405 protein-coding genes, 37 pseudogenes and 4 other annotated features (2 of these 446 only partly in view) are annotated in these 461373 nt (G+C 36.7%); of the genes and pseudogenes, 331 read left to right on the top strand and 111 right to left on the bottom strand.

Features of this window, described 5'->3' with window-relative positions:
• The 4 genes and pseudogenes from dhaK to V192_RS0107475 all read left to right on the top strand — a co-directional run.
• Nucleotides 1-317, top strand: the 3' end of a protein-coding gene (dhaK, locus tag V192_RS0107490) for a dihydroxyacetone kinase subunit DhaK (protein ID WP_025870464.1). The gene continues 667 nt to the left of window position 1, outside the view; the window shows 317 of its 984 coding nt (coding positions 668-984); its start codon lies beyond the left edge, outside the window; it ends in the stop codon at nt 315-317.
• Nucleotides 318-372: 55 nt separating this feature from the next.
• Complete coding sequence (gene dhaL / locus V192_RS0107485) at nt 373-960, top strand: dihydroxyacetone kinase subunit DhaL (RefSeq protein WP_025870462.1); 588 nt, start codon at nt 373-375, stop codon at nt 958-960.
• Nucleotides 953-1320 (top strand): annotated as a pseudogene (gene dhaM, locus V192_RS19635) (dihydroxyacetone kinase phosphoryl donor subunit DhaM). Before dhaL ends, dhaM begins: the two are co-directional and overlap by 8 nt.
• Nucleotides 1321-1344: 24 nt before the next feature.
• Nucleotides 1345-2472 (top strand): glycerol dehydrogenase, encoded by a 1128-nt coding sequence (locus tag V192_RS0107475; protein ID WP_025870460.1) that lies wholly within the window; start codon nt 1345-1347, stop codon nt 2470-2472.
• Nucleotides 2473-2554: 82 nt separating this feature from the next.
• Here V192_RS0107475 and V192_RS0107470 read toward each other — a convergent pair whose 3' ends face one another.
• Together V192_RS0107470 and V192_RS0107465 are read right to left on the bottom strand one after the other, a co-directional pair.
• Nucleotides 2555-3208, bottom strand: coding sequence for a CPBP family intramembrane glutamic endopeptidase (locus tag V192_RS0107470; RefSeq protein ID WP_025870458.1), 654 nt, complete (start codon nt 3206-3208; stop codon nt 2555-2557).
• A complete protein-coding gene (locus tag V192_RS0107465; protein WP_025870456.1) occupies nt 3201-3575 on the bottom strand; it encodes a helix-turn-helix domain-containing protein in 375 nt (124 codons plus the stop codon). The genes V192_RS0107470 and V192_RS0107465 overlap by 8 nt, the downstream gene beginning before the upstream one ends.
• A 292-nt stretch (nt 3576-3867) precedes the next feature.
• Between V192_RS0107465 and mprF the strand changes: the two are divergent.
• From mprF to rihC, 3 genes and pseudogenes are all read left to right on the top strand, one after another.
• A pseudogene (gene mprF / locus V192_RS19630) lies at nt 3868-6458 on the top strand (bifunctional lysylphosphatidylglycerol flippase/synthetase MprF).
• A gap of 128 nt (nt 6459-6586) precedes the next feature.
• Entirely contained in the window at nt 6587-6919 is a 333-nt protein-coding gene (locus V192_RS0107455) for a hypothetical protein (protein WP_025870454.1), read from the top strand.
• Nucleotides 6920-7060: 141 nt separating this feature from the next.
• Complete coding sequence (gene rihC / locus V192_RS0107450; RefSeq protein WP_025870452.1) at nt 7061-7984, top strand: ribonucleoside hydrolase RihC; 924 nt, start codon at nt 7061-7063, stop codon at nt 7982-7984.
• 470 nt (nt 7985-8454) lie between these two features.
• Here the strand turns inward: rihC and V192_RS0107440 are convergent, their stop codons facing one another.
• From V192_RS0107440 to V192_RS19625, 3 genes and pseudogenes are all read right to left on the bottom strand, one after another.
• Nucleotides 8455-8766 carry a heavy metal-binding domain-containing protein gene (locus V192_RS0107440; RefSeq protein WP_025870448.1) on the bottom strand — a complete coding sequence of 104 codons (312 nt, stop codon included), beginning with the start codon at nt 8764-8766 and terminating at the stop codon, nt 8455-8457.
• 31 nt (nt 8767-8797) lie between these two features.
• Nucleotides 8798-9085 carry a hypothetical protein gene (locus tag V192_RS0107435; protein WP_025870446.1) on the bottom strand — a complete coding sequence of 96 codons (288 nt, stop codon included), beginning with the start codon at nt 9083-9085 and terminating at the stop codon, nt 8798-8800.
• A 319-nt stretch (nt 9086-9404) separates the two neighbouring features.
• Nucleotides 9405-12039: pseudogene (locus tag V192_RS19625) on the bottom strand (YfhO family protein).
• 220 nt (nt 12040-12259) lie between these two features.
• Between V192_RS19625 and V192_RS0107420 the strand changes: the two are divergent.
• On the top strand, nt 12260-13270 hold the full coding sequence (locus V192_RS0107420; protein WP_025870444.1) for a choloylglycine hydrolase family protein: 1011 nt from the start codon (nt 12260-12262) through the stop codon (nt 13268-13270).
• Nucleotides 13271-13322: 52 nt separating this feature from the next.
• On the opposite strand, the gene hisJ is transcribed toward V192_RS0107420, so the two are convergent.
• On the bottom strand, nt 13323-14150 hold the full coding sequence (hisJ, locus tag V192_RS0107415) for a histidinol-phosphatase HisJ (RefSeq protein ID WP_025870442.1): 828 nt from the start codon (nt 14148-14150) through the stop codon (nt 13323-13325).
• A gap of 245 nt (nt 14151-14395) precedes the next feature.
• Between hisJ and V192_RS0107410 the strand changes: the two genes are divergently transcribed.
• Nucleotides 14396-15076 carry a helix-turn-helix domain-containing protein gene (locus V192_RS0107410; RefSeq protein ID WP_025870440.1) on the top strand — a complete coding sequence of 227 codons (681 nt, stop codon included), beginning with the start codon at nt 14396-14398 and terminating at the stop codon, nt 15074-15076.
• Between the two features lie 84 nt (nt 15077-15160).
• On the opposite strand, the gene V192_RS0107405 is transcribed toward V192_RS0107410, so the two are convergent.
• The 6 genes and pseudogenes from V192_RS0107405 to V192_RS0107380 form a co-directional block, all read right to left on the bottom strand.
• On the bottom strand, nt 15161-16408 hold the full coding sequence (locus V192_RS0107405) for a glutamate-5-semialdehyde dehydrogenase (protein WP_025870438.1): 1248 nt from the start codon (nt 16406-16408) through the stop codon (nt 15161-15163).
• Nucleotides 16409-16430: 22 nt separating this feature from the next.
• A pseudogene (gene proB, locus V192_RS19620) lies at nt 16431-17224 on the bottom strand (glutamate 5-kinase).
• 141 nt (nt 17225-17365) lie between these two features.
• A complete protein-coding gene (locus V192_RS0107395) occupies nt 17366-18610 on the bottom strand; it encodes a DUF1015 domain-containing protein (RefSeq protein ID WP_025870437.1) in 1245 nt (414 codons plus the stop codon).
• The gene (locus V192_RS0107390; RefSeq protein WP_025870435.1) at nt 18610-19797 is read right to left on the bottom strand and encodes a phosphoglycerate dehydrogenase; all 1188 of its coding nucleotides are present in this window, start codon (nt 19795-19797) and stop codon (nt 18610-18612) included. Before V192_RS0107390 ends, V192_RS0107395 begins: the two co-directional genes overlap by 1 nt.
• Entirely contained in the window at nt 19798-20889 is a 1092-nt protein-coding gene (gene serC / locus V192_RS0107385; protein ID WP_025870433.1) for a 3-phosphoserine/phosphohydroxythreonine transaminase, read from the bottom strand.
• Between the two features lie 259 nt (nt 20890-21148).
• On the bottom strand, nt 21149-21844 hold the full coding sequence (locus V192_RS0107380; protein ID WP_025870430.1) for a MurR/RpiR family transcriptional regulator: 696 nt from the start codon (nt 21842-21844) through the stop codon (nt 21149-21151).
• Between the two features lie 42 nt (nt 21845-21886).
• Here V192_RS0107380 and V192_RS0107375 point away from each other — a divergent pair, with 42 nt between their 5' ends.
• The 16 genes from V192_RS0107375 (at nt 21887) to V192_RS0107295 (ending at nt 36734) form a co-directional block, all read left to right on the top strand.
• Entirely contained in the window at nt 21887-22504 is a 618-nt protein-coding gene (locus V192_RS0107375) for an AAA family ATPase (RefSeq protein WP_010770350.1), read from the top strand.
• Nucleotides 22505-22517: 13 nt separating this feature from the next.
• Nucleotides 22518-23834 carry a PTS sugar transporter subunit IIC gene (locus V192_RS0107370; RefSeq protein ID WP_025870425.1) on the top strand — a complete coding sequence of 439 codons (1317 nt, stop codon included), beginning with the start codon at nt 22518-22520 and terminating at the stop codon, nt 23832-23834.
• A gap of 138 nt (nt 23835-23972) precedes the next feature.
• Complete coding sequence (locus V192_RS0107365; protein WP_029948171.1) at nt 23973-25340, top strand: hypothetical protein; 1368 nt, start codon at nt 23973-23975, stop codon at nt 25338-25340.
• A 111-nt stretch (nt 25341-25451) separates the two neighbouring features.
• Nucleotides 25452-25931 carry a dCTP deaminase/dUTPase family protein gene (locus V192_RS0107360; RefSeq protein WP_025870420.1) on the top strand — a complete coding sequence of 160 codons (480 nt, stop codon included), beginning with the start codon at nt 25452-25454 and terminating at the stop codon, nt 25929-25931.
• A 103-nt stretch (nt 25932-26034) separates the two neighbouring features.
• Entirely contained in the window at nt 26035-27405 is a 1371-nt protein-coding gene (radA, locus tag V192_RS0107355) for a DNA repair protein RadA (RefSeq protein ID WP_025870418.1), read from the top strand.
• An 86-nt stretch (nt 27406-27491) separates the two neighbouring features.
• Nucleotides 27492-28634, top strand: coding sequence for a PIN/TRAM domain-containing protein (locus tag V192_RS0107350; protein ID WP_025870415.1), 1143 nt, complete (start codon nt 27492-27494; stop codon nt 28632-28634).
• Entirely contained in the window at nt 28621-29346 is a 726-nt protein-coding gene (ispD, locus tag V192_RS0107345; protein ID WP_025870414.1) for a 2-C-methyl-D-erythritol 4-phosphate cytidylyltransferase, read from the top strand. The genes V192_RS0107350 and ispD overlap by 14 nt, the downstream gene beginning before the upstream one ends.
• Before the next feature lie 8 nt (nt 29347-29354).
• On the top strand, nt 29355-29846 hold the full coding sequence (gene ispF / locus V192_RS0107340) for a 2-C-methyl-D-erythritol 2,4-cyclodiphosphate synthase (protein WP_025870413.1): 492 nt from the start codon (nt 29355-29357) through the stop codon (nt 29844-29846).
• Complete coding sequence (gene gltX, locus V192_RS0107335) at nt 29843-31300, top strand: glutamate--tRNA ligase (protein WP_025870412.1); 1458 nt, start codon at nt 29843-29845, stop codon at nt 31298-31300. The genes ispF and gltX overlap by 4 nt, the downstream gene beginning before the upstream one ends.
• 1 nt (nt 31301) lies before the next feature.
• Nucleotides 31302-31502: a binding site (T-box leader), on the top strand.
• Between the two features lie 377 nt (nt 31503-31879).
• Nucleotides 31880-32428, top strand: coding sequence for a serine O-acetyltransferase EpsC (epsC, locus tag V192_RS0107325; protein WP_025870410.1), 549 nt, complete (start codon nt 31880-31882; stop codon nt 32426-32428).
• On the top strand, nt 32412-33824 hold the full coding sequence (cysS, locus tag V192_RS0107320; protein ID WP_025870408.1) for a cysteine--tRNA ligase: 1413 nt from the start codon (nt 32412-32414) through the stop codon (nt 33822-33824). The genes epsC and cysS overlap by 17 nt, the downstream gene beginning before the upstream one ends.
• Nucleotides 33821-34219, top strand: coding sequence for a Mini-ribonuclease 3 (locus V192_RS0107315; RefSeq protein ID WP_025870406.1), 399 nt, complete (start codon nt 33821-33823; stop codon nt 34217-34219). Before cysS ends, V192_RS0107315 begins: the two co-directional genes overlap by 4 nt.
• Entirely contained in the window at nt 34209-35048 is an 840-nt protein-coding gene (gene rlmB / locus V192_RS0107310; protein WP_029948170.1) for a 23S rRNA (guanosine(2251)-2'-O)-methyltransferase RlmB, read from the top strand. Before V192_RS0107315 ends, rlmB begins: the two co-directional genes overlap by 11 nt.
• Before the next feature lie 129 nt (nt 35049-35177).
• Entirely contained in the window at nt 35178-35708 is a 531-nt protein-coding gene (locus tag V192_RS0107305; protein WP_025870402.1) for an NYN domain-containing protein, read from the top strand.
• A 161-nt stretch (nt 35709-35869) separates the two neighbouring features.
• Nucleotides 35870-36355: a sigma-70 family RNA polymerase sigma factor gene (locus tag V192_RS0107300; protein WP_239644600.1), complete on the top strand. Its 486-nt coding sequence runs from the start codon at nt 35870-35872 to the stop codon at nt 36353-36355.
• Nucleotides 36356-36488: 133 nt separating this feature from the next.
• Nucleotides 36489-36734 (top strand): Veg family protein, encoded by a 246-nt coding sequence (locus V192_RS0107295; protein WP_035011021.1) that lies wholly within the window; start codon nt 36489-36491, stop codon nt 36732-36734.
• A gap of 74 nt (nt 36735-36808) precedes the next feature.
• Here V192_RS0107295 and V192_RS0107290 read toward each other — a convergent pair whose 3' ends face one another.
• Nucleotides 36809-37510, bottom strand: a complete 702-nt coding sequence (locus V192_RS0107290; protein ID WP_025870398.1) for an ArsR/SmtB family transcription factor — start codon at nt 37508-37510, stop codon at nt 36809-36811.
• Nucleotides 37511-37607: 97 nt separating this feature from the next.
• Between V192_RS0107290 and V192_RS0107285 the strand changes: the two genes are divergently transcribed.
• On the top strand, nt 37608-38207 hold the full coding sequence (locus tag V192_RS0107285) for a flavin reductase (protein WP_025870396.1): 600 nt from the start codon (nt 37608-37610) through the stop codon (nt 38205-38207).
• Nucleotides 38208-38429: 222 nt separating this feature from the next.
• Here the strand turns inward: V192_RS0107285 and rarD are convergent, their stop codons facing one another.
• Nucleotides 38430-39299 (bottom strand): EamA family transporter RarD, encoded by an 870-nt coding sequence (gene rarD, locus V192_RS0107280; protein ID WP_025870395.1) that lies wholly within the window; start codon nt 39297-39299, stop codon nt 38430-38432.
• Between the two features lie 41 nt (nt 39300-39340).
• Here rarD and V192_RS0107275 point away from each other — a divergent pair, with 41 nt between their 5' ends.
• Both V192_RS0107275 and ispE read left to right on the top strand, forming a co-directional pair.
• Nucleotides 39341-39727 (top strand): ATP-dependent Clp protease proteolytic subunit, encoded by a 387-nt coding sequence (locus V192_RS0107275; RefSeq protein ID WP_025870393.1) that lies wholly within the window; start codon nt 39341-39343, stop codon nt 39725-39727.
• A 175-nt stretch (nt 39728-39902) separates the two neighbouring features.
• A pseudogene (ispE, locus tag V192_RS19615) lies at nt 39903-40753 on the top strand (4-(cytidine 5'-diphospho)-2-C-methyl-D-erythritol kinase).
• 397 nt (nt 40754-41150) lie between these two features.
• Here ispE and V192_RS0107260 read toward each other — a convergent pair.
• Entirely contained in the window at nt 41151-41402 is a 252-nt protein-coding gene (locus V192_RS0107260) for an AbrB/MazE/SpoVT family DNA-binding domain-containing protein (protein WP_025870391.1), read from the bottom strand.
• A gap of 227 nt (nt 41403-41629) precedes the next feature.
• Between V192_RS0107260 and V192_RS0107255 the strand changes: the two genes are divergently transcribed.
• The 4 genes from V192_RS0107255 to purR all read left to right on the top strand — a co-directional run bounded on the left by V192_RS0107255 (nt 41630) and on the right by purR (nt 45259).
• Entirely contained in the window at nt 41630-42598 is a 969-nt protein-coding gene (locus tag V192_RS0107255) for a metal ABC transporter substrate-binding protein (protein ID WP_025870389.1), read from the top strand.
• Between the two features lie 76 nt (nt 42599-42674).
• On the top strand, nt 42675-43355 hold the full coding sequence (locus V192_RS0107250; protein WP_025870387.1) for a metal ABC transporter ATP-binding protein: 681 nt from the start codon (nt 42675-42677) through the stop codon (nt 43353-43355).
• Nucleotides 43328-44170 (top strand): metal ABC transporter permease, encoded by an 843-nt coding sequence (locus V192_RS0107245; protein WP_025870385.1) that lies wholly within the window; start codon nt 43328-43330, stop codon nt 44168-44170. The genes V192_RS0107250 and V192_RS0107245 overlap by 28 nt, the downstream gene beginning before the upstream one ends.
• Before the next feature lie 261 nt (nt 44171-44431).
• Nucleotides 44432-45259 carry a pur operon repressor gene (purR, locus tag V192_RS0107240; RefSeq protein WP_082265986.1) on the top strand — a complete coding sequence of 276 codons (828 nt, stop codon included), beginning with the start codon at nt 44432-44434 and terminating at the stop codon, nt 45257-45259.
• A gap of 56 nt (nt 45260-45315) precedes the next feature.
• Here purR and V192_RS20870 read toward each other — a convergent pair whose 3' ends face one another.
• Nucleotides 45316-46665, bottom strand: a complete 1350-nt coding sequence (locus V192_RS20870) for a MucBP domain-containing protein (RefSeq protein ID WP_025870380.1) — start codon at nt 46663-46665, stop codon at nt 45316-45318.
• 228 nt (nt 46666-46893) lie between these two features.
• Between V192_RS20870 and V192_RS0107230 the strand changes: the two genes are divergently transcribed.
• Nucleotides 46894-48039 (top strand): ArgE/DapE family deacylase, encoded by a 1146-nt coding sequence (locus tag V192_RS0107230; protein ID WP_025870378.1) that lies wholly within the window; start codon nt 46894-46896, stop codon nt 48037-48039.
• A 101-nt stretch (nt 48040-48140) separates the two neighbouring features.
• On the opposite strand, the gene V192_RS0107225 is transcribed toward V192_RS0107230, so the two are convergent.
• Genes V192_RS0107225 through V192_RS0107215 form a run of 3 tightly spaced genes read right to left on the bottom strand, consistent with a single transcriptional unit; the run spans nt 48141 to nt 50077 of the window.
• On the bottom strand, nt 48141-49055 hold the full coding sequence (locus V192_RS0107225) for an NAD-dependent epimerase/dehydratase family protein (protein ID WP_025870375.1): 915 nt from the start codon (nt 49053-49055) through the stop codon (nt 48141-48143).
• Entirely contained in the window at nt 49033-49746 is a 714-nt protein-coding gene (locus V192_RS0107220) for a type 1 glutamine amidotransferase domain-containing protein (protein WP_025870374.1), read from the bottom strand. The genes V192_RS0107225 and V192_RS0107220 overlap by 23 nt, the downstream gene beginning before the upstream one ends.
• 1 nt (nt 49747) lies before the next feature.
• A complete protein-coding gene (locus V192_RS0107215; protein ID WP_025870372.1) occupies nt 49748-50077 on the bottom strand; it encodes an ArsR/SmtB family transcription factor in 330 nt (109 codons plus the stop codon).
• A gap of 268 nt (nt 50078-50345) precedes the next feature.
• Between V192_RS0107215 and V192_RS21190 the strand changes: the two genes are divergently transcribed.
• The gene (locus tag V192_RS21190) at nt 50346-50519 is read left to right on the top strand and encodes a helix-turn-helix transcriptional regulator (RefSeq protein WP_082265985.1); all 174 of its coding nucleotides are present in this window, start codon (nt 50346-50348) and stop codon (nt 50517-50519) included.
• 1222 nt (nt 50520-51741) lie between these two features.
• Nucleotides 51742-51837 carry a putative holin-like toxin gene (locus V192_RS22830; protein ID WP_420834553.1) on the top strand — a complete coding sequence of 32 codons (96 nt, stop codon included), beginning with the start codon at nt 51742-51744 and terminating at the stop codon, nt 51835-51837.
• A gap of 236 nt (nt 51838-52073) precedes the next feature.
• Here the strand turns inward: V192_RS22830 and V192_RS0107200 are convergent, their stop codons facing one another.
• The 3 genes and pseudogenes from V192_RS0107200 to V192_RS0107190 all read right to left on the bottom strand — a co-directional run bounded on the left by V192_RS0107200 (nt 52074) and on the right by V192_RS0107190 (nt 53593).
• Nucleotides 52074-52460: a type II toxin-antitoxin system HicB family antitoxin gene (locus V192_RS0107200; protein WP_025870370.1), complete on the bottom strand. Its 387-nt coding sequence runs from the start codon at nt 52458-52460 to the stop codon at nt 52074-52076.
• Between the two features lie 31 nt (nt 52461-52491).
• A pseudogene (locus V192_RS19605) lies at nt 52492-52673 on the bottom strand (type II toxin-antitoxin system HicA family toxin).
• A gap of 272 nt (nt 52674-52945) precedes the next feature.
• Entirely contained in the window at nt 52946-53593 is a 648-nt protein-coding gene (locus tag V192_RS0107190; protein ID WP_025870369.1) for a FusB/FusC family EF-G-binding protein, read from the bottom strand.
• 389 nt (nt 53594-53982) lie between these two features.
• Here V192_RS0107190 and glmU point away from each other — a divergent pair, with 389 nt between their 5' ends.
• Both glmU and V192_RS0107180 read left to right on the top strand, forming a co-directional pair.
• Nucleotides 53983-55365 (top strand): bifunctional UDP-N-acetylglucosamine diphosphorylase/glucosamine-1-phosphate N-acetyltransferase GlmU, encoded by a 1383-nt coding sequence (glmU, locus tag V192_RS0107185; protein WP_029948166.1) that lies wholly within the window; start codon nt 53983-53985, stop codon nt 55363-55365.
• Between the two features lie 299 nt (nt 55366-55664).
• A complete protein-coding gene (locus V192_RS0107180; RefSeq protein WP_025870364.1) occupies nt 55665-55886 on the top strand; it encodes a hypothetical protein in 222 nt (73 codons plus the stop codon).
• A gap of 102 nt (nt 55887-55988) precedes the next feature.
• Here the strand turns inward: V192_RS0107180 and V192_RS19600 are convergent.
• Nucleotides 55989-59752: pseudogene (locus V192_RS19600) on the bottom strand (5'-nucleotidase C-terminal domain-containing protein).
• 335 nt (nt 59753-60087) lie between these two features.
• On the opposite strand from V192_RS19600, the gene V192_RS0107170 reads away from it, so the two are divergent.
• Entirely contained in the window at nt 60088-61059 is a 972-nt protein-coding gene (locus V192_RS0107170) for a ribose-phosphate diphosphokinase (protein ID WP_025870362.1), read from the top strand.
• Nucleotides 61060-61338: 279 nt separating this feature from the next.
• On the opposite strand, the gene V192_RS0107165 is transcribed toward V192_RS0107170, so the two are convergent.
• On the bottom strand, nt 61339-62253 hold the full coding sequence (locus V192_RS0107165) for a helix-turn-helix transcriptional regulator (RefSeq protein WP_025870360.1): 915 nt from the start codon (nt 62251-62253) through the stop codon (nt 61339-61341).
• 203 nt (nt 62254-62456) lie between these two features.
• Here V192_RS0107165 and V192_RS0107160 point away from each other — a divergent pair, with 203 nt between their 5' ends.
• Both V192_RS0107160 and V192_RS0107155 read left to right on the top strand, forming a co-directional pair.
• Nucleotides 62457-63716 carry an MFS transporter gene (locus V192_RS0107160; protein WP_025870358.1) on the top strand — a complete coding sequence of 420 codons (1260 nt, stop codon included), beginning with the start codon at nt 62457-62459 and terminating at the stop codon, nt 63714-63716.
• Nucleotides 63700-64221, top strand: a complete 522-nt coding sequence (locus V192_RS0107155) for a GNAT family N-acetyltransferase (RefSeq protein WP_025870356.1) — start codon at nt 63700-63702, stop codon at nt 64219-64221. Before V192_RS0107160 ends, V192_RS0107155 begins: the two co-directional genes overlap by 17 nt.
• Nucleotides 64222-64565: 344 nt before the next feature.
• Here the strand turns inward: V192_RS0107155 and celB are convergent, their stop codons facing one another.
• From celB to V192_RS0107140, 3 genes are all read right to left on the bottom strand, one after another.
• On the bottom strand, nt 64566-65912 hold the full coding sequence (gene celB, locus V192_RS0107150; protein WP_025870354.1) for a PTS cellobiose transporter subunit IIC: 1347 nt from the start codon (nt 65910-65912) through the stop codon (nt 64566-64568).
• A gap of 15 nt (nt 65913-65927) precedes the next feature.
• Nucleotides 65928-67319, bottom strand: a complete 1392-nt coding sequence (locus tag V192_RS0107145; RefSeq protein ID WP_025870352.1) for a glycoside hydrolase family 1 protein — start codon at nt 67317-67319, stop codon at nt 65928-65930.
• Nucleotides 67320-67489: 170 nt separating this feature from the next.
• On the bottom strand, nt 67490-68263 hold the full coding sequence (locus V192_RS0107140; RefSeq protein ID WP_025870349.1) for a DeoR family transcriptional regulator: 774 nt from the start codon (nt 68261-68263) through the stop codon (nt 67490-67492).
• Nucleotides 68264-68520: 257 nt separating this feature from the next.
• Between V192_RS0107140 and V192_RS0107135 the strand changes: the two genes are divergently transcribed.
• The 17 genes from V192_RS0107135 to nagA all read left to right on the top strand — a co-directional run bounded on the left by V192_RS0107135 (nt 68521) and on the right by nagA (nt 85706).
• Complete coding sequence (locus V192_RS0107135; protein WP_025870346.1) at nt 68521-70875, top strand: helix-turn-helix domain-containing protein; 2355 nt, start codon at nt 68521-68523, stop codon at nt 70873-70875.
• A 232-nt stretch (nt 70876-71107) separates the two neighbouring features.
• Nucleotides 71108-71821, top strand: coding sequence for a GntR family transcriptional regulator (locus V192_RS0107130; RefSeq protein WP_025870344.1), 714 nt, complete (start codon nt 71108-71110; stop codon nt 71819-71821).
• Between the two features lie 89 nt (nt 71822-71910).
• Entirely contained in the window at nt 71911-72411 is a 501-nt protein-coding gene (locus tag V192_RS0107125) for a PTS sugar transporter subunit IIB (RefSeq protein ID WP_025870342.1), read from the top strand.
• Nucleotides 72412-72413: 2 nt separating this feature from the next.
• Nucleotides 72414-73226, top strand: coding sequence for a PTS mannose/fructose/sorbose/N-acetylgalactosamine transporter subunit IIC (locus V192_RS0107120; protein ID WP_029948164.1), 813 nt, complete (start codon nt 72414-72416; stop codon nt 73224-73226).
• 2 nt (nt 73227-73228) lie between these two features.
• Entirely contained in the window at nt 73229-74047 is an 819-nt protein-coding gene (locus tag V192_RS0107115; RefSeq protein WP_025870338.1) for a PTS system mannose/fructose/sorbose family transporter subunit IID, read from the top strand.
• Nucleotides 74048-74106: 59 nt separating this feature from the next.
• Nucleotides 74107-74523: a PTS sugar transporter subunit IIA gene (locus V192_RS0107110; protein ID WP_025870336.1), complete on the top strand. Its 417-nt coding sequence runs from the start codon at nt 74107-74109 to the stop codon at nt 74521-74523.
• Nucleotides 74513-75289: a glucose-6-phosphate isomerase family protein gene (locus tag V192_RS0107105; RefSeq protein ID WP_025870334.1), complete on the top strand. Its 777-nt coding sequence runs from the start codon at nt 74513-74515 to the stop codon at nt 75287-75289. Before V192_RS0107110 ends, V192_RS0107105 begins: the two co-directional genes overlap by 11 nt.
• A 14-nt stretch (nt 75290-75303) precedes the next feature.
• On the top strand, nt 75304-75855 hold the full coding sequence (locus V192_RS19595) for a glucose-6-phosphate isomerase family protein (RefSeq protein WP_025870332.1): 552 nt from the start codon (nt 75304-75306) through the stop codon (nt 75853-75855).
• Nucleotides 75830-77572 (top strand): class I mannose-6-phosphate isomerase, encoded by a 1743-nt coding sequence (locus V192_RS0107095; RefSeq protein ID WP_025870330.1) that lies wholly within the window; start codon nt 75830-75832, stop codon nt 77570-77572. Before V192_RS19595 ends, V192_RS0107095 begins: the two co-directional genes overlap by 26 nt.
• Before the next feature lie 311 nt (nt 77573-77883).
• Complete coding sequence (locus tag V192_RS0107090; RefSeq protein ID WP_025870329.1) at nt 77884-79086, top strand: MFS transporter; 1203 nt, start codon at nt 77884-77886, stop codon at nt 79084-79086.
• Nucleotides 79086-79748, top strand: coding sequence for an L-serine ammonia-lyase, iron-sulfur-dependent subunit beta (sdaAB, locus tag V192_RS0107085; protein ID WP_025870327.1), 663 nt, complete (start codon nt 79086-79088; stop codon nt 79746-79748). Before V192_RS0107090 ends, sdaAB begins: the two co-directional genes overlap by 1 nt.
• Before the next feature lie 19 nt (nt 79749-79767).
• Nucleotides 79768-80643 (top strand): L-serine ammonia-lyase, iron-sulfur-dependent, subunit alpha, encoded by an 876-nt coding sequence (gene sdaAA, locus V192_RS0107080; RefSeq protein WP_025870326.1) that lies wholly within the window; start codon nt 79768-79770, stop codon nt 80641-80643.
• Nucleotides 80644-80694: 51 nt separating this feature from the next.
• Entirely contained in the window at nt 80695-82125 is a 1431-nt protein-coding gene (locus V192_RS0107075; RefSeq protein ID WP_025870323.1) for an amidohydrolase, read from the top strand.
• A gap of 188 nt (nt 82126-82313) precedes the next feature.
• Nucleotides 82314-83582 carry a hypothetical protein gene (locus V192_RS0107070; protein ID WP_025870322.1) on the top strand — a complete coding sequence of 423 codons (1269 nt, stop codon included), beginning with the start codon at nt 82314-82316 and terminating at the stop codon, nt 83580-83582.
• 212 nt (nt 83583-83794) lie between these two features.
• Nucleotides 83795-84565, top strand: a complete 771-nt coding sequence (locus V192_RS0107065) for a DeoR/GlpR family DNA-binding transcription regulator (protein WP_025870320.1) — start codon at nt 83795-83797, stop codon at nt 84563-84565.
• Complete coding sequence (locus V192_RS22065) at nt 84562-84969, top strand: amidohydrolase family protein (RefSeq protein WP_239644599.1); 408 nt, start codon at nt 84562-84564, stop codon at nt 84967-84969. Before V192_RS0107065 ends, V192_RS22065 begins: the two co-directional genes overlap by 4 nt.
• 2 nt (nt 84970-84971) lie before the next feature.
• Nucleotides 84972-85706 (top strand): N-acetylglucosamine-6-phosphate deacetylase, encoded by a 735-nt coding sequence (nagA, locus tag V192_RS22060; RefSeq protein ID WP_239644598.1) that lies wholly within the window; start codon nt 84972-84974, stop codon nt 85704-85706.
• A 474-nt stretch (nt 85707-86180) separates the two neighbouring features.
• Here nagA and V192_RS22055 read toward each other — a convergent pair whose 3' ends face one another.
• Together V192_RS22055 and V192_RS22050 are read right to left on the bottom strand one after the other, a co-directional pair.
• Nucleotides 86181-86609 (bottom strand): GyrI-like domain-containing protein, encoded by a 429-nt coding sequence (locus V192_RS22055; protein ID WP_239644597.1) that lies wholly within the window; start codon nt 86607-86609, stop codon nt 86181-86183.
• A 23-nt stretch (nt 86610-86632) separates the two neighbouring features.
• Complete coding sequence (locus V192_RS22050; protein WP_239644596.1) at nt 86633-86977, bottom strand: MerR family transcriptional regulator; 345 nt, start codon at nt 86975-86977, stop codon at nt 86633-86635.
• Between the two features lie 148 nt (nt 86978-87125).
• Here V192_RS22050 and V192_RS21745 point away from each other — a divergent pair, with 148 nt between their 5' ends.
• The 3 genes from V192_RS21745 to V192_RS0107045 are packed head-to-tail and all read left to right on the top strand — an operon-like array spanning nt 87126 to nt 88566.
• Complete coding sequence (locus tag V192_RS21745; RefSeq protein WP_204367682.1) at nt 87126-87611, top strand: SPL family radical SAM protein; 486 nt, start codon at nt 87126-87128, stop codon at nt 87609-87611.
• A 50-nt stretch (nt 87612-87661) separates the two neighbouring features.
• Nucleotides 87662-88009 (top strand): hypothetical protein, encoded by a 348-nt coding sequence (locus V192_RS21740; RefSeq protein ID WP_204367681.1) that lies wholly within the window; start codon nt 87662-87664, stop codon nt 88007-88009.
• 41 nt (nt 88010-88050) lie between these two features.
• Nucleotides 88051-88566, top strand: coding sequence for a ClbS/DfsB family four-helix bundle protein (locus V192_RS0107045; RefSeq protein ID WP_025870318.1), 516 nt, complete (start codon nt 88051-88053; stop codon nt 88564-88566).
• A 104-nt stretch (nt 88567-88670) separates the two neighbouring features.
• On the opposite strand, the gene pgmB (V192_RS0107040) is transcribed toward V192_RS0107045, so the two are convergent.
• The gene (pgmB, locus tag V192_RS0107040) at nt 88671-89321 is read right to left on the bottom strand and encodes a beta-phosphoglucomutase (RefSeq protein ID WP_025870316.1); all 651 of its coding nucleotides are present in this window, start codon (nt 89319-89321) and stop codon (nt 88671-88673) included.
• Between the two features lie 21 nt (nt 89322-89342).
• A pseudogene (locus V192_RS22715) lies at nt 89343-92093 on the bottom strand (glycoside hydrolase family 65 protein).
• Nucleotides 92094-92250: 157 nt separating this feature from the next.
• Between V192_RS22715 and treR the strand changes: the two are divergent.
• The 3 genes and pseudogenes from treR (at nt 92251) to V192_RS0107020 (ending at nt 94268) form a co-directional block, all read left to right on the top strand.
• Nucleotides 92251-92964 (top strand): trehalose operon repressor, encoded by a 714-nt coding sequence (gene treR, locus V192_RS0107030; RefSeq protein ID WP_025870314.1) that lies wholly within the window; start codon nt 92251-92253, stop codon nt 92962-92964.
• 34 nt (nt 92965-92998) lie between these two features.
• Nucleotides 92999-93783, top strand: a pseudogene (locus V192_RS19570) (sulfite exporter TauE/SafE family protein).
• 50 nt (nt 93784-93833) lie between these two features.
• A complete protein-coding gene (locus V192_RS0107020) occupies nt 93834-94268 on the top strand; it encodes a GNAT family N-acetyltransferase (RefSeq protein ID WP_025870312.1) in 435 nt (144 codons plus the stop codon).
• 542 nt (nt 94269-94810) lie between these two features.
• Here the strand turns inward: V192_RS0107020 and mscL are convergent.
• The gene (gene mscL / locus V192_RS0107010) at nt 94811-95260 is read right to left on the bottom strand and encodes a large conductance mechanosensitive channel protein MscL (RefSeq protein ID WP_025870308.1); all 450 of its coding nucleotides are present in this window, start codon (nt 95258-95260) and stop codon (nt 94811-94813) included.
• Nucleotides 95261-95464: 204 nt separating this feature from the next.
• Between mscL and yfmF the strand changes: the two genes are divergently transcribed.
• The 6 genes from yfmF to V192_RS0106985 all read left to right on the top strand — a co-directional run bounded on the left by yfmF (nt 95465) and on the right by V192_RS0106985 (nt 101447).
• Nucleotides 95465-96733: an EF-P 5-aminopentanol modification-associated protein YfmF gene (yfmF, locus tag V192_RS0107005; protein WP_025870306.1), complete on the top strand. Its 1269-nt coding sequence runs from the start codon at nt 95465-95467 to the stop codon at nt 96731-96733.
• Nucleotides 96726-98018, top strand: coding sequence for an EF-P 5-aminopentanol modification-associated protein YfmH (gene yfmH / locus V192_RS0107000; RefSeq protein WP_025870304.1), 1293 nt, complete (start codon nt 96726-96728; stop codon nt 98016-98018). Before yfmF ends, yfmH begins: the two co-directional genes overlap by 8 nt.
• A 473-nt stretch (nt 98019-98491) precedes the next feature.
• Nucleotides 98492-98917, top strand: a complete 426-nt coding sequence (locus tag V192_RS22570) for a helix-turn-helix domain-containing protein (RefSeq protein WP_275574529.1) — start codon at nt 98492-98494, stop codon at nt 98915-98917.
• Between the two features lie 170 nt (nt 98918-99087).
• A complete protein-coding gene (locus V192_RS22025) occupies nt 99088-99435 on the top strand; it encodes a DUF4115 domain-containing protein (protein WP_239644594.1) in 348 nt (115 codons plus the stop codon).
• A 279-nt stretch (nt 99436-99714) separates the two neighbouring features.
• Complete coding sequence (pgsA, locus tag V192_RS0106990; protein WP_025870302.1) at nt 99715-100293, top strand: CDP-diacylglycerol--glycerol-3-phosphate 3-phosphatidyltransferase; 579 nt, start codon at nt 99715-99717, stop codon at nt 100291-100293.
• 287 nt (nt 100294-100580) lie between these two features.
• Entirely contained in the window at nt 100581-101447 is an 867-nt protein-coding gene (locus tag V192_RS0106985; protein WP_025870300.1) for a hypothetical protein, read from the top strand.
• Nucleotides 101448-101650: 203 nt separating this feature from the next.
• Here V192_RS0106985 and V192_RS0106980 read toward each other — a convergent pair whose 3' ends face one another.
• The 3 genes from V192_RS0106980 to V192_RS0106970 all read right to left on the bottom strand — a co-directional run bounded on the left by V192_RS0106980 (nt 101651) and on the right by V192_RS0106970 (nt 106927).
• Nucleotides 101651-103084: a DUF1958 domain-containing protein gene (locus V192_RS0106980; protein ID WP_025870298.1), complete on the bottom strand. Its 1434-nt coding sequence runs from the start codon at nt 103082-103084 to the stop codon at nt 101651-101653.
• Nucleotides 103085-103157: 73 nt separating this feature from the next.
• Complete coding sequence (locus V192_RS0106975; protein WP_025870296.1) at nt 103158-105242, bottom strand: J domain-containing protein; 2085 nt, start codon at nt 105240-105242, stop codon at nt 103158-103160.
• Nucleotides 105239-106927: a molecular chaperone HscC gene (locus tag V192_RS0106970; protein WP_025870294.1), complete on the bottom strand. Its 1689-nt coding sequence runs from the start codon at nt 106925-106927 to the stop codon at nt 105239-105241. Before V192_RS0106970 ends, V192_RS0106975 begins: the two co-directional genes overlap by 4 nt.
• A 160-nt stretch (nt 106928-107087) precedes the next feature.
• On the opposite strand from V192_RS0106970, the gene V192_RS0106965 reads away from it, so the two are divergent.
• From V192_RS0106965 to V192_RS0106950, 4 genes are all read left to right on the top strand, one after another.
• Entirely contained in the window at nt 107088-108701 is a 1614-nt protein-coding gene (locus V192_RS0106965; RefSeq protein WP_239644593.1) for a patatin-like phospholipase family protein, read from the top strand.
• A gap of 79 nt (nt 108702-108780) precedes the next feature.
• Nucleotides 108781-108999, top strand: coding sequence for a YdbC family protein (locus tag V192_RS0106960; RefSeq protein ID WP_025870292.1), 219 nt, complete (start codon nt 108781-108783; stop codon nt 108997-108999).
• 16 nt (nt 109000-109015) lie between these two features.
• Nucleotides 109016-109900 carry a YicC/YloC family endoribonuclease gene (locus V192_RS0106955; RefSeq protein ID WP_025870290.1) on the top strand — a complete coding sequence of 295 codons (885 nt, stop codon included), beginning with the start codon at nt 109016-109018 and terminating at the stop codon, nt 109898-109900.
• A 70-nt stretch (nt 109901-109970) separates the two neighbouring features.
• Nucleotides 109971-110258: a hypothetical protein gene (locus tag V192_RS0106950; protein ID WP_025870289.1), complete on the top strand. Its 288-nt coding sequence runs from the start codon at nt 109971-109973 to the stop codon at nt 110256-110258.
• A 198-nt stretch (nt 110259-110456) separates the two neighbouring features.
• Here V192_RS0106950 and V192_RS19560 read toward each other — a convergent pair.
• Nucleotides 110457-111895: pseudogene (locus V192_RS19560) on the bottom strand (DUF1958 domain-containing protein).
• Between the two features lie 339 nt (nt 111896-112234).
• Here V192_RS19560 and gmk point away from each other — a divergent pair.
• The 11 genes and pseudogenes from gmk (at nt 112235) to V192_RS0106890 (ending at nt 124099) form a co-directional block, all read left to right on the top strand.
• A complete protein-coding gene (gene gmk / locus V192_RS0106940; protein WP_025870287.1) occupies nt 112235-112849 on the top strand; it encodes a guanylate kinase in 615 nt (204 codons plus the stop codon).
• Between the two features lie 4 nt (nt 112850-112853).
• Nucleotides 112854-113159 (top strand): DNA-directed RNA polymerase subunit omega, encoded by a 306-nt coding sequence (rpoZ, locus tag V192_RS0106935; RefSeq protein ID WP_025870285.1) that lies wholly within the window; start codon nt 112854-112856, stop codon nt 113157-113159.
• A gap of 256 nt (nt 113160-113415) precedes the next feature.
• Nucleotides 113416-115848 (top strand): primosomal protein N', encoded by a 2433-nt coding sequence (gene priA / locus V192_RS0106930; protein ID WP_025870283.1) that lies wholly within the window; start codon nt 113416-113418, stop codon nt 115846-115848.
• A 71-nt stretch (nt 115849-115919) separates the two neighbouring features.
• A complete protein-coding gene (gene def / locus V192_RS0106925; RefSeq protein ID WP_025870281.1) occupies nt 115920-116414 on the top strand; it encodes a peptide deformylase in 495 nt (164 codons plus the stop codon).
• Entirely contained in the window at nt 116407-117348 is a 942-nt protein-coding gene (gene fmt / locus V192_RS0106920) for a methionyl-tRNA formyltransferase (protein WP_025870279.1), read from the top strand. Before def (V192_RS0106925) ends, fmt begins: the two co-directional genes overlap by 8 nt.
• A 6-nt stretch (nt 117349-117354) precedes the next feature.
• Entirely contained in the window at nt 117355-118719 is a 1365-nt protein-coding gene (rsmB, locus tag V192_RS0106915; protein ID WP_025870277.1) for a 16S rRNA (cytosine(967)-C(5))-methyltransferase RsmB, read from the top strand.
• 15 nt (nt 118720-118734) lie between these two features.
• Nucleotides 118735-119482, top strand: a pseudogene (locus V192_RS19555) (Stp1/IreP family PP2C-type Ser/Thr phosphatase).
• A pseudogene (pknB, locus tag V192_RS19550) lies at nt 119479-121666 on the top strand (Stk1 family PASTA domain-containing Ser/Thr kinase). The pseudogenes V192_RS19555 and pknB overlap by 4 nt, the downstream one beginning before the upstream one ends.
• Nucleotides 121667-121796: 130 nt before the next feature.
• On the top strand, nt 121797-122699 hold the full coding sequence (gene rsgA / locus V192_RS0106900) for a ribosome small subunit-dependent GTPase A (protein ID WP_025870274.1): 903 nt from the start codon (nt 121797-121799) through the stop codon (nt 122697-122699).
• A gap of 105 nt (nt 122700-122804) precedes the next feature.
• Nucleotides 122805-123455 carry a ribulose-phosphate 3-epimerase gene (gene rpe / locus V192_RS0106895; RefSeq protein WP_025870272.1) on the top strand — a complete coding sequence of 217 codons (651 nt, stop codon included), beginning with the start codon at nt 122805-122807 and terminating at the stop codon, nt 123453-123455.
• A complete protein-coding gene (locus V192_RS0106890; RefSeq protein ID WP_025870270.1) occupies nt 123455-124099 on the top strand; it encodes a thiamine diphosphokinase in 645 nt (214 codons plus the stop codon). The genes rpe and V192_RS0106890 overlap by 1 nt, the downstream gene beginning before the upstream one ends.
• A 49-nt stretch (nt 124100-124148) precedes the next feature.
• On the opposite strand, the gene rpmB is transcribed toward V192_RS0106890, so the two are convergent.
• A complete protein-coding gene (rpmB, locus tag V192_RS0106885) occupies nt 124149-124337 on the bottom strand; it encodes a 50S ribosomal protein L28 (RefSeq protein WP_025870268.1) in 189 nt (62 codons plus the stop codon).
• A 1221-nt stretch (nt 124338-125558) separates the two neighbouring features.
• On the opposite strand from rpmB, the gene V192_RS0106870 reads away from it, so the two are divergent.
• The 25 genes and pseudogenes from V192_RS0106870 to ftsY all read left to right on the top strand — a co-directional run bounded on the left by V192_RS0106870 (nt 125559) and on the right by ftsY (nt 155132).
• Complete coding sequence (locus tag V192_RS0106870) at nt 125559-126470, top strand: ATP-binding cassette domain-containing protein (protein ID WP_025870264.1); 912 nt, start codon at nt 125559-125561, stop codon at nt 126468-126470.
• On the top strand, nt 126463-127188 hold the full coding sequence (locus tag V192_RS0106865; RefSeq protein WP_025870262.1) for an ABC transporter permease: 726 nt from the start codon (nt 126463-126465) through the stop codon (nt 127186-127188). Before V192_RS0106870 ends, V192_RS0106865 begins: the two co-directional genes overlap by 8 nt.
• A 15-nt stretch (nt 127189-127203) precedes the next feature.
• Nucleotides 127204-127767 (top strand): hypothetical protein, encoded by a 564-nt coding sequence (locus V192_RS0106860; RefSeq protein ID WP_025870259.1) that lies wholly within the window; start codon nt 127204-127206, stop codon nt 127765-127767.
• Nucleotides 127768-127782: 15 nt separating this feature from the next.
• Nucleotides 127783-129915, top strand: coding sequence for an ATP-binding cassette domain-containing protein (locus V192_RS0106855; RefSeq protein ID WP_025870257.1), 2133 nt, complete (start codon nt 127783-127785; stop codon nt 129913-129915).
• 13 nt (nt 129916-129928) lie between these two features.
• Complete coding sequence (locus tag V192_RS0106850; protein ID WP_158001094.1) at nt 129929-130303, top strand: thioredoxin family protein; 375 nt, start codon at nt 129929-129931, stop codon at nt 130301-130303.
• 14 nt (nt 130304-130317) lie between these two features.
• A complete protein-coding gene (locus V192_RS20865) occupies nt 130318-130587 on the top strand; it encodes a hypothetical protein (RefSeq protein WP_051581932.1) in 270 nt (89 codons plus the stop codon).
• Nucleotides 130524-130829: a DUF6568 family protein gene (locus tag V192_RS20860; protein WP_082265982.1), complete on the top strand. Its 306-nt coding sequence runs from the start codon at nt 130524-130526 to the stop codon at nt 130827-130829. The genes V192_RS20865 and V192_RS20860 overlap by 64 nt, the downstream gene beginning before the upstream one ends.
• A 1521-nt stretch (nt 130830-132350) precedes the next feature.
• Complete coding sequence (locus V192_RS0106800; protein WP_025870254.1) at nt 132351-132947, top strand: accessory gene regulator B family protein; 597 nt, start codon at nt 132351-132353, stop codon at nt 132945-132947.
• Nucleotides 132948-133209: 262 nt separating this feature from the next.
• The gene (locus tag V192_RS21515; RefSeq protein ID WP_029948160.1) at nt 133210-134520 is read left to right on the top strand and encodes a GHKL domain-containing protein; all 1311 of its coding nucleotides are present in this window, start codon (nt 133210-133212) and stop codon (nt 134518-134520) included.
• A gap of 15 nt (nt 134521-134535) precedes the next feature.
• Complete coding sequence (locus tag V192_RS0106785; protein ID WP_025870249.1) at nt 134536-135255, top strand: LytR/AlgR family response regulator transcription factor; 720 nt, start codon at nt 134536-134538, stop codon at nt 135253-135255.
• 220 nt (nt 135256-135475) lie between these two features.
• Nucleotides 135476-135838: an Asp23/Gls24 family envelope stress response protein gene (locus tag V192_RS0106780; protein ID WP_010761897.1), complete on the top strand. Its 363-nt coding sequence runs from the start codon at nt 135476-135478 to the stop codon at nt 135836-135838.
• A gap of 252 nt (nt 135839-136090) precedes the next feature.
• Nucleotides 136091-137764, top strand: coding sequence for a DAK2 domain-containing protein (locus V192_RS0106775; RefSeq protein ID WP_025870246.1), 1674 nt, complete (start codon nt 136091-136093; stop codon nt 137762-137764).
• 474 nt (nt 137765-138238) lie between these two features.
• A complete protein-coding gene (gene recG / locus V192_RS0106770; protein ID WP_025870244.1) occupies nt 138239-140275 on the top strand; it encodes an ATP-dependent DNA helicase RecG in 2037 nt (678 codons plus the stop codon).
• Nucleotides 140276-140458: 183 nt separating this feature from the next.
• Nucleotides 140459-141457: a phosphate acyltransferase PlsX gene (gene plsX, locus V192_RS0106765; RefSeq protein ID WP_025870242.1), complete on the top strand. Its 999-nt coding sequence runs from the start codon at nt 140459-140461 to the stop codon at nt 141455-141457.
• A gap of 143 nt (nt 141458-141600) precedes the next feature.
• Nucleotides 141601-141840 (top strand): acyl carrier protein, encoded by a 240-nt coding sequence (acpP, locus tag V192_RS0106760; protein WP_010761893.1) that lies wholly within the window; start codon nt 141601-141603, stop codon nt 141838-141840.
• 310 nt (nt 141841-142150) lie between these two features.
• The gene (locus tag V192_RS0106755; RefSeq protein WP_025870239.1) at nt 142151-143158 is read left to right on the top strand and encodes an ABC transporter ATP-binding protein; all 1008 of its coding nucleotides are present in this window, start codon (nt 142151-142153) and stop codon (nt 143156-143158) included.
• Nucleotides 143158-144102 carry an ABC transporter ATP-binding protein gene (locus V192_RS0106750; RefSeq protein WP_025870237.1) on the top strand — a complete coding sequence of 315 codons (945 nt, stop codon included), beginning with the start codon at nt 143158-143160 and terminating at the stop codon, nt 144100-144102. Before V192_RS0106755 ends, V192_RS0106750 begins: the two co-directional genes overlap by 1 nt.
• Nucleotides 144102-145063 (top strand): annotated as a pseudogene (gene opp4B / locus V192_RS19540) (oligopeptide ABC transporter permease). The gene V192_RS0106750 and the pseudogene opp4B overlap by 1 nt, the downstream one beginning before the upstream one ends.
• A 31-nt stretch (nt 145064-145094) precedes the next feature.
• The gene (locus V192_RS0106740) at nt 145095-146000 is read left to right on the top strand and encodes an ABC transporter permease (protein WP_025870235.1); all 906 of its coding nucleotides are present in this window, start codon (nt 145095-145097) and stop codon (nt 145998-146000) included.
• 16 nt (nt 146001-146016) lie between these two features.
• Nucleotides 146017-147795: an oligopeptide ABC transporter substrate-binding protein gene (locus V192_RS0106735; RefSeq protein WP_025870233.1), complete on the top strand. Its 1779-nt coding sequence runs from the start codon at nt 146017-146019 to the stop codon at nt 147793-147795.
• A 298-nt stretch (nt 147796-148093) separates the two neighbouring features.
• A complete protein-coding gene (gene ndk / locus V192_RS0106730; protein WP_025870231.1) occupies nt 148094-148501 on the top strand; it encodes a nucleoside-diphosphate kinase in 408 nt (135 codons plus the stop codon).
• 246 nt (nt 148502-148747) lie between these two features.
• Entirely contained in the window at nt 148748-149440 is a 693-nt protein-coding gene (gene rnc, locus V192_RS0106725) for a ribonuclease III (RefSeq protein WP_025870229.1), read from the top strand.
• A gap of 23 nt (nt 149441-149463) precedes the next feature.
• A pseudogene (smc, locus tag V192_RS19535) lies at nt 149464-153041 on the top strand (chromosome segregation protein SMC).
• A gap of 27 nt (nt 153042-153068) precedes the next feature.
• Entirely contained in the window at nt 153069-153896 is an 828-nt protein-coding gene (locus tag V192_RS0106715; RefSeq protein ID WP_025870227.1) for a Cof-type HAD-IIB family hydrolase, read from the top strand.
• Nucleotides 153897-155132 carry a signal recognition particle-docking protein FtsY gene (gene ftsY, locus V192_RS0106710; protein ID WP_025870225.1) on the top strand — a complete coding sequence of 412 codons (1236 nt, stop codon included), beginning with the start codon at nt 153897-153899 and terminating at the stop codon, nt 155130-155132.
• Nucleotides 155133-155450: 318 nt separating this feature from the next.
• On the opposite strand, the gene V192_RS0106705 is transcribed toward ftsY, so the two are convergent.
• Both V192_RS0106705 and V192_RS0106700 read right to left on the bottom strand, forming a co-directional pair.
• The gene (locus V192_RS0106705; protein ID WP_025870223.1) at nt 155451-156329 is read right to left on the bottom strand and encodes a YitT family protein; all 879 of its coding nucleotides are present in this window, start codon (nt 156327-156329) and stop codon (nt 155451-155453) included.
• Between the two features lie 184 nt (nt 156330-156513).
• Nucleotides 156514-157008: a cysteine hydrolase family protein gene (locus tag V192_RS0106700; RefSeq protein ID WP_025870221.1), complete on the bottom strand. Its 495-nt coding sequence runs from the start codon at nt 157006-157008 to the stop codon at nt 156514-156516.
• A 231-nt stretch (nt 157009-157239) separates the two neighbouring features.
• Here V192_RS0106700 and gshAB point away from each other — a divergent pair, with 231 nt between their 5' ends.
• The 5 genes and pseudogenes from gshAB (at nt 157240) to V192_RS0106675 (ending at nt 164281) form a co-directional block, all read left to right on the top strand.
• Nucleotides 157240-159510, top strand: a complete 2271-nt coding sequence (gene gshAB, locus V192_RS0106695; RefSeq protein WP_025870219.1) for a bifunctional glutamate--cysteine ligase/glutathione synthetase — start codon at nt 157240-157242, stop codon at nt 159508-159510.
• Between the two features lie 213 nt (nt 159511-159723).
• Complete coding sequence (locus V192_RS0106690) at nt 159724-160401, top strand: response regulator transcription factor (RefSeq protein ID WP_025870217.1); 678 nt, start codon at nt 159724-159726, stop codon at nt 160399-160401.
• Nucleotides 160402-160405: 4 nt separating this feature from the next.
• Entirely contained in the window at nt 160406-161398 is a 993-nt protein-coding gene (locus tag V192_RS0106685; RefSeq protein ID WP_025870215.1) for a sensor histidine kinase, read from the top strand.
• A gap of 121 nt (nt 161399-161519) precedes the next feature.
• Nucleotides 161520-162277: pseudogene (locus tag V192_RS19530) on the top strand (ABC transporter ATP-binding protein).
• Between the two features lie 3 nt (nt 162278-162280).
• A complete protein-coding gene (locus V192_RS0106675) occupies nt 162281-164281 on the top strand; it encodes an ABC transporter permease (protein ID WP_025870213.1) in 2001 nt (666 codons plus the stop codon).
• Nucleotides 164282-164344: 63 nt separating this feature from the next.
• On the opposite strand, the gene V192_RS0106670 is transcribed toward V192_RS0106675, so the two are convergent.
• Both V192_RS0106670 and V192_RS0106665 read right to left on the bottom strand, forming a co-directional pair.
• Nucleotides 164345-164752, bottom strand: coding sequence for a hypothetical protein (locus V192_RS0106670; RefSeq protein WP_025870211.1), 408 nt, complete (start codon nt 164750-164752; stop codon nt 164345-164347).
• 15 nt (nt 164753-164767) lie between these two features.
• Nucleotides 164768-165214, bottom strand: a complete 447-nt coding sequence (locus V192_RS0106665) for a YueI family protein (protein WP_025870209.1) — start codon at nt 165212-165214, stop codon at nt 164768-164770.
• A 469-nt stretch (nt 165215-165683) separates the two neighbouring features.
• Between V192_RS0106665 and fitA the strand changes: the two genes are divergently transcribed.
• The 16 genes from fitA to V192_RS0106585 all read left to right on the top strand — a co-directional run bounded on the left by fitA (nt 165684) and on the right by V192_RS0106585 (nt 182151).
• The gene (fitA, locus tag V192_RS0106660) at nt 165684-166652 is read left to right on the top strand and encodes an iron chelate ABC transporter permease FitA (protein WP_029948158.1); all 969 of its coding nucleotides are present in this window, start codon (nt 165684-165686) and stop codon (nt 166650-166652) included.
• On the top strand, nt 166649-167617 hold the full coding sequence (gene fitB / locus V192_RS0106655) for an iron chelate uptake ABC transporter family permease subunit FitB (protein ID WP_025870205.1): 969 nt from the start codon (nt 166649-166651) through the stop codon (nt 167615-167617). The genes fitA and fitB overlap by 4 nt, the downstream gene beginning before the upstream one ends.
• Nucleotides 167614-168372, top strand: coding sequence for an iron chelate ABC transporter ATP-binding protein FitD (fitC, locus tag V192_RS0106650; protein ID WP_025870202.1), 759 nt, complete (start codon nt 167614-167616; stop codon nt 168370-168372). The genes fitB and fitC overlap by 4 nt, the downstream gene beginning before the upstream one ends.
• A 111-nt stretch (nt 168373-168483) precedes the next feature.
• Nucleotides 168484-169449, top strand: a complete 966-nt coding sequence (gene fitD / locus V192_RS0106645) for an iron chelate ABC transporter substrate-binding protein FitD (RefSeq protein ID WP_025870199.1) — start codon at nt 168484-168486, stop codon at nt 169447-169449.
• Nucleotides 169450-169643: 194 nt separating this feature from the next.
• Nucleotides 169644-169879, top strand: a binding site (T-box leader).
• 471 nt (nt 169880-170350) lie between these two features.
• Entirely contained in the window at nt 170351-171997 is a 1647-nt protein-coding gene (locus tag V192_RS0106640) for a peptide ABC transporter substrate-binding protein (protein ID WP_025870197.1), read from the top strand.
• Nucleotides 171998-172035: 38 nt separating this feature from the next.
• Complete coding sequence (gene pepT / locus V192_RS0106635; RefSeq protein WP_025870195.1) at nt 172036-173271, top strand: peptidase T; 1236 nt, start codon at nt 172036-172038, stop codon at nt 173269-173271.
• Nucleotides 173272-173341: 70 nt separating this feature from the next.
• Nucleotides 173342-173569, top strand: a binding site (T-box leader).
• A 376-nt stretch (nt 173570-173945) separates the two neighbouring features.
• The gene (locus tag V192_RS0106630; protein ID WP_025870193.1) at nt 173946-174164 is read left to right on the top strand and encodes a hypothetical protein; all 219 of its coding nucleotides are present in this window, start codon (nt 173946-173948) and stop codon (nt 174162-174164) included.
• 182 nt (nt 174165-174346) lie between these two features.
• Nucleotides 174347-175711 (top strand): anthranilate synthase component I, encoded by a 1365-nt coding sequence (gene trpE / locus V192_RS0106625; RefSeq protein ID WP_025870191.1) that lies wholly within the window; start codon nt 174347-174349, stop codon nt 175709-175711.
• Nucleotides 175708-176301 (top strand): anthranilate synthase component II, encoded by a 594-nt coding sequence (locus tag V192_RS0106620; RefSeq protein WP_025870190.1) that lies wholly within the window; start codon nt 175708-175710, stop codon nt 176299-176301. Before trpE ends, V192_RS0106620 begins: the two co-directional genes overlap by 4 nt.
• Nucleotides 176285-177298, top strand: a complete 1014-nt coding sequence (gene trpD / locus V192_RS0106615) for an anthranilate phosphoribosyltransferase (RefSeq protein ID WP_025870188.1) — start codon at nt 176285-176287, stop codon at nt 177296-177298. The genes V192_RS0106620 and trpD overlap by 17 nt, the downstream gene beginning before the upstream one ends.
• Complete coding sequence (gene trpC, locus V192_RS0106610; RefSeq protein WP_025870185.1) at nt 177299-178057, top strand: indole-3-glycerol phosphate synthase TrpC; 759 nt, start codon at nt 177299-177301, stop codon at nt 178055-178057.
• Nucleotides 178054-178644: a phosphoribosylanthranilate isomerase gene (locus tag V192_RS0106605; RefSeq protein ID WP_025870183.1), complete on the top strand. Its 591-nt coding sequence runs from the start codon at nt 178054-178056 to the stop codon at nt 178642-178644. Before trpC ends, V192_RS0106605 begins: the two co-directional genes overlap by 4 nt.
• Before the next feature lie 247 nt (nt 178645-178891).
• Nucleotides 178892-180085, top strand: coding sequence for a tryptophan synthase subunit beta (gene trpB, locus V192_RS0106600; RefSeq protein ID WP_029948157.1), 1194 nt, complete (start codon nt 178892-178894; stop codon nt 180083-180085).
• On the top strand, nt 180082-180849 hold the full coding sequence (gene trpA, locus V192_RS0106595; RefSeq protein ID WP_025870179.1) for a tryptophan synthase subunit alpha: 768 nt from the start codon (nt 180082-180084) through the stop codon (nt 180847-180849). Before trpB ends, trpA begins: the two co-directional genes overlap by 4 nt.
• An 82-nt stretch (nt 180850-180931) precedes the next feature.
• Nucleotides 180932-181501, top strand: a complete 570-nt coding sequence (locus tag V192_RS0106590) for a GNAT family N-acetyltransferase (protein WP_035010984.1) — start codon at nt 180932-180934, stop codon at nt 181499-181501.
• Nucleotides 181502-181533: 32 nt separating this feature from the next.
• Nucleotides 181534-182151 carry a DUF1054 domain-containing protein gene (locus V192_RS0106585; RefSeq protein WP_025870176.1) on the top strand — a complete coding sequence of 206 codons (618 nt, stop codon included), beginning with the start codon at nt 181534-181536 and terminating at the stop codon, nt 182149-182151.
• 67 nt (nt 182152-182218) lie between these two features.
• Here V192_RS0106585 and V192_RS0106580 read toward each other — a convergent pair whose 3' ends face one another.
• Both V192_RS0106580 and lepB (V192_RS19525) read right to left on the bottom strand, forming a co-directional pair.
• Entirely contained in the window at nt 182219-182662 is a 444-nt protein-coding gene (locus V192_RS0106580) for a hypothetical protein (RefSeq protein WP_025870174.1), read from the bottom strand.
• Nucleotides 182663-182817: 155 nt separating this feature from the next.
• Entirely contained in the window at nt 182818-183363 is a 546-nt protein-coding gene (lepB, locus tag V192_RS19525) for a signal peptidase I (RefSeq protein WP_035010980.1), read from the bottom strand.
• Nucleotides 183364-183547: 184 nt separating this feature from the next.
• Between lepB (V192_RS19525) and V192_RS0106570 the strand changes: the two genes are divergently transcribed.
• Complete coding sequence (locus V192_RS0106570; RefSeq protein WP_025870169.1) at nt 183548-184633, top strand: ABC transporter permease; 1086 nt, start codon at nt 183548-183550, stop codon at nt 184631-184633.
• A 16-nt stretch (nt 184634-184649) separates the two neighbouring features.
• On the top strand, nt 184650-185318 hold the full coding sequence (locus V192_RS0106565; protein WP_025870167.1) for an ABC transporter ATP-binding protein: 669 nt from the start codon (nt 184650-184652) through the stop codon (nt 185316-185318).
• 124 nt (nt 185319-185442) lie between these two features.
• Here V192_RS0106565 and rpsD read toward each other — a convergent pair whose 3' ends face one another.
• On the bottom strand, nt 185443-186054 hold the full coding sequence (rpsD, locus tag V192_RS0106560) for a 30S ribosomal protein S4 (protein WP_025870165.1): 612 nt from the start codon (nt 186052-186054) through the stop codon (nt 185443-185445).
• 253 nt (nt 186055-186307) lie between these two features.
• Nucleotides 186308-187636, bottom strand: coding sequence for a TPM domain-containing protein (locus tag V192_RS0106555; RefSeq protein ID WP_025870163.1), 1329 nt, complete (start codon nt 187634-187636; stop codon nt 186308-186310).
• A gap of 423 nt (nt 187637-188059) precedes the next feature.
• On the opposite strand from V192_RS0106555, the gene V192_RS0106545 reads away from it, so the two are divergent.
• From V192_RS0106545 to V192_RS0106535, 3 genes and pseudogenes are all read left to right on the top strand, one after another.
• Entirely contained in the window at nt 188060-188857 is a 798-nt protein-coding gene (locus V192_RS0106545) for a formate/nitrite transporter family protein (protein WP_025870161.1), read from the top strand.
• Nucleotides 188858-188987: 130 nt separating this feature from the next.
• A pseudogene (locus tag V192_RS19520) lies at nt 188988-189634 on the top strand (DNA alkylation repair protein).
• Between the two features lie 22 nt (nt 189635-189656).
• Nucleotides 189657-190433 (top strand): Cof-type HAD-IIB family hydrolase, encoded by a 777-nt coding sequence (locus V192_RS0106535; RefSeq protein WP_025870158.1) that lies wholly within the window; start codon nt 189657-189659, stop codon nt 190431-190433.
• Nucleotides 190434-190489: 56 nt separating this feature from the next.
• On the opposite strand, the pseudogene def (V192_RS19515) reads toward V192_RS0106535, so the two are convergent.
• Nucleotides 190490-191052: pseudogene (def, locus tag V192_RS19515) on the bottom strand (peptide deformylase).
• 283 nt (nt 191053-191335) lie between these two features.
• On the opposite strand from def (V192_RS19515), the gene rpsO reads away from it, so the two are divergent.
• Together rpsO and pnp are read left to right on the top strand one after the other, a co-directional pair.
• The gene (gene rpsO, locus V192_RS0106525) at nt 191336-191605 is read left to right on the top strand and encodes a 30S ribosomal protein S15 (protein WP_010761818.1); all 270 of its coding nucleotides are present in this window, start codon (nt 191336-191338) and stop codon (nt 191603-191605) included.
• 211 nt (nt 191606-191816) lie between these two features.
• Complete coding sequence (gene pnp, locus V192_RS0106520; RefSeq protein WP_025870155.1) at nt 191817-193931, top strand: polyribonucleotide nucleotidyltransferase; 2115 nt, start codon at nt 191817-191819, stop codon at nt 193929-193931.
• A gap of 61 nt (nt 193932-193992) precedes the next feature.
• Here pnp and V192_RS21175 read toward each other — a convergent pair whose 3' ends face one another.
• Nucleotides 193993-194292 carry a hypothetical protein gene (locus V192_RS21175; protein ID WP_082265980.1) on the bottom strand — a complete coding sequence of 100 codons (300 nt, stop codon included), beginning with the start codon at nt 194290-194292 and terminating at the stop codon, nt 193993-193995.
• On the opposite strand from V192_RS21175, the gene V192_RS20855 reads away from it, so the two are divergent.
• The 6 genes from V192_RS20855 (at nt 194270) to V192_RS0106490 (ending at nt 200789) form a co-directional block, all read left to right on the top strand.
• On the top strand, nt 194270-195139 hold the full coding sequence (locus V192_RS20855) for a hypothetical protein (protein WP_025870153.1): 870 nt from the start codon (nt 194270-194272) through the stop codon (nt 195137-195139). The genes V192_RS21175 and V192_RS20855 overlap by 23 nt on opposite strands.
• Entirely contained in the window at nt 195139-195666 is a 528-nt protein-coding gene (locus V192_RS0106510; RefSeq protein WP_025870151.1) for a DUF2247 family protein, read from the top strand. The genes V192_RS20855 and V192_RS0106510 overlap by 1 nt, the downstream gene beginning before the upstream one ends.
• A 570-nt stretch (nt 195667-196236) precedes the next feature.
• Nucleotides 196237-197097 carry a rod shape-determining protein MreC gene (gene mreC, locus V192_RS0106505; RefSeq protein WP_025870149.1) on the top strand — a complete coding sequence of 287 codons (861 nt, stop codon included), beginning with the start codon at nt 196237-196239 and terminating at the stop codon, nt 197095-197097.
• 7 nt (nt 197098-197104) lie between these two features.
• Complete coding sequence (gene mreD / locus V192_RS0106500; RefSeq protein WP_025870147.1) at nt 197105-197614, top strand: rod shape-determining protein MreD; 510 nt, start codon at nt 197105-197107, stop codon at nt 197612-197614.
• 234 nt (nt 197615-197848) lie between these two features.
• A complete protein-coding gene (locus V192_RS0106495) occupies nt 197849-199174 on the top strand; it encodes a coiled-coil domain-containing protein (RefSeq protein WP_035010972.1) in 1326 nt (441 codons plus the stop codon).
• Nucleotides 199175-199472: 298 nt separating this feature from the next.
• On the top strand, nt 199473-200789 hold the full coding sequence (locus V192_RS0106490) for a coiled-coil domain-containing protein (protein WP_025870143.1): 1317 nt from the start codon (nt 199473-199475) through the stop codon (nt 200787-200789).
• A gap of 101 nt (nt 200790-200890) precedes the next feature.
• On the opposite strand, the gene V192_RS0106485 is transcribed toward V192_RS0106490, so the two are convergent.
• The gene (locus V192_RS0106485) at nt 200891-202696 is read right to left on the bottom strand and encodes a M3 family oligoendopeptidase (protein ID WP_025870141.1); all 1806 of its coding nucleotides are present in this window, start codon (nt 202694-202696) and stop codon (nt 200891-200893) included.
• A 115-nt stretch (nt 202697-202811) separates the two neighbouring features.
• Between V192_RS0106485 and V192_RS0106480 the strand changes: the two genes are divergently transcribed.
• The 6 genes from V192_RS0106480 (at nt 202812) to V192_RS0106455 (ending at nt 206267) form a co-directional block, all read left to right on the top strand.
• On the top strand, nt 202812-203315 hold the full coding sequence (locus tag V192_RS0106480) for a VanZ family protein (RefSeq protein WP_025870139.1): 504 nt from the start codon (nt 202812-202814) through the stop codon (nt 203313-203315).
• Nucleotides 203316-203496: 181 nt separating this feature from the next.
• Nucleotides 203497-203892, top strand: coding sequence for a YxeA family protein (locus V192_RS0106475; protein ID WP_025870137.1), 396 nt, complete (start codon nt 203497-203499; stop codon nt 203890-203892).
• 81 nt (nt 203893-203973) lie between these two features.
• Nucleotides 203974-204183 (top strand): hypothetical protein, encoded by a 210-nt coding sequence (locus V192_RS0106470; protein ID WP_025870135.1) that lies wholly within the window; start codon nt 203974-203976, stop codon nt 204181-204183.
• Nucleotides 204184-204508: 325 nt separating this feature from the next.
• Entirely contained in the window at nt 204509-205234 is a 726-nt protein-coding gene (locus V192_RS0106465) for a YebC/PmpR family DNA-binding transcriptional regulator (RefSeq protein WP_025870133.1), read from the top strand.
• Nucleotides 205235-205317: 83 nt separating this feature from the next.
• Entirely contained in the window at nt 205318-205836 is a 519-nt protein-coding gene (locus V192_RS19505; RefSeq protein ID WP_239644592.1) for a GyrI-like domain-containing protein, read from the top strand.
• A gap of 29 nt (nt 205837-205865) precedes the next feature.
• Entirely contained in the window at nt 205866-206267 is a 402-nt protein-coding gene (locus V192_RS0106455) for a DUF1801 domain-containing protein (RefSeq protein ID WP_025870129.1), read from the top strand.
• A 62-nt stretch (nt 206268-206329) separates the two neighbouring features.
• On the opposite strand, the gene V192_RS0106450 is transcribed toward V192_RS0106455, so the two are convergent.
• From V192_RS0106450 to V192_RS0106440, 3 genes are all read right to left on the bottom strand, one after another.
• Nucleotides 206330-207256 carry a LacI family DNA-binding transcriptional regulator gene (locus V192_RS0106450; protein WP_025870128.1) on the bottom strand — a complete coding sequence of 309 codons (927 nt, stop codon included), beginning with the start codon at nt 207254-207256 and terminating at the stop codon, nt 206330-206332.
• Between the two features lie 18 nt (nt 207257-207274).
• Nucleotides 207275-207565, bottom strand: coding sequence for a hypothetical protein (locus tag V192_RS0106445; protein ID WP_025870126.1), 291 nt, complete (start codon nt 207563-207565; stop codon nt 207275-207277).
• 80 nt (nt 207566-207645) lie between these two features.
• Complete coding sequence (locus tag V192_RS0106440) at nt 207646-208584, bottom strand: 1-phosphofructokinase family hexose kinase (protein WP_025870124.1); 939 nt, start codon at nt 208582-208584, stop codon at nt 207646-207648.
• Nucleotides 208585-208655: 71 nt separating this feature from the next.
• Here V192_RS0106440 and V192_RS22825 point away from each other — a divergent pair.
• From V192_RS22825 to lacD (V192_RS0106410), 6 genes and pseudogenes are all read left to right on the top strand, one after another.
• Nucleotides 208656-209542 (top strand): annotated as a pseudogene (locus V192_RS22825) (DeoR/GlpR family DNA-binding transcription regulator).
• A 15-nt stretch (nt 209543-209557) separates the two neighbouring features.
• Nucleotides 209558-210001, top strand: a complete 444-nt coding sequence (locus tag V192_RS0106430) for a PTS sugar transporter subunit IIA (RefSeq protein WP_025870122.1) — start codon at nt 209558-209560, stop codon at nt 209999-210001.
• A gap of 19 nt (nt 210002-210020) precedes the next feature.
• Nucleotides 210021-210299, top strand: coding sequence for a PTS galactitol transporter subunit IIB (gene gatB, locus V192_RS0106425; RefSeq protein WP_025870120.1), 279 nt, complete (start codon nt 210021-210023; stop codon nt 210297-210299).
• Nucleotides 210300-210314: 15 nt separating this feature from the next.
• Nucleotides 210315-211670 (top strand): PTS galactitol transporter subunit IIC, encoded by a 1356-nt coding sequence (locus V192_RS0106420; RefSeq protein ID WP_025870118.1) that lies wholly within the window; start codon nt 210315-210317, stop codon nt 211668-211670.
• A 1-nt stretch (nt 211671) separates the two neighbouring features.
• Nucleotides 211672-212712 (top strand): galactitol-1-phosphate 5-dehydrogenase, encoded by a 1041-nt coding sequence (locus V192_RS0106415; protein WP_025870111.1) that lies wholly within the window; start codon nt 211672-211674, stop codon nt 212710-212712.
• 10 nt (nt 212713-212722) lie between these two features.
• Nucleotides 212723-213724 (top strand): tagatose-bisphosphate aldolase, encoded by a 1002-nt coding sequence (gene lacD / locus V192_RS0106410; RefSeq protein ID WP_025870109.1) that lies wholly within the window; start codon nt 212723-212725, stop codon nt 213722-213724.
• Nucleotides 213725-214043: 319 nt separating this feature from the next.
• On the opposite strand, the gene V192_RS0106405 is transcribed toward lacD (V192_RS0106410), so the two are convergent.
• Both V192_RS0106405 and V192_RS0106400 read right to left on the bottom strand, forming a co-directional pair.
• On the bottom strand, nt 214044-214298 hold the full coding sequence (locus V192_RS0106405; protein WP_128080800.1) for a beta C-S lyase family protein: 255 nt from the start codon (nt 214296-214298) through the stop codon (nt 214044-214046).
• A 42-nt stretch (nt 214299-214340) separates the two neighbouring features.
• Entirely contained in the window at nt 214341-215774 is a 1434-nt protein-coding gene (locus V192_RS0106400; RefSeq protein WP_025870107.1) for a helix-turn-helix domain-containing protein, read from the bottom strand.
• Between the two features lie 566 nt (nt 215775-216340).
• Between V192_RS0106400 and V192_RS0106390 the strand changes: the two genes are divergently transcribed.
• The 17 genes and pseudogenes from V192_RS0106390 (at nt 216341) to V192_RS22710 (ending at nt 237109) form a co-directional block, all read left to right on the top strand.
• The gene (locus V192_RS0106390; RefSeq protein WP_025870106.1) at nt 216341-217459 is read left to right on the top strand and encodes a tyrosine-type recombinase/integrase; all 1119 of its coding nucleotides are present in this window, start codon (nt 216341-216343) and stop codon (nt 217457-217459) included.
• A gap of 310 nt (nt 217460-217769) precedes the next feature.
• Entirely contained in the window at nt 217770-218471 is a 702-nt protein-coding gene (locus V192_RS0106385; protein ID WP_025870105.1) for a response regulator transcription factor, read from the top strand.
• A 54-nt stretch (nt 218472-218525) separates the two neighbouring features.
• Nucleotides 218526-222104, top strand: a complete 3579-nt coding sequence (locus tag V192_RS0106380) for a MucBP domain-containing protein (protein ID WP_025870104.1) — start codon at nt 218526-218528, stop codon at nt 222102-222104.
• 16 nt (nt 222105-222120) lie between these two features.
• A complete protein-coding gene (locus V192_RS0106375) occupies nt 222121-222465 on the top strand; it encodes an LPXTG cell wall anchor domain-containing protein (protein WP_025870103.1) in 345 nt (114 codons plus the stop codon).
• Between the two features lie 3 nt (nt 222466-222468).
• Nucleotides 222469-223281, top strand: coding sequence for a WxL domain-containing protein (locus V192_RS0106370; RefSeq protein ID WP_025870101.1), 813 nt, complete (start codon nt 222469-222471; stop codon nt 223279-223281).
• A 32-nt stretch (nt 223282-223313) separates the two neighbouring features.
• Complete coding sequence (locus V192_RS0106365) at nt 223314-224069, top strand: WxL domain-containing protein (RefSeq protein ID WP_025870099.1); 756 nt, start codon at nt 223314-223316, stop codon at nt 224067-224069.
• 87 nt (nt 224070-224156) lie between these two features.
• The gene (locus tag V192_RS0106360; RefSeq protein ID WP_025870097.1) at nt 224157-225197 is read left to right on the top strand and encodes a WxLIP family cell surface protein; all 1041 of its coding nucleotides are present in this window, start codon (nt 224157-224159) and stop codon (nt 225195-225197) included.
• Nucleotides 225198-225218: 21 nt separating this feature from the next.
• A complete protein-coding gene (locus tag V192_RS0106355) occupies nt 225219-225887 on the top strand; it encodes a hypothetical protein (RefSeq protein ID WP_025870095.1) in 669 nt (222 codons plus the stop codon).
• A gap of 20 nt (nt 225888-225907) precedes the next feature.
• On the top strand, nt 225908-226567 hold the full coding sequence (gene lepB, locus V192_RS0106350) for a signal peptidase I (protein ID WP_025870094.1): 660 nt from the start codon (nt 225908-225910) through the stop codon (nt 226565-226567).
• 19 nt (nt 226568-226586) lie between these two features.
• The gene (gene lepB / locus V192_RS0106345) at nt 226587-227264 is read left to right on the top strand and encodes a signal peptidase I (RefSeq protein ID WP_025870093.1); all 678 of its coding nucleotides are present in this window, start codon (nt 226587-226589) and stop codon (nt 227262-227264) included.
• 25 nt (nt 227265-227289) lie between these two features.
• A complete protein-coding gene (locus V192_RS0106340) occupies nt 227290-229917 on the top strand; it encodes a YfhO family protein (RefSeq protein ID WP_025870092.1) in 2628 nt (875 codons plus the stop codon).
• Complete coding sequence (locus V192_RS0106335; RefSeq protein WP_025870091.1) at nt 229914-230855, top strand: DUF5067 domain-containing protein; 942 nt, start codon at nt 229914-229916, stop codon at nt 230853-230855. The genes V192_RS0106340 and V192_RS0106335 overlap by 4 nt, the downstream gene beginning before the upstream one ends.
• A 76-nt stretch (nt 230856-230931) precedes the next feature.
• On the top strand, nt 230932-231603 hold the full coding sequence (locus V192_RS0106330) for a hypothetical protein (RefSeq protein WP_128080799.1): 672 nt from the start codon (nt 230932-230934) through the stop codon (nt 231601-231603).
• Between the two features lie 440 nt (nt 231604-232043).
• The gene (gene lacD / locus V192_RS0106325) at nt 232044-233033 is read left to right on the top strand and encodes a tagatose-bisphosphate aldolase (RefSeq protein ID WP_025870087.1); all 990 of its coding nucleotides are present in this window, start codon (nt 232044-232046) and stop codon (nt 233031-233033) included.
• Nucleotides 233034-233224: 191 nt separating this feature from the next.
• Entirely contained in the window at nt 233225-234337 is a 1113-nt protein-coding gene (gene ald, locus V192_RS0106320) for an alanine dehydrogenase (protein ID WP_025870085.1), read from the top strand.
• A gap of 33 nt (nt 234338-234370) precedes the next feature.
• A complete protein-coding gene (locus V192_RS0106315) occupies nt 234371-235447 on the top strand; it encodes a M42 family metallopeptidase (protein ID WP_025870083.1) in 1077 nt (358 codons plus the stop codon).
• A gap of 31 nt (nt 235448-235478) precedes the next feature.
• Nucleotides 235479-237109: pseudogene (locus V192_RS22710) on the top strand (peptide ABC transporter substrate-binding protein).
• A gap of 395 nt (nt 237110-237504) precedes the next feature.
• Here the strand turns inward: V192_RS22710 and V192_RS22010 are convergent.
• Nucleotides 237505-237732 (bottom strand): annotated as a pseudogene (locus V192_RS22010) (transposase); the annotation flags it as partial.
• 23 nt (nt 237733-237755) lie between these two features.
• On the opposite strand from V192_RS22010, the pseudogene V192_RS21165 reads away from it, so the two are divergent.
• From V192_RS21165 to V192_RS0106295, 3 genes and pseudogenes are all read left to right on the top strand, one after another.
• Nucleotides 237756-237938, top strand: a pseudogene (locus V192_RS21165) (VOC family protein); the annotation flags it as partial.
• 112 nt (nt 237939-238050) lie between these two features.
• Entirely contained in the window at nt 238051-238545 is a 495-nt protein-coding gene (locus V192_RS0106300; RefSeq protein ID WP_025870078.1) for a YehS family protein, read from the top strand.
• 89 nt (nt 238546-238634) lie between these two features.
• Nucleotides 238635-239552, top strand: a complete 918-nt coding sequence (locus tag V192_RS0106295; RefSeq protein WP_025870076.1) for a helix-turn-helix transcriptional regulator — start codon at nt 238635-238637, stop codon at nt 239550-239552.
• Nucleotides 239553-239746: 194 nt separating this feature from the next.
• Here the strand turns inward: V192_RS0106295 and V192_RS21510 are convergent, their stop codons facing one another.
• Nucleotides 239747-239884 carry a hypothetical protein gene (locus tag V192_RS21510; RefSeq protein WP_158001093.1) on the bottom strand — a complete coding sequence of 46 codons (138 nt, stop codon included), beginning with the start codon at nt 239882-239884 and terminating at the stop codon, nt 239747-239749.
• 626 nt (nt 239885-240510) lie between these two features.
• Here V192_RS21510 and V192_RS0106290 point away from each other — a divergent pair.
• Complete coding sequence (locus V192_RS0106290; protein ID WP_025870073.1) at nt 240511-241989, top strand: helix-turn-helix domain-containing protein; 1479 nt, start codon at nt 240511-240513, stop codon at nt 241987-241989.
• 42 nt (nt 241990-242031) lie between these two features.
• Here the strand turns inward: V192_RS0106290 and V192_RS0106285 are convergent, their stop codons facing one another.
• The gene (locus tag V192_RS0106285) at nt 242032-243522 is read right to left on the bottom strand and encodes a helix-turn-helix domain-containing protein (RefSeq protein ID WP_025870071.1); all 1491 of its coding nucleotides are present in this window, start codon (nt 243520-243522) and stop codon (nt 242032-242034) included.
• Nucleotides 243523-243777: 255 nt separating this feature from the next.
• Between V192_RS0106285 and V192_RS0106280 the strand changes: the two genes are divergently transcribed.
• The 17 genes and pseudogenes from V192_RS0106280 to V192_RS19465 all read left to right on the top strand — a co-directional run bounded on the left by V192_RS0106280 (nt 243778) and on the right by V192_RS19465 (nt 261793).
• The gene (locus tag V192_RS0106280) at nt 243778-244467 is read left to right on the top strand and encodes a DNA-binding response regulator (RefSeq protein WP_025870069.1); all 690 of its coding nucleotides are present in this window, start codon (nt 243778-243780) and stop codon (nt 244465-244467) included.
• A 591-nt stretch (nt 244468-245058) separates the two neighbouring features.
• Nucleotides 245059-248220, top strand: coding sequence for a MucBP domain-containing protein (locus V192_RS0106275; RefSeq protein WP_025870066.1), 3162 nt, complete (start codon nt 245059-245061; stop codon nt 248218-248220).
• Nucleotides 248221-248243: 23 nt separating this feature from the next.
• On the top strand, nt 248244-248591 hold the full coding sequence (locus tag V192_RS0106270) for an LPXTG cell wall anchor domain-containing protein (RefSeq protein ID WP_025870064.1): 348 nt from the start codon (nt 248244-248246) through the stop codon (nt 248589-248591).
• 4 nt (nt 248592-248595) lie between these two features.
• Nucleotides 248596-249408, top strand: coding sequence for a WxL domain-containing protein (locus tag V192_RS0106265; RefSeq protein ID WP_025870061.1), 813 nt, complete (start codon nt 248596-248598; stop codon nt 249406-249408).
• 29 nt (nt 249409-249437) lie between these two features.
• Nucleotides 249438-250217, top strand: coding sequence for a WxL domain-containing protein (locus V192_RS0106260; RefSeq protein ID WP_025870058.1), 780 nt, complete (start codon nt 249438-249440; stop codon nt 250215-250217).
• 96 nt (nt 250218-250313) lie between these two features.
• Complete coding sequence (locus tag V192_RS0106255; RefSeq protein WP_025870055.1) at nt 250314-251381, top strand: WxLIP family cell surface protein; 1068 nt, start codon at nt 250314-250316, stop codon at nt 251379-251381.
• Nucleotides 251382-251435: 54 nt separating this feature from the next.
• Nucleotides 251436-252101 (top strand): hypothetical protein, encoded by a 666-nt coding sequence (locus V192_RS0106250; RefSeq protein ID WP_025870052.1) that lies wholly within the window; start codon nt 251436-251438, stop codon nt 252099-252101.
• 21 nt (nt 252102-252122) lie between these two features.
• Nucleotides 252123-252845: a signal peptidase I gene (lepB, locus tag V192_RS0106245; protein ID WP_025870050.1), complete on the top strand. Its 723-nt coding sequence runs from the start codon at nt 252123-252125 to the stop codon at nt 252843-252845.
• Nucleotides 252846-252862: 17 nt separating this feature from the next.
• The gene (gene lepB, locus V192_RS19490; protein ID WP_025870048.1) at nt 252863-253399 is read left to right on the top strand and encodes a signal peptidase I; all 537 of its coding nucleotides are present in this window, start codon (nt 252863-252865) and stop codon (nt 253397-253399) included.
• A gap of 35 nt (nt 253400-253434) precedes the next feature.
• Nucleotides 253435-254129: pseudogene (locus V192_RS22565) on the top strand (YfhO family protein).
• 29 nt (nt 254130-254158) lie between these two features.
• A pseudogene (locus V192_RS19485) lies at nt 254159-256044 on the top strand (YfhO family protein).
• Entirely contained in the window at nt 256041-257015 is a 975-nt protein-coding gene (locus V192_RS0106230; protein WP_025870045.1) for a DUF5067 domain-containing protein, read from the top strand. Before V192_RS19485 ends, V192_RS0106230 begins: the two are co-directional and overlap by 4 nt.
• 41 nt (nt 257016-257056) lie before the next feature.
• A complete protein-coding gene (locus V192_RS20850; RefSeq protein ID WP_025870043.1) occupies nt 257057-257791 on the top strand; it encodes a hypothetical protein in 735 nt (244 codons plus the stop codon).
• Nucleotides 257792-257854: 63 nt separating this feature from the next.
• Nucleotides 257855-259567 carry a glycosyltransferase family protein gene (locus V192_RS0106220; protein ID WP_025870041.1) on the top strand — a complete coding sequence of 571 codons (1713 nt, stop codon included), beginning with the start codon at nt 257855-257857 and terminating at the stop codon, nt 259565-259567.
• A gap of 280 nt (nt 259568-259847) precedes the next feature.
• Nucleotides 259848-260422 (top strand): annotated as a pseudogene (locus V192_RS19475) (histidine phosphatase family protein).
• Nucleotides 260423-260447: 25 nt separating this feature from the next.
• Nucleotides 260448-260866 (top strand): annotated as a pseudogene (locus V192_RS19470) (MerR family transcriptional regulator).
• Nucleotides 260867-260942: 76 nt separating this feature from the next.
• Nucleotides 260943-261793 (top strand): annotated as a pseudogene (locus V192_RS19465) (aldo/keto reductase).
• Between the two features lie 378 nt (nt 261794-262171).
• On the opposite strand, the gene V192_RS0106200 reads toward V192_RS19465, so the two are convergent.
• The 3 genes from V192_RS0106200 to V192_RS0106190 form a co-directional block, all read right to left on the bottom strand.
• Complete coding sequence (locus V192_RS0106200; RefSeq protein WP_025870039.1) at nt 262172-262567, bottom strand: YxeA family protein; 396 nt, start codon at nt 262565-262567, stop codon at nt 262172-262174.
• Nucleotides 262568-262779: 212 nt separating this feature from the next.
• Entirely contained in the window at nt 262780-263775 is a 996-nt protein-coding gene (locus tag V192_RS0106195; protein ID WP_025870037.1) for a linear amide C-N hydrolase, read from the bottom strand.
• A 376-nt stretch (nt 263776-264151) separates the two neighbouring features.
• Nucleotides 264152-264868 (bottom strand): SDR family NAD(P)-dependent oxidoreductase, encoded by a 717-nt coding sequence (locus V192_RS0106190; RefSeq protein WP_025870034.1) that lies wholly within the window; start codon nt 264866-264868, stop codon nt 264152-264154.
• A gap of 260 nt (nt 264869-265128) precedes the next feature.
• Here V192_RS0106190 and V192_RS0106185 point away from each other — a divergent pair, with 260 nt between their 5' ends.
• The 5 genes from V192_RS0106185 to V192_RS0106165 all read left to right on the top strand — a co-directional run bounded on the left by V192_RS0106185 (nt 265129) and on the right by V192_RS0106165 (nt 273147).
• On the top strand, nt 265129-265803 hold the full coding sequence (locus tag V192_RS0106185; protein ID WP_025870032.1) for a replication initiation protein: 675 nt from the start codon (nt 265129-265131) through the stop codon (nt 265801-265803).
• Between the two features lie 356 nt (nt 265804-266159).
• Nucleotides 266160-268910 (top strand): BspA family leucine-rich repeat surface protein, encoded by a 2751-nt coding sequence (locus V192_RS0106180; RefSeq protein WP_025870029.1) that lies wholly within the window; start codon nt 266160-266162, stop codon nt 268908-268910.
• A 555-nt stretch (nt 268911-269465) separates the two neighbouring features.
• Nucleotides 269466-271376: a collagen binding domain-containing protein gene (locus V192_RS19460; protein ID WP_025870027.1), complete on the top strand. Its 1911-nt coding sequence runs from the start codon at nt 269466-269468 to the stop codon at nt 271374-271376.
• A 191-nt stretch (nt 271377-271567) separates the two neighbouring features.
• A complete protein-coding gene (locus V192_RS0106170; RefSeq protein WP_025870024.1) occupies nt 271568-272086 on the top strand; it encodes a sigma-70 family RNA polymerase sigma factor in 519 nt (172 codons plus the stop codon).
• A complete protein-coding gene (locus V192_RS0106165; RefSeq protein ID WP_025870022.1) occupies nt 272083-273147 on the top strand; it encodes a DUF4179 domain-containing protein in 1065 nt (354 codons plus the stop codon). The genes V192_RS0106170 and V192_RS0106165 overlap by 4 nt, the downstream gene beginning before the upstream one ends.
• Nucleotides 273148-273249: 102 nt before the next feature.
• On the opposite strand, the gene V192_RS0106160 is transcribed toward V192_RS0106165, so the two are convergent.
• On the bottom strand, nt 273250-273636 hold the full coding sequence (locus V192_RS0106160) for a VOC family protein (RefSeq protein WP_025870019.1): 387 nt from the start codon (nt 273634-273636) through the stop codon (nt 273250-273252).
• A gap of 321 nt (nt 273637-273957) precedes the next feature.
• On the opposite strand from V192_RS0106160, the gene V192_RS0106155 reads away from it, so the two are divergent.
• Complete coding sequence (locus V192_RS0106155) at nt 273958-274188, top strand: hypothetical protein (protein WP_025870016.1); 231 nt, start codon at nt 273958-273960, stop codon at nt 274186-274188.
• Nucleotides 274189-274511: 323 nt separating this feature from the next.
• Nucleotides 274512-277004 (top strand): hypothetical protein, encoded by a 2493-nt coding sequence (locus tag V192_RS0106150; protein WP_029948148.1) that lies wholly within the window; start codon nt 274512-274514, stop codon nt 277002-277004.
• Between the two features lie 127 nt (nt 277005-277131).
• On the opposite strand, the pseudogene V192_RS19455 reads toward V192_RS0106150, so the two are convergent.
• From V192_RS19455 to licT (V192_RS0106135), 3 genes and pseudogenes are all read right to left on the bottom strand, one after another.
• Nucleotides 277132-278555 (bottom strand): annotated as a pseudogene (locus V192_RS19455) (glycoside hydrolase family 1 protein).
• A gap of 44 nt (nt 278556-278599) precedes the next feature.
• Nucleotides 278600-280498: a beta-glucoside-specific PTS transporter subunit IIABC gene (locus V192_RS0106140; RefSeq protein ID WP_025870011.1), complete on the bottom strand. Its 1899-nt coding sequence runs from the start codon at nt 280496-280498 to the stop codon at nt 278600-278602.
• A 141-nt stretch (nt 280499-280639) separates the two neighbouring features.
• Nucleotides 280640-281488 (bottom strand): BglG family transcription antiterminator LicT, encoded by an 849-nt coding sequence (gene licT, locus V192_RS0106135; protein ID WP_025870009.1) that lies wholly within the window; start codon nt 281486-281488, stop codon nt 280640-280642.
• A 515-nt stretch (nt 281489-282003) separates the two neighbouring features.
• Between licT (V192_RS0106135) and V192_RS0106130 the strand changes: the two genes are divergently transcribed.
• Entirely contained in the window at nt 282004-282711 is a 708-nt protein-coding gene (locus tag V192_RS0106130) for a GntR family transcriptional regulator (protein WP_025870007.1), read from the top strand.
• Between the two features lie 73 nt (nt 282712-282784).
• Here the strand turns inward: V192_RS0106130 and V192_RS0106125 are convergent, their stop codons facing one another.
• Nucleotides 282785-283984, bottom strand: a complete 1200-nt coding sequence (locus V192_RS0106125) for an enolase C-terminal domain-like protein (protein WP_025870005.1) — start codon at nt 283982-283984, stop codon at nt 282785-282787.
• Nucleotides 283985-284278: 294 nt separating this feature from the next.
• Between V192_RS0106125 and V192_RS0106120 the strand changes: the two genes are divergently transcribed.
• Genes V192_RS0106120 through V192_RS0106110 form a run of 3 tightly spaced genes read left to right on the top strand, consistent with a single transcriptional unit; the run spans nt 284279 to nt 287774 of the window.
• Nucleotides 284279-286105: a glucose PTS transporter subunit IIA gene (locus tag V192_RS0106120; RefSeq protein ID WP_025870002.1), complete on the top strand. Its 1827-nt coding sequence runs from the start codon at nt 284279-284281 to the stop codon at nt 286103-286105.
• Between the two features lie 21 nt (nt 286106-286126).
• Entirely contained in the window at nt 286127-286780 is a 654-nt protein-coding gene (locus V192_RS0106115) for a bifunctional 2-keto-4-hydroxyglutarate aldolase/2-keto-3-deoxy-6-phosphogluconate aldolase (protein ID WP_025870000.1), read from the top strand.
• Complete coding sequence (locus V192_RS0106110; protein WP_025869998.1) at nt 286773-287774, top strand: sugar kinase; 1002 nt, start codon at nt 286773-286775, stop codon at nt 287772-287774. The genes V192_RS0106115 and V192_RS0106110 overlap by 8 nt, the downstream gene beginning before the upstream one ends.
• A gap of 84 nt (nt 287775-287858) precedes the next feature.
• Here V192_RS0106110 and V192_RS0106105 read toward each other — a convergent pair whose 3' ends face one another.
• Nucleotides 287859-288467 carry a hypothetical protein gene (locus V192_RS0106105; RefSeq protein WP_025869996.1) on the bottom strand — a complete coding sequence of 203 codons (609 nt, stop codon included), beginning with the start codon at nt 288465-288467 and terminating at the stop codon, nt 287859-287861.
• A gap of 93 nt (nt 288468-288560) precedes the next feature.
• Entirely contained in the window at nt 288561-288887 is a 327-nt protein-coding gene (locus V192_RS0106100) for a winged helix-turn-helix transcriptional regulator (RefSeq protein ID WP_025869994.1), read from the bottom strand.
• Between the two features lie 359 nt (nt 288888-289246).
• Between V192_RS0106100 and V192_RS0106095 the strand changes: the two genes are divergently transcribed.
• The 12 genes from V192_RS0106095 to V192_RS0106045 all read left to right on the top strand — a co-directional run bounded on the left by V192_RS0106095 (nt 289247) and on the right by V192_RS0106045 (nt 304577).
• On the top strand, nt 289247-290515 hold the full coding sequence (locus tag V192_RS0106095; RefSeq protein WP_025869992.1) for a RidA family protein: 1269 nt from the start codon (nt 289247-289249) through the stop codon (nt 290513-290515).
• A gap of 334 nt (nt 290516-290849) precedes the next feature.
• Nucleotides 290850-292238 carry an extracellular solute-binding protein gene (locus V192_RS0106090; protein ID WP_025869989.1) on the top strand — a complete coding sequence of 463 codons (1389 nt, stop codon included), beginning with the start codon at nt 290850-290852 and terminating at the stop codon, nt 292236-292238.
• 66 nt (nt 292239-292304) lie between these two features.
• Nucleotides 292305-293183: a carbohydrate ABC transporter permease gene (locus V192_RS0106085; RefSeq protein WP_025869987.1), complete on the top strand. Its 879-nt coding sequence runs from the start codon at nt 292305-292307 to the stop codon at nt 293181-293183.
• A complete protein-coding gene (locus V192_RS0106080; RefSeq protein ID WP_029948146.1) occupies nt 293180-293995 on the top strand; it encodes a carbohydrate ABC transporter permease in 816 nt (271 codons plus the stop codon). The genes V192_RS0106085 and V192_RS0106080 overlap by 4 nt, the downstream gene beginning before the upstream one ends.
• A gap of 69 nt (nt 293996-294064) precedes the next feature.
• The gene (locus V192_RS0106075; RefSeq protein ID WP_025869983.1) at nt 294065-295087 is read left to right on the top strand and encodes a substrate-binding domain-containing protein; all 1023 of its coding nucleotides are present in this window, start codon (nt 294065-294067) and stop codon (nt 295085-295087) included.
• A 20-nt stretch (nt 295088-295107) separates the two neighbouring features.
• Nucleotides 295108-295866, top strand: a complete 759-nt coding sequence (locus V192_RS22005) for a hypothetical protein (protein WP_239644590.1) — start codon at nt 295108-295110, stop codon at nt 295864-295866.
• Nucleotides 295863-297392: a glycosyl hydrolase family 65 domain-containing protein gene (locus V192_RS19450; RefSeq protein WP_239644589.1), complete on the top strand. Its 1530-nt coding sequence runs from the start codon at nt 295863-295865 to the stop codon at nt 297390-297392. Before V192_RS22005 ends, V192_RS19450 begins: the two co-directional genes overlap by 4 nt.
• A gap of 16 nt (nt 297393-297408) precedes the next feature.
• Nucleotides 297409-299595 (top strand): glycosyl hydrolase family 65 domain-containing protein, encoded by a 2187-nt coding sequence (locus V192_RS0106065; protein ID WP_025869980.1) that lies wholly within the window; start codon nt 297409-297411, stop codon nt 299593-299595.
• A complete protein-coding gene (pgmB, locus tag V192_RS0106060) occupies nt 299583-300233 on the top strand; it encodes a beta-phosphoglucomutase (protein WP_025869978.1) in 651 nt (216 codons plus the stop codon). The genes V192_RS0106065 and pgmB (V192_RS0106060) overlap by 13 nt, the downstream gene beginning before the upstream one ends.
• 586 nt (nt 300234-300819) lie before the next feature.
• Entirely contained in the window at nt 300820-301737 is a 918-nt protein-coding gene (locus tag V192_RS0106055) for a PLP-dependent cysteine synthase family protein (protein WP_025869976.1), read from the top strand.
• Nucleotides 301738-301760: 23 nt separating this feature from the next.
• Nucleotides 301761-302906, top strand: coding sequence for a cystathionine gamma-synthase (locus tag V192_RS0106050; RefSeq protein ID WP_025869974.1), 1146 nt, complete (start codon nt 301761-301763; stop codon nt 302904-302906).
• 162 nt (nt 302907-303068) lie between these two features.
• The gene (locus V192_RS0106045) at nt 303069-304577 is read left to right on the top strand and encodes a DUF1846 domain-containing protein (protein ID WP_025869972.1); all 1509 of its coding nucleotides are present in this window, start codon (nt 303069-303071) and stop codon (nt 304575-304577) included.
• 134 nt (nt 304578-304711) lie between these two features.
• On the opposite strand, the gene V192_RS0106040 is transcribed toward V192_RS0106045, so the two are convergent.
• Nucleotides 304712-305293 (bottom strand): helix-turn-helix domain-containing protein, encoded by a 582-nt coding sequence (locus tag V192_RS0106040; RefSeq protein ID WP_025869970.1) that lies wholly within the window; start codon nt 305291-305293, stop codon nt 304712-304714.
• Nucleotides 305294-305834: 541 nt separating this feature from the next.
• On the opposite strand from V192_RS0106040, the gene licT (V192_RS0106035) reads away from it, so the two are divergent.
• The 6 genes from licT (V192_RS0106035) (at nt 305835) to V192_RS0106020 (ending at nt 312444) form a co-directional block, all read left to right on the top strand.
• Nucleotides 305835-306689, top strand: a complete 855-nt coding sequence (gene licT / locus V192_RS0106035) for a BglG family transcription antiterminator LicT (protein ID WP_025869968.1) — start codon at nt 305835-305837, stop codon at nt 306687-306689.
• 236 nt (nt 306690-306925) lie between these two features.
• Nucleotides 306926-308365 (top strand): PTS transporter subunit EIIC, encoded by a 1440-nt coding sequence (locus tag V192_RS19445; protein ID WP_239644588.1) that lies wholly within the window; start codon nt 306926-306928, stop codon nt 308363-308365.
• Between the two features lie 11 nt (nt 308366-308376).
• Nucleotides 308377-308790, top strand: a complete 414-nt coding sequence (locus V192_RS22000; RefSeq protein WP_239644587.1) for a PTS sugar transporter subunit IIA — start codon at nt 308377-308379, stop codon at nt 308788-308790.
• Nucleotides 308791-308805: 15 nt separating this feature from the next.
• Nucleotides 308806-310278 carry a glycoside hydrolase family 1 protein gene (locus V192_RS0106025; protein WP_025869966.1) on the top strand — a complete coding sequence of 491 codons (1473 nt, stop codon included), beginning with the start codon at nt 308806-308808 and terminating at the stop codon, nt 310276-310278.
• A 523-nt stretch (nt 310279-310801) separates the two neighbouring features.
• Nucleotides 310802-311065, top strand: coding sequence for an SPASM domain-containing protein (locus V192_RS22820; protein WP_420834555.1), 264 nt, complete (start codon nt 310802-310804; stop codon nt 311063-311065).
• A 182-nt stretch (nt 311066-311247) separates the two neighbouring features.
• Nucleotides 311248-312444 (top strand): MFS transporter, encoded by a 1197-nt coding sequence (locus V192_RS0106020; RefSeq protein WP_025869964.1) that lies wholly within the window; start codon nt 311248-311250, stop codon nt 312442-312444.
• A gap of 268 nt (nt 312445-312712) precedes the next feature.
• Here the strand turns inward: V192_RS0106020 and V192_RS21995 are convergent, their stop codons facing one another.
• From V192_RS21995 to V192_RS0106010, 3 genes are all read right to left on the bottom strand, one after another.
• The gene (locus V192_RS21995; RefSeq protein WP_239644586.1) at nt 312713-312901 is read right to left on the bottom strand and encodes a VOC family protein; all 189 of its coding nucleotides are present in this window, start codon (nt 312899-312901) and stop codon (nt 312713-312715) included.
• Nucleotides 312898-313068 (bottom strand): hypothetical protein, encoded by a 171-nt coding sequence (locus V192_RS21990; protein ID WP_239644585.1) that lies wholly within the window; start codon nt 313066-313068, stop codon nt 312898-312900. Before V192_RS21990 ends, V192_RS21995 begins: the two co-directional genes overlap by 4 nt.
• A gap of 64 nt (nt 313069-313132) precedes the next feature.
• Nucleotides 313133-313906, bottom strand: a complete 774-nt coding sequence (locus tag V192_RS0106010; RefSeq protein WP_025869961.1) for a helix-turn-helix domain-containing protein — start codon at nt 313904-313906, stop codon at nt 313133-313135.
• 291 nt (nt 313907-314197) lie between these two features.
• Here V192_RS0106010 and V192_RS0106005 point away from each other — a divergent pair, with 291 nt between their 5' ends.
• From V192_RS0106005 to V192_RS0105940, 13 genes are all read left to right on the top strand, one after another.
• Nucleotides 314198-314464: a DUF3130 family protein gene (locus tag V192_RS0106005; protein WP_025869959.1), complete on the top strand. Its 267-nt coding sequence runs from the start codon at nt 314198-314200 to the stop codon at nt 314462-314464.
• A gap of 7 nt (nt 314465-314471) precedes the next feature.
• Nucleotides 314472-314834: a hypothetical protein gene (locus tag V192_RS0106000; protein ID WP_025869957.1), complete on the top strand. Its 363-nt coding sequence runs from the start codon at nt 314472-314474 to the stop codon at nt 314832-314834.
• Complete coding sequence (locus tag V192_RS0105995) at nt 314827-315033, top strand: hypothetical protein (protein WP_025869955.1); 207 nt, start codon at nt 314827-314829, stop codon at nt 315031-315033. Before V192_RS0106000 ends, V192_RS0105995 begins: the two co-directional genes overlap by 8 nt.
• 29 nt (nt 315034-315062) lie before the next feature.
• Nucleotides 315063-316361, top strand: coding sequence for a CdiA family toxin C-terminal domain-containing protein (locus tag V192_RS21735; RefSeq protein ID WP_025869953.1), 1299 nt, complete (start codon nt 315063-315065; stop codon nt 316359-316361).
• A gap of 11 nt (nt 316362-316372) precedes the next feature.
• Nucleotides 316373-316759, top strand: a complete 387-nt coding sequence (locus V192_RS0105985; RefSeq protein WP_025869951.1) for a hypothetical protein — start codon at nt 316373-316375, stop codon at nt 316757-316759.
• Nucleotides 316760-316818: 59 nt separating this feature from the next.
• On the top strand, nt 316819-317115 hold the full coding sequence (locus V192_RS0105980; protein ID WP_239644584.1) for a DUF1871 family protein: 297 nt from the start codon (nt 316819-316821) through the stop codon (nt 317113-317115).
• 124 nt (nt 317116-317239) lie between these two features.
• On the top strand, nt 317240-317785 hold the full coding sequence (locus V192_RS21155) for a hypothetical protein (RefSeq protein WP_239644583.1): 546 nt from the start codon (nt 317240-317242) through the stop codon (nt 317783-317785).
• Between the two features lie 370 nt (nt 317786-318155).
• On the top strand, nt 318156-318677 hold the full coding sequence (locus tag V192_RS0105970; protein ID WP_025869942.1) for a hypothetical protein: 522 nt from the start codon (nt 318156-318158) through the stop codon (nt 318675-318677).
• Nucleotides 318678-318690: 13 nt separating this feature from the next.
• Nucleotides 318691-319053: a hypothetical protein gene (locus tag V192_RS0105965; protein ID WP_025869940.1), complete on the top strand. Its 363-nt coding sequence runs from the start codon at nt 318691-318693 to the stop codon at nt 319051-319053.
• A gap of 256 nt (nt 319054-319309) precedes the next feature.
• Nucleotides 319310-319591, top strand: coding sequence for a hypothetical protein (locus V192_RS0105960; RefSeq protein ID WP_025869938.1), 282 nt, complete (start codon nt 319310-319312; stop codon nt 319589-319591).
• Between the two features lie 542 nt (nt 319592-320133).
• Nucleotides 320134-320361, top strand: coding sequence for a helix-turn-helix domain-containing protein (locus V192_RS0105950; RefSeq protein WP_025869933.1), 228 nt, complete (start codon nt 320134-320136; stop codon nt 320359-320361).
• 100 nt (nt 320362-320461) lie between these two features.
• Nucleotides 320462-320695 carry a helix-turn-helix domain-containing protein gene (locus V192_RS0105945; protein ID WP_025869931.1) on the top strand — a complete coding sequence of 78 codons (234 nt, stop codon included), beginning with the start codon at nt 320462-320464 and terminating at the stop codon, nt 320693-320695.
• A 363-nt stretch (nt 320696-321058) separates the two neighbouring features.
• A complete protein-coding gene (locus tag V192_RS0105940) occupies nt 321059-321628 on the top strand; it encodes an antirestriction protein ArdA (RefSeq protein ID WP_025869929.1) in 570 nt (189 codons plus the stop codon).
• Between the two features lie 30 nt (nt 321629-321658).
• On the opposite strand, the gene V192_RS0105935 is transcribed toward V192_RS0105940, so the two are convergent.
• The 4 genes from V192_RS0105935 to V192_RS0105920 all read right to left on the bottom strand — a co-directional run bounded on the left by V192_RS0105935 (nt 321659) and on the right by V192_RS0105920 (nt 325858).
• Entirely contained in the window at nt 321659-322480 is an 822-nt protein-coding gene (locus tag V192_RS0105935; RefSeq protein WP_025869927.1) for an S-4TM family putative pore-forming effector, read from the bottom strand.
• A 2-nt stretch (nt 322481-322482) separates the two neighbouring features.
• Entirely contained in the window at nt 322483-323130 is a 648-nt protein-coding gene (locus tag V192_RS0105930) for an SEC-C metal-binding domain-containing protein (protein ID WP_025869924.1), read from the bottom strand.
• Nucleotides 323127-324302 carry a nucleotidyltransferase domain-containing protein gene (locus V192_RS0105925; protein ID WP_025869922.1) on the bottom strand — a complete coding sequence of 392 codons (1176 nt, stop codon included), beginning with the start codon at nt 324300-324302 and terminating at the stop codon, nt 323127-323129. The genes V192_RS0105930 and V192_RS0105925 overlap by 4 nt, the downstream gene beginning before the upstream one ends.
• 266 nt (nt 324303-324568) lie before the next feature.
• On the bottom strand, nt 324569-325858 hold the full coding sequence (locus tag V192_RS0105920) for a hypothetical protein (RefSeq protein ID WP_025869920.1): 1290 nt from the start codon (nt 325856-325858) through the stop codon (nt 324569-324571).
• Between the two features lie 229 nt (nt 325859-326087).
• Here V192_RS0105920 and V192_RS21985 point away from each other — a divergent pair, with 229 nt between their 5' ends.
• Nucleotides 326088-326477, top strand: coding sequence for a hypothetical protein (locus V192_RS21985; RefSeq protein ID WP_025869918.1), 390 nt, complete (start codon nt 326088-326090; stop codon nt 326475-326477).
• Nucleotides 326478-326666: 189 nt separating this feature from the next.
• On the opposite strand, the gene guaA is transcribed toward V192_RS21985, so the two are convergent.
• From guaA to V192_RS0105900, 3 genes are all read right to left on the bottom strand, one after another.
• Nucleotides 326667-328223 (bottom strand): glutamine-hydrolyzing GMP synthase, encoded by a 1557-nt coding sequence (gene guaA, locus V192_RS0105910; protein ID WP_025869914.1) that lies wholly within the window; start codon nt 328221-328223, stop codon nt 326667-326669.
• Between the two features lie 210 nt (nt 328224-328433).
• Nucleotides 328434-329357 (bottom strand): type I pantothenate kinase, encoded by a 924-nt coding sequence (gene coaA / locus V192_RS0105905; RefSeq protein ID WP_025869911.1) that lies wholly within the window; start codon nt 329355-329357, stop codon nt 328434-328436.
• Between the two features lie 106 nt (nt 329358-329463).
• Nucleotides 329464-330549: a hypothetical protein gene (locus V192_RS0105900; RefSeq protein WP_025869908.1), complete on the bottom strand. Its 1086-nt coding sequence runs from the start codon at nt 330547-330549 to the stop codon at nt 329464-329466.
• A 237-nt stretch (nt 330550-330786) separates the two neighbouring features.
• Here V192_RS0105900 and V192_RS0105895 point away from each other — a divergent pair, with 237 nt between their 5' ends.
• The 8 genes from V192_RS0105895 to V192_RS0105860 all read left to right on the top strand — a co-directional run bounded on the left by V192_RS0105895 (nt 330787) and on the right by V192_RS0105860 (nt 337838).
• Nucleotides 330787-331377, top strand: a complete 591-nt coding sequence (locus V192_RS0105895) for a GDSL-type esterase/lipase family protein (RefSeq protein WP_025869906.1) — start codon at nt 330787-330789, stop codon at nt 331375-331377.
• Between the two features lie 10 nt (nt 331378-331387).
• Nucleotides 331388-331990: a class I SAM-dependent methyltransferase gene (locus V192_RS0105890; protein ID WP_025869904.1), complete on the top strand. Its 603-nt coding sequence runs from the start codon at nt 331388-331390 to the stop codon at nt 331988-331990.
• Nucleotides 331991-332127: 137 nt separating this feature from the next.
• A complete protein-coding gene (locus V192_RS0105885) occupies nt 332128-333087 on the top strand; it encodes a LacI family DNA-binding transcriptional regulator (protein ID WP_029948143.1) in 960 nt (319 codons plus the stop codon).
• A gap of 79 nt (nt 333088-333166) precedes the next feature.
• The gene (gene rbsK, locus V192_RS0105880; protein ID WP_025869902.1) at nt 333167-334048 is read left to right on the top strand and encodes a ribokinase; all 882 of its coding nucleotides are present in this window, start codon (nt 333167-333169) and stop codon (nt 334046-334048) included.
• Entirely contained in the window at nt 334045-334434 is a 390-nt protein-coding gene (rbsD, locus tag V192_RS0105875) for a D-ribose pyranase (RefSeq protein ID WP_025869900.1), read from the top strand. The genes rbsK and rbsD overlap by 4 nt, the downstream gene beginning before the upstream one ends.
• A 20-nt stretch (nt 334435-334454) precedes the next feature.
• Entirely contained in the window at nt 334455-335936 is a 1482-nt protein-coding gene (locus V192_RS0105870; protein WP_025869897.1) for a sugar ABC transporter ATP-binding protein, read from the top strand.
• Between the two features lie 2 nt (nt 335937-335938).
• Entirely contained in the window at nt 335939-336883 is a 945-nt protein-coding gene (locus V192_RS0105865) for an ABC transporter permease (protein ID WP_025869895.1), read from the top strand.
• 22 nt (nt 336884-336905) lie between these two features.
• On the top strand, nt 336906-337838 hold the full coding sequence (locus tag V192_RS0105860) for a D-ribose ABC transporter substrate-binding protein (RefSeq protein ID WP_025869892.1): 933 nt from the start codon (nt 336906-336908) through the stop codon (nt 337836-337838).
• A gap of 69 nt (nt 337839-337907) precedes the next feature.
• Here the strand turns inward: V192_RS0105860 and V192_RS0105855 are convergent, their stop codons facing one another.
• Nucleotides 337908-338243 (bottom strand): RidA family protein, encoded by a 336-nt coding sequence (locus V192_RS0105855; protein WP_025869890.1) that lies wholly within the window; start codon nt 338241-338243, stop codon nt 337908-337910.
• Nucleotides 338244-338436: 193 nt separating this feature from the next.
• Here V192_RS0105855 and V192_RS19435 point away from each other — a divergent pair.
• The 7 genes and pseudogenes from V192_RS19435 (at nt 338437) to V192_RS21980 (ending at nt 346022) form a co-directional block, all read left to right on the top strand.
• Nucleotides 338437-339383, top strand: a pseudogene (locus tag V192_RS19435) (ABC transporter permease).
• 15 nt (nt 339384-339398) lie between these two features.
• Entirely contained in the window at nt 339399-340319 is a 921-nt protein-coding gene (locus V192_RS0105845) for a carbohydrate ABC transporter permease (RefSeq protein ID WP_025869888.1), read from the top strand.
• 128 nt (nt 340320-340447) lie between these two features.
• Nucleotides 340448-341913, top strand: a pseudogene (locus V192_RS19430) (ABC transporter substrate-binding protein).
• Nucleotides 341914-342087: 174 nt separating this feature from the next.
• Nucleotides 342088-342702 (top strand): YesL family protein, encoded by a 615-nt coding sequence (locus V192_RS0105835; RefSeq protein WP_025869886.1) that lies wholly within the window; start codon nt 342088-342090, stop codon nt 342700-342702.
• A complete protein-coding gene (locus tag V192_RS0105830; RefSeq protein ID WP_025869884.1) occupies nt 342695-344419 on the top strand; it encodes a sensor histidine kinase in 1725 nt (574 codons plus the stop codon). The genes V192_RS0105835 and V192_RS0105830 overlap by 8 nt, the downstream gene beginning before the upstream one ends.
• Nucleotides 344420-344526: 107 nt before the next feature.
• Nucleotides 344527-345555 carry a response regulator gene (locus V192_RS19425; RefSeq protein WP_239644582.1) on the top strand — a complete coding sequence of 343 codons (1029 nt, stop codon included), beginning with the start codon at nt 344527-344529 and terminating at the stop codon, nt 345553-345555.
• A complete protein-coding gene (locus V192_RS21980) occupies nt 345525-346022 on the top strand; it encodes a helix-turn-helix domain-containing protein (protein WP_239644581.1) in 498 nt (165 codons plus the stop codon). Before V192_RS19425 ends, V192_RS21980 begins: the two co-directional genes overlap by 31 nt.
• A gap of 198 nt (nt 346023-346220) precedes the next feature.
• Here the strand turns inward: V192_RS21980 and V192_RS0105820 are convergent, their stop codons facing one another.
• Both V192_RS0105820 and V192_RS0105815 read right to left on the bottom strand, forming a co-directional pair.
• Nucleotides 346221-348362 (bottom strand): GH92 family glycosyl hydrolase, encoded by a 2142-nt coding sequence (locus tag V192_RS0105820; RefSeq protein ID WP_025869882.1) that lies wholly within the window; start codon nt 348360-348362, stop codon nt 346221-346223.
• A 3-nt stretch (nt 348363-348365) separates the two neighbouring features.
• Entirely contained in the window at nt 348366-349400 is a 1035-nt protein-coding gene (locus V192_RS0105815) for a GntR family transcriptional regulator (protein ID WP_025869880.1), read from the bottom strand.
• A 160-nt stretch (nt 349401-349560) separates the two neighbouring features.
• On the opposite strand from V192_RS0105815, the gene V192_RS0105810 reads away from it, so the two are divergent.
• The 5 genes and pseudogenes from V192_RS0105810 (at nt 349561) to V192_RS0105790 (ending at nt 358686) form a co-directional block, all read left to right on the top strand.
• A complete protein-coding gene (locus tag V192_RS0105810; RefSeq protein ID WP_025869878.1) occupies nt 349561-350850 on the top strand; it encodes a glycoside hydrolase family 125 protein in 1290 nt (429 codons plus the stop codon).
• A 24-nt stretch (nt 350851-350874) separates the two neighbouring features.
• A pseudogene (locus V192_RS19420) lies at nt 350875-353564 on the top strand (alpha-mannosidase).
• Nucleotides 353565-353582: 18 nt separating this feature from the next.
• Nucleotides 353583-354452 (top strand): ROK family protein, encoded by an 870-nt coding sequence (locus V192_RS0105800; protein WP_025869877.1) that lies wholly within the window; start codon nt 353583-353585, stop codon nt 354450-354452.
• A complete protein-coding gene (locus tag V192_RS0105795) occupies nt 354449-355747 on the top strand; it encodes a family 20 glycosylhydrolase (RefSeq protein WP_035010941.1) in 1299 nt (432 codons plus the stop codon). The genes V192_RS0105800 and V192_RS0105795 overlap by 4 nt, the downstream gene beginning before the upstream one ends.
• 191 nt (nt 355748-355938) lie before the next feature.
• A complete protein-coding gene (locus V192_RS0105790) occupies nt 355939-358686 on the top strand; it encodes an endo-beta-N-acetylglucosaminidase (protein WP_025869875.1) in 2748 nt (915 codons plus the stop codon).
• A gap of 89 nt (nt 358687-358775) precedes the next feature.
• Here V192_RS0105790 and add read toward each other — a convergent pair whose 3' ends face one another.
• A complete protein-coding gene (gene add, locus V192_RS0105785) occupies nt 358776-359789 on the bottom strand; it encodes an adenosine deaminase (RefSeq protein ID WP_025869874.1) in 1014 nt (337 codons plus the stop codon).
• A gap of 192 nt (nt 359790-359981) precedes the next feature.
• Here add and V192_RS0105780 point away from each other — a divergent pair, with 192 nt between their 5' ends.
• From V192_RS0105780 to V192_RS0105715, 14 genes and pseudogenes are all read left to right on the top strand, one after another.
• Nucleotides 359982-360467: an AmiS/UreI family transporter gene (locus V192_RS0105780; RefSeq protein WP_025869873.1), complete on the top strand. Its 486-nt coding sequence runs from the start codon at nt 359982-359984 to the stop codon at nt 360465-360467.
• 174 nt (nt 360468-360641) lie between these two features.
• Nucleotides 360642-361669, top strand: a pseudogene (locus tag V192_RS19415) (LacI family DNA-binding transcriptional regulator).
• A 123-nt stretch (nt 361670-361792) separates the two neighbouring features.
• Complete coding sequence (locus V192_RS0105770; RefSeq protein WP_025869872.1) at nt 361793-363094, top strand: pyrimidine-nucleoside phosphorylase; 1302 nt, start codon at nt 361793-361795, stop codon at nt 363092-363094.
• A gap of 17 nt (nt 363095-363111) precedes the next feature.
• Complete coding sequence (gene deoC / locus V192_RS0105765) at nt 363112-363774, top strand: deoxyribose-phosphate aldolase (protein WP_025869871.1); 663 nt, start codon at nt 363112-363114, stop codon at nt 363772-363774.
• 4 nt (nt 363775-363778) lie between these two features.
• Complete coding sequence (locus V192_RS0105760; RefSeq protein ID WP_476729614.1) at nt 363779-364195, top strand: cytidine deaminase; 417 nt, start codon at nt 363779-363781, stop codon at nt 364193-364195.
• Nucleotides 364196-364539: 344 nt separating this feature from the next.
• Entirely contained in the window at nt 364540-365637 is a 1098-nt protein-coding gene (locus tag V192_RS0105755) for a BMP family lipoprotein (protein WP_025869869.1), read from the top strand.
• 187 nt (nt 365638-365824) lie between these two features.
• Nucleotides 365825-367390: an ABC transporter ATP-binding protein gene (locus V192_RS0105750; RefSeq protein ID WP_025869868.1), complete on the top strand. Its 1566-nt coding sequence runs from the start codon at nt 365825-365827 to the stop codon at nt 367388-367390.
• Nucleotides 367383-368516 carry an ABC transporter permease gene (locus tag V192_RS0105745; protein ID WP_025869867.1) on the top strand — a complete coding sequence of 378 codons (1134 nt, stop codon included), beginning with the start codon at nt 367383-367385 and terminating at the stop codon, nt 368514-368516. Before V192_RS0105750 ends, V192_RS0105745 begins: the two co-directional genes overlap by 8 nt.
• Entirely contained in the window at nt 368516-369478 is a 963-nt protein-coding gene (locus tag V192_RS0105740) for an ABC transporter permease (RefSeq protein ID WP_029948141.1), read from the top strand. The genes V192_RS0105745 and V192_RS0105740 overlap by 1 nt, the downstream gene beginning before the upstream one ends.
• Nucleotides 369479-369608: 130 nt before the next feature.
• A complete protein-coding gene (gene deoB / locus V192_RS0105735) occupies nt 369609-370775 on the top strand; it encodes a phosphopentomutase (RefSeq protein WP_025869865.1) in 1167 nt (388 codons plus the stop codon).
• Between the two features lie 10 nt (nt 370776-370785).
• A pseudogene (locus V192_RS19410) lies at nt 370786-371603 on the top strand (purine-nucleoside phosphorylase).
• A 26-nt stretch (nt 371604-371629) separates the two neighbouring features.
• On the top strand, nt 371630-372337 hold the full coding sequence (gene deoD, locus V192_RS0105725; RefSeq protein ID WP_010766242.1) for a purine-nucleoside phosphorylase: 708 nt from the start codon (nt 371630-371632) through the stop codon (nt 372335-372337).
• Between the two features lie 152 nt (nt 372338-372489).
• Nucleotides 372490-373680 (top strand): iron-containing alcohol dehydrogenase, encoded by a 1191-nt coding sequence (locus V192_RS0105720; protein ID WP_025869864.1) that lies wholly within the window; start codon nt 372490-372492, stop codon nt 373678-373680.
• 33 nt (nt 373681-373713) lie between these two features.
• Nucleotides 373714-374049: a hypothetical protein gene (locus V192_RS0105715; RefSeq protein ID WP_025869863.1), complete on the top strand. Its 336-nt coding sequence runs from the start codon at nt 373714-373716 to the stop codon at nt 374047-374049.
• Nucleotides 374050-374381: 332 nt separating this feature from the next.
• Here the strand turns inward: V192_RS0105715 and gpmA are convergent, their stop codons facing one another.
• The 3 genes and pseudogenes from gpmA to rpiA form a co-directional block, all read right to left on the bottom strand.
• Nucleotides 374382-375068, bottom strand: a complete 687-nt coding sequence (gene gpmA, locus V192_RS0105710; protein ID WP_025869861.1) for a 2,3-diphosphoglycerate-dependent phosphoglycerate mutase — start codon at nt 375066-375068, stop codon at nt 374382-374384.
• 221 nt (nt 375069-375289) lie between these two features.
• Nucleotides 375290-375877, bottom strand: a complete 588-nt coding sequence (locus tag V192_RS0105705; RefSeq protein WP_025869858.1) for a recombinase family protein — start codon at nt 375875-375877, stop codon at nt 375290-375292.
• A 121-nt stretch (nt 375878-375998) separates the two neighbouring features.
• A pseudogene (rpiA, locus tag V192_RS19405) lies at nt 375999-376675 on the bottom strand (ribose-5-phosphate isomerase RpiA).
• Nucleotides 376676-377017: 342 nt separating this feature from the next.
• Between rpiA and rpsL the strand changes: the two are divergent.
• From rpsL to V192_RS0105670, 6 genes are all read left to right on the top strand, one after another.
• The gene (rpsL, locus tag V192_RS0105695) at nt 377018-377437 is read left to right on the top strand and encodes a 30S ribosomal protein S12 (RefSeq protein ID WP_010761696.1); all 420 of its coding nucleotides are present in this window, start codon (nt 377018-377020) and stop codon (nt 377435-377437) included.
• Nucleotides 377438-377493: 56 nt separating this feature from the next.
• Nucleotides 377494-377964 (top strand): 30S ribosomal protein S7, encoded by a 471-nt coding sequence (rpsG, locus tag V192_RS0105690; protein WP_010761695.1) that lies wholly within the window; start codon nt 377494-377496, stop codon nt 377962-377964.
• An 82-nt stretch (nt 377965-378046) separates the two neighbouring features.
• The gene (gene fusA, locus V192_RS0105685; RefSeq protein WP_025869855.1) at nt 378047-380134 is read left to right on the top strand and encodes an elongation factor G; all 2088 of its coding nucleotides are present in this window, start codon (nt 378047-378049) and stop codon (nt 380132-380134) included.
• Nucleotides 380135-380275: 141 nt separating this feature from the next.
• The gene (gene tuf / locus V192_RS0105680) at nt 380276-381463 is read left to right on the top strand and encodes an elongation factor Tu (RefSeq protein WP_010761693.1); all 1188 of its coding nucleotides are present in this window, start codon (nt 380276-380278) and stop codon (nt 381461-381463) included.
• A gap of 231 nt (nt 381464-381694) precedes the next feature.
• Nucleotides 381695-382021, top strand: a complete 327-nt coding sequence (locus tag V192_RS0105675) for a PadR family transcriptional regulator (protein ID WP_025869853.1) — start codon at nt 381695-381697, stop codon at nt 382019-382021.
• Nucleotides 382011-382565 carry a DUF2812 domain-containing protein gene (locus tag V192_RS0105670; RefSeq protein ID WP_025869851.1) on the top strand — a complete coding sequence of 185 codons (555 nt, stop codon included), beginning with the start codon at nt 382011-382013 and terminating at the stop codon, nt 382563-382565. The genes V192_RS0105675 and V192_RS0105670 overlap by 11 nt, the downstream gene beginning before the upstream one ends.
• A 114-nt stretch (nt 382566-382679) precedes the next feature.
• Here V192_RS0105670 and V192_RS0105665 read toward each other — a convergent pair whose 3' ends face one another.
• A complete protein-coding gene (locus V192_RS0105665; RefSeq protein ID WP_025869848.1) occupies nt 382680-383072 on the bottom strand; it encodes a tautomerase family protein in 393 nt (130 codons plus the stop codon).
• A 24-nt stretch (nt 383073-383096) separates the two neighbouring features.
• Complete coding sequence (locus V192_RS0105660) at nt 383097-383852, bottom strand: DeoR/GlpR family DNA-binding transcription regulator (RefSeq protein WP_025869846.1); 756 nt, start codon at nt 383850-383852, stop codon at nt 383097-383099.
• A 284-nt stretch (nt 383853-384136) separates the two neighbouring features.
• Here V192_RS0105660 and iolA point away from each other — a divergent pair.
• The 45 genes and pseudogenes from iolA (at nt 384137) to truA (ending at nt 415404) form a co-directional block, all read left to right on the top strand.
• Nucleotides 384137-385596 (top strand): annotated as a pseudogene (gene iolA, locus V192_RS19400) (methylmalonate-semialdehyde dehydrogenase).
• 19 nt (nt 385597-385615) lie between these two features.
• On the top strand, nt 385616-386434 hold the full coding sequence (gene iolB / locus V192_RS0105650; protein WP_025869844.1) for a 5-deoxy-glucuronate isomerase: 819 nt from the start codon (nt 385616-385618) through the stop codon (nt 386432-386434).
• Nucleotides 386435-386448: 14 nt separating this feature from the next.
• Nucleotides 386449-387408, top strand: a complete 960-nt coding sequence (iolC, locus tag V192_RS0105645) for a 5-dehydro-2-deoxygluconokinase (RefSeq protein WP_025869842.1) — start codon at nt 386449-386451, stop codon at nt 387406-387408.
• 21 nt (nt 387409-387429) lie between these two features.
• Nucleotides 387430-389343, top strand: a complete 1914-nt coding sequence (gene iolD / locus V192_RS0105640; RefSeq protein WP_025869840.1) for a 3D-(3,5/4)-trihydroxycyclohexane-1,2-dione acylhydrolase (decyclizing) — start codon at nt 387430-387432, stop codon at nt 389341-389343.
• Nucleotides 389344-389483: 140 nt separating this feature from the next.
• Nucleotides 389484-389660 (top strand): Gfo/Idh/MocA family oxidoreductase, encoded by a 177-nt coding sequence (locus V192_RS22555; protein WP_275574526.1) that lies wholly within the window; start codon nt 389484-389486, stop codon nt 389658-389660.
• A 26-nt stretch (nt 389661-389686) separates the two neighbouring features.
• Nucleotides 389687-390487: a Gfo/Idh/MocA family protein gene (locus V192_RS19395; RefSeq protein WP_275574525.1), complete on the top strand. Its 801-nt coding sequence runs from the start codon at nt 389687-389689 to the stop codon at nt 390485-390487.
• A gap of 38 nt (nt 390488-390525) precedes the next feature.
• Nucleotides 390526-391554, top strand: a complete 1029-nt coding sequence (gene iolG, locus V192_RS0105630; protein WP_025869838.1) for an inositol 2-dehydrogenase — start codon at nt 390526-390528, stop codon at nt 391552-391554.
• A gap of 32 nt (nt 391555-391586) precedes the next feature.
• Nucleotides 391587-392479, top strand: a pseudogene (gene iolE / locus V192_RS19390) (myo-inosose-2 dehydratase).
• Nucleotides 392480-392503: 24 nt separating this feature from the next.
• Entirely contained in the window at nt 392504-394105 is a 1602-nt protein-coding gene (locus V192_RS0105620; RefSeq protein WP_082265972.1) for a solute:sodium symporter family transporter, read from the top strand.
• 62 nt (nt 394106-394167) lie between these two features.
• Nucleotides 394168-394476 carry a PTS sugar transporter subunit IIB gene (locus V192_RS0105615; RefSeq protein WP_025869834.1) on the top strand — a complete coding sequence of 103 codons (309 nt, stop codon included), beginning with the start codon at nt 394168-394170 and terminating at the stop codon, nt 394474-394476.
• 495 nt (nt 394477-394971) lie between these two features.
• Nucleotides 394972-395280 carry a 30S ribosomal protein S10 gene (gene rpsJ, locus V192_RS0105610; protein ID WP_002389727.1) on the top strand — a complete coding sequence of 103 codons (309 nt, stop codon included), beginning with the start codon at nt 394972-394974 and terminating at the stop codon, nt 395278-395280.
• Nucleotides 395281-395304: 24 nt separating this feature from the next.
• Entirely contained in the window at nt 395305-395934 is a 630-nt protein-coding gene (rplC, locus tag V192_RS0105605; protein ID WP_025869828.1) for a 50S ribosomal protein L3, read from the top strand.
• Between the two features lie 25 nt (nt 395935-395959).
• A complete protein-coding gene (rplD, locus tag V192_RS0105600; RefSeq protein ID WP_025869826.1) occupies nt 395960-396583 on the top strand; it encodes a 50S ribosomal protein L4 in 624 nt (207 codons plus the stop codon).
• Entirely contained in the window at nt 396583-396873 is a 291-nt protein-coding gene (gene rplW / locus V192_RS0105595; protein WP_010761688.1) for a 50S ribosomal protein L23, read from the top strand. The genes rplD and rplW overlap by 1 nt, the downstream gene beginning before the upstream one ends.
• 38 nt (nt 396874-396911) lie before the next feature.
• Nucleotides 396912-397742 (top strand): 50S ribosomal protein L2, encoded by an 831-nt coding sequence (gene rplB, locus V192_RS0105590; protein WP_025869823.1) that lies wholly within the window; start codon nt 396912-396914, stop codon nt 397740-397742.
• A gap of 42 nt (nt 397743-397784) precedes the next feature.
• Nucleotides 397785-397972, top strand: a pseudogene (locus tag V192_RS0105585) (ribosomal protein S19 family protein); the annotation flags it as partial.
• Nucleotides 397973-398083: 111 nt separating this feature from the next.
• On the top strand, nt 398084-398431 hold the full coding sequence (rplV, locus tag V192_RS0105580) for a 50S ribosomal protein L22 (RefSeq protein WP_010761685.1): 348 nt from the start codon (nt 398084-398086) through the stop codon (nt 398429-398431).
• Nucleotides 398432-398541: 110 nt separating this feature from the next.
• On the top strand, nt 398542-399198 hold the full coding sequence (gene rpsC, locus V192_RS0105575; RefSeq protein WP_010766221.1) for a 30S ribosomal protein S3: 657 nt from the start codon (nt 398542-398544) through the stop codon (nt 399196-399198).
• Between the two features lie 2 nt (nt 399199-399200).
• Nucleotides 399201-399635 (top strand): 50S ribosomal protein L16, encoded by a 435-nt coding sequence (rplP, locus tag V192_RS0105570; protein ID WP_002356208.1) that lies wholly within the window; start codon nt 399201-399203, stop codon nt 399633-399635.
• Nucleotides 399625-399813, top strand: coding sequence for a 50S ribosomal protein L29 (gene rpmC / locus V192_RS0105565; RefSeq protein ID WP_010761682.1), 189 nt, complete (start codon nt 399625-399627; stop codon nt 399811-399813). The genes rplP and rpmC overlap by 11 nt, the downstream gene beginning before the upstream one ends.
• Before the next feature lie 23 nt (nt 399814-399836).
• Nucleotides 399837-400103 carry a 30S ribosomal protein S17 gene (rpsQ, locus tag V192_RS0105560; protein ID WP_010761681.1) on the top strand — a complete coding sequence of 89 codons (267 nt, stop codon included), beginning with the start codon at nt 399837-399839 and terminating at the stop codon, nt 400101-400103.
• Nucleotides 400104-400162: 59 nt separating this feature from the next.
• Entirely contained in the window at nt 400163-400531 is a 369-nt protein-coding gene (rplN, locus tag V192_RS0105555) for a 50S ribosomal protein L14 (RefSeq protein ID WP_010761680.1), read from the top strand.
• A 34-nt stretch (nt 400532-400565) separates the two neighbouring features.
• On the top strand, nt 400566-400874 hold the full coding sequence (rplX, locus tag V192_RS0105550) for a 50S ribosomal protein L24 (RefSeq protein WP_010761679.1): 309 nt from the start codon (nt 400566-400568) through the stop codon (nt 400872-400874).
• Nucleotides 400875-400900: 26 nt separating this feature from the next.
• Entirely contained in the window at nt 400901-401440 is a 540-nt protein-coding gene (gene rplE / locus V192_RS0105545) for a 50S ribosomal protein L5 (RefSeq protein WP_025869812.1), read from the top strand.
• 18 nt (nt 401441-401458) lie between these two features.
• Nucleotides 401459-401644 carry a type Z 30S ribosomal protein S14 gene (locus V192_RS0105540; RefSeq protein ID WP_002356214.1) on the top strand — a complete coding sequence of 62 codons (186 nt, stop codon included), beginning with the start codon at nt 401459-401461 and terminating at the stop codon, nt 401642-401644.
• A gap of 35 nt (nt 401645-401679) precedes the next feature.
• A complete protein-coding gene (gene rpsH / locus V192_RS0105535; RefSeq protein WP_010761677.1) occupies nt 401680-402078 on the top strand; it encodes a 30S ribosomal protein S8 in 399 nt (132 codons plus the stop codon).
• A 31-nt stretch (nt 402079-402109) separates the two neighbouring features.
• Entirely contained in the window at nt 402110-402646 is a 537-nt protein-coding gene (gene rplF / locus V192_RS0105530) for a 50S ribosomal protein L6 (protein WP_025869795.1), read from the top strand.
• A gap of 96 nt (nt 402647-402742) precedes the next feature.
• Entirely contained in the window at nt 402743-403099 is a 357-nt protein-coding gene (gene rplR / locus V192_RS0105525) for a 50S ribosomal protein L18 (RefSeq protein ID WP_010761675.1), read from the top strand.
• Nucleotides 403100-403119: 20 nt separating this feature from the next.
• On the top strand, nt 403120-403620 hold the full coding sequence (gene rpsE, locus V192_RS0105520) for a 30S ribosomal protein S5 (protein WP_010761674.1): 501 nt from the start codon (nt 403120-403122) through the stop codon (nt 403618-403620).
• Nucleotides 403621-403633: 13 nt separating this feature from the next.
• Nucleotides 403634-403813, top strand: coding sequence for a 50S ribosomal protein L30 (rpmD, locus tag V192_RS0105515; protein WP_010761673.1), 180 nt, complete (start codon nt 403634-403636; stop codon nt 403811-403813).
• 36 nt (nt 403814-403849) lie between these two features.
• Entirely contained in the window at nt 403850-404293 is a 444-nt protein-coding gene (rplO, locus tag V192_RS0105510; protein ID WP_025869791.1) for a 50S ribosomal protein L15, read from the top strand.
• Complete coding sequence (gene secY, locus V192_RS0105505; protein WP_025869790.1) at nt 404293-405591, top strand: preprotein translocase subunit SecY; 1299 nt, start codon at nt 404293-404295, stop codon at nt 405589-405591. Before rplO ends, secY begins: the two co-directional genes overlap by 1 nt.
• An 84-nt stretch (nt 405592-405675) precedes the next feature.
• A complete protein-coding gene (locus tag V192_RS0105500; protein WP_025869788.1) occupies nt 405676-406326 on the top strand; it encodes an adenylate kinase in 651 nt (216 codons plus the stop codon).
• 194 nt (nt 406327-406520) lie between these two features.
• Nucleotides 406521-406739, top strand: a complete 219-nt coding sequence (gene infA / locus V192_RS0105495) for a translation initiation factor IF-1 (RefSeq protein ID WP_002356224.1) — start codon at nt 406521-406523, stop codon at nt 406737-406739.
• 32 nt (nt 406740-406771) lie between these two features.
• Nucleotides 406772-406888, top strand: coding sequence for a 50S ribosomal protein L36 (rpmJ, locus tag V192_RS0105490; RefSeq protein ID WP_002288710.1), 117 nt, complete (start codon nt 406772-406774; stop codon nt 406886-406888).
• Between the two features lie 18 nt (nt 406889-406906).
• Nucleotides 406907-407272, top strand: a complete 366-nt coding sequence (gene rpsM / locus V192_RS0105485; protein WP_010766211.1) for a 30S ribosomal protein S13 — start codon at nt 406907-406909, stop codon at nt 407270-407272.
• A gap of 27 nt (nt 407273-407299) precedes the next feature.
• Nucleotides 407300-407689 carry a 30S ribosomal protein S11 gene (rpsK, locus tag V192_RS0105480; RefSeq protein WP_010761668.1) on the top strand — a complete coding sequence of 130 codons (390 nt, stop codon included), beginning with the start codon at nt 407300-407302 and terminating at the stop codon, nt 407687-407689.
• 80 nt (nt 407690-407769) lie between these two features.
• On the top strand, nt 407770-408708 hold the full coding sequence (locus V192_RS0105475) for a DNA-directed RNA polymerase subunit alpha (protein WP_010761667.1): 939 nt from the start codon (nt 407770-407772) through the stop codon (nt 408706-408708).
• An 87-nt stretch (nt 408709-408795) separates the two neighbouring features.
• On the top strand, nt 408796-409179 hold the full coding sequence (gene rplQ, locus V192_RS0105470) for a 50S ribosomal protein L17 (RefSeq protein WP_025869346.1): 384 nt from the start codon (nt 408796-408798) through the stop codon (nt 409177-409179).
• Between the two features lie 289 nt (nt 409180-409468).
• Entirely contained in the window at nt 409469-410671 is a 1203-nt protein-coding gene (locus V192_RS0105465) for a hypothetical protein (RefSeq protein ID WP_025869344.1), read from the top strand.
• Nucleotides 410672-410686: 15 nt separating this feature from the next.
• Nucleotides 410687-411859 carry a M20 family metallopeptidase gene (locus V192_RS0105460; protein ID WP_025869342.1) on the top strand — a complete coding sequence of 391 codons (1173 nt, stop codon included), beginning with the start codon at nt 410687-410689 and terminating at the stop codon, nt 411857-411859.
• Between the two features lie 300 nt (nt 411860-412159).
• A complete protein-coding gene (locus V192_RS0105455) occupies nt 412160-412999 on the top strand; it encodes an energy-coupling factor ABC transporter ATP-binding protein (RefSeq protein ID WP_025869340.1) in 840 nt (279 codons plus the stop codon).
• A complete protein-coding gene (locus V192_RS0105450; RefSeq protein ID WP_025869338.1) occupies nt 412975-413844 on the top strand; it encodes an energy-coupling factor ABC transporter ATP-binding protein in 870 nt (289 codons plus the stop codon). Before V192_RS0105455 ends, V192_RS0105450 begins: the two co-directional genes overlap by 25 nt.
• A complete protein-coding gene (locus tag V192_RS0105445; RefSeq protein WP_025869335.1) occupies nt 413841-414638 on the top strand; it encodes an energy-coupling factor transporter transmembrane component T family protein in 798 nt (265 codons plus the stop codon). The genes V192_RS0105450 and V192_RS0105445 overlap by 4 nt, the downstream gene beginning before the upstream one ends.
• A 19-nt stretch (nt 414639-414657) precedes the next feature.
• On the top strand, nt 414658-415404 hold the full coding sequence (gene truA, locus V192_RS0105440) for a tRNA pseudouridine(38-40) synthase TruA (protein ID WP_025869333.1): 747 nt from the start codon (nt 414658-414660) through the stop codon (nt 415402-415404).
• Between the two features lie 118 nt (nt 415405-415522).
• On the opposite strand, the gene V192_RS0105435 is transcribed toward truA, so the two are convergent.
• Nucleotides 415523-417031 (bottom strand): helix-turn-helix domain-containing protein, encoded by a 1509-nt coding sequence (locus V192_RS0105435; RefSeq protein WP_025869331.1) that lies wholly within the window; start codon nt 417029-417031, stop codon nt 415523-415525.
• Between the two features lie 646 nt (nt 417032-417677).
• Between V192_RS0105435 and V192_RS0105430 the strand changes: the two genes are divergently transcribed.
• Together V192_RS0105430 and citG are read left to right on the top strand one after the other, a co-directional pair.
• Nucleotides 417678-418382, top strand: a complete 705-nt coding sequence (locus V192_RS0105430) for a GntR family transcriptional regulator (RefSeq protein ID WP_025869329.1) — start codon at nt 417678-417680, stop codon at nt 418380-418382.
• Nucleotides 418366-419253 (top strand): triphosphoribosyl-dephospho-CoA synthase CitG, encoded by an 888-nt coding sequence (gene citG / locus V192_RS0105425; protein WP_025869326.1) that lies wholly within the window; start codon nt 418366-418368, stop codon nt 419251-419253. Before V192_RS0105430 ends, citG begins: the two co-directional genes overlap by 17 nt.
• An 87-nt stretch (nt 419254-419340) precedes the next feature.
• Here citG and V192_RS0105420 read toward each other — a convergent pair whose 3' ends face one another.
• Nucleotides 419341-420057 carry a response regulator transcription factor gene (locus V192_RS0105420; RefSeq protein WP_029948140.1) on the bottom strand — a complete coding sequence of 239 codons (717 nt, stop codon included), beginning with the start codon at nt 420055-420057 and terminating at the stop codon, nt 419341-419343.
• A 110-nt stretch (nt 420058-420167) separates the two neighbouring features.
• Here V192_RS0105420 and V192_RS0105415 point away from each other — a divergent pair, with 110 nt between their 5' ends.
• Together V192_RS0105415 and V192_RS0105410 are read left to right on the top strand one after the other, a co-directional pair.
• Nucleotides 420168-422018 carry a sensor histidine kinase gene (locus tag V192_RS0105415; protein WP_025869324.1) on the top strand — a complete coding sequence of 617 codons (1851 nt, stop codon included), beginning with the start codon at nt 420168-420170 and terminating at the stop codon, nt 422016-422018.
• Nucleotides 422019-422168: 150 nt separating this feature from the next.
• Nucleotides 422169-423383 (top strand): YdcF family protein, encoded by a 1215-nt coding sequence (locus tag V192_RS0105410; RefSeq protein ID WP_025869322.1) that lies wholly within the window; start codon nt 422169-422171, stop codon nt 423381-423383.
• Between the two features lie 54 nt (nt 423384-423437).
• On the opposite strand, the gene V192_RS0105405 is transcribed toward V192_RS0105410, so the two are convergent.
• The 13 genes from V192_RS0105405 to V192_RS0105350 form a co-directional block, all read right to left on the bottom strand.
• A complete protein-coding gene (locus tag V192_RS0105405; RefSeq protein ID WP_025869321.1) occupies nt 423438-423779 on the bottom strand; it encodes a hypothetical protein in 342 nt (113 codons plus the stop codon).
• Nucleotides 423776-425074, bottom strand: coding sequence for a Y-family DNA polymerase (locus V192_RS0105400; RefSeq protein ID WP_025869320.1), 1299 nt, complete (start codon nt 425072-425074; stop codon nt 423776-423778). Before V192_RS0105400 ends, V192_RS0105405 begins: the two co-directional genes overlap by 4 nt.
• 343 nt (nt 425075-425417) lie before the next feature.
• Entirely contained in the window at nt 425418-425972 is a 555-nt protein-coding gene (locus V192_RS19385; RefSeq protein ID WP_239644580.1) for a hypothetical protein, read from the bottom strand.
• Nucleotides 425973-426659: 687 nt separating this feature from the next.
• Nucleotides 426660-426869 (bottom strand): hypothetical protein, encoded by a 210-nt coding sequence (locus tag V192_RS0105390; protein ID WP_025869319.1) that lies wholly within the window; start codon nt 426867-426869, stop codon nt 426660-426662.
• A gap of 41 nt (nt 426870-426910) precedes the next feature.
• Nucleotides 426911-427399, bottom strand: a complete 489-nt coding sequence (locus tag V192_RS0105385; RefSeq protein WP_025869317.1) for a hypothetical protein — start codon at nt 427397-427399, stop codon at nt 426911-426913.
• Between the two features lie 38 nt (nt 427400-427437).
• Nucleotides 427438-427977, bottom strand: a complete 540-nt coding sequence (locus V192_RS0105380; protein ID WP_025869315.1) for a hypothetical protein — start codon at nt 427975-427977, stop codon at nt 427438-427440.
• 253 nt (nt 427978-428230) lie between these two features.
• A complete protein-coding gene (locus V192_RS21975) occupies nt 428231-428413 on the bottom strand; it encodes a hypothetical protein (RefSeq protein WP_239644579.1) in 183 nt (60 codons plus the stop codon).
• A 131-nt stretch (nt 428414-428544) separates the two neighbouring features.
• Nucleotides 428545-428982 carry a hypothetical protein gene (locus V192_RS21970; RefSeq protein ID WP_239644578.1) on the bottom strand — a complete coding sequence of 146 codons (438 nt, stop codon included), beginning with the start codon at nt 428980-428982 and terminating at the stop codon, nt 428545-428547.
• Nucleotides 428983-429129: 147 nt separating this feature from the next.
• Nucleotides 429130-429597, bottom strand: coding sequence for a hypothetical protein (locus V192_RS0105370; protein WP_025869313.1), 468 nt, complete (start codon nt 429595-429597; stop codon nt 429130-429132).
• Between the two features lie 21 nt (nt 429598-429618).
• Nucleotides 429619-430293 carry a hypothetical protein gene (locus V192_RS20845; RefSeq protein WP_025869310.1) on the bottom strand — a complete coding sequence of 225 codons (675 nt, stop codon included), beginning with the start codon at nt 430291-430293 and terminating at the stop codon, nt 429619-429621.
• A 239-nt stretch (nt 430294-430532) separates the two neighbouring features.
• Nucleotides 430533-431168 carry a hypothetical protein gene (locus tag V192_RS0105360; protein ID WP_025869308.1) on the bottom strand — a complete coding sequence of 212 codons (636 nt, stop codon included), beginning with the start codon at nt 431166-431168 and terminating at the stop codon, nt 430533-430535.
• 29 nt (nt 431169-431197) lie between these two features.
• Nucleotides 431198-440200 (bottom strand): RHS repeat-associated core domain-containing protein, encoded by a 9003-nt coding sequence (locus V192_RS0105355; RefSeq protein ID WP_025869305.1) that lies wholly within the window; start codon nt 440198-440200, stop codon nt 431198-431200.
• Between the two features lie 4 nt (nt 440201-440204).
• Entirely contained in the window at nt 440205-440624 is a 420-nt protein-coding gene (locus V192_RS0105350) for a hypothetical protein (protein ID WP_025869303.1), read from the bottom strand.
• A gap of 303 nt (nt 440625-440927) precedes the next feature.
• On the opposite strand from V192_RS0105350, the gene V192_RS0105345 reads away from it, so the two are divergent.
• Entirely contained in the window at nt 440928-441968 is a 1041-nt protein-coding gene (locus V192_RS0105345; RefSeq protein WP_025869301.1) for an AI-2E family transporter, read from the top strand.
• A 281-nt stretch (nt 441969-442249) separates the two neighbouring features.
• Here the strand turns inward: V192_RS0105345 and V192_RS0105340 are convergent, their stop codons facing one another.
• Together V192_RS0105340 and V192_RS0105335 are read right to left on the bottom strand one after the other, a co-directional pair.
• Nucleotides 442250-442798, bottom strand: coding sequence for a DUF5067 domain-containing protein (locus V192_RS0105340; RefSeq protein WP_025869299.1), 549 nt, complete (start codon nt 442796-442798; stop codon nt 442250-442252).
• A 106-nt stretch (nt 442799-442904) separates the two neighbouring features.
• Nucleotides 442905-444050: a protein kinase domain-containing protein gene (locus V192_RS0105335; protein WP_025869296.1), complete on the bottom strand. Its 1146-nt coding sequence runs from the start codon at nt 444048-444050 to the stop codon at nt 442905-442907.
• 123 nt (nt 444051-444173) lie between these two features.
• Between V192_RS0105335 and V192_RS21965 the strand changes: the two genes are divergently transcribed.
• Together V192_RS21965 and V192_RS21960 are read left to right on the top strand one after the other, a co-directional pair.
• A complete protein-coding gene (locus V192_RS21965) occupies nt 444174-444413 on the top strand; it encodes a hypothetical protein (RefSeq protein WP_239644577.1) in 240 nt (79 codons plus the stop codon).
• Nucleotides 444414-444415: 2 nt separating this feature from the next.
• A complete protein-coding gene (locus V192_RS21960) occupies nt 444416-444601 on the top strand; it encodes a hypothetical protein (RefSeq protein WP_239644576.1) in 186 nt (61 codons plus the stop codon).
• A gap of 213 nt (nt 444602-444814) precedes the next feature.
• Here the strand turns inward: V192_RS21960 and nhaC are convergent, their stop codons facing one another.
• From nhaC to tyrP, 3 genes are all read right to left on the bottom strand, one after another.
• Complete coding sequence (nhaC, locus tag V192_RS0105325; RefSeq protein WP_025869294.1) at nt 444815-446185, bottom strand: Na+/H+ antiporter NhaC; 1371 nt, start codon at nt 446183-446185, stop codon at nt 444815-444817.
• A 228-nt stretch (nt 446186-446413) separates the two neighbouring features.
• Nucleotides 446414-448267 (bottom strand): tyrosine decarboxylase, encoded by a 1854-nt coding sequence (gene tdc / locus V192_RS0105320; protein WP_025869292.1) that lies wholly within the window; start codon nt 448265-448267, stop codon nt 446414-446416.
• Between the two features lie 63 nt (nt 448268-448330).
• Nucleotides 448331-449737 carry a tyrosine-tyramine antiporter gene (gene tyrP, locus V192_RS0105315; protein ID WP_025869290.1) on the bottom strand — a complete coding sequence of 469 codons (1407 nt, stop codon included), beginning with the start codon at nt 449735-449737 and terminating at the stop codon, nt 448331-448333.
• A 382-nt stretch (nt 449738-450119) separates the two neighbouring features.
• Nucleotides 450120-450322: a binding site (T-box leader), on the top strand.
• 52 nt (nt 450323-450374) lie between these two features.
• Here tyrP and tyrS point away from each other — a divergent pair.
• The 3 genes from tyrS (at nt 450375) to V192_RS0105300 (ending at nt 453971) form a co-directional block, all read left to right on the top strand.
• Entirely contained in the window at nt 450375-451643 is a 1269-nt protein-coding gene (gene tyrS / locus V192_RS0105310) for a tyrosine--tRNA ligase (RefSeq protein WP_025869288.1), read from the top strand.
• Between the two features lie 311 nt (nt 451644-451954).
• Nucleotides 451955-452269, top strand: a complete 315-nt coding sequence (locus V192_RS0105305) for a YerC/YecD family TrpR-related protein (RefSeq protein WP_010760824.1) — start codon at nt 451955-451957, stop codon at nt 452267-452269.
• Between the two features lie 169 nt (nt 452270-452438).
• Entirely contained in the window at nt 452439-453971 is a 1533-nt protein-coding gene (locus V192_RS0105300) for a glycosyltransferase family 39 protein (protein WP_025869285.1), read from the top strand.
• A 115-nt stretch (nt 453972-454086) separates the two neighbouring features.
• Here the strand turns inward: V192_RS0105300 and lpdA are convergent, their stop codons facing one another.
• The 5 genes and pseudogenes from lpdA to mgtA all read right to left on the bottom strand — a co-directional run.
• A complete protein-coding gene (lpdA, locus tag V192_RS0105295; RefSeq protein WP_010760823.1) occupies nt 454087-455493 on the bottom strand; it encodes a dihydrolipoyl dehydrogenase in 1407 nt (468 codons plus the stop codon).
• Nucleotides 455494-455500: 7 nt separating this feature from the next.
• A pseudogene (locus V192_RS19370) lies at nt 455501-457146 on the bottom strand (dihydrolipoyllysine-residue acetyltransferase).
• Between the two features lie 135 nt (nt 457147-457281).
• Nucleotides 457282-458259 (bottom strand): alpha-ketoacid dehydrogenase subunit beta, encoded by a 978-nt coding sequence (locus tag V192_RS0105285; RefSeq protein ID WP_025869282.1) that lies wholly within the window; start codon nt 458257-458259, stop codon nt 457282-457284.
• 2 nt (nt 458260-458261) lie between these two features.
• The gene (pdhA, locus tag V192_RS0105280; protein ID WP_025869280.1) at nt 458262-459377 is read right to left on the bottom strand and encodes a pyruvate dehydrogenase (acetyl-transferring) E1 component subunit alpha; all 1116 of its coding nucleotides are present in this window, start codon (nt 459375-459377) and stop codon (nt 458262-458264) included.
• A 569-nt stretch (nt 459378-459946) separates the two neighbouring features.
• Nucleotides 459947-461373 carry the 3' portion of a magnesium-translocating P-type ATPase gene (gene mgtA, locus V192_RS0105275; protein ID WP_082265971.1) on the bottom strand. 1210 nt of this gene lie beyond the right edge of the window, so only the last 1427 of its 2637 coding nucleotides appear in the window; the start codon falls outside the window, past its right edge — the gene reads right to left on this strand; its stop codon occupies nt 459947-459949.

The following is a 461373-nucleotide window of genomic DNA, read 5'->3' as shown; positions in this document are numbered from 1 at the left end:
AGCGAGAAAAAATCAAAACGTCTAAGGAGATGGCCGAAGAATTAGTTTCAAAACTAAAAGCGGCATTCCAATGGAGTAAAGGCGATAAGTTCGCTATTTTGATCAATGGATTAGGCGGCACACCATTGATGGAACAATATATTTTTTATGATGATGCAATGAAGTTATTGGATATAGAGGGTGTAGAGGTTTCTTTTTCTAAAGTCGGTAATTATATGACTTCTTTAGAAATGGCTGGGCTTTCTATAACATTGTTGAAGGTGGAAGATGATTGGGTAGAGGCTTTGAATGAAGAGGTAGGTACGGTGGCTTGGTAAAGGCTGATATAGATCGAGCATTGATAAGTATAGTTTGGAAAATGGAGGAATTTAAATGTTTACTGTAGATAATTTAAAGAAAACACTACAATTATTCAAAGACAAAATCGATAAGAATAAAGACTATTTAAGTGAACTGGATACGCCGATCGGTGATGGCGATCATGGTAATAATATGGCCCGAGGAATGGAAGCTGTAAGTGAAAGTTTACAGAGCAAAGAGCCGGAAACGGTGCAAGATATTTTCAAAGTGACTGCGATGGCTTTGATCAGCAAAGTGGGCGGCGCTTCAGGTCCGCTTTATGGAACAGCGATGATGGAGATGGCAAAAGCTTCTGCAACAACATCTGATGCACTACCTATTTTAGAAGCTGGATTGGCAGGAATCGAAAAACGTGGGAACAGTCAGCCAGGCGAAAAAACAATGTTGGATGAATGGGCACCTGCAATTGAAGCAATCAAAAAAGGCACGTTAACAGATGCCGCACTAGAAACAGCAGTAGAAGCAACAAAAGATATTGCTGCGACAAAAGGACGTGCTTCATATGTTGGCGAGCGTTCTATCGGTCATATCGATCCAGGTGCGATGTCTAGTATGTATTTCTTTCAATCTTTAGTGGAAGCAGGTGTGTTTGATGAGTAAAGGTGTCGTGATCGTATCTCATGTGAAGGAAATCGGCGAAGGTGTGGATCGTTTGATCAAAGAAGTCGCAAAAGATGTGCCGATCACTGTTGCAGCAGGCTTAGACCAAGGAGCAGTGGCACATCATTTGAAAAAATTATGGAGGCGTTTGAAACGAATTCTGCGCAAACATTACTCGCCTTTTATGACTTAGGTAGCGCTAAAATGAATTTAGAAATGGCCATCGATATGACGGAAAAAGAAGTGCTGCTATTTGATACAGCCTTAGTAGAAAGCGCTTATACAGCGGCCGCTTTGTTACAAGTAGATACACCAATCGAAACTATAAAGGAGCAATTAGCGCCTTTAAAAATAAAATAAAGATAAGAATGGGAGTTTTCAAACATGAGAAAAGCGTTTATTAGTCCAACGAAATACGTTCAAGGTGAAGATGAGTTATTGAATTTAGGTTATTTTGTCACGACATTTGGGAAAAAAGCTTTACTGATCGCCCATGCAGATGATGTGAATCGGGTAAAAGATAAACTGGATAAGACGGCTGAAAAATTTGATATTTCCTTTGTAGAAAGTAACTTTCATGGAGAAGCATCACGTATCGAAGTGGCTCGTCTGCAAAAAGTGGCTGAAGAGAATGAGTGTGATTGTGTCATTGGTCTTGGCGGTGGTAAAGCGATCGATACGGCAAAATGTGTGGCAGAAGGTCATAACTTGATTATTGTACCAACCATCGTTGCTACAGATGCACCAACAAGTCATTCGGCAGTTCTTTATACAGAAGATGGTCAATTTGACGATTATGCTTACTTTGTTCAAAGTCCAAGTGTCGTTTTGATTGATACGGTCGTTATTGCAAATGCACCCACACGTTTCTTAGTATCTGGTATGGGAGATGCCTTATCCACTTATTTTGAAGCAAGAGCCACGCATAATTCTTATTCTAATGTAAATGCGGGCTTGCCTTGTGGTGCGCGTGAAGGTGTCTGCCCACCAGCTAAGGGAACGAATACAGCACTAGCATTAGCCAAATTATGTTACGAAACGATTTTAGAAGATGGGTTAAAAGCGAAAGAAGCGTCAGATAATAACGTAGTGACACCAGCATTGGAAAACATTATTGAAGCGAATATTTTACTGTCAGGTTTAGGATTTGAAAGTGCAGGACTTGCTGCAATTCACGCGATCCATGATGGTTTGACCGTTTTACATGATGCTCATGGCGCAACACATGGTGAAAAAGTAGCCTTCAGTACGATTTGTCAGCTAGTGTTAGAAAATGCGCCAAAAGCTGAATTATATGAAGTATTAGACTTTGCTTTATCGATCGGTTTACCCGTTTGTTTAGCAGATTTAGGAGTGAAAGAAATTTCGGATGCTGAGTTAACAGAAGTTGCTGAAAAATCATGTATTCCAGAAGAATCGATTCATTCAATGCCATTTCCAATTACAGTGGATCAAGTAAAAGCAGCGATTATTGTAGCTGACCAAATTGGAAAAGAGTACAAGAAACACTAAAAAAGTTAGTAGTTAGGAAAAAACTAAGCGATAAATCCAGCCAACATTGGATTTATCGCTCAGTTTTTTTATCAAAAATCGTCTAATTCATTAATAACGGGATCAGTCCTGTTATATTGAAAAACACATGCAGAATGATTGTAAAAAGTATATTATCTGTTTTTTTATAGAGAACACCAAAAATGATTCCTGAGAAAAAATAAGGTAGTACAAGTAGCCCTTCATTCATTGTAATAATATCCATGTGTAAAAAGGCGAAGAACAGGCTAGAAATAATGATCGCAACCCATGAAGGAATATATGTAGATAAGCTAGAGATTAGCATTTGCCGATAGAATAGTTCTTCCACAATCGGTCCGATTATTCCTAAGATGAAAATCGTCGTTAATGGTGAAAGTAACTGGCTAACTGTGATAATGTCTGAATCATTCGTGAGTGTTGCGGTAATACCAAGGGAATGAATTAAGAAAAAACCTGGAAGAAGAGCAAGGTTATCTCCTACATAACCAAGAATTAAAATGAGCAATGATTTGAGTTTATTATGAGCGATCCAGCTTAAATTCTTTATAAGAGTCGTATGATACAAGACAATACCGATAACGAAGAGAAGTATATATGCCGCTATATTTACATTTGTTAAAGCTGTTTTTTCTAACAGTAAACTCGGAATATTAAAAAGAAAAACAGCTACATAAATAACTAGATATAAAATAATTCCTTTTTTTTGTTTAGTCAAAAGCACCCTCCTGTGTAAAGATAGTTAGTAAATCGTTTGGTGCCATAGCTTTTTCTGAAACGTTAAAACTACTTATTAAAAGGATTAATAAGAGAATTGCGATAACAATCCCAAGAATGACGACCCATTTTTTATATTGTTGGTCTTTTTTAAATTCTTTGATGATTTCTTCGTCTTCTTTTAATAGTTGGTCAAGAGATAGATCGTATAATTTGCTTAATTCAACGAGCAATTCAATTGAAGGGTAGGTTCTACCAATCTCCCAACTTGAAATGGTTGAACGAGAAACATGGAGTATTTCAGAAACCTCCTGTTGAGAGTAGTTGTTAGCAGTTCTGGCTTCTTTTAGCCGTTGTCCAATCTTCAAAGTGATCATCCTTTCGTGATTTATGTTGAAAATGATAATATACATAGTGGCGAAAAGAAAGTGCAGATATGTCACAATCCGCTGATTCACAACGATGTGTAACTATGTAACGTTAAAAAAACGAAAAATTGATGGTAGATGATGCGTGGATCGATCAATTTAAAGGAGACGATGCTGGTTGCGCAAAAATAAGCAAAAAATCAATAGTGGAAAAATAATCAGTTATAAGCTAACATATAAAAGAAAATAGCTGTAATTTTTTTAGTGAGTGGTTAAAGAAGGCGGTGAACAAATGAAAAATAAAATAAGCCAATTGTTCCATTGGATGAAAGCCCATAGTTTATTATTGAAATTGATTTTTCTGGGTTCTGTTTTGATTTTTGTTGCGAATCAGGTGACGCATATTGTGCAAGGAATGACATGGCAGGATGTTTTTCATACGATGGGACAACAAAATCGCTTTCGAATTATTGGGATGATTCTGGTCGGATTGATCGGTGTTTTGCCAATGCTATTATATGATTTGGTCGTAGTGAAGGTATTAGAAGAGCAAGGAAAGCCGAAAATGAATCGCTGGGAGTGGTTTGTTTCTGCTTGGGTCACAAATACGATCAACAATCTAGCAGGTTTTGGCGGTGTGGTTGGCGCAACATTGCGGGCTAATTTTTATGGCAAGGACGCACCGCGTAAAAAAGTGGTCGCAACGGTTTCTAAGGTTGCTCTATTTATGATTTCTGGTTTATCCATTTTAGCATTTATTGCGTTTATCGATGTTTTTTTTATTCGTCCGGAGAGTTTGTTTAGAGAGTATTGGGTCTGGTTATTAGCTGGCAGTTTGATTGCGCCAGCACTGTTGCTGTTTACTCAAATTAAAAAATATACACTGTTCAAAGATTTTTTCCCAAAGGGCATTTTTCTTTTATTTGGGGCTTCATTAGGGCAGTGGTTAGGTGCGATGCTCGCCTTTTTAAGTGTGGGTGCGTTGATGGATGTTAAGGTCTCATTGGTTTCTGTTTATCCAATGTTTGTGATTGCGACATTGATTGGCATGTTGACAATGGTGCCGGGCGGTATGGGAACTTTTGATGTTTTGATGATTTTAGGCTTAGCGCAATTAGGAGTAGGACAATCGACAGCAGTTGTTTGGTTGATTTATTATCGATTATTTTATTATGTTTTACCTTTTATTACAGGAATTATTCTATTTATTCATCAAACAGGTATTAAAATCAATCGCTTTTTTGATGATTTACCTCGAATTTTTTCGCAGAAAGTCGCTCATTTTATCCTAGTGGCAGCACTTTATTTTGCTGGGATTATGATGGTTTTGCTGTCGACGATCACAAATTTATCCAATGTTAGTCGATTGTTCAAGTTTTTATTACCTTTTTCTTTTGATTTTTTAGATCAAACATTCAACATGCTGATTGGTTTTTTGCTGTTGGGTCTAGCAAGAGGGATTTCGATGAAAGTTCGGAAAGCTTACTGGCCAACAATCAGTCTATTGATTTTTGGAATTGTTAATACCATCTCCAGAACAGCTTCATGGCAGTTGATTTTAGTGTATCTGGTGATCCTTTCAGCGGTGTTTTTAGCGAGAAAAGAGTTTTACCGGGAAAATTTGTTTACTCCTGGGGTGCTCTTGCAGTTGATGGTGTCTTGTTTAGCTTCTTATTTATTATTTATGCAGTTGCAGGGTATTATAGCTCCCATCCTGACAAAACAGGGCCGCTTCCTCATATGTTTTTACTATTTCCATCTGATGATGTCTGGTTTTCTGGTTTGATTGGGCTAGGAATCTCGATGCTTGGTTTGATTACACTTTATCAATATCTAGCAGATACTTCAAAAAGTTTAGGTGAATCCTATCAGGAAGAACGTTTAACGGCATTGATCGATCAATATGGCGGAACACCAGGTAGTCATTTACTTTATTTAAAAAATTATACCTATTATTACTATCAGGAACATGGAGAAGATCAGGTCTTGTTCGCATACCAAATCAAAGGAAATAAATGTTTTATCTTGACTGACCCGATCGGGAATAAAGAAAAATGGGCGCAAGCCACACTGGCATTTATGGATGCTGCTGATTTGCTAGGCTATCAAGCAGCATTTTATCGAATCAGTGAAAAGTATACAATGCTTCTGCATGATTTAGGTTTTGACTTTATGAAAGTTGGAGAGGAAGGGATCGTTGATTTTTCCAGTATCGACAAGGCGCATGTCTCTTTGGCAACCAACAGCATGGAATTGCAGCATTTAACTAATTTAGGTTATCGATTTACGTTGTATCATGATCCTGTGTCAGATGAGCTATTTCGGGAATTGGCTCGTGTATCTGAAGAATGGTTAGGAACTCAAAGGGAACGGAATTTTGTGGGTGGTCATTTTAATAAAGAGTATCTTGAATTAAGTGATATCGGTATTGTGCGGAATGACCAGCATGAAGTGATTGCGTTTATTACCGCTAAGCCGATCGTCCAAAATCGTGAAATGTCGTATGACTTACTACGTTATTGTGAAACAGCACCTCAGCATATTACGGATTTCTTGTTGACTCATTTCATTGAAGCGTACCAAAAACAAGGATATCATTCTGTTGATTTAGGCATGGCTCCGTTATCAAATGTGGGGGAAACAAAGTATTCGTTTTTAAATGAACGTTTGATTAATATTTTTTATAAGTATGGTGATCAGGTCTATAGGTTCAAAGATGCAAGAAAAGAGAAAGAGCCTTATGTAACAAACTGGGAAGCTAGATATTTTGCTTATTCAAAACAAAGTAATGTACTATTTGCTTTTATTCAGCTTACTTTGTTGATTGAACGTAGTAAGGGCAAAGCAGTCTCTATAGTCGAAGAAGTAATATTTGAATCGTAGAAATAAAAGGATGGGAAGTGGCCAAGAAAATGGGTTCTTTTCATCCTTTTTGTCTACGTCTTAAGTACCTCTAGTAAAAAAATCGGAATAGCGTATAATAATTAACAAGGGACAAAGGAGGTTTTTGAATGAGTTTGGAGCAAGTAACTGTACAAACGAAAGCAGAACTAGCAGCCGCCTTAGATAAAAAGGTAGATGAAATTATCGTTGAAGGCGATTTCAGTCAAATTATCGCAGAAATCAAAAAGGGCCAATTAAACGATACTGAAATGATGGGTTTTACAGTTGGTAGTGGCGGCGTAGGTATTTTGGTAGAATACGGAGTTAGCAAGTTGCTGGATATTTTTGATTCAACAAGTAAAGAAGACAAAAAAATCCACAGACAAATTGAGCGCTTATATAAGATCCAACGCTTGACATCAGAGTCATTTCTATTACATTTAAAACAGTTAGATTATTAAAAATAGAAGAAGGCGGAGAGCAGTTACTTTTTCTGTTTTCCGCTTTTTTATATAAAAAAAGGAGAGGCTTTGGTGGCGTATAATGAGCATGGGAGAATCGCTATTTTACAAGGCTAAAGTCTAAAGGAAGGAAAAAAGAAAGTGAAAAAATCAAGAAAAGTCATCATTGATACAGATCCAGGGATCGATGATGCAGTTGCAATTGCCGCAGCATTGTTTGATGAACGGTTGGATATCAAACTTTTTACCACAGTTGCGGGGAATGTTAGTGTGGATAAAGTAACAAAAAACCTCCTTAAGTTGCTGGCCTTTTGGGATAAAGAGATTCCTGTAGCGATTGGTTCTGATCGCCCTTTGCTGCGTGAAGCGATCAATGCTAGCGACATTCACGGAAGTACAGGGATGGATGGCTATGAATTTCCAGAATCCAAGTATGAATTACTAACAAAAAATCATGCAGTGATTGAGATGTATAAAGTATTGATGGAGTCAAAAGAAAAAACTACTCTCGTTGGGATCGGGCCATTAACGAACATCGCTCTTTTGCTGAGAATGTATCCTGAATGTGTAGAAAGAGTCGAAGAACTGATCATTATGGGCGGCTCGTTAGCTAGAGGAAATTATGGGGTATTATCAGAGTTTAACATCGCTGCTGACCCAGAAGCGGCAAAAATCGTTTTTGAAAGTAAAATGCCTTTAACAGTGGTTGGATTAGATGTAGGAGAAAAAGCACTGGTTCTACCTAAAGAACGTGAACAAATCCAAAAGATGAATAAAACGGGGGATATGATCGATCATTTGTTTAGCACATATCGTGGTGGTAGTTTAAATACTGGACTGAAGATGTATGATGGTTGTGCAATTGCATATCTGCTAGAGCCTGAAATGTTTGAAGTAAGAGAGTCTTATGTTGCAGTTGAAACACAAGGGGCGTTGACTGCTGGAGCGACGTTAGTCGATTTAGACGGATACCTGGGACAAGAGGCGAACTGTCGGGTTTGTGTGGATATTGATGAAGAACAATTTAAACAATGGTTTTTAGCAGCGATTAAGAAGTGTGATTGATCGAATTATAATGAACAGCCATTCTCAATTTTCAAATCATTGATCAAGCTATGTAGAATCATTTTTCCATTTCTTTCCATAACAAAGTGAGTGAGACATAACTCTTCGAGTCATATCCCACTCATGTGGAATCCGGATAAACGGTGGGAGCAGAAGCAATCCCTTCTTATTTCTCGGGATTAAACACTTCTGTCCCATCCTCTTCTTTGCATGGTGCTAAGATGTCTTCAATGTTTTTAAGTATCGTTTGCTGTCGTGTTGGTGGACTGGAGACAATCTTTCAAACACAGTCGTTAACAGGATTTGGTGAAACTTTAAAGTAGAATAGTTTATCATGTCCTTCAAATCTTGACAGGATACATTACCCCAAGTGACTACTCGTTTTTGCTTTAAAAATAATGATAGCAAGCCCACACCTACAACTATAATTCCTACTAAAATTATATAATCCATTGAAGTAGCTCTTGTAATTAAATGTATTTGACCGCTGTTCCATATGCAACAACTGATTGCATATCTTGACCAATTGTACCTGAATCAAAACGCATCATCACAACTGCATCCGCATTTAAATGGCTTGCTTCAATTTTCAAGCGCTCGATTGCTTGGTCACGCGCTTCTCGTTGCATTTCTGTGTAAGATTTGATTTCACCACCAACGACAGATTTTAACCCTGCACCAAGATCTTTAAACATATTTTTTGAACGTGTAGTTAAACCAAAAACTTCTCCAATAATTTCGTATTCTTGGTTGGGAATCTTTTCTGTTGTTGTAACTAGCATAATATCTAGCCTGCTTTTATCCATTTACTCACTATATAAATTCAAGCATCATAAAATAAAACGGTGTAGCTAGTAAAAATAAAATATATGCGCCTGTAACCATCCTACTTAAATTTACACTAGGCCATTTATTAGCATAGGTTTTTTGAAAAGTAATGAATAGCATCATTAGCGTAATAATAGTTACACAAATACTTCTGAAATTGAAAAACATATTCCAATAAGGAGACAGTGTTGTAATGTGCATTCGGGGTAAAAAGTAATAAATAAGTATAGCTAAGTTAGTCCCAAAAATAGAGATATGTTTTGTTTCATTCATGTTTATTCCCTCCATTCATATCAGTCAAGACCGTCCATCCCACGATAGCGTTTTCAATTTTGAGCATATTGGGTTCGCATTGATTGACTAAACTCAGACCTTTTTGCCTAGTTGAGCAATCTTTCTTTTTTATGCTAATCATACTGGATACACTTTTTCTAGTCAACTGGTTATAAATATTTAATACTTCATTAAATGAGAGGCAAAAATACATCAAGAGGCAAATGTGGCTTATTTTATCGACAATAAATCCCTACAACAAAAAATAAGAGACGTAGACAAAACTAAAGATCAGTTTTGTCTACGTCTCTTAACGAATTTAACGTTTTTTCCGGTTACGTTTTTTCGGTGGTACTAATGCAAGTCTAGGTTTATTGATTACTTTGACATAGACTACAAACCCGCCAATACAAATAATAAACAGCATCACACCAAGTACAAAACCTTCTGGTAAATAAACAAATTCAATCGTATGTTCACCTTGTGTGACTGGAATGCTAACAAAGGCTTTTTTAAACGGTTCGATCGGTACTTTTTTCCCATCGACATAAGCTTTCCAACCTTTATCATAAGGAATCGTTGTTAAGAGGACTTGATCATTCTCTGCATTCACAGTTCCAACCGCTTTGCGTCCCTTAGCCGTTAGATCAGCCCCTTTATTTTGAATCGCTTGGACGGATGTTTCAAAAGCTGTTGTATCTAACCCGACTACTTTAGGCTCCATAAAGCTGACAGCAGTTGTACCATAAAAGCTGACAGTAAAGGTAACACTTGTAGGTTTATCATAATAACCGATATTGTAATATTGCCCAGTGATATTGATTTGCGATTTTTGACTCGTCCCATTCACTGACATTGTAGCAGTCGAACTTTCTAATTGCCCAAAGTCTGTTGGGAACAAGCTAAGATAAGCTTGAGTATTCGCAGGCACGTCCACTGTCCATGTAATATCTTTCGCTACGTTGCTTTGAACTTCGCGATAGGTCACAGAACTCGCATTTTGTTCGATTTTGACATTATTTTTATTGATGATAGTAGGTTGATAGAATTTAAAATAATTTTGTTTTTGATCCGCTAGTGCATTGAATAATTCGCTTTGGCTGCTCAAATTATCGTTGGCTGGCTGTTTGACTTTGTAGATATCTTTATCTGCTAAAAAGCCTAACGGTAGTGCATTACTGTTTTCATACAATGAAATTTTCCAGCTTTGTCAGTCGGGAAAAAGCCAAATTTCAACGGATCACTTTCAGAAATATTATATTTGATCCCAACTAGAGAATCCATCAACAATGTATTGTTTGGATAACGAATATTCAAACCAGTTCCTCTAGCTCGGAAGCCCAAGTCATTTAAATAAGAAGATGAATGACGATTTCTGATAGAAGAGAACAAGCTGACGCCACTATAGCCATAATTGATACTATCATTGGAAGAAACTGGATTTAAATTTTCTAACCGATAAAATGTGTCATTGTCTTTTTTTGTCTTATCGACAAGCTTTTTGATAGATGGATAAGGTTCAGAGTAAAGACTGCGAGAAGCGTAGTTCCAATCATCTAAAATACCTTGTAACATTGTATTTGTATTGATAAATGCTTCAGTCGAAACCAGTAATACCAATAGTATGATCAAATAATGCATAGGAATTTTTTTTAATTGATAAAAGACGATCCCAGCTAGATACAGCAGTAAAAATAAAACTGTGATAACAAAGGCTGAAAGCGGAATATAGTCATAACTTTTTGCATCTTTTGTTCCTTCAGCTAAAGCAAAAAGTGCAATCAGCATGATCGTGGAGCCGGCTAGTAAGCCTAAATCATCTGTTTTAAATTTTTCAAATCCGTAACCTGCTAACAGAACAACTAAGAAAGAAAATAAAAAGCTGTAGCGAAACAAAAACATATTTGGCGCATGCATCCCATGCCAAAATAGATTTAGTGGTGTGATATAAAAACTAGCAATCAAAATAAGAAATAGGCTCCCAAACAGGAGTTTATTTTTCTTTGGAACGTCTCTTGTGACAAAATAAAAGATACAGAAAATCAAAGGTAATAGACCCACATAGATAAAAGGAATCGAACCATATTTTGTTGTATCATAGACACCGATCATATTTTTCATCACGATGTCCCAAAAAGCAGTTGCTTCAGTCTTAAACCGGGTGACTTGAGATAAGGTCTCCCCATTTGCTCGTAAATCAAGGACCGCTGGCAATACTAAGATCATTGAAGCCCCGCCAGCTAAAAGAGAGGTGATTCCATAAGAAAGGATACGCGTTTTATAAACTTTCCAATTCGTCAACATTCGGGCAATAAAGTATAGGAAAGAGAAGACACCGATCATAAAGCCCATGTAAAAATTCGAGATAAATAATAGCAGATAGCTTACAAATAACAGCGTTGGTTTTCGTTCATCCATCAGACGATGTATACCTAAAATAACCAAAGGAAGGTAAGTAAAAGCGTCTAACCACATGATGATTTCTGAATGTGCCGTAGCAAATGACATCAACGCATATGGAACACTAAGCATGACATGGCCCCATTTGGGTATCTTATAGGTGTTCCGAGCAAACACCCAAAAAGATAAGCCGGCTGAACCAATTTTTAATAAAGTGATCAAATACAGCGCATCAGGAATATTCTGGTTTTTAAAAAAGATAACGAGCGGCGTAAATAGCCACCAAGATAATAGGAAATCAGTGAAAGATAGTTTAAGCCCAGCGATGCATTCCACGTATAAAAAATGCTTTGCTTACCATGCAATACATTGTTAAAACTAGCGTGGAAATTGGAGAATTGTGAAAAGGAATCGCTCGCCATCACACTACGGCTACTCCCAGGATAAATACCTAAACTTAAATAAACAATGACCATCACAAAAAATGGTATGAAAAAACTAGCGGTCATATAAGGCCAGTTTTCTTTAATAAATGCCTGTATTTTTTTCTTCATAATCAACCTCACAACGTAATAAATAGAATATATATAGTTTAGCATATCCTTAGAAAAATTGATTGCTAGAAAGGAAAAATTAAAGAAAATCGAAAAATTTGTTAGGGGCTAAATTGAAAAAATAGTTTAACTAGTTGTTTTGATATTTTATTGTGTAAAAAATCAAAACCCGAGTATAATTAATCTATATAACTATCAATATAGAAAGTCAGGGATATTCATGTGTACAGGTATTCATTTGAGCTCAATAGAAAGAAATCATTATCTTGGAAGAACCCAAGAATACAATATCAATTTTGATTATATTGGTGTGCAAATTCCTAGAAAGCTGAAAATTACGGAGGGGATTGAACAATGGCAAACTCTGTATTCAGTATTAGGAATGGGAATCAAAGAAAATCAACAGACTGGCGCTCAGAGTGTGGTTGATGGCGTCAATGAACATGGACTTGGAGGAATCACGCAATACTTTGCGGAGTTTAACCGATATTCGACCATTGAAGAAATTAAACATGCCGGTAAATTACCGCTACTAGCAGAGCAATTTGTTTTTTGGGTATTAGCAAATTGTAAGGATACACAGGAAGTAGAAGAAAAGATTTCAACAGTGGCGATTGCTGATCTTTCAACAAATGGTAAAGCACCAGGGTTGCCACAGCACTTTATGTTTACAGATGCTGCTGGTCGTACAATTGTTGTTGAACCTTCACTAAAACTAGGCTTTGATGTATATGAAAACCCAATTGGTGTGATGACTAACAGCCCCAAGTTTGATTGGCATATGACTAATTTGGAAAACTATACAGGATTATCTGATGTAAATGCAAAAGAGGCAATGTTCCACGAACATCACGTTTTATCGGCAGGTAAGGGGTCTGGTATGCATGGTATTCCAGGAGATTACACGGCTACCTCTCGCTTTGTTCGAGCGGCATATTTATTGAAATTTAGTGATCCAGTTGGGGATAAAGAGAGCATCAACAAAGCATTTCATATTTTATCCACATCTGATATCGTCAAAGGTGTAGTCAAGCTGGATGAACCAGCCGGACAAGATCGTCAATATACGCAATATACGTCTATTTATGATTTAAGTGAAAAACAATTATATGTTAAAATGTACGATAATTTTACGATCCAAACCATCCATTTCGATGAAGCAGCTAGAGATGGTGAACAGATCAAGACCTATGATTTAGTGAAAACACCGCAGTATAAAGCCTTGAATTAAAATAAAAATACTAAGATTCGCGAGCAACACTTCTGCGAATCTTAGTATTTTTTTAAAGCCATTGTTTGATTTTTTCATACCCTTGACCGACCTCAGTTAATGAATGGGTATCCGATCCATAAATAAAAGGGATTCCTAATTCAATCGCTTTTTTAGTTATCCACACCTGTGGATAACTCTGTTGATAACCCTGTTTATAAAATCCAGCAGTGTTTAAATCTAAGCTGTATTTTTCTTGCTGCACACGTGTTAAAAGGGTGTGGACAAGTTCTTGATTTTCGGAAGAATAGTCAGTGGATTCATCAAAGAAACGTTCGAATTTTTGGCACAAAGAAATATGTCCTAAACGGGTGGGTTTCCACGGACCTAAATCTGCTTCTAAAGATGCTAAAACCTTTTGATAGTAACGTTTTTGAGCTTTTTCAAAGCTAGCTAAATAGTCAACGACTCCAGTTTGATATTCTTCAAAAGAATAGTCGATTCCACGTAAGCCATCTTTTCCTTCAAGAAAATGTACGGATAAAATTCCGTCATCTGTCTGCGGTCCATATTCGGCCAAAAAGTCCTTCGTCCATCCTTCAAATTCTGAAAAGTAATCCAGCTCAAAACCAATGTGGATTATAATGTCAGAAGCGTACTTTTTCCGCAAATAGTCCATTCTTTTAAAATAGTTATCCACATCATTCAAAGCCATCGAAGCAGTTGTCCACACCTTTGGATCTCCAGCTGCACATTTTTCTATGCCTGTAGGTAAAGGCGCATGCTCTGTAATGCTGTATTCTTTAAAACCGAGACTGATTGCACGTTTGATCAGTAATTCTGTATCATCGACTTTTCCATGGGGACAAAATTCTGTATGAGTATGACCATCACGTTTCATGAAGTATCCTCCTTTTGTTGTGTATAAGTTTTGCATTTATTTATAGACAGTGTAGCAAAATGTGTTTTAAAAGTAAAAACAGCAATGTTTGAGTTGGATGCGTTTGGTATAATAAACCAATATACAAACATTGATTTATAGGCATTCTACAAACTATAGATTTTCTTATATTCCTCATTCTACACATACAAGGTAGCGTAGGGACTTCTCTCATTTTATATTGTGATTAGAAAGGAGCTTAATTAATGGAGCTAAGAACTCAATTGAAAAAATATCGAATTGCGAACGAATGGACTCAAAAAGAATTAGCAGAAAAAGTTAATGTTTCAGATAAAACAATTTCTAGCTGGGAAACAGGTCGTACATATCCAGATGTTGCGATGTTGATTACTCTCAGTGAATTATTTGGCATTACTTTAGATGAATTTATGAGAGGGGACGTCAAAATGATAAAAAGGATCGATGCGGATTTAAAATTAAAAAAAGTCTATAGGTATGCACTGATAGCTACTGTAACTATTTTTTTAGGAACAGTTATTTTTTTTAATACGTACCAATATAAGAATCAGTGGGTAGATAGATTCAATCCTTTTATGGACATGAAAATAGGATATGCTACATTACCGACTGAAGTTACTTATAATGAAGGAAACGAGTATGAAGAAAATAGTAAAGAGCTGCAAATTCCAGATCCTTACAAAAATATTTGGGTTACGGATGATCCATTTGGTGAAGGAACGAGATTGGATTTTAAAGGAGGGCAATCTCCAAAAGGCAAAAATTATGCATTAATACAACATAAAGGACTATACGTACGGCGTATATCTTTTGTGTCTTGGGATTCAATTCCAGGAATGTACAGAGATATCATGCATAAAGAATATGAAGAAGTTCCACAAGATGAGGATGAGCCGATTCACCATTAATACCATAAAATAAGTGACCAATAAAATTTTTTCAAGATAATTGACTATCTGAGTCATTTTATTGGTCATTTATTTATCAGTTGTTTACTTTCGATATTGCCCGTCACCATAAACAATATATTTCGTAGAAGTAAGTTCCGCTAAGCCCATCGGACCACGTGCATGTAGTTTTTGCGTACTGATCCCGATTTCAGCTCCAAAGCCAAACACAAACCCATCTGTAAAGCGTGTAGATGCATTAGCATAAACCGCTGCTGCATCAACCTGTTGCAAAAATTGTTGTGTAGCAAAATAATTATCACTAATGATACTTTCCGAATGCTTGGTGTTGTAGCGATTGATATGCTGAATGGCTTCTTCTAAAGAATCCACGACCTTCACCGCTAAAATATAATCATTGAATTCCGTTTCCCAATCTTCTTCAGTGGCTGGGATCGATTGTTCAAAAATAGCTAGTGCTCGCTCATCTGCTCGTAATTCTACATTATATTCATTCAGCGCTTTTTCGATAATAGGTAGGAAATCAGCTGCCACGTCTTGGTGGATCAATAATGTTTCTGCTGAGTTACAAACAGAAGGACGTTGGCATTTTGCGTTGACGATGATATTTGTTGCCATCTCTAGTTGCGCGTCTTTATCGATATACACATGACAATTCCCAGTTCCCGTTTCGATCACTGGAACAGTTGCTGTTGTTAAAACTGTTTTGATCAAATTTGCCCCACCACGAGGAATCAAAACATCTAGATAATCATTTAATTTCATCAATTTTTGCGCTGTTTCCCGAGAAGTGTCGTCGACAAACTGGATCGCAAAAGGGGAAGCACCTTTTTGTTCTAACGCTTGTTGTAAAACAGTGACTAAAACTTTGTTTGAATGGAAGGCTTCTTTTCCACCACGTAAAATCACCGCATTTCCTGTTTTGAAACAAAGACTTGCAGCATCGGTCGTTACATTTGGTCGAGATTCATAGATAATGCCGATCACGCCTAGTGGTACACGTTGTTTACCGATCATCAAGCCGTCTTCATTTTTCCACATTTTATCGACTTCACCGATTGGATCAGGTAAAGTTGCAACTTGTCGGATGCCATCCGCCATTTCTTTGATCCGCTCATCTGTTAAACGCAAACGATCTAACATCGCATCTGTAATGCCGTTTTCCTTGGCTGTATCTAAATCTTTTTGATTTTCTAGTAAGATTTTAGCAGAGTTTTTTTCCAGTTCATCTGCCATATGCAGTAATAAATCATTTTTCACTTTTGTGTCCATCAAACCTAGTTGATAAGCTGTTTCTTTGGCTTGCTTACCTAGTTGGATTAAATCAGTCATGGAATGTTCCTCCTTCTTTGAATTAAATAAATAATGTACCAATCATTTCACCGTCTAAAATATCAAAGATAATCTTTGGTTGCCGTCCATTCGCTAAAATCATGGCGCATGATGCTCTAATACACGTTCTGCTGCTTTTAATTTACTGTACATACCACCAGTTCCAAAGCGACTGCCTTTGCCACCAGCTAACTGTAAAAGCTCTTCATTGATTTCGTTGATTTCAGAAAAGAGGGTGGCTTCTTTATTTGTATTCGGATTATCCGAGAAAAATCCATCGATATCAGATAACATGATCAACGCATCTGCTTGGATCAGTTGGGCTACGATTGCAGATAATTGATCGTTATCGCCGAATTTTGTTAAATGATCTAGTTCATCGATAGCTACCGTATCATTTTCATTGATAACAGGAATGATGCCCATCTTTAGGAGTTGTTCTATTGTGTTTGTGACGTTTTTACGGCTTTCAGGGTATTCGATCACGTCTCTAGTCAATAATAATTGAGCGATTTGCTGGCTGTAAGTCAAAAATCGTTGATTGTAAATATTCATCAACTCCGCTTGCCCAACCGCTGCTACTGCTTGTTGTTCTGGAATGGTCGGTGGGCGTTTGTCCATGTTTAACTTATTCAAGCCGACACCGATTGCACCAGATGATACTAAGATGATCTCTTTGCCTTGGTTACGCAAATCGGATAAGGTAAAGGCCAATTGATCGATGGCGCTTAAATTGATATTACCATTGGGATAAATCAACGTACTTGTCCCAACTTTGATGACGATTCGTTTTGCTGCTTTTAATTGTTTTCGCATGGTTGACCTCGCTATTTCCTAACTTTTCCAGATTATTTTAGATAAAACTATTATCTAGTCTTTTCAGTTTATTTGCAAGAAAGCTTGGACAAAAATTTGGCTTTTGTCCAAGCTTAGCTTTTATTCTTCTATTTTACAGTTTTATGTGTTATTTGTCTCTAAATCGTGAACAAATAGTCCACTTAACAATTTAGGTTCAAACCAAGTTGATTTTGGCGGCATGATTTTACCAGCATCCGCTACATTTAGTAAATCATCCATCGTTGTTGGATAAACGGCAAAAGCTGCGGTCCATTGTCCACTATCCACTAGTTGCTCTAATTCGTTCATGCCACGAATCCCGCCAACAAAATCGATTCGTTTATCTGTACGTACATCTTGAATATCAAAAATAGTAGCAAATACATGAGTTTGCAGTATAGAAACATCCAAACGATCAACTGGGTCGTCTGATAGAATTGCCTTTTTAGCAGTAAGTGTGTACCACTGGCCATCCAAATACATACCAAACGTTTTCGGTTGAGTGGGTTTTCCTGTGTCTGTTTTTGTAACCGTAAAACTCTTTTCTAAACGATCGAAGAAATCAGTATCGATCGGAACATTCACAACACGGTTATAATCTAAAATTTCCAATTCTTCTTTTGGAAAAATCACGGATAAAAAGTAATTGAATTCCGCTGTTTCAGCAGCTTCAGGATGAGCAGCTTTTTTCTTTTGTCCAACTTTGACCGCTGATTCTGTCCGGTGATGGCCGTCTGCAATATATAAAGCGGGCACATCTTGAGCAAAAGTTGTAACTAGTTGTTCGATCACGGTTGGTTTATCTACAAGCCAAACACGGTGAGTGACTTCATGAAAACTAGTGAAGTCATAGACTGGATCGTGTGATTTTTTCCATTCATCTGTCAGTGTTTGAATCTGTTCATTTTTTCGGTAAGTTAGAAAAATCGGGCTAGTATTAGCATCGCATGCTTCAATATGACGGATACGATCGACTTCTTTTTCTGGACGGGTAAATTCATGTTTTTTGATTTTCCCATCTGAATAGTCAGTAATCGAAGTACAGGTTACAAGGCCCGTTTGAGCGCGTCCATCCATTGTTAATTCGTAAAGGTATAAAAGTGGTTGCTCATCTTGGATCAGCCATTGTTTTTGTAAAAATGTTTGTAAATTGCTAGCCGCTTTTTCGTAGACTTGATCATCATAAGGCGAAAGTGTTTCAGGTAAATCGATTTCTGCCTTGTCGATATGCAAGTATGAATAAGGATTATTTTCGCCTAGTTCACGCGCTTCAGCAGAACTTAAAACATCATAAGGTAATGTAGCAATCTTGTCACTAAACTCAATTGCTGGTCGAATACTTTTAAATGGATGGATCATAACCATTAGTAGCTCACCGCCTCGGCGTTTTTAATTGTCCGGACGCGAATAATGTTTTCAGCTGCTTGGATTTTCTCCGCTGCGGCATTGATTTTTGCTTCGTCTGTTTCTGCAATATCAACGATCGTATAGGCGTAATCGTCACGACTGCGGTTGATCATCGTATCGATATTGATATCTAAATTCGCAATACCAGTTGAGATTTGTCCTAACATATTTGGCACATTTCTGTGTACGATGGTGAAACGGAATGGAGAATTGAAGGCCATTTCAACTGTTGGGAAATTGACAGAACGTTTGATATTCCCTGTTTCTAAGAATTTTTTCAGGGTCCGAGCAGCCATTTTTGCACAATTGACTTCTGCTTCCTCTGTTGATGCGCCTAAGTGAGGAAGGACTAAGATTTTTTCATTGTGCAAAAGACGTTCATCGGCAAAATCAGTAACAAAATTGCTGATTTCTCCTTGAGCTAGGGCTTCGATCACGGCTTCTGTTTCGACTAATTCACCACGAGCAAAGTTAAGCAAAACAGCATTGTTTTTCATTTGCGCTAATTGTTCTTTGCCAATCAAATGATGAGTATTTTCAGATAAAGGAACGTGAACAGTGATAAAGTCACAAGTTTTTAAGACTTCCTCCATGCTTTGTGCTCGTTTGACACGTCGTGAAATACTCCAAGCGGTGTCAACAGAAACAAAAGGATCAAATCCTGTGACTTCCATCCCTAAACGATAGGCATCGTTGGCAACCATCGCTCCGATGGCACCAAGGCCGATCACACCTAACTTTTTACCTTCTAATTCAGTACCAGCAAATTGTTTTTTTTGCGCTTCGGCCTGTTCTTCAGTATCTGTTCCGGTCAGAGTTTGTACCCAGTTAGAGCCTTTTAAAATTGGACGGACAGATAAAAGTAGACAAGCAATGACTAATTCTTTGACCGCGTTAGCATTGGCACCTGGTGTATTAAACACAACGATACCGTCTTCGGTACATTGTTTAACTGGAACATTATTCGTTCCAGCGCCCGCACGAGCAACGGCTAAAACAGAAGCAGGAAAAGCATAGTCATGGAGTTTTTCACTGCGTAAAATGATGCCAGCAGGTGTTTCCGTTTTATTGATCGTAAAATTTTCTTCGTTAAAACGAGCTAAACCAACTGGTGCAATTGCATTGAATGTTTTAATATCATACATCTATTTTGTTCCTCCATTTTCTGCTTCGAATTTTTTCATCAAATCAACCAAAGCTACAACACCAGCTTTCGGGAATGCGTTGTACAAACTTGCACGCATACCACCTACAGAACGGTGTCCTTTTAAGTTCTCAAAGCTTGCAGCTAAAGCATCTTGATTGAATTTTTTATCTAGTTCATCACTTCCAGTAATAAAAGGAATATTGTTGATCGAACGGTCTTTTGGATTTACTGGTGAAGAAAATAGGTCAGATGAGTCGATCTCATCATATAAAATAGCTGCTTTTTCTTTATTTTGTTTTTCCATTTGACGAACTCCGCCTTGTTCTTTGATCCATTCAAAGACAAGTTTAGCCATGTAAATGCTGTAGGTCGGCGGTGTGTTGTACATTGAGCCGTTTTTCGCATGGATATCATAATCTAGCATAGCGCTAAGAACATCTGCTTGACCGATTAGATCATCACGAACGATGACAACCGTCAGTCCTGCGGGGCCAATGTTTTTTTGTGCTCCGGCATAGATCAAGCCAAAATCAGCGACATTATAATCGATCGATAAGATATTAGAAGACATATCCGCAACAATCGGTACGTCACCTGTATCAGGTAGATCATAAATGGTTGTGCCTTCTATCGTATTATTGGTCGTAATGTGGACATAGGCTGCATCTTGCGGGATATCTTCTTTATGGATTTCAGGAATATACGTGAAATTTTTGTCTTCACTTGAAGCAATCACTTGAACATCAACATTATCGATTTTTTTCGCTTCACTGATGGCTTTTTTTGCCCAAGACCCAGTGTTGACATATAAGGCTGTTTTATTTTGCGCCAAATTCAATGGAACCATGGTAAATTGCATACTAGCGCCACCTTGTAAAAAGAGCACTTTATAGTTATCAGGTATATTCATCAATTCTCTGAGTAAGGTTTCGGCATTTTCAATGATCGTTTCAAAAAGGGAGGAACGATGACTCAACTCCATCACGGACATGCCGCTGTTCTCGTAATTCACCAATTCGGATTGTGCTTTTTCCAATACACTTTTAGGTAAAACGGCGGGACCAGCTGAAAAATTGTAAACAGTTTTCATACATCTATCTCTCCTTCGATATGATCATTCATCTACTTTTTTATAGTAAATGTGAAAACCATTATAACAGAAAGCTTAGATTAAAAAAAGATTAAAAGTAAGTTTCGTAATTATTTTCACAGATTTTTTCATCTCTGTAAGCTTAAAGCAAACATGTTTATAAATCGGTAAACATGTTTATATATGGCTGAAAGCGCTTCTTATCGCCGATGTTTTCCACTATAATACGTCATGAAGAAACATCGGCCGAATCGTTCTTCTACTGTAGATTTTGAAGTGTATAACTCATTAATAATTCAAATTGGATCAAAACAGTACCAAAAAATAATTGAGGATAAAAATCTTGATGGGAGCTTGGAGAGTAGGTATTTGTACTAATGGAAAGTGTAGAAAGTTTACTAATCGCTGACTGATCACTGCCAACAAAGCAGATGCTTTCTAACTCATTCGTCTGAGCAATTTCTGCTAGTTCAAACATCCTGCCAGTATTACCGGAATTACTGATGAAAATCAGCAGTACATCATCTTTATGACTTTCTCTTAAAAATTCTAAATGACTGTTAGAAGTAGCTCTAAATCCATAAAGATTCAGGTATTCAGAAAAATAGTTGGCTAAATTTTGCGAAAATCCAGAACCTAAGATCATGATGTTTTTATCCTGATATTTTTTCAAAAGTGTCAAAAAATTATCGCCGTAAGCTTTAATCACATCATGTTTTTCCAGACGTTCTTGGCTGAGATTGAATTCACTGATGTAAAAAACGAGCTCACTATAGCCTGTAAAATTCATTTTTTTCGCCATATTGATGATCGTTGCAGTTGAAACAAAGCTTTGTTTAGCAATTTCTCGGATACCTAAATTTTTTAATTCCAGACGATGGTCGGTCATATACCGTAAAATTTGGATTTCGGTTTTATTCAATTGGTATTTTTCAGCAAGACTATCGATATTCACTTGAATCACCCTTAAAATCAATTTAGTTAGGAGTATTATAACATGACAGAACAAGAATATATCAATGATCCCTGGGCAAGAGTTAAAACTAGAAATAATTTAAATGGCGATGAGGTCGTTTCTGCTCTGCAAAAGTCTATCCGTCGCGGTAATGAACGTGCAGCTTGTGATTTCGCTTATGAAATGTATATCACATCTCCACAGTTTGAGGAAAAATTATGGCGTAGATTACTTGCGATCTCAGTAGAAGATATCGGGATGGGCAACGATCAAGCTGCAATCATGGTCAACAATTTAAATCAAATGCGCAAAGAATTTCAATACAATGAATCTGATCGTGCGATGTTCTTTTTCCATGCGATTCGTTATTTATGTCAATCTGAAAAAGATCGTTCTTCCGATTTATTGAAAAATATCGTGATCAAAAGTTTTGCAATGGGACATGTACCTGAGATTCCAGATATCGCTTTAGATAAACATACAACACGTGGCAAAGAAATGGGTAGAGATTCAAAACATTTCTTGAATGAAGCGAGTCTTGTTATTCCGCAAGCTGAAGTAACCAATAACTACAAAGAAGAATATGCAAAAATCATTGATCGCTATGACCCGAATGAAGTCGTTGAATCGGCTTTTGAATTTAACTCTTGGCAAGTTTAAGGAGGAGCTTCTGATGAATAAATCAGCGAGTGCTAAAGGATCTATTGTAAATCGATTGAACGACATTTTAAGTCCATTTGCGAATAAAATTGGCAATCAGCGCCATCTTAAGGCTGTATCTACCGGAATGATGTTTGGTTTACCATTTATTGTGATTGGTTCTTTCTTCCTGATCTTTGCCAATCCCCCCATCAATATAGATCAGTATGATCCAGCGAAGGCTGGAGTATTTATGAAGTTTTTAGCTGCGTGGAAAGAATTCGCTGTTGCCAATTATGATGTGATTACGGCGCCTTATAATTTGACGATGGGGATTATTGGGTTGATCAGTGTTTTTGGGATCACCTATTCATTATCGAATGAGTATAAGCTGAATGCTGCTATGAATGGAATGGTCAGCATGGTGACATACTTGCTTGTATGTACGCCAGTTAAGGACGGTACGATTTCTCTAGCTTATTTAGGAACAAACGGCCTATTCGTGGCAATTATTTTAGGTCTGTTAGTTGTTGAAGTCAGTCGTTTCTTTGAAGTGAAAAATATTAAGATTTCGCTACCGGATACCGTGCCACCGATGGTTGTGACGTTCATTAATACGTTGATTCCTTTGCTGACGAATATTGTTTTATTTTATGGATTGAACTTGGTTTTTCTAGGATTGATCAATCAGTCTTTCCCTGATGCAGTTATGTCTGTGTTAACGCCCGCTGTGAATATTGCAGGGAGCTTGGGCGGTTTGTTATTGATCGTGACATTAGGAAATGTTCTCTGGTTATTTGGTATCAACGGTTCATCGATTATTTTTCCAATCGTCTTTACGTTAGGTGTGGCTCAAACAGGACTGAATGCAGAACAAGCTGCCGCAGGAGAAGCGATGACACATTTGATGAACTTACAGATGTTTCGGATTTCTGTTTTAGGTGGCGCAGGGAATACGTTAGGATTAGTTATTTTGATGATGTTCAGTAAAGTACCACAATATCGTACAATCGGTAAATTGTCATTTGTCCCAGGCATTTGTTCCATCAATGAGCCTGTGATTTTCGGGTTACCGATCGTCTTTAATCCGATATTAGGAATTCCATTTTTGATCATGCCGATCATTTCACTGTTTCTAACGTATTTTGCACAAAAAATCGGCTTGATTTCACTAGGGTTTATCGTTGATCCATCTTTCACACCGTTTTTTGCTCAAGCATATTTGGCGACGATGGACTGGCGTAATATTGTTTTCTACATTTTCTTAGTAGTTTTGAGTATTTTTGTTTATTATCCATTTTTTAAAGTCTTTGAAAAGAATCAAACGAAATTAGTGGATGAAGTGTTGTAGGAGTTGAAGCATAAATCTAAAAAGAGTTCGATTGCATAATTTTATGTAATCGGCTTTTTTAATTGGGTGATTTATTTCACTTTCTCCATGAACGTGGTAGACTACAACAGAACAAACCGTTTCAAAGGAGGTCAAGTGATGTCTAAACTAAAAGAAATAGCCCGCAATTGTCTGCAAGTTGCACCGTTTATTTTATCCAATACAATTATTTTTATCCCCTACTTTTTGTTTTTGAGTCTAAGTGATGGTACGACTTTGGAGAGAGTTTTGCCTTTTGTTCTTTTTTACACGTTTCGAATGACTGGGATATTCTTGCTAAAAAGCTTCAAATTAGCGTTGACGAGCTTTAACGTGTTGATCATCTCGATTTTGCTTGGAGGTGCTGGCTGTTTGATCGGGATGCTGGGGCAATTTTATTTTCCGGCGTATCTATTTGCAGCTATTTTACTCGGTCTAAGTGCCTCATGGCTGCCAGCAGCCAATACTACCGTCAATTATCATGAAAAACAGCAAGGGTATTCTGCGTTGACTGGCAGAAAATATCTTTTTATCTTACTGATATTTGGTGGTGTGATCGCATCGTTGTTGTTGACAAATGGTATGAGGATTCCGCTAGTTTTAGGGGAGTATACGTTGTTGTATATAGCAGCCTATCATACAGTCACACACTATCCTGACTATGAAATTGATTTTAATGAAGTTGATCAACAAGTGATATCGGTCAAAGAGTTCTTTTTATTCTTATTTTTCTTTGTTTTGTTGTTATTTATCCGTTCTGCTCGTTTGCTATTTGACACACAACTTCTGGATGTTGCTATTATCGGATTTTCTCTTTTGTTTTTAATAGCTGGCTGGTATTTGAATAGTCAAAGAAAAACATGGAAACTCCCATTATGGCTGAATTTAATGACGTTTGCTAATGGCATGTGCATGAACTTTCTACTGCTTTTTGGAACATTCTATGTTTCGTTACGTTTAGGGTTAAATCGTCTTACTGCAAATTTATATGTTCCTTATATTTTAGGAATAATCGGCTCAGCTATCGTTATTAAATTTTTATATCGTCTATTGCCTAAGGTAGATCCTAAAATCATTCATCTGTGTGGCTTTATGTTGTCACTATTCTTATTATTGTTTCGACCAATTTTTCCAGTTGGAATCTTTCTGCTCAGCTGTTTCATAAGTGCTACAGGAAATTTCTTGAACCAGCAGTATTATCAAGAAGAAATCTTACCTCAAGATCAACGAATCATTACGAAATATAGCACCCAAACAAAGGGGAGTGTGACCCATCAGTTGTTATTGATGAGCGTTTTATGGTTGTTAGCGAAACAAGCACAGTTACCAGTCAAAACTGTTTTACAGATCACAGCGCATCAGACCCATAATCCAGCTGCTCTTCAGTTGGTGGAGCATATTCATATAATTAGTATAGTCGGCTTGATGTTATTTTTTGCTTTTATTCTTTACGAAGTAGTAAAACCTGAACAAAATGAGTCCAAATGATGTGAAAACATTAAAAAAGCACAAGAGAATATTAAAGATACTGTAAAAGTAAACTGGGGATCGGTGTAATATGTTAAAATAGAAATAGTTTACAAGTAGAGGAGATTTTTGATGAAACAACGAGGATTTGAAATTATCACTGATTATATAGACCAAGGAATCGCAATCCCGCAACGTGCCACAAAAGGCGCTGCTGGTTACGACTTTGAAGCAGCTGAAACGGTAGTTGTTCCAAGTATTTGGCAATTACAAGCACAAGGTATCGCACCAAAACCCGTTTTGGTAAAGACAGGGATCAAAGCTTACATGGCTGAAAATGAGTATTTAGAATTAGTGAGCCGTTCATCAAACCCTTTGAAACGCTTCTTGATGTTAGCAAATGGTGTTGGTGTGATCGACCGCGATTATTATAATAACGAAGGCAATGAAGGACATATCATGTTTCAGTTTCTTAACTTCGGTTATGATGAGATGGTCATCGAAAAAGGCGAACGAATCGGACAAGGAATCTTTAAACCGTTTCTTTTAGCAGATATTGATGATGTAGAAAACGAACGGACAGGTGGATTTGGCTCTTCAGGTAAAAACTAAGATAAAATCCCTAGAAAACTGCGTATATTACAGTGGGTAGTCTTAGTCTAAGAGGCCACAACTATGGTAAAATAAAGAATACATCAAAACGAGGGGATAGCATATGGCAAAAAAAGCAAAAGTTCAATTTGAGTGTCAAACGTGCGGGTATATCTCCCCTAAATATTTAGGACGCTGTCCAAATTGCGGGCAGTGGAACACAATGACAGAAGAAATCATTCAAGATACGACAGATCGTCGTGCTAGAGTTAGTTTAACAGGTAAAAAGACTCAACCGCAGCGCTTAGCTGAAGTCGTTCCAAAGAAAGAGCCAAGAGTTAAGACGAAGCTAGTGGAGCTGAACCGGGTACTAGGCGGCGGGGTTGTTCCTGGGTCACTTGTTTTGATCGGCGGAGATCCTGGAATTGGGAAATCAACCCTTCTTTTACAAGTATCGCAGCAACTTGCTGAAATTGGCGGCAAAGTGCTCTATGTTTCCGGAGAAGAAAGTGCCGAGCAAATCAAAATGCGTGCGGAGCGTTTAAGCTCGATCGATACGGAGTTTTATTTATATGCTGAAACGGATATGAACGAAATTTCTCGAGCAATCGAAAAATTAGAACCTGATTACGTGATCATAGACTCTATTCAAACGATGACACAACCGGACGTGACTAGTGTTGCTGGTAGTGTCAGTCAAGTGAGAGAGACAACGGCTGAATTGCTGAAAATCGCTAAAACCAATGGGATTGCGATTTTTATCGTAGGTCACGTGACCAAAGAAGGTTCGATTGCAGGACCCCGTATGCTTGAGCATATGGTTGATACCGTTTTGTATTTTGAAGGCGACAAACATCATACATTCAGAATCTTGAGAGCAGTAAAAAACCGTTTTGGGTCCACTAATGAGATTGGAATTTTTGAAATGCGGGAGCATGGATTGGAAGAAGTAGCAAATCCTTCTCAAGTATTTTTGGAAGAGCGATTGGCTGACGCTACTGGTTCAGCAATTGTTGTGGCAATGGAAGGAACACGGCCGATTTTAGTTGAAGTACAAGCATTGATTACGCCAACAATGTTTGGTAATGCCAAACGAACGACGACTGGACTGGACTTCAATAGAGTGTCTCTAATTATGGCAGTTTTAGAAAAACGCGCGGGGTTACTACTACAAAATCAAGATGCCTATCTAAAAGCCGCAGGTGGTGTGAAAATCAACGAACCAGCCATCGATTTAGCTGTGGCGGTCAGTATTGCTTCCAGCTACAAAGAAAACGGTACAAAACCAACAGAATGTTTTATTGGTGAGATTGGTTTGACAGGTGAGATTCGTCGTGTGAACAGCATTGAGCAACGCGTGCGGGAAGCACAAAAGCTTGGATTTACTAAGATTTATTTGCCAAAGAACAATTTAGGCGGCTGGACGCCGCCAGAAGGAATCGAGATCGTTGGTGTTGCGACGATTGGTGAAACCTTGAGAAAAGTATTCAAATAAAAAGGGTCTAGAGGCTGCAGTAAATAGTTAGTCAGCCTCGCCTCTTTTTCTTTAAATTAAGTATGACTATATTGGAGGATGAATCTATGCAAAAACGTGTCATCACACTGCTGATGGTCGTCGCTGGCGCAAGTCTAGGTATCTCAGTGCTACCACTGGCTTGGGATATGGCGAAACAGGCAGATAATACATGGCTGAACAATAACTTTACTAACAGTTTGATTGGTGCACTTATTTTCTTTATTTTATCGTTAGGGTTAGCAAAGTATATTGTTTCAGTTGTGAAAAAAGTAGAAGCAACATTAAACGAAATGAGTTTGACGTATCTATTATTCGGGAGCGTCGGTGTGATTATCGGTCTGATCATCGGAGCCATTATCTCAATTCCGATGTACAATTTGAATATCCCATTCGTAAATAGCGTATTACCAATTTTGGTCATGATCGTTTTTGGTTATCTAGGGTTCCGTATGGGGACAACTCGGATTGATGAGTGGCGTAAAATTTTTACTCCTAAACAAAAGAAAGCGCAAGTTGAAACAGAAGGAGAAGTTCTTGATCGCAGAATAGAAGATCACTTTCATAAATACAAAATTTTGGATACAAGTGTAATTATCGATGGTAGAATCTACGATATTGCTAAAACTGGCTTTTTAGAAGGTGTTATTTTGATTCCTAATTTTGTATTGTACGAGCTACAATATATTGCAGATTCTGGAGATAGCCTAAAACGTGTTCGCGGGCGCCGGGGATTGGATATTTTAAATGCATTGCAAAAAGAACCTGGTATTTCGGTTGAAATGTATGAAGGAGATTTTGAAGATATTTCAGAAGTTGACAGTAAGTTGATTAAATTAGCAAAACTGTTGGATGGCGTAGTAGTAACGAATGACTACAACTTAAACAAAGTTTCTGAATTTCAAAATGTTCCTGTGTTGAATATCAATGCTTTAGCAAATGCTGTAAAACCCGTAGTGATCCCAGGTGAAACAATGAATGTGATGGTTGTAAAAGCTGGAACAGAACGTCAGCAAGGCGTAGCCTATTTAGATGACGGCACGATGGTTGTGGTTGAAGATGGACAGCATTATATGAATGAACATATTCAAGTAGTTGTTACGAGTGCATTACAAACGGCAGCTGGTCGAATGATTTTTGCTAAACCAGCTCACTCAGGTCGTGGGATCGACGACAGTAAAGAAGAACATAGAGCCAATGAGAAAAGCTGAAAATAGAAATAGAGCGCTGGATTATGAGGTCATTTTATTAGCGGCAGGTCAAGGGAAGAGAATGGGTGCCAGCCGGAATAAAATTTTATTGCACTTGATCGGTAAACCAGTTATTTCTTATTCTTTAAACACCTTTTTCAATGATCCAGCATGCAAACATATTATCTTGGTCACGCAAGAAGATGAACAGGATTTATTAGCAGCAATGGTCAAGAAAGAAGCAAAGAAAAAAAGTTGCACAGTAACGCTTGTATCCGGTGGTAGTGAACGTCAGTATAGTGTTTTTAATGGGTTAAATGCGTTGATCGATCCAGAAAATATCGTAATGGTTCATGATGGAGCAAGACCTTTTGTCAGCTTAGCTCAATTGAAATCTTTGCATAGAAAAGTACAAGAAACAAGAGCTGCTATTTTAGGCGTTCCGGTCAAAGATACGATCAAGCGTGTCTTTGATGGAATCGTTGAAGAGACAGTTCCACGTGAAACATTGTGGCAAATCCAAACGCCTCAAGCTTTTTATGGCACGGATCTAATGGCAGTCCATAGGCTCGCGCAACAGGAAAACTATTTAGGAACAGATGATGCTTCGCTTATTGAAAAATATGGTAATTTACCTGTATCAATGGTGTTGGGCAGCTATGAAAATATCAAATTAACGACACCTGAAGACATGCTGATCGGCGAAGCAATCGTGAAACGAAAAAGAAGTTAGGTGAAAAAATGATACGAATTGGACAGGGTTTTGATGTTCATCAATTAGTAGAAGGACGTAAATTGATCATCGGAGGCGTTGAGCTTCCTTTTACAAAAGGATTGCTGGGACACTCGGATGCAGATGTATTGTTACATGCGATTACAGATGCACTGTTGGGTGCCGCAGGACTTGGAGACATTGGTCATTTATTTCCAGATACTGATCCCGAATTTAAAGATGCGGATTCTATGAAATTATTATACGAAGCAAATCAAAAAATTTTGGCTAGTGGCTTTACTATTGGCAATATTGATTGTACAATTTTAGCAGAACAACCAAAAATGAAACCCTATTTAGAACAAATGAAAACGAACATCGCTAAAGCCTGTCAAATTGAAACAAATCAAATCAATTTAAAAGCAACAACGATGGAAAAAATGGGCTTCATTGGTCAAGAAGAAGGTATGGGAGCGATTGCGGTCGCTTTACTTGAAAATAGAAAGAGGAATGCACAATGACAAAAGTACGTGTACGTTATGCACCAAGTCCAACTGGACATTTGCACATTGGAAATGCAAGAACAGCTTTATTCAATTATTTATTTGCCCGCCACAATGATGGTGAATTTATTATCCGAATTGAAGATACCGATCAAAAAAGAAATATCGAGAACGGTGAAAAAAGCCAGCTGGAAAATTTAGCTTGGTTGGGCATGGATTGGGATGAATCTCCTGAAAAACCAGGTGAATATGGTCCTTACCGTCAGTCAGAACGTGGCGAAATTTATCAACCTTTGATCGATCAACTGTTGGTAAGCAATCGTGCTTATAAATGTTATTGTACTGAAGAAGAGTTAGAAGCTGAAAGAGAAGCACAACGCTCTCGCAGTGAAATGCCTCATTATTCTGGGAAATGTGCAGAATTGACACCTTCTGAACAAGCAGAAAAAGAAGCACAAGGACTTACTCCTGTGATTCGTTTCCGCGTACCGAGAAATACTTCTTATACATTTGAAGATATCGTTAAAGGCGAAATTGTTTTTGAATCAGATAATATTGGCGGGGACTTCGTTATTCAAAAACGTGATGGTATGCCAACGTATAATTTTGCTGTAGCAGTGGATGATCATATGATGAAAATCACTCATGTTTTACGTGGGGACGATCATATTGCGAATACACCAAAACAATTGATGGTTTATGAAGCATTTGGCTGGAAAGCGCCGCAATTTGGACATATGACATTGATCATCAACTCTGAAACGGGTAAAAAATTAAGTAAACGTGATGAATCGATTTTACAATTTATCGAACAATACCGTGAACTTGGCTATTTACCAGAAGCAATGTTTAACTTCACAGCGTTATTAGGCTGGTCACCAGTTGGGGAAGAAGAAATCTTCTCACAAGAAGAATTGATCAAAATCTTTGATCCAGAACGTTTAAGCAAATCACCAGCAGCCTTTGATGGGAAAAAACTCGAATGGGTCAATAACCAATACATGAAACAATTAGACTTAGATGTTTTAACAGATATGTGTCTTCCTTATTTAGTTGCAGAAGGCAAAATCGAAGCGCAACCAAGCGGAGAAAAATTAGAATGGTTGAAAAAAGTTGTCAGCTTGTACCAACCACAAATGAGTTATGCGGCTGAAATCGTCAATGTATCTGAGTTGTTCTTCAACGAACATCCAGTCTTAGATGATGCAGCCAAAGAAGTCTTAGCTGGAGAAACAGTTCCAGAAGTTCTAACAGCCTTCAAAGCACAATTGGAAGCGATGGACGTTGTAGATGTTCCAAGTATCAAAGCAGGGATCAAAGCAGTTCAAAAAGAAACTGGCGTGAAGGGCAAAAACCTATTCATGCCGATTCGTGTAGCTGTTTCAGGACAAATGCATGGACCAGAATTAGGCGATACGATCGAGCTTTTAGGGAAAGAAAAAGCGTTAGATCATTTAAATAACGTTTTATAATAGAAATATGTAGAGAAGAAGAAGTAAAAAAGCGCGTGTCTTTAGAGAGACTGTGGATGGTGAAAACAGTTGTCAGCCCTTTTTGAAATGCATCTTTGAATAGTTTCAGTGATACGTAGCTGAAAACGGCCAACAACCGTTATCTGTTTTGAGGCAGGGAGACCTGTGAAAAAAAGTGGAACCACGCAGAAGCGTCTTTTAAACGGAGTTATTTCGTTTAAAAGATGCTTCTTTATTTTGAAACGCATCACTAGGACGTTTTCGATTGATGTGATAAACAAAAAAATTTGTAAGAGGTGGGAAATATGAAAAAAATAAAAAATGAAGTTATCCAAACTAAAACGAGTTTTTTTCTTTTTGTGTTTTTTATTTGTACGATAATAAACTTTGTATTAAGAAGCTCGCTAACAGTCCGTGATTTATTTGCAATTCTAGTGGAAACGATAGTCATAGCTTTCTTTTTATGGCAACTGATTAAATCGCAAAAACACAATAAATAAAATTTCTCGAGAACTATTAGCAAGAAGGTATACCAGGGGAATAAAAATGGTTTTGACAATGAACGAAAGGAGTACGAATATGAGTTGGTTAAAAAGAGCCGTTAGGGCAGTCAAAAACAATGATCCAGCAGCACGTTCGACGTTGGAAGCATTGCTTACATATCCAGGATTACATGCGTTGTTTTGGCATCGTTTTTCCCATTTTTTATATAGACACCGCTTGTTTCTTTTAGCGAAGATCCATGCGCAGTTTTGGCGATTTATAACAGGGATTGAGATCCATCCTGGCGCGACAATTGCACCGGGCGTTTTTATTGATCATGGTATGGGAATTGTGATTGGTCAAACGGCAGAAATCGAAGAGGATGTTGTATTGTTCCATGGGGTAACGTTAGGCGGGACAGGTAAGGATACAGGAAAACGTCATCCGACTGTCAAAAAGGGAGCTATGGTCCATGCACATGCTCAGATATTAGGACCTGTTACAATTGGTGAACGGGCCAAAATTGGTGCTTCTGCTGTTGTATTAACAGATATTCCTGATGATGCAACGGCTGTAGGAATACCAGCAAAAGTTGTTAGAGTAAAAGGAGAAAAATTGGAGGTAACGTATGATTCAAATTTATAATACATTAACGAGAGAAAAAGAAGTGTTTCAACCAATAGAGGAAGGAAAAGTCCGGATGTATGTCTGCGGACCGACTGTCTATAATTATATTCACATCGGCAATGCCCGTAGTTCAATGGCTTTTGACACGATCAGACGTTACTTAGAGTATCGCGGATATGAAGTGAATTATGTGTCAAACTTTACCGATGTCGATGATAAAATCATCCGAGCAGCTAAAGATCTAGGTATCACAGCGCCAGAAGTTGCAGAACGTTTTATCCATGCTTTTGAAGAGGATACGAATAGCTTAAATGTTAAACCAGCAACGCTGCACCCTCGTGTCATGGATCATATGCCGGATATTTTGACGTTTATTCAAGCGCTGATTGATAAAGGCTATGCGTACGAATCACAAGGCGATGTCTATTACCGAACACGCAAATTTGAAAACTACGGGAAACTTAGCCATCAATCAATCGACGAATTAGAAGTCGGTGCGAGCCAACGAACTGGTGTAGAAAAAGAATTGAAAGAAGATCCGCTAGATTTTGCCTTATGGAAAGGGGCTAAAGAAGGTGAGATCTCATGGGATTCTCCGTGGGGAGCTGGACGTCCTGGCTGGCACATCGAGTGTTCTGTTATGGCAACCAAACATTTAGGTGATACAATTGATATTCATGGTGGCGGTCAAGACTTAGAATTTCCCCATCACGAAAATGAAATTGCTCAAAGTGAAGCGAAAACAGGCAAAACATTTGCTAATTACTGGATGCATAATGGGTTTGTAACAATTGGCGAAGACGATGAAAAAATGAGTAAATCGTTAGGTAACTTTGTAACCGTTCATGAGTTAGTGAAACAAGTCGATCCTCAAGTACTGCGTTTCTTCATGGCAACTACACAATACCGTCGCCCGATTCGTTATAGTGAAACGACATTGAAAGAAGCCAGCGTCAATTTACAGAAATTAAAAAATGCGTTTGAGAATGTATCCTTTAGAAAATCTGATGCAGCAGTCGAATTGGAAGCAGATAATCAAATGTTACAAGAATTAGCAGACCTAGAAACACGTTTTACGACTGAAATGGATGATGATTTTAATGCGGCAAATGGCATCACCGTAGTCTATGAAATGGCGAAATGGTTAAACCAATATAGCGAGCAAGAAGCGGTATCAGCCTTGGTGATTGAAAAAGCTCTGGAACAATTTACACAATGGTTAAGTATTTTTGGGCTCTTCTTTTTATCAGAAGAGCTGCTAGATGATGATATCGACCAATTGATCGAAGAGCGCAATCAAGCACGTGCCAATCGTGATTTTGCCCGCAGTGATGAAATCCGTGACTTGTTAAAAGATAAAGGAATAACCTTGGAAGATACAGCGCAAGGAACTAGATGGAGAAGAAGTGAATGAGAGATTATACACAATTAAACGGTTTAGCATTGGCTTATGTGGGCGATGCGATCTATGAAATTTATATCCGTGACTATTTGGTTGAATTAGGCCAGACTAAGCCGAATATTCTACACCGTATGGCGACACATTATGTTTCAGCTAAAGCGCAGGCTTTTTTGATTCAGGGAATGCTTGATGAGCAGTTATTGACAGAAAATGAAGAGCTGATGTATAAACGCGGCCGTAATGCTAAAAGCCATACCTCAGCTAAAAATGCTGATATCACAACTTATCGAATCGCGACAGGCTTTGAATCATTGATGGGGTATTTACATCTAACGAAACAAACAGAACGTTTAGAAGAATTGATCGATTGGTGTATAAAAAAAGTAGGTGAAGAAAATGAGAAATGATAAAAAACGTTCTTTCAAAGGGAATAAATCACAAAAAAAAGAACCGTTCAAAAAAGAAAACGTAAAAAGAGAACGGGAAATCACCCAAGAAACAATTGAAGAGAATTTTGTTTTCGGTAATCATGCGTCAGTTGAAGCGATTCAACAAGGGCGCGGCAATAAATTATTTCTACAAGAAGACAGTAAAAGTGAAAAAGTCGAACAATTAAAATTACTGGCAAAAGAAAATGCAGTGCCTGTCAAATGGGTGCCAAAACAAAAATTAGATACTATGACCAATCATGGTGTGCATCAAGGCGTTGTACTAGCGATCACAGCGTATGAATACTTAACGCTGGATGAATTGCTTGATCGTACGAAAGAAAAGACAGAGACCCCTTTTTTCTTGATTCTAGACAGCTTAGAAGATCCTCACAATTTTGGTTCTATATTAAGAACGGCAGATGCAACAGGAGTTGATGGTATCATTATTCCTAAACATCGAGCAGTAGGAATTACACCAGTTGTTGCGAAAGCTTCGACTGGAGCTGTGGAATATATTCCTGTTGCCCGAGTAACGAATTTAACGCAAAGTATTGCTACACTGAAAGAAAATAGTTTTTGGATTTTTGGAACAGATATGAACGGGACTGATTATCGTCAATGGAATACTCAAGGAGCAATTGCTTTGATCATCGGTAATGAGGGCCGTGGGATGAGTCAAGGACTGCATAAAGAAGTCGACGAGTTATTGACGATTCCAATGAGCGGACATGTTCAGAGCTTGAATGCAGGTGTTGCAGCTGGGTTGCTGATGTATGAAGCTTATCGCGGACGAAATCCCCTTTAATCATTCTGGTAAACGGCGGGAAAAGAGTGAACAATATGCTACATAAGTTTTGAAGCTATGAACAACTATGCTTGAAACTGCGGAATGCTTTTTTCTCGACTTTTTATATAAAGAAGGTGACAAAGAAAAATGAAAAAACAGTTACTGATCGTGGATGGTTATAATATGATCGGTTCTTGGCCTGAATTGGTTCAGCTCAAGAATCAGAATAAGCTTGAAGATGCTAGAGAAGTTTTACTACAGCGTTTATCAAATTATGCAAAATATGAGGATTTAGAAATCATCGTTGTTTTTGATGCACAGCTAGTTCCAGGCATTCAGCAAACGTATAAAAAGTACCAGTTAACAGTCGTTTTCACCAAGGAAGAAGAAACCGCTGATAGCTATATTGAACGTATCGCAGGAGAGAAGAATGATCGATTGACCCAAGTAACTGTAGCGACGAGCGATCTGGCAGAACAATGGCTTGTTTTTTCAAAAGGGGCGTTACGAGCGTCGGCAAATGAGTTGTATAAAAATGTTCAAAAAACGGAACGTACGATTGCAGTTCATGCAACAGATATCCATTTTCAAGATTTTCGACGAAATTCTCCTTGGAATATCGATCAATTGTCAAAATTGTCAGAAAAAATGGATGAATTGTCTAAAAACAAAGATTAATATCCTGTTTTATTCTACTTTTTAAAAATAAAATGTTACGCTTTTTTTAAGCATTTTGGTAGAATGCTTGAAAGGAGAAGGTTGGTAATGAATAAGTATCAAGACATTTTAAAAGGGGACACAGTAAGTTTGATCGTTTGTATCAGAAATATCATCCAGTAGTGTATAAGTTTCAAAAAAAGTATTATCTGAAAGATTTTGATCGAGAAGATTGGTTGCAGGAAGGCCGAATTATTTTTCATCGTTCGTTAGAAAAATATGAAGAAGTGCACGATGTATCAATTGGGAAGTTTTTTAAGTCAAACTTTGAAAATCATATTCGTAGTTTAGTCAGAAAACAATGTGCACTCAAGCGAACGATCGATACACAGTCGGTCTCTTTAGATCAAAAAATGGAGAATCAGGGAGAGTCGTTTTTCGATTACATAGGGATAGAAGAGACTGATGTGTTAGAGCAAATGATCATTCGGGAGAAGCTAGAGCAGTTGCCGACCATGCTATCGCCATTTGAACGAACTACGTTTCAAGAATACATGAATGGTAAAGAATTAGAAGAGATCGCTAAAGATACAGATAGCCGTGAAATCACGGTTAGAAGCGCATATGATCGGGCAAAAAGGAAACTAAAAGCAATAATTTATGATTAGATGAGAATTTTGCCATTTTTCACATCAAATAATTATCCATTTATAAATTATAATTAGTTGCATTTAATTTTCTGCTATGGTAAACTTGTTATTTTTATTAATATGTGGTATACTGACATTTGAGGTGAATGCAATGCCAACAACTTTAGCTTCCATTAAAAAAGATCTAGAATGTCGTATCGGCAGCAAAATCACATTAGTTGCTCAGACCGGCAGAAAGCGTCAAACAGAACGTAATGGTATTTTGACAGAAACGTATCCATCTGTCTTCGTAGTAGATTTAGATCCAGATGAAAACTCATTTGAACGAGTTTCTTATAGTTATTCAGATGTGTTAACACGCACAGTAGAGATTGAATTTATCAGTGAAGCAGTCTGAAATTTATTGATTTTAAAGAGTAGAGCTAAAGCGTTTTCGCTTTGGCTCTACTCTTTTCGATAGATGAGACTTATCTACTCTAGCAAAATTTTATTTTCTAAGGCAATGAATGAGTGAAACCATTTCGAGCCATGCTTGCTTAAAACGATACTACGATTTTGCGGATGTTTAATTATCCACTCATGGGCAATACATTCATTGAAAAAAGCTGTTCCTAGATTCCCAGCCAAATGAAATTTTCGTTCAGTCCAATCAAGACAAGGTTTTGCGAATATACCTGGTTTCTTTTTTAAATCTGGTATGTTAATAGCCAAGTCCGAAAAAAATTTTTCTCCTGAATGAGTAAGAAATAACTGATCATTCTCTAAAATCAGAAACTGCATCAGACATAACTGATCAAAAAACTGTACACCCAATTCACCAGCTAGATGGCAATAACAACTTCGGCCCGCTTTTAGCTGTTTATACTCTGTACTTTTATTATATGAAGTAATAGGTTTTAGTGGGCTAAGGTGCATTAATTTTTCCATTAATTCTGCAATCTCATCATTGGATAGACAGTAATAGACATGTCGTCCTTGTTTATGAAACGTAAGCCAACCCAGTTCAGCCATTTTTTTCAAATGGTAAGAGGCTGTATGATCTTTGATATGTACTAACTTAGCAAGCTCGTGAACGGTATGATACCGTTTGTCCATTAGAATCGTTATGATTTGAATCCGTGATTCATCGCTCAATACTTTCGTTATTTGACCAATATCAGGAAATCCCTGCATCTATATCCCCTCCCTTTCAATTCCATTGAATAACTCAATCTGCATCGAGATATCCTTATTATATACTATTTACATCTTATAAGAAGAGGTGATAAATATGTATAAACAACTCAATAAAAATTCTTTCTACTACGGCTTTCCAGTTGTTTTAATGACAACTAGAAATAAAGAGACTGGTTCTGATGATTTAACTCCGATCAGTTCAACATGGACACTTGATCAATCAGTGGTTTTAGGTATAGGATTGGATAATCAAGGATTTCACAACTTAAAAATTGGTAGTGATCTAACGCTGAATATGGCTGATCAAAGCATATGGAAGCAGATTGAAAAAATTGCAAAAAAAACTGGAAACCCTACGGTACCTGACTATAAAAAGCAATTAGGGTACGATTATTGCGAGAATAAGTTTCGATTGGCAAAATTTTCCAAATTAGCTGGTATTTCAGTTTCTACTGTACGTATAGCAGAATGCCTTATTCAAATAGAAGCGTGTGTTACCGATATTAACGTACGAAAAAATTATGCTATAGTTGAAACAAAAGTGAAAGCAATTCATGTCTCAGAAGAAATTTTAGCAGATGAAACTCATATTAATGTGGAAAAATGGCATCCGTTGATTTATAAATTTAGGGAATATGCCACCACTGATAAACATTTAGGTAAGAATTTTCGATTCCAAGAATTTCTTGAATAATACCGATGGAAAATAATCGATGAGGCCGAGACAAAAGTGTTTAGCTCCGAGAAATAAGAGGGAATTTACGAAGGAGCTACTTTTGTCTCGCCGTTTATTCGGTTTTGAGCGTACATCAAAACTGATTTTTAGCTTTGTCCCACACCTTATTTGTTTACTGAATTTCATCGAGTTTGGGACAGAAATGTCTATTTCCTAAAACGTCACTTCTTTTTCTACCACTTATTCCTCTTTTTTTGTAAACCATAGATAAATGCCAATACCAGTCCAAATAAGGACAAAGCCTAACAATTGAATAGTTGAAAAATGCTCGCCAAAAATGAATATTGCTAGAAATAGCATGATTGAAGGACCAATGTATTGAATAAAACCTAGTGTGACATAGTCGCTATTTTTGTTTGCAATCGAAAAAAGAAATAGTGGAATCACAGTCAGGATACCAGATACTAACAATAAAAATTGCTCAGAAACAGGATAAGTAAAATAACTTGTCTCTGCGTAGAAGTGCAAGTAATACCAAGCGATGGGGCTGAGTAGCAACGTTTCCCAGAATAAACTAGTTAGAGATGAAATCGTTGTTTTTTTCTTTGTTAGCCCATAAAAGCCAAATGTTCCAGCAATTAATAACGCATTAAGCGGAATATGGCCAGTATATATAGATAATAAAATAACGCCTGCCATACCAAATCCAGCAGCGACTAAAATAAAATGGCTCGCTTTTTCCTTTAATAGATAGATTCCTAAAATAACACTAAGGATAGGGTTGATATAGTAGCCTAAACTTGCATCGAGGGTATTGCCAGCATTTACAGTAGTAATAAATAATAACCAATTAGCTGAAATTAGAGTAACTCCTAACAGAAGATAAGCAAGTTTGCTTTTACTTTTAAATAGGATTTTGGTTTCTTGAATGACTTCTTTGGTTTTTCCAAGTAACAATACTGCTCCAATAAGGACGATACAGGAGAAGATGATTCGATAGGCGAGTAAGTCCCTTGAATCAATATTTTTTACCGTTTTCCAATATAAGGGAAGTACTCCCCAGATAATATAAGCTAGAATACCGCTTAGAACACCTTTATTTCTTTTCATATTTTCCTCCTTCGGGTTTATCTAATATAGAGTTAACTATAATGGATAAATATCTCCATATTCATCGAGATATGATTAATTTTATCAAACCAAAAGTGAACATTATTGGTTCAGGTTGGATGGTTAGTGCTGGAGCGCTTATCTACTTATCCAGTAAGAAAGAACGGCGTTATTGTTTACCAAATAATCGTTTTATGATTCATGAGCTCTCAGGTGGAACACAAGGACAATCTAGCGATATGGAGATCACTGCTAAAGAAATCATCCGCACAAGAGAGAAAATCAACCAGCTTATAGCTAAAGAGACTGGTAAAGATATTGAGCAAGTCAAAAATGACACAGCTAGAGACTACTGGTTAAATGCTGAAGAAGCTCTTGAGTACGGAATTGTTAGCAAAATTATCACACATAGAAGCGAGTTTGCTTAATCACTAAAAAGGCAGCCGAATTTCCTTCAGCTATGAAGCCATATACGGTTCTTTTTGTGTTGGATTTGAAAAGCGTCTCAATTTTTTATCTAATATATACTTCTCTAACAACATATGGTAGAATTTAAAAGATTGTGAAGATGGTTAGGTAATGGATTAGAATAGGTGAAAAAGAATGGAAATCATAGAAAAAGCGCCCGCAAAAATCAACTTGGGGTTGGATGCTCTCTATAAAAGACAAGATGGTTATCATGAATTAGAGATGATCATGGCTAGCGTAGATTTGGCTGATCGGCTGACCTTTGAGCTGTTGCCAAAAAATGAAATAGTGATTGAAACAAATAGCTCCTTTTTACCAGTGGATAAAAGAAATCACGTGTATCAAGCAGCAGAATTGTTGAAGAACACGTTTGATCTTAATCAAGGAGTTAAAATTTACATAGAAAAAAGAATACCCGTAGCGGCAGGCTTAGCTGGAGGTAGCAGTGATTGTGCTGCGACTCTTCGAGGATTGAATCGGTTATGGAACTTAGGATTGTCATTAGAAGAGCTTGCTGAATTGGGGAGTAAGATCGGTTCTGATGTTCCTTATTGTATTCATGGCGGGACAGCCTTTGTTACAGGACGCGGGGAAAAATCGAGTTTTTACCATCGATGCCGCAGTGCTGGGTCGTTTTAGTAAAACCCAAGATGAGTGTTTCTACTAGCTCGATTTTTAGTAGTTTATCGTTTAACAGTATTCAACATCCTGATATTACCGGGTTGAAGCGAGCAGTTGAAACGGATGATTATCAGTTGATGACTACAAAGATCGGTAATGCTTTAGAAGGTGTGACAATCAAACGTCATCCAGTGATTCAACAAATCAAAGATCGCATGATGAAATATGGCGCAGACGCATCGCTAATGAGCGGCAGTGGCCCAACTGTTTTTGCTCTATGTGAGAAGAAGACACGAGCACAACGGATTTATAATGGTTTAAAGGGCTTTTGTGATGAAGTCTATATTGTGCGGACGTTGAAGTAAACGAAAAAGAAAATATTGGAACTGTGATCCTAAAGAAAAACCGCTCAATTGAGTGGTTCTTTAGGTATAAGAGGGTTAAAAGGAAAGATGCATCTGTTTTTGATGGTACATATTCCCAATCTTAATTGTTCTTTCTGATTCATTGATACGATAGAATAGTGCATAATTTTTTCCAATTAATATTCTATAAGCGGGGTTGTCGAAATTGTAAATTTCGGATATTTCTTCATGCATTTCAGGAAATAGTTTTGTTAGTTCAATAGATTTATAGATGGACTGAACAAATGTTGTTATTTTTTTCATCAGTAAATAAATAGTCTTCAGACCATTCTCGAATATTTTCTCTAAGGCTAAGGCGAAAGCTTTCAGTGTACTCAACGGAAAAAGTAACCATAACTTATTTTCCCCAACCATATTTTTTGAATTCTTCCATCATTTCAGCTTCCGTTACAATATTACCTTTTTCAAAGTCTGCGAAGCTTTCTTCAATTAGATTTCTATCATAATTTTTTTGTGCTTCAGACAAATCTAACTGAATAATATCCCCTATTTTTTGATAAACCAAAGATTCGCCTTCAACGATTCCACTGTCTTTAGGTAAAATTACACCTAGGGAATTTCCTATTTTTCTAACTTTGATTTTATGCATAAAAATCACTCCGTTTCTACAAATGGTATAACGTGGCTATAACTATATTTGAAGAAGAAGTATTTTGGATCAACGTTATCGAACAATTGGAAATGTTTTTTTATAGGAATAAAATATTTTTTCTGTTTTCTCTTGACGTTCTCTTTTCCTTCTGGTAAATTAGTTCTTGCTAATAAATCGTAAATATTACGATTTGAATAAGACAAATCGAAATGAGGATAAGAGAGATGAGAAAAAATAGCTGGAAATATATTGTAGGATTCTTTTTAACAGCAATGATGCTGACATTAACTGCTTGCGGGCAAACAAAAGAGCAAGACAATTCTGGAAAAAGTGATACAATAAAAGTCGTGACAACCTTTTACCCAATGTATGATTTTGCTAAAAATGTTGTCGGTGATGCTGGGGATGTTCAGTTATTGATCCCAGCTGGAACAGAGCCTCATGATTATGAACCAAGTGCCAAAGATATTGCTAAAATCACAGATGCAGATGTGTTTGTATACAACAGTCATGAATTAGAGACATGGGTCAAAGATGTTTTAGAAAACGTTGACGAGAAAAAAGTTGCTGTTGTGGAAGCTGCAGGTTCGATCGATTTAATGGAAGGTGCGGCTCATGAGCACGATCATGATGGTGAAGAAGCTGACCATGACGAACATGATCATGATCACGAATTAGATCCTCATGTTTGGTTAGATCCAGTTTTAGCACAAAAAGAAGTTGAAGCAATTCGTGATGCCTTAGTTAAAAAATACCCAGATAAAAAAGAAACCTTTGAGAAAAATGCTACAGCTTATATTGAAAAATTAAAAGAGTTAGATACGGAATATAAAGAAGCATTTACGAATGCTAAAAACAAAACATTTGTCACGCAACATGCAGCGTTCGGCTACTTAGCGAAACAATACGGTCTGACACAAGAGTCAATTGCAGGAATTTCGCCCGATCAAGAGCCTTCACCAAGTCGTTTAGCTGAGCTGAAAAAATACATCAAAGAACACAATGTCTCAGTGATTTATTTTGAAACGTCAGCTTCATCAAAAGTTGCAGAAACATTAGCACGTGAAACAAATGTAGAATTAGCGGTCCTTAATCCGTTAGAAAGCATTACCCAAAAAGAACAAGATCAAGGGGAAGATTATATTTCAGTGATGAAAGCTAATCTTGAAGCGTTGAAAAAAAGTATTAAGTAAAGAGAATCGGGACAAAAGACGGACAGTTTTTTCTCCCGATTTAAGCAGTTTATACGGTTGAAGAAGGAGTAGAGTCATGCATTATCTAGAAGTCAAAGACCTCACGTTTTATTATGATGATGAGCCAGTCTTAGAAGATGTTTCCTATTATGTCGATCCCGGAGAATTTGTGATTCTAACAGGGGAAAATGGTGCAGCAAAATCAACATTGATCAAAAGTACTTTGGGTTTGTTGAAACCAACGAAAGGGACAATCACGATTGCCAAAGAAAATACTGAAGGTAAAAAACTGAGTATTGGTTATATCCCTCAGCAAGTGGCCTCATTTAATGCTGGTTTTCCAAGTACAGTGATCGAGCTGGTTCGTTCAGGACGTTTTCCGCGTAATCGTTGGTTTAAACCACTAACAAAAAGAGATCATCAACACGTAGAAAAAGCGTTAAAAGCAGTTGGCATGTGGGACATGCGCCATAAACGGATCGGAGAACTTTCCGGTGGACAAAAACAACGGATCAGTTTAGCTCGTATTTTTGCGACAGACCCAGATTTATTTATTTTAGATGAACCAACAACAGGGATGGATGAAACGTCTAGAAACGAATTTTATCGCCTGTTAAAGCACAATGCACATGATCATGGTAAAGCAATTTTGATGATCACCCACGATCACGAAGATATCAAATCTTATGCAGATCGACAAATTCGTTTAGTTCGGAAGGAGGATTCACAATGGAGATGCTTTCATATGAGTTCATGAGAAAAGCTTTTTTGGCGGCAACGTTTATTTCAGTAATTGCGCCGATGTTAGGCGTGTTTCTTGTGATTAGAAGACAATCTTTAATGGCGGATACTCTTTCCCATGTATCGCTCGCCGGAGTTGCTTTGGGATTCTTCTTAAATTGGAATCCAGATATCATGACATTGGTTGTCGTGATCATTGCTGCAATTATTTTAGAATATCTGCGAATGATTTATAGTACGTACTCGGAAATCTCGATTGCGATTTTAATGTCTGGAGGACTTGCCTTAGCTCTGGTATTGATGAACCTTAGCGGAGGGAATTCAGCGGCCAGTATCCAGTCGTATCTATTTGGTTCGATCGTGACGATCACATGGCAGCAGGTCATTATTTTAGCGGTTTTGTTTGTGGTATTAGTGATTTTGTTTGTCTTATTCAAACGTCCAATGTATGTGTTGACCTTTGATGAAGATACGGCCCATGTGGATGGCTTGCCGATCCACTGGATGTCGATGTTATTCAATGTGATCACAGGTGTGGCAATTGCGGTGATGATTCCGATTGCGGGAGCCTTATTGATATCAGCGATCATGGTCTTACCAGCTGCGATCGGGATGCGGATCGGTAAAGGATTTAACACGGTGATTATTATTAGTGTGATCATGGGATTGATCGGCATGCTAACAGGATTGACGGGATCTTATTATTTAGAAACACCGCCAAGTGCCAGCATCACTTTGATTTTTATCGCTTTATTTATCCTTGTAAGTATTGTCCGTAAAGTCGTTGTAACGATGCAACGAAATAGAAAAATGAGTGAAAGAAAAGCATAAATAAGTTAGCTGAAGGTAAGGGAAAAACGAAAGATTTTTTCCTTATCTTCTTTTTTGTTTCTTAAATTGCGAACTATTTTTCGTTTTTTTCAAAAAATGCTCGATTTTTTTTGTAAAACACCCTATAATAGGGAACGATAGATCATGAGGAAGTATCATTTATTTTACTTGTTGAAAAATAATGTATAACGAACCTATAAAAAAATAAGGGATAGCAATTATTCAAATGAATAACAACCCTTAAAGGAAAGAGGAGAAGAAGTGACAGATTCTAAAATTCGGAGAAGCGAACGATTGATTGATATGACACAGTACTTGTTGGATCATCCCCATACATTGGTTTCTTTGACCCATTTTGCCCAGCGCTATAAATCTGCTAAATCATCGATCAGTGAAGATTTAGCGATCATCAAAAAAACATTCAAACAACGAGGTACAGGAATTCTTGAAACCATTCCAGGAGCAGCCGGCGGTGTTCGGTTTATCCCTGAAATTCCTTATGAGGAATCAAAAGAATTAGTATTGGCTTTGTGTGAACGTTTATCAGAGCAAGATCGTCTGTTGCCGGGAGGATATGTCTATCTTTCTGATTTATTAGGACAGCCGGAATTGTTGCGCCAAGTTGGGAGAATCATTGCTTCTAAATATTTAGGTGAACAAATCGATGCGGTTATGACAGTAGCGACAAAAGGTGTACCGATCGCGCAAGCTGTTTCGTATTATTTGAATGTTCCATTTGTGATCGTTCGTCGTGATTCAAAAATCACAGAAGGCTCAACAGTTAGTGTGAATTACGTTTCTGGATCATCTGAACGGATCGAAAAAATGGAACTATCAAAGCGTAGCTTAAAGCGTGGTTCTAGAGTGTTGGTCGTGGATGACTTCATGAAAGGCGGCGGAACCGTTAACGGAATGAAGAGCCTTATCGAAGAATTTGAGGCAGAGCTTGTTGGGATCACTGTGTTTGCGGAGTCTAAATTTAAGGGACAGCGTGCGATTGAAGATTACACATCATTGCTTTATGTGGAAGATGTAGACACACGTACGAAAACGATCAATGTCGTTCCTGGGAATTATTTTGACGAATAGAATTGAAACCAGCTATCAGAAATGATGAGCTGGTTTTTTTGTTTTTTTCAATCATATTATTGTGACTTAGTTGTTTTATTTTTTCTTAGGTAAGCAAGTCCGCTTAAGAGAATCAATGATCCACCAAGGTATAAAATAGATTGTGTGGCAGTTTCCCCTGTTTTAGGAAAGCTCTTGCTGTTCTTTAAAGAGGTTGTTTTTTGTGTCGTTGGTTTTCCAGAGTTTGCTTGGTTTATATTCATCGGTGGATCTGATTTTTTATTAGAAACATAGTAGTAAGTAACGGTTTGCTTCTCACCAGTTAGAGTACCGATAGTATTTGTGGGTAATTTCGTTTCATCCAAAGTATAGCCATCGATGATCAATTTGTAAGTAGCCGTTGAGACATCGTAAGGTGTACCGATCAAGCCGCTAATGGTTTGTGATGCTGCGAGTTCTTTACCGCTTTCATCAAGATATCGAACGGTCAGGTCTTGTGCTTTGACTAGATTTTTTTGGTACGTATAAGTAACGATTTGATCTAGGGCACTTAGTGTTCCTATCGCATTTGTAGGCAGTTTTGTTTCATCCAAGGTATAGCCGTCAATGATTGGTTTGTAGGCATCTGTTGAGGCATCATAAGGTTCGCCAAGCGACCCGCTGATCGTTTTTGAATCAGCTAGTTGATCGCCTTTTTCATCAACATAGCGCACAGTGACATCATGAGCTTTGACTAGATTTTTTTGGTACGTGTAGGTAACGATTTGACTTACTTGGCTTATGGTTCCAGTCGCATTTGTAGGTAATTTTGTTTCGTCTAAGGTGTAACCGTCAATAGTCAGTTTGTACTCGGCAGTTGTAGCATCGTAAAGATCGCCTACCATGCCACTGATTGGTTTTTTAGGTGCAATTTCAGTGCCTTGTTCATCTAGGTATGTAACCAAGACATCTTCACCGGGGAGTGGATCAGCTTTCTTTTGAACGATGTACTCTCCAGAAAATTTGTGAGACAGTTGAGGGTAATTTGAAGGATTTTCTACAGTTGCTGGAATCACAAAAGTACTTATCTTGTCCCCTTCTTTTAAAATGATATTGTCTGGAAGGTTGAACGTAAAAGCATATTTTTCGTCATCAATTTTTGTAACGGTATAATCAAACATCTGATTTCCAGCAGTTGTTCCATTATACGTTTTACCATTGATCGTGATCCAAGCTGCACCATCAAATTTACTTACAGGAACCTTTTCACCAGACGGTAAGGTTCCGAATGCTACAAGGTACCCAGAAATTTGAGTTTGACCTGCATAGGGAGTATCTAATGTTGGTCCTTCAAAAACCAGTTGATCTACTGCGTATGAAGTTTTGGGAAAACAGGTTACAATCAGCAAAATAGCAAAAAAACTTATGAAACTAGCAATTTTTTTCATTTGTAATCTTCTTTCTTTTATTTATTTATTATTATCTATTAATTATATATTAAACAAATGAAAATGAAGTTTTTTGTGAATCTTTTCATAAATAAGGGCAGAATAAAATAAACCTCTTTTATTTAACGAAATCCCAAATTAGGTGTATAGTTAATCTGTAAGCAAATTTATCCAGTTTTTCACACACGATCAAAAGCTGAATGAATCAAATGAAAGAAGGCCAACATAATGGAAAAACAAGAAAAAATCCAAATCCTAAAAGACATCGTTGCAATCAAATCAGTCAACGGCAATGAAAAAGAAGTCGCTGAGTATTTAAGCAAGCTATTCAAAAAACATGGCATCGACTCAAGCTTTTTAGAATATGACGAAGACCGTGACAACCTAATTGTTGAAATAGGTAATAAAAATAGCGAAAAAGTCTTAGCTTTTTCTGGACATATGGATGTCGTTTCAGCAGGGAATGAAGCTGATTGGACATCGGATCCGTTTAAACCTGAAATTCGTGATGGGAAAATGTATGGTCGCGGCACTTGTGATATGAAGAGTGGTTTAGCTGCAATGGCTATTGCAATGATTGAATTAAAAGAGGAACAAGCAACGTTCAACGGTCGTCTGCGTTTGATCGCTACAGTTGGTGAAGAAGTTGGTGAATTAGGTGCAGAACAATTAACCAAAGAAGGCTATGTGGATGACGTGACCTCAATGGTAATTGGTGAACCTTCCGGCTACGCTGGTATCGTTTATGCGCATAAAGGATCGATCAATTTTAAAGTGGAGTCTCAAGGTAAGAACGCTCATAGCTCAATGCCCCAACTAGGAGTAAATGCAATCGATCATTTAAATGACTTTTACACAAGAGCCAACGAATTATTCCGTAGTGAAATTCACACAGACGAAGTGCTGGGTGATTTTATCTATAATGTAACCATGATTTCTGGTGGAGAACAAATCAATAGTATCCCAAGTGAAGCAAGTCTTCAAGGAAATATCAGAACGATCCCTAATTATGATAATGACCTTGTTATCAAAAAAATGAATGAACTGATCGATGAGTTAAACCAAAAAGATACGTATCATTTAACATTGAGCATTGAAGCCAATAAAATTTCAGTGAAAAGCGAAAAAGATTCCGATATCGCAAAAATTGCCCAACAAGTAGCGAAAAAACAAGTCAATGTGGATATTCCAATGGTTGGCGTATCTGGAACGACGGATGCCGCTGAATTTACAAAAGGCAAACAAACATTTCCAGTGATTATTTTTGGTCCAGGAAATGAAACACCGCATCAAGTGGATGAATATGTGGATGTTGATAACTATTTGGAAATGGTGGATATTTATAAAGAAATGGCAACGACTTATCTAGCTTAATGAACATCTGATAAAAGACAAAAGATCTAGAATGGGAACGTCCGATTCTAGATCTTTTCTTATATAATTTAAGTTCATTTAATTTAGAAAAAAACAAACAACTATAAAACGATTTGCCGGATTCCTTCTTCCATTGTTGTGATCTTAAATTCAGGAAACCGTTGTTTAAATTTATCTGAAACGAAGATATTATCCTCTTGATAGCGCGGAAGCAGCTCTTTTAATTCTTTCAATTGAGGACTAAACAGACGTCCTAAGTTAAATTGCCACATTTTTAGAACAGTATATGGAAGTTTTTTATTTAAAATTTGTTCGGATAAATTGATTATTTCAGAATAACTTTTGCTACCATCACAAGGTAAGTGCCATGTCTGACCGTAAGCATCTTCGGTGTTTCCGATCAAAGCCATTGCTCGACTGGCATCTGGTGTCCAAATCAGTGTTCGTAAGCTTGAATCGCTGAGAGGAACTCGAAGCTTTTTCCCTTGATTTATGTTCTCAAAAATCATGGTATTCGTGATACTTTGTGTTTTACCAGGGCCATAAAATTCAGGTGCGCGACAAATAACTGCATCTATTTCTTTAGCGTTCATCTTATCAAGTAACATTTGCGCCATATTTGCTCGTACAACTGCTTTTCTGCCTACTGGTTGAAAGGGGCTGTCTTCTGTTTGAGGGGTACTATTTTTGGCGTACATATACGTATTATCGAAAAAAACTAATTTCGTTTGATTTTCGATACAAGATTTCATCACATTTGCCATCATTATGAGGAATTGTTCTTCCCACATGTGACTATCCATTGGAAGTCCAGCGGTAAAATAGACAATCTCACTTCCAGCGATTGCTTGATTCGTTTCTTCATAATTAAGCAGATTGGCTGGGAAAAGTTGATCGCTTTCGTTGACCTTTTTAGGACTACGACTCACTAAGCGAAGATCTGTAGTAAAATTTTTGTGCAACTCCTTGGCGAGTTCTTGCCCGATTTGTCCATTACTTCCTAAGATTGTTTGCATGGTCATTTCCTCCTAAATCTACTTGATTCAATAGTAATTTTGCGACAGAACGAACAGAGAACGGGTTTTGTCCAGTGATGATTCGTCCATCTTTTATAGCATAATCTTTATAAAAACGTTTCTTTTTAAAAGTTGCACCATTTTTTTCAGCAATCTCTTTATTTAAGAAAGGGACAACAGATTTTTTTCCAGCAATTATTTCTTCAGTCGTTGTAAAACCTGTAATGGCTTTATTTGCGATAAGATAGTTTCCATTATCGTCCTTAATATTTAATAAACCTGCGATGCCATGACAAACGGAAACTAAATAGCCATTGTCTGTATAAATTTCTTTAGCGATCGTTTGTAGTTCCTGATTATCTGGAAAATCCCACATCACACCATGTCCGCCAGTATAATATATCGCAAAATAGTCGTTGGCATTTACTTCAGCTGGTTTTAGGGTATTCGTTAATCCTCGATAAACAAAATTTGGATCTTCGTACACGCTTAAGATCGATTCATCCGTGTATTTCATACTTCTAGGGTCTAATGGGATAAAACCGCCCTTTGGACTGACAAAATCATAGGCGATACCAGCTTTGTTTAACTCATCTACAAACTCAGCAGATTCACCTAACCATAAGCCTGTAGGTTCTTTGGTTCCTTGGTATCTAGTGACGTTTGTTTCTACGATCAATACTTTCTTCAATTTATTTCCTCTTTTCTGTAAAATCAATGATTTGTTCTATTAGCTGTTTCAATTGATTGATTTCTCCTAATTCATGGGTTAAATAGTAGAAATTTTTCGTGCCTTCTCGTCGATAATCAACAATATTGGCATTTTTTAATACTTTTAAGTGATGAGAAACAGCAGGTCTTGATAAGCCGGACGCTTCAATTAAATCTGGAACTTGCAATCCTTGGCAAGCTTGATCTTCCATCAGTCGAAGGATGATTTTTTGGCGTTTTTCGTCACCTAAAGCGGTTAAAAAGGGACTAAGTGCGGCGAAGCTTTCTTTTAATTCGGTCATTTTATTCATAGGTAAACTCCTAGTTTTTTTATTTTTATCGTTCGTTGGTTTAAACTATTAAACCAAAAGGACGAAGCTTTGTCAAACAATCCGCATCCCTTCAGAATGAAGTTATTTTTCTAAGGGGGGAGTCGTTAATATATATGTCTTGTCCATTGATCTTCATTCATCCTATTAACTATCAAAAAATGAATTGTATCGATTCAAAATTGCTATTGTTTTTTATAAAAAAAAAGCTCTATAATGACTGTATAGTATGACAAGTAGGGAGAAGACGATGGTTACAGAAGTAAAAAAGAAACGGGAACAATTGCATTTAACACAGCAAGAATTAGCAGATATATTATATGTAACGAGACAAAGTATTTCGAATTGGGAAAATGGAAAAAGTCATCCGAATAGCGATATTCTAAAGCAGTTAAACAATATTCAGGTGAGTCACGATGAGTAATAAAACAAACAGCTGTTTATCTTGTGATAGTAAAAAAATGGTTGGGTGTTTCTGAAGGAATAAACAGCTATTTGAAATGCGCAGGTTCCGCAGGCCTGCGATTTTTTACTTAACGACCCATCTTCCGCCAGACGGATCGTTAAGACTACAGATGAACTAGAAATCAATCGTTACGTTGCGCCATTCAATCGGGTAAACGAAAGAACTGTTTATTTATCTGTTTCTGATTTTTATCCATTTGTATGCGCATTGACTTGGCTGCCTTTTTAGATCAAATGGTGAAACGTATGGTAGTGATCGATTCTAGTAAATATGTTTGCAAGCACCAATTGGTAGAATGCCAATACGAAAATACCGTATTGAAAAAGGAGAGAGGTACTTGCTATTTATAAAAAGAGCGAAAAAATACGGCATTAGCACCAACTAATACCGTGCAAAAGTGCAACAAATAACCACCAACTGCTTCAAAATAACAATATCTGTAAAAAACACTAGTATTTCTTACAAAAATTGAGTAAAATGAAAGAGTCGATATGCAAATATTGACTAGGGCAACTTATATTATTAGTTTCGGCTGATAATATGAGGCTCTGTATGTGGGTGACCGCCCTTGTACAGAGTGCCTTTTTATTTTGTTTTTTCGCTCTAATTACCTGATTTTAAACACAAAAAAATGATATTAGTCAGCTACTAATACCATGAAGCGTTCGTTAAATAACCATTCACTAACAGTATTGAGCAAGAAAAAAGAATGGAAATTTGTTCTTACTTTTAGTACAATAAGGTTAGTCAATAAGAAATTATTGGCGAGGCAACTTGTATTATTAGTTTCGGCTGATAATACAGGGCTCTGTTTAGAAGATGACCGTCTTCTGACAGAGCGCCTTTTTTATTTTATGTTGTAAATTTATTCTAACCTAAAGCTGTTATAGGAGTCAATAGAATAGTGGGAAAGAATTTTAATAGCCAAATTCTGGTCGAAAAAATGGACAAGTTTGATAAAAGAGGTGGAAATTTTTAAGTTTTACTTGCGTTGGTGGTTGTCTGATTTATCGCCTAATAATAGGGTATTTTGCTACGAAAAATTGCAAGTAAGAGTTATAAATAATTGCTATTATGATATAATAACTAGTGTAGAAAAGTGAAAAGATGGTTGGCTAAATCTCTTGAAAAAGGGGTGATGCCTGATGATTAATGGCTGTGTCCATGGAGAGGAATAGAGTTGTCAGTATACGAAGCATTAACACTTGCGATTAGTTTTGCAATGTTAGTGGTTGCCATATTGAAATTTAATCAAAAAAATAAACCATTTTTTTAACTTTAGTAGGTTAAAATGGTTTATTTTTACCGTTTAATCTATAGCCGCCAGCTTTTTACTGGTACTATCTACACTAGAGAGGTATGTTAGCGCATATCTCTCTTTTCATTGTCATTATAACACGATTTTTTTAAATACGCTAACGAAGTTAGGGGATGAATTACTTCATTTAAAATAGTTTAGAAGCTAGAATAAAGTCAGTTCTCACTATAACTTTAAATAGCATGCAGACATTTTCAAACATTCAACTTATTTTTAAGTGCCTCAGTCAAAGTCTGAGAAAAATTTATATTTTCTTTTTCGGCTAAGTCATTGATCCATTCTGGAATCGATGTATTTTTTCTTACAGATTTTGAATGGAATTTCCTTCTATACTCATTTAGATCCAAAGTAACCATTAAAACAAAATCAGTTTCATTGTCTAATGTTATTTTTCTTGGATCAGATGTGGTAGGCAATTCTGTTTTATTATAGATCGCCAAACCTAATGCTTCTTGAGCCATTTCTACGGCATGATCGATACCGTCCCCAAATGTAATTATTTCTGGGATGTCAGGGAATGTAACGTTATAGCTATTTCTTTCTTGATTAAAAATAGCTGGATATACAACTAGGCTACTCATTATAGTATTCCTCCTTATAGTCAAATTAAGACTATTTAAGTCCTGCTTGTTTCCATATAGCTATCGTATCGGTACATCGCCTGTGTGCATAGGCACTATTGTTGTGTGATGAGTGATTGGATTATACATTTTTACGTGGCTACCATTTTGATCAGTTTTTACAAATCCATTTTTTTTAAGAATTTTTACTATTTCTCTGGCTGACTTGGGCACACTGTTATTCTCCTTTATAGATAGTATGATACGTAATAATGCGTATTTGTTCAACTGTTAGCTTAGTTTTTTTAAAATCTTTTTGATAGAGTAAATCATTTTAGTTAAAAGAGAAATAGCTGGTCAGTTTAATAATGTCAAATAGTCAAATAATTCGAAAAAGTAGGAAGGATTTGATGGAAACGTCAAGTTCTCTCAATTTTTCTTGCCAATAGCAAAATTTGGGAGATCAAAAAATAAAAACCTAGAGGCGATTTCCTCTAGGTAATATTTTACTTCATAAACTTCACATTCTGAACGAACGCTTCTAATTCTTCCCTACGCTCGATATTATGGTTACATTTCTCACTGTCATAGCAAATATAATTCCCACGCTTCGTGTACATCCCATCACCGGATTCTTTCACCTTAGACAGAAACATCGCAACTTCTGACGTTTCATGACAAATCGGGCAGATCCCTTTTTGAGTCGTAGGAGAAATCGTTCCTGAAACACCGACGAACTGTCCGTCAATTGAAGCAATAATAAATTTTTGCTGTTTCCCGCTATCATTCCAGCTGTAAAAAGTATAATCTCTCAAGTCCATTGTTTCCCAATCTGGGATTTTCAATTTCTTCGTCTTTTTAAAGAGCTTTGTCAGTTGTTGTTTTGAAGGCGGATCAAATGGAATAACCGCTTCTTTTAACCCTTCCAAATATTGTTCCAGTCTAGGCTTAGAAGTTGCAGCTTCTAAAAAACCATCTAATAACGGCTGTAACTGTTCTTTATCTGTACCAAACTGCTCATTGATTTTCTCAAGAACGATTGCTTGTAGTGTTTTGATTGTATTTTTATCATTTACAGATAAATGAGCTTGTAGCAAAATATTGGCTTGTTTTCTAATAAAATTAAATTGATATGGTTGTATTTTTGTATTCATAATGGATTTCCTCTCTATCATTCAAGTGATAAAATTAAAAGCGCAGTGGGCTCGTTCAGTCTCGACAGAAAAATAGGGAAAATTGAATGGGACGCTTTTTGTCACATGCCATTTTTATCTTTTTTCCGAGAGACTAGCCCGCGTAGCTAGATAGCACATGGCACAACGCACTCTGACAGAAAGATTGGTTCTATAAGTTACTGGCTGTTAATTGTACTAACATAATTTTCCTTTATTATAACGCAAACACGTAAAATTATAAATTGGTATAGCAAAAAAGCAATTGGTTCAGTTGAAAAACCATAAAGAGTAAGCTAAACTAAAACATGGTGCTATTTTAAAATGAAAATAAACGATTGAAAATAAAACAAATCTTAGGAGTGAAGCAATTGGAAAACAGATATGTCATCATCCTGGCTGCTGGTAAAGGAACACGCATGAAATCAAAACTTTATAAAGTGTTACACCCTGTCGCTGGCAAACCAATGGTGGAACACATCATGGATCAAGTAGAAAAAACGAATCCAAGTGAAGTTGTGACGATTGTAGGTCATGGAGCTGAGGCAATCAAAAGCCATTTAGGTGAGCGTAGCCAATATGCTTTACAAGCAGAACAATTAGGAACAGGACATGCGGTGTTACAAGCTGAAGCCCACTTAGCAGGCAAAAAAGGCACAACCCTTGTTATTACAGGTGACACGCCGTTATTAACTGCTGAAACATTAGCGAATCTGTTTGACTATCATCAAGGGAAAAACGCCAGTGCAACGATTTTAACAGCTCATGCCGAAGATCCAACTGGATATGGTCGAATCATTCGTGATCATGTAGGCATCGTTGAAAAAATCGTGGAGCAAAAAGATGCTTCCGAACAAGAAGCTCGTGTGCAGGAAATCAATACTGGGACTTTTTGCTTTGATAATGAAGCCTTGTTTAATGCTTTATCTAAAATCAATACCGACAATGCACAAGGGGAATACTATTTAACAGATATTATTGAAATCCTAAAAAAAGAAGGCAAGACCGTTGCGGCCTACCAAATGGCTGACTTTGAAGAAGCAATGGGAATCAATGATCGTGTAGCTTTAGCTGAGGCGAATAAAATCATGCACCGCCGTTTGAATACAATGCATATGAGAAATGGTGTCTCATTCGTTGATTCTGATTCAACGTATATTGACGAAGGTGTTGTGATCGGTTCAGATACGGTGATTGAAGCTGGTGTGCATTTAAAAGGGAAAACAGTGATCGGTGAAGATTGTTTTATCGGCGCACATTCTGAAATTGTGGATAGTGTAATCGAAGATAACGTAAAAATCACGCAATCTGTGATTGAAGAAAGTATCATTCGCAAAAATGCAGATGTCGGTCCATTTGCTCATATCCGTCCGAAAGCTGAAATCGGTGAGCGTGTTCATGTTGGAAACTTTGTAGAAATCAAAAATGCGACAGTGGCAGAGGATACTAAAGTCGGTCATTTGACGTATGTTGGTGATGCAGACTTAGGGAAAAATATCAATGTTGGTTGTGGTGTGGTTTTCGTTAACTATGACGGGAAAGATAAACACCGCACAACAGTCGGGGATCACGCGTTTATTGGCTCGTCAACAAGTTTGATCGCACCTGTGAACGTTGCAGCGAACTCAGTGATCGCTGCAGGTTCTACGATTACAGATGATGTGGCAGAATTTGACTTGGCGATTGCTCGTGCAAGACAGGTGAATAAAGAAGGTTATGGGAAGAACATGCCTTATATGAATAACGAGAAGTAAGGGATAATAATAAGAAGATGACTGCGAAATTTTGACAGTCATCTTCTTTTAGTTTTCTGTAAAAGCAATGGAGTTATTATGATGATATATATTTTAGATTAATCATGTAGTTGCTATGGTTATAGCCTTCCTTGAAATTATTGTTCTCCGTAGCATTCAGTTTGTTTTTATGTCATAATAAAATGTAATGACGACATTAGGGAGGTAATTATTTTCTTGAGGGGGAGACTAATAATTTTGGCTCCGAATATATTAATTTATTGTATAAAATAATATTTTTGATAAGAAGGAGTGATCATGTGGCATACCATACCTACGAATTTTTAAAAAATCGACGGAACGATCCTAAATGGCGCGCATCCTATATTTCTGCTAGAAATAAGCGTATCATTTCATTTTTAGTAATGGGGAATTTGTTTTTTTGGGGTGCTATTCTTTGGAGATATATTGATCGTCATGATATAGACGTTATGATTTATATTAATGAGATCAAACAAACAATTGTAGATCGTTTAAACTAACCTCTGTGTATGCATATAAAATGTTGGTTTATTAGAGTAACGTGGACATATGATAAAGGAAAATAAAAGAAGAGAGCTAAAAAATCGTAGCTCTCTTTTTGTTTATCCTATTTTCCTTTTACGATTATATTCATAAAAACCATAACCAGAAAATCCAATAACAATTAATCCTAAACTGCCATAAGCAACAATTGTTTCACCCATTTTCGGGTAATTCACTGTTTTATCACTAGGTTTTGCTGGTTTTAGTTCATTCGGTTTTGTTTTATCAGGATCTTTTGGATCAGGATTTGGTACAGGTTCGGGTTTGTTTTTCTTATTAAATTCAGCTTCTGAAATAGAAATGATTCGTTCTCCTGGAAAAGCATCTTTGTATTGAGACAGGTCAATATTTGTAGCAGCATCATACAAACGAAGAGTTGCTCCTTGTTTTAAATGATTAATCAAGACAGTATCTAAAGAAGGTCCTTCTTCACGCTCGCCGCCTAACATATCGTAGCCGTCACCGCCAGCTGCTAAGAAGTCATTCGTTGCCATATGATAGGTTGCCTTTTCATCGATCGGTGCAAATTTTCCAGTTGTACGATCCTGGATTTCTACTTGCAGAACCCGTTCTCCAACAATCGTTTTGTCCGTTCCGTTGCCTTCGTCTGCGGGTAGTAATGAGCCCTTTTTCGTTGAATCATAGTGGACTCGGATGGTGCTGGAGACATGTAGGAAGCCACCATTTGCCCCAAGTTTTGGTTGATTAAAGTCGTCTAAAATGATTGCACCGTTTTCGTCTTTTTGTGCCATTGAACGAAGTGAAAGCTCAAACATTTCTTTGACCTCTGCACCTGTCACTTTGATTTGGGAGATGCTGTTACCGAAAGGCATTACAGCTATAATATCTCCTAGCGTCACTTTTCCAGGTTCGATATTTGCTCGAATACCGCCACCATTTGTTACTGCAAAATCAGCTTGATTTTTAAAACCGTGCTGTCCGTAAGCGAACATGGCATCGCCAATCAGATTCCCTAAATTTGTTTCTCTTGTTCGTACATTGTCGCGTTCACCATTAAACTGGTAAGGGTTATTTTCAATGACAACTTCTGAACCCCATGCTTCAAAATTCGCTCTGGCCTTTTCAACTAAGGCTTTAACGGCAGGATCTTCTTCTAAATCTGCTAAGGTTTCTGCAGGAGTTAATGAAGCTGTTTTTTTGCTAAGGTCTGTCAAATCCACATTTACTAAACCGACATTATTCAAATAATTCCCTGTTTGGGTGTACATCACATTTCCAAATTGTTTTCCGCCATCAACGGCTGTATGAGAATGCCCATCTAAAACAGTAATATTCAAATCGGGAAAATCTTTGCTTAGTGTCTCTGCCAAAGTATCACCACGCCATTCATGTGGAGTCGTTTCGTCGATACCTAAGTGTCCAGTAACGACATAGGCAGTGATTGTTTCCCCTGAACCTTTGATTGTTTGGATGGCTTTTTTTGTTTCAGCGATTGGATCAGCAAAAGTCACACCAACTACATTGTTTGGATGTGTTTTTGTCGCTGTTTCAGGTGTGGTTACGCCGATAATGGCGTATTTATTGCCGCCTTTTTCAACGATTGTAGAAGGTTCAAAGACTAATTTTCCATCTTTAAAAGTATTATTTGATAAGATTGGGAAATTTAATTCGTCTTTATACTCTAGTGCCGTTTCCAAGCCAAAATCAAATTCATGATTTCCAACAGCCATGGCATCGTATCCCACTTCATTCATCACTTTGACCATGTCTTTGCCTTTAGAGAAATTGGAAATCGGCAAGCCTTGAAATGAATCTCCTGCATCGATTAAGAGATCTGGATTGATCACGTTTTTATAGGTTTTCAAACGTGCCGAACCTAAAACATCTTTGCCGTTGCCTTCTAATCGTCCATGAACATCGTTGGTATGCATGATCGTAAATGATTCTGAGTCTGGAGCGTAACCAGCATTGCGTACATCTTGTTTCGTGATTGGTTTGACATTTGGTGTGCGACCATCTGCTGCAGGTTGTGTCTGTAAGGTACCATCATTCACTAGTTTAACAGCTAAATCACGCCAGTTTTTATTGAAATGATAACCAATCACTTCCCAGTTGTTTTCAATTTCAACTGCGGGGTCAAGAGTTTGTTTCTCACGGATATAATCTGCAATCAATCCACGCAATGTTTCAGGATCAGTAGACTTGATCGGCTCACCTGTCACAAGACCTTGTGTTAATAGGCCTTCGTAGCGATAATTGTTCATAGCAATCGTATAGTTTGCCGCAAGATCAACGGGTTTTCCATCGATTGTTGGATTGATGATACGCTCACCTTGTGGTTTAGAAATATCGATCTTATAAGAAATACCAGAAAAAATATCATAGTTATACACACGAATTTTTTCATTAAACTGATCGTTAAATCATCTGGACCAGGTGTATTGTAGTAATCCGCTTGATGTTCCATGTATTTCAGTAGATTTTCACCAGTGATATTGACGCTAACTAAAGTGTTAGGGTATTTGTAAATATCAAATATATTGGAATAAGAAATATCTCCTGCATTTAATTTACTGTCAGCTTTAAAGAGCGCAGAAGCAGCAAGTTGTGCACCGGTTGCTTTTCGTTGCACATTGTTGATCAGAGAAATCATTGCAGTCGGACGCAGTTGTGCTTCTGGAATTCCTTTTACTTCTTCAGCAGGTAAAAAATCCCCAGTTGCTGTTCCGATTTTCTCTGAGATAAATTCTCTTGTTTTGTCATGATATTCTTTTGTTTCGGCTTTTAATGCTTCATCTGCTGGGACAGTCTTGGTATTTACGATGGCAGCATCGCTGTTTTTGACTTGCCATTTGTCTCCTGCTTTTTCGACATCAAGCTCGATTTTGATCATTTCGGTTCCGGTATCTTTAGGACCGGCTACTGGAACAAGTCCATTTGGCCCTTGGATTTTTTCTGCGAAAGAGCGGTGATCATGACCTAAAATATAAGCATCGATACCAGCAACCTTATTGATTACTTGATCGGCACTTGCAGCAAGATCAGAGTTTTGACGACCAGCATGGATCGAAGCAACAATGATATCAGTGTCGTCTTTTAGTTCAGCAACGGCTTTTTCAGCTTCTTCTTTCAACGGAGTGAAAGAAAGACTTTCGACTTTAGCGCCGTCCCATAGCTGTATCTGTGGTGTGGTTAAACCGATGATACCAACGGTTAAATCAGTCTTACCATCATTATCTAGGTCAATTGCTTTTTTCATAGTTCCGCCAACAAAGCGGTTGCCCGAGTCTTTTACATATGTGTTTGCAGATAAGATTGGAAAGGCTGCTTCATTATCAAGTTTTTTGATTAAATCCAAGCCAAAATTGAATTCGTGATTCCCCAACACCATGGCATCATATTTCATGTAGTTCATGGCTTTGATCATAGGATTTGGTTTTTCGATTAAAGGTGTTTTGTTGTACAAATCGTCCGTCAAAATCGTTCCTTGGTTCATATCACCATTATCGATCAAAATTGTACCGTTAGGATTTTCTGAACGAATAGTTTGTACGACAGAACTGACTTGAGACAAGCCGACAGGTGTTTGTTTATCATCTTCGTACGACCAATCCCATAGTTGGCCGTGGACATCTGAGGTACCTAAAATGGTAAGTCGCTGTGTTGTCGCTACTTTATTCGTTGGAGAAGTGGTATCTTGTTCATCCGATGTTGTACTTGAAACAGTAGCTTCTGGTTGCGTTGTTTCTGAGGTTTGTTGCTCGATTGCTAATGCAGTTGCGGCGCCAGTACTTGCTAATAAAGTTGAAACCATCAATACTTGTAACCCAAGTTGTACTTTTTTCAAAACAGACTTTTTCACAAAATTCCTCCTCAAATTAGAAACTGGATAATACGTACTATCATTTACATGATGGATCATAAAAATAAAATAATGCGCTTTCATTTTTATCAACCTTCTAAATAGTAATATATATTTTTAACCTTGTCATTAGAAAATACGCTATTTTTTTAAAAGAAAATGACAAAATCACCATATTTTAATGTTACTCGTTTTTTTTCTGTTCGGAGTTGTCTATTTTTATTAGAAAATTGTATTATTTTGGAGGAATGCCTCAAAATCACTTGATTTATTTTGAAAAAGTGACTACTATTTATAAGGAAACTATTGTTCAGTAAAAGAAAGCGGAGGTCCTCATGTCTAAACATTATTTTGATCCTAGATTGAAAATCTTTTCTCTTAATTCGAATCGTCCATTAGCGGAAAAAATTGCTGCAGCTGTCGGTGTAGAATTAGGAAAATCTTCTGTCACTCAATTCAGTGATGGTGAAATTCAAGTAAATATTGAAGAAAGTATTCGTGGCTCTCACGTTTATATCATCCAATCAACAAGCAGTCCTGTTAATGATAATTTGATGGAATTGTTGATCATGATCGATGCGTTAAAACGTGCTAGTGCAAAAACAATCAACGTGGTGATGCCTTATTACGGTTATGCACGTCAAGATCGTAAAGCGCGTGCCCGTGAACCGATCACAGCGAAACTTGTAGCAAATATGCTTGAAAAAGCAGGAGCAACTAGAATGTTGACATTAGATTTACATGCTGTTCAAATTCAAGGATTCTTCGATATTCCAGTGGATCACTTGATGGGTGCGCCATTAATCGCGGATTACTTTATGGAACACGGCATTCAAGGCGATGATGTTGTGGTTGTATCTCCTGACCATGGTGGTGTGACTCGTGCCCGTAAACTTGCGGAATACTTGAAATCACCGATTGCAATCATCGACAAACGCCGTCCAAAAGCGAATGTTGCTGAAGTGATGAATATTATTGGACATGTAGAAGGTAAAATCTGTGTCTTGATCGATGATATGATCGACACAGCTGGAACAATTTCATTAGCTGCCAATGCTTTACAAGAAGCGGGTGCTAAAGAAGTATATGCTTCTTGTACACATCCTGTTTTATCAGGACCTGCGTTACAACGTATTGAAGATTCTGCGATCAAACGTTTAGTTGTAACTGATTCTATCTATCTTTCAGATGATCGTAAAATCGATAAAATCGATGAAATCAGTGTTGGTGAATTAATTGGGGATGCAATCAAACGTATCCACGAAAACAAACCAGTTAGCCCGCTGTTTGAAACAAAACGCCGTTAAAAAAGAAAATAATAAATCAAAAAAGTCGATAGGCATTGCCTTCTGTTTAAAAAATTGCAGAAGACAATGCTTGGCGACTTTTTTATCTGCCAAAAATAGTAAGGCAGGGTTATCTTGTTTGTAAGAAATGGGTTTAATTTTTATATTAGCAAAAGCTTGTCTGATTGATTAGTCTAAATAGTAAATTTGGATTCGGACAATTGAAATAGTTGATTTTCTTGGAGCAATAATAAATTATACTTTAGAAAAATATCGTGAGAAGAAATGTGGAAAAGTTGATTAATCAAGTGATTTGTAATCATTATTATGCAAGATCAGGAGCTGTTTTTCATTCGCTTCATCACCATGTATTCTTTTAATCTGCTTACCAATAGCTTTAATTAATGTTTCGTTTTTTGTTAATTTAATAGCTTTGAAATAATCAACAGCAGTGATATAAAATTCAAAGTTACCATTCACGCTGTATAACACGAGATTTTCTAAAATTTTAATCCAAAATGAATATTCAAAATTATTGTAGAACTGGGGCAATGTATTAAATTGCTTTACTAACTGTAAAGCTTTTCTCAAATTATTTTCTTCCAAGCATTTATCAATATAATTCCCATAAATAACTAGAAGTGCAGTGTATACTTCACTACTGGGCATTTCATTACTCTTATATGGGATAAAAAGATGTTCTAATTTTTCAGTTGTTTGAATAGTAACTGCAGGAATCAAGTTACCAAATGCTTCATAATCGCTTGAATATAACCATCTCCCTCTTTTTTCTGTATAGTAATCGATTATATTATTGATATCTTTTGGGCTTATCGTTAGAGAATTTGGTTGCTCTGAATGTCTATGAGTGATAGTTTTAAGCCCAATAAAGCGACTTAAAATCTTAGGGTTATAGAATTTTTTGTTACTGATCGATTTGATTGAATAGGCTAGGTTTCTGATATTTTCTGAATGAATATTACTTATCGTTAGATCTTCAATAGATTCGCTGTTTTCTTCTAAATTGTAATAATGTAGTAACTCTTGGAGAGATATGCCTATGCGATGGCATATTGCTAATAGGACCTCTAGTTTTCCTGATGCTATATCGTTTTCAATTTTGATATATGTTCTTCTATCACATATATCAGAGTAAACATCTTTAGAAGTTAAATGAAGTGATTCTCTAAACTTTTTTAAAATGTTTTTATTCAATTGACACCCTCCTTTTAGTTACAAGTTCATCTAAAAAAATTATTAGGCGTAAAAAATACTGCTATTATTATTGTTGAAAGGTCATTTCATTCATTTTATTATCTTTTTGTATCTTTTTAAGGACATTATATGTCTTTTTTTGTCTAAACTCAAGAAGTATCAGGTATAATCGTTTTTAAATATAAGTAGAAGGATGTTGCTATATGATCAGAAACAGAAATTTTAATATACTCTTAATTGGTAGATTAATAGCAAATTTTGGAGATAGTTTATACGCGATAGCTACAGCTTTGTTAGTATACGAACTTTCACAATCTACATTTTATTCAGGCTTTGCTTTATTTTTAACTTCTTCTACAGGTATAGTTCAAATATTGATCGGTCCATTCTTGGATAGAATGAACATTAAAAGAGGACTTGTTTTATCACAATTTATTCAATCAATATTATTATTGTTAATACCATATTTTTATTATAGTGATAGCTTAACTTTAGGGAAGGTATTGGTTCTAATGCCGACAATTACATTGATTAATCAATTTATATACCCAAGCCAATTGTCACTGTTGCCTAAAATCTTAAAAGAGGAAGATATGCTAAAAGGAAACACTTTGTTTACTTTAGCCTATCAGGGAAGCGATGCAATTTACAATGCAATAGCGGGGACATTGATAGCCTCAGTTGGACTTTATACAGTTTATAGTTTAAGCAGTATAACATTTTTTATAAACTCGATTATCTTTATGTTTCTAACACACACAATAGCCCTATCTAAGGTCCAAAAGCAATTAGATATTTCTGAGCCAATTAAACAGTACAAATCGGATATCATTAGTTCCTTTGGAATATTGAAAAATAAATTCCTATTTTCCATATTATCAGGCTTTATATTGATGAATTTCTTTACTACAGGTATTTATGCAAATCTGCCGGCATTTTCCAATTCAGAATTACAGTATAGCTTTTATATGGCTGCATCAGGTTTAGGAATAATATTTGGCTCAATACTTTTAAATGCAGAAAGTGTAAAAAAAATATCTGTAAAAAAAATTTATGTCTGCTCAGCATTTATTACAGGTTTATCATGGACTATTACTACATTGCTAGATCATTTTACCAATACACCAACAATGCTTCCCGTTCTGTTTTTCTTTATTGGATGGATACCTATAGGAATGATCAATATTCTTTCACAGACAATTGCACAGTCAATAATCCCTAAAGAAAAAGTCGGTGCAGTGATGGCCACAATAATAGGTGTATCTACATGTATGTCTCCATTTGGAGCATTACTAGGAGGACTGGTTGGAGATGTAACTAACCCTGCTGTTACAATTAGTATTAGTTCGCTATTAATTATTTGTATAGGAATATACTGGATATGTAGCAATGGTATTAAGGGACATCTGAGGTTAAAAAATATATCTGAAGAAAGGATTGTTTTTAATGATTATTCGTATTAACAAACATTTAAAGTTAGAAGAAGCTTCAAATAAAGATTTTGTTTTTTTGAAAAATCTTTATCAAGATAAAGATATCCAAACTTTAGCCTTATCCGAAGATAATTTTGATATACAAGATAGTAATATTAAGAATACTATAGAGTTTTTCTCGAACTCCGATGATATGTTGTTCATTATAAAGTTGGATGATCATTCTATAGGAATAGTTACATTATATGATTTTTCATTTTCGGCTAAGGAAACAAAATTTGGAATTATTTTAATGGAGAAATATCAAAATTTTAGTATAGGAATTAAAGTCTTTAAATCAATTGAAGAGTATATATTTTCCAAACTTCACTTTAACAGAATTGTTAGTGAAGTAATAGATTATAATTTGAAAGTCATATCTATTCTAAAAAGGCTGGGCTTTGAATTTATTGAATCTAAAAAAGATATAGTTAGAAAAGGATCAAGTAAGTATGATCTCCAAGTATACGAGCGAAAAAATAATGTTTGTATCTAATTCTTATACGAGTGCAATTAACTTCTTTTGTTCTGCAACTGGAAGATATTTTTCAGAAAGTGGCTAAATATGGAGAAAGAAATTATTGTAATTAAATAAGAGTAAAGATAAATATGGATTTGAATATGAATAATTGGGAGGAGATAATTATGAAAAAAGAAATCGTAGTAATCAAGTAATATACACTTAATGATGGGAAAGTAGGAATTACTTGACCAAACAAAAAGCACATGGGCTATCCATGTGCTTTTTGAGTACTATCTGATTATTTTTTAAGTCCTTGCATACATATTCTTAGATGCAGAATATTAAGTATTAGTAGTTTATTAGATGAAATCTTTTGATTAGTTCTTTTCAGTAGCTGCCATCTGTTCTCCATACAATTTCCCATCATACATCTTGAAAAATGGATAATAACAAACAATCGACACCGCTAAATTAATAAAAGCAATCAATACTGCTCGAAAATCGCCGCCAGTTCCAAGAAACGCGCCGATCCCCACAGGAGAAATCCAAGGAATCCCAGTAATTACCTTATTCACTAACCCGAGAGAAGAAGCAAAATAGGCAATTGTCACATTGATCAAAGGCGTTACAATAAACGGAATGATCAAATAAGGATTATAAACGATCGGTGCACCAAAAATCACCGGTTCATTGATATTAAACAATCCAGGCAACACAGCTGCTTTACCAAGTACTTTTAATTGATCTGATTTTGCCGCAAAAATCATCAATAGAACCAACCCAAGCGTACTACCTGCACCACCAATAAAGATATACATATTTACAAAATCACCAGCGAAAATGTTTGATCCGCCATCAATATTTTCTGTCAAGGCGACCAATAAAATGGGGTTGATAAAACTATTTTTGATCACAGCTGTTCCATGAACTCCGACAGCCCAAAGCAGATGGATCAACAGCATGATCACGATGATCCCCAACCAAGAGCCTGTCAAATCCTTAACAAACTCAAACGGTTTGGACAACAACCCATGTAAATCAGTATGGAAGACAGCTAAAATCGTATTGATAAATAACATTACAAACGCAATAAAAATAGCAGGAATCAATGAAGCAAATGCCTTACTTACCCCATCAGGAACGCCTTCTGGCATCCGAATCGTAATATTCTTTTTCACACACCAACGATAAATTTGAGTCGAAATCACAGCAGTGATGATCCCAATAAAAATCCCAACACCACTAAAACGAGTGACCCAACCGCCAAGTGCGATCCCATTATAAATGATCGATGTTTCACTTTCTGATTGAATCAGCTGAGCACCACCATCAACGATATCTGTTTGTACAATGGTCATCAAAAAGGCAAACAACCCTAAAATAGCTCCAACAAAACTACTTAGTCCATCACTTTCTTCTTTCCGGTAAATGTCCGTTAAATAATAAGCAGTCGCCAAACAATAAAAAATGGCGATCGACCCAATCGACATAGTGGTCGCTACACTATAAATCGGTGCGAATTTCAAGATTGTATTCTCAAAAAATGGTGCCAGTGGCGGAATGATTTGCGGTAAATTATTAATGATCAGAAAAATAGAACCAACGATCGTAAATGGCACCGTAATGATCCCCGCTTGCATGATCGCTCGAATAAAGCGCAAGTTGGCAACTTTATTCAAAGGAGGCATCAATTTTGTTTCTAAAAACGTAAATACTGTATTCATTTTTTTCTCCTTTCTTTAAGAGGGCAGTTGATTTGTCTCAATCAATGTTTGATACCAATAAAAACTGTCTTTTTTGTATCGAGCCAGTTCTTTTTCATCCTGTTCTGTTCGATCGACATAAATAAAACCGTAACGTTTGCTGATGCCTTCATGAACACTGATCAAGTCGATTGCTGACCAGGGACTGTACCCAATCAAATCAACGCCAGCTTCAATAGCCTGTAGGCACTGGTCAATATGTTGCTCTAAGTAGTTGATACGGTAAGGATCGTGTACTTTGCCGTCTGCTGTTAATTCATCTTTTGCTCCTAAACCATTTTCGGTAATAATGATTGGCAAGTGATAGCGATCATAAAGAGTTTGTAAAGTCGTTTTCAAGCCATCTGGATCGATCGTCCAATTGAATTCATTTTTCTTTAAATATGGATTGGTAAAGCCTTTATAAAAGCCCCATTCCATGATATCTTCACTTTGCTGATCACTGATGCCGTTTGCCATATCGTCTTTTTCAGTTGGTTTTTCTACCGTCACGGTGGTATAAAAATTCATGGCAACGAAATCCGGAAAGTTACTTTCCATTAACTCCTGATCTTCAGCGGCAAATTCAATCGTGACATTATTGCGATTTAAATAGTCTTTGAAAACCGCGTTATAGCGACCAAAACAAGAAAAATCCAGATAAGCCCAGTTTCGAACGCTATTAAAATAAAGAGCAGCTTGATTGTCCATTGGTTTACTAGTTGCAGGATATACAAGTGAAATATTTGGTACGGGACCGATTTGACCGCCTTCGATCAATTCATGGCAACGTTTGAATGCATATTTTTCAGCAATCATTAGGTGGTGGAATTGTTGATATTTTTCTTGCAGTGGAATTTCTTTTCCTAGAATTTTTTTATCCACTAAAAGCATGATGTTCGGTTCGTTGATCGTTAGCCAATGCTTTACACGGTCACCATAAGTTTCAAACAAGGTTTCAGCATATATTTTAAAGGCATCTACAGTACTGCGGACGCTCCAACCGCCTTCATCTTCTAACGCTTGAGGTAAGTCAAAGTGATTTAAAGTGATATAAGGCTGGATGTCGTATTTTAGCAATTCATCAATGACATCGCTATAATGCTGCAGGCCTTTTTGGTTTATTTCACCTCGTCCTTTAGGGAAAATTCTGGTCCATGCAATGGAGAAACGGAAGACTTTGATGCCCATTTCAGCTAATAAACGAATATCCTCTTTGTAGTGATGGTAATGATCCACAGCGACTGTAAAATCAGCGATTTCATGATTATCTCTTGGACGTGTATCTTGAACGCTTAAGCCTTTACCATCCGTTTGGTAAGCTCCTTCTGTTTGATGGGCGGAAATGGATGCGCCCCATAGGAAATTTTCTGGAAATGTATGTGTCATATAAATTTTCTCCGATCAATATTTTTTAGTGAAGCGTTTTCTTGGTCTTAGAATAAGGGATTGTTTGGATAAATTCAATACAATCAAAAGAACTGTTCATGAAAGAATTTTTATGAACAGTTCAAAAGGTGGCGATACAAGAAAAAAAGAACTCTCTTAGTATACCTTTTTTATTCAGTTAAGACTTCGACGGAGATTCCTTGTGATCGATAGCTGCTTAAAATAGTTGATGAGATCGATGAATCCGTATATAACGTATCGAATAAAGACGTTTTATCGATCATGAATGAGCTGACTGACTCTAAATAAGCAGAGGGTGTGTAGACAATTTTCAGCCCGTTGGTGTGTTGGATCATCGTTCGATAAATAAAGGATTCATTCAACGTTTTTGTGGTCACTTCATGAGTGTTAAAACCTGCAGCTTCAATTATGCAAAGGTTTGCTTCAACTTTATTAAAAGAATGGGTAGCAAAATCTCCGACAAGGGCATGGGTATTTTTTTCCAATTCGCCACCACTGATCGAAATCAATGCTTTTTTTGCACTGTGATCGATAGAAATCGCTGAGATATCGTTGGTCAAAATTGTCAGATCAAAAAAAGATAATGCATAAATCAGTTCATTGGAGAAATGCCCAGAACCAATGAATAGTTGCGCGCCAGGCACTAAAAGTGGTCGGATTTTTTCAATAAACGCAGACATTGGAAAGACCGTCTCTTCCTGTTTAGCGGAATGTTTCAACTCATGATCAGGAAGTAATCGTACGCCACCGTAGAATCGTTCAATCATCTTTTTCTTTTCTAAAAAGAGTAAATCTCGTCTAATCGTTACAGCAGAAACATTAAAAAAAAGTGCAAGTTCATTTACAGTTAAACTCTCGCTATGCTTTAAGTACTCAATCAGATTTTCCCTTCGTCTAAAAACATCTCCTTGACTGGTTTTCATGTTTTCCTCCTAATTTAAACGCGTGGTAGGCTCGTTCCACTATGACAGAAAAATGGGAAAACCTAAATGGAGCGTTCTATGCCACAATTAGATTTTATTTGTCCGAGGAGCAAGCCTGTAAATCAAGATAAAATGCTATCGTTTTTTAATTATTCATAGTATAGACAATTTTCTAGCAAAAAGACAGCTTGTTTCAATAGAGATTTGATGCTATATTTTGTTAAATAAGGCACAAACAAGTCAGGAGGAAAATGTTGATGGGAGAGTCCAAGCAATTTCCATTTCATCTATCATTGATGAAAGTGAACTATGCACCACCGCAAATCAGTGATTATTTAACTCTTTTTCTGATGCTTAGCGGTAGTATGCTCGTTAGGGTCGGGGAAAAGGAATATCAATTAAATTCAGATGACATATTAGTGATTAATCCGCGCCAACAATACCAGGTGAGAAGCTCAGATAAAAACTTATTCTTATCTTTGCGTATTTCAAGAACGCCGCTTACGCCACATTTTAAAGAGAACTGGTTGCCGTATATTGATTGCTCATCCTCAGATGCCAAAGCGTCTGAGGGAGAAAAATTTCAGCAACTGCGTGAAGCATTAGTCCATTTAATGGCCGCTTATTTTAAACAAAACGATGAGACAGAATTGGAAATGTATCAGCATTTATTTACTGTGTTAAAACAATTAGTCAAGGAGTTCAAAAAAGAACTGGTTCCGATGCCCCTTGTTGCGACCGAACTTGCGGATGATCGGATGAATCAATTACTAGAAGACATTCAAAAGAACTACGATCAGCCGATTTCATTAGAGGCACTGGCTGAAAAAAGCGGCATTTCCTATTATCATTTATCACGTTCTTTTAAAAAACAGGTGGGTATCAATTTTACGGAGTATCTAAATCAAATCCGCTTAATGCATGCAGCGGAAAGTTTGGTGGTAACATCACAATCTGTGATCAAAGTCGCTTTGAATAGTGGTTTTTCGACAGCAAAAAGTTTTCATCAAGTGTTTAAAAAACAATACGGACTAACGCCAGCAAGTTTTCGAAAAAAATATTCTGTGGCAACAAATCAGCTGAAACAGACAGCAGAAAACGCCGATTATCAAGAAATCACCGGAGCTGCAGCACTACAAGAACTCGCCAAGTATTTAGTGGAAAAAGATATTGATGACGAAAATGCGGCAATCGAACAGCGCCTAGAGCTTATTTTACCTAAAGAGCAGCAAGCTGCTTATCCTAGTAGTAAAAAAATTATAAAAATCGGTCCAGCTGGTGAAGGATTGGCCAACGGAGTCCAACGTGAATTATGTATTTTGCAAAAAGATTTGAGCTTTGATTTAGTTCAATTTGAAGGGTTTTGTGAAGAGACGAATTTTGATAATGATGTTTTATTAGTATCAGAGTACATTTTGAACAATCAATGGTTCGATTTTTTAGTGAAGGTTCAGTTAAAACCGATGATCCAGCTTTATTTGCCGGAAGACTACACAGAAAAAGTGGATGTACAATTATGGTGCGATAAGCAGTTGAAAATCATTCGGCATTTTTTAAATCGTTATGGTCAAAACGAAGTGAATCAGTGGTATATTCAATGGTCACTACCTAAAATAAGTGGTGTTTGGAATGAAAGCAGCCGCTGGGGCTATCATTATTTTTATCGTAAGTTAAAGCAAATGGTTTCAGCGTGCAAACTAGGTTTGATGTCATTGCGTTCCTTGGATGAACGTGAGTACCAACAGTATCAAGCCTTTATTCATGAACAAGGAGCTCAGCGCTGTTTACCAGATTTTATCAGCTTTCATGCAGATCCTTATGCATCATCTTCAATCAAAGATGAGCATGCCTTGCGTTTTAAAAATTATCAGCAAGAAATTTTAGCCAGAGTAAAATCCGTTATTGCAACGAGTCCAGCGAGAGAGAATACGGCATTTTCGGAGTGGACACCAGAATTATTTTTGACGGACTGGAATACATTGGTCGGTGAAGGAAATACCTTTTCTGGAACGTTTTTCCGTTCAGCACTGATCTTGGAGTCAATCGTGGAATTGTCAAAAGAAGTTGCTGGAATAGCTTTTTGGCTGAATATCAAAGTGAAGGAACGACAGACGCACACTAGGGAAGACAGTAGTTTATCTGTTTTTCTTTATGAGGAGTTAAGACGGCCACTCTTTTTTTCATTGCGATTTTTGAACCATCTAAAAGGAGAATTAGTTGCTAGTGGAGACGGCTATATTTTGACGCGGAACCAAGGTCAGTTTCAACTGTTACTTTATAATTCTAGTTATCTTGATCCGTTGTATTCGGTCGATACTTTTCAAGTGCAGTATCAGACAAAGAAAGTGAAGATTCAATTGAAAGAATTGCCTGTAGGAGATTATTTAATCCGGGAATATGTTTTAGATAAGGACCATGGTGGAATTTATAATGATTGGATTAGAGTGGGTGGTCAAGCGGAGCTGGATCATGAGTTGCAAAAGTACTTGGAGCAGAAGATTGTTCCTAAGTTCGAACTGAAAAAAGAGAGAATAGATTCTTTTGGTTATGAGTTGGAAGCGACACTGACCTTGAATGCTTGTCAGTTGTATCTGCTTCAGCCATTGTGTTGAAAAAAGGGGGTGTTTGGAAAGTCTGGGTGGAAAGAAAAAAGCCATTATAGACAGAACAAATCACTCTTTTTTTGTAGTAAATAATACAATTAATAGTTAATGATAGATGTTTTTTTTACGATATTTTAAAGAAGAATCGCTTTAATACAGATATTTTTTCAAAGAAATTCTTGTAAAAAATAAATCCATGTGCTATTGTTATGACAATGAGATGTAAATGGAAGGTGAAAAAATGAATGACAACAGATTACCCTTGTATATTCAGATTGCCAGTGATTTGAAGTTTAAAATCAATTCTGGTGAGTGGGGAATCGAGGATCAAATCCCTACAGAATTTGAATTGTGTAATATCTATGATGTCAGCCGAATTACAATCCGTAAGGCTATCGATCAATTAGTGAATGAGGGTCTTTTATATCGTAAACGAGCAGTCGGGACATTCGTTCAATCGAAAGAACCAGAGGGGAAAGAAACAATTGTAAAAAGTTTTACCCAGGAAATGAACAATCTCGGTAGAAAAGTCCACACATTAAAAGCAAAAATAGAGAAAACGCCTGCTTCTGCAAAAATAGCTAATTTTTTAAATATCAAGGAAGGCGATCCAGTTTTAAACTTAAAACGAGTTTTTGGTACGGATGATTTAGCCTTTGCTTTTTTTGATACCTATTTTACCTTTGATCAAAACTTTTCAACGGATAGCCAAGATTATTATGGTTCTTTTTATGAATATTTGAAGACGTTTGATATTGTGGTAGATTCAATCAAAGAGTATGTTGAAGCGATCGAACCGAGTGAACAATTATTAAAAGCGTTAGAAATCAATGAACATACCCCAATTTTAAAACGCGTGAGAATTACTCAACAATTAGGGAAAGACTTTCATGAATACTCAGAATGCTTTTACATAGGCAGTGAGTATCGTTATTACGTGGAAGGTTTTGCATAAATGAATGAGGATATATTTCTGAAAGCAGAAGTATATTTTCTTTATAATATAATGTAATGACAATATGTCAATATGAGGAGGAAAAGATTGTGGCAATTTCATTTATTAGGATCGATGACCGAATCATTCACGGTCAAGTAGTTACTCGTTGGATGAGTGAAAGAAAATGTGATGGGGTAGTAGCTGTGGATGATCCATCGGCAAATAATCCAGTACTGGCAAAAATGTTAAAATCTGCCGTTCCATCCCCGCTGAAAGGTTTTGTTTTGACGGAAGCAGAAATAATAGAAAAATGGCCAAAGATAGTTGCAAGCAAACGTCAATACTTTCTGATTGTTCGGTCACCAGAAACACTCGTTAGAATTTTTGAAAGCGGTGTCGATTTTATTTTAGAGAACAAAGAACTGAATGTAGGACCAATGAGTGTGAGGGAAGGAGCAAAAAAATATGGGAAAAATCTAAGTATGATTCCGACAGAAGAAGCCGCATTTAACACATTACAAAAAAATGGAATGACTATTTCATTTCAATTAGTTCCTGATTCTAAAAAGAAAACGTGGACTGAATTGAAACTCGAAGGAGGAGAATGACGATGAATGGAACCTTATTATTTCAAGCCATTGCTATTTCACTTATTTGTTATTTAGGAGCTTTATCGACCCCCTGGTTATTAGGCTTGACTGGTGGTTGGTATACGATTACTAGACCTTTGGTATCTGGCATGATCGTTGGACTTATTTTAGGAGATATGAAACAAGGAATTTTGATTGGTGTTGCGATTCAAACGGTTTATATTGCAATGGTTACTCCCGGCGGGCAAATGCCTGCAGATTTAAATTTTGTTGCTTTCCCTGCGATTGCTTTAGCAATGCTTTCAAACGCTAGCACTGAAGTAGCGGTAACTTTAGCCACCACGATCGGTGTTCTTGGAACGATTGTCTTTAATTTATACCAAGTGGTCAATTCGTTTTGGAATCATCGAGCAGTGGCTGCTATTCAAGAAGGTGATTATAAGAAATTTCGGTTGAATGCTATTGCAGGACCACAAGCAACTAACTTTATTTCGCGTTTCGTACCTTCGTTTTTAGTTGTTTATTTTGGATCTGGCTTTGCTAAATCGATGTTGGATTCTATGCCGCAATATTTGATCGATGTTATGAGCTACTTAGGCGGTGTCTTACCAGCAATTGGGATCGCGATGTTACTTACAGCTGTTGTTAAAGAAAATTCGCTGTTTCTTTTTTTCCTTTTAGGATTTGTCTGTATCGTCTTTTTGAATTTGAATATGATTGCGCTAACAATTGTGGCTGCGGTTATTGCGTATCTATTCTACACAGGCTCAAGTAAAAAAAGTATTGTTACTCCAAATGGTGTGATCGATGAAGAAGAGGAGGAGGAGTTTTAACGATGACTGAAAAACGATTAGATAAAAAGACCTTAAAAAAATCGTATCATAGATGGATGATGTACAACTTAGTGGCGATGAGTTTTGAATTTTTAGAAGCAATGGGCTTTGCTCTTTCAATGGAACCAATAGCAGATAAGTTATACAGTGATGAGCCGGAAAAGAAAAAAGAAATGATGGAACGACACACCGTCTTTTACAATACGGAGCCGCAAGTCGGTGCTTTGATCAATGGTATTTCTGCAGGACTTGAAGAGCAAAAAGCAATGGGAAATAGTGGTATTACAGGAGATTTGATCAATAGTTTGAAAATAGGCTTAATGGGTCCGATCGCTGGGATCGGCGATTCAATGGTGCCAGGGATGCTGATCCCGATTTTACTTTCGATCGGGATGGGGCTTTCTTCAAACGGGAGTATTTTAGGTGTTCTGTTTTATATTGTGGCGTTCAATAGCATTATGTATTTTGGTTCTCGTTACTTATTCTTTAAAGGCTATGAGCTTGGTGCAGAATCAGTTGAGGTATTCACTGGAGAGAAAGCGCAACAAATTACAAAAGCGATCACAGTGCTAGGTATGACAGTGATTGGCGGTGTAGCAGCTTCTTATGTGAATCTTGAGATACCGGCAAAATTTGCTCTAACGGGAACAGAAATCGATGTACAGGCTATTTTAGATGGTATTTTCCCAAAACTTGCGCCACTTATCGTGATTTTCTTATCTTGGTATTTAATGGCGAAAAAGAGTGTTTCACCCGTTAAACTGATTTTGATCTATTTTGTTGTTGCATTCGCAGGTGTTGGTGCTGCCTATCTATTTTAAATACCTAACTTACTCAGTCTTGTAGAAAAATGAACGAATCATAAAAGGGAGTGTAGAGCATGCATAATCGCATTATCTTAGTAAGCCATCTTGGTTTAGCCACTGGAATGAAAAAGGCGCTTGAATTTATTGTAGGACAACAACCACAAATTTCTGCGGTAGAACTTGATGAGCGGGGAATTGAACAATTTAAAGAAAACTTGCGTGCATTACAAAGTGAACAAAACACAGGGACGACGATTATTGTGAGTGATATTCCAGCTGGTTCACCAGGAGCTACAGCGTACAGCATATTTTCTGAAATAGGAGAGACTCGCCTTTTAAGTGGGATGAACCTACCCTTGATCCTAGATTTAGTCTTATCGGGCCCAACGAAACCGTTGGAAAAATTAATACCAGAGGCAATTGATTCTGCGAAAGAAACCATTCAAGAATATACGATAGAATCGATTAGCGAGGTTGACGATGACTTTTAATCAGGCATTGGCTATTACTTTAGATGAGGCTAATTTGGAGTTGCTGTTTGGAAAAGATATTTTTCACCCTACAAAAACGGAGAAAAGATATTTGAAAGACATTCGCAACAGCTTACTGGATAAACAAGCTGTTGGACCAGAACTTTTATATACCATAGCGATGGATGTTGGAAAAAAAGAGCATCAGGAAGATCTAATAAAGCGCAATTTATTATATGGCGTTGTGGGCTATAACAATGGGGTCATCGGTAATGAGCTTGTTCGCAGTCAAGGACATATCCACGCTATTTCGGCTTCATGTCATTCTTCCACTCCTGAAGTCTATGAAATTTGGCAGGGCAAAGCCTATATTTACATGCAGGAATTTGTTGACGATCAGCCGGGACGATGTATTGTCGTTTTTGCTAAACCGGGAGATATTGTCATTGTACCACCGAACTGGGCTCATTATACAGTGAATGCCAGCCAGGACAAAAAGATGCTTTTTGGCGCTTGGTGTATCCGCGACTACGCTTTTGAGTATAAAGAAATTAGACAACGTCAAGGCTTAGCCTATTATCCAGTAATTGAAAATAGTCATATAAAGTGGCGGAAAAACACCCATTATGCAGCAAATCTACTGGAAATAAAAACGGCGAGAGCTTATCCGGAGTTTAAGCTATCTCAAAATAATTTATATACACAATATGAAGAGGACTCAGAACGCTTTGATTTTGTAACGAATCCTTTAAAGTATCAAAGCGTTTGGACGGATTTTCAGCCGTAGAAAGGATGATCAAGGTGCAAGCAGCAATAACTCGATTTAATTGTCAGGGGCCAAATTTTGAAGGAACAGACATTAAACATAATCAAACGAAGCTTGAAAATTGTATCCAAAGCTATCAGCAAACAAGTCATGATTTGGACCTTTCTCAAGTGATTTATGAAGTGGAATATCATGAAAATGGATTGCAAGAAGGACATGAAGGGGGCTTATTCTTAGGCATCTCTCATGTGATGCCTGGAACTGTTGGTCAGGAATTTTACATGACCAAGGGGCATTTACATCAAGAAAAAGATACAGGAGAATATTATTGGGGATTAGCTGGACAAGGGCTATTGCTTTTAGTTTTTGAAGATGATCGTTACGAGCTGCAAGAAGTTACAGCAGGTTCTGTCCACTATATTCCAGGCAAAACCAGCCACCGTTTAATTAATATCGGAAGTGAAAAACTGTCAGTTGGTGCATGCTGGTTGACTGTATCGGGGCACGACTACGATAATTGTCATTTTCCGATTAGAGTGTTTAAAAAAGGAGAGGGAAAATTTGAAGTCATCAATTGTACGTCCTGAAATCAAAATCAAGAACCCGGCAACGATTATTACATCCTATGAGGAAATCGTCCAAACATTGTTAAAACAAAAAGTTGAAAAGAAAGCCTTGACGATTGCAATTGAGTGTTACCCAGTTTCTAATGAGGTGCTTTTGTTAGAGAAAGTCATTCGTCCATTAAATCCAGCCTTGATTATTCATGCGAACGATATGTTCATTGAGCCGGCTGAACTAAATCTGAAAATTCAAGAGAATTTGACGAATGACCGAATTTTTGGATTGATGAGTCATCATGAACTAGAAGACTTTATCGATACAAAAAGATTTACCCTGATGAAGGATAAACTAAACGCGATTCGAGCTCAAAGTGGTCTTTCTGTTGTTTATGGTGTTGGTGCATCGCTAGTTGACCATGTGGATCTAGTGATTTATGTTGATTTAGCTCGCTGGGAAATTCAAAAAAGATATCGTTCAGGGGAGTATAGTAACTGGCAAGGCAACAATGCAGGGGAAGATTCATTAAGAATGATCAAACGCGGCTACTTTTTTGAATGGCCGCTGGCGGATCGCTACAAACGAAAAATAGCCCAAAAAATTGATTATTTGCTAGATATTCATGATGAACAACACCCTAAATTAGTCAGGTATGATGAATACGAGAATGCTCTGAAGGAAATTGTTAGACAACCTTTTTCACTTGTTCCTTTTTTTGATCCTGGTATCTGGGGTGGAAATTGGATGCAGGAAACATTTGATATTGGTCATGATGAAAAAAATTTAGCTTGGAGCTTTAATGGTGTGCCAGAAGAAAATAGTTTGTTATTAAATTTTTCTGGAGTTACTGTCGAAATTCCCGCAAACAACTTGATTTTTAATTTTGGAAAAGAGCTATTAGGTGCAAGAGCTTTTGGTCGTTTTGGTCATGAGTTTCCCATCCGTTTTAATTTATTAGATACGATGGATGGTCAAAACCTAAGCTTACAGGTTCATCCTAAAGTGGATTATGCACAGGAACACTTTGGTGTACACTATACTCAAGATGAAAGCTACTATGTATTAGATGCTAAAAATGATGCGGTTGTTTACTTAGGCGTGAATCAAGGAATAGAAAAAGCGGAATTGATACAAGCCTTGAAAGAAGCTGAGAAGGGACAGGCCAGTTTTGATGATGAGAAATATATTTACCGTCATACCATGACGAAGCATGATCATTATTCCATTCCTTCAGGTACGATCCATTCAAGTGGAAAAGATTCGGTCATTTTAGAAATCAGTGCAACGCCGAATCGTTTTACATTTAAGTTATGGGATTGGGATCGAGTGGATTTTGATGGCTTGCCTAGACCGGTCAATATTGAGCATGGCGAACCTAATATCGATATCTACAAAGATCAAGAGTGGGTAGAGAGAGAATTGGTTAATCCTTTCATTATAATCGATCAAGGGGAAGGGTGGATGGAAGAGAAGACTGGGCTTCATGAAACAGAATTCATTGAAACTAGACGTCACACCTTTGATCGAAAGGTACATCACAAGAATCATGGAAGTGTAAATGTATTGAGTTTGGTCGAAGGAGAGGAAGCCTTAGTAACAAGTCCTAAAGGAGATTTTGAGCCGTACGTTGTTCAATATGCACAGACGTTTATTATTCCAGCAACTATTGATGTGTATGTTATAGAGCCATATGGAGCGAGTCTTGGCAAGACTATCAAAACAATGAAAGCCTTTGTACGTTAGTACGAATAAACGGTGGGAACAAAAGCAATCCCTTCTTATTTCTCGGGATCAAATATGTCTGTCCCATCCTCAAATAACAAATAAGATAAACGAGGTAAGTGATAACTTTGTATTTAGAAAAGTTGCTTACCTCTTTTTTTAAATGTTTTAGCAAAAATGACTATATTTTTTTTGCTTTCTCATTTTATTTTTCTTTGTATTTAAAATATTAAGACTATATACCGCAATTAAAGTGATTTTTATTCGTGAGTTGTTTTGTATAATAAGTTCATAGAAAACGTTTTCTTATATTTGAACTATGGAGGAAAAAAATGGAGACACAAGTTGAAAAAACGGTAGCAAACAAAAGTAGTGCTGGGTTGATTTTTGCCTTAATGGCTGGTTATTCGATGATTTACATGGATAAGAGTATGATCTCTACCGCAGTTTTACCAATGGCTAAAGAGTTTAATCTGGATGCTGGCCAAACGGGGATGATCATGTCCTTCTTTTTCCTAGGTTATTCATTGATGCAGATTCCTGGTGGGTGGTTAGCGGATAAGATCGGCGCAAAAAAAGTGTTAATGCTGTCACTAGCAATTATTTCAATTTTTTCATTCGCATTTGGTGCAGTTAGCAGTTTGATGTTATTTATGGTTATCCGCTTTTTTGCGGGTTTAGGTCATGGTGGGTATCCGCCAAGCTGTTCAAAATCGATTGCTGATAATTTTCCGCAAGAACGTAGAACCTTTATCCAATCATTGATTTTATCAACATCTGGCATCGGTGGTATTTTAGCCTTTACCTTGGGCACCAACTTGATCAATGCAAATTGGCGCTATGGTTACTTAGCGTTAGGCACATTATTTGCGGTTGCCTTTATACTTGTAGGTATTTTTGTTCCCAAACAAGCAACTAGCGCAAAAACAGGTACAGGGAATAAACCCGCAATAAAATTCAGTCAGGTGATCACGAATCGCAATGTATTAGTATTATTTGTAGCAATGTTATTGTTGAATTTCCTGCTATATGGAAATATGTCTTGGTTACCAAGCTTTTTAGCGCAAAAATTTGCGATCGATATTAAAACAATTGGCTATTTATTAGCGGTGAATGCAGTCTTTCAAACGGCAGCGACGATGTTTGCAGGTGCCTTATTATCAAAACTATTTTTAGGGAAAGAGCGCATATTTATCCTTAGTGCCACTGTGTTAGCCGCAATTTTAGTGGTTGCTTTTGTAGCATCAAATAATTTAGTCGTATCAATGATTTGTTTGATTGCAGTAAGTATGGTTTCAGTGAGTGCCTTTACGGCAATTTTCACATGGCCGCATAAAATCATGGATCCATCGATCATTGGGTCTTCAATTGGAATCATAAATACAGGTGGAACCTTGGGCGGCTTTTTAGCACCAATGATTCTAGGGCAATTGATCAAATCTGCTGGCGGTTCGTTTACACTAGCATTTGGTTTTATGGCAGCAGCTAGCCTTCTTTGCGGCCTATGTGCCTTAGGAGTGAAAAAAGAAGCGTAATGTCAGAGAAGAAATTTAAGTATAAAAGTGCTTTTGATATCATTGGTCCAATCATGGTCGGCCCATCTAGCTCACATACAGCTGGAGCGGTTAGAATTGGTAATATGGCAAGAGCTCTTTATAAACATACACCTAAAAAGTTAGTCGTTACTTTTTACGGCTCATTTGCTGAAACGTACAAAGGACACGGCACAGCAGTCGCGATCGTTGCAGGAGTTTTAGGCTTTGAAACACATGACGAACGGATTCCGGAAGCGATTGAAATTGCTGAAAAGGCAGGTGTAGTGATTGAATTCCTAGTTAGTGCTAAGGAAACAGAACATGCCAATACGGTTAATCTGGAGCTGATCGACGACCAAGAAAAGCTAAATATAACAGCTATTTCGATTGGCGGTGGCAGTATTCAACTAACAGAGATCAATCACCACTCAACACTTTTAGATCAGGAAAAGGGAAATGGATTAGTTTTCACATCAGATCAGCCTAAATTAGCAGTGCCAAGTGTTGAAGATGCACTGGAAAGTCCGGCTATTATACAGGTTCAACAATTAAATCAAGAGACGATCTTCTTTGTTGAAACACTCAGTGATATTAGTCAGAAATTAGTAGCGAAAATGAAAGAAATACCGGGGATAACAGCGGTCATATCGACGACCGGTTAAATTAGAGGATGTGAATAGTTTGTTTGGATCAATTGAAGAACTCATAAAACGAGCGAAACAGAACCAGTGTACTATAGCAGAAATCATGATCAGACAGGAAATAGAAACCTCTGGGCGCAGTAGATCAGAGATCATGAATCAAATGACACTGAACTTAGAAACAATGGAAGCAGCTGCCGCTAAAGGGATTCAAGGCGTTCGCTCACATTCTGGTTTAACTGGATATGATGCTAAAAAACTGCAGGCATATTTAGAGAAAAAAACTATTTTAACGGACACCACATTTGTAAAGGCGTTGTGCTACGCAGTGGCTACTAACGAAGTCAATGCAGCAATGGGGATGATCTGTGCCACGCCAACTGCGGGGTCAGCTGGCGTAGTTCCAGGTGTTTTACTGGCTTTTAGCCAAAAATTTGAATCTACACGAGAAGAAATGTTGAACTTTTTATTCACAGCTGCTGCGTTTGGTTTTGTCACAGCTAATAATGCAATGATTTCAGGTGCGGAAGGTGGCTGTCAGGCTGAAATCGGTTCAGCCTCTGGAATGGCAGCGGCGGCCTTAGTCGAAATGGCTGGAGGAACACCAGAACAAGCGAGTCAAGCATTTGCGATAGCATTGAATAATTTGATTGGACTAGCTTGTGATCCTGTGGCAGGGTTAGTAGAAATCCCTTGCATCAAACGAAATGCAGGTGGGACATCTAATGCAATCAGTGCTGCAGAAATGGCTTTAGCAGGAATCGTAAGTGAAATTCCAGCAGATGAAGTGGTAGAAACCATGTATCGTGTGGGTCGGAGCATGCCAGCTGACATTCGTGAAACTGGGATCGGTGGATTAGCTGGTACAAAAACTGGAAAACGGATCGCGAAAGAGCTGTTTGGAATCGATCGATAACTTAAATAAAAATAGAAAAATTGGATGCGACTCAGAAAGGAAGAATTAAGAATGGATGCAAAACAACAAATCTCAGCATTAATCGATGCAAAAAAAGACCTATTTATCACTGCAGCAGATCGTATTTGGGGAACCCCCGAAACCAGATTTGCAACTAATGAATCAGTTAAACCATTTCTTGAAATTTTAGAAAAAGAAGGTTTTTCAATCGAAAAAGGTGTAGCCAATATGGAACATTCTTTTGTAGCAACATATGGTAGCGGCAGTCCTGTGATTGGAATTTTGGCTGAGTATGATGCTCTAGGAAACCTGAGTCAAGTGGCTGATTTAGGGGAACAAAAGGCAGAGTACGAGGGCGGCAATGGTCATGGCTGCGGTCATAATCTATTGGGAACTGGGGCTTTAGCAGGAGCAGTCGGCGTTAAAGATCTAATGGAAAAAGAAAAGTTGTCAGGAACGATCAAATTATTTGGCTGTCCGGCGGAAGAAAGTGGTTATGGCAAAGCCTTTATGGCAAGAGATGGTGTGTTTGACTGTCTTGATGTTGCTCTTTCATGGCACCCAATGGATACTAGTATGGCTTGGGGACTTAGCAGTTTAGCGGTTTATCAAATCTATTACAATTTCAAAGGTGTATCCGCTCACGCAGCAGCAGCGCCAGAACAAGGGCGCAGTGCACTTGATGCAGCCGAGCTAATGAACATCGGGGTACAATTTTTACGTGAACATATCATTGATGAAGGACGCGTCCACTATGCCTTTATGGATGCAGGCGGCGAATCAGCGAATGTGGTGCAACCAACGTCTAGCTTATATTACTTTATTCGTGCACCAAAAATAGAACAAGCAGAAGAAATCTACAAACGTGTCAACAAGATAGCAGAAGGTGCAGCATTGATGACAGAAACAGAACTTGAGATCGTGTTTGATTCAGCTTGTGCCAACTATTTACCAAATCAAGCGGTAACAACAGCGATGTATGAAAACTTAAAAGAATTCGGGAACATGAATTTGACACCAGAAGATCAGGCATACAGCCAAAGATATTACGATAGCTTAAATGAAGTCACAAAAGCAGGCTTGGTCAACAGAGCCAGACAAAGCAACCCAACAGCGAGCGAAGAAGAGATAAAACGCCTTGGAACTATGCCGGTCTTAGATCAAATTGCTCCGTTGTTCTTTACAGACGCAACTTCTGGTTCTACAGATGTCGGTGACGTTAGCTGGGTTTGTCCGACAGCTCAAGTATTGATTGGCTGTGAACCGCAAGGCACACCACCTCATTCATGGCAGTGGGTCGCTAATGGTAAATCTTCTGTAGCTCATAAAGGATTGCTGGCAGCGGGTAAAACAATTGCTGTTACAGCCTATGACTTATTAACTAAACCTGAACTAGTCGCACAAGCGAAAGCAGAACACCAAGTAAGAGTTGGTGGCAAAAAATACCAATCTGCTATTCCAGCAGATGTAATGCCTAAATAATAATAAATGCTGCCAAAAATTGTATGTTCAACTACAATACTTGGCAGTATTTTTTTGTCCGATAGCTTAAAACTGAATCATGTGCTTAATCAAAGGATAATGCACATAAAATAAAAGAGTGTTGTTATAATGATTAGAATTTGATAAGATTAAATAGTAGCAATAGAATAAAAGTAGAGGAGAAAAAAATGAAAACAATAAAAGGTATGATGTTGGGAATTTTGTTTAGTGCTATATGCTTATCCTATTCGACTGTGTCGTTTGCAGAAGAAATAAATTCTGGTATGGATAGAGCCGCGACTGAGACATCAGAAACAAGAATCTCTGAGGCGCAAAAAGAAATTGACACTACACCACATTTTAAAATCAAAGAGCTTAAAGCAGTTGTAGGCGATAAAGGAATGTTAGAGGTTGAACAAATCGAAGGACTGAAAGATCTCAAAGGAACCTTTAAAGCTACTGTAGCAGATCAAAAAATCCTTTCAATCAACGCTCAAGGTGAATGGCAGGCATTAAGTGCTGGAAATACGAAAGCAACATTGGATTTTGAATGGGATAAAGCATCACTGGAAAAGATTCAGGAAAAATATCCTGAGTATAAACTGATCAAAAAAGACCTAGCTCAAGAAATCTCTGTAGAGGTGACAGCCGTGACTGAAGTTGATATTACACCTGAATATAATGTGGGAACGATCAGCGCCAAACTAGGCGAAACTGGGCAATTTTCAGTAGCTCCTATGGGTGGAGTAACGACACCAAAAGGAACCTTTACAGCTTATATTCCTGATGGAAAAGCAAAAGATATCATTTCAGTTGATGCGACTGGTAAATGGACAGCCTTAAAAGCTGGTACCACAGAATTTATCTTAGACTTCAAACTTTCTGATGAATCCTACAAAGAGATTCAAGATAAAAATCCTGGCAGTACCTTGATGTCACGAGATATTGCAAGATCGATCAATGTAGAAGTAAAACCTGCTGGTGTATTAGATATCACCCCGATCATTGACAGTGACTCGATCACTGGAAAAGTTGATGATACCGGACAGCTAAAAGTAAAACCAATCGAAGGAATCGAAGATACTGAAGGTTCTTTTGTTACATCTATAGCCGATCCTTCTATCATTGAAATTGATGCAGCTGGTAAGTGGACAGCATTGAAAGCTGGAACAACAGACGTCACGATTACGTACAATTGGTCTGATGAAACAATGAAGAAACTAGCTGAAAAGTATCCAGGATACGAGTTTTCTACAAAAGAAACAGCACAAGTAATTAAGGTGACCATTACTGAAAATACCACTGGTTCAACTAAGCCAGTCGGAACAACTAAACCTGTAGGAAAGCAGTTACCGGCAACGAATGATGCAAGTAGTAACAGTACTTGGATGGTGGGGGTACTGATGTTGGTTTTAGTTGCATTAGGATGGTCAAAAAGAGAAGCGTTAACTAAGTAAATGAATGGCTGAACAATCAAAAATAATTGGTTGTTCAGCTTTTTTTATATGCTATATAGCCTAACTATAACTAAGCAGAAACAGAAATCAGTATCATGTTCGAAAAAAAATGCAAAAAAACTTATGAAAACTTATTTAAAGTTGATTAAAAACTTATTATTATGCAAAACGGGAGTTATCTGCTATACTCAAAATAAATCAGGAGGTAGCCTATGGATCAAACTGAACGCATTGCTAAAATTTTAGAGTTGCTACAAGAAAAGGAAAAATTAGATGCAGCCGAGCTAGCAACGTATTTTCACGTTTCTAAAGACAGCATCCGTCGCGATATTTTATTGATCGTAAATGATGGTTTAGCTGAAAGATACCGTGGTGGAATCAGACTGCCAATTATCAAAACCAAAATCGAAAATTATTCCAAACGACTAGTCGCAAACAGTCAAGAAAAAATTCAAATAGCTCGTAAAGCAGTAAAAGAAATCTCAGCGAATCAAACGATTTGGCTGGACGTTTCGACCACGGCTCAATTTATCGCTAAAGAACTCACACAAGAAAATGTCTTAATCGTGACCAACTCGATCGACAATGCTTTATCCGCAACAGAAAAAAATAATGAGCAAGCCGTTTTTCTTCTAGGAGGGTACTTCAATTCACGCTCTCATTTGCTGCATGGGACGTCAATAATCACTCAATTAGCTAATTATTACTTTGACGTTGCATTTATCGGTGCATCCGGTATCAATGAAGCAGGTCTCTTTTATTCTGAACTGGAAGATATTGAATTAAAGCAAACGATCATTAAAAATGCTAAACGCACTTGTGTTGTGATGGACAGCTCGAAAGTTAGAAATACGACAAATTTTAAACTAGACTTCTCAGAGATAGATATGTTGATTACAGACAAACCATTACCCAAGACGCTCATCGCACAATTGAAAAAAGCGGAAGTACAAATTATTTTTGCAGAGGATGGGATTAAATGAAACTATTACTTCAAAATGTGTCCATAAGTGAGCCAACAGGCATAGATTCAGTAGATATTCTAATTGAAAATGAAACAATTACAACAATAGCAAACACAAAAGAACAAGCTTTTGTGAATGAAACAGTGGATAGTAAGATTAATGGACGCGGACAATTACTGATTCCAGGGATGCTTGATGTCCATATTCATGGAGCAAATAATTTTGATATGATGGACGGCACCACAAAAAGTATTCAAGAAGTGTCCAAAAAATGTTTGGAAACAGGCTGTACCGGATTTTTAGTCACATCAGTCACTTCTTCTTTAGATGCTTTACTAACAATGATCGATCGAACGAAAGATGTGATCGGACATGAAGAAGGAGCAAAAATCTTAGGAATTCACTTAGAGGTCCATATTTAAATGTGAAAAGAAAAGGCATGCAGGATCCTAACTATTTGAGAAATCCTGATTTAAATGAAATGGCGGCAATTTTTGAACGAGCCGGTGATTTGATCAAGATGGTTACCGTAGCACCAGAATTACCAGGCTGTTTAGAATTGATTGCCTATTTAAAAGAAAAAAACGTGGTCGTAGCAATTGCACATTCTGATGCAACTTATGAAGAAGCGCAAGAGGCTTTCAAGAAAGGGGCAACGCATATCACCCACTGCTTCAACGCCATGCCGCCAATTCATCATCGAGCACCAGGCTTGGTTACTGCCGCTCTCGAAAACGATCATGTTAGTGTTCAGGCGATCGTCGATGGAATTCATTTACATCCAGGAATTGTCCGTTTATTACACAAAATAAAAGGAGCGGATGGTATGGTATTGATCACAGACGCTTTACAGGCCATGGGAGTGGGCGATGGTGCTTACGAATTTGGTGGACATCATGTCACTGTTGAAAATGGAGTAGCTCGTTTAAAAGATGGCACATTAGCATCCAGCACAGTGACGATGAACGAAGCGCTTAAATTGAGCGTGGAAATGGGTATTCCGTTAAATGATGCAATTAAAATGGGGGCAACGACACCAGCCGTTATTTTAGGAGAGCAGAAAATTGGTAAGATTGCAGTCGGATATGATGCTGATTTGATTCTTTTAGATGAAGACTTTCGAGTAGTAAAAACAGTCTTAAAAGGACGAGTAAAATAAAAGTTGATTTGTATAGTAGAAGGGTGTGGGACAAAACTAAAAATCAGTTTTGATGTGCGCTCTATAACCGAATAATCGGCGAAAAAAAGCAGCTCCTTCGGAAATAAACACTTTTGTCTCGGGCTTTTAAGTCAGTCGTTATGTACCTGATTTAATTGATTATTTAATCTAGCTACTTCTTTTTTTAAGCGATTGATTGAAAGGACACAATAAAAAACGAGGCCTGCTAAAAGTGGATCGAGTAGTATATAAAGAATATCCATAACTATCTGATTCACGAGTCGAATCTGCTCGATCATATTTTATCTGCCCCGCAAATAATAGAAAGCACCATCATACCAACGATCCACTTTTTATTGATTTTTTTCATACTTATTTTCCTCCCATTAGTTTAAAAAAATATATCAAAATACGATATGAACTTAATTGTAAATCATATAGAGATAATTATAAACTAAAAGTATGAAAAATATTCTATTTACTTTTTATTGGGTAACAAATCTCAGTAATATAAAATTCTTCCTGTTCCTCAGTAGCTGGGCTAGAATGATAAATGTTAAAAGTGCTTCCAGTAATTACGTACTCATTCACTTCCAACCAGTCAGCCATATCGGCATGAATAGTTGGTATAGCATTGTAGGCACCGTTTGTTACAACTGAAGCGATTAAACCTGGTGAGAAGGTTTTGGTCTGTGGATACAAGGGTTTTAGCGATTCTGGAATACTGATCATGACTTCGATATCTAAGCTATCAGAAGCCGTGTTATGAAAAACTGCGATAGAATGACCCAATTTAGCTTGGTCTTCAGTTCGTATAGTAGAAAAAAGTTGTTGCCAAAGTTGCTCTTCTTCATAGTAAGAGGCTACTTTTTGATGATAAGTAAGAACGAATAGATCATTCATGATTTTTGTTTCGATCGGATAATTTACCGCTTCGGTTTTCGAAGTGGTATTTTTTCTTCTAACAGAGCTAAATAGGCAAGCTGTAGTTTCTTTTCAGCAAGTTCTGTTTCTAATAATGTTCGATGCTTTGCTAAATAATCAGCTAAATCGACATCGCCATCTAAAAAAGTTTTGATTTCTTTTAGTGGAATGCCAATATTTTTGAGTGAAAGAATTTGGTTCACCTGAGTAATCTGCTCAGGTGTATAGTAGCGGTAGTTATTATCTGTTTGAATGATCTTGGGTTTTAATAAATTTAATTTGTCGTAGTGCCTAAGCATACGTGGGCTGATGTTAGTCAATTTAGAAAATTCACTGATTTTAAACATAATTACTCCTTAAATGAATCTAGAATCACACTACTTCTATTATACGTTAAAACAAGTTGACTTTCACACTGTGTCAAGGTTTAAAATACAGGTAGGATAATCAAAGGAGGTGCTAGCAACTGTTTCTTGTTTTATACAGTTAAAAATAATGGACTATATTTCAGCAAAATCGATTTTATCAAAAAGCAGAACAAATGAATGGTTTGGAACAGATTACACGATGAATCTTTACAAAGGATGCCATCATGGATGTGTCTATTGTGATTCAAGGAGTGAGTGCTATCAGATCGATCAGTTTGATAAGGTACGCGCTAAGAAACAAGCAATTGAATTATTAAGCGAAGAGCTGTCTGGTAAAAAGAAAAAAGGCGTTGTCGGAACAGGATCGATGTCAGATCCATACAATTTTTTTGAACGTAGCCAAGAGTTGACATTACGATCATTGAAATTATTTCATCATTTTGGCTACGGTGTTTCAATTGCGACTAAAAGTAGTTTAGTTACACGTGATCAGCGAATTTTAAAAGAAATTGCCCAGCACTCGCCTGTCAATGTTAGTCTATCGGTCAGCACAATGGATGATGAGTTGGCCAAAAAATCGAGCGCTCAGTTAGTCCGCCATCTCAACGCTTAGAAGCTATTCGCCAATTAGCAGCTAGCGGGGTTTATGCGGGTGTTATCCTGATGCCGATGTTACCATTTCTCACCGATGATTGGTCAACGATTGAACTGATTGTTTTAAAAGCGGCAGAAGCTGGAGCGAAATATGTTTATCCTTTTTTTGGGATGACCTTGAGAGATCGGCAAAAAGAACATTACTTTAGATTTTTGGCGCACTATTTTCCTGAGATCTTAATCAAGTATAAAAAAAGCTATGGTCATGGTTATTACTGTGAAATTCAGAATCAAGCTCAAATTGCGAGTAAATTTCATGCACTTTGTGATAAATTAGGGATGGAATATCAAATGGAAAAAATCATATATAATTATCAAGCTTCTTATGTTTCAAGTCAGGGAACGTTGTTCGACTAAAATTTATTAGAAAGAGCTTTAAATAGTAAAGGAGTTTAAATATGCGCACATATGCAAATAAAGAAGAGTTGATTGCAGAAATAAAGAAAAGATATGAGAAATACGATGAAGAATTTATCGATGTGCCTGAAGAGCAGAAAGACATACGGATTGAAGAAGTGGACAAAACGCCTTCTGAAAATTTATCTTATCAGCTTGGTTGGGTAAATTTGATTCTTCAATGGGAACAAGAGGAGCAGGCGGGAAAAGTCGTTCAGACCCCTGCTGAGGGGTACAAATGGAATAATTTAGGTGGGTTATATCAATCTTTTTATGAAAAATATGGGAAATATAGTCTTGCTGAGCAAAGAGTCATGCTAAGAAATTCTGTTAATGAAGTATGTGACTGGCTGGAGACTCTTTCAGAGAAAGAGGTATTTGAAGCAGGCCAGAGAGAGTATGCAACCACCAAAGCGATGTGGCCGTTATACAAGTGGGTGCATATCAATACTGTGGCACCATTTACGAATTTCCGAACAAAAATCCGTAAATGGAAAAAACTTACTATGCTTAAGTAACAAAAGGGGAATAAAAAGGAATTCATCTCAAGTATTTAAATAAATAGAGAAGGCTGGAATGTAACTCGTAGAGTTATGTCCCAGCCTCCTCTGTTTGGCTATTTTTAATTAGTTATTAAACGTTCAACGATTAATTCAGTCATGGAAGTAACCTGCAAGTCTGCTCCTTTTAACGTTTCTGTAGCGGAAATTCCTACAGCATACATGCCGGCAGCTTTGATTCCCTCAATGCCAGCCTGAGCATCTTCAAAGCCAATGGCATCTTCTGGTTTAATATTGATACTTTCAGCGGCTTTTATGAAAATTTCGGGATCAGGTTTACCTTTTTTTAAGGTTTCTGGATCAACGATGTGTCCGAAGAAATCAAGAACCCCTAATTTTTCTAAAATCATGGGCGCATTTTTGGAAGCTGAAGCAATTGAACAAGGAATATTGTGCTCTTTTGCTTGAGTTAAAAAAGCGTGAACACCTGGCAATAAATCTGTTTCCGAAAGATCTGCTAAAAGCTTAACATATTCATCATTTTTGCTTTGTGCTAATGCTTCTTTTTCTGTTAAAGTAAAATCATTTTCTCGTTGACCGTAAGCTAAAATTTTATCTAAAGAATCCATGCGGCTGATTCCTTTTAAGGTTTCATTGAATGTCTCATCGATGGTGATGCCTAAATTTTTTGCGAGCTCTTTCCAAGCAATATAGTGAAACTTGGCTGTATCGGTAATAACGCCGTCTAAATCGAAAACAAAGCCTTTTTTCATGTGTATTCTCCTATCTGACAATTAGTAATTGATGGTTATTTCTTCATGAGCAATCAATGGATACTGCTGATCATTGACCAGTATGGTTGTATCTTGTGAGGGATAAACTCGAACGCAATGCTTTGAAACGGTTATTTCATAGTGAATCCCTTTGTGGTCGATGTTAAACGTCAGATCAGCCCAAGTTTCTGGTAAATTAGGTTTGATTGTCAAGTGTTTCTTTTTGATATCGATGCCAGCATAAGTGGTTAGGGTAACATAAATTGTTGCAGCCATAACACCAGTGTGGATGCCTTCTGCGGTCGTACCGCCCTGGATATCCTGATAATCTGAATGTAAGGCTTCTTGGTATAACTTCCAAGACAAATCGTGAAATGCTACCTCTTCGGCTAGTTGAGCATGAACGATTCTTGAAAGTGTAGAACCATGAGACGTTCTATTTAAATAGTATAAAAGGTTTTTTCAAGGTAATCAGTAGGTAGGTCATAGCCAAGTTCCTCTAAGATTTCATCGATTTTTTCTTTATTTAAATTATAGAACAACATTAAGGTATCTGCTTGTTTGGACACTTTATAATCATCTGGTGACTGTCCTTCGGCTTTTAAAATGCGGTCCATGCGGTAAATATTACCATACTTTTCTTTTGCTTGTTCCCAATCGACCTCTTTTAATGCAAAATAGCCTTCATATTGGGCGATGATCCCGTCTTCATTGATCTCCAGCGCTAAGCGTTTGCGGATATCTTTCATTTTTGCTAGATTTTCTTGTGTAATGTGTGTTTTATTAAATAATTCTGTCTGTTCTTGCGTATTTAATAGTGAAAGGATATTTTCTAATTCCTCAAATAACCAAACGACCATGATATTTGTATAAGCATTGTTTTTCAAGCCGCTTTCTGTGCTATTAGGGTATGCTTCGTGAAATTCATCTGGTCCCATAACTTTATCGATATAATAGCGGTCAGTTTTTTCATCGAAGGTTGCCGCACTGCGCCAGAAGTTCGCGATTTCCATTAACATCTCGGCACCATGTGCTTTGATGAATTGATCGTCACCGGAATTGTTCCAGTACATCCAGATATTGTACGCGATTGCTAGTGACACATGTCTTTGTAAGATACTGTGATCTTCGCCCCATTCGCCGTTCAATGGATTCAAATGAAGTTTTTGTGTATCTTCGCTGCCGTCAAGACCAGATTGCCACGGATACATAGCGCCGTCATAGCCACTATCATGAGCATTCTCTTTTGCTTTACCTAAGCGATTATATCGATACATCAACAACTGTTTCGCTGTTTCAGGGAAATGTAGAATATAAAAAGGCAAGATAAAAATCTCATCCCAGAAAATATGTCCGCGATAGGCCTCACCGTGTAAGCCGCGAGCAGTTACAGAAACATCCAACTCATTATTACTAAATGGAGAAGCTGAAACAAGTAGGTGGTAGGTATGGATCCGTAATAATTTTTGAGACATTAGATCGCCTGTAACTTGAATATCTGCTTTTTCCCATAAGGATTCCCAAGCCTGCTTACTTTCAGCAAATTCTGAATCAAAAGAAGTGGCAGGAGCCACAGGCTTTTTCCAGGTTGTTTCGGCTATGGAAGCTTGGACTTGGACGTGTTTTTCAAGTGTATATGTTTTGTTTTGTTCAGCATAAAACGAAACCTCCTGTTCGATCTTTTGCTCGCTTATCGAATGACTGACTTTATCAGGTTCAAAAAATCACCAATGATTTTGGCTGATTGAAGAATGTTAATGTTTGAGTGATTGGTCTGAACTTCGATCATTGTCCTGTTTTTCTCTGCTTCCAAGTGAGTGATATGAAAGTGTTTAGCCGTTAGATTACGATATCTTTCGACATTGAAATTATAGACCGAGCCGTCAGTTTCAGTTTTGACTGTCATCTGTTTAGAAAAGTTTAATGGCGTAAAGGAGTATTTGATACTATAGTTATTCATTTTCGCCATATTTACAATTTTATGAGCGGTGATTTTTACTTGATGTTGCTGTGGATCTTCAATGACCATATGAGAAGTGAACAAGCCGCTTTTTAAGTCTAGATTTCGGTGCAAGTAATGTAATGTCGCATTTTCAAGTGTCAACCATTCATCGGTTCCAGCAACTTTGATGCTGATATATTGGTTGTTTGGCGTGTTGACAAAGTCTTCATTTTCAACAATTTGACCAGCGATTTCTGATTTCTCTTCATTGTAGAGCCCGGCGATATAAGTGGCAGGATAATGATCTTTTGTAAGGGACATTTCAGGTGTCGTACCGCGCAGTCCCATAAAACCATTGCCTGTCGTCAGTAAGGACTCAACTGAATATTCTTCTTTTCCAGGTGTATAGCCGAAATAATCTAAATGCCAAGTGGAATCTTCTGCTTTTTCTTTAAACGCTGTTGCTAAATCTACAGCAGCAACCTGTTCAGAAGTTGTAAGTATTGGGCAATTTAATAATTCTGAAAAATGTTTGATAAGATTCTCTATTCCTGCATTTAAAAGTGTTACGTGGGTATTTTTAAGATAAAATTCGGGTGGAATTGTATCTAAAACAGCGCCATTGATAGTTGGGTATTGTTCGTTAATTTTCATTGCCAAGCATTCAATTGTGCTTGGAAATTCAAAATCAGAGAATGAAAACTCCTGTTGGGATACTAGCAACTGTTGTTTTTTCTCTTGAACATATAAAGTATCTTGCGTAAATGAGAGGAACAAATAGTTCATAGTGGCGACTCCTGACTAAGATTTTTTTGAACTTGTATAGACATGTCGTTTTCGTTTTTATTATAGTATGAATCGTTTATAAATACAAGTGAAGGCCTAAAGAAATGTTTTCGTTTAGGTAGTTAGTTGTTGAGAATGCTATATTTTTAGGGGAGAATGTGCTATCATTTTCTTTGAGTATCCTAGGGTGGAGGGATGGACATGAATAAATTTCATGATATATTTTTAGAGCTTGAAAAAGGTATTCTAGAAGGCGATTATCAGCCAGGGACATTGCTGCCAAGTGAAAATCAATTGGTCGAGCAATACTCTGTTTCAAGAGAGACGATTCGCAAAGCACTGAATTTACTGATCAACGCAGGTTATATCCAAAAAAAGCAAGGTAAAGGCTCGATCGTTTTAAATGTTAGAAAATTTGATTTGCCGATTTCAGGAGTGATCAGTTATAAAGAATTGCAGAATGCTCAGCAAATACATAGCATCACCAGAGTTGTGGAACTGGAAGAAGAGACCGTCAGTGAATCGCTAGCGCGTTTGACTGGTTGGAAGAAAGATGCGGCGGTCTGGCGACTTGTGCGTCAAAGAGAGATCGATGGGGAAGTGGTGATCGTTGATATCGATTACTTATTAAAAGAGATTATTCAAGAGCTGCCTAAAGAGCGGGCAGCGGACTCTATTTACGATTATTTTGAAAACGATTTAGGACTAGCTATCAGCTATGCACAAAAAGAGATCACTGTCGAAGCGGTAACAGAAGCTGATCGAAAGTTAATGAGTATCAATGAAGATACTCATGTTGTGGTCGTTCGCAGTGTTGTGAGCTTAGAAGATACACGTTGTTTTGAGTACACGGAATCGAGACATAGATTAGACAAATTTAAGTTTGTCGATTTTGCCAGAAGAAGAAAAGCATAAAAAATTTGGTTGTTTCTAGGAGATGAAAGTACTAATGTATATAGGGATAATCTATTTCATTGTCATTATTTTAGCAAATACGGTCGGTGCTATTTCGGGCATGGGGGGTGGCGTGATCATCAAACCTGTACTGGATACCTTGCATTTTCATCCGTTGGCAGCTATTTCATTTTATTCTAGTGTAGCAGTTTTTACGATGTCGATCGTTTCTACATTGAGGCAGATGAAAAATGGTCTGAAGTTACAAATTCCAATTGCGGCATTGGTATCTTTGGGTTCTGTAGTAGGTGGGATTTCTGGGAATGGGGTCTTTGAAACTCTGTTACGGTTCTTTTCTGATGAGAAATATGTTCAATTGATTCAGATCTGTTTGACGATCGTAACGTTGTTATTTGCTTTTTTCTATACAAAAATGGGTAATGAGCGTTCCTTTAAGTTATCTCATCCTGTTTGGTATGTGATTGTAGGCTTGTTTTTAGGGTTTATTTCTACTTTATTGGGAATTGGCGGCGGACCAATTAATGTGGCGTTATTGATGCTATGTTTTGGAATACCGATCAAAGAAGCAACTGTTTATTCGATCATCACGATTTTCTTTTCACAGGCAGCAAAATTAGTTACGATTGCACAAACAACTGGTTTTGGCCGATTTGACTTGGCTATCTTATGGTATGTGATTCCAGCTGCTGTTTTGGGTGGCTTTATTGGAGCTTGATTAGTGGAAAAATTTCTTCTGAAAGAGTGACACAAGTATTTCAGGTTGTCATTATTTTAGTCTTGCTGTTGAATTTATGGAATGGGGTACAATTGTTTATTTAATCAAGAGAATGATTATTTTTACACTACACGAGGTGTTGAGGGGGCGTATAATGGAGTATCATGTAAAGCAGTTTTCACAATTGACGACGAAGGAATTTCTAGAACTTGTAAAACTTAGAATCGCTGTATTTGTAGTTGAGCAAAACTGTCCTTATCAAGAGGTGGACGATGCTGATGAGTTGGCGTATCATACTTGGTTGCAAGAAGGAACAGATATTGTGGGCTATACCCGAATCATTGATAAAGGAGATACAGTGACTTTTGGCAGAGTAATAGTGAATCCTGATTATCGTGGAAAAAAATTGGGGAACAAACTTGTAGAAGAAACGTTGAAAGTAGTAGAAGATAAATATCCAACCCGTCCGATCATCATTGGTGCACAAGCTCATTTGACAGAGTTTTATGGAGCGTTTGGGTTTGAAGTGATTTCTGATGTGTATTTAGAAGATGATATTCCTCATGTTGAGATGAGAAAAATTAAATGAGATGGATGCAAAAGGCATCTAGCGTAATGTAGTAGTTGTTTTTGCTCCAACCGTTTATTTGGATACCTTGAGGCTGAGACATAACTCGAAGAGTTATGTCTCAGTCTTATTTTGGATCAGGGCTAGAAATCAAAAATGGGGATTATTGAACCCAGTTACATAATATAAAAATAAATATACTAGCCAAAGTACACCCAATAACAAAATAATGCGGGCGAACCAATTTGTTTTTATGTTCAATTGCCAGCCAACGACTATAAAGGCGAGACCTACAACACAATTTATAACAAATGTTCCTAGGCGAGGTTGGATTAATAGTGTAAAAATCCCTAAAAAGATAAGTGTGGAAATCGGTAAGCTAATGTTAGTCAAGTTTTTTTTCATGCTAATTTACCTCCTTTAGTATAAAGTATACAGGAATTATTAGAGTAATGTATACGTTTTAAGGAAATGGTACTATAAACAAAAAACTTTCCTAACAAACATAAGCATACCTATGTTTGTTAGGAAAGTTAAGTTATGGCTATAAGGCTACTCGATAATTATTTTTTGATGTTTTCAGAGCTAACCTTTGTATCATTGTTTAGCGTTGCAGTATTTTGCGCCGCAAGTAAATCACGGATTTGTTCTAATAAGTCATCCGTTGTAGGTCCAGTAACTTCTTCTTCCTCAGCTTGAGGTTTTTTCTTCATTTTGTTAACGGCTTTTACAATTAGGAATAAAACAAAAGCAGTGATTAAAAATGTAATAAGAGCACTGATCACATCACCAATGTTGAATGCTACACCTTTGACATGGAAAACAAGAGCTCCTAAAGCATCATCCGCACTTTTTTCTCCAGTAGTCAATACGAAAACTAAACTAACTAACGGCGTAATCAATCCATTAACGATTTGTGTAACAATAGCAGTAAAAGCAGAACCAATAACGACCCCAACAGCTAAATCAAGGACATTACCACGCATAATAAATTCTTTAAATTCTTTAATCATCAGTTCATCCATCCTTTCTCAAGTTCAGTATACAAAAGAAATAAAAAAATTTGAAATGAAAGACTCTTACATCGATGAAAGACCATTGAGCTGTGCTATAATTAAATAGATATAGAAAATCTTAAAAAAACGTTTAAAAACGTCCAGATGATTGTATTTCATGCTGGGCTTTATTATGATGAAAAACAAAGAGGAGCTGACAAGATGCCGATTGCATTAGCACAAGGGGTCAACTTACATGTTGTTCCAACCGAAAAATACAAAACAGTGCGTATTTTGGTTCGTTTCAATACGCGTTTGAATAAAGAAACAATCACAAAACGGACACTTTTATCCAGTTTGATGGAAACAAATAGTTTGAATTATCCAGATCAGGTGAAGTTGAGTGGGAAACTGGCAGAGCTATATGGAGCTAGTTTCGGAATTAACGTGAATAAAAAGGGTAATTTACATTGGTTGAACCTTTCATTGAACTTAGTTAACGATAAATATTTGGAAAATAGTCATGTACTAGTAGATGCTGTTGCATTTTTAAAAGAAATTTTGTTTTACCCAAACATCATTGATGGGAAATTTGAAGCTGAAACATTCCAACGTGAAAAAGAAAACCTGAATGCTTATTACGAAAGCATCTCAGAAGATAAGCAAGTCTATTCTTCTTTAGCATTACAAAATTTATATTTCAGCCAATCAGAAGATCAAAAAATTCCAAGTTTTGGGACCATTGAAGACTTGGAAAAGGAAACAGCGGCTAGTATTGCGGCGTATCATCAACAAATGATCCGTGAAGACCAAGTGGATATTTTTGTCTTGGGAGACGTGGACGAGTCTGAGATGGAGGCATTGTTTAGTCAGCTGCCATTTGAAGACCGAGCAGCGGGGATCGCTGATATCTTTTACACGCAACCATCTAGAAACGTGATCGAAGAACGCTCGGAACAAGAATCACTAGCACAATCAAAACTAAATCTAGGGTATCATACAGATGTTTATTATGGTGATGAAAACTATTTTGCGCTACAAATCTTTAATGGTGTGTTTGGCGGCTATCCGCATTCTAAATTATTCATGAATGTCCGTGAAAAAGAAAACTTAGCCTACTATGCATCTAGCAGTATTGACACATTCCGCGGCTTATTAAGTGTTCAGACTGGGATCGATGGTCAAAACCGGAATCAGGTTCTGCATTTGATTGCGGCTGAGCTAGAAAATATTCGTCAAGGAAATGTGACAGACTTAGAAATCGAACAGACTAAAGCAATGCTGAAAAATCAATATCTACTTGCTTTAGATAATGCAGGTGCTGTCTTGGAAAATGAGTATTTAAATGATTTGATTCCTCACCTTCGTCTAAAAGATGACGAGTGGATTCGCCGAATGGAGGCAGTCACGTTGGCTGATGTTCAGCGTGTGGCCAAATTGGTGCAATTACAAGCGATTTTCTTTTTGGAAGGAGAAAAAGTCGATGAATAAAAAAGAATATTCTCAAATCAACGAAGTCCTTTATACAGAAGTATTGGATAATGGACTGACCGTTTATTTGTTGCCTAAAAAAGATTACAACAAGACTTATGGTTTGTTTACGACAAATTATGGTTCGATCGACAATGAATTTGTTCCAATCGGGGAAAAAGATTTTGTGAAAGTACCAGATGGAATCGCTCATTTTCTGGAACATAAAATGTTTGAAAAAGAAGATGGGGATATTTTCCAACAATTTGGACGTCAAGGAGCTTCTGCTAACGCCTTTACCAGCTTTACCAAAACCAGCTACTTGTTTTCAACAACGGATCAGGTGGAGAAAAATTTAGAAACGTTGTTAGATTTTGTTCAAGATCCTTACTTTACGAAAGAAACAGTGGAGAAAGAAAAAGGGATCATTGGGCAAGAAATCCAAATGTACTTGGATGATTCGAACTGGCGCTTATTTTTTGGTACATTAGGCAATCTTTACCCTAAACATCCATTGCACATTGATATTGCGGGAACAGTGGAGAGTATTGATGAAATTACTGCAGAGGATCTATATACCTGTTACAACACATTTTATCATCCAAGCAACATGACATTATTTGTTGTAGGTAAAATGGAGCCCGAAGAAATGATGGCGTTTATCCGCAACAATCAGTCTGCTAAAGAATTTGCCAAAGCGGCACCGATCAGGCGACACTTTCCCAAAGAGACAGCAGCGGATATCATTAAGGAAAGCTCGATCGAAATGGCCATTAGCCGTTCAAAAGTTATTGTCGGATTGAAAGGCTTAGATGAAGTGCCAGAAGATGGCAAAGAGCTGCTTAAATACAAGACAACAGCAAACTTATTATTCCAATTATTGTTTGGTAATACCTCTCAAAATTATTTGAGTTTGTATAATGAAGGATTGTTAGATGATAGTTTCGGTTATGAATTTAGTTTAGACCGTAGCTTCCATTTTGCTGATTTCGGCGGAGATAGTGATCAGCCTGAGCAATTAGCCGAACGAATTGAAGAAATTCTTTTAACTGTATCGGAAAGTTCAGAGTTAACGGATGAAAATCTAGCTTTATTGAAGAAAAAAATGATCGGAAAGTACTTCCAATCATTAAACTCATTAGAATATATTGCCAATCAATTTTCACAATCGCTTTATGATGAGACAACATTATTTGATACACCAGAAGTAATCGAAAGTATTCAATTGGCTGATGTGAAAGAACTAGCACAGCGTTTTATCAATAAGGATGGTTTGAGCCGTTTTTATATGCATCCTAAAAAATAAAGAACGTTTTATTAGAAATCTAGCTTAGTTTTTATTCTGATGATTTTCCTGTTTTGCGAGAAAATCATCAGAATTTATAGCAAAGAAACAAGGCGTAATACGAATAATAACTAATGCACCAACGAACATAGTAAAGACCCATTAGAAATCCTTTTGTGTTAAATAAAAAAAGTCCGATATTTAGTGGAAAACTTTCAAAAATGTTATGCTCATCAGTATTTTTTTATGGTATCCTTAGAATACTGGGTGAATGGAATATTTAATTTTTTTAATCAGCCGATTTTAGAAAATAACTCAGTTCACCACAAGTGTAGTACATAAAGTAGATACCAATTTTAATGTATGATAAAAGCAGTCGGATGCATGTCTATTCAGAGACATTTATGACACATTTAAACTACGAGATTAAAGATTTACCTAATAAATTAGGTAAATAAAACTGAGAAATTAGAGAGACTGGAGAAGATGGACGAGTGGCCAGCGTAAATATAGGGAAAAAATTAAGAGATGCACGACTGCAGCAAAATATGTCTTTGGACGAACTGCAGCAAATTACCAAAACACAAAAGCGCTATTTAATAGCTATTGAAGAAAATGATTTTGATTCTATGCCAGGCACTTTTTACGTGCGTGCCTTTATTCGTCAGTATGCGAGTGCAGTAGGCTTGGATGGCAATGAATTAGTAGAGATTTATGATGGAATCGATGAACCAGAAGACGTAGAATCAGCGATTCAGTATGAAACTTTAGAAGAATCAAGAACTCAAATGTACGATGAAAACAGCCAAACAAAACGTTTTATGCGGAGTTTACCTGCAGTTATTTTTTCTTTGATTGGTTTAGCAATCGCAATTGTGGTGTTTTATATCACGTGGCAAGATCAGCAGACTAGCCTATAATTCAGCCACCAGCTTCTGAAATCATCAGAGAATCTGATTCAACACCAGACTCTGAATCAAGTCAGGCACCTGTTTCGAGCAGTACAGAATCATCAACATCAAGTTCGTCATCTGAACCTAAGGCACCAACCGAAGTGAATTTTATTAGTGAATCAGGAGCGAATATAAATATGAGTGCGACCAATGTTGCGACTCCAGCTAAACTTGAGTTTAGTGCGGTGACAGGACCTTGTTGGGTCGGTGTCTATATTGCTACAGCAGCTAATAATGATAATGGTTATTTTTATCAAGAGACAATCCAACCTGGTCAGCCAAAATCTGTTGAAATCCCAGCAGGCACAACGCAAATAGTTGTGAGTCTAGGCGCATCAGAGTATATGGAGTTTAAACTAGATGGTCAAAAAGCGGAATTTAATCCGAACAATACTGGTATTGGACCAAGAGATATCAATATGACTCTTGCCTATGCACAAACTGGGCAGTCAGAGCAATCCGAACAATCTCAGCAACCACAATAAATAATAGGCGGCTTTATTAAGTAAGTTGTAGAACAAAAAACTTCAACTTTTAGCGTGCTAGCGCTTAAAGAGTAAAGGTGAGGCAGCGCAACGGCGAAGCACAGTCGTTGTAATTAATTCTCTTGTGACTAGGACATAACTCGAAGAGTTATGTCCTAGTCACAAGTTTTTTCACCTATTTTAATTTATTTAGTTTTTAGAATTAGAAAAATGTCTTTTTTAGTGACATGATCTATAAGATAACGTAAAATAAGTAAAAGAAGAGAGGGGTAAAAGGCATTGAACTTACCAAATAAATTAACAGTTATCAGAATATTTATGATTCCCATTTTTATTGCTGTCGTCAGTATACCGATGGATTGGGGTACTATTACAATAGCAGGAACATCTTTAGCAGTCACACAATTAGTCGGAGCCATCATTTTTGCAGTGGCAAGTATTACCGATTGGTTAGATGGAAAAATCGCTCGAGCACGAGGCTTAGTAACAAACTTTGGTAAATTTGCTGACCCGTTAGCAGATAAAATGTTAGTAATGACGGCTTTTATTGTTTTAGTAGGGCAGCAAAAAGCACCTACTTGGGTAGTTGCAATCATTGTATGTAGAGAATTGGCAGTCACAGGATTGCGTTTGTTATTAGTTGAAGGCGGTGAAGTGATGGCTGCTGCTTGGCCGGGGAAAGTCAAAACGGCAACACAGATGGTTGCGATCATTCTATTGTTTATCAATAATATTCCGTTTGCGGCTATTGGTTTTCCAGTAGATCAAATCATGTTATATATCTGTCTGATCTTTACAATTTATTCAGGAGTCGATTATTTTGTGAAAAATGCAGACGTATTTAAGGGCTCAATGTAATTATCATTTAATCGAATTAATAGCAAAAAACTAACTTTTCTACTGATTTTGTAGTAAGAAAGTTAGTTTTTTTCGTTTTTATAAATATTTTTTCGTAAAAAATCAGCGTTCAAACCCTTGGCAAATCAATGTTTTTCAAAAAAATCGAGATTTTCACAAATATTTGATGCTACTATTTATAAAATAATAGTTTACTTTTTAGAGAAGTGTGGTTATAATTTGTGTATCGGAACTATTATTATATGAACAGTAGTATTCGAACAAAAAAATAATTGGAGGAATTTATAATGAACAAATTTGTAAAAGGTGCAGTAGTTGCTGGTTTAGCTTTATCAATCGGAGGAACAGGATTTTTAGCAACAGCTACTCAAGTACATGCTAACTCAGCACAACTTGTAGATAACACAGCTAAAATCAATGCCTTAATCCAAGAAAAACAAGAAGCAATCAACAAGAAAAAAGTTAGTCGTGACCCACAAGAGCAAAAAGCATTAGGAATCCGCATCGGCGAAATCGAACGTGAAATCCAAGCATTGAAAAAAGGCGGTTCAACAGGTGGTTCAACTGGAAACACAACAACACCAACAACGCCAGGTGAAGATACAGCATCAAAAATCCAAGCCTTGATCCAAGAAAAACAAGAATTGATCAACAAGAAAAAAGTGAGCACTAACTGGCAAGAGCAACAAGCATTAGGCATTCGTATTGGTGAGATCGAACGTGAAATCCAAGCATTGAAAAACGGTAGCTCAACAGGTGGTTCAACTGGGAACACAACAACACCAACAACGCCAGGTGAAGATACAGCATCAAAAATCCAAGCCTTGATCCAAGAAAAACAAGAAGCAATCAACAAGAAAAAAGTTAGCCGCGACCCACAAGAACAAAAAGCATTAGGCATCCGTATTGGTGAAATCGAACGTGAAATCCAAGCGTTGAAAAACGGTAGCTCAACAGGTGGTTCAACTGGAAACACAACAGCACCATCTACACCAGTTGAAGACAATGCTGCTAAAATCCAAGCATTGATCCAAGAAAAACAAGAATTGGTTAACAAGAAAAAAGCATCACGTGATAAAAACGAACAAAAAGCATTAGGCAAACAAATCGATCAAATCGAAAAAGAAATCAAACAACTAAAGAAAAACAAATAATTCCCTAATAACTAACTAATTATTAATTCTCAACTTTCTTACCCAAATTTGTGTGAATCTTATAAATTATTTTTGCTAACCTATATTGGCAGGGATAGATAGAAATAGTGAAGGAGAAATCCTTCACTATTTTTTATACTATGAGATGAACAAAACAAAGAAGACAGCTGCCGCCAAGGAGCTGTCTTCTTTGTTTTATTCAATTAAATCCATGGCCCAACGACCACTGTATAAATACTTAGACCAATTCCTACAAGGATCAAAAGAATCCCGATGATCAATAAAGGACTGAATTTTTTAGTATTTACAGTTTCTGTAGTTTCCTTTTTAAATAACTTGGATAAAGCTGCAAGCAGCAGACCTAAAATAATCAGTAAACCGTTAATGAAAAAGGTTGATAGACCATTCTTTTTAGCGCTATTTTTTAAAAGTGTTGAATTTTGTAGAGCTTTCAATTTCTTAGCATATTTAAAACTGACATTAGGTGCTTTGATCATAGGCGAAACCTGAGCAAGAGCTGTCTCCAACATCACTTTATCAGCAACTAGCTTAAACGTTGGCTCAGTATTTCGCTGGATCACGCCATACAAGTCTTGATCTAAAATGACTTCTTCTTGGCTGACTGTGTTGTCTCCTTTAGATAGTAGTTTCTTATACTCATAGGTAGCAAATGCTCGATCAAAAATCGCATTACCAAAAGCGTGACGTTGTAGCTCACCTTCTTGGTCTTCCCAATCACCTACGCCCAGTACGACTTCAATCAAGCGTGTATCTTCCCGTTTAGCCGTTGCTGCGTAGTTAAAGCCGCCAGTTGGACTAGAACCGGTTTTTAAACCGTCCGCGCCCTCATAGCCATATGCTAGACCTGGCAAAGAATAGTTGTGATTCTCTAAAACTTCAGCATAAGGTGTATTTTCCATGATCGTGATTTGAGTTGGACTAGTATAGTTCACTGTATCTGGATAATTTTTAAGTAAATGATAAGATAAAATAGCTAAATCTCGAGCTGTAGTCACATTATCGGCATTTTGGTCGATTCCTTCTGGTTTGTAATAGCCATTGAAAGAGCCTGTTTCAGCACCGCTGCAGTTGTAAAAAGTAGAGTTGGTCATACCTAATTCTTTGGCTTTATCGTTCATCATATGGATGAATTTTGCTTCATCATTGGCTGTTACAAGGTTTGCTAACATTACAGTCGCCACATTTGATGATTGAACCAGTGTGGCATAAAGCAAGTCTTTGACGGGATAGTCTACACCGGAAACAATGGCATTGTTACTTAACTCATAAATCTGTGAAATAGCTTGATCGCTATCTGTTGCTTTGACTGTTGTATCCAAGGTGAATTTTCCTTGGTCGATCGCTTCGAAAACGAGATATACAGACATTAATTTAGCTATACTGGCAGGGTTCCATTTTAAATCGGGATTGTCTTCCCAAAGGACCTGTCCAGTTTGAGCTTCGATTACGATCGAGGCTTTTGGCTTATACATTTCATTTGTTTGATAGCCCGCATTTTGGGTGATTGTCAGAATATCTTCTTGGGCATAGGCGTTAGTAGCCGTAAAAATACCTGAAAAGTAGCCTATAGCTAATACGAGTGAGCAGATTTTCAGTAATACGTTTCTTTTCTTCATATAAACATCCTTTGTAATTAATCGAGGCTAAAATAGAAGCACGTAGCTTATTTTTAAAGAGTAGCTTCTAGTCTCATTGTTCAGGTTCTTCTAATAAAGTAGGAATATTTTTAAATGCATCTCTATTAGGATAATGAATCATCTCTTCATCAACTTCTTCCCAATGTGGGCCAAAAACATGATCTAATCTTCCTTGATCATCGAATGTAAGGATCAGTTTTTCTTCTTTTTCTTGATTTTGATCAGAGACAATAAACTTTAGTTGGGGCTCTTTTACTACGTAGAGAAATCCTCTTTTCAACTTCTCAGAGATAGGTTCATTCAGTTTGTTTTCTATGACTTTTTTCATGTTTTCTGAAAGGTAGTCAGTGTATTCTAACAGATTTTGCTGCTTTTTGTCAGAAAACAAGAATTTTTTTAAGAAAATAGTTGTGCTACTTTCTGGATTTATTTTGATTGATTGAAGCATAGTCTGAAATTCGCTCTCTGAAAGTGGGTGCCATTGATTGCCATAAACATTCGTAAGGTTAAAAAGAGATTCATCAGTTTCTAAGATACACAACAGTTCTTCATCATAATAGACTGCAATTTTGCGGCTTTTTGGATCGCTGACGAAATTCTCTTCAAACGTAAAGGCAGAACGGTCACTGTGCGTAGATGTATCTCGGTTTACATAATCGTCCAAAAGTTTTTTCAACGCTTGATCATAGACATTTCTATCAATAAATAGCTGTTTTCCTTCAGGATCGTTTGACGCATAAAAATAATGGATAAACTGTTCTTCCAATGTATCATCGTAAAGCTTGGTCTCAGCTTCGATTTCTTCATTGGATTCTTGTTCGTATAAGCTTTCCTTTTCTACTAGAACATCCATAAGCTGTTCTGGGGTTCGATTAGAATTATCTGTACTAGCGTCGTGGAAAAAAAACAAAAGCACTATAACTATTAACGGAATAGCAAAAAATTCCATAAGAGCTTTTAATACAGGTGACTTTTTCTTTTGTGCGCATTTGATTTCCTTTTCGATTAGGTGGTATGCTTTTTTTTCATTTTTAGATAAATACGGAAGTAGTCTTTTAAACTGTTCCTGTAGAGCAATTTTTCTTGAAAGATCCAACTGCTTCCAAAGATTGAAAGCTGGAATGTATCGATTTGTATGAAAGAAAATAGAGCCCAGCAACAGCATGAATAATTCGTCTGGTATGGTCAGTAGTTCCTTGTGCCAAGTAAAACGTGTATTATCTGTATGCGTTCCATTTAATAACGCAAAATAGCTAGTCAAAAAATCTGTGGTTGGATTATTGTTCATTGTTTTTGTTCGCTCTAATAATGAAGCAAATACTATTTTATCTTCAGCGTTATCCAACAATCCATTTGACTGATTTAATAGATGGATCATCTGAAGATTCCAAAGCTCACTATCATACGCAAAAATAGTCGCACATTCAGAGATGGTTTCTTCAATGGAATCTGGCGAATCAACAATCATCTGATAAATATCGTAGCGCAGATGAAAATAGTCTTCCCGTTGATTTTTAGGGATTTCATCTGCTATTTTAAAAGAAAAAGGCGGAACATTGTAAATTACTTTTTTTAAACGCATAAATTCAGTTGAGACAAACCGCTCTTGACCAATATGATCGGTTAATTCGGTTAAATCAAATAGTTTAAATAGAAAGCGGATGACCTCTTTAGCTAAGCAGGGATAGTTCTTCACTAAAAGCAATTGGATCGTGTAAGTATTGTGCATATATTCATCAATAGACCAATGATCGATCGAGGCGGTTACTTCTTTCCAGACAGATAAGTCATAAAAGTAATCTTCCTCCTCAATTATCCGCTGTAGAATATCGTAAAAAGATTCCACCGGTTCCCAAGCGGAAAAGCTTGGATGATCGGAATATAACGCATCTTTATCTGCTAGTTGCTCAAAGTCAATAGTTGCGTCAGTAGGTCCAGTTGGCAGAGTAACATGCTTGCTTTCTATTAAACTATCGTTTTTTGCTAAAGTCAACGCTGAATCAAAAGCGGTTTTTAGCCGTTGGAATTCCTCTGGTTGTTCATCTGGATTGATCAATTTTAGTTTAGCCGCATAAGCGCGCTTAATCTCTCTTTTGTCAATTGTCGGAGCGATTCCTAAAATGGACCAGATACTCATAACCAGAGTCCTTTTTCAAGTTCGTTTAGTTGTTGTGTTAATTCGGCAGCAGTTCTTTTTGTTAGAATTTCTTCTTGCTTTTCTAGGACATCTCTAAAATGAAATAATAATGCTTGGACTTGTTCTCGCTGCATACCAGTTGTTTCAGCGTAAAGTCTTTCCAAACGGGCAAGTAACAACCGATTTTCAGCACGATCTCGTGGATGGACCTTTAACGCATTTAACTTCGCTAAACTTTCCTTCATTTGCTGTGACGTTAACTTTCCAGGAGCACTTTCAATGATCAACTGCTCTGATCGGCCACTTGTATGGGTAAGAATAACTTCTAAAAGGCCGTTAGAGTCATAAGTAAAGCGACAGTCGATCGGCGTGTTCTCAGGTCCTTTTGGAATTTTTATTTCTAATTCACCAATTTTTAGATTATCTTTTGCCATTGGATTTTCGCCTTGGTAGATAGAAAAAGCCACATATTCTTGATTGTCTCTTAGTGTATAGAATGTCTTCATTTTACTGACAGGGATGGTGGTATTTCGCTCAATAATCGGAGAAAAAACGCCCTCGATATAGCCAGTACTTGTTTGACTCACTGAATCGACACCTAATGTATGACCGCAAACATCTGTTAAAATCATTTCACTGACCATTGAGCGATCTTGTTTTAAAGCGGCTTGAATGCCTGCACCGCGTCCAACAGCCTCGTCTGGATTGATTTGTGTATAGGGTATTGTTTTTAGTAAACGGGCAAAATAGTTTCGCACGATTGGATTTTTCGTTGCACCGCCAATCAAAATCACCTGATCAATTTCTTGAATAGTGATACGTCCATCATTTAACACACGACCGATCGGCTGTCGCATTCTAGTTAACAAAGGTTCACATAGCTCTTTGTAACGCTCTTGCGTAAGCTTATAAGAATACGTATGATCATCCCATTCAAAATCAAACGAACCAAAATCCTGTGTAGTCAGTGCATGTTTCAATAATTCGGCTTTTTGGTATAAAACAGATTGTGTTGTTGCTGCTAACACAGTACCAGTCAATTTATACTCACGCAGACAGTCTTGAACGATCACGTAAGTGAAATCTTCTCCGCCTAAGTGATTATCCCCAGAAATAGCTTCTACCTGCATGACACCGTCAAACATTTCTAATAAAGATACGTCAAAAGTCCCACCACCCAAGTCAACGACTAAGATGGATTGATCTGCTTCTTTGTGAAAGCCATACGCCATTGCCGCTGCGGTAGGTTCACTGATCAAGTTTTGAACGGTCAGTCCTGCTAGCTTTGCCGCTTCAACAGTGGCTTCTCGCTGGATATTGTTAAAGTAGGCAGGTACGCTGATCACAACTTCATCACAGGGCTGCTTCAAAAATGCTTCAGCATCTTCTTTTAAACTACGTAAGACTAAAGAAGACAATTCAACTGGTGTAAATGAATGTCCACCTAAATCATATTTTTTATCGGTTCCCATAAACCGTTTAAAAGTTGCTGCTGTTAATTGTGGATGACTGATGAGGCGTTCTTTAGCAATTGCGCCGATTAAAATGTCCCCATTATCATCGACACCTACAACAGACGGTGTTAAGGCTTGATCAAATTGATTATTGATCAACTGAACTTTTTCTCCGTCCCAAAATGATACCAAACTATTCGATGTTCCTAAATCAATCCCAATGATCCCCATATTATTCTCCTTTTTTACCAACTTTTATGTAATTCTATAAAAATTATAATATATTCATTTTACGTGAAAATCGAACAGAAATGTACGTTTTTTGTATATTTTTAATAAAAAGTAATTTTTGAAGAATTTTGGTATACTTTAATAGATGGAGGTGCTTGTAATGAGAAGTGAACGAATGGTTGCTTCAGAGTGGGAAATATTCTCTAAGTATTTTTCTGGAAGTATTCAGTTACTGCCTTTTTATGAAACTCATACCTTAGCAAGGCAGGTTTTTAGTAGTAAGGTTCGAGAAAATAGTGATGCATCTTACGTTATTTATAGGGGAAAAATTCCTAGTCTTTTTATAACAATAACAGCAGGTCAAGTTACGAATATACTGGCTCAAGAAACGGTTCAATTGAGTTGGGGAACTATTTTTTTAGTTGTGGACAAATTGTTTAAGCAAAGCTTTCAACAAACAATCTCATTTACATTCCCAAAAGCGCTTACCATGCACTTACAAGAAGTTTTTTTGAAACATGGCTATATAGTGGTGGATAATACATCTGTATCCAAAGAGCTAGTGTATCAGACTGGATTGGTTCTAGGTGGAGGCGGGGCTAGGGGCGCTTATCAGATCGGCGTTTGGCAAGCGTTGAAAGAGTTGAATATTTCAATTGAAATCATTACTGGAACATCGGTCGGTGCGCTGAATGGTGCCTTGATTTTACAAGATGATTTTGAAGCGGCGAAAAATATGTGGGAAAAAATCGATACACAAAAAATTCTTTCATTTCCAATAACGGATGTTTCCACCCAAACCTTAAGCGGTATGATGAGTCAAATCGGCTCGTTCACTCGGAGTGCGATCCAATCAAAGGGCGTTTCTACTCAGCCGTTGAAATCTCTGATCCAAGAGACCTTTTCACAAGAAAAAATGCAGCAAGCGACCACCGATTTTTATTTAGTTACAACGGAATTACCAAATATGCAGGAAAAAGAAATTCGTTTCAAAAGCTGTCACAGTGAGCAATGGCAAAATTGGCTGTTAGCTTCGGCATCGTTTTTTCCAGCAATGGCTGCAACAAAAATTGCAGATAAATATTACGTAGACGGTGGCTATCGCAACAATATTCCCGTTGATTTAGCGTTGAATGCAGGTGCAACAGAATGTATCATCGTAGACGTAAAAGGACCAGGAATCACGAAACCGGTAAAAATACCAGCAGTTGTCAGCTGCTTGAGCTTGCAAACGCCTTGGACGATGGGGGCTGTTCTATTATTTGATGGGATGCGCTCAACACGAAATATTCAATTGGGCTACCTAGAAACAATGAAGAAGATCAGCGGGAAATATTTAGGTTATTGGTATACATTTGCTGAAACCTTAAGTGATCTAACCGCATTTCAGCAGACATTTTTTGTTTATATAAAAGAAACATATCAAATAAAATTATGGAATTCTATGGAACAAAAAAATAGAATCTGTAAAAAATTGCGTAGAATTTATAAAGACAGGGTGTATACAGAAAATATCGGATTAGTTTTAATCGAACTTTTAGCAAAAAATCAGGAAATATCTGCTTCTAAGCTATACACAGTCAAAGAGTTAGCAGGCATCATACTGAAAAGTGAGCATGAGAAAACGGACCTAGTGGAGAGCATCGGGATGATTTCTGTACAGGAATGGTTGAAAAGATACTATGAAGATTACTTTTTACTTTCCGATAAACAACAGGTATCATTAGTGAACGAGCTGTTAAATGGCGATAAACAAGAGAAGCTCAGCGGATAGCTTTCTTATTAGAGAAATTACCTGCACAAGTATTACAAATTTTAATGAAAGAATTTATACAACAAGGAGTGAAGGAATAATGAAACAAGAATTTTCATATGAAATCGTAGAAGAAATTGCTGTTTTATCAGAAAACACACAGGGATGGCGGAAAGAATTCAATTTAGTTAGTTGGAACGGACGTCCACCGAAATTTGATTTAAGAGATTGGTCGGCAGATCACGAAAAAATGGGTAAAGGCATTACACTTACAAACGAGGAATTTGAAATTTTATCTAAAGCAATAAAATCCATGTAGAGAGGACACCCTGTCAATGAAAAGTATGACTGGTTTTGGGAAAGAATCATTTTTAAATGATACCTATCAAATCGATGTAGAAATCAAAAGTGTTAACCAACGCTTTTTAGATATTCAATTACGCATGCCTAAAGAGGTCAATCCTTATGAAATGGCCATTCGTCAGATGATGAAAGAAACGGTGCAGCGTGGACGGATCGAAGCCTATATCAATATTAACAATACAGGCAGCGGCAATCAAGAAGTGTTGGTTCATTGGGAACTGATCCATCAATTGTTAGGAGACATTCAACAAGAATTAACAGTCAATTATCCACAAGCAACATTTGATCCTGCGAAAAATATCAATCAACTGCTGAACAATTCAGATTACGTCGAAGTGACAGAAAAACAGGAAATAGATGAAACATTTGGTCAATTAGTTTTAGATGTGGTGGGAAAAGCTGTTGAACGAATCGATGCAAGCCGTCTGCAAGAAGGTCAAAAAATCCAACAGATTTTGACTACGTATAGCCAAGATTTCATCGAATTAGTTCAAACTTTATCTGGATTTGTGGCAATTTATGAAAAAGATTACCGCGAAAAATTTGAAGCGCGGTTGAATGATTGGCTAGGCAGTCAAGTCGACGAAACACGTTTATTGACTGAACTGGCGATTTTACTTGAAAAAGGGGATATCCATGAAGAGCTAGATCGTTTGACAATTCATGTGGATAAATTGCAGGAATTATTGATTCAATCAGAACCAGTCGGACGAGAACTGGATTTTCTGATTCAAGAGATGAATCGTGAAGTCAATACGATCGGTTCTAAATCAAGTCCGATCGAGATCAAAAATATCGTCGTTCAAATGAAGACGATCCTCGAAAAAATTCGTGAACAAATCCAAAATGTCGAATAATAGAAAATAGTTTGTGATTCTATTGTTTAAAGCTATAATTAAAGAGAAGAAAGCAAAGAGGTGAATAATTATGTCAAAGTATTATGATGTAACGTTCCATGAATTAAGCGGAAAATCCGTAGTAAAAAGAGAAATTATTTCGGATAAAGAACCGTTTAATGTTTGGGAAGATGCTTGTGTGTCATTTACAGAGGATAGTTTAAATATTCGAGTAAATGAAGATGCGTATATAACGTTGAATCGTCGTTTCGTCGTCCGAGTGGATGTTGAAGAAGTAGAAGGTCCTGTGGATAAAAAAATCAAACGCCATGATGAGATCATGGGTGTTGTGAATACCTTATCAAATATGGGATTTTAGAATACGTTAAACATAAAAAGAGGCCGATACAAAAGTGTTTAGCTCCGAGAAATAAGAGGGAATTTACGAAAATTGCTCTTCAAATTTTTGTGAATTCCAGCTTATTTCCGAAGGAGCTGCTTTTTTCTCGCCGTTTATTCGGTTTTAGAGTGCACGCCAAAACTGATTTTTAGTTTTGTCTCACACTCTTTTTTATTATTATAAAAAGACAAAAACACTGATCGCTGATAAAATCAAGAGAACACCCACTGCAAATAACAAATGAGTGGTTGGTGTAGCTGTTTTGCGGCTACGTCGTCTGACTCCTGCAACTCGTTTTCTAAAGACTCGAGAAAAAATCAGGAACAAGATACCGCAGAGCGCCAGAATACTACTAACTAAATAGTTGTACTTAGCATGTTCTTTTGATGAAGTCTGACTCGTCTTCTTTTTTACTGAAGGGGCATCTACAGCTTTTGACGCAGTTTCCTGATAGGTAACAGTTTGCGCAGGAATCTCTGGTGATACTTGCCCATAATCGCTTTTTAATGATAATTGTCCGTCGTTCATCGTAAAACTAGGTTCAGTATTTTTTTTAATGAATCCATAAAAATCTTGTTCGAGGTCGATTTTTTTTGATCGATCGTATTTGGTCCTTTGGAAAGTAATTTTTTGTATTCATACGTAGAAAATGCGTGATCTAAAATGGCATTACCTGCTAGATGCCGCTCATATTCTCCCTCTTGATCAGACCAATCGCCGACGCCTAAAATAACTTCTATAAGTCGAACATTCCCTTTTTTGGCTGTGGCGATATAGTTAAAGGCACCAGTGGGACTTGAACCAGTTTTTAGTCCATCCACACCGTCATAGCCATATTTTGCACCAGGTAATGAGTAATTATAGGTTTCAAAAGTTTCCTCGTAAGGCGTATTTTCCATAGTTTTAACAACAGGTTTGCTGGTGAACTGTAATACATCAGGATATTTTTTGATTAGATTATAGGTCAACGTAGCTAGATCTCGAGCTGTTGATTTGTTTTCTCCATTGGGATCGATTCCTGGCGCTTGATACAAGCCATCAAAGGCGCTGATTTGTGCGCCGCTACAGTTAAAGTAAGTAGTATTGGTCATGCCTAATTCTGCCGCTTTATCATTCATTTTACGAATAAAACCAGCTTCATCATTATCAGAAACTAGATTTGCCAGCATTAGTGTGGCAACGTTTGAAGAAGGAACGGCAACCATAGAGAATAGGTCGCGAACAGGATAGTCGACACCTAAAGAGATTTTATTGTTGCTTAATGCGTAAATTTGCGAAATATTAACATATTGTTCCGTCGCTGTGACTGTTGTATCTAAAGTGAATTTTTCTTGTTCCATCGCTTCAAAAGCTAAGTACATGGTCATGACTTTTGCAATACTCGCAGGACTCCATGACAAATCAGGTTGCTCTTCCCATAAAATTTGCCCAGAATCAGCATCAATAACGATCGAAGCTTTTGGACGATAGGCTTCTTTGACGGGGAAACCCGTTTTTTCTGCAAAGTCCAGCAAATCTTCTTCAGCATAATTTATCTGTGGGAAACCTCCGAGTAAAATACAGGCAATTAGTAAGAAGCAACTGGTTGTTTTCAAAAGTGTTTTTCTTGTGAACATAGAGTTAAATCCCTTCATTTTTAGTACTTTCACTTAATTAAACAGCTTAGTTATTTTATTGTGAAAATGAGTAATAACTTTATTCTACTTGAAAAGCAGGGGTGCTGTATACGTTTTTTGAGAATTTGTGACAAGATATTTAAAAATTGTAGGTTCAAGCTATACATAAGATCAAATGACTAGATGCTAGAATTAAAGAGAAATGTATTTTTTTGAAAAGAATATATAGTAAAACCTTGAAAATTACCGAAAAAAAGTGCATTATAGAACTAATACTTTATTAACTTATAGTTGTGCAGACAAGCAACTCTGTTCAGCTTTTAATGAAAGGAAGTCATCATGTCAGAGCGTGGGTTATTAATTGTACTATCGGGTCCTTCTGGAGTTGGTAAGGGAACAGTGCGAAAAGCAATTTTTGATAGTGAAGAGAATGATTTTCAGTACTCGATTTCTATGACTACCCGTAAAATGCGGGAAGGAGAAGTAGAAGGAGTGGATTACTACTTCCGCACAAAAGAAGAATTTGAAGCAATGATCGAAGCTGGTGAGATGCTGGAATATGCACAGTATGTAGGTAATTACTACGGAACACCGCTAACTTATGTCAACCAAACGCTTGATAAAGGAAAAGATGTCTTTTTAGAAATCGAAGTTCAAGGTGCTGAACAAGTCAAAGAACAAGTGCCGGACGGCGTATTTATTTTTTTAACACCGCCAGATTTAGCTGAGTTGAAATCACGAATCGTTGGTCGCGGAACGGATGACCATGATGTGATCGAGGAACGAATGCGTGTGGCTCGGGAAGAAATCGAAATGATGGCCCTATATGATTATGCTGTTGTCAACGATGAAGTGCCATTAGCTGTAAAACGAATCAAAGAAATTATCGCGAGTGAACATTTTCGCGTTGATCGAGTAATTGGTAAATATATTAAAATGTTGAAGGAGATGTAGCCTTATGATGCTAAAACCATCTATTGACTCATTATTAAAAGAAGTACCATCAAAATATTCACTTGTGATCCTAGCAAGCAAACGTGCCCATGAATTAGACGAAGGAGCACAACCAACACTAGAAAGTTTTGAATCTGTAAAAAGTGTAGGCCAAGCATTAGAAGAAATCGATGCTGCAACAGTGATCAATGATCCTCGCCCAGAAGAAAAACGTGAAAGAATGCGTATGGCGAAAGAAGAACAAAAAATGAGACACGAACAAGAACAAAAAGAACTTGAAAATCGTATTCGCGACGAGAAAAGTTTATAAAATTATAAGCAACTGAGATGAGACTATTTAGAGTTTTCATCTCAGTTTTTATATGTGTTAAAAGCAATCAGCAAACAAGTGCTTTAATTTTTTGTAACAGAAATCAGAGGAACAAGACAAATGTCGGATTCTTTAGTACAATAAGCAAAGAAAAGCAGAACGAATCGGTCACGTCACGAGAAAATTAGGAATCTGAATGTGGTATCTGTTTAGCTCTAAAAAGTCAGTACTATAATTATAGAATGGAGGAATGTTTATGAGAAAAGCGGCACAAGTAATCGTTGATGTACCAACGATGCAGACTGATCAACCGTTTACTTATTTGATTCCTTTTAACTTAGAACAACAATTGGCCATCGGTATGAGGGTAGAAGTTCCGTTTGGTAATGGTAATCGGCATCTTCAAGGCTTCGTTTTAGCAATAGATGAAGTGTCAGACGAGGTGATTGCAGCACAAAAATTTGAATGGAAAGAAATTCTTTCTGTATTAGATTTAAAACCAGTTCTGAATACGGAATTGTTGGAACTCGCAGATTATATGAAGGAAAAAACATTTGCCTTTAAAATCACCTGCCTACAAACGATGCTGCCAAGTGTAATGCGTGCAGATTATAGCAAATACATATATTTAACAGACGAATTAGAAGAAAACATGCAAGATGAGCTGTTCTATGGGCTAGATGAAATTGCATGGGAAGATGCTTTGGCCCGCAATATTTTACCGCAATTGATGCAACTTAGAAAACAGCAAAAAGTGGATATTCGCTACGAAGTAAATACGCGAAATAAAGTAAAGACGATTCGTTATATCCAAGCACTGAAAGATTTTGAACAGTTGGAAGAAGCACGGATGGAACTTAGAAAAGGTTCACAAAAGAAAGAGCAATTGATCAGCTATTTACAGCAATTAGGCTTAGAAAAAATGACGACGGTCAAAGAGATGAAAGAACTAGGTTTTAGTACCGCTGTTTTAAATGATGGAGCGAATAGACAATGGCTGACGTTTATCGAAGCGGAGGCTTATCGTGACCCTTTTGCTGACCATACATTTGAAAAGACCACAGCATTAGCTTTAAACGATGAACAGCAAATAGCAGTGGATAAAATACTAGGATCTGTAAATCAAAAAGCCAGCACAACTTACCTATTAGAAGGAATTACTGGTAGTGGGAAAACAGAAGTCTACCTGCAAGTCATAGCTGAAGTCTTGAATCAGGGCAAAACGGCCATGATGCTAGTTCCAGAAATTTCATTGACACCTCAGATGGTCCATCGATTTAAAAGCCGTTTTGGTGAACAAGTAGCTGTGATGCATAGTGCTTTATCTCAAGGTGAAAAATATGATGAGTGGCGTAAGATCGAGCGCGGTGAAGCTCAGGTCGTAGTGGGGGTCCGCTCGGCTATTTTTGCACCATTGGAAAATCTTGGTGTGGTGATCATCGATGAAGAACATGAAGCAAGCTACAAGCAAGAAGAAACGCCCCGTTATCATGCGCGGGATCTAGCAATTTGGCGAGGCGCTTATCATCATTGCCCTGTTATTTTGGGCAGTGCAACGCCTTCGTTAGAATCACGAGCTAGAGCGCAAAAAAATGTGTATGAACGGCTATTATTGACTAAAAGAGCCAATCAGACGGCGACATTACCGACAATCGACGTTGTAGATATGCGGGAAGAAATCCAAAATAAAAATACTTCATCTTTTTCATTGGCGCTTCAAGAAAAAATTCGAGATCGTCTAGTTAAAAAGGAACAAAGTGTGCTACTACTGAATCGTCGCGGCTATTCTTCTTTTGTGATGTGCCGAGATTGCGGATATGTTTTACCTTGTCCAAACTGCGATATTTCTTTAACGCTGCATATGGATACAAAAACGATGAAATGTCATTATTGCGGTCATGAAGAACGAATTCCCTACCATTGTCCAAATTGTGGTGGAGATAAAATTCGTTATTATGGGACAGGGACACAGAAGGTTGAAGAAGAGTTAAAAGGACTGTTCCCTGAAAGTCGTGTTTTACGGATGGATGTAGATACTACCAGACGAAAAGGCGCGCATGAGAAGATTTTGACAGCATTTGGCAACCATGAAGCAGATATTCTACTTGGAACGCAAATGATCGCTAAAGGATTGGATTTTCCTAATGTGACGTTAGTTGGTGTGTTGAACGCTGATACGGCACTTAATTTGCCGGATTTTCGTTCAAGTGAGCGCACATTCCAGTTATTGACTCAAGTCAGTGGGCGAGCAGGAAGAGCAGAAAAGCCTGGGGAAGTGATCATTCAATCATTTAATCCAGAGCATTATGCCATTCAGTTAGCTAAAGCCCAAGATTATGAAGACTTTTATCAAAAAGAAATGCACGTCCGCCATCGGGGCGACTACCCGCCGTTTTATTTTACAGTCCAAATTACGGCAAGTCATCCTGAAGAAAATCAAGCAGCTAAACAGATGTTTGAAATAGTGAAAGAACTGAAAACAGGTCTGTCTGACCAAAGTATTTTGCTTGGACCAACACCTAACGCAATTATGAGAGTCAATAATCGTTACTTTTATCAAGTGATCATTAAATACAAAAATGAACCAAATCTCCAAAATATCTTGAAAAAAATACTGACTGATACCCAAAGAGCAACAGCACACGGATTGAAATTATCGATCGATGCTGAGCCGATGAATTTTATCTAAGCTCTTAGTTTTATCAAATATCAAAGTGTGATAATAGACTGATGATACTTGATCCAAAGAAAGGAAACCTTATGCGCTACCCTATAGTGATACACCCTAATGAACGTCTAAAACAAAAAGCAAAGCCTGTGACTATGATCACGGATGAAACAATTACACTTTTAGAAGATATGTACGAAACAATGGTTGCTCATGATGGAATTGGTCTGGCTGCTCCTCAAATCGGTAAAAATTTGCAACTTGCCGTGATTGAAGTGGATGAAGAAACAGGATTGTTTGAACTGATCAACCCTGAAATTATCGAACGAAAAGGTACGGATATCGATGTGGAAGGTTGCTTAAGTATTCCAGAAACTTATGGAACCGTGGAACGTGCAGATGAAGTAACCGTGCGTTATTTTGACCGTGAAGGGGATGAAATCGAAGTAACGGCATATGGTTATCTTGCCAGAGCATTTCAACATGAAATCGATCATCTCAATGGTGAGTTGTTTATCGATAAAATCATTGACCCAATCAAACCAGAAGATTTAGATGCATATATGGAGGAACATTTAGATGACTAAACTAATTTTTATGGGAACACCAGCATTTTCAGTTCCTATTTTAGAAGGATTGATTGAACATGGCTATGAAATCCTAGCCGTAGTCACTCAGCCAGATCGCCCAGTTGGACGAAAAAAAATAATCACAGCGACACCTGTGAAAGAAGCTGCAGTAAAGCATGGTTTACTTGTTTTACAACCAGAAAAAATCTCTGGTTCACCTGAAATGGAAAAAATAATCGAACTTGCACCTGATCTTATTGTGACAGCTGCTTTCGGTCAATTTTTACCAGAGAAAATTTTAAACGCACCCAAATTTGGTGCAATCAATGTTCACGCATCCTTATTACCGAAATATCGCGGCGGAGCACCTGTTCATTATTCGATCATCGAAGGCGAAAAAGAAACAGGCGTTACGATCATGGAAATGGTGAAAAAAATGGATGCTGGAGATATTCTTTCTCAAAAGGCGATCCCAATCACTAAAGCGGATGATGTAGGTACAATGTTTGATAAGTTAAGTATTGTCGGAAAAGAATTATTACTAGAGACATTACCTAAAATTTTAGCCAATGAAATCACGCCGATTCCACAAGATGAGAATCAAGTAACCTTTTCACCAAATATTACGAGAGAACAAGAACGAATTGATTGGACTAAAACAGCGGAACAAATCGATAATCAAGTTCGTGGGATGCGTCCGTGGCCGACAGCCTTTACGACTTACAAAGAAACAAACTGGAAACTCTGGGAAGTAACGCCATTAGAAGAAACAACAAAGGACGCGCCTGGAACAATCATCAAGCGTGGCAAAAAAGAGTTATGGATCGCGTGCGGCCAAGGAACGGTTATTTCTGTAGACACAGTTCAGCCCTCCGGTAAAGGAAAATTATTCATCCAGGATTTCTTAAACGGAGTCGGTAAAACAGTTGCAGAATCAGATAAGGTGGGCTAGTCAAAAATGGGAAAAAAAATACCAGCACGAGTAAAAAACTCAGTTCGTTACGTCGCATTAAGAACAATCGAACGTGTAGATAACGGCGGAGCCTACTCTAATTTATTATTAAATGAAATGATCAATAAATCGGCTTTAGGAGAAAAAGACAGCCGCTTATTCACAGAGCTTGTCTATGGAACGATCAGCCGGAAGTTGTTACTAGAATATTATTTAACACCATTCATTACAAATCCTAAAAAAGTGGATAGTTGGGTGAAAAATTTACTGAGCTTGTCGATCTATCAATTAGTGTTTTTAGATAAAATTCCTGATCATGCGATCATCAATGAAGCGGTAGAAATCGGAAAACACAGAGGCAATGTCGGAATCGGTAAATTTGTTAACGGCGTACTTCGTGCATTTCAGCGTGAAGGTGCACCAAGTTTAGAAGACATCAAAGATCCTGTAGAGCGTCTATCGATTGAAATCAGTATGCCTAAATGGTTGACAGAAAAACTGATCAAGCAAATGGGCATGGACGAAACAAGAAAATTAGGCGTATCACTTTTTGAAAAAAGTCATGTCAGCGGTCGAGTTGATACTCGCGAAATCAGTATTGTAGATGCCTTAGAAGAATTACACAAAGATCATATCGAAGCATCAGCTAGCCAAGTTTCGCCTTATGGTGTAGTGGCAGATAAAGGCTTTTTAGCAGGTAGTTATTTATTTACAGCAGGTAAACTAACAATTCAAGATGAAAGTTCGATGCTAGTTGCACCAGCGATGCAAATCGAAAAAAATCACGTTGTTTTAGACGCTTGTGCGGCTCCTGGTGGTAAAACGACCCATATCGCAACATTTCTTGATTCGGCTCAAGGTGGACGTGTGAAATCGTTAGATATCCATGATCACAAAATCAAGCTGATCAAACAAAATGCTGAACGTTTGCATGTAAAAGATGTTGTTGATACTGAAAAATTAGATGCACGCAAGGTCGGAGAAGAATTTCCAGCAAATTACTTTGATCGAATCTTAGTTGATGCACCTTGTTCGGGATTAGGTTTAATGCGCCGTAAACCAGATGTTAAATACAATAAATCAGCTCAGGATTTTGAGCAATTGCCTAAAATTCAACTAGAAATTCTAGAAAGTGTCGCCCCAACGTTGAAAGAATGCGGTATAATGGTCTATAGTACATGTACAATTGCTGAAGAAGAAAATCAGGAAGTTGTTGCAGCATTTTTACAAAAGCATCCAGAATTTAAAAAAATCGATGTGAATGTCAGTGAAGCTGTTCAGTCTGCTGTGCATGATCAAATGCTTACGTTATACCCACATCAATTAGGAACGGATGGATTTTTTATTTGCTGTATGCAGAAAGTTTGTTAAACGAGGTGAAGCATAGTGGAAATCAATTTTCAAACAGATGTCGGACGAAAACGCAATACAAATCAAGATTATGCTGGTCTATTTGAAAATCAGGCAGGCGTTTCTTTAGCTATTTTAGCTGATGGGATGGGCGGTCATCAGGCTGGGGATGTTGCTAGTCAGATGGCAGTCAATAATCTAGGTGAGCGCTGGCAGGAAAGTCTTATCGATACATCGGAAAAAGCAGCACAATGGCTGATCAAAGAAATCCAGGACGAAAATGAAATGATTTATCAAAAGGGTCAGTCTCAACCTGAATATTTAGGAATGGGGACGACGATCGTCAGTGCAGTATTGCTGGATCAATCCTTCATATTGGCCAATATTGGCGATAGCGAGCTTATTTGGTGCGTAATAATCAATTACGTCAGTTGACAGAAGACCATTCTCTAGTTAACGAATTAGTAAAATCTGGTGAGATCACCCGCGAAATGGCGGCCAATCACCCGCGCAAAAATGTTTTGACTCGCTCGTTAGGCATGCGAGAATGGTAGAAGTCGATGTAGCCAATCACCTTTGGGTTCCTGATGATTATATTTTACTATGCTCAGATGGGTTGACAAATATGGTCTCAGAAGAGGATATTTTGTCAGTTTTAGTCTCAGAAAAACCATTAAATGAAAAAGTTGAAACATTGATCAAGACAGCCAATGAAGCAGGCGGAGCAGACAATATCACTGTTTTAGTGATCCATTTTGATGAACAGAAGGAGGAAAACCAATGATCGAAATCGGCAGAAAATTGAATGGTCGATATCATATTATTGGCAATATTGGCAACGGTGGTATGGCAAATGTCTTCTTAGCTCATGATTTGATTTTGGATCGTGATGTTGCTGTTAAAGTGCTTCGTTTTGACTTTCAAAATGATCAAGCAGCAATCCGCCGTTTCCAAAGAGAAGCCTTAGCTGCGACTGAGTTGGTTCATCCAAATATCGTCAGTGTCTATGATGTAGGTGAAGAAGACGGGTTGCAATACTTAGTAATGGAATACGTAAAAGGAATGGATCTGAAACGATTTATTCAAACACAATATCCCATTCCATATGCAAAAATTGTTGATATCATGGAACAAATTTTATCAGCAGTTTCACTAGCGCATGAACATAGAATCATTCATAGAGATTTGAAACCGCAAAATATTTTGATGGATGAAAGCGGCGTTGTTAAAATCACCGATTTTGGGATCGCCATTGCGTTAACAGAAACATCGATCACACAAACCAACACAATGCTGGGATCGGTCCATTACCTTTCTCCTGAACAAGCCAGAGGTAGTATGGCGACCAATCAATCAGATGTTTATGCAGTGGGGATTATTTTATATGAGATGCTGACAGGAAATGTACCCTTCGATGGAGAGTCAGCTGTAACCATTGCTTTAAAGCATTTCCAAGAAGAGATGCCTTCAGTTAAAAGTTTTGACCCGAATATTCCTCAATCGTTGGAAAATGTAGTGCTGCATGCGACGGCTAAAGATCCAGCAGACCGCTATAAAACGGCTGAAGAAATGTCACGTGACTTATATACGGTACTGGCGGCAAACCGTTTAAATGAGCCAAATGGCAGCCAACAGGCTGATGGGAGAAACGAAGATTTTAACGCCGATCACAGATGAGATGGCGATGCCATCGTCTTTTAACTCGATGGAGACACCACCTGAAGAGCGTAACGAGCATGAAGAAATCGAGCAGCAAGAAGTCGCAAAGAAGAAAAAGAAGAAAAATAAACTGGCGATCATTTTAATAAGTCTGTTAGCGTTAGCGCTGCTTATCGGAGGGATTTTCTATTTTGCAGGACGAGGCAGCAGTGAAGTCAAGATTCCTAACGTGGAAGACAAGACGGAAGCAGAAGCACGTAAACTTTTAGAAGATGCTGGGCTGAAAGTCAAAGCGGAGACAAAAGAAATTCCTAATGACTCTATTGCAGAAGGAAAAGTAGTTAAAACAGATCCTGCGATAGATTCCACTGTGAAAAAAAATCGGGAAGTTGAACTTTATATAAGCTCTGGGAATAAAAAAATCAAATTGGATGATTATTCTGGAGAAGACTATAAAGACGCGATCGAAGCGTTAGGTAAACTAGGATTCAAAGAGAGTCAAATCAAAATTACCAAAGAAACAGATTCTAAGATCGACGAAGACAAAGTCATTAGTCAGACACCAGAAGAAGGTGTTGAAGTCGATCCGAAGACAGATGAGATCACATTGGTTGTCAGCAAAGGACCTGATGATATTTACCTCGCTGATTACGCTAGTTTAGGCTATAGTTACTCTAATGCAGTGGATGAGCTACTAGGTTATGGCATCAAAGAAAGTCAAATCAATCGAGTAGATAAACCAAGTGATACAGTAGCAAAAGATTTAGTTATTGCTCAAAATCCAGCTGCGGGCAATCCATTCAATCCTAAAAAAGGCAAAATTACGTTAACGGTCAGCTCTGGGCCGGATAAAACAACAACGTCCAGCTCTGAATCGAGTACAGTCGTTTTAGGTAGCTACGCTGAAAGCTATACGTATGAAAATGCCGTAAATGCTTTGACTAATTTAGGTATCAAAGAAAACCAAATTTCTAAAGTGGATGAAGCCAGTGATTTGCCAAAAGGAACAGTTATTTCACAAGATCCGGGTGCTGGTGCAACGTTTGATCTTAAAAATGGGAGAATTACACTGAAAGTCAGCACTGGACCAAGTAATGTCAGCGTCCCAAGTGTATTAGGGCTTTCTCAGGCTGAGGCGAAGTCTCAAATAGAAAGTAGCGGTTTGAAGTATGTACAAGGCAGTGGTGATGCTGCTAAGGGAACCGTGTCAAGCATTTCACCGAGTGTTGGTGACAGTGTTGCAAAGGGTACTTCTGTAACCGTCAATTTTACAAGTGCAACAGATTCAACAGGTAATGAAAATAATTAATTAAATAACTTAAAGTGATTAAGACGAATATTGTCTTAATCACTTTTTTTAGGTGAAAAAGAGATTTCTTCAGCCCTGCGTTTAGCTTTTCTTAAACCTATGTTAAAATGAAAGCAATAGAAACGAGGAGGTGGCATTTCTGAAAGGTCAAATCAGAAAAGCGTTAAGCGGTTTTTACTACATTTATGCAGATGGCGCAACATTTCAAACGAGAGCTCGTGGTAATTTTCGGAACCGAAAAATCACGCCGTTAGTTGGCGATGAAGTGATGTTTGAAAGTGACAACCCAACAGATGGCTATTTGCTTGAGGTTTTCCCTAGACATAATGAATTGGTGCGTCCGCCTGTGGCGAATGTAGATCAAGGTGTGATTGTCATGAGTATGGTTGAGCCTAATTTTTCATACAACTTACTGGATCGCTTTTTGGTCACTTTGGAAGACAAAGAGATTGCGCCAATCATTTATTTGACGAAAGTTGATTTATTAACTGGGAAGGAAGCAGTCAGTGTGGCAGATGCTCAAAAAGTCTACGGAGCGATCGGTTATCCAGTAATCGCCGCAACAAAAGTCGATGATGCAGCAGCACTCAAAACGCTAGAACAATATTTTCCAGAACGTTTGACCGTTTTTATGGGGCAATCAGGTGCGGGTAAATCAACCTTGTTAAACAGAATTTCACCTGACTTGCAACTAGCAACGGATGAAATTTCTGAATCGCTAGGTCGGGGGAAACACACGACACGCCATGTAGAATTACTACCTTTATACGATGGTCTAGTTGCAGATACCCCAGGATTTAGTTCGATCGACTTTTTAGAAATGGAAGCAACTGAGCTGCCAAAACAATTTCCAGAATTTGTAGAAGCCTCATCGTTATGCAAATTTCGTGAATGTATGCATCGGAAAGAACCTGGTTGTGAAGTGAAAAAACAAGTAGAATCAGGAGCGATCGCTCAGACACGATACGATAATTATTTACAATTTTTATTAGAAATAGAGAATCGTAGACCAATCTATAAGAAAAATAAATGATATACCGCAAAGAAGCAATGCCTTATTTTAGAAAGCTCAGATCAACATAGAGTCTTGTGTTATAAGTATTGAAGGATCGACCAAAAAGAAGAAGGAGTGGTTTTAATGAAACTAGCACCATCGATTTTAAGTGCTGACTTTGCCAATTTAGAAAGAGATATTCAATTAGTTGAAAAATTAGGAGCGGACTACATTCACGTCGATGTGATGGATGGTCAATTTGTGCCAAATATTACCTTAGGACCAAACGTGGTCTCGGCGATTCGTCCAGTGACTAAGTTGCCTTTAGATGTTCACTTGATGATCGTACAGCCGGAAAACTACATTGAGGACTTTGCTAAAGCTGGGGCAGATATTATCACTGTTCATGTGGAATCAACGCCCCATATCCATCGTGCGGTTCAAATGATCAATGATTCGGGTGTCAAATCTGGTGTTGTAATTAATCCGGGAACTCCTTTGTCCGCGATTGAGTATGTGCTGGATTTAGTTGATCAGGTCTTGATCATGACCGTTAATCCAGGATTTGGCGGACAATCATTTATCGAAAGTTCATTAGAGAAAATCGCTCAATTAAAAGAATGGAAAGAAACAAAAGGCTATACGTATGATATTGAAGTAGATGGCGGGATTGTTCCAGAGACAGCTAAACGCTGTAAAGAAGCAGGCGCAAATGTTTTTGTAGCAGGTTCTTATATTTATAATTCGGAAAGTCCTAAAGATCGTATTGCTGCATTGAGAGCTGTGTTGGATTAATGAATATTCTTCTGGTGGCTGGCGGTTCGCCTGATGAGTGGCCGCAGTTTGATGCTGAAACCTTTGATTATTTGGTGGGCATTGATCGAGGAAGTTTGTATATTGTAAAGAGTGGTTGGTCATTGGATTTAGCGGTTGGGGATTTTGATTCTTTATCCTATGAAGAACGGCAGTTGATCCAAAAAGAAGCAGGAGAACTAGTACAAGCAACAGCAGAAAAAGATGATACAGATACTCAATTAGCATTGGCGTTGGCTGTTGAAAAGTTTCCAAAAGCCGATATCACGATCATAGGGGCGACAGGTGGTCGTTTGGACCATTTTTTAGCCAATCTGTGGTTGCCGTTTGAACCGCGATTTCAGCAGTTTGTCCGTCAAATAAAAATAAAAGATCATCAAAATAGTATCGTTTATTATCTTCCAGGAGAGTATGTGGTCCAAAAGGAAGCTAGGATGGATTATTTAGCATACTGTTGTTTAACTCCAGTTAAAAACCTGACTTTGACAGAAAGCAAATATACGTTAGATCACGTGGACGTAGCGATTCCTACTTCGTATGCAAGCAATGAATTTGTAGGAGAAACCGCTGGATTTTCATTCGATACAGGAATGATAGCAGTGATCCAAAGTCGAGATGATAAATAAAAAAGCTGAACGGCATGCCGTTCAGCTTTTTGATTATGTTCGATTAAGATTAAGCACGCTCGATTTTACCAGATTTCAAAGCACGAGTTGACACCCAAACTTTTTTAGGTTTACCGTCTATTAATACACGAACTTTTTGCAAGTTAGGTTTAACAGTACGTTTAGTAGCGTTCATTGCATGTGAGCGGTTATTGCCGCTGCTTGTCTTACGACCAGTAAAGTAACATACTTTTGCCATTTTTAGTTTCCTCCTTTGCTTTGATCTCGGAGCGATATTTTTCAGCTCATACTAACTTAATTTATCACATTACTAGTGATTTGGCAAGGGGATTTCAATTTTTGTATGGATTATAGTGCTGATTTTCTTGAAATTACTACGTTCAAGCATGCTTAAACGTAATAATTCTAAGAAAAGCTAAGAAATCAAGACTTTAAGAAAAAAAGTCCAAATATAAAAAAATCAGATAAAATAGTAAGTAACTAACAAATATACTCCAGTTGGTAAAAAAATCTAATAGGAAAAGGGTGGTCGTAATGTCAAAGCTAAATTAGAGAGTAGAGGTCAGCAAGAAAAAAATAAAGACGAAGCATTATTCTTTGATTTTTTGAAAGGGCCGCATGATCAATTACCTACAGTTCCTTTTAAAACGCTTGATATGATTCAAGAAGCAAACAAGGAGAAACTTGTTTTTTGGAGTTATTCAATTTTCTAGAAGAAGTGAAGATGTCTAGCAGTTATATAGGTGAAATGGATCTGAGACTGATAGTAGTTATTAACGGGATAGCCTATATCAAAAAAATACAGAAGACAGTCTTCATATAATAAGAATAAGAAATAACCACCAATTGAAGAAAAATGCTCATTACATTATTTTATTGAGAAACATTGAAGAAGAACAAGAAGATGACTTAGCTGAAAAAATTTTATTACTATTAAATCAGAAAGCTATCAACTATGAAATCCAGGATAGTAAAAACTCATTATATTTATTAAATAGAAGTTGGAAGTTAGAACAAATTCTGAAAACGAACCTGAATGTTTCTAAATAAACGTTTTAAACATAAATGTAAACATGAGGACACCGTAAACATCAGATATGCTTATCGTAAGAAAGGATAGCATTTATCCGAATTCCATGTGAGTGGGATATGACTCGAAGAGTTATGTCCCACTCACTCTTTTATTATCAGAGAAATATGCTGAAGATGAATCAAAAAATGAATGTGTTGGTTCTGATAATGACGCTTAGGAAGGCATAAGTGATTAACAAACAAGATAGAGTCATTCAGGTTGGCTTTATCGTTAGAGAATAACAGGAAAACAACGATAATGTGCTGTTTTATTCGTTTTAAGCCAAAAAACGTTCTGGTATTTTATTCTGTCTATAATAAGTAGTGTAAGGCAGACAAAACAACGAGCTGCAAGAACAAATTAACTCTTAAATGAGGAGGAAAAATAATGGAAGTACCAAACAGAAGCAATTATTTAGTTAAAACAGACAACTTATTCAAAACTTACAAAGAATATCATGCGGTCAATGAAGTTTCCATGACGATCAATAAAGGAGACATTTATGGTTTTATAGGAAAAAATGGTGCGGGAAAAACAACCTTTATTCGTCTTATCACACAATTAATAGAAAAAAGTTCTGGGAACTTGACATTCAATTCAGTAAACAAAATGAAAATGGGGGCAGTTATTGAAGGGCCCGTCTGTTATCCATATTTATCAGCAAGAGACAATTTAAACTATTATGCTATTCAACGAAATATAAAAAATAAAAAGCGGATCGATGAAGTACTCGAATTTGTAGGCTTGGCAAATGTAGACAAAAAGAAAGTCTTTAAAGACTATTCTTTAGGAATGAAACAGCGCCTAGGAATCGGCTTGGCTATTCTAGATAACCCAGAATTTTTGATTCTTGATGAACCTGTAAATGGTTTAGATCCTCAAGGAATCGTAGAAATCAGAGAGATCATTCATCGTTTGAATACAGAATTTGGAACAACGATCCTAATTTCCAGCCATATTCTTACGGAACTATCATTAGTTGCCAGTAGGTATGGAATTATCAACGAAGGAAGTTTGATCAAAGAGCTAACGAGTGAAGAACTAGCAGAAGAATGCGGCAGAAGTATTTCTTTGAAGAGTTCAACTGATTCGTTAACGATTGAGTTGTTAAGCAAAAACAACTATCAAGTAGAGCAAAAAGATGATTTTATAGTGGTCAAAGCAGAAAAAGAGATGATGCCAGCCATTGCAAAACTGTTGTTTGAAAATAATATTTATCTTACACATTTTGACTATAGAGAAGAGAATTTAGAAGAATATTATTTAAACTTAATTGATGGGAGAGCTAAACATGATTAGTACATTAAAAGCAGATTTTTATAGGATTTTTAAAAGCTCATTAGGATTTTATTCAGTAGCAGGATTAGTTGTTGTGGGGATAGCATTTGGGTTCTTAGCTTCCTCAGACAACACGCCTCAATTGATCATCCAATCAGGATTATCCAATGGCGCATTACTGATACCAGTATTTTTAACGAACATTTTCATGATTTCTTGGGGACATGAGTTTAGTTACCGTGTTGTCAACAATTCGTTGATTTCAGGTATGAAACGCAGTACGTTCTTTGCCAGCAAAACAATTTTGACCTTTTTATTAACAATTTTGTTTATTGGTGTATATGCAACGAGTTTGATGATTACAACATGGGCTTTAAAAGGAGGATTTTCATTAAGCACAGCGCTGAAACCGTTGTTAGCGCAACTTCCATTATATCTGGCGGCTAGCAGTCTAGGAATTTTATTGTTCAATGGGCTTAAAGCTTCGTATATCTCAGTAGCAGCATTTATTTCACTGGCATTTGTCGGAGATACTATTTTTTCAAACATTATTTCTACATACTTTGCTAAATTTGATTTTATTTTAGATACTCTATTCTTTTCAAATTTACGCATGGTCACAGATTTATCGGCACTTTCAAGTAGCCAAGTCCAAACAATTTTTATCAGCAGTGCCATTTACGCAGCACTTGCATTATTGATCAGCTTTAGATTATTCAAAAATAGGGAATTTAAATAAGAGGAGAGATTTATTATGAAGAAAAAAATGATGATTTTAGTAGCGGTATTAGTAACAATTGGGTTCTTTAGTTATACAAGTTTTGCTGCAGGGAAACCAGCAAATCAAGTAGATCTATCATGGGAATTAGCAGATGCTCAAATCGAGAAAATCGCATTACAAGGAGCAGAGCAAGAGGTCAAAGTAGTAGTTAATGAAACAACGAATGATAAGACGAAGATCACTTTGTCAGGCAAAGTCTCTGAAGAGAACGAAGAATTTTTAAAAGGGACTGTGAAAAAAGAGAATTCATTAGAAATTCCTTTAGCAAAACTCAATCAATTTAGGTTGATGACCACGGCTAATGGCAAAGAACCATTACTCTTTACAATTGACTTAGGGAAAGATGCATCTTATAAATTTTTAGAAATCGACAGTGTAGTTGGTAATGTTGAAGCAAAAATTCAATCAACTTTTGAAGGTATTTATCAATTAGAAACAAATGAGCAAGGCGAAGTCAAAGCTGTCCCTGAAACAAAAAAATTAAGTAAAGATCAAATAAAAATCGACACAATGGGGGACATCACTGTTGAAAAATAGGAAGGGGCAAGGACTATGTATGCGCACTACATGCAAAAATCGAGTACGGATTGCGGCATTGCCTCACTGAGAGTGATTTTAGCTCAACTTGAAATTAAAATTAAAAATGTTAGTGAGTTATATCAGCATTACAATTTAAAAAAAGATCAGGGATTGTCTCTGGGAGAGTTAAATGAAATATTGCTACAGTATGGTGTAGTATCCAGTTCTTACGAAGTTAGGGATTTTGAAGAGTTAGCAAGTGTTGAACAGCTGCCAATGGTGTTAGTGGTTGAAAATGAGGGATATGCACACTACGTTGTTGTCCACGAAATCAAAGACAATCACTATACAATATCTAATCCTGCTGAACCTAAACTTAGAGTCTACGAAAAAGAAGATTTGAGAGCTATCTTTCTCGGGTATGCATTATGTATTGAAGACATTCAAGAAGTGACACAAGTTGCTAAGAAAAAGAAAAAAATCTCTTTCAATTTTAGATCAAAGGAAAAAGAAACAGGTGTCGCACAAATTCTTTATAAAGAAGTAATGACCAGCTTACCAGTTAAAACAAAAGCCAATATGATTTTATTACTCTTTCTGAAATACATTTTGCCTTTTGCAACAACGATGTTTATTCAATCTTTGATGCAAAGCATTACACCAGAGTCACAGATCATCGATATCTTAAAACCAGTTTTTATAGTAGGTTGGCTGATCTATCTATTCTTTTTAGTAAACCTTAGAGAAGGTAAGCAGAAAGTAAAACTCGAAAATGATATTCAAGAAAAGATCTTGATGAATTATTACAATCAGAAGATCAGTGATCTTGATTCTGGAAAGAATTTGGAGAATGTCACAGGCTATTTCTGGAATTTAGTCAATTCAGTATCCGGCCTATTTCAAAAATTTTATTTCAAGATCAATATTAGTTATGTCATTGTATTGACCGTTGTCTTAGCGAGCATTTCAAGCTGGCTGGCACTCGCTCTATTGTTCTGGAGTGCCGTTTATGTCATTTATTTAAACCGCAAGATTCAGGCGATTAAGAGTAATGAGATGGACATTATAGGGAAATCTTCCGTATTTTCTTCATCAATAGAAAATAATATTAAATCATCTCTAGATATCAATGTATTTTCTAAAACAAAACAATCAGGGGATTTTGTTAAAGATAAGATGAAAAGCTTCCTAAGTGCTAGATTAAGCAATAGCACTACGGAGTTGAACGTAGTTTCTGTTTATCAATCGATGATTACACTAATGAGTTTAAGTGCATTTCTAATTTTAAGCACAATGACCTTGTATGGAGAACAAGAAAGTATGATCAATACCACAACAGGTATTTTCATCATCTCGATTATTTTAAATAGTCTATCTCCTGTTGTTCAAAGTTGGTTGATGTATCAGAAAAGTACTGTAGCAATCGATTTTATCCAAAGTTCGAATGACTATCAAAGTAATATAGAAATCAAAAGCAAAGAGCCATTAGGTGTGGAAAAAATCGAAAAAATTGCAATTGATCATCTGGATTTTAGTTACGATAAGAGCAAGCAAATTTTTGAGAACTTCAGTTTCGAAATGCAGGCAGGAACAATTTATGGAATCAAAGGAGAGAATGGTTCGGGTAAGTCAACTTTGATCAAATTGCTTTCAGGAGTCTTACAACCAGATGAAGGAGAATTTATCATCAATGAGAGCACGAAAAAACGATCACTAAAAGAAACAGATATTAATGAGTACATAGGAATGTATTCTCCAGAGTTTAATCTGTACAGTAATACAGTTGGTCGTAACATTCGATATAAAGTTTTTAATGAGCAATTACATGAAAAAGAAAAAAATCAATATGAAGATATTTTTAACTTAAAACTATCTAATAATCACCTTGTTCAAATGGATGCAGCCAATCTTTCACAAGGACAAAAACAAAAAATCCTTTTGATGAGGGCCTTATATCAAGAAAAAAGTATTTACATTTTTGATGAACCAACGGGAAATCTGGATAGTGATTCAAAATCAGCATTAATGAACAAAATTAGGGCGTTAGCAAAGGACAAAAATAAAATTGTTCTCTTAGTTAGCCATGAGCCAGACGTTTTGGCTTGTTCGGATAAGATCCTTGAGATACAGAAAAAAGGAGGAGAAAACAATCAAGAATCTAATTAAAATAGGTTTAGGGATGATCATCATAGTAGCAGGTGTCTTGTTTATGATGAATAATCAGACGAAAGATTACACGAAAAATAAGATAGATATGGAAGAATTAGAGCAATTTAAAACCGCTAAAAAAGATGTTTTTGTTGTGGTGGGAAACAGAGGCTGTTCATCATGTCAAGAATACAAACCAGTGATGGAAGAAGCTATTGAGAATACCAATAAAACAGTCTATTACATGGATACAGATAACGCAAAAAATAGTGGTTTTCTTAAAGAGCATAATATTACAGTGACACCAACGATTCTGATTGTTGAAAATGGTAATATGAAACGCCTTGAAGGCAGTCGAGAACTAAAGGAAACAGAAGATATCCTATTAGGAAAAGCAAAATTCTAGAAAGGAACTAAAAAATGAAGAAAAAAGTAATCTATGCAGCACTCTTGACCGCAATTTTTGGAGCAAATTTATTCACTGCTAACCATGCTTATTCATTAAGTGCACAGGTTGAAGAAAAAGAAACTGAATTGGTTGAATCTAAACGCTCATATCCGCAAATTTACAATCATCTTGATGCGATCACATTAAATACATTTGAAAATAAAGTAGCAAATCAGGAATCATTCTATGTTTACGTTGGGCGCCAACCTGTGGGGATTGTAATGATTTTGAACCAGATCTGATCAAATTGGTAAAAATGCACAAATTAGAGGACCAGCTGCTGTATCTCAATGTCGCAGAACTTCGAACCAATGAGACAAAATGGGAAAGTTTTAAAAAGACGTATGATTTGATTTATACACCTACAATTGCCAAGTTTGTCAACGGAAAGCTAGACAGTAAAGTAGAGTGGACGCCAGAAAAAGGCATATCTGTTGAACAAGTAAATAAATGGATTACAGATAATGTAGAAAAATCAAAATAACGCATATAAAAGAACAATAAGCTAGAACTTGAAAATGACATGTAGAAGGGAAAAAATAAGATGAAGAAATTAGACTTGAAACAAAGTAAGGAAATTCAAGCTGGAAAAATTCTAGCTCCAGCGAGTTCTTGGTGGCTATATCAAGTTCTTTGCGGCTCTTGGAAATAATATCGATCAACAAGAAGTAACTATAAAAAACAAAGGAGACAACGAATGTTTAAGTTAACGATGAAAAAGGGCAGCGAGATCAAAGCCGGGAAAACATTTTGTGTAGTAGATGCTTTTGGCTATAAAGTATTATGTTTTACTTTTAAATAAAATAGTAAGTCGAAAAACAAATAGAGAAGACATCTCTTTTAATAAATAGGAATGAAAGGAGCGATAAAATGTTTAAGTTAACGATGAAAAAGGGCGAAGAGATCAAAGCAGGAAAAATGTTTTGTGTGTTGGATGCTTTTGGTTATAAGATATTGTGTTTTAACATTTAATTAAATGACTGAAAAAACAAATAGACAATCAAAGAAGAGGAGAATAATTATGAATAAATTAGAACAAAAGGAAACAAATGAAATCCAAGCAGGTGTGAGAGTGTGTGCGTTCAATATTTGGGGAGTCAAACTATTCTGTTGGTACGCCTAAACTAACCTGACGAAGAAAACATAAAATAATAGAAAATCAATATATGGAGGGTAACACATGAAAAAACTAACAACAAGACAAGAAGAAACAGTAAAAGGCGGCAAGTGGTGTTTCGTCAATAATATATTAGGAATCAAAATTTGCTTTTAAATAAAACGCTGAATCATAAAGTGTTGTAGAATCAAAAAACGATCAATCAAAAAATAGAAAAGAGGAATAATACATGAAAAAATTAACTAAGAGACAAGAAGAAACAGTAAGAGGCGGCAAATGGTGTTTCGTCAATAATATATTAGGAATCAAAATTTGCTTTTAAATAAAACGCTGAATCATAAAGTGTTGTAGAATCAAAAAACGATCAATCTAAAAAAGAAAAGAGGAATATCATGAAAAAACTAACAGCAAAACAAGAAGGAAAAGTAAAAGGCGGGAAATTTTGCGTAGTAGATGCATGGGGCTTAAAATTATTCTGCTGGTACTAAGCAATAGAATAAACAGTAATTAAAATCAAACTGGCAATCAAATACAACAAAAAATAAAAAGAAAAGGAAGAGAATAGATGAAAAAACTAACAGCGAAACAAGAAGATAAAGTAAAAGGCGGGAAATTTTGCGTAGTAGATGCGTGGGGCTTAAAATTATTCTGTTGGTATTAAAAAGCGAGTAGAAAATTTAATCACATAAGAACAAAAAAGCGGAGATCAGCAGTAAAGTTCTCTTCGCTTTTTTGTATTTTTACACTTAGGAATAGAAAATGAACGTTTACGCGATAAAAGACACTCTTTTTATCAGTTAAAGCAACGAATTTGATGATTCAAGCAATAACTATCATTACTAGCTATTTATTTGGTAAAGTTAATTCAAGGAAACGGAGGGAATAAACGTGGAGAAAAATATTTGGAATTTATGGAATGTGGAAAGCTATATAAGCAACCTGATTTTGAGCTTTATTATAGATGGACATGAAGAGTTGAATCGTATCGATTACTTAAAATGTAAACTCGGAATTGAATCAATAGTCATCAATGTATCTAAATTACTGTTTATCTACAGTACAGCATTTCTTCTAAATATTGGATTTGAAACATTTATTCTACACCTGAGTTTTCTGACTATTAGAGTATTTGCATATGGAGATCATGCTGGTAGTAGTTTTGGTTGTATCGTTACGAGTATCTTATTATTTGTTGGATCTGCCGGAGTTCTTACTGGTGGAATCTTAATTCCGATGGAAGGATTGATCTTCTTACAAGTCATTAATGGATTGATATTAAGCAAATATGCACCAAAAGCAACAAGTAAAAATCCGATTGGCAGTGATGAAAAGAAGAAACGAAGAAGAATGCAAGCCTTGAGTTCGTGTCTGATTATGACGGTTATTATGATATGTGTTCCAGAATTACTAATACAAAATCTTATGGTTATTGGAAATGTTTTATCTGGTATGAGTGTTTTACCATTAAAAATAAAAAAGGATTAGGGGAGAATAGAAAATGAAAAAGTTATTGTTTAGATTATTTGCTGGTTGGGGAAGTCAAAATTTAGTTATGTGTTGTGGTTTTTTTGCTGATGAAGTTCTAATTCCAGCAGAATTAAAGGAACAATTAAAATAATATCATTAGTTAATAACAGCCTAGTAATGGAGCTGTTATTTTTTGCTTTATGAATGACTAAAATTAATTTGCTTTGATAATTAATAATATGTATAATTTAAATATCATTAAAATGGAGGTTATGTTCTATTGGACAGAAATAGTTTTGTGTTTTTATTTGGAGCGGCGTCCCAAATGATTTTTGATTATATCATTTTTAAATTGTTGATAGGAAAGAATAATTTTCAAAAAAAGGAAATCATTTTGCTACTAGTTGGATCATTAATTATAGGAAATCTTTTCTTTTATATGGGAAGTTTTACCATAGTTATGATGATTCTCTTTTTATTGTTTCTTGGTATGCTTTTTGTGGACTTAAAAAAAATATATATTGCTGGTGCAATGTCATATGCTCTTATAATATCCGTTATATGTGACCATATTTCGGGAGTGTTGGATGCCTATTTGTGGAAGAACGATAATGTTGAAGTATCTTTCTGGTCTGCTCTAATTCATTTGTTTTTTGGTCTTGGTTTATCTCTTATTATGGCACTTTTAATTGTTAAATTAAGAACATTAGTACATAAAAAGATCCCTTTTATGAATGAATTTGCTCCAATCATTAGTATTATAGGCATTTATATGATGGTCATTTATTACATAAGTATATTATTAGGAAAATACTTAGGCAACAACACAGAGATCATCACCTTAAACTTAATTTTTTTCATTATCTATTTCTTTATTTCCGTTCTAACCTTTTTCATGTACGCCAGCTCTACAAGAAACAAATACGAAGCGCAACAAAAAGAACTGGAACACTTAGCTAACCAGCGTTACATGGAAAGCATGGAAAATCAATTCAAAGAAATCAGTAAATTTCGTCACGACTATAAAAATATTCTAATGTCGATGGAGAATTTCATTGTTGAGAAGGATATCGAAGGGTTGAATGACTATTATCATTCGGTCGTCAAAACATCTTCCCAAGTGATCGAACAAAACAATTATAAATTAGAGAAATTAGGAAATATTCAAGTAAGAGAGTTAAAAAGTATCTTTGCTTCAAAACTGATCACTGCACAAGAAAAGGGAATCAATACGAAAGTAGAAGTGACTGAAATTGTTGATAAGGTCAATATGGATTCAGTGGCGCTAGTCAGAGTGCTAGGGATATTTTTAGATAATGCGATTGAAGAATTGGAGTATTTAGGTAGTGGACTTTTGTCTGTAGCATTGTATCAAGATGAAAAAGCAGTACATGTTATTTTACAAAATAGCTGTCGAGAAGATATTCCTAAACTCCATCAGTTGAAAGCTAGAGGTTTTTCTACAAAAGGAACAAATCGTGGAAATGGCTTAAGTAATGTTCAAGAAATTATTGCAGAAGCGAATAATTTATTTTTATCTACATCAATCGTGGATGATTTATTTACGCAAAAATTAGTAATTGAGTTTTAGAGATGGAGGGAAAAAATGCTGTCGATTATTATATGTGAAGATGATTGGAAACAGCGCCAGTTGTTGGAGCAATATGTGAAAAATTATATTATGATGGAAAATTTAGATATGGAATTAGTATTTTCCACGGGGAATCCAACAGAAGTTTTAGAATATGTTAAAAGTAAACCTAAATTTATGGGGCTTTATTTTTTTGATGTAGATTTACAGCATGAAATGTCAGGTTTGACTTTAGCCGCTGAAATCCGCAAGTATGATGATTTGGGGAAAATCGTCTTTGTAACGACGCACGGAGAGCTTTCTTATTTAACATTTACATACAAAGTAGAGGCAATGGATTACATTATTAAAGATTCACAAGAGACGATTCAAGCGAGAGTCTGCGAATGTATTCGAATCGCTCATGAGCGTAGTCAAAATGATCGTAGTGGTAAAAAGAATTTTTTCAAATTTAAAACAGGGGATTCTGTACGATCGATCGATGTAAACGATGTTATCTTTTTTGAATCTTCTATCTCTTCACATAAAGTGATCATGCATCTAGAGAATGGGGAAGAAGAATTTTACGGTGCCTTAAAAGATATCGAAGATCAATACGAAGAGTTTTATCGTTGTCATAAATCATTTTTGATTAATAAAAACCATATCTCAGAGATACAAAAGAAAGAACGAATAGTTGAAATGAGTAATGGTGAAACCTGTCTCGTTTCTGTAAGAGCTATGAAAAATTTATGAGTTTTCAAAAGCAACATAGACCCTCAAGGTTTTATGTTGCTTTTTTCGTTTATTTCAGTTTGACAATTCCCTTCAAACGATGTAAATTATACAATTATTGGTAAATTTGATGAGACGCTCTATAATTATCTGGATAAGTTCCTTTTCATTGAGGTACGGCTATGTTAAAATATTATAGAAGAAAATAGGGCAATTGTGCTCTTTAAGGAGGCTTTCATCAATGGCTGTAAAAATCAAAACACCAGCAGGCACCATTGAGATTACCAATGAGGTTATCGCCACTGTAGTTGGCGGAGCTGCGACAGATATCTATGGTATCGTCGGTATGGCTAGTAAAAACCAAATCAAAGATAATTTAAATGGCATTTTGCGTAAAGAAAATTATTCTAAAGGTGTTGTCGTGCGTCAAGAAGAAAATGGCGTTGCGGTCGACGTATATACAATTGTAAGTTATGGAACAAAAATTTCAGAAGTTTCTCGTAATGTACAAGAAAAAGTAAAATATAACCTTGAAACACTACTAGGCGTGACAGCTAATTCTGTCAACGTGTTTGTGCAAGGTGTTCGTGTGTTGCCTGACTAGGTAGCCAGCTGTTAGCAAGAGTTTAGCTGGATGTGATCGTTTTACTTTTTATTGATCTAGCTCCACGAACCAGACCTCTCAACAAATAGATAAAATGCCGAAAAGACAAAAAGTATCTTTTCTGCATTTTACTAATTGCCTTGACACACAACGAATAAAAATAAGTTGATGTAGAAAGGTACCTACTCGGTTGTTGGAGGGGTTCGTTTCGCTTTTCTATGCAACAGTGAATCTCAAAGGAGGATTTTTTAGGTGAATGTAACAGAAATCAGTGCAAGTCAGTTCCAAGAGATGGTTCAGGCTGGCGCGAGTCGTCTGCATGTGAATGCAGAGTATGTCAACTCATTGAACGTTTTCCCTGTGCCAGATGGCGATACAGGAACAAATATGAATTTATCTATGACCAGTGGAGCAAAAGCGGTAGCCGATTCTCGTTCTGAAAAAGTGGGAGAATTAACAACAATTCTTTCAAAAGGACTATTGATGGGCGCTAGAGGGAATTCAGGTGTTATTTTATCCCAATTATTCCGCGGTTTTTCTAAGCAAGTCCCAGATGTAGTGACATTGAATGCCAAAGATTTAGCAGCAGCATTTACTCATGGAGTAGAGACTGCCTATAAAGCAGTAATGAAACCTGTAGAAGGAACAATTTTGACTGTTTCCCGTGAAGCTGCGCGTTCTGGTGAACGCAAAGCTAAAGAAACGGATGACTGCATCGAAGTAATGGAAGCAGTTGTTAAAGGAGCAAAACGTGCATTAGCCAAAACACCTGATCTTTTACCTGTGTTAAAAGAAGTTGGAGTAGTTGATAGTGGCGGTCAAGGTTTGTTATTTATCTACGAAGGCTTTTTAGAAGCTTTATCAGGTAAATTTTTAGCAACAGAAGTTTATGAACCAAGTCCAGGTGAAATGGATGAAATGGTCAATGCAGAACATCACCGTGGTGTCAGCGGACATGTAGCGACTGAAGATATTAAATTTGGTTATTGTACAGAAATCATGGTTCAAATCGGTGAAGGTCCAACGGTGGACAGCGACTTCGATTATGAAACATTTAGAAATTACCTAAATGAACTAGGAGATTCTCTGCTTGTTGTAAATGACGATGAAATCATCAAAGTTCATGTGCATACAGAACATCCTGGTGAAGTTATGAACTACGGTCAAAAATTTGGCTCGTTAGTAAAAATCAAAGTTGATAACATGCGTTTACAACATGAGACATTGGTTGAACATGATGCTAAAGCAGCGATTGCTCCTAAAGCTCGTGTGCCGTATGCGGTTATTGCAATTGCAGCAGGAGAAGGTGTTCAAGAATTGTTCCGTAGCCTTGGTGCAAGTTATATCATTAGCGGCGGTCAAACAATGAACCCTAGTACAGAAGATATCCTGAAAGCTGTAAAAGAAGTCAACGCTGATCAAGTTATCATTTTACCTAACAACAAAAACATCTTCATGGCAGCTGATCAAGCAGCAGAAGTAGCTGATATTCCAGTAGCGGTTGTTCCAACAAAAACAATCTCTCAAGGAATGACAGCTATGCTTGCATTCAATGATCAACAAACGCTTGAAGAAAATAAAACAACCATGACAGAAATGATCGAAAGTGTCGTCAGCGGACAAGTAACAACGGCTGTACGTGATACAACGATCGATAATGTTGAAATCAAAAAAGACGACTATCTAGGGATGATCGATGGCAAAATCGTGGTGTCTGAACCAGATATGTTCAAAGCGTCATTAGATACGCTAAAACGTATGATTGATGAAGATACAGAGATTGTAACGATCATTGTAGGTGAAGACGGGACTATGGAAGAAGCTGGGAAATTCGTTGAGGCTTTGGCTGCTGAATATGAAGACGTAGAAACTGAGCTTCATGAAGGCGGACAACCAGTTTATCCATATCTATTTTCAGCAGAATAATGAATGATTTATTGAGGCCAGACACTAGTTGTTTGGCTTTTTCTGTAGAAATTAAAAATAAGGGCGATAGTTTTCGTATTTAGTGTATGATAGGCAGTTCGCTTCAAGGGCTAACCTTTCAGAAAAAAGATAAATGATCGAAGGTGACCGAGAACGTCACAATCGATAATTTCCTATTTTTCTGTCAAGGCTAAATGAGCCCTTTACGCTTTTATTATCTAGCTTCAAGGGCTAACCTTTCGGAAAAAAGATAAATGGTCGAAAGTGACCAAGAACGTCACAATCGACAATTTCCTATTTTTCTGTCAAGGTAAAACGAGCCCTTTACGCTTTTATTATCTAGCTCTAAGGGCTAACCTTTCGGAAAAAAGATAAATGATCGAAGGTGACCAAGAACGTCACAATCGACAATTTCCTATTTTTCTGTCAAGGCTAAATGAGCCCTTTACGCTTTTAAAGTTAGGAGGGAATTTGATGGGTTTATCAGATGACATCGGTGTGTTATCAGGCGTGGGGCCGAAACGGGCGGAGAATTTAAAGGAATTAGGGATTCACACGATTGAAGATTTGTTGTCATATTATCCTTTTCGATACGATGATATCCAAGAGAAAGAATTGAACGAAATTCAAGATCAAGAAAAAGTTACCTTAAAAGGACTTGTAGTATCGGAACCGGTAGTCAGTCGATACGGATATAAAAAGAGTCGGATGATGTTTCGAATGATGCAAGACCATGCGGTGATCAATGTATCCTTCTTTAACCAGCCTTATTTAAAGGACAAAATTGTTATGTCTGAGGAAATTGCAGTTTATGGAAAATGGGATGCTAAACGAAAAGCATTGAATGGGATGAAAATATTAGCGGCTAAAAATGATGGAGAGGACTTTGCTCCAATTTATCATGTTAATAAAAAGGTTCGCCAAAGTAGTTTGGTCCAACTTATCCGGACAGCTTTTGAAAAATATGGTGAGCTGATTCCTGAAATTTTGCCAGAAGAGCTATTGGAAAAGTATCGTTTGATGCCAAGAAAAGAAGCGATGTTTGCCATGCATTTTCCAAGTGATCCAAATGAAAGCCACCAAGCAAAGCGCCGAGTGGTTTTTGAAGAATTTTTCTTATTTCAGCTGAAAATGCAAGGACTAAAAAGACATGAAAAAGCAGAGAAAAATGGCTTGAGCATTCAGTATGATATAGAGCGTCTGAAGTCATTTACGCAAAAACTCCCATTTGAATTGACTGCCGCACAAAAGAAAGTAACCAATGAAATTTGTCGAGATTTAATGAGTTCTAACCATATGCAGCGCTTGCTACAAGGTGATGTAGGTAGTGGGAAAACGGTGGTAGCAGCAATTGCTCTTTATGCAACGATGACCGCAGGCTTTCAAGGAGCGTTAATGGTACCTACAGAGATTCTAGCGCAACAACATATGGAAAGCTTACAGCAATTATATGATCCCTTAGAAGTGAAAACAGCGCTATTGACAGGATCAACTAAAACGAAAGAGCGCCGAGAATTGCTTGAACAACTTGCCGCAGGTGAAATCGACATTATCATCGGTACACATGCTTTGATTCAAGAAGATGTTATTTTTCATAAGTTAGGGTTAGTCATCACAGATGAGCAGCATCGCTTTGGGGTAAATCAACGGCGAATTTTAAGAGAAAAAGGACTAAAGCCAGATGTGTTATTTATGACAGCTACCCCAATTCCGAGAACCTTGGCTATTACAGCTTTTGGTGAAATGGATGTCTCGATCATTGATGAAATGCCTGCTGGCCGAATACCGATCGAAACGCGTTGGATCCGACCACCGCAATTAGATACAGTTTTAGAATGGATGACAAAGGAACTAGCTCGTGGACACCAAGTGTATGTGATCTGTCCGCTGATCGAGGAATCCGAAGCCTTGGATGTTAAGAATGCAACAGAAATTTTTGAACATATGTCGGCTTTTTTCAATCCCACTTATCAAGTTGGATTACTTCATGGGAAGATGAAGAATCAGGAAAAAGAAGAGATTATGCAGGAATTTAAAGAAAATAATTTACAGCTTTTAGTTTCTACTACTGTAATCGAAGTGGGTGTCAACGTTCCAAATGCGACGGTTATGCTGATTATGGATGCGGATCGCTTTGGATTGGCACAGCTACATCAACTACGCGGTCGGGTCGGTCGAGGTTCAGAGGCGTCCTATTGTATTCTAGTTGCCAACCCGAAAAATGAGATGGGTGTGGAGCGAATGAAAATCATGACGGAAACGAACAATGGTTTTGTCCTGAGTGAAAAGGATCTGGAGTTACGAGGTCCTGGCGAAGTATTTGGGGCTAGACAATCAGGTGTACCACAATTTGCAGTGGGCGATATCGTGACAGACTTCAATATACTTGAAGTTGCTCGACAAGAAGCTAGTGCAATTTGGAAAAAAAGCCAGTGGTGGATTTTGCCAGAGTATCGTGGCGTTGCTGATAAAATCAAGCCAAATGATGATGAGCAGCAGTTTTTTGACTAAAGTTTTTGAGAATTCACAAGAGAATGAAAGAAAGTTCCGCTTTTCAAGGAAAATAGACAATCTGTCTATGAAACAAAAAGAGTTTCCTAGCTAGATTTCTAATTTTCATGAGAGTTAAACGCTTTGTTCCGCTTTTCGTTATGTTATACTACTTATTGTAATTTACCTAGGAGGGACTATGTTATGAAGATTGCAGTTGATGCAATGGGTGGCGATCATGCACCACAGGCTATTGTTGAAGGTGTTATGCTCGCCAAACAAGATTTTCCGGAGATTGAGTTTTTACTTTATGGAAAAGAGTCTGAAATTAAAAAATATGTAACAGACGCAACAAATATTACGATTATTCACACGGATGAAAAAATCAATAGTGATGATGAACCTGTGAAGGCGATTCGTCGTAAGAAAACAGCTTCGATGGTCTTAGCGGCACAAGCAGTAAAAAATGGAGAAGCAGATGCGATTTTTTCTGCTGGTAATACCGGCGCTTTGTTGGCAGCTGGATTGTTTATCGTTGGGCGGATCAAAAACGTAGAACGCCCAGGTTTGATGTCGACGTTGCCGGTTATTGGACAGCCAGATGGCGGTTTTGATATGCTGGATTTAGGCGCAAATGCTGATAATAAACCAGAACACTTAGTTCAGTATGCTGTGCTTGGTTCTTTTTACGCTGAAAAAGTAAGAAATATCGCAAAACCTCGTGTGGGTCTTTTAAATAATGGATCTGAAGCAACAAAAGGTAGTGAGTTGACTAAAAAGGCCTTTGAATTATTATCTGAAGAAGCTGAAATCAATTTTATTGGAAATGTCGAGGCACGTGACCTATTAAACGGAGCAGCAGATGTAGTTGTAACGGATGGTTTTACAGGAAATGCTGTATTGAAGTCAATTGAGGGAACCGCGCTGAATATGATGGGGCTGTTGAAATCATCAATTCTGGCAGAAGGCTTTAAAGGCAAAATGGGTGCGTTACTTTTAAAAAATGCACTACGTGGTATGAAAGATGAAATGGATTACTCAAAACATGGCGGAGCAGTTCTTTTTGGATTGAAAGCACCTGTTATCAAAACACATGGTTCAACAGGCCCAGAAGCTGTTCGATATACAATTCGTCAAATCCATGCAATGTTGGAGACACAAGTTGTACCACAACTTGTCAGCTACTATGAAACAAAAGAATAACGATTCTTGCAACCTATTTGCAACTATTTTGTAATAAGGCTGCAAAAAAAGATGGACAAATCGATCATTTGTGAGTACAATGTATCATAGCGTTTAACTCAGTCGTGAGGAACGCTTTTCAAAAGCAGTGGAGGTGAATACAGTTGACTCGTGAAGAAGTACTTGAAAAAGTAGCGAAGATTATCTCAAACCACTTTGATATTGAAGCTGAGAAAGTGACAGATCAATTAAACATTAAAGATGACTTGAATGCAGATTCAATTAGTGTAATGGAATTTGTTTTAGAGCTTGAAGATGAGTTTGGTACAGAAATTTCTGATGAAGACGCAGAGCAGATTGAAACAGTTGGTGCCGCTGTAGATTATATTATGAATAACCTATAATTTGAAACATAAAGAAAATGACGAGATAAAAGTGTTTAGCCTTGATAACTTGGGCGGAGCCACTTTTTTCTCGTTATTTTTTATGTGAGAGTATGAATCAAAACTAACAATGTTTTGATTCGTGCTCTTTTTTTGTTCTTTTAAGAAAAAACAGTTTATCAAAATGTTGCATTTTTCATAATTATTATATACAATTGCTTAAAAATGATTACAATTAGAGTATAGAGAGAAAATTAGAAAACGGTGTTTTTTTAATAAGAGTTTCTATTGTGATTGAGATAGTTAACTGAGCATGAAGGAGTGTATTAAAGTGAATGAGGGTAATCCGTTATTAGATGTTCAGCATCTGCACACAGGTTTTCGTATTAAAGACGAGTACTATGATGCTGTTGATGATGTGTCATTTGAATTAGGAAAAAATGAAATTTTGGCAATCGTTGGAGAGTCAGGTTGTGGGAAAAGTACCTTAGCTACAACGATTATCGGTTTACATGATGCAAATAATACTCGTGTAACTGGAGAAATTTTATACAAGGATTTGAACTTAACTACGTTTAACGAACAATTATATAATAAAATTCGTGGCAACGACATTGGGATGATCTTTCAAGATCCATTATCAGCGTTGAATCCTTTGATGCGGATCGAAGACCAGATCAAGGAGAGTCTAACATATCATACGGAGATGAACGCAGAACAAAAACAAGCGCGAGTAATCGAACTATTGACACAAGTGGGTATTCCAAATCCTGAACGTGTTGGAAAGCAGTACCCTCACGAATTGTCTGGGGGAATGCGTCAACGTGTGATCATAGCAATTGCGATTGCTTGTAAACCCGCAATTATTATTGCAGATGAGCCAACAACAGCATTGGATGTTACGATTCAAGCACAGATTTTGGATTTACTTAAGGATTTACAAGAGGAAACTGGCTCGGGAATCATTTTGATTACGCATGATTTAGGCGTAGTTGCTGAAATGGCAGATAAAGTGGCTGTGATGTATGCTGGGCAATTTGTTGAAGTTGCGACTGCTGAAGAATTGTTCAGCAATCCTAAACATCCATACACACGTTCTTTACTGCAATCAATTCCACAAGAAAATTCAGATGATAGTCAATTACATGTGATTGAAGGTGTGGTTCCTTCATTGAGTAAGCTACCGAGAGAAGGCTGTCGTTTTGCGCCAAGAATTCCTTGGGTTTCAGAGGATGCTCATGAAGCAGAGCCAACATTGCATGAAGTGTCAGAAGGGCATTTTGTCCGCTGTACTTGTTATCAGCAGTTTCATTTTAGAGACGATCAGGAGGATGCATAATGGCAGAAATCATTCAAATCAAAGACTTGAAAGTTCATTATCCTATCCGCAGTGGTTTCTTTAACAGAGTGACGGATCATGTGTTGGCGGTTGATGGGGTTGATTTTATTATTGAAAAAGGCAAAACATACGGCCTAGTGGGTGAATCAGGTTCTGGAAAATCTACTACAGGAAAAGCTATTATCGGGCTGGAAAAAGTGACCAGCGGCAGCATTTTATACCAAGATCAAGATGTGACGAAAGCTCATAATCGTAAAGCCATGAAATATAACAAAGATGTTCAAATGATTTTCCAAGATTCGATGTCCAGTTTAAATCCGAAAAAACGAGTATTAGACATTATTGCTGAACCGATTCGCAACTTCGAACGCTTGAGTGATCAAGAAGAAAAGAAAAAGGTCAGAGGACTTTTGGATATCGTTGGAATGCCGGAAGATGCGTTGTATAAATACCCTCATGAATTTTCAGGTGGACAGCGCCAGCGTTTGGGCGTGGCTAGAGCTGTTGCAACAAACCCTAAGTTGATTATTGCAGATGAGCCAGTTTCTGCCTTGGATTTATCTGTTCAGGCTCAAGTGTTGAATTTTATGAAAAATATTCAAGAAGAATATGGATTGAGCTACTTATTTATTTCGCATGACTTAGGTGTGGTAAAACACATGTGTGACAACATTGCGATCATGTACAAAGGGCGATTTGTAGAGATTGGGACTCGCCAAGATATTTATACAAATCCACAGCATATTTACACGAAACGCTTACTGTCTGCCATTCCTAAAATCGATGTTGCCCATCGGGAAGAGCACAAAGCACAACGCCGTCAAGTAGAAAAAGCGTATATTGAGCATCAAAAAGATTATTATGATCAAAAGGGTCGCGTATATGATTTGCGTAAAATCAGTGAAACGCATCAAGTAGCGTTAAAAGATGGAGGTGCAATCTAATGTGGAAGACGATTTTACGGCGTGTACTGTTTATGATTCCTCAAATTTTGATTTTAAGTGTACTGATTTTTGTATTAGCTAAAATGATGCCGGGTGACCCTTTACTGGATTGATCAATCCTAATACTGATCCGGCTGTTATTGAAAAAATGCGTGAGTCAGCTGGTCTGAATGACCCTTGGACAACACAATATATTCGTTGGATCGTCAATGTTTTCCATGGCGATTTTGGTGAAAGCTTTATTTTCAAATTGCCAGTATCGACATTGATTGGTAGCCGCGCAGTGAACACGATTCTCTTGTCCTTAGTAACAGTTGTGATCATGTATGCGATCGCGTTACCATTAGGTGTTTTATCAGGTCGTTATCAAAACTCTATTTTAGATAAATTTGTCGTCATTTATAACTTTTTCAGTTTTGCCGTGCCACCTTTTATTTTCGCACTCGTTATGCTATTTATTTTTGGTTACCGTTTAGATTGGTTTCCGACAACAGGTTCGATTTCCAGTGGTGTTGAGCCGGGGACCGGCGCGTATATTTGGGATCGGTTCTATCATTTGATTTTACCGGCGTTATCTCAAGCACTTTTAGGAACTGCGATCACGATCCAATATTTACGTAATGAAGTGATTGATTCCCAATCACTGGATTATGTGCGGACGGCTCGTTCAAAAGGGGTACCGACAAGTAAAGTCTATACAAGACATATTTTTAGAAATGCTTCTTTACCAATCGTTTCTCAACTTAGCTATGAGATCACAGCTTTAATCAGTGGTTCGGTAGTCATTGAAAAAATCTTTGGTTATCCGGGAATTGGGAAGTTATTTATTGATTCGATCGGACAACGGGATTATGCAGTGATCACGTCCTTAGTATTGATTTTAGGAATTGCAACGCTTGTTGGAAATCTGATTTCAGATATTGTGATGAGTCTTGTAGATCCGCGGATTCGAATTCAATAGTAAATCAATTTTAAGGAGAGGAAGAGACGAGATGGATAAAAATAAAGAACTTATAGTAGTTGCTGTACCAGAAACGATTCCACCAATGGGATTTCGAATGATCGCAAGAGAGTTCAAAAAGGATAAATTAGCGATTTTTTCATTGGTACTGTTGATAGTCATTTTATTGGTTGTTTTTATCGGTGCTCTATTGACCGATCAAGACAAAGTAATGACAGTCAGTATTTTAGATAAATATACAGAGCCTGGTGGAAACTTCATATTGGGGGCAGATGAAGGCGGACGTGACGTGCTTGGACAATTGATCATTGGTGCTCGTAACTCTGTTGTGATCGGGTTTGCAATCACGATTTTGACTTCGATCATCGGTGTAGGTATTGGTATCGTTTCAGGTTATTATGGCGGAATGTTTGATAATGCAGTGATGCGTGTGGTTGACTTTATCATGATTTTACCGATCATGATGATCATTATCGTATTTGTTACGATCATTCCTAATTATAATGTTTGGTCTTTTGTGGGAATCATGAGTGCCTTTTACTGGGTCGCCAAAGCCCGATTGTTTAGAAGTAAGACGCTATCTGAAGTTCGCAGAGACTATGTGAGTGCCTCAAAAACATTAGGAACAAATGATTTTAAAATCATGTTTCGAGAAATCATGCCAAACTTAAGTTCATTGATCATCACGAACTTAACGATCAACTTTGCGGCAAATATCGGGATCGAAACGACACTAACGTTCTTAGGATTTGGCTTGCCGACAAATGTACCGAGTCTTGGAACATTGATCGGATATGCAAGCAATGGTGATGTTTTAGCAAATAAAACATGGATCTGGGTACCTGCATCCGTACTGATTTTAGTACTTATGCTATGTATAAATTATATTGGCCAGGCGTTTAAGCGTTCAGCAGATGCTAGACAACGTTTAGGTTAAAAGAGGAGGAAATAGTGTGAAAAGCAAAAATCTTTTGGGTTTAATTACATTGACAGCAGTGGTGGCTGTAACATTAGCTGCGTGCGGTGGAGGTAAAAAATCAGATTCAGGAAACAAGAATGTAGAAACTGAGGATATCAGTAAATTTGCGATGGAAGTCAAGAATGATAAAGAGGCAGTCAAAGGTGGGACTTTGGATGTCGCAGTAGTGTCAGATACGCAGTTTAGAGGATTATTTTCTGAGGTATATTATGAAGAAACGTATGATAATTATTATATGCGTCCGTCACATGAATCTTTGTTCTCATATGATAAAGATTTTGTGATTACAGATGAGGGGCCTGCAAAATTAGATTTGGATATTGAGAATAAAAAGGCAACAGTTACCTTGAAAAAAGATATAAAGTGGTCAGATGGCGAGACAGTCACCTCGGATGATCTGCTTTATCCTTATGAAGTGATTGGGAACAAAGAGTATACAGGGATTCGTTATGATGACGATTTTACAAATATTGTTGGTATGGAAGAATATCATGATGGGAAATCAGATACTATTTCTGGAATTAAAAAAGTAGATGATTTAACGATAGAGATTTCTTATAAAGAAGTGAGTCCTAATTTACTACAGTTGAGTGGCGGTGTTTATGCTGCTGCTATGCCAAAACATGTCTTTAAAGATATTCCCATCAAAGATCAGGTACAAAGCGATGCAGTTCGGAAAAATTCAGTAACATTCGGCCCTTATTACATGAGTAAGATTGTAACCGGAGAAGCGGTGGAATATTTACCAAATGAGCATTATTATAAAGGCAAGCCTAAATTAGATAAAATCGTGTTTACAAATGTGCCATCATCTTCAATTGTAGAAGCATTAAAAGCAAAGAATTACGATTTAGTTTATTCAATGCCAACGGATGTATATCCAACGTACAAGGATTTAGATGGCTATCAAATGCTAGGGCGTGAAGAGTTAGCGTATACGTATGTTGGTTTTAAATTAGGGACTTTTGACAAAGAAAAAGGCGAAGTTGTTACGAATCCAGATGCTAAAATGTCAGATGTGAAATTGCGTCAGGCGATGGGATATGCCATAGATAATGATACAGTTGGTGAAAAATTTTATAATGGGTTGCGTTCTAATGCAACAACATTGATTCCGCCAGTTTTCAAAACATTACATGATTCTGAGGTAAAAGGTTACGAATATGATTTAGATAAAGCGAAGAAGTTATTGGATGATGCAGGCTATAAGGATACAGATGGTGACAAACTTAGAGAAAATCCTAAGGGAGAAAAGCTAACAATCAATTTAGCTTCAATGTCTGGTGGAGAAACAGCGCAACCATTAACCGATTATTATCTACAACAATGGAAAGAAATCGGCTTAGATGTAAAACTTACAACAGGTCGTTTGATTGATTTCCAAGCATTTTACGATAAATTAAAAAATGATGATCCGGAAATCGATGTCTTTCAAGCTGCGTGGGGAACAGGAACAGCTCCTTCTCCAGCTGGATTATATGGACGCAACGCAGCATTTAACTACTCTCGTTTTTCTTCTGAGGAAAATGATAAATTATTAAAAGCGATTGATTCAAAAGCATCTTTTGATGATGAAAAACGTAAAGAAGCGTATGATGCTTGGCAAGAATATATGTTTGAACAAGCACCTGTGATTCCTTCGTTGTATCGGAATCAAATCATGCCAGTAAATGACCGAGTGAAATCATTTACTTGGAATTATGAAGAGACTAAAGATTTTTATACGATTGAATTAACAGCTGAAAAACGTTAATTTAGTGAGATTTAAATAGCGAGGCTGGGACAGAAGCGTTTAACTTTGAGAAATCGACTAAAAAGTTGCTTCTGCTTTCAGCGTTTTTTAGTGTCGTTTTTTAATTATGTTCGGATAGTAGAGTATCCTTAACTAGTGCAATTGTTCATGGGTTCACTGTTTATTATATCTAACAGTGACAAAGACCAATCTTTTTTTGTCACTTGTATCCTAGACATAAATTCCTAAGCATGATAACCTTCTTTTTAAGCGCTTACAAAATGGGTGCTTTAAAAAAGAGAACAAGAGGAGAATTCAAATGGAGCAAACACTCGTTATCATCAAGCCAGATGGCGTTTCACGTAAACTAGTTGGAGAAATCCTTCAGCGATTTGAGAAAAAACAATTAAAGCTAAACCAATTAAAAGTAGCAAAAATGTCCCGGGAGTTAGCGGAAGAACACTATGCACATGTGAAGAAGTTTGATTTTTTTGAAGACATGATGAAGTACATGACTTCATCAGAAGTTGTTTATTTAGTTTTAGAAGGAACTAGTGTCATTAAAACTGTTCGAAAAATGATTGGTGCAACAAATTGTTTAGAAGCTGAACCAGGAACGATTCGAGGCGATTACGGTGCTAACAGTTACGAAAATATTATCCATGCATCGGATTCCCCAGAAGCGGCTACAATTGAGATCAACCGATTTTTTAATGAATCGAATTAAAATGAGAGCGTATCAAGAAGTGGTGACGATCTTGAGCGCTTTTTGTCTGTTTAAATGGAAAGAATGCCGGAATCTGTCCTATTTATTATAAAAAGTCTCATACTAGTTCCTGAAATCATTAGGAAATCCTTCAAATACGATGAATTCAGTAGTGATTTTAGCGCAATTCCTCCCTAACCATTTAAAAATCCCGCAAAAAAAAGTATAATAGAGAAGGTTGTAAATAAACTTAAAGGAATGTAGCAAATGGACAATCAGTTAACTACCGAATTAAAAGAACGTTACGGCATTGTTTTCCATGATGTCAACCTATTAGAACAGGCTTTTACCCATTCATCCTATGTGAATGAGCATCGATACTTAAAGCTATCTGACAATGAACGATTAGAATTTTTAGGAGATGCCGTTTTAGAATTATTGGTTTCTCAATATTTGTATAAACAATTCCCAGAATTGCCGGAGGGCAAATTGACAAAAATGCGAGCAGCTATCGTTCGTGAAGATAGTTTATCCAAATTTGCGAAAGAATGTCACTTCGACCAATATATTCTTCTTGGCAAAGGAGAAGAGAATTCTGGCGGACGGACTCGTCCGGCGTTGCTTTGTGATTTATTCGAAGCGTTTTTAGGCGCTTTGTTTTTAGATCAAAAAGTCGATGCAGTTAAAAAGTTTATTGCAGAAGTCATTTTTCCAAAAATCGATGCCGGTGCTTTTTCACATGAGATGGATCATAAAACACATTTACAAGAAGTATTACAACGTCAAGGGGATGTCAGCATTGAATACCGCTTGATCAATGAAGAAGGTCCTGCCCATGATCGAATCTTTTACGTTGAAGTTTATGTCAACGAAAAAATGATTGGAGCAGGTTTTGGTAAATCGAAGAAATTAGCAGAACAGGACGCCGCTGAACGAGCGCTGAAACAAAATCCTGAATAAGCTTGGAAGGAGCCGTTTTATTCGTGTATTTAAAACGAATTGAGATCGCAGGATTTAAATCCTTTGCGGATCGAACCGTTATAGAGTTTGAAAATGGTGTGACGGCTGTCGTTGGACCAAATGGCAGCGGGAAAAGTAATATCACCGAAGCGATTCGCTGGGTCTTAGGCGAACAATCGGCAAAAAGCCTTCGCGGAGCAAGATGCCGGATATTATTTTCGCTGGTTCTGAAGGTCGTAAGGCGTTGAATATTGCTGAAGTAACGGTTGTATTAGATAATAGTGATCATTTTTTACCTTTAGATTTTACTGAAATCAGCGTGACTCGTCGCTATCGCCGAACGGGTGAAAGTGATTTTTATATCAATAAACAAGCGTGTCGTTTAAAAGATATCCACGATTTATTTATGGATTCTGGGTTAGGGAAAGAATCGTTCTCAATCATTTCTCAAGGGAAAGTTGAAGCAATTTTCAATAGCAAACCAGAAGACCGCCGCGGTATCTTTGAAGAAGCTGCAGGAGTGTTAAAGTATAAGCAGCGTAAGAAAAAAGCTGAGCAAAAACTGTTTGAAACAGAAGATAATTTAAGCCGTGTGCAAGATATCATTTATGAATTAGAAGATCAATTGACTCCTCTAGCTGCACAAAGCGAAGCGGCCAAGGAGTTTTTGAAACTTAAAGAGACTTTGACAGAGATCGATGTTAGTTTAACGGTCACTGAAATCGAATCAGCCAAAGAAGTTTGGGAAGTAAAAGCAGCTGAACTTACTGCAATTGAAGAAAAGCTGCAAATAGCAAGCAAAAAAATTCGTGATTCAGAAGATGAACTATTCCAGCTGCGTGGTAAACGGAATAAACTGGACGAACAAATCGAAACAGAGCAGCAGCAATTACTGCAAATCACAGAAGCGTTGAAACAAACTGAAGGACAAAAAAATGTCTTGGTCGAACGTTCAAAACATACGATGCAGACAACTAGTGAATATCAACAATCTTTAGAAGAAAATGCTGAAAAAATCACACGCTATCGTGAAGAAGTCCAAGACTTACAGGCAAAAGTGACCGAGAAAAAAGCTCAACGGGAATCATTAGTTGAAGCAATCAGAGTCTCAGAGCTAGAAGTTGAAAAATACAGCAAATCTTCAAAAGAATTACTAGAAGAACTACGAAGCCAATACGTGGAAGTGATGCAAGAACAAGCCAACACAACGAATGAGCTAAAATATTTAGAACGTCAGTATCAGCAAGAGACAGCTAAAAATCAGCAATCTATCCAAAAGCACGAAGCTTTAGAAAAACAAATGACAGATGCTTTGGCGGAGAAAGAACAAGTAGAGATTGATTTAGCTACATCAGACCAATCATTAACTGATCAAAGAGAACAATATACCCAATTGAAACAACAGCTAGATCAAAAACAAGGGCAATTAGCTGTGAAACAAAAACAAATGTATCAAGCGATGAATCAAGTCCAACAAGCCAAAGCACGTCAAAAAAGCTTGCAGGAAATCCAAGAAAACTATTCAGGATTTTACCAAGGCGTTCGAGCTGTATTGAAACACAAAGACCAATTAACTGGAATCGTTGGAGCAGTTGCCGAGTTGATCGATGTGCCAAAAGACTACACTCTGGCAATTGAAACGGCTTTAGGCGGTGCAGCGCAACACGTTGTTGTAGAAACGGAAAAAGACGGTCGTGCCGGGATTACGTTCTTAAAACAACAGCATAGCGGGCGTGCAACCTTCTTACCGTTGACGACGATCAAGCCGAGAATGGTTTCTACTGCAGTTCGGGATCGTGTCAGTACGATTCCAGGATTTCTAGGAATAGCCAGTGAACTAGTCCGTTTTTCAGAGGATGTCAGCAATGTCATCCAGAATCTATTAGGTGTGACCTTATTAGCAGAAACACTAGAAAGCGCCAACCAATTAGCCAAAACGGTGAACTACCAATATCGTGTTGTTTCTTTAGATGGTGATGTCATGAATTCAGGTGGTTCGATGACTGGTGGTGCCAATAAACGAGGCAATCAAGGCAGCCTATTTTCTCAAACGCAAGAACTTCAAACATTGACTGAACAAATGGAGCGAGTTGAAAAACAATTAACAGCTACTGAAAAAGATGTTCAACAACTAACCGATGAAGCTAAAGCGCTAAATGAAAAGCTTGAGCAACTCCGCTCAACTGGTGAAACAAGTCGCTTGAAACAGCAAGAATTACAAAATAAATTAGTGAATCAAGAAGAAACGATTACACGTTTAACTAAAGAACAACGTCTTTTCGAATTTGAAGCTCGTGAGCTACATCAATTTTTAACAGAGTATCAAGCGAGAAAATCAGAACTGACTGAACAACAGCAAGAACTGAATCAGACGAAAGATCGCTTAGATCAGGAAATGAAACAAGTGGATCAAGAAGCGAGCCAAATGGAAACCTTGAGAGCAGAAGCGTTTGAGCGTTTCAACCAAGTTCAGGCTGACCAAGCTGTTGCAGCAGAACAATTAGCACACCTAACAGAGCAAGTAACAGAAAGACAAACGCAGTTAGATGAATTCTTAGCAAGAGAAACAGCCTTACGTCAACAATTGCAACAATTGAATGACAACTCAACAGATCACCAAGTGACTGAAGAAAGCTTAGCGATCCAATTAGAACAATTGGCAGAGAAAAAAGAACAGTTGCAGGCAAGTATCCAAGAAGCAAAAACTGCTCGTCAGCAATTACAAGAACAAGTCGATCAAATCGATACTGGTTTAGCTGAAGAAAATAAACAGCAACAGCATTTATTGACGGAGCAAACCAAAATCGAAGTCGAGAAAAACCGCGCAGAGATCAAGCTGGATAATTCATTGCAATATTTGCAAGAAGAGTACAGTTTAACCTTTGAACGTGCGAATGAAGATTATGAATTAACGATCGACAAAGAACAGGCCAAAATCGAAGTTAAACGTTTAAAACGTGAGATTGAACGTCTAGGTCCTGTTAATCTCAACGCGATCGAACAATATGAGCAAGTCAATGAACGTCATGAGTTTTTGGTCTCTCAACGTGACGACTTGTTAGATGCCAAAGAGCAATTGTTTGAAACGATGGGTGAAATGGATGAAGAAGTCAAAGCACGTTTTAGTGAAGTCTTTGAAGCGATTCGTGCCCAGTTTAAAGTGGTGTTCCCAAATATGTTTGGGGGCGGCCGAGCAGAGCTGATTTTAACCAATCCAGAAGATTTACTGAATACAGGAGTAGAAATCGAAGCACAACCGCCAGGCAAAAAGTTACAAAATCTAAGCTTACTTTCAGGTGGCGAACGAGCGTTGACGGCCATTGCGTTATTGTTTTCTATCATCCGTGTTAGACCTGTTCCTTTCTGCGTCTTGGATGAAGTAGAGGCGGCTTTAGACGACGCCAATGTTTCTCGTTTTGGTCATTACTTGAGTGAGTTTGAAGATGACACGCAATTTATTGTGGTAACACACCGTAAAGGAACGATGGAAGCGGCAGACGTGTTGTATGGTGTGACGATGCAAGAATCAGGGGTGTCGAAAATCGTTTCTGTTCGTTTGGAAGAAGTTAAAGAAGGCGGCGCAATCGTCGCTGAGGCATAGTTGTATAGGATAGGAGGGAAAAACGGGTTGATTAAATTAGTCGCGATTGATTTAGATGGTACGCTTTTAAATAGCAAAAAGGAAATCTCCACAAGAAACAAAGAAGCTTTGGCACAAGCTAAAGCAGCAGGAGTTAAAATTGTTCTTTGTACAGGGCGACCGTTGGCTGCAATTGAGATTTATCTAGAAGAATTGAACTTACGTGATAATGGTGATTATAGTATTACATTTAACGGTGGCTTAGTTCAAAAAAATGATACAGGTGAAATCATCGAGAAAGCATTAATGCCTTTAGAAGCGGTACATGAGTTATATGAATTAGCTACATCACTGAATGTACCGTTGGATATTTTATCTGATGGACTTGTGATGCAGTTGCCCGCTTCAAAAGAGCACATATCTATCTATAGTCAATTAAATAATCTGTTGACATTTGAATCCTACGAGTTAGCACAACTTACAACAGATCAAATTTATAACAAAGCAGTAGTCGCAATCGATGAAATCTATTTAGATGAGCAAATCAAAAAAATCCCTGCATCATTTTACGAGCGCTATGAAGTCATCAAAACCAGAAGCAATTTACTAGAGTTTATGCCTAAAGGGATTACCAAAGCCTATGGAATTTCTCTATTAGCTAGGGATTTAGGCATCAAGCAAGAAGAAATCATGACGATCGGTGATGAAGAAAATGATTTACCGATGATCGAATATGCAGGGCTTGGCGTGGCAATGGAAAATGCTGTTGCTAAAGTCAAAGAGATGGCAGACGTGATCACAGATACCAACGACAATGATGGTGTTGCACAAGCCGTTGAAAAATTTGTTTTAGAACCATTGAGAGGAGGGAATTAAATGGGATTTTTCGATAAAATAAAAAAAGCGTTTATGAACGAAAAAGAAACGCCACCTGCTGAAATCAAGCCAGAGGAAGAAATCATCGAATCCGTTCAAGAAGAAGTGATTCCTGAAGAAAAACAAGTAGAGACAGAATCGCTAGAACAAGTACAAACAGATTCTCTTGAAACAACGGAAGAGTCTGAAAAAGAAACAGAACCTGAAATCGATCCTCTGATTACCGTAAATCCTGTTACTCAAGCAGAAGAACTGGTTGAGCCTGAAATCATTGAGGAACAAGAAGAGGAAATCATCGTTCAAGAAAAGTATGAAAAAGGTTTGGAAAAAACCCGAAAAACATTTGGCGAGCGTTTGAATGAATTATTCGCTAATTTTCGTTCTGTTGATGAGGATTTCTTTGAAGAATTAGAGGAAACCTTGATCGGTGCAGACGTCGGTTTTGATACAGCAATTAAAATCACTGAATCTTTACGTCAAGAAGTCAAACTACGTAACGTGAAGAAACCAGCAGCAGTACAAAATACGATCATTGAAAAAATGGTTGACTTATACGAAGCAGAAGGTATCGAAGAAAATAATGCCTTGAATATTCAAAAAGACGGATTGACCGTGATGTTATTTGTCGGTGTAAACGGTGTTGGTAAAACAACCAGTATTGGTAAACTAGCACATGAGTTCAAACAAGACGGTAAAAAAGTCTTAATGGCAGCGGCTGATACGTTTAGAGCTGGAGCCATCGATCAATTAGTTGTCTGGGGTGAACGTGCTGGTGTTGAAGTTGTCCGTGGTAATGCAGGCGGAGATCCGGCTGCGGTCGTTTTTGATGCAGTCGATCGTGCTAAAGCTGAGAATGCGGATATCTTATTGGTAGATACAGCAGGACGGTTACAAAATAAAGTCAATTTGATGAACGAATTAGAAAAAATCAAGCGTGTGATTCAACGTGAATTGCCAGATGCACCGCATGAAGTATTACTTGTAGTAGATGCTACAACAGGGCAAAATGCGATGTCACAAGCGAAACAGTTTAAAGAAACGACAGATGTTACTGGATTAGTTTTAACTAAATTGGATGGTACAGCTAAAGGTGGGATCGTTATAGCGATTCGCAATGAGCTGCATTTACCAGTGAAATTAGTTGGATTAGGTGAAGGAATCGATGATTTAGAACCATTCGATGCAAATGATTTTGCAGTTGGATTGTTTAAGGGATTGTTGAAGGAAGAAGATTAGAGATAAGACAGGCTATTTAGTCTTTTAATAAAAAATCAGCTTTTGAATACGTCAAGTAGATGCGTATTTAAAGGCTGTTTTTTTAGAAAAACTCATTGGATTATGAACGGTTATTTTTTTACAGAAAAATACTATAATCAAAAATCTATTTTCCAAAACTGTCCAAGAGCTAATTAGTTCATGCTACTTTTCTCAATCTAGCGAAACAAACTAGTTCTTCAGGGAAAAATAAGAACCGTATTAGTGACAAAGAAGTCACGAACACGATTCCTTATGTTATTGTCAGAGCTAACACCTTTGTTCTGCTCCGCGGTTCTATTACAAATTATTCGATTCAATCCCATAATCTTCAGCAATTTTCTTCAAACTAAATCCTCGTCCGAAAACTTCACTTGCATTCATTGAAACGATAAACGCTTCTTCATCGATCGCCATGATGTTTTCCTTGATCTTAGCAAAGTCTTTTTCACTAATAACAGTCATCATCAGCATACTTGGATGTTTTTGATAGCCGCCTTCTATTGGAATCATCGTTAAGCCTTTATCCATATCGACTAAGATTTTCTCTTTGATTTCTGCATATTTTGGTGAAATGATCATGACATTTTTAGAACGAACAAAGCCGACTTGTACCATATCGACCACACGTCCGATAATGTATAAACAAATCAACGAGAATAATACAGTATCCGTATCAAATACATACAGTGCTGATAAAATCACTAAACCGTCTACAAATAAAATCGAGACACCAAGTGAAATTTTGAAATACTTATTGACGATTTGCGAAATGATCGCAGTCCCACCTGTTGAGGCATTTCCTCTAAATTCTAGTCCTAAACCAATCCCTGTCAAAAGACCGCCAAAGATAGTTGCCAGAAAAATATTGTGCGTCAAGACAGGTAGATGGGTTGTGATCCCAACAAAGAAAGGATAGATCAAACTTCCATAAATCGTTTTGATCCCGACTTCTTTTCCCAGTAGTAAAAAACAAAGAACTAATAATGGCAGATTGATCGCATATAAAACCAAAGCGGGATTAAGACCGAACAAGTAGTTAATAACCACACTGATCCCATTGGCGCCGCCAGCTACAATTTTATTTGGCAATAAAACTGAATTGATCGAGATTGCTAAAATAAGTGAACCAATCGTCACGTATAAAGTGTCTTGAATTTGTTGTTTTGTAAATTTCATTGTTATCTATTTCCTCCATTTCTAAAAATAGTGAGATTTCATTGATGAACGATAAATAAGTGCATAAAATAATATCCCCTAGTTATACTATCATGAATGACTAGAAGATATCATGAGATAATTTTAATTTTTTCTGTGACGAATATGGTAAAATTATAGAGAGGAGAAAAAGCAGCTATTTTTTTTAAATAAATGTTAGAAAACGTTGATCCCATAAATGTTCATGGTGCTGGATAATTGTTTGCGCACCTAATAAATCATTGTTTAAAGTGGTACTTAGACCACGCTTCATAAAACATGTATACCCTAGTCCATGGGCCATACGAATCGTAGTATCAACGCAATACTCTGTTTGAGCACCGCAAAATTCAAGCTCAGTGACAGATAGCTCATCTAAAAGTTCTTTTAATTTAGTTTGGAAAAAGGAGTTGGCATGCGTTTTTCCGATGTAGAAATCTTCAGCTCTGGCATCAAGTTGCTCAAATAGATGCCAGTTAGGACTTTCAACCACAAGTTCTTCATCTTCATGCTGGATAAATAAGATGGGCAAATGATTGTTTCGGTAATCGGCAATACGCTCGTTTACGCCAGTCAATACCTCATTGAGATGAAACAACTTGCTTCCAACATTTTCTAGACCTTTTTGAAGATCGATGACGATCAATGCTTTATTATTCATTATATTCTCCTTTGAGTTAATTTTTTTAAGTATACTATAAAACGAAGTTGAGTGACTTCAAAAATGACCTGTCTACTTGAACTGATCAAAAGATGTCGCACGCTCTATTTTTAGCTAATTGGGGCAGTTTCGTTTCTTTTTGACAAAATTTAAGCTAAAAGATTCTTTTTGCTCCTCTTTTTCTATATAATGATTAGTGATGGAATAATAACGGGGAAGAAAGGCGACAGTATGAAATTTAAAGAGTTGTTACAGCAAAAAACTATCCGTCCATATGTTATGGCGGCACGATTTGGATTAGAAAAGGAAAGCCAACGAACTACATTCGATGGCCAACTAGCAACAACAGATCATCCAGAAGTTTTAGGAAATCGTTCGTATCATCCATATATTCAGACTGATTTTAGCGAGTCTCAAATGGAGTTGATCACACCTGTGGCAAACTCCATTCATGAAATGATGCGTTATCTTGCAGCGATTCATGATGTAGCATTGCGTTCGATGAATAAGCACGAGATGCTTTGGCCGCTTAGTATGCCGCCAAAATTACCTTTAAAAGATGAAGATATCAAAATTGCCAAGTTAGACCAGTTTGAAGGCATTTTGTATCGTCGTTATTTAGCGAGAGAATATGGCAAACGCAAGCAAATGGTCAGCGGAATCCATTTTAATTTTGAATATGACATCGAATTGGTCAAACAGCTTTTCTCAGCACAAACAGAATATGAAACAATCGAAGAATTCAAAAATATTCTATATATGAAGGTTTCTCGTAATTATTTACGTTACCGTTGGTTGATCACCTATCTATTTGGTGCGTCTCCTGTTAGTGAATCTGGTTATTTTACTGAAAGAGAAGAGCGTCCGAAAGAACCTGTCAGAAGTATTCGCAATAGCTCATTTGGTTATAAAAATAATGAAAATGTCAAAGTATCGTATGAATCGTTACAACACTACATTGATGATATTCACCGAATGGTTGAAAATGGCATATTATCAGAAGAAAAAGAATTTTATTCAGCCGTTCGGTTACGCGGTGGGAAACAAATGGCTGATTTGCCTAAAACCGGTGTTCGTTATATTGAACTTAGAAATTTGGATTTAAATCCGTTTGCGCCATTAGGTGTGGATGAAGACTCACTTGAATTTATTCATTTGTTTATGTTGTATTTATTGTGGACAGATGAAAAAGAAGCACCGAATGATTGGGTAGCTACAGGTGATTTCTTAAATGAACAAGTCGCTTTAGGGCATCCATTTGCTCAAGTCAAACTTTTGGCAGAAGGTGACCGAATTTTTGCTGAAATGGACGAAATGATTGAAGCACTAGGTCTATTTAGAACGAAAAAATCACTGGAAGTCCACAGAGCGCAATTAAGAACCCCAGATTTAACGATTGCTGGAAAAATGTGGACGATCATTGAAAGTAATTCTAATCAGGAATTGGGAATTATTTTTGGAAAAGAATATCAAGGAATGGCGTTTGAAAGACCGTATCAATTAGCTGGCTTTAGAAATATGGAGTTATCCACACAATTGTTTTTATTTGATATTATTCAAAAAGGCGTGGAAGTTGAAATATTGGATGAACAGGAACAATTTTTAAAACTTAAACATCAGGATCATATTGAGTATGTCAAAAATGCTAATATGACTAGTAAAGATAGCTACATTGTTCCTTTGATCATGGAAAATAAAACGGTGACTAAAAAAGTCTTGGCAGAAGCAGGCTTTAATGTGCCGGCAGGTGACGAGTTTGATACGCCTGAGAGTGCGGAGCAAGCCTATGTAAAATATTCAGAAAAGGCTTTTGTGATCAAACCTAAAACGACAAACTATGGTCTGGGGATCACGATTTTTAAAGAAGGCGCCTCATTAGCTGATTATGCAGAAGCCCTGAAATTAGCATTTAAGGAAGATTCAGCTGTTTTGATTGAAGAATTCTTACCAGGAACAGAATATCGTTTCTTTGTCTTAGACGATCAAGTGCGTGCAATTATGTTACGTGTACCTGCTAACGTTGTAGGTGATGGACTGCGCTCGGTCGAGGCATTAGTAGCAGAAAAAAATCTTGACCCATTAAGAGGAACACATCATCGTTCACCATTGGAACTGATTCAGTTAGGAGATGTAGAACGTTTGATGTTAAAAGAGCAAAATCTCTTGACGACATCTGTTCCAGAAAAAGATCAAATCGTTTATCTGCGTGAAAATTCAAATGTCAGCACAGGTGGCGATTCTATCGATGTGACAGATAACTTTGATGAAAGTTATAAGCAAATCGCCATTGAAGCAGTTCAGGCTTTAGGGGCAAAAATTTGCGGAATCGATTTGATTGTACCAGACAAATCAGTTAAAGGAACCAAAAACAGCCGAACATACGGTATTATAGAGGCAAATTTCAATCCAGCAATGCATATGCATGCGTATCCGCATTCAGGTAAAGGGCGTCATTTGACAATGGATGTGTTGAAAATGTTATATCCGGAAGTATTTGAATAAGTATTGATAGAATAAGGTAAGGTAGCTTCTGATCTCGCCGCTTATTCGGATTTCGAGCCTGAGACAAAAACTGATTTTTAGTTTTGTCCCAGGCTCGACTTCTTTATTTTCATAAAAAATAAATTGACAAAGCGCTGATTAATTCCCACAATAAAAGAAGGAAAAATAAAATAATCGGGTGTAACACAGCTCAAGGAAATGTTGGAGGATCACATGAAAAAAATTTACATAGTGGAAGACGATCTGCAAATCGCAGAGACGGTTGCGACTTTCTTAAGAAAGTGGGCGTTTGAGGTACAGACAGCACTTGATTTTCAAAATGTGGCAGAAGACATACTACGTTATCAGCCAGATCTTGTTTTAATGGATATTTCCTTACCTTTGTATAATGGCTTTCATTGGTGCAGCGAATTACGGAAACAAACAGATGTGCCAATCGTCTTTTTGTCATCGGCCAACGATAATATGAATATCTTAATGGCAATGAATATGGGCGCAGATGATTTTATAGCGAAGCCCTTTGACTTACAAATACTAGTTGCTAAAATCCAAGCGATTTTACGCCGAAGTGAAATGTTGCTGACAGCTCATTGTCTGAATTATCAAGGGTTTAGTTTAGATATAGAGGCTTTTGAAGTTGGATCTGAAGAACAAACACTCTCTTTAACAATCAATGAAACGAAAATTTTAGGCATGCTTTTTCAACAGCCTGAAAAATTAGTTCCTAAGGAAAAAATCATGGAAAAATTGTGGGAAAGTGAAGAATTTATCGATGCTAATACATTGTCGGTAAATATGACACGTTTGAGAAAAAAAGTAGCGGCTATTGGTTTAGATCAACAAATCCACACAGAAAAAGGTAAAGGATATCGTTTAGGAAAAGGAGAGTAAACGCATGAAATTATTTTTTCAGTACATACTCGATAAACGTTTAGCTATTTTTGCTTATGTAGGAATTATTGGGCTATTTGGGTCGACATTTTTTCTCTATGAAATTCCATTGTCGGTGTATGCCGATGCGTTGCTTTTTTCTACGCTGCTGATCATTGTTGTAATGAGTGTTCAGTTTAGTTATTATGTTCGAAAACATCGGCAGCTCCAAGAGGGAATTCAAGCACCTAAACTCCAAAAATTTCAGAGAAAAACAACCCATTCTTTGCTAGAAAAAGAATATGAGCAGCTACTTGCAGCGGTTGAAAAAGAATATCGGGCGGAAATTGGCGCACTTGAAGCCGCAAATCAGCAGTTAATGGATTATTATAGTATGTGGAGTCATCAGATCAAAACACCGATTGCTGTGTTAAATTTAAAAATGCAGGAAAATGAGTTGGATCAGGCGATTTTAAAACAGGAATTATTTAAGGTCGATCAGTATTTGGACATGATGCTCCAATATTTGAGAATGAATCATACAGAGAATGATTTTGTTTTTGAAGAAATCGATTTGGATCAGCTGGTGAAAGATACTGTGAAAAAATATGCCGTCTTTTTTATTCATAAAAATCTTTCTTTTTCATTGGAGCCGACAAATCAAACTGTTATCAGTGATAGAAAATGGCTACAATTTGTATTAGAACAAGTGTTGTTTAATGCGATCAAGTATACAAATCAAGGCGGAATAAAAGTTTATATGAATCATGAAACGCCATTTGGACTAATCATTGAAGACACCGGCATCGGTATTTTAGCGGAAGATGCTGTTCGAGTATTTGAGCGAGGCTATACAGGTTTTAACGGTAGAACCTATCAAAAAGCATCTGGTCTAGGCTTGTTTATGAGTAAAGAGATTTTGACTAAACTAGGGCATCAAATATGTCTTTCATCAGAGGTAGGAATTGGAACCAAGGTTAAGCTAGAACTTAGCCAAAAAGTATTTGAATTGGAATGAGCGATTCCATTTTTTCGAACCTTACCTCAATGTAAGGTTGGCGGTCGAAGTGTAAGTGTTCTTTGACTGCTTTTTTGTTTATAGTGAATTTATAGACAGATTATAGGTAGGAGCGATTTTAATGGCAATGTTAGAAGTGAACCATATTCAAAAGATTTATCAAACAAGATTTAGCGGTAATCAAGTAACGGCATTAAAGGATGTTTCTTTTCAGGTAGAAGCAGGGGAATATATTGCGATTATGGGCGAATCTGGATCAGGAAAAAGTACCTTACTAAATATTTTAGCAACCTTGGATATGCCGACAAATGGGACAGTGTTACTAAATGGTGAAAACATTACAGAGATACCTGAGGGGAAATTAGCGTCATTTCGCCGTAAAAATTTAGGCTTTGTTTTTCAGGATTTTAATTTATTAGATAATTTTTCCATTAAAGATAACATCTTTTTACCATTGGTTCTATCTAAAGTTCCTGTGAATGAAATGAATCAACGGATCGAGCCTTTAGCAAAAATATTGGGAATCGATCCGTTGTTAGAAAAATACCTTACGAAATTTCTGGTGGGCAAAAGCAAAGAGTTGCAGCAGCGCGAGCTCTGATCACAAAGCCCAAACTAGTTTTAGCAGATGAGCCGACGGGCGCTTTAGATTCAAAAAGCTCTGAGAATTTACTGCAATTATTTCAAGAGGTCAATCAACAAGGTCAAACGATCGTAATGGTTACCCATAGCGCGATCGCAGCCAGTCATGCGAATCGGATTTTATTTATTAAAGATGGACAAGTCTTTCATCAATTGTATCGTGGTCAAAAATCCCATGATGAATTGCTGAATGATATTTCAAAGACAATGACGACCTTGTTAGCGAAAGGGGTCTAAAGCATGTTATATCTACGTTTAGCTTACAGCAATATCAAGAAAAATCGAGCGGTGTATCTACCGTTTTGTCTGGCAACGATTTTTACAGTGGTATTAAATATGATCATGCAGGTGATGGAGAATAATCAAGGGTTGGATCACTTGCAAGGAGCAGAGTCGTTGAAGATCATGTTTAACTTAGGTAGTAAGATCATTATGATTTTTACTGTAGTTTTTACATTTTATACACATAGCTTTTTGATGAAACGTCGTAAAAAGGAACTGGGTTTATATAATATTTTAGGGATGGATAAGAAGAATTTAACAGTGATGATGCTGTTTGAAAATCTGATTACATTAGTTGTTACACTGACGATTGGATTACTCACAGGTACTATTTTTTCTAAATTGATGTTTTTGATTTTAAAACGTCTCACTGGTTTTGGGACAGACTTTATCTATGCGTTTTCTTTTAAATCATTAGGTCAAGTCACGCTGTTATTTTTAGGTGTTTTTATGCTGACATTCTTGTATGATGCTTGGGAAGTTAGAAAAACCAAACCGATCGAATTGCTGGGGCAAGCAAGTTCTGGAGAAAAAGAACCTAAGTCGAAATGGTTGTTTAGCCTCGTTGGGCTTGTTTGTCTGAGTGTAGGCTATGGTATTTCCTTAACGATCAACTCACCAGTAGAAGCATTGTCGCAATTTTTTATTGCAGTGATTTTAGTGATCGTCGGCACATATAGCCTTTTTATCGCCGGAAGTGTTACCTTATTGAAATTGTTGAAGAAGAATAAAAAATTCTATTATAAGCCGAATAACTTCATTTCCATTTCTAGTATGATTTTTCGTATGAAACAAAATGGAGCAGGTTTAGCAACGATTTCTATTCTATGCACGATGGCATTAGTGACCATTTCTTCTACTGTTTGTTTGTATATTGGGCAGGAAAAAATGATTCAAAGTAAAAATCCATTCGAAAACTCAGTAGAGGTTGCTTTGCCAATGGAAACAACGCAACAAACTATTCGTGATGTGGTAAAAGCTCAAGGGGCAACCGAAAAAGAAGTGAAATATACCACGATTTCAGGCAATTTAGTCACGTTGAAGCAAAACGAAGATTCATTTGTTCCATTAAAAGAAGCTTTTTCAAATTATAGCAAGATTGTGGGCTTTCGTTTTTTGGCGCTGAGCGAATATAACCGATTGGAAGATAAGTCATTGGCTTTGTCTGAAGATGAGGTATATGTTTATCCAGTCACAGGTGACTATCAAGCAAAGAGTATCAAGGTTGGCAAAAAAGAATTTCAGGTAAAAAACACCCTTGAACAATTTGTGTTTGCACCAAAAGAAGAGGATGCCGTTTTAGGCTCTCTAATTCTGATACTTCCAGATGCAATGGCAAACCCAAGCTTTTATGCTGAACTTGCAGAGGATTTCAAAGAATCGGTCTTTAAATTTGTTCCGACACCTGTTTCGATCGTAGGTTTTGAATTAGCTGGTTCATTAGAACAGCGGATAGAAATATCCAATGTACTACAAGAAACATTTCAACAGATGACATCTGGCAATGAAGCGTTGGAGCGTTCGTTAACGGTCACTTCAATTGATAAAGATCGAGAAGATATGCGTTCGTTATATGGCGGATTTTTCTTCTTAGGTATTATTTTTGGGTTGAGTTTCTTAGTAGCAACAACGTTGATCATTTATTATAAGCAAGTCTCAGAAGGAAGCGATGATCGTGACCGATTTACTATTATGCAAAAAGTTGGGTTGAGTCATAAGGAGGTAAAAAAAGCGATTCAGCAACAAATCTTATTGGTATTCTTTTTGCCAATCGTTGTTGCAGTCATTCATTTAAGCTTTGCTTTTCCGATCATTAAGAAATTGTTAGTATTGTTTGGTTTGGTGAATGCTAATTTATTGATCATAACAACTGCTGTTTGTGTCTTGATTTTTTCTTTAGGATACTTCGTTATTTATTGGCGTACATCAAAAGTGTATTATCAGTTAGTCGAGAGGTAAAGAAATGAGAGGTTCAGTCCGAAAAAAGGGGCTGGCCTCTCATTTTAGTGAGTATAGAACGTGCTAATATTCCAATTCCTTAATCGCAATCGTCTGTTTCGTCTCTTCGACATCTAATCCAGTTGTCTCTTCCCACCATTGCTTCATTTCACGTTCATACGTTGTGGGAAACACTTCGACTACTTCACTCATCGTCTTCCCTTGCAACCGAGCATAAGGATAGTTCAAAATTAGGTTGTACTTAAGTTCTGTCAGCAAACTATAATATTGAAACATCATATAATGCAACGCTTCGTTATCCTGTTCTAATAACACATTTGGCGATCGATCCAACATAAAACCAAAGCTGCGCATCATAAACGTAAATGCGTCCATATGATCTGCTTCGATTTGTTCTACTTCACGTAATAATTTGATATGAGCATTCAATGCATCTGCTAAATCTTGTTTCAATAAATCTGGGTTTACCATAATAGTTCCTCCTGTTTAATGAAATAATTTATGCCAGAAACCCTTTTTGGGTTGTTCTGTTTGATTCGCTGAAGCTTCCTTTGGATATTTCTGTTCAATATCGATCGTCTCTTCATTTACCGCTTCTTTTGCAGCTAAAATCAATCCTAGAGAATCAGGTGTATTCTCAACAAAATCATTTACTACAGTAAATTTCATTTTTCGCTCGTTGATCAATTTAATATAAACAGACTGTAAATCAATTGCCATTACACCATTTAAAAGAACGGTAGCATCAGGGTGTTGATCAAGCTCCTTTGAAAAATTAGTTTTATTTTCTGTATTTTTCATCTGCGCAATCGTCATTGTTAGGTAACATCTTTCGCGGAAAGTACCCATATATTTGCGCTGTTCTTCTGGTTTTAGTAGCGGGGTGCCATACATTGCATTGTCTAAATGTTTCTGTAAGTCATCTTGTGCCATTAATTATCTAACCTGCTTCCATATATTCTTATGTCAAATTATAGCACAGAACAAGTATAAAACACCTGAAATAACTGAATTTCATTGCTAATTGAGAATGAATAAAAGCTAAAAAAGTATTGCATTTATTAAGAATTTCGCATAGACTAGGAGATAAGAATGAAAATCATTCTCAATTAGAAAAGCTGAACAAGCTCGTTCAGTTCTGAAAGAAAAATAGGAAAACATGATTGTGCCGCTTTTGGGCACGAGCAGGTTTTATCTTTTTTCCGAAGAACTAGCTTGTAAAGCTAGACAAAGAGAAAAGCTGAACAGTCTCGTTCAGCACGGACAGAAAAATAGGAAAGCATGATTGTGCTGCAGTTTGGCACAAGCAGGATTTATCTTTTTTCCGAGGTGCTAGGCTGTAAAGCTAGACAAAGAGAAAAGCTGAGCAGTCTCGTTCAGTTCTGAACATTTCATTCTAGCAATTAGAAAAACGGAGCAAGTATATGAAAAAATAGGCCTATTTGTTCTCTTACTCCTTTTGATTGTATCATCGATTTTTGTCGGAGTGAAAGATATTTCTCTGACACAATTATTTCAATGGGATTCACAGCAACAATTAGTATTGTTAACAACACGGCTGCCTCGAACGATTAGTTTGGTGATTGCTGGAAGTACGATCAGTATTTCCGGATTGATTATGCAGCATTTAACACAGAATAAATTTGTTTCACCAAGTACGGCAGGGACGATGGACAGTGCCAGGTTAGGGATTCTGGTTGTAATGATTTTTTTCCCTACAGCGCCATTGTTATTTCGCTCCTTTATCGCATTTTTATTTGCATTTGGTGGGACGTTAGCTTTTATTTATTTAACACGCTTTTTACCTGCGAAAAATCAAGTCATGATTCCACTGATCGGTGTGATGTTTGGGAATATCATTGGTTCAGTGGCGACATTTTTTGCCTATCAATTCCAGCTTGTTCAAAATATGTCTTCTTGGTTGCAGGGAAATTTTTCTACTGTGATGAAAGGCAATTATGAACTTCTTTATTTGACGATACCATTATTGATCGTTACCTATCTTTTTGCGTATCGTTTTACGGTCGTCGGGATGGGTGAAGATATGGCGACAAATTTGGGATTGAATTATCAGCGAATTCAGCTATTTGGTTTAGGGATCGTGGCTTTATCTAGTGCAGTTGTCTTGATCATGGTTGGGAATATTCCGTTTTTAGGTGTGATCGTTCCTAATCTGGTATCGATGCGTTACGGCGATCATATGAAAAATACACTGGCAATCACAGCAGTTGGTGGAAGTATCTTTTTACTAGCGTGTGATGTGTTAGCCCGTGTGGTGATTGCGCCCTATGAAGTGCCCGTGAGCGTTGTAGTAGGTGTGCTAGGCAGCTTTATCTTTATCGCATTATTGATGAGGAGGAAAACAGCATGAAAAAATTCTTCCAGTCATCAGCGGTGAAAATCATCTTATTATTGATTGCCGTGATTGCGGTGTGTGCTTTGTATTTGTCTTATAAAACTTATGGAAATTGGGCCTTTGCGTTAGAGCTTAGAGGGAAGAAGTTATTCGCTTTTGTATTCGTCGGGGTGGCTGCAACATTTTCAACGATCAGTTTTCAAACGATGACGCAGAACCACTTTTTAACGCCAAATATTTTAGGCTTGGATTCATTATATGTATTTATTCAAACTTTACTATTTTTCTTTTTAGGTGGGCAACAACTTTTAGGCAATGAAACGATTGCTACTTTCTTATTGAATGTTTTGCTGATGGTAAGTGCCAGTATTATGTTGTCTCGCTTCTTATTGAAAAAAGGTGGGAACGATCTGTTTTTATTATTGATGATCGGGATTATTTTAGGAACATTTTTCAATAGTATCAGTACATTTCTCCAAGTTGTGATGGATCCGAATGAATATGATTTGCTGCAAGGAAAATTATTTGCCAGTTTTGGCAATGTGAATAGTCAGCATCTGTTGATTGCTGGGATTTTGATCACGTTATTAGTAGGATTTTTATGGTTCAGAAGTCATGCGCTGGATGTTTTGCATTTAGGTAATGAACAGGCAACTAGTTTAGGGATCAATGTTCCGAGATTTCAGTTTGTGTTATTGACTGTAATCAGTGGTTTGATAGGATTATCGACAGCTTTGGTAGGGCCTGTGACCTTTCTCGGGTTTATTGTTGCCAATATGAGTTATCAATTAATGGGTACCTATCGACATCGTGAGTTATTTTTAGGTGGTAGTTTGTTGTCCATCCTTTTGTTAGTATTTGGTCAGTTTCTTGTAGAGCAAGTGTTTCAGTTGAATACGACGTTAAGTATTGTGATCGAATTTGGCGGCGGTGTCTATTTTGTTGGAAAGATTATTAGTGAAAGGAAGCAACGCAGATGATCGAAATCAAAAATGTTTCAAAAAGATATGGTGAAAAGATTGTGGTTTCAGAGGTTCAATTGCCGATTACAGAGCAAAAATTGACCGCTTTTATCGGTCCAAATGGAGCAGGGAAAAGTACGTTGCTTTCAATGATGAGTCGCTTGATTCCCAAAGATACTGGTGAAATTTATTTAGATCACAACGAAGTAAAGACTTGGAAACAAAGCGAACTGTCTAAAAAGTTATCGATTTTAAAACAAACAAATGGTATCAATCTGAAAATCACGGTTCGAGAGCTAGTTAATTTTGGGCGTTTTCCTTATAGTAAAGGGCGCTTGAAAAAAGAAGATCATGAAAAAGTCGAAGAAGCGATGGAAAATCTTGGTTTATTGGATTTAGCGGATGAACTGATCGATACCTTGTCAGGTGGCCAATTACAGCGAGTATATATTGCCATGGTTTTAGCGCAGGATACGGATTATATTTTATTGGATGAGCCTTTAAACAATTTAGATATGAACTTTGCGGTTCAAATGATGCAGACATTACGACGCTTAGTGGATGAATTTGGTAAAACAGTCATCATCGTACTTCACGATATCAATTTTGCAGCTAGTTATGCAGATGAGATTGTAGCGATGAAAGATGGTCGTTTATTTACTCATGGTAGTACGGATGACATTATCCAATCAGAAGTGTTGAATAAACTTTATGATATGAATATCCGAATTTGTGAGATTGAAGGAAAAAGATTTTGTATGTATTTTAGCTAGATCAAAAGAAAAGCGTAACATGTTCGTTCAGCTTTTGAGCAAATTAGCAGAAAAAAGCTTTAATCTATTGTAGAAAAATTTAAAAACATTAATGAAACTGGGGGAAATAAAATGAAAAAGAAATTCTTAGCAATTGCAACGGTATCAATGATCGCACTTCTTACTTTAGGTGCATGTGGCAACAATGGGAAAAAAGCGACAGATGGTTCAGCTTCGAAAGAATCAAGTTCTGATGTAGCAACAACAATCACAGTAAAAGATTCAAATGGTTCAGTAGAAGTACCTAAAAATCCTAAAAAAGTTGTTGTTTTTGACAATGGATCACTAGATACAATGGACGCACTAGGTGTTGGCGATACAGTTGTCGGTGCTCCAACAAAGAATTTACCTGAGTATTTAGCTGACTACAAAAAAGTAGAATCAGCTGGTGGGATCAAAGAACCGGATTTAGAAAAAATCAATCAACTAAAACCTGATATGATCATTATTTCAGGACGTCAAAAAGATTTCCAAGATAAACTAGAAAAAATCGCTCCAACCATTTATCTATCAGTAGATGCTAAAGATACATGGAATTCTACAAAGAAAAATATTGAAACATTAGCTGAAATTTTCGATAAAAAAGATGAAGCGAAAACAAAAATTACTGATTTAGAAAAAGAAATTGCAGATGTTAAAGAAAAAGCTGAAGCAAGTGATGACAAAGCGCTAGTTGTTTTAGTAAACGAAGGACAACTTTCAGCGTATGGCACAGGTTCTCGTTTCGGTATCGTTCATGATACATTCGGCTTCAAGCAAGCAGATGATGCAATTGAAGCATCCACTCATGGCCAAAGCGTTTCTTACGAATATGTCTTAGAAAAAAATCCAGATATCTTGTTTGTTGTTGACCGTACGAAAGCAATCGGTGGCGATGATACGAATGATAATGTAGAAAGTAATGAATTGGTAAAACAAACCAATGCAGGGAAAAACGGCAAAGTAATTTCTTTACAACCTGACGTTTGGTACTTAAGCGGTGGTGGATTAGAGTCTACGCACTTGATGATTGAAGATGTACAAAAAGCGTTGAAATAGAAAAATAAAATAGTCTCACATTCATATTATCGATCAGAAAATGGAATGTGGGTCTATTTTTTGCCAAATATCATAAATTCTAATGATTTTATCTAGTGAAAATGAATAGTGGGTGATTAATAAATTTTTAATACCTATATTGACGCTGCTTCTCTATATATGCTACAATCCTTATAATACATTATCTATTAAAATTAAATGTGAAGATAAGGAAAGTATTTTTCAGATAACTTAAAGAGAGTCTCGGTTGGTGGAAAGAGACAGTGAATATGGAAAAGAAAATGGCCTTTGAACAAATTGATCGAACACGTTAAGATCAATTCAGGTGCGCCTGTTATAGCGCCTCAGTATGATTGTACTGAAAGAGTGGGCTTATTATGTAAGTCAATTGAAGGTGGTACCGCGAAAGTTTAAAACTCTCGTCCTTTTATTAGGATGAGAGTTTTTTGTTGTGAATCACTACGACTGGCTCCGCCAGAGTAGATGATGAACAATACTTGGCGACCAAAGGGAGAGAAGTTACCATACTAGTGAATCACGGTCCACCGTTTCTAGCTCAGCACATTCTAAGAGCCAAACTCAAAGAATAGAAGAACTCTGACTGGGCTTCGCCAGAGTAGATGATGAACAATACTTGGCGACCAAAGGGAGAGAAGTTACCATACTAGTGAATCACGGTCCACCGTTTCTAGCTCAGCACATTCTAAGAGCAAAAACTCGAAGAATGAAAGGCCTCTGACAGGTGCTCCGCCAGAGTAGAAGATGAACAATACAAGGCGTGCAAAATCAGACTAGGAATCATCACAAAGCCTCATACAAATGAACAAGGACCGCTTATTTTCAATATTCACAGCATGGTAGGGGTAGTTTAATGTATACAGATACCGAAGGGGGAAATAAAATGAAGAAAAAATTATTAGTCGTAAGCGCAGTATTAACGGGATTATTACTAACAGCTTGCGGAGGCAACGACAAAAAAGAAACAACAAAAAGTGAAGAGGGAGCAGTTGCGGCTAGTCAAAAAATCGAGATCAGTTCGCCAACGCCACTTTCAACATTAGACACAACACAGACAATGGATAAAAACACCTTTACAATCGTTCAGCATCTGTTTGAAGGCTTGTATCGCTTTGATGACGATAGCACGCCAATTCCAGGACTAGCAGAAAAGGTTGAGACAAGTGAAGATGGTTTAAGTTATAAATTTACATTAAAAGATGATATCAAATGGAGTAATGGTGAACCGATCACTGCACAAGATTTTCTGTATTCATGGAAAAAATTAGTAACACCTGCAACAATTGGTCCAAACGCATACTTGTTAGACAATGTAAAAAATAGTAAAGCAATTCGCAACGGTGAAAAATCAGTAGATGAAATAGGACTTTCTGCGCCAAGCGATAAAGAGTTTGAAGTGACGTTAGAACAAGCGCAGCCCTCATTTTTAACCGTTGCTTCAATTGGCTGGTTAGCGCCACAAAATCAAGCGTATGTTGAAAAACAAGGCAAAGACTACGCAACAGACAGCGAGCATTTACTTTATAGTGGTCCGTTTATCTTAACAGATTGGGATGCATCATCAGATACATGGACATTAAAGAAAAATCCTGAGTATTACGATGCAGATAAAGTGAAATTAGAAGAAGTTAAAGTCAATACCATTAAAGAAGAAAACACAGGGATCAATTTATATCAATCAAACGAATTGGATTTAGTCCGAATCAGTGGTCAATATGTGCAACAATATAGCGATGAAGCAGGATACGTAACGCATTCTGATGTAGCCAATTACTACTTAGATTTCAATAAAAAAACAGGTACTGCTCCTGATAATCTTCATTTACGAAAAGCAATCGCACAAGCAATCGACAAAGATGCGTTAACGAAAAGTGTGCTAAACGATGGTTCGAAACCATTGAACGGTTTGATTCCAAGTGGGCTCTATAAAAATCCCGAAACTTCTGAGGATTTCAGAAAATTCAGTGGGGATCATTCAGTATACGATGTGAAAAAGGCCCAAGTTGAATGGGAAAAGGCTAAAGCGGATCTAGGTGATAAGATCAAGCTATCTCTTTTAGTTTCTGACGACGATAATGGGAAGAAAATCTCTGAATATGTGCAGAGTCAATTGCAAGAAAACTTAAAAGGTCTAGAAATTACTATCAATGCGCAACCGAAAAACAATGTTTTACAAACACGTAAAGATAAAGACTATGAACTTTCATTGTCAGGCTGGATTGCTGGTAGTAGTGATTTGGATTCTTATTTTAACTTATACGCTGGAGAATCGGCATATAACTATGGTTCATACAAAAATGCTGACTATGATAAATTGATTACAGACGCACGCACGGTCAATGCAAATACACCAAATAAACAGTTTGATGACTATAAAAAGGCCGAAGATATTTTATTGGATCAAGATGCTGCCCAAGTGCCGCTTTATCAAAGTGCGTCTAACTACTTGATCAATCCAAAAATCAAAGGAATTAGCTATCACTTATATGGTGACTATTTCAACCTTAGAACGGCTTATTTAGAGGATTAACCAGCTTCACGAACTTGTTTGAAAAGAGGAATAAAATAATGAGTCGATTATTAGAACGATTTATCCGATATGTAAAAGTCAACACTCGCTCAGATGCAGCAAGTCAGACAGTTCCGACAACACCAGGGCAAGTGGACTTTGCAAGAATCATTGAAAAGGAATTAGCAGAAATTGGACTTTCTGATATTCACTACAATGAAAAAAATGGTTTCTTAACGGCTGCTTTACCTGCCACCACAAATGAGAAGATACCGACGATTGGGTTTATTGCACATTTGGATACAGCTGATTACAACGCTTGGAATATTCAGCCTAACATTTTTCCAAATTACGATGGTCAAGATGTTGTATTGAATGAAAAACTTGGAATCATCATGGCAACTGAAGAGTTTCCCAATCTGAAAGAGTATATCGGTCAAACCTTGATCACAACAGATGGAACGACCCTTTTAGGAGCGGACGATAAAGCTGGAATCGTAGAAATTTTAGATGCAGTTGAGTATCTATTGGCCCATCCTGAAATTCCTCATGGAAAAGTCCTACTTGCGTTTGGACCAGATGAAGAAATTGGACGTGGCGCTGATCGTTTTGATGCACCGAATTTTCCAGCAGCATTTGCTTATACAATAGACAGTGGAAGAGTCGGCTGCTTTGAATACGAAACATTTAATGCGGCACAAGCTGTGATCACGATCGAAGGGACAAGTGTCCATCCAGGAACAGCGTATGGAACAATGGTCAATGCAATCAAATTGGGTGAGAAAATAGATGCCAAATTACCTCAAGCGGAAGTTCCGGAAAAAACACGTGGACATGAAGGATTTTATTTACTGACAAAATTTGTTGGAAGCTTAGACCATGCTGAGTTGACGTATATCATTCGGGATCATGACAAGAACCTTTTCCACCAAAGAAAACAACAGCTTGCGGATATCGTTGGTGAATTAAATAAATCATTCGACAAAGAACGGATCAGGATCGACTTTCTAGATCAGTATTACAACATGAAAGAGATCATCGAAAAAGACATGACCCCTGTAGAACTAGCTGTTAAAGCAATGGAAAATCTAGGGATCGAACCGGATATCCAACCCTTTCGCGGCGGAACAGATGGATCGAAAATCTCGTTTATGGGTATTCCCACCCCTAATTTATTTACAGGCGGTGAGAATTTCCATGGGCAATATGAGTTTATTACACTAGAGTCAATGGAATTAGCTGCAAAAACAATTGTAGAAATCATTAAAGAAAATACGAGTAAATCAAGAGTTTAAGAGAAAAAGTCGATTTTTATATAAAAAATAGTTGACAAGATTAGAATTTTCTAATATGATTATCCTCAATAACAAAGCTTTGAGAAAGAGGAGTAACAACACTGGAACTTTTCAGAGAGCTGATGGGACTGCGAATCAGTAAGGGATGGGTTGTGAATGGACTTTCGAGCGAAATGTTGAATCTCAGTAGGCATTTTCGGGAACTCCCGTTATAGAGTAAGGTCGTTGATAGACGACTGATAAGAGGAAAGAATTTCTTTCAAACTTGAGGTGGCACCGTGAATTTTTCGCCCTCAAACCACAGATTTTGTGTGGTTTGGGGGCTTATTTTATTGTAAAGAATGAAAAAAAGTGATTTACAATAAAAGCTGTGTTAAGGAGAGAGAAGTAACTATACTAGGAATCATCAAACACTCTGATCCCAAATGATCAATAGTGAACAGCGATTCCAAGGTTACGAAAAAGAATTTTTTTCATTGAGGTGGTACCGTGGATACTATTATTCGCCCTCACAAAACAGATCGAGGTCTGCTTTGTGAGGGCTTTTTGCTGTGAATCACTACGATTGGCTATGCCAGAGTAGATGATGAACAGTACTTGTCGAGCAAAGCGAGAGAAGTAACCGTACTAGGAAACACTACGAAAGCTTCGCCAGAGTAGATGATGAACAGTACTTGTCGAACAAAGCGAGAGAAGTAACCGTACTAGGAAACACTGCGACAGGCTTCACCAGAGTAGATGATGAACAGTACTTGTCGAGCAAAGCGAGAGAAGTAACCGTACTAGGAAACACTACGAAAGGCTTCGCCAGAGTAGATGATGAACAGTACTTGTCGAGCAAAGTGAGAGAAGTAACCATACTAGGAATCACTACGATAGCTTCGCCAGAGTAGATGATGAACAGTACTTGTCGAGCAAAGCGAGAGAAGTAACCATACTAGGAAACACTACGATAGGCTTCGCCAGAATAGATGATGAACAGTACTTGTCGAGCAAAGCGAGAGAACTTTCATTACTAGAGAATCACATATTCTGTCAAACTCTTAAACAAAAAAACTAGAAAAGAGGAAATCACATGCAATTAATCAAAGAAATCCAAGCAGATTATCTAACGGCGATATCCGCCTTTTTAAGAATTCAAGGAACAAACAAATGCCTTTTAGAAAGCATTCCTAGAGATAAAAGCAAAGGACGTTATTCAATCATTGCCTGGGATGCTGTTTCTGAAATCACTTGTTTTGGAAACCAATTAACGATAGATGGGCAAACGAATACGGTAAAAGATCCATTAAAAGAAATCGAAAAACAGGTATTGAAGAGAGAAGAACTTATAAAAGAACTTCCTTTCCAAGGTGGTGCAATAGGTTATGTCGGTTATGATGTGATTGCCTGCTATGAAGATTTAGGCAAGCTACCATGTGATGAATTAAATGTTCCTGATATCCACTTTTATCTATTCGATTCTTATTTGATTTTCGATCATGTCGGTGAAAAAATCATATTGGTTGAAGCAGATACTTACTCAAAACGAAGTGAAGAAGTATTAAACGAAGCAATCAAGCAGAAAATAAATGAATTACAAACGCCAAACGAAGAAGAGCAAAAGGAAATCCATTTAAAAAAATTAAATTACCAAAGCAACTTTACCAAAGAAAGCTTTGAACAAGTAGTTACCAAAGTGAAAGACTATATCAAGCAAGGAGACATGTTCCAAATGGTGCCCTCACAACGCTTAACAGCTGATTTTGAAGAAGAACCTTTCGATTATTACCGCAGATTAAGAGTCACCAATCCATCAACCTATCTGTATTTTTTAGATTTTGGCGAAACATACGTGATTGGATCATCTCCAGAAAGTCTCGTCAGTGTCAAAAACCAAATCGTAACAACAAATCCAATTGCAGGAACACGCAAAAGAGGGCAAACGGTGGAACAAGATTTGATTTTAGAACAAGAGCTACTCACAGATGAAAAAGAACGTGCGGAACATTTAATGTTGATTGATTTAGGGCGAAATGATGTAGGAAAAGTTAGTGAAGTGGGCTCAGTCGAAGTCCCTGTTTATATGATTGTTGAAAAGTATCGCTTTGTAATGCATTTAGTTTCAGTTGTGACAGGAAAACTAAAAAAAGGATTGACCGCGATGGATGCATTAAAGGCAACGATACCTGCTGGAACAGTCAGCGGTGCGCCAAAAATTCGAGCGATGCAACGTATTTACGAAATCGAACCAGTCAAACGAAATATCTACGCAGGAGCTGTCGGTTATTTATCTAAAAATGACCAAGCCGATTTTGCCATTGCGATAAGAACGATGGTCATCCATAAAAATAAAGCGTATGTACAAGCAGGAGCAGGCATTGTTTATGATTCTGATCCTACGAAAGAATATGAAGAAACACTACAAAAAGCCAAAGCACTTTTGGAGGTGGGAAAATGATTTTACTGATCGATAATTATGATTCCTTTACATACAACCTTGCTCAAATGATTGGGACAGGTCACGATGTAATGATCGTTCGAAATGATTCAGATGATATGTTTCATTTAGCAGAACAAGCGGATGCAATCGTGATTTCACCGGGGCCTGGAACGCCAGCAGAAACAGGCTATGTAAAAGAAGTGATCCAGCAATTTTACCAACAGAAACCAGTATTAGGTATTTGCTTAGGGCATCAAACGATCGGTGAGGTATTTGGTGCTAAAGTGATAACGGCTAAAGAAATTCGTCACGGGAAACAATCCACTATTACAACAGAGAAAATCAGTCGACTGTTTAAAGGAAGCACCGATGAAGGTTTAGTTATGCGTTACCACTCACTAGTAATTGATCGAAAAACACTACCAGAAGAATTCATCATCACAGCAATCGCAGAAGATGATCAGGAAATCATGGCGATCGAACACCAAACATATCCCGTTTTTGGTCTTCAATTTCATCCGGAATCGATCGGAACACCAATCGGTACGGCAATCATTAAAAATTTTATCCAACTAATGGAGGAACAACGATATGAAAAATCTATTTGAAAAAGTTTTTCGAAATGAACATTTGTCGCGTATAGAAGCGCAACAAGTGGCAGAAAAAATCTTTGAAGGTCAACTAACCGATAGTCAAATCGCAGCTTTTTTAACAGCACTAAAATGTAATGGAGAAACGGCTGAAGAAATGGCGGGAATAGCTGAAACGATTCAGCGAAAAGCAGTAACTATCGATTGTCAAAAAGAAAACGTCATGGATAATTGTGGGACTGGCGGCGATCAATCAAACAGCTTTAATATTAGTACAACTGCAGCCTTTGTTCTGGCAGCAGGGGGCGTAACTATCGCGAAACATGGCAATCGCAGTATCTCAAGTAAATCAGGCAGTGCGGATATATTTGAATGTTTGGGTGTAAATATTGCCCTCTCGCCAGACAAATTAAGTATGGTACTGAATGAAGTCGGATTGGCCTTTCTCTTTGCCCCTCATATGCACCCAAAAATGAAATATGTCATGAAAGTACGCAAAGAATTGGGGACACCAACAATCCTAAATTTGATTGGTCCATTAACGAATCCCGTGCTTTTAGACTCACAATTAATGGGAACCTATCGACGAGACTTACTGGAAGAAACAGCAAAAACATTAGGCGAATTAGGACGTAAACGGGCGGTAGTGGTCAATGGTTCAGGTGGATTGGATGAAGCCTCTCTTGCAGGAACGACACACTTTGCTTTATTGGAAAAAGAGAGGATCACGATGCAGACGATCGAACCCGAGGAGTTTGGTTTTGCTCGACTTCCGATAGAAGCAATTCGTGGCGGTAATGCTGAGCAAAATACTGAGATTCTGTTATCGATTTTGAAAAACCAAGCAAGTCCTTATTTGGATACTGTTTTATTGAATGCAGGGTTAGGTTTTTTCAGCAATGGAAAAGTATCAACTGTGCAAGAAGGAATTGTATTGGCGAAAGATTGTGTGGCGAGCGGTGCGGCTTTGGATAAACTACAACAGCTGATCCAAGTACAAAAGGAGGTTGCTTAAATGAATTTTTTAGAAAAAATCATCAATGAAAAAAAACGAGAAGTGAACCTAATGTCAGTAGAAACAGTTCAGCCACTAAGAGAAACACACTCATTTTATCAGCAAGTCAAAGATTATCCTGAAAAAATGCATATCATTGGAGAAGTCAAACGAGCGTCCCCGTCTAAAGGTGCAATCAATTTATCCGTTAACGTGATCGAACAAGCAAAAGCTTATGAACAAGCAGGCGTTACAGCAATTTCTGTATTGACAGATGACGTTTTCTTTAAAGGTTCGATCGAAGATTTGAGGCAAGTAACATCAGAAGTGAACATCCCTGTATTATGCAAAGATTTTATCATTGATGAAAAACAACTGATTCGTGCAAGAAATGCTGGAGCAACGATTATTTTACTGATCGTATCGGCTTTGTCCAAACAAAAATTGGCAGAACTATATAAAAAAGCAACGGCATTGGGTCTGGAAGTTTTAGTAGAAGTCCATGATGAAGAGGAACTGCGGATTGCTGAAGCGTTATCGGCACGATTGATTGGTGTAAATAACCGAAATTTAAAAACATTTGATGTTTCGATCGGTGTGAGCCAAATGTTGGGAGAAAAACAAAAAACAGATGCTGTATATATCAGTGAATCGGGTTTTTCAACGAGTGAGCAAGTTGCTCTTGTGAAAGAGAACTATCAAGCGGTTTTAGTTGGAGAAGGATTGATGCGGGAAAATGATCCAAAAGCGAAAGTCAAAGCATTGCAGGTCTTGCGATGAAAGTGAAAATTTGTGGATTGAAAACGAAAGAGCAGGTAGACGTAGCAGTAGCACATGGTGCAGATTATCTTGGCTTTGTCTTTGCAAAAAGTACACGTCAGATTACTCCAGAAGAGGTCAAAGAAATCACGAAAAATGTACCCAAAGAAGTTAAAAAAGTGGGTGTCTTTGTTTCGCCGATCCAATCAGAAGTGGAAGCAACCATCCGACAAGCTGGACTAGATATGGTGCAGATCCATGGCGATTTGATAACAGAAAACTATACTGTTCCGCTAATTCGAGCAATTCCAGTTAACGGAATGGATCAAGAAAAATACATTAAAGAGACCAGCGCAGAATTTCTGCTCTTCGATGCACCACCCCAAAAATTTGTCGGAGGCAATGGTGAAGTCTTCGATTGGCAGCAATTAGATACAAGCTCTATCAAAAATAAAAAAATCATTATCGCTGGCGGTTTAACCCCAGAAAATGTACAACTAGCTAAACAAAAGTTCAACCCATATGCTGTTGATGTATCTAGTGGAGTTGAAACAAATGGAGTAAAAGATCCCAAAAAGATTATTACTTTTCTAAAGAAAGCGACCTAGTTATGGGCTAGGTTTTTGAGAAAAAGATAAAACCTGAATGTGACAAAAAGCGTCACAGTCAATTTTTCCTATTTTCTTGTCGAACCTAAACGAGCCCATTCAGCTTTAATGCTCTCTAGCTTCACGGGCTAGCCTTTCGGAAAAAAGATAAAATATGCCTGTGACAAAAAGCGTCACAAATATATTTTCCTATTTTTCAGTCAAGGCTAAACGAGCCCGTTCAGCTTTAATTACAAGGAGGAAAATTATGTATAATCAACCAAACCAAGGATTTTACGGAGATTTTGGAGGGCAATTCGTCCCGGAAACATTAATGTATGCTGTTAAAGAATTAGAGGAAGTTTATGAAGTGTCAAAAACGGATGAGGTATTTCAAAAGGAGCTGAACTACTACTTAAAACAATATGTTGGACGGGAAAATCCATTGTACTTTGCAGAACGTTTAACAGATTTTGCTGGCGGCGCTAAGATTTATCTAAAAAGAGAAGATTTGAATCACACTGGTGCACACAAAATCAACAATACGATCGGCCAAATCTTATTGGCGAAAAAAATGGGTAAGAAAAAAGTCGTTGCAGAAACAGGTGCAGGGCAACATGGTGTAGCAACAGCTACAGTGGCGGCTTTGTTTGGGATGGAATGTACGATTTTTATGGGAGCTGTGGATGTAGCTCGTCAATCGCTGAATGTTTTCCGGATGGAATTATTAGGCGCTAAAGTTGAAAGTGTGACATCAGGTAGCCAAACTTTGAAAGATGCGGTAAACGAAGCGTTACGTTTTTGGGTTGCCAATGTTGAAGACACTCATTATGTGATGGGATCGGTTTTAGGTCCTCATCCATTTCCGGAAATCGTGCGAGATTATCAAAGCATTATCGGAATTGAAGCGAGACGTCAATTTTTAGAGGTAGAAAACAAATTACCTGATGCAGTCGTTGCTTGTGTGGGCGGTGGGAGTAATGCGATGGGGATTTTCTATCCCTTTATCAATGATGAGGTTGCACTGATCGGTGTTGAAGCAGCCGGCCTAGGATTAGACACAACCTCACATGCGGCATCGATCACCAAAGGGAAAACAGGCGTACTTCATGGGGCGATGATGAAGCTATTACAAGATGATGATGGCCAAATTTTAGAAGCTTTCTCGATTTCAGCTGGCTTAGATTATCCAGGACTTGGACCAGAGCACTGTCATTTAAACGAAACGCAAAGAGCAAGCTATGAGTCAGTAACCGATCAAGAAGCGCTAGATGCCTTTAAAATTTTATGCCAAACAGAAGGAATCATACCAGCTTTAGAAAGTTCTCATGCCGTTAGCCATGCGCTCAAAGTTGCAAAAGAACTTGGACCAGATAAACAAATTATAGTTTGTCTTTCAGGCCGTGGGGATAAAGATGTACAGCAAATCAAAGAATTATTTGAACAGGAGGTATCCCAATGAAATCATTAACGAAGCAACTAAAGGCGAAACAACAAGCAAATGAAACGATCTTTGTTCCATACATTATGGCGGGGGCTCAAGGGCTAAACCAACTAGCTGATGAAATTCAGCTACTGACAGAAGCTGGAGCAAGTGCAATCGAATTAGGGATTCCATTTTCAGATCCAGTTGCAGACGGTCCTGTAATCCAAGCAGCTGGTCTAAGAGCACTAGAAAATAAAGTAACACTGAAAAAAATAATCCAGCAGCTAAAACAAATCAAAACCGCAACGCCTTTGGTGATCATGACGTATTTTAATCCGATTTTTAGTTATGGCTTGGAAGCATTCATTCACGATTTGGTGAAAACGGATGTCAAAGGACTGATTATTCCAGATTTGCCATATGAGCATCAAGAATTGCTAACACCATTATTAAATGATAGTGATATTTCATTGATTCCATTGGTAGCTTTAACAACACCCAAAAAACGAATCCCGGAATTAGTAGAATCGGGAGAAGGATTTATTTATGCAGTAGCAGTCAATGGTGTAACAGGAACTGGACGAAATTATCAAGAAACATTAGACGAGCATTTAGCCTATATTCAAAAAGTCAGTGACAAACCAGTTTTAGCAGGATTTGGCGTATCATCTAAAGAACATGTGGCACGTTTTAGGAAAAGTTGTGCAGGCGTGATCGTAGGCAGCAAAATCGTTCAGCTACTTAGTGAGGGGAAACAAACAGAAGTTAGTACCTTTATCAAAGAAGTAGTAAGCAACTAATTTTAGATTTCTTATTTTTTTATTTTTCCTCTTGCCTCTGAGCATTTCTTTCTGTAAAGTAGTATGAAAAGTAGGTGGAATCATGGAAATTGTTATCAATCGCAATTTGATTTTTGCAGAAAACCAATATTTGGAAACCGAACGTTTAAAATTACGTCCAGTAACATTAAGTGACGCCAATGATATGCACGAATATGCATCTGATGAAGCAACGGTCGCCTATGTTTTCCCAATCCATCAGTCTTTTAAGGACACCAAAGAAAGCATTGCAAACTATTTCATGGCAGCACCGCTTGGAAAATATGGGATCGAGTTAAAAGCAACTGGTAAATTTATCGGAACGATCGATTTACGTGTGGTGGATCAGCATAATATTGCGGAAATCGGTTATTCTTTAAACAAGGCATTTTGGGGACAAGGCTATGTGCCCGAAGCGGCGCATGAATTACTTCGTTTAGGTTTTGAAGAGCTGAAATTGATACGTATTTTTGCGACACATGATATCGATAATCCTAAATCTGGCCGTGTAATGGAAAAAATTGGGATGAAAATAGAAGGCAATATCCCAAATGCCCGGATGTGGAAAGGGAAAGTTGTTACAGATATTATTCGAGGGATCACGCTAGAAGAATGGCAAGAATTGCATAACTAAATTACAGAATAGCTCAGAGGAGAAATGACTACATGTTGATGTTTACTGAAAAAGATTTTGATGTTTTTACGATAGAAGGCTTAGACCCAAGGATGGCTGGTATTCGTTCGGCGATCCAACCAAAATTTCAAGAATTAGATGATTATTTTGCTGAAGAATTAGGCGAAACACTAGAAACAGAATTTTTTGTTCATATCGCCCAACACCGCCGTAGAACTGTTTACCCACCAGAAAATACGTGGTCTGCACTAAGCCAGAAAAAACGCGGCTATAAAATGGAAGCTCATTTTCAATTAGGTATCTGGCCAGATTATCTTTTCATGTGGCTATCATTGATAGATAATCCTAAAAATGAAAAAGAAATCGCCCAAGCTTTTTTAGATAATCCATCGTTATTTGAGCAACTGGATGATGACTTTTACCTATCGATCGATCATACCCAACCTGAGATCGAGCGGTTGAATGAAGCCGATTTAGAGAAACATCTAACCCGTTTTCGTGATGTAAAAAAAGGAGAGTTTCAAATTGGTCGAATCATTAGAAAGACAGATGATCTATTGAACGATCCGGAAAAAGCCTGTGAGTATATGCTAAAAACGTATGAAGAATTAATTCCGTTGTACCAGCTAGCAATTGGGTTACAGGGGTAAGACTAGAGCCAGAACACAGGTCACTATATAGACTGTTGTTCTGCTCTTTTTTGCGGATTTCAAGTCTCTAAAGCCAAACTAGGCTATTAAGCTCACCGAGAGTAAGAGAATACTGTTCAAAAGAATCTAAAATAAATTGTTTTGGATCATCGATATTTATCCCTTCTCGAACCAAAACGTCAATTCCGGCAGGTGTTAAAAAAGAGCGGTCGAATTTGATAACTAAAATCGTATCCGTAATAGTCAAGATGGACCATTTACTACTTAAGAGTTTTAAGAGTCCTCTACCTCGCCAAACAAAGTGGTTTTGTTTATATGTATCTATTCCGATAATCTTTTTTTGTTGCCCTTTATTATTTTTGTAAGTAACAATATCCAAGAATCTGAGGGGAGAATTTTTCGATTTTTCATATTGTATAGTAGGATCACTACGCTTTTTCGATAGCCAAAGCGGAAAATTAGTCCCTTGTATTATCCAGCGGCCCTCTAGTCGTTCAGGTGAGTTTTCCATTTGTTACAATCCTTTCTATGATCGATTTACGCTCAAAAATCAGTAACTATCTTTAATTTTTAAGACACAAAAAAGCTGTACAATGCATTTTTTACATTATACAGCCTTTAAGAAAATGACTCCAAAAGTCAGCTTATGATACGTGGATAATAAGTTTATTGCACACCGATCTTATTCAACGGATAATAGCGAAAATAAACAACGCCCACGATATCTTCTTTATCTACAAAACCAAAATAGCGACTATCATCTGCTTTGCGACGATTATCACCTAACACAAAATACTTTCCTTCAGGAACAACAGTGGCAGGACCTGCAGCGCTATTAGCTAAAGTAAAATCAGCAGTCAAAGGCATATTATCATCCAACGCTGCTTTAAATTCATCTAAATAAGGTTCATCATATTTTTTGTCATTGATATACAACTGATCATTTTCCATCCGAATCGTATCACCAGGTAAGCCAACAACACGCTTTACAATTCGTTTTCCATCTCGTGGACTAGGAAAAGTAGCAACATCAAAACGTTTTGGACTGATTAAAGATGTTTGCCATAAACGATCAGATTCATGATAAGTGGGCTCCATTGAAATACCAATCACTTCTACTGGGGTTAAAACAAACTTCCGTAAAAAAAGTGCAAACAACAAAATCATTGAAAATTGCATTACCGTATAGAGTGTACCGTGTCTTTTTTTCATAAATAAACTCCTTTTTACTTATTGTTTCTTTTAGTATATCAGATTAATTTTTAGAAATAAGAAGAAATCTAGACGAATATGTGGATTTTTTTAGAGAATAACCAAAGCAGATATTTTGTTGTGATTTCTAAATTTTGCTATACTTTTTATAGAACTTATCGATTGATAAGGAGGAGGGAGAATTATGTTTTTAGCTTGGAATGAAATAACCCGTTCAAAATTACGTTATGCACTGATCATTAGTGTGATGTTTTTGATTTCATATTTGGTTTTCTTTTTAACTGGTTTAGCGTATGGTTTAGCTGAAGATAATCGAACAGCTGTGGATAAATGGCAGGCGGACGGTATTGTATTGTCCGATGAATCAAATACGAATATCAATATGTCGATGATTCCCATTAAGTCGATGGATGAAGTTGAAGCAAAAGAAAAAGCCTCACTAGGACAAACCGCAGCGGTAATTCAATTAGATAAAAAAGGCTCGGAAAAAATCAATGCTAGCTTTTTCGGTATCAATAAGGATGAATTTCTAATGCCGAATGTTATTGAAGGAAACGCATTTTCAAATGAAAATGAAACAGTTGTAGATAACAGTTTGAAAAAAGAAAATAATCTCAAACTTGGGGATACAATAAAACTAGCCGGCAGCGATAAAAAGCTGAAAGTTGTAGGTTTTACGGATAATGCTAAATTTAATGTTGCACCTGTATTATATGTATCCACAGCTGCTTTTCAGCAAATTCGCTTTGAAAAATCGGATACTTCAGATAATGCTCGTGTGAATGCGATCGTTTTTCGTGCAAAAGATGGAGACCTAAAAAACGTTCACTTGAAAGAGGATGGCTTGACCAGTTACAGTATCACGAAATTCATCAATGAATTACCAGGATATAGCGCTCAAGTACTGACTTTTGGCTTTATGATCGGCTTTTTGATTGTGATTGCAGCAATTGTTATTGGTATTTTTATCTATGTCTTGACCATGCAAAAAGCAACGATTTTCGGAATCATGAAAGCTCAGGGGATTTCTGGTTTTTATATCGCAGTCTCTGTAATCGTTCAAACCTTTGTCTTGGCCGTTTTGGGGATAACTTTAGGTTTGCTTGGTACAGTGGGAACTTCTCTCGTTTTACCAACAGCTGTTCCATTTCAAACGAATTGGGTATTCTTTTTATCGATCGGTGGCATAATGTTAGTGATTGCGGTATTAGGTGCGCTATTCTCGGTTCGGACGATTGTTAAAATCGATCCGTTGAAGGCAATTGGATAGAAAGGGGCTAGTTTAAATGAAGGCAATCGAATTTTTATCTGTGGATAAACAGTTTTTAGATGGAGATACGACAATCGAAGCATTGAAATCCACAGATTTTTCTGTGGAAAAAGGTCAGTTTGTTGCAGTGATCGGCCCAAGCGGCTCGGGAAAAAGTACCTTTTTAACGCTGGCAGGTGGCTTACAAACGCCGACGAGTGGCGAAGTTAAAATAAATAATGAAGCATTTAGTCAAGAAAATGAAAAAACTCGGTCTAAAATTCGTTTTTCTGAAATTGGGTTTATTTTACAAGCATCGAATTTAGTTCCGTTTCTCACTGTGGAAAAGCAATTACGTTTGGTGGATAAAGTCAAAAAAGAAAAGACGGATGTGGATAAAGTCAACAAGTTATTAACAGAGCTTGGAATTGAAAAGTTAAAGAAAAAATACCCAGATGAAATTTCTGGTGGAGAGCGTCAGCGAGTGGCAATTGCCCGGGCTTTGTATAATGACCCGTCGATTATTTTAGCGGACGAACCCACAGCAAGTTTGGATTCGGATCGAGCATTCGAGGTTGTAAAAATATTAGCCAGAGAAACGAAAGAAAAGAATAAAGCAACGATCATGGTGACACATGATCAGCGTTTGATCGATTTTTGTGATGAAGTATTTGTGATGAAAGATGGAGTGCTGGAAAAACAATGAACTTAAAAAAGTAGAACGAAGCTGAAATCTAGCTTCGTTCTACTTTTATATGAAAAAACCTTGTACAGCAAAGCTGTACAAGGTTTTTTTGAAAGATCCACAATGCAATAAAAGCAAGAGAATCTTAAAGTTTTTGGTTGTAGTATTCAACGACAAGAGCTTCGTCGATATCAGGGTATAATTCATCACGTTCTGGTAAACGAGTGAAGCTACCTTCTAATTTTTCAGTATCAAAGCTTACGAATGCTGGACGTCCAACAGTTGCTTCAACAGCTTCTTTGATTGTTACTACGTTTTGAGATTTTTCACGAACAGAAATCACTTGACCAACTTCAACGTGGTATGAAGGGATATCTACGCGTTTGCCATCTACAGTCACGTGACCGTGGTTTACTAATTGACGTGCTTGACGACGAGTAGTAGCAAGACCTAAACGGTAAACGACGTTATCTAAACGTTGTTCTAGTAAGATCATGAAGTTAACACCGTGTTTACCTTCTTTGATCTTGCTTGCTTTAATAAACAAGTTAACGAATTGACGTTCGTTCATACCGTACATATGACGTAATTTTTGTTTTTCAGTTAATTGCATACCATATTCAGAAACTTTACCACGGCTGTTTGGTCCGTGTTGTCCTGGTTTGTATGGGCGACGTGCTAGTTCTTTACCAGTTCCTGATAGAGAGATACCTAGACGACGAGAGATTTTCCATGATGGTCCTGTATAACGTGACATTAAAAATTCCTCCAATAAAATAAGTTTTTTTGGAGTAAAATAATCTTCTGAAAAATTCATATTCGTTCAGTTCATTCTTCAACCTTCGCCCTTTGCAGCCGTGGGTTACGCAGTTGAACCTGAAAGCCAAAGCAATCAAGGCAATGAAATGTTGACGAGCCTATTATTTTTCTGCTGCATTATTTTACACAAAGCATAGTATAGCGCAAAAGAGGGGATAACTCAAGCTTTTTATTGCGTTATCCCGAATCAACTACCAGCCACCAGATGCGCCGCCGCCACCAGAAGAGCCACCACCAAAAGAATCACCAGAAGATCCATCGTCAGACGAATCATTTGACCAGTTATCAGAATTGTAATTAGAGGCTAAGTAGTTATGCGTTAGCATGTCCCCGTTGCTTGAATAAAGTGTGTCATCTATTAATATCCGACCAAATCGCTTTTTTTGAGCTGAGGGATTTCTCATTAACTTTCCTCTGATAATTGCTCGATGTAAGCTTCTTGTTGAAGGTGCTAGGGAAGAACCGCCTAACAAAATAAAATAGAGATTCGTTTGTTTCATTTTTTCGATCAAGGCTTGATAGTTGTAAAGAGTTGTTTGAGTAGAGGACGCGGACGATTGTTCCAGGTAATCATGGTAGTTTTGGTTTAATGTTTTTCTTGCTCGAAACACATTGATAATAAAAATTAGTGTTACTAATATAGTAGTTGCTAAAAAGAAGAAAAAAATTCGATGAGAGAAGTTAGCTGAACGTTTTTCTTCCCAAATTTGATTGATTTTAAAATCAATGGATGCTACTTTATTGTTCACTAAAGAAAATACCTGCTCTACTACTTGAATGACACCATCATCATAGTTCTCCTCTTTAAAAGCATTGATTATATGACTATCGTTGATGATAGCATCCGCCGCACGAGTAGAAAGAATGTTCTCTAATCCATAGCCCACTTCCAAACGGAATTTTCGATTAGTTAAAGCAATCAGATATAAAATGCCGTTATTTTCTACTTTATCGCCAATACCTAATTGAGTAAAGATTTTGTTCGCATAAGATTCAATCGTTTCGCCACTTGGTAAATCATTGACTGTTACAACTATTAATTGCGCACCCTTGGTACTAGCTGCCAATTGTTTATTAAGGGTATAGATTTTTTTCTTTGTGTCGTTATTTAAAATAGTGGCATTATCTGAAACAAAAATATTGTTTTTATTGATTATCAGATTACTATTTGTTTTTTCAATAGGTATAGAATAATTATTTTCTTTTAGAGAATAATTTTTAAGCCCTTCTAGGTTTTCTGTTAAAGTAGTATCAAATGATGTCGCTGTTTCCGCTATTTTTCCGGATTCGAAGTTATCCCGTTCTTGCTGAAGAGTATTCAATTGTTGATCATAAGCTGCTATTTTCGCTGAATGGTCCGTATTAGTTATGAAATTTAAGCTGAAAAGAACACAACTAAATAGAAGCAAAAACAATAAACTGACAGCGAAAAGACTATTTCTTCTTTTCAGAACGTGATAGTAGTTCGTAATTCGTTGATCTAATTCCTTATATTGTTCGATTTGCTCAATATCACTCATTTTATTGCTCTCCTTTGTTTAAGGAACGAATAGGAATCCGTTTTAGTAAAAAAGAATCACGTCCATTTTTTGATTGAATTGTTTTTGTCTGAGCTACCAATAATCTGTTTCGTTTTTTCATAGTAAAAAAACACTCCTTTTATAAATTACACAACCTCTTACTATCTTTTATTTTACCATTGTAGATTCATTATTTATCATGTTTTTTAGTTGTTAAAGACAAAAAGAATGTCTTTTTTAGATAACGAAGAGAAAGTGTACAATTGTTTTGACTTGTTCAAAATTAGCAAGTTATTTGTTATCTTATGAAAAAAATGCTATTTTGTATGAAAAAGCACTAGACAAAACCCTTACAGGTCTTTAGAATGATAAAGGATGTTTTGTGAAAAAAATGATGAAAACAAATTGAAAAGGAGAAACACAATGAAACCTGTATCGCCATTATTTGAGCAGATCGACAAATCAATCAGTAAAAAAATGAACTTATTCCAAAGTAGTTTTATGCGTTACGCTTTTCGTGCAATACTAGCTTGTATGTTTTTGACTTTAGGAACGGCGGTTGCCTTTGCGATTGCGATCAAAGGTGAAGGAATGGTACACGGCTTAGGCAAAATTTTATATGCTTTTATGTTTAGTTGGTCACTTGTTATGATTCTTTATATGAATGCTGAGCTTGGTACATCGAACATGTTATACATGACAGTTGGGGTTTACCGTAAAAAAATCAACTTCTCTTTTGCAGCGAAAATTTTAGTTACCTGTATTTTATTTAATTTAGTCGGTGGTGTGTTCTTTGGCTACTTGATTTCGTTGACGGTTCCTTTCCAAGACTTACCTGCGGATAGCTTTTTCTTTACATCGATTGCGGGTAAATTAGATAAAACAACGACACAAATTTTAGTTGAAGGAATGTTTGCTAATATCGTAGTAAATACAGCTGTGTTAGTAAGCATGCGGATGAAAGATGATGCTGGTAAAGTTGCCGCAATCATTTTTATCATCTTTATCTTTGCATTCTTAGGTTACGAGCACGTTATCGCCAACTTCCCTGCGTTTAGCTTAGCGTACTTCGCTTCTCATGGAACGATGGCGGCAATGACAGTCGGTAGCGTAGCGCACAATCTATTCTTTGCTTTGATCGGTAACTTTATCGGTGGTGGATTAGTGATGGGCTTGGGTTATGCGTGGTTGAATAATGCAGATACAACCTATTTAGATTAGAGGTTGAAACGGAAGTTATTTCTGTTTCACTGTTTATAGAGCTGGAACGGAAATTATTTTCGTTTCAGCTTTTTTGATATGGGAAGTTATTTGAAGTAAAATAGAAGAAAGAAGAAAAAGGGGCAATAAAATGGATAAAGTCGTTTTTCCTGAAAATAAAGAAAAGGCTGAACAAATGGCAACGTACATGAAAAATTTATTTCCTTTTGCAGGTGTTACGGCACCAGAGCGCGCGGTGCTAGAGAAAGAGCTTTTAAAGCTAGTAAAAAACTACCGTTTGATGAGTTGTTTGAGCTAGTGAGCTTTTATTATCATAAATCAGAACGGGAATACCAGTATTTGGCGATAGATCTCGCTATAATCAATGTTAAACGCTTTTCTTTTACAGAAGTTCTATGCTTCAAACCTTTTGTGATCGACAAAGCTTGGTGGGATAGTGTTGATTCTTGGCGTAAGTTTTTTGGTCTATGGGGATTTCATCATTTAGCCGAAATGCCTCAGTTATTTGAAGCCTTTTTTGGGGAAGAAGACTTCTGGCACAGACGAGTTGCAATCAATCTGCAACTGTTATATAAAGAAAAAACAAACACTGTGTTATTGAAAAAAGCCATTATTTATGATAAAACTACAGATGAGTTCTTTATTCAAAAAGCAATAGGCTGGTCCTTGCGTCAATATAGTAAAACAGATCCAGAGTGGGTTCAAACCTTGATCAAGACGACCGAATTAAGCCCATTAGCAGTTAGAGAAGGCAGTAAGTATTTGCCAAAATCATAGAAAGCGAGCGAGTTATTACGCCATGAGAAGAAAACTTTTTGCATTTGATATTGACGGAACATTGCTTGGAAGCGACAGACAACCGTTAGAAAGCACACGAGAAGCATTAAAGATGTTAAGACAACAAGGACATCTTGTAACAATTGCAACAGGTCGTAGCCGATTTATGGCGCAAGATATTATTTTAGACTTAGATTTTTCTAATTATGTTCTTTGTAATGGAGCGGCAGCATTTTTAGATCATGAACAATATTTTCAAAATTTACTGGATCAAGATGAATTGCATCGTTTTGCTTCAGAGGTTGAGAAAAAAGAAATTGGTTTGGCTTATGTTGGACTAGATGATGTGAAGAAAAATAATCATCATCGCCGTGCGCAAATGGTTGAAGCAATGGGTTCGATCGACTTTGAAGCACCAGAATATGATGTTAATTTCCAAAAAGAAAACGATGTGTATCAAGCGTTAGCTTTTTATGATGAGTCAGCAGATGGTATGTTTGATCGTGAATTTTCTAAATTCCGTTTTATTCGTTGGCACTCTGAAAGTGTAGATATCGTTCCTAATAACGGCTCTAAAGCTGCAACATTACTAAATTTAGCAGATCGTGTCGGAATTGCCCGTGAAGATATCGTTACATTTGGTGATGGGGAAAATGACCGTGAAATGTTGCGGGAAGCTGGAATCGGCGTTGCTATGGGGAATGCCTTACCGCATATCCAAAAAGAAGCAAAAATCGTGACAGATACTAATGATAACGATGGTATTTGGAAAGCGTTGAAAGAGTTAAAGGCGATTTAAGTATAAAAAAAGTGATCCGTACAAAACTAGTTAAGTTTGCACGGATCATTTTTTAGTTATTCAATCACCAAAACGCCATCTTTCAGCGCATATGGATTTTCTGCATTGATATGATCATAAAACATCACACCATTCAAATGATCGATTTCATGTTGTACCACGATCGCTTCGTAATTTTTTAAACGGATCTTTTGTTTACGCCCGCGGCATCTACATAAGAAAGTGTGATTTTATTATGACGTATCACGTAACCGGGCACTTCACGGTCAACAGACAAACATCCTTCGCCTTCGCCAAGACAAGCATCTTGAACGGAATGGCTTAAAATTTTAGGGTTATACATCACCGCACTTAATGTTGGTTCTGGATTTTCTAAATCACCGCTGGGTACATGGACTGCGATAATTCGTTTAGAAATATCCAGTTGGGGTGCCGCTAGACCAACGCCGCCACGTAAGCCTAATTCTTCTGCTTTGACAGGATCTTGACTGTTATGCAAGAACTCCATCATTTCTTCGCCTAATTTGATATCTTCATCAGATAGTGGTAAAGCTACTTCTTTAGCCACTTCTCTGAGTGTTGGGTTTCCTTCACGGATAATATCCTCCATGGTGATCATGGGATAATTCCTCCTTTAATTATTTAAAAGTTTGATCAGTTTCAATATAAGAAACATGATCTTTCGTTAATCTATTTATTCGCCTATACAGTTTATCATAAAACCATTCAAAATGGGGATAAATTGTTTAAAAAACACAAGTGCGAGCAAGCTTGGTCTTGCATTATTACCAACTTTCCTGTAAAGTATACCTGTATGAAATCATACCGTCTGTTACTTGGTTGTGCGAATCACCAACGCATTACTCAGTAAGAAGATGATTCTTAAAGAAGAGGTGAAAAACATGGCAATGTCAAAAGAAAAGAAAAACGAAATCATTAGCGAATACGCTCGTCATGAAGGAGATACTGGTTCACCAGAAGTACAGATCGCTGTATTAACTGCTGATATCAATCACTTGAACGAACACGCTCGCGTTCACAAAAAAGATCACCACTCTTACCGTGGACTAATGAAAAAAATTGGACACCGTCGTAACTTGTTAGCTTACTTACGTAAAACTGACATCCAACGTTACCGCGAATTGATCCAACGTTTAGGATTACGTCGTTAATCAAACAATGAAAAGCGAGATTCTTAAATGAACCTCGCTTTTTAGCTTATTTAAAAGCGAAGGTCAAGTATCCTTAAAATACTAAAAAAATAGCATCTTTGGAAAGTTTGAATGAATCTACTAACCAAATAAAAGGACTCAATTCTTTTGAATCTTTTCATTTGTTTAGTAGCAGTCTGACTTTTCCGAAGAATCAAAGGAGAAGAGATATATGTCAGAAAAACAAGTGTTCAAAACAACTTGGGGCGGACGTCCTTTACAAGTTGAGATCGGCCAATTAGCAAAACAAGCAAATGGCGCAGTATTAGTGCGTTATGGAGAGACAGTTGTCTTAAGTGCAGCAGTTGCATCAAAAGATGCGAGAGACTTTGATTTCTTTCCATTAACAGTGAACTATGAAGAAAAAATGTACTCTGTAGGGAAGATTCCAGGTGGATTTATCAAGCGTGAAGGTCGTCCAAGTGAACGTGCAACTCTAACGGCTCGTTTAATTGACCGTCCGATCCGTCCAATGTTTGCGGAAGGATTCCGTAATGAAGTTCAAATCACAAATACTGTTATGAGTGTTGAACAAGATTGCACACCAGAAATGGCTGCAATGTTTGGTTCATCTTTAGCTCTAGCAATTTCAGATATTCCATTCGACGGACCAATCGCAGGTGTTGATGTTGGTCGTGTAGATGGTGAATATGTATTGAACCCAACCGTTGAACAATCTGAAAAGACAGATATCGAATTAACGGTTGCTGGAACGAAAAAAGCGATCAACATGGTTGAAAGTGGTGCTAAAGAAGTATCAGAAGAAGACATGCTTGGTGCATTGCTATTCGGTTTTGATGCAATCAAAGAATTAGTGGCTTTCCAAGAAGAAATCGTTGCCGCTGTCGGTAAAGAAAAAATGGAAATCAAATTATTACAAGTGGATGCTGATTTGAAAAAAGAAATCTTCGATGCATACTACGCTTCAATGAAAGAAGCTGTTATGACAGAAGAAAAATTAGCGCGTGAAGTCAATATCGATGCAATCAAAGACCAATTAAAAGAAGCATATGCTGAAAAATTTGCTGGTCATGAAGACGCAGACCAAGTAGCAAAAGAAGTCAAACAAATCGCAGAAGATTTAGAAAAAGACGTAGTTCGTGAATTGATCACGATCGATAAAATCCGTCCTGATGGTCGTAAATTAGACGAAATCCGTCCATTGGCATCAGAAGTTGGTATTTTGCCGCGTGTTCATGGTTCAGGATTATTCACTCGAGGACAAACACAAGCTTTATCTGTAGTAACGTTAGCGCCGCTTGGTGAACACCAAATCATCGATGGTTTAGGTGTTGAAGACAGCAAACGTTTCATTCATCATTATAATTTCCCACAATTCTCTGTGGGTTCAACAGGTCGTGCAGGCTCTCCTGGTCGTCGTGAAATCGGTCACGGAGCTTTAGGTGAACGTGCGATGGCGCAAATTATTCCGGATGAAGCAGATTTCCCATACATGATCCGTGTGGTATCAGAAGTCTTAGAATCAAATGGTTCATCTTCACAAGCAAGTATTTGTGCAGGAATCTTAGCATTGATGGATGCTGGTGTGCCAATCAAAGCGCCAGTTGCCGGAATCGCGATGGGTCTTGTCAGTGATGGCGAAAACTATACGATTTTAACAGATATCCAAGGCTTAGAAGATCACCTAGGCGACATGGACTTCAAAGTTGCTGGAACAAAAGACGGAATCACAGCTTTACAAATGGACATCAAAATCCAAGGGATCACTGAACAAATCTTGACAGAAGCATTGACTCAAGCGAAAAAAGCCCGTATGGAAATTCTTGCTGAATTGACATCAACATTGGCTGAACCTCGTCCAGAGTTAAGCAAATACGCACCTAAGATCGAAATGATCCAAATCGCTCCAGCTAAAATCAAAGATGTTATTGGTAAAGGCGGAGAAACGATCAATGGCATCATCGATGAGACTGGTGTGAAGATCGATATCGATCAAGAAGGTAATGTAAGCATTGCCTCTGCTGATGCAGATATGATCAAAAAAGCGATCAAGATCATTGAAGAGTTGACAAAAGAAGTGGAAGTTGGACAAGTGTACCTTGGTAAAGTCGTTCGTATCGAAAAATTCGGTGCATTCGTTAACTTGATCAAAGGGAAAGACGGTCTAGTTCATATTTCTCAATTAGCCAATGAACGTGTAAACAACGTTGAAGATGTTGTGAAACTTGGCGATGAAGTCCTTGTAAAAGTGATGGAAATCGACAAACAAGGTCGTGTGAACGTTTCGCGTAAAGCATTATTGACTGAAGAAAACAAAGAAAAATAAATAGAGTGAATAAGGCAGAGTAAGGTGTTTCACCTACTCTGCTTTTTTTCTGAGTAGAAAGTCAGTTAGCTGAGGTTGATTTTGTAGAAATAGCTGTCGTTTGATTCCAACTGACCTCGTTTAGTTGTTTTTCAGCGGTGGTCAGTAAAAGCTCGAACTCTTTGTTGAAGGTCTGAAAGAGCTTTGAACAGGCATAATATTGTTTGACGACTTGTTTTTTGTTGATGGGTGTAGTTGGATTCTTAAAATATTTTTCCAAGGTCGTTAATGGTTCTTGCCAAGAAGCTAATCGTTCTAAGGTGTCACGAAGATCGATGATTTCTTGATGTGGAAAAAATATGGATTGGGCGAATACGATCAAAAACAGCTGGGCAACCCGAGACAAACGATTGATGGAAAAACAGTTAGAAGAGTATCAAATCTATGCGGTGATTTATAATGATAAAGATGGCAACCCTAAGGTCATTTGGAAAGTAACGAAAGATGGAGCAGGTGTTAAAAATCCAAAAATCTACCAGTATTTAAATGCGAATGGCAAAGACTTACCATCAGACTTGTTTGAATTTATGTCTCAGCAGGATTGGGATGATAAGGTCAAAGTAGCCTTTCGAAATGGAAAGGATTTACAAATAGGGGACAAGTACAATCCAGTTTTAGGAGCGTTAGTAGCAACAGGTCAGTATTTTGAAGATGCTTATAAGTTTATGACGGAAGACGAACTGGGGCAAGCGTTACAGATGTTAGGGTTTAACTTTGCTTCTTATCGATTGGCGACGAATAAAGGCACGAAGACGGTTGAGAATAAGAATACTGGTGGGGCGGATCAAAAAGTAATAGAGGAAATAATCAATCCTATTATAGAAGCTCCCAGATCTGGAAGTGGATTGAAAGTAGATGATATTAAACCAGTTAAAGGGAAAGGTTCTGTTTATGATATTGACCCATTGACAGGAAAACCACCTACAAAACAAACCCAAATTATCATAGATGAATTTCCCAATGTTCCAAAAGCACATGGTTTTACTGATATTATTGATAATTATGCTGGTTTAGCAGAAGTCACAGATTTAGGTAATGCTAAATTGTATCAAATTCAGAGAAGTCAAAATGGTGTTATGGGGCGTTTTGAGTGGATAATTCAAGACGAAAAAGTTACACACAGAATGTTTGTCAGAAATCCAGAATTGAATGGGGTGCCTATAAAATAATGAACTATATAGATGAATTTAAAAAAAATGATATTTCTTTTTCTTGGAATGAGCTTAAAGTAGGTAGATTTGGTTATTCAGACAATAAATTTTATTTACAAGGTATACTTGATGATGAATTTGTAATGAAATACACCTTAGATTATCTAACTAAAAATGAAAATGAAGAAAATTCGTATGTATGGGAGCTTGCCAGTTTATTTTCACCATATGATGAGAACGAAATATATAAGCTTCTGGATTTGATTGAGGATTTTAATGAAAAAGATTTGATGTCTTATTATAGATGGAGATGGATTTTAGTTAATAATTTATTGAAGAAAATCTTAGACAAAAATTATGTAAATGCGTTGTTAGAAATTAGTGAATTCTGGCTTGATTTGAGGTCCCCAATTGATATGCCTTATCAATACCAAGGTGTGGAAAATAAATTGACACCTCAAGAATTTTACACTGAGGAACACTTGTCTAAAGTTATTTCTGACCATAAAAAATGGTTGGAAGATGAAAGAGAGAAATTAAAGTAATAGATAACGAAATAAAGAAGGTAATGTACCACGAGCTTGGTAATAAAGTGATAAAGCCTTGACTGGTAAGCGAAAACTCACTAATCAAGTCGCCAATAGATAACAAAAAACTAGTCGTATTTATAGTACAAAAGTTCAAGGGATTTTTCTAATCTTTTGAATGGCTATTAAGTGTACAAACATTTCAACTAGAAAATATATAGTTATTGAAACAGTATTAATGAGGCTAGCTCATTGATACTGTTTTTCGTTTTATTTTATTGCAAGATTTCCCTTCATTTTTCCAACGAACGCATGATAAAATCCATAACGAAAACGTTACGAATGGATAGTTGAAAAAGAGTTAGTCAACAATTACCGTTAAATTTCGGGAACATTCCATACGAAATAATATTATTTTGATTTTTAGGAACATTTAGCTACAGAAAAAAGGGCTATTGACGGAGGATAGGATCATTAAAATGACAATATTTAATAAAAAATTGTAAAGACGCACCACAGCTCTTTTGTTTGCCTCTAATTAGTGGTAAAATTGTTGCTATCAGTCTAAAGATTAGTCGGGGTGTCGATGTGAAAAAATTTAATCCAAATAAAAATATAATTATCACGCTGATCGTAGTGATTATCGTGGTTACCATTATTAGTTTGACCGCAGCTCAAAGAACAAATAGTGGGAAAAACAATCTTGGGCAATCAGCTGTCAATGACGGTGTAGGGTTTGTTGACAAAGTGATAGGTTTTCCAGGTAAAGTGATCGGCAATGGCATATCATCGATCAGTACACTTTTTAACACCTATGACGAGAATGAACGATTAAAAGAAAGAATCGATGGATATGGCGAATTATCTATCCAAAACGATAACTTGAAAAAAGAAAATGAAGCGCTGAAAAAAGAGCTATCATTAAATGAGACATTGGGCAATTATGAAAAAGTGTCAGCGACGGTCATTACTCGTTCTCCAGACATGTGGCAAGATCTATTGATTGTGGACCGAGGATCAAATGATGGTATCGAGCCGAATATGGCGGTATTGGCTCAAAAAGGCTTGATCGGCCGAGTAATCGAAGTGAACGCAACATCATCGAAGGTTGAACTGCTATCATCTAAAAACCAAAATTCAAATCATTTTCCTGTTCAGATCAATTCTGAAAAAGGAGATTCATATGGTCTATTAAAAAGTTATGATGATAAAGCAGGCACATTGATCGTTAGCCAGTTAGTAGGAGACATGGACATCAAAGAAGGCGATACTGTTCAAACTTCCGGATTAGGCCAAAACTCTCCGGCGAATCTACCTGTAGGTGTAGTTCAAAAAGTGAAACCAGACAGCTACGGTCTAGATCGAGAAGTGTATGTCAAACCTTATGCTGAGATGTATAATATACCCGTTGTAACAATCATCAAAAGATTAGCTGGAGCGGGGGAGTAAGATGCAAATGATACGAAAAGAAAATGTTAAATACTATGCACCGGTAGTTTTCTTTTTATTGATGCTGATCGATGGTCAATTAACTCAAGCGGCTGGGAATTTAACAGATAATGTCTTTTTTGCAAATGCTCATTTTATGTTATTGGCATTTTTAATGGCTGTTCCCAATCTGTCTAAACGTTACTTGTTGATTACGGCAGTAGTTTTAGGGCTGATTTATGATAGTTATTATATAGGGATCATTGGCGTTTATACGGTTGCATTAGTTGCAACGGTGATGATGATGTACCGATTTCAGCGAGTGGTTCATACAAATTTATTAACAGCTTTTTTTGGAATGATCATTTTTGTGACTGCTTATGAATTAATTGCAGTAGCATTGCAAATTATTTTCAACTTATCAAATGTAGCGCCTTTGTTATTCATCACGAAAGTTTTAGGGCCGACATTGCTTTTCAATATGTTGATATTTGTTATTTTCTCTTATCCATTAAAGAGATTGTTCGGCAACGAATAGTCTCTTTTTACAGTTTTTATAAGAGCTTCTGATAAGAATTGAACGTTCTTTTTTTATGTGGAAAATAAGGATCGAAAGATAGCAAACGTTATTTTATTTGGGTTGGTGAAATATTTTTGTAATATCTTTTTTATCTGCATGTCATACTGCTATGGTACAATTAGCCCGTTGCCAGATACATAATAGTGAAAATAATCAGAAATATATATAAAGTAAACACCGGAGGAATAAATAGTGAAAAAAAGTATATTATCAGCATTGCTGATTTGTTCAGTCACCCTTACCTCAGCTGTATTGCCAATAGCTGCAGTTGCAGATGACTATGATACAAAGATCGAGCAGCAAGATGAAATCATCAATGGATTGAAAACAAAAGAAACTGAAGCCGCAACGAAGTTAGCAGCAATCGAATCAGATATGTTGACTACTGCGACAAAAATCGATGAACTAACTGCAAAGAAGAAAACACTTAAAGAAGAAATCAAAAAACTATATAGTGAGATTTCAGATTTAAATGTTCGTATTCAAAAAAGAGAAGTTCAAATGCGCAATCAAGCCCGTGATGTACAAGTCAGCGGATCAAGCACTAGTTATTTAGATGTTATTCTTAACTCAGAATCCATTTCTGATGCAATCAGCCGAGTGCAAGGAATTACGACATTAGTCAATGCTAATAATGATTTATTGGAACAACAAACTTCGGATAAAGAAGATGTAGAGAAAAAATCAGAAACAGTAGAATCACAAATTTCTGTTTTAGAAACATCTACGAAAGAATTAAATGACAAGCAAGCTTCTTTGGATACATTGAAGCTGGAACAAGAAATTGCTAAAAATGAATTAGAAGCACAACGTTCTACAGAAGAAAATAAAAAATCTGAGTATGTTGAACAAAAAGCAGCAGCTCAAAAGAAACTAGAAGAAGAACAAGCTAAGCAAGCAAAACAAGCAGAAGCTCAAAGAAAAGCCGAAGCTGAAGCGGCTAAAAAACTTGCAGAAGCACAGGCAGCAAATCCTGGTCTTGCAAAAACAAATGTTGTAGAAGAAAATGGTACAACAAGGGAAGCACCAGCTGCACCAGTGTCAGAAAAACCTAGTGGCAATACTTCTGGTGGTGGCACCAGTATCGGTACTGGTAAAGTATCAGAGGCGAAGAAAAAAGCAGCACAAATTGCTTTAAATGCTGTTGGACAGACAAATCCGACCGGTTGGGGCCAAAGCGGTGAATGTATCGTAGCGGTACAAAATTGGTTGAATGCAGCAGGCGTTAGATTCTCACCAGGTGGTCCTCATAGCGGATATACTCAATCAGGAGCGGTTCAAGTATCTTGGTCTGACGTTCAGGTTGGAGACGTGGTTCAATATGAGAACGCACTTAGCCCAGACGCTTGGCTAGACGGCGTTCATACAGTTTTAGTTGTTGGTGTAAACGGTAGTTCAGTTCAAATCGTTGAATCAAACAATCCAGCAGGTTCTGGTTACGTATCAACGACTACAGGTTGGACACCAAGCCCATATGCAGCGAATTTCAGAGCAGTTGTATGGCGTTTTCCAGGATAATCTAAACTAATAATTTAATCCCTACCTACTTAAATCCAAATGGATTTTGTGGGTGGGGATTATTTGTAATCTAGCATTTATTGCAGTATGGTAAGAGAGTCAGTGTTAGGTTTTAGTTTTTTTCAGTTGTCATGCTTAACTTTCAAAAATGAAATACTCCTGTAACATTAATTTTATATGTATGACATGTGATTATGATACAATGATTTCGTTGTCAATATAAGAATGAAAAATACTCAAACAATGTTCGAATTTATAATAAGTAAAAAAAGTAGTAAAAAAGTCGGAGGAATGAATTGTGAAAAAAAGCGTATTGCCATTACTAATGATTTGCTCAATAGCCCTTACATCTGTAGCAGCACCAATGATTTCATTAGCAGATGAAGTGGACTCTAAAATTCAACAGAAAGATCAAACAATTTCAGGATTGAAATCTCAAGAAGCTGATGCTCAAAGCCAAGTGGCTGCTGTACAAAATCAAGTAGCTTCTATTAATGAAAAAGCAGAAACTTTATTAGCTGAACAAGGCGAATTAAGAAAAACTTCTACTAACTTAGAAAAAGAAATCAAGCAATTAACAAAACGTATCGAAAAACGTGAAGTTGCTATCCAAAACCAAGCACGTGACGTACAAGTTAATGGTAACAGCACTAGCTACATGGATGCATTATTGAATGCAAAATCTGTTTCTGATGCGATTACTCGTGTAACTGCGATGTCTACAATTGTTAATGCTAATAATGACTTAGTAAAACAACAACAAGAAGATAAAAAAGCAGTTGAAACAAAGAAAACTGAAAATGAAGAAAAATTACAAGATCTTCAAGATAACCAAGTAGAACTTGAAGCTCAAAAAGGCGATCTTGTTAAAGCGGAAGCTGATTTGAATGTATTACAAACAACATTAGCTGCTGAAAGAGCAACTGCTGAAGATCAAAAAGCTGGTTTAGTTAAAGAAAAAGAAGCAGCAATTGCTGAACAAGCACGTATTGCTGAACAAGAAAAAGTAGTAGCTGCGAATGCTAAAAAAGCAGCTGAAGAAGCTGCAGCGGCTAAAGCAACTGCCAAAGCTACAACACCAAGCAACACAACTGCTTCATCTACTGAAGAATCAACAACAGCTAGTTCAACAGATAATAATAATTCAGGAGTTGTAACACCTCCTGTTAATAATGGTGGAGGCAACGGAGAAGTTACGCCAACTCCACAGCCAGATCCAGTAATACCAATTCCAGAACCAGAAAAACCAGCATTACCAGAACCAACTGGTGGTTCTGCGATCGCTATTGCAGCAGCACAAGTTGGCAAACCATACGTTTGGGGTTCTAAAGGACCAAGTAGCTTTGACTGTTCAGGTTTAGTTTACTATGCGTTCATGAATTCATCTGGCCGTAATGTCGGTGGATACACAGTTGCACAAGAAAGTGCTGGTACACGTATCTCTGTAGCGGAAGCTCAAGCTGGCGATTTATACTTCTGGGGTAGCCCAGGTGCTTCTTATCACGTAGCAATTGCTACAGGTGGCGGTGGTTATATCCACGCTGGTAACGAAAGTACAGGCGTTGAATACAGCAACGTTGGTTCATTTACACCAAGCTTCGCTGTACGTATGTAATCAAATCAAACTCAATAATTTAAGAATCAGACAGATGTCTGATTCTTTTTTTGTAAACAAAAAAGAAGCTTCAACGAAAAATCCGTTCAAGCTTCTCAAGACTATTTAATATATTTTTCTGTTAATTCCATAAATTCATCAACATCTTTAATCACTTGATCGATTCCTGCTTGCCAGAAATCAGGTTTTGTTAAGTCGACTCCAAGATGTTTTTTAGCTAAGTCTTCTGACGTCATTGATGCAGTGTCACGAAGTAAGGCAATATATTGGTCTTCAAAGTTACTGCCTTGTTTGTTTGCATAAGCGTAAATTCCCATACTAAATAAATAGCCAAACGTATAAGGGAAATTATAAAATGGAACATCATCAATGAAGAAATGCAATTTACTTGCCCAGAAATGAGGATGGTAAGAACCTAGACTGTCCTGATAGCTTTCTTTTTGAGCTGTCAGCATCAACTCAGTTATTTCATCTTCACTTAATAAACCTTTTTGACGTGCTTCATAAAAATGGGTTTCAAAAATAAAACGAGCATGGATATTCATAAACATTGCAATGGCATTTTGCATCTTAGTATCCAATAAATTGATTTTTTCTTCAGGTGTCTCTGCTTTTTTTAGTGTTGCATCTGCAACGATCAATTCTGCGAACGTACTGGCTGTCTCTGCGACGTTCATTGCGTATTCCCGGTCAAGTGTTGGCAGATCCCACATCACGCTACTATGGAATGCATGGCCCAATTCATGAGCAAGTGTGGCCACTTCATTGATTGAATTTCCGAAGGTCATAAAAATTCTAGATTCTTTCGTCTCTGGAAGCTCTGTACAGTAGCCTCCAGGTCGTTTATCAGGGCGATCTTCTGCTTCGATCCAGCTCTTTTCAAAAGCTCCTTTAGCAAATGCGGCCATCTTAGGACTGAATTTTTCAAAATTCTCTAAAATAAATTCAGCGGCTTCATCAAAACTATAAGATGTTTCTTTTAAATCGCCTAAGATAATCGGAGCATCCTGATCTTGCCAGTCCATTTTTTCTTTTCCAAATAATTGTGCTTTACGTGTTAAGAAGTCGATAAAAGGCTGTTTATTCTTTTGAATGGTTGCCCACATAACATCCAGCGTTTCTTTTTGCATGCGGTTATAATTTAATGGCTTTTCTAAGAAATCGGTAACACCATGCAGTTTATAATCACTTAAACGAAAACCATCCAAATGATTTAAAGTATCGGCCAATAAAGGTGATTTCTCACTCCAAGCTTTTTCCCACTCAGCGAATAACGCCGCACGAACTTCTGCATTAGGATCGCTCATCATGCGATTAAAAGCCTGTCCAGCTGAAAGGAATGTTGTTTGTCCATCTTCTTTAAATGGAATCGAAATACTGGCAACGATCGTATCATAATGGCTGCTCCAAGCATTCAGCCCGTCTAAGGACAATGTATTGATAATGTTTTCTTCTTCCTCAGATAATAACTGCATACCATCTCGACGTATTTCATTTAAACGAAATGCAATTGCTTCAAAAGCGGGTAAAGCAGTTAACATTTGCCAATCTTGATCAGAAATTTCTGTCAATTTTTTAGTAAAAATAGTTTCTGCTAACTGAACTGCTGGTAGTAATGAAAAAAGATCACCAGATAAAATTTTAGCTTTTTTATCCTTTGTATCAGCAGAAGATAGCGCAGTGATAAAACTGCTGCATTGAGAAAATCCGTCTGAAATGGCTCCTTGTAAGGCTAAAATTTGCAGTAATTCTTGATAGTCAGTATCATTTTTAGGTGTCCATTGCTCAATCAATTGGTGATAGTTGTTGCTTTGTTCTGTTAATTTTGCTAATCGTTGTTCTAGTTGCGATGAATGGCTGCCTCCAGGGAAAATACTATCTAAATCCCAAACGAGCGAATAAGTCATACCTGATTCCTTCTTTCTTAGATCTATTTCTTCTAGTATATCATAAGAAAAAAATTTTAAGGATTGTTTATTTTTTTTGAAAAGACTACTATAATAAAAGAAGCGAGGTGACGATTTGAAAAAACAATTGAAAAATAGTAATTTTTACATAATTGTGGCTTTCTTGATCATGGCTGTTTTATTTTACAGTTCTTCCCAAACGTATGAGCAGCAATCTCAAGTTGGGCTATTGGATAAATTATTAAGCAATCAGCCTTTCAAAGAGCAATTAAAAGGAATCTCATTTAACTATGCAGGAAGTGAAATAAGTATTCAAGCGAGCGGATATTCAAAATTTATAGAGTTTTTTATCCGCAAAGGGGCTCACTTTGGTACATACTTTTTGTTAGGCGGCAGTTGGTTTATCGGATTAAATATGAAAATCAAACAACCGCTTTTGATCGGCGTTGTTGCGTGGCTGACAGCAACTGGTTACGCTGGGTTGGATGAATACCATCAAATGTTGACAGGCGGACGTACACCGCTGTTTCAAGATGTGATGTTGGATTCTATCGGGGCATTAACAGCAGTCATTCTTTGTCTGCTAGTAATTGGTATCAAAAAAATGAAAAAGAAATAAAGAGTCGAGACGGATGTTCAATCTGATAAATAAAACAAAATTCTGGGTTTCATATCAGACTTTTGTTTTATTTTTTTATTTTAATTTAAAAATCAGACTTTAGCTGGATGAAAATAGAATAAAGAAACTTTATTATAAAGAAAGTGAATAGAACTAGGTAAAAAATAGGGAGAGGTATTTGATGAAACACTTCTGCAAATTTGTACTTGCGATAATCATTATTATAATAGCTAGTATGATTGGGCTAAGAATGTATACGTATAAAAATACTTCGACTACTGCAGCGATGATCGATTATTTTAATCCGCTAGTCAAAACGGCCACGCTTTACACTAAGACTACTGAAAAATATGAGTATAAATACCCGGATGCAGTCAGTAAAATAGAGAATTTTGCGTATGTTGAAACGAGTTACACAGCTCAAGGAGAGAAACGAAAGGTAGAATATATTTCATTTGGGAAAAAATTGCAACCTGGGAAATTCCTCAAACTAACAACTAAAGGACAAAACGTTATGAAGTGGGAAGAAATCGATAAACAAGAACTACCAGAAAAAGTAAAGCCATTATTATTTTAATTAAATGAAAAAAATCTTATGAAGAAGATAGTTACATTCAAAAGAACTCCCTTTATACTGTTGAGTAGGGAGTGATTGATCATGGAGAATGTGACGATTAGTAAAAATAAGACAAGAGATACGGCCACAATTAATGGTTTGGGCATGTTAGCCTATCGTATTTTTCCGGATACCGAATGTGTCAATATTCAATTGTTGAGCGGAGCACAGGAAGAATGTACGATTCCATTTAGCGATGGAGAAATATTTAGATTGCGTGATGTGGAGCTTCGGTTAGATATTATTGATTAAAACCAAAAGAAAGATAAGACAATGGCTGAAATAGGTTGTCTTATTTTTTTGTATGATCTGCTGGAACACTAGCCGAATAAGAATAAAGGTTGCAACTATTAGGAAGCATAGTAAAATAAAAGGTAAATGAATGTTGCAGGTTTGTTTAGCTTTTATGTTGTCTAGCTTCATGAGCCAGCATCTCGGAAAAAAGATAAAACCTGAATGTGATAAAGAGCATCACAGTCATGTTTTTCTATTTTTCAGTCGAAGCTAAGCGGCTCATTTAGCTTTTATGTTGTCTAGCTTCGAGTCAACTACGTTTTTAAAATAGGAGGAATAAAAAATGGCAGGTCACAGTAAATGGAAGAATATTCAAGGGAGAAAAAATGCACAAGATGCAAAGCGTGGGAAGATATTTCAAAAGTTATCAAGAGAAATTTATATGGCAGCCAAAGCGGGGGGCACTGATCCTGCAACTAATGCTGCATTAAGATTGGTTATGGATAAAGCAAAAGCTGCTAACATGCCAAATGATAATATCGACCGTGCAATCAAAAAAGCCAGTAGTGCTGGTGAAAACGAGCATTATGACGAGATTACTTATGAAGGATATGGGCCAGCTGGTGTTGCAATTTTAGTCTATGCGTTGACAGATAATCGGAATCGGACGGGGACGAATGTGAGAGTTGCATTTACTAGAAATGGTGGTTCTTTAGGGGAAACAGGTTCTGTTAGTTATATGTTTGATCGTAAAGGATATATCGCAATTGAACGTGCAGGTCTTTCTGTTGATGAAGATACGATGTTTGAAAACATACTAGAAGCAGGAGCTGATGATTTAGAAACATCTGAAGAAGTTTTTGAAATCTATACAGCACCAGAAGATTTTACTGCGGTTCGAGATACACTAGAAAAAGACGGTTATACTCTAGCGCAAGCTGAATTAACAATGGTTCCGCAAAACTTAGTAGAATTAGATGAAGAGCAACAAGAACAATTACAAATGTTAATCGATAAACTTGAAGAAGACGATGATGTATCCGAAGTTTTCACTTCAGCGGATATGTGAGATAATTAATTTAAAAATGATGACAGATAGTTGTCAGCATTTGCATGGTAATTTATAGTTATCACATGAATGGAGCGGATACTATGAATTATAGAACAGAACAAAAAGAAGCATTTATTATCGCTGGATATACACAAGAAATGAAGAAAATAGAACAAGATGAAAATTTTTATGAAATATCGAATGTTTGGTCAAATTTAACGGAAGAAAAAATCAATCAGCTAATGGCGGTGACAGATGGGACACTCCAAGGCTTGCTAGGTGTTTCTGATAGCAATAAGAGTCAGAGACAATATAGATATATGATCGGAATGAATAAAAAGCAGGATCAAACTACCTTGGATGAGTTAGCTGAAACCCAATTTCCAGCGACAAAATGGGTGATTTTTGAATGTATTGGGGCAATTTCTGCTGGAGTCAAAGCACTTGATAAAGATCAACCATTTGAACCAAATGTTTTGATGCGTTTAAAACAGAACACACATGCACCGTGGCAGATGGGGAAATTCGTGAAAATATTGAGATACCAAGGATCGAGCGTTATCCAGTTGGAGACATGGAAGCAGATGATTATAAGTGTGAATTGTGGATTCCTATCATAGATTAAAAAAGACAATGAAAGAGGGAGAACATGAAAGAATTTTCGAATCCATCTGTAGCTACTATTTTTGAGCATTACCCTGAACGATATCGCAAACCGTTACTAGCACTTAGGGAATTGATTTTTGATACAGCGAAAGAATTAGCTGTAGTAGGTGTGTTGGAAGAAAGCTTGAAGTGGAATCAACCTTCTTACGCAACAAAAGCAACAAAATCAGGAAGTCCGATTCGCATCGATCGTTTTGGAGCGGATAAAATTGCTTTATTCTTTCATTGCCAAACGACATTAGTAGAGGAATTCAGAGCATTGTTTAGTGATGTTTTTGAGTTTTCCAAGAATCGAGCGATTGTGCTTGACCCAGATGAAGAGCTACCACTCAATGAGTTAGCATTTTGTATTGAACGAGCGTTAACTTATCATAAAAAAGGTTAAAAGACTATCATAGTAAAGGCTATAACACACAACATTTTATAAGTTGTATGTTATAGCCTTTTTTAGCCTCGCTCAATAAAGGTATAGGGAATCGTTTTAGTGGCGACTTCTTTATCCAAAAGCAAATGAAAAGCGGCCTCTCCGCACTGATCTATATGGTGATCGATCGTAGAAAAGTTGAGTAATCTGCTAGAAAGTAAATTTTCTTCTCCGATCACTAACACATGATCTTGAGAAATATGCTGTAAAATACCCGCTGCAACATCATCGCCATTGGTAACGATCACTTCTAGGTCTGCTAATTTTGAGAAATGACTACCAGCTTGGATACCATCTTCGTACGAGCGACATTCTCTAACAAGCATTGATTCATCCAAATAGCCGATGACATCACTATAGGCTTGTAACACTAAGCCGGTACTAGCGCTATCTTTTTCAGTTCGACCAACCGTTAAGCCGATGTTATTATAGCCTCGTCTTTTTAGTTCAGTAAACAGATTAGTATAGGATTCTTTGCGCTTGATAGAAACACAAGAAATCGGAAACGTACCTGTATCTTCACAACAAACGATCGGTGCATATTTTAAATAATGAGCAATTGTTTCAAAAGACACTTTTTTTGAGGTAATGATCATGCCATCCCAGGCTTTTGCAGCTAGCTCATCCAAATACTGTTTCTCAACGTTAGAATCATAATTGGTTGGTAGTAAGGTCACTTTGTACCCATCTTCAAAGGCGGCGCTTAAAATGCCACTAACGATTTTTTCAGAATAAGCATGATCAGCATAAGGGATCATGACGGCAATGTGTTTTGATTTTCCACTACTTAAATCCCGAGCTTTGGCATTGGGCACATAATCAAGTTCGTCCATGATTTTTAAGATCTTAGCTCGTTTTTCCTCAGACACATAAGGGTGGTCATTCAAAACACGGGACACGGTAGTAACGGAATAACCAGACAATTTGGCAATATCACGAATATTTGCCATAAGTGACTCCTTTCAAACCTAGTAACTAACGCTTAGAGGGCGTAAAATTCGGCTTAAAAAAGGCATTAAGTGATTCCCGTAATCAATAAAGTGATAGTGTTCACCTTCATAATCAAAGCAAATGAAATCAAGCTCGCCTTCTTCTCCAAGCGTCAATCCTTCTATTTCAGCCAATTTTACTGCTTTATCGATCGGTTTGCAATAGTTATTCAAACTACGGATCATAAGTGCCTCATGTTCGGTTGATAAAGAAACAAAGTAATAATCTAGTCCCAAATGATCTGTTAATTCAAGCATACCATTCATCATTATCGAATCCTCCTGTCGTTTTTTCAACTATAAAGTATGAAACGCGTATCAGGTCAAGAGGAAATGTCTCATTTAGTTTGTTATAGACTTTTGATGATGATTTCTTGTTCGATTCGATCGATATCGACTTGTTTCATTTCAGGAAACCAGTTAAGTACATTAGCAGTTGAATAGCTGACCGCTTTTTTTAAGACATCGATATCTTCTAAGTTTCCCAATGTTAGGTATTTGACCAATCCACCTAGAAAAAAATCACCGCAAGCAATTGGGTTTTTCGCTTGTGCTGGTGGGACAAAAAGATGATAGATCTGCTGATTTAATTTGGCGATAACGCCCTTTGCACCGAGCGTGACGATGAAATAGGGAATAGCTGCAGCTGTTTCTGATTTTAGAAAATGAGCATAGTCCTCTATTTCGTTAAAAGTGTAATCTGGGGCTAAATCATTTAATTCTTCATCATTGATTTTGATCACTTCTGGCTTCCCTCTATAAGCTTCGATTAAGGCAGGACCACTGGTATCAACGAAAAAGTGAATGTCTTGTCCTTTTAATTGTTCTTGGATTTGAGCGATATAATCATCAGGCATTCCTTTCATCAAAGAGCCTGAAAAGACGACTGTATCGTGTGGCTGAATGGTATTTACTAATTGCTTGGTAAAGTTATTTAATAAAAGCTCATCTAACACGAAGCTATTTTCATAAATAGGATAAACTTTGTTCGTTTTTGTATCTACAATAATGTTGCAAAAACGTGTATTGACAGCTACATCGGTTATTTCCAACTGAATGTGTTTCATTGAAGCAAGCTCTTGTAAGTATTCTCCGTTTCGTCCACCTAAAATCGTATGGATACAATATGGGACAGAGGTGTCTTCAAAATCCAACGCATAAGCGACATTGAAGCTCTTACCTCCTGCAAATTCTTTGACTTTATACGGACGGTTTGGAAGCGCAGCAGAGAAATTCTCTATCAATAATGTGCGGTCAATTGCTGGATTTGGGCAAATTAAATGTATCATGGTGATCATCTCCTTTAATTTACTGAAATAATAGCATCAAAAAAAAGAATAATCAACAAAAACTTTGCTTTATGTCGTTTAAAGCAAAGTTTGTGAAGTTAAAGCAAAATAAAAGCAAAAAAAGTGTTGCATTTTTATTTGCAGATGCTATTATTATGTTAACGATTACAATGAGATTAGGAGGCAAAGGAATGAATGCACAAGATAGAAAGGACTATATCTTAGATATTTTAAAAAAGAATCATTCTGTCAAAATTTTGAAGTTAAGTAAAGAATTACGTGTTACAAGAGAAACAATACGTAAAGATTTATATGAATTAGAAAAAGAAGGATTGATCAAAAAAATTCATGGTGGAGCTGTATTGGACAGTTCGAATCAGGAGACGGATTACGAGCGCCGCAAAAGTGAATATCAAGAAGCAAAAACTGCAATTGCCAAACAAGCTGCTAAGCATATTGAAGAAGGGGACACAATTTATTTGGATTATGGTACGACAACATTAGCATTAGCTAAAGAGATCATGAATTTTAAAAATATCACTGTTATTACGAATACAATCCCGATCATCAATTTATTGTTACATAGTGAAGATATCAACCTTTTGATTCCAGGAGGAATGCTTAGAAAAAATGAAGACTCACTATATGGTCCATTTGCTTCAAATAATCTGCAAAATATTTTTGTAGATATTGGTTTTTTGGTTGTGGTGGAATCGATGATGAGGTTGGGATCACAAATCATCATATGGGTGAGACGATGATCTCAAAGGAAATGATCCATCATAGCCAAACATCAATTATTTTAGCGGATCACAGCAAATTTGGCAGTATTGCATTTAATCGTACTGCAACTTTTGATGAGATAGATATTATCATTACGGACGAAGACTTGTCTTTAGAAACGTATGAAAAAATCAGTCAGAAAGGAGTCGAAATTTATTGTACAGACGACGAGTAGAAGGAGGGCAGCGAAATGAAAGAACCATTATTGTATCATCGATTGTCAGTGGCTACACAACGGGAATTGTTTGAAAAATTAAGTACAGAACTAGAGGTAGAAGGAATCGTGCAGCAACATTTCTTAGAGGCATTGATTGAGCGAGAGTCAGAATTTCCAACGGGATTGCCGTTAAAAATTGGGGTGGCGATTCCACATACAGATGGCACTTATGTCAATGAAGACCGCTTAGTATTTGTTACGCTAGAACAACCCATTCCATTTAACGAAATGGGGGGAGATGAGGAAGATGTAATTGAAGTATCAGTTGTTATAATGCTAGCAATCAAAGAAGGGAAAAAACATTTATCGATCCTGCAAAAACTGATCGAATCACTTCAAAAAGAAGGATTTGTAGAACAATTAGCCCAAGCGGAAGATGTAAATAAAATGGAAACAGTTATTTCTGCGTATTTATAAATTAAGGAGTGAATATATCATGAAAAAAGTAATCGTTGCCTGTGGAGGCGCAATCGCAACATCAACTGTTGCTGCAAACAAAATCAAAGAGTTGGCTCAAAGAGAAAGTATTCCAGTTGAAGTGGTTCAATGCCGAGTGAGTGAGTTGGACAGTAAAAAAGAAGGAGCAGATTTGATTGTGACAACTGCCAAGGTCAGAAAAGATTACGGGATTCCAGTTGTTCATGGCGTAGCGTTTGTTTCTGGTGTAAATATCGAGGGTACTGAAAATAAGATCTTAGATGTTTTGAAGCAATAAGGAAGGAGTAAAAATATGGCTATTATTCAATATATTGTCGACCTTGGTGCAAGTGTGATGCTTCCGATCGTGATCATGATATTAGGATTACTATTAGGTCAAGGAATTGGTAAATCACTTCGCTCAGGTATTACGATTGGAATTGGATTTGTTGGAATTGGGTTGGTTATTTCTTTACTGACGGATAATTTAGGTGCAGCAGCAGAGGCGATGGCAAAGAATTTTAATTTAGGTTTAAATGTTGTTGATCTGGGCTGGCCGGGAACCTCTCCCATGGCTTGGGGTTCAGATCTAGGGTTGATCGCAATCCCAATAGCAATTGGAGTCAATATCATCATGTTAGTATTTAAAATGACAAAAGTTGTAAACGTTGACATTTGGAATATTTGGCATATGGCTTTTACTGGAGCCATTGTTCAGATCGCCACTGGAAATTTCTATCTAGGTATTTTAGGTGTTGTCGTTCATGCAGTGATTGCATATAAATTAGGGGATATGTTTGGTCAAGTAACAGATGATTACTTTGGTTTAGAAGGAATTTCGATCCCACACGGCTCCTCAGCTTATATGGGAGTCTTTGCTGCTCCAATCGATGATTTGATCGAAAAAATTCCAGGAGTCAATAAAATCAACATTACCTCAGAAAAAATCGAAGAAAAATTGGGCGTGCTGGGACAACCAACGATCGTTGGAGCAGTTCTTGGATTCGTGATCGGACTTTTGGCAAAATATTCAGTTGCTGATTCATTACAATTAGCGATTCAAATGGCAGCAGTCATGGTCTTGATGCCAATGGTCGTAAAGTTGATCATGGAAGGGCTAATTCCAATTTCAGAAGCTGCTCGTAAATTATTAGATAAGCATTTTAAAGGTAGTGAGCTAAAAATTGGTTTAGATCCTGCGTTGTTACTAGGGGATTCACAAGTTATCGCTGCCAGCTTACTTTTTGTTCCATTAACGATTTTGATTGCTGTAATCGTACCAGGGAATCAAGTATTGCCGTTCGGTGATTTAGCAACGATGGGCTTTTTCATTGCTATTGCTGTTGGGGTCCATAAAGGGAACTTATTTAGAACGCTGATTTCTGGTTCAGTAATCATGTATGTGACGATTTGGATTTCTAATCAAATGATCAGTTTACAAACACAATTGGGACAATCGGTTGGTTTAGTTGCTCAAGGAGAACGCGTATCTTCTTTAGATCAAGCTGGAAGTCCAATCACCTATTTATTGACTAAAGGAATTACCTTAGAGACAGGTCTTGGCTTTTTCGTGATTTTAGTCGTCTATGTGGCCTGTTTTGTTTACACGTTTATTAAGTATAAGAGACAAACATTATATGTTGAAGCAGATGGAGAAGGAGTGAAGTAGTTTGAGAGCATTAGAAGTTGTTGGAAAAGCTCAAATGATTCTAAACGAACTAGAGAAACCTAAACTCGAATCAGACAAAGTGTTGGTCAAAGCTGCCTATTGCGGTGTTTGTGGTTCTGATTTACCAAGGTATTTTGAGGGTGGTGTTCATACATTTCCACAAGTTTTAGGTCATGAATTTTCAGGAATCGTTGAAGCTGTTGGAGCGGATGTATCTGATTTTATCAGTGGTGATCGTGTAGCAGTTGCCCCGCTCATTCCGTGTGGCAAATGTGATGCTTGTCAAAAAGGGGAACCTGCAATGTGTTCACACTACAGTTTCATCGGTTCGAGAGAGCAAGGAGCAATGGCTGAATATGTAGCAGTTCCTGCTAAAAATTGTGTGAAGGTGCCGGAAAGTTTGTCCTTAAAAGAAGCGGCTCTATTAGAACCATTGACTGTAGCGATTCATGGAATTGAACGAATCGAGCTTCGTGCTGGAGTCAGCGTCATGGTTTTAGGTGCAGGTACGATTGGTTTGTTGACCTTATTGGCATTACGTGCTAGAGGAGTTGGCGAGATTACGGTTGTTGATTTGAATGAAAACAAACTAGCGATAGCCCAAAAAATTGGTGCTGATCAATTGGTCAATCCGAATACTTGTTCCTTAGAAGACTATTTCAAAACACATGATTTACCAGAAATCGTGATTGAAACAGCCGGGAGTGCCATCACTCAAGTTCAAGCAATTCGATTTATTCAAAAAAGAGGCCAAATCAGTTATGTGGGCACTAGCACCAAAGAAGTTGTATTGTCACCAGTTGATTTTGAAAAAATCCTACGTGGAGAGCTGGAAATAACAGGATCATGGATGTCGTATTCAGCGCCATTTCCAGGGTTTGAATGGACGGCTGGCTTACGCTATATGGCAGAAAAGGAAATTAATGTGAAGCCCCTGATTACAGGTATTTACTCTTTAGAAGATTTAGAAAAGCCATTTAAAGAAATGGTTAAAAAGGATTCAGAACATGTCAAAGTATTATACGAAATAAATCCAGAATGAGAGGTTAGGTATGAAAAAAGTTAGTCAGAAAAAATATGAAGCCCTTCAACGAGTATCGGATGAATCAGGGATTATCAGTGCGTTAGCAATTGATCAGCGTGGCGCTCTAAAGAAAATGATTGGAAAATACCAGTCGCAAGCTGTTTCATCAAAACAAATCAGCGACTTTAAAATGATTGTTTCAGAAGAACTAACACCGTTTGCGTCTTCAATCTTACTAGATCCAGAATATGGTTTACCAGCAGCGGCGAAACGAGCGCAAAGCGCTGGTCTATTGTTAGCCTATGAAAAGACTGGTTACGACGCAGAAAAAGTAGGACGATTGCCTGACATCTTAAATGACTGGTCTGTAAAACGTTTGAAAGAAGCAGGGGCTGATGCTTGTAAGTTTTTACTTTATTATGACATTGATGAAGCGGATGAGATAAATGAACAAAAGCATATTTTTATTGAAAGAATTGGTTCAGAGTGTTTAGCTGAAGATTTGCCATTTTTCTTAGAAGTGTTATCGTATGATGCGGATGGACTTGATCCTAATTCAATTGAATTCGCTAAAGTCAAACCGCATAAAGTAAATGAAATGATGAAAGAATTTTCAAAAGACCGTTATAATGTAGATGTTTTAAAAGTGGAAGTACCGGTTAATATGAATTATGTAGAAGGTTATGGTACAGAAGTTTGTTATACACAGGAAGCTGCGTTGAATTACTTTAAAGAGCAGAGTCAAGCGACGGACTTACCATTTATTTTTCTAAGTGCTGGAGTAAGCGCGAACTTATTCCAAGAAACACTAACATTTGCAGCTAAGGCACAATCGACTTTTAATGGTGTCTTATGTGGAAGAGCAACATGGGCAAATGGCGTAGAACCATTTGTCAAAAAAGGAGAGACCGCCGCAAGAGAATGGCTGATGTCTGATGGTCGTCAGAATATCAGCGAACTAAATAAAGTCTTACAAACAACAGCAACTTCTTGGCATAACAAAATCGAAAAAAAACGAGGCATAAGATAAACGGCTAGTCCAAACTCTCAAACCTGAACGACGTTTGTCTCAACCTCAGCTTTGTATCTACTATACAATAAAAATGGATAATTAGAAAGAAAATCAAAAGCAGGCTAGGAAATTTATAGCCTGCTTTATTTTAGCTTTTAAAAGATCATCTTCTTTGTCTTTCTAAATACCAGCGAGTATACTGGAAAGTAAGAGAGGTTTTTCCTCAAAAAGACATAAAGGAGCTGCTACTATGATCAAACTCAGTCAAGCAAAAATGGATACCCTCAATCGTTTATCCCATGAAAAAGTTTCTTGTGTCGACATCGAATTGGTTCAATCACTGCTGACAGTCGTTATAAGCTGTAATCGTACTGTCCATTTCTGAAATACTTGTAGAAGAAAGACCATCGCAATTTTTCAGTATACATAAAAATTGTTCCCGTAGCTCAGGATCGGGAATCATTAAATAAGAAGCAATCAATCCCGACGTATTAAAGGTTTTGCGTGCAGAAGTACCTAATACCATATGTGTGGTTTCGTCTGCCCATTTAAAAATTGGAGAATGACGTTCACCTTTACGCAAAATATCCATAGACATATAAATAAAAAAGAACCTGATTCGCTAAAAAGTGAATTAGGTTCTTTTTTCTATGGAACTCTTTCGGATCTTCAATTCATTTTCGATGACAGCAATAATAGTGAAAACATCACTTGGGGTAAAGCCGGGATTTATATAAACAATAGGTATATTTTGTGCTCTTTTTTTTAGGAGTGAAGATGTTGTAGAAGCAATAATCAAATCAATGTTCACTTCTTCTAGTTGAGCGGTAGACGACACGAAAGAGATATTATAAAAAGGCTGCAAAAAGGATTCTAATTGTTGGGCGATAATCCTTTCCATGATCACAGGTAGATCCGTTTCCATCTGTATATAGATAGGAGGTGAATAGATTGTCGGGCTTTTGATAAGGGCATGTGCTTCACAAAAACGCGCAACAAGCATTTCCTCATTTGAAAAAGACACAGCGGGGAAATACTTTTGCATTTCTCGAAATTTCTCAACCATAGCTGCTCTTAAAAAAGGATAGTGTTGTTTTAAATACCTAGTGTAATCATAACCAGATAATGTAGTTGCGAAATTTGGAAATAAAAGATCGGTCAAAAAGCCTACGAAAAGCACGCTGTGATAAGCAATTTTTGTTTCTTCATCAATAGCAGACAAGTCTGGTTGGATAACTTTTAGGAATACTTGATACATTTGATAAACAGAGGTATTCAACGACTTGTGAACAGCCAACAGACGTTTTGACACTGTTGGAATTAAAAGAAAGCTAGACCGTATCTGAAATAATAAACAAATAAAATCTGCTTCTGGAGTAGATAAATGAAAGCTTTGCTGTATCGAGAACAAGATCGAATCATTTATCCCTGCTTGTGTAAGAGCTTCTTGATTCAGTTGATGAGCAAAGCTAGGCAGATCTTCGTTGGTTAGTGGCTTTTTATGATTGTAACGATAAAGATTGATTGCAATCATATAGCTCCAGCTTGCAACGGTCACATCTTTAATAGGAGAATAAGGTCTCATTTCAGTTTCGATGAATCTAATGATTTTTTGTTGATCGATAGTCGGAAACGGCCAGGACATTCCACGATAGATATTCCAAAACAAGATATAGCTGAGATACCGAAATTGTATCTCGTTGCCCTCCACGCTTAACTCCCGATTAACTGATTTTATCTTCAATCCATATTTTTTTAGTAATAGATTAAATTGTTGTACTCTTCGACGAATTGTACTTTCACTGACAAAGTACTTTTGAAGGAAATAATCCAAAGACAAATTTGTCTGGAAAAATAGTTCTTTCATTAATGATAATGCTATTGACTGTTCAGTAATAATAGGAACTGTTTCGAGATAACCTATTTGCCCACCAGTAAAACAAACCCCTTTGCCTTTTGAAAAGTTGATCTGAGCAGATTCGACTTCTACAATATCATTTGCTAATTCTTTTGTATATTTAAGAACAGACTTTCGCTCTAAATGACTATCGAATACTAACTCATCCATAGAATACCAGTCTTCTTTTTTATAAAGTAAGTAAAGCAATTGCAATTTTTGCCTGTTTCTGCGTCAAAAATATCAAAACTAAGCATGGGAAATCCCTCTCTTTCATTGCTGACATAATAATGCAAAATCTCTTTTTTCTCAACGAATCAGAACTGAAAAAAGCATTTATCCATTGAAGGATAAATGCTATGTAGTCAGAAAAGGGATTTTTATGAGACAAATGATGAGCAAATCTCAATAAAAAATCACGTTAAACTTAATTTAAATAATAAAGAACAAAAAAATATATTTCTTATTTCTATCACAAACAAGAATATAAAAAAATGAATTATTAGAGAAGAAATACGTTTTTGTATTTGTAAATTAATTGTAGATTCATATTAACTGAGCTGAAATTTAAAGTCAATAGAGTTTTATCTCATTTTTTTGCGGAAAAATTAAAAAAAGTGAGATAAATGACAAAAATATATTTGATTTTTTACAAGAAAGCTTGGATTTACAGACTATTTACTGTTTTAGCCGTCAAAAAAATCGTCAAAAAATTCAAAGCAAAGGATAAGTTAATTATGGTGAAAAAAGGAGAAAATATTTATAAACGTAAGGATGGTCGCTGGGAAGGTCGATATATTAAAGAGCGGACACCTAAAAATAAAATTGTTTATGGCTATATATATGGAAGACATTATTCTGAAGTAAAAGACAAGCTAACGGTGGTAAAAGCCAAGTATCTAGTAAGCGATTATTCTATCACTAGTTATCATGGAACGATCGAAAATTTTATTGGTAATTGGATGCTCTCAACAATGAAATATACGGTCAAACCAACTACCTATTCAAACTATGTCCGCTTGATCAAGCGCCACATTATCCCAACAATTGGTTCTATCAAGCTGCAAAAAATAACTCAAGAAAATATCCAAGCCTGGGTTTATCAGCTAGCACAGCAAAAATTTGCTTCAGGAACGATCCGAAATGTCTTTAATATTTTGAAAAATGCATTAAATGTAGCTGTTAAGCAAAATTACTTAAACGAAAATCCATGTAACAGCATAGTTTTACCAAAAACAACAACAAAAAAAATCGCCTCACTTTCCCTGACAGATCAAAGAAAAATCGAGTTGGTTGCGCTACAGGAAAAAGAATGTTCACCAATCATTTTAGCGCTATATTCAGGAATGAGGATCGGAGAAATCAGTGGTTTGAAGTGGGAAGACATCGACTTTGAGAAAAAGACCATTCATGTCAAGAGAACGATTACAAGAATAACCAACGAACACACAACGGTAAAAAAGACCGAAGTTATTGCTGGAACGCCTAAGTCCAACAATTCTGAAAGAATTATTCCGTTAGCAAATAATTTATCAAATTATCTATTAGAAAAGAAAAAATATTCGTCTACGGACTACGTTATTTCATGTAATGGCGGACTAACAGAACCGCGAACAATCAATTATCGATTCAAAAAAATTACCAATAAACTAGGATTTCCAGAAATTCGTTTCCACTCATTACGACATACGTTTGCCACACGTTGTATAGAACAGGGAGTTGATATTGCCAGTCTAAGTCAAATACTTGGGCATCATTCAACGAAATTGACATTAGATACATACGCAGATTCTTTATTAGAAAACCGACAAGCCGCAATTGCTACAATTGACAATTTATTTTTAAATGCTCAGTAACTGAGCATTTAATTTTTGCACAAATAAGCCGTCACCTTCGTGGTCACGAATTTCGAAGAGGAGCATCTAGTAAGAAGAAGAAGATTTTTTTCTTATTTGTGATAGAAATAAGAAATTATAACAAAAAAATAAATATACAGTTAGTTAGAAAAAAGAAGAGTTGCCATATCTTCTTTATAGAAAATATTATAAAGCGTATAGGGCGGGAAGCCAAATATTCGACTCGTAAGATCATCAAAAAGGAAATGATGTGAAAAGTAGATTGATGAATGTGGATGCAGCTAGGCCAAAGAGAATATAGGAGGTAAACATGTATAACATAGGAGTAATTAATACTGGGCTTCCAGAAGTAGAATTAGACAGATACATAGAAGAAGGGGGTTTTAACTCATTTAAGGCTTCCAATATAGAGCCAGAGGAGTTATCCAGAGATCTTAAAAAAAAAGATGCTGTATTGATTTTCACGGATAATGTGGATTCTGTGGTGGCTGAAATTTGCCAATTTATCATTGAAATCAAGATGAACTCAGAATCATTTGTGTGGGTCGTATCGAAAAAGCATGATGAAAAGAAACGAGTTGTCTACCTACAACTAGGAGCTGATGGAAATATCAGCACAGAATGCTCGCCCAAAGAATTACAATTGATCGTAAAAAATGCATTAAATAGAAAGAAAATGTATGAAACACAATCAATAGAAGAAGAGAAAACGACAGAGCAAAACGAGATTGTAGCAGAATTAAATGAAAAAAATCTAAGCATTATCACATTAGGCGAGGAAGTCCCCCTTACTAGAACAGAGTATAAACTATTTAAATTGCTTTTAAGTAATCCCGGCATTGCCTTTTCATATGAAGAGTTATATAGGAAGGTTTGGGGGAAATCATATGATGATGAAAAGTATCGTGTATCGAATGTAGTTTTTCATATTCGTAAAAAACTTGAAGAATATTCATTAAATCCAAATTACATCAAAACAGTTCGTTCCGTTGGTTATATGATTTGTGAATAATACCTCTAAGCTAAGAGTCATAAATGTACTATTTGAAAGGGGGTGAAATGAAAAATGAAAAACAAAAAAAGAAATGAAAAGATGAAACAGTTTAAAATAGGGTTTTCACTTTTTATGTGTCTCGCGTTAATTGTTAGCTTTTTTACGTACAGTTTCTCTGCAAAAGAGCAACCGGTAAAGGCAGCAGCTAATATTACTACCTCAAACTATTCAACTTGGACTGCAGGAACATTGTCAGAAGCTAATCAATCAGTCAATAGCCTGTTGATATCTTCAAAAGGTTCTGATTCCACTCGTCCCTATAAAGACAATGCGACTTGGTCCGAAGGGTCACTTTCAGCACTTGATAAGGTATATAAAGTCAGTAGTAACGTATCAACTACGGATGACGTTAGTGCAAACTTATCAAGAGAACAATTGATCCAAACTGTTCGAGGGCTGGAATTGGCTGGAACGAAAAACAAAGCTAGCTATGTTTCACTAAATAATTATCCAGATGATTCTGGAAAATATAGTTTGGAATATGTGATTTCTAATATGGGATTAGAGGCTGGAGAAAAAATTGATGTGATGTTTATCTTGGACTGGTCTGGTTCTATGAAAAGGCAAAGTGTTGCACCAACTGCTGAGAGTTCACTGGTCAATGGTCGCAAAATGGTTGAAGCCTTTAGCCAAAAGTTGATAGAATCCAACGCGGATGCTCGTATTCGTCTGATTGCACATAATCAAGCTAATAATAATACTTTCGACTCAGAATTGCTTCCGGGGTATCTACCTAGAAATGGCATTCAAAAAGATTCAGGATTCTTTCAAATCGATGACAACAAACAATATCTACAGACCATTCAAAACATGTACACAATGAATCCTCAATATGAGAATGACTCAATTCCTTGGGTGATCAAATCAGTGACCGATTTGGTTAAAAAGGAAGGGGAAGGTAAAGTCCGTTCAGATGCAACACCTGTGATGATCGTACTAAGTGATTTTCAATTGAATATTGGTGGAACAAGCCAATATGCAGTCTTAAAACAATATGAAGATAGTTTAAAAGCATATAATTCGGGATTCTCAGGAAGAGTTCCCGCGTTTATTGCAGCTGCGTATTATAATATGTATCATACGCCTGGAATGGGCGGTTCTGGTGTGATTGGCGGAATAACAGATGTACAAGAAGCTACTATTAAGGGGATAAATCCTGATTGGTCAGCGGTTCATATTAATGAAAGTAACTATACCACAGCCGAAGCAAGGTTAAAAGCTGCGATTGATACGGGTGTTGGGTATCTTCCATGGAATGCTAATCTAAAAACAAATGCGTTCAAGTTTACGGAATATAATTCCACTGAAGACGAGTTTGTTTCATTAGATGCTAAAAATTTGGCATTTAAAGGGCTTGGAGATGGTGAAGGTACATTCAATATGAATGTAGATACCGCTCAATACAGCAATCCTAAAAAAGGCGATATGGCTCAGGCAACGACAACAGCTACTGCTAGTACAGACAAAGAGTCAGCAAACTTTAGTCCTACCTCTAAGTTATTCTTGCCGATCACTGATGCGGCTGTTGAATTGTATAAATACAACGGTTCGGGAAGTCCAACATCAGCATCTAATTACTCATTGGCAGATACTGTAGTTAGCAACAATTACAATGCCTACGGTGGAACAAGTTATTCAAAACAAAGCAGCATTCTTACTTCAATAGATTACCTTGATAGTACGAAAAAGACTCTAACGAAGCAAAATGCATTTGATGCATTAAAACAAGGTCTTGGTGAGACTGAATTTAACAAACTTGACTTTATTCAAGCAGGTTCATTAAATGCAGATTCATTAACTGTTCAATTTGATTCCAGCAAAAACGTCTATAAAGTCTATGCAGAATCGAAAACAACTGAAAGTACTATAACTGTTGAGCACTGGATCAAAGGCGGTGCGAAAATCTCAACAACAGTTCAACCAGATTTACCACAAAAGGGAGAAATTGGTGCTCTTGCCAATATTACACCAACATCTATTCCTGGGTACACGTATGTTGATTCTGATTCAGAGCCGCTAGGTAGTGTGACATATGGTACTACGAATAAAACAGTAAAGCTGTATTATACGGAAAATCCTAAAACGACTATGATGACTGTGAAGTACATGTTAGATGGTACATCAACAGAAATCATCTCTTCGAAATCGGTAGAAGGAACTATTGGTGAAGCAATCACAGAAACCCAATTAGACAAAGGTGCAGTAGGTACAGGCTATACATTTGTCAAACAAACACCAACACCAGCTATTTTTGGAACAAATACAGAAGTGATTCTGTACTATACCAAAGATAAGGTTATGGGGAAAGTCACTGTAGAATATTGGGATAGCGATACGAACACAAAAATCTCTGGTGTTTCTGATGAAATACTAGAAGGCGAAGTTGGTTCAGCTGTCAAATACACACAAAAAGATATTCCAAAGTATGAATTCGACAAAGCTAAGTCTGATGCTATGCCAACAACCTTTACTGAAGGGAATGTAACTGTTCGCCAGTATTATGCAAGAGTTTATACAATAACCATTGAATATTGGGATGCTGGAACAAATGCTAAAATCGCTTCCGAAACAAATAGCATATTTATTGGTAAAAAGGATACTTCATTAACCTATTCCCCAAAAGAAATTGATGGTTATATTTATGATTCAGTAAGATCTGATAAACTCCCTTCTACTATTACAGGAGATGCAACATACCGGGCATATTATAACAAAGCCGGGAAAGTAATTGTTGAATATTGGAATTCAGACATCAATCAAAAAATCACTGAAGAACAAAGTGAAGAATTACAAGGTGTGATCGGCGAAAAAGCAGATGTCAAAGTTAAGGTACTATCAAGATATAAATTTGATGCAGCAAGATCTGATTCTATTGACAATGTCACCTTTAAAGAAGGAACAACGACAATCCGACTGTACTATACACAATATATCGATTTGACCATTACTTTTAAACAACTTAGTCCGGAAAATGAATTAGCTACAGTTGTTGTAAAAGCTAAAATTGGTGAAACAATTCATTTAGAAAATGATTTTAGCGAAGTTAAGGATAAATTAGCTGAGTTGGAAGGTTTATATCGTTTATCATCTCGACCACCAGATTACGATGCTTATGTTGTACCAAATGACGATGCAAATCTAATTTATTTCTTTGACGGAACCTTATTCTTATCATCAGCACCAGCTACGTTAGAATTTGGTAGTAATCACCAAATCATGAACTTTGGTGATTATGAGTCAGACCGACCAGCATATGACCAGCCGTTAACAGTAACAGATACCAGAGATAAATTAACTCAATGGGAGCTGACAGCAACGTTGACGACGGAAATGCATTCTAGAAAAGATACTTCTTTTGTGTTGAAAGATGCCCTTTACTATAATGATGGATCGACAACAAAACCGCTTAGCAAGGATTCAAGCACTATGATCCTTAAAAGTAAGCATGTGAAACAAGGCGATTTCGATGTTAGTGAAACTGAGTGGAAAAATAAATCGAATGGATTTGTCTTTAAATTATCGAAAGACCAATTCAGAAAAATCGATGACTATGATTGCAGAATCTTATACACACTAACAGAAGCGAAGTGATGAGGAGGTAATAGTAATGAAACATAAAATTAAATATCTACTATTATCTACCTTTATTCTAGTAATTGTAGGTGCATGTAGTAGTCAAACGGTTTTTGCTGAGGCTGGAGCCGCTCAAACTAACGGAAAAGTATCTTTTTATGATGATACACCAATTGATTCATCGAGTACGACAGATCCCTCAGGTACAACAGAACCAACCAATTCAAATGGGGATTCGGGAGGATCTTCTGTTAAACCGGTCGGAAAATTACCTTCTACTGGTGAATTAATTGCAAAGAGTTTAACGATTAGCGGAAGCATTTTACTAGTCTTGGGTTTAAGCTTTGTTTTGGTGAAGAAAAAAAGGAGGGCAGAGTAGTTCATGAAGAAAAATATTTTTGTTACTGCTTTTGTCGCTCTGATAGCGTTACTTTACCTGACAGTTGGTAACCAGAAAGTTTTTGCTGAAGCTGACAAGGGAGGTCCAGGTCACATTAGCTTCACTGGCGACAGTGATGGTGGTGACAAGGGAGGTCCTAAAGACCCAGAAAATCCAGGAACCAGCGTTGATCCTGGACCAAGCCCAAGTACAACAGGCGATTTACGCATAGATTTTGTTCCACAGCTGAATTTTTCAGCAAATAGAATTTCTGATAAGGCGATGAGCTTGCCTGTAAATGCTCAATTATTTCATGACGACACAACAGCTCGCGGAAATTTTGTTCAAATAACAGATGAACGCTCTGAAGCATTAGGCTGGACCTTGCAACTGCGCCAAGAGATGCAGTTTCAGAACATGGATACTGCTAATAACGAGTTAAAAGGAGCTTTTCTTTCTTTTGACAAATCGTGGGCAAATTCAGTTTCCAATTTGGACAAAGCACCTGTTGTTTCTAAAGAAATAATTGAAGTAAACAATATTGGCGAGACACATACCTTGGCGAAAGCTAAATCAGGTAATGGCTTAGGAACTTGGTCTATTTCGTTTGGAGCATCGGAAAATAATCCACTTCAATTAGAAAACACCTTAACACCCAGAGTGGATGAAAAAGGTGAACCAGTCTTAAATGCTGATTTCGGTAATCAGCAAGTTTATCAAAATAATGCAATAACTTTAAACATTCCTACTGCAACTAAAATTGATGCAGTAGAATACACAACGGTGATAACTTGGATTTTATCCGAGCTACCATAAATTACAAACATATTATTTAGGAGGAAACACAAATGAAATTAACACACAAATTATGCGGCGCGGCTTTAGTAGCTGTTGCAGGGGTTGCTTTGGCAGTACCAAATACTACAAAGGCAAATTCAATTGAAGGAGCAGGCCATATCGGTTTCACTAACACTAGTGGAATTACATCTGGAACAGAAAACAGCTCATCTGATTCTTCAGATCCTGATTCTGGTACAGGTTCTGTGATTACGGAGAATCCAACATTCCCACAAACAGATCCAGGTACATTTGGAATCATCGCTGTAACACCTTTAGAGTTTGGTAGTGGACACACTGCATTAACAGCAACAAACGATACGTATGATGCAGCTTTATACGATAACGGTAACAATGTAAAAACAGCGAACTTTGTATCGTTCTATGATGTACGTGAAGACTCACGTGTGTTTTCATTGTCTGCAAAAATGACTACAGAATTCACAAGTGGTGCTAACAAATTGAACGGTGCAACAATAGAATACAAAAACACTTGGGTAAACAACTATCCTGGAGCTGTTGCTACAACTGCACCAGAAGCTAGCGTAACAGTTGAATTTGGTAAATCTTCACCTGCCATCAAAAATACTGGAACCGCGAATGCTGGTTATGGTCAACATGAATTAATATTTGGCGAAAGACTGGCAGATAATTCAGGAAATGCAAAAGAATCTGTTGTTTTAACGATTCCTAAAGCTGGTAATGAAGTAGTTGCAACAGGCGATTACAATGCTGTAATCACTTGGACAATGGGGGAAACTTTATAATTTTAAATTAACGTGAGTTAAATAAGTTCACTGGCTAATACAGCTGGTGAACTTATCTCATGAAAACAAGAAATGAGGCTATGTAATATGAAAACTGCAAAGAAGATAATAGCAATCACATTTTTATACATAATAGGAGTTTGTTCGTTTAGCCTAAATGCAGAAGCATCAGTTGGCTATACATATAAGGTAAACAAGCCAGAGAATCAGATTAATCAAGAGGTAGGATATTTTGATTTACGAATGAAGCCTTCACAAAAACAAACAGTATCTATTGATTTGACAAACGAGTCTGATAAGGAAGTCGTGGCTCTTGTGTCTTTGAATGGCGCCAAAACAAGTGGAAATGGTGTTATCGAATATGGGTCTGTAGCTATTGATAATGATAAGTCATTAAAATATGATTTTACTGACTTGGTAAAGGGACCAGAGAAGGTTGTTTTACCAGCTAAGACCACCGTACCTTTGAAACTGGATATTACAATGCCGGAAGCAACTTTTGATGGGGTTATCTCCGGTGGAATTCAGTTGAAGGCGGAAGTGGATGAAAAAGAGCGGGCCAAGCAAAAAGGAGTTATTAATGAATACGCCTATATGGTCGGAATGATCCTTTCAGAAACAGATACTGTCGTAGAACCAGAATTGAAATTTAACAGTGTAAGTGCAGGGTTAAGTAATTACCGTAATAGTATTTTTATCAATTTTTCCAATATTGAAGCAACTTATTTAGAAGATTTAACCATGGATGTTCAAATTACTAAAAAGGATTCTGAGGCTGTACTTTATGATGCTAAAAAAGCTGATATGAGGGTAGCACCGAATAGTATGGTAGATTTTCCTGTCTCCATGAATGGAGAAAAAATGATTCCGGGAGACTATAAAGCCTATGTTGTAGCGAGCGCAAAAGATAGAAAATGGACATGGGAAGAAGAATTTACGATTACAGATGAAGATGCAGATAAATACAACGATCAAGACGTCAACTTAGTCCAAGAACAAGGAATCAATTGGAAACTTATTGCGGTTATTTTTGGTGGTGTTGTCGCAGTTGCGCTAGTTATCTTTGTAATTGTTCGATTTGGTCTAAAAAGTAAAAAGAGGAAAAAAATAAAGAAGAAAAAAAGTTAAGAAAGAGGAGATGAGAATAGAATGAGTACTTTAGATTGGTCATTTGTTGCCCTTGCATCTGGGGTACTTCTCTTTAGTTTTTTTAGCTTGACTTTATTTTTTAGTTCAAGTAGAAATAGAAAAAAAATTAAGACGTTTAAGAAAAAACGACCGCCAAAGAATAAAAAGAAACGCAAGCGTTGGATTATGCATAAGAAAAAGCTTGAATCAAAAGTTAAAAAGCAAATTGCCTGGTCAATCGTATTATTTTTATTTGCTGCAGTAGCTTTTTCAGGAGCCGCTTACACCCGATTTTATCAGCAAAATCGGTTGAATGGAAAAGAATCAGAGTCACTTGTTCAAGTCTACTATTTATTAGATGAAGTGAGTGTACAACTAGAAGATATTCAAAAAAATAAAACACCTCAAAAGGCAATTAAAAACGTTGGAACGCTTTCTGGTAAGCTAGTTAGCTTTGGTTTTACAAAAGCATCAACTACTTTAAAAGAAGAAAAACAAATTATTCTAAACCGTTATTTTAATGCGGTCAAACAACTAGGAACAAACTTACATACACAATCATTAGAATCACTACAAAATGAAGAAGTATTTAAGGGATATCTAGACGATATAAAGAAAATAAAAATATCACAAAAAGAAGTATTTAAAGAATTTAAAATTAACGAAGCTGCTCTGGAGAAAAAACAATAATTTAATCTGAGGTGGCCTGAATGAAAAAAAAAAGAGTAGCTGTACCTCAAAAAAAGCAACAAACCGCTTCCGTAAACAAAAAAACTAGTAAGTCTGGCCTGAAAAAAAGAAAGCGGCAAAAGGAATTACTTGCCCTTAAACGAAAAAGAGCCAAACAAAAAAAATTGCTATTTGAGCTGTTGATCACACTAGTAGTGACAACTCTGCTTGTTGTTCTAATTAGTGTCTTTTTATTAGCTTTCCCTAAAGTTGAAGGCTATTCTATGGTACCCACATTAAATGACCAAGAACGGCTAATTGTCTATAAACCAGCAAAAATCGAACGTTTTGATTTGATTTATATAAAGAATAAATTGGGAGAAACAAGCATCCGTAGAGTGATTGGACTTCCAGGAGAAGAAATTCAATATAAAGGAAATGAACTATATATAAATAATGAGCTAAAAGCCGAACGTTTTATCACACGTAACGAAGAACAAAGTGAGGAACCTGCAGTTGCTGATTTTAAATTAAAAGATATATTGGGCGTAAGTAATGTTCCTAAAAGCCAGTATTTTGTTTTGGGAGATAACAGAGAATATGCGACGGATAGCCGAGAGTATGGATTTATTGAGACGAAGGATATTGTTGGTGTTGTGAAAATTCGCTTTTTCCCTCTACATGGTATGCGACAATTTTAATAATAGAAGGTAATTAAATATGGTAAATAAAGAAAAGCAAACGGAAACAAAAAGACCACCTCGTTCTTATAAAAGTGTAAAAAAAAATATGTATGTAAAAAAAGTAAAAAAACGGAGACCTATTCAAAAAATAAACTCGCAAAGGCTGCCGCAAAGATTATGGCAGTCTGAGGCTCTTTTCTTAATCGCTTTTGTTGTTGTATTAACTGTCTTTCTTTTCAACTTTTCAGTGCATCGAGTTAGTGGTCAATCGATGGAGCCGACTTTTCAAGAAAAAGATCTAATTTTAATCAAGAAAAAAAAATCGTTTCGACGCTATGAAATCATTACATTTGAGCCAAAGGGGCAAAAAGATGATTCGTATATAAAACGTGTAATTGGGATTCCAGGGGATGATATTTGGGTTAGTGGTAATAATTTATTCCTTTTACCAAATGGCAGTTCTCAAAGAAGTCAAAATGCTCCTGCCACAATTGATGAATTACAAGATGGCATGGTTAAAATTGCATTATCACCAAATGCTGCAGAAGAATTGAAGCAATACAAAAAAATTCCTGAGAATCATTATTTTGTACAAGGGGATAATCGGAATCATTCAAATGATAGTCGAAGTTTTGGGTTAATTAATCAAGATCAGATTGAAGGAGTCGTTTTTTATCGGTATTTTCCATTTAATAAACTAGGTATACCCTATTAAACAGTAAGAAAGTGAGAAATAATATATGCAGATTGAAAAAATAAAAAATTTTTTTAAGAATAATGTATTATTCATGGGACTAAGTATTTTTATTCCTATGCTAGTAATGATTATTGCTTATTATAAGATAGGAATCTATCCAGGAAGTAAGATGTCTATCTTGGCATCAGATGCTTTTGCACAATATTCAAATTTCCATGCAAGTTTTAAACATGTACTGGAGGGGAAACAAAGTATTTTTTATACGTGGTCAGGTTCATTGGGGCTTAATTATTGGGCTCTTTCTGCGTACTACTTAAATGGTATTTTTACACCATTAGTGGCCTTTTTTGACAACGTTAATATGCCGGATACACTTTATTATTTAACATTACTTAAATTTGGTGCAAGCGGTTTGTCATTTTGGTTTTTTGCACATCATACATATAAGCTAAATCGCTGGATTATCACAGCTTTAAGTATTAGTTACTCCTTGATGTCCTACGCAGTTGCCTATTCAGAAGTTATTATGTGGTTGGACACATTTGTGTACTTACCGCTAGTTATCTTGGGAATTCATCGGGTGATGGACCAAAGGAAACCTGTATTATTGTTTATTAGCTATTTATTGCTATTCTTGTCTAATTTTTACATGGCTTTTATGGTAGGTGTTTTCTCTTTTCTATACTTTTTTGCTCGAGCTGTAACGAACTGGAGTGAGTATAAAAAAACAATTTCAACTTATATGATTACATCGCTTATAGCCGGTGCTGCCTCGATGGTTGTTATTTTACCGACGGTTTTAGACCTGCTGACGAATGGTGAAAGTTTGACTAAAATAGAAACCTTTATTACTAAAGATATTGGTGCTTGGGATCTAGTAGCAAAAAATCTAGTGGGGCTTTATGATACAAGTAAATACCAAAGTATGCCATTTGTTTATGTCGGATTAATCCCGTTACTGCTGTGTGTTTACTATTTTGTCACAAAGAAATTTGCTCTTAAAAATAAGCTGGGGTATGGTGCATTATTACTGTTTTTAATCGCGAGTATCTATATTAGTGGGTTGAATTTATTTTGGCATGGGATGCATTCACCTAATATGTTTTTATTTAGATTTAGCTTTTTGATCTCTTTCTTAGTTATTTTATTATGTGGCTATAGCTTAGAAGTCTTGACGAAAGATGACAGTAATAGTTTAACGAATATTGTTTTAGTTGTTGGCGGACTCTTTCTAGTCTTTATGTTCTTGTCCGATAAAAAAAGATATGGTGCGGTTTCAACTGAAACATTAATTATAACCATTGCTCTACTCATTGTTTACTTAGCCCTTTGGTTCTTCTATGTGAATAAACCCAAACGAGCAAACGTAGCAATAATAATACTCTTTGTTGTGATGACTGGTGAAATGACTTTTAACACTCAACAAATGATTATTGGGATCAAACGTGATTGGGGCTATACAGATCGTAAGTACTACCAAGAACCTTATAAGGATGTAGAAAAGTTAGTGACACAAACAGAGGATAAGGAATCGTTTTATCGCTTAGAAAACATCAATCCTACTTCTTCAAATGATAGTTTTAGATATGGTTATGGTGGCGTATCTATGTTTTCTTCTATCCGTAATAGACATTCCTCACAATACTTGAACACATTAGGATATCGATCTTTAGGGACCAATTTGCAAATCCAATATAGAAATAACACTATACTGGCAGATACTCTTGTTGGCATGAAATATAATATAGCAAAAGGCGAAGGCTATAGTAAATTTGGCTTTGAATCCATTGGAAAAAGTGGTCAATATACATTATATGAAAATAAATATGCGTTACCACTAGGTGTGCTAACAGATGAGGCTATTTTTGAAGACAATGCGGTTAAAAATCAAACTGAATTGTTTAACCATCTAGCTCAGACTGAAGGGGAAATTTTCTCTTTTGGCGACGCACCCATTATTGATTCAGAAGATGTTGTAATAACAGAATCCGGTTCAACTATTACATTGGGGGAACAAGAAATTTCCCATCCAAGGAAAATCAAATTATTAGTAACAGTACCAGAAAAGACGCAAGGTTATGTGAGTATTGTTCCAACAAGTTTTACTAAATTTACTGATTCTTATGTCACAGCAACTGTAAATGGGCAACGGATGTTCAATAAAGTTTCCGATTTCGGACAATATTATGATTTAGGCTACTATGATAAGACGACAGCTGTTGAAGTAGAGTTTTCATTTACTGGAGAAACAAAGAATCTGGAGATCTTTAGACCAAATGCTGTTTTTCTTAATACAGAAAAATTTGCAGAAGATGTAAAAAAAATGCAGAAAAATGGAGTCGATTTTGTTGTAGATGGACGAAAAGCTAAAGCTGAAGTTGAGATCAAAGCAGATGAAGTTCTTTTGACTACGATTCCTTATGAAAAAGGTTGGTCTGTCTATATTGATGGAAAAAAAGAAACTGTGGATTCTTTTAAAGAGGCATTTCTTGCTGTCACTATCCCGAAAGGAAAACACACGATTGAATTTGTATATCTTCCGCAAGGCTTTGCTATTGGAGCCAGTCTGTTCGTAGGTTCTATCGTAATTTTTGCTTTATATGTCTACTGGTTACACAGAAAAAGCTCTAAGCACTTGAATGATCATGAACAAGGGGAAATCAAGGAATGAATGTAAAGAAAAATTTATGCCTGTTAGTAGGTCTATTACTCTTATCAGCTTGTCAAAAGACAACACTACAAAAAGAATCATTACTATTTTCGGCGAATGAAAGTGACTATAGAATTCAGCTTCCAACAAGTTGGGAAGAAGAAGTGAATCCAGAAGAAACAATTAATGCGAATGCGGTTTTTGGAGCCAAAGATACTAAAAGTAATTCTCTGTTTTATGTTAAAGCAGACAGTGCGGAAAATCTTTCAAAAGAAGCACTAGATAAGTATTCAAAAAAATATTTAAAAGAATATTATGATCTTAAAAAAAATAAAGGAGAGCAACTTGTCTTAAATAACCAACCTGTCGTTCACTATTCTTTTGAAGGAACCTATGAAAAGAAGCCATCCTGGTTGGATATTTATTATGTTTCGAAGGAAAACTCTGTTGTTCAATTTTTCTTTTATAGTCCTGTCGACAATTCGCATCAAAAGAGGCAAAAATTATTTGCTTCGTCTATTGAGACTCTCACCGAATCCAAAATGACCGAAACAATAGAGAAATCCTCAGGGGAATTAGATAATAAAGTTGAAAATGATCATTTTTCTCTGCAAGTCAGTACGTATGAAATTGATAAAATAGCAGGGGATCAACTACTTATTGTACGCTTTTTATACAAAAATAAAACGGAAGAGACGCATACACCAATTGATATTTGGCAGAAGTATGTAAAAGTTTATCAAAATGGTGAAGTGTTGGCTCCAAAAGAAGATATCTTATTAGAAAATCATACCTTAACTTTCTTACAAGAAAATAGTAAGAAAACTATAGAAAAAAATATGGTGATTGAATCGATTGTGGCTTATCCGCTTGAAGAGAACGGCAATAGTGAAGTAAGTATTGAATTTGATACAACTGAGTTCCCTGATAAACAGCCATTGATGTTGAAAATGAACTAGCAGGAGGTAGAGAATGAACAAGTATTTGAAATATATAATGTTTTTATTGGCATTGTTGATATTTTCAGCGTGTTCAATGAAAAAATCAACAAGAGATGTCGAGCTATCTAAAGAAGATATTCCTTTTACTTGGTGGGGAGACCGCACCAAGAATTTTGGGAACTCCAGTTATCCGATTTCAGAGAAAGAAATAAAAGAAGTGGTTGAAGATAAATATGGATTGAAATTGCTCCCTTTTTTCTCGGAAGTGCGAGAGTTAGTAACAGCAGAATTTGATAGAGATGGGGTTACATCGACAGATGAGGTTAGTATTATTGCCCAAGAAAATAGTTTCAGATTAACAGCAGAAAATAGGTTTAAAGACGCACAGGGTGAAATTATTGTAAATGTACGAACAATCATTGAGTATGAGTACTATGCAAAAATTGGAAAAGTAAAAGTGAAAAACCAAGATGTTGATATCAGGACAACCGTTACAGACGATAAATTCATAGGAAAAGATTACAATCACTTTATTGAGCAATTAGTAGAATTATTAAATATCTCAAATTCGGAGAAATCAGTAAAGGATTTTAACAAGAAAAATGCAGAGGATCCTAAACAATTTGCAGGACAAGAAGTAATGATTTACACTAGCAAGTTGAAAGGTGAAAAAGAATTTACGTTTGGAAAGAATCTTTATGTAAGATACAATGGAGATGGAATTCCTCATAGTATTTTTGTTGGAACAAAAGATTATCGCTATTAAAATGTATACAAAATTCTTTAAGAAGTATTAATGATAATGCAAATAGAGCTAAATTAGAAGCAGACGGAAATGAGTGTATAGGGAATCATTACTTATTCAACGGAATTAGTAAGTATTAACTTAAACGCCTTCTCACAAAACAAATCCAAATGATGATTCACCGTAGGGAACTTCAACAAGTGACTAGACAAATGAAACAAAGTAATAGTCCATTCCCAACGAGTCTGTCAATTCAAGCATTGCATTCGTCATAATTCAGTACCTCCTGTCTTTTTTTACTATAAAGTATGAAGCGCTTATCAGGTCAAGACTAATATTTAGAAAAATAACTGACTAGCATATTCGTAGAAAAAGGGTTTCTTTTTGTCTTGCTAACTATGAGAGAGTATACTCAGAGTAAGAGAGGAATTTCCTCAAAAAGACATAAAGGAGCTGCTACTATGATCAAAATCAGTCAAGCAAAAATGGATGCCCTCAATCGTTTATCCAATGAAAAAGGTCTGATTGAAGCATTGGCAATTGATCAACGAGGTTCTTTAAAAAAGATGATCGCAGACGCCAGTACGATGGCTACAGGAGAAGAAATCGTTGATTTTAAAAAAGTTGCTTCCAAGGAGTTAACCCCTTATGCATCTGCGATTTTATTAGATCCCGATTATGGATTACCAGCGACAAAAGTTCGTGATAATTCATGTGGATTATTGTTGGCGTATGAAAAGACAGGTTATGATGCTTCTACTCCGGGAAGGATGCCAGATTTATTAGAAGATTGGTCTGTCTCACGCTTGAAAGAAGCAGGAGCTGATGCCATCAAGTTCTTATTGTATTATGATCCGGATGAGCCAGCGGCAATCAATCATCTAAAGCATGTATTTGTCGAGCGTTTAGGCAGTGAGTGCTTAGGTGAAGATATTCCACTCTTTGTTGAGATCGTGACGTATGATGCCGAAATTACAGATGCTAACTCAGCAGCTTTTGCTAGGCTCAAACCTCACAAAGTTTTGGAAGCAATGACCGAATTTTCTAAGCCGCACTATCATATCGATGTATTAAAAATGGAAGTACCAGTTAATATGAATTATGTAGAAGGTTTTGCTGAAACTGAAGTGGTTTACAGTAAAAAAGAAGCATTAGGCTATTTCAAAAAACAAAGTGAACTAACAGAACTGCCATTTATTTTTCTAAGTGCAGGTGTTTCAACCAAATTATTCCAAGAAACGTTAGAATTTGCGAGAGAAGCTGGTTCTACATTTAATGGAGTTTTATGTGGACGAGCAACTTGGCGTGAAGGAGTGAAGCCATTTGCTGCTAAAGGTGAAGCGGCAGGTCGCGATTGGTTTGCAACACAAGGGAAAGAGAATATAGAAACACTAAATGAAATCGTCGATCGTTGTGGTACTTCTTGGCGGTCAAAAGTTGAAGTTGGATAAGAATAAATAATGTCTGGAATAAATCAATTTACGGTTTATTTCAGACATTTTGGTTTAATTGGATCATTAAAAAAGAAAGAGAAAAATAAAATTTTTTCTATGTATTGCAGATGAACTTTCATTAAACTATAATCTAGTAAGTAGCTTATAAAATAAAACGATAAGCAATGAGTTAGAGAGGATCCTGAATAATGAAAATTGGCATTCCAAAAGAAATCAAAAATGGTGAAAATCGCGTAGCATTGCCAGCTTCTGGGGTTTTAGATCTTATTAAGCATGGACATACAGTGTATGTTGAAACCAATGCGGGGCTGGGAGCATCGATCCATGATGAGGAATATGTAGCTGTTGGTGCGACAATTGTAGCGTCTGCTAAAGAAGCTTGGGCACAAGAATTAGTTTTAAAAGTAAAAGAACCATTAAAAGAAGAGTATCAATACTTAAGAGAAGACTTAGTCTTATTCACATATCTTCATTTAGCAGCGAATAAACCACTAGCAGAGGAATTAATGAAGCGAAAAACAAAAACGATTGCTTATGAAAGTGTTCAATCAACAAATGGGGAATTACCCTTATTGGCACCGATGAGTGAAATTGCTGGACGTTTGGCTGCGCAGATTGGTGCTCAATTTTTAGAAAAAGTGCCAGAAGGAAAAGGCATTTTATTAGGCGGCGTTCCAGGGGTGAAAAAAGGGAAAGTAACGATCATCGGTGGCGGAATTTCAGGATGCAATGCAGCGAAGATCGCGCTAGGACTGGGTGCAGATGTTACGATTTTAGATGTCAATATCAAAAAATTGCAAGAAATCGATAACCAATTCAATGGAGCAGTCAAAACCCTTATTTCAAATCACTTCAATATTCAAGCGGCGGTCAAAGATGCTGATCTTGTAATTGGAGCTGTCTTGATTCCAGGACGTAAGGCACCTGTTTTAGTCACGGAAGAAATGGTTGTTTCGATGCCGGAACATTCTGTGATCATTGATATTGCGATCGATCAAGGCGGAATTTTTGAAACAATCGATGAAGTGACGACACATCAACATCCAACATACGTTAAACATGGTGTGATCCACTATGCAGTTGCCAATATGCCTGGAGCAGTGCCGCAAACAGCCACGTTTGCTTTGTCGAATGCTACTCTGCAATATGTTGTGGAATTAGCAAATAAAGGATTTGAACAGGCGGTAGAGCAAAATCCAGCATTACTTGCAGGTGTCAATACATTGAATGGCGCAATGACGAATCATGCGGTTGCAACTGATTTGGATTTGCCTTATTCTTCTGTTCAGTCAGTACTATAAATAGTTAAATTTACTAGGAGGATACATGCACCCATGACAAAAAAAGACTCGTTACACTTAATTGAACGTTTATCAAATGCATCTGGTGTTTCTGGCTTTGAAGACGATGTAGTCGCAATCGCTAAAGAATTTTCAGCTCCTTTTGCTGAAGTTAGTGAAGATCATATTCGTAATGTTTACATGAAAGTTGGTGAGCAAAAAGCAGATAGACCAACAATCGTATTTGATGCTCACAGTGATGAAGTTGGTTTTATCGTTCAAGCCATCAAACCAAACGGTACATTGCGTTTTTTACCTTTAGGAGGCTGGGTACCAAATACAGTTCCCGCTCATCGCGTACGAATTAAAACATCTGATGGTAAGGAAGTACCAGGTATCATTGCCAGTAAACCACCGCATTTTATGACAGATGCGGAACGCAAAGAAGTCCAATCAATCGATGATATGGTGATCGATGTAGGCTGTATTAGCGCCGAAGAAGTTGCAGATAAACTTAACATTGCGATCGGTGATCCAGTGATTCCAGATGTTGCCTTTGAATATCTGGAAGCGACTGATGTGATGTTAGGAAAGGCATTTGACTGCCGTATCGGCTGTGCTTGTTTACTTGAAACGCTCAAGGAGCTCGCTAAAAAAGAATCAGCTTTCAATCTGATTGGTACGATGACAGCTCAAGAAGAAGTCGGTGAACGCGGCGCAACGGTAGCGATGAATAATGTGAAACCAGACCTAGCTATCGTGTTTGAAGGCTGTCCAGCAGATGATACATTTTCAGAAGAATATATGATTCAATCTGGTTTAAAACGTGGACCAATGCTTCGGAATTTTGATGTTTCGATGATTACTAATCCGCGATTCCAACGCTTTGCCAAAGAAACAGCCGAAAAATATGGTTTACCAATGCAAAGTTCTGTTAGAAAAGGCGGAGGTACCAATGGAGCTATTATCAATTTAACGAACAAAGGTGTACCAGCCATTGTAATTGGCGTGCCAGTTCGCTATGCGCATACGCATTACGGTTATGTTGCATATGAAGATTATCAAGCAGCGTATCAATTAGCGGTTGCTATCGTGAATGACTTAACGGAAGCCACGATCGACAGCTTTTAATGATAGAAAAGAAATTAGGGGGAATTAAAAAATGAACATGAAAAAATGGGCATTAACAACAGCTGCCGCGGGTTTATTGGTAGTATCACTCGCTGCATGTGGTTCGGGAAGTAAAGAAAAAGAAGCAACTGAAGATAAAAAACAAGTACTAACAGTTATTGAAAGTGCAGAATTACCAACAATGGATATATCTCAAGCAACCGATGTTGTTAGTTTTTCAGCAATCAGCCAAGTAATGGAAGGGTTGTATGAATTCGCAGATGATAGCACTTCAGCACCAGCGATTGCTAAAGAGGTTGCTACACCTACAGATGATGGGAAAAAATATACGATCAAATTACGTGATGATGCAAAATGGAGCAATGGCGATGCGGTAACAGCAAATGATTTTGTTTACTCATGGAAACGCACTGTCGATCCAAAAACAGGGTCAGAATATGCGTATTTATTTGATGGCTTTGAAAACTATAAAGCAATCTCTAAAGGTGAAAAACCAGCAGCTGATTTAGGCGTTAAAGCAGTTGATGATCATACATTGGAAATCAATTTAGAATACCCGATTCCATACTTATCTTCTCTTTTAGCAAAACCAACATTCTATCCATTGAATGAAAAATTTGTTGAAGAAAAAGGGAAAGAATATGGAACAAACAGCGATAACATGATTTATAATGGTGCCTTCACACTATCTGATTGGGATGGTACAAGTATCACATGGAAATATCTGAAAAACGATCAATTTAGAGCAGCAGACAAAGTAAAATTAGACGAAGTCGATGTTCAAGTAAGTAAAGAAATCGGTACGAACGTGAACTTGTTCAAAGCTGGCGATACAGATATTGCACCGATTAAAGGCGAATATGTTGATCAAGAACTGGATAACCCAGAATTGGTGAAACGTATTTATCCATCAACTTCATATTTACAATACAACACTGAAAACAAAGTGTTTGCGAATAAAAATGCTAGAAATGCGATTACTAAGCTGATCAATTCAGATCAAATCGCTAAAAATATTCTAAAAGATGGTTCTATGGCGATCGAAGCTTTGTACCAAGAGGGATTGCTAATCAAGAAACAGGAAAAGATTTCGCTGAAGAAGCAGGCGCCTTGATGAAGACAGATATTGAAGGCGGTAAAAAATTATGGGAAGATGCGAAGAAAGAATTAGGTGTTGACTCAGCGGAAGTGACATTATTAACTTCAGATATCGACACAGCTAAAAAAATGGCAGAATATATCCAAGGATTATTAACAGAAAACCTAAAGGGCTTAAAAGTAACAATCTCAAGCGTACCATTTAAAAACCGTTTAGATCAAATGAGCAAAGGTGATTTTGATGTTGTGTTAGCTGGTTGGGCAGCAACTTACGCCGACCCATATGACTTCTTACAATTGTTTAGAACAGGTGGAGAGCAAAACTACGGCAAGTTCAGCAATGAAGAATTCGATAAATTATTGACAGAATCAGCAACAACCTATGCCACTGAAAATGAAAAACGTTGGAATACCTTGTTGGATGCTCAAAAAGTCTTGATGGATAACTCACCAGTGACACCACTTTACCAAGCGTCAGAAGCCTTCTTAGTAAATGATCGTGTTGAAGGTTTGGTTTATCGTGCAATTGGCGCACCATACTATAAAAATGTATCATTAAAATAAGTAGTAGAAAAAATATGTTGAGAAGGTAGCTTAATGCGACTTTTCAACATATTTTTTTAGTTCTAGAATTGTCTAATTAAGTGCAACACTCTAAAAAGACTCATTTTAATATATGCTATAATAAAATAAAACTCATCTAGGAGGCCTTCTCAATGAAAAAAGAAATATGGTATAAATATCTGTATGCAGCAATATCTATTCTAACTATTGCTTTCATAATTAGATTGGGTGTAGATATAGCTAAGCAAACTAAAATTACTTGGATTTTTATTTTGGATAGAGCCATAGACTATTTGATTCCAATAATCTTATTATTTATTTTTTCTAAATTTTGTAGGAGTAAATATAACATCAAATAAAAATAGCTCAACTGGAAATACTTTCTTGTATAAAATTTAAATTAGGCATAAAGTTTTATCATAAAATACTTCATAAGGTGTTATCCAGTTTAAACATTTTCTCGGTCTGCTGTTCAGTTTATGAATCACAGATTCAATATACTCTTTCGAAACAGGCGTCATATCAGTACGTTTCGGTAAGTACTCACGTATCAATTCATTTGTATTTTCATTCGTTCTGCGCTGTCATGGAGACCATGGATCTGCAAAATAACAATCAATGCCGCTAAATTATACATTCTAGTATTCATTTTGCTTTTAGTGCTACATCCAAAGAAGCTGTAGAAGCGTTCTATAATGCCGCAATAAAAGCTGGTGGAACTGATAATGGTAAACCTGGAAACAGGCCAGATTATGGTAAGCATTACTATGTAGCGTTTATTCTTGATCCAGATGGCTATAACATTGAAGCCGTATATCATGGGGATTAGTACAGTTAAACGTTATCATTCATTTCTTTTGATAAATCACAACAAATTGATGCATTCTCTGAAAGAAAGCTTTATACTAAAGTAATAATGATACGTTTTCTGGAGGAAAAAGATGAATAATAACGATATATTGATTCGCTTGCGCTATGCATTAGATATTAAAGATACAGACATGATAAAGATTTTTAAATTAGGGGATCTAGAAATCACAAGAGAAGAGTTACGAGCATTATTAACGAAACAAAATGAAGAAGATGAACTTCCACGCGATGCGGTTTGTGATAATCGGACATTAGAGGCTTTCTTAAATGGCTTGATCACTTTTAAAAGAGGAAAACCACCTGTAAAAAATGGTGTAGCACCTAAACCGACATTTTTGATCACTAGCCAAAGTAATGTCAATAATGTATTGCTTAAGAAAGTAAAAATAGCTTTAACACTGACAAGTGATGACATGCTAGATGTCTTACGACTTGCAGGTGTTTATGCTTCGGATAGTGAACTAAGCGCTATTTTAAGAAAAGAAGGTCACCGAAACTATAAAGAATGTGGTGACCGATATGCGAGAAATTTCCTAAAAGGTTTAGCCATCAAGTATCGGGAATAAGCAATCAAAAAGCTGAAAAATAACGATCAGGATGAAACTAGGGCGATAGACACTAGTTTTATCTTTTTTCGGATTAAAGAGGAGAATACATGAAGAAAATCGAACGAATACTGGCGATCATCGTTTTGCTTCTAGAAAATGAAATCGTTTCAACAGCACAATTAGCACAACGATTTGAAGTGACTAAAAGAACAATTTTTAGAGATATCGAAACGATTGAATTAGCTGGTTTTCCAATTGTTTCTCATTCAGGTCGTAATGGCGGTTTTTCTCTAGTAGATTCTTTTAAATTGCGAACATATACCTATAGTGGAAAAGAGAAGCAGGATATCCTAAATGCTTTGAATGTTAAAGAAGGGTTATTTGGAATTTCTGATCAACAAAACACCATTAAAGAAAAGATTACCCAGATGCAAGAAAAAACAAATCAAGCGGAGAATCCAAAAAGCCACTTTTCCTTTGAATCACCAACGATGCATCGCCCGGAAATTGAAGCGGAAACTAAAAGAAAAATCAATAACATCAACATGGCGCTAAAAAAAAATCGAAAGCTAACAATTGATTATGTAGACAACAAAGGTGATCATACTCAAAGAACGATTCGTCCTTATGAACTGATGTTAATGAACGGTAGCTGGTATATCTATTCTTACTGCGAAGAACGAGAAGCATTTAGGTATTTCAAAGTCACTCGAATTCGCCAACTTACGATTCAGAAAATACCATTCGAACCTGTTGCGTATTCTAATAGAAGACTCATTGAAAGAGATGGAGAGATCATTCAATTACGTTTTAAAAAAGAAGATTTAGGGAAATTATATGATTATTATACGGAAGATGAGATCGAAGTAAAGGCAGATCATGTTGATGTAAGCATTTATGCCAACCAGCAAAAAACGATTTTACCATTTTTATTGATGTTTGGTAATGGTGCTAAAGTGATAGCACCTGTTGAATTACAAGAACTGCATAAGCAAGAAATAGTTAAATTAAGTAAAACCTATTAAAGCTGGTTTAAATAAGTGAATTAAATAAAAATCAAACCTTAGTATTGTTCGTTTTTATCTCAAACAATGCTAAGTTTTTTTTTGTATACATATAAGTAACTGATTGCTCCTTAACAGTGAATAGCCTAGTGTTATTTTCGGGTATTCCTTCCACATAAATGATGATTTCTTCGTTGCTCTTTAGCCTGTTCGGTTTATGCATCTCCTCGAGGAATCATCATCATTTTCAATAAATCGGTCGATTCAGCATAAACGATAGATGAGCAAAGGGGTATGTTAACAAAGATAGTTAGAACGAGCGCTCCCAATAAGTGTGGTATTTTAATTTTCAAGTAAATAGTTCTCCTTATCATCGGTTAGAAGCTGATCCTTACAACGAATGCTACAATGTATTTTTTAGCAAAAATATATTGTATAGTTTTTGGAAAAAAGTTCTTTCAAATAAGTTTCTACAGGGAGGAAAAAAAGAAAAATAGAATAAAAGAGAGATTTAAGAAGCGAAATAAGAATGAGACGTAGTAAATCTTGGTTATTATATTTTGAAAAATTATTTATTTAGTAAAACTCTGCCTGAATAGTAAAAATAGAAAGTACGGCTTAGTCGTTCTATATAATGATAATATAACTTTTTTTTGAAAAAAGAGAATAAAATAGAAAGTATGAACACTTTGGAGAATAAAAAAAAGATAGTTTAAAAATACCGATATTGCTGATTTTGTGTTTGTTTATATCAAAAAAATATTAGTTTAAAGAGATATACATTCTTTTTTGTCAAAAAAAAGGACATAACAAAGTAAGTATAAAGAAAAAAATATTATATTATTAGTAAATGCTATTTCAAAAATTTCTTGCAAGGAGGAAGAAAAGGAAAAAAAGAAAAATGAGAAACAGTTATGATAATAACGATGTCGAAATATTGGAAAAAGAAATCAAAATGATAAAAAGAAGGTGAATAAATGTGCGTATTTTTTTGGACGATGTTTATGATAGACGTATGAGCGTTTTAAGTTATGTTGATAATCAAAGAAAGGAAGTGAGTTTAGCAGAGATAGGCAAAGCGACAAAGCTTTCTAAAAAGACCGTTTCGATGATTATTAAACAGTTTGAACAAGAATTAGATGTCTCAAAAGAGCAATTTGAAGTTTATTACACCAATCAGACTATACAAGGTGTGTATGCAAATAATATAGATATAGTAAGTATTAGTAACAAGCATTTAAAACATTCTATTTTGTATAAAATGATCAAACATCTTTTTTTGATGGACAGAATCGATGCAATCACTTTTTGTGATATAGAATTTATTAGTCCAGCAACATTTTCTCGTCATCGAAGAAGACTTCAGAAAATATTAAATCGATGTGAATTAAGTTTAACACGAACCAATGAGATAGAGGGTGATGAATTAAGGATCAGGAATTTCTTTTTTCTATTTTTTTCAAATGCTTTAAATAGCTGGACGTTTGATAAGCATAGTTATCTAGAAATAGAGAATTATTTAAGTGACCATATACCAGAGTGGGACAACCTAGACAGTATTAAAAAAGAAAAACTATGTTTATTGCTCTATATTTGTAATATTCGCATTAGTTATAAAAAAAATATAGAGAAAAGCATTCTATCTAAATTGTCGGAACAATTTCATGATGGTTTTTACACTAACTTATTCTTTGACTACTTTCATTTACATAAGAATAGAACAGAACAGCAGTCTTGGGATGAAACAAGTGCCGTATTATTTTTGATTTATAAAGAACGTTTATCCCATGAAGAGTCATTTGAAATTGAAGAATATCCCAAATTTTTCAATGAAACGAATTTTGAATTTATAAAGTACAGTAATCTATTAACGAATCAAATAATAGCGACTTTTTTTCAAGGAGCAACGACGCCAGCAATCTATTGGGAGATAAGAAAAGAAATAGATATGATGCACTTACTTTTTGAAACTAGTTTTATTGACCCGAGAATGTTTTATTATATTTACGATGAAAATAGCTTCTATTATGCAGACGCAGCTGAACAAAAGATCCAGTTGGGTGTTCAAAATCTTATGCATAAGCTGATTGAAGAGACAGAATATGGTCTTTTTTTTAAAATAATTAAAAAATCTATCAACCAAGAAACGTTGATAGATTACATCTATTTAGTGGTGTATACGATTTTGACAAAATTCCTACAAATGGAATTTCCGAAAGTTAAAATTTTAATTCGAAATTCTAAAATATTCGTAGAGCCTATTTTACGTCAAAAAATCAGTCTGATTTTTAGTGACAAGGTAGAATTTGTAGAAAGTCAAAATGCAGCTCCGGATATTATTGTGACGGATATTCAGTTGCAAAAAGTGGAGTCAGAAGCGAAAGTAATATTTATTTCATCTTTTTCAAACAGCTTTGATTTTTCTCTGTTGCTAGAAGAAATAGAGGAAAAATTCTAATGTTTTACTATGAAAGAAAGGGAACGATGAGTAACAAAGAGGTCACGACTCCTTTAATTGGGGGTTATGAAGAGCGTAAATTTTGCCACTAACAAATAGAATCAATGCTTTCCATGACTCAGGATCATGAGAATGTTCAAAATGAAAGCTACGTGAATTGTTTTGTTCAGATTCAAAGGAATCAGAAATAATGATATCTGCTTCTTCCGCATTAAAAGTAAACCCTAATGTTGAATCGCCAAAAATAATCAACAAGTTATTTTTGACAAAGTCAAAGATAAAGTTATTAGGTGAATGCTGAATAAAGATCAGTAACTTTGCCTCTTTTTCAGCACTTTTCAAAATTGAATGAAAAAACTTAGCCATTAAAGCGATAAAGCCAGACTTCATATATTTTTTCAGCAAAGGTTCGCTAACCAGCGACTCTATTACAAATGTTCGATAAGAATCTTCGTTTGGAGAAAACCATTTTGCTTTAGACTCAACAGAATCATTTACTAAAAAACGTCTAAAATCTACGCCAATGTAGCGAATATATAATAAGTTTATGATCAATAAATAATAATTTTTTAGATAGTTATCGCTTGTGAGTCTTACATTATAGGTCATTAATAATTTATTCAAAATCTTGGTGGTTAAAAGTGCGATTGGAAGTTCAGAATTAATGAAATGTTGCGCAATATTCTTTTTTTCTTCATCAGAATCAATATTAGCGACAAGGAATCTGGATAAAAAACCAAAGAAATAAGCTTCACTTTTCACGTCGACAGAAGCTAAATCGACATTATCTGATTCTGAAAACAAAAAAGTAGGCGATTCTTGCTCGAAAAAACGAAGGTACATCATAAAGTCTTTGGAAAGGGATAAACTTTCCTTTCTATAGAAAATTCGCCAAAAAGTTACGTTTTGGAAATATCGGATTCTATTTTTTTGTGAGAAAGATAGTCTGACATCGTTTATAACTAGGGGCAATGTCTGATAAGCGTTCGGTGTTTTTTCAAAAGGCCATTCTAATCCTTTAAAAATGATCCAAAACAGAATAAAACCTAAGACACGAATATTTTTTTCTTCCCCAATTATATTGGTTTGATAAAGCGTGGGTGCAAAAGAAATCTTTAAATTAAAAGGAGCTAACAAGCTTTTCACCTGTTTTAAGGTTGAATAAACGTGAGACGGACTTAAAGATAAATCTTGGGCTAAAGACTCGACGGAAACATAGTGTCTTCTTAAAAGAGCAGCCAGAATCGAGAATTTCTGCGAATGCTTAATGTAATAGAGTCTCATTGAATCAATCACATAACTAAACGTTAAAGAATCAGCTAATTCGATCGTGTAGTTAAGTTTTCTTTTTCGTATTTTTACTTGTTGGTGTTGAAACACATTGTTCAGGTCATCTTCGAGTTTTTGTTTATAGCGGTAAAAAGTCTTACTAGAAATAGTAAATTTTTTCATCATGTCCTTAGTAGTTGCACCATTTTGAGCGTAAAGAAGTTCTTTTAATAATTCAAAGCGAAGGGATTCATTTTTTTTCATAAAAAGAGATTCCATCTAGCAACACTCCTCATACTAGTCATCTTATTGCTTAAATACATAGATATAATAGCATAAACTCTATTAGGAAGCTTGTAGAGACGATTAAAGAATCGAATAAAATTTCAATTGTTTCTTCCCCCTCTACCTGCATTGAAAACAATATAAAACAAAATGATTTATCATAATAAATATATAAAAATGAAATAAAAAAAGTAGAGACCGTCTAATCGTTTTAAGAAGGAGAGAATAGTCAAAATGCATAACATAGGAATACTTTATCTAAAAGAACCGACAGATAATGTAATTAGCCATGAAATTTTGAGTCCAAAATATAACATAATTGAACTAACTGAGAGCAGTAAGCCAAGCAATGAATTACATGCAGTCATTATTAGAGAAGAAGAGATATCCGATTTAAGTACTATTTGTGACCTAATATTGAAGATAAGAAAGCAATCTCAGTGTTATATATGGATATCCACAGCAACTGAAAATTCATTAGGGAAATTAGTTTATTTACAGTTAGGCGCAGATCAAGTGTTTGAAGCAAATAGAGAAGAGAAAGAGATCAGCTTTATCATAGACAATGCCTTATGCAGAATCGGGCTGGAAAATAAAGTGAGTCAATCTATTGAAGAGGCTTCTGCGAACAAGAATATGTTTCAATTGAATTCTAGTAATATCAGTGTTGTTATCGATGGTGGAAGCGAAGTTGTTTTGACGAAACTTGAATATAAAATCGCCGAGCTACTATTAAAGACTCCAAATACAGCTGTCGATTATGAAACGATTTATCAAAAAATCTGGAATGATGACTCAGTAGAAAACAAACGTTACCGTGTGGCCAACGTTGTTTACCATTTAAGAAGAAAAGTCGAAACGAACATTAAAAAGCCTAAGTACATTAAGACGGTTCGGTCTAGAGGATATATGTTGAATATATAGACGTATAAGTCCTGGTTTCGATTATCTTAGAGTTACATCACTTTTGTTTCTACATTACTCGAGCAAAGAAAAGAAAACTAAACTGGTGATGTTTTATCATCAGTTCCTACATAGTAGTTTACAAGCAGTGTGATTTTACAAAACCGGAAGAGATATTTCAAACAGTTCCACCCTTGAGGGAGACGTTGAAAGATAGGAGAGGGCGAATAAGATATCATTATATTTATAGTTTTAACTATTTATTTATAAAAAATATGTTTTATATTGATTCGCTTTCTTTTTTTGTCGATTAACTTAAAACGATTTCTCTCAAGATAATGAAACTCAAAGGAATCTCTATGGATTAGAAAGCTTTCTAAATAGCAATTTATTTCGCTTATTTCTCTAAGCTCTGAAAAAGATGAAAGAACGAAAAAAAGAAATAACATATAATTATGCATGTAAATAAATGGGATGACATTATTTAATTTTCTTCTTTTTAATTAGTTATAAAATAATTAAAAGTTGAAATAATAAAATATAATTCATTTTTTCCATGGGATAAGTTAGGTGGAAACAAAATGAATTATGGAAAAGGAAGGAGGAATAAAGATGAAAAGGAAAGTTCTTGGTGGTAGTTTTATAACACTTCTTGCCTTAGTGAGTTGGGGATTATTTTCAAGTGAAGGGGTTATCAAAGCAAATGAATCGCCAGTGAAAGAAACTGCGATAGCTAAAAAAGATTCTGAACAGAAAATAGAACAAGAATCTCCTCTAAAACCAGATTCGAGAGCTGCTTGGGGTAATAAACCAAGTGCACCACTCGCTACTTTTGGACCAACACACCCAGATTTGTATAAATCTATGGCGCCAGGTGTGGCTGAAAGTTTTCCTAATATGTATTCTTTTCAACCAAAAATGACTTCTTTAACAGAGTTATATAGAAAATATCCGGGAAAAGCTCAAGCTCTTATCAAACCTGGATCTTGGCCACCGCTTGATAGCCTTAAGCAAACAGACGTTGGTTACTATTTACTCGGTACCCATATGGGAATCAAGAATGGTCGTTGGATCGATCTAAAATTAGAATATGTGGACACAGGTCCTGTAAAATCTACAACTGAAAAAATTTCGGTAGGAGTATCAAGAACTGTGCCGGCAGGTGGTGGGACAATTCATCTAGCGTTTGCTGTAGCTAGTTCAACGAATACTGAACCTATTTTTAGGATGAGTTTTCTTGATCATGAGACTGGAGAGCCAGTCAAAATGGATTCAGGGCATGTGACCTTTAATGATATTGATTATAACGAATGGATGAAAGTAACACCTAATGGTGGTCAGTTTGACTATATTGCAGCGAGAAGTGACAATGGAATTTTGACGGACACTGCCAATTTCACTTCGGGACAAGTAACGATGATTTCACCAGAGAATACAAATGTGGCTGACGATGATTTTAAACGTTTTTTCACAATAGGATATAGCAACGTGGATTCTCTGGATATCCAGTATTATACAGATGGGACAGGGATCAATATATCGCAAGTAGAGGTGCCAGAAGCAATGTTTGAATTAGAAGCACCCAACCTTATTGCAGATGTGGACGAAAACTTAGAGGATGAAGTGATTACAACATCACTGATTCAACCAATACCCTATCGATCATCACTAGGAAACTTATTATCTCTTGCATTTGAAGGGACTATTGATGATAGTTTGACATTTAGCGATTCAGATATTCAGATTTATAATCGAGATGATCAGAATATCTCTACAAGTTTTATCACAACAAAGGATTCTAAGAATCCACAAAAATTTACAGTCGTAGCTAAGCCAGAGTATACAGCTACATTAGTTGATAAAACGGAACAGTTGCGTGTGGATGTTAAAACAACACTTAATAAAACGAGTAATGCATACAAGAAATATCAGAACAACGCAACTGGACAATTAACGATTCCTTTCCAGATGAAGCTAAAATACAGCAATGCTAGCGGAGTTGATTCCGGTGTAATAAAAGAAGTGTCCTCGAACATTGCTTTTGGGCATATAAATTTGAAGAAAGCCACTATACAGTACAAAAATGAAGCTGGAAAAAACTTACAAGCTTCGCAAACTAAATTAGGATTTTTTGGGGATAAAATCAACTTTAGTGCGCCAAATATCGAAGGATATAATCTGAAAATACCTCAATCAGTAGATCGGGAAGTGATTTTGTCAAATACAGAACAGAATGAAGAGTATGTGTATGAGAAAATAGAACCTGAGGTAACTCTTGAACAATCAGTAGACAAAGCCAAAGCTCAACCTGGTGAAAAGTTACATTATAAAATTAATGTTGGATCAGTTCAAGAAGTCGCAAAAGATTTGGGTTCAAGAATAATATCCATTGAATATTTTAGCGATCAGGGGCAAAAAATCAGTACAGATAGTATTCATGAATGGAAAAACGGAACAAGTTATGATTTCAGCGAGATACCAGCTATTGAAGGTTTTGATAACTCTGGCGTAATAGTCTCTTCAAATGCAGCAGGAACAGTTGCTGGTGAGGATATTGTAATTAAATTAAGTGGCTTTAAAGCGACAACGGACAATCTAGTTCAAAAGAAAGTTCGCTATGTTGATGAGAATGATCAATCGATCTCAGTTGATGAAGTCTATCTTGGCAGAGATAAGTATCTTCCAAATTACTCAGTGAAAGCAAAAGCAATACCAGGCTATGTGCTAAGTGATGGAACAGAAAGCTATCCTGTGATGTTCAATACAACCTCACCAGCTGAATACGTATTTAAGTATCATTCAACTAGAAACTATCATTCGCTAAATATTACGGAGTTACTAGATACAAAACTAGAAAATCCAATGGGCTTCACTTGGAAAACAAAAGATGATGTAGAGATTCCTAAAGCTTCTATTACTTATGATGAAGTAAATCGTAAAATAACTGCAACTCCACCAACAGAGGGAATTGCTTTTAACCACGAATCAACGATTGAGTTTGACGCAACAGTAGCCGCTACAGCATCAGCATATGATGTTATTTCACAAACTGCTCGTTTTAAAGCAGGTTATCTTGCTGATGGTCTAGTGGATATTTCTACGACACCTGCAACAGATACGGTGGTAACCCTTGACTCACAAGTTATTGTAAAATTTGTTGATGACAGTACTGTACCACTAGAGATAGCGGATCAAATAACTTTTACACAAGAGATTGGTACAAGTATTGATGTGTCGAAAGAAGAATCAGTAAAGGCAGTTATCAATAAACTGAAGAAAAAATACGAGCAAATTCTACCTACTCCTGGTCTTGTTGAATTTAAACCAGAGGTAACGACTGTAGAGTTTAAATTTAAAGGTCTGTTAACCTATATTTCTTCACCAGAATCATTTGATTTTGGGTTGAAAATTTCTTCTTATAAAAAAATACGTGTAGATAATCCTAAAATAATTGGATTGCCGCTCGTTGTTTCTGACACTAGAACAAATTCTCCAGGCTGGTCACTAAAAGTGAAACTCACAGAAGAATTGTTAAATGAAGATGGGAAGACCATACTCAAAAATGCTGTTCGCTACAAAAATGGTAAATCAGAAGAAATTTTGAATAATCAAGCATTAGCGATCGTTCAGAAGCAAACTCCAGGAGAATATGATGTTAGTAAAGATTGGAGTGCAGAAGGTGAGGGACTTAAAGTGGAAATTGCACCTGGTGCAGTGAATGCTTTAGGAAAGTACCACGGTGAAATTCTGTTTGAGCTAGGTGAGACGCCATGATGAGAAGGAAGGATGATAAAAAGATGAAACGAAAACGTTATAGTAAGGTTATCTTTTCCTTAATTGTCATAAGTGCTTTTTTATGGAGCGGATCTACTATTGTGTTAGCTGAAAGTGTTCAAACGAATGGAGATATTGTCATTCGTGAGAATCTAACAGAACCATCAACCGAGCCGACGACTGAACCGACAAAACCAATCGCTTCTTCGGAACCACCTGTAGCAAAAAAGCCGACAGGACGTTTACCTTCAACGGGTGAATTAGTGACGATGAGTGTCTCAATCAGCGGTATTCTTTTGGTTATAGGAATATTTTTATACAGAATGTTCAATAAAAAGAAATCAACGAATACACAAGGGAAGGAGCAATAAAACAGTGAAAAAGAAGTTAAGAATGAATGTTGTTTTATCAATGCTCCTATTAAATAGTTCCCTTGGAGTGCTATCTGGAAATACGGTCTATGCTGAAGAGGTTTCTCCAGGTATGGAGGTTGGTTTTTCTGGTCGAGAGGATGAGGGGGATGGGATTAAGGATCCTGAAAATCCTGATGTAACGGTGAATCCTAAAGAAAAGAGTGCAGTTTCAAAAGAAAGACTACGCATTGATTTTGCACCGCAATTATCATTCAGTAGTGGAGAAGTAACGGATAAAGATAGTGAGTATACCGTTAAAGCCCAGATGTTGGAAGATGAAAAAATTGCAGCACGAGGGAACTTCATTCAGGTATCGGATTATCGATCCAATCCAACTGGATGGTTATTACAACTGCGCCAAGAAAAGCAATTTACCAATACAGCTAAAGCTGAAATCACTTTAGAGGGAGCCGTGCTTTCCTTTGATAATTCTTGGACAAATTCAAAGAAAAGTGCAGAATATTCTCCACATGTTTCCAAAGAAATTATTCGTTTAACGAATGTTGGCGAAACATACAACATAGCAGAAGCGGCGATTGGTGAAGGTGGCGGTACGTGGTCGATTGTATTCGGAGCGTCTGACCAAAATAAAAATGAAAAAGATCCTACTCTTGTACCAATGGTGGATGATAATGGGAAACCTGTTATGGATTCATCTCTTGGCAAGCAAATATATACAAATAATGCAGTAAAATTGTCTATCCCGGGGGCAACTAAAAAAGAACCAGGAACTTACACTACGGTGCTAACTTGGATTATTTCCGAGCTACCATAAATAAAAAATATTTTTAGGAGGAAACACAAATGAAATTAACACACAAATTATGTGGAGCAGCTTTACTAGCAGCTTTAGGAGTATCAATTGCTTTACCATCAGTAACGAAAGCGGATGTAGCTGATGGTAAATTACCACCAGCAGGAATGGACATCCAATTTACAAAAAATACTGGACCTGGAGATACTACTATTACTACAACAAATCCAGAGGGTAGTGATGTAGTAATTACATCAGGACTAGTAACAACAGATGCAGGAACTTTTGGAATGAGAGCTGGTACACCATTAAACTTTGGTAAAGCTAATTCTTCAGCTTCAGGTTCTGGCCGTCACTTCTTTGCACAAAACTTTATTGGAAATGCTGGCGCAAAAGATGAAATTGTAACTGAAAACTTCGTTGATTTTATTGATGATCGTTCAACAGCAGACCACAAATATGTAATCACTGCTGAAATTACAAAACAACTTTCTACAACATTTGAAGGTGCTGAAAGACCTCTTACAGGTGCAGAACTAAACTATCTAAATGGTAGTATTCAATCTCAAACAGATCCAACAAATGCATTAGCTCCAACGGCTGCTGTATCTACAAATCCTGTTACATTTGGCGAACCAACAGACATTCTTGTGAATGATGATGCGGCTAAAGGTCGTGGAATTTACCGTATGTCATTTGGTAAAAAAGGTGCTGGCGATGTAACTGACTCTGAAAAATCAGTTAAATTGAACATTCAAGATAATTCAGAATTGTTTGAAGATACAGCTTATAAAGGTGAAGTTACTTGGAAAATGGCTGTTTTACCATAAGCAACTTAACTTGCGAACACATTTTAAAATAATTGAAATCAAAGATAAGAGTAGCAGTACTCTTATCTTTGTTCTTGATGAAAGGTAGAGAAAAAAATGAAAAAGGTTAAACATATTATTTTTAGTACACTTATCTTATACATACTGGGTATGACTGCCTATGCTCAAGTCACATATGCAAATGAAGACACAGGGAATTTTAACTATAAAGTGATTAGACCTGAAAACCAGAATGGATATGCAAATTATTTTGATTTGAACATGAATCCAAATCAAAACCAAACTGTACAAATTGAACTTACAAATATTACAGATAAGGATCTTGAAATAGGAATCTCATTGAATGGAGCAAAAACAAATTCAAATGGTGTACTAGAATTTGGACCATCTAAATTAGAAAAGGATGCTTCGTTGAAATATGATTTTAAGGACATTGTAAAAGGACCTGAAAAAGTAAACATTCCACCAAAAGGTACGGTTCCGTTAAATTTAGATATTGCGATGCCTGCTGAAAGCTATGATGGTATTATCACAGGTGGTATTCAGATGCAAGTAATTCCGTCAGAAGAGACAAAGAAAAAAGAAGAAAAAGAGCAGCAAATCGTTAACCGTTACGCTTTTGTTGTAGGGGTAGTATTGCGAGAAACAGATACACCTGTGCAACCAGAGGTTAAATTTAATAAGTTTTATGCAGGTTTAACCAATTATCGTAATGCTGTGTATGCAAATTTCTCAAACGTTGAATCAGAGTTTCTAAATGATATGAGTATTGACTTTCAAGTAACCAAAAAAGGTTCTGATGAAGTGTTATATGATACAACAAAAACCGATATGCGTATGGCGCCTAATTCAATGATAAGTTTCCCAGTAGAAATGAATGGGGAAAGAATGGAAGTGGGCGACTACACAGGTCATATTTTAGTAAAAAGCAAAGATAGAAAATGGGAATGGTCGGATGACTTTACCATTACACAAAAAGAAGCAGATAAGTACAATGCTCAAGATGTTACCTTGGTTCAAGAACGCGGAGTCGATTGGAAATTGATTGCTTTGATTGTTGGAGTTGTCGTTATTATTGCAATTATTGTTTTTGTAATAATTCGAGTTGTGAAAAAGAAACAAAAGCAGAAAAAGCAGAAAAAGAAGAAGAAAAAAAAGAAATAACGTAAATCTTAGAGGTAAAATAATGATTTCAGTAATTAAAGGAGGAGCAGTGCAGTGAGCATTTTAGATTGGGCATTTATTGCATTACTATCGTGTGCCATCCTCTTTTTCATTTTCAGCCTATTATCCTTAGTTCTCGCAATTCAAACAAGAAAAAAATATACAACTTTAAAAAGAAAAAAAGTGAAAGATAAACGCAAACGAAAAAAGCTAAAAAAATTAATCAGTCGAACACAAAAAGCGATGAGAAAGAATTTTCGAAGAGCTGCAGTTCTATTTTTATCAGTACTTATTATGGCAGGAGCAGCGTCTTATTCAAGGTATTATCAACAGACGACCTTAGAAAAAGAGGACGCTAATGCTATTGTTCAAAGCTATTTTTTAATAGATGAAGTAGATAAACAATTAACAGGTGCTGAAAATGGGGCAAGCGCAGAGTCAATTGAAGAAAGAATCAAAGAAGTAAGTTCTCTTTTAGTAACATATGGAAATAAAAAAGCATATGCTGGATTGGCTGTTGACCGTCAAAAAACATTGAATAGATATTATACTAAAATCAGAGAATTAGGTGCCAATCTTAGTAATATCGATAAAGAAAAAGTATCGAATATAGAATATATCCAAACGTACCAAAAGACCATTAAACAATTGCAGACAACACAAAAAGCAATATTCAAATTGTTTGCTGTAAATGAATCTGCATTAAAACAGAAAAAATAGTAGTTTTCCAGAGGTGATGATATGACCCGGAAAAATAAAAATATTAAAGCTAGAGTAAAACCATCAAATTCTTCGATGAAAGTAAAAGCTATAAATAATAGCAGTCAAAAGCAGGTTAATAAAAAAAGGCGTAAAAAAAAACGACAATTGCCAAATAAGAAAAAGCGATTAGTTCGAAAAAAGAAAAAATTTCAAAAAAAATTAAAACAATTTTTTCAAGAGCTAGGGTTAACGATTTTGATTACCTTCTTTTTATTGATAATAATAAAGCAGCTAACATTTTCTTTGACAAAAATAGAAGGGTATTCCATGTTAAACACTTTAATGGATAATGATTGTGTATTTGTAAATAAATTGAGTAAGGTGAAACGTTTTGACCTGGTTTATTATCGTGATTCAAAAAGTAATGAGATGGCGGTTAGAAGAGTTATAGGGCTTCCGAGAGAGCAGTTTTACTATAGGCAAGATCAATTATTTGTAGAAGATAAGAATGTTCCTGAGCGTTTTTTAGCCGAGATAATGAAGACTAGCCGTAATAACCAAAAGAATAGTACTTTTACTAAGGATTTTGAATTACAAGAAGTAACTGGAGATCAACGAGTTCCAGAAGGAAAATATTTTGTATTAGGTGATAATCGACCTTATGCTTCAGATAGCCGAGACTTAGGTTATATAGATGAAAAAGATATTGTCGGAGTAGTAAAAATGAGAGTGATGCCTTTCCACCAAATACAATCTTTTTAGATACGAGGAAATGAAAAATGACCAAACAAAGGAAGTTGAAAAAAATTTTTTCTATAGTAAGTAAAAAAAATACTATATTTTTGATTTTAATTTTAATCTGTGTGCTATTTCTAGTCTTATTTAGGACTCATTTAGTGAATGGTATATCAATGTTTCCCACATTAGAAGAGGGAGATAAGATTATTGTGAAGAAAGGAAAAATACCAACAAGAGGGGATATTATTACGCTTAAGCCAGAAGATAATCCGCAAGAATCTTATGTGAAACGAGTAGTAGGGATGCCAGGAGATGCTTTAGCATTGGAGGGAAACTCTTTACGCGTCAGTTATTTGGAGAATGGGCATAAAAAGCGTGAGGAAATAACCGTGACAGATGGTGTAGCTATGATTTTAGAGAAACAACACAAAATTCCAAAGGACAAATACTTTGTATTAGGAGATAACAGAAGTCACTCCAACGATAGTCGTAGTTTGGGGCTGATAAATCGAACTCAGATTGAAGGGGTTGTTGGTTGGAGATATTACCCGTTCAATAGAATAGGTCATATAAAATAGTATTTATATAGAGAGTAGAAGAAAGTTGAGGTTCTATGAAAAAAATAACGATGTTCTTGAAAGAAAATGTTTGGGCTATGACCTTAAGCATCGTTTTGCCGATTCTAATTATAGGTATTTCCTACTATCGGCAGGGAATTTATTTTGGCAGCGATGCAACGTTATTGGCTAGTGATGCATTTGCACAGTTCTCTAATTTCTACGCTAGCCTGAATAATGTGCTACAAGGGAAGCAAAGTATTTTTTATACTTGGAGTGGCTCATTGGGGTTAAATTATTGGTCATTAGCGGCTTATTATTTAAATGGTTTATTTACGCCAATTGTCGGCTTATTTCACAATAGTCAAATTCCTGATGCGATGTATTGTATTACATTACTCAAATTTGGGGCGATGGGTGGTACGTTTTGGATTTATAGCAATCAAACATTCAAACTCTCTAAGTGGATAACAGTGGGATTGAGTGTTTGTTTTGCATTGATGTCCTATACGGTTTCTTATTCACCAATGATTATGTGGTTAGATGCTATGGTTTTCTTACCACTAATTATTTTAGGAATTGATCGCTTGATGGATCAAAGAAGTCTGGTTTGTTATTTGCCAGTTATTTGCTCCTGTTTCTATCCAATTTTTATATGGCTTTCATGGTAGGGGTTTTTTCTTTTTTATATTTCCTTGCTCGCATGTTCACTGATTGGCAGAGGTATAAAAAAGTTTGGGATTATACTTAGTTGTATCGTTACTTGCAGGTGGGGCTTCTATGGTAACTATTTTACCTACTGTTTTTGATTTGAAAAGTAATGGGGAAAGTTTGACTACCATTTCTCAAATACTAACCCCAGATACTGGAATCTGGGATATCATCGCTAAAAGCATGGTAGGTGTATATGATACATCAAAATATGAAGCAGCTCCGTTTATTTATATAGGATTAATTCCATTACTGTTTTGTCTGTTCTATTTTTCAACTAAAAAAATTCCATTAAAAAATAAACTTTTTTATGGGAGCATTGGAGTGATTTTAATTGCCAGTGTCTACATTCAACCATTAAATCTATTTTGGCACGGATTACATTCACCAAACATGTTTTTATTCAGATTTAGTTTCTTATTATCATTTTTGGTTTTAATGCTTGCAGCCTTTGGGCTAGAGAAGTTTGAAAAAGAAGATCAGCATACGCTTATAAATATAGGAATCGCTGTAATCGCAATATTTATTTTAACTGTGATCGCTTCCAATAAGAAACGCTATAGCTATATTAGTGGAGAATCACTTATATACTCAATTGTCTTTGTAATTATTTATGTAATTTTGTTTATAGCCTTGAAAAAAATTAAAGGAAAACAGACTATTTTTTATTTTGGGATCATGCTTGTACTTGTTTGTGAGATATTTATTAATACGGGCAAAATATTGGAAGGAGTTCGTAGTGATTGGGGATATCCTAAACGTGAGTTATATAGTCAATATTATAAGGATATATCTAGTCTAGTTGATCAAACCAAAAAGGAAAACAAGCAATTTTATCGAATGGCTAATTTAAATCCAGTTTCTCAAAATGAGAGTTTTAACTATGGTTATAGTGGTGTTACCATGTTTTCTTCAATTCGTAATCGAAATTCATCTAGCTATTTAAACGATTTAGGCTTCCGTTCGACAGGTTCAAACTTGTATATTGATTACCAAACAACACATTGTTGATGGATACTCTGTTAGGAATCAAATACAATATATCAAAAGATAAGCCGATGAAATATGGTTTTGAAAAGGAACAAAGTCAAGGTGCGTATACACTATATAAAAATAGTAATGCGTTACCACTTGCAATAAGAACGAGTAAAGAAGTTTACAAAAAAGGACAAAATAAGAGTCAAGAAGATTTATTGAATTATTTAGCAGATACGAATGAAAAACTATTTTATTTTAAGCAACCAAAAGAGATCGACACAGAAAATCTAATTACTGAATACGATGGAGATGTTGTGTATTACTCAGAAGAAAGACCGGCAAGTGATAAAAATATTACTTGGAGTTTAGAAGTGCCAGCATATTCTCAAGCTTATATTAGCTTATTAGCTGAAGACAGTAGCATAATGAGAGATGCTGTGGTAGATGTTGAAGTAAATGGTGTTGTTCGAACGGCAGAAATGCCAAGATCTGGTCAATATTTTAATGTCGGTTACTATGAGGAACCAACGAATGTGACGATAAAAGCAAGTTTTAGAGGGGTACCAGTTGTAAAGTTAATTCGACCAGATGGACTGATTTTAGACACAAAGGCTTTTGATAAGGTAGTGGAATCTTTAAAAGAAAAGGGTGTCGATTTTAAGGTTGAAGGTAGAAAAGCATCCGGTTCTTTTGATGTGAGCATGAAAGAAGAATTACTTCTAACGACAATTCCATACGACAAAGGATGGAAAGCATACATTGATGATAAAGAAACGAAGATTAACTCCTTTAATAAGGCATTTTTGGCAATAAAGGTTCCAAAAGGTAAGCACAAGGTGGAATTTATTTTCCTACCTCAAGGATTTAGGATTGGTACCTGTCTCTTTGTCTTTTGTATCAGCATATTCTTAGTACTTCATTGGAGAGAACATAAGATATTGAGAGCTAAAATGAAGGATGAGAGGACTATAAAATGAAAAAAAAGATTAGCATGTTTTTTTTGCCTATTTTCTGTTTCATTCTATTGATAGGATGTTCGGAAAAGCTGTCTGGAGAAAAAACAACAATTGAAGGACAAGGAGTAACCTATCAGTTTCAACTTCCTGCGAAATGGGAGAAGGTTGATTCTTTTCAAGAAAAATTCAATAAAAAAGCTATTTTTGGAGCAGAAGACAAAAGAAGTAATTCGAGCATGTTTATTATGACTTACTTAAAATCAACCGTTGATTTAAAAGATTTTGCATCAAAAACAAGATTAGAGTTGCAAAAGCGCTATGGCTATAAAGAGTTAGATGGCATATATATGAAGGAATATGAAATAAATAAAAATAAAGCTATTAAATATACCCTAAATACTACTTTTCAGGAAAAAGATGTTTGGGCTCATTTTTACTATGTAGAAACAGAGCATGGTTTTGTAGAATTAATCTTTTATTCAGCAAATGATGGAGATTATAAAGAAAGGTCCATAATCATTGATGAGAGTGTTGAAACATTAGCTGAGGTTAAAAGTAAAGAAAACAATGACAGCACTAATAGTTCTGAACTAGAAAAATCTGATGGAGATACTGTAGAAGTGAAAAACGATAACCTTACGTTTACTATTGATGGTGTGATGACTCTATTAGAAGATGAAAAAAATAAAAAATTAGTACTACACTACCAATTAACTAATTTGGGAAATGATAATGTGATACCAAAGGAAATTCAGTCATATATTATTGCTGAGCAAAAAGGAATAAAACTTACGCCAGAAAAAATAGCTGATGACAATCAAGATCTTGATTTAAGTGAACTAGCATTAGCTAGCGAAAGAACGATAATCAAAGGAGAAACAATGGAAGGGATCTGGGTATTTTCTTTACAAGATACAAGTGATGTTGTTTTAACCTTTAATCAGGAACAATTTAAAAACGAAAAACCACAAACGATTTATCTGCCTAAATGACATATAAATATATTGTACAACGGATTCAGAAGGAGAGCATCATGAAGAAAAAATTACTATTTTTATTATTTGCTCTAATTGCTTTAAGTGGTTGTACCAAAGCTAATGGACATACAACTCTAAATGCGTTAGATAAACCGCTTTTTTGGCAAGAAAAGAGAGAAAAGCCTTTTGGAAAACATGATTATGGTAAGTTAGATGAACAAAAATTTAATAAGCTGTTAAAAGAAAAGTTTGAGGTCTCACTTCCAGAATACTACAAGGATATGACGATTACTTTTGATAAAAATTTTGTGACAGAAGAAATCTATGCGGATCAACCTGATTATTTTATAGCAGCACAAGGTGAAACGCTCTATTTAAAAATTGTCAGTCAATATAAAGAAGAGCAGGAATTAGTTTTATATACTACGATGGAATTCGAATATGTGTTTAATCGAGAGAATGAACAGGTAACGCTAAAAAATCAATCAGTCGTTATAAACGATACATCAAAAGAAGGAAAATTACTTAATGATACTTTCGATCAATTAATTACAGGTATAGGACAAGTAACTAATATTAAGCAGATCAATAAGAAATTAGAGGAATTTCATACATTAGCGAAAAAGGAAAAAGATAATCTTAGCAATCAAATAATTGTTTTGTATGACGATTCAAGCGTTGCAAAAGAAAGAAATGAACTGCAAAAAGTTTTGTCAGTTCAGTACAATCCAGAAGGGATTTTAAAAAATATCTATTTTTATATTGTAGATGTTATTGATGAAGAAAAGTAAAACCGTATCAGAGAGGAAACTATACAAAGTTTTACTACTGCTAAATCTATAAGGAGTTTACCTATGAATTTATTCACTAGTCAACTAAGTGATCGTACAAGAAAATATTATCTAATAGGTACGTATTGTCTATTTCTATTTTTAAGTATTTTTACCATTTATTTCACGTTAATTAAAAATCAAAAAATGTTTCTTGGAGATGATTTAGAGTTTCATTTAGGGAGAATTGAAGGGCTCTACTTAGCTATTTCGAATGGAGATTATTTTCCAAAAATCAACTATTTTTTTCTTCAAGGGATGGGCTATATTTCTAGTATATTTTATCCAGACATATTACTATATCCAGCTGCTCTACTTAGAATAAGCGGTCTTTCTACAGCGCAGGCTTACGTTATATATATGGTAATAATTAACTTCTTTACCTTTGTGATTGCCTACCATTCTTTTTATTCTGTAAACAAAGTAAGGAATAAAAGTTTTTTGTTTGCCTTATTGTATGGTCTATCTTCTTATAGGTTATGCGATGTATTATATCGTGCGGCTTTAGGTGAGACCTTGGCTTTTATGGTTTTGCCAATTGCGTTTGTTGGAATTATTAAAATTGTGTCTGGTAATTACAAACAGTTTTATATTCTAACTATTGGGATGTCTTTGCTATTTTTTAGTCATATGATTACTTCTTTTATTTTTATCCTTTTCATTTTAATTTTCTTGATATTGAATATAAAGAAGCTGATGAAGGAAAAACAAAGAATTCTTTACATTATAGTAGCGGCTATTAGTACGATTTTTTTAGTGGCACTGTCCCTTTTTCCGATGGTTGAACAAATCCAGTTTCAAAAACTTGCATTTCAGGATAGAACTATGTTTTACCTTGGAAAAACAGCTGAGCCTCTATTAAGTTATGTAAACACTGCATGGAGAAACCAAGGTTTTAATAATTTGGGATTATTCGTTTTGATTTTACTTTTGTTGTATATACTAAGATTTACACAATTGAATAAGCTGAATAAGCAAATTATTGGAATAAGTATAGCCTTTTTTATCATGGCAACGACGCTATTTCCAAATCAATTATTAAACCATACGATTCTAAATATGATTCAATTTCCATGGCGCTATTTTATTATCGTGACACTTGGCATCTGTTGGGTAACTGCAGATACTATAGAGGAGCTACTGCCTAAAAAAGTTAATGGGAAAAAATGGTTTATACCAGCTATTCTATGTCTGTTAACAGTTAATACTTTTTACTATCAGCATAATTTGAGAACAGATCTCTTACAACAGGATAGAAGAATAGCTTATTCTTCATTTTCAAAATTAAAAGGTCAGCAACTTGGGTATGGGCAAGAATATCTACCTAGTGGCTTTAAGTATCTGATGGATTCTCATACGTTAATTATACTACCTGAAGAGACTCCCGTTGATAATATGAAGCGGGTCTACAACGTAATGACTCTCGATTTCAAAGCCAAGGAAAGAACCAAACTAATTTTCCCAATTATTTATTACAAAGGATATAAAGTAAAGGTAGAGGGAAGCGGCACAGTCAGCGAGATTCAAAAATGTCAAGAGCCCTACGGCTTTTCTGAAGTTTTTGTAGAAGGAAATGGTCGATTGACTTTTTGGTATGAAGGAACAACTATTCAAAGGGTATCCTTCTATATCTCCCTTGCTACAGCTGTTCTTTTGATCGGCTATATAGGAGTACAGAGAAAAAAACAAAGAATTAACTTTGAAGAAGTTGTTAAGTCAAAAGACAATGATGATTAAATGACAGCACCAAAACATCATAGAAAAAGAATCTATAATGCAACAATTTTGCAGTGAGCTAGAACAGTAAAAAATGCATCGATTCTTTTTATATCATTTATTAAAGTTGAGATAATGCATTAAAATGATGAAAGAAATGTATGGTTCCTGGCACGCCAACGGAAGATTACTCAAAAAGGGAGAAGAGAGCTAAACTTAAGTTGTTTAGCTTTTTTTACTTGCCTTGGAGTCCACTTCATGGTTTATGATAAATACAACGAATAGAAATGAGGAGAAGACGATGACTAAAACACTATATCTAATGAGACATGGCGAAACACTATTCAACCAACAGAAAAAAATCCAAGGCTGGTGCGATTCACCTCTTACAGAAAAAGGGATCAAACAAGCACAAATCGCTGGAAATTATTTTAAGAATCAGAATATCACTTTTGACAGCGCATATGCATCAACTTCTGAACGGGCAAGTGATACCTTAGAACAAGTAACAGATCAGCCTTACAAAAGAGTAAAAGGCTTGAAAGAATGGAATTTTGGCCGTTTTGAATCAGAGAGTGAGTCTCTGAACCCGTCATTACCATATGGTGATTTTTTGTGGCTTATGGTGGGGAAGAAGAATTTCAATTTAGAGAACGGGTTTCTCAGACATTACAAGAACTAATGAAAGAAGCAGGGGAAACGGTCTTAGCGGTTTCTCACGGTGCCGCTTGTCGTCAATTTATGAGAAACTGGGCGCATACAAGTGACATAGATCAAAAGAAACCACTAAGTAATTGCTGTATTTTGAAATTTGAATTTGAGGATGATACATTTACATTAGTCGAAATCATCAATCATGATTTTTCGAATTTGTAATCAGTGAGCAAAGGAGGAACGTAAGTTGAACAGTAAAGAAGCAGCTGAAATGTTTGGTCTAACGACAGACACCGTTCGTTATTACGAACGAGTCGTGTGATCCCACCAATCAAACGGGACAAAAATGGCTACCGTATCTATACTACAAGAGATCTGAATTGGATTTATCTAGCGAAAAGCTTGCGTCATGCAGGAGTATCGATCGAGTCTCTAATTGAATTTGCCACACTTTCTCAACTCGGTGGAAATGTTGAAAATGCTCAAAAACAAATCTTGCAAGATCAATTACAAGAGATCACTGGAAAATTAGAAGAGATGACCAAAACACGTGATTTACTCCAATACAAAATCGATACCTATGACGAACATATCGCCAAATTTAAATCAGGAGAGCTTACTTCAGAGAATGTAGAAGAGCTTTGGAGAGTAAAACATAAAAAGTAAATGCAAACTACTTGCTATGAAGTTGACTCCGTAGTTTATAGTGTTCTTGTCATGAAATGAGAAGGAGGAAATAAAAATGCAAACTGTCACATTGAATAACGGGATAGAAATACCTATTTTAGGTTTTGGTACCTATCAAATTACAGATCCTAAAGAAGCAGAACAAGCCGTGGTCGCTGCAATCAAAGCAGGCTATCGTCATATCGATACAGCTCAATCGTACTTGAATGAAGCGGCAGTCGGTCGCGGGATTGCAGCTGCAGGCGTTCCTCGTGAAGAATTATTTATTACTACTAAAATTTGGGTAGAAAATGTTTCTTATGAAGGCGTTAAAGCATCATTTACGCGTTCACTTGACCGGTTGGGTTTGGACTATGTTGACTTATTGTTATTGCATCAGCCGTATAATGATGTTTATGGTGCATGGCGGGCAATGGAGGAACTGCAAGAAGCTGGGAAAATCCGTGCAATCGGTGTTTCAAATTTTGCGGTGGATCGAGCAGTAGATTTAGCTGAGTTTAATAAAGTAGTGCCCCAAGTCAATCAAATCGAGATCAATCCCTTCAATCAGCAAACAAAAAATATCGAAGCCTTAAAAGCAGAAGGTATCATCCAGAAGCATGGGCGCCATTTGCAGAAGGAAGAAATGGGATTTTTACAAATGAGATTTTGATAGCTATTGGTGAAAAATACCATAAATCTGTAGCTCAAGTTATTGTTCGTTGGTTGATTGAGCAAGAGGTCGTTGTTCTAGCAAAATCGGTAAAACCAGAGCGAATGGCTGAAAATTTGGCTGTATTTGATTTTGAACTAACAGAAGAAGACAAGGCAGCAATTGCTACATTGAATGAAGGGGAAAGCCAATTCTTCTCCCACGCAGATCCTGAGATGATCAAATGGATGGCTGGTAGAAAAATGAATGTGTGAGAGTATGAGATAAATAGTAAAGAACAGATAAAATCATTCAAAAATTTCGTAGATTTTACGAGTTTTTGAATGATTTTTTAATTTAAAAAGATAATAAATGGTTTGACTATTTGCTATAATGTTTACGTGATACGCCCTAGAAACCTTGATAAATCAACATGATACGAATTGTATCAACACAAAAGAAAAGAGAGAGCAGATTATAGGAACGAGACAAAAAGACTAAATGTGCTTCGCCTGTTCAAAAAATAAATAAAACTAAGTGTTATCAGCTGTTACATAAATCAGAATGAGACTGATTTATGTAACGAAACTAATGAAGGGAACAGGTTTGGTGAGTTTAAATAAAGTCGAGTATCTTCCTATATAAGAAATGTACTATTGTAACAAGCTATTTTTAACGCTATCAGGTAATTCATTTTCAGAGACCTGTACTGGACTATCTAAAACACGTTTTTTTGAAGCGGTCACTTTGATAAAGGAGTTTGGTATCAGTGGTTTAGGATCTAAGTCAGTGATCGATAATTTAAGCGTTCGCTTTTCGCCTTTTTTTGTAACGCCGTTTAATGAGTAATCGTAAGAGTAAAGCTGTTGGTCATGAGAGTTTTTTACTAGCGCACCAGAATCATCTTTTGTTTCAGATCTTGTAGGTACTGTTTCAGGAATCAAGGCATAGGTTTCGGTTCCGACATAAGTGCTTTGATAATAGCCAAATCCTTTGTAAAAAATCAGACCAATAACTAACAGTGCTAGTATGCTTATTATTTTTTTCATATTAATCAGCCCTTTCTACGAGTATTATAGATGAAAATAAACTGAGTGTAACGAACAAGGAGCTAACAGTTTTGTTATATAAATAAAATGAAAGTAAGCATATTTACCATGCTTGGTGTTGCAAAATTCAGGGAGTATATCATATGGACAAAAAAGGAAAAGCCAACAAAACTGCCTAGTTTTGTTGGCTTTTCCTCTTTTTTAACAAGTACTTATCTTCTATTTCTATATAAGATGTCCTCTGAATCTCCATTAGACCAAATTTTACCAGAAGTGGCATCAAAATCTTCATTATCTAGCTGAATGCAGCGGATCCGTTGATTATTGTAGGTCTTGTAGTAGTAATTCAGCGAGCTATTCACCATAACCGATGTATATTGCGTATAGTCATAGGCTTGCGTTGTTTTTACAACACCTTTAGGAATATCAACATTGGCAAGAACGTGGAACAAAGAAGTAACGCCATCTAGCTCAGACTGAGTATCCTGTAAGCAATTTTTTAAGAAAACGGCTCTGACAAATCTTGATGGCGGTGTAAAATCACCAGGAAGACCAAATGCGCCAGCACCTTCACCAAACGGTTTCATTACCATATCTTTTAAATGTACTTCTGTTTTTTGATCTGGTTGTAGACCAATGTAATTTCTTAAATTTGTAGTATGCCACTTATAGTCAGGGCTATTCGTCATGACACCGATTGTATTTTCATGAATGTATAACGTTTGTTCCGTGTACTCAATGACGATGCTTTTACCAGTATTGTCCGTAATGACCCAATGAAGAGGTAAGACGATGCCTAAAAAGTCTAGCGCCGTATTGTCAACTTGAACATTTTCCATTGTCCGAGTTACATCCTCAATAGTAGAGCAGTTGGAAAGTAAAAATGGGACAACATCGTGAGGAGCTAAAGAGTATTTTTTATCGCGATCTTGACTGTTATACTCTGCATAACCAGAAAAATAAAGCGCAGCACAAGAAAGTCCTTTTTCATTTAAGCCATCGGCAAAAACAAATTCACCATTATCCATTTGACGAGCCATTCCAACAAAGGCAAAGTCATTTTTATGATCATCGCTTTTGTCATTTGCAAAAACAAATTTCTTTCTTGGAATAAAGGTTGGTTCAGCATCTAAAATAACCGCAAAATCCATTGTTCTAGCCAATAAAACAGTTTGATCTTTCGTTGTCATCGTAACACTTGTACACATCGATCATCGCTCCCTCTTTTTTATGAAATAAAAATTATATCTAAAAAATAAGATTATAGAATAATGTAAGCTAAAGTGAACTCTCTAAAAGTTTAACGTAGTTTAAATTTATAATCAAATAAATGCAATAATGTTTGTTTTTTCATAAAGTATTGAAAAAATAGTATAAAATGAAAAACAAACTAATTGCGATAGTACATTTTTGATATAATAAATTTTCAGATAATGGATTATCGTCATTTTTTATTTCAACTATAAAGCTGAGATAGAAGTCGTTGATGTGCCTGAAATGCTTGCGTAGGGAATCGTTAGTTATTCAAAAAAATTATAACGAATCGATTACTTATTTCTCGGGATTAAACACTTCTGTCCGATCCTATTTTTTGATTCGAACATCAAAGTTTTCTCTACGTGCATCTTCTTTGAAGATTTTTTCTGCTACATCTTTTGCAGTGATTCTCATTTCTTTTGTTAACTCAAATCCGCCCGGTAAATCTTCACGCTTCGCTTCTTTTTTCTCATCAGTGATCAAAGGCGGATTATCTAATGGGAAGTAACCGACAAAAATATCCTTTTCCTTTAACTCTTGACTTAGATGAGTCATCAACATTTTCAACGCTGCTTGTGCGGTTCCCATGATCCCAGTATAGGGATAAGCGATTCGATCTGATTGGCCGCTAGAAATCAAAACAGACCCGTGACTTTCTTCTAAATAAGGCATCACATGTTGCACCGAACTTAAGACAGAAGTTACTCTTAATTGTAAAAACAAAGAGAATAACGATTCAGGTGCCTCAGTCATCGGCATATATGATTTGCCTAGCGGACCAGGAACGTTATAGAAATACGTAGTCAAGCCGCCAAGCTGTTTCACTAGACGATCAATTGCTTGATTTAGCGCTTCTGTGTTACTGGCATCAGCAGTTTCATAATAAACAGTAATACCCTCTTGTTCCAATTCCTCTTTCAATTCTACTAAAACAGGTTCTAAAATATTGATCAAGCCTACTTTATACCCTTCATTACCATATTTTTTAGCCGTTTCATAGCCAACTCCTGGGCCTGCACCGACAATAATAATAGATTTACTCATGAAAAAACTTCCTTCCGTTGTGTTTTAAATTACTTCCAAAGAATAGCATCGCATTTCAACCTTGTCAGGTTGGGAAAAAATAGAAAATATCATTAAGATGTTCGAAAGTAAGGCATAGCAAAGGTTTAAGTGCTATGTGTTTTTTGAAAAGTGCACATTTTATGGGGAGATATCAGTACCTTTTTGTATTTTTTATTGCTTTTTAAAAAGAAACTGACTATAATGACGTTCAAATAAGCAGTAGAAAGTGAGCTCTGATCATGAACGAATATGTGAAATATAAAAATGAACTGAATACGGTCTCATTAGGTGCCTTTAATGCGAATGAATTCAATCTTTTTTTCTCTATGCTAAGCAAAACAAAAGAGGAGCAACATCAGCAAATCTATTTAAAATGGGATGAATTGAAACAATTGGCTAATTATGGATCAACGTCTAATACGCGATTTTTGAACGATTTAAAAAGCATGTACCAAAAACTGGTTGATTCTAATTATATTCATATGTATACAGATGATGAGCAAGTTGGGTTGGAGAGTTTCGCCATTTTTGAAAATTTTACCTTTTTTGAAGAAGAAAAAGCAGTTGGAGCACAGTTCAATCCAAAGTTCACTTGTCTTTTGAACCAAGTAAACAGAAACGCTACCTGTTTTTCTTTAGAAGAATTTATTTCGTTGAAGAAAAAGTATGCTAAAAATCTTTATCGTTTGTTAAAACAGGCTGAAAAAACAGGCTATTGGGAAGTTTCGCTCAAAAAGCTATCTTTTTTACTTGGAATTCCTAAAAATTATCAAGTCGGACAAATCGACCAAAAGATTTTAAAACCGTCAATTGAAGAGTTAAGTATGTATTTTGAACATTTGAAAGTTGAAAAAAAATATAGTAATACGCAAGGAAATAGAGTCTTAGGGTATAGGTTTACTTTTGAGAAGTAGAAGTCTAGTGAAGGGTAAATATTGTTTGTGTGTATTATGGTGATTACATTTTAGAATATTTTAATTATTATGTTTGAATTAAATGTTTATATATAAAAATATTTATTCTAAATATTTGATATATATCAAAAGTGAAATTTTATTTTATTTAGAAATTTGTTACTATATATAATATAGAGTAGTATGTCATTTTTATAAAAAATGGTATGCTACTCTATTTGACTACTTCATAAAGGGGAATGGGATGGAAAAAAAGTAAAGTTGAGTTCAAAGTGATTAGATGCCAGTAAGAAAAAAACAAATGCATAGTCCTAAGAAGATAGGGATTATAATATCATTTAAGTTGGGAGAAAGAGATGAAAAAAAGAAGGAAATATAAATTAATCTGTTGGGGTATTTTTAGTCTTTTGTTGTTTTTGACAGGTTTTTCAAATGGTTATGCGGCGCCAGCCAATCCGCATTTAGGAAAAATAACCTTTGAGCAACCAGATGGAAAAACCTTTGAAGGGGAACTCAAAGGTGATGAGTATCTAAATTATGTTGTTGCGGATAAAACAGAGGTTGTTGTCATACAGGGAGAGGATGGCTACTGGCAGTACGCACAAATGAAGAGAAACAGAACGGGCGCACAAACAAACGGTAAGAAGTATTTAATTGATGAAAAGCCGATAGATGCATTGACTGAAGAAGAACTAAACACAGTTGAAACACCGCTACAAAAAGAAAGTAGAACGTTAACGTCAGGCCCACTATCATTAACTAAAGATCAAAATTTATTAGTGGTTTTAGTTGAATTTAATAATCAGAAATTGAATCATTACCATACTGGAACGGCTGTTGAGAAACCAACGAGTATTGAACAGTGGCATGAAAAGTTTTTTGGAGAGGCGTCTAAAAGACAAACACTGAAAAATTATTACAATGAAGCAACTCAGAATAGAATCAATTTGTTGCCAGCTACAACGACGCAATATAACGAAGCGCCAGGAATCGTTAGAGTTTCATTGAATGAAGATCATCCTAACCCAGGAATTGGAAACACGTCTCCGGAAAAGTCATATATGGAAAAAGCTTTACAACAGGCTGAAGATTATATAGACGTATCTGCTTATGACAAAAATAATAACGGACTCTTGGATAAAAATGAACTTCATGTGATGTTTGTCTTTGCTGGATATGAGGCTTCAGCGAGTCGGGCTACAATGAATACTGTATGGGGGCATAAGAGTTATTCAACAATTCAATCCAAAAATGGGATACGTTTTGAGAATGGCTATGTAGCAATAGGAGAGAATGTATTTGAGGTCATTGATGTTCCACTTGGTCCAACTTCCACCTTCAAGTCTATAGCTGTATCTAGCCCAATTGGTCTAATGGCTCATGAGTTTGGACATGATTTAGGATTGCCTGATTTATATGGACCTAGAACCGCTAACACAGGATATGGCTTAGGTTATCATAGTTTAATGGCACAAGGAGGTTGGGGAACAACAGGGAATAACATGGTGGCTAAACCTGAGGATTATGAAGGAGCTAATCCTGTACATTTTGACGCTTATTCTAAAGCTCAACTCGGGTTCCCAGTAGAAACAATTGAAAGTGAACAAGAAATTTCAACAGTGGATGCCCGCGATGAGAACTTCAAAATATATAAATTACCAATCTTCAAAGAAGGTGTCAAAAGTGAAAAAGAATACTATTTAATTGAAAATAGACAGATATTTGGTTTTGATGAAGGACGCCGGAAGTTTAACGGAAGTGAAGGGATTTCTGTTTATCATATTAATGAAAATTATAGAAACAATTTGCATATAACAAAGTATGGGGAGCAATTAGTTACCTTAAAAGAAGCGGATGAATCTATTCATGGCTACCCGTTATTAAGTAAAGGAAATAAAAATAGTGAGAAAAGTTATTTGAAAAAAGAATTCAATCCTGCTTTTGATACTAAAACAGTTCCTTCTAGTATGACAAAGAGATTTGAATATCCACAGTTTTCTTTAGCTGTTGAAAATGAAGAAAGTAATATAATAAAAATAAAATTTAAAGACACTCGGCCAATCAAAGGAACCTATGGCACTTCTGAATGGAGCTTTGACAGAATAGATAATGTATTAACCTTTGGCAGCGGAGTGTTTCCAAATACTGCTAAATCAATGACGATCCAAGATGTAATAGAGTCTCGATTAGATGGAGAAAAAATTAAGAAGATCGTTATTGCTGGGGATAGTATAGAACTAACTTCTGGTGAAGGCTTATTTGGAGGTTTAAATAAGTTGGAAAGCATTGAGGGATTGGACAGACTGGATACAAGTGGCGTTACGAGTATGCGGCGTATGTTTGTAGGTCTTCACTCTATCAAAGAATTGGATGTTTCAACATTTGATACAAGTAAAGTGACGGATATGAGTTTAATGTTTGCGTGGTGTTCAAACTTAACTGAATTGGATATGTCTTCATGGAATACAGTCAATGTAACGAATATGCAATTAATGTTTTCTGGATTATCTAAAATAGAACATTTAGATGTTTCTCATTTAAACACAAGTAGAGTCACGAATATGGCAGATATGTTTTCGGAATTAAAGGCTATCACTAATTTAGATGTGACGAAATTAGATACGCGTAATGTGAGATTAATGTCGGATATGTTTAGGTCATCGTCCAATTTAACAAGTTTAGATTTATCGAATTTTAATACAGGAAGCGTTACTCATATGCCACGTCTATTTTACGGATTAACTAAATTAAAAACATTAGACTTGTCGAGTTTTAATACAAGACATACCAAGGATATGCAAAAAATGTTTTATGGATGTAAGTCTCTAGAAACTGTAAATTTATCCAACTTCGATACAGCAATGTTGACAAGTGCCGGAAAGGATAATATGTTTACAGGCTGTGCTTCTTTAGACACGCTGGTTTTAGGTCGAAACACCTTGCTTTATGATAGGTATGGAGGCCCAGGATTAGAAAGTAAAAATACATTGCCATATTCAGGTGCTTGGATTGGACCGAACGATACTAGATATAACAGCACTGAGTTATTTATGTCAGGATATAAAGGAGCGGTACCAGGGACTTACACACGAGAAATAGTTAATTAAGTCAGTAATGTGAAGCTTAAAAATAGGCTGTTGCTAAAAACCCTACTCTTTGTTTATGTGATTAGCGCTATTTGAAATAAGCTATAGATTATCTAAATGAGTGAATCAAAAATGAAGAGCAAGTACAAATGGCTTGAGACTTATGTCTCAAGCCTGTTTTTTGTATTCTAAAGCCCAATAAACGGTATAACCAATCACTAAAGGTCGCTTTGCTACTGTTAATCATAAAGAAGCTAGTCATTCGATGAATTTGAAAAGAATTTACCTTAAATTCCTTCTTACTTCTCGTATCTAAAGACTGTTGTGTCAATATATTTTTTTGAGCAATAAATCTAAGTATAGAAATTATTTTTCTTGAAATTATCAATTGATAATTAATAATTTTGTTAGAAAAAGTAACTGATAAAAATAACAATCATTATAATTTAATCTAAAATGTATATACTTTGACACGAGTTGATATTTTGTTTAACATCAAAAAAGTTGCTTTTCATACTAGCAATAAAAAATACATATTGGTCTATATCAATCAAAGAAAGGGACGATGTATAAAAGATGTTAAAAAAATTATCATGGTGTGTCGTAATGTTTGTAGGGTTCTTAGGAGCAGTTGGATTTAGCCAACCGTCATTGGCGGCTGAATTAAGTAGTGGAGGCTTTGTTGATGGGATACATTTTGATAAAACCGAATTATCAGATGGCGAACTGACGTCTATTCGAGTAACCTTTAGTGAAAAAGCGGATGCAAAGTTAAAGGCTGGAGATACATTGACTTTAACGTTGCCAAAAGAGCTTGAAGGTCTTGTGGATTCTGATAATACACCACGTGAAATTGATTTAAATGGATTAGGAATAGTCCGTGTCTATAAAGATAAAGTAATTGCTACATTTAATGAAAAAGTAAATCAGCTGGCTCATGTCCGTGGTGAATTTACTTTTGGTGTGCGCGTAAAAAATGTTGCAGAAAATACAGTGAAAGAAATACCAGTAAATTTGGGCACATCGATCACTGTACCAAATATTATCGTCAAAGGACATACCGGTGGTGGCGTTGAAGGGGAGAAACCCTTCTTTTATAAAACTGGAGATCTTTTAGGGAAATCAGGTCAAATTCGTTGGTTTCTAAATGCTAATTTGAATAAAAGCGAACTAGGTAACGATATTGTTTTGACCGATCGATCCGGTGGAGGCCAAGTGCTAAATAAAGATAGTTTTATATTTACTGTTGATAATTATTTAGGCAGATCAGCGTTAAGTTTAGAAGAATTTGTAAATCAAGGATATGGTACAGTAGAATTTGGAGCAGACAACGCTTTTGTTATTCGAATCTATCGTGAAAAAGCACGCTTGGCTTCATTTTCAATTATGTACACAGCAACGATAACCGAAGCTGGAAAAAAACAAGCAAACTTTACGAACGATTGTCAAATCGATTATCAATTTTATTATGAAAAAGCAATAAATGAAACGACAACATATAAAGTGAAGAATATCTTTTTAGATGGTAATGCCACAGGTGACGAAAATGAGCGAATAAAAGACCCTGTTGAGCAAGAAGAGATCATTGAAGATGAATCAGGTCAGTTAGAAGAGATTACACCGCTTGATCCAGAACAACCGAAAGAAACGAAAGAAGAGTTAAACAAAGCGAAAGAAGAACAGCCAGAAATCCACGTTGATGAGCAAACTGAAATCATCGAAGACGAATCGAGTGAAGTAGTCGATATTCAGCCAATCGAGGAAGAGAAGGCGAAAGAGACGAAAGAAGAAGAATTAAAAGAAGCAAAAGAAGAACAGCCAGAAATCCACGTTGATGAGCAAACTGAAATCATCGAAGACGAATCGAATGAAGTAGTCGATATTCAACCAATCGAGGAAGAGAAGGCGAAAGAGACGAAAGAAGAAGAATTAAAAGAAGCGAAAGAAGAACAGCCAGAAATCCACGTTGATGAGCAAACTGAAATCATCGAAGACGAATCGAATGAATTAGTCGATATTCAGCCGATCGAGGAAGAAAAAGCAAAAGAAAGCCAAGAAGAAGAATTAAAAGAAGCGAAAGAAGAACAGCCGGAAATCCGCGTTGATGAACAAGTTGAAACGATCGAAGATGAATCAACTAAACTGGAAGAAATCAAACCAATTGATCCAGAGAGCGTGGAAGTAACAGAAGTTCCACCACTAGAGCCTGAAATCTCTGGTAAAGAGGTAGAAGTACGCCAAGATAAGCCTGTAAAAGAGGAAATTAAACCAAATGGGCACGCAGAAGGTGAGCGGATACCAGTAAAAGAAACGAAGGAACAACCGAAAGTAGATAAAGTACTTTTGAACGCTTCTAAAGCTCAAGCAAAAGAACAGCTACCTAAGGCAGGAAGTAAAGAGAGCAATAGTACTATACTTGCTGGTTTGGCAGTAATCATGGCGGCTGTAGGAGTATATATTCTAAATCGCAGGAAAACAGCTAAATAAAAAAATAGGCTAAAGGATAAGGCAAATAGCGCTGACTATTTGCCTTATCCTTTATTTATGTTTTCCTAAAATATAGTACTGTCTATATAAATGTAACTATTTTATAATTTTGATGCAACCATTTACGTTTTTTTAGACTCTAATAGATAGAAGGTTCAAATTAACTGTTGGAGATGAAGGGAGTATTTTACTTGGCAAACGATGTGTTTTTAGTTAAAAAGGCTCAAAAGGGGAATCAAGAGGCATTTATTCAATTGATTCAAGAGTACGAAATAGTACTTTATAATATGGCTAGACGGTTTTTATCGAATGAACAAGATATAGCAGATGTACTGCAAGAAACGGTGATCACTGCGTACCAAAAAATGGATCAACTTAAAAATCCAAAATATTTCAATACTTGGATATGTCGAATAATGATCAATCACTGTAAGAAGTCATTGAACTTGGAACCCTCTTTTGATATAGAGGATTATCCATTTTTAGTTGATAGGCAAGAGACAGAGCATTTAGGAATGAATGACTTACTGCTTGGGCTAAAACCAATTTATCGGATTCCTCTTGTATTGTATTATTACAATGGTTTTTCGGTAAAGGAAATCAGTGAGATTTTAACTGAACCCACTGGAACGATCAAATCTCGTTTAGCTCGAGGGCGAGCATTATTGCAAAAAGAATATATTGGATCTGAAGGAGGAACAGTAAAATGAAAGATTTTGAAGAAGAGTTGAATAAGACAATGAAAGAAACTCAATCAGTCTCTCAAGAAGCTCGTCAAGCATTCGATACAGCATACCAAACAATCTCTCAAGAAAAGAAACACGTGCACCCTAAAAAGAAAAAAATTCTGCCATTCATTGTATTTGCAGCGATCCTCTTATTAGGACTTTCATTAGCCTTTACGCCAATTGGTAAAGCCGTAACTAATTTTTTGCACCTCGGACAATTCACCTCTAAGACGCTTCAAGATAAAGGCTTTGTCACGCAACAAAGTACAAAAGCAAAAAATGAAGAGATTGAAATCAAGCTAAATGAAGTTTATGCAGATCAAAATGAAATAGGTCTGCATTTTACGATCGAAGTTCCAAGAAAGTCAAAATTCACTGATAAAACGCTTGATAATTATGGGGTGAATTTTGCACTTAAAAATGGTGATGGCCGTTATCTGGTTGATTTGAAAAGTGGTTTGTCAGAATCACATGAGAATTTGAATCTGTTTCATTCAATTGTATCTGATTCTCATTTTGATCATAGCACAAATCAGTTAGAATTGACTTATCGACTTCGCGCAAGTGATGGGAATGTACCAGCATTGGAGAATGCAGTAATTGTCATTAATCGTTTAACTGCGATGTATCCTATGGATGATAGTCCAGGATCTCATGAAGGAAAAGAAGGGAAAATATTTGAAGAGCTTCAAGGTATGTGGGAATTGCCGATTGATACGTCGAAAATCAAGTCGTTTGATGCGCTTGATTTTGCTCCAACTGATCCTTCATGGTCAGAAATAGTGTCGGGGCTGGTGTATCCAAATTCGTTTGTGATGACAACGAGTGATAAGAGGTTTAATGAATTAGTCGATATAGATGATATCTGGCTGCAAGCTACAATCAATGGTCAAGAAGAGCGTTATTTGCTAAGAGAAATTAGCACGGATGAAAAAGATGGAAAACAGTATTATCAGGTGGTTTTTGATTACCCAGGATATGATCAAGCAGATTTGTTGCTACTTCATTATGGCAATACTGAGGTCGAATTTAAGCGTCAATAGTTTGTGTAAAAAGAAAAATCGGATGCTGCAAGCACTGACTTGAGCATTAAAATTAAATCTAATTTACCGCTTCCATACTAGATAAAGTAGGAAGCGGCTTTTCTATTTACCAGCAAACACTAACTGCCAAGTAATACCAAATTTATCAGTCAGCCACGTCACTTTTTTGAAAATGCCAGCAGCTTCAGGCCCCATCATGACTACGCCTTCAGCAGAAAGTGCTGAAAAAATGTGGTCAAATTCTTCTTCAGTATCCATTTCTACAAATAATGAGAGATTCCAACCAGAGGTAACAGGATTTTCAGGTCCCATTTCTAAAAAATAGAGTAATGGCCCATTTAAATCTAGTTGTCCATTCAAGACACGTTCAGGATACGCATCATAATAAGTAACAGATTGAATCGTAGTATGTGGAAAAACGTCAACATAAAAATCCATTTGCTTTTTAGCATGTTCTGTTACTGAAATAAATGTTATTGGTTGTTTCATTTTCTTCACTCTCCTTTAAGTATAAGATAACAAATTTTGGTTTGATTTCAATGGATATGCTTAAAAAAGTTGCTGCTCTACTACTTAATGTATTTCATTTGCTTCTTTGGTCTATCCTTTTATTGGAAAAACGAAAATTAATAATACGGTATCATAGTAGATGAACGATTATATGAAGTAAATAACATTTTTAGACAATTTTACATGCTAACAAACAATCTGATGTTTTTTCTTCTATAATTATTTTATTTTCTTAGACAGAATCAATAGCATTAGAAATGTTGTGAACGCTGTCTATGAATAAATATGGGGGGATATTAGTTGAGAAAAAAATTAATAGTTATTTTATTGTTAGTAGCTGTATTCTTATTTGGAAGAAACACATTATCTGTTATAAAAGCAAATGAAACTGTATCGCCAGAACCTCAAAAGGTAGCGGTGGACACAAAAACAGTGAGACAAAACAAGAACATAGTGTCTAATGATGCGTATATTGATGATCCAATCTCAAAAGGATGGACACCCTTGAAGAAATATGAGCTGGAAAGATAGTAACGCCGGAAGGTGCGGAATTAAGATACCAATTTGGTGGTTTTGGTCGAATAGGGGAGACGATTGTTGATGATCCTGGTGGTGTTCAACCAGTTGTACCCAACGTTTATTTATTTGATCCGGATGTAAGGGACCCACTGACCCCGGATGAGCCAGGGACTGCAGAAGAAATATCAGGACTTTTTGGTGCCGCCATTGGTGCACAGACGAGTAAACCGTTTAATTTTATATTTAAGAACGGAAGCTCTCCAGAATCTTTAACCTTAGGAGAACCTGAAAATGTTCGGTTGTATAAGAAGGTAGCTAATGGGAATACTTCTTACATGATGCAAACTGATTTAAAAACTAGTTACGAAGCTTCAACAAACGTAGCTATTGATTTTCTAGGACAAATCACAATGGAACCACATGAAGAAACTGGTTCCGTAAAAATAGATACTTATGTCAAAAATAACGACTCTCTAAATACGTTCGAGCAAGTTGCATTAGGATCAAGTTATGATACTTATCTTTATAAGAAGGATGACGTTCCGATTCGTTTATATGGTTCTCAAAAAGGACTACAAATTAGAATGTCGCGTGAAGAAGACAGGGATAACATGCCGGAAGGTAAGGTATATTTACTGAATTATATGTTTAAAACAGACACTCCTGTAGAGAATTGGAGAGGTGGACAATATGTTGACCAGTACGCGAATAGTTTTATAGAAGAGAAGTATAGAGGATTTCCCAATATAGATTCTCAAGGTGATGAACTCAATGGCAACGCAGCTGGTACAGTTGTTTATGAGGGTAGAGTAGACGGTGGAGATACTGCAATTAGAATGAAAACTCAGCCGATAGAAAATTTTACTAAAGGAACAGTTATTGGCTATAATTACAATATTGGTCTTAAAGCAATTAGTTTTGTCCCTTCCCTAGCATTAGATGAAAATGAGGGAGTATATAACAGAACAAAAGATACGGAACATCTCATCACTGGTCAGTGGGAGGATTCAGACAGCTCGACCTCTTATCTATATGCTTCAATTGATGGAGGACCAAAAAAAGAAGTTCAAAAGTTGCAGGCTTATGTAGCAGGTGCAGGAGGAGAAGTTAAATATGCTCTTCCGATTTCTGATCTTACGCCAAATGCTGATAAGAAACATACGATTAAACTTACCTTGATAGATAAGGATGATCCAGACAAGCAATCAGAGTCTGCAGTAAGTGAATATACACTCTATGAAGCGCAAGATCCTGTCATAAGTTTAAATAAAAACAGTGATCTATTAACTGGCAAAGACTATATTGTAACAGGAACCTTGAGTGACAGAGATGAGTTTAAACCAACACCTATTTATTATAAAAAATGGGATACCACAGAGTATAAACAGGCAACTGTTGTGCAGAGTGGTGAATCAACATTCTCTTTTGTCATACCAGCAAGTGAAATTCCAATGACAACAGGTGCCAATCATGTATTTGATATCTATGCAGCAAATAGATTCGGGCTTAAGTCTAACGTAGAAGGCCTTAAGCTATCCATGGATCAGAAAAAGCCTGTTTTTACGTTAGATTCAACTGTCAAAACCTTAATTGATGGTGCATCAGAATACGAACTAGCACTCTCAAGCTATGCTCATGTGGGGTTATATTATCCACTTGTATTGCTGTATCAAGTAGATGATAATGAGTGGAACACGCTGGAGCAAGAAATTGGCACAAAAACAGATACGTTAGATACTGTATCAGGGGCAGGTGATAAGTTTAAAATTCCAGCTTCTGAGTTGAGTTTTGGCACAAATCATACGGTTAAAATCAAGGTGAAGGACCGTTTTGGCGTAGAATCTGCTGATTCACAAGACGTTCAATTTATTATGCCTGGAAAACCAGCGTTAACATTAGAGAATCAACAGGGGCCATCGCTTGGCGAGACACAAGTTGTAAAAGGAACACTCAAGACAGAATACTTCCCAGTAAAATTCCAATATAAGATCGTGAAAAATGGGGAAGCAGGAGCGGTTTATCAAGAGGTTTCCGAAAAGGATGTTACAATCGATCAAACGACTGGTAAATTCAGTTTTTCAATCGCTGAAGCTTTATTACCAGCCGGTGCTAGTTACGATATTTTTGTAAAGGGATTAGATAAGTACAACCAAGAATCAGAAGAAGTTAGCTATCACTTAACAGAAGTTGTCCATTTTAAAGCAAAATTTGTCAATTCAGTAGGAGACACGATCCATCCAGATATCACGATTGATCGCGAACTAGGAACGAAAATTGATTTAGCTCTAGAAGAAGAAGTACAAGCAACTATAACGAAGTTAAAACAACAATACACACTGGTAGATTCTTCTGTACCAAAAGAATTAATAGATGTGAATAGTTCCACCGCTTTTTGGGAATATAAATTTACTGGACGTTTAACCTATGTATCCTCACCAGAAGCATTCGACTTTCGTTTACAGGTCGCATCTTACAAGAAGATACGTATCGACGACCCTGAAGTGATTGGACTGCCTTTGGTTGTATCAGATACTAGAGAAAGTAAACCAGGTTGGTCGCTAAATGTGAAGTTGACGGAGGAACTACTAAATGAGGATGGGAAAACACCTCTCAAAAATGCAGTCCGTTATAAGCATGGGAAGACAGAAACCATTTTAAATAGTCAGTCACTACCGGTTTTTCAAAATCTAGATACTGGTAAATACGATATTAGCAAGGATTGGAGTCCAGCAGGTGATGGACTTAAGTTGGAAATCGCACCTGGGGCAGTCAATGCTTTAGGAAAGTATCACGGTGAAATTCTATTTGAACTTAGCGAGACTCCATAAATTAGTAGAAAAAGTTTTGGTCTTAGTATATAAAAACTGTGTAGATACTGCTTCTAAGCTATTGTAGCTTAGTACAGTACTTACACAGTTTTTATTTGCCATTAATTAAGTCAAGCAATCAATTGATTCAAGCAAGATTTCCCCCATTTGATGCAATTACTTGCTTATACCAATGGAATGATTTCTTGGGTCTTCTATCAAGCGATCCATTGCCGTCATCATCGCGATCTACATAGATAAACCCATAACGTTTACTCATTTCACCAGTCCCAGCACTGATTAGATCAATACAACCCCAAGGCGTATACCCAATCAAATCAACCCCATCATCAATCGCTTTTTCCATTTCAATAATATGGTGTTTGAAGTAATCGATCCGGTAATCATCATTGATCGATCCGTCCGCTTCCACTTCATCAAAGGCGCCAAGGCCATTTTCTACGACCATCAACGGCACTTCATAACGAGAATAGATTTGATTTAATGTATAACGCAGACCCACAGGATCGATTTGCCAACCCCAATCACTGGTTTCAAGATACTCATTTGAGACACCGCCAAACAGATTTCCACCCGTTTTATCATCACGTGACTCTAAATCATCAGTGATACACGTTGTCATGTAATAGCTAAACGTGTAATAATCTACAGTTCCAGCTTTGAGTAACGCTTTATCTTCTTCTGTGATTTCTACCTGAATATTATTTTTTTCAAAATAACGTTTCATGAAATAAGGATATTTTCCTTTGACTTGAACATCACCACAGAAAAAGTTGAATTTTTCATTGATTTGTTGTGTTTTCAACACATCTTCTGGTCGACAAGTTTTTGGATACATGGTGATATAGCTAACATACAGCCGATTTTAAAGTCTGGATTGATTTTATGTCCGGCAACAACTGCGCGAGCTGAAGCCAGAAAAACGTTGTGTAAGGCTTGATATTGTTCAGTTTCAGTATAATCTCGATTGAATAAACCGTTGATTCGTTTGCCATGATCCATTGTCCCGAAGTTGATTTCATTGAACGTTAGCCAATAGTTTACTTTATCTTTATAGCGTTCAAACAGAGTTGTCGCGTAATTTTCGTAAAAGCCAATCGTTCGTTTATCTAAAAAGCCATCATATTTTTTTCCTAAGCTAAAAGGCATTTCAAAATGGGAAATCGTGACAAGTGGTTCGATCCCATATTTAGCGAGCTCATCAAAAACATCATCATAAAACTGTAACCCTGCTTCATTAGGTGTTGCTTCATCTCCATTCGGAAAAATTCGTGACCAAGCAATCGACATTCGGTACACTTTAAAGCCCATTTCTGCGAATAAGGCGATATCTTCTTTATAGCGATGGTAAGAATCGATCCCTGTATGGCTAGGGTAGTAATATTGGTCTGTATCGATTTCTAAATCGAATGTCCGATGTGTATTGGCTGTTCGACTTCCAGCCCGATTATGATCGCAAATAGAATCTCCTTTGCCATCTACGTTCCATGCTCCTTCGCATTGGTTAGCAGCTGTTGCGCCGCCCCATAAAAAATTCTTTGGAAAACTCATATTCTTTTACTCCTTTATAAACTAAATTGAGATAGCTGTAAAAATTAATTTGAAATAATCGCAGTGATCAGAACATCCCCTTGTTTAACTGAAGATTCAGAGGTTGAAATGACATCGGCGTAATCAGGCGTATTTGTAACGATGATCGGTATTTGTGTATTATAACCCGCCGCTTCGATTGCATCGATATCAAACGTAACTAGTTTATCGCCTTTTTTCACTTTAGCATTTTGTTCAACAAAGGATTCAAATCCTTCCCCTTCTAACTGAACGGTATCGATGCCAATATGGATCAACAGCTCTGTTCCATTATCTGAGATCAGACCAATGGCATGTTTGGTAGGAAACAGCGTCATGACAGTCCCATCAAACGGTGCTACGATCTCACCGATAGTAGGCTCGACTACAATACCTTTACCCATGATTCCTTCTGAAAATGCAGCATCTCTAGCTTCGCTCAATGGAAGAACTTTCCCAGTTACAGGAGCAAGAACGGTATCTTTTGTTAATTTCTTTTTTTGCCCAGTTGCGGCAAGTTTTGCTTCTTCTTTTGATAATTGAATCGTTGGTTCATCATCTTTAAATCCTAAAGCCCAAGCTATTGCAAAACCAGCTGCTAGAGCACACGCATCCAAAATCATTGCGTAAATCGCAAACTTAACATCGCCATCTGGTGAGATAGAACTTGGATAGCGGAATATTCCTAAGCCACCCATTTGATAGCCCTGCATACCTAAGCCCATAGCGATGGCGCCGGTAACACCCCCAACAATACAAGATGCCCAGAAAGGTTTTTTTCTAGGTAAAGTGATACCGTAAATAGCCGGTTCAGTTACACCGAAGATACCTGAAATAAAAGCAGGGATCGATAATTCTTTTAATTTTGCATTTTTAGTTTTCAACATGACCGCTAATACCGCACCCGTTTGTGCAAAACTCACACTACCTGATGGTGTTAATAAGGATGTTGGGTCACCTTGAGATAACGCGATAATGGCAAATGGAATAAGTGCCCAATGGAGACCAAACATAACAAGAATTTGCCAAGAGAAACCAAGAATAGCACCGAATAAAATTGGGCTGAAACTTTGAACAGAAAGTAAGCCATTTCCTAAAGCGTCAGAAACGGTATTCATGATTGGACCGATAACTAAGAAGGTTAAAGGAATCGTTACAAGCGCTGTTAAAAATGGAACAATAAATAACTTAATAACGTCAGGAATAACTTTTCTTAACTGCTTTTCTAAAAAGGCAGCAAAAGCCACCGCTGCAATAATCGGCATAACCGTAGAACCATAACCAGCAGGCGGAATAGAGAATGGAATACCAAAGAAATTAAGCCCTCCTGTTTCAGCAAACTGAGCAGTAGCTGCACCTTCTAAAAATCCAGGATAGACTAAACTTGATGCAATCAACATTCCAAGGAAGGGTGAGCCGCCAAATTTCTTCATTGCTGTGTAACCAATAAAGATTGGCAAGAATTTGAATAATCCGTCACCCATCGCATTAAAAATAGCTGATGTTGATGACTCCGCAAAGCCAGCCCCTAAAGCGAAAATTAAAATGGCATTAACCCCTTTTAACATACCGGCTGCAGACAGTGGCGCTAAAATCGGTTGGAAAATAGAGGAAATCATATCAACAAATTGATCAAATAAATTCCCTTTTGGCCCTGACTCAGTCGGAGCTTCTAGCACACCTAATACAGCATCCACATCTTTGCGAACATCAGGCACATGATTTCCGATCACGACTTGATATTGTCCACCTGCTTGCATGACTGTCACAACACCGTCCATATTTTTTAAGACTTCGGTGTTTGCCTTACTTTCATCTTTCAATTTAAAACGAAGTCGTGTGATACAGTTGGTTAAAGAATTGACGTTTTCTTTGCCTCCAACTTCTTTGACAATTTTTTTTGCAAGTTCTTCATATTTACCCATTTTTGTTCCTCCAAATGTTAAATTATTTTTTATTCAGAGGTCTCGCCAACTTAATGTCACGATCCAGTGCCTTTCCACAGGCAATTGATTTCCTACGCTCCTTTTCGGTATATAATTTAGATTAAGAGAAAATCTCTCTAATTAACTTGTTTTATCGATGATACGAGCTAAGTGGATGGTGATGTACACTTGTTCATCTTTAGACATTGTATAGTTGCGTCGACTTTTTAACAGTTCAGCGACTTTTTTTGTTGCTTCAAAAGCTTCTGGATATTGTTTGGTAACGAGTGTGAATAATTCATTTTCAACTTGGTTTTCAGAGATTGTCGCAGTGTTATTTTTCAACATTCGTTCAGTGAAAAATTTTAAATGTGTGATAAACCGTTGAAAGTAAATATCGTTTTCAGCAAAATTGATTCGGAGTGTATATTTAATGACCGTTAATATTTCTTCGATCAATTGCGTCAGACTGATCGCATCTTCATGATTGCTATCAAGTTGAGCGTTGGTGATATGCAAGGCTAGAAACCCAGCTTCATCATCAGTTAACGCTACATTCAATTGCTGGTTGACCATTTGGATAGCCGAACGTGCTATGTCTAATTCGATTGGGAAAAAACGCTTGATATCCCACAATAAAAAATTTTTGACTTGAATATTTTTCTTCGCTCGTTGGATAGAGGAATGTAAGTGATCGGCAATTGCTATAAAAGACGATTCATTCAATTCTTTATTTAAAGTATCTTTAGCGTGAGATAAAATTCTATAAGAAATTTCAATGATTTCCTCAGGGATTTCTGCAAAAAGTTGTTCGATTTGTTCAGTTTCAACTTGGTTTTCAAGTTTAAACACCTTCTCGATTTTAGCCCCATCCACTTCTGAACCAGCCTTCATCTGAAAGCCCAACCCATTGCCCATCAGAATCACTTCTTCATTATCCTCATTTAGAACAATGACCACATTATTATTTAAAATTTTTAGAATTTCCAAAATGATCGACCTCCGTTTAACTTGACGAAAGAGATTGAGAATAGAAAAAAGCCCAAACAAGACCCTATAAAGGTGTTGTTCAGGTTTAGCTTAACTTAATAATCACTATCCATTTAACAAAGCAAATATACACTATAAAGAAAGCGCTGTCAATGTTTTTTGGAGAAATCATCATTTAGCAGGTGGAAAAATGGGTCAAGACAATAGATGAAAATAGTAAGCTATAACTGTTACTATTATTTTAGGCGCACTCTCTTTTAACCAAACCTTCAAGGATCGTCGTTCCTGTGTAGTAAAGTAGGACTAAAACGATAAAAACATATCTTTGTGGTATCATTTTCTTTTAGCCATTTCTAAACGTATGTATAGAGTATCAGTGTAACTATTTAGTTTGAGTTACTGTTTTTGTATATGTTAGAGGAATATGATTTTTGCAAGAAACAAAATTTATTCATTAACTTCTTAAGGGAATCAAGGTATAGTTAAGGGAGAATAATCGAGTGAAGGAGAGTCTCATGAAAAAACGGGAATTCATTGTTCAGGATTTGCTGAGTAAAATCTATCAAGAAGAATTTAAAGACGGCAAGTTACCTAATCAGAGAAAGCTTGCAGAAATTTATAGTGTCTCACGCTTTACGATCCAACAAGCGGTGAAAAACTTGGAAGAAATCGGTATTGTAAGAGTGATCCAAGGTTCTGGGATTTTCGTTCATGAAAAATGGCGAAATAATCCGTTGATTTTCAATTCACTGACCAAAACACCCTATGATCGAATTGGATCAAAAATGATTGAGTTGAAAAAAGCACCAGCTACATTAGAAGAGCAAAAAATATTTCAAGTTAGTGAGTTGGAAGAGATTTGGACTTTTGAGCGAATTCGAATCGTGAATTATAAAATCGAGCAGCTAGAGATTTCTAAATTGCCGGTTTCAATGTTTCCAGACCTAAGCCAACAAGTGGTGGAGCATTCCATTCAAAACTATGTGGAAAAGAAAGGCTATCGTATTTCCCACTACATTACGAGCTACGATCCAATCACGACCTCAAAGGAACAGTCTCAGCTATTGTTATGTAAAAGGGGAACACCTGCCATGCAGATCACCAACCGTGCAATCTTGGAAGATGGCCAAGTGTTTGAATATAGCAGTATTATTGCAATTGATTATTCTGTGACCTATATTCGACCATTCGATCGAGAAATTCATCGTTCTAGAATAGATTAAATAAAAAACGACTAGGGTTCTTTTGCCCAGCAATCAGGTTGCTGACGGTAAAGAAGCTAGTCGTTTTTTCTAGTTATGGTGTCACGATCGTGCCATCGGGTGTTCTACTTTGTGTCCATTCATGGGGACGATAAACAACGGGGTATTCTTTTGCACGTTCTTCATCAAAAGTCACACCGATCCCACTTTGTTCGATCGGATAAAAGAAGCCTTTTTCTGGAGTTGGAATATTACCAAAAAGTGTCGTTGTATTCTTGGGAATATCGATATTTTCTTGAATAGCTGCATTGTGTAAATGAATATTCAAATGCGTGTTCACAGCAAGACCAACAGGTGTAATATCAGAAGGCGTATGCCAGGCGATACGAATCCCCATTGCTTCACAGTAGTGTGCAAGTTTCAAGGCAGGTGTGATCCCACCAATTTGGGAAACGTGTGCTCGCATAAAATCGATTTGGCGATTGCGAACAAGTTCTTTCCACTCCATAGGATTATTGAATAATTCACCTGTAGCGATCGGTGTGGCTGATTGACTGCGTAATTGCGCTAACCATTCGTTTTGATTAGGAGGTAAAATATCCTCTAAAAAGAAAAGATTATACTTCTCTGAGGCTTTCGCAAATTGAATGGCTTGATTAGGATGCAGACGTTCATGAACATCATGCAGCATTTGGAAACGACTGCCATACTTCTTTTTGATGCTTTCAAACATGCTTAATGTTGTTTGCATATATTCTTCTTGGTCGAAATAAGAACCACTGATCGGCTGATTTGGTGTTTGCAGATTTTCAGGGGTACCGCCATAAAAACCTAGTTGACACCGAATATAGCGATAGCCCTCATCAAGATATTTATCGATTTCACCAAATAAATCATCTAGATTATCTGCCACCGCATGAGTATAAGCTGGAATAGCTGTTCGAGATTTTCCGCCTAATAATTGATAGAGAGGCATATCAGCTATCTTTCCTTTAATATCCCATAACGCCATGTCTACACCAGATATCGCATTATTTGTGATGGGGCCATTCCGCCAATAAGAATTCACGTTCATAACTTGCCAAATATCCTCGATTTGATTGGCATCTCTTCCTATCAGAAGTGGTTTCAAATACTCTTCAACAACAGTTTGGACTGCTAAAGGCCGAAACTGAAAAGTTCCACAGCCAATGCCGGAAATCCCCTTGTCCGTTTCGACTTTAACGACAAGTAGATTATGTCTGTCTGGTTTAATAGCAAAACTTTTTATATCGGTAATGATCGTTGGTGTCATTTTCTTCACTCCAATTTCTATTGATACAGTTTAATTCTACGTTTATTGAAACACGTTAATAGAGCAGTGTCAATTTGGTCTGAAAAAAATGAATTAAACGATATAAAACCAGTCCAATTTTTGGTTATTATAATTTAGAACGTTGTTATTAAGCTGTTCTTATTAGTTTTTATATAAAAAGGACTGGTTTTACAAGAGTGTTTTTCCATGCTACTATGTTGGTGAAAACGGAAACAAGAATACTCATTCAGATAAACGAGTGGAAAAGCATGTTCCGAACAAGGAGGACAAAAAATGAAGCACGAAGAAATAGCAAAGCAAATTATTGAAGATGTTGGCGGAGCAGGAAATATCAATAATGTTTGGCACTGTATGACTAGATTACGATTTAATTTGAAGGATGAAAAGAAAGTTGATTATTCAGCATTGGAGAAGCTTTCCAAAGTCGTTGGTACGAAATATCAAAGCGATCAATTACAAGTCGTCATCGGCACAGACGTTGCAGATTACTTTGCACCAATTGCTAAAGAACTGGGCTTAGATGAAAATAGTCAACAAGGGGAAACTGAGAAAAAAGGACTTGTTTCAGTCTTTATGGATACTGTTTCAGGCGTTTTTGGTCCAATTGTTCCAGCAATCGCCGGAGCCGGGATGATCAAAGGCTTGATGGCGGGATTAGTTGCATTGAATGTGATATCCAATCAAACGGATACGTATTTAATCATCGACATGGTAGCAAGTGGTGTATTTACGTTTCTACCATTCTTCGTAGCCGCATCAGCAGCAAGGATTTTTAAAACGAATCAGTATTTGGCGATTGCGATTGCAGCAATTTTACAATTTCCGACGATGACAGCAGCAGTTGCTGAAGGCAAGATTTCAGCGTTTCAGCTATTTGGGGTTGTGCCAGTTCCAGTCTTTAATTATGCTGGTACCGTTATTCCCATTATCTTTGCTGTATTGGCTTTGAGTTATATTTATCGTTGGGTAGATAACGTGTTACCACAAATATTACGGACAGTCTTCACACCAACTATTTCATTGTTTGTTGCAGGATTACTAACGTTAACGGTAATCGGTCCAATCAGTATTCATTTAGGAAATCTATTGGCAGCAGGAGTTGCTTGGCTATTCTCGATTTCACCAGTTTTAGCAGGAATCGTCGTGGGGGCGATTCGTCCAATTGCCATTTTTACTGGTTTACATCATGCGATGACACCAATTGCGTTACAGAATTTTGCTAATCAAGGCTATGATATGTTGATGCCGATGATGTTTATGGCGAATATGGCGATCACTGGGGCGACTGCGGCCATTTATACAAAAGTCAAAACGAAAGAAGAAAAATCTTTGGTATTGTCTTCTGCTGTTTCTGGTCTTTTAGGAATCACCGAACCGGCACTTTTCGGGATTTTGTCTAAATATAAAAAAGCCTTTATCGCGGCAACAATCGGTAGTTCTGTAGCGTCAGCTTTTATTAGTTTCTTCGGCGTTCGTATATATGGCTATATCTTATCTAGTATTTTTAGTTTACCAGCTTATATTGGACAATATTTCATTTTTGCGGTTTTAGGAATGTTGATTGCTCTTATTTTGTCATTTACTATTTGTTATTTTATGGTGCCAAAACAAGAAGAGGAAGACGATGTGTTAACCAATGAAGTCGATCTTCATGCGATTTCTAAAGGAAATTATATTCCTTTGGAAAACGTGCCGGATGAAGTATTTTCAACAAAAATGATGGGAGATGGATTTGCAATTGATTCGATCGATGGGACTATTTTTTCACCTGTCAGCGGCACAGTTACAACAATATTCCCTTCAAAACATGCAATTGGAATCAAAACGGCTAATGGAATCGAAGTCCTTGTTCATATGGGGATAGATACAGTTTCTTTAGGTGGCAAAGGCTTTGAGCTTTTTGTAAACGTTGGCGACAAAGTATCTGCTGACACTAAAATCGCTCAAATGGATCTTGAGTATATTCGTAGCCAAGGAAAAGAAACCATGATCATTGTTGTGATCACCAATATGGATCGTATCGTAACATTATCAGGTTTAAAAGATCTGGAAGGTCAGCATCAAGCAGGAGCATTACTCGAAAGAGCTCAGCTTAGCTAATGAAAAGGATGGGATAAACGGATGAAACGAATGGATGTATTAAGACGCTTAGAGAATGCTGGAGTGATTGCAGTAGTTCGTGGAAAAGACCAAGAAGAAGCGATTAAAGCCACTCAAGCAATCATCAAAGGTGGATTAAAAGGAATAGAAGTGACCTTTACTGTGCCGAATGCGCAAGCGGTGATTCAAGAATTGATTGAAGCTTATCAAGGGCAAGACATTGTGATCGGTGCAGGAACCGTGTTGGATGTAGTGACCGCCCGTTTGGCAATCATGGCAGGTGCAGAATTTGTAGTTAGCCCAAGTTTTGATCAAGAAACAGCCGAGCTGTGTAATATGTATCAAATTCCTTATTTACCAGGATGTATGACGATCACAGAAATGCAAGCAGCATTGAAAAGTGGAGCAGATATCATCAAATTATTTCCAGGTAATAGTAGTGGTCCAAGTATGGTGTCCGCTGTTAAAGCCCCATTACCTTATATTAATTTAATGCCAACAGGCGGCGTGAGTTTGGACAATATGGCGACGTGGTTTGATGCTGGCGTTGTCGCAGTTGGTGTTGGTGGCAATCTACTGGCACCAGCGTCGGAGGGAAACTTCACGAAGGTTACAGAAATTGCTAAACAATATGCGGCAAAATTAATGGAGATCAGAGGACTGGAAAATGGCTAAGATCCTTTGTCTGGGTGAGATCATGATGCGTTTGTCAACTGATCCAGGAATTCGGCTGAATCACACGAAGCAATTAGATGTTTATTATGGTGGCGGTGAAGCAAATGTGGCCATTTCACTGGCTAATTACGGGCATCAGGTACAGTTTGCTAGCAAAGTTTCAGACAATGGCTTTGGACAAGCAGCTGAAAAACATTTAAATAGTTACGGAGTTTCAACGGATTATTTATTCAAAGAGCAAGGTCGTTTAGGCGCTTATTATGTGGAGCAAGGAATCGGTCAAAAAGCTACAAGCGTGGTCTATGATCGACAAGGATCAGTGTTTGCTATGATGCATGAATTAGACTGGAATAGTTCGAAGTTGTTTGAAGGAATAGACATCTTCCATATTTCTGGCATTACGCCTGCACTTTCTAAACAGTGGCAGGAATTCACAATCAAATTAGTGAAGGCCGCTAAAAGTAACGGGTGTAAAATTAGCTTTGATTGTAACTATCGGCAAAACCTTTGGAGTCAAAAAGTAGCAGGTGATTTTCTGTTGGAAGTTCTGAAATATGTTGATTATTGTTCGGCAGGAAAATTAGATGCTATTCATTTGCTAGGAATTCATGAGAAGTCAGCCGACACAGATATTACCTATTACTATCAACAAATGAGTACGATGTTTCCAAAAATAGAAGCTTTTTACTCAACTAATCGAAGGATTCATTCAACTAGTTGTAATGAGTTGCAAGGAACTTTCTGGTTTAATGAAACATGTTATACGTCAAAAAATTATACGATCGATCCTATCGTTGATCGAATTGGCGGTGGAGATGCTTATAGTGGCGGGCTGTTGCATGGTTTACTTATGCAAAATTCACCACAAGAAATTGTTGAGTTTGCAACAGCCGCCTCGGTGTTGAAACACATGATCAAAGGCGACTGTAATCAATATAGTGAATCAGAAGTACTGAAATTTCTTGAACAAGACACTGCGAAAATCAATCGATAAAATCAAATAGAGCAAAGTGCGCATAAGAAACCCGTAAAGTTCCTTTGATTGAAAAAGGATTTTACGGGTTTTATAAGATCGTATTCAGTCTGATTTTGTAACCTTTAAATCTTTGAAGAAAGCTTCGGTACCAATATCAACAAAGAAACCGATTCCGCCTCTAGCATCAGCACCGTGTTTCATATTTTCTACTACTAAAATAGGTTCTTCCTCGTTGTTTAAATAAAATACTCCTTTAGCGCCATCGATCACAGCTTTCAAGCTGATCCATTCATCCAATCCAATATCAGCCGGTCCCTCAAAATCAGTAATACCAAGATTTCGGAAATAGTCAAACGTGTATTTAGGATAGGAAAAATATTGAACGCCGCGATTTTTTCTGACAGGATCGTCAATCCGGCCGTTTGTAGGTCTTACATAGAAAGATTCAAATTTTGTATCATCATCATTGATTCGAAATGCAATGCCAATGAATCCTCGTGCAAACTCTGGGGCATCGGGTAATAATCGGCTTAACATCTTCACTTCGATTGTCCCGTTATGAAATGTTGAACTGATTAGTTTTGCATAGGTGTTCTCATCAAATTGCATCAATTTGTCTTTTTTCACTACTCTTAAAACAGCTTCACCGTTCAATGTGGTGTGCTCGACCGTAGTATGCACTGCTTCAATTGGTGTTGTCTCACTATTCATTTACAAAATCCTCCTTAGTAGTTGTTGCTCTCTTTATTAAAAAGTATAGACAATTTTTTGGGAAATGTTAAGTAGGCACTAATTTGTAACTATCTAGCTAAGCTGCTGTTTATAAAATGCTCCCCATTGTCTCATCGATTCAATCACAGGTAACAAACTTTCTCCCAATGGTGTTAATTGATACTCAACGTGAGGTGGCACTTTTTCGAAATCGATTCGTTCCACAATGCCGTCCAGTATCATTGAATTAAGGCTTTCAGTCAATACCTTTTGAGAAATTCCTGACAATGACCGTTTTAATTCAGAATTTCTTTTAGCGCCTGTGATCAGATCGCGAATAATTAATGTTTTCCACTTGCTGCCAATCAATTGAACCGTCGTTGCCACGTCACAAAGCGGCATTTCTTCTTTTTTTATCATTCAAAAGTTGCTCCTAACTGTTGAAAATGAGCCAGTGTTTAGAAGTGGCTCTTGTATAGAAGAATTGTTACATGTTTAAAGTTGAAAATCAACCTAGATCATTATAGGAATGAGGAGGATAGTTCTGTAAATTTCAAAATATATCATTGAAATGTTAGCGCTATTATTGTAGACTGGAATAAGTGATATAATTTTTGTCAATTTGTCATGATTTTCATGATGATAGCAGGATAGTAAAAAACGATACATCCACGGAGAGTAGTTTTGATTTAATATTAAATTGAAAGCGTTAACACTTTTTTGATGAGTAGTTTGTTTTTTTATTTGAATGTACTAAAAAGAAAAGAGGAATAGAAAATATGAGCAATGATAACACAGTATTATCCAGAAACACAGAACAGGCACCGCAAGATACCCACTCGTCACAAACTGTCGCTTTTTCTCATTACAATAACTTTTCAGCCCAATTACCGCTTGATCCAGCATCTGGAAAATTAGTTGCTGGTGGTATCAAAGAGCAAGCAGAACAATGTTTTAAAAATATCAAAGCAATTGTAGATAGTATTGATCATGTGATGAGTGACATTGTGAGAATCACTGTCTTTGTCAAGAACATTAAAGATGTGGATGCGGTAGATGAAGTGTCTACGTCATTTTTTACAAGCTACTACCCATCAAGAACAGTTGTTGCAGTAGATGCCTTACCAATGGATGCTTTGGTACAAATCGAAGCCTTGGTTTCAAACGGTGAAGGCACGATTCCAAATGCACCCCAAGCAGGTGACTTGATAAAGCTGACAAATAACACGTTAAACGCACCAAGTAGCTCATTATCAACACAAACTGTGTCATTTTCTCATTACAATAATTTATCCGCTCAATTACCGATCGATCCAAAAACAGGTAGAGTAATAGCAGGTTGTGTGAAAAAACAAACGGGACAGTGCTTAAAAAATATCAAAGCCATTTTAGAAAGTATCGATGTTCCGTTGGATGATATCGTTAAGATCAATATCTTCTTGAAAGATCTATCGAAAATCGATGCTGTGAACAAGGTCTACACAACCTTTTTCCCAGATTCAGCAATTGCTCGAACAGTAGGGTATCTTCCAGCACGGACAGTTGTTGCTGTAGCAGACCTACCAATGGGTGCTGACGTACAAATTGAAGCTGTGGTATCACATGGAGATGGTACACCACCACAAGCAATTGAAGATCGACACGGATTGATTATCGAAGCAAATAATACTGAACAAGCGCCGAAATGTCCGTTTTCAACTCAAACCGTTGCGTTTTCACATTATAATAATATTTCAGCCCAATTACCAATTGATCCAAAAACCAATGAAATGGTAGCGGGCGGGATCAAAGAGCAAGCCGGACAGTGCTTAGAAAATATTAAAGCGATCATCGAAAGCGTTGATCATGTGCTAGCCGATGTAGTGAAGGTCAATATTTTTGTGAAAAATATTGCTGATATGGCTGTTGTGGATGAAGTTTACGCACGATTTTTCCCAGATGGAGTACCGGCTAGAAGAGTAGTTGGTGTGTCAGCCTTGCCGAAAGATGCGTTGATTCAAATCGATGCCATTGTTGGGAATGCCGAAGGAACACCGCCAATTGTTTAGAAAAAATAAAAGATGAAGAACAAACCTGCGCTGAATTGAATTAACCCGTCATGTAGATTTAAATACACATGACGGATTAGTATAGTCTAGACAGTGCTTCATTACTATATTTGTTAAATTTAAAAGGGTCTTGTATATAACGCTTGTCGTTATATACAAGACCCTGTTTTTTTCTTGATAAGAACTTTTTCCAAAAGTAAAATATCTCATTTTTTTGAGATAGTACAAGAAAATGTATAGAAAAAAAAATTATGAAAACGTTGACAAAATTTAGTTTAACGTTAAACTGTTTTTGTGGTTTAACGTTAAACTAAATTTAAGGAGGAATCAAGTTATGAAGAAGCGCAAAGTTTTTGCAACATTGATCACTTTATTGATGGTCGGAGGATTGGCAGCTTGTGGGAATGGTAAGAGTAGTGAAAAATCAAGTGGCACGGTCGATACCAAAGAAGATAAAGGAATGGAAGTTCTTGGCGAAAAAGTCTCATTTGATCCTAACAAACTAGTAAATGACGGTAAAACTATTGATATTGAATATTGGACATGGAATGAAGGCGATCCGGCAATCACTATGGCAAAAGAATATGAAAAGATTTATCCTAATGTCAAAATCAAAGTTGTTAATCATCCTTGGGAAGATTATTGGACAAAGCTTCCGTTAGCATTGAAAGGGAAAAATGGTCCAGCAATTTTTAATATTCATAATTCACAAAATGATATTTTAATGCCTTATTTAGCCCCCTACGATATTGCGACAGATGATTTAACGGCAGATTTTACCTCAGTTGAACCTCATATTTCGGATGGAAAAGTTTATTATATCGACAGTATGATCAATACTGGAAATATCTATTACAATAAAACTCTTTGGAAAGAAGCTGGGTTAACGGAGGCTGATATTCCAAAGACATGGAAACAATTTGAAGAAGTTGCTAAAAAATTAACGAAAAAAGACGGCGATAAAATTACTCAAGCTGGATTTAACTGGAATGGGGAAACGTATAGCGCATTATATCAAGGATTAAACTATCAAAAAGGAGAACTATTATTTAAAGATAATGGGAAAATGGTCAACTATGATAATGCAGTGACCAAAGAAAACTTACAATTCTTAATTGATCTCTATGAAAAAGAGGGTGTGGGTTCAAAAGACTTTGGTGCTGAATCGTCTCAAAGTTTTGGGAACGGTCAAAGTGCGATGGTTTATAAATGGGGATGGTATCTAAATGAACTAGATACCAACTATCCAGATATCGACTACGGTGTATTTGCGACACCAACACCAACAGAAGATGTCCCTTTTGCTTATGATCGTTTTAATGGAGAAAGTACACCTGGAGTTAATAAAAACCAAACGGATGAACAACAAGCCGTAGCACAAGATTTTTTAAGATATTGTTTAGCAAATGATGAATACTCTAAGAAAGGCTCACTATCATTGGCGTCATTCCCTACTAAGAAATCATTAGCAAATGATAAAGAAATTCTTGCTAATCCAGTGTTGAAAGCGATTGCTCCTCGTGTGGATCGTTTGATCTGGCCAGGACCATTTCCAGCAACAATAGAGTCAACAGGAACAGAAACGATGGAAGATGTCTTATTTAATGGAAAAGAGTTGTCATCAGCTGTTAAGGATGGCCAACAAAAGATGGAAAAAGATATGAAAGATACTGATTTTACTTCATTGGAAGATAGTTATACTTTCATAAAAGAAGCAAAATAGAAGTTAAAAACGAAAAGGCACTAGTTTCAAATGTTAGTGCCTTTTCTTTAAAAGGGGGACAATTACGTGGAACAAATAAAGAAAAAAACGTCATTTTTGAATCTAAAAACAGTTTCAGTTACCTTGCTGATTATCTATTTTGCTATTTTTCTGATTTATCCAATTTATAAGGCATTTGCCGGTAGTTTGCATAACTGGAATCCTTTGATCGATAAGTATGACTATGTGGGGCTTGAAAATTTTAAAGATGTATTAACAAGCGGATTATTTTGGGACTCGATGAGAAATACCTTTGTCTTTGCTTTCTTTTCAGTATTCTTTCGAGTAGCAATTGGATTAGGATTAGCCTTGTTGTTGACCTCTAAGTTCACAAAGATGAAAACTGTTTTTCAAGGATTATTTTATATGCCGACAATCACACCATTGGTTGCAGTTTCTTTTGTTTGGATGTGGATGTTTGATCCGCAATTTGGCTTGATTAATAAAGTTTTTCATCTAGATATCAACTGGCTGAAAGATACTAGCTGGGCACTTCCAGCGATTATTATCATGACCATTTGGAAAGATTTTGGCTATGCGACCGTTCTTTTTCTGGGTGGACTGATGGGATTACCTGATGAGGTGTTTGAGGCTGCAAGGATAGATGGAGCAAGTAGTTGGCAAACCTTTTGGCGAGTAACGCTACCGTTATTAAAACCAACCACACTTTTTGTTCTAATCACTTCGTTGATTACCTATTTGCAGGCTTATATTCAGATTTTGATTATGACAGATGGTGGACCAGGAACATCAACGTACGTTATTTCTTATTTGATTTATGACGAAGCATTTGTGAAGTATAATTTTGGAACAGCTTCTGCTATGGCCATTATTTTATTTGTCATTATTGGTATTTTAACTGTTATTATGTTTAAAGTAACCGGAGAAAGGAAGGAATTATCATGAAAAAAACAAAAGCAACAGTCTTAAATATTGTTCTTTTATTCTTAGCGGTAATCACGATTATTCCGTTTGTGTGGATGTTTCTGTCTTCCTTTGCGCCTAATAGTGACATTGTAAAAATCGGAGGATCATTATTCCCAACTCCGTCTACTTTCGCAAATTATACAAGTGTTCAAGAAAAATTTGATTTTATGCGAATGTTCCTTAACAGTTTATTTATTTCAATTACAACGACAGTCATTATCATTTATACAAGTGCTTTGATGGGGTTTGTCTTTGCAAAGTATAAATTTAAAGGCAAAAATTTACTGTTTGGTGTTGTGTTAAGTACAATGATGTTGCCATGGGCAGTAACGATCATTCCTAAATATGAAATGATGGTAGATTTTGGTTGGCTTGATTCATACAAAGCGTTGATCATTCCTTCAATGGTCAGTGGGTTTGGGATTTTTATGTTTCGTCAAGCCATTTCACAGATATCTGATGAGATGATTGAGGCAGCTAGGATCGATGGGGCTTCGGATTTTTATATATTCCATCGAATTATTTTACCGATGTCTCAAAATACGATTGCTAGTCTAGCTATTTTTCAATTTTTATGGAGCTGGGAAGATTTCCTTTGGCCATACTTGATGATCAATGATGAAAGCAAACAATTGCTATCAGTTGGGTTAAGATTGTTCAATGGTCAGTATGGAACGGATTATGGGGGCCTTTTTGCAGCAACCTCAATATCGATTATTCCAGTCATTGTGATCTATATCGTGTTTCAAAAACGCTTTATTGCAGGCGTTGCAAATGGTTCAATTAAATAAATTATAGCAATTGAGATCAATCAATGTATAATAAGTATATTACATATACGGATTGAAAGGATGATGAGCATGAAAATCACAATAAAGAAGATTGCTGAGGAAGCAGGAGTAAGTGTGACCACTGTTTCTAATGTAATCAATAATAAAGCACATCGTGTCTCAGATACTAAAAAGGAACTAATTCAATCCATTATAAAAAAATATAATTATTCGCCTAACATGAATGCAAGAGCATTAGTGCAGTCATCCTCTAGGTTAATTGGTCTCTTATATTTCTCGGATAAACCAAAATTAGATTTCTCAGATCCTTTTGTGACAGAGGTGCTAGAAGGGATCGAGCGAATTGCTAAAGAAAATGGTTTTTTCATTTTGGTTCATAGTGTAAATTCTATGGAAGATATCGAGGAAGTCCAAAAAAATTGGAAATTTGAAGGGTTTATTGCTGTAGGTTTCACACAGCAGTTATTTGAACAAGCGGATAAAATCATTCAAAGTCCTATTGTCTTTTTAGATACGCATTTAGAAGAACAAATGTATACAAAAATCAAAAATTATCCAAATCGCTATTTTATCAATACAAACGATTTTCAAGCTGGGTTTGATGCGACGAGTTATTTGCTTTCTCGTGGAATCGAGAAAATTGCTTTTCTTTCCTATGGATTTGACGAAAATCAAACTAGTGTCATTCAGCAACGTTATCTAGGATACAAAGCTGCTTTAAATCAACAAAATATCGACATAGAAGAGCAGTTGATTTACACAGATGAAGAACAGTCCGATATGTTGGAGGCAATCGATGCGTACCAAGGAGTAATTGTTACCGCAGATTTTCTAGCATTGACGTTTATTCATTTTTTAAAACAACATCAGGCATATTCAGAAGAAAAGCTATCGATCATTGGATTTGATGATATTGCTTATGCTGCGCTGAATGATCCACCGCTATCTACAGTGCGATTGGACCAAATCAGCAAAGGTGAAAAAGCGATGCAATTATTGGTAGATATTTCAATCAAAGAAGAAGATGCGAGCAAAATCGATCAATTAAACGAACTACAAGGAAAATTGGTTATTCGTAAAACGACTCGCTAATGAAAGGGATGAAGGAGTAAATGGCAAAAGTTGCCGATCTATATTATAAATTAGATCCATGGATGATTACGGAAGAAGGATATGACTTGGAAAAAAATGAAGTATCTGAGTCGATTTTTTCTTTAGGAAATGAATACAGTGGAATAAGAGGTTATTTCGAAGAAGGTTTTAGTGGTCCTACTTTATTAGGAAGCTACTTCAATGGGATTTATGAAAATAGTCCAACTGAAAATAGAGTGCAGTACAAAGGAATCGTTTCAAGAAGTCATTTTATGGTCAACGCGGTCGATTGGTTGTATACAAGAATAGCAATCGATGGTGAGTACTTAGATTTAGCTAAAGTAGAGATCACTGATTTTAGCAGAACACTAGATATGCGCACAGGTATTTTATCTAGATCGTTTATTTGGGAAACAAAAAGCAAAAAAAGAGTAAAATTACTGTTCGAACGATTCTTAGATATGGAGCAAGCGCACTATGGATTTCAAAAAATCACAGTAGAGGCACTAAATTTTTCTGATGAGATCAGTTTTCAAGTGGGAGCAGATTTCAATACAGTTCATCAATCCCAAGAACAAAATTTTTGGCAAGAAGAAAAAAAAGCTGCAACTAAAATGGCAGCAGCAATCATTGGAAAAACAACGACAACAAATCAAAAAATCTATTCAGGGTTTCAAATAGAAGCAAACGAATCTCTTGCAACAGAAATTGTTGAAAGGGATAAATTTATAGGCATTAAGTTAACGTTAAACTTAATATGGATAAAGCTTTTGAATTGAAAAGATATACGACCAATGTTGCTGAAAAAACGGCAATTGAGACAAATGAATTGTGGACAAAAGGAGAAGTCGAACGTCAACAACAAAGGACGATTTCATATGATGAGGCGAAAAGAAGACAAGAAAAATATTGGCAAAAAATGTGGGCGTCTTTAGATATCCAAATTGAAGGTGATGATCTTAACCAGCAAGGGATTCGCTATTGTATTTTCCAACTGCAACAAACCTATCATGGTCAAAATCCATCCAATAATATCGGAGCAAAAGGTTTAACTGGTGAATCTTATGGCGGTCATGCTTTTTGGGATACAGAAACTTGCTGTCTACCATTTTATCTTTTGAATAATCTAGAAGCAGCGAAAAACTTACTAGAATTTCGTTATCAAACATTGCCGCAAGCGAAAAAGCGTGCGAATGAGCTAGATTGTGAGGGTGCTTGTTATCCAATCGCAACTTTAAATGGAAATGAAGCAAGTGATCTATGGCAGCATGCTAGTTTGCAATTTCAACCGAGTACAGGAGTAGCCTACGGTATTTGGCACTATTTACAAGTTTCAGAAGATACAGACTTCTTATTCAGTCATGGTATTGAAATGCTGATCGAGATCAGCCGCTTTTTAAGAACGAGAGGGGATTGGTCACCAACAGGGGAATTTGGCTTTTTCGGTGTCATGGGACCAGATGAATTTCAGCTAATGGTCAATCACAATGCATATACAAATTATATGGCTAAAAAGACATTTGAATATACCTTGGCTACCTTAACTGAAATAAAAGAAACACATCCCAAACGCATCGAAGAATTGAAACAACAACTGACACTCACAGACGAAGAGCAAGTAGCGTGGGCAAAATGTGCTGAAAAAGCATTGATCATTACAGAAGAAAATGGCTTGATCGAACAACATGATGGCTTTTTTAAACTGCCCCATGTCGAAATCAATTCCATCCCAATAGAAGATTTCCCACTTTATCATAATTGGTCCTATGATCGAATTTATCGTAATGACATGATCAAGCAGCCAGATGTATTGATGTTTCAATTCTTATATAACCAAGATTTTTCACTGGAGTCTAAACGAATCAACTATGATTTTTATGAGCCAAAAACAATCCATGAATCGTCACTATCACCCTCTATTCATTCTATTTTAGCCGCAGAGCTAGGAAAAGAACAAGAAGCTTATGATTTCTTTGGATTTGCTACAAGAATGGACTTGGATAATTATAATCGAAATACAAAAGAGGGACTTCATACGACATCGATTGCGGCTGCTTGGATGAATATTGTTTATGGTTTTGGTGGTGTCCGTACAGATGGTAAAGAACTGTTACTTGCTCCGATGATTCCACAACAATGGACAAGTTATACCTTTAAAATTCATTATAAAAATAGCCTGATTGAAATTAAAGTCAAGCAAGAATCAGCGCAATTTCAAATCCTTGAGGGAAATCCTGTCACGGTGAAAATCTATGGAGAGCAAACTGAAATTGGGAATCAACCAATCGTAAAAAAACTTCATTAGTGAAAGGAGAAAGTAAATGACTTGGAAAATCAGTGAAACGTTTGATGAACGTGCCATTACAAACTTCGGCAATAAATTTCTTCTTGCAAATGGCTACATGGGCTATCGAGGAACGCTGGAAGAATATACGAAAGAACAATTGGTAGGCAATACAATACTTGGTCTATATGATCAAGTAGGATCAAAGTGGCGTGAACCAGTGAATGCTCCGAATGGTTTCTCCGTGAAACTATTTAAAGACCAGAATGAACTAAGCTTATTGACAGAAAAACCAGTTGAACATACTCAAGAATTAGATCTTTACAATGCACTTCACCACAGAAAGACGACGTTTACAGTTGATACTGGGCAGTTAGATTTAACGATTGAGCGTTTTGTTAGTATAGAATCGGTCCATTTAATGGCAAGCAAAGGGACGATCGTCAGTACAATTCCGTTAACGATAACCTTAAAGATTGGGATCGACGGTGAGGTGTGGGATATCAATGGGCCTCATTTAGTGGATTATCAACTCTCTGAAATCGGGAAAAATACGTTCATAATGGAAACGAAAACGAGTGAAGCAGGAAAGAAATTGGTGGTCAATCAAGCAGTTCAAGTAAGTAATTTTACGGAACAAAAAGAAACCTTCAAAAAAGAGCAAGTATTCCGTGAGTATACGTTGACATTACAGCCAAATGAGCCTGTGGAATTTGAGATTTTCGTTACCGTTTACAATGAAAATGACTGCGAAAATCCTAAAGAAGAAGCTGCAGAGCAACTGAATCATGCGCAAAATGCAGGCTATGATCGTTGCAAAGAGAGTCATCAAAAGAAGTGGCATTCGTTATGGGAAAAATCAGATGTTGAAATCACTGGTGATGACGATGCTCAGCTAGCTTTGCGATACAGTATTTATCAGTTGCTCGCCATTGCTCCTAGACATTCTGACAAGCTCTCTATTCCAGCGAGAGGATTGTCTGGGCAAACATACAAAGGAGCCGTTTTTTGGGATACGGAAATGTTTATGGTACCATTTTTTCAAAGAACAGACCCTACTGTTGCGCGTAACTTATTAATGTATCGTGTCCATACACTGGATGGTGCCCGAAAAAAAGCGGAAGAATATGGATTTTCTGGCGCCTTTTATGCTTGGGAAAGTCAAGAAAATGGCCAAGATGCAACATCGGATTATAATGTGACCGATGTGTTCACTAAAAGATCCATGCGAACGTATTTCAGAGATAAACAGATCCATATTAGTGGAGATATTGCCTATGCAATGTGGCATTATTATCGTTATACGAATGATTTTCAATTTTTATTAGATGGGGCTGCCGAAGTTGTGTTTGAAAGTGCAAAATTTTATTTCTCATATAGCTATTTTAAAGAAAATAAAAACCGGTTTGAACTAATCGATGTAATTGGTCCAGATGAATATCATGAGCGCGTTTATAACAATGCCTACACCAATAAAATCGCATATGAAACGGTACGCATTGCATTAGATATTTGGAACCTACTAAGTAAAAAGGAACCTGTATTCTTAGAAAAACTTCTGATGAAAACCAATCTCCTTAATCAAAAAACTGTTTTACAAAGCTTCTTAGAAAATTTATACGTTCCACAACCAGATGAAAAAACTGGAATGATTGAACAATTCGATGGGTATTATCGATTGGAAGATGTTTCTGTAGAGGCAGTTCAATCTCGTCTATTAGACCCACAGGAATACTGGGGCGGCGCATATGGTGTGGCTGCGGACACACAAATCATCAAGCAAGCAGATGTTATTTGTATGTTGCACTTATTCTCAGATAGTTATAAAGAAGAAATTTTGAAAAAAAACTGGGAGTATTATGAGCCTAGGACAGAACATGGTTCTTCATTAAGTGCTTGTATCTACGCCATAGTTGCATGTAAATTTAACAATCAAGACTGGGCGTATCCCTATTTTATGAAAACAGCGACCGTTGATTTGACGGGGGAATCGAAACAATATGCAGGAACGATCTACATTGGTGGAACACATCCGGCAGCTAATGGTGGTGCGTGGATGGCAGCTATTTTAGGATTTGCTGGTTTGACAATTAAAAATGACCAACTTGAAGTGGCCCCCAAACTACCAAGGCATTGGGAAAAACTAAAGTTTAAAACCGTCTACCAAGAAGAAAGCTACACAATAGAAATAACACAAGGAGGTAAAAAAATATGGAAAAATTAAAAGGTGCATTGTTTGATTTAGATGGTGTTTTAGTGGACACGGCAAAATATCATTATCTCGCTTGGAAAGCTTTAGCCGATGAGTTGGCGATTCCATTTAACCAAGAAGAGAATGAACGTTTAAAAGGTGTATCCAGAATGGCTTCATTGGAAATTATTCTATCATTAGCAAATAGAGAGAATGCATATACTGATAGTGAAAAAGAAGCGTTTGCCGATAAAAAAAATACATTATATGTCCAATTTATTGAAGATATGGATGCGTCAGAAATATTGCCGGGAGTGATTCCATTATTAACAGGCTTGCGTGAAAAAAATATTAAAATTGCACTAGGTTCAGCTAGCAAAAATGCCCCTAAAATCATGACCGCAACTGGCTTAGCTCACTATTTTGATACATTGATCGATGGAAACGTTGTATCTAAAGCTAAACCAGATCCTGAGGTCTTTTTAAAAGGAGCAGACTCGTTAAAATTAGCGCCTCAAGACTGCGCCGTTTTTGAGGATGCTGAGGCTGGTTTACAAGCCGCAAAAACAGCAAATGCTTTTGCAATTGGCATAGGGACCCCAACTAATCTTCCTAGTGCAGATATTACGTATCCAAATCTTGCAGAATTTGATATCCATACCTATTTTTAAAAAACATAACTGAACAAGATACTAAGAGGCTGAAACACAACAAAAACTAGCTGTGTTTCAGCCTCTTAGTATACGAATAAACGGTAGCTCAGAAGCAGCTACTGCGCTTCGATCACATCAAATTCTAAGTGCTAAAGTACTAAGCTTTGAAGGCTTCGGAAATAAGCTTCTGTCCCAACCATCATTTATGACACGACTGAAAGAACAGCTTTTATAAAAAGGCCGATGTCGGTTGGTGACAAAAAGGAATTGTATCGGTCTTTAGAACAAGCGTTTTAAATTGACAGCAGAAATGTGATGTGATATCGTCCATGTATACTTATTTAGAGGAGTGGAAAAGACATGACAAACAACAGACGTTCAGTTACATGCTGTTGTTGTATGGTGCTAAAAAGCAGCATACCCATTTGTCATGCCTATTAATAGTCCATCTAGAAAAGTTAAACGCTTCAGATCACTTTACTAAAGAAAAGGTGAACTGTTTATATTTGACGTTCAAGAGGTGCTGATTTAATAGTCAGTACCTCTTTTTTTGTTCACTTTTTTTGTTGCAACGGCGCAGTTATAATAGCGATAGGAGGATGTCATGATAGTTGATGAAGTACAGGAATTGATTGGACATACACCGATGTTCAAGTTTGATGCTGCTCGATTTGGCGGTCAAAAAGGAAGTACGATCTATGCCAAATTAGAGTACCTAAATCCAGGTGGGAGTGTAAAAGATCGGCTGGGGCAACATTTGCTAACCCACGCGTTACAAGAAGGAAAAATAACTACTGCAACTACGATCATTGAACCCACAGCAGGAAATACAGGAATTGGTATTGCCTTGGCAGGTGTAAAGGAAGGCATCAAGACTGTATTTGTTGTACCGGAGAAGTTTAGCTTGGAAAAACAACAATTGATGAAAGCGTTAGGAGCAGAGATCGTCCATACACCAACTGTCAAAGGAATCAGAGGGGCAATCGACAAAGCAAAACAATTGGCAAAAGAGATTCCAAATAGTTATTTACCGTTACAATTTGAAAATGAAGAAAATCCCCAAGCGTATTACAACACACTTGGACCTGAAATTTTTCATGAACTTTCAGGAAAACTAACAAGCTTTGTTGCAGGAATCGGCAGTGGAGGAACTTTCGCAGGCGTTGCAGCCTATCTAAGAGATCAAAAGCCACAGATTCGTGCGATTGGAGTAGAACCAGAAGGCTCGATTTTAAATGGAGGAACAGCTCACGGACACGAAATTGAAGGGATCGGTGTAGAGTTTATCCCCACGTTCTTTGAGAATATAACTATTGATAAAATTTATACTATCCGTGATGAAGAAGGGTTTTATTTTACAAGGCTTTTAGCGGAAAAATTTGGGCTACTTGTCGGCAGCTCAAGCGGAGCAGCTTTTGCTGCAGCCATTAAAGAAAGCAAGACCTTACCCGAAAACAGTACAATCGTCACTATTTTTCCAGATTCTGGAGAACGATATCTCTCAAAAAATATTTATGGCTAAGACCAATTCAAGGAGGAAAAACGATGCATTTTCAAACAAAATTAATCCATGGTGGAATCAGTAACGATGAACAAACAGGAGCAGTCAGTGTCCCAATCTATCAAACCTCAACCTACAAGCAAAATGGTGTTGGAAACCCTAAACAGTATGAATATTCTCGTTCTGGAAATCCGACCCGATTTGCTTTAGAAGAATTAGTAGCAGAGCTAGATGAAGGCATACAAGGCTTTGCATTTGCTTCTGGTTTAGCAGCCTTGCATACAGTCTTATCACTTTTTAAAGCAGGAGATCATATACTATTAGGCGATGATGTATATGGCGGAACGTTTCGATTATTTCAAAAGGTTTTTGAGAAAAATGGACTCACCTATTCATTGGTGAAAACAGATGTTTTAACCTCAATAGAAGGAGCAATCACGGATAAAACAAAAGCAATTCTCTTTGAGACGCCGACCAATCCATTATTGAAAATTTCTGATATTCAAGCAATTTCCTCTCTAGCAAACAAGTATCATTTAGTGACGATTGTGGATAATACCTTTATGACGCCTTATTTTCAACGTCCCTTAACACTAGGAGCCGATATTGTGGTATACAGTGGAACCAAGTATCTTGGCGGACATAGTGATGTTGTATCAGGTTTTGCAGTGACAAATCAAACAGTATTAGCAGAAAAAATCGGCTATTACCAAAATGCGATAGGGGGCGTTTTAGGCCCTCATGATAGTTGGTTAGTTCAAAGAAGTCTCAAAACATTGGCACTTAGAATGGAAGCTCACCAAAAAAATGCACTAAAAATTGCCGCATATCTTGAAAATCATCCAGCTGTTGCAGTTGTTTATTATCCTGGGTTAAAGAGTCATGCGGGCTTTGAATTAGCCAAAAAACAAATGAACGGTTTTAGTGGCATGATTTCTTTTGAGCTGAAAAATGAAGCGTTGGTCAATTCGTTTGTGGAAGGACTAACCATTTTTACGTTAGCAGAAAGCTTGGGTGGGGTTGAAAGTTTGATTGAAGTTCCAGCAGTGATGACACATGCGTCTATTCCAAAGGAAATCAGAGAACAGGCTGGAATTAATGATGGGTTGATTCGCTTATCTGTAGGTGTTGAATATATTGATGATTTGATTGCTGATCTAGATCAAGCTTTTGAGAGAATAGGTAAATAACGTTTTTAGTTTCATAGTAAGAAGCTTGAATTGTAGACTCAAAATAAGTCAGCATTGATACGTAAAATATAGCTAGATAGTAAATAATGAAATTCCTTATCGTAATCATCCGAAAATAAGTTTATAATAGATGGCAGTATACAAATATCGGAGGGTTCTTACGTGAAAAAACTAGGTTTTGATCCACAAAAGTACATCGAAGAGCAATCAAAATATATCCTTGAAAGAGTTGACCATTACGACAAGCTCTACTTGGAATTTGGTGGTAAATTGATTGGAGATATGCATGCAAAACGCGTTTTACCAGGATTTGATGCGGACGCTAAAATTAAACTGTTACAAAAATTAAAAGATCAAGCTGAGATTTTGATTTGTGTTTATGCAGGAGATATCGAGCGTAACAAAATTCGTGGCGATTATGGAATCACCTATGATATGGATATTTTACGTCAAATCGATGAATTAAGAGAATATGGTTTAGCGGTCAATAGCGTAGTTATTACACGCTACAGTGGACAACCTTCGACAAAAATGTTTATCAATAAGCTAGAACGAAGAGATATCAAAGTGTATAAACATGCGGCCATCGAAGATTACCCATCGAATCTTGAAAAAATCGTCAGCGAAGAAGGCTTTGGCAAAAATGAATACATCCCAACAACTAAACCAATTGTAGTCGTTACAGCACCTGGTCCAGGTAGTGGGAAATTAGCGACTTGTTTGAACCAGTTGTATCATGAAAGTCGTAATGGTAAGACTGCTGGCTACTCAAAATTTGAAACCTTCCCAGTTTGGAATGTTCCGTTGAAGCACCCTTTAAATATTGCCTATGAAGCAGCAACCGTTGATTTAAAAGATGTGAATATGATCGATTCTTTCCACTTTGATAAATACCAAGAAGTTGTCGTCAATTATAATCGTGATGTTGAGACCTTCCCCGTGATCAAGCGGATCATTGAAAAAATTACGGGTGAAGAATCTGTCTATCAATCACCAACCGATATGGGGGTTAACCGTGTAGGTTTTGGGATCATTGATGATGACGTGGTAAAAGAAGCCTCTAAGCAAGAAATTATTCGCCGTTGTTTTGCTACAGAATGTGACTTTAAAAAAGGATTGATCGATGAAGAAACAGTCAATCGCATTAAATTGATCATGGAAGAAGTCGAGCTGAAAAAAGAAGACCGCAAGGCGGTGCTTCCCGCTAGAGAGTATTCAGAACGATTAAGAGAACAAACTCAAAGTAGTGAAACACCTGCCGTTATTGCATTTGAGCTGCAAGATGGTCGAATTGTAACGGGGAGAACAAGTAGCCTGATGGATTCATGTTCATCTGCTATCTTGAATTCTATTAAAACATTAGCCAATATATCGGATGAAATTTTATTATTATCGCCAGTGATCCTTGAAACGATTCAAACGATGAAACGAAAGGATCTTCACAGTAAGATAACCGCTTTAAAAGCCAATGAAATTTTGATTGCCTTAGCGATCAGTGCTGTGACGAATCCGACAGCACAATTGGCTTATGATAAATTATCGGAATTAAATGGTGTCCAAGCGCATTCTACGGTGATGTTAAGTAAAAATGATGAGCAGACATTACGAGAGTTAGGATTGGATATTACTAGTGATGCGGTTTATCCGTCGGAGAATCTGTATTATATTTGATTTTTCATGAGATACTGATGATGCTCAAAAAATGCAAAAATAGTTAATAAAATAACAGTTGAAAGTGGATCATCCACTTTTAACTGTTATTTTGTGTGTTTGCTAAGAGCACGAATATTAAGTGTATTGCAATTTTACGAAAGCCAAACCCATAGCAGCGAACTAACCGCAGCAAGCACACCAGCAGCTAATGAAAAGCCCACAACGATTTTTGTTTTATTCCAACGATCTCTTTTTTTATCTCGTTTGGCTCTGGCTGCTTCAAGATCTTCCCCGTCTATAAAAGCAACAATCTCACTATATGTTTGAACATCTCTTTCCTTTTTGATTTTCTCGATTTTTAAAGCCGCAATCATAGAAATTCCCCAAAGAACGAAAGAAATAGCCAAGCCATACCAGCCCCAAAGTAACATAGCAGGACCAATAGATAGAACTGTTAGGACAATAAAGAAGAGCATGACCCAAGATAGCCGATTCATTTTTTCTGCTTCGATGTGTTGATTTTTTTTCATAATTTCTACATCTCCTTTGACTAATTCATCTAAGGTGACATCAAAAAGAGTGCTCAAGGCAATCAGATTATGAATATCAGGATAGGTGTGATCGTTCTCCCATTTAGAAATTGTTTGCCGTGTGACATAGATTTTTTCTGCAAGTTCTTCTTGAGAATAACCATCTCTTTCACGATACGTTTTTAATTGCTTATTAAAGTTCATTTTGCTGTCTCCTTTGAGTCTAAGATAATATAGATGGTCTATTTTGTCTGTCTATTATCGTGTACTTTGTTAAAAATTGGGTGTATACAGGCATTTACATCAGCGAAATCATTGATATAGCAGTTTTTTTACGAGTATGTTTGAAATAAGTAAAATAGTGTCCACAAAAATTACTATGTGTTTATTTTTGGAGTAGTAAAGAATTAGGTAGTCAGCTGAGATAGACCGATAGAAAAAATACCGATATAAAAATAATTATGGCATAAGTGATCAATTAATTATAGTTAAAATCAAGATGTTATTATATGCAAAATAACATGAATTGCTTTTTTAAATAGGGTAATAAGCCCATCTTTTGAGAAAATTCATGTATAAAGAGAAATTTCTGACAAGTAATACTTATTCAGCTATGCGTCACAATTTCAGAAGTCTCATTAAGTAAGAAAACGTATTCCCATAAAAAACAACCCCTTTCTTTTTCTCGTTTCATAGCGTAGAATAGCAAATTGAAGAAGCCAGACAAAAATGAGGAGGTTATGTCATGAAAATATATAAAATATTAAACAATAACGTGATCATCACAAAAGATGAGCATGGAATAGAACATGTGATCATGGGTAAAGGAATTGGATTTAAAAAGAGTGCAGGCGAAACCTTAGATATGACAAAAGCCGACAAAGTGTTTCATTTAGAGGATGCTGGCTTGCAACAACATTTTAATTCACTTAGTAATGAAGTTCCTTATCCAATTCTAAAAATAACAGAAGAATTTATTGATATTTCGAAGAAAAAGTTGAATCAAAAGTTAAATGAAAGTTTACATGTTTCTCTGGTGGATCATATTTTCCATGCGTTAAAAAGACACCAAAATGGACAATCGATTACCAATTCGTTGATTTGGGAGATCAATCGCTTATATCCAAATGAATTTGAACTAGCCAAGGAATTACTGGGGATGATTGAGCAGGAGACAGAGGTTCGCTTGCCAGCTGATGAGGCAGGTTTTATTGCAATGCATTTGATCAATGCAGAAATGAATGAAGAAATGAATACCACCGTTGCAATCACGAAAGAAGTTTCGGCTATTTTAAAGATTGTGAAATATCATTTAGGGATCGAATACGATGAAGAGTCATTGAATTTTTATCGTTTTTTGACGCATCTGAAGTTTTTTGTACAGCGTATCACCAACGGAACCTTACTCGATAGCGAAGATCATGACCTGTATCTATTAATGAAAAAGAAGTACCCATTAGCGTATGATTGTGCAAATAAAATTGCAGAGTATGTGTATACGACTTTCCATCTGGATTTAACGTCTGAAGAAATGCTGTATCTTGTGATTCATTTAAAACGTTTATATACAAGAGAGAAAACACTTTCAAAAAAGGATTGACTTCCATTTTTGAAAATGCTATCATTTGAGACAGATAAATAAATAACGTATCAGGTTAGTGGATTGTGACTGTTCGGCAGGCGACACCTAAACTTTTACTAAGGAATTGCACACAGGGGTAGTGTATGCATTTTTTAGTAAAGGTTTAGGTTTTTATTTTGCCAAAAATAGATCCGGAACTATTTTAAACCAGTTGAAAACAACCTTTTGCAAGTATGTTCTTAGGAGGATTTATCATGGATACGAATCAATTAGCAGAAAAAATATTAAAAGAAGTCGGCGGCGAAGAAAACGTACAATCACTCGTTCATTGTGCGACACGCTTACGATTTAAATTGAAAGATAGAACGATTGTGGATAAAAATGCTGTGGAAAGTATTCCTGGTGTTGTAACGGTAATGGAAAGTGCGGGGCAATTCCAAGTGGTGATTGGCAATACGGTGCCTGAAGTGTATGAGGCGATTGGAAACATTTCAAACCTAACTGGTGATCAGACCGGTTCAGATAATAGTTCAAATGAAAATGAAACGATTTTTGGCAAATTTGTAGATTTAATTTCTAGCTTATTTACGCCTTTACTTGGTGTGATGGCAGGAGCTGGGATTTTAAAAGGGCTACTTTCTATTGCTACGACGACAAAATTGATCATCCCAGAAACGTCGACGTATATCATTCTAAGTGCAATTGCGGATAGTTTATTCTACTTCTTACCCGTTTTACTAGCAATTACAGCAGCAAGAAAGTTCAAAGCCAATGTCTTTGTTGCTGTAACGATTGCAGGTGCTCTGGTTTATCCAACGATTATTGGGTTAGCTGCACCAGATGTTTCAGCTGATTTCTTTGGAATTCCAGTGGTGATGGTGAAATATACATCAACAGTTATTCCGATCATTTTAGCAATTTATGTGATGAGTGTACTAGAAAAATTCTTGAATAAACGTCTACATCAAAGTATTAAAAACTTTATCACACCTATGATTCTGTTGATTGTGATTGTGCCGTTAACGTTAATGATCTTTGGACCATTTGGCGTATATGTAGGGAATGCGATTGCGGATGTATTGATCACAGTGATCAACTTTAATCCGATTATTGCAGGTGCCTTAATTGCAGCTTCATGGCAAATTCTTGTAATGTTTGGCTTGCACTGGGGCATTGTACCTGTGATGATGAATAATATTGCTACGATGGGGAAAGATCCTCTAAAACCAAGCGTAGCGATTTCTGTATTTGCACAAGCTGGTGCCGTTTTAGGTGTTATGCTAAAAACGAAAAATAAGGAGTTTAGAGCATTGTCAGCTTCTGCTGTCGTTACGGCTTTATTCGGTATTACTGAGCCAGCTGTTTATGGAGTGACATTAAGATTAAAACGTCCGTTTATTATTGGTGTGATTTCAGCCGCTGTTGGTGGCGGTATTGTTGGCTATGCAGGAAGTATGGGCTATGCAGCAGGACCTTCAAGCATTTTAATGATTCCAGCTTTTTATGGACCAAATGGCGAAGGTTTTGTAGGCTTCCTGATCGGTATTGCCGTAGCATTTGTTTTGGCGGCGGTTTTAACTTATTTCATCGGATTTGAGGATATTCCAGAAACAACAACAGGAACAAACGAAGTATCGACAGCAAAAACAGCAACACATGTTGGCGTAAAATCAGAAGTGATCAGCAGCCACTAACGGGTGACATTGTGCCACTAGAAAATATTAATGACAAAGCGTTTGCTTCAGGAACATTAGGGCAAGGCTTAGCGATTTCCCCAACAAAAGGAGAAGTGGTTTCACCAGTCAATGGTACCGTCACTATGGCCTTTGCAACAGGACATGCGGTTGGTTTAACTTCAGAAAATGGTGCGGAGGTACTCATTCATATTGGTTTAGATACCGTTCAATTAGATGGGAAGCACTTTGAATTAAAAGTAACACAAGGCCAAACTGTAAAAGCTGGAGATCCGCTGGTCGTATTTGATATCGAAGCCATTAAAGCAGCTGGGTTTGACGTAACAACACCAGTTATTATCACGAATACAGCAAATTATGAAGATGTTGTAGTCAGCGATCAAGCACAAGTGGATACAAGCGATCGTTTGATTACATTACTATAAAAAGGAGTGGCATTTATGACACAAGAAACTATATTTCCAGAGAATTTTTTATGGGGCGGCGCGATTGCAGCCTGCCAAGCGGAAGGAGCATACGGTCAGTATGGTCGTGGGATGGCCGTTTCAGATATTTCCTTTTTCGATAGTCAAATCGAACGTCAAGATTTAGCCAAGCATCGCAATGTCACAACAGAAAAAATTGAAGAAGCGATGAAAGATCCGAATACAAAACGATATCCTAAACGTCATGGAATCGATTTTTATCACCGTTATAAAGAAGATATCGCCTTATGTGCAGAAATGGGCTTTAAAGTATTCCGTTTTTCAATGGCTTGGAGTCGTATTTTCCCAATCGGGGAAGAGGTAACACCGAATCAAGAAGGACTGGATTTCTACGATGCTGTTTTAACCGAAATCGAGAAATATGACATGGAACCACTTGTGACCATCTCTCACTTTGAAATGCCTTTAGCACTTGTGAATAAATACAAAGGCTGGACAGATCGTAAAGTCATTGACTTATTTGTTCGCTTTGCCGAGTGCTTGTTTACGAACTTTGGGCAACGAGTGACCTACTGGATTTCATTCAATGAAATTAACGCAGGACGTTTTTCAACCTTTAAATCTACTGGTGTCGTAGCGGATAAAACAGACAATTATATCCAAGATTGTTATCAAGCAGTCCATCATCAATTTGTCGCAGCAGCACTTGTTACCAAACGATTGCATGAAATCAACCCAGCTGGCAAAATGGGCTGTATGATCGCACGTTTTACAACGTATGCGGCAACCTGTAAGCCAGAAGATGTCTTACAAATGATGCATGACGATCAATATGACAACTTCTTCTATACAGACGTGATGCTTCGTGGGGCTTATCCTGGCTATATGAATCGCTTCTTTAAAGAAAATGGTGTTTCAATCGTTTGGGCAGACGGAGACAAAGAATTATTAAAAGAGTACACGTCTGATTATTTAGCATTTAGTTACTATATGTCGAACGTGTCGAGTGCACAGCCAGATGAAGGTGAAATGACAGATGCCAACTTGAAAAAAGGACTAAAAAATCCTTATCTAGAAAGTTCTGCTTGGGGCTGGCAAATTGATCCTAAAGGGTTGCGTTATACGTTAAATAATCTATATGATCGCTATCAAGTGCCTTTATTTATTGTAGAAAATGGCATCGGTGCCGAAGATAAAGTAGAAGCTGATGGAAGTATTCATGACACCTACCGCATCGATTATTTACAAAAACATCTTGTGCAAATGAAAGAAGCTTTGATTGATGGGGTTGATTTAATTGGGTATACGACGTGGTCTTCGATTGATATTGTTTCTTCTGGGACTTCTGAAATGTCAAAACGTTATGGTTTTATCTATGTCGATCAAGACGATGACGGTAATGGGACGTTGGCGCGGAGTAGAAAAGATTCGTTCTATTGGTATCAAAAAGTGATTCAGAGTAATGGAGCAGAGTTGCCAGTTTCGTAAAAATAGAATATTTAAGCACCATACGCAGATTGGATGATTGCGTATGGTGCTTGTTTGTTAAAGTCTTTACTCGATGTTAGTACTTTGTTTGTACCCTATCTATTAAGAGAGTTAGGCTTGGACATTACGAGTGATGCAATTTATCCGTCTGAGAAATTGTATTATATTTAGGATGGTTATGATTAAATTAAGTTTTAGAGAAGTGACGGCATATCATTCTGAGGGATGATTTGAATTACCTTTAATGAAAAGACAAGTAGTTGGATAGTCAATTACTTGTCCTTTTTGTTCAATGTTTTTGTTGAATGTTTTTTAATTCATTATGATAAATTTAATGATAAAAGAATTTTCATTTATTAACTTTGTGGTAAGATTAGTTTATATTCATTGGTAAACGGTGTGGATAAAATGGAAAAACAGGAATAAACACAAGTGTGGCTACTGCTCTAATAGCGCAGCCTATCGAGGAAATAGAAGAAAAAAATGAGATAGGTAACTGTGGAGCAGGTTATAAACATTAAAGATCAAACCGAATATGGTGGTAACGCCTTGTGCTATGATGCGGTTGAACATTGGTAATTTGAAGCAAGAATCACTTAAAACAATTTTAAATAGAAGTTTCAAGTTGTTTTCAAAATTAGAATTTCCGGATTCAAAACAGTGTTCTACATGTTCAGAAGAAAATTATTGTAAAAGATGTATTTCAGAAGCCATTATAAGAAAAGATTCAGTTAGTGTATGTAACTGGGAAGTGAAACACCAAGGGATACTGTGTAAAATTATTTGATCTTGTATACGAGATTTATAAAAAGATTTAGTGGTGAAAAATAAGATGATACTATCAGTGATAGTGTATCATTATGAGGAGAATCCGTTTATGAACATTTAAAATTACTTTACTTTGAAAGAATAAAGAAAAAAATCAAAGAGACAAATTTCTGTTTCTCGATAAGTAAAGGTGAGAAAAAAATGGAAAAAAATAAAGCATTCAAAAAGCTTGTTATCGGTCAAATGTTTGCGAATATTGGCGATATTATATATACAATTGCTGTCGTGAGTTCGGTTTTTACACTAACAAACTCTGCGTTAGCTGCTTCTTTAGCACCAGTTATTATGACTGTTGGGACAGTATTTTCAGGAGTGTTGACACCGGTTTTGATTAATTATGCTACATTGACAGAAGTTTTACGGAAAACGCAATTGTTTAAAACATTTATATTAATAGGATTAGCTGTGTATTTGAATTTAAAAGTAAATAATGAAAACTTGTTCTTTTTATATACATTTATTTTTAGTATTTCTTTTTTAGATGGTTGTGCAGAACCAATCACCAGGGCACTTATACCTCATTATGCTGAAAAGTCTTATTTGATACGTGCGAATAGTATTTTCAGTACAATGCTTCAAATTGTCAGTATCGGAGGTTGGGCAGTGGGCTCTTCTTTATTGATACTTTTCTCTATTTCAGGCCTGATTTGGATCAATGTTGGTATCTTTGCTATTGCTACTTTAGCTTTTTGGTATTTACCAACCGTTTCTACGACTGATAATGCTGATGAAGATAGATGGAAAAACTTGATTTGTGGATGGCAGGAAATACGCAAACAACCTATTATATTTACAATTGTGAGTATGGATATACTTGAGAGTATTGCAAATACGGCGTGGATTTCAGCCGTTGTATTGGTTTTTGTGAAAGATGTTTTACACGTTTCAGAGAACTGGTGGGGCTATATTAATGCTACTTATTTTCTCGGCGCTGCTCTGGGAAGTATGCTTGTATTTTATTTAAATGTAATGGTCGATAAAAATAAATCTAAAGTAATAGTCATCAGTTCGATCCTAGGCGGAGTTATTACATTCCTCGTTGCTTTAGGAGGAAATCCACTTCTTATTTTAGTCTATTCAATTCTAATAGGTGTTTTTATGCAAGTTAAGAATATCCCTCAGGCGACAATCTTACAACAGAAGGTTGATAGAAATAAATTAACATCTGTGTATGCTGCAACAGGTATATTAAATACTGCAACCTTTTCTTTATCGTCATTGTTAATGGGGGCTGTAGCAGATACGTTAGGTGTGAATATTGTTTTTGTCTTTTCAGGAATACTACTATTTGTAGTTGCCTTTATAGCGAGAAATAAAAGAAAATTATTAGATGAGTAGGCAAAAGGAGTAAACTGTCAATTCAGCTAATAGTAATGAAGCTAGTTTATAGAATTATAAGTGACCATTATGAGATCTGAAGGGAAGTCTGCCGCAGGCCTCTTTTTTTGTTGAAAAAGATTGTACTAAATGAATAAAAAAGCCGTGGCCTCTTTTTCAGTAAAGGATTCATGGCTTTATTAATAGATGTAATTTGATAAATTAAAGTCAGAATTGCTAAAACGACGAATCACCTATTCGTTGTTTTAGCATTAAGTACTGTCTAAATCTACTCTTGATCATATAACCAATAGAACGATAACTTATTACCATCAGGATCAGAGAAATCAACGTATCGAAGAATACCAGGTACATCCTCTATCACCTCGTCAACGATTACGCCAAGTGATTTTAACCGTTCAAATTCTTTGTCTAAGTCTTCTACTCCTAAACGTAAACCATTCTCTGAAACATTCATTTTTCTTCGAAAAGTTGAATCCAAATAGAACCAACTGGATACTCGATAACGCCTTCAACAGGGTTGATTTTTTCATCACTCATAAGAAGCTTTTCATACCAAAGTGCAGATTCCTCCAAATTACTTACTGGTAGACCTACAGTGACACTCTTTACATTTAAACTCATAACTATTTCCTCCATTCCATCAACTTACGACTAGTTTATCATCTCACGGTCAAATAATATTATCCTAGATTGTGTTCTTTAAACGAGAGATCAAAAGTTTCCCCACATTCACTAATATTGGCGGGTCTTCTGGTATTGGTTCTCTCAGTTTGATCGTATAATGATTACCAGAACAGTTTGGAAAAGATAACTTGTCATCTTCTTTCCCCCTCAAGCTATTGCCTAAGTTAAAGTAAGATAGAATATTATTAGAACGGCTTATCCCGCAAGCTAATAGATAATAGTCTCCACTTGGAATATTTTTCAATGTATTTCCGATTAAATTTTTAGTAGCTAATCCAGATATAGGCATATGATTCGGTATAAGTGTCCGGAAAAGTCCGATAAATATAATCCCCGTTTCAAATCCATCAGGTACGTCAATCGTTACGGTGCAAAAAGAATGACTCTTTTCTTCAAAATGCGTGATTGACTGATTCTCATCATCCGTTTCAAAACGTTTCATATCATCAAAAAGTGCACTCATTTCCGTTTTGTACGCTCTAGGAGAACTACCTGTATATTTTTTAAACGTATTCGTGAAACTACCGCTGCTTTCAAAACCTGAACGTTCTTGTAGGTCGAGTATTCGCTTTTCTTCATCTAGTTCAAAGATCGCCTTTTCAACTTTTAAACTAGAGAGAAATTCGGCAACACTGAATCCATTGATTTCTTTAAATTTCCGACTAAAGTGATGTTTATCATAACCAAAGTGAACGGCAATTTCCTCACTGGTCATTTTTCTACTGACAGCTTCTTCTGAAATGAAAGAAAGAATTTCAGGCATTTTTGTTTTCATTTTTGTTCCTCCTTTTCAGAGTGCTATTTTCTAAAGGTCTTATCAATAATCTATATCAACTACTTAGTTTACACAAAAAGAAAGAGTTTTCCAATAACATTTAAGCGATTCAATGGTTTATCAAAAAGTTACAGGAACACTGAATAATCTGATAAAGTCTATAGTTTTCAATATGGTATTCTTATCTTACATAATATTTCCAAAAGCAATTATATGGTTGGGCAATTTAGCTAAAAAGATGAGTATTATGTAGTAGATAAAATTAACTAATTTATCAAAGGAGACATTCAGATGGCAGATAAAATCAGTACCGATGCAGCGACAGTAAATTCTTTAACAAGTAAATTTACAAGTAGTCTCTCATCCTTATCATTCAAACCAAAACAAGCAAGTAGCATGAGTTTTTCAGAAAGTAGCGCTGCCAGTGCAATGAAAAGCAGTGTTTCTTCTCTTAGTACCATCGTGTCAACGTTTAAAAACAACGCGTCTAAAGACATTGGAAACTTAGAAAAAATACATCAAGCCATCAAACAGGCTGAAAAAAATGCAGTAAAGTAGGTGCTTTATGGAAGAAAAACAACTACAAGTAAAAATCGAAGAATATGAAGAGCGAAAAACAGCGTTAAAGAAAAAGGATACCGAAAGTGATTTTCTAATCAACGATCTACAACGTGTTTATCAACAACAAGCTGAAATCTTAGAAGAATTTCTCTATTACAGCAAAGGAACAGAAGCAGAACGTTCAGCTAGGATAGATTTAGAAATGCTAGAAGACGAACGAACAGAAGCCTTCCGAACCTTTGATGCAGGAAAAGAAGAGCTAACAGAATTAGTCAGTCAAACAGAACGTAAAAAAATCCAAGCAGAAGACGACCTCCTATGGCTGCAGAAAAAGAAACAAGCACAAGAGGAGGAAAAAGATGCCTAAATTTAGATATACGGAATGGCAAAGTGTTGCCAGTGAAGTCCAAACGTTGCGTTTAACTGTGTTAGATCAACTAAATTCTTTTAAAGAGGCGCAACAAGCATTTCAAAGTGCAGGGAAATTATCTGGTACAGGTTGGGCGTCTACCAAAAGTTATTTCGATGCTTACTCAGAAGTGTCAACGACAGTGGCAATGCCTTAAACACTCTTGATGATGCGATTACCTCTTATTTGAGCGCCTTTACCTCAGAAGTTGGACCAGCAGAAAATGATTTAGATACCGCAAAAATGGAAGGATTGAAAGCTGAGTTACGTCGTCTACAAGCAGAAAATGATGTGATTATGGAAGCTTTAGCGAAAACTTTTGAAGATGTCCCATTTGTGAATCAATTTTTTAATAAGAGAAGTATGCTAGGAACTGCTAAGAAAATTGAAATTCTCGAAAAATATAGCGCCTTTGAAGCAGCACATGGCAGTGATTTCTCAGATGTCCAAACAGTTATTGCTTCGATTGCTGAAGGCTTAGCCTTTCTAGGAAGTGCTGGGAATTTTTCAGGCGGCAAAGATGGCTATAAAATCATTGATTTTAAAAATCAAAAATGGTATAAAGCACTAAAGGACTTTAACAAAGCACAACCGAAAGATCGACTCGATGTGGTCATCAAAGAATTATCAAATGGTGTCGAATATCAGATTTATCGTAATGGGAAATTGGATGTTCAAAAAACAAAAGAGTTACATGAATTGTTTCGTGTCCATAATATTGAATTATTTAAAGAGTATGGACCGGAGATTTTTAAAATCCTTACGAATATTGATGATATTGAGATCCTGCTTGCGAAAGATTCGACGACGATGCAGCGCTCATCCTCTGGAGTGTTCTTACTACTCGCAGTATTGCCGATCGATCGAGTGAAGGATATTTTGAAGTCGGCTAAGTTGCTTAGAAATGGTGATTATACGCTTGATGCGATTAAGCTGACTGCTAAAGAGTGGGAAGCGTTGAAAGAGTTTGAGAGGTCAGCGGATGTTGTTAAGACTGTTGATAGAGGGAAAGATGTAGGGAAAGTTAGTGGAGTGAATGATTTTAAATTTGGTGAAAATGTAAAGAATCATTTAAAGAATGTGGAAAATGTCAACACTAAAAAAGGTATTATTGGTGGACATAATTTGGATGAGTTTAATAGTGCTTTAAGAAGTCAAGGGGTATCTTTAGATGATTTGATTATATCTAAAAAACCACATCCTTCCATTGCGGGCATCTACGAAATTGAATATCGGATACCAAAAAAGGATATAACAGGCGGAATTGCAAAACCAATTTCTTACAAGAATATTGACACACCAAAAACAGTTTATGATCCATCTGTTTTTTCAGAAACAGAAATCTATAACTTAGGTGTAGAAGCGATGCAAAACGGAAAAATTATAGGTGGAAGAGTTGAAGGTACTGCTTCTAATGGACTGGGGTTTATTGGTTATTTAGATGAAGCAGGAAATGTAAAAAACTTTTTCCCAATTTTAGACTAAGGAGACGGAAAATGAACTATGTAATTTTAGAAGACCAAGCTGATAAAAAAATGATTTTAGATGATATATTTTTTGAAATAGCTCATAGAAAATTAGGAATTGAAAAAGCTCTTAAAAAGTTCTCTCAGCAGGAAGGGTATATTGTCGAAGGTAAGGCAATTTGCTTTAGAGGAGATTTAGATGAGTATGAGTTATCACAATTAAAAATACCTTTAGATGATAAACATATTTTGGTTGATGTAGAGGCTGATTATTCAAGCGTAACTCAAAATAGTCAAGCCTATATTACGTTCAAAGAATTTTACAGCTACTTAGAAAAATACCTAAAAAGCTATGTAACTTTAGATGATAGAATATATAACTTGCTTTTAGATGTAAAAAAAGGGTTGGAAATCTAAAAAATCCCTTGTAGCAGTTCAAAACAATATTTATATATTGGGATAACGAAAGAATAAATATGAAGGGAAATAAATCCATAAAAGAAATTGTTTGGAAAGTACGCAAAATTATGTATGATAAAGTTGAAAAAATAATTAATGAATGGGATCCGATTGATTTATTTCCAATGGCTCCCAAAGATGAGTATAGCCAAGAAATAAAACAAGTTGTGAATGTTTTAAAGAAAAAGGAACGATTATCAGCAGAAAACTTAGCGAATACATTAAAGATAATTTTTGTAGAATCGTTTGGTGATGACATGTTTTTCAGAGACAACGAACTTGACATTGCTAATAAGTTATTAAACTTAGAATAAATAAAAAAATTACTCTAATAGAAGGAGAATTAAAATAGAACAATATAGATATACTATATCAGGTGAATATAAAGATTGGTGTGAAATTTATAAAAATGATAGTCTCATTCACAGTGGCTCATTATTGGGAATTGTAAAAAAGGTAAATAATGAAATTCTCTTAAAAGTGAATTATGGTACTGAACAATATTTTTACTCGGTTTTGAAAAGATTCAATGATCTTGTAGTAGCAGTACCGCGAGACTCTGATGTTGTTCAAAGCGAATATAAATATCAACCTATATTATTTGATCCTCAAGAGTTTCAAACATTTATTGACAATATTTATTTTGATGAAAAACTATTAGAAAATCTGTCAAGAGTATCTAAAGAGGATATAATAAATATGTGGTTGTTATCCAATCCCAAGCGCAAAAATTATTCTAATATATCTGAAATGAGGCAAGATGTATTAGATAATATATTATTTTTTTCTGATGATAATTACGATATGACTTATCTAAAAGAGAGTATCAATGCTTCAAAATTTTCAATTAATCCAATTTCTATTGAACATGAATCAATAATAATTTACATGGATAGTGAAGAAGGAGTCTATGAATGGAATAGCTTAATAAAAATAGATAATAAGGTATATTTAAAAATAGATAATAATTATTATATAAAGTAACTACACTATTGAATAAATTCAAGTTTCTAGAGCATTATTCAATTCAAAAAAAGTCTAGAGGAAATTCTTCTAGGCTTTTTTGAATTAGAAATGGATGCTACTAGACACAAAGGAAATGCTACACAGAACTAAATGACTTTAACAAAGCCCAACCGAAAGACCGGATCGATGTGGTCATCAAGGAATTATCGAATGGCGTTGAATATCAGATTTATCGTAATGGAAAACTGGATGTTCAAAAAACAAAAGAGTTACACGAACTGTTTCGTGTCCATAATATTGAATTATTTAAAGAGTATGGACCGGAGATTTTTAAAATCCTTACGAATATCGATATATTGAGATCCTGCTTGCGAAAGATTCGACGACGATGCAGCGCTCATCTTCTGGTGTGTTCTTACTACTCGCAGTATTGCCGATCGATCGAGTGAAGGATATTTTGAAGTCGGCTAAGCTAATGAGAAATGGTGATTATACGCTAGACGCGATTAAGCTGACTGCTAAAGAGTGGGAAGCGTTGAAAGAGTTTGAGAGGTCAGCGGATGTTGTTAAGACTGTTGATAGAGGGAAAGATGTAGGGAAAGCTGGAATTAATTTTGGAAGTTCTGAAAAATTAGAGATTCATTTTTCAAAACATGGTTCTGAAATGAAGCAGGCTTTAAACAAAAAAAATTACACTATAGCCGATTATTTAAGTGATGCAAATCATGTAATTAATGAAGGGCAATTTGTTCCCGAAATGAACGGATATATCAAACTTATTAGTGGTGAAGGCAGTGCCAAATATGCTTTTGTAGGATTAGATAGGACAACTGGTAATATAACAACGTTACATTTGAAATCTGTAAAAGAGCAGGCTAAAAAAGCACCTAGCTTGGGCTTAAAACCATAGGAGGATATATATAATGATTATTGTAAAAAAAGTAAATTGGATAGATATAGATTCAAAAGAGGCAGATATTTTACTTTCAGATGGTACGTATTCCATTGAATGTTTTTGTAGTGATTGTACTCTTTCAGAAGGTGACGCATTTTCAGATATTCTTTATGGATTTAATGTTAGAAATATCGTGAAAAACTTCAATGAGGAATACGTAATAGATCAAAAAAATGGTAACTACTCTATTCAAGGGAAACTTGTAGATAAGGACAGTGAGATTTTACAAATAGGAGAGCTTAAAATAGATATATCTGATGGCGATATACCTAAGGACATTGACAAAAATGATTATGTAGAAGTTGATATTTCAAGAATTGATATTTATTAAAATAGTTGTTTTTTCACTTCCCTAAAGTATTATTCAACTCAAAAAAAGTCCTAAATACAGGAAAAACGATAGGCTTCTATTTTAATCTGAGTGTTTAGAGGAAGGGGATAGAATACTAAAGAAGTATAGAAAAATTTTGTCTAAAGAAGCGAATGGGTAGGAAAAGATAAACTTGGTAAGGCTTAGATATGAGTTTTTAAAGACGAAAAGAAATGGGACCTTTTCCTCGTATTAATAAAGGAGGGGAGAATTAATAATGAGTATAATAGAAAAATTCTTGCAAGCAGAAATAAACGAGCAAGAGCTATACGAAGCAATAATTGAATTTATTAGTTCTTATGAAATTAGAAGTGGCGAGTTTGAAGGAAACGAGTATATTATAAAGAAACTGGATCGATTGAATTTCTTGGTTTTTCCAGAATATGAAATCAATAATCAGTGTGAAATTCCATTTGTAGAATGCTTATACAAAGATGAACTAATTACAAAAATAAATGAATATGCACGAGAAAAAAATTTGAATGTAGTGGATGTTTAATACATGACTAAAATAATGAGGTCTAGAGGAAATTTCTCTAGGCTTCTTTTGTTGAAAATGAGTTGTGCCGAAACACAACAAACAAGTAGTTAGATAGCAAACTACTTGTTTAAATTTATCGTTCATCAATATTAGTTCGGCAAATACTGATGAACTTTAAAATCCTATTTGCTGCTAGGAGTTTAAAGCAAAATGTTTTTCAGTTTTTCTTTGGTTTTGAGTTTGTGTGTTTCTTGAGTTAATGTTTTTAGTATTTGCTCATGCTCATAAAAGAGGTTATCGGGAATAAAATGGTTTTGGGTGTTGTTTTTTAGTGAACTGAATGTTTCGTGCCAGTTCTTTAATAGTTGGATTGAATGATTTAGTTTATGTAGATCTTGATAGGTGATCATTTTTACTGGGTGAGCCATGTTGAACCTCCTAATGATTTCTATTTTTTTCATTCATTGCTTTTGCTCTTAAACCTATTTTAGAGTTTATTGCTCTAAAAGTCAATAGAGTTTATAACTCTATCGTAAAATAATTAGAAAAGGAGACAAGTCATGCAGTATATAAAGCGGATAAGAGAATTACGTGAAGATAATGATTATACACAGAGAGAAGTTGCAGCGCTGTTGGGTGTGGGGCAGAGGACTTATGCTGATTATGAATATGGAAAAACGAGAATCCCTTTAGATTCCATGATTATCTTAGCCAAATTTTATGACGTTGATATGAATTATATTTGTGGGATTAGTCATGTGAAGAACTCATTTCCTAAAAAAAGTTAGTTTAATACTAAATGATAGATAGTTAAGTTAAGAGTTTATAGCTCTAAAGTATAATTGAGTTTATAACTCTAGGATAGAATAATCAAAAAGAGGGATGGCTATGGATTATATTAAGCGAATAAGGGCATTACGTGAGGATAACGATTATACACAGAGAGAAGTTGCAGCGCTGTTAAATGTGGGTCAGAGAACTTATGCTGATTATGAGTATGGCAAGACGAGAATCCCTTTAGAATCTATGATTAGACTTGCTAAATTTTATAATGTTGATATGAATTATATTTGTGGGGTTAGTGATGTGAAAGAAAGTTTTTCTAATAATAAAGGGAAGTAAATTTGCAAATAAATATGAATAAATTATCTTTCTCTTCATAACAAGACAAGATTTTAGATGTCATTAATACTATTTTAGATATTGAGAAAAATAATTAAAGTCCATGAGTGAATAGAAGCTTGCATACGCAAGCTTCTTTTTTATGTGTTTTTATTTTCCAACCTTATGTCTTTCTATCATGTTCCATTCTGCCCTTTCGAGTTCGGACGATGTAATTTAGAAATTTTGTTTGATTACCTACAAGGAATCAGGCGAGCCTTCGAATACTTCGTCCTTTCCATCAAACAAAAAAAGTACTGTGTCAATTGCGCCTCAGCTCAAAACAAAATGGGTGGTCAAAAAGAGACGAAGAGGAAGAATAAGATGGAATTAGTAAAAGTAACGGAAGAAATGATGATGGAGCAAGACGGAAAAAGAGTTGGCGGAGATAGCGATCATTGGATATATTTAACTAATTTGAAAGCTTATAATGAAGGGTTTTTATTAGGTGTGTATTTACACTTTCCATTTGATGAGGAAGACTTGGCACAAGCTTATCAAACGATTTGTGTGGGAAATGAGTTTGTAGATGAATTTGGTTATTCGTACGAGGAATATTTTATTACGGATTATGATGTGCCCTTTTCTGTTGGAGAGTATGATTTTCCTCAATCTTTAGCAGAAAGGTATGATGGTTTAGAGGAATATATGAGTTATCCAGATGAAGTTGTTCGGGTGATTGCGGAAAATAGAGGTGCTGAGGTAACTATTATTGAATTGGATGATACAGGAGTGAGCGACCATGAGAGGTTAGGATATGCTTTGGTAGATTTGGGATATTATGATATTCCTGAGCTTTTGGCGAATTACATAGATTATGAAGCTATTGGGAGGGATTATGATTTAGGGACTAGTGGGGAGTTTATAAATGAGTCCTATGTAGAATTTATATAGATAAAAAGATGACTCATTTAGGGTCATCTTTTATTTATCTGATCTAAAAACAGATACTTCTTCATGTATTTTTTTAGTTTGGAAAAAATAAATTAGTTTATTGGACGTTCTAGAGATTGAGCGTTTTTTATCAATTTCAGATTGCAAGTAAATTAAATCAGTATCTTTATCACACAGCAAGTTTTCAATATTGGAATTTATGTTAGACGCTTTTTTCATGTTTACAAAAGTTGAGTATAGCTTTTTTGTAAATGATGCGAAGGTGACAAATAATCCAAATAACACTTCATAAAAAGTTAGTCCAGAAGTTGACAGTACAAGAAATAATACTCCTACAAATATTAATACGCAGAAATAAGCACTACTATTAATTCTTTTATCGAAATAAATGTTTTCTCTCATGGCTGATTTAATTGCTTGTTCTTGAGACATATTTTTTTCCACAGTTGTGTACCAATTTTTTACTCCTTTAGGTTTATCAATTCCAGAATTGCTAGTTTGTCTTTTAAAAAATTCCTTGTTCCTAGCTTCATATGTTTTAGATAGATGAATCAATTTTTCTTGAAAATCATTAGTCCATCCATATACATAATAATCAAAACTTTTTTTTAATTCCGCAGCAGTATCAGTAAACTTATCGATATAGTAGTCTAATATGAAAGAAGCGAGGAACCAAATCATCATCAAATAGTTCAAAAATATACTTTGCAAGAAAAAAATCTTAAGTATAGGAAGTGATAGAACAATAATCCATTGTATTATATCAATAGTATCGGCTCTATTATACAGCAATCTCGCTGTAGTTTGTATTCTCAGCGATTTGCTTTCATTTTGTTTTTCTAATACCTCCATAACTAACCTCCCTTTAGCAATATATAATCTTTTTTCATTTGTGCATGCTCTAATGGATTAGAAAGAATAGAGTTTAATGTGCTCCAATGACAATTTTTAAACTTCAAACCCGAATTACAGGGGCATTTTTTATTTCGGTATTCATTTTTTAATTTATTCACTTGCATAAGATTTGAAACTTGTTGATTTGTAGTCACATTAAAAACTTCTTTATATGTTTCTAAAATCCCTAAATTTCCATGTCCACGATCTCCATGTGGAAAAACCCCATATTTATTATAATACTCATACGTTCCTAAAAATTCAGCAATTAGAGAGATATACTTATCTAAAGAATAGTCAGGTTTCATTTTTCTTCTTATATCCAATTCTGTACCCAAACAAAACGTTCCCTTGGTATCAGGATTAACATGTGGAAAATTATTAACTCGCTTTTCTCCTGCTTCAAAGACAATAGGTAGCTCAATGGGATAATTTTTTGGAATTTCTAAGTGGATTTTGTAATCAATCAAAAAGTTTGCTCCATTAATTGCAACTTTAGCATCAAAATCGAATAACACAATAATTGATTTTTCTTGATTTGTAAAAGATGCTATTCTAATTCCGCCTAAAGAATTAAATAGATTTTTTACATGTGGAAAATCTATCATTTTACTCTCCATGGCTTGGATGAATTAGAAGTTACCGAAAATTGTTTTTTCTCTGTATCTGATACAGGTGAGTCAATCGCAAATGCATTATAAATCTCAGTGACACTTCTTTCTTCATTATTTTTTTCTATTAATGTTGCAAATGTATCTTGTAAATTATCAATCCAAATAAAGAAATCCTTAGCTTTAGTTTCATCTTCATTCCAAGAATTTAAAATATTATCTTTACCGTTTGCTGGATTATTTAATACCCACTGTCCCATATCACGAGTAATAATATCTGAAATTGCATATCCAGTAACATTCATTCTTTTAGATAAACTATTGGTAGGATAGTTTTTAAGTTGTTGTAGTTGTGTAATAACTTGTATTAGTAAATCTAATTCACTAGAAGTGGGTCTTAAATTTTTTGCTAGCTTTCCAATAATTGTTGTAATAATAATTGAAGAAGGTTTATTATCAGAGTTTCGGCGATAGTAGAAGACATCTCTAGTACGCTTTAATATTTTGATGATATTCAATAAATTATTGTTAAATTCATCCTCAGGCAGTTCTTCAATAGAAGCAGAAAAGCTATTATCGCGTTTTTCTAATAAGTATCTACTATGGAATTGTTGAATTTCATTTTCAAACCATGTTACGTATCCTTTAGGATTATTTGTTATCCAGTAATTGTTTTCTTCAAGAGTGTTAGGGATAGCCACAGAACTTTTAACCAAATGAGGATTCTCAGTTATGCCAGTTAATAGTTGAACTGTCCTGTAATCTTCAGGAACACTTGGGATTATATCAATAGAGAAATCTACCCCATCCTGTTCCTTAAATTCAATTGTAAAACATTTGTCTGACTCTTCAAAAGTATTTGAATATCTACTATCTTTCAAAGCATTTCTAAAGTATTCTTTTAGAATTTTAGGGCTAATTGATTCTTTCGTAACATTGACTTCACAAATAACATCAACATCGTAAGCACGGTCTCTGCCGTTTTTATAAGGTCGAATAGCTGTTTTAGTTGCAAATGAGCCTTGAGCGTAAAAAGAAATTTCTAATCCAGATTTTTCTTCTATTGATTTACAAACATTGGTGTAGAGGTCAATTGCCCTATCTCGTTGTGTCTTTGTTAAATCGACTTTTTCCAAGATTTTTTTCAGTTGTTCTTTTGTTTTTTCCATTTATTTCCCTCCAATTTTTTCTACATACATATCAACAATCTTTTTAACCTAAAAAAACAAACTAACGTTCTCATTTATTCTATCATAAATTGAGAATAAAATAAAGTTAGGGAATAGGATATATTGTGCTTCCGAATAATAAAAGTCTATCCAAACACTATATATAGTGTTCGGATAGACTTTAGTGAGGGGGTTCTCAGAAATTGAAGCGGTGAACTATATTTTGAAAGCAAGAATAAAAAAATATTCTCTTAGAAGATATTTTACTAAATCTTTTCTTTCTCAAATCTGTATACTATAGTGCCATCTTCTTCGACACTTTTTAACATTCCTTGTTCTAAATCATATTCCTCATTTTTATATACTATTGTCGCACTAAAACTTAAGGGGTAAATTGACTCTTTACTAAATTTTAAACCATAAATTTTTGTACCATATTTTGGAAGTCTTGAACCTGTCAAAAAGCAATCATCTTCAAAAGATGAGTTAAGTAAATAGAACATACTTTTAATATTTGATTGTTGCATATCAAAGAATCTGAAGAATTTATTTCCCTCTATTTCAACATCTGAAACGGACATATCTGAAAATTTAGTAGCGCTTGAAAAAACACTGTCTTTAATTTTTATTGAGCGTAAATTTAAGTAGCCTAGCGAAGTAAAATTATTAAATGTACATTTATTTATTATGATATCACTATATTCATTATTCCCATTTCTTGAGTTAAATTCTACAGAACCGTAGAAAATACAATTATCAAAGTACAAGTGTAAATTATTATGTATTTTGAAAGTGTTATCCCCTTTAAATATACAATTTTTAAATAAAGAACTTCCTCTAAAAATAAAATTTGAGATTATTTCTTTAAACGAAGAATTAGTTGAATCAAAGGTGACGTTTTCAAATGTTGCCTTGCTTAAAGTATATAGATTACGTTCATTTAATGTTTCTAAATATAAATATTCATCCTTAAATTTGCCTATATGAAGGTCATTGTATTCACAGAAATCTATTATATGAGTAGTGGAGTAGAGGTATCTCAACAAATATCTTGCATCAGCACGAACACATTTTTTCTTATCTTTAAGAAGAGAGTGGAGATAATCTGATAAGACTATGACTAAATCATCAGCTAAAAGCATACCTGAATTTTCTGTATTTATTCTTGGCTCCAGTATTTGTTTATCTATAGCTTCCTCGATATCTCTAATGTCTGATAAACATTGTCTTTCAGAATTATTTGAATCTAAATTTGCTATTGATCTATCTAAATTTCGTTTTATAAATAGTAATTCTTCTTTTTCTTTTAAAATTTTATTGTTGTGTTCATTTGAAACTTGTTCCATTCGCACCATTAAAATATTCAATAGAGTAGGAACTAAAACTAAAATTGTTCCAATGCCAGCCCAATATGCCGTTACGTACTCTAGTCCAAATTTATCCATGAAAAAAAAGTTTGGAATTACTTTATTTTGATTGTAATCAAAAATAACTCCAGCCAAAAGACCAATAATTGCTATTAAAAAAATTGTATTTACGACTTTATATTTTCTCATAAAAATCCTCCTGTTTCTTAATTATACTACATTTTTACGAAAATAAATCGTATTAAAAATAAGCTGCTAAGCAAGTTCAGTTAGGAATGATTGAGAAAGACTACAAATGTTTTATCATTTGTTTAAAGAGTATTTTCCACGTAACTGTAATTTGAATGGAAGTATAAAGAATAACTTGAAAAAATGTAAATCAATCATATGGTATATATTATAAGAGGGGGATGATAGAATGCTTGATTATACTGCTTATCTACAAAAAAATGATTCAATGTCTTTCGAAGAAGCATTGGAAATTTACAACTCTATTTTTAATGTACTGGAATGCAAAGATGAATATTTACATGAGCTATGGAAAGAAGTCATAGATTCAGCTATAGTGTATTCTAATATGAGAACTAACTGGAATTATTTTTCTAGGGAAGAGAAACAGGAAAAGGATAAATTAAGAACTAGCTGTCACAATACCTTCATGATCAATTTAAAGACTTTTTATAAGTTGTCTGAGCAATTAGAACTAGATACTAGTTGGATAGAAAAACTTGGCTCGTCAGAAGATAGAAAACGCTGGGGAGATTTTGCAGGGTATATCTTATGTTTAGAAAATATTAGAGCTAGATAAAGAAAACAATTTGAGGATGCTATAAAAAGTAGGCTCATAAAAAATAAACCCCTGTCAAGCGTTATCCTGACAGGGGTTTTTGGTAGGGAAAATGGTAGGGAACCATATCATTTTTAATGAAAATCAAGCATTTCATAAGTTGAAAAACGTTGATTTATCGGCATTCCCCATTCTTATTACGTTGGCTCTTTATTCCCACTCCACAGTAGCAGGTGGCTTACTCGTAATATCATAAACAATCCGATTCACATGATCCACTTCATTCACGATCCGCACAGAAATCTTCTGCAACACATCCCAAGGAATTCTAGCAAAATCAGCTGTCATCCCATCAATCGAAGTCACTGCACGAATGCCCACAGTATAATCATACGTACGGCCATCACCCATTACACCCACACTACGGATGCCAGGTAACACAGTAAAGTACTGCCAAATATCACGATCTAAACCAGCATTAGCGATCTCTTCACGTAAAATCGCATCAGAGTTACGCACGATTTCTAATTTATCTTCAGTAATTTCACCAAGAACACGAATCCCTAAACCAGGACCAGGGAACGGTTGGCGCCAAACAAGAGCTTCCGGCATACCTAATTCGATCCCTAAAGCACGAACTTCATCTTTAAATAGAGTATTTAACGGTTCGATCAATTCAAATTGCATATCTTCCGGCAATCCGCCCACGTTATGGTGAGATTTGATTGTTTGCGCTGTTTCAGTGCCGCTTTCTACGATATCTGTATAAAGAGTTCCTTGTGCTAGGAAGTCGATACCATCAAGTTTTGTCGCTTCGTCATCGAAAACATAAACAAATTCGTTTCCAATGATTTTACGCTTTTCTTCTGGATCAGAAACGCCAGCTAATTTATCTAAGAAACGTTTTTTCGCATCAACTTTAATGATGTTTAAGCCAAATTTCCCACCTAAACTATCCATTACTTGTTCTGCTTCACCTTTACGCAATAAACCATGATCCACGAAGATACATGTTAATTGATCGCCGATCGCTTTTTGTAAAAGCACACCAACAACGCTTGAATCCACGCCGCCTGAAAGGCCAAGAAGGACTTTTTTATCGCCGACTTGTTCGCGGATCTTGTTGATTTCCATTTCGATGAAGTTACCCATTGTCCAGTCGCCTTCGCAATGACAAATATCAAAGGTAAAGTGACGTAATAGATCGTTCCCATATTCAGAGTGACGAACTTCTGGATGGAATTGCACACCGTACAGGTTACGTTCTGTATTTTGAACAGCTGCAAATGGACAATCTGCGCTAGTTGCCACCGTTTCAAAGCTATCTGGAATAGCAGCGACTAAGTCACCATGACTCATCCAAGCAATTTGTTTTTCAGGTGTTCCTTTAAAAATAGGTGAATCAGGAATCAAAAGTGATAGCTCTGACTTGCCGTATTCACGGTTGCCAGCAGGTTCAACTTTTCCACCTAAATTATGCATCATCAGTTGCATACCGTAACAAATCCCTAGAATTGGAATGCCTAATTCATAAATTTCAGGATCGATACTAAACGCATTTTCATCATAAACACTATTTGGGCCACCAGAGAAAATAATTCCTTTTGGTGCCATTTCGCGAATTTCATCCGCTGTGATTCGGTGGCTCAATAATTCTGAGAACACGCCAAATTCACGAATACGTCGAGTAATCAATTGGTTATATTGACTACCAAAGTCTAAAACAATAATTTTTTCGACAGTTGTCAAATCGGCAACATTGGTCACATTTATTACCCCTATCCATTTAGATTTATCTAATAAAAGGTCAAAAAGAATTTTTTGACCTTTTTAGAATCAAGTTAAGTGATACTTTGTGATCTAGCTTCACGAACTAGTGCTTCGGAAAAAAGATGAAAAAGGCTAGTGACAAAAAGCGCCACAATCAGTTTCCCCTATTTTTCTGTCAGCACTGAACGAGTTCGTTCAGCCTTTCTTTTAATACTTACGCATAAATATCTCATCAATAATATGATTTTCAGTCTTATGAAGTATAATATCCGCTCTACCTCGAGTTGGCAAGATATATTCCTCTAAGTTTTTCAAATTCACAGTTTTCCAAACTTCTTTAGCCATTGCAAAGGCATCTTCACGATTGCCAATCGCATATTGATAATAGTAATTATCTGGATCAAGAAAGGCCGTATCAAGTAAGGCGCCAAATCGTTCAAGATACCATTTTTCAATCAGCTTCGGTTCCGCATCTACAAAGACGGAAAAGTCAAAGAAGTCGCTGACGTAAATTTGCTGATTTGCTGGCAATTGCAGTGTGTTGATTCCTTCAACGATCAGGATATCTGGTTGTTGGATCACTTCATATTCGCCTTCGATAATATCATATACACTATGAGAATAAAGTGGTGCTTTGATTTCTTCTTGGCTATTTTTGACTTGGTTTAAAAAGTCGATCAACTTTTCCATGTCGTAGCTTTCAGGAAATCCTTTACGATCCATGATACCTTTTTCTTCCAACACTTTATTCGGATACAAAAAGCCGTCCGTCGTAATCAGTTGGACATTGCGGCGTTTAAAGGTTCTGGATAAAATCAGCTGCAACAGGCGAGCGGTGGTACTTTTTCCAACAGCCACACTACCAGCGATCCCGATGATAAAAGGCGGAACAGGTACATATTCATGCAAAAACAGCCCTTTGCTAACAGTTAAAGACTCAAATTCTTTCATATATAAGTGAATCAGATGGGTCAGGGGAACGTAAATGTCCTGCACATCCTGCAATGAAATTTGATCATTGAAGCCTTTAATATCTTCTAATTCTTCTTCTGTCAGCGGCGCTTTGCCGTTATGATAGAAGCCCTGCCATTCCTTCCGTGAAATGGGGTAATAATTCATTTTATCGTCCATCGGTTCCTCCACCAAAGCCAACATTTATTTCTGTGCTTATTATAGCATCTTTCATAAAACAACAAAACCCTACTGAGTGGTTAAAGTAGAGTTTTGTTGTGTATTCTTATTTATTCATAATCAAAGCACTTGTATCTTCAAAGTCATAGGCTGACAAGTCTAGTTTTATAGGTGTATTCGTTTTAGGATCATATTTAGTGAGTTGATCATCGAACATAAAATAGTAATAACCAGTATCCTGAGTGAAAAATGGAGGATTTATATGTTTTTCTTGTTCCAATTTTTCATATTCAGGAAAATGAATGAACGATTCAGATTGTTCTTTCAAGCTATAAACGGTCCATGTATAGCTTTTTACATATAGCTCATAGTGGCGAATGATCAGGTTTTCGTTTGGCTCGTCTACATATATTTCCATTGGATAAGGATAAGTCAAAGTGAGATACTCTTTATTTTTTGTTGCTAGATCATATACAAGTACTCGATTTGCTTCTCCTGGTTCACCATTTGCACCCATGTCAGTATTGGCTTCTGTAATATAAAGTTTATTTTGAAAATGAACCATTCTCATGTAGGCACTTGTTTCATCACCTAAATCTGTTTCTTCGATCACTTCAAATTCCTTCGTCATTTTCACTAACATATTTTTACTTGATCCGTCATCAGGGTTAGTATAGCCACATAAGACATAGAGATACTCTCCTAGAGGAATCAATTGATTGGTTAGGATATTTTCTTTTTTGCGGAGTTCCTTTTTCAGCTGAAGTTTCAAGTTCTTATCATACTTACAAAATTCTGTTCGATCACTAAAACAGGCGGTAGTATAAAAAAATTCCCCATCTATATTTGAAGTATAGGCATCATTTCCTTCAGCTTTGACAAGATCAATGGATAAGTCACGACCAATTTTTGCTAAGGAAACGTCAAGTTTGGGATTGTCAGAGGTTTTTGTGTAGTAATGATTATCCATTTCCCAGAAATTGTTGCGCCCAAAATTTAGATTTCCGTCTGCTCGTTTAAGTTGTTCCACTTTTTCTAGTTTATCGTCTTTTTCAAGAAAGGTTGTGATGTTTTTTGAATCAATAATAGCTAGATCGTATTCTTTTGTTTTTAATGCAGTTGTCTTTTGGCATCCGCCAAGCGCAACTAAAAATAATAGTGAGGCGAGGCCTAGTATTCTTCTTTTATTCATACTTCTGTTTTCCTATCTTATTTCGTTTAACTTTATTGTATAATGGAAAAATTACTGTTTCAATATGATTGTGACAATTAGTCAATTTTTAAGGATATTAGTTAAATGTGAATAGTATGATTGGATAGGGTAGAGGTTGTTTTATTTTTACTGCTAAAATAATTCTTTGCCTCGGCAAAACTGTCTTTTCAATGGTATGATAAACAAAGAAAACAAGTTAAGAAAGGAAAATACGTAATGAAAAAAATCGTTTTATTTGGAGATAGCATCACAGCAGGATATGGCGAAGAAGCTATCACACCGATTTTACAAAACCTAATTACAGAAGACCTAGCAGCGCAAAACTATGAAGAAGTCATGATCGCAAATGCTGGAATGCCAGGAGACACCACACAAGATGCTATGAAACGTTTGGAAAAGGAAGTATTAGCAGAACAAGCGGATATCGTAACAATCTTTTTCGGCGCTAATGACACAAACACGGATAACTTAGTTCCTTTAGAGCAATACGCAGAAAATATCGAAACAATGATCACTAAAATCGGGAAAGAAAAAGTTATTCTACTCACACCACCATATGTGGATTGTGCCAGAAAACCAACTCGGGATGATGACCGCATTCGGGAATACGTAGAACGAGTAAAAGTGATCGGAGCAAAATATGAAATTCCTGTCATCGATGTATACAAAGCTATGGTCGTTTACCCCGGCACAGATGAATTTTTACAAGCAGATGGACTACATTTTTCTAAAACGGGTTATGACTTACTCGCTGCCTTGATTGTTCGTGAAATAAAAGGTAGACTGATGACAAAAGAAAATAGTTAGGAAGAAGAAAATGAATAATCATTATTATACAGAAAATCCAGATCTAGCGCATGATTTAGAGCAGTGGTCGTTTGAATTAAGAGGGAAGAAGTTTCAATTTTTAACGGATAGCGGGGTATTTTCCCGTAATACAGTGGACTTTGGGTCCCGTGTGTTGATCGATGCCTTCGAATGGGCAGAATTACCAGAAGGAAAGCTGTTAGATGTTGGTTGCGGTTATGGTCCAATTGGTTTAACCCTAGCAACACTAAGCGATAGAACGGTAGAAATGATCGATGTCAATCAACGTGCGGTGGCTTTAGCGCAAGAAAATGCAAAGAAAAATCACATTGAAAATGTCGATATCCATACCTCAAATATTTATGCCGATGTTCATGAAAAGGAATACGCTGCAATTATTAGCAATCCGCCGATTCGAGCGGGGAAAAAAGTGGTTCACGAAATTTTAAGTGAAGCCCATCCCAGACTTTTAGTTGGTGGAACACTGACTGTAGTGATCCAGAAAAAACAAGGTGCACCAAGTGCCGAGAAAAAAATGGCAGAAGTTTTTGGTAATGTAGAAATCGTAACGAAAGATAAAGGCTATTATATTTTAAAAAGTGTGAAAGAATAATCAATATCTGATGACGAAGTCATTGACTATTAGAAATAGAATCTATAGTCAATGGCTTTGTGTTATTGTCTAGCTATCTTTTTACAAGCGTTTCCTCTAAAATAAAGATACAAGAAAACATGACAGGGGTGCCTTAAATGGTAACAATCAAAGATGTGGCAAAAAAAGCTGGTGTATCTGTGGCCAGTGTTTCTAGATATATTAATAAAAACGGGTATGTAAGAAATGAAACAGGGGAAAAGATTGCTGAAGCAATAGAAGAGTTAAACTATGTTCCAAACGAAGTAGCACGCTCATTGTTTCAAAAAAAATCAAAAATCATTGGTGTTTTACTACCTGATATTGCGAATCCTTATTTTCCTTTATTAGCCAAAGGCATTGAAGAAACGTTGATCAAAAATGGCTATATGATGTTGTTAGCAAACACATCAGATTCAAAAGAACAGCTCCAGCAATATATCACGACGTTCATTCAAAATAATGTGAGTGGCATCATCACAGCGTTGCCAATTGAGCCTTTAACAGATATTTCAGTTGTTGGGATCGATAGAGTGTATGCGGGCGATTTTAACAAGGTACTACCAGATGACTATTTAGGTGGCAAAATAATTGGAGAAGAAATTCTAAAGACGAACTTTAAAAATATCTTGATCATCACTGGGGATTTAGCCTTTCAGAGTGCGAAGAAGCGATTGAAAGGACTAAAAGATGCTTTAAAAGGACAAACAGATCATTACCAAGTATTTGAAACAAGTTCATTTAACGTCAATGAAGTGGATAAAATTTCAGATACTTTTTTTAAAGAGTACGAGAATATTGATACGGTGATCGCCTCGAATGACTATCTAGCATTAAAAATTATGCAAAAAGCGCAACAAAAAGGCTTGTCGATCCCTAAAGACTTACAAATAATGGGCTATGATGGGATTCCTTTTTCAGATATGACCTATCCTAAATTAACAACAATTAAGCAACCTGTTTATGAAATTGGCGAAACGGCCGCAACATTAATGATACAGCTTTTAGCAGGAGAAACAGGGGAAAAACAAGAAAAAATCTTACCGGTCATGTTGCAAAAAGGAGAAAGTTTACGCTGAAAAGGTTTACATTTTCGCTGAATGGTGTTAATGTATGATTATAGGTAACCGGTTACACATTGTGGATGGAGATGAAATAATGAAAAAAGTAGCAGTAATTGGCAGTATATCAACAGATTTTGTTGTAACAACTGAAATGATTCCAAATCAAGGAGAAACGCTGGTAGGAGAAAGTTTTCAGACATTTTTTGGTGGTAAAGGAGCAAATCAAGCCATCGCTTTAAGTCGTTCTGGTTTAGATGTTTCAATGATCGGGGCTGTAGGGAAGGATGCTTTTGGCCAATCGCTGATCGATAATTTAAAAAATAATGGTATTAATACAGAAATGATCCAACTATTTGATACTGTAGACAGTGGTTCTGCACACATTCAGGTAATGGATGGCGACAATCGAATCATTATTATTCCGGGAGCAAACGATCGAATCACGGTTGATGTCGTGAAGCAATATCAACAACAACTCCAACAAATGGAGATGGTCATTTTACAAAACGAAATTCCAATAGAAACGATTGAATATGTTATTGATTTTTGCTCAACTCATCGCATTCAGGTTTTGTACAATCCCGCGCCAGCCAAAAAAATCGCTGAAGAATACATTGAAAAAGTAACTTATTTAACCCCAAATGAGCATGAAGCAGTATTGCTATTTGAAAATAAAGAACGCGCAGAAATCTTGAGAAGATATCCGAATAAGTTAATCATCACATTGGGGGATCAAGGAGCAATATTCTTTGATGGTGAAAAAGAAATACTTGTACCTGCACAAAAAGTGACAGCGGTCATTGATACAACAGGTGCAGGAGATACGTTTAACGGCTATTTTGCAAAGGGAATACTAGAAGGACTAACAATTGAAGAGAGTCTGGAACTTGGGAATGCGGCATCAGCCATTGCGATTCAAACGAAAGGTGCACAAAGTGGTATTCCGATCTATGAGCAGGTGGTGACTAGCTTATGAAAAAGAGAGGTATTTTAAATTCTGAAATTGCTAAAGTTGTAGATGATCTGCGACATACCGATCGAATTATTATCGGTGATTGTGGTCTGCCTGTTCCTGAACAGGTCAAGCAGATCGATATTTCTTTAAAACTGGGAAGTCCCTCATTTTATTCTGTTTTGGAAGTTATCTTGTCAGAAGTAGCCGTAGAAAAGGCTATACTGGCGACAGAAATTAAGGAGAATAATGGCGAATTACACGAGCAGCTCATGGAGCTGCTCCCAGAGGTAGAGTATGTTTCTCATGATGAATTTAAACAACTGAGCAAAGAAGTTAAAGCTGTGATTCGGACTGGAGAAGATACACCGTATGCTAATATTATTTTGCAATCAGCAGTAATTTTTTAGAAAATGAGAGGAGGAATCTCATGGAAGTTAAAATGATAGGAATCAGTAAAAGTTTTGGCACAAATAAAGTATTGGAAGGCGTTGATTTTGAGTTAAGGTCTGGGGAAATCCATGCCTTGATGGGTGAAAATGGAGCTGGAAAATCTACCTTAATGAATATTTTGACAGGTTTACACAGACGTGATGCTGGAGAAATCTATATTGACGGAACCGAACACTATTTCAAAAATGCCAAAGAAGCAGAAACATTTGGCGTTACGTTTATTCACCAAGAAATGAATGCGTTTTCAAATATGACTGTATTAGAAAATATGTATCTTAATCGAGAATTGAAAACAACGCTTGGATTATTGGATAACAAGAAAATGGCAGAAGAAGCCAACAAGATATTCAATGAATTGCACATCTCATTAGACTTGAATGCCCAAGTTGATACGTTATCTGTTGGACAACAACAAATGTTGGAGATTGCCAAATCATTGATGAGCAATGGAAAAGTTCTGATTATGGACGAACCAACAGCGGCATTGTCAGAAACGGAAATTGATAATTTATTTAAAATCATTCGAGGATTGAAAAATAATGGGGTAGCCATTGTGTATATCTCTCATCGAATGGAAGAAATTTTTGCTTTATGTGATCGAATCACCGTTATGCGTGATGGTATATCTGTCAGCACTTATCAAATTTCCGATGTTGATGTAAATCGAATTGTACGAGATATGGTAGGCCGCGATATTGGGGACTTTTATCCGGAAAAAACGAACCCAATCGGTGATGTGAAATTTGAAGTAAAAAACTTAACTTCGGCTGGTCTTTTTGAGAATGTTTCATTTTCAGTTAGAGAAGGAGAGATTCTTGGTTTTTCGGGGTTAATGGGATCAGGAAGAACGGAAATCATGAGAGGGATCTTTGGAATTGATGGATATGACTCAGGAGAAATTCTATTAAATGGAGAGAAAATCACTATTCGCAAACCATCAGAGGCAATCAAAAAGGGTATTGGTTTTTTAACAGAAAACCGCAAAGATGAAGGCTTGATTCTTGATTTTAGCTTGGAAGATAATATCGTACTTCCTTCTGTTGATGAATTTAGTAAACATGGTTTACTGGAACAAAAAACAATGGATGAATTTGTGGAATTATTACTTAAACGTTTAGTGGTTAAGGCGGAAAATAAAGATGTCGCAGCTAGCAGTTTGTCAGGTGGGAATCAGCAAAAAGTAGTTTTAGCTAAATGGATCGGGATTGGTCCTCAAGTGTTGATTTTAGATGAACCAACCAGAGGTGTAGATGTTGGTGCAAAGCGCGAAATTTACTTGTTGATGAATGAATTAGCGCAACGAGGTGTTGCAATTATTATGATCTCGAGTGATCTGCCAGAAGTGATGAGTGTGAGTGATAGAATCATCGTGGTTAAAGAAGGACAATTAGCAGGGGAAGTTTTAAAAGCTGAAGCAACACAAGAAAAAATTATGAACTTAGCTACAGGAGGAATTTGAGCATGGAAAATACAAAAAAGAAAAAAGTCGCCTTAGGATCTTTGGGACCATTACTTGCATTAGTAGCTTTAGTAATTGTTGTAACTGTGTTAAATCCTAGCTTTATCACACCTAATAATTTATTGAACTTATTACGTCAAGTGTCCATCAATGCCTTGATTGCATTTGGGATGAGCTTTGTTATTTTAACTGGTGGGATTGACTTATCCGTAGGCTCGACATTGGCTTTGTCAGGTGCATTGACAGCAGGACTGATTGCTAATGGTCTTTCTCCGGTGTTAGCGATGTTGTTTGGGATGGTTCTGGGCGCCTTTTTAGGAATGATCAATGGACTGTTGATCACTAAAGGGAAAATGGCACCGTTTATTGCAACTTTAGCAACAATGACGATCTATCGCGGTGCAACGTTAGTTTACACCGATGGAAATCCAATTACAGGAATTGGTAAGAGTTTTATCTTCCAATTTATGGGGAAAGGTTATTTGTTTGGCGTACCGTTTCCGATTATTGTTATGTTGGTATTTTTCTTCCTATTATATACGTTACTTCATAAAACTGCGTTTGGTAAAAAGACCTATGCAGTTGGCGGAAATTTAAAGGCTGCGGAAATCGCTGGAGTTAAAACTGATAAAGTTCAAATTATCATTTATACGATTTCAGGATTGATGGCATCGATTTCAGGTATTATCCTTACTTCTCGTTTAAATTCGGCCCAACCGACAGCAGGTCAATCTTATGAAATGGATGCGATTGCTGCAGTTGTGTTAGGTGGTACTAGTTTGTCAGGTGGAAAAGGACGCTTGTTTGGAACGTTGATAGGGGTGCTGATTATTGGGACAATTAATAATGGATTGAATTTGTTAGGCGTGTCCAGTTTCTATCAACAGATTGTCAAAGGGTTAGTAATTATTATCGCAGTTTTATTAGATAGAAAACAAAATAAATAATTTAGTGAAGGAGAAAATGGCTATGAAAAAATTATTCATTTCAATGATGGCAACAGGGTTATTTTTATCAGGATGTGGTGCAGCAACTTTAGGGAATAACGAGTCTAAAGAAGACGCAAAATTTGAAGAGAAAAAAGCTGGAGATCTAAAAGTTGGGGTAAGTCTTTCTACATTGAATAATCCATTTTTCGTTTCAGTTAAAGACGGTGTCACGACATTAGCAAATGAAAATAAAACGAAAACAATTGTTTCTGATGCTCAAAATGATGCTTCAAAACAAAGTAATGATATTGATGATTTGATCCAACAAAACGTCGATGTACTATTGATTAATCCGGTTGATTCTTCAGCGATCCAGCCGGCAGTAGAAGCTGCCAATGAAGCGAACATCCCTGTGATCGCACTAGATAGAAACTCTGATGGGGGCGATATTTTAACCCTAGTTGCATCTGATAATGTAAAAGGTGGAGAAATGGCAGCGAACTTCATCGTGGAAAAAGTTGGTAAAGGAGCAAAAGTTGTTCAGCTTGAAGGGACTCCGGGCGCTTCTGCTACTCGTGAACGTGGAAAGGGATTTGAGAATATTGCTGAAAAAGAGTTGAAAGTGGTTCAAAGCCAATCAGCTGATTTTGACCGTGCTAAAGGGCTGAGTGTTATGGAAAATATGTTACAGTCCAATTCTGATATTACAGCTGTGTTTGCCCAAAATGATGAAATGGCGTTGGGTGCTGTGGAAGCATTGAAAGCTGCTGGTAAAAAGGATGTACTTGTTATTGGATTTGATGGCAATGAAGATGGTGTAAAAGCAGTGAAAGACGGAATAATGGCAGCCACAGTTGCGCAACAACCCGTTGAAATGGGGAAACTGGCTCTACAAGCAGCATATGATCATTTTGAAGGAAAGAAAGTTGAAGGTAAAATCGATTCTCCATTAGAATTGATGCAAGCAAATTAGTAAAAACGGTATAAATCAAAGAGAGTAAGTCCTAATGCCATTGGGACTTACTCTCTTTGATTTTTAAGCTTAAAATGCGGCAATACCATCGATTTCCACTTTAAAATCTGGATCAATCAGCCCTGCAACAACGACTAACGTAGCGGTTGGTTTTGACTCCCCTATAAAATCTGCTAACACACCTCTAACGCTTAATAAATAAGAAACGTCTGTAATATAAATAGTGATTTTGACTAAATCATCTACTGTTAAATCATGCTCATGTAAAGCGGCTGTGATTTTTTCCAATACAACCTCTGTTTGTTCTTCAATACTTTGTGGTGTGTGTCCCTCTTTGCTTGGTGTTTGACCAGAAATATACAAGCACTTGTTACTAGCGATTTTTGTGTTTTGATAAATTTGCATGGGAGTTCCTCCAATCGATTTTATGCCTTCATTGTATCATACTGATTAACAGTGCTTCGTTAAGTAAGCTATCTGATGTATTTTTCCCAACATCTATATTTTCTATAAGAATATCTATATTTTGTTTATTTTTATTTCTATTTGAAAGCGCTACAATTCTATTGTAGACAATTTGATGAAAGGAGTTGGGGAAATGAAGAAAAAATCAAAGAGCTCGCTTTTCTTTACGAATATATGGCGATATAAAGCATTGATCTTGATGGCGATCCCTGCAATGGTCTGGATGATTTTTTTCTTTTACATTCCAGTATTGACCAATGTGGTCGCTTTTAAGGATTTTCATATTTCACCAGATGGGTTTATCGCTAGTTTGAAAACGAGTCCCTGGGTTGGTTTGGATAATTTCAAGTTTTTGTTTTCTTCGAATGATGCCTTCTTGATTACGAAAAATACAGTGTTGTACAACGTGACGTTTATTACATTAAACCTTGTCATTTCTGTATTTTTTGCAATCGTAATGAGTGAATTACGGAATAAGCGTTTGGTAAAAGTCTATCAAACGATGTCTCTTTTACCGTACTTCTTATCTTGGGTTATTATTGGGTATTTTGTGTATGCCTTTTTAAGCCCAGACAAAGGGATTTTCAATCAGTGGATCACAAGTCGTGGAGGTACACCAATCAATTGGTATAGTGAGGCGAAATATTGGCCGTTTATCTTAGTCTTTATCGGGACGTGGAAAGGGATCGGCTATAATAGTATCATCTATTTTGCTTCTGTTATGGGGATCGATCGACTTATTATGAGGCTGCGATGGTGGACGGTGCAAGTAAGTGGCAGCAAATCAAGAATGTTACAATTCCTCAATTATTACCTCTAATGACGATCTTGACGATTTTAGCTGTGGGAAATATTTTTAGAGCGGATTTTGGTTTGTTCTATAATGTTCCGCGAAACTCAGGTTCGTTGTATCAGGTTACGTCTGTTTTAGATACGTATATCTTTAACGGCTTGACAGCTACTGGAGATATCGGGATGACAGCTGCAGCTGGATTGTATCAATCAACAGTCGGTTTTGTCTTATTGATGATTACAAACGGGATCGTTCGTCGCTTCGACAATGACTCGGCATTATTCTAAGGAGGAGTGAAAACATTGAGGAAAAAGCCAGTTTCAAAAGTAGCAATTCGTTCGTTTAATAAACCAGTCAACTTCTTTTTTAATATTTTGATCGCTGTTTTTGCTCTATCTTGCATTTTGCCGTTCTTGTTTGTTGTCGCAATCTCACTGACGAATGAAACAGCATTAGCCGCGAACGGTTATAGTTTTTGGCCTAAGGAATTTAGTTTGTTCGGTTATACTTATTTATTTGATCAGATGCAGGATAAAATTTTTCAAGCGTTATTTGTGACAGTGTTAGTTACAGTAGTTGGCACCTTGATCAATAGTACAGCGACGTCACTTTATGCGTATGTGATTTCAAGATCTAATTTTCCATTCCGTCGTTTTTTTACAGTGTTTTGTTTGATCACCATGTTATTCTCACCAGGAATGGTCGCAAACTATATCGTGATGACAAATTTACTTCAATTAAAAGATACGATTTGGGCGTTGATTTTGCCAATGGCGGTCAGTCCGTTTAATATTATTGTGATGCGGACCTTTTTCAAACGCTCAGTGTCTGATTCGATTATCGAGTCGGCTAGGATCGATGGCGCTTCTGAGATGCGGATTTTTATTCAAATCGTGTTACCGTTAGCAGTGCCGGGAATTGCAACGATCAGTTTGTTTGCGGCCTTAGGCTATTGGAATGACTGGTTTAATGCACTCTTATATATTCAAAAAGATAGTTTGGTTCCACTGCAATATTTATTGATGAAGATTCAAAATAATATTCAATACCTGACTCAAAACGCTGGAGCTAGTAGTCAATTATCTGGCGGGATGGCAGCGATACCGGGAGAATCTGCTCGAATGGCGATCGTGGTTATTTCGACATTACCGATTGCGATCAGTTATCCATTTTTCCAAAAGTATTTTGTCAAAGGATTAACGATTGGCGGAGTGAAGGAATAAAAAAGCTAGCTACGCTTTTGCAATTGTCTAGCTCACGAAGCTTTTACTAAAATGAACAGATGTTGAAAAGTAAAAGGTGAAGTGAAGCAAAACGTTGTTACTATTTTAAATTACAAGGAGGAACAGGAATGAAGACGTGGAAAAAAGTAGTCGGTTTAAGTGCAGCAGTGGTTCTTTTAGGTGCGTTAACAGCATGTGGTGGAGGAAGTAAGGATAAGACGGACGGAAGTAGTAAAAAGGCAGATGAGAATACCTTACTGATGTATCAAATCGGGGATAAACCTGAGAATTATGATGCGTTGATGGAAGTTGCCAATAAGAGAATTGAAGAGAAAACAGGGGCTAAACTAAACATCCAATACATTGGCTGGGGCGATTACGAGAAGAAAATGAGTGTTATTGTCTCTTCAGGTGAAAATTATGATATTGCTTTTGCTGATAATTATGTGCCAAATGCGCAAAAAGGAGCTTATGCTGATTTAACAGAGTTAGCACCGAAGTTTGCTAAAGATGCTTATGACCAGTTAGATGAAGCGTACATCAAAGGGAATTTAGTAGATGGTAAGTTATATGCCTTTCCTGTGAATGGCAATGTTTATTCCCAACAAGTGCTGACATTCAACAAACAGTATTTAGATAAGTACAATTTATCGATCGATGGCATTAAAACATATAAGGATGCTGAAAGTGTGTTGAAAACGTTCCACGAAAAAGAACCGAATATTGCAGCTTTTGCGATCGGTCAAGGATTCAAAGTACAAGGCGATTATGATTTTCCAATTGGAATGGTTATCCGTTTGCCGTCAGTCTAAATGGTGATACGAAAAAAATCATCAACCAGTACGAAGACAAAGACTTTATGGATTCCCTAAAAACAATGCATAAATGGTATCAAGCAGGCTATATTCCATCAGATGCAGCAACAAGTAATACAGAGTTTCCATTGGAAGGAAATACTTGGTTCGTTCGTCAAGAGACACAAGGTCCTTACGATTATGGTGATACGATTTTAAGTAACGCTGCAGGACAAGAATTAGTATCTAAAGCTTTTACCACACCATTGAAGTCAAGTGATCAAGCCCGGATGGCTAACTTTGTTGTCTCAAATACGTCTAAAAACAAAGAAAAAGCTGTAGAAGTGCTAGGTCAAATCAATAGTGATCCAGAGTTGTTAAATGGTTTAGTTTGGGGTATTGAAGGAGAAGCGTGGGAAAAAATTTCTGGTAAAGAAGACAAAATCAAGTTGTTAGATGGTTACAAACCAAATACTCACTTACCTGCTTGGAATACCGGAAATAACAAAATCTTATACACACAAGATAGTATTACGGATGAAATGATCAAAGAGCGTGACGAATCAATTGCTAAAGCAGAAACATCTCCGATTTTAGGGTTTAACTTTGTGACGTCAAATGTAAAAACAGAAATGAGTAATATCGCAAACGTTATGAGTCAATATTTGGACGGCTTGAATACGGGAACCGTTGATCCAGAAGAAACTGTTCCTAAACTAAAAGAAGCACTTGTTAATGCCGGATATGACAAAGTTTTAACTGAAATGCAAAAACAATACGATGAGTTTTTGAAAAAATAAAACAGGTATAGTCCGTGGAACCAAGTGATTCGATGCTGCATCGTTTTTGCTTGGTTCTTTTAAAAAATAATTGGATTAAAATGCGTAGTATTATTTTATGCAGCAATTTTTTTATTTGGAATATCCTTAATAGTTATTTATTATATTAATAGAGATAAAGAAAGGGCGAGTTAGATGGTTGGAAAAGCATTAGAAACGTTATTCATTAAAATCTGGGTCATTGTAAAATTAAATTTGTTTTTTTGGTTATTCAGCTGTTGCGGGTTGCTTGTAGCTGGTATTGGTCCAGCTCTGAAAACGATCAATGAATTATTTATCAGTCACGAATTCAATTACAAAGAGATCACGTTAAAAGAAGGCTGGAGTCGTTTTAAGCAGAATTTTATTAGAGGGAATGTGCTTTTTTACGGTACTATTTTATTGTTAGCACTCTTAGCATACAATTTGTTTTTATCGGTTCAAATCCAAGGCTTGTCCTTTTTGATGATCGATTTTCTTTTAGTTTTTGCAATGATTTATGCATTGGTTACTTTTCAGTACACGTTATTATTAGACAGCTATTATGAGATCGGGTTAAAAAATTTGTTGAAGCTAGCATTCATTTCAACATTATCTAATTTTACAAATTTATTGAAAATCGCGATTGGTGTAAGTGTGATTTTATTTGTCACGTGGAAATTCAAAGGCTTAATTTTATTCGGCACTTTTTCTATGATTCAAATCTGGAGTTTCACTGCGACCAAATCATGGCGGCAAACGATCGATCAGCGATTGGAACTTCATGCGTAAAAAGCAACCTTCTTCCTTTAATGAAAAAACGTTACTGAATCGATTGCTGAAAAATTATGCCTTGATCCTTGTTTCCTTGATTTTGGTTGGCATGTTCAGTATTGGTATGAATACCTATTGGCAGTCAATGGGAAGAGGGGAGATCACCGCTCAAGAGGCTGTAGATACAATCAGTCGCTCGATCAATGATAAGAACATACAAGGTAAAACCATGTTGAATAGTTTGAGAGACAATCAAGATAAAATCAACAATTTAAATCGTTATATGGATATGTCGATTTCAGAGTATTTGACGTATTCTTTTGATCAACAATTAGAGAGTGGTAGCTACTTATTTTTGCCAGGCCAAGTAAAAAATTTTTATACCATGTATGATAATATCGAATCGATCATCATTGTTTTGAACAATTATAATGACTACTATCTTTCTAGTGTAGAAGATAAGAGTGGTAAGAAAATCAATGGGACACCGCGTCTGAATAATAAGTTTTATTTAGCCTATCCAATCACGAATCCTGTGACCTTAGAAGTTCTAGGAAGTTTTTATGTTGAGTTCTCTCAAAAAGATATAATCGATAGTTTGACTCATTTAACGACATTCGATGGATTATCTGCTTATGTATTTTCCAGCACAGGGTATCAACTATTGACCTATACAGAAAAGAATAACGGGATAGAGCAACAACTGATTCAACAAAAAATGAAAGAAACATCTGCGTTGCCGATCCAAAAATTGATGGAAGACAATATATTGGAACATCTGCAGACAACAAGTGGGTTTGATATTTTAGTGACAGTCTCCAAAGAGAAAATTCTGACGCATGTTCTTTTTGAACTGCGTATTTTGATGCTGGGTGGTTTGGTGCTGATTTTACTGCTGTTATATTTACTTTATCGCACCTTTACGAAGTATTCTCAGCAAGTTGATATTATTATGGATTCGATGGCGCTTGTATCTGAAGGAGACTTGAATACGCGAATCAATGAACAGGAGACGCAATTTGAGTTAAAAGAGCTCTCAATCGGGATTAACACGATGCTGGATAATATTGAGCAGTATATTTCCGATATTTATAAGCTGGAAATCAAGCAGCAAGATGCACATATGAGAGCATTACAGTCGCAAATCAGTCCGCATTTTTTATATAACACTTTAGAGTATATTCGCATGTACGCCTTAAGTGAGGGGAGTGAGGAGCTTGCGGATGTTGTGTACGCCTTTTCCACCTTACTTCGGAATAATACTGATCAGGCTAAGACCACAACCTTGGAAAAAGAGCTGAGTTTTTGTGAAAAGTATGTGTATTTATATCAAATGAGGTATCCAGATCGAATTGCGTATCACTTTGAGATCGATGAGGCATTGAAGGAACTGGTTTTACCGAAATTTTCAATTCAGCCGTTGATCGAAAATTATTTTGTTCATGGTATCGATTTTTCTAGAAATGACAATGCTATCAGCGTGAAAGCGCGCTTAGTTGATGGACAAGTCAAGATCTTGATTCGGGATAACGGCAAAGGGATCTCAGTGCAAAAGCTAGCATTGATTCAAACAAAATTGCAGAGTGATCAAATTGAACTGCATGACTCAATTGGGTTGCAAAATGTAAACGAACGTTTGCGCGCTTACTTTGGATCATCATTTTTGATGACGATTACGCCAAACGAAACAAAAGGGATTGCAATTATGCTATCTTTTGACGCACCATTCTCTTAAAATATTAAAGTTAGAAAAAGATCAAGGTAAGGTCGCTAAAAAAAGTCATCGTATTCCACTGCAAAATCATTTTGTGACAAGTAGTCTCAGAGTAAAGGAGTAATAAAATGAATTACAATGTTTTACTGGTAGATGATGAATATATGATCGTAAATGGACTGAAAAAAATTATTTCGTGGGAAGCAGAAGGTTTTTCCATCAAAGGGACCGCCAGAAATGCCAAAGAAGCACTGACGATGATGGAGACAGAGGCGATTGATCTAGTGATCACTGATATTACGATGCCGGAAATGACAGGGTTAGAATTCATTGAAGCTGCTCAAAAAGAGGCAAGGGAATTTGAGTTTATGATCCTTTCTGGTTATCAAAAATTCGATTTTTTAAAAGGCGGTTTGCAATTGGGGGCCATCAATTATTTGATGAAACCCGTCGATAAGATCGAGCTTTTAAAAAGTGTCAAAAAAGCAAGAAAACGTTTGGATGATCGTAATCAGCAGGAAACTAGAAATGGCTTGTATAGTGAAATTTTATTGTCTCAATGGGTGAATGGTGAAATTGACAAGGACAGTTATGAAGAGTTGGATCGATTGGTCAATACGGCAGAAAAGTCAGAGTGGACAGTTTTATTGATCGAGGTAAATCGTGAGAAAAAAATCAATGTCATTGACTGGCTGGAAAATCAGCAGCAATCGTTGTTGTTTACTCGGAATCTAGGGGATAAAAGCCTGATTGTACATATATTAAAAGGTGGTAAGTATCAATTGAACCAATTGTTAACTGCAAATCCTTTACAGGTCAATGAAGACGATAGCTGGTTGATAAGTGTCGGTGAGACGGTCAGTGATTGGGAAGATGTACCGGACAGTTATGAAAAAGCTAATCAGACGCTGCAACGCTATAAGTTTTATGAAGCAAGTGGCAGTAATGTGCTATATTCTGTTTTTTCAGATGATTTTGATCTTTCGGCAGATATTATTAATTTTAACAAAACCTTGATGGTGGGAGACTTTACTACGATCGAGACTACGATTGCTGAAATTTTTACTAAAACACAAAAAATCGGCGCTCGCCAGAAGATGTTCGCCATATTACGTTTATGCTTTTTATGGATATCTATCGTCGTTTTAATCATTTAGATGAAGGGGAGTATCAGCAAGTTTTAGATGATATCAATCACTCATCGAATGCAGATAAACTACATGATATTCTGTCTACTACAGTGACTCAAATCACCCGGGAGAAAATAGCATACGATTATTCAGAGAATGTTCAAAAAGTAATTGATAAAATTCGCTCAGAGTATACGAGCGAATTAACTTTGAAATGTGTAGCTCAATCGTTGCATCTTAATGTAATGTACTTGGGGCAACTATTTAAAAAAGAAACAAAGAAGAGTTTTTCACAATATTTGAACCAATATCGAATGAAAAAAGCGCAAAACCTGTTACTCTATACGGACGATAACGTAAATGAAATCGCTGATAAAATAGGCTTTAACAACAGCACATATTTCTCTCAACTGTTTAAAAAGATGAATGATCTAACCCCAAAAGAATTTCGAGAAAAATACAAACATCATTATAACTCAGTGGGTGAAGAATAGGTGAAAAAGAGTCCGGGACAAAACTAAAAATCAGTTTTGTTACGGGCTCTAAATCCGAATAAACGGTGGGATCAGAAGCAACCCCTTCGGAAATAAGAAGAGATTCACAAAAATTTGAAGAGCAATTTTCGTGAATCTCTTCTTATTTCTCGGGGTTAAACACTTCTGACCCAACCTCTTTTCGTAAATAAAACGTTATTAAATACTAAATGGAAGTTGCTCTTCTTTGTATTGTCTTGGTCTAGGCACGATGCCTAAAGTAAAGTCGATCGTACCACCATTCATCAAGCTGTCATGAGTGAAAACTAGCCCCTCATGTAAAGAATCATTGTAACGAATATGATCAACAAATTGTTGCTGTTCCTGATTTGGACTAGTAGAAATATTCAGTGTTTCACCGTTAGATAAATGAATAATCGCTTTATCAAACAAAGGCATGCCAATCACGTATTCACCTGAACCAGGGCAAACAGGGTAAAAGCCCAATGAACTAAAAATATACCAACTAGCCATGCTTCCATTATCTTCGTCACCTGGAAAACCAGTGGGACCATCATTGAATTCTTGACTCATCAATTGTTTAAGTAACGGTTGAGCAAATTCCGGTTTACCAAGGTAGCTAAATAAATAAGGGAAATGAAAACTCGGCTGATTAGAAATCGCCAATTGCCCAAATTCTGTGGCAGCCATTTCACTCATTTCATGAATTTCAAATCCATACCCGTCCACATTGAAAACAGGTGCCTGATTACATAAATCAATCAATTTTTCTTGGAAGTTGTCTGGTCCACCATAAGCTGATATCAAGCCTTTAAAATCATGATATACAGCAAAACTGCTCTGCCAAGCACTACCTTCAGCGTAGTCTTCACCCCATTGATGACTATTAAATGGTTGCTTGAACGTTCCATCTATTTGTTTTGCTCGCATAAAGCCAGAATGAGGATCGAAAATAGTTAAATAGTTTTTGGCTTGTTTTGTATAATGTTCAGCGATTTTATGTTCTTTCAAGGAGTTTGCAACTTGGCTGATACAAAAGTCACTGTAACAATAATCTAAGGTATGGTTGACTGACTCGTGATAGTTAGCAGGAACATATCCATAGGTTAAATAATCATTGGTTCCTTGTCTGCCATAATTTGGATTCTCGCTTTGAATCGTTGCGCCTTTGATCATAGCTTTTAAAAATTCAGGCATCAAATCAGGACGGATATTTTTCACTGCAGCATCGGCAACTACAGCATCGATCAACGTGCCCGGCATCAAGCCTCGTTCATCAGGTGAAAGCCATTTAGGCAAATAGCCGCTTTCTCGATAACTGTTTAAAAAACCTTCCAGCATTTCAGCATATTTTTCTTGAGCAATCAATGAATAAAGTGGATACACCGTTTTATAAGTATCCCAAAACCCATTATTTGTATAGAGAAATCCTGGTTTTACTTCTTTAGCCAACGTATCATAATGAATAATTTTGTCGTTAGCATCTTTTTCATAAAATGTTTGCGGGAATAAAAAAGCACGATATAAATTATGATAAAAGGTCGAACGACGCTGCTGGTTCTTATCTTGAATCTCGATTTTATTCAGATAATGAGACCACTGCTTTTCTGAGTTTGCAAGGTAGTCTGCTGGTTGCCAATGAGCTTCACGAGACAAATTTAACTTCGCTTGTTCTAAACTGATAAACGACGTACCAAACTGGACTACTTGTTCTTTAATATTCCCAAATGAAAAAGTAATACACTCATTTTCGCCTGTTTGCTCGACAGGTTTTTCAAAAGTTAAAGCTTGGTCAAAGTGCAATGTAAAATAAAAAGAAAAATGCTTATCCTCACAACCTGCGTAGTTTATTATAGAGCCGGAAACGGTATGTTTATCCTCGACAGTAAGTTGATATTTTCCAGGGAGTGAAAGTAAAAGTCCAGCATCTGCTTGTGTGTAACTTGCTGTTAAGACACCACCATACATACTTGGAATCAGACGAGTTGTCAGTTGATAGCGCTGTGCTGTCAGTTCTAAATAACTAGGTTTAAAAACGCTTTCATCTGGTCGGTAAGAAGACTGAGCATGAAAGACAGTCGATTCTTTTAGTTTGCCGTTAAAAGGCAACATAACCAAATAACTAAAATCCCCCATCCAAGGACTAGGCTGATGTGTCAAACGAAATCCTTGAAAGACACGATCGCGAGGATTGAACCACCAACTACCGTTATCTCCATTTGTCTGAGGTGCAAAATAATTCATGCCAAAAGGCACACCAGTATAGGGTAAACAATTACCATTTGAAAAAGAATGTTGATTATCGGTTCCGTGTCTAGTATCGATAAGTGTTGGTTTCATACATTAATTCTCCTTTGTTGAGTGTCGAATAATTTGTTTTACTGGAACTTGTTGATCTGCTGGAATCACTTGTTTTTCGATCCATTCTATCAGCATCGTACCTGCAAGTTTGCCCATCCCTTTAAAATCCTGAGCAATCGTGGTTAAAGAAGGATCGATCAATGAGGCAGCTTGGATATTATCGAATCCGATAATGGATAATTGAGTTGGTATATCAATGTTGGCTCGCTTGGCTTGGTTCATTAAAGAAATCGCTACTAAATCATTTTCGCAGACAACACCAGTAATCGCATTTTCTGAAATATAAGCAATGACATCGGAGTTTTGAAACGCTTGTTTATCTGTTAAAGCGGTGTGAAAAGATAAGTGCTGTTCTTTCGTCGCATGAATGTAGCCTAAATAGCGCTGCCGTACAGATTGAGGTAGTGTTTCTTCTCCGAAAATATAAGCAATCCGCTGATGACCTTGGGTTGCTAAATAAGATGTCGCCATTGCACCACCTGAAAAGTTATCTGATTGAATAGTGGGATAAGGCAGATCGTGGATCTTTTTATCTAAGATAATGACTGGAAATTGCTGAATAGACAACTCGAATAACGTATCTAGAAAATCTTCAGTATTATGTGCATAGTAGATCATCCCATCAAAGTCTTCAATGATATCAGCTGCTTGTTTATTGATCAAAAATTCCGAAGAAGACATGATTACTTCATAATGATGTTCACTTGTGACAGGTGCTAATCCCTCATTGAAGTTCCCTAGAGAAAGATCATTTACAAAGGGAATCAAAAATAAAATACGTGATACTTTTTTCTTCATTGGTTTCCGTTTTTGAACATAGCTGCCTTTTCCTTGAATGCGATAAATCAGTCCTTGGTTTTCAAGTTCTGTCAGAGCTCGTTTAGAGGTGATACGACTGACATTATACGTTTGAGAGAGTTCCTTTTCTGTTGGAAGTTGGGCATTTTCTGGTAATTTTCCAGTTTCGATTGCTTGCAATAAGTCATCGGTTATTTTTTTATACAATGGTTTTGACATAGTTGTTCTCCTAAATGTTAAATGATATATCATTGTTGTTAGTTTAACATAGAAAGAAAAAGAGTTCAATTTAAAAATATTAATAAAAACAGTAGACAAAACGCTTTCATTAGCATATACTTTCGTTGTTAAATGATATATCAACTATTAGGAGGTACGTATGACTTATAAAAAAATACCAAATTCCGTTCAAGCTTTTATGGATAAAATCACTCAAATGTGTGGGGAAGAACATGCTGGTTGGGCAGAGAACTTCAATGCGGCTTTTGCCAACACATTGACGACAACGGTTAAAAGGCAAGCGGATGGAACTACGTTTTTACTAACAGGAGATATTCCTGCAATGTGGCTGAGAGATTCTACAGCTCAAGTCCGTCCTTACTTAGTTATCGCCAAAGAAGATGAAGAATTGAGAGATATGATTTGTGGTCTGGTCCAACGTCAATTTTTCTACATCACGATCGACCCATATGCTAATGCATTCAATGAAGAACCGAATGGTGCCGGACATCAGACCGATCACACGACGATGAATCCATGGATCTGGGAGCGAAAATACGAAATAGATTCACTCTGTTACCCCGTTCAGCTCGCATACTTGCTATTTAAAAATACGGGATGTCAGAAGCAGTTCGACGAGAATTTTGTAGCAGGTGTGAAAAAGATTTTGACGGTTTTTAAAACAGAACAAGAACACCAAAATTTAGCCTATACATTCGAACGCGATACTACGCGTTTAGAAGACACACTTGTAAATGAAGGTCGAGGCAGTGAGGTCAGTAAAACAGGAATGACCTGGTCTGGCTTTCGTCCAAGTGATGACGCTTGCCGTTACGGTTATTTAGTGCCATCGAATATGTTTGCAGTAGTTATTTTAGGCTATATCGAAGAGATTTTTACTGAGATACTGCCTGATCCAGAAATCGTAGAACAAGCGGCTTCTCTTAGAAAAGAAATCGATGCTGGGATTCAACGATTTGGTAAAACAGACAATCAATCTGGGAAAGCTATCTACGCTTATGAGGTTGATGGGTTAGGCAACGCCAGCATCATGGATGATAGCAATATTCCTAATTTACTTGCAGCACCTTATTTAGGTTATACAACAGTTGAGGACTCCACATATCAAGCGACTAGGCAAACAATTTTAAGTAAGGAAAATCCTTATTTTTATGAAGGAAAATACGCTAAAGGAATCGGTAGTTCTCATACGCCAGAAAATTATATTTGGCCGATCGCATTGGCGATGGAAGGCATGACGACAAAAAACAAGTCAGAAAAAGAACGAATCTTGAATTCTTTAGTAGCCAATGACGGAGGGACACACTTAATGCATGAAGGATTTGATGTTGATGATCCGAAAAATTATACACGTGAATGGTTCTCTTGGGCTAATATGATGTTTTGTGAACTGGTAATGGATTATTTTGATATTCGAGTTGAACAATAAAAAGAATGGATGGAGTGTAAAATTATGAAGAAAAAAGTCTATATCATTTCTCATTCTCATTGGGATCGTGAATGGTACATGCCGTATGAACAACACCATATGCGCTTAGTTGAGCTGGTAGATGACGTGTTGGAATTGATTGAGACCGATCCGGCATTCGATAGTTTTCATTTGGATGGTCAGACGATTATTTTAGATGATTATTTACAAGTTAGACCAGAGAAGAAATCCGCCGTTCAAAAAGCAATTACGGATGGGAAACTACGAATCGGACCATTTTATATCTTGCAAGATGATTTTCTAATCAGCTCTGAATCAAATGTGCGCAATATGCTGATTGGTAAAAAGGAAAGCGAAAAATGGGGACCGGAAGTCAAGCTAGGTTATTTCCCAGATACGTTTGGTAACATGGGGCAAACACCACAAATGATGAAACAGGCTGATTTAGACGCAGCGGCTTTTGGTCGAGGAGTGAAACCAGTTGGCTTTAACAATGAAGTGTTAGAGGATGAAAATTATACCTCACAGTATTCAGAAATGTGGTGGCAAGGACCGGATGGTAGTACTATTTTAGGGTTGTTGTTTGCTAACTGGTACAGTAACGGTAATGAAATACCAGCTGAAAAAGAAGCGGCTTTAATGTTTTGGAACCAAAAGTTAGCTGAAGCTGAAAAATTTGCTTCTACGGATCATTTATTGATGATGAATGGCGTCGATCATCAGCCAGTCCAAAAGGATATTACCAAAGCAATCGCCTTGGCAAATGAATTATTCCCTGAATATGAATTTATTCACTCAAATTTTGATGAGTACTTAAAACAGATGCGTCAAGATTTACCAGACAAAGTTGGAACAGTCCAAGGAGAATTGACGAGCCAAGAGACGGATGGCTGGTTTACTTTAGCGAATACGGCTTCAGCAAGAGTTTATTTAAAACAATGGAATACCACTGTTGAGCGCCAACTGGAAAATGTGACAGAACCATTAGCTGCAATGGCCTATGAACTAACACAAAGTTATCCGCACGATCAACTTGATTACGCTTGGAAATTATTGTTACAAAATCATCCCCACGATAGCATTTGCGGCTGTTCGGTCGACGAAGTACATCGCGAAATGATTCCGCGGTTTGAAAAAGCGAATGAAGTCGGGAAATTTTTGGCTGAAGATGCCTTGACTCACTTAGTTAAAGCAGTCGATACAAAGCAGTTTGCCGACACAAGTTATCCATTTGTTGTATTTAATACATCGGGGTATCAAAAATCAGAAATCACGAAAATAAAAATAGAAATCGAGAGAAAGCCGTTTAAGGAAGGGATACCTCATGAATTATGGGCAGAGCTTGCTGAAAGTCAAACTCCAACTTTTGAAGTGATTGATTCTGAAGGTCAAGTAGTACCAGCCTTGATTTCAAATCCTGAAGTTAGCTTTGGCTATGATTTGCCGAAAGATCGTTTCAGAGTACCATATATGGCTAAATATGTGGAAATAGAACTGCCTATAAATAACATGCCAGCCTTTTCGTGGGACTCTTTTGCATTGCGAGAAACAAAAACGCCAGTTGGCAAAACAGACTCAATGGTCGTAAATGAAGAAAATGATGTGTTGGAAAATAGCCGCTTGAAGGTAATGATCAATGGTGATGGAACATTAGAAGTCTTGGATAAAACGTCAGGCAGAATATATAACAAATTACTGACGATTGAAAATACTGGAGATATCGGAAATGAATATATTTTTAAACAACCAGAAGATACGACTCCACTTTTATCTAGCGGGCTTCCAGCAGAAGTTTCCATAGTGAAAGATGAATCTTTCATGGTGCAAGTCAAGATCATTCAACGCATGATGATTCCCGAATCTGCGGAAGATTTATTGGAACAAGAACAAAAATCTGTCGTCGATTTTCGTTATAGAAAAGCCAAGCGCTCATCAAAATTGAAAGAATTAACGATCGAAACAGTAGTAACGATGGAAAAAGATTCTCCTCGATTGAGCTTTGAAACAGCTTTAAATAACCAAATGAAAGACCATCGCTTGCGGATGCTATTTCCAACAGGGATAAAAGCAGAGACACACGAAGCAGATAGTATCTATGAAGTGGTTACGCGACCAAATCAAGTTAGTAAAAGTTGGGAAAATCCAACCAATCCTCAGCATCAGCATGCATTTGTTAATATCCATGATGAAAAGTCTGGGATAACGGTTTCAAACTTTGGGTTAAATGAATATGAGGTTTTACCAGAAGCAAACACGATTGCGCTAACTCTTTTAAGAGCCGTTGGTGAAATGGGCGATTGGGGGTATTTCCCAACGCCAGAAGCGCAGTGTATCGGACAGCACACGTTTAAATATGGCGTTGATTTTCATGGGGAAGCAATGGATCGATATGCTACGTACAAACGAGCGTATGCAGCGCAAATTCCTTTTAGTGTAAAACAAACAACAAATCATGCAGGGCAATTAAAGGCAAAAGATGCCTATTTAACAATTGAAGGCACAAATTTGCAGTAACAGCAATGAAAAACAGTGAGAAGAATCAAGCCCTTGTTGTGAGAGGGTTCAATATGAGTGATAAGTCAGATGAGGTCGTGATAGAAAAAAGTACTGGCGCAAATTCTTATTTATTAAACTTACTAGAAGTGAAACAACCTGGAAAAGTAACGAACAACCTAGAAGCCTATGAAATTCGTACAATTGGATTTGACCGATAAGAAAGAGAAGTGATTTTGATGGAATATTATGGATCGATCGAAGCTGGTGGGACTAAATTTGTCTGTGCAGTAGCGGATGAAGATTTACAGATCATTGAACGAATCAGTTTGCCTACAACATTACCAGAAGAAACATTAAATCAAGTCTTTGAATTTTTTGATAGCTACCAATTGAAGGCGCTAGGAGTAGGTTCGTTTGGCCCAATCGATGTTAATCAGAAATCCAGTACGTATGGTTATATTACTTCTACCCCAAAAATAGGCTGGACAAATATGGATCTTTTAGGAGCGCTAAAAGCACGCTATGCTATTCCGATTGCTTGGACTACTGACGTAAATGCAGCTGCTTATGGTGAGATTCACTTGGGTGCCGGAAAAGGGACTCAAAGCTGTATCTATCTGACTGTCGGAACAGGGATTGGCGGCGGCGCTGTTGTGAACGGGGCTGTGTTGCAAGGGTTTAGTCATCCGGAGATGGGGCATATCACTGTTCGACGCTATCCTGATGATACATTGGAGTGCGTATGTCCTTATCATGATAATTGTCTAGAAGGGCTAGCTGCTGGACCTGCATTGGAAAAAAGAACGGGAGTCAAAGGACAACTATTGGAAATGGATCACGACGTCTGGGCAGTTGAAGCTTTTTATCTAGCGCAGGCTTTGATGAACTATACATTAGTTCTTTCGCCAGAAAAAATCATCTTAGGCGGCGGAGTGATGAAGCAGACCCAGCTTTTTCCGAAAATTCGTGAATCATTAGAACAACAATTAGGTGGCTATGTTTCGTTGCCTGCTTTGGATGAGTATATTGTTGGCTGTGATTTAGGTGATAACAGTGGTACTATGGGCTGCTTGTTGTTGGCAAAAGAAAAAAGAGGTTTGGCGTGAAAGGTGTCGAAGTAGTTCGTTTATTCGATGTACAAAATATCAGTTTTTATATGGATCAGGCTTTTGACGCAGAGCGCCAGAGAATAGCTTATTTATATTTACGATTACTAAATAAAAAAATCCGTTTTGTAAAAATACCTGAGGAGGCTGATGTTATCGTCAGCTTTTCGTCAGAAGCAAAGAACACTTTTATAATAGATACGGCTGAACAAATCGCGGTTCAGGCGGATAGTCGATCGACTGCGTTTCGTGGCGTTATGTATTTAGCGAAATTGTTAAAAACAGGAGCGGAAATCATATCAGGACAATTTTTCGAGGTTGTAACAGAACGAATCGTTATGTTGGATATTGGCAGGAAGTATATTTCGCCGAAAGGACTACATCGAATCTTAGAAGAAATGGCTCTGTATGGCTGTAACTTTCTGCAACTGCATTTTTCTGAAAATAATGGTTTTCGAATTGAATCGATACACTATCCTGAACTGGTTTCTGATGAATTTCTGTCAATTGCCGAGGTGAAAGAATTAATTCGTTACGCAGCCTACTTATCGATTGAAATAATTCCTGATATTGATACGCCAGGGCATATGGAACATTTGTTAAAAGCTTATCCAGATTGGCAATTGTTGATACAAGAGGAAGCAGGGGGCATTGGGAAAGTTCCTGCCGCGTTAGATATTACAAATCAACAAGCGGTGTCCTTTGTACTCTCGCTATACCAAGAGTATCTGCAGTTGTTCTCTGATAGTCGCTATTTCCATATCGGTGCAGACGAGTTTGTGGCATTCGATCAAATGGATCGGTATCCAGCCTTGAAAGACGATGGCATTTATAAATTTGAAAACTATGTCAACACAGTCGCTCATTTTGTTGAGGAGCACGGATTTATCCCTAGAGTTTGGAATGATGCGTTTTTTAGAAATAACCAACGCTCTATTCTGACAAAAAATGTTGAAATTACCTATTGGACGAAATGGCAAAAAGAAATGGCGCCTGTTCAAACCTTTTTGGACGAAGGCTATTCTGTCATTAATTTTAATGATAATTACCTCTATTACGTACTTGGTGAGAATGCTGGGTATACGTATCCTACTGCAAAAAAAATAAAAGAAAAATGGCAACCTGAGTTATTCGCGTCACACCAACTAGTTTCCCCAACTGAACAGCAACAAGTCAAAGGCGCTGCTCTGGCAGTTTGGTGTGATAAACCAAAAGCGAAAGAAGAAGAGGAAATCATAATAGATCTTATAAAATTGATGGACGGATTTTCTTTTCATTTCTACAAAATCAATTAATATGGCAGCTGAGATGGAGAGTATAAAACTTGACGTTTCAGCTGTTTTTAACGATTCACCATGAATAAACCTATACTTTTTGATATAAATGCTATAGTTTGTCTATTTATAAAATAGAAAGAAAGCGCTAACATTTTGTGTGAGAATGAATAATACTGAAATCGGGTAACTAACTTAAGGAGGTTCATTCAGTGAAAAGAAAAACGTGGAGAAGTGTGTTTTATTGTTCAGCTGCTACACTTGCTATCATGACGGGTGTGAATCTGACGCTTACGTCAACTGTCTATGCAGAATCATCTGAATTGGGAAGTAATCAGGAAAGTGGCATTCCCGTGTTTGAGCAAATGCCGGAATCAACAGCCTTATTTCCTGAGACGTTGTTAAATTGGAGTCCTAAAAGTGATCCAGATGCACCGTTTAACGTATCCAAAGTTCCGTTAGCCGCTCGAGTTCAAGGAAAAAAATCAAATGCAGACCAAAGTACAGAGGCAAAAGTACTATCGATCGCAATCGTGAATCGTCATACAAAAGGCACGCCGTCACAAGGTGGAACGGATAAAGCGGTCTATAATTTTACAAATTGGCAATATGTAGATACGTTGGTTGCGTGGGCGGGTTCATCAGGTGAGGGAATCATTGTTCCGCCTAGTGGTGATGTCACTGATTCAGCGCATAGAAATGGTGTCCCTGTAGTTGGAACGGTATTTTTTCCGCCAGAAGCGTATGGTGGAAAGAGTGAGTGGGTAGAACAATTTGTTCAAAAGGACCAAAAAGGAAGATTTCCGATGGCGGATAAATTGTTGGAAATGTCCCAAGCATATGGTTTTGATGGGTGGTTCATTAATCAAGAAACTAACGTTGATGCACAAACGGCTGCTGGGATGAAGGAAGTTATGAATTATTTACAAGCGCGAAAACCAAAGAATCAGCAAATTATTTGGTATGATTCTATGATTCCAAGTGGTGCTGTAGCGTGGCAAGGAGCACTCAATGAGATGAATCAAGGATATTTTCAAGAGGGGAAAAAGCGTGTTTCAGATAAGATGTTTATTGATTTCCGTTGGCAAGGACTTCAGTCATCGAATGAAAAAGCAACACAATTGAAACGTAGTCCCTACGATCTTTTTGCTGGAATCGATGTGCAGGCAAATGGTGTAAATACCAGACGTAAACCAAGCAGTATTTTGGGCGAAGACGGACATCCGTTGGTTTCCTTAGGTCTTTATTGTCCAGATTGGACATTACGAGATGGTGGGCAGTATGATATCGATCAGTATTGGGAAAATGAAAAATTACTATGGATAAATCCACAAGGAGATCCGCGTGCAGTAGAAACTCCTAACAGTGAATGGCAAGGTGTTTCACGTTACTATGTAGAAAAAACGCCCATCACGAAGTTGCCGTTCTTGACGAATTTTAACGTGGGAAATGGCGATGATTTTTATAAAAATGGCACCAAAGTCAAAGAAGGAACGTTTAATAACCGAAGTATTCAAGACGTAATGCCAACCTATCGCTGGGTCATTGATAATGAAGAGGGCAACCAGTTGAAGGCTGCAGTTAGCTATGAAGATGTGTTTAATGGCGGTTCTTCTATCAAATTGACAGGGCCGATGGCAGCGGACAAGAACACATTTATCAAGCTTTACGCTACCAAAATAAAAGCTAGTGCTTCTGAAACAGCATCGATCATAACGAAAGGTGCAGATGAAATGTCATTAATCTTGGAATTACAAGGAAAAGAAAAACCATTGATTATTCAAGGGACTAAGCAACCTCTAGAAAATGGTTGGATACAAACGACTTATTCACTTAAGCCGGCAGTTTGTCAAACGATTACAGCGATTGGTTTGAACATAAAAAATGCTCAAACTGAAACAGCTTCTATCTATTTAGGTCAATTAAGAATAGGGAAAGAAAAATCAACACCAATCAGCGCTGTCAGTAATCTTGAGTTTTCTGGAAAAACGATTGTGGACGATCTGACAGAAAGTATTCGAATGAACTGGCAGACAAAAGGGAAGAACACTGCATCTTATCGTATTTATCGAGAAGTTGCTGGTCAACTACAGTTTGAAGGTGAAACAGCAAATACGTCGTATACGCTATTAAATCAAGAGCGAACAGGTGACACGGCTAACTATCAAGTGGTACCAGTCGATCAGTATGGTCGGGAAGACCAAAGAAAAGGAGCGGCGGCAGTTTATACATTTGAAGCATTGAAAAAACCAGAAATAACGATCAATGCTAGTAGTACATTGTTGTCAGTGGGTGAAACAGTAACCTTATCGGCGGAGGTTTCTAAATCGACTGAAACGGTTAATTGGGAAGTGATGGGAGCGACACCTCAAAACGCTTCTGGCGAAGAAGTGACACTTTCTTTTGCAAAATCTGGCATCTATACAGTTAAAGCAGTTGCAGTGAACACTTCAGGTGAAACGGAGGTTATCAAAGAAAATTATCTCTATGTCTACGATCAAAATGCTGGCATCAAAATAGAAAACTTAGCGACTTTACCGACGACAACGGCTACTCAAGGTTCCGGCTACACGAATGAGCGTGAAAGTTATCGTTTTGCACTAGATGGAGATCCAAAAACAAAATGGTGCGATAATGGTAGTGATAAACCGTGGATGATTGCAGATCTAGGCGCAGAGAAAACAATTTCTGGATTTGAGCTTTTTCACGCTGGAGCAGGTGGTGAAAGTTCTGATTGGAATACAAGAGATTATGACATTTCTGTGAGCCATGATGGAAGCGATTGGACAACGGTTGTTCAACATCGAGGTAACACAGCAAACAATAGCAAAGATGCAATCGGTTTGATTGAAGCGAGATATGTCAAACTGTCTTTAGAAAAAGCAGAACAAAATGGCAAGACAGCTAGAATTTATGATTGGCAGATCATTGGAGTCGATCAAACAGGCATCATCAAATAGTACATTTTAAAACGTAGCAGAGTTAATTAGGATGGAAAAAGGCAAAAAGGGCGATTCGAACGCCATTTTGCCTTTTTGATGGGTTTATATTAAAGTTGATAGCTGTTTGCTAATTGTTCATGAAGAACTTGTTTTTCACTTTCAGGGATAAATGCGCCGTTCACTGCGTTGTGGTTTAATTTCTCCATATCTGCATAAGTGATGCCATACCATTCATGAAGTTTCATGTATTCATCCGTTAAGGTTGTATCAGAAACCGTTCGATTATCAGTATTGATACAGACGTTGATGCCAGCATCGATAAATGTTTGGAATGGATAATCGGCTAATTTAGTGACGGTCTTCGTTTGGAAATTACTGGTAGGGCACATTTCAATTAGAACATTGTTCTCTCGCAGTAAAGAAAAATATTCAGGTGTATCTTTTACGGCGATACCATGTCCAATTCGTTTAGCACCTAAATAAATAGCATCAGCTACATTTTTCCCACACCCGCATTCACCTGCGTGAAGTGTTAGAGGGATGGATAATTGATTGACTAGCCCTAACGTTTCTTCAAAAGTATAAGGAGGAAAATCTTGTTCATTTCCTGCAAGATCAAAGCCAGCAATACCCTCTTTTTTGAATTCTTCGGCTAATTGAACAATTTTTTCGATCGCTACAGTTTCTTCGTGTCGCATGCCGCATAATAAGGCATTGCTTTTTACACCGTAAAGTTGTTGTCCCTGCTCGAGACCCGCTAATACAGCTTTTATTATCTTAGGCAAGGAAAGTCCTTTTTCAGTATGGAGAGAAGGGGCGAAACGGACTTCAATGTACTGAATATGCTCTTCAGCTGCTTGACTAATAACATCGAGTGCTGCGGCTTTTAAAGCTTCTTCGGTTTGTAGGCAGGATAAGACTAAGTCAAAACGTTCTAAGTAGTCATTTAAGTTTTGGCAATCAATAGGCGCAACTAATAGTTCTTTTAGCTGATTGTCGTCATTGGGTAAAGCGATGTTTTGAGGCTCTGCTATTTTCCGTAAGGTTTCTGGGCGTATAGAACCATCTAAATGACAATGTAGCTCGATTTTTGCTAGTTTTTTGACTTGCTCTCGTTTCACGATATCTTCCTCTCTTTTCTTTTAATGCTATCGGTTTCGTTGATAAGTATTTTGAAGACTTTAACATGCGGAGTGCCCTCTGTCAATAAGAGGAGATGTGAACTGAAATTAGGAGTAGTTTTTTTAGACGAATTAAAGTAAAATAGTCCCGTAGAAAACAAGTTTGTTTGATTAGTTATTGGAGGGTTTATTTTGTTAGGAGTCGGATTATTATTTGTAGCAATCACGCTGATCAGCAATGGTTATTGTGGGTTAGCAGGAGTGGATAAAAAATCGACAGGATTGATTAATTTACTTACAGGAAGTTTGTCTTTTATCATCAATACGATTTACTTGTTTAGAGGCGCTTATTATGATGCTGGTACAGGATATTTATTTGCCTTTACCTATCTGATGGTTGGCTTGATTTATGTGTTTAATTTAGATATGCGTATTTATGGGATATTTGCTTTATTTGTAGCGATCAATACCATACCTGCAGCATATATTTCTTATGCAGTGGATGGAGATTGGCGGTTTGCTTTGATTTGGCTGTCGTGGGGGATTTTGTGGATGACTGGCTTTATTGAATATGTTCTAAAAAAGGAAATCGGGAAACCTGTCTTGTATTTTGCGATATTTGAAGGAATCGTTACTTGTTGGATTCCAGGACTATTGATGCTGACGAACAATTGGTAAGATAAAAGCAGTCTGTTGAAAAAAATCGACAGGCTGTTTTTTGTGCTAAATTTTATAAAATGTTTGCTTAAGCTATTTTATTCTAGTAAATTCTGATAAACTAGGTTCATTCGAGACGTGTTTTGAAAACGTTGACATGGTTGGTAGGTCTTGTCGATAAAGGGAGAATGAAGTATGAAATTGACTATTAAGGAAATTGCAGATATGGCGGGTGTTTCTGTCACAACGGTATCTCAAATCATCAATAACAAAGGCAGTCGCTTTAGTGAGAAAACGAGAAACAAAGTGTTAGCTGTAGTGGAGGAATTTGATTACAAGCCGGATTATTTTGCCTCTAACATCATCACCCGTCACTCAAAAACGATTGGGATGGTCGTGCCGGATGTGACAGATTTTTTCTTTGCGAAAGTCATTGAAGGGGTAGAAACCTATTTAAATTCACTAGGTTATATGATTTTGTTGTGCAATTCTAAGCATGATGAAGACAAGGCAACGCAATATGTTACTGAATTGATCCATCGTTCGGTGGATGGAATTATTTTTGCAACACCAAATATTTTATCATCAGATCACATTTTGAAGAATAAAAGCAAACGGAAAGTTCCGGTGATTCTCGTCGATCGTGGGATCAATCCACGTGAAAATGGTCGCTTGATCGTGAAAGAATATGAGGCGCTTACCGAGCCGTTTGTTTTTTGATTGAGCAAGGACATAGACACATTGCGATGCTGACAGAAAATGATGGGTATTATCAGCTGACAGAAAGAGTAACAGCCTATCAGCATGCACTAAAAGATTATGGAATCCCAGTGAGGGAAGCATACATGAGCAGTGGGGACTTAAATCTAGGCGGCGGCTATACGGCGGCCAAAAATGTATTGAAGAATCCGCAAATTACAGCCATTTTCTGTGGAAATGATGAGATGGCGATGGGGGCTTATCAGGCGATTGAAGAGTCTGGCAAGAAAATTCCAAATGATATTTCTGTTATCGGGTTTGATGGATTGGAAATTTCAGAATATCTAGTGCCAGGGCTAACGACTGTTTATCAGCCAAGCTTTGATATCGGTTTTTATGCGGCGCAATTTTTAGTAGAATCGATCAATGATCCAGATAAGAAAATCCCGAATAAGATTTTCGATACAACATTTATTTCGAGAAATAGCACGAAATCGATTGACAATCTGGGTGATTTGATTTAATGTTCGTGTTATAAGCGTTTTCAAAATATGTAAGCGTTAGTAAACTGTTTTACTAAAAGGTTTTAACCTGAATGATTTTAGTGTATAATACATCCTTGGGGATTGATTCGGAGGAAAAAAAGCATGAGAATGGTAGATTTGATCGAGAAAAAACGTGATGGACAGGTTTTAACGAAAGAAGAGATCCAATTCATTATTACGGGTTATACAAATGGCGATATTCCAGATTATCAGATGAGCGCCTTTTTAATGACCGTTTTTTACAAAGATATGACAGATGAAGAAATTACCACATTGACGTTGGCGATGGCTAATTCGGGTGAAATGATCGATCTTTCCTCGATCCAAGGGATTAAAGTAGATAAGCATTCTACGGGTGGGGTTGGTGATACAACAACCTTGATCTTAGCTCCCCTTGTGGCAAGTGTGGGTGCGAGTGTCGCTAAAATGTCTGGTAGAGGTCTTGGCTATACAGGCGGCACGCTTGATAAATTAGAGGCAATCCCTGGATTTCATGTAGAGATACCAGATGAAGAATTTATCCGTTTAGTGAACGAAAGTCATGTAGCAGTGATTGGTCAGTCGGGTGATTTAGCACCAGCGGATAAAAAACTATATGCACTACGTGATGTGACAGCGACCGTTAATTCTATTCCCTTGATCGCAAGTTCCATCATGAGCAAAAAAATCGCAGCAGGTGCTGATGCGATCGTACTAGATGTGACAACTGGTGAAGGGGCTTTTATGAAAAATATCGATGAAGCTCGTCGTTTAGCTGAAACAATGGTTCGGATCGGACGTTTAGCGAATCGCCAAACGATGGCAGTGATTTCTGATATGTCCCAACCCTTAGGTGAGGCAATTGGAAATAGCTTAGAAGTTGTTGAAGCAATCGAGACACTTCAAGGAAAAGGACCGGAAGATTTAATGGAGATGTGTTACATCTTAGGAAGTCAAATGGTCGTTTTAGCTAAAAAAGCTGATACATTAGACGAAGCGCGTGCGATGTTGAAAGAAGCGCTAGAGTCAGGCAAAGCATTAGATAAATTCCGAGAAATGATTCGCAACCAAGGTGGAGATGACAGCATCATCGATCATCCAGAACGTTTATTAACAGCAAAATATCAAATAGAGCTACCAGCTAAAACGTCTGGCGTTGTTCAAAAACTCGTGGCAAATGAGATTGGTATCGCCGCAATGCTGCTAGGTGCAGGGCGGGCAACAAAAGAAGATGAAGTTGATCATGCGGTGGGAATCAAGTTGCATAAGAAAGTCGGTATGGCAGTAACATCTGGTGAGTCGCTGCTAACTATTTATGCCAATTCAGAATCAATCGAGAACGTAAAAGAACTTTTATATAAAAATATCGAAATCGGCAGTTCTGGGACTGAACCTGAGCTGATTCATGATATAATAACAGCATAAAGGATGTGTAAAAAATAATGGAATTAAATCAAATGATTGACCACACTATTTTAAAAGCAGATGCAAAGGAAGAGGATGTTTTACGAATTATTGAAGAAGCTAAAAAATATGAATTCTTCTCAGTTTGTATCAATCCATGTTGGGTTGCTTTAGCAAAAGAACACTTAGCAGGAACATCTGTTGATGTTTGTACGGTAATTGGGTTTCCTTTAGGTGCCAACACATCAGAAGTAAAAGCCTATGAAGCGACAGATGCGATCAACAATGGAGCGACAGAAGTCGATATGGTCATCAATGTTGGCGCGCTTAAATCTAAGCAATATAAAAAAGTCTTGAAGGATATTCAAGCCGTTGTTGATGCAGCGAAAGGAAAAGCTTTAGTCAAAGTAATCATCGAGACAGCGCTATTAACTGACGAAGAGAAAGTCAAAGTTTGTGAATTAGCGAAAGAAGCAGGTGCGGATTTTGTTAAAACGTCAACCGGATTTTCAACAGGCGGTGCAACTGTTGCAGATGTAAAATTAATGCGTGAAACAGTCGGACCAGATATGGGCGTCAAAGCCTCTGGCGGTATTCACAATGAAGAAGAAGCTAAAGCAATGATCGATGCAGGAGCGACACGTATCGGAACAAGTGCTGGGGTTGCAATTATGGAAGGCTCAACTGGAGCAGGCTATTAATCTAATAGAAGAAAGCGGCGGACAAATGACAGCAAAACAAGAATGGTTAGCTATCGCAGATGATGCGTTAACAAAAGCGTATGTACCGTATTCTCACTTCCCAGTGGGCGCGTGCTTGATTACCAAAGAGGGAAAAGCTTATCAAGGAGTCAATATCGAAAATGCTTCATATGGATTGACTAATTGTGCAGAACGGACAGCAATCTTCAAGGCTGTCTCAGAAGGCGAACGAGAATTCCAACATCTAGTAATTGCAGGAAATACACCTGGGCCGATCTCTCCGTGCGGTGCATGCCGCCAAGTGATGGCTGAATTTTGCGCGCCTGAAATGTCAGTTACCTTAGTCGGTGAACATGGTGTAACGAAAGAGACGACTGTCGGTGAGTTATTGCCGTATGCATTTACGGAAAAAGATTTATAAGATCTAGCTACACTACTGTACATGTGGCATTGCAAGATCCAGCTACATGAACCAAACCTCTCAACAAATAGACAAAATGCTAGAAAGATAAAAAACATTCTTCTATCATTTTCCTAATTGCCTTGATACACAACGAATGAAAAGAGTTGATGTAAAAAGGTACCTACTTTGGTTGTTCGAGGTCCGAGCGGTTCATTCCGCTTTGCTTAGAAACACAATGAACAAAGTGATTTGATGTTGAAAAGTACACGACGACCGAAGAGAGAGTTGTTTCACCATTATCTTGTTTCATTCAGTCATCCGGCTGTTGAAAATATAAAACTATTTTAGGGGGCTTTACAGAGATGAAAAAAGCAAAATTATTTGGTTTTGGCTTGACTGCACTAGCATTGACAGTTGCATTAGCGGCATGTGGTGGAGGGAAAAAAGATTCAACAGATGGAAAATCAGCAGGTGGGGACGCTGATCACAGCGTGGTTATCGTTACTGATATTGGCGGGGTAGATGATCGTTCATTTAACCAATCAGCTTGGGAAGGTTTACAAGCTTGGGGGAAAGAACATGATCTTAAAAAAGGAGCAGATGGCTTTGACTACATTCAATCAAACGATGCTTCAGAATATGTAACAAATATTGATACAGCAGTTTCTAACGGATTTAAAACAGTCTTTGGTATTGGCTACTTACTAGCAGATTCTATCGGTACGGCAGCAGATGCAAATCCAGATACACAATTTGGTATCATTGATAGTGTTATTGAAGGCAAAGATAATGTAGTATCTGCAACATTTAAAGACCAAGAAGCTTCTTACTTAGCTGGTGTCGCAGCAGCACACACTACAAAAACAAACACTGTAGGCTTTATCGGTGGTGAAGAAGGCGCGGTCATCGACCGTTTTGAAGCTGGTTTCCACCAAGGCGTTATTGATACAGCAAAAGAATTGAACAAAGATATCAAAGTTGAAATCGAATATGCTGCTTCATTTGGAGATCCTGCTAAAGGGAAAGCGTTAGCAGCATCTATGTACCAAAAAGGCGCAGACATTATTTTCCACGCATCAGGTGGTACTGGACAAGGTGTCTTCCAAGAAGCAAAAGACTTGAATGAAACTGGTTCAAAAGACAAAGTTTGGGTCATTGGTGTAGATAGCGACCAAGACAAAGAAGGTAAATACAAAACAAAAGACGGTAAAGAAGATAACTTCACTTTAACATCAACTCTTAAAGGTGTAGGTGCTGCAGTACAAGATATCTCCAATCGCGCATTAGAAGATAAATTCCCTGGTGGCGAACACTTAGTTTATGGGTTGAAAGACGGCGGTGTTGATTTGACAAAAGGGTACTTGTCAGAAGAAGCACAAAAAGCGGTTGATAAAGCCAAAGAAGAAATTATCGCTGGAAAAATCACTGTTCCAGAAGTACCAAAAGACGTAAAAGAATAGATTTTTCTGCTTAGCGCTGCGTTTGTAGCAGCGCTAAGATTTTATTAAGCCTTTAAAGAAAGAAAACGAATGATCAAAAAACACTCATTTTCTTTCTTTAAGAGCCTAAAAGCTACTTTATTTTTTAGAAGTACCGTATTAATAGATGATGCAAGTTTTGTGATTAAATCGTTAGGATGTGAAAAATGTGGCTCAGGAAAACTTTGTAATTGAGATGCGCAATATCACTAAGCAGTTTGGGACGTTTAAAGCCAATGACAATATCAATTTAACTGTCCGGCCTGGAGAAATCCATGCGTTGCTTGGAGAAAATGGTGCAGGAAAATCTACCTTGATGAATATCTTATCTGGTTTATTAGAACCAACATCGGGTGAAATCTTTATGAATGGTTCAAAAGTATCGATCAATGGACCAACTGCAGCAAATCGTTTAGGAATAGGGATGGTCCATCAGCACTTTATGTTAGTAGATGCTTTTACCGTAACAGAGAATATTATTCTTGGAAGTGAACCAACGAATGCTGGCGTACTGGATCGCAAAAAAGCCACAGCAGAAATCAAACGCGTTTCTGAGCAGTATGGTTTATCAGTAGATCCAAGCGCTTATATTCGTGATATCTCAGTCGGAGCACAACAACGAGTGGAAATTTTGAAAACGTTGTATCGTGGTGCTGATGTGTTGATCTTTGATGAACCGACAGCAGTTTTAACACCACAAGAAATCGATGAGTTGATCGAAATCATGCGCGGACTTGTTCAAGAAGGAAAATCGATCATTTTGATTACACATAAATTAGATGAAATCAAAAAGGTAGCAGATCGCTGTACGGTTATTCGTCGCGGACAAAGTATCGATACAGTCAATGTGAAAGATGTTTCTTCGCAACAATTAGCAGATATGATGGTAGGACGCTCTGTTTCATTTAAAACTGAAAAGAAAGCGGCTGAACCTAAAGAAGTGGTTCTCTCAATTAAAGACTTAGTCGTTAAGGAAAGTCGTGGGTTAGAAGCGGTTAAAAGTTTAAGTTTGGATGTACGTGCAGGGGAAGTGGTCGGGATTGCAGGAATTGATGGCAATGGCCAAACTGAGTTGATCCAAGCGTTGACAGGATTACGCAAAGCGGAAAGTGGATCAGTTGAACTTAGAGGAGAAGCAATTACAAATAAAAATCCTCGGACGATCACTGAAGCGGGTGTTGGACATGTTCCAGAAGACCGTCATAAATATGGCTTGATTTTGGATATGACATTAGCGGAAAACATTGCGTTGCAAACGTACTACAAAAAACCATTAAGTACAAATGGTGTCCTTAATTATAGTCAAATCAATACTTACGCACGCCGTTTAATAGAAGAATACGATGTGCGAACTGTGAATGAATTAGTTCCTGCTAAAGCGTTATCTGGAGGGAATCAACAAAAAGCGATCATTGCTCGAGAAATCGATCGTGATCCTGATCTATTAATCGTATCTCAACCAACTCGTGGATTAGATGTTGGCGCAATCGAATATATCCATAAACGTTTGATCGAACAACGAGATAAAGACAAAGCGGTATTAGTTGTTAGTTTTGAATTAGATGAAATTTTAAATGTTTCTGATCGAATTGCGGTTATTCATGCCGGAAAAATCGTCGGAATCGTTGATCCAAAAGAAACAAGTGAAAATGAATTAGGATTATTAATGGCTGGTTATTCATTAGAAGAAGCTAGGGCCGAATTGAATCAAAAGGCGGGTGAAGTAGTTGAATAATCGATCAGAAAAACTACGGAATATTTTAGTTCCTATATTATCAGTATTGATGGGGTTTATTCTTGGAGCAATTATTATGCTTATTTCAGGTCAAGATCCAGTTGCTGGCTATCAAGCGATGCTCAAGACTGCGTTTCAAAGTCCAAAAAGTATCGGTGAAATTTTTGTAACAGCAGGACCGTTGATTTTTACCGCGTTAGGATTTGCTGTAGCTAATTCAGCTGGATTCTTTAATATTGGTCTTTCAGGTCAAGCGTTGTGTGGCTGGGTAACAAGTATTTGGGTAGCACTTTCTATGCCAGATGCACCTCGTATGGTCGTGTTACCTGTAGCTGTACTTGCAGGTGCTTTAGCTGGAGCGTTGGCTGCAGCAATTCCAGGATTGCTACGTGCATTCTTTGGTACAAGTGAAGTAATCGTTACGATTATGTTGAACTATGTTTTCCTTTATACAAGTACACATATTGTGAATAATGTCATGTCAAAAGATTTAATGACCAACAAAGGTGTTACAAAAGTAATTGGAGAAAATGCTAGTTTACGAACAGGTTTCTTAAAAGAGTTGAGTAGTGGCTCACGTTTGAATATTGGTATTTTTATGGCTCTTATTTTCTTAGTTTTAATTTGGTTCCTTATGAAGAAGACAACATTGGGCTACGAGATTCGTTCAGTTGGTTTGAATCCATTCGCCTCGGAGTATGCTGGAATGAGCAGCAAACGAACGGTCGTGATGTCAATGGTGATTTCTGGAACATTAGCTGGTCTTGGTGGTGTGGTTCTAGGATTAGGAACCTTTGGAAACTTCTTTGTTCAAGGCTCTTCCTTGAGTATTGGATTTGATGGAATGGCGATTTCCTTATTAGGAGCAGGTAGCTCGGTCGGGATATTCCTGTCCGCGATTCTCTTTAGCGTGCTGAAGCTTGGCGGTCAAGGAATGCCGCTTCGTGCAGGTGTGCCAATTGAATTAGTGGATGTTGTTATTGCGGCAATTATTTTCTTTGTGGCAATCAGCTATTTAATTCGTTTCTTATTAGCAAAAGCATCTGGCAATAAAAAAGAAGTAGCGGTAGTTGAAGAGTTAGTTGGAAAATCAGATCCGACCAGTCAAGAAGGAGGAAAAATCTAATGAATATTGCATTAATCGCTGTATTGGCGCCGATTATTACACAAACGTTGGTTTATTCCACTCCTTTGGTCTTCACGGCTTTGGGCGGGACATTTTCTGAGCGTAGTGGTATTGTGAACGTAGGACTTGAAGGAATCATGGTTATGGGTGCTTTTAGTTCAGTCGTATTTAATTTAACTTTTGCTGAAACTTTTGGTGCGGCCACTCCTTGGCTTGCTTGTTTAGTCGGTGGAGTAGTTGGGATGTTATTTTCCCTACTTCATGCAGTGGCTACGATCAATTTAAGAGCGGATCATATCATTAGTGGTACAGTAGTCAATCTAATGGCTCCAGCTTTAGGTATTTTCTTGATCAAAGTTATTTATGGAAAAGGCCAAACAGATACAATCACAGAATCATTTGGTTACTTTTCATTTCCAATATTGAAGGATATCCCGATTTTAGGGGATTTATTCTTCAAACAAACAACATTGCCAGCGTTTGTGGCAATTTTAGTTGCTATTCTTTCGTGGTTTGTATTGTTCAAAACCCGCTTTGGTTTACGTCTTCGTGCAGTAGGTGAAAACCCTCAAGCAGCGGATACACTTGGTATCAATGTATATCTAATGCGTTATGCAGGCGTTTTGATTTCTGGCTTTTTAGGTGGAATCGGAGGAGCAGTCTTTGCTCAAACGATTGCTGGGCGTTTTGCAGTTACAACAATTGCTGGACAAGGATTTATTTCGATGGCAGCGATGATTTTTGGTAAATGGAATCCATTAGGTGCAATGGGGGCAGCGTTATTCTTCGGTTTTGCACAAAATATCAGTATCGCTGGTTCAAGTCTTCCAGTAATTTCATCAATACCAGCTGTTTATCTACAAGCGGCACCATATGTGTTGACCATTATTGTTTTAGTCGTTTTCTTAGGTAAAGCCTCTGGACCTAAAGCAATTGGGAAAAATTATATCAAATCAAAATAAAGTTAGTATAAAAGGGCGGGCTATGGGAAGTTATCTTAAGTCATGCCCTTTTTATAAATAATTATCACTCTAGTTTTACGGAATGAACAGGTAAAGCTTTTAAAACAAAATCAAAGAAAGAAGGATGGTTATGTTTAAACGTGTGCATTTAGTTGTAATGGATTCAGTTGGTATCGGGGAAGCGCCTGATGCTGAAAAATTTGGTGATGTAGGTAGTGATACATTAGGTCATATCGCAAAAGAAGCAGGTTTGACGATTCCAAATTTAGAAAATCTAGGTCTAGGAACAATTGCTCCTCTTCATAATGTTGAAGCTGTAGCTGATCATAAAGGATATGCAACAAAATTAGAAGAAGTTTCTGTAGGGAAAGATACAATGACAGGACACTGGGAAATTATGGGCTTGAATATTCAAAAGCCTTTCCGCGTATTTCCTGATGGCTTCCCTGAAGAATTATTAAAACAAATCGAAGAATTTTCAGGACGTAAGATCGTTTGTAATAAACCATACAGTGGTACAGCCGTGATCGATGATTATGGGCAACATCAAATGGAAACAGGCGACTTGATCGTTTATACATCTGCTGATCCAGTATTACAGATTGCAGCTCATGAAGAGATCATTCCTTTGGAAGAATTATACCGTATCTGTCAGTATGTTCGTGATATTACTAAAGATGAACCCTATATGATCGGTCGGATCATTGCGCGTCCGTATGTTGGTGAACCAGGCAACTTTACTAGAACAAGCAACCGTCATGACTATGCGCTAGATCCATTTGGTCATACGGTACTGGATTCATTGAAAGAAAATGGAAAAGAAGTCATTGCAGTTGGGAAAATCAACGATATTTTCAATGGTCAAGGAATCACAGATTCTGTTCGGACGAAGAGTAATATGGATGGTGTAGATCAATTACTTAAGGTAATGAAACGAGACTTTGAAGGTTTAAGTTTCACTAACTTAGTTGATTTTGACGCGTTATATGGTCACCGTCGTGATGTAGTCGGTTATGCCCATGCAATCGAAGCCTTTGATTTAAGAATTCCAGAAATCATCGATGCCATGGAAGATGATGATTTATTGATGATCACAGCTGACCATGGAAATGATCCGACTTTTCCTGGAACTGACCACACAAGAGAATATGTTCCATTGTTAGTTTACAGCAAAAAAATGAACGGCCAAGGCAGCTTGCCGCAAGGTCATTATGCAGATATCTCAGCAACTGTGGCTGAAAACTTTGCAGTTCCAAAAACAGAAAATGGCGAAAGCTTTTTAAATAAACTGGTATAGGAGAGACATGATGACAAAATTAGGTGAAATGTTAAAAGAGACAACAGCATTTTTAAAAGAAAAAGGCGTTGGTGAGGTCGATTTTGGCTTGATTCTGGGCTCTGGTTTAGGTGAGCTGGCAGATGAAGTAGAAGACGCTATTGCGATCCCATTTTCAGAAGTGCCTCATTTTGCAGTTTCAACAGTTGTTGGACATGCTGGTAAGTTAGTGTATGGTACACTTTCTGGGAAAAAAGTATTAGCGATGCAGGGGCGTTTCCATTATTATGAAGGACACTCCATGCAAAAAGTGACGTATCCAGTTCGCGTAATGGCAGCAATGGACGCGCATTCAATCATAGTCACAAATGCTGCAGGCGGTGTAAATGAAAACTTCACCCCAGGCAATTTGATGTTGATCACAGATCATATCAACTTACGGGAGATAATCCATTGATCGGTGAAAATGACGAAGCGATGGGTCCTCGTTTCCCAGATATGAGTCATGCGTATACACCGGCTTATTTTGAAGTGGCTAAAAAAGTGGCAAAAGAACAAAATGTACCATTGCAAGAAGGTGTTTACATGGGGTATTCGGGTCCGACGTATGAAACACCAGCTGAAATCCGTATGTCTCGCGTGATGGGAGCCGATGCAGTTGGGATGTCGACTGTCTCAGAAGTGATTGTTGCAGCACATAGTGGTTTGAAGGTTTTAGGGATTTCATGTATCACGAACTTAGCTGCAGGTATGCAAAGCAGTCTGAACCACGCGGAAGTTGTTGAAACAACAGAGCGGGTTAAAGCTCAATTTAAAGAATTGATCAAAGCAACATTAGCTGAACTATAAAAGAGTCATTATAAAGGAGAAAAAATATGAGCGTTCATATCGAAGCAAAACCAGGTGAAATTGCAGATAAAATTTTATTACCGGGAGATCCTCTGCGAGCAAAATACATCGCTGAAACATTTTTAGAAAATCCGGTATGCTATAACCAAGTCAGAGGAATGTTAGGCTATACAGGTACGTATAAAGGCGAACGTGTCTCTGTTCAAGGGACAGGTATGGGGATGCCTTCTGCGACTATTTATGCCCATGAATTGATCAACTCTTATGATGTGAAAAAATTGATTCGTGTGGGGACATGCGGATCGATTTCTGAAAAAGTGCATGTCAGAGATTTAGTGATTGCACAAGCAGCTGCTACACCATCGTCAATGATTCGCAATGACTTTCCTAAGTATGACTTCCCGCAAATCGCTGATTTTGATTTATTATTGAAATCTTACACAACAGCAAAAGAAAAAGGATTTGTGACTCATGTAGGAAATGTCTTATCTGATGATGTCTTTTATAAAGATAGCATGGATGGTGTATTTGAATTAGGAAAATTAGGCGTTTTAGCAATCGAGATGGAAGCGGCAGCGCTATATTATTTAGCAGCTAAATTTGATGTGCAAGCTTTGGCGATCATGACTGTTAGCGATAGTTTAGTAACAGGCGAAGAAACAACTGCCGAAGAACGTCAAACGACATTCAACGATATGATCGAAGTCGGTCTTGAAACAGCAATCAACAGTTAATAAAAATAGTTACTAAAACAGCTCCTGCTTATAGACGGAGCTGTTTTTATACTATGATTTAATCGAGTGGGACTAAAGGACAGTTTTCTTGACACGCTTTTTTGATAGACTATCATATAATAAGAAACCTAAATTGAACGGAGGAAGAAAAATTGGATAATTTTAGATTTTACGTACCGACAGATATTCGTTTCGGGAAAGACCGTTTGGCAACAGAATTAACAGATGTACTGGATGTTTATGGTAAAAATGTATTGCTCGTTTATGGTGGAGGCAGTATTAAGAAAAATGGGTTGTACGATCAAGTGATCGATTTGCTTGGAAAGAATCAAAATAAAGTGGTGGAATTGAGCGGTGTAGAGCCTAATCCTCGTATCGAAACAGTTCGTCGTGGTGTGGCGTTGTGTCGTGAAAATGAGATCGATGTCATCTTGGCTGTAGGTGGTGGATCAACAATCGATTGTTCTAAAGTGATCGCAGCAGGTTTTTACAGTGATGAGGACCCTTGGGAAGTCATAGCAGAACGCAAAGGATTTCCAGGAGCAGCTTTACCGATTGTTACGATCTTGACTTTAGCAGCAACAGGTAGTGAAATGAATGTTGGAGCTGTGATCACCAATTTAGCTACAAACCAAAAATTAGGTGTTGGTGGGCCGGCGATGATGCCAAAAGTGTCATTTTTAGATCCGACCACGACATTTACTGTGCCAGCTTATCAAACAGCAGCAGGATCTGCGGATATATTAAGCCATTTATTTGAAAGTTATTTCAACGTAACGGAAGGAACTGATGTACAAGACTTTGTTTCAGAAGGCTTGATGCGTGCGGTAATCAAGAATTGCCCGATTGCATTAGAAACACCTGATAATTACGATGCTCGCGCGAACTTGATGTGGTCAAGTAGTTTAGCGTTAAACGGTTTGACACGAAACGGTAAACATGGTGTTTGGTCGTGTCATGCTATGGAGCATGAGTTAAGTGCATTTTATGATATTACGCATGGAATTGGGTTAGCTATTTTAACGCCTCGCTGGATGAATTATGTACTTTCAGAACAAACAGTTGCTAGATTTGCGCAGTTTGCTCATAATGTTTGGGGAATCACTGAGACAGATCCGATGCTTGCGGCGAAAAAAGGTATTCAAGCAACATACGATTTCTTTAAAGCTTGTGATATTCCAATGACATTGCCGGCTGTCGGAATCGATGAGGAAAAATTTGGTGAGATGGCGAAACAAGCAGTTGCTCATAGTACAATCAAAACGGATGCGTTTGTTCCATTAGCTGAATCAGATGTTGAAGCGATTTATCGTGAATGTTTAACAGAATCTAACTTTGTATAACTAAAATTTGCAACTTGAAAAGGGGAAGTACCTATGAAACAGTTGTTTGATGAAACGTATTCCGAAAATCGGACGCTTTGGTATGCTTATTTTAAAGATATAGAGCAAATGGATTTGATAGAGACAATTAGCCGAATTATCCAAAATGATTTGCAAGCTTCTAAGGATGTTTTGGCGACAAGTTGGATATTTTACCGTGAAGAGCTACAAAAAGATGCTTTAGAGGAAGAAGTACGATCTTCGATCATGGTGCGTTTCGTTGGTGGAAGATATTATGCTCAATATAATATGTCTGATTTTGAATTTGTGACACAGCGAGAAAATATCGCCAATTGGCTTGAACGTTTGAAACAAAACTTAGAGAACTAAAAAGAGGCCGAGATAAAAGTGTTTAGCTCCGAGAACCAAGTAGGTACTGTGCAACATCAACTCGTACCTCGTTGTGTTTTACAGCAATAAGAGGGGATTTACGAAAATTGCCAAGAATCACAGTGATTTTACGAACTGATGATGATTGGTACCTACTTGGTGCTCTTCAAATTTTTGTGACCAAGTAGGTACTGTTTTACATCAGCTCATGCTTCGCTGTGTTTCATAGCAATTCCAGCTTATTTCCGAAGGAGCTGCTTTTTTCTCGCCGTTTATTCGGTTTTAGAGCCCGGGACAAAACTAAAAATTAGTTTTGTCCCGGGCTCAATTTTTTATAAGTAGTATTTTTTAGCTACTGTTAGGTCATCGTTTAATTCATAAACAAGTGGTTGACCTGTTGGGATTTCAAGATCCATGATATCTTCATCTGAAATACCTTCGATATGTTTTGCTAAGGCACGTAAAGAATTACCGTGAGCTGCTACTAAAACAGTTTTGTTGTCTAGTAAAGCAGGTGCGATTTCGTCTTGCCAGAATGGCAATGCACGTTCTAGAGTAACTTTTAGGTTTTCTCCGCCTGGAATATCACGTTGGTCTAACATAGCATAACGACGATCGTTAGCGGCAGAACCTTCATCTGTTGCTTCCATCAATGGAGGTAAAGTATCGTAAGAACGACGCCAAATGTGAACTTGGTCATCTCCATATTTTTCAGCAGTTTCTTTTTTGTTTAAGCCTTGTAATTTACCATAGTGACGTTCATTCAAACGCCAAGATTTGATTTGAGGAACCCATAATTGATCTGAGTTTTCTAAAAGTAAGTTACATGTTTTGATCGCACGAGTTAATACAGAAGTATAAGCTACATCAAATTCAATTCCAGCTTCTTTGATTTTGCGGCCGCCTTCGATTGCTTCTTCAACACCTTGTGGTGCTAAATCTACGTCAGCCCAACCGGTAAATTGATTCAACGCATTCCATTCACTAAGTCCATGACGAGAAAATACTAATTTTGGCATGTATAGCTCTCCTTTGAGTTGTAGTTTCTGAAACTTTCATTTCCTTTTCTATTGTACACCGTTTTAAAATAGATTTCCATTGTAAATTAGTGAAAACTACTGAAACTGATGATTCGATAAATTTTGGTAAACGATGACTATTTAGAGGAGAATAATACACATAAGGAGACTACAGCTAAAATCCTGTAATCTCCTAAATATTCACTACTGGTTTATTCTTACTATTTTTGAGAAATTTTCACGACGTCCGCTTCAGACAAGTTGATGTATTTGTAGCAAGTTCCCACAGAAACGTTACACTTGGAAGAGATGAACTGGATCGTTTCTTTTTTTTCGTGGTACAGGTGGCGAATTTTTTTGATGGTTCGTTTATCTATTTTAGGACGTCCACCGATCTTGCCTTTTTTTCGAGCATTGTCTAATCCGATTAAAGTACGTTCTTTGATTAAATCGCATTCCATTGTAGCTAATCCATTCATTAATTTAAAATAAATTTCTCCCATTGGATGACGAGTGTCGATTTCTTCATCAAGACTGACTAGATGAATACCTGAACCATTAAATTTTTGTGTCAGCTCAGTCAATTGACGGGTGGAACGACCTAGCCTATTTAAACGGCAAATAACTAAAGTGTCCCCATGGGTTAAACTGCTTAGAACAGTCTCAAGCTCTGAAATGAGCTGCTTGTCATGTGTGATGTCGAAAGATTCCTGATAAATCTCATCGCAGCCATAGTCAGAGAGCACTTTGATTTGAGCATCTAAGTCATCATCAGTAATTGTTGTACGTGCATAACCAATTATTTTCATCGTTCGTCCTTTCTAGTTATAGGATACTAAAAATGTAGCATATAAACGAACGGAATGGTAGGTGTTTTTTTATCTTTTTTTAATGATACTCTTCATTTTCAAATCTTATTCAAATAATTCTCTAGTTGGGAACGTGAATTGTTTTAGGACCAGACTCTCCACCAACAATCACAGTTGTGACGATTTGGAGGAATAAACCATGTTCAACTACACCTACTAATTGATCCAAATACGCACCGAAAGCGATTGGGTCAGTGATTTCTTCTAAATGAAGATCGATGATATAGTGACCGCCATCTGTAACCAACGTTTCCCCAGCAGGCGTTGTTCGTAAAACAGGAGCATAACCTTTCGCTTCAAATGAACGAACTAATTGTTGGCTACCATAAGGAACCACTTCAACTGGTAAAGGGAATCGACCAAGCTTCTTAACGAGTTTTGATTCATCCACGATCCAGATACATTTTTTTGAATACGTCGCAACGATTTTTTCAAACAATAAAGCAGCACCGCCACCTTTGATTCCTTGGAAATCCTCGCTGATTTCATCTGCTCCGTCAATTGTTAAATCAACATAAGGAACATCATCAATACCTTTTAAAGGAATACCAAGCTCTTGCGCTTGACGTTCAGTTTCTTTTGAAGTCGTTACACCAACGATTGATAATCCTTCTTCTTTTACACGTCGACCGATTTCATCCACCATAAATTTTGCTGTAGATCCTGTACCAAGCCTACGATCATGCCATCTGTTACATATTTTGCCGCTTCGATTCCTGCCATTTGTTTAAGATTCATTCGCTTGTTAGCCCCTTTCAAATAATCAAAGATATTGTACCGTTAAATGGAAAAAAAAGATAGAATGATTAAGAAATAATCCCCTCTTCCCTTTTTTAACAGACATTTTAAAAAAAGTAAGGGAGTATTATAGAAAAAAATAGAGAAGTGGTTGACAGTTCATAAGTAGCATGATATGCTATCAAAGGTGCTTTATCTACAGGTCTCTCGTTGGAGACGTGCTGACTGTCTATCGAAGCATATTTGATAATGAGTGCAGAGATTGCATTATTTTTTATCGCTAAAAAAGAACCACCTGGATGTGTGGGACTAGATGCGAAATGAGGAAGGAGGAAACAAGGAATGCCTACAATTAATCAATTAGTACGTAAACCTCGTAAATCAAAGGTGGAGAAATCTAATTCACCAGCGTTGAACAAAGGATATAATAGCTTTAAGAAATCTCAAACGAACGTAAACTCACCACAAAAGCGTGGGGTTTGTACTCGTGTGGGAACTATGACACCTAAAAAACCGAACTCAGCTTTACGTAAATATGCCCGTGTTCGTTTGTCTAACTTAATCGAAGTAACAGCTTATATCCCAGGTATTGGTCACAACTTACAAGAACATAGCGTGGTATTATTACGCGGTGGACGTGTAAAAGACTTACCAGGAGTACGTTATCATATCGTACGTGGTGCGCTTGATACAGCCGGCGTTACTGATCGTAAACAAAGCCGCTCTAAATATGGTACTAAAATGCCTAAAGCAGCTAAATAATTTGACAATCACTAAGGTATTATATAATAAAGAATTTTCGGAAGGAGGAGTTACGGATGCCACGTAAAGGTCCTGTTACAAAACGCGATGTTTTACCAGATCCAATTTATAACTCAAAATTAGTAACTCGCTTGATCAACCGTGTAATGGTTGATGGGAAACGCGGGATTGCTGCTAATATTATCTATAATTCATTTGATATCATCAAAGAATCTACAGGTAACGATCCATTGGAAGTTTTCGAACAAGCAATGAAAAACGTTATGCCTGTCTTAGAAGTAAAAGCTCGCCGTGTTGGGGGTTCTAACTACCAAGTACCAGTTGAAGTTCGTCCAGAACGTCGTACAACTTTAGGCTTGCGTTGGGTTGTTAACTATGCTCGCCTACGCGGTGAACATACAATGGAACAACGTCTAGCGAAAGAAATCATGGATGCTGCCAATAACACTGGTGCTTCTGTTAAGAAACGCGAAGACACACACAAAATGGCTGACGCTAACCGTGCGTTTGCACATTATCGTTGGTAAAATCCTCTCTGTATGTAAGTTAACTTTACGACAGACAGTCACTTTACAATCGATTTAAATAAAGAGAGGAGAACACCCTAGAATGGCAAGAGAATTTTCGTTAGAAAACACTCGTAATATCGGTATTATGGCTCACGTTGATGCGGGTAAAACAACAACAACAGAGCGTATTTTATACTACACTGGTAAAATCCATAAAATTGGTGAAACGCACGAAGGTGCTTCACAAATGGACTGGATGGAACAAGAACAAGAACGTGGTATTACCATCACTTCTGCTGCAACAACTGCAGAGTGGAAAGGTTACCGTGTAAATATCATCGATACACCAGGACACGTGGATTTCACTATTGAAGTTCAACGTTCACTACGTGTATTGGATGGTGCTGTAACCGTTCTTGATTCACAATCAGGTGTGGAACCTCAAACTGAAACAGTTTGGCGTCAAGCAACTGATTATAAAGTTCCACGTATTGTTTTCTGTAATAAAATGGATAAAATCGGTGCGGATTTCTTATACTCTGTAAACTCATTACATGATCGTTTACAAGCAAATGCTCATCCAATCCAATTACCAATTGGTTCAGAAGATAATTTCACAGGGATCATCGATTTAATTACGATGAAAGCTGAAATTTATACAAATGACTTAGGTACTGACATTCAAGAAACTGAAATTCCAGAAGAATACATGGATCAAGCAGTTGAATGGCGTGAAAAATTAGTTGAAGCTGTTGCTGAAACTGATGAAGACCTAATGATGAAATATCTTGATGGTGAAGAAATTACTATCGAAGAATTAAAAGCGGGTATCCGCCAAGCAACGATCAACGTTGAATTCTTCCCAGTAATGTGTGGCTCTGCCTTTAAAAATAAAGGTGTTCAAATAATGCTTGATGCAGTTCTTGATTATTTGCCATCACCATTAGATATCGATGCAATCAAAGGAATCGATGTTAAAACAGACGAAGAAACAACTCGTCCTGCTGACGACGAAGCACCTTTTGCATCACTAGCATTTAAAGTTATGACTGACCCATTCGTAGGTCGTCTAACATTCTTCCGTGTCTATTCTGGTGTCCTTGAAAGTGGTTCATATGTATTGAACGCTTCTAAAGACAAAAAAGAACGTATCGGTCGTATTCTTCAAATGCACGCGAATACACGTAAAGAAATCGATAAAGTGTATTCAGGAGATATCGCTGCCGCTGTTGGATTGAAAGATACAACAACTGGTGATACTTTATGTGCGATGGATGCTCCAGTTATTCTTGAATCAATCGAGTTCCCAGAACCGGTTATCCAAGTAGCTGTTGAACCTAAATCAAAAGCCGACCAAGATAAAATGGGGATTGCTTTGCAAAAACTTGCTGAAGAAGATCCATCATTCCGCGTTGAAACAAACGTTGAAACTGGTGAAACAGTTATCTCTGGTATGGGTGAATTGCACTTAGACGTATTAGTAGACCGTATGAGACGTGAGTTCAAGGTTGAAGCTAACGTTGGTGCTCCACAAGTATCATACCGTGAAACTTTCCGTGCGCCTTTAACTCAGGCAGAAGGTAAGTTTGTACGTCAGTCTGGTGGTAAAGGTCAATACGGACATGTCTGGGTTGAATTTACACCAAACGAAGAAGGAAAAGGTTTTGAATTTGAAAATGCCATCGTCGGTGGTGTGGTTCCACGTGAATACATCCCAGCGGTTGAAAAAGGCTTGGCAGAATCTATGAACAACGGTGTTCTTGCTGGATATCCATTAGTTGATATCAAAGCAAAACTTTACGATGGTTCATACCATGATGTCGATTCAAATGAAACAGCCTTCCGTGTAGCTGCTTCTATGGCGCTACGTGCGGCTGCTAAGAAAGCTAATCCAGTTATCTTAGAACCAATGATGAAAGTAACGATCACTGTACCAGAAGATTACTTAGGTGATATCATGGGACACGTTACAAGTCGTCGTGGACGTGTTGAAGGAATGGAAGCACACGGTAACTCACAAATCGTTAACGCAATGGTGCCTCTAGCTGAAATGTTCGGCTACGCTACAACATTACGTTCAGCAACACAAGGTCGCGGTACATTTATGATGGTATTTGACCACTATGAAGACGTACCAAAATCTGTACAAGAAGAAATCATCAAGAAAAATGGCGGAAACAACGCTTAATAGTTAAGAAATAAGTATATACTTATTTATGACTAGGATTTTCTGTGAATTTCAGTTAGAATAATAAAAGATGATCAGGTAGCTGTAAAACTATCTATCAAATAAAAATAAAATTTATATATTTTAGGAGGAACATTTAAAATGGCTAAAGAAAAATTTGACCGTTCTAAACCCCATGTAAACATTGGTACTATTGGACACGTTGACCATGGTAAAACTACATTAACTGCTGCAATCGCAACTGTGTTAGCTAAACACGGTGGCGGTGAAGCTCAAAACTATGCTGATATCGATAACGCTCCAGAAGAAAAAGAACGTGGTATCACAATCAACACTTCTCACATCGAGTATGAAACTGATGCTCGTCACTACGCACACGTGGATTGCCCAGGACACGCGGATTACGTTAAAAACATGATCACTGGTGCTGCACAAATGGATGGAGCTATCTTAGTAGTATCTGCTGCTGATGGTCCTATGCCTCAAACTCGTGAGCACATCTTGTTATCACGTAACGTTGGTGTACCATACATCGTTGTTTTCTTAAACAAAATGGATATGGTAGATGACGAAGAATTATTAGAATTAGTAGAAATGGAAGTTCGTGATTTATTATCTGAATATGACTTCCCAGGTGACGACACTCCTGTTATCGCTGGTTCTGCTTTGAAAGCATTAGAAGGCGACGCTTCATACGAAGAAAAAATCATGGAATTAATGGCTGCAGTTGATGAGTACATCCCAACTCCAACTCGTGATACTGACAAACCATTCATGATGCCAGTCGAAGACGTATTCTCAATCACTGGACGTGGTACAGTAGCTACTGGCCGTGTTGAACGTGGAGAAGTTCGCGTTGGTGACGAAATCGAAATCGTTGGTATTAAAGAAGATACAGCTAAAACAACAGTTACTGGTGTTGAAATGTTCCGTAAATTGTTAGACTACGCTGAAGCTGGCGATAACATCGGTGCTTTATTACGTGGTGTTGCACGTGAAGATATCGAACGTGGACAAGTATTGGCAAAACCTGCTTCAATCACTCCACACACAAAATTTAAAGCTGAAGTTTATGTTTTATCAAAAGAAGAAGGCGGACGTCACACTCCATTCTTCACTAACTACCGTCCTCAGTTCTACTTCCGTACAACTGACGTAACTGGTGTAGTTGAATTACCAGAAGGCGTTGAAATGGTAATGCCTGGTGATAACGTTGCAATGGACGTTGAATTAATCCACCCAATCGCTATCGAAGACGGAACTCGTTTCTCTATTCGTGAAGGCGGACGTACTGTTGGTTCAGGCGTTGTTTCTGAAATCACTAAATAATTAACACTTAAATATAGCAATAACCAGTGTAAAAAGCTGGGGTACTCGGACGTAAGTCGAAGGGATTTCCCTTCGGCTTTTTTTGTTTTGAATTTTTCTAGACAGTTTGAAAACTGCATAAAGAACTTTTGTAAAAGCGTTAAAAGATGCTTGACTTATATCGAGGTTCGATATAATATAGAATTACGATATATCGAACCTCGATATAAACTAGGAAGGAGCAACGAATAAATGGAAGATAAGTTAAAACGAATCTACATACCGATGACGGAAACCGGCTTTTATATATTATTTGCTCTTAGAGAAGAGCGTCATGGCTACAACATTATTCAGTATGTGAAAGAACTAACCGATCAAGAAATCATTATCAGTGCAGGTACGATGTATGGCAGCCTTAGTAAAATGGAGAAAGATGGTTTGATCCAAGCTACAAAAGAAGAGAATAGACGGAAAAGTTATCTGATCACTGAATTGGGAGAGGAAATACTGATTCACGAAATCAATAGAATTAATCGATTGTACAAAAATAGTATTGGAGAGAAAGTAGATGGAGACTAAAAAAATAAGAAGACGTTTTGAATTGGCGGATTATTTAGAGGAAGAAAAATTTTTACAAGAGCAACATAAACAAGGCTGGAAAATGGTGGATCTTAAATTGCCCATTCCGACCTATTTCTTTGAAAAATGTGAGCCCGAAGAGTATGTATATCAATTAGATTTTAAGCAAGATGTTAATGATATTGAAGAATATTTACAGTTATTTGAAGATTGTGGCTGGGAATATTTTTATAGGTTTGGTAACTGGTATTATTTTAGGAAAATGAAATCTGAAGTAGTGGAAGAGAATATGATTTTTAATGATGCGCCATCTCGTGCAGAAATGGCGAAAAAGGTCGTAAAGTTTCAAGGCTCGATTGCCTTTGTTGCGCTATTTCCAGTATTTTATTTGATTCCGATGTTGTTATCTAGAAATGAAGAGCGAAGTCCTATTTTTTTAGTTTTACTAGCAATATATGGAGTGATCATGGCGGTCTTGGTAGGCACTCAAATAAGAAATTTTTGGAAACTTAATCAAATCATCAAAAAAGAAGAACAATTATAAAAAGCTCGGAACAAAACTAAAAACTAGTTTTGTTCCGAGCTTTAAATACGAATAAACAGTGGGAGCAGAAGTAACTTTTCAGTGATAAACGCTTCCCGACTAACCTCTTTAGGTTCAAAGTTCTCCTGTTAAAAATTGTGCTCTTCCAAACCCGAAACTCCAATCCGAATCATTATTGATGACAAATGAAACGAGCAAATTTTCAGGAGCAATAGTGCAAAATTCTTCTAATTGTTCAGCAAGCAAGCGATAAAATAGTTTCTTTTGTTCTGTAGGTCGTTCACGGCTGATGACAGTCAGTGAAATCATTTTTTCAGGCTCGCGTTGAAAGCCTAGACCAGTATCTTCCATAATCATTTCAAACGGTTTGTGCTGAGTGACGATTTGATATCTATCACCTGCAGGGACTTTAAAAGACTCTAAAACTACAGAATGAGCGACATCAAGAATCACCTGTATTTCTTCTTTACTGCGGCCTTCGATCATATCAAATTTTAGTAGTGGCAAATAGATCTCTCCTTTTTTATGTTGCTAATTGCTATATAGAAGCTCAATGGCATGTAAGTCACAAAAATCTACATACGTTTGTGGAAGTTCTCTTGTTGTAACGATTCCCTTGATACTTTCTAGAGGTGAATAAGTAAGCAAAGTAGAATGATCGAATTTTGAGCTATCAGCCAGTAAGTAAATGTCCTTGGCTCTTTGGACGATCATTTTTTTTATGCGGTATTCCATTAAATCTGAGTTTGTTAATCCACTTGTGATCGATACGCCGGTAGCGGCCATGAATGCTTTATTTATATTATATCTTGTTACGACTGCTTCATCTTCGATCCCGACAAAAGAACGCGTTTTTCTTTTATAGCTATTTCCAATAAGAATGAGTTGAACATTTTTCATTTCTGCGGCTAAGTTGATGATATCAAGATTGTTTGTCAATAAAGTAAAGGGAAGCTCTGGGTCGACAGTGTTCAATATTTGGCTAGTTGTTGTGCCTGAGTCGATATAAATCAAGTCATTTTCTTCGATGAGTAGAGCAGCACGTGCTCCGATGGCTTCCTTTTCCTTTTGGTTGTGAATGTTTCGATTTTCAAAAGAAACCAGATTATTCTCTACGTAGACGACACCACCATAAACCTTTTTCAACGTTCCTCTTTTTTCTAGCACATTAATATCGCGACGAATGGTGTTTTTAGAAACATTGAAAACGCGGCAAAGCTCATCAAGAGAAATACTTCCTTGTTGTTGTATGTGGTTTTCAATTTGCTGAATGCGTTGTAATTTCATATGCGTTAACCTTTCCACTTTGTGTTATTAAAGTCACTATAACATATGGCCTAAATGTAATCAACATGTAACCATTTTTCTTTACTAGTGAGCCATAAATCATCGTATGTTTTTTTGAGGAATAAGGAAGTAATCAAGAAGTGATCAAAAAAACATGATTTTTTATCAGAAATAGGTTGACTATCTAAAATTGTAATTGTACAATGTAATCAAAAGTTAACCAAACATTATCAAGATATTACCATCGTGTTGATTTTTAAATAGATAACAAGGAGGATGTATAGATGGCAGAGGTACGGAGATTAAAAAATTATATTGGAGGAAAATGGGTAGAGAGTCATACTCAGTCATATGAAAAAGTGTATAATCCAGCTACGAAAGAACTATTGTGTGAGGTTCCCTTGTCTACAAAAGGAGATTTAGAGGAGGCAGTCAAGAGTGCGGCAGAAACTTTTGAAACATGGAAGGAAGTAGCAGTACCGCGGCGTGCGAGAATTCTATTTAACTATCAACAATTATTGATTAGACATAAAGAGGAACTAGCTAAATTGATCACTCTAGAAAATGGGAAAAATCTTAGTGAAGCGTTAGGAGAAGTGCAACGCGGAATTGAAAATGTAGAATTCGCAGCAGGGACACCGACCTTGATGATGGGGGATTCTTTAGCGTCGATTGCCACAGATGTAGAGGTAGCTAATTATCGTTATCCAATTGGTGTTGTGGCAGGAATCACACCATTTAATTTTCCAATGATGGTTCCATGTTGGATGTTTCCGATGGCGATTTCTTGTGGAAATACATTTATCTTGAAACCATCAGAAAGAACACCTTTGTTAACAGAGCGATTGGTAGAATTGTTTACAGAAGCCGGTTTGCCAGCTGGAGTGTTTAATATTGTCTACGGAGCACATGACGTAGTTAATGGGATTTTAGAACACCCAGAAGTGAAAGCGATTTCCTTTGTTGGGTCAGAGCCAGTTGGAAAATATGTCTATACTCAAGGGAGCAAATATTTAAAACGAGTACAAGCACTCACTGGCGCTAAAAATCACTCAATTGTTTTAAAAGATGCAGATTTAGATGATACTGTGACCAATATTGTATCGGCAACATTTGGTTCTGCTGGCGAACGCTGTATGGCCTGTGCGGTTGTAACCGTTGAGGATGAGGTGGCAGACGAATTTATTGATAAATTACAGGAAAAATCAGCAGGAATCAAAGTAGGGAATGGGTTGGATGATGGTGTCTTCTTAGGTCCGGTTATTCGAGAAGAGAATCAAAAAAGAACCTTTGACTATATTGAAAAAGGCCTTGCAGAAGGCGCGAAGCTCATTGTAGACGGTAGAAAAAATATTCCAGACAATGGTTATTTTGTAGGAGCGACGATTTTTGATGGTGTGACGACAGATATGACGATTTGGCGAGATGAGATTTTTGCTCCGGTATTATCGATTATTCGAGTGAAAAATCTAAAAGAAGCAATTGCGACCGCAAATCAGTCTGAGTTTGCAAATGGAGCTTGTTTATTTACCAATAATGCCTCTGCAATTCGGTACTTTAGAGAACATATCGATGCAGGGATGCTTGGAATCAACTTAGGAGTACCAGCGCCGATGGCATTTTCCCATTTTCTGGGTGGAAATCTTCTTTCTATGGCACCCTTCATGCAAATGGAAAAGATAGTGTAGAATTTTATACCCGTAAAAAAGTAGTTACAGCTCGTTATCCTAAAGCGACTATCTAACTGGAAAGAAGGAATACACATGGCACATTTGAACTATAAGCCTGTTCCAAGAATGTTGAATGAAGGAACCACACTGCTTCAGTATATCCATAAAAAAAATACAGCTTTGCAATATATTGAGCTGAAGGTGCTTGAGATGACTGTCGGCAGTACCTATCGGGAAAGTTTAGGGACAAAGGAGGTCTGTATTGTTGCGTTGACAGGGCAAATAACAGTAACAGATGGAGAACAGACCTTTAATGAAATCGGGGCACGTGAAAGTGTCTTTGAAAAAATACCAACGGACAGTGTTTATATTTCTAGAGAACACTCATTTGAAATTACAGCGAATTCTAAAGCGAGTATAGTCCTTTGTTATGCCCCTTCTGAAAAAAACAATCCTACCGTATTGATCAAAGCGTCAGACAACACGATTGAACAACGCGGACAGTATCAAAACAAACGTTTAGTGCATAATATTTTACCGGATACTAGCCCGTATGCTGAGCGTTTGCTAGTTGTTGAAGTATTTACCGACGGTGGTAATTGGTCAAGCTATCCGCCGCATAAGCATGATCAAGATAATTTGCCAATGGAATCTAAATTAGAAGAAACCTATTATCATGAACTAAATCCTAGACAGGGATTTGTTTTCCAGCGGGTTTATACAGATGATCGTTTGCTTGATGAAACGATGACTGTTGAAAATGGTGATGTAGTCGTTGTGCCAAAAGGCTACCATCCAGTGGGGGTTCCAGATGGCTATGATTCTTATTATTTAAATGTAATGGCTGGACCTACGAGAAAATGGCAGTTTCATAATGATCCAGATCATGAATGGATTTTAACTAGAGAATAGAAGGAGTGGCAGAGATGACGAAGAAATTTGATATAATCGCTCTTGGTCGAGCGTGTATCGATTTAAATGCTGTTGAGTATAATCGACCGATGGAAGAGACGATGACCTTTAAAAAATATGTAGGCGGGTCTCCTGCGAATATCGCCATTGGCAGTGCCAAATTAGGTGCAAGAGTTGGGTTTATCGGGAAAATATCTGACGATCAGCATGGTCGCTTTATCGAAGCATTTATGAATGAAGCTGGAATCGATACGAGTCAGATGTTTATCGATCGAAAAGGACATAAAGCAGGACTGGCTTTTACGGAAATCAAAAGTCCAGAAGAATGCAGTATTTTAATGTATCGAGATCAAGTTGCAGATTTGTACTTGGCGCCTGAGGAAATTGAAGAAGAGTATATTAAGCAAACAGATTTGTTACTAGTTTCTGGAACAGCACTGGCGCAAAGTCCATCTAGAGAGGCAGTTTTAAGAGCAGTTTCTTATGCTAGAAAAAATCAAATAAAAGTTGCGTTTGAATTAGATTATCGGCCGTATACTTGGCAATCATCAGAAGAAGTTGCAGTGTATTATTCGATTGTTGCTGAAAATGCCGATATCGTGATCGGTACTAGAGATGAGTATGATGAGATGGAAGGACGTAAAGGTGGAAGCAATCAACGGACGATTGATTATTTATTTCAGTATCGTCCAGAATTGATTGTAATTAAACATGGGGTGGAAGGTTCGTATGCATATACAAAAGACGGCGGAATCTATCAAACAGGCTCGTATAAAACCAAAGTTCTGAAAACCTTCGGAGCGGGGGACTCTTATGCAGCCGCATTTTTATATGCATTGAACTCAGGAAAAGATATAGAGACAGCACTGAAATATGGCAGTGCCTCAGCTGCAATTGTTGTTAGTAAGCATAGCTCTTCAGAAGCAATGCCGACCGTAAGTGAAATAGAGCAATTGATTTCAGAACGATCTTGAAAAAAGTAAGGTGGGAAACTAATGGTTAAAAGAATTCGCTTGACCACAGCCCAAGCGCTGATCAAATTTTTAAATCAGCAGTACATTCATATCGATGGAAATGAGTTTCCTTTTGTTGAAGGGATATTCACCGTGTTTGGTCATGGAAATGTCTTAGGAATTGGCCAAGCACTTGAAGAAGAACCAGGGCATTTAAAAGTATTTCAAGGGAAAAATGAACAAGGGATGACCCACGCTGCAATAGCATATAGTCGGCAAAAACTACGGCAGAAAATTTTTGCAGTGACTGCTTCAGCAGGTCCGGGTTCAGCCAATATGATCACAGCTGCGGCCACCGCTTTTGCTAATAATATTCCCGTGTTGCTATTGCCGGCAGATACTTTTGCTACACGACAGCCTGATCCGGTCTTGCAACAATTAGAACACGAGACAAGTGCGGCAATAACGACAAATGATGCTTTTAAGTCTGTTTCAAAATATTGGGATCGAATTCAACGTCCAGAACAGTTGATGAGCAGCCTGCTTAGAGCATTTGAAGTGATGACAAATCCTGCAACGTGTGGACCTGCAACGATTTGCATTGCGCAAGATACAGAAGCGGAGGCTTATGATTATGATGAAGAATTTTTCAAGAAAAGAGTTCATTATGTTGATCGACAAATACCGAGTCAACGGGCATTAGAAGGGGCAGTCGAAAGAATCAAAGCAAGCAAAAAACCTGTAATAATCGTCGGGGGCGGAGCAAAATATTCAGAAGCCCGCGAGGCACTACTGCGCTTATCTTTTCAATGTGGTATCCCACTAGTTGAAACGCCTGCTGGGAAAGCAACGGTAGAGGCAGATTTTAACAATAACCTAGGAGGGACTGGTATTTTAGGAACGCTGGCCGCCAATAAAGCGGTTCGGCAAGCTGACCTAATCATCGGAGTCGGTACACGTTACACTGATTTTACGACCTCTTCTAAAACGGCCTTTGACTATGAGCAAACAAAATTTTTGAATATCAATGTTAATCGAATGCAGGCATATAAATTTGATGCTTTCCAGCTTATTGGTGATGCGAAAGAGACTTTGACACTGCTGACTCCGATGCTTATCGGGTATCAAACAACACTTGGTGACACGATCCAGCACTTGAAAACGGAATGGTCAGCCGAACGAAAACGTCTGCGTGAGACGACATTTTCAAGAACTAATTTTTCACCAGAGATCAAAGGTCAGTTTACACAAGATATCTTAAATGAATATGCGGATACGTTAGATACAAACTTTACTCAAACAAGTGCCTTTCTTACGATCAATGACACCGTTGAAAAAGACAGTATCGCTATTGCAGCGGCAGGCTCGTTACCTGGAGATATGCAACGATTGTGGAATTCAGTTGTTCCGAATACGTATCATTTAGAATACGGATACTCCTGTATGGGGTATGAAATCGGCGGTGCTTTAGGAGTGAAATTAGCCAGCCCGTCACAAGAAGTTTACACTATGGTTGGAGATGGCAGCTTTTTGATGCTTCACTCAGAGTTGGTGACGGCTTTGCAATATCATCAAAAAATCAATATCTTGCTATTCGATAATTCAGGGTTTGGTTGTATCAATAATTTACAAATGGCTAATGGCAGCGATAGTTACAAATGCGAATTCAGAGACTACAATGATCAAATCATGTCAATTGATTATGCCAAAGTTGCAGAAGGCTATGGTGCTAAAGTCTACCGTGCAAATACTAAAGAAACACTTATAGCTGCATTGGAAGACGCGAAAAAACAAGACAAGTCAACATTGATTGACATCAAAGTTTTGCCAAAAACGATGTCAGATGGCTATGATAGCTGGTGGCATGTAGGGGTAGCAGAGGTTTCGAAAAGTTTGGCCGTTCACACGGCTTACGAACGTAGCCAAGAGATATTGAAAACGGCCAAAGAATATTAATAATCTAAAAAGTGATGTTTAGCTGCTTTTTTTGAAAAGAGCAGATAAACAGTTGAATGAAATTGAAAGCGAATACATTTTCGGGTGTAACAAAACTTGTTCGACAGGTTTGCGAAAAAATAGAAAATGGAGGGAACACAATGGATTTAAAAGTAGGGGTCATCGGAACAGGCGCAATTGGAATCGAACATATCAGACGGATCAATGAAAAAGTACAAGGAGCTTATGTTACAGCGGTTTCGGATATAAATGTGGCGCAGGCGCAACGTTTGGCCAATCAAATTGATGCTGTTTTTTTGAAACAGGAGAAGAATTAATTGCTTCTACAAGTGTTGATATTGTAGTGGTAACCTCTTGGGATCCAACGCATGAAAAATATGTATTGGAAGCAATCAAGCACCGCAAATACGTTTTCTGTGAAAAACCTTTAGCGACAGACAGCGCTGGATGCAAACGAATTGTAGAGGCCGAAATGGCTGCAGGGAAGAAATTAGTTCAAGTTGGTTTTATGAGAAGATATGATCGCGGCTATATTGAGCTGAAACAGGCCATCGAAACGAAAGAGTTCGGTGAACCATTGATGTTGCATTGTGCCCATAGAAATCCGACAGCAGACGAAAATTATCATACCCCGATGGCAATCATCAACACAGGAATCCACGAAATTGATGCATTACGCTGGTTACTTCAGGAAGATTATGTTTCTGCTCAAATGATCATGCCAAAGCAAACGAGTTTTACTCATGAAAAATTACATGACCCGCAAATGCTGATTTTAGAAACAACATCCGGCATTCATATTGATTTAGAAATCTTTGTCAATTGTCAATTTGGCTACGATATCAAGTGTGAGGTTGTTTGCGAAACTGGTGAAATCGGGTTAGAAGATCCAGCGTATACCCATGTGAAGTCAAAAGGCAAAAACTATACCAAAATCGCGCCAGATTGGCAAACTCGCTTTATCGAAGCGTATGATTATGAATTTGAATTGTGGATTCGTTCGATTCAAGCTGGCGATTTAACTGGACCGACTGCTTGGGACGGTTATGTTGCTGCAGTTACAATGGATGCTTGTGGACAAGCCAGAGATACAGGGGAGCGAGCGCTGATTCAACTGCCTGATTGTCCAACGCTATATAAATAAGAAAGAAATGTCATAACTAAATTACTGGGAGGCTGAAAATGGAGAAAATCAAAGTAGGAATCGTTGGATTAGGTCGATTAGGGAAAGTTCATGCAAAAAACTTAGCTGAAAATGTACAAGGATGTCAACTAGTCGCTGCCTGTAGTTTTGTTCAAGAAGAACTAGATTATGCAGTAACAGAGTTAGGTGTGAAACAAACCTATAAAAAATACGAAGAAATGGTAAAAAGTCCGTCAATTGATGCAGTCTTTATTGTTTCGCCTTCTGGTTTTCATTGTGAACAGATTCGCTTAGCGATGGAAAATGGAAAACATGTTTTTAGTGAAAAACCAATCGGATTGGATTTAGCTGAAATAAAAGAAACGCAGCGAGTGATTCAAAATCATCCGAATCAAGTCTTCATGCTGGGATTTATGCGACGGTATGATGACTCCTACCAATACGCCAAACAATTAGTAGATTCTGGGACATTAGGTGAGTTGACGCTAATGCGTTGTTACAGCATCGACCCTAGTTCTGCCATGGAAAGTTTTGTCAAATTTGCTGGTGCCAGTGACAGTGGGGGAATATTCATGGATATGTCGATCCATGATATCGATTTAGTTCGTTGGTTTATGAAAAAAGAAGTTAATAGAGTTTGGGCAATTGGGAAAAATGCTGCCTATCCTGAATTAGATGAAGTAGGAGAGTTAGAGACTGGAGCCGCGATGATGCAGTTGGAAAATCAAGCCATGGCAATTTTAGTCGCAGGTAGGAATTGTCACCATGGCTATCATGTGGAAACAGAATTGATTGGAACGAAAGGGATGTTACGTGTGGCAGCGGCACCAGAGAAAAATCTAGTGACAGTAATGAATGAACAAGGTGTTGTCCGGGCGTGCTCACAGGATTTTCCAGAAAGATTTCGTGAAGCATTTATTAATGAAGCGAAAGAATTTATTGCTTGTATCAAGGAAAAACGTCAGCCAGAAGTGTCAGCTTATGACGGTCTTCAATCAACTAAGATTGCTTTAGCTTGTAAAAAATCATTTGAGACAAATGAATTGATTGACATTGAAAATAAATAAGTAACATTCCTTAGAAAGGGGAGAAAATTTAAATGAGTGAATCGAAAATCCGTTTTGGTATTGCGCCGATTGCCTGGACTAATGATGATATGCCAGAACTTGGCAAGGAGAATACGTTTGAACAGTGTATTAGTGAAATGGCTTTAGCAGGCTTTGTCGGTACAGAAATCGGTAATAAGTATCCTAAAGACCCCAATGTGTTGCGTCCGTACCTTGATATTCGTGGATTATCAGTGGCGAGTGCTTGGTTTAGCGCATTTCTAACAACTGAACCATATGAGAAAACAGAGCAAGACTTTATTGAACATATGAATTTTCTGCATGCTATGGGGGCAAAGGTGATTGTCGTTTCGGAACAAGGACACAGCATTCAAGGCAGATGGACATACCCATTTTTAAAGAAAAACCTGTATTCACAACACAAGAATGGCAAGATTTAGCTTCTGGCTTAGAACGTTTAGGTGAATTAGCAAATGCTAAAGGGATGACGATCGTTTATCATCATCATATGGGGACTGGGGTGCAGACAACAGAAGAAATCGATCAGCTAATGAAAATGACAGATCCAGAAAAAGTCTCTTTGTTATTTGATACCGGACACTTAGTTTTTTCAGGTGAAGATCCGATTTCTATTTATCAAACATATCAAGAACGAATCAAACACATCCATTTTAAAGACATTCGAAAAGAAGTAGCTGCACAAGTGAAGTCTACGGAACAAAGTTTTTTAAATGCAGTTAAAGCAGGTGTATTTACTGTTCCGGGTGACGGAATGATCGATTTCAAGCCGATTTGGGAAGCAATCAAAAACAGTGGGTATGAAGGGTGGATCGTCGTTGAGGCAGAACAAGATCCAGCAAAAGCGAATCCTTTTGAATATGCGGTGAAGGCGAGAAAATATATTCGTGAAATCACAAATAACTAAAAGCCGAAAAAGGAGCGGAAGCATATGAATATATTTTCTCTTGTCAGTTTTGTCGTAATTGTTGCATGTGTCTGGTTGTTTGCTTATCGGCGTGCAAAAGGAGTGGATACTTCAGGTTCAGAAGGCTTCTTTATGGGGGGGAGAAGCTTGACCGCCTTGCCGATCGCAGGTTCGATCATCATGACAAACTTATCAACTGAACAAATCGTTGGTCAAAATGGTCAGAGTTATCATGCAGGTATGGAAGTGATGGCTTGGGAAGTGACGGCTGCGATTGCGATTGTTGCTTTAGCCGTTATTTTTTTACCGAAGTATTTTAAATACGGGATCAATACCGTCTCAGATTTTATTGAAATTCGTTATGATACAGTGACTAAAAGAGTGATTTCGATTTTGTTTATTGTGACATACATGATTTCTTTTTTGCCAGTTGTTTTATATTCAGGTTCATTAGTTTTTAATAAAATTTTCCATATTGATGAACTATTAGGTGTTCGACCGATCGTAGCTATTATTTTAGTTGCCGTAATCATTGGTATTGTAGGCATTCTCTATCTATTGATCGGTGGGTTATCATTGAGTGCCAATAGTGATACTGTTTATGGCGTCGGCTTGCTGATTTGCGGCTTATTGATTCCGATCTTAGGTGTCATGAAGTTAGGCGATGGTCATTTTATTGGCGGGATCGATTACATCGTTGATCATACCCCGTGGCTACTGAATTCTGTCGGAGCAATCGATTCAGCGATTGTACCGTGGCCGACACTGATTACAGGGATGCTATTTAATAATTTATATTTCTGGTGTACCAATCAGATGATCGTACAAAAAGCTTTATCTGGAAAAAATCTAGCAGAAGCGCAAAAAGGCACGTTTATTGTTGGACTTTTTAAAGTTTTTGGCGCGCTATTCTTAGTATTTCCAGGAATTGTAGCCCGGAATATCTTTGGTGATGCACTGATGAGTAATCCCGATAATGCCTATCCATATCTTGTAACTGAAGTATTGCCACAAGCGTTGTTTGGTGTTTTTGCGGCAGTGATCTTTGGCGCAATTTTATCTTCATTTGCTGGTGCTTTAAATGCAACGGCTACGCTGTTCTCGCTTGATTTTTACAAACCAGTGATCAATAAACAAGCAGACGATAAGCAAATCGCACGCGCTGGAAAAATCGTAACTGTCATAGTTGGCGTGATCTCGGTCGTTGTTGCACCATTTATTTCCTTTGCTCCAGCAGGATTGTATCAATTCGTTCAAGAATTTAACGGTTTATACAATATGCCGCTGTTAGTAATTATCCTTTTTGCTTTTTATTCAAAAACGGCAACCGCTGTGGCAGCTAAGTCTACAATTGCTATTCATATTGTTTTGTATGCGTTATCAAAAGTGTTCCTTAAGGATATTCATTTCTTATATGTGTTGAGTATTCTATTCTTCTTAGACGTAGTGATCATGTTAGCCATCTCCAAATTGAAACCGGACGGAAAGTTTGTGTTAGATTCTTTCGATACGAAAGTTGATATTAAACCTTGGCGATACACGAAAGTTGTTTCTATTGTGTTAGTGTTGATTGTCATATTAACATATGTCGCTTTTTCTCCGATAGGCTTTGCAAGTTTACAATAAGTCTAGCCGCATCTACTGAGATTACTTGAAGTGGCACTGAAATTAAGGTCAGGAGGTTTGCTATGGAAAAAAATATATTAATCATTTGTGAAGCGGGGATCAGTGCATCTTTGTTGGTATCAAAAATACTTGAGACGCTTAGAGAGAGACGTTTGGATTATGCGGTTGATTATGCCCCAATAAGTCGTGTGCAAGAAAAACTTGAGTTTAAAAACTATGATGTCTTGCTTCTAACACCACAAGTTGTACGACATGAAGAAAAAATCCGTAAAATTATTGAACAACAAAAATGCACGTCGAAAATTGTCTTCATAAAACCAGAGGATTTCCAGTACATGAATGTTGAGCAGATCATTAGTGATATGCAGTAGAGTTCATTTGTTCATTTTTAAAAGGCGAGCTTGAGTGGCACGCTGAGAAATATAAAGTAGCTGGCGTAGTGTTCGCTATCTATTCAAATTTTCCGAAACTGGAACGTAACCCAAAAAGGTACGTTCCGGTCTTTTTTTGTTTGTAAGTGTAAAGTTTAACTCAATCAAAAAAGTGAATAAAAATATTTTCCTTCTATTATAAAGAGTAAATCGCTTGTTGGAGGAATCAATAAAAGAGAATTTACACTTTAAGAAAATGGTTACAGTAAAAAAGTCGTTTTTTCTGAAAAAACCTTGCTATTGCTATGTTTCTGTAATATAATTACAAAGGTGCTATTTACAGAAGTGTAAAAGCATTGGTAAATCAAGGTTTTGATCTACCGGCTAAGAAACGAGAGGTTGCGACACGCCCGGACGCTTTGCCACGAACGAGCGTGACGGAAAAATTTTCGTGGAGCTATGTCTACTTTCAAAATAGGCGAAGGAGGGAACAAGATGGCAAAACAAAAAATTCGTATCCGTTTAAAAGCGTATGAACACCGTATTTTAGATCAATCAGCGGATAAAATTGTGGAAACAGCAAAAAGAACTGGAGCTGACGTGTCAGGACCAATTCCATTACCAACAGAACGCTCGCTTTACACAGTTATTCGTGCGACTCATAAATACAAAGATTCACGCGAACAATTCGAAATGCGTACGCACAAACGTCTAATCGACATTGTGAACCCAACACCAAAAACAGTTGATGCTTTAATGAAGCTTGACTTACCATCTGGTGTGAATATTGAAATCAAACTATAAAATCAAGATGATGGAGGTGTACTCATGACCAAAGGAATCTTAGGAAAAAAAGTGGGAATGACACAAATCTTTACTGAGTCTGGTGAATTAATTCCAGTAACAGTAGTTGAAGCTACGCCAAACGTAGTTTTACAAGTAAAAACTGTTGAGACTGACGGATACGAAGCTATCCAAATCGGTTACCAAGACAAACGTGAAGTTTTATCGAACAAACCTGCGAAAGGTCATGTTGCAAAAGCAAACACGGCTCCTAAGCGCTTCATTAAGGAATTCAAAAATGTTGAGCTAGGAGAATATGAAGTAGGTACAGAAATTAAGGTAGATGTTTTCCAAGCAGGAGACATTATTGATGTTACAGGAACTTCGAAAGGTAAAGGATTCCAAGGCGTTATCAAACGTCACGGACAAAGCCGCGGACCAATGAGTCACGGTTCACGTTACCACCGTCGTCCTGGGTCAATGGGTCCAGTTGCACCTAACCGTGTATTTAAAAATAAAAAACTTGCTGGCCGTATGGGTGGCAACCGCGTAACAATTCAAAACCTTGAAATTGTTAAAGTGGACGCTGAAAGAAATGTAATCATGATCAAAGGTAACATTCCTGGAGCGAAAAAATCATTAATCACAATCAAATCAGCTGTGAAAGCTAAATAAGCGTAGGGAAAGGAGGAACTAAGGAATGCCGAATGTAGCATTATTTAAACAAGATGGAACTCAAAATGGTGAAATCACTTTAAACGAAGAGATTTTCGGAATCGAACCAAATGAATCAGTTGTCTACGATGCAATCATCATGCAACGTGCTTCATTAAGACAAGGTACACACTCAGTAAAACACCGCGGAGAAGTTCGTGGCGGCGGCCGTAAACCATGGCGTCAAAAAGGAACTGGTCGTGCTCGTCAAGGTTCAATTCGTTCACCACAATGGCGTGGAGGTGGCGTAGTCTTCGGACCAACACCGCGTTCTTACAGCTACAAACTTCCTAAAAAAGTTCGTCGTTTAGCAATGAAATCTGTATTGTCAGATAAAGTTGCTGAAAACAACTTGGTAGCAGTTGAAGCTTTAGGCTTTGATGCACCAAAAACAAAAGAATTCAAACAAGTTTTAACTAACTTATCTATTGATGCGAAAGTATTAGTTGTTTTAGAAACAGGAAATGATTTTGCAGCATTGTCTGCACGTAATCTACCAAACGTTTCTGTAGTAACTTCTGATAACGTAAGTGTTTTAGATATCGTTTCTAATACTAAAGTATTGGCAACACAAACTGCTCTTACTCAAATTGAGGAGGTGCTTGCATAATGAACTTACTAGACGTAATCAAACGCCCAGTGATCACTGAAAAATCCATGCTTGCTATGGATGAAAAGAAATACACTTTCGAAGTGGACACTCGTGCAAATAAAACTTTAGTAAAACAAGCTGTTGTAGCAGCATTTGATGTTAAAGTTAAAAACGTAAACATCATTAACGTGCGCCCTAAATTTAAACGTATGGGCAAACACGCTGGTTACACAAAAAAACGTCGCAAAGCTGTTGTGACATTAACAGATGATTCAAAAGAAATTCAAATTTTCGATGCTGCTGAATAAGCAGTCCATGTTAACTATTAAATGGGAGGGAAAAAGACGTGGCGATTAAAAAGTATAAACCTACCACAAATGGCCGTCGTAATATGACAGCATCTGATTTTGCTGAAATCACGACATCAACACCTGAAAAATCGTTGTTGGCGCCATTAAAAAACCATGCCGGTCGTAACAACAACGGTCGTATTACAGTTCGTCATCAAGGTGGCGGTCACAAACGCCAATACCGTATGATCGACTTCAAACGTAATAAAGATAACGTTGTAGCGGTTGTCAAAACTATCGAGTATGATCCAAACCGTTCTGCTAACATCGCGTTAGTACATTACGAAGATGGAATCAAAGCATACATTCTAGCACCAAAAGGATTGGAAGTAGGCATGCGCCTTGTTTCCGGTACTGATGCAGATATTAAAGTAGGGAACGCATTACCATTGGAAAATATTCCAGTAGGTACTGTTGTCCACAACATTGAAATGAAACCTGGTAAAGGCGGTCAATTGATCCGTTCTGCTGGAACAAGTGCTCAGGTACTTGGTAAAGAAGGCAAATACGTATTGATCCGTTTGAACTCTGGTGAAGTTCGTATGATCTTAGCAACTTGCCGTGCAACTATCGGTTCTGTTGGTAACGAACAACACGAATTAATCAACATTGGTAAAGCTGGCCGCTCTCGTTGGATGCGTAAACGCCCAACAGTTCGTGGTAGCGTAATGAACCCGAACGATCACCCACACGGTGGTGGTGAAGGTAAACAACCGATCGGACGTAAAGCTCCAGTATCACCTTGGGGTCAACCAGCTATCGGCTTGAAAACTCGTAACAAAAGAGCTAAATCCGACAAATTTATCGTTCGTCGTCGTACTAAATAATTTTTTTGACCATGTGTCGTACATTTTGAGAGGAGGTTCACCATGGGTCGTAGTTTGAAAAAAGGACCTTTCGCTGATGAGCATTTAATGAAAAAAGTAGAAGCTCAACAAGGTGCCGAAAAGAAGAAAGTAATTAAAACTTGGTCTCGCCGTTCTACAATTTTTCAACATTTGTTGGATTTACAATTGCCGTATATGATGGACGTAAACACGTTCCTGTATACATCCAAGAAGACATGGTAGGACATAAATTAGGTGAATTTGCACCAACTAGAACTTATCGTGGCCACGGAGCCGACGATAAGAAAACTAGACGTTAATTTTGAGGGGAGGAAATGCAAATGTCAGAACAAATTACATCAGCTAAGGCAACTGCTAAAACAGTTCGCACTTCACCTCGTAAAGCCCGTTTAGTAATCGATCTTATCAGAGGTAAAAGCGTTGCGGATGCAATTTCTATCTTGAAATTCATGCCAAACAAATCTGCTGGAATCATTGAAAAAGTTTTAATGTCAGCAGTTGCTAACGCAGAAAATAACTTTGACTTAGACGTTGAAAACTTAGTAGTATCTGAAGCATTTGTCAACGAAGGACCAACAATGAAACGCTTCCGTCCTCGTGCAAAAGGTTCAGCATCACCAATTAACAAACGTACAAGTCATCTTACAGTAGTCGTATCAGAAAAATAATCTGTTTTAAACAGATGTCACTTGATAAGAGGAGGTCCATTATTCTTAATGCATCAGCATTTTGAAATAGTGGCAACCGAACCTTAAAAGATTAAGAGGAGGGACAATCAGTGGGTCAAAAAGTACATCCAATAGGAATGCGTGTAGGCATCATCCGCGACTGGGATGCAAAATGGTATGCTGAAAAAGAGTATGCTGAGTTCTTACACGAAGATTTAAGAATCCGTAAATTTATCGCGACAAAACTTGCTGATGCCGCTGTGTCTACAATTGAGATCGAGCGCGCTGCAAATCGTGTAAACATTTCAATCCACACAGCTAAACCAGGTATGGTTATTGGTAAAGGCGGATCTGAAGTCGAAAACCTAAGAAAATCATTAAATTCATTAACTGGTAAAAGAGTTCATATCAACATCATTGAAATCAAAAAACCAGATTTAGATGCAAAATTAGTAGGCGAAGGAATCGCACGTCAATTAGAAAACCGTGTTGCTTTCCGTCGTGCTCAAAAACAAGCGATCCAACGCACTATGCGTTCAGGCGCTAAAGGTATCAAAACACAAGTATCAGGTCGTTTAAACGGTGCTGATATCGCTCGTTCAGAAGGTTACTCTGAAGGTACAGTTCCACTTCACACTTTGCGTGCTGATATTGATTACGCATGGGAAGAAGCAGACACAACTTACGGAAAATTAGGAGTTAAAGTGTGGATTTACCGTGGAGAAATTCTTCCAACGAAAAAAAACACTGAGAAAGGAGGGAAATAATCATGTTAGTACCTAAACGTGTGAAACACCGTCGTGAATTTAGAGGTAAAATGCGTGGTGAAGCCAAAGGCGGAAAAGAAGTAGCATTTGGTGAATGGGGTTTACAAGCAACTGAATCTCACTGGATTACTAACCGTCAAATCGAAGCTGCCCGTATTGCTATGACTCGTTATATGAAACGTGGCGGGAAAGTATGGATTAAAATTTTCCCTCATAAATCATATACAAGTAAAGCTATCGGTGTTCGTATGGGTAAAGGTAAAGGCGCACCTGAAGGCTGGGTATCACCAGTTAAACGTGGTAAGATCATGTTTGAAATCGCAGGCGTACCTGAAGAAGTAGCTCGTGAAGCACTTCGTCTTGCATCCCACAAATTACCGGTGAAAACCAAAATTGTAAAACGTGAGGAAATGGGTGGTGAATCGAATGAAGGTTAAAGAAATCAGAGAATTAACCACTGCCGAAATGCTTGAAAAAGAAAAGCAATTCAAAGAAGAATTATTTAATCTTAGATTCCAACTAGCAACAGGTCAATTAGAAAACACTGCACGTATTCAAGAAGTACGTCAATCGATTGCACGCATCAAAACAGTATTGCGTGAACAAGCTAACTAATAGTGGAAGGAGGCCAAACGCGTATGACTGAAGAAAGAAATCAACGCAAAGTTTACCAAGGTCGTGTTGTTTCAGACAAAATGGATAAAACTATCACTGTTGTCGTAGAAACAAAGAAAAACCATCCTATTTATGGTAAACGTATGAAATATTCTAAGAAATACAAAGCTCATGATGAAAACAACACTGCAAAAGTTGGAGACATCGTAAGAATCATGGAAACTCGTCCATTATCAGCTACAAAACGTTTCCGTTTACTAGAGGTAGTCGAAGAAGCAGTTATTATCTAATAAAAACGAGATTTTCCTATATAGATTGAAACATAAAATCTGAAAGGGGGATACACATCGTGATCCAACAAGAAAGCCGATTAAAAGTCGCAGATAACTCAGGTGCTCGTGAAATCTTAACGATTAAAGTACTAGGTGGTTCTGGACGTAAAACTGCTAATATTGGTGACGTGATTGTTGCTACGGTTAAACATGCAACGCCAGGTGGGGTTGTCAAAAAAGGTGAAGTCGTAAAAGCCGTTATCGTTCGTACTAAATCAGGAGCTCGTCGTACTGACGGTTCATACATCAAATTTGATGAAAATGCTGCTGTAATTATTCGTGATGATAAGAGCCCGCGTGGAACTCGTATCTTCGGTCCTGTTGCACGTGAATTACGTGAAAACAACTTCATGAAGATCGTTTCTCTAGCACCAGAAGTATTATAATCAGGACACGTATCAAAGGAGGTGCGAAACAGTAATGTTTGTTAAAAAAGGCGATAAAGTGAAAATTATCACTGGTAAAGACAAAAATAAAGAAGGCGTTGTATTAGCAGCGTTTCCTAAAAAAGACAAAGTCATCGTTGAAGGTGTTAACATCATGAAAAAACACCAAAAACCAAATCAAGCAGCGCCGCAAGGCGGAATCCTAGAAGTCGAAGCGCCGATTCATGTTTCTAATGTAATGGTGATTGACGGAACAGGTGTAGCTGGTCGTGTAGGTTACAAAGAAGTCGATGGTAAAAAAGTCCGTGTTTCTAAAAAAACCGGTGAAGTCTTAGATAAATAGATTAAAAGGAAGGAGGGGCTTACTAAATGAACCGCCTGAAAGAAAAATATATTAAAGAAATTACTCCAGCATTAGTGGAAAAATTTAATTATAGTTCAGTTATGCAAACACCAAAAGTTGATAAGATCGTTATTAACATGGGTGTGGGTGACGCTGTTTCAAACGCAAAAAATTTAGATAAAGCAGTTGAAGAATTAGCCTTGATCACTGGACAAAAACCATTGATCACGAAAGCTAAGAAATCAATCGCTGGTTTCCGTTTACGTGAAGGAATGCCGATCGGTGCGAAAGTTACTTTACGCGGAGAAAGAATGTACGAATTTTTAGATAAATTAGTATCAGTTTCTCTACCTCGTGTACGTGACTTCCACGGAGTAAGCAAAAAAGCTTTTGACGGACGTGGTAACTATACTTTAGGTGTTAAAGAACAATTAATCTTCCCAGAAGTTGATTATGATTTAGTAGATAAAGTACGCGGTATGGACATCGTTATTGTAACTACAGCAAACACAGATGAAGAATCTCGTGAATTGTTGGCACAATTAGGTATGCCATTCCAAAAATAATAAAAGGAGGCGAACTACGTGGCTAAAAAATCAATGATTGCTAAAAACAAACGCCCTGCAAAACATTCAACACAAGCGTATACACGTTGTGAACGTTGCGGACGTCCACATTCAGTTTATCGTAAATTTCATCTTTGCCGTATTTGCTTCCGCGAACTTGCCTATAAAGGTCAAATTCCCGGCGTGAAGAAAGCTAGCTGGTAAACAAGTAAACTCGCATAAAGGAGGTAAATAGTTCAATGGTCATGACAGATCCAATTGCAGATTTTCTAACGCGCATTCGTAATGCAAACATGGTTAAACATGAAAGCTTAGAAGTGCCTGCGTCAAAAATCAAACGTGATATCGCTGAAATCTTGAAACGTGAAGGTTTTGTACGCGATGTAGAATATATCGAAGATGACAAACAAGGCGTGATTCGTGTTTTCCTTAAATACGGTAAAAACGAAGAACGTGTTATCACAAACTTAAAACGTATCTCTAAACCAGGTCTACGTGCTTATGTCAAATCTGACGAAGTGCCTAAAGTATTGAATGGTCTAGGAATCGCGATTATCTCTACTTCTGAAGGTGTTGTAACCGATAAAGAAGCAAGAGCTAAAAACATCGGCGGCGAAGTAATCGCCTACGTATGGTAATTTAAAAAAACACACAAGGAGGTGTCTCTAAGTGAGCCGTATTGGTAATAAAATCGTTGTACTTCCTGCAGGCGTTGAAGTCAAACAAGAAGGAAACAACATTACTGTAAAAGGACCTAAAGGTGAATTAACACGTGAATTTTCTGCTGATATCACAATGAATATCGAAGGAAACGAAGTAACATTCACTCGTCCAAATGATAGCAAAGACATGAAAACAATCCACGGAACAACTCGTGCGAACTTCAACAACATGGTTGTTGGTGTAAGTACAGGCTTTGAAAAAGGTCTTGAACTTATCGGGGTTGGGTACCGTGCTCAAATGCAAGGGACTACATTAGTTCTTAACGTTGGGTATTCTCATCCAGTAGAAATCACACCACCAGCTGGTGTAACTGTAGAAGTACCTTCGAATACACAAGTCGTTGTAAAAGGCGCTAACAAAGAACATGTTGGTGAATTAGCAGCAAATATTCGTGGTACTCGTCCTCCAGAACCTTATAAAGGCAAAGGAATCCGTTATGTTGGCGAATTCGTACGTCGTAAAGAAGGTAAAACTGGTAAATAATAGCAGCTTGAGAGTTATTTTTCAACATTGTTTGAAAAATAACGATCCGTTGTCTATCGCAGCTTAATAGCTAGCAAATACAAAGAGGTGACAATTGTGATTACAAAACCAGACAAAAACAAAACACGTCAAAAGAGACATCGTCGTGTACGTAACAAAATCTCTGGTACTGCTGAGTGCCCACGCTTGAACGTATTCCGTTCTAACAAAAACATCTACGCTCAAATCATTGATGACGTAGCGGGTGTAACGCTAGCAAGTGCCTCTGCCTTAGATAAAGAAATTTCAGGTGGAAACAAAACAGAAACAGCCGCAGCTGTTGGTAAATTAATCGCTGAACGTGCCGCTGAAAAAGGCGTTAAAGTAGTAGTCTTTGACCGTGGTGGATACCTTTACCATGGCCGCGTGCAAGCTTTAGCTGAAGCAGCGCGTGAAAATGGACTAGAATTTTAGGAGAAGGAGGAACACCATTCATGGTTTATATTGATCCAAAACACTTGGAATTAGAAGACCGCGTGGTTTCTATCAACCGTGTAACTAAAGTTGTTAAAGGTGGACGTCGTCTACGCTTTGCAGCACTAGTTGTTGTGGGAGATAAAAACGGTCACGTTGGCTTTGGGACTGGTAAAGCACAAGAAGTGCCAGAAGCAATCCGTAAAGCAATCGAAGACGCGAAGAAAAACTTAGTTGAAGTGCCTATGGTTGGTTCTAGTATCCCTCACGAAGTGATCGGGGTATTTGGTGGTGGCCGTATCCTTATGAAACCTGCAGTAGAAGGTTCTGGGGTAGCCGCTGGTGGACCAGTTCGTGCCGTATTGGAATTAGCTGGTGTAGCAGATATTACATCAAAATCATTAGGTTCAAATACACCAATCAACGTTGTTCGCGCAACAGTTGAAGGGTTAAAACAATTAAAACGTGCCGAAGAAGTGGCAGCACTTCGCGGTAAATCTGTAGAAGAAATCTTAGGATAAGGAGGACAAAATAATGGCTGAATTAAAAGTTACATTAAAACGCAGCGTTATCGGACGTCCTCAAAACCAAAAAGATACAGTTAAAGCACTAGGTTTAGGTAAACTAAACAGCTCTGTTGTGAAACCTGCGAACGAAGCAATCAAAGGTATGATCAACACTGTGTCACATTTAGTGGACGTTGAAGAAGTTTAATTTACAATAGTACATTGTTAAGGAGGTGCCAAACCAATGAAACTTCATGAATTACAACCTGCTGAAGGTTCACGCCAAGTACGTAACCGTGTTGGACGTGGTACTTCATCTGGTAATGGTAAAACTGCTGGACGCGGTCAAAAAGGTCAAAAAGCTCGTTCAGGCGGTGGTGTAAGACTAGGATTCGAAGGGGGTCAAACTCCATTATTCCGTCGTTTACCAAAACGCGGCTTCACGAACATCAACCGTAAAGATTATGCAGTCATCAACTTAGATGTCTTAAATCGTTTCGAAGATGGAACTGAAGTAACACCTGCAGGCTTGATCGAAGCTGGAATCGTGAAAAACGAAAAAGCTGGAATCAAAGTTCTTGCTAATGGTGAATTAACAACTAAAAAATTAACTGTGAAAGCAGCTAAATTCTCTAAAGCAGCAGAAGAAGCAATTGTTGCAGCTGGTGGATCAATCGAGGTGATCTAATGTTTAAACTATTAAAAGATGCTTTTAAAGTCAAAGACATTAGATCAAAAATTTTGTTTACTGTATTCATTCTTTTTGTATTTCGTTTAGGTGCGCATATAACTGTACCTGGCGTAAATGCAAAAGGTTTGCAAGACTTAAGCAATTTACCGTTTTTAAATATGTTGAATATGGTCAGCGGTAGTGCTATGCAAAACTTCTCTATCTTTTCGATGGGGGTTTCGCCATACATTACAGCATCGATCATTATCCAACTATTACAAATGGACATCGTTCCTAAATTTGTAGAATGGTCGAAGCAAGGTGAAGTTGGACGTAAGAAATTGAATCAAGCGACAAGATATCTAACGATCTTCTTGGGTATTGCTCAATCTATTGGGATTACTGCTGGATTTCAACAATTAAGTTCAGTTGGGATTGTAAAAAATCCTAATATGAGCACCTTTGCAATGATTGCTGTGATTTTAACTGGTGGAACAATGTTTGTTACTTGGTTAGGAGAACAAATTACTGAAAAAGGAATCGGAAATGGTGTTTCAATGATTATCTTTGCGGGGATTATTTCTCGCTTACCAGAAGGGATCAAAGAAATCGTTGAGGATTACTTTATCAATATTGAATCTTCTAGAATTTGGCAATCTGCGATTTTTATTGTGATTTTGATTATTGCAATTTTAGCTGTTGTTACATTAGTAACATTTTTCCAGCAAGCAGAACGAAAAATTCCTATCCAATATACAAAACGTGTTTCGGGTGCGCCGACTAGTAGTTATTTACCGTTAAAAGTAAATGCTGCAGGGGTTATCCCAGTTATCTTTGCTAGTTCATTGATTGCAACGCCGAATGCTGTGCTACAAGCCTTTTCTAAAAGCTATGCTGGTGAAGGTTGGTACGATGTAATGACACAGATTTTTAGTTACAATACCGTTCCAGGTGCAATTATTTATACTGTACTGATCGTCGCTTTCACATTCTTCTACGCTTTTGTTCAAGTTAACCCTGAGAAATTAGCGGAAAACTTACAAAAACAAGGAAGCTATATTCCAAGCGTACGACCAGGTAAAGGGACAGAAGAATATATTTCTGGAATGTTAATGAGACTAAGTGTTGTCGGTTCTATATTCCTAGGTTTAGTTGCCTTACTACCGATCATTGCACAAATGATTTGGAAGTTACCGCAATCTATTGGCCTTGGAGGAACAAGCTTACTGATTGTAATTGGTGTTGCTTTAGAAACAGCAAAACAATTAGAAGGTTTAATGTTGAAACGTCAATATGTTGGCTTTATCAATAAGTAGGAGTCGTGTGTTGAGGGTTATCCTCAGCACCATTCTTCTCAGGCTAGCTTCAAAAGCCAGCCTTTAAAATTAGGAGGAAATGAAATGAACCTCATTTTAATGGGATTGCCTGGAGCAGGCAAAGGAACTCAAGCAGAACAGATCGTGGATACTTATGGTATTCCGCATATTTCTACAGGAGATATGTTCCGTGCTGCGATGAAAAACGAAACTGCTCTTGGCTTAGAAGCGAAATCTTATATCGATAAAGGTGCTTTGGTTCCTGACGATGTAACAAATGGAATTGTCAAAGAACGTTTGGCTGAATCAGATACTGATAAAGGTTTTTTATTAGATGGTTTTCCACGGACTTTGGATCAAGCAGAAGCATTAGATAAAATGTTAACAGAATTAAATAAAAAAATTGATGCTGTCATCGACATCCATGTAGAAGAAGAAATTTTGGTTGAACGTTTAGCCGGTCGGTTTATCTGCCGTTCGTGCGGAGCAACTTATCATAAAATCTTCAATCCTCCTACCGTAGAAGGAACATGTGATCGTTGCGGCGGACATGAATTTTATCAAAGAGAAGATGACAAGCCTGAAACGGTCAAAAACCGTCTGGCAGTCAACATCAAAAGCAGTGCACCGATTTTAGATTTTTATAAAGCTAAAAACGTATTGCATACAATAGATGGGAATCGCGAGATCGATACTGTTTTTTCAGAAGTGAAAGAAATCATTGAAAAAAAATAGTTTTCTGATTAGCCGCAAGCTTACCATTTGTGTTTGATTCAGATTCTCTTGCCAAATAGAATAGTTTATGATAGAATGTATCAGTCCGACTTCTACCTTTTTGTAGAGGTTTAATTGAAAATTCTAGGTGGGGGCTGAAGTTTCCGCCATTTTATCGTGTGAAAATGCGAAACAAGTACAAGGAGGTACTGTGCGTGGCTAAAGAAGATATGATTGAAGTCGAAGGTACAGTCGTCGAAACTTTGCCGAATGCAATGTTTAAAGTTGAACTAGAAAATGGACACCAAGTTCTTGCTACTGTTTCCGGTAAGATTCGTATGCATTATATTCGTATTTTACCTGGAGATAAAGTAACTGTAGAGTTATCTCCATATGATTTAACTCGTGGTCGAATCACTTATCGCTTTAAATAATTGTACTCCGTAAAATTCAGGGAGGTATTATCATGAAAGTAAGACCATCAGTAAAACCAATGTGTGAACATTGTAAAGTAATTCGCCGTAAAGGACGTGTTATGGTCATTTGCCCAGCAAATCCAAAACATAAACAACGTCAAGGATAATAGGAGGTGTAACGTAGAATGGCTCGTATTGCAGGAGTAGACATCCCTCGTGATAAACGTGTAGTGATTTCCCTTACTTACATTTTTGGTATTGGTAACACTACTGCTAAAAAAGTTTTAGCAAACGTTGGCGTATCTGAAGATATTCGCGTTCGTGATTTAACAAACGAACAAACAGATGCTATCCGTGCGGAAATCGATAAGTTAAAAATTGAAGGTGATCTTCGTCGTGAAGTGAACTTGAACATCAAACGCTTGATGGAAATCGGTTCATACCGTGGTATCCGTCACCGTCGTGGATTACCCACTCGTGGACAAAACACGAAAAATAATGCACGTACTCGTAAAGGCCCAGCTCGTACTGTAGCAGGCAAGAAAAAATAATTCCTAAGTGAAGGAGGTTAGATCTTCATGGCAGCAAAAAAAGTTAGTCGTAAACGCCGTGTGAAAAAGAATATAGAAACTGGGATTGCACATATCCATTCTACATTCAATAATACAATTGTAATGATCACTGACAGTCATGGTAATGCATTAGCATGGTCATCTGCAGGTTCATTAGGTTTTAAAGGAAGCAAAAAATCAACACCGTTTGCAGCTCAAATGGCCGCAGAAGCTGCTACTAAAGCAGCACAAGAACACGGACTTAAAACTGTTGATGTAACAGTTAAAGGACCTGGTTCTGGACGTGAAGCAGCGATTCGTTCATTGCAAGCAACAGGTTTAGAAGTGACTGCAATTCGTGACGTGACTCCAGTTCCTCATAATGGATGCCGCCCTCCAAAACGCCGTCGTGTTTAATGAGTGCCACTCATTCTGAGTTTGAATTAAGAACGTCATTGAACAAGACACTTTTCGTTTTGAAAGGGGTATAGATAAGAATGATTGAATTTGAAAAACCAAGAATCGAAAAAATTGATGAGAATAGAGATTATGGCAAGTTCGTCGTTGAACCACTGGAAAGAGGTTACGGGACTACTTTAGGCAATTCTCTACGTCGTATTTTATTATCTTCTCTACCAGGAGCTGCTATTACCAATATTCAAATCGATGGTGTGTTGCATGAATTCTCTACCATTAAAGGTGTAAGAGAAGACGTAACTCAAATTATTTTGAATATCAAAGGCTTAGCATTAAAGCTTTATGCAGAAGAAGAAAAAACCCTTGAGATCGATATTACAGGACCTGCTACAGTAACTGCTGGCGATATTATCGTCGACAGCGATGTTGAGATCTTGAATAAAGATTTAATTATCTGTAGTGTCTCTGAAGGAGCTACTTTCCATGCTCGCTTAACAGTGAAACCTGGTCGTGGCTATGTTCAAGCAGACGAAAACAAAAAGGAAGATATGCCGATCGGTGTTCTCCCTGTTGATTCCATCTATACACCAGTTCGCCGTGTGAACTACCAAGTAGAAAACACTCGTGTTGGTCGTCGTGATGATTTTGACAAATTAACAATGGAAATATGGACTGATGGTTCAATCATTCCTCAAGAAGCCCTTAGCTTAGCTGCTAAGATCATGACGGAGCATTTAGACATCTTTGTTAACCTTACTGATGAAGCGAAAAACGCTGAAATCATGGTTGAAAAAGAAGAAACACAAAAAGAAAAAATGTTAGAAATGACCATCGAAGAATTAGACTTGTCTGTTCGTTCATATAACTGTTTAAAACGTGCAGGGATCAATACTGTACAAGAACTTACAAATAAATCTGAACCAGAAATGATCAAAGTACGTAATTTAGGTCGTAAATCTCTTGAAGAGGTTAAACTAAAACTACATGATTTAGGTTTAGGCTTACGTAAAGACGATTAATACTCTTTACGAAGGATGCTAGCTCGACTTATTATTTCGTTTTTTAGTCGAACTGTATACGAAACTTAGTGAAGGAGGAAAACCAACGTGGGTTATCGTAAATTAGGACGCACATCAAGCCAACGTAAGGCAATGTTGCGTGACTTAACTACTGATTTAATTATCAATGAACGTATCGTTACGACTGAAGCTCGTGCGAAAGAAATCCGTTCTACAACAGAAAAAATGATTACTTTAGGCAAACGTGGAGATCTTCATGCCCGTCGTCAAGCAGCTACTTATGTTCGTAACGAAGTTGCTAGCGTACGTGAAGAAAACGAAGCAATCGTTGTTGAATCAGCTTTACAAAAGTTATTCAATGATCTTGCACCTCGTTACGCAGAACGCCAAGGTGGTTACACTCGTATCTTGAAGACAGAACCAAGACGCGGAGATGCAGCACCTATGGTAATTATCGAATTTGTTAAATAATCAAACTATACCGTCACTTTATAGATGATTCTTTTAGAGTGTTATGATGTTGGAGGCGACTCCTAGTCTAGCTCAACGCTTTCTCTGCCAAATTTGTTTGGCAGAGAAGCACTCATCATAGTATAAGGTGTATTTTTTTGTCCTGAGAATTTTTCTCAGGACTTTTTTTACTTTTCCATCGTTCTATTTAATTTTCTGTGTTATGTTATTGCATCGAAGTGTCATTTTTAGTATACTTTTATTAGTCGGAATTTTCAGACAAAATAAAAGGGGTTAAAGGGGGAGTAACATGGCACAAATGACCGCTTTCACGTTATTGATGGCAATTTTATTTATTGGAGACGTTATATCGAGCAAGACAAAAGCGTGGATATCTTCTGTATTTGTCTGTGCTGTCTTATTTGTTATTGGTTACTGGACATTTTTTCCAGAAAACATTGTTGAGATTGCAGGGATTCCACCAGTAGTTGCAACATTATTGATGTATTTATTGATTACAAATATGGGAACGTTATTATCGATCAAAGAATTAGCTAATCAATGGAAAACGATTGTTATCACACTTTCAGGTATTTTAGGAATCGTTGTATTATTACTAACCGTAGGATCATTAGTATTTGATCTTGAAACAGTGCTAGTAGCTGTTCCTCCATTAGTTGGTGGGGTCGTGTCTTCATTGATCATGTCTGAAGCGGCACAAGCAGCAGGACTTACTTCATTGTCAGTATTAGCTATTTTAATCTATGTGATGCAGGGATTTGCAGGTTATCCGCTAACTTCGATCATGTTGAAAAAAGAAGGAAAACGAATGCTTGATAAATACCGCAACGGCGAATGGACACCCGTTCATGAACAAGAGAATAAACAAGCAGAGGAAATAGATGAAGATACACCGAGATTGTTTAAGTCAGTTCCTAAAAAATACCATACTGATTTTTCAAGAATCTTTCGTTTAGCTATCGTCGCTTTAATAGCCTACTATGTTTCGGTTTGGAGCGCGCCAGTTGTAACGATTAGTCCATTTGTTCTTTGTTTATTCTTTGGAGTTGTAGCGTCCTCACTAGGTTTTCTAGAAAAACAGCCTTTAAAAAAAGCGAATAGCTTTGGTTTTGCAATTTTAGGATTAATGTTATTTATTTTTGATGGATTGAAAAAGGCGACACCAGAGATGCTAGAGAAATTACTTTTACCGATGGTTGGTATTATCGTGATTGGTGTGATTGGAATGTATGTCTTCTCAGCTATTGTAGGAAAATTATTAGGTGTTAGCAAAGAAATGGCATTTGCAGTTTCTTTGACCGCTTTATATGGCTTTCCTGCGGATTATATCATCACTAATGAAGTCATACAGTCACTGACAGAAGATGAAAAAGAAAAAGAAGCTTTGACAAGTCATATGATGCCGCCAATGCTCGTTGCTGGTTTTATCACGGTTACGATCGTATCAGTCGTACTAGCTGGAATCTTTTCAAGTATTTTATTAAGTTTATAGAAATGAGGAAATAGCATGAAAGAATTAAAAGCGTTGATTCAAAAGTATAAAGAAGAGATGATCGATTTTAGAAGAGACTTACATCAACATCCAGAGTTACAATTTGAAGAATTTAGGACAACAGAAAAGGTTGCAGAGACGTTAGACAAAATTGGTATTTCTTATCGTAGAACTGAACCAACAGGGCTTATTGCAGAACTTGTCGGCACCAAACCTGGAAAAACAGTTGCTTTGCGGGCTGACATGGATGCTCTACCTGTTCAAGAATTGACTGAGGGCATTTCTTACAAGTCACTAGAAGATGGAAAAATGCATGCTTGCGGACACGATGCACATACCGCAATGTTATTGACGGCAGCCAAAGCTCTAAAGGAAGTCCAAGATCAAATTAAAGGAACGGTTCGATTTATTTTTCAGCCATCAGAAGAAAATGCTCAAGGAGCCAAAGCGATGGTTGCTCAAGGTGCAGTGGAAGGTGTGGATGATGTTTTTGGCATCCATATTTGGTCACAGATGCCATCAGGTTCTGCTTCTTGTGTCGTCGGATCATCATTTGCCTCAGCAGATATTTTTTCGATTGATTTTAAAGGACAAGGTGGACATGGAGCTATGCCAGATGCTTGTATTGATGCTGCTGTGATGGCTTCATCATTTGTAATGAATGTTCAATCAACTGTTTCAAGAGAAACCAATCCATTAGATCCTGTTGTGGTAACTATAGGTAAGATGGATGTTGGCACACGTTTTAATGTTATTGCTGAAAATGCTAGATTAGAAGGTACTGTACGCTGTTTTAGCCTTGAAACGCGTGATCGTATAGAAAAAGCTTTAAAACGTTATGCTGAGCAAACTGCAGCGATGTATGGCGGTACTGCTCATCTAGAATATAATTATGGCACTTTACCTGTGATCAATGACGAAGTCAGTGCCTTATTTGCTCAAGCAATCATTGAGGAAAGTTTTGGAGCCACAGCACTTATTCAGGAACCGCCAACTACTGGTGGGGAAGATTTTAGTTATTTTACTGAGAATACATCTGGTTGTTTTGCTTTGGTTGGCTGTGGAAATCCAGCCAAAGATACGCAGTGGGCTCACCATCATGGACGCTTCAATGTAGATGAAGATGCAATGGAAGTTGGCGCAGAATTATATGCACAGTATGCGTTTGAATACTTAAATCAGCAATAGGTGATTTAAGTTTAGTAAAAGAGTGTGTGATCAAATAAACCGTATATGTCATATTATGTATTTAAATTTAGAGTCGTGAACAAAAACTGATTTTTAGTTTTTGTTCACGACTCTTATTTGATGAGCAAAAAAATTAGACTTTTCAATGGTGAAAAAACTTTCTGTCATGACAGATAAGAATTCACATATCGGTACTTATTTTGTTATAATAGAGAATAGTGCAAAGAAAAGAATAGATGATTGAAAAAACACTGATTTTTTGTTAGTGTTAGTAAGACTAAATAATCGAGGGAGTACGCGATGCAACCGATAATTGAATTAAAAAATATCCATTTTAACTATCAACCAGAAGATGCTTCTCCCGCTTTGAAAGATGTATCTTTTTCCATCCAACAAGGTGAGTGGGTCGCTATTATTGGACACAATGGGTCAGGAAAATCAACGTTGGCAAAAACAATCAATGGGCTATTGTTACCTACCTCAGGCAGCATTACAGTCGGTGGTAAACAATTAAATGAGACCAACGTTTGGGATATTCGAAAAATGGTCGGGATGGTCTTTCAAAATCCTGATAACCAATTTGTAGGATCCACAGTAGAAGATGATGTTGCATTTGGCTTAGAGAATCAAGGGATTCCTCGGGATGAAATGCTTATTAGAGTTAAAGATGCACTAGAAAAGGTGCGCATGAATTCTTTTTCTACACGTGAACCGGCTCGTTTATCCGGTGGTCAAAAGCAACGAGTAGCGATTGCTGGTGTTGTAGCTTTACGTCCAGATATCATCATTTTAGATGAAGCAACTAGTATGTTAGATCCAGAAGGACGGGAAGAAGTCATTGCAACAATCAAAAAAATCAAAGAAGAAAGCAATTTAACGGTTATTTCAATTACCCATGATATTGATGAAGCTGCCAATGCCAATCGAATTTTAGTAATGAGACAAGGTGAATTAGTTAGTGAAGGAACACCAGAGAAGATTTTCTCGGCTGGAACTGAATTGATCCAGATGGGGTTAGATCTTCCGTTTCCAGAAAAACTGAAAATAGCTTTGAACGAACGTGGAATTGAAGTGCCAGAAGAATATATGACTGAAGAAAGGATGGTGGATTGGTTATGGACATCCGTTTTGAACAAGTAGATTTTACGTACCAACCGAATACACCATTTGAACAGCGGGCATTATTCGATTTGAATTTAACGATAGCTGATGGTTCATATACAGCGATTGTTGGGCATACTGGTAGTGGGAAATCTACTTTACTACAGCACTTGAATGCTTTAGTTAAGCCGACAAAAGGCTCAGTAACGATTGGAGACCGCAAGATCGTTCCGGAAACGAATAATAAAAATTTGAAACCGATTCGTAAAAAAGTTGGTATCGTCTTTCAATTTCCAGAAGCACAGTTGTTTGAAGAGACAGTGGCTAGAGATATTGCTTTTGGACCTAAAAATTTCGGTGCAACGGGAGAAGAAGGGGCTAAATTAGCCGCTGAAATGTTGGACTTAGTTGGACTGGATTCGAGTTATTTAGAGCGTTCGCCGTTTGAATTGTCTGGTGGGCAAATGCGTCGTGTGGCGATTGCTGGTGTTTTGGCGATGGAACCGGAAGTTCTGGTTTTGGATGAACCAACAGCAGGCTTAGATCCCCAAGGTCGCAAAGAGATGATGGAAATGTTTCAGCATCTGCATGAAGAACGCGGTATGACGATCATTTTAGTAACCCATTTAATGGATGATGTAGCCAACTACGCAGATCATGTGATTGTATTGGAACAAGGAAAAATCGTCAAGGCTGGTTCTCCGCAAGAAGTTTTTCAAGAGATTGATTGGCTGAAAGAAAAGCAATTAGGTGTACCAACAGCTGCTTCATTTGCAGAAAAGCTGATGGCTAAAGGTGTTACGTTTGAGCAATTACCTTTAACTGCAGATGCCTTGGCGGATGATTTATTAAATGGCTTGAGCAAGGCGGGTGAAGACCAATGATGAATAAATTGATTTTTGGCCGTTATATCCCAGGAGACTCTTTTATCCATACAATGGACCCTAGGGCAAAATTGATCGCTAGTTTTTATTTTATTGGGATCATATTTTTAGCAAATAATTGGCAAAGTTATGCTGTCCTAGCAATTTTCACGTTATTTGCAATTTTTCTTTCAAAAATAAACATTCGCTTCTTTATTCGAGGAATCAGACCGTTGATTTGGCTAATTTCATTTACCGTTATTTTACAAATGTTATTTACTCAAGGTGGAGAGATTTATTTTAAATGGGGAATATTTACGGTCACTGAATTCGGTGTAGTCAATGGGCTACTCATTTTTTGCCGTTTTGTGTTGATTATTTTCATGTCTACATTATTGACCTTAACAACTCCTCCACTTGATTTATCAGATGCAATTGAATACTTAATGCGTCCTTTAAAAGTCGTTCGTTTTCCTGTTCATGAAGTTTCGTTGATGCTATCGATCGCATTGCGCTTTGTTCCAACATTGATGGATGAAACAGAAAAAATCATGAATGCTCAACGTGCGCGTGGTGTAGATTTTGGTGAAGGAAATTTGATTCAGAAAATGAAAGCTGTTGTTCCATTATTGATCCCGTTGTTTGTTAGTAGTTTTAATCGTGCAGAAGATTTAGCAACTGCAATGGAAGCACGCGGTTATCAAGGTGGAGACGGTCGAACGAAATACCGAGTGTTACATTGGCATTTGAAGGACACTATAGTGATGGTAGCGTTTGTCGTTTTAACTGTTGTTTTAGTTTTGGTGAGAAGTTAGAAGTAAAGGTGGAAAAGAAATGCCGCGCTATAAAGCGATAATTGCGTATGATGGAACAAAATTTAATGGGTTTCAAGCTCAGCCAAATGGACGTACAGTTCAAGAAGAAATTGAAAAAACATTAAAGAAAATGAATAATGGCAAGACAATTACGATTTTTGGTTCTGGCCGGACAGATGCTGGTGTTCATGCATCAGGACAAGTTATCCATTTTGACTACTCTCAAACTAGAGAGCTGGAAAGAATGCGTTATGCTTTAGATACACAAACACCAGATGATATTGCAGTAAAGAGTGTAGAGATTGTACCAGAAGATTTTCATGCGAGGTATCATGTTGTAGAAAAGACGTATCAATTTCATGTAGATATTGGGAAACCAAGAAGTCCATTCAAACGATTCTATGCTAGTTATTTTCCTTATCCAGTAGATACGGCAAAAATACAGCGTGCATTAACTGACTTGTTGGGTACCCATGACTTTACTTCATTTTGTGCTTCTGGAACTGAGATCGAAGATAAGGTACGGACGATTCATGAAGCAAGTTTAGAGGTCAATGAAGCAGGAGATGAATTGATCTTTACCTTTCGTGGAGACGGTTTTTTGTACAAAATGATCCGAATTTTAGTAGGAACATTACTTAAAATGGGCAATGGTCGGATGGATGAAACGACGATCCCTGAAATTATTGCTGCAAAAGATCGCAATTTTGCTGGACCTACAGCACATCCAGAAGGATTATATTTAGTTGAAGTAAAATATGAATGATTCACAAAAAAAGTTCTCGTCTTTAATAGACAGAGAACTTTTTTGCGTATATTAGTAGTAAGAGACAAATAAATGAACAAAACAGTTATTCCAAAATCATATAGTAACGATCTTTTAGCTAATCTTGGATGATATTTTTCTTTTCAAATAGCTGTTGCAGCGTTTTATACAAGTCAGTTAAATCCTTATTACCATAGGACAGATCCCAGAAGTACAAAGGAAGATCCGGGTATTTTTTTCTAGGAAGCAACGAAGAACTGATAACTAGATCATAGCTGTCATTGAGTTCTTCTTGGTAAGGAGAAGAGTCAACAAAACCTAAGTCGTTTAAAAACTGATAGATCATTCGAACTAAAGTAAAATTATGCTCAAAAGCAACACCCACTTTTAAGTGTTCGGAGTGCTTTGGTTTATCATAGGCAGGGAGCAGAATGCTTTTAACTGAATGAATCAAAGGTTTTTTGATCGTGTAAATAAATTTGTATTCTTTTTCCTGAGCCTTTTCATCAAAAAATTGATACAGTTTCAGTTCGAGAGAGTGATCCGCTTTTCTTTTTTTATGAGGTGTTTCGACTAGAATCTGTAAATTTGGATAAGGTTTTCTCAGCACATAAAAGGTAAACATGATATTGATAAGATTACCAATGATGATGGGCTTATCCAGTATTTCAGGCTCTTTTTTGAATATATTTTCTTTTGCATAGACCAAGAATTCTTGAACCAGTTCATACACCGGATTAGGCCGAACTGAAAAATCATGTAAGGTTTGGAGCAAGGAGGGATCATCATCTATTGTATAAAAAGGAGCATAATGCGCCAAGAAAAAAATAAAGCTGCTTTCTCCTTTACTATGTTTAGGATCTAATGATTGTATAGGGCCTAGTTCCTTGTTTAAGCGTTCAAAATCATAATAAGGATTATCCTTCAGCAAAAAATCATAGTGTGTATCATAGGAGACAAACATCTTTTTCCGCGTACGACAAAGAAAAATCGCAGCAAAATAGGTTAGTTCTTTAGCACCTAAATAAGTTCTAGACAAAGGAAAGTAGTCAGAGAAAGCACTAGCAAGTTTTTGTGCGTCTTCAAGTGCAACACTCTTAAAAGGCCAGACTGTTCCCCTTGTCCCTAACCAGAGCGCATCAAAAAGCGCAACTCTTACTGAACGTTCATCACCGATCAAGTTGGCTTCTGTATATGTAAAGCGTAAACCGAATTGTTTTACGTGTTTTTTTATAGGCAGCATCTTTCTAGAAACTGTTGAACGGCTCACGTAGTAACGTTGGCAAAAATCTTCTATGTTAGGAGAATCATGATTTAAAAAATAAAGAATATATTGAAATGGAACGGATTTTTTTAACAAGAAATAACGATACTCGTCAATGGTTACAAGGAGTTTTGTGCTGTCGATTTTTCCAGCTCTATGCAAAATCGATGGGTGTGTCGAGATAATTTTTGTTAAATCATTATTGATTTCCGTTACTATAATCGATGTTTGTTGGTAATTCAAAGATAATTCATCAGATAATTGTGTAATGGATACATCTGCTTGATTTATTTTTGTGATTCGTTTGAACAGCATAAACTTAGTTAGCATTCCAGAATCCATCATCAATTTTTCGTATAACATGCTAATCACTTCCTTAAGACCTATTCTACTGTACTTGATAGCTACTTGTCAGCTAAGACGATAAGTGCAAAACAGTTAGTGATTCTTTTATGACAAAAAGTCGATGTTTAACAGGAGATTGAACAAATGGCAATAGCAAGATGAACATTATTTCTCTTTTTGAACAGAAAAATAGCCAATTAGAGAAATAATTGTATAAGCATTAGACAAAAAAATAGAGGCTGAGACAAAAGTGTTTAGCTCCGAGAACCAAGTAGGTACTGTGCAACATCAACTCGTACCTCGTTGTGTTTTACAGCAATAAGAGGGAATGTACGAAAATTGCCAAGAATCACAGTGGTTTTACGAACTGATGATGATTGGTACCTACTTGGTGCTTTTCAAATTTTTGTGACCAAGTAGGTACTGTTTTACATCAGCTCATGCTTCGCTGTGTTTCATAGCAATTCCAGCTTATTTCCGAAGGAGCTGCTTTTTTCTCGCCGTTTATTCGATTTTAGAGCGGACATCAAAACTGATTTTTAGTTTTGGCCCACCCTATTTTATTAAAAAGAATATTTTCTTATATTTTTTATCTTATTCTTAGCGATACCAAATAGGAATATTTAGTTATTTCCTTACTATTAATCTGCAAAGGAGTAATCAGATGAGTACAATATCAGAAGCAGTTGGAAAAAACTTAGATTTAAGCGTCAATGAACCATTAAAAGAGCTTGTTTATAAAGCCTTCCGAAAAACGATCATTTTGGGTGAGATTTCAGCCGGGCAACGAATCAACGAAAAAGAGTTTTCTGAAGTGATGAATATTAGTCGTACACCGATCCGTTATGCTTTGCAAAAATTAGTTGAAGAAGGATTAGTTGATCATGTTCGTGGTGTAGGAATCATCGTTCGGGGCATTTCACTCAATGATGCTAACGAGATTTACGCTATTAGAAAATCGTTGGATGTTTTAGCTACGATCACAGCAATGAAAGAAATGTCTTCTGAAGATTTTGAAGAACTAAAAACTTTATTAGAAGAAACCGAACGTTTAAATGAAGTAAATGAAATCGATCAAGTGTTACAAAAATTCTCTGATTTCAATGAATTGATTTATGAAAAAAGTAAGATGTTACGCTTAAAATCAATCGTTATGAAATTACGTGAATACCTCGTCTATTTCAGGGATATTTCGATTCGCTCTAAAGATCGCCGAGATAAAGCCTTGAAGGAGCATTGGTTGATTTATAAATGTATGCTGAATCAAGAAGAAGAACAATTAAAACAACTCATTACAGAGCATTTAGATTATTCTCAAACCTTTATTCTTAAAGAAATGGAAAAACATTTAAATGAAGCAAATAAATAAACATAGAGCGCCTAAATCAATCAGTGAATTCGCTTTAGAAGCCTTGTTATATGAAGCTAGCCTTGCTCCTAAACCAGGACTAGTCGACCCTAAAAGCTGCGGTGCACATGCAGACATGAATTATTTTACTTTTATTGATAGTAGTGCCGCACTTGCTCCATTTCTTACAGAATATGTTGATTTAGGATTTAATCACGATGGGTCTCCTTCGACTTTATTTGAAAAAGTTCGTGTACTTGGACAACAGGCTGAAACCGCTATGCTGAGAAAAACCAAGGGCATCAATACCCATAAAGGCGCAAATTTCTCTTTTGCTTTACTCTTAAGTGCAACAGGAAAAATAATGAACGATAAGCACTTGCAGATTCCTTTTACAAAACAAGATACAGCAGACATTTTTAGCTATGTGAAACAAATGACAGCAGGATTACTTTTAAAAGATTTTGCTGGTTTAGCATACAAAAAGCAACTAAGTTATGGAGAAAAGCTTTATTTAGAACATGGTATCGTCGGCATTCGCGGTGAAGCAGAATTAGGCTATCCAGCACTTAAAGATAATGCACTGCCATTTTTAAGGACACACGGTAAAAGTGATCAACGTGCCCTATTTTTAATTTTGTTATTACATTTGATGGCTACGGTCGAAGACTCTAATTTAATCAACCGAGGTGGTATCCACGCTTGGCAAAACGTACAAAGACAAGCGACTGAGCTTTTACAAACCCTTTCCATTAATAGTTCAGAAAAAGAATTAGAAAAAGCTTTAACTCTTTTTGATCAACAACTAATTGAAAAAAATCTTAGTCCCGGTGGCTCAGCGGATTTAGTCGCATTAAGTTTCTTTTTTGGTCGTTTGGAAGGCCTATTTTGAGTTTTACATAATAAAAAAATATAAAAACAGGTGAGGACCATGCTTGATCACCACCTGTTTTTATAACTATACTTACTAAATCCGACTTCATGCTTCCTTACCTTCTGGGTTAAATGAATAGCCAATCCCCCAAACTGTCTGTAAATATTTTGGTTTTTTGGGATCATCTTCAATCTTATTTCTCAGATAGTTAATGTATACCGTGATCAGATTCTTATCCATGTCTCCATCACTCCAGACACTAGCATAAATCTGTTCCTTACTAAATACTTGATAGGGATTTTCCATAAAAAATAAAATCATCATGATTTCTTTTGACGTCATGTTCACGATTTCACCATTTTTACTAAATTGGTACTGGTTTTTATCGAATGCAAAGATTCCTTCTTTCAACAATGTTTCTTCACGATGTTGACTTAGTGTCAGCAACTGCTCTGTTCGATTCAGCGTACTGATTACTTGTGCTCGTAACACATCTGGTGCAAAAGGTTTAGAAAGATAGACATCGCCTCCAGATTCTAGACCACTGATGATATCTTGCTCGCTTTTTTTCCCACTAACAAAGATAATTGGTGTCAAAGGCTGGCGTTCTCGAATCAACTGAGCCAAATGATAGCCGTCATTTTCATGTTCTAAACTGACATCTAACAAAAATAATTGAAACTCTACTCGGTTCATGATATCTAACGTTTTCTCGATCGTATCGCTTTGATAAATCAATAATCCCGTTGACTGAAGCGACTTCCAAATCAATCGGCGAATTGCAGGATCGTCATCTACTACTAAAATTTTTTCGTTTCGCAACGTGCACACCTCATTATTTTTTTACATTATCTATACAATAGCGGAATTATCTTTAAATTTCAATATGAACTTGTTATGATATGAACAGACTTTTAAAAGGAGCTAGACCAATGAAACGAACAAATAGAATTGTAAACATCATGATCGCAGCGATGATCCTCTTTATTGTTGTATCCGTTTTCTTTGCAATTCGGGGATTTTCCATTATTCGTAAAACAACTACGGCTAGTGGACAGGACTTTTTGCTGCAGTCAACAGAATACGTAGGTAAAGTGATCCAACTATCAATGAAGAATCGGCATCAATCGCTTAACTATCTAGCAATCGACGGGAATTTAAAGAACAGTGATGATCCGGAGACCTATCTAAAAAATAGCTCTTCTTCTCTCAATACGTTTTTTGATTCCCTAAATAATGAGGCGGATGCGCTCTTTTACATCGATCCTGACGGCACCCCGTTATATGCCTTTCATTGGGATGCTAAGAAAAAACAGATCTTGATTGCAGATACTGAAACGATTCGCCCTTTTATCAGTCACGACTTATCTTTAAAACAATTATTCGACAAACCCACTGCTCAAAATGGTGATTCCTATTTTATCGACAAAAAAGCCTATGTCAATTTTTATCAAGAAATTCGAACTGCCTCTGGTGCTATTGATGGTTATTTGATTTTACCTTTGAATCTAGAAGCTTTTTACCAGAATTTTCTACAAGATTTTGAATTAGATTATAAAGGATATCCAATGATCAAAGACCGATCGATGACTGTTGTTATGCATCCTGTCGAGCAGCAAATTGGCTTAGATATTATCAATGGACGAGAAAAACTATACCCTGACTTTGACTACTCTGATTTAAAACGCTTAGAAAAATACCAACTAAATCATGACTCAGGAAAGTTGACCTATAAATCTTATTGGTGGGATGAAGATACACCAACAGAAGTGGTAAAAATCAGCGCCTTCGAATGGATCGATGTCGGTCTTGCTCATTGGGTCGTGGCTATCAATGCAGATTATAACGAACGAAATGATGATATCATCAATTTTGTCATCGTCTTGTCGTTCCTTTTAGTTTTATTATTACTTTTAATTATTATTTGCTCGTTGTTTATTCATAATTTCAGAAAAAAAGAAACAATTGAAGCAGAAAATCGCCAGCTGATCGAAAAACAAAAACAACAAAAAATGCAGCATCAATTAGAATTAGAACTTTATCAACGAAATAAAATGGAAACAGTTGGTTTACTCACGACATCGATCGTCCATGATATGAATAATTTCTTAACGCCGATTATTGGTAATACTCAGTTACTATTGGAAGAGCATGGAGAAGATCCCGTATTAGAAGCAGATTTAGAAGAAATTCTTCATTCTGCTCAAAAAGGAAAACAACTCTCTTCAAATGTCTTACGCTTTTCAAAACCACAAAAAAGCGTTCAGGAATGGATCGATATTTCTGCTGCGATCGGAGTTGCTACTCACTTGATTGGAGAGATTATTCCTAAAAAAGTGCGATTATCTCTGTCCATTCAAGAAAATCTTGGCACCACTAAACTAGAAGAAACTGATTTGCAAAATTTGATTTACAACTTGATTACAAATGCCTATCAAGCTACCAAAGGACATTCAAATAAAGAGCAAAAAATTCAAGTCATTGTCTCACCTGCTTCAAAAGAATTAACTGCAATGCTGAAGAAAAATCGACATCGGGCGAATCCTATTGACGATTTTGTGACATTGGAAATTTCTGATAATGGTCCCGGAATTCCTGATGAATTAAAAGAAAAAATATTTGAGCCCTTTTTTACAACAAAATCTGCTGATGAAGGTACCGGTCTTGGACTTTTCGCCGTAACTTCGATTGTTGAAAAATATGAATGGCACCTTTCATTGGATTCCAAAGAAGGCGTCGGAACTAGCTTCTTTATAACATTTCCAGTTCGTTCCTCTAAATAATTTAAAATGAACATTCTTTACTCAAATAAAGAGGGAGAATGTTTATTTTTATTCACTCTTCCAAAGTTCTACAAAACAGACTTTATAGTATTTTTTTCTCTCAGTTTTCGTTATACTAATATAGAAATCATTTATTGAAGGAGTTCTATTATGGGGAATTATTTTAGCATCATCATTGGTTTTATTTATCTCATCGGTGTATTCACGATTCCAAAATGGCGCAAAAAAAAGGTCAATCAAGATTGGAAATTTTTTGAGGTACTTTGGTTTTCAGTTTGTTTTATCGTTTATGTTATTTATTTGGAAGTACAGCTTCATACTTATTATTTTTTGATTCCATCAAGTTTTTTATTGATTTTCCTTTTTTACTATTTCAAAGAGAAACGCAGATTGATCAATGGTCTATTATTTAACTTGTTTTTGATCGTAGGTATGACATATTTGGGCTTTTTATTTGTTCGTACCACTAATCCTCTATTAGGTATTTTGGCTTGGATCACGGGTATTTTTCTATTAATACTATTCTTAATAGGACTTTATGCATTAGTTGCTTTCTTATATTGGAATGCGATCGTCGTTATGCGTAAGGAAGGTCATTCTTTAGCCAATTTATTGACATTACTATTAGCAATTGGTTTAACTGCATTTCTGATTTTCAATCACTACTCAGCTCGTATTTTGCCATCGTGGGCCTCGCTATTATTTGGTATCTTACCGCTGACCTTGTTTTATTTCTTTATGGTTTTCTACAATTTTTTAACGATTTCAGTTATTTATCAATTTAATCAACCTAAATACAACCAAGATTTTATTGTGGTTTTAGGTTCAGGTTTGATCGATGGAAAAACAGTTCCTCCCCTTTTAGGCAATAGGATTGAAAAGGCAATCCAATTTTACAAAGCGCAATCTAAAGCTACGTTACTCCCTCCAAAAATTCTTATGTCAGGTGGTAAAGGTGACGATGAACATATTGCTGAAAGTATTGCCATGAAAAATTACGCACTCGAAAAAGGAATTCCAGAAGAAGATATTTTAGTCGAAACAAATTCTAAAAATACTCTGGAAAATATGAAATTTTCTAAAGAAATCATGGAAGCAACTTTTGGTGGAACTGATTTTCATGCGATTTTTACGACGAATAACTTCCATCTGTTTCGTGCAGGCCTTTTTGCACAAATGGCTAACCTAAAAGCAGATGGTATTGGGGCCAAAACAGCTTTTTACTTTTTGCCTAATGCTTTTCTAAGAGAGTTCGTTGCAATCGTAATGATGCATAAACGCCGTCATCTGATCTTTTGTGGTCTAATCGCGGTAATGATGATTCTATTCGCATTGTCCGAATTCTTCCTTGTTACTCAACATTAAAACAGAAAACATCTCTAACTTTAATGCACTCAGATAAAGTTAGAGGTGTTTTCTTTAACGTAACTGTACATGACGAATTTCATCATAACCAATCTTATGCCCTCCTACATAAATCCCTAATTCATCATGCCCTTGGATCATGCCAATAATATCTGCTCCATAATTGCCTTCACAATCTAGTTCTTCTTTTTGAATCATCACTTCAATCTGATTTTGAAAAGCCTGCGCTAATACTTCATCAATTTCCATCCAGCTCATTTGCATTTTCTTTTCAGCTGGCTGTCTTTTTTTCTCTTGTTCAATGATCGCGGTATGTTCAGATAAATAAAATCCCGCCCACTTTTTCATCTTTCGATCTTGATACTGTTCAAAATAATAATCCCGCTCTTTACTCATTGCAAGCCCTCCATTCCCCCTGCATGTCCACCGACTAGTGACGCTCTTGAAATTGCTGTACCGCCAGATGAAACTGAACTGGCATGAACTAAAGAAACATAACCAAAACGCTGACGGATGTCATCGATCAACTGATCTAATTTTAGTTCCTTCATTTGCTCATCTGGTTCATGAAATAAATCTAATTGTACATAAGTATTATAATTCAGTTTGGAATAAGTAATCCCAATATGTCGTACTTCTTCTCCATGCCAATGCTGTCTAAAGATTGTTAAACAGTATTCGATCAACAGCTTGCTGCTGTTTGTTAAGGGTACTTTCATTTGTCTTGAAAAGCCCGTTCCACCTGATCTACCTGCTTTAGAAAAACCTACAGACAGATGGACACATTCTGTCTGACAATGTGCTTTTCTAAGGCGCGCTGCTACCTGCTCCGCCATTTCTCTGATCACAACCTCGATTTCATCTTGTCTCATATAATCTCGCATCAAAATCTGAGAATTGTTATAGGAACGTTCTTCCGGTATGTACTTTTCAGATAAACGACTGCGATCGATGCCATGTGCATGGGCATATAACTGTTCACCAATGATTCCTAAATTTCTTTTGAGGCTGTTTAAATCTGCATGGGCTAAATCATAAACAGATCGAATGCCTAAATTGTTTAAACGTTTGGCTAATCGGTGACCGATTCCCCACATATCCGTCATTGATTCAATACTCCAGACTTTTTCAGGAACATCTTCATAATGCCACTCTGCTAACCGTTCTTCATTGTGCTTTGCTTCGATATCCATCGCTAATTTAGCTAATAAGGGATTATCACCGATTCCAACTGTGATTGCTAGTCCTGTCTCTTTTTTGATCCTTTGCTGGATGATTTTAGCCACAGCTTTTGGTGTCTGACCAAATAATTTCCAACTGGCACTTACATCTAAAAAAGATTCATCGATCGAATAAATATGTAAATCTTCTTCTGCTACATACTCTTTGTAGAGCTCATTGATCTTCATATTTTCTTTGATATATTCATTCATTCGCGGCGGTACGATCATTAAATCTGGATGATTAGGCACATCGTATTTTCTTGTCACATTGGTGATTCCTAGCACTTCTTTTGCTTTTGGTGAAGAAGCTAAAACGAGACCACCAGTATTTTCAGCGTGGCTCATCACAACCAGCATTTTTTCAAGTGGGTCATATCCTCTAGCCACACATTCGACCGAGGCATAAAAGGATTTTACGTCAATACAAAAAAGTACTCTTCTAGGTTCTTTTTCATAATCAAACATCATAGCTATCCTCTCCTTATTCTATTTCATAACCAATTATACGAACGTACGTTCTTTTTGTAAAGGGGAACAACTTTTTAAATTTGAGAAATAGATAAAATAAAAAAGAATATGAGGTCTCTCAGAACAAATTCTGACAAACCTTTTATTCTCCAGATGACTTCATTTCTTCAACATATAAATGTGAGCTTCTAGTCTGTTGAATTATCATTGTACAAGTATTCTATAATAACGGATTAGGTACTGGATTGACAACACTAAAAAAGATCTCTACAAAATTTTCTTAAGTTTCAAGTAGGGTAAATGATAAGAACTTTTGATTTCTCTTGTAAAAATTAATACCAAACTATAAAAAGAACAATTCACTTTCATTTGCAATTTTTTCATATACTTTTTTATCTGCTTCATTTTGAAAAATCAAAGGTATACTGATATCATAATTCGTTTTTATAATTAAAGGTACTGTATTGAAATACAAGCTACTCCATAAACTTTCTCGTAAAAAACATTTAAAAAACATGTTCAATACATTAAGATTATCTATTAAATAAATTGGATCTTTACTATTTTTTAGAATTTCAATCTGATTTAATAGGATATATTTATCTATTTGATCAAAGTACTTTTCTTGACTAGTCATAAACTCTATTAAATCTTGATTATTTCCAAAAACTCCTAGGTCGATATAACATTTTTCTCTATTTAATTCAAAAACCTTTTTTATAAAGCAAAGAAATTTAGATTCTTGACTTAATTTAAAATAGTTGTTTGAGAGCAAATCTAATCGAGGATCTTCTTTAGCCATTGGTTTATTAAAAACATCTAATGCAACCTTCTTGTATTTTTTTTCAGTCTCAATAAATAATTCATCATAATCGGCAGCTTGAATATATAGCGCCATAACTCACTATTGATATTCACAGTATCGCTATCAATTGGCTGTATTTTGGGAATGACACCATCTTGAAATTTAATCTCTAAGTTTGTTTCCTTTTTCATCGTAAGTTCCCTCTCGCTTTCCTTTTCAAAGCCTCTTTTAGATTTTCCCAACAGCTTCCACTATGATTTGTGCTATACCAAATTGAGCTATCTTTTTGTAAATATTCAGTATCTTTTTTAGCTTTTCTGCCTACCTTCCTATTACTGTACCATTTTTTTTGCTCAAAATTTGGAATATTCTTCTTGACTCACTTCTGATGTTATTCTGCAATAAACCTTCCAGCAATTTCCTTTAACAAGGTCTTACGCACTATTACTTCCCGTCCATTTCTTAAACGCTGGATCTTATTTTTTGGAATATTTCTAACTCAGGGTTATTAAATATTATGTAAATTTAGAATAGAAAAAATTCTCTATTCTGTTTTTCTCTACTAACATCAATTAAGTTCTACAAAGTTTTTTTCATATGTTCGTATAAATCTGGAATATCCTCTATTGCTAAATCACAGATCCGTTCAAAGGTTTCTCAATCAGTTAAATTCTTATAATTTTGATAGTCACCATAACCATATTTTTGGTTAGCCATTGTTACTCTGGCTACTTTAGGAATGATTTCATAATTATTTTTTGAGGGCGCAGATGTCCCATATCACCACTCAAAATTTCCTTTAAAAGACTCTACACTCTTTTGAATTTTCTCATAATCATCCCGTTCGTTTTTGTCTTTAACTAAATGAAAATATAGAGCTGGAATTTCATAATAGAAATCATTTCGTTGATACATTGGTAATCTTCTCTGTCGTACATTAAATTTTTTCTTTAGAAGATCAGCTAATTTATAGTCCTCATCTGAATCCATTTCATTACTCCTTTATAATTTAGCTTCAAACTTTTAAAATCTTATTCTAAATATGGTGATTTCATTACTTCAACATATAATTGTGAACTTACATTCTTTTGAATCACCTTTGTTTTAGAACTACAGTACATATAATAGTCATAACCAAAATGAACAAAGATATCTGATTCACCAATTAACTTGGCCCAGATATTTTCTCTGAGTACCAGCCTAATTACCGGTGCCAATTTTCCTAATGAAATATTTACACCTTCTTCCAAAAAATCAAATAATTCTTTAGAAGTTAAGTAATCTAATTCCTCATAAGAATATTTTTCTAAATCAATTACTTTCAAGTTAGTGATTTGATTTAATTTCATAATTTCAATAATTTTATTTACATAGCTATTTTCATACTCCAAATATTCCTCATACGTAAATTTATGATTTTGAAATTCTGTTCCAATATCACTTACCGAGGTCCATTCATTTTTAATATATTCTTCTTTTATATATTTAGGATTATATTTTGTTATGCGATAATAATACATTTTAATCTCCTATTCTGTTTAAGTTTTTAGCATATAATTTAAGCTTGGTATAATTCACCATACTTTTCAATTTTTTGATATTCTAGTTCAATCTTATGAATAGCAGAATTTAAAAGATTATCTTTATTTATCTCTTTCAAAGCATTAATAACATTTTCTAACACTTTTTTCCATTCTGCGACAAAATCCTGTTTTGATAATTCTATTCTAGAATCATCGTTTAACAGTTTTTTTGTTCCTCCCACGACTGATGTCCACTTTGAATCAATTGTTAAGTAATCATTGCTCTGCCAAGTCATATTCCAAATGCCGTGAAATGAATTTGAAGGCCACTCAATAGTAAGAGTTCCTTCTTTTCTCGTTCGAAGCTGAAATAGCATTTCTAAAACATCATCTATCAGTTCACTTAAATTGTATTTATACGAAACAACTATTGGAATATAATTCCAAAACATTATCATATCTTCTATATGCAAAATATAAACACTTTCTATTAAATCAGACAAATCTGAAATATCATCTATTTCTATTGCTCCATTACTATTTATTTTGGGATTACTTGCTTGTATTCTAAACATTATAAAATTTTCCTTTCTTACTCTAATGGATATCCGTGAAATATACCTGTTCCATCCATTAGTTCTTATCTATCTCCTTATAGTCGCTATTGTGCTCCCATCTGGTTTATGAACAAAGATTTTAGTTGCTCAATATTTTTCAAAACACTATGTATAGTCAAAGTACGTACAAAAATTTGAAACTTACTTTGACCTATTTTAAAATTTAATCACTCTACTCTGGTTTCATGGTTTATCTATAGCTGTTCTTCTGTTAGTTTTCCTTCTTTATAATACTTCCATTAACAATTGATTTTAAAATATCAGGCGAATAAAGATAATCTAAACCTATTTCAAAATCAGTTGACTTCTCATTTAAAATAATATTGTTCAACTGTTCAATACTTTCATACAAAAACTTCTCTAGTTCAACATTTTTCTTTTGTTTTCCCCACAACCCCTCAATTATTCCCCAGTCAAAGCATCGCATAACTCTCAGATAGTTAGCACCTGACCAATCTGGATTTGTTTCATCACTTAAAACAATACCACCAGAAATTAACTTATCTAACTGTTCTAAAATTTTAATTATTTTGGAATTATAATGTTATCATTTTCAATTGAAGGCCATGCGTTTAAAAGTTCTTCTCTTTTTTTTACGCCCGCTCTTATTTCAGCAATGTCTACGTTTTTATTCCAATAAACTTTTCTGATTATAAAAAATGTGCTCTCATCAAATTCTTCTCTTTCATTTGAATATATGGACAAACTAATTAAATCGCTATTCGGAACTTGCTTTACCACTTGGAATATAGGCTCACATTTTGTTTTAATATTTTCATTTATCACAGTAATTTTTGCTGGTTCTTTCGTATAGTATTCTGTGATTTCTTCATACCTAACCATTGGTATTTGAGAAAAAGAAGTACTATATTCTCTAATTTTTTTACCATTAGTTAACTCTTTAGGTCGTGCCATTTTCATTTTTTCTCCTTTACTATTTTCCTGTAGGTATTTTATCAACATAAGTTGGTGATCCTCCTTTTTTGGGTATGGAGTATACGTCACCTGTTTTGTATTAAAATATCTAAACAAATTATATTTTATGTACATAATCAGAGTAAGTTAATACAAAAATCTAACTTACCCTGATTTAAAATGAACTTACTATTACTAGTTCACTATTTGAATAGACCTTTCGAATAGTTCAACTCCATTTTTCATAACCGCTCTTATTTCTTCAATTTCTTCTTTACTCCAATCTGGTGTATATATTCTTCCAGATTTATTGATAGTCGGAAGATTATTTCCATAAAAAAGTTTTGAATAAACCTGATTATAATTATCTTCATCTCCTAGAAAATGTTCATCAATTGAATAAGCTAAATCAGTAAAAATATTCCAAATATCTAACATTTCTTTTTCATTTATTTCTTCTGAATTACTTACATACCAATGTATGAGCCAGTCAATATCAAAAGAAACTTCATTTTCTTCACAGATAATCCGATTCTCAATACAATAATTTTTGAAAAATAATATTTTTCTACCTTTTGTGACAAATCCGTCCTTGTCATCTGTATACCAAACTGTCAATAATTTTTTTTTCTGATAAATAAACTGAACACTATGATAATCCATAAAGTAGCTTCCCCCTTAATTTTATTTAAATCCTCGATCTCCATACTTTTTCAATTCATTATGTTCAGTCTTAGGACCTGTTTTCCAATTTCCTTTTCCATATTTTTCATCAAGTAGTCGTTTTGCAAAATCGTTCCCATTTTCGTCTACATAAGGTCGCTCTCCAGCAGCCCAACTAGGAATATTACTTGCCTTTTCCTTACCACTACCTGATATTGGCTTTTTGAATTCCTTTGAGGCTACAATATTTCCTGTTGCACCATAATAATTGGTAATTCCTGTATTATGATCAATAGTAATTCGCCTGCGTCCTAGCTCGTCTATAACAAGTGTTCCTCGTTGACCACTTACATTATAATCGTTCGATGACCAACCTTTAGGGAGTTTATTCACCCCATAATTTCTAGCATCTATTCCGTCATCTGTTCGTAAATCCTTCGCTCGTTGAACCTGTACCTGATAGCGATCTGCCGCACTTTGATAATACAGCGCCTGACTATATGTCTGATAGCCTACAGGTTGCCCATTTCTTCCTCTGATATAATTGGCACCGACATAGTTTTGTTGTGGATAATACGTTCTTCCACCATAATTTTCCCCGTAACGAACGCCTGATGGAATTCCTCCCCATGAACTTGAGGCACGAACAACAGCATTCCAGACCTTTTTAACGGCTTTCTTCACATTATTCCACACTTTGAACCACCAACCAGTATTACTGCGGGTTATTCTCTACATAGATATACCGATTCTGGCTTTGCGGTTGTTCTACTTTTCCATACCAGCTATCTTCTTGTAGGAAGCGTCCAGTCGTTGTGCTGTATTATTTGATAAAATGGATGTTTTTAGAACCTTATTTATAGTCAAAGTAAGCTACAAAAAACTGTAACTTACTTCAATTTATTTTAAGTTTTAATTATCATCATCTAATTAAATTACTCTTCTGCTAAGTATCCTTCTATGGATTTTTTGTTATTATCTAACGTTACTAAATCCGTAAATAAACAGTCAAAAACAATCACATCATTTTTTTCTTTATAATACGTTTCAACTTCTTTTACTGGTAAGCGTACCAATTCATTTGACAAGAGTTCGTATTGTAAACGAGCGAAGTAGTTTTCCATCTCTTTTAATTTATTTTTGATTTCCACGTTATAATGAATTTCTTTTGTAGTAAATTCCCATGTATGAATTTTGGGATGATATTTTGTTTTATCAATAAAATAGTAATAATAATCACCTAAGCAACTGAAAAATATTCGAATATCATAACGAGTATTTCCTAATTTCTCTATTAGCTGTCTATCATTATCTAAAATAGGTTGATTTTTTTTTAATAAAATATCAAACTCATAACAACAAGATTCTTCGTCCACCATATCGATAACATTATACTCAGAAAATATCTTTCTTAAAGCTACCAATAGTTGTTCCTTAGTATCACTATTTCTTGATTTATTAATTTTAGTTTCTCTGTTTGCTACTTGAAACAACTTTTGTTCAACACTTAACTCATAACTTATACCTTTAGGATAATAGTAGTCAATAAGTTGAAATATTTTTTTATTCACCGTTTATAATTCGCCTCACTTATATAGTCTTATTTACGATTATCTCCCCTATTAAAACGTTTGTCATTTAGTAGTTTTTTTGCTTTTCTAGCTTGTTTATTTCCAGATTTCGCAGCCTTTTCTATTTCTCTCAGTGATTTATCAAGATACTCCCCAGGAAATTCCCCCCTTACTTTTGCATCTTTTTCAGTTTTAATAATCTCATCAGCCGTTTTATCTAGTCTAGCTTCCATTTTGATGTTTTCAATATATTTACCAAGAGCCCATCCAACGATCCCATTAGCAAGATCTTGCGCACTTGGGACTTTTGGTAGAGACGGAAATGAGAAGTTTCCTGTATCTAAATCTGGCTTAGGTATCGTTGTCACAGGCGGAACTACTGGAACTCTTGGAATGGGAATCACAAACGCCGTTCCTACTACAAGACCTGAATTTCTTCCCGTCCATTTCTTATCCGCAGTATCGCAAACTTTCTTGATTCGGACGGTTGCCATCATACGTGTTGCTTGCGCTCTTTGAACTTGAACTTGGTGGCGATAAGCCGCACTTTGATAATACAATGTCTGACTATATGTCTGATAGCCCACAGGTTGTCCATTTCTTCCTCTGATATAATTGGCACCGACATAGTTTTGCTGTGGGTAGTATGATCTCCCACCATAATTTCCCACATAATTAATCCCTGATGGAATTCCTCCCCATGAACTTGAGGCACGCGGTGAAGATGGGACAACGGCATTCCAAACAGCTTTTGCGCCATTCCATACAGTACTTGCGACTTTTTTCACGCCATTCCAGACATTTTTTGCTACTTTTTTGACACCGTTCCATACGTTTTTAGCGGTTTTCTTCACATTATTCCATGCTTTAGACCACCAACCAGCATTTCCGCTGCGATCTCGGTATTTCTGCGGATTGTTTTCTACGTAGATATAGCGATTCTGACTCTGGGGTTGTTCTACTTTTCCGTACCATGTATCTTCTTGTAGGAAGCGTCCAGTCGTTGTGCTGTATTCTCTGGCACGTAAATGGATTCGATTAGACTGATCATGGTATTCACTACGATAGCCATATTCGTTTTCTAAACGCAAGGCGGCTTCCCCATATTCATTATACAAGGTATTGGTGATTAATTCACCGCTTTGTCGATTCGTCATCGTACCAATACTGCTATAGCCATCACGATGGTATTGATCTTCTTCGTCTCCTAAGATATCTGTTTCTTCTCCAAAGGTAAATTCCTGTCTTTGGGTGGTTTTGACTTTTTTATCATAGGTTTCTTGCGTGAGTTTTGCAGGACTGGTGTGTTCTTGGTTGTATTCGTTCAATGACGTAATGATTTTGATTGAATGTTTTTTATCCAGTTCTTTTTTTAGTTTCTCCGTCTCAACGGTTTTTCTTGGTTTATTATGGTCTTTGCGCCACGGTCGATCCTTTGGTAAACAGCGTAGGCGGTCAGCCATAAGTGGCTGTTTCGCAACAGCAGTCAAGATTTCATATAACGTAACATCTTGATTTTTTAAGGCTAATTGAGCGGTGCGATCAGTTTGTTTCATCCAAGCTTTTAGATCGGTTTTGATCCGGCGTCCATGTTCAGTTGCCGTACCTTTGATCACACGATTGCCTAGTGCATCGTAGCCGTAAAGGGTATAAATACCGTTACTGCTCGTTTCTTGGATCAAGCGATCTTCTACATCATAAAGATAGGTCGTCACTTCACCGGTCATGGCGATTTTTTTGGCGACATTACCATTGGCATCATACTCAAATTTGGCGCCTTTTTCACTCGTGATTTCAGTGACTTGATTCATGTTATTGACTTTGTATTCATAGAAGGTTTTCTCTTTGTCATTGACCTTTTCTGAATAGGTTATTCGATTGCCCGCATCGTCATAATAGTACTCTATTTCGGTCTTTTTCTTGCCTTCGACTTCGGTAACTTTTGTCAATTGATCTTCAGCATCGTATTCATACGTTTTTTCAAGTGTTAATTTAGGGTATTGAATTGTTTCTTTTTGGAGATTGTCATTTTCATCGTACGCATAGGTCATTTTTGCTAATGATTTTCCATTCGCTTCTAAGGTTTCAGCTGTGCTGATTTCTCCTGTAGCTAAATAGTCATATTGTGTGATCGTACCATTCGGGTAGCTGATTTTTTTGATTTGACCTGCTCCGTCATGTTCATACACCGTTTTTTGATCACCATCTGCTACAACGGTTAGTTGATTCTTCTTGTCATATTCATACGTGATTTTCCGTTCACTTGGGTACGTCACGCTTGTTTTGCGTCCTAGAGAATCATAGTCGTAAGATAAACTTTCACCCAACTCATCCGTTGCTTTCGTCAAATCCCCGTATTGATTGTATTCAAACGCAACCTCGCCTTTAGTTGGGACAGCTTCTTTCAAGGCTTCATTGTCGATTGCTGTAATTGGCTCCGTTGTTTCATAAGCTGCACTCGCCATTTTTTCTTCATCGGTAAAGGTATACGTGAAATTGGCATTTTTAGTGACTTTTTCGACAAGCTGATTCATTTCATCATATTTATATTGAATCGTCTCTTCTTTTGGTGTAGTTGTTTGTGCTAGTTGACCATCTAAGGTATAGTCATAGCTTTCTTTTTTACCATTCGCTGAAAGAACGCTATCCAGTTCACCTGTTGGCGAATAGTTGAATGTGGTCAGATTACCAAGTGCATCTTTGACACTGGTCAAATTGCTTTGGAGATCGTAGGTATAATTAGTTATTTTTCCTAATCGATTTTTGACGCTAGTCAGTTGATCGTTTGCATCATAACCAAAGTGTTTTTCTTTGCCTTTTGCATCTGTTTCCTTCACTAGATTCCCATTACCATCATAATCCATTGTCATTTGATGATTTCTAGGATCCGTAATTTTTGCTACTTGTTGCAATTGGTCATAAGCATAACTTGTTTTATGCCCAAGTTCGTCGGTTTCTTCTGCTACTTGATTTAGTTTGTTGTACGTGTAACTAGAAGTAAATGCCATTGGATCTTGTTCTTTGGTCACATTCCCATTGCTATCATATTCGTAGGTGGAAACTTGTTCGCCAGGTGCGATAAAGCGAGTTACTTGACCATTCGCATCGTATTCTGTTTTCGTTTTATTGCCACGAATATCTGTCATTTCAACTACTCGATCTAGTAAGTCATAACTATAGGCAACATTCGTTTTATTGGGATAAGTCAATTTCGTGAGTTGTCCCAATTTATTATAGTCATAAGTTGTTTTTTTGCCTGCTGTATTGGTTTCCGCTATGCGCTGTTGATAGTTATTATAACTATATGTTTCAAGCGGTTCTTTTCTAACATTGTCTTTTACAGCGAGTAAATTACGGTACGTGTCATATTCATACAATCGTTTATAGCCTTTTGCATTCGTTTCAGAAGCAAGTTGACCATCAGAAGTATAGGTCATTTCTGTTACAGCTTTTTTAGGATCTGTGATTTTTGAAAGATTTCCATGTGCATCATATTCAAAGGTTGTGATGCGTTTATTCGGTTCTGTTTTTTTCAATAGTTGGTCATTGATATTATACTCATAACTTGTTTTGTTGCCATTGAAATCCGTTTCGGAAACTTTCCGTCCAACTGGATCATAGCTAACTGTTTGCTCGAATTTTTTAGCGTTGATTGTTTGAATCAGTTGACTATTGCCATCATAGGCATAGGATGTTTGATTTCCTTCAGCATCGATTTCTGTTATAACATTTCCATTGGCATCGTACTTGATTTTCTGACTATTGCCTAAAGGATCTTTGGTTTCGATCAAGCGATTATTTTTGTCATAGCTATAGGTCGTAATCTCATTTTTAGCGGTTGTGGATTGAATCAATTGACTGTTTTTGTCATAGGCATAGCTCTGTGTTTCGCCTAATGGATTAGTTTCTTTGATCAAATTACCGCGTTTATCATAGCTGTAGGCGTACTTTCCACCATTTGGCATCACTTCTTCCAAAACATGTCCTAAACTATCGTAGGTTAATGTTTGACTCGTTTCTTGTGGGTGAGTGATGACAGTTTGCTGTCCTAATTTATTATATGCATAACTTGTTTTATTACCTGCAGCATCTATTTCGGCAACTTTTTCACCAAAAAGATTATACTCATAGGAAATTTTTCGTTTTTGTTCATCTGTTGCTGTAAGCATCTGACCATTTTTATCATAGGTATAGCTCTCACTTTTGCCGTTGCTATCGGATTGCTTCACACGCTGACCAAGAACATCATAGCTATAATTGATCGTGACGTTTCCTGGCGTTACTTCTTTTGTTAATTGATTTAATAAATCGTAGGAATAGGTTGTTTTTCTACCAATTGCATCTTCAAACGAAACTAAATTTCCGCTAGTATCATAAGAGAGCTGCGTTATTTGTCCCAATGGATCAGTTGATGCTTGTAATTGATTATCTTTCGTATAACTATAGGTTGTCTTATTACCTAATGCATCGATTTTTTCAACTAAATTACTGTTGGCATCATAATGATATTGGGTAATATCTCCCGTTGATTCAACTGTTGTGGCTAGCTGATTCAACGAATTATATGTGGATAGTTTCTTATTTCCCAACGCATCGGTTTGTGAAAGGACGTTTCCTTCACCATCATACGTGTAGGTCAACACGTTACCATCTGGATCCGTGATTTTCGTCACATTCCCTTGATTGTCGGTTTCATAGACTGTTTTATTGCCAGCAGCATCCGTTTGCTCTGAAAGATAACCTAGCGGATTGAAACCAAAAGAACGCTGGTTATTTTCAGGATCGTTTTCAGTTGTTTTGTTGCCTCTTGAATCATAGGCATAATCGGTTTCACGATCACCTGATAGTTCCTTTAACAATTGGCTTTTTTCATTGTAAGAATAGCTGGTTTTCAATCCATTACGATCTGTTTTAGCCGTTATATTGCCCAATTCATCGTATTCATAAAGAATTGTTGTTTGATCTGGATATATTTCTTTGATCCGTTGATTTTTTTGATCATATTCATAGGTTGTTTCTTGTTTTAATGCATCGACTTTTTTGATTAGATTTTGATTTTTATCATAAGCATAGGTCGTTTTTTTCTTATCATCTACTGTCTCAGTTAGAGGATCACCTAGAGCATTCAAGGTGTAACGTGTAATTGAACCTGTAGCTGTTTTTTCTTCGATTACTTGGTTTAATTCATTATAAATGAATGTTTTACCATTCCCCAGATAATCGGTTTCTTTGGTTATATTTCCATTTGCATCATACTCAAATGTCTTTTTACCACCAGCAGGATTAACTTCAGCCGTTTTTCTACCTAATTTGTCATATGTGAAACTTGTCTGATTTCCGTTGAAGTCAGTTTCTGAAAGCAAGTATCCTTCTGCGCTATAGGAATATGTCTTTTTATTCCCATTGAAGTCGGTTTCTTCTATTAGTTCACCACGCTTATTTCGTTTGAATGTTTTAGCATTTCCAGCCGCATCGGTTTCTTTGGTAATCAAGCCTTTTGCGTCATATTCGTACCCATTTTTCACCCCATGAGCATCACCAATCGCCGTTAAATTACCAGCCTGATACGTATAATTTTCTGTGGCACCATCAGCATCGGTCTTACTAGTCACTTTGCCTTGTCCATCATAAGAATAGGTGATCGTTTTTCCATCTGGACGTGTGGTCTGTAATAGTTTTCCTTGTTCATTATAGTGATAATTGGTTTTCTGACCTAAACGATCCGTTTGCTCTGTCAATTGGTTACTAGTATTGTACAAGCTAATTTCTGTACTTCCATCTGGAAAGAATGTTTTGGTGACATTGCCATTTGCATCATTTTCATAAGTTGTTTTATTGCCTGCTCGATCAATTTCCTCAATTAGCTGGTAACGGTCATTATAGCGTTTGGTTTCGCTTTTACCATCAGCGTATTCAATCTTTGTTGGTTGGAAATGAGCATTGTAGGTAGTGATTTCTTTATTTCCGTTGCCATCGATCGTCGTTGTTTTATTTTTTTCATACGTGATTGTAACAGTATTGTTTTTAGCATCTGTTTGTTCGATAACACGTCCTTCTTTATCAAATTTATTTTGATAAAGTAGTGTTCCTTCGTCATCAGAATACGCGGTCATAAAGTGATTGTCATTGTACGTATATGCTATTTTCTTCCCTAACGCATCGGTCACTTTCGTTAAGTTTCCTTTTGCATCGTATTCATAGCTATTTGTAGACTGGTCTGGGAATGTGGCTTTTTTTATGTGCCCATTATCATCCCAGTCAAATTGAACTTTGCCACCATTAAATTGTTTGATTGATTTCAAAAATCCAGTTTCTTTTTCGTAGCTGTATTCTTTCGTTTGTCCATAAGCATTGGTAATTTTTCTTACTTGCCCTGTTGCATCAAATAAATAGATCAGCTTTTGTTCTGTATTCGTTAATTCAAAGCTACGTTTTTCATCTTTGATTTTTTTCGTCAATGTGTAAGGCGAATCATCCGATACTTGATAACTCCCATCTTTTCCACGATCAAAAAAGATCTTACCACCGTCTTCTTTTGTAAGCATCATTGATTTGTCTTCTAATTGGTTTAGGGTCAAGTATTGATTTAGTGTCCAGTTTCTGCCAATCGGGCTATCCATGCCGCCCCCTTTAGAATTATAGGTTCTAGCAAAAAGTTGTTCTTCTTCAAAATCGTACCAAACACTATCTGTCATTTCGTAAATTAAATTTCCACTACCAATATTGATTGGTTCAAAGCCATATTTACAATGCTTCCCTCGGCCAACAGATAATGCATCTAAGCGGATTTTATCGACCTTAGAAAGTGGTTGTGACTGATAAGCTTTCCCTTGATTTTTCTTTGGATTTCGAATAAAAACAGTATTTCCTTGGGTCAATAATTCATCTTTCATATTATTATCCCGCATGAATGTTGCTCGTTGTTTTTCTAATCCGTAGAATTTCAAGAGACGTGGCAATGTATCTTGGCTAGTTACTTTGTATAGTTGGAACTGATCATAGGTTTGCTTTGATTCTTCAGTTCCATGTGTGATCGTTGCTTCAACTTTGTAAAGATGATTTTCTTTCAAAGAGCTGGTCAGCAATGTATTGGTTTGCCAATTGCTCGCTAGCTCTAAATATTGGTTAGCATGTTCAAATAGTTTCGGATAATTAGGAAAGATATAATCTCGCCCAATCGATGGATCTGTTCCTGAGAACGTTACTTTATTTTTATCACTTGTATCAATCACACGATAGTTTATCTTGGCATCTGGTCGGCCGATCCCATCCATACCTAATGCTTGAAACTGAACTAAGCCATCATTATCAGAACTGACAAAGGGACGTAGTTTCAAAGTCGTATCTTTAAGTGGCATATTTTTATCGATTGGAGGACGTTCCCGATGCTTGATCACTAAATAAGGAGAGGTCGTCGTTACGCCTCCTTTAGGTGCAGCAAAAACTTCAGCGGTGGAGTAAGGTAATTCATGAGATGTTACTTTATTCGTTTTAACAATCATCCCATAATTATTGGCACCATTAATCCAGTCATTTGCCAAATTAGTGATGTCAAAATTAACTCTACGATTATTGGGATCGATTCCACCAATCATAGTTTCTTTGCCTGATTCATTAGCAGGTGGTCCATAAGGGAATTTTGCATCACTAAAGCCTTGATATGTAGCCTTAGAAAATGCTCCGATGTCTTTCGTTAAGCCATGAACTTCAAAATGGCGATTGACTACTTTTCCACTGCCATCTTTCGCACGATCCCCCCAAAAACCAGGTGCTCCTGTTCTAAATAATGAAAGGTTTGCTGATTCGATTTCTCTACCTTTACCAATTTTTTTCAATTCTACATCAGGGATCTTGATTAACCCATAGGTAACAAAATGTGCCGCACCTAATGTTCCATTATATCCATCATCATAGCCAATATACATATAATCTTGGAACCAATAATTCATTTTGTCATTATACTGACGAATACTAGTCGCTTCTATACCTTGCTCGATTTTGGCTTGGATAAATTGGACATTGACACGTGCTGCTTTTAAGCTTTGACTTTTTTCTTTATCAAAAGCTTTAAGTGTCAAGGTATTCGTTTTACTGTCAAAATCAGCTTCTGCAGTTGAAATAAAATCACCAGTTACTGTTTCAATCGTTGGTGTAGGAACTGCACTCACAAGTTTCTCTTCGTCATAAAGACCAATAATTCCCTGTTCCTTTTCCTCTCTTGCATGTAGGTTATCAGGTAGTTTTAACGCAAATTTAACTGTTGTCAGATCAGTTTTCTCTGAAATATATTGACTGACTTTAACTCCCGTTGGCTGATACGAAATTTCTACAGGTTCTAAATCATTTTCAGCTGCTAATAAGACTTTGTCGTCTTTAACCATTTGTACTTCGTATTTATCTTCGGGTAAGCCGATTCCTACTTTTGAATCACCAACCTTAACTGTAGGTATTTCGTTTTCATTTACTTCATTCGGTACTTGAACTTCAACTTGCTCTTTTGCTATATAAACGTCTTTTTCCTCTTCAAAAGTACCATTAAATTCCTGCCAATCGCTCTTCTCTTTTTCAAAATGAATGGGTTCTGTAAAAACAACAGTTTCCCCCATGCCTGTTTCAGGATGAACAAACGTTTTTGTTATCTCAGAACGATCGGCTACAATCTCTGTCAGACCTTTTTTCGCCATATCCTCTTTGACCGATGCCAACATACTTTTTTCGTCTGCTTCAAACGCTGATTTTAATTGTGGCGCAACATCTAAGTTTGTTTCTATTTTATCATCTGTTTTTTCAGTAGCTCCTTTTTCTTTCTCAATACTTTCATCAGCTTCTTTGATCTTTTGCTGTGTCTGCTGATCAAGATCTTCCTTTTGCACTTTTTCTTGTGTAGTGATCACTTCACTTGAACCAAGAGTTTCTGCTGTTTCCTTTTCTTGTGCAAAACTTTGAAGTGCTCCCCACGGTAATAAACCTAAAACTTGTATTCCAGCAACAAACAAAGTAATCCCTTTTCTTTTCCACTCTTTTTTCATCATCTCCCTACTCCTTTACCTCATCTTCTTTTTCTAGAATCATTTCATATTGTGTTTTTGCTTGTTCGAAATTTGACTTTTCAATTGTTCTAGCAAGTTCCTTGATATCTGGTGATAATTGTCGATACGTCTCATAAATCATTTTGTCTTCTTTACTAAGAAGTTTTTGATAGCTACCTAATTTTGCTTTATCCCCAATAATTTTAAAATCAGTCGCTACCTTTCTTAGGTCTTTGGGATACTCTTTATTTTTGATTTCTCCCATACTTTTCATATCTACCCATAATTGATAGGTTTCTTTGAAATTTGTTTCTAGATCATAGATTTTTTTATCTAGGTCTCCTTCATTTGCTTTACCACTACATCCTGTAAAAAGCAAAATTGAAATAAACAAAATACATAATGTTAACTTTTTAAAACCATTCACTTTAAAACCCCCTTTTTGTATTTTAAACTTAACAAAAAGGGGAGCTCATTTCAATAGAATAACAAAATAAAAAAATATTTTTATACTGGATAATTATAAAAATACTACGTTTAATGCAATTATATTTTGAATATGAAATTTTAAAATAACAATGAAGAATAAATACATATTTTTTCACAACCATCACTAGTCAACATCAAGTTATTTTTTTTAATTTATAGATAAAACTGCTATCTTAAATTGCAAAAAAGCATTATAGTTATCTTACAAGATAATAAGTAACGTAATAAAGGAGCGAAGCCTGTGTCCATGTATGAAAAGTTTATTCAAAATGAACGGTTACGGCGTTTTTTTGTTTTAGCTGTTGTTATTTTTATTCTATTTTTAGCGAGAAGTATGATCACAATGATTCTATTAACGTTTATTTTTACGTTTTTGGCTCTTCATTTTGTGAAATTTGTGCAACAATATTTAAAGATTCCCACACTCATCCTTGTTTTAGCCACTTATTCTTTGATCGTTTTTTTAGTCTATCTGGCTATCACAAAATATGTTCCGGTTTTGATTCATCAATCGGTCCAAATGTATAATTCCGTTATTCATTTTTATCAAACACCAACGGACGATCATAATCAGCTTTTGGTGATCATCGATAACTATCTAGAAAAATCAAATCTCATGACTCAAATTCAAAATGGGGCAAGTATTCTTTTGCGTTATGTCCAAGATGTTGGTTCGATCGGTCTTTCGTTTGTCCTTTCCTTTATCTTAAGTTTCTTTTTTATGATCGAGAAGAAACAAATGTCGGAATTTTCTAAGTTGTTTCTAAAAAGCGACTTCGACTGGTTTTTCCAAGATATTTACTTTTTTGCAGATAAGTTTGTCAATACGTTTGGTGTCGTAATGGAAGCTCAGTTTTTTATTGCGGTCGTTAATACAGGGATCACAACCATTTGTTTAGCCTTGATCGGCTTTCATCAATTACCAAGTTTAGCGATCATGATTTTTATTCTAAGCTTGATTCCTGTCGCCGGCGTGATCATTTCTTGTATTCCATTAAGCTTTATTGCTTATTCAGAAGGTGGTCTCAACGATGTAATCTATATCTTAGTCGTGATCATCGTCGTGCATTTATTTGAATCCTATGTATTAAATCCTAAATTTATGTCCAGTAAAACAGATTTACCTATTTTTTATACATTTGTTATTTTACTAATCAGCGAACGACTATTTGGGGTTTGGGGCTTGATCGTTGGTATTCCTATTTTTACTTTCTTTCTAGATATTTTAAAGGTCAAACCGATCCACTCAGTTACTGAAAAAATTTCTGATCCGCCTCAATAATTGAAAATAAAAAAGTGGACATTTGGATTTACTCCAGACGTCCACTTTTTTGTGGTTTTGGCTGTTTTCGTATTTGGAAAATCAGTCAGGCAGCAAAGACTAATTGATTTCGGACCAAATAACTATATCTTAACAGCTACCTGTTCCAATAAACCTAATACACGGCCATATATAAGGAATATCTCTCAATCCCTTTGCTCCCTATGAAGCTAAAAACTAGTCATTTTCTATTAAAGAAAAGCTAGCTGAACCACCTGTTCCAACCCTTTTTTAATCCCAATTTACTGCAAAATAAACTCTTTTGTCAATTTCACTTTATCACTGAATAATTTGGTTGCCTCAACAGATATTGGTGCGGTCATATCTGCTAGTTTGTAAGGAACTTTTAAATTCAATGTCGCTCCTGGTTGAATCTCAGTCATCGAATCCACATACCCTGATTCTGTCATAATTGCTGATTCTAAAGCGATACCATTTTGAAAGGCTTTCGTTGTGATCGAAGTTAAAAACATTGCATTTTTATTACTATTATTTGTAAACTCATAATCAATCACACCGACATCTTCCCCATTGTAATCTTTGGCAAAAGTCAATTCCTTGATCACTACATGATACTCACCTAAATCACCATTATCTGTTTCAGCAGGCGTTTCTGTTTCTTGTTTTTGGACTACTTTACTGGTTGTTGTTTCGTCTTTGGGTTTCGTTACTTTACTCGTTGTGGCTTCGTTTTTAGATGTTGCTTCGTCTTTAGAATCAGAGCCCATATTTGCTAGAATACCGCCTACTACTAAAATGCCGACCCCAATAAAAATAATTTTCTTCATCATTTTTTGTCTCCTTCGTTATTTAGTCCGTTGATACATGCTTATCATACTAAAACGCTAAAGGAGAATCTTATGCATTTTGCATAATTTTAACAAATCAACGATTGGATCATCTTTTAGCCCCTCCATGGGTAACAAATAAAAACAAACCATAATAACCAAACCAGCTAAGGAGCAACAACCCATAGCCAATTCCCCGCAATGTACTTTTTTTAGAGTTGAGTAATGGTATTTTTTCATGGAAGTTCATAAAATTAGTCAATAATAGCACGGGCAAAATAAAAATAATTCCAGCTTCAAGTAACCGCAACAATTTTTCAGCCCAGGTTTCTCCTTCACTAATATTTAAAGGCAGCCCGATCCCCATAAACACATAATAAATAATCGCCAAAGTTATCTTCCAAGGCTGACTTGTACGAAAGCCTGGTACATAGTTTCTTAAAAAGGATCGGATAGGTGTTTTCTTAGTACTTTGATTATTTTCCTCACTTAAACTTGTCATCGCCGCACTCATTGGCTGCTCATATTCTTTCAGCAAATGCTGCTTTGCTAAAACATCTGCCTGCATTTCAACAGCAGACTGATAGCGATTGTTTGGATCCAATTTTGTCGCTTTGACAATAATATCATGTAAAAAAGGATCTGAGCTTAGCTGATTTTTAGGATAGTCTTTGATCGAACAAATATTGATTACTACACCTACCGAATAAAGATCGCTTCTCTCATCAGATTCGGCAAATCCAAATTGTTCTGGTGAAGCAAATCCAATTGTTCCTAACTGAACGGTGTCGGTTTCTTTTGTTCCAGCAAATGCTCGTACAGCATCAAAATCAATCAACTTCAACATCCCGTCATTGGTCAACATAATGTTTCCTGGTTTAACGTCACGATGAACTAAGCCTTCGCTATGAAGCGCAATTAAAGCATCCAGCAGAGCCAATACTAGATTCAAAATTGTTTTAGTCTCCATTATTTCTGAAGACTTAACGATTTCTGCTAATGTTTTGCCATGAATAAATTCTTCATATAAATAAATCTGATCTTCTTCGATCACGACTTCTTGAATCTTTGGTAAATTGATCTGTTTGATTTTTTGTAGCGTAATCAAATGATCCACTAAATAAAGCGGATAGCATTTTTTTACAAAAAACTCCTTTGTGTCCTTTTTTCTTACAAGAATCGGTCCATTTATTTTATCTGTTAATGGCTCAATTTCTTTATAAGAAAATAGAACTGAATGATTTACGTTTTCCATTTTTACACTCCATTTTTATGTTTACTTTTTTAATTATAGCAAATAAACGAATAAAATACCCCGCTCTTTGTGAAAAGCAATGTATAATAGTACTATGATATTTTAAATATGGGAGATTTAGACATGCAGGAAAAAGATACAGACAAATTACTTCATTCATTAAAAAAAGCCGAAAATTTTCAAACAGCTCTTTCTGAAACTCGAGATCATACACTTGATAAAGACTTGAAAGATTATTTGAATCGATGGCTGATCGAGAAAAATAAGACAAAAAGCACTGTATTGAGAAAAGCAGGCATCGCAGAAGCAACTGGTTATCAATATTTTGATGGCAAACGAAAGCTTCAAGAGAAAAAATTGTAGCATTGACTATTGGTCTTGAGTTGACCCTTGAAGAAACAAATGAATTGATGAAAAAGACTGGTTACGCTCAACTTTACCCAAAACTTCCTTGGGATGCGGTAGTCATTTTTGGTATTTCACATAAATTATCGATTACAGAAATCGATGATCATTTGTATAATGAAGGCCTGAAAACTTTTGGTGAATAAGCCAAATTTAATCTAAAAAAAACATGGAGTGGGACATAACTCTTCGAGTCATATCCCACTCACATGGAATCCAGATAAGCGTTATAAGCAGAAACAATCCTTTCAGAAATAAGCTGAAATTGTTGTAAAATACAGTGAATGGAGAACGGATGTTACACAATATCTACTCGCTTCTCGGAATTAAAGATTTCTATTCTCAAACTCATTTTTTAGTCACTTTTCAGACTTTTTCTTACTGGTGATTGTAACTAAAATTGACACTAATGGTAACACATAGCAAAATACTGCATATGGTAAATAATTTATTGTTGCAATCCCCAAAGTACCTGAGATAAAAACACCACTCACACCCCAAGGAATCAATGGATTTACAACAGAACCAGCATCATTTAACCCTCTGGATAAGAGCGTTAAAGGAACCTCTTTTTCTTTAAATTTATTAAGAAATGATTTCCCAGGTAAAATGATCGACAGATATTGCTCGCCGATCAGTACATTAATACCGATTGAACTCATCATCGTAACAAAAATCAACTTCTTCCGTGAAGAGATCGCTGTTTCAAACCGTTGTAATACACAATCGATAATCTCCATTTTTACCAGTAGACCGCCTAAGGCCAAAGCCAAAATGATCAACGACACCGACCACATCATACTTTGAATCCCACCTCTAGAGAGCAGCTCATCTACTTGAGCATTTCCTGTCTGAGAAATAAAACCATTTTGGATCATATCAGCTGTCTCTACAAATGAAAAATGTCCATTCATAAAAAACATCAACACTAAGGATGTGCAAATACTCAATAGCAACGTCGGAATAGCGGGAATTTTCTTCCATGCACATACAAACAAAAGCGCCAAAGGAATCACAGCAATAAATGAAATCGCGAAATTGTCATTTAACGTACTAACTATTTCCATGATATCTGTACTGTCCAAAGCCCCATCATAATGCAGACCCATGACTAAAAAGTAGCCAAATGAAAGGATAGCCGCTGGAATCGCTGTTTTATATGTATTTTTCAAATGATCAAATAGATCGACTTCTGAAATTGCAGCAGCCAAATTAACTGTATCTGAAAGTGGCGAAATTGAATTGCCTAAAAAAGCGCCTGAAACAATTGCACCCGTTGTTAATGCTGGATCGACCCCAATCAAACTACCCATTCCTAAAAAGGCGATCCCAATCGTTGAAATAGTTGTAAACGAACTGCCGACAGCACCTCCTACAATTCCACACACAATAAAAACTGTTGGAATAAAATACTTCACAGATAAGAAAGAAAAACCTAAAACCATGATCGTTGGAATTGTTCCAGCAGCGATCCAAACGCTGATCAATGCGCCGATCAAAATAAAAATCACGATCGGAATGATACCAGAAGAAATCCCTTCGACCAAAGCATCATGAATGAAATCCCAAGAAAATTTTTTGTAAACAGCGAATAATAGCAAATAGCCAATAGCAATCAATAAAGCAACATGAGCAGGAATACCAAAACCAATAATACTGGTGCCAATCATCAACAATAATGTTATTAATAAGAAAACTGCTTCGTTAAAATTTACTTGATATTTTTTCATACATTGTTCCTCACATTTTTATAGAAAACAATGAAGAAGCTCCTTCATTCCCTTCTATTTATTTGTATTTATAGAAAATCTGCAGCTGCGGAAAAGCTTGAATAAACGCTTTACCGCACCCACAGTGGTCAAATGACAGTCGTATAAAAAGTTACTTTATCAGGAATTTTTATGTTCTTAATCTCTGGCGCAGCTTTTAAATACTTCCGTTTTGACCATCCTCTTCTTTTATTCAGCGTAGATTGCTTCTAATTTTTCTTGAATCGCTGTTTTAATTTTTGCTGCATACTCGTCAAAGATTTCTTTATCGTTCATATATGGTGACATACCAGCAGCACGTAAGATCGTTACTTTGTCAGCACGTTCCCATTCAGCACGAGAAAATCCTAAGCTATTTACAAATTCAAATGGGCTGTGACCATATTCTTCGATAGCAAAATCTGTATGTGAAGTGATGAATTCATTGTTATATAATCCACCTTTTGCATATGAAGCATAGTCATAGAAATCGTGGTTTAATTTGTTCATTTTCACAAGGTCAGTATTGCCTTTTTCGTTAAATACATAGTCGACCATGTTAAAGTCTGGTTTGGTTAAAGCGTGCATTTCGATTGTTTTGTCGCCAACTTGGAATTCTAATCCATCGATGAAATGATAGAAGTGGTACGCTCCTTCAATACTTGCACCCATCAATTTACCGTATCCAGTTACGTTAAGTGGTAATACTTTATGGGCAGTCCAAACAGCGGCAGCAGTTGCACCAGCTTTTGATCCTTCAAGAATATAAGCACCCAATAAGGCTGGAATATCCGCACCTTTTTCAAATACATACGTTGCAAAGTAAGAAATAACGTCACGCATACGGATATCTCTAATTACGACACCACCAGCAGAATATGGGATATAACCCATTTTATGAGGATCGATTGTTACTGATTCAGCTTTTTCAATGGCTTTGAATGATTCGTAAACTTCTCTAGTTAACCAATCATTTTTTTCCATAAAGATGCCATTTTTAGCGTAAACTTCTTCGATTTTATCCCATTCGATAAATTTGTCGTTTTCATCTAAGAAGATTGAACGGCCATAACCACCATAAGCAGCATCAACGTGTACATAGAAGTAAATACCTTCTGCAGCTAACTTATCGCGTAAAGCAACAATTTGGTCGATACGGTCAACTTGTCCTTCTTCAGTTGAACCAACTACTCCTACAACACCAAGCGTTGGAACACCTTGTGCGGCTAAATCACGGATTTGTGCTTCTAATTTATCGATATCCATACGGTATTCACTGTTTACTTCACCAGCAATAACTTGGTCTAAGCCAATACCGATGATGTCGGCTGCTTTTAACCATGAATAATGTTTTGTTTGTGGTACGATCCATTTACCTAATTTATCTAAGTTTTTACCGCTACGAGCAGAATGAGCTTTGATATCGTCCATTTTATCTTGAACTTTATCTAAGATATCTAGGACTTCTGTTGTAGACATATTTAGTAATTCCCACTCTGATTTACCTGCAACCATTTCTGGCGCAACAGCTTGAATCGCAAATGGTAATGATTTCATGTTACGGGCATACCATAATCCTTCTAAGTTAGCGATCGATCCATCTGCTGCAATATGACCCCAGCCATTTTCATAGCCCATTAATGTAGCGAATTCAAGACCAACTTCTTCTTCCATTTGTGAAGTTGCTGGTGATGACTCATAAGCCACGTTATTGCCGTTCCAAAGCATTGCAGTTGTATAGGCGATAATTGATGGCATTAATGTTTCAGCGTTCATATGGCCCCAGAAACGACCTGCTGAGTGCCATGGCAATGATTCAGTTCTTAAACGTGAAGACAACACATTGAAAACACTTCTCATATTGTCTGCAGTTTCTTGGAAACTTTTAGAGCTTCTATCTTGAGGTGTAATAACTGGTAGATCTTGTGGCATATAGTTTTGTCTCCAGCCAACATGTTCGTCGATCATTTTGTTTAATAATTCTTTGAATAAATCAACGTTTTCACCTTTATCGCCTATAAATAATGCTTTTAAATTCGTGTCATCAGTGTTGAAATTTTTCATGATATTTTCCTCCGTTATTTTCATATTTTTACATGTTGATTCGTTTATTTTTAATCGTTATTCTTACTTATCGATTTTTTTCCATTCTGGTTTCTTGCTCTTATAAATGATCAATGCAATACCAATCATGATAACTGTTGCTGCTACTTGATAAATAACATACGCTACATGTCCATTTTGTGGGACAGAGGTTGGCGGAATCAAGCTAACTAAAATCGTCACGATTACACTAATAATTGCAAGTCCAGCTACAACCCACATCAAGCCATTGCCTTTGCTGCCCAATCTAAATGGACGCTCAGTATCCGGCATCGTATAACGTAATTTGATTGCTGAAAGTGAAATCAATAGATAGACCACACAATAAAGAATTGTAGTTGTGATCGTAATAATCAAGAATGCTGCACTAATATCTGGCACAACGACATATAAGAATGAAACAAGTGAAATCACGATCGCTTGGATCATAACGAAAACGATTGGAATTCCTTTTGCGTTACGTTTTTGGAAGAATGGTGGTAAATTCCCTTCTTCTGCTACTTTGATCATTGATTTACTTGGACCTAAGACCCAAGCGCTCAATTGAACCAATACACCTACTAAAATCATTAACGAAATAATGTTATTGAAAATCGCTGGAATGCCAAGATCTTGTGTCATGATCACAAATGGTTGAGTGATATTGGCAAGTTCCATTTTTCCAGCAGGAACACTATCTGCAACGCTTAGACCAGCAGCTAAGTTAAATACAACTAATAATAAAACAGAGGCAATAACTGCGATTGGATAATTGCGTTTTGGATTATCAATGTTATTTGCATGAACAGATGAAATTTCTACTCCGGCAAAAATGAATATGATCCCTGTTAAGGTTGGCAAGCTACCTAAATCACTAAAATCAGGTAATAATTTACTTGCTTCAAAATGACCTAAGTAACTATCTTGATTGATCCCATGTTTAGCCATATACATCATTCCTAAAACAACTAAAGCTACAAAAGGAATATAAACACCGATCACAGCACCCCAGTCACCTGCAATTTTTACCATGTCGAATTTCAAGTTAAGCAATGTAATGACCCAATATGAAATCAAGATCATAATAAAAATAAATAAATTATTGTGTCCAAGATCGGGACGGTCGATCACATAACCAAGTAACACACCTACAGTTGAAGCAACCATCACCATTCCGAAAAACATTTGTACCCATAGTAACCATGAAGTAACAAAACCCCATTTTTCTCCAAAAGCGTTACGTACCCAAACTTGAGGGCCGCCTTCTTCTGGCCAGCCAGTCGATAGCTCAGCTGAAATCAAAGCAATTGGTAAAGCAAAGCAACATGCTGCAATCAGCATATAAAAAATTTGTGCCCATCCGGTTGATGCTAATGTTGGAACACTACGAACCGTTCCAAAAAAGGCCATGGTAATTCCAATTAGTCCAAATAATGATAATTTCTTATTCATGTTTAAATTTGACCTCCTGATTTAATTTATTTTTTGTTTCCCACATGTGAAATCACTCCCAAAGTATAGGTAGCTTTTAGCCTCAAGTCAAAAAGAGTAGAATTAAAAAAAAAGCCCGTTATTTAAGATTTATCCACTCTATACAGCGCGTCAATGCTCCACTGCGCTAAAGCATTTGTGTGAAAAAAATAACATGAAACAGCTAATTGTTAGAAAGTTATTCGCAATTGTCAGAAATCATAATAAGCTCTTTTCTTTTCAAAAAACCTAGATTAAATCACAATCCTCTTAAATGAGAAATAACTCATTTAAAAATAATAAAAGAAAAAAAGAAGTATTTGACAAGTCAGCAGATTTGTCGTAGAATTGCTACAAAATCACATATCAAACTTTAATAAAGCGAAGTAGCAAGAATGTCCCTATTTCAGAGAGTCAGCATTTAGTGAGAGTTGACATATACATTTTTTGTGAATTACACTTTTAGTTTCCTACCGTAAGTAGGCGTCTATCTACGATACAGATTTGAGAGGTATATGAGTTTTCATATACAATTTGGGTGGTAACACGGCGGAGTTCGTCCCATAGGCTAATAGCCTATGGGACGTTTTTTATTTTATTTAGGAAAGGAAGAAGAAACATGACAAACATTATTGATGAATTAGAATGGCGTGGCGCCATCAACCAACAAACAGATAGCGAAGGTTTACGTGAATACGTTGAAACCGAGAGCATTTCACTATATTGCGGTGTTGACCCTACAGGAGACAGTATGCATATCGGGCATTTGATTCCTTTTATGATGCTAAAAAGATTCCAAGCTTTTGGACATCATCCATTTATTTTGATCGGTGGCGCAACAGGAACAATTGGTGATCCAAGTGGACGTACGACAGAACGTCAATTACAAACAATGGAGACCGTTCAACACAACGTTGATTCTTTAACCAGACAAATGGAAAAATTATTTGCAGTGGACACAGATAACACGCTAACTTTAGTGAACAACTACGATTGGACACACAACCTTACTTTGTTGGATTTCTTGAGAGATTACGGTAAATTCTTCAACATCAATACGATGCTAGCTAAGGATATCGTGGCAAGCCGTTTAGAAACAGGTATTTCATTTACAGAATTTACGTACCAAATTCTACAATCAATGGACTTTTTACACTTGTTCCAACACAATAACGTCCGCATGCAAATCGGTGGCGCTGACCAATGGGGCAATATTACAGCAGGGCTAGACTTGATTCGTAAAAAAGAAGGTGCTGATGCAAAAGCCTTTGGTTTAACGATTCCATTGATGCTAAAAGCAGACGGAACGAAATTTGGGAAAACAGCTGGTGGTGCGGTTTGGTTAGATCCTGAAAAAACAACACCTTACGAGTTCTACCAATTCTGGGTAAATCAAGATGACCGTGATGTAATTAAATACTTGAAATTCTTTACCTTCTTATCAAAAGATGAAATAGATGCACTAGAAGTCAAAGTAGAAACTGAACCACATTTACGTGAAGCACAACGCGTACTAGCAGCAGAAATGACAAAATTTGTTCATAGTGAAGAAGATTTAAATGATGCATTAGCTATTTCAGAAGCTCTATTTTCTGGTAATGTAAAAAATCTAACTTCTAAGCAAATTGAAGAAGGCTTTAAAAATATGCCTACAGTGGAAACAGCAGCACTTGATCAAAACCTTGTAGATTGGTTGATTGAATTAGGTATCGAGCCTTCTAAACGCCAAGCAAGAGAAGATATCACAAATGGTGCAATTTCAATCAACGGCGATCGCGTTAAAGAATTAGACTTTACAATCACAGCTGATCATAGCTTTGATGGAAAATTCATTATTGTTAGAAAAGGGAAAAAACAATACACTTTAGTAAAATTACTTTCTAAATAAAAAAATAATTTTAACCACTTTTAAAGGGTGAAGGAAGACTGTTTTTCAGTTTTCCTTCACCCTTTTATTTTAATTTTTGTATTGATCTATTCAATTTACTGGACAAAATACAAAAATGTTTTATAATAAAAAATGCTTGTTGGAATGGAGCAAGTGTGACTATGTGAACTATTATTACCATTTACTATCCAGCTGCATGAGCCAGTCTCTCGAGAAAAAGATACTCCCTGAATGAGGCAAAAAGCGCCTCATTCCTATTTTCTAGTCGAGACTAAATGTGCTCATTCCGCTTTTAAATTTAGGAGGAACTTATGAAAATCGACAAGATACAAGACGGCCACGGCGATGAGTTTTTCCGTTCTCTATTAGCTTTAGAGACATTAGAAGATTGCTACAATTACTTTGATGACTTAATGACCTTAAAAGAACTTGATTCTATGATTCAGCGATTCGAAGTTGCAAAGCTACTATTATTAAATAAAACCTACAGTGATATTGCAGAAGCCACTGGGAGTAGTACCACAACGATCTCTAGAGTAAAAAGAATCATTGATGAGGGAAATGGCGGATTGCTTGAAATGGTTCATAGAATTGATGAACAAGACGACAAAGAACTTCACCGCTAACATATAAAAGTTTTACTAGAAAGTTAACGTTCTAACAGTTAAGGAAATCCTTTTAACTGTTAGAACGCTTTTTTTATAGCTTATATTTCTTAATTCCTATTATTGTTCTATAATGAAAATAGGAATATCAAAACAACCAGAAATGATTTTACTTACTAGGAGATCCTAAATGAAAAAAACACTCTTTTCACTTTTAAATTATCTATTTCTTTTATCCATACTTTATACACTTTATGGGACGCTCAGGAGTAGTCTGTTAGATATCTCAAATATTAACGACAAGATTTGGCCATTCTTACTTATTCTATTTTTTATTATTTGTATCGCGTTTATTCCAACCACCTCACGCTCTTACATTCAGAAAAAGCTAAAACCATTGTTCAGTTTTTTTAAGAAAAATATAGCCATGATTACTAAATTACTTTTCGTAATAGGCTTTATTTTACAAGTTATCATTTTATACTATATTCATGTACCTATTGGTTGGGACGTAGACGGGATCTATTCTGGTGTAACTGAATTAACAAAGAATTCACCAGACTCTATTGCTAGTATTTACTTGTCAAAAAATCCAAATAATAGCTTATTTTTCTTTTTAATGTATTTTATAAGCCAAATCGGGAATTTCATCCATCACTCGTTAGGAAATTCTTGGATGTTTTGGCAACTAACCAATACAATTTTTATGGATATCGGCTTTATTTTTATCTTTCTGGCAGCCAAAAATCTTTTTAACAAAAAAATTGCCTACCTCTCCTTTTACCTAGCATTTATTTCATTAGCTTTATCACCGTGGATGTTAGTTGTTTATACAGATACTATTATGTTGCCGGTAATTAGTATTATTTTGTGGGTTTATTCACTCGCTAAAAAAAATCACAATAACTATTTAATGATTCTTTTAGGAGTTTTAATTGCTATTTCTTACCTATTAAAACCTTCTTCTATTGTTTTTCTAGTTGCCTATATCATGATTGCGCTGTTTCTTTTGTTAACTGATCCTAAAAAAATTAATTTGAAAAAAGGACTCGTAATGACATTGCTCTTTTGCCTTCCTTTTGCTGGAACAATTAAACTCTTTCATGTATTCGAGGATCACCAAAAGCTTATCGTGCTCGATAGAACTCAAGCTAAGCCTTGGCAACATTTTGTAATGATGGGATTAACTGGTAGTGGCGGCTTCAGTGAAGAAGATACACGAGCAACAATATCAATTCCTACAAAAGAAGGCAAAATCAATTATGCTAATGAAAAAATAGCAGAACGACTAAAAAATTACGGCTTCACTGGTTATACAAAATTTTTAATGAAAAAACATCTCAATAATACTGATCGAGGAGACTTTGGTTGGGGACGAGATGGCGGTCCACAAATTTATGCTCCATCAAACGATCCTATACAGGCGTTTCTAAGAGATACTTATTATCAGCAAGGAGAGAAAGTTAAAACGGTAAGGCTTTTTATGCATCTTATGTGGATGATCACATTGATTGGTCTATTGTTTGTAACCAGAAAAGAATTTAAAAATGACGACCAAGATACGTTATTAGCTATCTTTAAGTTAACAATTTTAGGTGCATTTTTATACCTTCTTCTGTTTGAAGGAGGACGTTCCAGATATCTTATCCAGTATTTACCTATTATTTATATGCTCTCTGCTAATGGTCTTTATCTTCAATTTTCTACTATTAAAAGCAAATGAAAAAGCCGCTTATCAAATCATGTTAGACGATTTGATAAGCGACTTTTTTATTGAATATAAAACAAAAGACCGAGCTTGGCTAGCTCGGTCTTTCTTTGTGTGACAAATATGCTATTTAAATATGAATTGGCAAACCTAAAGCCAATTCAGAAGCATCCATAGTAATTTCCCCTAAAGATGGGTGTGGATGGATCGTTAATGCGATATCTTCTGCATTCATGCCAGATTCAACCGCTAATGATAATTCAGAAATCATATCACTTGCGCCAACTCCGCCGATTTGTGCTCCGATAATCACATTGTCTTCGTTTGTTGTTACCAAACGTACGAATCCTTCAGTTTTACCTAAAGAAATAGCACGACCGTTACCAGCGAATGGGAATTTGTAAGCTGTTGCTTCTAATCCCGCTTCTTTGGCTTCAGCGATTGTCATACCAACACTTGCTAATTCTGGATCAGTGAAGGCTACAGCAGGCATTGCTTTGTAGTCTACTTCTACTTTTTTACCAGAAATTGCTTCTGCCGCAATTTTAGCTTCGTAGCTTGCTTTATGAGCAAGAGCAGCACCTGGCACGATATCACCAATAGCAAAGATGTTTGATACGTTTGTTCTACCTTGTTTGTCCACTTTAACTAAACCACGTTCGCCAACTTCAACACCGGCTTGTTCTAAACCAAGATCATCCGTGTTTGGACGACGTCCAACTGTTACCATTACATAGTCAGCAGTGACTGATTCTTCTTTGCCGTCTACTTCATATTTAACAGTTACGCTGTCGCCGTTGTCGATTGCTTCTTTAGCCATCGCTTTGGTTACAACTGTTACATTTTTCTTCTTGAAGTCATCTGTAACTAGTTTAACCATATCTTTTTCATACGTTGGTAAAATTGAAGGGCTACCTTCTAAAATCGTTACTTCAGAACCAAGGTTCGCATATGCGCCACCTAATTCTGCACCGATAACACCGCCACCGATGATCACAAATTTCTTAGGTACTTCTTTCAAGTTCAAACCACCAGTAGAATCTAAGACACGTCCGCCAAATTTAAATCCAGGAATTTCGATTGGGCGAGAACCTGTTGCTACGATTGCATTATTGAATGAATAAGTTTGCGCTGAATCTGGGTGGATCACACGTAATGTGTTTTCATCAACGAAGAAAGCTTCTCCTTCAATAATTTCGATTTTATGTTTTTTAAGAAGGAAACCAACACCGCTTGTCAAAGTGTTAACCACTTTGTTGTCTTTCCATTCTTGTGTTTTTGTAAAGTCTAACTCAACATCTTTAGCTGTTACACCAAACATAGTTGAATCTAGTGATTCTTGATAGTGATGTCCTGCTGCGATCAATGCTTTAGAAGGAATACATCCAACGTTCAAACATACACCGCCAATAAACTCACGTTCAATGATCGCAACTTTTTGACCCATTTCAGCAGCACGAATTGCTGCAACGTATCCTCCAGGGCCTGAACCAATTACGACTGTATCTAATTCAATGGCGAAATCTCCTACTACCATGTGATAATCATCCTTCCATTAATAATAATTCTGGATCAGCTAATAAACGCTTGATGTTGTTCATTGCTTTTTGAGCAGTCGCGCCATCAACGATACGGTGGTCAAAACTCATTGAAAGTTTCATGACACGTCCAACAACGATTTCACCGTCTGCATTTACAACTGGTTGAGTTGCAATTGTACCTACACCTAAAATTGCTACTTCAGGGTAGTTGATAACTGGTGTGAACCAGCCGCCGCCAACTGAACCGATATTACTGATTGTGATAGAACCATCACGCATATCCGCAGCAGTTAGTTTACCATCGATTGCAAGAGCTGCTTTTTCGTTGATTTCATCAGCGATCGCAAACATGCTCTTAGTGTTCGCATTTTTAACGTTTGGTACATATAAACCATGATCAGTATCTGTTGCGATACCAATGTTATAGTAGTTTTTATAAACGATTTCTTGTGCTGCGTCATCAATTGATGCATTCAAGATTGGGAATTTTTGAACTGTTGCTGTCAATGCTTTCACAACATATGGTAAGAATGTTAATTTTGTACCATTTGCTGCTGCAACATCTTTAAATTTCTTACGGTGATCCCATAATTTAGATACTTCAACTTCGTCATGCAATGTAACATGTGGTGCAGTGTGTTTACTGTTAACCATCGCTTTAGCAATTGCTTTACGAGTTGGTGTCATTTTCTCACGAGTTTCAGCTTCACCTAAATCAGAAACAAATGGTTTAGCAGGTGCTTTTGGTGCAGCTGATTCAGTTTTAGCTGTTGCTTGTGGAGTTGCTGCAGTTTGTTCAGCTTGTGCTGGTGCTGCTGCTTGTCCGCCACCTGAGATAAAGCTTTCGATATCTGCTTTTGTCACACGGCCGCCTTTTCCAGTTGGTGCAACTTGTGTGATATCAACATCTTTTTCACGAGCAAATTGGCGTACTGATGGCATAGCAAGACACGTTTGTTTGGATCAGCCGCTGCTACTACGCCTGTTGACGCTGCAGGTGCTGGTGCTGCTTGTTCTGTTTGAGCAGGCGCACTTGCTGCTGGTGCTGAACTTGGTGCAGAGTTATGTCCTGGTGCATCGATTTCGATCAATACATCTCCAACGTTTGCTACTGTACCTTCTGGAACAACGATGTTTTTAACTGTTCCTGTTACTGGTGAAGGGATTTCTTCAACAGATTTGTCATTTTGAACTTCCAATAACGTATCATCTTCATTGATTGTATCACCTGATTTAACGAACCATTTTACGATTTCGCCTTCTGCAATACCTTCACCGATATCTGGTAATTTAAATTGGAAAACGCCGCCACCATTGTCTGCTGTTGGTGCTTCTGGAACTGCTGCTGGCTGTGCAGGTGTTTGTTCTTGGGCTGGAGCCGCTGCTGGTGCTGCATCATTTTCAGGATGTCCTGGTGCATCGATTTCGATCAATACATCTCCAACGTTTGCTACTGTGCCTTCTGGTACTACGATAGATTTAACTGTTCCTGTAACTGGAGATGGGATCTCTTCTACAGATTTATCGTTTTGAACTTCTAATAATGTATCATCTTCATTGATGGTGTCTCCTGCTTTAACGAACCATTTTACGATTTCGCCTTCTGCAATACCTTCACCAATATCTGGTAATTTAAATTGATAAGCCATTTTTTAAGCCTTCCCTTCCTTTATCGGTTCTGTTTAACTCGAAAATTGCGGAAAACAACAGCTCTAAATTTCCACATGAAAATATCACGTGAAAATTCAGGCATGCCGTTTAAAGCAAATTTATTCAGTTTCTAATTAAAATTCTGCGATTTCTCTAGCTTTCGCTTCGATATCTTTAGCATTTGGCAACCAAATGTTTTCTGCTTGTCCAAATGGGAAGATCGTATCTGGAGCAGATACACGGCCAATTGGCGCTTCTAATGATAAGACTGCACGTTCAGAAATTTCAGAAACAACCATAGCGCCAACGCCTGCTTGTTTTTGAGCTTCTTGAACAACGACTACGCGACCAGTTTTTTCAACTGATTTAATGATTGTTTCAACATCTAAAGGAGCGACAGTGCGTAAGTCAATGATTTCAACAGAAATATTGTCTTTCGCTAAGTTGTCAGCAGCTTTGATTGCTTCACGAACCATTGCACCGTAAGTGATGATAGAAACATCAGTCCCCTCACGAGTAACAGCTGCCTTGTCCAATGGTACTTCGTAAGCTTCATCCGGCACTTCCTCACGGAATGAACGGTAAAGTTTCATGTGCTCTAGGTAAACAACAGGGTCATTGCTTCTGATTGCAGAAATCAATAGTCCTTTTGCATCATATGGATTTGATGGGATAACAACACGGATACCAGGAGATTGAGCGATCAATCCTTCCAAGTTATCTGAGTGAAGTTCTGGTGTATGCACACCACCACCAAAAGGCGCACGAACAGTAATAGGCATATTACGTGTTCCGCCCATACGGTAACGAGTACGAGCCATTTGACCAACGATTTCGTCAAAGACTTCAAATACGAATCCAAAGAATTGGATTTCAGGAACTGGACGGTAACCTTCTAGCGCTAAACCGAAAGCTAAACCACCGATTCCAGATTCTGCTAAAGGAGTATCGAAGACACGGTCTTCACCAAATTTTTCTTGTAAGCCTTCAGTTGCACGGAAAACTCCGCCGTTTTTACCAACGTCTTCACCGAATACTAATACATTTTCGTCTTTCTCTATTTCAAGAGCTAAGGCATCTGTAATTGCTTGGATCATTGTTTTTTGTGCCATGATTATTTCGACTCCTTCGCTTCGTAGAATGCAATTTGTTCTTTAATGTTTTGTGGTTGAACTTCAAACATATTTTTCAAGAAATCAGATACTTTTTGTTTTGGAACTTTATCTGCTTCTGCAATTGCTACTTTGATTTCTTCTTTTGTTTTTTCGATGACTTCATTTTCTTTTTCTTCAGACCATAAGCCTTTGTCTTCTAGATATTTACGGAAACGAACTAATGGATCTTTTTGTACCCATTCGTCATCCATGTCTTTTGAACGGTAACGAGTTGGATCGTCACCTGATAATGTATGTGGACCATAACGGTAAGTTAACGTTTCGATCAATACAGGGCCGTTTCCGTTTGCAGACCATTCGCGTGCTTCTTTTGCAATTGCATACACTGCTAATGGGTCCATTCCGTCAACGACGATTCCTGGAATTCCTGCTGCTACAGCTTTTTGTGCTAATGTTTTAGCTGCTGTTTGTTTTTCACGAGGTGTTGAAATCGCAAAACCATTGTTTTGAATGATAAACACGCCGTTTGCATGATAAGCACCTGCAAAGTTGATTGCTTCATAGAAGTCACCTTGTGAAGAACCGCCATCACCTGTATAAGTGAAGACAACGTTTTTCTTGCCGCGTTTTTTCATTCCTAAAGCAACACCTGCTGCTTGGATGTATTGCGCACCAATGATGATTTGTGGTGGTAGAGCATTTAATTCTGGTGCATAGTGGTTACCTGCTACATGTCCACGAGACCAAAGAAAAGCTTCTGTTAATGGTAAGCCGTGTTGAACTAATTGAGGTACATCACGGTAACCTGGTAATAGGTAATCTTCTTTTTCCATAGCAAATTGACTTGCTAATTGGCTTGCTTCTTGTCCAGCTGTTGGTGCGAAGAAGCCTAGACGACCTTGACGGTTCAACGCAGTTGAGCGTTGGTCTAATACACGTGACCAAACCATACGAGTCATTAATTCTACTAATTCGTCATCTGATAAATCCGGTACAGCATCTTCATTTACGATTTTCCCATCTTTATCTAAAATTTGAAATGTTGGGAAATCAGCGTCGACTTTTTCCATAAGTGCTTTAAAGTCAATAGGTTTTTGTTTCTTTGCCTTTGCCATTTTGTCACACAATCCTCTCTGTTACGTTTCTTTTTTTCGAAAAAAGTAAAACAGCGTTAAAAACTGTATTACTTTTTATCGACTACACTTACAAATTATCACTAAACAGATAAAAGAGCAAGTAAAAAGTGAGCATTTCTTTAAATTTGATTAAAATACTTAAAACCTTTAGTATCAAAGGTTAGTGATTAAAATCACAAACAAGAAACCGTTTTACAAATAGCCTTCCTAATCGTATCTTTTGACAACTGGCTGTTATAGTCCTTGTGATCATTGTTATGCTACAGCAAGTTTACAAGTTAGAAATTGTTTGCTAAAAAATGAACAGACTTTTTCAGAACATAAAAAATAGAACAAAGACAAAAATTAAGTTATTTTGTCTTTGTTCCATAAAAAACGAATATTCATAATTAAAAAATAGTTTTTCTTCATTCATTACGAATGACAACTTCAATCATAGAGAAATTTTTCGTCATTTACACTTGAAAAAGTTGTTTCAAAAGAGCAAATTAAAATCTTGGTTTCACCAAAAACTACTCTTAAAAAAATTGAATGCTGTTTTTTCTAAATTAAATCCACTCTTTGGTAATATGAATATAAAGTCGTTTTGCCACTTCTACCGTGATCAAATATAGTACAATGATCAAAATGAACCAGCCCCAATAATTAGCTGGAAGTTTCACAAAGTCGAAAACCTCCCGAATTGGTGTCAAGACAATTAATAACCCTAGTCCAACTGCTCCTAAGCTAGAAAGAATCACAGCAGGTGATGCGATACTTTGAATAAATGGTAATTTTCTAGTCCGAACCATTTGAACAACCAAAGTTTGACTAACTAAGCCAATCACAAACCAACCTGTTTGGAACAAATGTTGACTACCGATCGTATTGGCGCTGAAGACAAACCACATCACAAGATAGGTCATGATATCAAAGATACTACTTACAGGTCCAATGCATAAGGTAAATTTCATCAAGCCGTTTGTTTCCCAACGGACAGGTTTCAATAAGTCTTCTTCATCCACATTATCCCAAGGAATAGCCAATTGCGCGATATCATAAATTAGATTTTGAATCAATAATTGAATCGAAAGCATTGGTAGGAATGGTAAAAAAGCACTTGCGATCAATATTGAGAATACATTCCCAAAGTTAGAACTGATCGTGATTTTAATATATTTCATCATATTACTAAAAACTTTTCGACCTTCGATCACACCATCTTCCAAAACGTTCAGACTTTTCTCTAATAAAATGATCGAGCTGGCATCTTTGGTAATATCAGCGGCGGTATCAACTGAAATACCAACATCTGCTTTGCGAAGAGCCGGTGCATCATTGATACCATCTCCCATGAAACCAACTGTATGGCCATTTCCTTGAAGCTTTTCAATGATTCGTGATTTTTGCATCGGATTCAATTTAGCAAATAAATTTGTTTTCTCTACTTCTTCTTTCATTTGCTCATCAGACATATTATCAATATCGGAGCCAAGCACAACATGTGATACTTCGATTCCGACATCACTACAAACTTTTTTAGCAACAATATCATTATCACCTGTTAAAACTTTTACATTGACGCCATGCTCGTGTAAGGACTTGATTGCAGTGATCGCTGATTTTTTCGCAGGATCTAAAAAGCCCATAAAACCGATCAATGTCATTCCTTGTTCATCTTCTACGCTATAAACGGCTTCACTATGAACATCTTTTTTGACAGCTACGGCCAACGCCCGCATACCTTGTTCATTCATACGAATATTCACTTCGCGCATTCTTTTTTGTAATTCTGGTGTCAATGGAACGATTTCCCCATTGATTTCCGCATGTGTACAAACGGCTTCCATTTCTTCAACGGCACCTTTAGTGATCATAAATTGATGCCCATCTGCATTAACTACCACAGTTAGACGGCGGCGAGAAAAATCAAAAGGAATTTCATCCAGTTTGGTTACAGAATGATACGGACTTTGATTATTATTTTCTTCATAAA

This window comes from Enterococcus crotali, assembly GCF_000633635.1.
In the GTDB taxonomy this organism is placed as follows: Bacteria; Bacillota; Bacilli; order Lactobacillales; family Enterococcaceae; genus Enterococcus_L; species Enterococcus_L crotali.
This window is presented reverse-complemented; position numbering and strand designations above follow the sequence as displayed.

Coding starts and splice junctions, on each gene's coding strand:
- dhaL (WP_025870462.1), top strand. CDS start 373: ATGTTTACTGTAGATAATTTAAAGAAAACACTACAATTATTCAAAGAC.
- V192_RS0107475 (WP_025870460.1), top strand. CDS start 1,345: ATGAGAAAAGCGTTTATTAGTCCAACGAAATACGTTCAAGGTGAAGAT.
- V192_RS0107455 (WP_025870454.1), top strand. CDS start 6,587: ATGAGTTTGGAGCAAGTAACTGTACAAACGAAAGCAGAACTAGCAGCC.
- V192_RS0107440 (WP_025870448.1), bottom strand. CDS start 8,766: ATGCTAGTTACAACAACAGAAAAGATTCCCAACCAAGAATACGAAATT.
- V192_RS0107435 (WP_025870446.1), bottom strand. CDS start 9,085: ATGAATGAAACAAAACATATCTCTATTTTTGGGACTAACTTAGCTATA.
- V192_RS0107420 (WP_025870444.1), top strand. CDS start 12,260: ATGTGTACAGGTATTCATTTGAGCTCAATAGAAAGAAATCATTATCTT.
- hisJ (WP_025870442.1), bottom strand. CDS start 14,150: ATGAAACGTGATGGTCATACTCATACAGAATTTTGTCCCCATGGAAAA.
- V192_RS0107410 (WP_025870440.1), top strand. CDS start 14,396: ATGGAGCTAAGAACTCAATTGAAAAAATATCGAATTGCGAACGAATGG.
- V192_RS0107405 (WP_025870438.1), bottom strand. CDS start 16,408: ATGACTGATTTAATCCAACTAGGTAAGCAAGCCAAAGAAACAGCTTAT.
- V192_RS0107395 (WP_025870437.1), bottom strand. CDS start 18,610: ATGGTTATGATCCATCCATTTAAAAGTATTCGACCAGCAATTGAGTTT.
- V192_RS0107390 (WP_025870435.1), bottom strand. CDS start 19,797: ATGTATGATATTAAAACATTCAATGCAATTGCACCAGTTGGTTTAGCT.
- serC (WP_025870433.1), bottom strand. CDS start 20,889: ATGAAAACTGTTTACAATTTTTCAGCTGGTCCCGCCGTTTTACCTAAA.
- V192_RS0107375 (WP_010770350.1), top strand. CDS start 21,887: ATGACAGAACAAGAATATATCAATGATCCCTGGGCAAGAGTTAAAACT.
- V192_RS0107370 (WP_025870425.1), top strand. CDS start 22,518: ATGAATAAATCAGCGAGTGCTAAAGGATCTATTGTAAATCGATTGAAC.
- V192_RS0107365 (WP_029948171.1), top strand. CDS start 23,973: ATGTCTAAACTAAAAGAAATAGCCCGCAATTGTCTGCAAGTTGCACCG.
- V192_RS0107360 (WP_025870420.1), top strand. CDS start 25,452: ATGAAACAACGAGGATTTGAAATTATCACTGATTATATAGACCAAGGA.
- radA (WP_025870418.1), top strand. CDS start 26,035: ATGGCAAAAAAAGCAAAAGTTCAATTTGAGTGTCAAACGTGCGGGTAT.
- V192_RS0107350 (WP_025870415.1), top strand. CDS start 27,492: ATGCAAAAACGTGTCATCACACTGCTGATGGTCGTCGCTGGCGCAAGT.
- ispD (WP_025870414.1), top strand. CDS start 28,621: ATGAGAAAAGCTGAAAATAGAAATAGAGCGCTGGATTATGAGGTCATT.
- ispF (WP_025870413.1), top strand. CDS start 29,355: ATGATACGAATTGGACAGGGTTTTGATGTTCATCAATTAGTAGAAGGA.
- gltX (WP_025870412.1), top strand. CDS start 29,843: ATGACAAAAGTACGTGTACGTTATGCACCAAGTCCAACTGGACATTTG.
- epsC (WP_025870410.1), top strand. CDS start 31,880: ATGAGTTGGTTAAAAAGAGCCGTTAGGGCAGTCAAAAACAATGATCCA.
- cysS (WP_025870408.1), top strand. CDS start 32,412: ATGATTCAAATTTATAATACATTAACGAGAGAAAAAGAAGTGTTTCAA.
- V192_RS0107315 (WP_025870406.1), top strand. CDS start 33,821: ATGAGAGATTATACACAATTAAACGGTTTAGCATTGGCTTATGTGGGC.
- rlmB (WP_029948170.1), top strand. CDS start 34,209: ATGAGAAATGATAAAAAACGTTCTTTCAAAGGGAATAAATCACAAAAA.
- V192_RS0107305 (WP_025870402.1), top strand. CDS start 35,178: ATGAAAAAACAGTTACTGATCGTGGATGGTTATAATATGATCGGTTCT.
- V192_RS0107295 (WP_035011021.1), top strand. CDS start 36,489: ATGCCAACAACTTTAGCTTCCATTAAAAAAGATCTAGAATGTCGTATC.
- V192_RS0107290 (WP_025870398.1), bottom strand. CDS start 37,510: ATGCAGGGATTTCCTGATATTGGTCAAATAACGAAAGTATTGAGCGAT.
- V192_RS0107285 (WP_025870396.1), top strand. CDS start 37,608: ATGTATAAACAACTCAATAAAAATTCTTTCTACTACGGCTTTCCAGTT.
- rarD (WP_025870395.1), bottom strand. CDS start 39,299: ATGAAAAGAAATAAAGGTGTTCTAAGCGGTATTCTAGCTTATATTATC.
- V192_RS0107275 (WP_025870393.1), top strand. CDS start 39,341: ATGGATAAATATCTCCATATTCATCGAGATATGATTAATTTTATCAAA.
- V192_RS0107260 (WP_025870391.1), bottom strand. CDS start 41,402: ATGCATAAAATCAAAGTTAGAAAAATAGGAAATTCCCTAGGTGTAATT.
- V192_RS0107255 (WP_025870389.1), top strand. CDS start 41,630: ATGAGAAAAAATAGCTGGAAATATATTGTAGGATTCTTTTTAACAGCA.
- V192_RS0107250 (WP_025870387.1), top strand. CDS start 42,675: ATGCATTATCTAGAAGTCAAAGACCTCACGTTTTATTATGATGATGAG.
- V192_RS0107245 (WP_025870385.1), top strand. CDS start 43,328: ATGGAGATGCTTTCATATGAGTTCATGAGAAAAGCTTTTTTGGCGGCA.
- V192_RS20870 (WP_025870380.1), bottom strand. CDS start 46,665: ATGAAAAAAATTGCTAGTTTCATAAGTTTTTTTGCTATTTTGCTGATT.
- V192_RS0107230 (WP_025870378.1), top strand. CDS start 46,894: ATGGAAAAACAAGAAAAAATCCAAATCCTAAAAGACATCGTTGCAATC.
- V192_RS0107225 (WP_025870375.1), bottom strand. CDS start 49,055: ATGCAAACAATCTTAGGAAGTAATGGACAAATCGGGCAAGAACTCGCC.
- V192_RS0107215 (WP_025870372.1), bottom strand. CDS start 50,077: ATGAATAAAATGACCGAATTAAAAGAAAGCTTCGCCGCACTTAGTCCC.
- V192_RS21190 (WP_082265985.1), top strand. CDS start 50,346: ATGGTTACAGAAGTAAAAAAGAAACGGGAACAATTGCATTTAACACAG.
- V192_RS0107200 (WP_025870370.1), bottom strand. CDS start 52,460: ATGAGTAGCCTAGTTGTATATCCAGCTATTTTTAATCAAGAAAGAAAT.
- V192_RS0107190 (WP_025870369.1), bottom strand. CDS start 53,593: ATGAATACAAAAATACAACCATATCAATTTAATTTTATTAGAAAACAA.
- V192_RS0107170 (WP_025870362.1), top strand. CDS start 60,088: ATGTCTAAACATTATTTTGATCCTAGATTGAAAATCTTTTCTCTTAAT.
- V192_RS0107160 (WP_025870358.1), top strand. CDS start 62,457: ATGATCAGAAACAGAAATTTTAATATACTCTTAATTGGTAGATTAATA.
- V192_RS0107155 (WP_025870356.1), top strand. CDS start 63,700: ATGATTATTCGTATTAACAAACATTTAAAGTTAGAAGAAGCTTCAAAT.
- celB (WP_025870354.1), bottom strand. CDS start 65,912: ATGAATACAGTATTTACGTTTTTAGAAACAAAATTGATGCCTCCTTTG.
- V192_RS0107145 (WP_025870352.1), bottom strand. CDS start 67,319: ATGACACATACATTTCCAGAAAATTTCCTATGGGGCGCATCCATTTCC.
- V192_RS0107140 (WP_025870349.1), bottom strand. CDS start 68,263: ATGAAAACCAGTCAAGGAGATGTTTTTAGACGAAGGGAAAATCTGATT.
- V192_RS0107135 (WP_025870346.1), top strand. CDS start 68,521: ATGGGAGAGTCCAAGCAATTTCCATTTCATCTATCATTGATGAAAGTG.
- V192_RS0107130 (WP_025870344.1), top strand. CDS start 71,108: ATGAATGACAACAGATTACCCTTGTATATTCAGATTGCCAGTGATTTG.
- V192_RS0107120 (WP_029948164.1), top strand. CDS start 72,414: ATGAATGGAACCTTATTATTTCAAGCCATTGCTATTTCACTTATTTGT.
- V192_RS0107115 (WP_025870338.1), top strand. CDS start 73,229: ATGACTGAAAAACGATTAGATAAAAAGACCTTAAAAAAATCGTATCAT.
- V192_RS0107110 (WP_025870336.1), top strand. CDS start 74,107: ATGCATAATCGCATTATCTTAGTAAGCCATCTTGGTTTAGCCACTGGA.
- V192_RS0107105 (WP_025870334.1), top strand. CDS start 74,513: ATGACTTTTAATCAGGCATTGGCTATTACTTTAGATGAGGCTAATTTG.
- V192_RS0107090 (WP_025870329.1), top strand. CDS start 77,884: ATGGAGACACAAGTTGAAAAAACGGTAGCAAACAAAAGTAGTGCTGGG.
- sdaAB (WP_025870327.1), top strand. CDS start 79,086: ATGTCAGAGAAGAAATTTAAGTATAAAAGTGCTTTTGATATCATTGGT.
- V192_RS0107075 (WP_025870323.1), top strand. CDS start 80,695: ATGGATGCAAAACAACAAATCTCAGCATTAATCGATGCAAAAAAAGAC.
- V192_RS0107070 (WP_025870322.1), top strand. CDS start 82,314: ATGAAAACAATAAAAGGTATGATGTTGGGAATTTTGTTTAGTGCTATA.
- V192_RS0107065 (WP_025870320.1), top strand. CDS start 83,795: ATGGATCAAACTGAACGCATTGCTAAAATTTTAGAGTTGCTACAAGAA.
- V192_RS22065 (WP_239644599.1), top strand. CDS start 84,562: ATGAAACTATTACTTCAAAATGTGTCCATAAGTGAGCCAACAGGCATA.
- V192_RS22055 (WP_239644597.1), bottom strand. CDS start 86,609: ATGAATGATCTATTCGTTCTTACTTATCATCAAAAAGTAGCCTCTTAC.
- V192_RS22050 (WP_239644596.1), bottom strand. CDS start 86,977: ATGTTTAAAATCAGTGAATTTTCTAAATTGACTAACATCAGCCCACGT.
- V192_RS21745 (WP_204367682.1), top strand. CDS start 87,126: ATGGACTATATTTCAGCAAAATCGATTTTATCAAAAAGCAGAACAAAT.
- V192_RS21740 (WP_204367681.1), top strand. CDS start 87,662: ATGCCGATGTTACCATTTCTCACCGATGATTGGTCAACGATTGAACTG.
- V192_RS0107045 (WP_025870318.1), top strand. CDS start 88,051: ATGCGCACATATGCAAATAAAGAAGAGTTGATTGCAGAAATAAAGAAA.
- pgmB (WP_025870316.1), bottom strand. CDS start 89,321: ATGAAAAAAGGCTTTGTTTTCGATTTAGACGGCGTTATTACCGATACA.
- treR (WP_025870314.1), top strand. CDS start 92,251: ATGAATAAATTTCATGATATATTTTTAGAGCTTGAAAAAGGTATTCTA.
- V192_RS0107020 (WP_025870312.1), top strand. CDS start 93,834: ATGGAGTATCATGTAAAGCAGTTTTCACAATTGACGACGAAGGAATTT.
- mscL (WP_025870308.1), bottom strand. CDS start 95,260: ATGATTAAAGAATTTAAAGAATTTATTATGCGTGGTAATGTCCTTGAT.
- yfmF (WP_025870306.1), top strand. CDS start 95,465: ATGCCGATTGCATTAGCACAAGGGGTCAACTTACATGTTGTTCCAACC.
- yfmH (WP_025870304.1), top strand. CDS start 96,726: ATGAATAAAAAAGAATATTCTCAAATCAACGAAGTCCTTTATACAGAA.
- V192_RS22025 (WP_239644594.1), top strand. CDS start 99,088: ATGAGTGCGACCAATGTTGCGACTCCAGCTAAACTTGAGTTTAGTGCG.
- V192_RS0106985 (WP_025870300.1), top strand. CDS start 100,581: ATGAACAAATTTGTAAAAGGTGCAGTAGTTGCTGGTTTAGCTTTATCA.
- V192_RS0106980 (WP_025870298.1), bottom strand. CDS start 103,084: ATGAAGAAAAGAAACGTATTACTGAAAATCTGCTCACTCGTATTAGCT.
- V192_RS0106975 (WP_025870296.1), bottom strand. CDS start 105,242: ATGAGTATCTGGTCCATTTTAGGAATCGCTCCGACAATTGACAAAAGA.
- V192_RS0106970 (WP_025870294.1), bottom strand. CDS start 106,927: ATGGGGATCATTGGGATTGATTTAGGAACATCGAATAGTTTGGTATCA.
- V192_RS0106965 (WP_239644593.1), top strand. CDS start 107,088: ATGAGAAGTGAACGAATGGTTGCTTCAGAGTGGGAAATATTCTCTAAG.
- V192_RS0106960 (WP_025870292.1), top strand. CDS start 108,781: ATGAAACAAGAATTTTCATATGAAATCGTAGAAGAAATTGCTGTTTTA.
- V192_RS0106955 (WP_025870290.1), top strand. CDS start 109,016: ATGAAAAGTATGACTGGTTTTGGGAAAGAATCATTTTTAAATGATACC.
- V192_RS0106950 (WP_025870289.1), top strand. CDS start 109,971: ATGTCAAAGTATTATGATGTAACGTTCCATGAATTAAGCGGAAAATCC.
- gmk (WP_025870287.1), top strand. CDS start 112,235: ATGTCAGAGCGTGGGTTATTAATTGTACTATCGGGTCCTTCTGGAGTT.
- rpoZ (WP_025870285.1), top strand. CDS start 112,854: ATGATGCTAAAACCATCTATTGACTCATTATTAAAAGAAGTACCATCA.
- priA (WP_025870283.1), top strand. CDS start 113,416: ATGAGAAAAGCGGCACAAGTAATCGTTGATGTACCAACGATGCAGACT.
- def (WP_025870281.1), top strand. CDS start 115,920: ATGCGCTACCCTATAGTGATACACCCTAATGAACGTCTAAAACAAAAA.
- fmt (WP_025870279.1), top strand. CDS start 116,407: ATGACTAAACTAATTTTTATGGGAACACCAGCATTTTCAGTTCCTATT.
- rsmB (WP_025870277.1), top strand. CDS start 117,355: ATGGGAAAAAAAATACCAGCACGAGTAAAAAACTCAGTTCGTTACGTC.
- rpe (WP_025870272.1), top strand. CDS start 122,805: ATGAAACTAGCACCATCGATTTTAAGTGCTGACTTTGCCAATTTAGAA.
- V192_RS0106890 (WP_025870270.1), top strand. CDS start 123,455: ATGAATATTCTTCTGGTGGCTGGCGGTTCGCCTGATGAGTGGCCGCAG.
- rpmB (WP_025870268.1), bottom strand. CDS start 124,337: ATGGCAAAAGTATGTTACTTTACTGGTCGTAAGACAAGCAGCGGCAAT.
- V192_RS0106870 (WP_025870264.1), top strand. CDS start 125,559: ATGGAAGTACCAAACAGAAGCAATTATTTAGTTAAAACAGACAACTTA.
- V192_RS0106865 (WP_025870262.1), top strand. CDS start 126,463: ATGATTAGTACATTAAAAGCAGATTTTTATAGGATTTTTAAAAGCTCA.
- V192_RS0106860 (WP_025870259.1), top strand. CDS start 127,204: ATGAAGAAAAAAATGATGATTTTAGTAGCGGTATTAGTAACAATTGGG.
- V192_RS0106855 (WP_025870257.1), top strand. CDS start 127,783: ATGTATGCGCACTACATGCAAAAATCGAGTACGGATTGCGGCATTGCC.
- V192_RS0106850 (WP_158001094.1), top strand. CDS start 129,929: ATGATCATCATAGTAGCAGGTGTCTTGTTTATGATGAATAATCAGACG.
- V192_RS20865 (WP_051581932.1), top strand. CDS start 130,318: ATGAAGAAAAAAGTAATCTATGCAGCACTCTTGACCGCAATTTTTGGA.
- V192_RS0106785 (WP_025870249.1), top strand. CDS start 134,536: ATGCTGTCGATTATTATATGTGAAGATGATTGGAAACAGCGCCAGTTG.
- V192_RS0106780 (WP_010761897.1), top strand. CDS start 135,476: ATGGCTGTAAAAATCAAAACACCAGCAGGCACCATTGAGATTACCAAT.
- recG (WP_025870244.1), top strand. CDS start 138,239: ATGGGTTTATCAGATGACATCGGTGTGTTATCAGGCGTGGGGCCGAAA.
- plsX (WP_025870242.1), top strand. CDS start 140,459: ATGAAGATTGCAGTTGATGCAATGGGTGGCGATCATGCACCACAGGCT.
- V192_RS0106750 (WP_025870237.1), top strand. CDS start 143,158: ATGGCAGAAATCATTCAAATCAAAGACTTGAAAGTTCATTATCCTATC.
- V192_RS0106740 (WP_025870235.1), top strand. CDS start 145,095: ATGGATAAAAATAAAGAACTTATAGTAGTTGCTGTACCAGAAACGATT.
- ndk (WP_025870231.1), top strand. CDS start 148,094: ATGGAGCAAACACTCGTTATCATCAAGCCAGATGGCGTTTCACGTAAA.
- rnc (WP_025870229.1), top strand. CDS start 148,748: ATGGACAATCAGTTAACTACCGAATTAAAAGAACGTTACGGCATTGTT.
- ftsY (WP_025870225.1), top strand. CDS start 153,897: ATGGGATTTTTCGATAAAATAAAAAAAGCGTTTATGAACGAAAAAGAA.
- V192_RS0106705 (WP_025870223.1), bottom strand. CDS start 156,329: ATGAAATTTACAAAACAACAAATTCAAGACACTTTATACGTGACGATT.
- V192_RS0106700 (WP_025870221.1), bottom strand. CDS start 157,008: ATGAATAATAAAGCATTGATCGTCATCGATCTTCAAAAAGGTCTAGAA.
- gshAB (WP_025870219.1), top strand. CDS start 157,240: ATGAAATTTAAAGAGTTGTTACAGCAAAAAACTATCCGTCCATATGTT.
- V192_RS0106690 (WP_025870217.1), top strand. CDS start 159,724: ATGAAAAAAATTTACATAGTGGAAGACGATCTGCAAATCGCAGAGACG.
- V192_RS0106685 (WP_025870215.1), top strand. CDS start 160,406: ATGAAATTATTTTTTCAGTACATACTCGATAAACGTTTAGCTATTTTT.
- V192_RS0106675 (WP_025870213.1), top strand. CDS start 162,281: ATGTTATATCTACGTTTAGCTTACAGCAATATCAAGAAAAATCGAGCG.
- V192_RS0106670 (WP_025870211.1), bottom strand. CDS start 164,752: ATGGTAAACCCAGATTTATTGAAACAAGATTTAGCAGATGCATTGAAT.
- V192_RS0106665 (WP_025870209.1), bottom strand. CDS start 165,214: ATGGCACAAGATGACTTACAGAAACATTTAGACAATGCAATGTATGGC.
- fitB (WP_025870205.1), top strand. CDS start 166,649: ATGAAAAAATTCTTCCAGTCATCAGCGGTGAAAATCATCTTATTATTG.
- fitC (WP_025870202.1), top strand. CDS start 167,614: ATGATCGAAATCAAAAATGTTTCAAAAAGATATGGTGAAAAGATTGTG.
- fitD (WP_025870199.1), top strand. CDS start 168,484: ATGAAAAAGAAATTCTTAGCAATTGCAACGGTATCAATGATCGCACTT.
- V192_RS0106640 (WP_025870197.1), top strand. CDS start 170,351: ATGAAGAAAAAATTATTAGTCGTAAGCGCAGTATTAACGGGATTATTA.
- pepT (WP_025870195.1), top strand. CDS start 172,036: ATGAGTCGATTATTAGAACGATTTATCCGATATGTAAAAGTCAACACT.
- trpE (WP_025870191.1), top strand. CDS start 174,347: ATGCAATTAATCAAAGAAATCCAAGCAGATTATCTAACGGCGATATCC.
- V192_RS0106620 (WP_025870190.1), top strand. CDS start 175,708: ATGATTTTACTGATCGATAATTATGATTCCTTTACATACAACCTTGCT.
- trpD (WP_025870188.1), top strand. CDS start 176,285: ATGAAAAATCTATTTGAAAAAGTTTTTCGAAATGAACATTTGTCGCGT.
- trpC (WP_025870185.1), top strand. CDS start 177,299: ATGAATTTTTTAGAAAAAATCATCAATGAAAAAAAACGAGAAGTGAAC.
- V192_RS0106605 (WP_025870183.1), top strand. CDS start 178,054: ATGAAAGTGAAAATTTGTGGATTGAAAACGAAAGAGCAGGTAGACGTA.
- trpB (WP_029948157.1), top strand. CDS start 178,892: ATGTATAATCAACCAAACCAAGGATTTTACGGAGATTTTGGAGGGCAA.
- trpA (WP_025870179.1), top strand. CDS start 180,082: ATGAAATCATTAACGAAGCAACTAAAGGCGAAACAACAAGCAAATGAA.
- V192_RS0106590 (WP_035010984.1), top strand. CDS start 180,932: ATGGAAATTGTTATCAATCGCAATTTGATTTTTGCAGAAAACCAATAT.
- V192_RS0106585 (WP_025870176.1), top strand. CDS start 181,534: ATGTTGATGTTTACTGAAAAAGATTTTGATGTTTTTACGATAGAAGGC.
- V192_RS0106580 (WP_025870174.1), bottom strand. CDS start 182,662: ATGGAAAACTCACCTGAACGACTAGAGGGCCGCTGGATAATACAAGGG.
- lepB (WP_035010980.1), bottom strand. CDS start 183,363: ATGAAAAAAAGACACGGTACACTCTATACGGTAATGCAATTTTCAATG.
- V192_RS0106570 (WP_025870169.1), top strand. CDS start 183,548: ATGTTTTTAGCTTGGAATGAAATAACCCGTTCAAAATTACGTTATGCA.
- V192_RS0106565 (WP_025870167.1), top strand. CDS start 184,650: ATGAAGGCAATCGAATTTTTATCTGTGGATAAACAGTTTTTAGATGGA.
- rpsD (WP_025870165.1), bottom strand. CDS start 186,054: ATGTCACGTTATACAGGACCATCATGGAAAATCTCTCGTCGTCTAGGT.
- V192_RS0106555 (WP_025870163.1), bottom strand. CDS start 187,636: ATGAGTGATATTGAGCAAATCGAACAATATAAGGAATTAGATCAACGA.
- V192_RS0106545 (WP_025870161.1), top strand. CDS start 188,060: ATGAAACCTGTATCGCCATTATTTGAGCAGATCGACAAATCAATCAGT.
- V192_RS0106535 (WP_025870158.1), top strand. CDS start 189,657: ATGAGAAGAAAACTTTTTGCATTTGATATTGACGGAACATTGCTTGGA.
- rpsO (WP_010761818.1), top strand. CDS start 191,336: ATGGCAATGTCAAAAGAAAAGAAAAACGAAATCATTAGCGAATACGCT.
- pnp (WP_025870155.1), top strand. CDS start 191,817: ATGTCAGAAAAACAAGTGTTCAAAACAACTTGGGGCGGACGTCCTTTA.
- V192_RS20855 (WP_025870153.1), top strand. CDS start 194,270: ATGGATTGGGCGAATACGATCAAAAACAGCTGGGCAACCCGAGACAAA.
- V192_RS0106510 (WP_025870151.1), top strand. CDS start 195,139: ATGAACTATATAGATGAATTTAAAAAAAATGATATTTCTTTTTCTTGG.
- mreD (WP_025870147.1), top strand. CDS start 197,105: ATGATACGAAAAGAAAATGTTAAATACTATGCACCGGTAGTTTTCTTT.
- V192_RS0106485 (WP_025870141.1), bottom strand. CDS start 202,696: ATGACTTATTCGCTCGTTTGGGATTTAGATAGTATTTTCCCTGGAGGC.
- V192_RS0106475 (WP_025870137.1), top strand. CDS start 203,497: ATGAAACACTTCTGCAAATTTGTACTTGCGATAATCATTATTATAATA.
- V192_RS0106470 (WP_025870135.1), top strand. CDS start 203,974: ATGGAGAATGTGACGATTAGTAAAAATAAGACAAGAGATACGGCCACA.
- V192_RS0106465 (WP_025870133.1), top strand. CDS start 204,509: ATGGCAGGTCACAGTAAATGGAAGAATATTCAAGGGAGAAAAAATGCA.
- V192_RS19505 (WP_239644592.1), top strand. CDS start 205,318: ATGAATTATAGAACAGAACAAAAAGAAGCATTTATTATCGCTGGATAT.
- V192_RS0106455 (WP_025870129.1), top strand. CDS start 205,866: ATGAAAGAATTTTCGAATCCATCTGTAGCTACTATTTTTGAGCATTAC.
- V192_RS0106450 (WP_025870128.1), bottom strand. CDS start 207,256: ATGGCAAATATTCGTGATATTGCCAAATTGTCTGGTTATTCCGTTACT.
- V192_RS0106445 (WP_025870126.1), bottom strand. CDS start 207,565: ATGATGAATGGTATGCTTGAATTAACAGATCATTTGGGACTAGATTAT.
- V192_RS0106440 (WP_025870124.1), bottom strand. CDS start 208,584: ATGATACATTTAATTTGCCCAAATCCAGCAATTGACCGCACATTATTG.
- V192_RS0106430 (WP_025870122.1), top strand. CDS start 209,558: ATGAAAGAACCATTATTGTATCATCGATTGTCAGTGGCTACACAACGG.
- gatB (WP_025870120.1), top strand. CDS start 210,021: ATGAAAAAAGTAATCGTTGCCTGTGGAGGCGCAATCGCAACATCAACT.
- V192_RS0106420 (WP_025870118.1), top strand. CDS start 210,315: ATGGCTATTATTCAATATATTGTCGACCTTGGTGCAAGTGTGATGCTT.
- lacD (WP_025870109.1), top strand. CDS start 212,723: ATGAAAAAAGTTAGTCAGAAAAAATATGAAGCCCTTCAACGAGTATCG.
- V192_RS0106405 (WP_128080800.1), bottom strand. CDS start 214,298: ATGGATATTTTGCGTAAAGGTGAACGTCATTCTCCAATTTTTAAATGG.
- V192_RS0106400 (WP_025870107.1), bottom strand. CDS start 215,774: ATGGATGAGTTAGTATTCGATAGTCATTTAGAGCGAAAGTCTGTTCTT.
- V192_RS0106390 (WP_025870106.1), top strand. CDS start 216,341: ATGGTGAAAAAAGGAGAAAATATTTATAAACGTAAGGATGGTCGCTGG.
- V192_RS0106385 (WP_025870105.1), top strand. CDS start 217,770: ATGTATAACATAGGAGTAATTAATACTGGGCTTCCAGAAGTAGAATTA.
- V192_RS0106380 (WP_025870104.1), top strand. CDS start 218,526: ATGAAAAACAAAAAAAGAAATGAAAAGATGAAACAGTTTAAAATAGGG.
- V192_RS0106375 (WP_025870103.1), top strand. CDS start 222,121: ATGAAACATAAAATTAAATATCTACTATTATCTACCTTTATTCTAGTA.
- V192_RS0106370 (WP_025870101.1), top strand. CDS start 222,469: ATGAAGAAAAATATTTTTGTTACTGCTTTTGTCGCTCTGATAGCGTTA.
- V192_RS0106365 (WP_025870099.1), top strand. CDS start 223,314: ATGAAATTAACACACAAATTATGCGGCGCGGCTTTAGTAGCTGTTGCA.
- V192_RS0106360 (WP_025870097.1), top strand. CDS start 224,157: ATGAAAACTGCAAAGAAGATAATAGCAATCACATTTTTATACATAATA.
- V192_RS0106355 (WP_025870095.1), top strand. CDS start 225,219: ATGAGTACTTTAGATTGGTCATTTGTTGCCCTTGCATCTGGGGTACTT.
- lepB (WP_025870094.1), top strand. CDS start 225,908: ATGAAAAAAAAAAGAGTAGCTGTACCTCAAAAAAAGCAACAAACCGCT.
- lepB (WP_025870093.1), top strand. CDS start 226,587: ATGGTAAATAAAGAAAAGCAAACGGAAACAAAAAGACCACCTCGTTCT.
- V192_RS0106340 (WP_025870092.1), top strand. CDS start 227,290: ATGCAGATTGAAAAAATAAAAAATTTTTTTAAGAATAATGTATTATTC.
- V192_RS0106335 (WP_025870091.1), top strand. CDS start 229,914: ATGAATGTAAAGAAAAATTTATGCCTGTTAGTAGGTCTATTACTCTTA.
- V192_RS0106330 (WP_128080799.1), top strand. CDS start 230,932: ATGAAAAAATCAACAAGAGATGTCGAGCTATCTAAAGAAGATATTCCT.
- lacD (WP_025870087.1), top strand. CDS start 232,044: ATGATCAAAATCAGTCAAGCAAAAATGGATGCCCTCAATCGTTTATCC.
- ald (WP_025870085.1), top strand. CDS start 233,225: ATGAAAATTGGCATTCCAAAAGAAATCAAAAATGGTGAAAATCGCGTA.
- V192_RS0106315 (WP_025870083.1), top strand. CDS start 234,371: ATGACAAAAAAAGACTCGTTACACTTAATTGAACGTTTATCAAATGCA.
- V192_RS0106300 (WP_025870078.1), top strand. CDS start 238,051: ATGAATAATAACGATATATTGATTCGCTTGCGCTATGCATTAGATATT.
- V192_RS0106295 (WP_025870076.1), top strand. CDS start 238,635: ATGAAGAAAATCGAACGAATACTGGCGATCATCGTTTTGCTTCTAGAA.
- V192_RS0106285 (WP_025870071.1), bottom strand. CDS start 243,522: ATGAAAAAAAATGAATCCCTTCGCTTTGAATTATTAAAAGAACTTCTT.
- V192_RS0106280 (WP_025870069.1), top strand. CDS start 243,778: ATGCATAACATAGGAATACTTTATCTAAAAGAACCGACAGATAATGTA.
- V192_RS0106275 (WP_025870066.1), top strand. CDS start 245,059: ATGAAAAGGAAAGTTCTTGGTGGTAGTTTTATAACACTTCTTGCCTTA.
- V192_RS0106270 (WP_025870064.1), top strand. CDS start 248,244: ATGAAACGAAAACGTTATAGTAAGGTTATCTTTTCCTTAATTGTCATA.
- V192_RS0106260 (WP_025870058.1), top strand. CDS start 249,438: ATGAAATTAACACACAAATTATGTGGAGCAGCTTTACTAGCAGCTTTA.
- V192_RS0106255 (WP_025870055.1), top strand. CDS start 250,314: ATGAAAAAGGTTAAACATATTATTTTTAGTACACTTATCTTATACATA.
- lepB (WP_025870050.1), top strand. CDS start 252,123: ATGACCCGGAAAAATAAAAATATTAAAGCTAGAGTAAAACCATCAAAT.
- lepB (WP_025870048.1), top strand. CDS start 252,863: ATGACCAAACAAAGGAAGTTGAAAAAAATTTTTTCTATAGTAAGTAAA.
- V192_RS0106230 (WP_025870045.1), top strand. CDS start 256,041: ATGAAAAAAAAGATTAGCATGTTTTTTTTGCCTATTTTCTGTTTCATT.
- V192_RS20850 (WP_025870043.1), top strand. CDS start 257,057: ATGAAGAAAAAATTACTATTTTTATTATTTGCTCTAATTGCTTTAAGT.
- V192_RS0106220 (WP_025870041.1), top strand. CDS start 257,855: ATGAATTTATTCACTAGTCAACTAAGTGATCGTACAAGAAAATATTAT.
- V192_RS0106200 (WP_025870039.1), bottom strand. CDS start 262,567: ATGAAAAAAATAATAAGCATACTAGCACTGTTAGTTATTGGTCTGATT.
- V192_RS0106195 (WP_025870037.1), bottom strand. CDS start 263,775: ATGTGTACAAGTGTTACGATGACAACGAAAGATCAAACTGTTTTATTG.
- V192_RS0106190 (WP_025870034.1), bottom strand. CDS start 264,868: ATGAGTAAATCTATTATTATTGTCGGTGCAGGCCCAGGAGTTGGCTAT.
- V192_RS0106185 (WP_025870032.1), top strand. CDS start 265,129: ATGAACGAATATGTGAAATATAAAAATGAACTGAATACGGTCTCATTA.
- V192_RS0106180 (WP_025870029.1), top strand. CDS start 266,160: ATGAAAAAAAGAAGGAAATATAAATTAATCTGTTGGGGTATTTTTAGT.
- V192_RS19460 (WP_025870027.1), top strand. CDS start 269,466: ATGTTAAAAAAATTATCATGGTGTGTCGTAATGTTTGTAGGGTTCTTA.
- V192_RS0106165 (WP_025870022.1), top strand. CDS start 272,083: ATGAAAGATTTTGAAGAAGAGTTGAATAAGACAATGAAAGAAACTCAA.
- V192_RS0106160 (WP_025870019.1), bottom strand. CDS start 273,636: ATGAAACAACCAATAACATTTATTTCAGTAACAGAACATGCTAAAAAG.
- V192_RS0106150 (WP_029948148.1), top strand. CDS start 274,512: ATGATGCAAACTGATTTAAAAACTAGTTACGAAGCTTCAACAAACGTA.
- V192_RS0106140 (WP_025870011.1), bottom strand. CDS start 280,498: ATGGGTAAATATGAAGAACTTGCAAAAAAAATTGTCAAAGAAGTTGGA.
- V192_RS0106130 (WP_025870007.1), top strand. CDS start 282,004: ATGAAAAAACGGGAATTCATTGTTCAGGATTTGCTGAGTAAAATCTAT.
- V192_RS0106125 (WP_025870005.1), bottom strand. CDS start 283,984: ATGACACCAACGATCATTACCGATATAAAAAGTTTTGCTATTAAACCA.
- V192_RS0106120 (WP_025870002.1), top strand. CDS start 284,279: ATGAAGCACGAAGAAATAGCAAAGCAAATTATTGAAGATGTTGGCGGA.
- V192_RS0106115 (WP_025870000.1), top strand. CDS start 286,127: ATGAAACGAATGGATGTATTAAGACGCTTAGAGAATGCTGGAGTGATT.
- V192_RS0106110 (WP_025869998.1), top strand. CDS start 286,773: ATGGCTAAGATCCTTTGTCTGGGTGAGATCATGATGCGTTTGTCAACT.
- V192_RS0106105 (WP_025869996.1), bottom strand. CDS start 288,467: ATGAATAGTGAGACAACACCAATTGAAGCAGTGCATACTACGGTCGAG.
- V192_RS0106100 (WP_025869994.1), bottom strand. CDS start 288,887: ATGATAAAAAAAGAAGAAATGCCGCTTTGTGACGTGGCAACGACGGTT.
- V192_RS0106095 (WP_025869992.1), top strand. CDS start 289,247: ATGAGCAATGATAACACAGTATTATCCAGAAACACAGAACAGGCACCG.
- V192_RS0106090 (WP_025869989.1), top strand. CDS start 290,850: ATGAAGAAGCGCAAAGTTTTTGCAACATTGATCACTTTATTGATGGTC.
- V192_RS0106080 (WP_029948146.1), top strand. CDS start 293,180: ATGAAAAAAACAAAAGCAACAGTCTTAAATATTGTTCTTTTATTCTTA.
- V192_RS0106075 (WP_025869983.1), top strand. CDS start 294,065: ATGAAAATCACAATAAAGAAGATTGCTGAGGAAGCAGGAGTAAGTGTG.
- V192_RS22005 (WP_239644590.1), top strand. CDS start 295,108: ATGGCAAAAGTTGCCGATCTATATTATAAATTAGATCCATGGATGATT.
- V192_RS0106065 (WP_025869980.1), top strand. CDS start 297,409: ATGACTTGGAAAATCAGTGAAACGTTTGATGAACGTGCCATTACAAAC.
- pgmB (WP_025869978.1), top strand. CDS start 299,583: ATGGAAAAATTAAAAGGTGCATTGTTTGATTTAGATGGTGTTTTAGTG.
- V192_RS0106055 (WP_025869976.1), top strand. CDS start 300,820: ATGATAGTTGATGAAGTACAGGAATTGATTGGACATACACCGATGTTC.
- V192_RS0106050 (WP_025869974.1), top strand. CDS start 301,761: ATGCATTTTCAAACAAAATTAATCCATGGTGGAATCAGTAACGATGAA.
- V192_RS0106040 (WP_025869970.1), bottom strand. CDS start 305,293: ATGAACTTTAATAAGCAATTAAAAACGTATCGTGAAAGAGATGGTTAT.
- licT (WP_025869968.1), top strand. CDS start 305,835: ATGAAAATATATAAAATATTAAACAATAACGTGATCATCACAAAAGAT.
- V192_RS19445 (WP_239644588.1), top strand. CDS start 306,926: ATGGATACGAATCAATTAGCAGAAAAAATATTAAAAGAAGTCGGCGGC.
- V192_RS0106025 (WP_025869966.1), top strand. CDS start 308,806: ATGACACAAGAAACTATATTTCCAGAGAATTTTTTATGGGGCGGCGCG.
- V192_RS0106020 (WP_025869964.1), top strand. CDS start 311,248: ATGGAAAAAAATAAAGCATTCAAAAAGCTTGTTATCGGTCAAATGTTT.
- V192_RS21995 (WP_239644586.1), bottom strand. CDS start 312,901: ATGAATGTTTCAGAGAATGGTTTACGTTTAGGAGTAGAAGACTTAGAC.
- V192_RS21990 (WP_239644585.1), bottom strand. CDS start 313,068: ATGAGTTTAAATGTAAAGAGTGTCACTGTAGGTCTACCAGTAAGTAAT.
- V192_RS0106010 (WP_025869961.1), bottom strand. CDS start 313,906: ATGAAAACAAAAATGCCTGAAATTCTTTCTTTCATTTCAGAAGAAGCT.
- V192_RS0106005 (WP_025869959.1), top strand. CDS start 314,198: ATGGCAGATAAAATCAGTACCGATGCAGCGACAGTAAATTCTTTAACA.
- V192_RS0106000 (WP_025869957.1), top strand. CDS start 314,472: ATGGAAGAAAAACAACTACAAGTAAAAATCGAAGAATATGAAGAGCGA.
- V192_RS0105995 (WP_025869955.1), top strand. CDS start 314,827: ATGCCTAAATTTAGATATACGGAATGGCAAAGTGTTGCCAGTGAAGTC.
- V192_RS0105985 (WP_025869951.1), top strand. CDS start 316,373: ATGAACTATGTAATTTTAGAAGACCAAGCTGATAAAAAAATGATTTTA.
- V192_RS0105980 (WP_239644584.1), top strand. CDS start 316,819: ATGAAGGGAAATAAATCCATAAAAGAAATTGTTTGGAAAGTACGCAAA.
- V192_RS0105970 (WP_025869942.1), top strand. CDS start 318,156: ATGCAGCGCTCATCTTCTGGTGTGTTCTTACTACTCGCAGTATTGCCG.
- V192_RS0105965 (WP_025869940.1), top strand. CDS start 318,691: ATGATTATTGTAAAAAAAGTAAATTGGATAGATATAGATTCAAAAGAG.
- V192_RS0105960 (WP_025869938.1), top strand. CDS start 319,310: ATGAGTATAATAGAAAAATTCTTGCAAGCAGAAATAAACGAGCAAGAG.
- V192_RS0105950 (WP_025869933.1), top strand. CDS start 320,134: ATGCAGTATATAAAGCGGATAAGAGAATTACGTGAAGATAATGATTAT.
- V192_RS0105945 (WP_025869931.1), top strand. CDS start 320,462: ATGGATTATATTAAGCGAATAAGGGCATTACGTGAGGATAACGATTAT.
- V192_RS0105940 (WP_025869929.1), top strand. CDS start 321,059: ATGGAATTAGTAAAAGTAACGGAAGAAATGATGATGGAGCAAGACGGA.
- V192_RS0105935 (WP_025869927.1), bottom strand. CDS start 322,480: ATGGAGGTATTAGAAAAACAAAATGAAAGCAAATCGCTGAGAATACAA.
- V192_RS0105930 (WP_025869924.1), bottom strand. CDS start 323,130: ATGATAGATTTTCCACATGTAAAAAATCTATTTAATTCTTTAGGCGGA.
- V192_RS0105925 (WP_025869922.1), bottom strand. CDS start 324,302: ATGGAAAAAACAAAAGAACAACTGAAAAAAATCTTGGAAAAAGTCGAT.
- V192_RS0105920 (WP_025869920.1), bottom strand. CDS start 325,858: ATGAGAAAATATAAAGTCGTAAATACAATTTTTTTAATAGCAATTATT.
- V192_RS21985 (WP_025869918.1), top strand. CDS start 326,088: ATGCTTGATTATACTGCTTATCTACAAAAAAATGATTCAATGTCTTTC.
- coaA (WP_025869911.1), bottom strand. CDS start 329,357: ATGGACGATAAAATGAATTATTACCCCATTTCACGGAAGGAATGGCAG.
- V192_RS0105900 (WP_025869908.1), bottom strand. CDS start 330,549: ATGAATAAAAGAAGAATACTAGGCCTCGCCTCACTATTATTTTTAGTT.
- V192_RS0105895 (WP_025869906.1), top strand. CDS start 330,787: ATGAAAAAAATCGTTTTATTTGGAGATAGCATCACAGCAGGATATGGC.
- V192_RS0105890 (WP_025869904.1), top strand. CDS start 331,388: ATGAATAATCATTATTATACAGAAAATCCAGATCTAGCGCATGATTTA.
- V192_RS0105885 (WP_029948143.1), top strand. CDS start 332,128: ATGGTAACAATCAAAGATGTGGCAAAAAAAGCTGGTGTATCTGTGGCC.
- rbsK (WP_025869902.1), top strand. CDS start 333,167: ATGAAAAAAGTAGCAGTAATTGGCAGTATATCAACAGATTTTGTTGTA.
- rbsD (WP_025869900.1), top strand. CDS start 334,045: ATGAAAAAGAGAGGTATTTTAAATTCTGAAATTGCTAAAGTTGTAGAT.
- V192_RS0105870 (WP_025869897.1), top strand. CDS start 334,455: ATGGAAGTTAAAATGATAGGAATCAGTAAAAGTTTTGGCACAAATAAA.
- V192_RS0105865 (WP_025869895.1), top strand. CDS start 335,939: ATGGAAAATACAAAAAAGAAAAAAGTCGCCTTAGGATCTTTGGGACCA.
- V192_RS0105860 (WP_025869892.1), top strand. CDS start 336,906: ATGAAAAAATTATTCATTTCAATGATGGCAACAGGGTTATTTTTATCA.
- V192_RS0105855 (WP_025869890.1), bottom strand. CDS start 338,243: ATGCAAATTTATCAAAACACAAAAATCGCTAGTAACAAGTGCTTGTAT.
- V192_RS0105835 (WP_025869886.1), top strand. CDS start 342,088: ATGGTTGGAAAAGCATTAGAAACGTTATTCATTAAAATCTGGGTCATT.
- V192_RS0105830 (WP_025869884.1), top strand. CDS start 342,695: ATGCGTAAAAAGCAACCTTCTTCCTTTAATGAAAAAACGTTACTGAAT.
- V192_RS19425 (WP_239644582.1), top strand. CDS start 344,527: ATGAATTACAATGTTTTACTGGTAGATGATGAATATATGATCGTAAAT.
- V192_RS21980 (WP_239644581.1), top strand. CDS start 345,525: ATGGATATCTATCGTCGTTTTAATCATTTAGATGAAGGGGAGTATCAG.
- V192_RS0105820 (WP_025869882.1), bottom strand. CDS start 348,362: ATGAAACCAACACTTATCGATACTAGACACGGAACCGATAATCAACAT.
- V192_RS0105815 (WP_025869880.1), bottom strand. CDS start 349,400: ATGTCAAAACCATTGTATAAAAAAATAACCGATGACTTATTGCAAGCA.
- V192_RS0105810 (WP_025869878.1), top strand. CDS start 349,561: ATGACTTATAAAAAAATACCAAATTCCGTTCAAGCTTTTATGGATAAA.
- V192_RS0105800 (WP_025869877.1), top strand. CDS start 353,583: ATGGAATATTATGGATCGATCGAAGCTGGTGGGACTAAATTTGTCTGT.
- V192_RS0105770 (WP_025869872.1), top strand. CDS start 361,793: ATGAGAATGGTAGATTTGATCGAGAAAAAACGTGATGGACAGGTTTTA.
- deoC (WP_025869871.1), top strand. CDS start 363,112: ATGGAATTAAATCAAATGATTGACCACACTATTTTAAAAGCAGATGCA.
- V192_RS0105755 (WP_025869869.1), top strand. CDS start 364,540: ATGAAAAAAGCAAAATTATTTGGTTTTGGCTTGACTGCACTAGCATTG.
- V192_RS0105740 (WP_029948141.1), top strand. CDS start 368,516: ATGAATATTGCATTAATCGCTGTATTGGCGCCGATTATTACACAAACG.
- deoB (WP_025869865.1), top strand. CDS start 369,609: ATGTTTAAACGTGTGCATTTAGTTGTAATGGATTCAGTTGGTATCGGG.
- deoD (WP_010766242.1), top strand. CDS start 371,630: ATGAGCGTTCATATCGAAGCAAAACCAGGTGAAATTGCAGATAAAATT.
- V192_RS0105715 (WP_025869863.1), top strand. CDS start 373,714: ATGAAACAGTTGTTTGATGAAACGTATTCCGAAAATCGGACGCTTTGG.
- gpmA (WP_025869861.1), bottom strand. CDS start 375,068: ATGCCAAAATTAGTATTTTCTCGTCATGGACTTAGTGAATGGAATGCG.
- V192_RS0105705 (WP_025869858.1), bottom strand. CDS start 375,877: ATGAAAATAATTGGTTATGCACGTACAACAATTACTGATGATGACTTA.
- rpsL (WP_010761696.1), top strand. CDS start 377,018: ATGCCTACAATTAATCAATTAGTACGTAAACCTCGTAAATCAAAGGTG.
- rpsG (WP_010761695.1), top strand. CDS start 377,494: ATGCCACGTAAAGGTCCTGTTACAAAACGCGATGTTTTACCAGATCCA.
- fusA (WP_025869855.1), top strand. CDS start 378,047: ATGGCAAGAGAATTTTCGTTAGAAAACACTCGTAATATCGGTATTATG.
- tuf (WP_010761693.1), top strand. CDS start 380,276: ATGGCTAAAGAAAAATTTGACCGTTCTAAACCCCATGTAAACATTGGT.
- V192_RS0105675 (WP_025869853.1), top strand. CDS start 381,695: ATGGAAGATAAGTTAAAACGAATCTACATACCGATGACGGAAACCGGC.
- V192_RS0105670 (WP_025869851.1), top strand. CDS start 382,011: ATGGAGACTAAAAAAATAAGAAGACGTTTTGAATTGGCGGATTATTTA.
- V192_RS0105660 (WP_025869846.1), bottom strand. CDS start 383,852: ATGAAATTACAACGCATTCAGCAAATTGAAAACCACATACAACAACAA.
- iolB (WP_025869844.1), top strand. CDS start 385,616: ATGGCACATTTGAACTATAAGCCTGTTCCAAGAATGTTGAATGAAGGA.
- iolC (WP_025869842.1), top strand. CDS start 386,449: ATGACGAAGAAATTTGATATAATCGCTCTTGGTCGAGCGTGTATCGAT.
- iolD (WP_025869840.1), top strand. CDS start 387,430: ATGGTTAAAAGAATTCGCTTGACCACAGCCCAAGCGCTGATCAAATTT.
- V192_RS22555 (WP_275574526.1), top strand. CDS start 389,484: ATGGATTTAAAAGTAGGGGTCATCGGAACAGGCGCAATTGGAATCGAA.
- iolG (WP_025869838.1), top strand. CDS start 390,526: ATGGAGAAAATCAAAGTAGGAATCGTTGGATTAGGTCGATTAGGGAAA.
- V192_RS0105620 (WP_082265972.1), top strand. CDS start 392,504: ATGAATATATTTTCTCTTGTCAGTTTTGTCGTAATTGTTGCATGTGTC.
- V192_RS0105615 (WP_025869834.1), top strand. CDS start 394,168: ATGGAAAAAAATATATTAATCATTTGTGAAGCGGGGATCAGTGCATCT.
- rpsJ (WP_002389727.1), top strand. CDS start 394,972: ATGGCAAAACAAAAAATTCGTATCCGTTTAAAAGCGTATGAACACCGT.
- rplC (WP_025869828.1), top strand. CDS start 395,305: ATGACCAAAGGAATCTTAGGAAAAAAAGTGGGAATGACACAAATCTTT.
- rplD (WP_025869826.1), top strand. CDS start 395,960: ATGCCGAATGTAGCATTATTTAAACAAGATGGAACTCAAAATGGTGAA.
- rplW (WP_010761688.1), top strand. CDS start 396,583: ATGAACTTACTAGACGTAATCAAACGCCCAGTGATCACTGAAAAATCC.
- rplV (WP_010761685.1), top strand. CDS start 398,084: ATGTCAGAACAAATTACATCAGCTAAGGCAACTGCTAAAACAGTTCGC.
- rplP (WP_002356208.1), top strand. CDS start 399,201: ATGTTAGTACCTAAACGTGTGAAACACCGTCGTGAATTTAGAGGTAAA.
- rpmC (WP_010761682.1), top strand. CDS start 399,625: ATGAAGGTTAAAGAAATCAGAGAATTAACCACTGCCGAAATGCTTGAA.
- rpsQ (WP_010761681.1), top strand. CDS start 399,837: ATGACTGAAGAAAGAAATCAACGCAAAGTTTACCAAGGTCGTGTTGTT.
- rplX (WP_010761679.1), top strand. CDS start 400,566: ATGTTTGTTAAAAAAGGCGATAAAGTGAAAATTATCACTGGTAAAGAC.
- rplE (WP_025869812.1), top strand. CDS start 400,901: ATGAACCGCCTGAAAGAAAAATATATTAAAGAAATTACTCCAGCATTA.
- rpsH (WP_010761677.1), top strand. CDS start 401,680: ATGGTCATGACAGATCCAATTGCAGATTTTCTAACGCGCATTCGTAAT.
- rpsE (WP_010761674.1), top strand. CDS start 403,120: ATGGTTTATATTGATCCAAAACACTTGGAATTAGAAGACCGCGTGGTT.
- rpmD (WP_010761673.1), top strand. CDS start 403,634: ATGGCTGAATTAAAAGTTACATTAAAACGCAGCGTTATCGGACGTCCT.
- rplO (WP_025869791.1), top strand. CDS start 403,850: ATGAAACTTCATGAATTACAACCTGCTGAAGGTTCACGCCAAGTACGT.
- secY (WP_025869790.1), top strand. CDS start 404,293: ATGTTTAAACTATTAAAAGATGCTTTTAAAGTCAAAGACATTAGATCA.
- V192_RS0105500 (WP_025869788.1), top strand. CDS start 405,676: ATGAACCTCATTTTAATGGGATTGCCTGGAGCAGGCAAAGGAACTCAA.
- rpmJ (WP_002288710.1), top strand. CDS start 406,772: ATGAAAGTAAGACCATCAGTAAAACCAATGTGTGAACATTGTAAAGTA.
- rpsM (WP_010766211.1), top strand. CDS start 406,907: ATGGCTCGTATTGCAGGAGTAGACATCCCTCGTGATAAACGTGTAGTG.
- rpsK (WP_010761668.1), top strand. CDS start 407,300: ATGGCAGCAAAAAAAGTTAGTCGTAAACGCCGTGTGAAAAAGAATATA.
- V192_RS0105475 (WP_010761667.1), top strand. CDS start 407,770: ATGATTGAATTTGAAAAACCAAGAATCGAAAAAATTGATGAGAATAGA.
- V192_RS0105465 (WP_025869344.1), top strand. CDS start 409,469: ATGGCACAAATGACCGCTTTCACGTTATTGATGGCAATTTTATTTATT.
- V192_RS0105460 (WP_025869342.1), top strand. CDS start 410,687: ATGAAAGAATTAAAAGCGTTGATTCAAAAGTATAAAGAAGAGATGATC.
- V192_RS0105455 (WP_025869340.1), top strand. CDS start 412,160: ATGCAACCGATAATTGAATTAAAAAATATCCATTTTAACTATCAACCA.
- V192_RS0105450 (WP_025869338.1), top strand. CDS start 412,975: ATGGACATCCGTTTTGAACAAGTAGATTTTACGTACCAACCGAATACA.
- V192_RS0105445 (WP_025869335.1), top strand. CDS start 413,841: ATGATGAATAAATTGATTTTTGGCCGTTATATCCCAGGAGACTCTTTT.
- truA (WP_025869333.1), top strand. CDS start 414,658: ATGCCGCGCTATAAAGCGATAATTGCGTATGATGGAACAAAATTTAAT.
- V192_RS0105435 (WP_025869331.1), bottom strand. CDS start 417,031: ATGTTATACGAAAAATTGATGATGGATTCTGGAATGCTAACTAAGTTT.
- V192_RS0105430 (WP_025869329.1), top strand. CDS start 417,678: ATGAGTACAATATCAGAAGCAGTTGGAAAAAACTTAGATTTAAGCGTC.
- citG (WP_025869326.1), top strand. CDS start 418,366: ATGAAGCAAATAAATAAACATAGAGCGCCTAAATCAATCAGTGAATTC.
- V192_RS0105415 (WP_025869324.1), top strand. CDS start 420,168: ATGAAACGAACAAATAGAATTGTAAACATCATGATCGCAGCGATGATC.
- V192_RS0105410 (WP_025869322.1), top strand. CDS start 422,169: ATGGGGAATTATTTTAGCATCATCATTGGTTTTATTTATCTCATCGGT.
- V192_RS0105405 (WP_025869321.1), bottom strand. CDS start 423,779: ATGAGTAAAGAGCGGGATTATTATTTTGAACAGTATCAAGATCGAAAG.
- V192_RS0105400 (WP_025869320.1), bottom strand. CDS start 425,074: ATGATGTTTGATTATGAAAAAGAACCTAGAAGAGTACTTTTTTGTATT.
- V192_RS19385 (WP_239644580.1), bottom strand. CDS start 425,972: ATGGCGCTATATATTCAAGCTGCCGATTATGATGAATTATTTATTGAG.
- V192_RS0105390 (WP_025869319.1), bottom strand. CDS start 426,869: ATGGATTCAGATGAGGACTATAAATTAGCTGATCTTCTAAAGAAAAAA.
- V192_RS0105385 (WP_025869317.1), bottom strand. CDS start 427,399: ATGTATTATTATCGCATAACAAAATATAATCCTAAATATATAAAAGAA.
- V192_RS0105380 (WP_025869315.1), bottom strand. CDS start 427,977: ATGTTTAGAATACAAGCAAGTAATCCCAAAATAAATAGTAATGGAGCA.
- V192_RS21970 (WP_239644578.1), bottom strand. CDS start 428,982: ATGTTGATAAAATACCTACAGGAAAATAGTAAAGGAGAAAAAATGAAA.
- V192_RS0105370 (WP_025869313.1), bottom strand. CDS start 429,597: ATGGATTATCATAGTGTTCAGTTTATTTATCAGAAAAAAAAATTATTG.
- V192_RS0105355 (WP_025869305.1), bottom strand. CDS start 440,200: ATGATGAAAAAAGAGTGGAAAAGAAAAGGGATTACTTTGTTTGTTGCT.
- V192_RS0105340 (WP_025869299.1), bottom strand. CDS start 442,798: ATGATGAAGAAAATTATTTTTATTGGGGTCGGCATTTTAGTAGTAGGC.
- V192_RS0105335 (WP_025869296.1), bottom strand. CDS start 444,050: ATGGAAAACGTAAATCATTCAGTTCTATTTTCTTATAAAGAAATTGAG.
- V192_RS21965 (WP_239644577.1), top strand. CDS start 444,174: ATGCAGGAAAAAGATACAGACAAATTACTTCATTCATTAAAAAAAGCC.
- nhaC (WP_025869294.1), bottom strand. CDS start 446,185: ATGAAAAAATATCAAGTAAATTTTAACGAAGCAGTTTTCTTATTAATA.
- tdc (WP_025869292.1), bottom strand. CDS start 448,267: ATGAAAAATTTCAACACTGATGACACGAATTTAAAAGCATTATTTATA.
- tyrP (WP_025869290.1), bottom strand. CDS start 449,737: ATGAATAAGAAATTATCATTATTTGGACTAATTGGAATTACCATGGCC.
- tyrS (WP_025869288.1), top strand. CDS start 450,375: ATGACAAACATTATTGATGAATTAGAATGGCGTGGCGCCATCAACCAA.
- V192_RS0105305 (WP_010760824.1), top strand. CDS start 451,955: ATGAAAATCGACAAGATACAAGACGGCCACGGCGATGAGTTTTTCCGT.
- V192_RS0105300 (WP_025869285.1), top strand. CDS start 452,439: ATGAAAAAAACACTCTTTTCACTTTTAAATTATCTATTTCTTTTATCC.
- lpdA (WP_010760823.1), bottom strand. CDS start 455,493: ATGGTAGTAGGAGATTTCGCCATTGAATTAGATACAGTCGTAATTGGT.
- V192_RS0105285 (WP_025869282.1), bottom strand. CDS start 458,259: ATGGCACAAAAAACAATGATCCAAGCAATTACAGATGCCTTAGCTCTT.
- pdhA (WP_025869280.1), bottom strand. CDS start 459,377: ATGGCAAAGGCAAAGAAACAAAAACCTATTGACTTTAAAGCACTTATG.